This is a genomic window from Streptomyces sp. NPDC079141, from assembly GCF_040686775.1.
Classification (GTDB): Bacteria; Actinomycetota; Actinomycetes; order Streptomycetales; family Streptomycetaceae; genus Streptomyces.
On record NZ_JBFBLP010000004.1, the window covers coordinates 168,810 to 524,349 of the forward strand.

The 355,540-nt window shown below is 69.9% G+C and carries 325 protein-coding genes, 17 tRNA genes, 1 other RNA gene, 3 pseudogenes and 1 riboswitch (1 of these 347 running past the window's edge); of the genes and pseudogenes, 169 read left to right on the plus strand and 177 right to left on the minus strand.

Annotated elements, in window-relative coordinates; all coding sequences use genetic code 11:
* Window positions 1-181, plus strand: the final stretch of a protein-coding gene (paaN, locus tag AB0Q90_RS14875; protein ID WP_363162748.1) for a phenylacetic acid degradation protein PaaN. It extends 1,511 nt beyond the left edge of the window; 181 of the gene's 1,692 nt are visible here — the last part of the coding sequence; the start codon falls outside the window, past its left edge; its stop codon occupies window positions 179-181.
* On the opposite strand, the gene AB0Q90_RS14880 is transcribed toward paaN, so the two are convergent.
* From AB0Q90_RS14880 to AB0Q90_RS14890, 3 genes are read right to left on the minus strand one after another with little or no spacing between them, the layout of a single operon-like run.
* Window positions 178-918, minus strand: a complete 741-nt coding sequence (locus AB0Q90_RS14880) for a TrmH family RNA methyltransferase (protein WP_363162749.1) — start codon at window positions 916-918, stop codon at window positions 178-180. The genes paaN and AB0Q90_RS14880 overlap by 4 nt on opposite strands.
* Window positions 915-2,204 (minus strand): HTTM domain-containing protein, encoded by a 1,290-nt coding sequence (locus AB0Q90_RS14885; RefSeq protein WP_363162750.1) that lies wholly within the window; start codon window positions 2,202-2,204, stop codon window positions 915-917. The genes AB0Q90_RS14880 and AB0Q90_RS14885 overlap by 4 nt, the downstream gene beginning before the upstream one ends.
* The gene (locus AB0Q90_RS14890; protein ID WP_363162751.1) at window positions 2,201-2,914 is read right to left on the minus strand and encodes a DUF5819 family protein; all 714 of its coding nucleotides are present in this window, start codon (window positions 2,912-2,914) and stop codon (window positions 2,201-2,203) included. Before AB0Q90_RS14890 ends, AB0Q90_RS14885 begins: the two co-directional genes overlap by 4 nt.
* A 246-nt stretch (window positions 2,915-3,160) precedes the next feature.
* On the opposite strand from AB0Q90_RS14890, the gene AB0Q90_RS14895 reads away from it, so the two are divergent.
* Entirely contained in the window at window positions 3,161-4,300 is a 1,140-nt protein-coding gene (locus AB0Q90_RS14895) for an acyl-CoA dehydrogenase family protein (RefSeq protein ID WP_363162752.1), read from the plus strand.
* Between the two features lie 7 nt (window positions 4,301-4,307).
* Here the strand turns inward: AB0Q90_RS14895 and AB0Q90_RS14900 are convergent, their stop codons facing one another.
* The 3 genes from AB0Q90_RS14900 to AB0Q90_RS14910 all read right to left on the minus strand — a co-directional run bounded on the left by AB0Q90_RS14900 (window position 4,308) and on the right by AB0Q90_RS14910 (window position 7,003).
* Window positions 4,308-4,637 (minus strand): rhodanese-like domain-containing protein, encoded by a 330-nt coding sequence (locus AB0Q90_RS14900; protein WP_363162861.1) that lies wholly within the window; start codon window positions 4,635-4,637, stop codon window positions 4,308-4,310.
* A gap of 28 nt (window positions 4,638-4,665) precedes the next feature.
* Window positions 4,666-5,460 (minus strand): hypothetical protein, encoded by a 795-nt coding sequence (locus tag AB0Q90_RS14905; protein WP_363162753.1) that lies wholly within the window; start codon window positions 5,458-5,460, stop codon window positions 4,666-4,668.
* Window positions 5,461-5,593: 133 nt separating this feature from the next.
* Entirely contained in the window at window positions 5,594-7,003 is a 1,410-nt protein-coding gene (locus tag AB0Q90_RS14910; protein ID WP_363162754.1) for a DUF2252 domain-containing protein, read from the minus strand.
* 395 nt (window positions 7,004-7,398) lie between these two features.
* On the opposite strand from AB0Q90_RS14910, the gene AB0Q90_RS14915 reads away from it, so the two are divergent.
* Genes AB0Q90_RS14915 through AB0Q90_RS14925 form a run of 3 tightly spaced genes read left to right on the plus strand, consistent with a single transcriptional unit; the run spans window position 7,399 to window position 10,031 of the window.
* On the plus strand, window positions 7,399-8,235 hold the full coding sequence (locus AB0Q90_RS14915) for an SDR family NAD(P)-dependent oxidoreductase (protein WP_363162755.1): 837 nt from the start codon (window positions 7,399-7,401) through the stop codon (window positions 8,233-8,235).
* 7 nt (window positions 8,236-8,242) lie between these two features.
* The gene (locus AB0Q90_RS14920) at window positions 8,243-9,046 is read left to right on the plus strand and encodes a phytanoyl-CoA dioxygenase family protein (RefSeq protein ID WP_363162756.1); all 804 of its coding nucleotides are present in this window, start codon (window positions 8,243-8,245) and stop codon (window positions 9,044-9,046) included.
* 49 nt (window positions 9,047-9,095) lie between these two features.
* Window positions 9,096-10,031 carry an ornithine carbamoyltransferase gene (locus AB0Q90_RS14925; protein ID WP_363162757.1) on the plus strand — a complete coding sequence of 312 codons (936 nt, stop codon included), beginning with the start codon at window positions 9,096-9,098 and terminating at the stop codon, window positions 10,029-10,031.
* A gap of 65 nt (window positions 10,032-10,096) precedes the next feature.
* Here AB0Q90_RS14925 and argF read toward each other — a convergent pair whose 3' ends face one another.
* Window positions 10,097-11,080, minus strand: a complete 984-nt coding sequence (gene argF, locus AB0Q90_RS14930; protein WP_363162758.1) for an ornithine carbamoyltransferase — start codon at window positions 11,078-11,080, stop codon at window positions 10,097-10,099.
* A 99-nt stretch (window positions 11,081-11,179) separates the two neighbouring features.
* On the opposite strand from argF, the gene AB0Q90_RS14935 reads away from it, so the two are divergent.
* On the plus strand, window positions 11,180-11,992 hold the full coding sequence (locus AB0Q90_RS14935) for a hypothetical protein (protein ID WP_363162759.1): 813 nt from the start codon (window positions 11,180-11,182) through the stop codon (window positions 11,990-11,992).
* A gap of 28 nt (window positions 11,993-12,020) precedes the next feature.
* On the opposite strand, the gene AB0Q90_RS14940 is transcribed toward AB0Q90_RS14935, so the two are convergent.
* The 16 genes from AB0Q90_RS14940 to AB0Q90_RS15015 all read right to left on the minus strand — a co-directional run bounded on the left by AB0Q90_RS14940 (window position 12,021) and on the right by AB0Q90_RS15015 (window position 29,294).
* On the minus strand, window positions 12,021-13,298 hold the full coding sequence (locus AB0Q90_RS14940) for an MFS transporter (RefSeq protein ID WP_363162760.1): 1,278 nt from the start codon (window positions 13,296-13,298) through the stop codon (window positions 12,021-12,023).
* A gap of 40 nt (window positions 13,299-13,338) precedes the next feature.
* Window positions 13,339-14,235, minus strand: a complete 897-nt coding sequence (locus AB0Q90_RS14945) for a phytanoyl-CoA dioxygenase family protein (protein WP_363162761.1) — start codon at window positions 14,233-14,235, stop codon at window positions 13,339-13,341.
* Between the two features lie 68 nt (window positions 14,236-14,303).
* Window positions 14,304-15,659 (minus strand): hypothetical protein, encoded by a 1,356-nt coding sequence (locus AB0Q90_RS14950; RefSeq protein WP_363162762.1) that lies wholly within the window; start codon window positions 15,657-15,659, stop codon window positions 14,304-14,306.
* Between the two features lie 32 nt (window positions 15,660-15,691).
* On the minus strand, window positions 15,692-16,774 hold the full coding sequence (locus AB0Q90_RS14955) for an SDR family oxidoreductase (protein ID WP_363162763.1): 1,083 nt from the start codon (window positions 16,772-16,774) through the stop codon (window positions 15,692-15,694).
* The gene (locus AB0Q90_RS14960; protein WP_363162764.1) at window positions 16,771-17,217 is read right to left on the minus strand and encodes an SRPBCC family protein; all 447 of its coding nucleotides are present in this window, start codon (window positions 17,215-17,217) and stop codon (window positions 16,771-16,773) included. The genes AB0Q90_RS14955 and AB0Q90_RS14960 overlap by 4 nt, the downstream gene beginning before the upstream one ends.
* Window positions 17,218-17,233: 16 nt before the next feature.
* On the minus strand, window positions 17,234-18,466 hold the full coding sequence (locus AB0Q90_RS14965; protein WP_363162765.1) for an aspartate aminotransferase family protein: 1,233 nt from the start codon (window positions 18,464-18,466) through the stop codon (window positions 17,234-17,236).
* A 4-nt stretch (window positions 18,467-18,470) separates the two neighbouring features.
* Complete coding sequence (locus tag AB0Q90_RS14970; protein WP_363162766.1) at window positions 18,471-19,031, minus strand: DUF6031 family protein; 561 nt, start codon at window positions 19,029-19,031, stop codon at window positions 18,471-18,473.
* A 17-nt stretch (window positions 19,032-19,048) separates the two neighbouring features.
* Complete coding sequence (locus tag AB0Q90_RS14975) at window positions 19,049-20,113, minus strand: DUF6001 family protein (protein ID WP_363162767.1); 1,065 nt, start codon at window positions 20,111-20,113, stop codon at window positions 19,049-19,051.
* A 31-nt stretch (window positions 20,114-20,144) separates the two neighbouring features.
* The gene (locus AB0Q90_RS14980) at window positions 20,145-21,104 is read right to left on the minus strand and encodes a fatty acid desaturase family protein (RefSeq protein ID WP_363162768.1); all 960 of its coding nucleotides are present in this window, start codon (window positions 21,102-21,104) and stop codon (window positions 20,145-20,147) included.
* A gap of 1 nt (window position 21,105) precedes the next feature.
* Entirely contained in the window at window positions 21,106-21,657 is a 552-nt protein-coding gene (locus AB0Q90_RS14985) for a deoxycytidine triphosphate deaminase (protein ID WP_363162769.1), read from the minus strand.
* Entirely contained in the window at window positions 21,654-22,229 is a 576-nt protein-coding gene (locus AB0Q90_RS14990; RefSeq protein WP_363162770.1) for a hypothetical protein, read from the minus strand. The genes AB0Q90_RS14985 and AB0Q90_RS14990 overlap by 4 nt, the downstream gene beginning before the upstream one ends.
* Window positions 22,226-23,272, minus strand: coding sequence for a hypothetical protein (locus AB0Q90_RS14995; protein WP_363162771.1), 1,047 nt, complete (start codon window positions 23,270-23,272; stop codon window positions 22,226-22,228). Before AB0Q90_RS14995 ends, AB0Q90_RS14990 begins: the two co-directional genes overlap by 4 nt.
* The gene (locus AB0Q90_RS15000; protein ID WP_363162772.1) at window positions 23,269-24,891 is read right to left on the minus strand and encodes an alkaline phosphatase family protein; all 1,623 of its coding nucleotides are present in this window, start codon (window positions 24,889-24,891) and stop codon (window positions 23,269-23,271) included. Before AB0Q90_RS15000 ends, AB0Q90_RS14995 begins: the two co-directional genes overlap by 4 nt.
* Window positions 24,888-25,679, minus strand: coding sequence for a TIGR01458 family HAD-type hydrolase (locus tag AB0Q90_RS15005; RefSeq protein WP_363162773.1), 792 nt, complete (start codon window positions 25,677-25,679; stop codon window positions 24,888-24,890). Before AB0Q90_RS15005 ends, AB0Q90_RS15000 begins: the two co-directional genes overlap by 4 nt.
* Window positions 25,676-26,893 (minus strand): hypothetical protein, encoded by a 1,218-nt coding sequence (locus AB0Q90_RS15010; protein WP_363162774.1) that lies wholly within the window; start codon window positions 26,891-26,893, stop codon window positions 25,676-25,678. Before AB0Q90_RS15010 ends, AB0Q90_RS15005 begins: the two co-directional genes overlap by 4 nt.
* Complete coding sequence (locus AB0Q90_RS15015) at window positions 26,886-29,294, minus strand: PEP/pyruvate-binding domain-containing protein (protein WP_363162775.1); 2,409 nt, start codon at window positions 29,292-29,294, stop codon at window positions 26,886-26,888. Before AB0Q90_RS15015 ends, AB0Q90_RS15010 begins: the two co-directional genes overlap by 8 nt.
* Before the next feature lie 384 nt (window positions 29,295-29,678).
* On the opposite strand from AB0Q90_RS15015, the gene AB0Q90_RS15020 reads away from it, so the two are divergent.
* A complete protein-coding gene (locus tag AB0Q90_RS15020; protein ID WP_363162776.1) occupies window positions 29,679-30,806 on the plus strand; it encodes an ATP-grasp domain-containing protein in 1,128 nt (375 codons plus the stop codon).
* A 55-nt stretch (window positions 30,807-30,861) separates the two neighbouring features.
* Here the strand turns inward: AB0Q90_RS15020 and AB0Q90_RS15025 are convergent, their stop codons facing one another.
* Entirely contained in the window at window positions 30,862-32,394 is a 1,533-nt protein-coding gene (locus AB0Q90_RS15025) for an amino acid adenylation domain-containing protein (RefSeq protein WP_363162777.1), read from the minus strand.
* Between the two features lie 135 nt (window positions 32,395-32,529).
* Complete coding sequence (locus tag AB0Q90_RS15030; RefSeq protein ID WP_363162778.1) at window positions 32,530-33,315, minus strand: hypothetical protein; 786 nt, start codon at window positions 33,313-33,315, stop codon at window positions 32,530-32,532.
* 164 nt (window positions 33,316-33,479) lie between these two features.
* On the opposite strand from AB0Q90_RS15030, the gene AB0Q90_RS15035 reads away from it, so the two are divergent.
* Complete coding sequence (locus AB0Q90_RS15035) at window positions 33,480-34,670, plus strand: hypothetical protein (RefSeq protein WP_363162779.1); 1,191 nt, start codon at window positions 33,480-33,482, stop codon at window positions 34,668-34,670.
* Window positions 34,671-34,672: 2 nt separating this feature from the next.
* Here AB0Q90_RS15035 and AB0Q90_RS15040 read toward each other — a convergent pair whose 3' ends face one another.
* The 3 genes from AB0Q90_RS15040 to AB0Q90_RS15050 form a co-directional block, all read right to left on the minus strand.
* Window positions 34,673-35,419, minus strand: coding sequence for an alpha/beta fold hydrolase (locus AB0Q90_RS15040; protein WP_363162780.1), 747 nt, complete (start codon window positions 35,417-35,419; stop codon window positions 34,673-34,675).
* Window positions 35,406-35,648, minus strand: a complete 243-nt coding sequence (locus AB0Q90_RS15045) for a phosphopantetheine-binding protein (RefSeq protein ID WP_363162781.1) — start codon at window positions 35,646-35,648, stop codon at window positions 35,406-35,408. Before AB0Q90_RS15045 ends, AB0Q90_RS15040 begins: the two co-directional genes overlap by 14 nt.
* 385 nt (window positions 35,649-36,033) lie before the next feature.
* A tRNA-Leu gene (locus tag AB0Q90_RS15050) sits at window positions 36,034-36,120 on the minus strand.
* 485 nt (window positions 36,121-36,605) lie between these two features.
* On the opposite strand from AB0Q90_RS15050, the gene AB0Q90_RS15055 reads away from it, so the two are divergent.
* The 6 genes from AB0Q90_RS15055 (at window position 36,606) to pknB (ending at window position 44,819) form a co-directional block, all read left to right on the plus strand.
* Entirely contained in the window at window positions 36,606-37,475 is an 870-nt protein-coding gene (locus AB0Q90_RS15055; protein ID WP_363162782.1) for a DUF3662 and FHA domain-containing protein, read from the plus strand.
* A gap of 10 nt (window positions 37,476-37,485) precedes the next feature.
* Window positions 37,486-38,007 (plus strand): FHA domain-containing protein, encoded by a 522-nt coding sequence (locus AB0Q90_RS15060; RefSeq protein WP_363162783.1) that lies wholly within the window; start codon window positions 37,486-37,488, stop codon window positions 38,005-38,007.
* Window positions 38,008-38,105: 98 nt separating this feature from the next.
* Window positions 38,106-39,689 carry a Stp1/IreP family PP2C-type Ser/Thr phosphatase gene (locus AB0Q90_RS15065; RefSeq protein ID WP_363162862.1) on the plus strand — a complete coding sequence of 528 codons (1,584 nt, stop codon included), beginning with the start codon at window positions 38,106-38,108 and terminating at the stop codon, window positions 39,687-39,689.
* A 27-nt stretch (window positions 39,690-39,716) separates the two neighbouring features.
* Window positions 39,717-41,168: an FtsW/RodA/SpoVE family cell cycle protein gene (locus AB0Q90_RS15070; protein ID WP_363162784.1), complete on the plus strand. Its 1,452-nt coding sequence runs from the start codon at window positions 39,717-39,719 to the stop codon at window positions 41,166-41,168.
* Window positions 41,165-42,637, plus strand: coding sequence for a penicillin-binding transpeptidase domain-containing protein (locus tag AB0Q90_RS15075; protein ID WP_363162785.1), 1,473 nt, complete (start codon window positions 41,165-41,167; stop codon window positions 42,635-42,637). Before AB0Q90_RS15070 ends, AB0Q90_RS15075 begins: the two co-directional genes overlap by 4 nt.
* Before the next feature lie 169 nt (window positions 42,638-42,806).
* A complete protein-coding gene (pknB, locus tag AB0Q90_RS15080) occupies window positions 42,807-44,819 on the plus strand; it encodes a Stk1 family PASTA domain-containing Ser/Thr kinase (RefSeq protein ID WP_363162786.1) in 2,013 nt (670 codons plus the stop codon).
* A gap of 61 nt (window positions 44,820-44,880) precedes the next feature.
* On the opposite strand, the gene AB0Q90_RS15085 is transcribed toward pknB, so the two are convergent.
* Genes AB0Q90_RS15085 through AB0Q90_RS15110 form a run of 6 tightly spaced genes read right to left on the minus strand, consistent with a single transcriptional unit; the run spans window position 44,881 to window position 49,008 of the window.
* A complete protein-coding gene (locus AB0Q90_RS15085; RefSeq protein WP_363162787.1) occupies window positions 44,881-45,618 on the minus strand; it encodes a class E sortase in 738 nt (245 codons plus the stop codon).
* 13 nt (window positions 45,619-45,631) lie between these two features.
* Entirely contained in the window at window positions 45,632-46,678 is a 1,047-nt protein-coding gene (locus AB0Q90_RS15090) for a class E sortase (RefSeq protein ID WP_363162788.1), read from the minus strand.
* Window positions 46,675-47,313, minus strand: coding sequence for an aminodeoxychorismate/anthranilate synthase component II (locus tag AB0Q90_RS15095; RefSeq protein WP_363162789.1), 639 nt, complete (start codon window positions 47,311-47,313; stop codon window positions 46,675-46,677). The genes AB0Q90_RS15090 and AB0Q90_RS15095 overlap by 4 nt, the downstream gene beginning before the upstream one ends.
* Window positions 47,313-47,507: a hypothetical protein gene (locus AB0Q90_RS15100; RefSeq protein WP_363162790.1), complete on the minus strand. Its 195-nt coding sequence runs from the start codon at window positions 47,505-47,507 to the stop codon at window positions 47,313-47,315. The genes AB0Q90_RS15095 and AB0Q90_RS15100 overlap by 1 nt, the downstream gene beginning before the upstream one ends.
* Window positions 47,508-47,525: 18 nt before the next feature.
* The gene (locus AB0Q90_RS15105; protein WP_363162791.1) at window positions 47,526-48,212 is read right to left on the minus strand and encodes a class E sortase; all 687 of its coding nucleotides are present in this window, start codon (window positions 48,210-48,212) and stop codon (window positions 47,526-47,528) included.
* A 16-nt stretch (window positions 48,213-48,228) separates the two neighbouring features.
* Window positions 48,229-49,008 (minus strand): DUF881 domain-containing protein, encoded by a 780-nt coding sequence (locus tag AB0Q90_RS15110; protein WP_363162792.1) that lies wholly within the window; start codon window positions 49,006-49,008, stop codon window positions 48,229-48,231.
* Window positions 49,009-49,149: 141 nt separating this feature from the next.
* On the opposite strand from AB0Q90_RS15110, the gene crgA reads away from it, so the two are divergent.
* Entirely contained in the window at window positions 49,150-49,407 is a 258-nt protein-coding gene (crgA, locus tag AB0Q90_RS15115) for a cell division protein CrgA (RefSeq protein ID WP_363162793.1), read from the plus strand.
* Window positions 49,408-49,662: 255 nt separating this feature from the next.
* Here crgA and AB0Q90_RS15120 read toward each other — a convergent pair whose 3' ends face one another.
* Together AB0Q90_RS15120 and AB0Q90_RS15125 are read right to left on the minus strand one after the other, a co-directional pair.
* Entirely contained in the window at window positions 49,663-50,550 is an 888-nt protein-coding gene (locus tag AB0Q90_RS15120; RefSeq protein ID WP_363162794.1) for a rhomboid family intramembrane serine protease, read from the minus strand.
* Window positions 50,551-50,661: 111 nt separating this feature from the next.
* Complete coding sequence (locus AB0Q90_RS15125) at window positions 50,662-51,195, minus strand: peptidylprolyl isomerase (protein WP_363162795.1); 534 nt, start codon at window positions 51,193-51,195, stop codon at window positions 50,662-50,664.
* A 250-nt stretch (window positions 51,196-51,445) separates the two neighbouring features.
* On the opposite strand from AB0Q90_RS15125, the gene AB0Q90_RS15130 reads away from it, so the two are divergent.
* The gene (locus AB0Q90_RS15130; protein ID WP_363162796.1) at window positions 51,446-52,138 is read left to right on the plus strand and encodes a DUF5324 family protein; all 693 of its coding nucleotides are present in this window, start codon (window positions 51,446-51,448) and stop codon (window positions 52,136-52,138) included.
* 137 nt (window positions 52,139-52,275) lie between these two features.
* On the opposite strand, the gene AB0Q90_RS15135 is transcribed toward AB0Q90_RS15130, so the two are convergent.
* A tRNA-Ala gene (locus tag AB0Q90_RS15135) sits at window positions 52,276-52,348 on the minus strand.
* Between the two features lie 182 nt (window positions 52,349-52,530).
* Here AB0Q90_RS15135 and AB0Q90_RS15140 point away from each other — a divergent pair.
* Both AB0Q90_RS15140 and AB0Q90_RS15145 read left to right on the plus strand, forming a co-directional pair.
* Window positions 52,531-53,079: a DNA-binding protein gene (locus AB0Q90_RS15140; RefSeq protein WP_363162797.1), complete on the plus strand. Its 549-nt coding sequence runs from the start codon at window positions 52,531-52,533 to the stop codon at window positions 53,077-53,079.
* Window positions 53,080-53,220: 141 nt separating this feature from the next.
* Complete coding sequence (locus AB0Q90_RS15145; protein WP_363162798.1) at window positions 53,221-54,759, plus strand: serine/threonine-protein kinase; 1,539 nt, start codon at window positions 53,221-53,223, stop codon at window positions 54,757-54,759.
* Here AB0Q90_RS15145 and AB0Q90_RS15150 read toward each other — a convergent pair.
* Both AB0Q90_RS15150 and AB0Q90_RS15155 read right to left on the minus strand, forming a co-directional pair.
* Window positions 54,723-56,135 (minus strand): hypothetical protein, encoded by a 1,413-nt coding sequence (locus tag AB0Q90_RS15150; RefSeq protein WP_363162799.1) that lies wholly within the window; start codon window positions 56,133-56,135, stop codon window positions 54,723-54,725. The two genes, AB0Q90_RS15145 and AB0Q90_RS15150, sit on opposite strands and share 37 nt — an antisense overlap.
* Before the next feature lie 147 nt (window positions 56,136-56,282).
* Window positions 56,283-56,411, minus strand: coding sequence for a DLW-39 family protein (locus AB0Q90_RS15155; RefSeq protein WP_003999697.1), 129 nt, complete (start codon window positions 56,409-56,411; stop codon window positions 56,283-56,285).
* Window positions 56,412-56,751: 340 nt separating this feature from the next.
* Here AB0Q90_RS15155 and AB0Q90_RS15160 point away from each other — a divergent pair, with 340 nt between their 5' ends.
* The 3 genes from AB0Q90_RS15160 to AB0Q90_RS15170 all read left to right on the plus strand — a co-directional run bounded on the left by AB0Q90_RS15160 (window position 56,752) and on the right by AB0Q90_RS15170 (window position 58,571).
* A complete protein-coding gene (locus AB0Q90_RS15160) occupies window positions 56,752-57,105 on the plus strand; it encodes a DUF6344 domain-containing protein (RefSeq protein WP_363162800.1) in 354 nt (117 codons plus the stop codon).
* Window positions 57,106-57,229: 124 nt separating this feature from the next.
* The gene (locus AB0Q90_RS15165) at window positions 57,230-57,814 is read left to right on the plus strand and encodes a UTRA domain-containing protein (protein WP_363162801.1); all 585 of its coding nucleotides are present in this window, start codon (window positions 57,230-57,232) and stop codon (window positions 57,812-57,814) included.
* Window positions 57,815-57,821: 7 nt separating this feature from the next.
* Window positions 57,822-58,571: a glycosyltransferase family 2 protein gene (locus AB0Q90_RS15170; protein ID WP_363162802.1), complete on the plus strand. Its 750-nt coding sequence runs from the start codon at window positions 57,822-57,824 to the stop codon at window positions 58,569-58,571.
* Here AB0Q90_RS15170 and AB0Q90_RS15175 read toward each other — a convergent pair.
* Together AB0Q90_RS15175 and AB0Q90_RS15180 are read right to left on the minus strand one after the other, a co-directional pair.
* A complete protein-coding gene (locus AB0Q90_RS15175; protein WP_363162803.1) occupies window positions 58,552-58,746 on the minus strand; it encodes a ferredoxin in 195 nt (64 codons plus the stop codon). The two genes, AB0Q90_RS15170 and AB0Q90_RS15175, sit on opposite strands and share 20 nt — an antisense overlap.
* 63 nt (window positions 58,747-58,809) lie before the next feature.
* A complete protein-coding gene (locus tag AB0Q90_RS15180; protein WP_363162804.1) occupies window positions 58,810-60,057 on the minus strand; it encodes an amidohydrolase family protein in 1,248 nt (415 codons plus the stop codon).
* Window positions 60,058-60,470: 413 nt separating this feature from the next.
* On the opposite strand from AB0Q90_RS15180, the gene AB0Q90_RS15185 reads away from it, so the two are divergent.
* A complete protein-coding gene (locus AB0Q90_RS15185) occupies window positions 60,471-64,457 on the plus strand; it encodes an AAA family ATPase (RefSeq protein ID WP_363162805.1) in 3,987 nt (1,328 codons plus the stop codon).
* Between the two features lie 437 nt (window positions 64,458-64,894).
* Here AB0Q90_RS15185 and AB0Q90_RS15190 read toward each other — a convergent pair whose 3' ends face one another.
* The 3 genes from AB0Q90_RS15190 to AB0Q90_RS15200 form a co-directional block, all read right to left on the minus strand.
* Window positions 64,895-66,355: a DUF5131 family protein gene (locus tag AB0Q90_RS15190; RefSeq protein ID WP_363162806.1), complete on the minus strand. Its 1,461-nt coding sequence runs from the start codon at window positions 66,353-66,355 to the stop codon at window positions 64,895-64,897.
* Complete coding sequence (locus AB0Q90_RS15195) at window positions 66,352-67,350, minus strand: hypothetical protein (RefSeq protein WP_363162807.1); 999 nt, start codon at window positions 67,348-67,350, stop codon at window positions 66,352-66,354. Before AB0Q90_RS15195 ends, AB0Q90_RS15190 begins: the two co-directional genes overlap by 4 nt.
* Before the next feature lie 201 nt (window positions 67,351-67,551).
* A complete protein-coding gene (locus AB0Q90_RS15200) occupies window positions 67,552-68,064 on the minus strand; it encodes a restriction endonuclease (protein WP_363162808.1) in 513 nt (170 codons plus the stop codon).
* Window positions 68,065-68,398: 334 nt separating this feature from the next.
* Here AB0Q90_RS15200 and AB0Q90_RS15205 point away from each other — a divergent pair, with 334 nt between their 5' ends.
* Complete coding sequence (locus AB0Q90_RS15205) at window positions 68,399-68,740, plus strand: hypothetical protein (RefSeq protein WP_363162809.1); 342 nt, start codon at window positions 68,399-68,401, stop codon at window positions 68,738-68,740.
* Here AB0Q90_RS15205 and AB0Q90_RS15210 read toward each other — a convergent pair.
* Window positions 68,695-69,524: pseudogene (locus tag AB0Q90_RS15210) on the minus strand (IS5 family transposase). The gene AB0Q90_RS15205 and the pseudogene AB0Q90_RS15210 sit on opposite strands and share 46 nt — an antisense overlap.
* 1,015 nt (window positions 69,525-70,539) lie before the next feature.
* On the opposite strand from AB0Q90_RS15210, the gene AB0Q90_RS15215 reads away from it, so the two are divergent.
* The gene (locus tag AB0Q90_RS15215; RefSeq protein ID WP_363162810.1) at window positions 70,540-71,160 is read left to right on the plus strand and encodes a nuclease-related domain-containing protein; all 621 of its coding nucleotides are present in this window, start codon (window positions 70,540-70,542) and stop codon (window positions 71,158-71,160) included.
* Window positions 71,161-71,166: 6 nt separating this feature from the next.
* Here AB0Q90_RS15215 and AB0Q90_RS15220 read toward each other — a convergent pair whose 3' ends face one another.
* Window positions 71,167-71,922 (minus strand): GntR family transcriptional regulator, encoded by a 756-nt coding sequence (locus AB0Q90_RS15220; protein WP_363162811.1) that lies wholly within the window; start codon window positions 71,920-71,922, stop codon window positions 71,167-71,169.
* 188 nt (window positions 71,923-72,110) lie between these two features.
* Here AB0Q90_RS15220 and AB0Q90_RS15225 point away from each other — a divergent pair, with 188 nt between their 5' ends.
* From AB0Q90_RS15225 to AB0Q90_RS15275, 11 genes are all read left to right on the plus strand, one after another.
* A complete protein-coding gene (locus tag AB0Q90_RS15225; protein WP_363162812.1) occupies window positions 72,111-72,440 on the plus strand; it encodes a hypothetical protein in 330 nt (109 codons plus the stop codon).
* Window positions 72,441-72,442: 2 nt separating this feature from the next.
* Window positions 72,443-73,783, plus strand: coding sequence for an FtsK/SpoIIIE domain-containing protein (locus AB0Q90_RS15230; RefSeq protein WP_363162813.1), 1,341 nt, complete (start codon window positions 72,443-72,445; stop codon window positions 73,781-73,783).
* A 24-nt stretch (window positions 73,784-73,807) separates the two neighbouring features.
* Entirely contained in the window at window positions 73,808-74,449 is a 642-nt protein-coding gene (locus AB0Q90_RS15235) for a DUF2637 domain-containing protein (protein WP_363162814.1), read from the plus strand.
* Between the two features lie 20 nt (window positions 74,450-74,469).
* Window positions 74,470-74,655, plus strand: coding sequence for a mobile element transfer protein (locus tag AB0Q90_RS15240; RefSeq protein WP_363162815.1), 186 nt, complete (start codon window positions 74,470-74,472; stop codon window positions 74,653-74,655).
* Window positions 74,656-74,673: 18 nt separating this feature from the next.
* Window positions 74,674-75,048 (plus strand): hypothetical protein, encoded by a 375-nt coding sequence (locus AB0Q90_RS15245; RefSeq protein WP_363162816.1) that lies wholly within the window; start codon window positions 74,674-74,676, stop codon window positions 75,046-75,048.
* A gap of 93 nt (window positions 75,049-75,141) precedes the next feature.
* A complete protein-coding gene (locus tag AB0Q90_RS15250; protein ID WP_363162817.1) occupies window positions 75,142-75,321 on the plus strand; it encodes a hypothetical protein in 180 nt (59 codons plus the stop codon).
* A 4-nt stretch (window positions 75,322-75,325) separates the two neighbouring features.
* The gene (locus AB0Q90_RS15255; RefSeq protein ID WP_363162818.1) at window positions 75,326-75,562 is read left to right on the plus strand and encodes a hypothetical protein; all 237 of its coding nucleotides are present in this window, start codon (window positions 75,326-75,328) and stop codon (window positions 75,560-75,562) included.
* Window positions 75,559-75,969 carry a hypothetical protein gene (locus AB0Q90_RS15260; RefSeq protein ID WP_363162819.1) on the plus strand — a complete coding sequence of 137 codons (411 nt, stop codon included), beginning with the start codon at window positions 75,559-75,561 and terminating at the stop codon, window positions 75,967-75,969. Before AB0Q90_RS15255 ends, AB0Q90_RS15260 begins: the two co-directional genes overlap by 4 nt.
* On the plus strand, window positions 75,962-77,353 hold the full coding sequence (gene repSA, locus AB0Q90_RS15265; protein ID WP_363162820.1) for a replication initiator protein RepSA: 1,392 nt from the start codon (window positions 75,962-75,964) through the stop codon (window positions 77,351-77,353). The genes AB0Q90_RS15260 and repSA overlap by 8 nt, the downstream gene beginning before the upstream one ends.
* Window positions 77,350-77,538 (plus strand): helix-turn-helix domain-containing protein, encoded by a 189-nt coding sequence (locus tag AB0Q90_RS15270; protein WP_363162821.1) that lies wholly within the window; start codon window positions 77,350-77,352, stop codon window positions 77,536-77,538. The genes repSA and AB0Q90_RS15270 overlap by 4 nt, the downstream gene beginning before the upstream one ends.
* Window positions 77,538-78,695 (plus strand): site-specific integrase, encoded by a 1,158-nt coding sequence (locus AB0Q90_RS15275; protein WP_363162822.1) that lies wholly within the window; start codon window positions 77,538-77,540, stop codon window positions 78,693-78,695. The genes AB0Q90_RS15270 and AB0Q90_RS15275 overlap by 1 nt, the downstream gene beginning before the upstream one ends.
* Window positions 78,696-78,750: 55 nt before the next feature.
* Here the strand turns inward: AB0Q90_RS15275 and AB0Q90_RS15280 are convergent.
* From AB0Q90_RS15280 to dnaA, 9 genes are all read right to left on the minus strand, one after another.
* Window positions 78,751-78,827 (minus strand) — tRNA-Ile (locus AB0Q90_RS15280).
* A gap of 112 nt (window positions 78,828-78,939) precedes the next feature.
* Entirely contained in the window at window positions 78,940-79,671 is a 732-nt protein-coding gene (locus AB0Q90_RS15285; protein ID WP_363162823.1) for a DUF3566 domain-containing protein, read from the minus strand.
* 17 nt (window positions 79,672-79,688) lie between these two features.
* Window positions 79,689-82,283 carry a DNA gyrase subunit A gene (gyrA, locus tag AB0Q90_RS15290; protein WP_363162824.1) on the minus strand — a complete coding sequence of 865 codons (2,595 nt, stop codon included), beginning with the start codon at window positions 82,281-82,283 and terminating at the stop codon, window positions 79,689-79,691.
* Window positions 82,284-82,325: 42 nt separating this feature from the next.
* Complete coding sequence (gyrB, locus tag AB0Q90_RS15295) at window positions 82,326-84,398, minus strand: DNA topoisomerase (ATP-hydrolyzing) subunit B (protein ID WP_363162825.1); 2,073 nt, start codon at window positions 84,396-84,398, stop codon at window positions 82,326-82,328.
* A gap of 363 nt (window positions 84,399-84,761) precedes the next feature.
* Complete coding sequence (locus AB0Q90_RS15300) at window positions 84,762-85,304, minus strand: DciA family protein (RefSeq protein WP_363162826.1); 543 nt, start codon at window positions 85,302-85,304, stop codon at window positions 84,762-84,764.
* On the minus strand, window positions 85,301-86,422 hold the full coding sequence (gene recF / locus AB0Q90_RS15305) for a DNA replication/repair protein RecF (protein ID WP_363162827.1): 1,122 nt from the start codon (window positions 86,420-86,422) through the stop codon (window positions 85,301-85,303). The genes AB0Q90_RS15300 and recF overlap by 4 nt, the downstream gene beginning before the upstream one ends.
* A gap of 37 nt (window positions 86,423-86,459) precedes the next feature.
* The gene (gene gnd / locus AB0Q90_RS15310) at window positions 86,460-87,335 is read right to left on the minus strand and encodes a phosphogluconate dehydrogenase (NAD(+)-dependent, decarboxylating) (protein ID WP_363162828.1); all 876 of its coding nucleotides are present in this window, start codon (window positions 87,333-87,335) and stop codon (window positions 86,460-86,462) included.
* A 128-nt stretch (window positions 87,336-87,463) separates the two neighbouring features.
* The gene (dnaN, locus tag AB0Q90_RS15315) at window positions 87,464-88,594 is read right to left on the minus strand and encodes a DNA polymerase III subunit beta (protein ID WP_363162829.1); all 1,131 of its coding nucleotides are present in this window, start codon (window positions 88,592-88,594) and stop codon (window positions 87,464-87,466) included.
* 884 nt (window positions 88,595-89,478) lie between these two features.
* Window positions 89,479-91,413, minus strand: a complete 1,935-nt coding sequence (dnaA, locus tag AB0Q90_RS15320; RefSeq protein WP_363162830.1) for a chromosomal replication initiator protein DnaA — start codon at window positions 91,411-91,413, stop codon at window positions 89,479-89,481.
* A gap of 363 nt (window positions 91,414-91,776) precedes the next feature.
* Between dnaA and rpmH the strand changes: the two genes are divergently transcribed.
* From rpmH to AB0Q90_RS15365, 9 genes are all read left to right on the plus strand, one after another.
* The gene (gene rpmH, locus AB0Q90_RS15325) at window positions 91,777-91,914 is read left to right on the plus strand and encodes a 50S ribosomal protein L34 (RefSeq protein ID WP_015659252.1); all 138 of its coding nucleotides are present in this window, start codon (window positions 91,777-91,779) and stop codon (window positions 91,912-91,914) included.
* A 21-nt stretch (window positions 91,915-91,935) separates the two neighbouring features.
* Complete coding sequence (rnpA, locus tag AB0Q90_RS15330) at window positions 91,936-92,307, plus strand: ribonuclease P protein component (RefSeq protein WP_363162831.1); 372 nt, start codon at window positions 91,936-91,938, stop codon at window positions 92,305-92,307.
* A complete protein-coding gene (gene yidD / locus AB0Q90_RS15335) occupies window positions 92,304-92,672 on the plus strand; it encodes a membrane protein insertion efficiency factor YidD (protein WP_363162832.1) in 369 nt (122 codons plus the stop codon). Before rnpA ends, yidD begins: the two co-directional genes overlap by 4 nt.
* 3 nt (window positions 92,673-92,675) lie before the next feature.
* Complete coding sequence (gene yidC / locus AB0Q90_RS15340) at window positions 92,676-93,935, plus strand: membrane protein insertase YidC (RefSeq protein ID WP_363162833.1); 1,260 nt, start codon at window positions 92,676-92,678, stop codon at window positions 93,933-93,935.
* A 15-nt stretch (window positions 93,936-93,950) separates the two neighbouring features.
* On the plus strand, window positions 93,951-94,463 hold the full coding sequence (locus AB0Q90_RS15345) for a R3H domain-containing nucleic acid-binding protein (protein WP_363162834.1): 513 nt from the start codon (window positions 93,951-93,953) through the stop codon (window positions 94,461-94,463).
* Between the two features lie 127 nt (window positions 94,464-94,590).
* The gene (gene rsmG / locus AB0Q90_RS15350) at window positions 94,591-95,307 is read left to right on the plus strand and encodes a 16S rRNA (guanine(527)-N(7))-methyltransferase RsmG (RefSeq protein ID WP_363162835.1); all 717 of its coding nucleotides are present in this window, start codon (window positions 94,591-94,593) and stop codon (window positions 95,305-95,307) included.
* A gap of 290 nt (window positions 95,308-95,597) precedes the next feature.
* Window positions 95,598-96,671, plus strand: coding sequence for a ParA family protein (locus AB0Q90_RS15355; protein ID WP_363162863.1), 1,074 nt, complete (start codon window positions 95,598-95,600; stop codon window positions 96,669-96,671).
* Window positions 96,668-97,768, plus strand: coding sequence for a ParB/RepB/Spo0J family partition protein (locus AB0Q90_RS15360; RefSeq protein ID WP_363162836.1), 1,101 nt, complete (start codon window positions 96,668-96,670; stop codon window positions 97,766-97,768). The genes AB0Q90_RS15355 and AB0Q90_RS15360 overlap by 4 nt, the downstream gene beginning before the upstream one ends.
* A gap of 323 nt (window positions 97,769-98,091) precedes the next feature.
* Window positions 98,092-98,709 carry a GNAT family N-acetyltransferase gene (locus tag AB0Q90_RS15365; RefSeq protein WP_363162837.1) on the plus strand — a complete coding sequence of 206 codons (618 nt, stop codon included), beginning with the start codon at window positions 98,092-98,094 and terminating at the stop codon, window positions 98,707-98,709.
* A 76-nt stretch (window positions 98,710-98,785) separates the two neighbouring features.
* Here the strand turns inward: AB0Q90_RS15365 and trxA are convergent, their stop codons facing one another.
* The 7 genes from trxA to AB0Q90_RS15400 form a co-directional block, all read right to left on the minus strand.
* Window positions 98,786-99,118 carry a thioredoxin gene (trxA, locus tag AB0Q90_RS15370; RefSeq protein WP_133928024.1) on the minus strand — a complete coding sequence of 111 codons (333 nt, stop codon included), beginning with the start codon at window positions 99,116-99,118 and terminating at the stop codon, window positions 98,786-98,788.
* A 41-nt stretch (window positions 99,119-99,159) separates the two neighbouring features.
* The gene (trxB, locus tag AB0Q90_RS15375) at window positions 99,160-100,128 is read right to left on the minus strand and encodes a thioredoxin-disulfide reductase (protein WP_363162838.1); all 969 of its coding nucleotides are present in this window, start codon (window positions 100,126-100,128) and stop codon (window positions 99,160-99,162) included.
* 181 nt (window positions 100,129-100,309) lie between these two features.
* Entirely contained in the window at window positions 100,310-101,239 is a 930-nt protein-coding gene (locus AB0Q90_RS15380) for a hypothetical protein (RefSeq protein WP_363162839.1), read from the minus strand.
* Window positions 101,236-101,961 (minus strand): RNA polymerase sigma factor SigM, encoded by a 726-nt coding sequence (gene sigM, locus AB0Q90_RS15385; RefSeq protein WP_363162840.1) that lies wholly within the window; start codon window positions 101,959-101,961, stop codon window positions 101,236-101,238. Before sigM ends, AB0Q90_RS15380 begins: the two co-directional genes overlap by 4 nt.
* Before the next feature lie 21 nt (window positions 101,962-101,982).
* Complete coding sequence (locus AB0Q90_RS15390; RefSeq protein WP_363162841.1) at window positions 101,983-103,683, minus strand: protein kinase family protein; 1,701 nt, start codon at window positions 103,681-103,683, stop codon at window positions 101,983-101,985.
* A 118-nt stretch (window positions 103,684-103,801) separates the two neighbouring features.
* Entirely contained in the window at window positions 103,802-106,087 is a 2,286-nt protein-coding gene (gene murJ, locus AB0Q90_RS15395; RefSeq protein WP_363162842.1) for a murein biosynthesis integral membrane protein MurJ, read from the minus strand.
* 44 nt (window positions 106,088-106,131) lie between these two features.
* Window positions 106,132-108,528 carry a DUF6049 family protein gene (locus tag AB0Q90_RS15400; protein ID WP_363162843.1) on the minus strand — a complete coding sequence of 799 codons (2,397 nt, stop codon included), beginning with the start codon at window positions 108,526-108,528 and terminating at the stop codon, window positions 106,132-106,134.
* 212 nt (window positions 108,529-108,740) lie between these two features.
* On the opposite strand from AB0Q90_RS15400, the gene AB0Q90_RS15405 reads away from it, so the two are divergent.
* Window positions 108,741-110,186, plus strand: a complete 1,446-nt coding sequence (locus AB0Q90_RS15405; protein WP_363162844.1) for a CCA tRNA nucleotidyltransferase — start codon at window positions 108,741-108,743, stop codon at window positions 110,184-110,186.
* Window positions 110,187-110,296: 110 nt separating this feature from the next.
* Here AB0Q90_RS15405 and AB0Q90_RS15410 read toward each other — a convergent pair whose 3' ends face one another.
* The 4 genes from AB0Q90_RS15410 to AB0Q90_RS15425 form a co-directional block, all read right to left on the minus strand.
* Complete coding sequence (locus tag AB0Q90_RS15410; RefSeq protein ID WP_363162845.1) at window positions 110,297-110,770, minus strand: hypothetical protein; 474 nt, start codon at window positions 110,768-110,770, stop codon at window positions 110,297-110,299.
* Between the two features lie 123 nt (window positions 110,771-110,893).
* Window positions 110,894-112,156, minus strand: a complete 1,263-nt coding sequence (locus tag AB0Q90_RS15415) for an MFS transporter (protein ID WP_363162846.1) — start codon at window positions 112,154-112,156, stop codon at window positions 110,894-110,896.
* Window positions 112,157-112,246: 90 nt separating this feature from the next.
* Window positions 112,247-113,329: an inositol-3-phosphate synthase gene (locus AB0Q90_RS15420; protein ID WP_363162847.1), complete on the minus strand. Its 1,083-nt coding sequence runs from the start codon at window positions 113,327-113,329 to the stop codon at window positions 112,247-112,249.
* 44 nt (window positions 113,330-113,373) lie between these two features.
* Complete coding sequence (locus tag AB0Q90_RS15425; RefSeq protein ID WP_363162848.1) at window positions 113,374-114,057, minus strand: helix-turn-helix transcriptional regulator; 684 nt, start codon at window positions 114,055-114,057, stop codon at window positions 113,374-113,376.
* Between the two features lie 387 nt (window positions 114,058-114,444).
* Here AB0Q90_RS15425 and AB0Q90_RS15430 point away from each other — a divergent pair, with 387 nt between their 5' ends.
* Together AB0Q90_RS15430 and AB0Q90_RS15435 are read left to right on the plus strand one after the other, a co-directional pair.
* Window positions 114,445-117,093: a transglycosylase domain-containing protein gene (locus AB0Q90_RS15430; RefSeq protein ID WP_363162849.1), complete on the plus strand. Its 2,649-nt coding sequence runs from the start codon at window positions 114,445-114,447 to the stop codon at window positions 117,091-117,093.
* 121 nt (window positions 117,094-117,214) lie between these two features.
* Window positions 117,215-118,714, plus strand: a complete 1,500-nt coding sequence (locus tag AB0Q90_RS15435) for a glycosyltransferase 87 family protein (protein ID WP_363162850.1) — start codon at window positions 117,215-117,217, stop codon at window positions 118,712-118,714.
* Between the two features lie 92 nt (window positions 118,715-118,806).
* Here AB0Q90_RS15435 and AB0Q90_RS15440 read toward each other — a convergent pair whose 3' ends face one another.
* The 3 genes from AB0Q90_RS15440 to AB0Q90_RS15450 form a co-directional block, all read right to left on the minus strand.
* Window positions 118,807-119,838 (minus strand): alanine racemase, encoded by a 1,032-nt coding sequence (locus AB0Q90_RS15440; RefSeq protein WP_363162851.1) that lies wholly within the window; start codon window positions 119,836-119,838, stop codon window positions 118,807-118,809.
* Between the two features lie 92 nt (window positions 119,839-119,930).
* Window positions 119,931-121,052, minus strand: a complete 1,122-nt coding sequence (gene femX / locus AB0Q90_RS15445; protein ID WP_363162852.1) for a peptidoglycan bridge formation glycyltransferase FemX — start codon at window positions 121,050-121,052, stop codon at window positions 119,931-119,933.
* A 179-nt stretch (window positions 121,053-121,231) separates the two neighbouring features.
* Window positions 121,232-121,546, minus strand: coding sequence for a hypothetical protein (locus tag AB0Q90_RS15450; RefSeq protein ID WP_363162853.1), 315 nt, complete (start codon window positions 121,544-121,546; stop codon window positions 121,232-121,234).
* Window positions 121,547-121,809: 263 nt separating this feature from the next.
* Here AB0Q90_RS15450 and rpsF point away from each other — a divergent pair, with 263 nt between their 5' ends.
* The 4 genes from rpsF to rplI all read left to right on the plus strand — a co-directional run bounded on the left by rpsF (window position 121,810) and on the right by rplI (window position 123,533).
* Window positions 121,810-122,100 carry a 30S ribosomal protein S6 gene (gene rpsF / locus AB0Q90_RS15455; protein ID WP_003956532.1) on the plus strand — a complete coding sequence of 97 codons (291 nt, stop codon included), beginning with the start codon at window positions 121,810-121,812 and terminating at the stop codon, window positions 122,098-122,100.
* Window positions 122,101-122,177: 77 nt separating this feature from the next.
* Window positions 122,178-122,774, plus strand: coding sequence for a single-stranded DNA-binding protein (locus AB0Q90_RS15460; protein ID WP_363162854.1), 597 nt, complete (start codon window positions 122,178-122,180; stop codon window positions 122,772-122,774).
* Window positions 122,775-122,831: 57 nt separating this feature from the next.
* Entirely contained in the window at window positions 122,832-123,068 is a 237-nt protein-coding gene (rpsR, locus tag AB0Q90_RS15465; RefSeq protein WP_003949403.1) for a 30S ribosomal protein S18, read from the plus strand.
* A gap of 18 nt (window positions 123,069-123,086) precedes the next feature.
* A complete protein-coding gene (gene rplI / locus AB0Q90_RS15470; protein ID WP_363162855.1) occupies window positions 123,087-123,533 on the plus strand; it encodes a 50S ribosomal protein L9 in 447 nt (148 codons plus the stop codon).
* 126 nt (window positions 123,534-123,659) lie between these two features.
* Here the strand turns inward: rplI and AB0Q90_RS15475 are convergent, their stop codons facing one another.
* Complete coding sequence (locus AB0Q90_RS15475) at window positions 123,660-125,003, minus strand: MATE family efflux transporter (protein WP_363162856.1); 1,344 nt, start codon at window positions 125,001-125,003, stop codon at window positions 123,660-123,662.
* 452 nt (window positions 125,004-125,455) lie between these two features.
* Between AB0Q90_RS15475 and dnaB the strand changes: the two genes are divergently transcribed.
* Complete coding sequence (gene dnaB / locus AB0Q90_RS15480) at window positions 125,456-126,934, plus strand: replicative DNA helicase (RefSeq protein WP_363162857.1); 1,479 nt, start codon at window positions 125,456-125,458, stop codon at window positions 126,932-126,934.
* A gap of 62 nt (window positions 126,935-126,996) precedes the next feature.
* A complete protein-coding gene (locus tag AB0Q90_RS15485; RefSeq protein WP_363162858.1) occupies window positions 126,997-128,382 on the plus strand; it encodes a serine hydrolase domain-containing protein in 1,386 nt (461 codons plus the stop codon).
* Between the two features lie 48 nt (window positions 128,383-128,430).
* Here the strand turns inward: AB0Q90_RS15485 and AB0Q90_RS15490 are convergent, their stop codons facing one another.
* Together AB0Q90_RS15490 and AB0Q90_RS15495 are read right to left on the minus strand one after the other, a co-directional pair.
* Window positions 128,431-128,883, minus strand: a complete 453-nt coding sequence (locus tag AB0Q90_RS15490; protein ID WP_363162859.1) for a GNAT family N-acetyltransferase — start codon at window positions 128,881-128,883, stop codon at window positions 128,431-128,433.
* 9 nt (window positions 128,884-128,892) lie between these two features.
* A complete protein-coding gene (locus AB0Q90_RS15495; RefSeq protein ID WP_365733200.1) occupies window positions 128,893-129,351 on the minus strand; it encodes a MarR family transcriptional regulator in 459 nt (152 codons plus the stop codon).
* Window positions 129,352-129,494: 143 nt separating this feature from the next.
* Between AB0Q90_RS15495 and AB0Q90_RS15500 the strand changes: the two genes are divergently transcribed.
* Window positions 129,495-130,703, plus strand: coding sequence for an MFS transporter (locus AB0Q90_RS15500; protein ID WP_363163466.1), 1,209 nt, complete (start codon window positions 129,495-129,497; stop codon window positions 130,701-130,703).
* Between the two features lie 81 nt (window positions 130,704-130,784).
* Here the strand turns inward: AB0Q90_RS15500 and AB0Q90_RS15505 are convergent, their stop codons facing one another.
* Complete coding sequence (locus AB0Q90_RS15505; RefSeq protein ID WP_363163465.1) at window positions 130,785-131,651, minus strand: GNAT family N-acetyltransferase; 867 nt, start codon at window positions 131,649-131,651, stop codon at window positions 130,785-130,787.
* Window positions 131,652-131,846: 195 nt separating this feature from the next.
* On the opposite strand from AB0Q90_RS15505, the gene AB0Q90_RS15510 reads away from it, so the two are divergent.
* Window positions 131,847-132,479 (plus strand): haloacid dehalogenase-like hydrolase, encoded by a 633-nt coding sequence (locus tag AB0Q90_RS15510; protein WP_363163464.1) that lies wholly within the window; start codon window positions 131,847-131,849, stop codon window positions 132,477-132,479.
* A 406-nt stretch (window positions 132,480-132,885) separates the two neighbouring features.
* Complete coding sequence (locus AB0Q90_RS15515) at window positions 132,886-134,274, plus strand: globin domain-containing protein (protein ID WP_363163463.1); 1,389 nt, start codon at window positions 132,886-132,888, stop codon at window positions 134,272-134,274.
* Window positions 134,275-134,288: 14 nt separating this feature from the next.
* On the opposite strand, the gene AB0Q90_RS15520 is transcribed toward AB0Q90_RS15515, so the two are convergent.
* From AB0Q90_RS15520 to AB0Q90_RS15540, 5 genes are all read right to left on the minus strand, one after another.
* Window positions 134,289-134,771, minus strand: a complete 483-nt coding sequence (locus AB0Q90_RS15520) for an NUDIX hydrolase (protein WP_363163462.1) — start codon at window positions 134,769-134,771, stop codon at window positions 134,289-134,291.
* Between the two features lie 111 nt (window positions 134,772-134,882).
* Window positions 134,883-135,788, minus strand: a complete 906-nt coding sequence (locus AB0Q90_RS15525; RefSeq protein ID WP_363163461.1) for a LysR family transcriptional regulator — start codon at window positions 135,786-135,788, stop codon at window positions 134,883-134,885.
* A gap of 229 nt (window positions 135,789-136,017) precedes the next feature.
* The gene (locus AB0Q90_RS15530; protein ID WP_363163460.1) at window positions 136,018-137,157 is read right to left on the minus strand and encodes a cystathionine gamma-lyase; all 1,140 of its coding nucleotides are present in this window, start codon (window positions 137,155-137,157) and stop codon (window positions 136,018-136,020) included.
* Window positions 137,154-137,645, minus strand: a complete 492-nt coding sequence (locus AB0Q90_RS15535; protein WP_363163459.1) for a low molecular weight protein-tyrosine-phosphatase — start codon at window positions 137,643-137,645, stop codon at window positions 137,154-137,156. Before AB0Q90_RS15535 ends, AB0Q90_RS15530 begins: the two co-directional genes overlap by 4 nt.
* A gap of 6 nt (window positions 137,646-137,651) precedes the next feature.
* Complete coding sequence (locus tag AB0Q90_RS15540; protein ID WP_363163458.1) at window positions 137,652-138,029, minus strand: phage holin family protein; 378 nt, start codon at window positions 138,027-138,029, stop codon at window positions 137,652-137,654.
* A gap of 59 nt (window positions 138,030-138,088) precedes the next feature.
* On the opposite strand from AB0Q90_RS15540, the gene AB0Q90_RS15545 reads away from it, so the two are divergent.
* The 4 genes from AB0Q90_RS15545 (at window position 138,089) to AB0Q90_RS15560 (ending at window position 140,451) form a co-directional block, all read left to right on the plus strand.
* The gene (locus tag AB0Q90_RS15545) at window positions 138,089-138,406 is read left to right on the plus strand and encodes a cupin domain-containing protein (protein WP_363163457.1); all 318 of its coding nucleotides are present in this window, start codon (window positions 138,089-138,091) and stop codon (window positions 138,404-138,406) included.
* A 178-nt stretch (window positions 138,407-138,584) separates the two neighbouring features.
* A complete protein-coding gene (locus tag AB0Q90_RS15550) occupies window positions 138,585-138,797 on the plus strand; it encodes a DUF5326 family protein (RefSeq protein ID WP_363163456.1) in 213 nt (70 codons plus the stop codon).
* 381 nt (window positions 138,798-139,178) lie between these two features.
* Window positions 139,179-139,913, plus strand: a complete 735-nt coding sequence (locus tag AB0Q90_RS15555; protein WP_363163477.1) for an IclR family transcriptional regulator C-terminal domain-containing protein — start codon at window positions 139,179-139,181, stop codon at window positions 139,911-139,913.
* Between the two features lie 100 nt (window positions 139,914-140,013).
* Window positions 140,014-140,451, plus strand: coding sequence for an SsgA family sporulation/cell division regulator (locus AB0Q90_RS15560; protein ID WP_363163455.1), 438 nt, complete (start codon window positions 140,014-140,016; stop codon window positions 140,449-140,451).
* Between the two features lie 153 nt (window positions 140,452-140,604).
* Here the strand turns inward: AB0Q90_RS15560 and AB0Q90_RS15565 are convergent, their stop codons facing one another.
* Window positions 140,605-142,176, minus strand: a complete 1,572-nt coding sequence (locus AB0Q90_RS15565; protein WP_363163454.1) for a YibE/F family protein — start codon at window positions 142,174-142,176, stop codon at window positions 140,605-140,607.
* 71 nt (window positions 142,177-142,247) lie between these two features.
* Window positions 142,248-142,437: riboswitch (TPP riboswitch) on the plus strand.
* Between AB0Q90_RS15565 and thiC the strand changes: the two genes are divergently transcribed.
* Both thiC and AB0Q90_RS15575 read left to right on the plus strand, forming a co-directional pair.
* Window positions 142,430-144,217 (plus strand): phosphomethylpyrimidine synthase ThiC, encoded by a 1,788-nt coding sequence (gene thiC, locus AB0Q90_RS15570; protein ID WP_363163453.1) that lies wholly within the window; start codon window positions 142,430-142,432, stop codon window positions 144,215-144,217. (Overlaps the previous riboswitch by 8 nt.)
* A 93-nt stretch (window positions 144,218-144,310) precedes the next feature.
* Complete coding sequence (locus AB0Q90_RS15575) at window positions 144,311-145,744, plus strand: VWA domain-containing protein (protein ID WP_363163452.1); 1,434 nt, start codon at window positions 144,311-144,313, stop codon at window positions 145,742-145,744.
* Between the two features lie 66 nt (window positions 145,745-145,810).
* Here the strand turns inward: AB0Q90_RS15575 and AB0Q90_RS15580 are convergent, their stop codons facing one another.
* The 3 genes from AB0Q90_RS15580 to AB0Q90_RS15590 all read right to left on the minus strand — a co-directional run bounded on the left by AB0Q90_RS15580 (window position 145,811) and on the right by AB0Q90_RS15590 (window position 149,261).
* Window positions 145,811-146,683 (minus strand): hypothetical protein, encoded by an 873-nt coding sequence (locus AB0Q90_RS15580; RefSeq protein WP_363163451.1) that lies wholly within the window; start codon window positions 146,681-146,683, stop codon window positions 145,811-145,813.
* Between the two features lie 193 nt (window positions 146,684-146,876).
* Window positions 146,877-147,947 (minus strand): metallophosphoesterase family protein, encoded by a 1,071-nt coding sequence (locus tag AB0Q90_RS15585; protein ID WP_363163450.1) that lies wholly within the window; start codon window positions 147,945-147,947, stop codon window positions 146,877-146,879.
* A gap of 201 nt (window positions 147,948-148,148) precedes the next feature.
* Window positions 148,149-149,261 (minus strand): LacI family DNA-binding transcriptional regulator, encoded by a 1,113-nt coding sequence (locus AB0Q90_RS15590; RefSeq protein ID WP_363163449.1) that lies wholly within the window; start codon window positions 149,259-149,261, stop codon window positions 148,149-148,151.
* A gap of 440 nt (window positions 149,262-149,701) precedes the next feature.
* Between AB0Q90_RS15590 and hisC the strand changes: the two genes are divergently transcribed.
* Window positions 149,702-150,781: a histidinol-phosphate transaminase gene (gene hisC / locus AB0Q90_RS15595; RefSeq protein ID WP_363163447.1), complete on the plus strand. Its 1,080-nt coding sequence runs from the start codon at window positions 149,702-149,704 to the stop codon at window positions 150,779-150,781.
* Here the strand turns inward: hisC and AB0Q90_RS15600 are convergent.
* Complete coding sequence (locus AB0Q90_RS15600) at window positions 150,778-151,152, minus strand: cyclophilin-like fold protein (protein ID WP_363163446.1); 375 nt, start codon at window positions 151,150-151,152, stop codon at window positions 150,778-150,780. The genes hisC and AB0Q90_RS15600 overlap by 4 nt on opposite strands.
* A 210-nt stretch (window positions 151,153-151,362) precedes the next feature.
* Here AB0Q90_RS15600 and AB0Q90_RS15605 point away from each other — a divergent pair, with 210 nt between their 5' ends.
* The 5 genes from AB0Q90_RS15605 (at window position 151,363) to AB0Q90_RS15625 (ending at window position 160,409) form a co-directional block, all read left to right on the plus strand.
* Window positions 151,363-152,871, plus strand: coding sequence for a cytochrome ubiquinol oxidase subunit I (locus AB0Q90_RS15605; RefSeq protein ID WP_363163445.1), 1,509 nt, complete (start codon window positions 151,363-151,365; stop codon window positions 152,869-152,871).
* A gap of 20 nt (window positions 152,872-152,891) precedes the next feature.
* Window positions 152,892-153,896 (plus strand): cytochrome d ubiquinol oxidase subunit II, encoded by a 1,005-nt coding sequence (gene cydB, locus AB0Q90_RS15610; protein WP_363163444.1) that lies wholly within the window; start codon window positions 152,892-152,894, stop codon window positions 153,894-153,896.
* A gap of 70 nt (window positions 153,897-153,966) precedes the next feature.
* Window positions 153,967-157,455, plus strand: coding sequence for a thiol reductant ABC exporter subunit CydD (cydD, locus tag AB0Q90_RS15615; RefSeq protein WP_363163443.1), 3,489 nt, complete (start codon window positions 153,967-153,969; stop codon window positions 157,453-157,455).
* A gap of 75 nt (window positions 157,456-157,530) precedes the next feature.
* Window positions 157,531-159,216, plus strand: a complete 1,686-nt coding sequence (locus AB0Q90_RS15620) for a GAF domain-containing protein (RefSeq protein ID WP_363163442.1) — start codon at window positions 157,531-157,533, stop codon at window positions 159,214-159,216.
* Between the two features lie 134 nt (window positions 159,217-159,350).
* Window positions 159,351-160,409: a M23 family metallopeptidase gene (locus AB0Q90_RS15625; protein ID WP_363163441.1), complete on the plus strand. Its 1,059-nt coding sequence runs from the start codon at window positions 159,351-159,353 to the stop codon at window positions 160,407-160,409.
* 9 nt (window positions 160,410-160,418) lie between these two features.
* Here the strand turns inward: AB0Q90_RS15625 and AB0Q90_RS15630 are convergent, their stop codons facing one another.
* The 6 genes from AB0Q90_RS15630 to AB0Q90_RS15655 form a co-directional block, all read right to left on the minus strand.
* Entirely contained in the window at window positions 160,419-161,303 is an 885-nt protein-coding gene (locus AB0Q90_RS15630; protein WP_363163440.1) for an HAD hydrolase family protein, read from the minus strand.
* A gap of 75 nt (window positions 161,304-161,378) precedes the next feature.
* On the minus strand, window positions 161,379-162,281 hold the full coding sequence (locus AB0Q90_RS15635; protein ID WP_363163439.1) for an LLM class flavin-dependent oxidoreductase: 903 nt from the start codon (window positions 162,279-162,281) through the stop codon (window positions 161,379-161,381).
* A gap of 41 nt (window positions 162,282-162,322) precedes the next feature.
* On the minus strand, window positions 162,323-162,766 hold the full coding sequence (locus AB0Q90_RS15640; protein WP_363163438.1) for a hypothetical protein: 444 nt from the start codon (window positions 162,764-162,766) through the stop codon (window positions 162,323-162,325).
* 17 nt (window positions 162,767-162,783) lie between these two features.
* A complete protein-coding gene (locus tag AB0Q90_RS15645) occupies window positions 162,784-163,332 on the minus strand; it encodes an RNA 2'-phosphotransferase (RefSeq protein ID WP_363163437.1) in 549 nt (182 codons plus the stop codon).
* A gap of 215 nt (window positions 163,333-163,547) precedes the next feature.
* Window positions 163,548-165,308, minus strand: a complete 1,761-nt coding sequence (locus tag AB0Q90_RS15650) for an SDR family oxidoreductase (RefSeq protein WP_363163436.1) — start codon at window positions 165,306-165,308, stop codon at window positions 163,548-163,550.
* Window positions 165,305-166,147, minus strand: coding sequence for a M24 family metallopeptidase (locus AB0Q90_RS15655; RefSeq protein WP_363163435.1), 843 nt, complete (start codon window positions 166,145-166,147; stop codon window positions 165,305-165,307). Before AB0Q90_RS15655 ends, AB0Q90_RS15650 begins: the two co-directional genes overlap by 4 nt.
* A 247-nt stretch (window positions 166,148-166,394) precedes the next feature.
* Between AB0Q90_RS15655 and AB0Q90_RS15660 the strand changes: the two genes are divergently transcribed.
* From AB0Q90_RS15660 to AB0Q90_RS15685, 6 genes are all read left to right on the plus strand, one after another.
* Entirely contained in the window at window positions 166,395-167,378 is a 984-nt protein-coding gene (locus tag AB0Q90_RS15660) for an ABC transporter ATP-binding protein (protein WP_363163476.1), read from the plus strand.
* A complete protein-coding gene (locus AB0Q90_RS15665; RefSeq protein ID WP_363163434.1) occupies window positions 167,368-168,276 on the plus strand; it encodes an ABC transporter permease in 909 nt (302 codons plus the stop codon). Before AB0Q90_RS15660 ends, AB0Q90_RS15665 begins: the two co-directional genes overlap by 11 nt.
* Window positions 168,273-169,184, plus strand: coding sequence for an ABC transporter ATP-binding protein (locus AB0Q90_RS15670; RefSeq protein WP_363163433.1), 912 nt, complete (start codon window positions 168,273-168,275; stop codon window positions 169,182-169,184). The genes AB0Q90_RS15665 and AB0Q90_RS15670 overlap by 4 nt, the downstream gene beginning before the upstream one ends.
* A 9-nt stretch (window positions 169,185-169,193) precedes the next feature.
* Window positions 169,194-169,913, plus strand: coding sequence for an ABC transporter permease (locus AB0Q90_RS15675; RefSeq protein ID WP_363163432.1), 720 nt, complete (start codon window positions 169,194-169,196; stop codon window positions 169,911-169,913).
* A 73-nt stretch (window positions 169,914-169,986) separates the two neighbouring features.
* Entirely contained in the window at window positions 169,987-170,190 is a 204-nt protein-coding gene (locus tag AB0Q90_RS15680; RefSeq protein ID WP_363163431.1) for a hypothetical protein, read from the plus strand.
* A gap of 268 nt (window positions 170,191-170,458) precedes the next feature.
* Window positions 170,459-170,543 (plus strand) — tRNA-Ser (locus AB0Q90_RS15685).
* Window positions 170,544-170,546: 3 nt separating this feature from the next.
* Here AB0Q90_RS15685 and AB0Q90_RS15690 read toward each other — a convergent pair.
* The 9 genes from AB0Q90_RS15690 to AB0Q90_RS15730 form a co-directional block, all read right to left on the minus strand.
* Entirely contained in the window at window positions 170,547-171,350 is an 804-nt protein-coding gene (locus AB0Q90_RS15690) for an HAD family hydrolase (protein WP_363163430.1), read from the minus strand.
* Window positions 171,347-172,624, minus strand: a complete 1,278-nt coding sequence (serS, locus tag AB0Q90_RS15695; RefSeq protein ID WP_363163429.1) for a serine--tRNA ligase — start codon at window positions 172,622-172,624, stop codon at window positions 171,347-171,349. The genes AB0Q90_RS15690 and serS overlap by 4 nt, the downstream gene beginning before the upstream one ends.
* A gap of 542 nt (window positions 172,625-173,166) precedes the next feature.
* Window positions 173,167-174,099 carry a prephenate dehydratase gene (gene pheA / locus AB0Q90_RS15700; RefSeq protein ID WP_363163428.1) on the minus strand — a complete coding sequence of 311 codons (933 nt, stop codon included), beginning with the start codon at window positions 174,097-174,099 and terminating at the stop codon, window positions 173,167-173,169.
* Between the two features lie 68 nt (window positions 174,100-174,167).
* A complete protein-coding gene (efeB, locus tag AB0Q90_RS15705; protein WP_363163427.1) occupies window positions 174,168-175,445 on the minus strand; it encodes an iron uptake transporter deferrochelatase/peroxidase subunit in 1,278 nt (425 codons plus the stop codon).
* 8 nt (window positions 175,446-175,453) lie between these two features.
* Window positions 175,454-177,319, minus strand: a complete 1,866-nt coding sequence (locus AB0Q90_RS15710; protein WP_363163426.1) for a copper resistance protein CopC — start codon at window positions 177,317-177,319, stop codon at window positions 175,454-175,456.
* Window positions 177,320-177,333: 14 nt separating this feature from the next.
* The gene (locus AB0Q90_RS15715; RefSeq protein ID WP_363163425.1) at window positions 177,334-177,783 is read right to left on the minus strand and encodes a copper chaperone PCu(A)C; all 450 of its coding nucleotides are present in this window, start codon (window positions 177,781-177,783) and stop codon (window positions 177,334-177,336) included.
* Entirely contained in the window at window positions 177,780-178,430 is a 651-nt protein-coding gene (locus AB0Q90_RS15720) for an SCO family protein (RefSeq protein ID WP_363163424.1), read from the minus strand. The genes AB0Q90_RS15715 and AB0Q90_RS15720 overlap by 4 nt, the downstream gene beginning before the upstream one ends.
* Before the next feature lie 74 nt (window positions 178,431-178,504).
* Window positions 178,505-179,248, minus strand: coding sequence for a YcnI family protein (locus AB0Q90_RS15725; protein ID WP_363163423.1), 744 nt, complete (start codon window positions 179,246-179,248; stop codon window positions 178,505-178,507).
* Between the two features lie 148 nt (window positions 179,249-179,396).
* Window positions 179,397-180,194, minus strand: a complete 798-nt coding sequence (locus AB0Q90_RS15730) for a hypothetical protein (RefSeq protein ID WP_363163422.1) — start codon at window positions 180,192-180,194, stop codon at window positions 179,397-179,399.
* Window positions 180,195-180,436: 242 nt separating this feature from the next.
* On the opposite strand from AB0Q90_RS15730, the gene AB0Q90_RS15735 reads away from it, so the two are divergent.
* On the plus strand, window positions 180,437-180,889 hold the full coding sequence (locus AB0Q90_RS15735) for an ATP-binding protein (protein WP_363163421.1): 453 nt from the start codon (window positions 180,437-180,439) through the stop codon (window positions 180,887-180,889).
* A gap of 261 nt (window positions 180,890-181,150) precedes the next feature.
* On the plus strand, window positions 181,151-182,077 hold the full coding sequence (locus AB0Q90_RS15740) for a helix-turn-helix transcriptional regulator (RefSeq protein ID WP_363163420.1): 927 nt from the start codon (window positions 181,151-181,153) through the stop codon (window positions 182,075-182,077).
* Here the strand turns inward: AB0Q90_RS15740 and AB0Q90_RS15745 are convergent.
* From AB0Q90_RS15745 to AB0Q90_RS15785, 9 genes are all read right to left on the minus strand, one after another.
* Complete coding sequence (locus AB0Q90_RS15745; RefSeq protein WP_363163419.1) at window positions 182,041-182,445, minus strand: nuclear transport factor 2 family protein; 405 nt, start codon at window positions 182,443-182,445, stop codon at window positions 182,041-182,043. The two genes, AB0Q90_RS15740 and AB0Q90_RS15745, sit on opposite strands and share 37 nt — an antisense overlap.
* Window positions 182,442-183,965, minus strand: a complete 1,524-nt coding sequence (locus AB0Q90_RS15750) for an FAD-dependent monooxygenase (RefSeq protein WP_363163418.1) — start codon at window positions 183,963-183,965, stop codon at window positions 182,442-182,444. The genes AB0Q90_RS15745 and AB0Q90_RS15750 overlap by 4 nt, the downstream gene beginning before the upstream one ends.
* Window positions 183,962-185,509, minus strand: coding sequence for an MFS transporter (locus AB0Q90_RS15755; protein ID WP_363163417.1), 1,548 nt, complete (start codon window positions 185,507-185,509; stop codon window positions 183,962-183,964). The genes AB0Q90_RS15750 and AB0Q90_RS15755 overlap by 4 nt, the downstream gene beginning before the upstream one ends.
* 34 nt (window positions 185,510-185,543) lie before the next feature.
* Window positions 185,544-186,752 (minus strand): MFS transporter, encoded by a 1,209-nt coding sequence (locus tag AB0Q90_RS15760; RefSeq protein ID WP_363163416.1) that lies wholly within the window; start codon window positions 186,750-186,752, stop codon window positions 185,544-185,546.
* Window positions 186,749-187,684, minus strand: coding sequence for an NADP-dependent oxidoreductase (locus AB0Q90_RS15765; RefSeq protein ID WP_363163415.1), 936 nt, complete (start codon window positions 187,682-187,684; stop codon window positions 186,749-186,751). Before AB0Q90_RS15765 ends, AB0Q90_RS15760 begins: the two co-directional genes overlap by 4 nt.
* The gene (locus AB0Q90_RS15770) at window positions 187,681-187,920 is read right to left on the minus strand and encodes an acyl carrier protein (protein ID WP_363163414.1); all 240 of its coding nucleotides are present in this window, start codon (window positions 187,918-187,920) and stop codon (window positions 187,681-187,683) included. The genes AB0Q90_RS15765 and AB0Q90_RS15770 overlap by 4 nt, the downstream gene beginning before the upstream one ends.
* Before the next feature lie 91 nt (window positions 187,921-188,011).
* Window positions 188,012-189,040: a beta-ketoacyl-ACP synthase III gene (locus AB0Q90_RS15775; protein WP_363163413.1), complete on the minus strand. Its 1,029-nt coding sequence runs from the start codon at window positions 189,038-189,040 to the stop codon at window positions 188,012-188,014.
* Window positions 189,037-189,750: an AAA family ATPase gene (locus AB0Q90_RS15780; protein WP_363163412.1), complete on the minus strand. Its 714-nt coding sequence runs from the start codon at window positions 189,748-189,750 to the stop codon at window positions 189,037-189,039. Before AB0Q90_RS15780 ends, AB0Q90_RS15775 begins: the two co-directional genes overlap by 4 nt.
* Before the next feature lie 37 nt (window positions 189,751-189,787).
* Window positions 189,788-190,804, minus strand: coding sequence for an AvrD family protein (locus tag AB0Q90_RS15785; RefSeq protein ID WP_363163475.1), 1,017 nt, complete (start codon window positions 190,802-190,804; stop codon window positions 189,788-189,790).
* Between the two features lie 221 nt (window positions 190,805-191,025).
* On the opposite strand from AB0Q90_RS15785, the gene AB0Q90_RS15790 reads away from it, so the two are divergent.
* The 6 genes from AB0Q90_RS15790 (at window position 191,026) to AB0Q90_RS15815 (ending at window position 195,284) form a co-directional block, all read left to right on the plus strand.
* A complete protein-coding gene (locus tag AB0Q90_RS15790) occupies window positions 191,026-191,469 on the plus strand; it encodes a hotdog fold thioesterase (RefSeq protein ID WP_363163411.1) in 444 nt (147 codons plus the stop codon).
* An 89-nt stretch (window positions 191,470-191,558) separates the two neighbouring features.
* Window positions 191,559-192,305 carry a dienelactone hydrolase family protein gene (locus AB0Q90_RS15795; protein ID WP_363163410.1) on the plus strand — a complete coding sequence of 249 codons (747 nt, stop codon included), beginning with the start codon at window positions 191,559-191,561 and terminating at the stop codon, window positions 192,303-192,305.
* Entirely contained in the window at window positions 192,302-192,721 is a 420-nt protein-coding gene (locus AB0Q90_RS15800; protein WP_363163409.1) for a carboxymuconolactone decarboxylase family protein, read from the plus strand. The genes AB0Q90_RS15795 and AB0Q90_RS15800 overlap by 4 nt, the downstream gene beginning before the upstream one ends.
* A gap of 83 nt (window positions 192,722-192,804) precedes the next feature.
* Complete coding sequence (locus tag AB0Q90_RS15805) at window positions 192,805-193,515, plus strand: HAD-IB family hydrolase (RefSeq protein WP_363163408.1); 711 nt, start codon at window positions 192,805-192,807, stop codon at window positions 193,513-193,515.
* A gap of 26 nt (window positions 193,516-193,541) precedes the next feature.
* Entirely contained in the window at window positions 193,542-194,465 is a 924-nt protein-coding gene (locus AB0Q90_RS15810) for an intradiol ring-cleavage dioxygenase (protein ID WP_363163407.1), read from the plus strand.
* A 3-nt stretch (window positions 194,466-194,468) separates the two neighbouring features.
* On the plus strand, window positions 194,469-195,284 hold the full coding sequence (locus AB0Q90_RS15815; RefSeq protein ID WP_363163406.1) for a triphosphoribosyl-dephospho-CoA synthase: 816 nt from the start codon (window positions 194,469-194,471) through the stop codon (window positions 195,282-195,284).
* A gap of 148 nt (window positions 195,285-195,432) precedes the next feature.
* Here AB0Q90_RS15815 and AB0Q90_RS15820 read toward each other — a convergent pair whose 3' ends face one another.
* From AB0Q90_RS15820 to AB0Q90_RS15835, 4 genes are all read right to left on the minus strand, one after another.
* The gene (locus tag AB0Q90_RS15820; RefSeq protein ID WP_363163405.1) at window positions 195,433-196,668 is read right to left on the minus strand and encodes an MFS transporter; all 1,236 of its coding nucleotides are present in this window, start codon (window positions 196,666-196,668) and stop codon (window positions 195,433-195,435) included.
* A 68-nt stretch (window positions 196,669-196,736) separates the two neighbouring features.
* Window positions 196,737-198,077, minus strand: a complete 1,341-nt coding sequence (locus tag AB0Q90_RS15825) for a PLP-dependent aminotransferase family protein (protein WP_363163404.1) — start codon at window positions 198,075-198,077, stop codon at window positions 196,737-196,739.
* Between the two features lie 110 nt (window positions 198,078-198,187).
* The gene (locus tag AB0Q90_RS15830; protein WP_363163403.1) at window positions 198,188-199,645 is read right to left on the minus strand and encodes an aminopeptidase P family protein; all 1,458 of its coding nucleotides are present in this window, start codon (window positions 199,643-199,645) and stop codon (window positions 198,188-198,190) included.
* Window positions 199,646-199,733: 88 nt separating this feature from the next.
* On the minus strand, window positions 199,734-201,263 hold the full coding sequence (locus AB0Q90_RS15835; RefSeq protein WP_363163402.1) for a PP2C family protein-serine/threonine phosphatase: 1,530 nt from the start codon (window positions 201,261-201,263) through the stop codon (window positions 199,734-199,736).
* 502 nt (window positions 201,264-201,765) lie between these two features.
* Between AB0Q90_RS15835 and AB0Q90_RS15840 the strand changes: the two genes are divergently transcribed.
* Window positions 201,766-202,431, plus strand: coding sequence for a bifunctional DNA primase/polymerase (locus AB0Q90_RS15840; RefSeq protein WP_363163401.1), 666 nt, complete (start codon window positions 201,766-201,768; stop codon window positions 202,429-202,431).
* A 55-nt stretch (window positions 202,432-202,486) separates the two neighbouring features.
* Entirely contained in the window at window positions 202,487-203,038 is a 552-nt protein-coding gene (locus AB0Q90_RS15845; protein ID WP_363163400.1) for a hypothetical protein, read from the plus strand.
* Between the two features lie 241 nt (window positions 203,039-203,279).
* On the opposite strand, the gene AB0Q90_RS15850 is transcribed toward AB0Q90_RS15845, so the two are convergent.
* From AB0Q90_RS15850 to AB0Q90_RS15860, 3 genes are all read right to left on the minus strand, one after another.
* A complete protein-coding gene (locus AB0Q90_RS15850) occupies window positions 203,280-204,245 on the minus strand; it encodes a DUF5926 family protein (RefSeq protein ID WP_363163399.1) in 966 nt (321 codons plus the stop codon).
* Between the two features lie 121 nt (window positions 204,246-204,366).
* Complete coding sequence (locus tag AB0Q90_RS15855; protein WP_363163398.1) at window positions 204,367-205,005, minus strand: ATP-binding protein; 639 nt, start codon at window positions 205,003-205,005, stop codon at window positions 204,367-204,369.
* Window positions 205,006-205,137: 132 nt separating this feature from the next.
* On the minus strand, window positions 205,138-205,971 hold the full coding sequence (locus tag AB0Q90_RS15860; RefSeq protein ID WP_363163397.1) for a glycerophosphodiester phosphodiesterase: 834 nt from the start codon (window positions 205,969-205,971) through the stop codon (window positions 205,138-205,140).
* 257 nt (window positions 205,972-206,228) lie between these two features.
* Here AB0Q90_RS15860 and AB0Q90_RS15865 point away from each other — a divergent pair, with 257 nt between their 5' ends.
* The 3 genes from AB0Q90_RS15865 to AB0Q90_RS15875 all read left to right on the plus strand — a co-directional run bounded on the left by AB0Q90_RS15865 (window position 206,229) and on the right by AB0Q90_RS15875 (window position 208,295).
* Window positions 206,229-207,710 carry a trypsin-like peptidase domain-containing protein gene (locus tag AB0Q90_RS15865; RefSeq protein WP_363163396.1) on the plus strand — a complete coding sequence of 494 codons (1,482 nt, stop codon included), beginning with the start codon at window positions 206,229-206,231 and terminating at the stop codon, window positions 207,708-207,710.
* A gap of 64 nt (window positions 207,711-207,774) precedes the next feature.
* A tRNA-Ser gene (locus tag AB0Q90_RS15870) sits at window positions 207,775-207,861 on the plus strand.
* Between the two features lie 68 nt (window positions 207,862-207,929).
* Window positions 207,930-208,295 (plus strand): hypothetical protein, encoded by a 366-nt coding sequence (locus AB0Q90_RS15875; protein WP_363163395.1) that lies wholly within the window; start codon window positions 207,930-207,932, stop codon window positions 208,293-208,295.
* Here the strand turns inward: AB0Q90_RS15875 and AB0Q90_RS15880 are convergent.
* Both AB0Q90_RS15880 and AB0Q90_RS15885 read right to left on the minus strand, forming a co-directional pair.
* Window positions 208,292-208,723 (minus strand): hypothetical protein, encoded by a 432-nt coding sequence (locus AB0Q90_RS15880; RefSeq protein WP_363163394.1) that lies wholly within the window; start codon window positions 208,721-208,723, stop codon window positions 208,292-208,294. The two genes, AB0Q90_RS15875 and AB0Q90_RS15880, sit on opposite strands and share 4 nt — an antisense overlap.
* A 43-nt stretch (window positions 208,724-208,766) precedes the next feature.
* Window positions 208,767-209,639, minus strand: a complete 873-nt coding sequence (locus AB0Q90_RS15885; RefSeq protein WP_363163393.1) for a bifunctional DNA primase/polymerase — start codon at window positions 209,637-209,639, stop codon at window positions 208,767-208,769.
* Between the two features lie 326 nt (window positions 209,640-209,965).
* Between AB0Q90_RS15885 and AB0Q90_RS15890 the strand changes: the two genes are divergently transcribed.
* The 6 genes from AB0Q90_RS15890 (at window position 209,966) to AB0Q90_RS15915 (ending at window position 215,375) form a co-directional block, all read left to right on the plus strand.
* A complete protein-coding gene (locus AB0Q90_RS15890) occupies window positions 209,966-210,292 on the plus strand; it encodes a hypothetical protein (RefSeq protein ID WP_363163392.1) in 327 nt (108 codons plus the stop codon).
* 190 nt (window positions 210,293-210,482) lie between these two features.
* Entirely contained in the window at window positions 210,483-211,361 is an 879-nt protein-coding gene (locus AB0Q90_RS15895; RefSeq protein WP_363163391.1) for a bifunctional MaoC family dehydratase N-terminal/OB-fold nucleic acid binding domain-containing protein, read from the plus strand.
* Window positions 211,358-211,747: a MaoC family dehydratase gene (locus tag AB0Q90_RS15900; protein ID WP_363163390.1), complete on the plus strand. Its 390-nt coding sequence runs from the start codon at window positions 211,358-211,360 to the stop codon at window positions 211,745-211,747. Before AB0Q90_RS15895 ends, AB0Q90_RS15900 begins: the two co-directional genes overlap by 4 nt.
* Window positions 211,744-212,883, plus strand: coding sequence for a lipid-transfer protein (locus AB0Q90_RS15905; protein WP_363163389.1), 1,140 nt, complete (start codon window positions 211,744-211,746; stop codon window positions 212,881-212,883). The genes AB0Q90_RS15900 and AB0Q90_RS15905 overlap by 4 nt, the downstream gene beginning before the upstream one ends.
* Before the next feature lie 147 nt (window positions 212,884-213,030).
* The gene (locus AB0Q90_RS15910) at window positions 213,031-213,588 is read left to right on the plus strand and encodes a SigE family RNA polymerase sigma factor (RefSeq protein WP_363163388.1); all 558 of its coding nucleotides are present in this window, start codon (window positions 213,031-213,033) and stop codon (window positions 213,586-213,588) included.
* Between the two features lie 143 nt (window positions 213,589-213,731).
* Window positions 213,732-215,375, plus strand: a complete 1,644-nt coding sequence (locus AB0Q90_RS15915; RefSeq protein ID WP_363163474.1) for a long-chain fatty acid--CoA ligase — start codon at window positions 213,732-213,734, stop codon at window positions 215,373-215,375.
* 17 nt (window positions 215,376-215,392) lie between these two features.
* On the opposite strand, the gene AB0Q90_RS15920 is transcribed toward AB0Q90_RS15915, so the two are convergent.
* The gene (locus AB0Q90_RS15920) at window positions 215,393-216,592 is read right to left on the minus strand and encodes an MFS transporter (protein WP_363163387.1); all 1,200 of its coding nucleotides are present in this window, start codon (window positions 216,590-216,592) and stop codon (window positions 215,393-215,395) included.
* A gap of 126 nt (window positions 216,593-216,718) precedes the next feature.
* Here AB0Q90_RS15920 and AB0Q90_RS15925 point away from each other — a divergent pair, with 126 nt between their 5' ends.
* A complete protein-coding gene (locus AB0Q90_RS15925; protein ID WP_363163386.1) occupies window positions 216,719-217,297 on the plus strand; it encodes a TetR family transcriptional regulator in 579 nt (192 codons plus the stop codon).
* On the opposite strand, the gene AB0Q90_RS15930 is transcribed toward AB0Q90_RS15925, so the two are convergent.
* Together AB0Q90_RS15930 and AB0Q90_RS15935 are read right to left on the minus strand one after the other, a co-directional pair.
* Window positions 217,294-221,226 (minus strand): PAS domain-containing protein, encoded by a 3,933-nt coding sequence (locus AB0Q90_RS15930; protein ID WP_363163385.1) that lies wholly within the window; start codon window positions 221,224-221,226, stop codon window positions 217,294-217,296. The genes AB0Q90_RS15925 and AB0Q90_RS15930 overlap by 4 nt on opposite strands.
* Window positions 221,227-221,732: 506 nt before the next feature.
* A complete protein-coding gene (locus AB0Q90_RS15935) occupies window positions 221,733-222,221 on the minus strand; it encodes an SSI family serine proteinase inhibitor (RefSeq protein ID WP_363163384.1) in 489 nt (162 codons plus the stop codon).
* Window positions 222,222-222,390: 169 nt separating this feature from the next.
* Here AB0Q90_RS15935 and AB0Q90_RS15940 point away from each other — a divergent pair.
* The 4 genes from AB0Q90_RS15940 (at window position 222,391) to AB0Q90_RS15955 (ending at window position 225,048) form a co-directional block, all read left to right on the plus strand.
* A tRNA-Ser gene (locus AB0Q90_RS15940) sits at window positions 222,391-222,484 on the plus strand.
* Between the two features lie 196 nt (window positions 222,485-222,680).
* Window positions 222,681-222,753 (plus strand) — tRNA-Arg (locus tag AB0Q90_RS15945).
* 132 nt (window positions 222,754-222,885) lie between these two features.
* Entirely contained in the window at window positions 222,886-223,650 is a 765-nt protein-coding gene (locus AB0Q90_RS15950; RefSeq protein ID WP_363163383.1) for a hypothetical protein, read from the plus strand.
* Between the two features lie 111 nt (window positions 223,651-223,761).
* Window positions 223,762-225,048 (plus strand): hypothetical protein, encoded by a 1,287-nt coding sequence (locus AB0Q90_RS15955; protein WP_363163382.1) that lies wholly within the window; start codon window positions 223,762-223,764, stop codon window positions 225,046-225,048.
* Here AB0Q90_RS15955 and AB0Q90_RS15960 read toward each other — a convergent pair.
* The gene (locus tag AB0Q90_RS15960; protein WP_363163381.1) at window positions 225,021-225,482 is read right to left on the minus strand and encodes a hypothetical protein; all 462 of its coding nucleotides are present in this window, start codon (window positions 225,480-225,482) and stop codon (window positions 225,021-225,023) included. The genes AB0Q90_RS15955 and AB0Q90_RS15960 overlap by 28 nt on opposite strands.
* A 184-nt stretch (window positions 225,483-225,666) precedes the next feature.
* Window positions 225,667-226,494: an NAD(P)H-binding protein gene (locus AB0Q90_RS15965; RefSeq protein WP_363163380.1), complete on the minus strand. Its 828-nt coding sequence runs from the start codon at window positions 226,492-226,494 to the stop codon at window positions 225,667-225,669.
* Between the two features lie 93 nt (window positions 226,495-226,587).
* Between AB0Q90_RS15965 and AB0Q90_RS15970 the strand changes: the two genes are divergently transcribed.
* Window positions 226,588-226,974 (plus strand): helix-turn-helix domain-containing protein, encoded by a 387-nt coding sequence (locus AB0Q90_RS15970; RefSeq protein ID WP_363163379.1) that lies wholly within the window; start codon window positions 226,588-226,590, stop codon window positions 226,972-226,974.
* A 3-nt stretch (window positions 226,975-226,977) separates the two neighbouring features.
* Here AB0Q90_RS15970 and AB0Q90_RS15975 read toward each other — a convergent pair whose 3' ends face one another.
* Entirely contained in the window at window positions 226,978-227,457 is a 480-nt protein-coding gene (locus AB0Q90_RS15975) for a MarR family transcriptional regulator (RefSeq protein ID WP_363163378.1), read from the minus strand.
* A 93-nt stretch (window positions 227,458-227,550) separates the two neighbouring features.
* Here AB0Q90_RS15975 and AB0Q90_RS15980 point away from each other — a divergent pair, with 93 nt between their 5' ends.
* The 8 genes from AB0Q90_RS15980 (at window position 227,551) to AB0Q90_RS16015 (ending at window position 237,179) form a co-directional block, all read left to right on the plus strand.
* A complete protein-coding gene (locus AB0Q90_RS15980; protein WP_363163377.1) occupies window positions 227,551-227,922 on the plus strand; it encodes an HGxxPAAW family protein in 372 nt (123 codons plus the stop codon).
* 11 nt (window positions 227,923-227,933) lie between these two features.
* Window positions 227,934-228,803: a DUF2797 domain-containing protein gene (locus tag AB0Q90_RS15985; protein WP_363163376.1), complete on the plus strand. Its 870-nt coding sequence runs from the start codon at window positions 227,934-227,936 to the stop codon at window positions 228,801-228,803.
* A 113-nt stretch (window positions 228,804-228,916) separates the two neighbouring features.
* Window positions 228,917-229,657 carry a response regulator transcription factor gene (locus AB0Q90_RS15990; protein ID WP_270082859.1) on the plus strand — a complete coding sequence of 247 codons (741 nt, stop codon included), beginning with the start codon at window positions 228,917-228,919 and terminating at the stop codon, window positions 229,655-229,657.
* Window positions 229,654-231,264, plus strand: a complete 1,611-nt coding sequence (locus AB0Q90_RS15995) for a HAMP domain-containing sensor histidine kinase (protein ID WP_363163375.1) — start codon at window positions 229,654-229,656, stop codon at window positions 231,262-231,264. Before AB0Q90_RS15990 ends, AB0Q90_RS15995 begins: the two co-directional genes overlap by 4 nt.
* Window positions 231,265-231,278: 14 nt before the next feature.
* Entirely contained in the window at window positions 231,279-232,700 is a 1,422-nt protein-coding gene (locus AB0Q90_RS16000) for a bifunctional glycosyltransferase family 2/GtrA family protein (RefSeq protein WP_363163374.1), read from the plus strand.
* Window positions 232,697-234,811 (plus strand): glycosyltransferase family 39 protein, encoded by a 2,115-nt coding sequence (locus AB0Q90_RS16005; protein ID WP_363163373.1) that lies wholly within the window; start codon window positions 232,697-232,699, stop codon window positions 234,809-234,811. Before AB0Q90_RS16000 ends, AB0Q90_RS16005 begins: the two co-directional genes overlap by 4 nt.
* Window positions 234,812-234,863: 52 nt before the next feature.
* Window positions 234,864-236,339, plus strand: a complete 1,476-nt coding sequence (locus AB0Q90_RS16010) for an MFS transporter (protein WP_363163372.1) — start codon at window positions 234,864-234,866, stop codon at window positions 236,337-236,339.
* A gap of 84 nt (window positions 236,340-236,423) precedes the next feature.
* Window positions 236,424-237,179 carry a TetR/AcrR family transcriptional regulator gene (locus AB0Q90_RS16015; RefSeq protein ID WP_363163371.1) on the plus strand — a complete coding sequence of 252 codons (756 nt, stop codon included), beginning with the start codon at window positions 236,424-236,426 and terminating at the stop codon, window positions 237,177-237,179.
* Between the two features lie 142 nt (window positions 237,180-237,321).
* Here the strand turns inward: AB0Q90_RS16015 and AB0Q90_RS16020 are convergent, their stop codons facing one another.
* The 4 genes from AB0Q90_RS16020 to AB0Q90_RS16035 all read right to left on the minus strand — a co-directional run bounded on the left by AB0Q90_RS16020 (window position 237,322) and on the right by AB0Q90_RS16035 (window position 241,618).
* Window positions 237,322-237,792, minus strand: coding sequence for a PPOX class F420-dependent oxidoreductase (locus AB0Q90_RS16020; RefSeq protein WP_363163370.1), 471 nt, complete (start codon window positions 237,790-237,792; stop codon window positions 237,322-237,324).
* 49 nt (window positions 237,793-237,841) lie between these two features.
* Window positions 237,842-238,663, minus strand: coding sequence for a YceI family protein (locus AB0Q90_RS16025; protein ID WP_363163369.1), 822 nt, complete (start codon window positions 238,661-238,663; stop codon window positions 237,842-237,844).
* Window positions 238,664-238,746: 83 nt separating this feature from the next.
* Window positions 238,747-241,143 carry an MFS transporter gene (locus AB0Q90_RS16030; RefSeq protein ID WP_363163368.1) on the minus strand — a complete coding sequence of 799 codons (2,397 nt, stop codon included), beginning with the start codon at window positions 241,141-241,143 and terminating at the stop codon, window positions 238,747-238,749.
* Window positions 241,144-241,156: 13 nt separating this feature from the next.
* Window positions 241,157-241,618 carry a MarR family transcriptional regulator gene (locus AB0Q90_RS16035; protein ID WP_363163367.1) on the minus strand — a complete coding sequence of 154 codons (462 nt, stop codon included), beginning with the start codon at window positions 241,616-241,618 and terminating at the stop codon, window positions 241,157-241,159.
* Window positions 241,619-241,830: 212 nt separating this feature from the next.
* Between AB0Q90_RS16035 and AB0Q90_RS16040 the strand changes: the two genes are divergently transcribed.
* A complete protein-coding gene (locus tag AB0Q90_RS16040) occupies window positions 241,831-242,025 on the plus strand; it encodes a hypothetical protein (protein ID WP_363163366.1) in 195 nt (64 codons plus the stop codon).
* A gap of 25 nt (window positions 242,026-242,050) precedes the next feature.
* Here AB0Q90_RS16040 and AB0Q90_RS16045 read toward each other — a convergent pair whose 3' ends face one another.
* The 7 genes from AB0Q90_RS16045 to AB0Q90_RS16075 all read right to left on the minus strand — a co-directional run bounded on the left by AB0Q90_RS16045 (window position 242,051) and on the right by AB0Q90_RS16075 (window position 247,516).
* Window positions 242,051-242,722, minus strand: a complete 672-nt coding sequence (locus AB0Q90_RS16045; RefSeq protein WP_363163365.1) for a hypothetical protein — start codon at window positions 242,720-242,722, stop codon at window positions 242,051-242,053.
* 59 nt (window positions 242,723-242,781) lie between these two features.
* Window positions 242,782-243,672, minus strand: coding sequence for an RNA polymerase sigma factor SigF (locus AB0Q90_RS16050; RefSeq protein ID WP_188287671.1), 891 nt, complete (start codon window positions 243,670-243,672; stop codon window positions 242,782-242,784).
* 289 nt (window positions 243,673-243,961) lie between these two features.
* A complete protein-coding gene (locus AB0Q90_RS16055) occupies window positions 243,962-244,825 on the minus strand; it encodes an RNA polymerase sigma factor SigF (RefSeq protein ID WP_363163364.1) in 864 nt (287 codons plus the stop codon).
* A 161-nt stretch (window positions 244,826-244,986) separates the two neighbouring features.
* Window positions 244,987-245,280 carry a Dabb family protein gene (locus AB0Q90_RS16060; RefSeq protein WP_363163363.1) on the minus strand — a complete coding sequence of 98 codons (294 nt, stop codon included), beginning with the start codon at window positions 245,278-245,280 and terminating at the stop codon, window positions 244,987-244,989.
* Window positions 245,280-245,456, minus strand: a complete 177-nt coding sequence (locus tag AB0Q90_RS16065; RefSeq protein ID WP_363163362.1) for a hypothetical protein — start codon at window positions 245,454-245,456, stop codon at window positions 245,280-245,282. The genes AB0Q90_RS16060 and AB0Q90_RS16065 overlap by 1 nt, the downstream gene beginning before the upstream one ends.
* A 582-nt stretch (window positions 245,457-246,038) precedes the next feature.
* Complete coding sequence (locus AB0Q90_RS16070; RefSeq protein WP_363163360.1) at window positions 246,039-246,704, minus strand: YdcF family protein; 666 nt, start codon at window positions 246,702-246,704, stop codon at window positions 246,039-246,041.
* A complete protein-coding gene (locus AB0Q90_RS16075) occupies window positions 246,701-247,516 on the minus strand; it encodes a GntR family transcriptional regulator (protein WP_363163358.1) in 816 nt (271 codons plus the stop codon). The genes AB0Q90_RS16070 and AB0Q90_RS16075 overlap by 4 nt, the downstream gene beginning before the upstream one ends.
* Before the next feature lie 544 nt (window positions 247,517-248,060).
* Here AB0Q90_RS16075 and AB0Q90_RS16080 point away from each other — a divergent pair.
* The 16 genes from AB0Q90_RS16080 (at window position 248,061) to AB0Q90_RS16155 (ending at window position 261,033) form a co-directional block, all read left to right on the plus strand.
* Complete coding sequence (locus AB0Q90_RS16080) at window positions 248,061-248,354, plus strand: hypothetical protein (protein WP_363163357.1); 294 nt, start codon at window positions 248,061-248,063, stop codon at window positions 248,352-248,354.
* The gene (locus AB0Q90_RS16085) at window positions 248,351-248,680 is read left to right on the plus strand and encodes a hypothetical protein (RefSeq protein ID WP_363163356.1); all 330 of its coding nucleotides are present in this window, start codon (window positions 248,351-248,353) and stop codon (window positions 248,678-248,680) included. The genes AB0Q90_RS16080 and AB0Q90_RS16085 overlap by 4 nt, the downstream gene beginning before the upstream one ends.
* A complete protein-coding gene (locus AB0Q90_RS16090; protein WP_363163355.1) occupies window positions 248,680-249,057 on the plus strand; it encodes an RRQRL motif-containing zinc-binding protein in 378 nt (125 codons plus the stop codon). The genes AB0Q90_RS16085 and AB0Q90_RS16090 overlap by 1 nt, the downstream gene beginning before the upstream one ends.
* A 4-nt stretch (window positions 249,058-249,061) precedes the next feature.
* Window positions 249,062-250,081: a hypothetical protein gene (locus AB0Q90_RS16095; RefSeq protein ID WP_363163354.1), complete on the plus strand. Its 1,020-nt coding sequence runs from the start codon at window positions 249,062-249,064 to the stop codon at window positions 250,079-250,081.
* Between the two features lie 201 nt (window positions 250,082-250,282).
* Window positions 250,283-250,783 (plus strand): hypothetical protein, encoded by a 501-nt coding sequence (locus tag AB0Q90_RS16100; RefSeq protein WP_363163353.1) that lies wholly within the window; start codon window positions 250,283-250,285, stop codon window positions 250,781-250,783.
* Between the two features lie 19 nt (window positions 250,784-250,802).
* Window positions 250,803-251,333: a plasmid transfer protein TraA gene (traA, locus tag AB0Q90_RS16105; protein WP_363163352.1), complete on the plus strand. Its 531-nt coding sequence runs from the start codon at window positions 250,803-250,805 to the stop codon at window positions 251,331-251,333.
* A gap of 48 nt (window positions 251,334-251,381) precedes the next feature.
* Window positions 251,382-253,430, plus strand: a complete 2,049-nt coding sequence (gene traB, locus AB0Q90_RS16110; protein WP_363163472.1) for a plasmid transfer protein TraB — start codon at window positions 251,382-251,384, stop codon at window positions 253,428-253,430.
* Window positions 253,431-253,599: 169 nt separating this feature from the next.
* Window positions 253,600-254,049 carry a hypothetical protein gene (locus AB0Q90_RS16115; RefSeq protein WP_363163351.1) on the plus strand — a complete coding sequence of 150 codons (450 nt, stop codon included), beginning with the start codon at window positions 253,600-253,602 and terminating at the stop codon, window positions 254,047-254,049.
* A 19-nt stretch (window positions 254,050-254,068) separates the two neighbouring features.
* Window positions 254,069-254,239 (plus strand): hypothetical protein, encoded by a 171-nt coding sequence (locus tag AB0Q90_RS16120; protein ID WP_363163350.1) that lies wholly within the window; start codon window positions 254,069-254,071, stop codon window positions 254,237-254,239.
* Between the two features lie 4 nt (window positions 254,240-254,243).
* On the plus strand, window positions 254,244-254,681 hold the full coding sequence (gene ssb, locus AB0Q90_RS16125; RefSeq protein WP_363163349.1) for a single-stranded DNA-binding protein: 438 nt from the start codon (window positions 254,244-254,246) through the stop codon (window positions 254,679-254,681).
* Between the two features lie 88 nt (window positions 254,682-254,769).
* Window positions 254,770-256,053: a DNA cytosine methyltransferase gene (locus tag AB0Q90_RS16130; RefSeq protein ID WP_363163348.1), complete on the plus strand. Its 1,284-nt coding sequence runs from the start codon at window positions 254,770-254,772 to the stop codon at window positions 256,051-256,053.
* Between the two features lie 88 nt (window positions 256,054-256,141).
* Window positions 256,142-257,080, plus strand: coding sequence for a bifunctional DNA primase/polymerase (locus AB0Q90_RS16135; RefSeq protein ID WP_363163347.1), 939 nt, complete (start codon window positions 256,142-256,144; stop codon window positions 257,078-257,080).
* Window positions 257,081-257,417: 337 nt separating this feature from the next.
* Window positions 257,418-258,662 (plus strand): DUF3631 domain-containing protein, encoded by a 1,245-nt coding sequence (locus AB0Q90_RS16140; protein ID WP_363163346.1) that lies wholly within the window; start codon window positions 257,418-257,420, stop codon window positions 258,660-258,662.
* Window positions 258,663-258,801: 139 nt separating this feature from the next.
* Window positions 258,802-259,047, plus strand: a complete 246-nt coding sequence (locus AB0Q90_RS16145; RefSeq protein WP_363163345.1) for an excisionase family DNA-binding protein — start codon at window positions 258,802-258,804, stop codon at window positions 259,045-259,047.
* Window positions 259,048-259,058: 11 nt separating this feature from the next.
* Window positions 259,059-260,345, plus strand: coding sequence for a site-specific integrase (locus AB0Q90_RS16150; RefSeq protein WP_363163344.1), 1,287 nt, complete (start codon window positions 259,059-259,061; stop codon window positions 260,343-260,345).
* A 94-nt stretch (window positions 260,346-260,439) separates the two neighbouring features.
* Window positions 260,440-261,033, plus strand: coding sequence for a hypothetical protein (locus tag AB0Q90_RS16155; protein ID WP_365733230.1), 594 nt, complete (start codon window positions 260,440-260,442; stop codon window positions 261,031-261,033).
* Between the two features lie 65 nt (window positions 261,034-261,098).
* Here the strand turns inward: AB0Q90_RS16155 and AB0Q90_RS16160 are convergent.
* The 4 genes from AB0Q90_RS16160 to AB0Q90_RS16175 all read right to left on the minus strand — a co-directional run bounded on the left by AB0Q90_RS16160 (window position 261,099) and on the right by AB0Q90_RS16175 (window position 262,665).
* Window positions 261,099-261,183, minus strand: a tRNA-Ser gene (locus AB0Q90_RS16160).
* Window positions 261,184-261,228: 45 nt separating this feature from the next.
* Complete coding sequence (gene tadA / locus AB0Q90_RS16165; RefSeq protein ID WP_363163342.1) at window positions 261,229-261,660, minus strand: tRNA adenosine(34) deaminase TadA; 432 nt, start codon at window positions 261,658-261,660, stop codon at window positions 261,229-261,231.
* A 56-nt stretch (window positions 261,661-261,716) separates the two neighbouring features.
* A complete protein-coding gene (locus AB0Q90_RS16170) occupies window positions 261,717-262,247 on the minus strand; it encodes a hypothetical protein (protein ID WP_363163471.1) in 531 nt (176 codons plus the stop codon).
* Between the two features lie 232 nt (window positions 262,248-262,479).
* Entirely contained in the window at window positions 262,480-262,665 is a 186-nt protein-coding gene (locus AB0Q90_RS16175) for a hypothetical protein (protein ID WP_363163341.1), read from the minus strand.
* Between the two features lie 93 nt (window positions 262,666-262,758).
* Between AB0Q90_RS16175 and upp the strand changes: the two genes are divergently transcribed.
* A complete protein-coding gene (gene upp / locus AB0Q90_RS16180; RefSeq protein WP_363163340.1) occupies window positions 262,759-263,394 on the plus strand; it encodes a uracil phosphoribosyltransferase in 636 nt (211 codons plus the stop codon).
* A 1-nt stretch (window position 263,395) separates the two neighbouring features.
* Here the strand turns inward: upp and AB0Q90_RS16185 are convergent, their stop codons facing one another.
* Window positions 263,396-264,037 (minus strand): LytR C-terminal domain-containing protein, encoded by a 642-nt coding sequence (locus AB0Q90_RS16185; protein ID WP_363163339.1) that lies wholly within the window; start codon window positions 264,035-264,037, stop codon window positions 263,396-263,398.
* A 99-nt stretch (window positions 264,038-264,136) separates the two neighbouring features.
* Complete coding sequence (locus AB0Q90_RS16190) at window positions 264,137-264,433, minus strand: type II toxin-antitoxin system VapB family antitoxin (protein WP_003999914.1); 297 nt, start codon at window positions 264,431-264,433, stop codon at window positions 264,137-264,139.
* Window positions 264,434-264,536: 103 nt separating this feature from the next.
* Between AB0Q90_RS16190 and AB0Q90_RS16195 the strand changes: the two genes are divergently transcribed.
* Complete coding sequence (locus AB0Q90_RS16195; RefSeq protein WP_363163338.1) at window positions 264,537-266,117, plus strand: helicase HerA-like domain-containing protein; 1,581 nt, start codon at window positions 264,537-264,539, stop codon at window positions 266,115-266,117.
* Between the two features lie 180 nt (window positions 266,118-266,297).
* On the opposite strand, the gene AB0Q90_RS16200 is transcribed toward AB0Q90_RS16195, so the two are convergent.
* The 4 genes from AB0Q90_RS16200 to AB0Q90_RS16215 all read right to left on the minus strand — a co-directional run bounded on the left by AB0Q90_RS16200 (window position 266,298) and on the right by AB0Q90_RS16215 (window position 268,726).
* Window positions 266,298-266,606 carry a hypothetical protein gene (locus AB0Q90_RS16200; protein ID WP_363163337.1) on the minus strand — a complete coding sequence of 103 codons (309 nt, stop codon included), beginning with the start codon at window positions 266,604-266,606 and terminating at the stop codon, window positions 266,298-266,300.
* 79 nt (window positions 266,607-266,685) lie between these two features.
* Window positions 266,686-267,357: an HdeD family acid-resistance protein gene (locus tag AB0Q90_RS16205; RefSeq protein WP_363163336.1), complete on the minus strand. Its 672-nt coding sequence runs from the start codon at window positions 267,355-267,357 to the stop codon at window positions 266,686-266,688.
* A 55-nt stretch (window positions 267,358-267,412) separates the two neighbouring features.
* Window positions 267,413-267,997, minus strand: coding sequence for an HhH-GPD-type base excision DNA repair protein (locus AB0Q90_RS16210; RefSeq protein WP_363163335.1), 585 nt, complete (start codon window positions 267,995-267,997; stop codon window positions 267,413-267,415).
* A 24-nt stretch (window positions 267,998-268,021) separates the two neighbouring features.
* On the minus strand, window positions 268,022-268,726 hold the full coding sequence (locus AB0Q90_RS16215; RefSeq protein ID WP_363163334.1) for a siderophore-interacting protein: 705 nt from the start codon (window positions 268,724-268,726) through the stop codon (window positions 268,022-268,024).
* Between the two features lie 89 nt (window positions 268,727-268,815).
* Here AB0Q90_RS16215 and AB0Q90_RS16220 point away from each other — a divergent pair, with 89 nt between their 5' ends.
* The 6 genes from AB0Q90_RS16220 to AB0Q90_RS16245 all read left to right on the plus strand — a co-directional run bounded on the left by AB0Q90_RS16220 (window position 268,816) and on the right by AB0Q90_RS16245 (window position 275,829).
* A complete protein-coding gene (locus tag AB0Q90_RS16220; RefSeq protein ID WP_363163333.1) occupies window positions 268,816-270,873 on the plus strand; it encodes a penicillin acylase family protein in 2,058 nt (685 codons plus the stop codon).
* A complete protein-coding gene (locus AB0Q90_RS16225) occupies window positions 270,866-271,465 on the plus strand; it encodes a GNAT family N-acetyltransferase (protein WP_363163332.1) in 600 nt (199 codons plus the stop codon). The genes AB0Q90_RS16220 and AB0Q90_RS16225 overlap by 8 nt, the downstream gene beginning before the upstream one ends.
* Window positions 271,462-271,941 (plus strand): cupin domain-containing protein, encoded by a 480-nt coding sequence (locus tag AB0Q90_RS16230; RefSeq protein WP_363163331.1) that lies wholly within the window; start codon window positions 271,462-271,464, stop codon window positions 271,939-271,941. Before AB0Q90_RS16225 ends, AB0Q90_RS16230 begins: the two co-directional genes overlap by 4 nt.
* The gene (locus tag AB0Q90_RS16235) at window positions 271,938-272,684 is read left to right on the plus strand and encodes an SDR family oxidoreductase (protein ID WP_363163470.1); all 747 of its coding nucleotides are present in this window, start codon (window positions 271,938-271,940) and stop codon (window positions 272,682-272,684) included. Before AB0Q90_RS16230 ends, AB0Q90_RS16235 begins: the two co-directional genes overlap by 4 nt.
* A 94-nt stretch (window positions 272,685-272,778) precedes the next feature.
* The gene (locus tag AB0Q90_RS16240; RefSeq protein WP_363163469.1) at window positions 272,779-274,473 is read left to right on the plus strand and encodes a copper resistance protein CopC; all 1,695 of its coding nucleotides are present in this window, start codon (window positions 272,779-272,781) and stop codon (window positions 274,471-274,473) included.
* A 90-nt stretch (window positions 274,474-274,563) separates the two neighbouring features.
* The gene (locus tag AB0Q90_RS16245; RefSeq protein WP_363163330.1) at window positions 274,564-275,829 is read left to right on the plus strand and encodes a TerD family protein; all 1,266 of its coding nucleotides are present in this window, start codon (window positions 274,564-274,566) and stop codon (window positions 275,827-275,829) included.
* Here the strand turns inward: AB0Q90_RS16245 and AB0Q90_RS16250 are convergent.
* Window positions 275,816-276,475, minus strand: coding sequence for a TetR/AcrR family transcriptional regulator (locus tag AB0Q90_RS16250; protein ID WP_363163329.1), 660 nt, complete (start codon window positions 276,473-276,475; stop codon window positions 275,816-275,818). The genes AB0Q90_RS16245 and AB0Q90_RS16250 overlap by 14 nt on opposite strands.
* Window positions 276,476-276,578: 103 nt before the next feature.
* On the opposite strand from AB0Q90_RS16250, the gene AB0Q90_RS16255 reads away from it, so the two are divergent.
* Complete coding sequence (locus tag AB0Q90_RS16255; RefSeq protein ID WP_363163328.1) at window positions 276,579-277,997, plus strand: MFS transporter; 1,419 nt, start codon at window positions 276,579-276,581, stop codon at window positions 277,995-277,997.
* Window positions 277,998-278,074: 77 nt separating this feature from the next.
* Here the strand turns inward: AB0Q90_RS16255 and AB0Q90_RS16260 are convergent, their stop codons facing one another.
* The 3 genes from AB0Q90_RS16260 to AB0Q90_RS16270 all read right to left on the minus strand — a co-directional run bounded on the left by AB0Q90_RS16260 (window position 278,075) and on the right by AB0Q90_RS16270 (window position 280,715).
* Window positions 278,075-278,623 (minus strand): DUF4396 domain-containing protein, encoded by a 549-nt coding sequence (locus tag AB0Q90_RS16260; protein ID WP_363163327.1) that lies wholly within the window; start codon window positions 278,621-278,623, stop codon window positions 278,075-278,077.
* 362 nt (window positions 278,624-278,985) lie between these two features.
* Window positions 278,986-279,210 carry a WYL domain-containing protein gene (locus AB0Q90_RS16265; RefSeq protein WP_365733257.1) on the minus strand — a complete coding sequence of 75 codons (225 nt, stop codon included), beginning with the start codon at window positions 279,208-279,210 and terminating at the stop codon, window positions 278,986-278,988.
* Window positions 279,211-279,293: 83 nt separating this feature from the next.
* On the minus strand, window positions 279,294-280,715 hold the full coding sequence (locus AB0Q90_RS16270; protein WP_363163326.1) for a PLP-dependent aminotransferase family protein: 1,422 nt from the start codon (window positions 280,713-280,715) through the stop codon (window positions 279,294-279,296).
* Between AB0Q90_RS16270 and AB0Q90_RS16275 the strand changes: the two genes are divergently transcribed.
* Both AB0Q90_RS16275 and AB0Q90_RS16280 read left to right on the plus strand, forming a co-directional pair.
* Window positions 280,714-281,952, plus strand: coding sequence for an aminotransferase class V-fold PLP-dependent enzyme (locus AB0Q90_RS16275; protein WP_363163325.1), 1,239 nt, complete (start codon window positions 280,714-280,716; stop codon window positions 281,950-281,952). The genes AB0Q90_RS16270 and AB0Q90_RS16275 overlap by 2 nt on opposite strands.
* Window positions 281,949-283,265, plus strand: coding sequence for an MFS transporter (locus AB0Q90_RS16280; RefSeq protein WP_363163324.1), 1,317 nt, complete (start codon window positions 281,949-281,951; stop codon window positions 283,263-283,265). Before AB0Q90_RS16275 ends, AB0Q90_RS16280 begins: the two co-directional genes overlap by 4 nt.
* Before the next feature lie 85 nt (window positions 283,266-283,350).
* On the opposite strand, the gene AB0Q90_RS16285 is transcribed toward AB0Q90_RS16280, so the two are convergent.
* Window positions 283,351-283,944, minus strand: coding sequence for an MBL fold metallo-hydrolase (locus AB0Q90_RS16285; RefSeq protein WP_363163323.1), 594 nt, complete (start codon window positions 283,942-283,944; stop codon window positions 283,351-283,353).
* Window positions 283,945-284,074: 130 nt separating this feature from the next.
* On the opposite strand from AB0Q90_RS16285, the gene AB0Q90_RS16290 reads away from it, so the two are divergent.
* Window positions 284,075-284,983 (plus strand): helix-turn-helix domain-containing protein, encoded by a 909-nt coding sequence (locus AB0Q90_RS16290; RefSeq protein ID WP_363163467.1) that lies wholly within the window; start codon window positions 284,075-284,077, stop codon window positions 284,981-284,983.
* A gap of 277 nt (window positions 284,984-285,260) precedes the next feature.
* Here AB0Q90_RS16290 and AB0Q90_RS16295 read toward each other — a convergent pair.
* A tRNA-Ser gene (locus AB0Q90_RS16295) sits at window positions 285,261-285,345 on the minus strand.
* A gap of 72 nt (window positions 285,346-285,417) precedes the next feature.
* Between AB0Q90_RS16295 and ffs the strand changes: the two genes are divergently transcribed.
* The 6 genes from ffs (at window position 285,418) to AB0Q90_RS16325 (ending at window position 294,433) form a co-directional block, all read left to right on the plus strand.
* An RNA gene (gene ffs, locus AB0Q90_RS16300) (signal recognition particle sRNA small type) lies at window positions 285,418-285,516 on the plus strand.
* Window positions 285,517-285,593: 77 nt separating this feature from the next.
* Window positions 285,594-287,858: a DNA polymerase III subunit gamma and tau gene (locus AB0Q90_RS16305; RefSeq protein WP_365733237.1), complete on the plus strand. Its 2,265-nt coding sequence runs from the start codon at window positions 285,594-285,596 to the stop codon at window positions 287,856-287,858.
* A gap of 108 nt (window positions 287,859-287,966) precedes the next feature.
* On the plus strand, window positions 287,967-289,220 hold the full coding sequence (gene purD, locus AB0Q90_RS16310) for a phosphoribosylamine--glycine ligase (protein ID WP_363165405.1): 1,254 nt from the start codon (window positions 287,967-287,969) through the stop codon (window positions 289,218-289,220).
* Window positions 289,221-289,577: 357 nt separating this feature from the next.
* A complete protein-coding gene (locus AB0Q90_RS16315) occupies window positions 289,578-291,788 on the plus strand; it encodes a hypothetical protein (protein WP_363165406.1) in 2,211 nt (736 codons plus the stop codon).
* 154 nt (window positions 291,789-291,942) lie between these two features.
* Complete coding sequence (locus AB0Q90_RS16320; protein ID WP_363165407.1) at window positions 291,943-293,451, plus strand: N,N-dimethylformamidase beta subunit family domain-containing protein; 1,509 nt, start codon at window positions 291,943-291,945, stop codon at window positions 293,449-293,451.
* Between the two features lie 82 nt (window positions 293,452-293,533).
* Window positions 293,534-294,433, plus strand: coding sequence for a phosphoribosylaminoimidazolesuccinocarboxamide synthase (locus AB0Q90_RS16325; protein WP_363165408.1), 900 nt, complete (start codon window positions 293,534-293,536; stop codon window positions 294,431-294,433).
* Between the two features lie 42 nt (window positions 294,434-294,475).
* On the opposite strand, the gene AB0Q90_RS16330 is transcribed toward AB0Q90_RS16325, so the two are convergent.
* The 6 genes and pseudogenes from AB0Q90_RS16330 to AB0Q90_RS16355 all read right to left on the minus strand — a co-directional run bounded on the left by AB0Q90_RS16330 (window position 294,476) and on the right by AB0Q90_RS16355 (window position 296,549).
* Window positions 294,476-294,551: transfer RNA gene (locus AB0Q90_RS16330), tRNA-Gly, on the minus strand.
* 23 nt (window positions 294,552-294,574) lie between these two features.
* Window positions 294,575-295,157: pseudogene (locus AB0Q90_RS16335) on the minus strand (response regulator transcription factor).
* A 14-nt stretch (window positions 295,158-295,171) separates the two neighbouring features.
* Window positions 295,172-295,752 (minus strand): annotated as a pseudogene (locus tag AB0Q90_RS16340) (ABC transporter ATP-binding protein); the annotation flags it as partial.
* Window positions 295,753-295,882: 130 nt separating this feature from the next.
* Window positions 295,883-295,955 (minus strand) — tRNA-Gly (locus tag AB0Q90_RS16345).
* Between the two features lie 80 nt (window positions 295,956-296,035).
* A tRNA-Gly gene (locus tag AB0Q90_RS16350) sits at window positions 296,036-296,107 on the minus strand.
* A gap of 124 nt (window positions 296,108-296,231) precedes the next feature.
* On the minus strand, window positions 296,232-296,549 hold the full coding sequence (locus AB0Q90_RS16355; RefSeq protein ID WP_363165409.1) for an Lsr2 family protein: 318 nt from the start codon (window positions 296,547-296,549) through the stop codon (window positions 296,232-296,234).
* A 278-nt stretch (window positions 296,550-296,827) separates the two neighbouring features.
* Between AB0Q90_RS16355 and purS the strand changes: the two genes are divergently transcribed.
* The 8 genes from purS (at window position 296,828) to purM (ending at window position 305,698) form a co-directional block, all read left to right on the plus strand.
* Window positions 296,828-297,091, plus strand: a complete 264-nt coding sequence (purS, locus tag AB0Q90_RS16360) for a phosphoribosylformylglycinamidine synthase subunit PurS (protein ID WP_015659417.1) — start codon at window positions 296,828-296,830, stop codon at window positions 297,089-297,091.
* The gene (purQ, locus tag AB0Q90_RS16365; protein WP_363165410.1) at window positions 297,088-297,768 is read left to right on the plus strand and encodes a phosphoribosylformylglycinamidine synthase subunit PurQ; all 681 of its coding nucleotides are present in this window, start codon (window positions 297,088-297,090) and stop codon (window positions 297,766-297,768) included. The genes purS and purQ overlap by 4 nt, the downstream gene beginning before the upstream one ends.
* Entirely contained in the window at window positions 297,765-300,023 is a 2,259-nt protein-coding gene (gene purL / locus AB0Q90_RS16370) for a phosphoribosylformylglycinamidine synthase subunit PurL (RefSeq protein ID WP_363165411.1), read from the plus strand. Before purQ ends, purL begins: the two co-directional genes overlap by 4 nt.
* 107 nt (window positions 300,024-300,130) lie before the next feature.
* Window positions 300,131-301,147, plus strand: coding sequence for a GDSL-type esterase/lipase family protein (locus AB0Q90_RS16375; protein WP_363165412.1), 1,017 nt, complete (start codon window positions 300,131-300,133; stop codon window positions 301,145-301,147).
* 80 nt (window positions 301,148-301,227) lie between these two features.
* Window positions 301,228-302,028 (plus strand): sterol carrier family protein, encoded by an 801-nt coding sequence (locus AB0Q90_RS16380; protein WP_363165413.1) that lies wholly within the window; start codon window positions 301,228-301,230, stop codon window positions 302,026-302,028.
* Window positions 302,029-302,105: 77 nt separating this feature from the next.
* Window positions 302,106-303,014 (plus strand): META domain-containing protein, encoded by a 909-nt coding sequence (locus AB0Q90_RS16385; protein WP_363165414.1) that lies wholly within the window; start codon window positions 302,106-302,108, stop codon window positions 303,012-303,014.
* Window positions 303,015-303,071: 57 nt separating this feature from the next.
* Window positions 303,072-304,598, plus strand: coding sequence for an amidophosphoribosyltransferase (gene purF / locus AB0Q90_RS16390; protein WP_363165415.1), 1,527 nt, complete (start codon window positions 303,072-303,074; stop codon window positions 304,596-304,598).
* 32 nt (window positions 304,599-304,630) lie between these two features.
* Window positions 304,631-305,698 (plus strand): phosphoribosylformylglycinamidine cyclo-ligase, encoded by a 1,068-nt coding sequence (purM, locus tag AB0Q90_RS16395; protein ID WP_363165416.1) that lies wholly within the window; start codon window positions 304,631-304,633, stop codon window positions 305,696-305,698.
* 74 nt (window positions 305,699-305,772) lie between these two features.
* Here purM and AB0Q90_RS16400 read toward each other — a convergent pair whose 3' ends face one another.
* A complete protein-coding gene (locus AB0Q90_RS16400; RefSeq protein ID WP_363165417.1) occupies window positions 305,773-306,027 on the minus strand; it encodes a DUF3073 domain-containing protein in 255 nt (84 codons plus the stop codon).
* 294 nt (window positions 306,028-306,321) lie between these two features.
* Complete coding sequence (locus AB0Q90_RS16405; RefSeq protein WP_363165418.1) at window positions 306,322-307,410, minus strand: Glu/Leu/Phe/Val dehydrogenase dimerization domain-containing protein; 1,089 nt, start codon at window positions 307,408-307,410, stop codon at window positions 306,322-306,324.
* 223 nt (window positions 307,411-307,633) lie between these two features.
* On the opposite strand from AB0Q90_RS16405, the gene AB0Q90_RS16410 reads away from it, so the two are divergent.
* Both AB0Q90_RS16410 and bldC read left to right on the plus strand, forming a co-directional pair.
* Complete coding sequence (locus tag AB0Q90_RS16410) at window positions 307,634-308,476, plus strand: hypothetical protein (protein WP_363165419.1); 843 nt, start codon at window positions 307,634-307,636, stop codon at window positions 308,474-308,476.
* A 528-nt stretch (window positions 308,477-309,004) separates the two neighbouring features.
* The gene (gene bldC, locus AB0Q90_RS16415; RefSeq protein WP_003949541.1) at window positions 309,005-309,211 is read left to right on the plus strand and encodes a developmental transcriptional regulator BldC; all 207 of its coding nucleotides are present in this window, start codon (window positions 309,005-309,007) and stop codon (window positions 309,209-309,211) included.
* A 451-nt stretch (window positions 309,212-309,662) separates the two neighbouring features.
* On the opposite strand, the gene AB0Q90_RS16420 is transcribed toward bldC, so the two are convergent.
* From AB0Q90_RS16420 to AB0Q90_RS16450, 7 genes are all read right to left on the minus strand, one after another.
* Window positions 309,663-309,872 carry a DUF6274 family protein gene (locus tag AB0Q90_RS16420; RefSeq protein ID WP_363165420.1) on the minus strand — a complete coding sequence of 70 codons (210 nt, stop codon included), beginning with the start codon at window positions 309,870-309,872 and terminating at the stop codon, window positions 309,663-309,665.
* Between the two features lie 153 nt (window positions 309,873-310,025).
* Window positions 310,026-310,100: transfer RNA gene (locus tag AB0Q90_RS16425), tRNA-Asp, on the minus strand.
* A 94-nt stretch (window positions 310,101-310,194) separates the two neighbouring features.
* Window positions 310,195-314,139 carry an ATP-dependent RNA helicase HrpA gene (gene hrpA / locus AB0Q90_RS16430; RefSeq protein ID WP_363165421.1) on the minus strand — a complete coding sequence of 1,315 codons (3,945 nt, stop codon included), beginning with the start codon at window positions 314,137-314,139 and terminating at the stop codon, window positions 310,195-310,197.
* 124 nt (window positions 314,140-314,263) lie between these two features.
* Window positions 314,264-314,340, minus strand: a tRNA-Phe gene (locus AB0Q90_RS16435).
* Between the two features lie 24 nt (window positions 314,341-314,364).
* Window positions 314,365-314,439: transfer RNA gene (locus AB0Q90_RS16440), tRNA-Asp, on the minus strand.
* 41 nt (window positions 314,440-314,480) lie between these two features.
* Window positions 314,481-314,553: transfer RNA gene (locus AB0Q90_RS16445), tRNA-Glu, on the minus strand.
* A gap of 80 nt (window positions 314,554-314,633) precedes the next feature.
* Window positions 314,634-316,184 (minus strand): metallophosphoesterase, encoded by a 1,551-nt coding sequence (locus AB0Q90_RS16450; RefSeq protein WP_363165422.1) that lies wholly within the window; start codon window positions 316,182-316,184, stop codon window positions 314,634-314,636.
* An 84-nt stretch (window positions 316,185-316,268) separates the two neighbouring features.
* Here AB0Q90_RS16450 and AB0Q90_RS16455 point away from each other — a divergent pair, with 84 nt between their 5' ends.
* The 5 genes from AB0Q90_RS16455 to AB0Q90_RS16475 all read left to right on the plus strand — a co-directional run bounded on the left by AB0Q90_RS16455 (window position 316,269) and on the right by AB0Q90_RS16475 (window position 322,287).
* Entirely contained in the window at window positions 316,269-316,619 is a 351-nt protein-coding gene (locus AB0Q90_RS16455; RefSeq protein ID WP_009327618.1) for a metallopeptidase family protein, read from the plus strand.
* A gap of 76 nt (window positions 316,620-316,695) precedes the next feature.
* Window positions 316,696-317,235, plus strand: a complete 540-nt coding sequence (locus AB0Q90_RS16460) for a hypothetical protein (RefSeq protein ID WP_363165423.1) — start codon at window positions 316,696-316,698, stop codon at window positions 317,233-317,235.
* 207 nt (window positions 317,236-317,442) lie between these two features.
* Window positions 317,443-319,527 (plus strand): DEAD/DEAH box helicase, encoded by a 2,085-nt coding sequence (locus AB0Q90_RS16465; RefSeq protein ID WP_363165424.1) that lies wholly within the window; start codon window positions 317,443-317,445, stop codon window positions 319,525-319,527.
* Window positions 319,528-319,699: 172 nt separating this feature from the next.
* Window positions 319,700-322,096, plus strand: a complete 2,397-nt coding sequence (locus tag AB0Q90_RS16470; protein WP_363165425.1) for a FlgD immunoglobulin-like domain containing protein — start codon at window positions 319,700-319,702, stop codon at window positions 322,094-322,096.
* A 118-nt stretch (window positions 322,097-322,214) separates the two neighbouring features.
* Window positions 322,215-322,287: transfer RNA gene (locus AB0Q90_RS16475), tRNA-Lys, on the plus strand.
* 155 nt (window positions 322,288-322,442) lie between these two features.
* Here AB0Q90_RS16475 and AB0Q90_RS16480 read toward each other — a convergent pair.
* The 4 genes from AB0Q90_RS16480 to AB0Q90_RS16495 all read right to left on the minus strand — a co-directional run bounded on the left by AB0Q90_RS16480 (window position 322,443) and on the right by AB0Q90_RS16495 (window position 324,975).
* Window positions 322,443-322,943, minus strand: coding sequence for a hypothetical protein (locus AB0Q90_RS16480; RefSeq protein WP_363165426.1), 501 nt, complete (start codon window positions 322,941-322,943; stop codon window positions 322,443-322,445).
* Window positions 322,944-323,279: 336 nt separating this feature from the next.
* Window positions 323,280-324,263, minus strand: a complete 984-nt coding sequence (locus tag AB0Q90_RS16485; RefSeq protein ID WP_363165427.1) for a hypothetical protein — start codon at window positions 324,261-324,263, stop codon at window positions 323,280-323,282.
* Entirely contained in the window at window positions 324,260-324,520 is a 261-nt protein-coding gene (locus tag AB0Q90_RS16490) for a hypothetical protein (protein ID WP_363165428.1), read from the minus strand. Before AB0Q90_RS16490 ends, AB0Q90_RS16485 begins: the two co-directional genes overlap by 4 nt.
* A gap of 38 nt (window positions 324,521-324,558) precedes the next feature.
* On the minus strand, window positions 324,559-324,975 hold the full coding sequence (locus AB0Q90_RS16495; protein ID WP_363165429.1) for an SCP2 sterol-binding domain-containing protein: 417 nt from the start codon (window positions 324,973-324,975) through the stop codon (window positions 324,559-324,561).
* A gap of 473 nt (window positions 324,976-325,448) precedes the next feature.
* Here AB0Q90_RS16495 and AB0Q90_RS16500 point away from each other — a divergent pair, with 473 nt between their 5' ends.
* Window positions 325,449-326,507 (plus strand): pentapeptide repeat-containing protein, encoded by a 1,059-nt coding sequence (locus AB0Q90_RS16500; protein WP_363165430.1) that lies wholly within the window; start codon window positions 325,449-325,451, stop codon window positions 326,505-326,507.
* Here the strand turns inward: AB0Q90_RS16500 and AB0Q90_RS16505 are convergent.
* The gene (locus AB0Q90_RS16505) at window positions 326,504-328,018 is read right to left on the minus strand and encodes a site-specific integrase (protein WP_363165431.1); all 1,515 of its coding nucleotides are present in this window, start codon (window positions 328,016-328,018) and stop codon (window positions 326,504-326,506) included. The two genes, AB0Q90_RS16500 and AB0Q90_RS16505, sit on opposite strands and share 4 nt — an antisense overlap.
* Entirely contained in the window at window positions 328,015-328,701 is a 687-nt protein-coding gene (locus AB0Q90_RS16510) for a helix-turn-helix transcriptional regulator (RefSeq protein WP_363165432.1), read from the minus strand. Before AB0Q90_RS16510 ends, AB0Q90_RS16505 begins: the two co-directional genes overlap by 4 nt.
* A 94-nt stretch (window positions 328,702-328,795) precedes the next feature.
* On the opposite strand from AB0Q90_RS16510, the gene AB0Q90_RS16515 reads away from it, so the two are divergent.
* The 5 genes from AB0Q90_RS16515 (at window position 328,796) to AB0Q90_RS16535 (ending at window position 334,517) form a co-directional block, all read left to right on the plus strand.
* Window positions 328,796-329,026, plus strand: coding sequence for a hypothetical protein (locus AB0Q90_RS16515; protein ID WP_363165433.1), 231 nt, complete (start codon window positions 328,796-328,798; stop codon window positions 329,024-329,026).
* Between the two features lie 233 nt (window positions 329,027-329,259).
* Window positions 329,260-330,534 (plus strand): DUF3631 domain-containing protein, encoded by a 1,275-nt coding sequence (locus tag AB0Q90_RS16520; RefSeq protein WP_363165434.1) that lies wholly within the window; start codon window positions 329,260-329,262, stop codon window positions 330,532-330,534.
* 458 nt (window positions 330,535-330,992) lie between these two features.
* Complete coding sequence (locus AB0Q90_RS16525) at window positions 330,993-331,892, plus strand: DUF2637 domain-containing protein (RefSeq protein WP_363165448.1); 900 nt, start codon at window positions 330,993-330,995, stop codon at window positions 331,890-331,892.
* A gap of 169 nt (window positions 331,893-332,061) precedes the next feature.
* Window positions 332,062-332,805, plus strand: a complete 744-nt coding sequence (locus AB0Q90_RS16530) for a MobC family plasmid mobilization relaxosome protein (RefSeq protein WP_363165435.1) — start codon at window positions 332,062-332,064, stop codon at window positions 332,803-332,805.
* A complete protein-coding gene (locus AB0Q90_RS16535) occupies window positions 332,802-334,517 on the plus strand; it encodes a relaxase/mobilization nuclease domain-containing protein (protein WP_363165436.1) in 1,716 nt (571 codons plus the stop codon). The genes AB0Q90_RS16530 and AB0Q90_RS16535 overlap by 4 nt, the downstream gene beginning before the upstream one ends.
* A gap of 6 nt (window positions 334,518-334,523) precedes the next feature.
* On the opposite strand, the gene AB0Q90_RS16540 is transcribed toward AB0Q90_RS16535, so the two are convergent.
* From AB0Q90_RS16540 to AB0Q90_RS16570, 7 genes are all read right to left on the minus strand, one after another.
* The gene (locus tag AB0Q90_RS16540) at window positions 334,524-335,657 is read right to left on the minus strand and encodes a hypothetical protein (RefSeq protein WP_363165437.1); all 1,134 of its coding nucleotides are present in this window, start codon (window positions 335,655-335,657) and stop codon (window positions 334,524-334,526) included.
* 89 nt (window positions 335,658-335,746) lie between these two features.
* Entirely contained in the window at window positions 335,747-337,828 is a 2,082-nt protein-coding gene (gene fxlM / locus AB0Q90_RS16545; RefSeq protein ID WP_363165438.1) for a methyltransferase, FxLD system, read from the minus strand.
* A gap of 21 nt (window positions 337,829-337,849) precedes the next feature.
* Window positions 337,850-339,124, minus strand: coding sequence for a lanthionine synthetase C family protein (locus AB0Q90_RS16550; protein WP_363165439.1), 1,275 nt, complete (start codon window positions 339,122-339,124; stop codon window positions 337,850-337,852).
* Window positions 339,121-342,075 (minus strand): lantibiotic dehydratase, encoded by a 2,955-nt coding sequence (locus AB0Q90_RS16555; RefSeq protein WP_363165440.1) that lies wholly within the window; start codon window positions 342,073-342,075, stop codon window positions 339,121-339,123. Before AB0Q90_RS16555 ends, AB0Q90_RS16550 begins: the two co-directional genes overlap by 4 nt.
* A 217-nt stretch (window positions 342,076-342,292) precedes the next feature.
* Window positions 342,293-342,472 (minus strand): FxLD family lanthipeptide, encoded by a 180-nt coding sequence (locus tag AB0Q90_RS16560; protein WP_030750825.1) that lies wholly within the window; start codon window positions 342,470-342,472, stop codon window positions 342,293-342,295.
* Window positions 342,473-342,661: 189 nt separating this feature from the next.
* The gene (locus AB0Q90_RS16565) at window positions 342,662-342,850 is read right to left on the minus strand and encodes a hypothetical protein (RefSeq protein ID WP_363165441.1); all 189 of its coding nucleotides are present in this window, start codon (window positions 342,848-342,850) and stop codon (window positions 342,662-342,664) included.
* A 227-nt stretch (window positions 342,851-343,077) separates the two neighbouring features.
* Window positions 343,078-343,524 carry an ATP-binding protein gene (locus tag AB0Q90_RS16570; protein WP_363165442.1) on the minus strand — a complete coding sequence of 149 codons (447 nt, stop codon included), beginning with the start codon at window positions 343,522-343,524 and terminating at the stop codon, window positions 343,078-343,080.
* A gap of 241 nt (window positions 343,525-343,765) precedes the next feature.
* Here AB0Q90_RS16570 and AB0Q90_RS16575 point away from each other — a divergent pair, with 241 nt between their 5' ends.
* From AB0Q90_RS16575 to AB0Q90_RS16600, 6 genes are all read left to right on the plus strand, one after another.
* A complete protein-coding gene (locus AB0Q90_RS16575; RefSeq protein ID WP_363165443.1) occupies window positions 343,766-345,055 on the plus strand; it encodes an XRE family transcriptional regulator in 1,290 nt (429 codons plus the stop codon).
* Window positions 345,052-345,591 carry a GNAT family N-acetyltransferase gene (locus tag AB0Q90_RS16580; RefSeq protein ID WP_363165444.1) on the plus strand — a complete coding sequence of 180 codons (540 nt, stop codon included), beginning with the start codon at window positions 345,052-345,054 and terminating at the stop codon, window positions 345,589-345,591. The genes AB0Q90_RS16575 and AB0Q90_RS16580 overlap by 4 nt, the downstream gene beginning before the upstream one ends.
* 399 nt (window positions 345,592-345,990) lie before the next feature.
* Complete coding sequence (locus tag AB0Q90_RS16585) at window positions 345,991-348,492, plus strand: AAA family ATPase (RefSeq protein WP_200743535.1); 2,502 nt, start codon at window positions 345,991-345,993, stop codon at window positions 348,490-348,492.
* Between the two features lie 463 nt (window positions 348,493-348,955).
* On the plus strand, window positions 348,956-350,473 hold the full coding sequence (locus AB0Q90_RS16590; protein ID WP_363165445.1) for a class I SAM-dependent DNA methyltransferase: 1,518 nt from the start codon (window positions 348,956-348,958) through the stop codon (window positions 350,471-350,473).
* Window positions 350,474-351,691 (plus strand): restriction endonuclease subunit S, encoded by a 1,218-nt coding sequence (locus tag AB0Q90_RS16595; RefSeq protein ID WP_363165446.1) that lies wholly within the window; start codon window positions 350,474-350,476, stop codon window positions 351,689-351,691. It abuts the gene before it with no gap.
* 50 nt (window positions 351,692-351,741) lie between these two features.
* On the plus strand, window positions 351,742-355,200 hold the full coding sequence (locus tag AB0Q90_RS16600) for a DEAD/DEAH box helicase family protein (RefSeq protein WP_363165447.1): 3,459 nt from the start codon (window positions 351,742-351,744) through the stop codon (window positions 355,198-355,200).
* Window positions 355,201-355,540 lie beyond the last annotated feature (340 nt).

Here is a 355,540-nt window from a genome sequence, read left to right on the forward strand (position 1 = left end):
CTGCCTGGAGGAGGCGGCCCAGCTGTCGCTGAACCTCACGGGCGGCGTGTACGTCAACCAGACGGCCGCGTTCTCCGACTTCCACGGGTCGGGCGGCAATCCCGCCGCCAACTCCGCCCTCACCGACGGGGCGTTCGTCGCGAACCGCTTCCGCGTGGTGGAGGTCAGGCGCGAGGCCTAAGCACCACCCAGGCTCCAGTGGTAGAGCGTCATCCCCACACTGGTCGCCAAGTTGTAGCTCGACACCTGCGGGCGCATGGGCAGGCGCAGCAAATGGTCCGCCCGCGCGCGCAGGTCGGCCGACAGGCCGCTGCGCTCCGAGCCGAACGCGAGGACGGCGTCGTCCGGGAGCTTGACGCCCCGGATGTCGTCGCCCTCGGGATCGAGCGCGAACAGCGGCCCCGCGGGCAGCTCCTCGACGGCCAGCCGTTCCACCGCCGTCGCGAAGTGCAGGCCCGCCCCGCCGCGCACGACCGTCGGGTGCCAGGGATCCAGCGTGCCGGTGGTGACCACGCCGGTCGCGCCGAAGCCGGCCGCCAGGCGGATCACCGCGCCCGCGTTGCCGAGATTGCGGGGCTGGTCGAGGACGACGACGGGAGCGGTGCGCGGCGTCCGGGCCAGCCGTTCCAGGTTCGCCGCCCGTGACGGCCGTACCGCCAGGGCCGCCACCGCCGTGGGGTGCGGGCGCGGAACGAGGGACGCGTACGTCGTCTCCGGCACCTCGGTGAGCAGCCCGTCCAGCGTGTCCCGGACGTCCGGGGCCAGCTCGTCGGCGAGCGCGAGCGCGGCGGCCCGGTCCACCGCGACCGCCACCGGCACCTCCGCCCCGAAGCGCACCGCGTGCTTGAGGGCGTGGAATCCGTCGAGGAGTACGGCGGTGTCGGCGAGGCGGTGCCAGGCGCGCACGGGGTCGTTCATGACGGGAAGCCTACGTGCGTGTGCTCGGGGTTCTCCGGGCTGCGCGGCTCGGGCAGCGCCGTACGGCCGGACCTGCGGGGCAGCGGTACGCGGGCCGCCCATCCGCCGAGCCGGCGCAGGAACGGCGTCGGCAGGAAGACCGCGTCGGCCGCGATCATCGCCAGCGAGAAGAACGGCAGCCCGAGGACCACGGCGATCACGGCGTGCTCGAACATCATGGCGGCCAGCAGGACGTTCTTCACCCGCCGGTTGAACAGCGTGAACGGAAAGGCGACCTGCACCGCGACCGTCCCGTACGTCACCAGCATCACCATCGTGCCGCTGGCCGACAGCAGGTCGGCGAGCGCGGGCCACGGGGAGAAGTAGTCCAGGTGGAGCGGGTAGTAGACGGCGGTGCCGTCCTGCCAGCGCGAGCCCTGGATCTTGTACCAGCCGGCGGTCGCGTAGATCAGACAGGCCTCGGCCATGATCACCAGCAGTGCGCCGTTGTGCACGATGTTGGCGACGACGTCGAGCAGAATGCGCGGCTGCTCGGTCCTCGCGCGGCGGCCGACCAGCCACCACAGTGCCTGCGCGGCCCACACGCCCCACAGGATCGCCGGCACCAGCCCCTGCCCGCCGATCCAGGTGGCGAGGAAGGCCACACCGATACGGGCCCCGCGCGAGGGGAGAGACCCGGCCTCGTCCGACGGCCAGTCGTCGCCGAGCTCCCCGGCCAGCGTCGCCACGAGCAGCACCAGCCCGAACACGCCCCACAGAAGGGGCCCCACCCAGTCCGTCACCCGCTCCCCACGCGCGCGTGCCGCCCGTTCCCGGTCGGCCCTGCGCGCGTCCAGCGACCACACCTGGCCGCAGCGCGTGAAGACCAGATAGATGCACATCAGGTGCAGGACGTTGTCGCCGCCGTCGCCCATGAAGACGGAGCGGTTCTGCAGCGAGAGCACGCCGACCATGAACAGCACGGACGTCGTGCGGGTGCGCCAGCCGAGCAACAGCAGGACCGAGGAGAGGACGGCGAGCGCGTAGACCGCCTCGAACCACAGCCGGCTGTCGGACCACATCAGCACCGTGAAGGCGCCGTTCATGCCGATCAGCTGCTCGGCGAGGCCGAAGCTCCAGGGGCCGCCCGGCCCGTACAGCTCGTGGCGGTGGGGCAGCTCGCGCAGCAGGAAGAACAGCCAGGTGGTGGCGAAGCCGATCCGGACGACGGCCGTCTGGTACGGGCCGAGCGCGGACTCGGTGACCCGGGCGATACCGGTCGAGAGCGCGAGGGCGAACCGGTTCACCGCTGTTCTCCCCCGGCCTCGTCCTCGGGCACCGACCACCAGGGCAGCACCCGGAAGACCGCCTCGTCGGGCACCTTCTCACCGCTCCATTCGGGCGGGGACACATTGATCGTGCGCGAACGGACCTGCACCCGGTCCAGCGCGCCGCCCGGTCCGGCGGCCTCCTCGCGCTCCAGGCGCAGCACCACGATCCGGCGCAGATAGTCCTCGGCCAGGGAGCCGCGCAGGCCCACCGGGCGGTTGTCGCTGTCGTGCGTGGCGACGAGGAAGTCCCAGGCCCGGCGCAGCTCGTTCTGCTGGGTGTGGCTCGGCAGGAGGTTGCCGTCGATGTCCCGGCCGTCCTGGGCGGACAGGTCGTACCAGTCGGTGGTGCGCAGCTCGCCGTCGGCCTCGCGGACATCGGCGCGGACCTGGACGGCGATGTTCTGCTGGAGCGGGTTCGGCGCGAAGAGCTTCCAGTTCTGCTCGAACTCGGGGTAGATCCAGTCGTCGATCGCCTGGCCGTGCTGCTTGGTCACCGTGTTCGAGGGCGCGACGTGCAGGAAGACCATGCCTATGTGGACACAGACGGCGATCGCCACGACCGCGAGGGCGAGGGCGGCACCGATCTGGTAGCGCAGGGAGAGGGCGGCCACACCCGTGCGGGGCGCGGGGGCGGGCTCGGGGTCCGGCCCGTGCCGGGCCCCGCCCTCTGCGTCGTACGCGTCCATTCCGCCCCGTTCCCCGATTCCGGTCCGTTCCGCCTCGGCGCTCGCACCGGAACGGTACTCAGGCCCATCGCCGGGCACAGCCCCCTTCGGCCGCTCGGCGGGTGCCACCTTACGGCGCGAAATTCACGACGAGGTCACGTCGGACGAGCGAGCGGCAGGGGCGCCGTCGGCACCGTTCCCTTCTTCTAGAACCTGTTCTATCTTGACGCACCGTCAGATCTCCGTGCGCGTGAGAGGGCAGGGACCGTGGACTTCACCTTCACCGAGGAGCAGCAGGCGGCGGCCGAGGCGGCCCGGGGCGTGTTCGCCGGCGTCGCACCCGACGCGGTCCCGAGTCCCGCGCTGACCCCGGGCGCCGTCGCCGACGACTTCGACCGCGCACTGTGGGCCCGGCTCGCCGACGCGGACCTGCTGAGCCTGCTGCTCGCCGAGGAACACGGCGGGGCCGGCCTGGACGCCGTCGCCCTGTGCCTGGTGCTGCGCGAGGCGAGCCGGGTGCTGGCACGGGTACCGCTGCTGGAACACAGCGCGGCGCTCGCGACCCTCCAGTCCTACGGCCGTCCCGAGGCGACGTCCGCCGTGCTCCCCCGGGCCGGGCGCGGGGAGCTGGTGCTGACCGTCGCCGCGCACGGCCGCACCGGCCACGACCCCGCCGAGCTCGCGGTGACCGCCCGGCGCGACGGCGACTCCTGGCTCCTGGACGGGGTGCAGACGGCGGTGCCCTGGGCGTACGACGCCGACCTCGTCCTCGTACCGGCCACCGCGGACGGGGACCGGTCCCTCCTCGCGCCGGTGCCGCGCGGGCACGAGGGCACCGTCCTCGCCGAGCAGTACGCCACCAGCGGGGAGCGGCTCGGGGAGCTGCGGCTCGACTCGGTGCGGATCCCCGCGCGGAACGTCGTCGACGCCGAGGGCGCCTGGGAGTCGCTGCGCGGGCTGCTGACCGCCGGGACGTGCGCGCTGGCGCTTGGCCTGGGGGAGCGGGTGCTGCGGATGACCTCCGAGTACACCGCCAAGCGGGAGCAGTTCGGCTTCCCGCTGGCCACCTTCCAGGCGGTCGCCGTCCAGGCCGCCGACCGCTACATCGACCTGCGCGCCATGGAAGCCACCCTGTGGCAGGCCGCCTGGCGGCTCGCCGCACGGGCCCCCGGCGCCCTGCCCGTCGCCGCAGACCTGGCCGTGGCGAAGATCTGGGCCGCCGACGGCGTACGCCGCGTCGTGCAGACGGCACAGCATCTGCACGGCGGATTCGGCGCCGACGTCGACTACCCCCTGCACCGATACCACGCCTGGGCCAAGTACCTGGAGCTGTCACTGGGCCCGGCGGCGGCGCACGAGGAGGCGCTGGGGGATCTGCTGGCAGCACATCCCCTGGGCTCGGCCTAGAGCCGGCCTAGAGAACGAAGCCCGGCTGACCCGCGTCCGTCACCACCGGACGGCCCACGGCCGCCCACACCTGCATACCGCCGTCGACGTTCACCGCGTCGATGCCCTGCTGTACGAGGTACATCGCGACCTGCGCCGAACGGCCGCCGGAGCGGCAGATCACGTTGACCCGGCCGTCCTGCGGGGCGGCCTCGGTCAGCTCGCCGTACCGGGCGACGAACTCGCTGATGGGGATGTGCAGCGCCCCTTCGGCATGGCCCGCCTGCCACTCGTCGTCCTCGCGGACGTCCAGCAGGAAGTCGCCGTCCTTGAGGTCCGTGACCTCGACCGTGGGCACGCCAGTTCCAAAATGCATGGCTCCGACGCTACCCGAGCAGCTCGGCCAGTTCCGCCTCGCGTGCGGAGACCTGGGCCAGCAGCTGCTCGGCGATCTCCTCCAGAAGGCGGTCGGGGTCGTCCGGGGCCAGCCGCAGCATGGACCCGATGGCGCTCTCCTCCAGGTCCTTGGCGACCACGGTGAGCAGTTCCTTGCGCTGGGCGAGCCACTCCAGGCGGGCGTAGAGCTCCTCGCTGGGGCTCGGCCCCCGGTCCTCGGGCGCGGGGCCGGCGGCCCACTCCACGGCCAGCTCCCGCAGCAGGGCCTCGTCGCCCCGGGCGTAGGCGGCGTTGACCCGGGTGATGAACTCCTCGCGCCGCGCGCGCTCCTTGTCCTCCTGGGCCAGGTCGGGGTGGGCCTTGCGGGCCAGCTCGCGGTAGAGCTTGCGGGCCTCCTCGCTCGGGCGCACCCGCTGCGGGGGCCGAACCGGCTGGTCCGTGAGCATCGCCGAGGCCTCCGGGAACAGGCCTTCGCCGTCCATCCAGCCGTGGAAGAGCTCCTCGACGCCGGGCATCGGCATCACCCGGGCGCGGGCCTCCTGCGCCTTGCGGACGTCCTCCGGGTCACCGGTGCGGGCGGCCCTGGCCTCGGCTATCTGCGCGTCCAGCTCGTCGAGGCGGGCGTACATCGGGCCGAGCTTCTGGTGGTGCAGCCGGGAGAAGTTCTCGACCTCGACGCGGAACGTCTCCACGGCGATCTCGTACTCGATGAGCGCCTGTTCTGCGGCCCGCACGGCCCGCGCCAAACGCTCTTCTGGCCGTGGCTCTGCTTCCGGAGTCGTCACCCGCCCAGCGTAAGCGCTCCGCTGGGGAAGCCGTGTCGGTCGTTTGTTGTCTGCGGCGCCGTTGTAGCTGGTCGCGCCCGCGCGGCGGAGCCGCATATCGATACAGCCCCGCGCCCCTTTGGGGCGCGCTTTCTCATACGCCTGTTTCCGCTGCGATCTTGCCCTCCCTCACCGCCTTCACCAGCACCGCGTGGTCCGCCTCCGTGCGGTCGGCGTAGGTGACCGCGAAGGTCGCCATCGCCTCGTCCAGTTCCTCGTTCTTTCCGCAGTAGCCGGCGATCAGGCGTGGGTCGGCGCTGTGGGCGTGGGCGCGGGCCAGGAGGGCGCCGGTCATGCGGCCGTAGTCGTCGATCTGGTCGGCGGCGAGGGCGGCCGGGTCGACGCTGCCCTTGCGGTTGCGGAACTGCCGCACCTGGAAGGGACGCCCGTCGACCGTCGTCCAGCCCAGCAGGATGTCGCTGACGACCTGCATGCGCTTCTGCCCCAGCACCACCCGGCGGCCCTCGTGCTCCGCGGCCGGCGGCTCGAAGCCGGCGGTCGCCAGATGCGGCACCAGCGCGGAGGGGCGGGCCTCCTTCACCTGCAGGACGAGCGGCTCGCCGCGGTGGTCCAGCAGCAGCACGACATACGAGCGGGTGCCGACGCTGCCCGTGCCGACCACGCGGAACGCCACGTCGTGCACCGTGTGCCGGGCGAGCAGCGGGAGGCGGTCCTCCGCCAGGGTGGCGACGTAGTCCTCCAGGGACGCGGCGACCGCGGCGGCCTCCGCGTCCGGGACGCGCCGCAGCACCGGCGGGGCGTCCACGAAGCGGCGTCCGCCGTCCGGGGTCGGCTCCGTCGACTTCGCCGCGAACCGCCCGCTGGTGTTGGACCGCGCCTTCTCGGAGACCCGCTCCAGCGTGCCGAGCAGGTCGTGGGCGTCGGTGTGGGAGACGAGCTCCTCGTCCGCGATGGCGTTCCATGCGTCCAGCACCGGAAGCTTGGCCAGCAGCCGCATCGTGCGCCGGTAGGACCCCGCCGCGTCGTGCGCCGCCTTGCGGCAGGTGTCCTCGTCGGCGCCCGCCTCACGGCCGGCGAGGACCAGCGAGGCCACGAGCCGCTTGAGGTCCCACTCCCAGGGGCCGGGCACCGTCTCGTCGAAGTCGTTCAGATCGATGACCAGGCCGCCGCGGGCATCGCCGTACAGACCGAAGTTCGCCGCGTGGGCGTCGCCGCATAGCTGGGCGGAGATGCGGGTCATGGGGGTGCGGGCGAGGTCGTGGGCCATCAGGCCCGCCGCTCCGCGCAGGAAGGCGAACGGCGTGGCCGCCATCCGGCCTACCCGTATCGGGGTGAGCCCGGAGATCCGGCCGCGGTTGGACTCCTCGACCGCCGCGAGGGCGTCGGGGCGGGTGGGGTCGCCATCGAGCACCGCGTGCGACCGGCGCGGAACGCGCTCGCGCAGTGCCTTGCCCTCTTCCTTCGGCGTCCCCTGCACGGGCCACCCGGCGAATCCCCGCACCTGGGGCAGCCGACCGACTGCCTCCGCACCGACGTCGATCACATCGACCGCCTCCCCCGTACCCGCCTACCCGGATGAACATCAATTGGTGCCGACGGTACAGCCGGTGGCCGAAACGCGTCAGACCCTGTGGACAACTCCACAGCTGTGGACAAGGCCTGACCCCGGCTCGGCGGCCACCACCACCGCCACCATCACCGCCACCCCCGCCGACTCTATTTCACGGGAAAGGAATAGAAGGAATGCCGCGTGAAAGTGACACTATGTCAGCTTCCCGACTCGATGTCCGTTACCGGATCCGGATCATCTCGAATCGCAAGATTCGCAGCTCAGGCTCTTGATTTTTTTGTTCACCGAACCTTAGTGTTTCATTCCCGCTACACGTAATGCTTTGCATGTGCTCCAAGTCCATGGCATAAGACAGTAGTGAGGCAAAATTGATTGATCTCGGAGCGCAATCCGACCCCTATGAAACCGAGTCGGTTATCGGCGGTCCAGGGGTTGTCATCACAGGCGCGACATCCGGGATCGGGCTTGCGACGAGCAGACTGCTGGCGGAGTCCGGATGGCGAGTATTCGCCGTGGGACGGCGCGGCGACCTGCTGGCGGACCTCGCCGGAGAATTCCCGAACGGCAGGGTCACGCCCCTCTGCCTCGACGTCCGTGACCGGGACGCGGTCATGGCGGTGCTGCCGGAACTCCATCGGCAGGGCGACGGAATCGCGGCGCTCATCAACAATGCCGGGCTCTCCAAGGGATTCGGCCCGATGAGTGCCGCGGAACCCGAAAATTGGCAGGAAATGATCGACACCAATATCACCGGTGTCCTCAACTGCACTCATGCTCTGCTGCCCGGCATGATCGACCGGCAGGACGGGCATGTGGTCAACGTCGGTTCCATTGCGGCGACCTACCCGTACATGGGCGGCAACGTCTATGCGGCGACCAAGGCCTTTGTTCATCAGCTGAGCCTCAACCTGCGGACGGAGCTGCAGGGCACCGGTCTCCGGGTGTCTTGTGTCGCCCCCGGAATGGCCCGCACCGGTTTCGCCCTCGTTCGCTTCGGCGGGGACCAAACGCGCGCCGACGCGCTCTACGACGGAGTGCGGCCGCTCAGCGGAGTGGACGTGGCCCGCACCATCGAGTGGTGCCTCTCCCAGCCCCCTCATGTCAACGTCAACATGATCGAGGTCATGCCCACCGAGCAGCCCTTCGCCCTGGAGCTGAAGGCTGCCGCCCGGCAGTCCGATCTCGCGATATCTGAAACAGGATGAGTCACCGATGCAACTGAGCACCGAGCAAGTCCGCCTCTTTCAGCGGGACGGCTATCTCTCCCTGCCCGTCGTCTTCACCGAGTCCGAACTTGAGGCGCTCGCGACCGACGCCGCGGCCATCGCCGACAAGGACACCCCGCAGCGCGTCATGGAGAAGGGCGGTGAGATCACCCGGTCCGTCTACTGGCTGGACGGTCTCAGCGACCTGTACGCCCGCGTGGTGCGCGACCCGCGTCTGGTCGAGCCCGCCAGGGCGCTGCTCGGCGGCGATGTCTACCTGTACCAGACGCAGTTGAACCCGAAGGCGTCCTTCGTCGGCGACGTATGGAAGTGGCACCAGGACTACCTGTACTGGAACCGCGAGGACGGCATGCCCAACGACAACGTCCTCAGTGCTGCCGTCTACCTCGACGACGTCACCGAGTTCAACGGCCCGATGTACGTCATCCCCGGCACGCACCGCACCACGCTGGACAGCGAGACCGCCACCCGCAGCGGCGCCGACGGCTGGGAGAACACCGTCAACGCGGACTTCCGGCACGAGGTCGGCCAGGACACCCTGGCCCGGCTGGTCTCTCAGAACGGCCTGGCGAGCACCCGGGGGGCGCGGGGCAGCGTGGTCTTCTTCCACGGCAACCTGCTGCACAGCTCGGGTCCCAACCTGTCCCCGTTCACCCGCACCGTGTTCTTCGCGCGGTACGCGGGAATGGACAACGTCCTGCGGCCCGTGGCCGATCCGCGACCGGACTGGATCGCCAATCGCAGCCCCGAGCCGATCAGCACGCTCGACCAGCCCCTGCTGCCCGTCTGACCCTCCGCCGGACCGACGCCCCTTCACCGCACCGAAAGCGAGCCGCACCGTGCCCGATGCCGTACGTCATCTGCTTGACCTCGCTGACCACACCCCGCAGGACGTGCGCTCCTGGCTCGACGAAGCCCTGGTCATCGCCGAGGGACGCCATCGTTATGGCCGCCGCCCGCAGGGCGCGGAGCGCTTCCTGGACGGCCGCTTCGTCACGCTCCTGCTGGAGAAGCCCGCCACCAGAACCCGACTGCACAGCGAGCTCGCCACCGCGGACCTCGGTGGCACCTGCGTGGTACTGCCCGCCGCCGACACGCAGTTGAGCCGTGGCGAGACCGTGGGCGACACCGCGCGCGTACTCAGCAAGAACACCGATCTCGTGCTCTACCGTGCCCGGCGCCACGAGGATCTGCTGGAGTTCGCCCGCCACTCGTCGGTTCCGGTGATCAACGGCTGTTCCGACTTCAGCCACCCCTTCCGCGTCCTGATCGACATCATGACGTTCGAGCAGGAGCGCGGTCCCGTCGCCGGCCGTACCTTCGCGTGGAGCGGCGACGGCAACAACATGCTCAACTCGTTCATCCAGGCCGCCACTCTGCTCGACTTCGAGCTGCGCATCGCCACCCCCGAGGCCTACGCGCCCAATCCGGACGTGCTGGCCTGGGCGGAGCGGCACGGAGGGAAGGTCTCGGTGCACCGGGACCCCGTGAAGGCGATCACCGGCGCGCATGCCGTGGTGGGCGACACCTTTGTGTCGATGGGCGATGTGTCCACCCCGGAGCGGCTGGAGGCCATGCGTCCGTACCAGGTGGACGCGGCGCTGATGGCCAAGGCGGCGCCCGACGCCGTCTATCTGCACTCGCTGCCCGCCTACCGCGGACAAGAGGTCACGCCGGACGTCATCGACGGTCCGCAGTCCCTCGTCTGGGACGGTGGCATCGCCAACAAGCGGTTCTTCTTCCAGGCACTGTTCCGCTGGCTGCTGCGGTTCTGAGCAGAGACGGAACTCCCCCTCGAAGGAAGCTTCGAGGGGGAGTTCCGGTGCGGGTGCCGCGGGCGTCAGCCGGCGATGGTCAGCTGCATCAGCGCCTTGGCCGTGTGCATGCGGTTCTCCGACTGGTCGAAGACGCGGCTCTGTTCGCCCTCGAAGACGTCGTCGTCGACCTCGCAGATGTCGGGGTGGGCGATGGCCGTCTCGGTGTCGAGCAGGTGGAAGGCCGGGAGGCAGTGCAGGTAGATCGAGTCCTGGCGGCCGGTGAGGGCCATCAGGTCCTTGGTGACCTTCAGGTCGCGCAGGAGGTCGATGCGCTCCTGGGTCTGGTCCTCCTCACCCATGGAGACCCACACGTCGCCGTAGACGCAGGCCGAGCCGGCCAGGGCCTCCTCGGCGGAGTCGGTGACCAGGACGCGGGCCTTGTCGGACTCGCGATCGGCGAGCAGCTCCTCGATGACGCCGGGAGCGGGCTGGAGCTCCTTGGGGGCGAGGATGCGCAGGTCGAGGCCGACCTTGGCGGCGGCGATGGCGAGGGTGATGGCCATGTTGTTGCGGCCGTCGCCGACATAGGTGAGCGGCAGGCCCTCCAGGTCGCCGAAGTTCTCCTGGAGGGTGAGCAGATCGGCCAGCACCTGTGTGGGGTGGTAGTTGTCGCACAGGCCGTTCCAGACGGGCACACCGGCGAACTCGGCGAACTCCGCGACCGTGGCGTGCTCGAAGCCGCGGAACATCACGCCGTCGAAGACCCGGCCGAAGACCCGGGCGATGTCCCGCACCGACTCCTTGATGCCGAAGCGGATGTCCTCACGGCCGAAGATCTCCGCGTGCGCGCCCGACTGCGTCGACGCCACCACGAAGGAGACGCGGGTACGGCAGGACGGCTTGAGGAAGATCAGGGCGATGTTCTTGCCGGCCAGTACGGGGGCGTTCTGGCCCAGGGCGGTGCGGTCCTTGAGATCGGCTGCCCGGTCCAGGAGCTCGCGGATCTCGTCGCCGCTGAACTCCCGCAGCGACAACAGGCTGCGTCCCTTGAGTCCCGAAATCGCCACGGCACTATCTCCGATCACTGTCGAACATCATCGATAATCATGCGGACCTTCACATTAACATGCAGTCCAGGAGGTCACCAGAGTGTCAAGGAGGGCCCGTTGCACCCCGTCGAACAGCTCGCACTCGATGTCGCGAGCGGCCGCACCGGTCCCCGCGAGGGTGAACGGGCGGCCGCCCGGCTGGCCTTGGACGGAGCGCTGACCGGGCAGGATCTCGTCGGCTGGTTCAAGACCGCGCACTGGCTCGCACACCGCGAGGACCTGTGGGAACGGGCCCTGCTGCTGGGCAGGTTGCTGACCGCCGCCGTCGAGGCACTACCGCGGTCCACCCCGTCGTACGACCTTGTCCGGTGCCGCTCGGCCTGGACCGAACTCGTGCACCTCTGTCTCGTCCACCGGCCCGACGGCGCGCTGTTCGCCTCGGGCGCCCGGGCCGGCCGCGCCGCGCTCGCCGGGGCCCGGGAGTTGGGCGACGACGACCTCGTGGGACAGGCGCTGTACCGGCTCGGCACCCTGTATCTCGACCCCTTCTCCCGGGCCAGGGACCTGTGGTGGGAGGAGCACCGGCTCTGGCTCAGCCTCGCTCCCGAGGAGGCGCTCGCCGGGCTGCCGGAGCCGCACGAAGCGCTGGAGACCGCCGAGGCGTACCTGCGCGAGGCCGCGGCGCTGCGCACCGGTGCCGGCCTCGGGTACACGTGCAAGGCCCTGGCGCAGGCCGTTCAGCAGCAGGAGTTCGTCGCTCGGGCCAACGCCGGAGGCAAGGGAGGCACCGCCGAATTCGTCCCCCGCTCCCTCACCGCCCTGTGCGACCAGGCCCTCGACCTCATCCCCGCGGACGACCTGGTGGCACGGGCCAACGTCGAGGCGATCCGGTCGGGTTCGGGCTCCGCGGAGCCCTCGGAGGTCGCGTAGCCGACGAGCCCACCAAACCCCGGTCGCCCTACGCCCCCTCCACCACAGCCGCTCCCTGCCGCTCGGGCTCCGGCCCCGCTCCCGCCGCAATCGCCCGTGCCGCCGCCGGGGCCGTCAGCAGACCCGCCGCCATCAGCAGGGCGCCGAGCAGATACCAGCCCTGGGGCGCCCAGTCGAGGCACAGCAGGGTCAGGAGGCCGGGGGCGACCGCCATGGATCCGCTGATGCCGAAGGAGAACATGCCCTGGTACTCGCCCTGGGCGTGCTCCGGCGCCAGATGGTGGGCCAGTTCGAAACTGGCGGCGGCGTGCCAGAGTTCGCCGATCGTGTGCAGGGCCATCATCGCCAGCAGCAGCACCGAAGCCCACAACGGCGACAGCCCACCGGTCAGCGCGAATGCCGAGCAGGTGACCAGGAACACGATGCCCGCGGCGCGCATCGCGCGCGCGGAGCTACGGGCGTCGACGACCGTCTGGCCCACCCGCACCTGGAACAGGACGACCAGCACCATGTTGACGATCATCACGACCGAGATCAGGGCCCGGGGCGCCTCGGTGTACTCCGAGATCCACAGCGGCAGCGCCACGGTGAGCACCGAATACTGCAGGGTCATCAGGGCGTTGAGGGCCGTCACCGCCATGAACGGGCCGTCGCGCAGCACCGCGGTCCGCGCGGCCTTGGCAGCGGCGGGTACGGGCTCGTAGCGGGGCAGCAGGGTCAGGACGGCCGCGGCGACGAAGAAGGTCACGGCGTTGACCAGCACCACCGCCAAGTACGCGGAACGGCTGTCGAGTTGGAGCGCGACGCCGCCCACCACCGAACCCAGGGCCATCGACAGGTTGGAGACGGCCCGCATATAGGAGCGCAGGCGCACCCGCGAGCCGCCGCCGGCCCGGCTGACCAGGACCGCGCGCAAGGTGCGGCTGCCCTGGAGGCCGACGGCGGCGACGATCGCGTCCGCCAGCAGCCACGGGAAGGTACTGACCGCGGCGAGCCCCAGCATGGCAAGGCCCTCGACCACGAGCAGGAGCATCGCGAGATTGCGCGGTCCCGTGCGGTCCGACAGCTTGCCGATGAGGATGTTCGAGGGCAGGGCCGCCACCCCGGCCACGGTCAGCGCGAGGCCCACCTCGCCCGCCGAGAAGCCGACGCTGCGGGTGAGGTAGAGCAGCCCGGCGGTGAGGTACATGCCCTGGCCGAAGGTGTTGATCAGGATGAAGCCCACCAGGACCCGGTGCGGGCGCTCCTCGGGAAGGCGGTAGTGCCGGGCCACGGCACCGAACCGGCCGGCCAGCGAGCCGAACATCAGAGTCCTCGCTTCTTCGTGGTCTTGGTGCGGCCCGCCGTCAGGCCGCCGGTGCCATGCCCCAGGCACGCAGCTGCCGCAGCCAGCGCTCGCGGGTGTCGCTGCCCTCGGCGTTGGCGAGCCACTGCGGCGAGTACTGGCTCTCCCGGCGCGGTATGCCGCTCGGCTTGGCGCCCGCGGCGATCCAGTCCCGCTGCCTGCGCAGCTCGCGGAACTGGGCCTCGCGGCCGAACTGCTGGACCACCGTGCGGATCGCCGTCTCCTGCGCCTCGTTACGCGGGCTGTCGAAGTAAGTGAAGCTGCACATGCGCCGGTTGGGGAAGCCGTTCCACGAAGCGTGCCAGACCCGCAGGTCGAAGGCGATCACATCGCCGGGCTGCGAGGCGCACACCTGGGCGGGCACGTCCTGCACCTCGAACCGGCTGCGCTTGGTGGCCGTGTCGTTCTCCGGGTTGCCCGCCGTGTTCAGCTTGTCCTTCACGGAGATGGCGATCAGCTCGTCGTGCCAGGGGTTGCGGTGGGAGCCCGGCAGCACCCGCAGGGCCCCGCTGTCGCCGTCGACCGGGTCGAGGTAGGCAACGAACTTCAGGGAGTGGAAGTCGGAGACGCTGGTGTCCGCGTGCCACTCGGTGAGGTTGCCGGAGAAGACGTTGCCGTTGGACATCACCCCCACCGCGTCGTCGCTGAGCAGCGCACGGGCCGCCGAGCTCAGCTTCTCCGACTCCAGGGCGTCGCCCAGGAACGGCGTCTCGTCGCGCATGTTCGACCAGCTCATCTGGCCGCGCACACCGATCGCGGACGAGTACACCGTCGAGGCCGCGGCGTGCCCGAGCTCGTACTCCTTCTCGATCACGGCGAGTTCACCGGCGTCGAAGAAGCCCGGGAGCGGCAGATAGCCGAAGAGCCGGAAGAAGTCGGCCTGTTGCTGGGTCACCATGGTCAGGGGGTTCCTTTCGCATTCACTGGAGTCAACTGAGGTCGGCCCGGGTCCGTCACACGCGCTGGTCACGGCCACCGCGCCCAGCCGCGCACGTCGTAGCCGAGCAGCTCCGACACCTCGGCGACCTCCGGCAGGTCGAGCAGTTCGCGCAGCTCGGGCCGCTCGCGGCGCCAGCGCGCCAGGGCGGGGGCCGAGGTGGCGTTGACGCGCCGGGGCTCGTCGACGGCGGCGACGCGGTCCTCGGTCAGCCGCAGCCCGATCTCCTTCGCCGTCCGCTCCATCAGCGCCCTGCGGGTGGCGCCGCCGATCTGGAAGTCCTCGAAGCGGAGCCGTACCGGGTCCTGGGCGTGCCGCAGGATGCGCCGGTGGGGGTCGGACCACTGGGCGGCGCACAGTTCGGCGAGCGGGCCGTGCACCAGGTCCTGCCAGCCCTCGCACAGGTCGAAGTTCCACTGCTGCCGCGGGCCCGCGACAGCGCCGTAGGCAGTCATGTCGTGCTGCCAGAACGAGCGGTGCTCCCACCCGTCGAGGAGCCCGTTGACCGAGGCCAGCGGATTGCGGGTGAGGTGCAGCTCGCGCAGGGTCCAGCCGGTGAACAGCTCGTGCAGCAGCGGGACGCGGTACGCGTCGCTCGACGCCTTGATCACCAGCACCGGGCGCTCGTCGTCGAGGCGCGGGCGGCGCTGGGGCCGCAGCGCCAGGAACGGGGAGATCTCCACGATGGCCCCGCCGGGCGGACCCGTGGGCACGGGCACGCCGGGGAAGGCCTCGCGGACGGGGTCGTCGTCGAGGTCGTAGCGGTAGGGGTCGACGGGCAGGCCGTGCGCGCGCAGCGCACGCAGCACGTCCAACGCCGGTTCGGGCGCCCTGCGTTCGCCGGTCACGGCGTCCCGGACCACGGCGACGAGCTCCTCCAGCGGGGCGTCGACCACGTCGGGCCACTGGAGGCGCAGCCGCAGCGCCCAGTCCCAGGCGTAGCGCTCCCACTCGTCGGCGGTCGGCTCGGGGATGTCCTCGCCCCGGCACTCGAAGAGCAGGTTGCGCAGCAGGAACTCGCGCTGGGCGGCATCGAGCCGGCCGCTCTCCACGCACTCGTCGGGCCGCCCGTGGTCGGGGTGGTTCAGGCCGAGCAGGGTGAAGAACAGCCGGTGTTCGCCCGGCAGCGACAAGGCGCCCCGCAGCCCGCCGAGGACCTGCTTGAACACGCTGGTGCCGCCGCGCGGGCTGCCCAGCACGACGGCCACGTCACGGACCCGCTCCGCCGCCCGGTCCTGGTACTCCCGCTCCTCGGGGTACCGCTCGCGCAGATAGGCCATGGCCGCGTCGCGCTCCGCGCGGATCCGCGCGAACGTGGCGCGGCGCCGCTCCAGCAGGTCCGCCGCGACGGGCACCGCGGGCCGCGCGGTGTTCTCAGGGGGCATCTCACTCATCCTCGGTTCCTGTCCTGCGGTGCTCACGAAACCTGGGCGACCCGGGCCGGCCTGCGCGCGTGAGCGGCCTGCCAGTACGTCACGGCGCCGTCCACATAGCTGCTCCAGTGCGGGCACGCGGTCGTGGTGCCCTGCGGCGGACGGGCCTGGGCGTTCTCCAGGTACGGGCGGTAGATGCCGACCAGACGGTCCAGGAACTGCCGGTTGGGCAGGCGGATCTCGGTGACCTTCCAGGCGTCGACCGAGCGGCGCAGGAAGTCCCAGCGGCGGTAGGGCACCAGCGGGACGTCGGGCAGCTCGGGGCGGCCTTCGGCACCGCGGACCCGGTTGAGGGCGACGACGACGGCGGTGACGAGGTCGGCGAGGCGCGGGGCCGCCTCACCCGCCGAGGCCACGACGTCCCGGGCGGCACCGCCGGACGCCAGTTCCTCGGTCAGGGTGCACAGTTCGTCGGCGACCCAGTCGACCGGCACGATGTCGATAAGACCGTCGCGGTCGCCGGGCAGGAACGGCGGCTCGTAGCGCTCGACGAGCCCGAGCAGCGGATAGATGCCGTGGAAGCGGGAGATCGCCCCGGTGACACTGTGGCCGACGACGAGGCTGCAGGAGAACACCGACAGGTCGAGATCGGCGTACTCCCGGCGCAGCATCCGCTCGGTCTCGGCCTTGGTCTCCTCGTAGGTGTTGCGGTACTTCGGGGCGTCGAGGGCCGTGTACGCCGACGACAGGTACAGGAAGCGGGTGTCGCCCAGCCGCCGGGCGAGGTCGGCCGTGTGCCGGGTGACCAGCACGTTGCCGGTGTGCGCCGCCTCGGGGCTGGCCGACCAGCTGACGTTCGCGGCCGCGTGCACCAGGACCGTGCCGGGCGCGTGGCCGAGCCGGTCCCCGAGCGCCTGGGTGCTCGCGCTGTCGGTGAGGTCGCAGACCTCGGCCGTCAGTACGGCCGCCACGGCGCGCGGCGCCCTGGCGAGGTAGGCGTCCGCGCTGGCCCGCGTACTGAACACGCCGACGATCCGCGCGCCGGGGGCACGCTCGGCGAGCCGGGCGAGGAACTCCGTGCCTACGGCGCCCCCCGCGCCCGTGACGATGATCCGTGCTGTGTTCATCGGGCCGCCGGTTCGGGACGGCGCTCGCTGATGGCGGTGAGCATGCTGCGCGAGTTGGAGTGGATGGCCTGGATCCCCACCGGGTCCAGGACGGCCGCCAGCGACGGGATCCCCAGATCGAACTCGATCTCCAGGACGACGTTGACGCCGCCCTCGGTCTCGGTCAGCGTCCACGAGCCGCGGAAGACCTCCAGGTCCCCCTCGGTCTGGTCGAAGTCGATGCGGTGCGGCGGGTGGAAGACGTCCTTCTCCTCCCAGGTGAGCTCGCTGCCGTTGAGCAGCACGCGCCAGGAGCTGAGGGCGGTCTCGGCGTCGCGTTCCAGGTAGTGGATCTCCAGGACGTCCGCCATGTACTCCGGGTGCTTCTCGAAGTCGCAGACGACGTTCCACACGTGGTCGATGCCGACGTCGGGGATGTCCACGGAGGTGCGTACGGTGGGCATGGGAAAGGGACCTTTCTCAGAGGGTCGTCGGGACGGCCGCGACGGCCTGGGCTAGGCGGTCGACCGCGTCCTCCAGGTCGGCCTTGCCGATGCCCGCGCACGGATAGACGCGCAGCACCCGCGGGTCGCTGAGGCAGAAGCTGACCAGGACTCCGCGTTTGGCGGCCTCCAGGACGACATGGCCGGCGACGGACTCGTCCGCGGCCTCCAGGCCGATCATGAGGCCTTCGCCGCGGACCGCGGCGATCCTCGGCTGCCGCGCGAACGCGTCGTCCAGCAGGGCGCGCGCATGCTCGCCCAGCAGCCGCACGTCCGCGAGGAAGTCCTCGCGGGAGACCACGTCGAGCACGGCGCGGCCGACGGCGCCCGCGAGCGCCCCGCCGGCGAAGGAGGAGGCGAGCGCGACCGGGTCGGCGGCGGAGTCCTTGATCCGGCCGGACGCGTGGACGACCGCGGCCAGCGGCAGCAGACCGCCGCCCAGCACCTTCCCGGCCAGCAGCAGGTCGGGGCGCACCTCGCCGGCCGACCGCCACAGCCGGCCGCAGCGCCCCAGACCGGTCTGGATCTCGTCGAGCGCCAGCAGGGTGCCGGTGCGCTCCGTCTCCTCGCGCAGGAACGTCAGATATGACGCCTCGACGGGCCTGATGCCGCCCTCGCCCCGCACCGGTTCGGCGAAGACGGCCGCGACGGTGCCGGTGTCGAGGAGCGCCCGCAGGCGTGCCTCGTCGTCGGGGTCGCCGGGGTCCACGAAGTGCACGGGAGCGGCCAGCGGAACCGGGGAGCGGCCGGCGAAGGAGTCGGACAGGTGCAGGGCGCCGGCGGTCTTGCCGTGGTAGGAGCCGCGCAGGGCGACGAATTCGGTGCGGCCCGTGGCCAGGGCGGCCATCTTCATCGCCATCTCCACCGCTTCGGAGCCGGTGTTGGCGAGGGACACCCGGTCCAGATTCGCGGGTGTGGCGGCCACCAGGGCCTCGGCGAGGGCGGTGGCCTCGGCGTTGCCGAGGATCTTGCCGGACAGGCCCATCCGGCCCAGCTGCCGCTCGGCCGCGGCGACCACCTCGGGGTGGCGGTGCCCGACGAGATGGACCCCGAACGAACCGAGGTCGAGCCAGCGCCGGCCCGCCTCGTCGGTGATCCAGGCGCCCTCGGCGTGCGACTCCGCTGCGGTCATGCCGGTCATGCGCAGCAGCAGCGCCTTGTTGCGTCCGAACGCGGCGGCGTACCGGTCGACGAATCCCGTTGCGGCCATCGCCTCACGCGTCCTTGAGGAAGGGTTCGAGGAACGCCGCGTCGGTGCCGGCCGCCGTGCACAGCTTCGACCAGTTCCGCAGCGCGCGCAGGATCTCGCGCTGCCCGGACGCCTGGAGCGGGTCGGGCAGTTCACCGGGGAACGCGGCGCACAGCCGCTCCCACAACTGCGGCACCAGACCGTCACCGGTGTCGCCCTCGTCGTCGGCGGCGAGCGCGAAGACCTCGGCCAGCCGGTCGCCGTCGAGTCCGGCCAGATCGTGCAGGCCGTACTCCAGGGCGAGGGCGAGCTGGTGCTCCTCGGCGACCGGTACGGCTCCGGCGAGGCGGGTGTCGATGTCGTAGAGCAGTTCGAGGAGTTTGATCCGTACCGCGCGGCGCAGCAGGGGCTGGTCGGCGCCGCCCTCCAGGTCCTCCAGGTAGGCCCGTCCTTCGACGGCGAGGAGCCAGGCGGCGGTGGCCCAGGCCTCGACGGCCTGTGCGGCGGGCAGCCCGCGACCGGAGCGCGCCGACGGGAACAGCCGTACGGCGGCGAGCGGGTCCACGGTCTCGTGGGACGACTGCATGATTCTCCTGTTCACGGTCAGGCGGGCAGCAGCGACAGCACACCGGCGCGCGAGGCGCTCAGCAGGCCGGCCGGGTCGCCGGGCAGTTCGGCGTCGGGGACGACGGCGAGGCGGCCGACGGGCAGCTCCGCCTCGGCGAACAGCGCGGTCGCGCCGACGAGCATCGACGCGCCCGGCAGGAACGCCAACGGGCGTGTGTCCTCGGCGACTTCGAGGAGGAGGGCGGGCTCGTGCCCCTCCCCGGCGATCTCGAAGGCCGCCACGAGGGCCGCCGCGAACGCGGGCGCCAGCGGAGCACCGCCGTGTCCGCGCAGTGTGTCCCGCACCCGCCCGTCGAGTTCGGCGAGGCGGTCGGCGAACGGCGCCAGCGCGGTGCCGTCCGCGCCACCGCCGGCCAGGAACCGCTGCCAGCGCAGCAGGAACCACTTGCGGTTGGAGTACACGTCCCCGGCGTGCGACAGCGCCGCGTCCGCCAGGTGCAGCAGCGCGCCGAGCGCGTACCCGGCGCTGCCCCGGCTCTCTCCCGCGGCCTCGGCCAGCCGCAGATGGAAGACATGCCGTACGGCGGTGTGCAGCGAGGACCACTTCCACACCCGGGCCAGCTGCGGCAGATGGTCGAGGTAGGGCGAACTCCCGTCCAGGCCGACGCCGTTGACGATCCGCTCCAGATACTTGCGGCGCAGCTCGTGGCCCTTGTCCCAGCCGCGGTGGGCGAGAACCACGTCCGCCGGGTCGAGCGCGGCGGCCTTCGCCAGGTCGGCGAGGGCGTCGTCGACCTCGGAGGCACCGTAGGAGACGGCCTCCAGGTGCTGGTCCTGCTCGAAGAGCTGGGTGGCCATGCGGGCGCCCGTGACGGCTTCGTCCTCGACCCGGATGAAGTCGATGTCGCTGGTGGAGTTGGCGATTCCGTGCACCGGCGAACTGGTCAGCAGCAGATGGCGGGCGTCGCCGGTCTTCGCGCGCATCAGCTCGTCCAGGCCGGCGCGGGTCAGGCCCCGGGTGGCCAGGAAGGCGTCGACGTTGCGCAGCCGGGCGGCGGCGAGGCCGTCGGGTGCGCCGGGCAGAAGGGTCGGGTTCGGCATGGGGTTCCTCGTCGTGGAGTGCGGGCCGCGCTCAGGCGGCGGCGCGGTCCTGGCGTGCCTGGGCGATATGGCTGAGCACGCTGGCCCGGCCGAACAGATAGGAGCGGGAGACGTGGGCGCGGTCGCGCACCTCCTGGCTGCGCATGATCTTCCGGTGCAGCAGGCCCAGGTTGTAGAAGGGGACCGTGGGATAGAGGTGGTGCGCCAGGTGGTAGTTGATGGCGCACGGCGAGAACAGCAGCCGCTCCAGCGGATGCGCGAGAACGGTCCGGGTACCGCCGATGCCGCCGTCCGGGTCGCAGCCCACGTGCTCGGCGGCGGCCCGCAGCCGCAGGATCATGCTGAGCGCCGTCAGTGACGGCACGATCCACAGCAGCAGATAGATCAGCCAGCCGCCGGTGACGGTCAGGACCACGGCGAGGGTCGCCAGGTAGGCCAGGAACAGATTGCGCCGGCCGCGTCCCATCGCCCGGGCCACCGTCCGGTCTCCGCGCAGCACGGGCAGCAGGGAGAACTGGTCGAGCGTGTCGACCGTCTTGAGCAGGTTGACGCCCGTGACGTCCCCGGCGAACAGCCGCAGCCAGTCCTGCGAGGTGTGCGAGAGGGCCTCGGTGTCGAGATCGGGGTCGCGCTCGGTGTTGAGGTAGCGGTGGTGGTCGAGATGGTGGCGCCGGTACAGGCTGGTGCTGATGAACAGCGGGAAGGCCAGCAGCAGATCGCTCACCAGGTCGTTGAGCCGGCGCCGGGAGAACAGCGAGCGGTGTGCCCCGTCGTGCATGAGCACGGCGAGCGCATGCTGCCGGGTGGCGATCACCACGATCGCGAGGACATAGCCGTACCAGTGCCCCCACCACACCGCGCCGGCCCCGGCCGCGGCCATGACGGCCCACTGCCGGGCGATGGCGAGCGCCGCCCGCAGCGGCCGGCGGCGGGAGAGGGCGCGCAGTTCGTCCTTGTCGAGGAGCCGCGGTCCCCGCGCGGTCGGCGCCATGTCAGGCCGCCGACCGGGGCGCGAGCCGGGCGGGGCCGGCCGCGTCCTCGCTGAGCCGTGAGGCCACGGCCGCGGTGGAGCCGCTGTACTTGCCGACGTACTGGCGGGACTCCCCCTGCATCGCCCAGAAGGACAGCTTGCCGATGGTCATGCCCGGGTAGACGCGGATCGGGTGGGTGACGCCGATCTCCAGCGTCCACGGGAAGATCGCGCCGGAGTGCCCGAGCGGCGCCGAGAACTGGATCCACATGCCGAGCGTCGACACCGACCGGCAGGCGTAGAGGGTGGCCGCGTAGTGCGGGCTGCCCATGGCCTCCATGGTGCCGCCGAGGTAGAAGCGGCCGGGTTCGAGGACCATGCCCTCGTTGCCCATCACGACCTGGGTGGCCTTCGGCTGCTCGTGGCAGTCGAGTTCGGCCTGCTCGTAGCAGAGGATCTCGGGGGCCAGGCGGAAGCCGTAGCTGTTGGGCTCCAGCCGGGCGGGGCTGAAGTCGTCGATGTGTATGTCGCCCACGGCGACGGCCCGCGCTATCTCGCGTCCGGTCAGGATCACAGCCAACTCCCCATCAGTTCACGCACCTTGGTGCGGTAGGCGGACAGGTCGTCCGTGCTGTTGTCCAGCACGGCGTCGGGTTCGATCAGGTCCAGGCCCGCGGTGGAGCCGTCGGCACGGGTGAGGTCGCCGCGCTCGGCCAGCCGCTTGAGCCGCATCGGCTCGGCGCAGCTGACCCGCACCACGCGGAACCCCTCGGCGCGCAGCGCGGGGGCGTCGACGTGCGGGTCGCGCAGATCGTCGTTGATCAGCAGGTCGGCGCCGCCCTCGACGGCCTCGGCGGCCCGCGCGAGGAAGGCCTCGACGAGGGAGGCCGGATTGATCCGGCGCAGATGTGTCGCCAGGGCCTCCAGCAGCACCTGGTCCTGGTCGCCCGCGCGCAGGGCCACGCCGGCGGCCGCGTACACCTCGGCCTGCAACTCGTACAGGGGTCTGGCCAGCGGGACGCGCGCCACGGTGAGCCCGCGCTCGGCGGCCCACTCGCGGACGATCCCGGCACAGGTCGACTTCCCGGACCCGGACAGTCCGATCACCGCGACCCGCAACGGCCCGGCCGCCCCCCGCGCGCTCACGCGAGTTCCTTCAGTACGGCGTCCAGGTCGACGTCGAGGGTGCCGGTGAGGCGGACGACGCTCAGGCCGGCCAGCAGCGGCCGCATCGCGGACAGGGTGGCGTAGAACTCCTTGTAGTCCGGCACCAGATAGTGCTGCCAGCCGAAGAAGGTGGTGTCGACGGAGCGGTCCACGATGGTGTTGAGCGCGGACCAGCGGGCCCCGGGCTCGGTCACGGGCGTCACGCGCAGCGGCTCGCCGGGCTCGACGCGCGGCAGCAGCAGTCCGGCGAGGCGGTGCGGGGCGGGGTCGAACTCGGCGCCGATCCACTCCTCGAAGACATCCGGGTCGAGCAGCAGCTTGTGCCGGTCGGCCAGCCCGTCGAGGCCGGTACCGGTGGCGGCCTCGACCCGGGCCGCGAGGTCCGGGTGCTCGCGCAGGGTGCCCACGCCGACGTACGGGTAGTCGCGCCAGGCGCGCACGGTGATGGAGCCGTCGGCCTCGGGGGTGCAGAACAGCTTGTCGCCGGAGAAGTACTCCCAGCCGCCGTTGCCGATCACGGACAGCAGCGTGGTGGTCTTGCCCGCGCCCTTGGGGCCGGCGATGGCATGGACCCGGCCGTCGCGGCGTACGGCGGAGGCGTGCAGGACGACCGTGCCCCGGGTCTCCTCCGTCCTGATGACCAGGTCGCGGACGAAGTCGATGATCTGGATCGCCGAGCCCTCGCCGATCGCGATCTCGAAGTCGCGGTCGGTGGCGGCGTCCACCGGCACGTCCACGACGGTCTTGTCGTTGCGGTAGACCAGCCGCTCGCCGCGCCGGGAGAGCAGGGCGTCGAAGGTGAACTCCGGTGCGCTGCTCCGCCGGATGACCGCCGGCTCGCCCTCGGGCTCCCCGCGCACGGACGAGAGCGGCAGCACCCGGATCCGGTAGGTGGGCCGCTCGGCCACGCCGTCCGACAGCAGGTGGCGGAAGAACCGGCGGACGGGCTCGAAGGCCGCCACCGCGTCATCGTCGACCTGGAACTGAACGGTCGTGCCGATGAAGGTCAGTTGGAGATTCATACGGGGCTCGCACTCCGGTCGGTTCGGATGGCCGTCAGCCGGCTCAGCACCAGCTCGGCCGGCCAGGTGTTGTCGATCACTCCCAGGTCGCGGCCGCGCGACAGTCCCGGGCCCGTCGCGGCGAACACGGCGTGCAGCCGGTCGTCGCCGCCGTTGGTGACATGGGCGCCGGGCTTGCGCGCGGGATGCACCGGGCGTCCGTCGGCGGGCAGGTCGGCGGACGGCAGACAGTCCGGGTCCAGCAACAGGTCCAGCCGGTGGCCGGCGGCCGAGGCCCGCAGCTCGCGGACCAGGGGCCGGTCGCCGCCGGGCGCCCGGACCCGGGTGAGCAGCTCGCGCACCCGCGCGGCGACCTCGTACGCGGGTGCACTCCCGTCGTCCGTGCGGCTGTTGATCCACAGCGAGCCGTTGTTGACGGGGTGGTAGTACGCGGCCGAGCGGTCGGGGTCGAGCCGGCCCGCCGGGTCGACGACGGCCAGGCCCGCCTCGTACAGCACCTGGTTGGGGTGGAGCGTCCACGCCGTGCCCGCCATGCCGTGGTCGGCGCCCAGGACAACGGTGTCCTCGGCGCGGGCGCGGTCCAGGACACGGCCCAGCAGCGCGTCGGCCTGCCGGTAGCAGCGGGCGATGCGGCGCCACACCTCGGGCGCGACGTCCGGGCGGTGGGCGGCGCTGCGCTCGTCGCACCAGCCGAGCAGCTCGTGTCCGATGTCGTCGGTGGTCGGCAGGTACATCACCACGAGGTCGCTGCGATGCCCGGCGAGCACGAGGTCCGCCGCGGCCGTGAAGCCCCGCCCGACCAGCTCGGCCGACGACAGCAGCAGGTCCTCGGCGCCGCCGTCGCCTCCGTCGACGAGCCGCGGTCCGAACAGTCCGGCCCGGTAGCAGGAGCCGAGGCTCTCGCCCGCGAAGTACGGCACCTGGCCGAGCCCGTCGGTGAGCGCGGTGTCGTGCCCGACGGTCCTGGGCGCCCACAGGCCGGTGTGCAGCAGCATCGACCGCCCCCGCACCCGTGCCCGCCGCAGCCAGATGCCGGTGCCGGCGTCCAGCGGCAGCGGCGTCCACTCGTCGGTGACCTGTGCCTCGCCGTACCGTCCGCGTACCTGGACGGCGTCGGCCCCGGCCTCGGCGGTCAGCTCGTGCGGGCCGACGCGGAAGGTGAAGCGGGCCTCGCCCAGCTCGTGCGCCCCGTGCCGGGCCAGGCGCCGGCTGTAGGCCTCGGTCGCGGCATCCAGCCAGTCGGGAACGGCGCCGGACCCGGTGACGGTGTCGGCGATCCACGGCACATGCACGGCGCTGGTGGTCAGGCCCGACCGGCCGGCCGTCTCCCACACCGCGGGCCGCCGGCACGCCGAGGGGTCGAAGCCGGACACCGAGTCCGCCAGGCGCCCGGTGGGGCTCGGCACCCGGAAGCCGGTGACACCGTGCTCCTCGGGCCAGGTCCCGGTGAACAGGGTGGCCAGCGACGGCGGTGTCTGGCAGTTGGGCTCGGGCGGCCGGGCCGCCGCGAACACCCCGGAGGTACGCAGCCGGCGCACCGCGGGCAGCTGTCCCTCGGCGTCCAGGCGGTCCACGATCCAGTGCGCGGCGGCGTCCCACACCAGCCAGTAGACGGTCACCCGGCCTCCCCGGCGCACAGCTCCGCGGCCAGCAGCGCGGGCAGGCCGGCGAGGGAGTCGATGACGTGGTCGGCCTCCGGCAGACCGGCCCGGCTCTGCTGGTCGGCGTACTTGCCGGTGCGCACCTGTACGGTGCGGGCGCCGATGGCGCGGCCCCCGGCGACGTCGGTGGTGGCGTCGTCACCGACCACGACGCACCGCTCGGGCGCGCAGCCGGCGGAGCGCACGGCGAGCCCGAAGAAGTCGGGGGAGGGCTTGCCGACCAGGCGGGCCCGGGTCTCCGTGCCGTACTCCAGGGCCGCGACGATCGCCCCGGTGTCCAGGTGGTCGCCGTCGGCCCGCTTGAAGTACCGGCCACGCTGGAGCGCGACCAGCTCCGCGCCCGCGCGCACGGCACGGAACGCGGAGTCGAGCAGCGGATAGTCCAGAACGTCCCGGCAGTCCCCGACGACCACATGGGTCGCGGTGGCGTCGCCCGCGAAGTCGGCGAGAGCCCCGCGCACCGCGTCGGACACCACGAGCAGCGCCGTGGCACCGGCGGACGCGAGCACCAGCCGGGCCGCGGCGACCGGCGTGAACAGCTCCGCGGGATCGATGTCCAGACCGAGGTCCGCGAGCTCGGTGAGGATCGCGGCCGGCGGCTTGGAGTCGGTGTTGGTCAGGAACCTCAACCGCACGCCCTGCGCGCGCAGTTCGGCGATCGCCTCGGCGGCGCCCGGCAGCAGTGCGCCGCGGGCGTGCACGGTTCCGTCCAGATCGATCAGCGCGGCGCGGTCGGCACCGGTCAACACGGATCCGCCAGCCGGGCCAGCTCGGGCCGCCGGGCCACCGCGTCCTTGAGGAAGGTGCGCTTGGAGTAGAAGGAGCGCTCGGCGGGCAGCCCGTGCTCGGTCAGATAGCCCTCCAGCCAGCCGGCGAGCACCTCGAACTCGGCGAGCGCCGCGTCCTCGTCGGGCTCCAGCGGGCTACGGGTGCGCAGATACTCCAGTTCGCACTGGGAGAGCACCACGTCCTTCGCGCCGTACAGGGAGCAGTGGTCGAAGAAGATGCCGTAGACATGGCCGGTGCGCACCGACTCGAAGTTGACGTCGTAGCGCACGCGCCTGAAGGGCGGCAGCGGGCGGATCTCGACGCCGAGTTCGGTGCGGATGTAGTGCCCGTACTTGCCCGGTTCGATGTCCAGGCCGTACGTGTGGGACTCGCGGCGCGAGAAGGTGTCCTCCGCGTACCACTTCCGCTTCATCAGCTGCTTGCCGTCGGTGGTCGGGATGAAGGAGACATAGCCGCGCTCCGCCTCCGGACCGGTCACCTCGAAGAGATGGTTCTCGTAGTCCCAGGCCTGGAACTCGTCGCGGTACTCGGGGATGAACCCGGTCAGCTCACCGGCGTGGATGCGCCGGTTGAGTTCCACGGTGAGGGCCCAGATGTCGGGGGCGGGGTCGAGCGTGTACTTGTACTCCAACTCCTGGCCGGGGAAGCACTTGCGGTAGTAGCGCTGGTGGTTGTTGAGGAACAGCGCGTGCTCGGCGTGCGCGGCGAGCGCCGGGGCCAGCCAGCCGAGTGCCTCGACGGGGCCGGGGCCGACCGGCTCGGTGGTGACGCGGACGAAGCAGGCGTCCTCGGCGAGGAAACGCACCTGCGTGTACACGTGGTAGCCGGCCTCGGGGGAGCCGGTGACATAGGCCAGCGGGACCAGCGCGGAGGCGCTGCCCGGGGTGAGCGCGGCAAGAGCCTCGCCTGCCACGGCGTGCGGGAACAGCTCCTCGCCGGTGATCCGCGCCGAGGCTCCGGTGCCGGCCGCGACGGTCTCGCACGCGCCGAGCCCGGCGAAGCGGACGACCACGGTGTTGGCGACCCCGCCGGGGTGCTGGGCGGGGACGGCCACCAGGCTGACCGGTTCGTCCTCGCGCAGCGCGGCGATGCCGTTGAGGAGGTGGACGCCGCCCACGGCGAGCCACGCCCCTTCCGCTTGCGCGGAGACGGCCGGGGTGTTCTCAGGCATGCTCGCTCCTTGCGACCGAGGCGACGGTAACGGATCCGTCGGCGATGACGGCCTGTGCGCCGTCGGGGACGTCGGCAAGACCGCTCGCCGCGACGGCGGGCACACCGGCCTCGCGCAGCAGGATCGCCAGATGACACAGGGCGGAGCCCTGCTCGAAGACGAACCCGGCGACCCGGTCGAGCAGCAGCGACAGCACCGCGTACGGGCGTGCGACGCGCACCACGGGGCGTTCGGGCTGCGCCGCGACCAGGTCGAGGAGCCGGGCGATGCCCTCGTACTCGGAGACGTCACGGGACTTGTTGATGCTCACCGCGGGCCCCACGGACAGCCTGCTGAGCAGCTCGTCGTCGTCGAGAGTGAGCAGCGGGCCGGTGGCGCTGCCCGCGGAGATCAGGGCCCCGTCGGCGCCGACCACCACGCTGTCGCCGCCGAGTACGGAGTAGTCGACGAACAGCAACTCCTCGTCCTCCAGCACCCATTCGAGGGTGACGTCGCCGTACCGCTCCTGCATTGCCGCGGTCAGCCGGCGGATCGTGTCCAGATGGCGTACGACGGGTTCGGCGCCGTCGGGTGCCGTGGTCCGGCCGTCCTCGTCGACGACGACGGCATCGGCGCCCGCGGTACCGCGGTTGAGGGCGAGCAGCCCCTCCGGGGTGTACTCGACGACGAGCCCCCGACCCGCCGATCGGGAGATCACGCCCAGCTGGCCGCGTACGAAGTCCCGTACGACCACCGCGTGTTCGCCGTCCGGCGCGCCGCCCGAGGTGACCTCCAGGAGGCGACGCACCACCTGTTCCTTGGGGACGACGATCTGGCGCAGGGTGTCACCGAAGTCCAGCACGCACTCCCCGCTGGGCCCCTCGGCGAGCGTCGCCTCCAGTTGTGCGGCGCTCTCGGGGTCGCGCAGCACCCGCGGCGAGAAGCCGATCACCCAGCCCGCCCCGACCCGGACATCGAGGGAGGCGGCGAGCCGGTGGGCCGGACCGCGCTTGGCGGAGTAGCCGGCGTAGACCTCCTCCACCTCGTGCAGCGAGGCCCCGGCGGGCAGCTTGTCGAAGTACATGCGGGCGGTCCACAGACCCGCGCTGCCGGTGGCGGGCGCGGCGCTGCGCCGGGCGGTGACCGGGCGCACCTGGAGCACGCGTACCCCGGAGTCGTCCACGGCCCACTCCACGTCCACGTCGTGGCCGCGCTCGGCGCGCAGTTCGCGGGTCACGCGGACGACGTCGGCGATCAGTTCGGCGTGGCCGGCGGGCAGCGCCGTGAGGTCGGCGGAGGTGGCGCGCACCGGGTCGGCCGTGCCGGAGACCAGGGCGTCGGCAAGCCCCTCGACGTACTCCACGGCGACGTCGTCGGAGGTCCCGTCGAGGCCGGTGAAGGCCACTCCGGCGAGGCGGGGGTCGACCATCTCCTGGACGAAGAGGGCCAGTCGGGGCCGCGGGTCGAAGTCACCGGCCCGGACCCGGGCGGCGACCGCCGGCGGTGCGTAGTAGGAGCGGCGGCACTCCTCCACGGCGGCGAGGACCCCCTCGACGCCCTCCGCGCCGAGGACGGACTGGTGCACGCCGGCCAGGCTGGCGGCGGCGGTGTCCTCGTCCAGGCCGGAGGAGCGGACGGCGAACCGGCGGCCCTCCAGCCCGTCCCCGAACAGGTCGTGCAGCCGTTCGCCGATCAGCCGCCGGGTCTCGGACGGCAGGGCCGTTGCGGCGGCGGTCCGGCCGATGAGGTCCATGGACTCGGTGAAGAACGCGCCGACGGTGGCGCGCAGTTCGCTGAACAGCTCGGCCATCCGGGCCTCGGCGTCCGTGTCCATCGCGGCGTCCAGTTCGGCGGCCGGCACCGCGAAGGCCGTCGGCACCCGGAACGAGCGGGAGGCCGCGGCGAGAGAGGCGAACTTGCCGCCGACCTGCCCCGGGTCCGGGGTGGTCTCCAGGCCCGGCAGCCGGTGTCTGGCGAGTTTCTTCTCGAAGTCCCGGTGGATGTCGCTGGACCGCGGGCCGACAGAGCCCTGGTACTTGCCGTCGTACAACTCGACCTCGCCCTGCGGACGCCACCACATCATCTGGCCGATATTCATGCCGGGGTAGACGCGGACCCGGTTCATGGTGAACAGCTGGAGCGTCCACTGGCCCTCGTAGCCGATGTCACCGAGGCTCGCCGAGAGGTTGATGAACAGGCCGAGGCGGGCCACGGAGGAGCGGGCCGCGAAGGTCGGCGCGTAGCAGCGTCCGCCGAGCACCTCCTCGGTGTGTGCCAGATATAGCTGTCCCGGCTCCAGGACATATCCCTCGTCGGGGATGTCCAATTCCTCGTAATCACTGGGATGCCGCGGGTCGAGCGGCATCTTGGTGTAGACGCGGAGCTTGCTACCGAGCCGGAAGTTGTAGCTGTTCGGGTTCACCTGCGAAGGCTCGAAAGGCTCGATGGTGATTCGGCCCGCCGCATGCTCGCGCGCAATCTCGCTTCCGGTAAGGATCAACGCATCTCCCCCAAGTTGTTCTTGCGCATGACCATGCCGTGAGGGGAATATGTCATCTACATGAAAACTGATCAACCCTGTCGGCGCGTCATCTCACACAGTGGAACGCCCCAACCCGCTTCCCTGCCTGGGAAGTTGAGGGTCCATTAGTTCCCAGCCGCCCCTGATTCAAAACCTCGGCCAGAACCTCCGGGAGACACTTTGCCCGCCCATCGCCCGCACGCCGTTGTCGTAAATGCCGCGAAGGTCTACCCTCCGCGAGAGTTGGCGCGACTCAGCGAATTTGCGACCGTTTCGGTCATTACGATGCCCGCATTCGCCCACCGTTACCGGGAAATCGGCGATGTGCGCCTGGTGGACTCCCTGTACCACTTCGACCAGGTGCGGGAAGCCGCCCGCGCGATATACGAGGAGCGGGGTATCGATTGCGTGATCGGCCCCGCGGAACGCAGCGTTCCGGTTGCGGGTCTGATCCGCACCTGGTTCGGGGTGCCCGGCATCGGCTTCGACGCGGCCATGCGGTTCAGCAACAAACACCTGATGAAGCAGGCGCTGCGCAGGGCCGGGCTGCCGGTGACGGACTGGACCTCGATCCCCAACCTGTCCCGGCTCCCGGCGGCCTTCGACGAGTTGGGCGGAGTCCCGGTGGTCGTCAAGCCGGTCTTCGGCGGCGGCAGCCAGAACACCTTCGTGGTGCGCTCCCGTGCGCAGGCCGAGGAGCTGGGCGGCAAGGAGGAGGCGGCCGGACTGCGCTCCGCCGCCTTCCCGCTGATCGTCGAGCGGTACGTCGACATCGACACGGAGTACCACTGCGACGGCGTCATCCACGAGGGCAAGGTGCTGTTCTCCGGCGTCTCCCACTATCTGGTGCCGCCGCTGCAGGAGCAGTACGGCGCCGTCGCCGGATCCATCGCCCTGTCGCCCGCCGCCCCCGAGTACACCGCGATCCAGGAGCTGCACCGCCGCGCGGTGGCGGCGCTGGGCCTCGACTCCGGCGTCACCCACCTCGAAATCCTGGGCAGCGGCGAGGAGTTGCTGATCGGCGAGATCGCCTGCCGGCCCGGCGGTGACGGCGTGACCGACCTGGTGCGACTGCAGCACGGGGTCGACCTGTGGCAGGCGTTCACCGACGCCTCGGCCGGCCGCGCCCCGCGCGTGGACCCCGTCACCGATCCGCGCACCGTCCTCCTCGTCGACCTGCCCATGCGCTCCGGCGAGGTCACCGCGGTCAGCACGGCGGGCGACTTCGCCGACCTGCCGCAGGTCGCCCAGGTCGACGAGTTCGTGGCCGTCGGGGACGTGATCCGCGACTTCCGCCGCGGCACGGCGGCCGTACGCGTCTTCGCACTGCTGGACGACCCGGGCGACGCCCCGGCGTTCACCGAACGCCTGATGGAGCGCTTCGTCCTGGACACCCGGCCGGCCGAGGACTGAGCACCGGGCCGCCGGCCGGGGAACGCCCCGGCCGGCAGCCCAGGCCGGTCCCGGCTCAGGCCATCGCGCGCAGCCGGCGGGTGTCGGGCTTGCCGCCGCTGAGACGGGGGAGTTCGGGCAGAACGGTGAGGGAGTCGGGGTTCATGTAGGCCGGTACGGCCCGCAGCAGTTCCGTACGGACCTGCGCGGCGTCCAGGTCGGGGGCGACCACGAACGCGCGGATGAGGGTACGGCCGTCGGGCCGGTCCACGAGGGACACCGCGTCCCGGACACCGGTGACGCCGAGGAGCGCGGTGGTGACCTCGGTCATGGAGATGCGGTTGCCGCTGCGCTTGACCACGTTGTCGGTCCGGTCCAGGTAGACATAGAGCCCGTCCTCGGTGCGTTCCACCAGGTCACCCGTGCGGTACACGGTGGCGCCGGGCACCAGGTCGGTGCGCAGGACCCGCTCGGTGACCTCGGGGGCGCCCCAGTAGCCGGCCATGACCTGGACACCGCTCACACACAGCTCGCCCGGCACTCCCGGCTCGGACACCGGCTGCCCGTCGGCGTCGACGAGATGGAAGGCGACCCCGGGATCGGGGGTGCCGAGGGGAATCTTGCGGCCGGACTCGCACCACTCGCGGGTCACCAGGTGCGTGGCGACCACGACAGTGGTCTCCGTGGGGCCGTACCGGTTGAACACGCGCAGCTGCGGCCGGTGTGCGAGCAGCGCGGCGATCTGCTGCGGGGTGCAGTCCTCGCCACCGAGCCCGACCGTGCGCAGCTGCGAGTCGGCGAGCCGGGGCAGGTCGCGCGAGGCGGTGAGCAGGCGCAGCAGGCTCGGCGAGAAGGAGGTGTGCGTGATGCCCTGGTCCAGCAGCAGCCGGAAGAACTCGCCGGGCAGCAGCGGCCCGTGGCGCGCGATGACGAGTGAGCCGCCCATGGCGAGCACCGAGAAGATGCTGCCGAAGGAACCGTCGAAGTGGAACGGCGAGACGCACAACGCCCGTGTCTGCGCGCTCAGTCCGAACGAGCCGACGGTGTTCGCGATGAAGTTGCGCAGGCTCGCGCGGCGGATCATCACTCCCTTGGGCCTGCCGGTCGTGCCCGAGGTGTACACCAGGTAGACGACGTCGTCCGCCCCGGCCGCGGGCTCCCCGGCCGACCCCGCGCCGGGCGTCGCGTCCAGCTCGTCCAGGTGGACGGGGAGCAGATCCTCCTCGGCCTCGGCGGACAGCGCGTGCCCGGCGGGTACGACGGTCAGTGCGACGCCGCAGTCGCGGGCGATGCCCCGCGCGCGGGTCTCCGGGTCGGAGTACGGCACCGGCACGAAGATCGCGCCCACCGTCATACAGGCGAGGATCGTGACGACGTACTCGGCGGAATTCGGCAGCTGGATGCCGACCCGGTCACCGGCCGCGACCCCCCTGCGGACCAGGGCCCCGGCACGCAGGGCGACGCGCTCGCTCAGCTGCGCGTAGCTCAGCGCGGTGGTGGTGTCCCTGACGGCGGGCCGGTCCGGGGCCTCGGCGGCGTACCGGCGCAGCGCGCGGACCACGTCGGGCACCGGCGGATCGGCGTCCCGCGTGGCGGGGTCTGACAGCATGTGGCGTCCTTTCCTACGGCAACCTGCGTCTTGTCACAGCCGTGCGGCCCGTCTCCTACGGCAACCTGCGTCTTGTCCCAGCCGTGCGGCCCGTCTCCTACGGCAACCTGCGTCCTGTCCCAGCCGTGCGGCCCGTCACGACTGCCCGGCGTCACGCCGCCGCCCGGTGACCGTCACGAGGACCGCCGCGACGAGCGCCGAGAGGAGCAGCGGACGCCCGGGGGAGGGCACGGTCGCGGCCAGAGCCGCGAAAGCGGCCGCGGCGGGCCAGGTCAGCGCGGTGTCGCCGAGCAGGAACCCCCGTACGCCCGTCAGCTCCCGGGCCTGCTCCGACTGCGGCGCGGAGCGCAGCCGCAGAACGGCCAGGGTGACGGCGGTCGCCGCCGCCGCGCTCACCCACCAGTCGGCCGGTGCGACGGCGGCCGCCCCGGTCGCGGTCAGCGCAAGAGCCAGGACCGCCTTGGGAAGCCGCTCCGGCGGCATGGGCAGGGCACGCGGCGCGAGAAGCCCGGCCCCGGCCACGAGGACGACGAACGTCCACCCGCAGGCCCCCCACCACGCCGGGCGCGCACCGGCCGCCGCGGCGAGCGCGACGCAGGCGAGTACGGCCTCGACACCGGCGGCGAGCACGACCGCGAACACCGACCGCTCGCCGCCCGGCAGGGGCCGCAGCAGCCGCAGCACGGCGCGCACCAGCCACTGCAGGCCGATGAGCAGGACGACCGCCGCCGCCGTCACCCGCACCGCCCGCCCGGGCAGCACGGCCGCCGCGCCGACGAGCACCCCCAGGCAGAGCAGCGCGACACCGGCCGCGGCCGCCGCCTCACCCCATGCCCGGGGCCGCCTCCCGGAGAGAACGGCCAGCGCCTCGCCCCCCTCCAGCAGGCAGAGCAGCGCGGCCGTACCGGCGGCGGCGAACATCACGGGATCATCACGGGCAGCAGACTGACACGGGCCACCGACTAGATCAATACCCGTCTCACGGCGGCCGGTTGGCCACGCACGACCCCAACTCCATCTCACATACTGAGGCGTTGACCTGCCAACTCTTGACCCTGCACCACACGATCGACCAGTCTCGCCCAATGCGCGTACTGGTTCTGCAACAGCCGAGTTCCGTCGCCCCGTTCGAGTCCTGGCTGCAAGAAGCGGCCCCCGGCATCGAGGTCCGGCTGATCAGCGGGGCCGGCACCGGGCGCGCCGACGACGACATCGCGCCCGGCGTGCGCCGCGAGGTCCTCGACGACTACCACTCCCCCGCGACCACGCGCCGCATCTTCGAGGTGTGCGCCGAGTGGCGGCCGGACGTGGTCTTCTCCAATGCCGAGGCGGACGTGCTCAGGGCGGCGGAGGCGCGCACCCTCTTCGGCATCGAGGGCATGCCGTCGTCCGCCGCCGTGCTCTACCGCGACAAGGTGCTCATGAAGCAGCTCTTCGAGGGCATCACGGTCGACGGTGTCGAGGTGGAGGCCGTCCCGCACCGCCTGCCGACCAGCGGCGAGGACGTCCTGGCCGCCTGCGCGGAGCTGGGCCCCGTCGTCCTCAAACCGCGCGACGGCTCCGGCTCCGTGAGCGTGCAGGTCCTCGCCACCCGCGAGGAGGCGGTCGAACGGCTCGCCGCGCAGCCCGAGTTGCTCACCGCGCTGCACCGCAGCGAACTCATCCTCGAACCCTTCGTCGAGGGCGACGTCCACCACGTGGACATCCTGGTACGCGACGGAGCACCGATCCTGATCTCGCCCTCGCGCTATCTGTACCCGCCGCACCTCTACTCGACGTACAACACGGGCTCCGTCATGACCGACGAGGGCTCACCCGAGCACGTCTTCCTCAGCCGCTTCGCCGAGGCGCTGACGGCCAAGGTCGGCAAGGCGCACCGCCCGAACATCATGCACCTGGAGATGTTCCGCACCCCGGACGGCCGCTACCTCGCGGGCGAGGTCGCCTGCCGCGGGGGCGGCGGCCTGGTCAAGGAGTCCATGCGGCACACCTACGGCGTCGACCAGGCCCGGGCCGCCTGCCTGCTGAGCGCCGGCCTGCTGAACGAGGAGACCTTCCTGAAGCGCACCGGCCCCCAGTCCGGCTGGATCCTGGAGACCGCCTCGCCCTTGGACTACGACCGCTCGGCCCGCCCGTCCTGGCTGCCGTACACAAAGGAGACGCCTCGCCCGGACCGGCCGTCGTCCTCCGTGGACGCGGGGCTGCGCTGCGTCGTGGAGGGCGGCAGCCGACGGGAGATCGAGGAGCGCATGACCTCCCTGCACCGGCCGGCCTGACGTCACCTGAGCCGGCCGCCGATGGCCGCCAGCAGCTCCTGCGGTGCCTGCTTCAGATAGAAGTGCCCGCCCTCGAACTCACGCTGCTCGAAAGCCCCTTGGGTCACCCCGGCCCAGGCCCCCAGGTCGGCGGGGGTGGCGATCGGGTCGTCCTTTCCGGTGACCGCGAGAACGGGGCAGCGCACACCGGGCCCCGGCACGCTCGGCGCATAGCTCTCGTCGACCGCGAAGTCGGCCCGCAACAGGGGAAGGAAGAACTTGTACGTCTCGGGGCGGCCCAGAAACGCGCTCGGCACGCCCCCGATGTCCACCAGCCACGCCACGAACGCGTCGTCGTCGAGCGAATGACTGCGGACCGCCCGCCGCGGGGCGTAGGGGGACCGGCGCCCGGACACGATCAGCGCGCGAGGCCCCGGCACACCCTTGGCCTCAAGCCCGCACGCCACGTTGTAGGCGAGCGCCGCGCCAAGACTGTGGCCGAAAAAGGCATACGGCCTGCCGTCCTCCTGACAGACCGCCAGCGCGGCCGTCAACTCCTCGACGAGAAGGCCCGCTTCGGTGTGAGCGGGCTCGGCGCGACGCTCTTCCCGGCCGGGCAGTTGGACCGTGCACACGTCAATGTGCGGCAGGAACCGCTCCCGCCACGGTGCGAACAGCGACGCGGACCCGCCGGCGGGCGGAAAGCAGAAAAGCCGTACCGCGTCACGCGTCGCGCCGGGCGTCGCGCGGAACCATTCAGGCACTGCCACGTATCTCTTCGACGACCTTGGCCAGCTCGGCGATCGTGGATGTCGTCGAGTACGGCATCTGGTCGCCCTGGAAGGAAATGTCGAGTTCGTGCTCCAGCCAGACATAGGCGGTCACCAGCTGAAATGACGTGATGCCCTGCTGCTCGATCGCCACGTCGTCCTGCAGCGACTCCACAGGGACCTCGGCGGCCTCGGAGAGGGCCTTCTTCAGCACGGAAAGCATGTCCATCGTGTCGTCCTCCACTGCGGCCGGAGAAGCATCAGGAAAATCGAAGAAGTCCGGCCGAATCAACAAAGTGAACGGGAACTTGGAAAATCTCGAAGAATCTCAAAATGACCGGAGCCGGACATTAAATGCATTGCACAATCAATACCGCCGCAGTCTAAGCGGCTCATAATGCGGGTCGCAAGATCCTTACCGGGACGGTCTCGCATCCTGGACCGCGGCCCCGAGGCCGCGCACGCCGCCGTGCGCCGGGCGCGAGGAGTGAGACGGCCCACACCCGACAGCCGGCCGAGGAGCAGCGGACACGTGTAAGAACCGTCACACCGGAGCCACCGTGCCCGGACACAGCGAAACGGGCTCATCGTGATCACGATGAGCCCGTTCCCTATGGTGCGCGAGGGGGGAGTTGAACCCCCACGCCCTTGCGGGCACTGGAACCTGAATCCAGCGCGTCTGCCTATTCCGCCACCCGCGCATTGGGTGTGTCTTCCGGCTCCTGGCCTTGCGGTCCGGCGCCTTCCGACACGCAGAACATTAGCACGCTGGACGGGGTGGATTCACATCCCTTCCCAGCGGGCAGCCGCCCACCTGCACCGCAGCCGGCGGTGCGGCACCCGCCGGCCGCCCCCGGGCACTGTCGTCACGTATCAAGCCGTACCTGTTCACGTATCAACCTCGTACCGGTCCGGCCCGTCTCCCCAGGAGCCGGACCGGGTCCACAGTCAGGTGCGGGACACTGGTCTCCGGCCGCCTCTACGATCCTTGGCAGGACGAGGTCCGAGAAGAGTTCGAAGGGGAGCTCCGCAGGGAACTTCGTCAGGCGTCGACACCCGTCGACCGGGTCGACAGGGGGAACCAGCCGATTTACCGGCGCGTGGATACGATCAGTAAGCAGTACCAGGTAAGGCAGCACCCGCAAGGCGGGCAGCAGGACGGAAGCAGCTACGGAGGAGGTGCCCCATGGGAGTCCTGAAGAAGTTCGAGCAGCGTCTCGAAGGTCTGGTCAACGGCACCTTTGCCAAGGTGTTCAAGTCCGAGGTGCAGCCCGTGGAGATCGCGGGAGCGCTCCAGCGCGAGTGCGACAACAACGCGACCATCTGGAACCGCGACCGCACGGTCGTCCCCAATGACTTCATCGTGGAGCTCAGCGCACCCGACTTCGAGCGCCTGAGCCCCTACTCCGGGCAGCTCGGCGACGAGCTCGCCGGGATGGTCCGCGACTACGCCAAGCAGCAGCGCTACACCTTCATGGGCCCCATCAAGGTCCACCTGGAGAAGGCCGACGACCTCGACACCGGTCTGTACCGGGTGCGCAGCCGCACGCTGGCCGGCTCCACCAGCCAGCAGGGCCCCCAGGGCCCCGCGCCCGCCGCCCCGGCACCCGGCCGTCCGCCCGGCGGCTACGGTTACCCGCCCGCCGCTCCGGCCGCACCCGCGGGAGCCCCGCCGATGCCGGCCGCGCCGCCCCCCGGCGGCGCCCGCCCCGGCGGCTACGGCTACCCGCAGCCCGCGGGCGGCCAGCGCCCCACGGCACCCGCGGCCGGCGGCCGCACCCGCTACTGGATCGAGATCAACGGCACCCGCCATCAGATCTCCCGCGCGACGCTGGTGCTGGGCCGCAGCACCGACGCCGACGTGCGGATCGACGACCCCGGCGTCTCCCGCCGGCACTGTGAGATCCGGACCGGAACGCCCTCGACGATCCAGGATCTCGGGTCCACCAACGGCATCGTGGTGGACGGGCAGCACACCACCCGCGCTACGCTCCGCGACGGCTCGCGGATCGTCGTGGGCAGCACCACCGTTATCTATAGGCAAGCCGAAGGGTGAAGCGGGGGCAATGTCAGAGCTGACCCTCACGGTCATGCGGCTGGGTTTCCTGGCCGTCCTGTGGCTGTTCGTGATCGTGGCCGTGCAGGTCATCCGCAGCGACCTGTTCGGGACACGCGTCACCCAGCGCGGGTCGCGCCGGGAGGCCGGACGCCAGCAGCAGCAGCCGGCGCGGCAGGCGGCGCCGCCGCAGCAGCGCCAGCAGGCCGGCGGCGGGGGCGGCCGCCAGCGCCGTAACGCCCCCACCAAGCTCGTGGTCTCCGAGGGCACGCTCACCGGTACCACGGTCGCGCTCCAGGGCCAGACCATCACGCTGGGCCGGGCGCACGACAGCACGATCGTGCTGGACGACGACTACGCCTCCAGCCGGCATGCCAGGATCTACCCGGACCGTGACGGCCAGTGGATCGTCGAGGACCTGGGTTCCACCAACGGCACGTACCTCGACCGAACGCGGCTGACGACCCCCACACCGATTCCGCTGGGCGCGCCGATCCGCATCGGCAAGACCGTTATCGAGCTGCGGAAGTAGTGCTACGTCATGAATGAGCGCGAGCGGAGCGAGCACGCAGCGTGGGCCCCCACGACGGGCCCCGGCGCGCTCCCGACCGGAGGGTGGGCACCGTGCGGATGTACCCGGAGCCAACGGGCGAGGTGCGCATGAGTCTGTCACTGCGCTTCGCCGCCGGATCGCACAAAGGCATGATCCGGGAGGGCAACGAGGATTCCGGTTACGCCGGTCCCCGCCTGCTCGCGATCGCCGACGGCATGGGCGGAGCGGCGGCCGGCGAGGTCGCCTCCTCCGAGGCGATCTCCACGATCGTCGCCCTCGACGACGACGTCCCCGGCTCCGACATCCTCACCTCGCTCGGCACCGCCGTACAGCGTGCCAACGACCAGCTGCGCTCGATGGTCGAGGACGACCCCCAGCTGGAGGGCATGGGCACCACGCTCACCGCCCTGCTGTGGACCGGCCAGCGCCTCGGTCTGGTCCATGTCGGCGACTCGCGCGCCTATCTGCTGCGCGACGGCGTCCTGACCCAGATCACCCAGGACCACACCTGGGTGCAGCGGCTGGTGGACGAGGGCCGGATCACCGAGGAAGAGGCCACCACCCACCCGCAGCGCTCCCTGCTGATGCGCGCGCTGGGCAGCGGCGACCATGTCGAGCCCGACCTCTCCATCCGTGAAGTCCGTGCCGGCGACCGGTACTTGATCTGCTCCGACGGCCTCTCCGGCGTCGTGTCCCACCAGACCCTGGAGGACACCCTCGCCAGCTACCAGGGCCCCCAGGAGACCGTGCAGGAGCTCATCCAGCTCGCGCTGCGCGGCGGCGGCCCCGACAACATCACGGTCATCGTCGCGGACGTCCTCGACCTGGACACCGGCGACACCCTCGCCGGGCAGCTGTCCGACACCCCGATCGTGGTCGGCGCGGTCGCCGAGAACCAGCACCAGCCGCACGACAACGGCATCATGCAGACCCCGGCCGGCCGCGCCTCCGGGCTCGGCCGCCAGGTGCCCGGACAGGGCGGCGGGGGCGGCGAGTTCGGCCCGCCCGGCTCCGGCGACATCACCGGCTTCATCTCCACGGACGGCTTCGGCGACTACACCGACGACGACTTCGTCAAGCCCGGCAAGGGCCGCAAGTGGCTGAGGAGATCCCTCTACTCCGCGCTCGCGCTGGCCGTCCTCGGCGGCGGTCTGTACGGCGGCTGGAAGTGGACGCAGACGCAGTACTACGTCGGCACCAACGGCGAGCACGTCGCCCTCTACCGCGGCATCAGCCAGGACCTGGCCTGGGTCTCGCTCTCGAAGGTCGAGAAGGACCACCCCGAGATCGAACTCAAGTACCTCCCGCCGTACCAGCAGGAGATGGTCGAGGCGACGATCGCCGAGGGCGGCCTGAAGGACGCCCAGGCGAAGATCGACGAACTGGCCCTGCAGGCCTCCGCCTGCCGGAAGCAGGCCGAGCGGCAGGCCGCCGAGAGCGAGCAGAACTCGAAGACCGGCGAGGGCGAGGCCGGAGGCACCACGGGAACCACGCGTACCTCCCTCACGTCCAAGGCGACACCGACACCGAACCCGTCGGGTTCACCCTCGGGCTCGCCGTCGACCTCCCCGTCCCCGTCCACGACCGCACCCACTCCCACTCCCGGCCCCACCCTCTCGGAGGAAGAGCAGAAGGTCGTCTCGAAGTGCGGTACGCAGTAGGCAAGCCGTGAGAGGCCCCGTCACACGATGAGCAGTACTTCCAACACGCCGACGCACCACACGTCCACGATCGGCTCCATCGGCACCCCGAGCCGGCGCAACACCGAGCTCGCGCTGCTGGCGTTCGCCGTCGTCATCCCGGTGTTCGCCTACGCCAACGTCGGTCTGGCGCTCAACGACGAGGTGCCGACCGGTCTGCTGAGCTACGGCCTGGGCCTCGGCCTGCTGGCCGGCGTCGGCCATCTCGCCGTACGGAAGTTCGCGCCGTACGCGGACCCGCTGCTGCTGCCGATCGCCACCCTGCTGAACGGGCTCGGTCTGGTGGTCATCTGGCGGCTGGACCAGTCCAAGAGACTCCAGCAGAGCAACACCTACGTCGAGGCGGCACCGCGTCAGCTGCTGTACTCGGCGATGGGCGTGGCCCTGCTGGTGGGCGTGCTGCTGTTCCTCAAGGACCACCGCGTCCTGCAGCGCTACACGTACATCTCCATGGCCGGTGCGCTGTTCCTGCTCGTCCTGCCGCTCGTGCCCGGACTCGGCGCGAACGTCTACGGCGCGAAGATCTGGATCAAGATCCCGGGCCTGGGCACGCTCCAGCCCGGTGAGTTCGCGAAGATCGCCCTCGCGGTCTTCTTCGCCGGCTACCTCATGGTCAAGCGGGACGCCCTGGCCCTGGCCAGCCGCCGCTTCATGGGCCTGTACCTGCCGCGCGGCCGCGACCTCGGTCCGATCCTCGTCGTCTGGGTGATGTCGATCTTCATCCTGATCTTCGAGACCGACCTCGGTACCTCGCTGCTGTTCTTCGGAATGTTCGTCATCATGCTGTACGTCGCCACCGAGCGGACCAGCTGGATCGTCTTCGGTCTGCTGATGTCCGCGGTCGGCGCCGTCGGTGTGGCGAGCTTCGAGCCGCACATCCAGACCCGTGTGCAGGCCTGGCTCGACCCGATGCGCGAGTACACGCTCAGCCGGGAAGGCGTCCAGGACGGCATCGTCCACTCCGAGCAGGCCATGCAGGCCCTGTGGGCGTTCGGTTCCGGCGGCACCCTCGGCACCGGCCTCGGGCAGGGCAACTCCGACCTCATCGGCTTCGCCGCCAACTCCGACTTCATCCTCGCCACCTTCGGTGAGGAGCTGGGCCTGGCGGGCGTCATGGCGATCCTGCTGCTCTACGGGCTGATCATCGAACGCGGTATCCGTACCTCGCTCGCGGCCCGCGACCCGTTCGGCAAGCTGCTGGCCGTCGGCCTGTCCGGCGCCTTCGCCCTCCAGGTCTTCGTGGTGGCCGGCGGTGTCATGGGCCTCATCCCGCTGACCGGTATGACGCTGCCGTTCGTGGCCTACGGCGGTTCGTCCGTCATCGCCAACTGGGCGCTGATCGGCATCCTGCTGCGCATCAGCGACACCGCGCGCCGCCCGGCCCCCGCCCCCGCTCCCAACCCCGACGCCGAGATGACCCAGGTGGTCCGACCGTCATGAACAAGCCCCTGCGCCGGATCGCCATCTTCTGCGGACTCCTGATCCTCGCCCTGCTGGTCCGCAACAACTACCTGCAGTACGTCAAGGCCGACGACCTGGCCGACGACGACGAGAACCGCCGCGTCAACATCGAGCGCTACTCCACCCCGCGCGGCGACATCATCGTCGACGGCAAGGCCATCACAGGCTCGGTCGAGTCCGAGAACGGCGACTACAAGTACAAGCGCACCTGGACCAACGGCCCCATGTGGGCGCCGGTCACCGGCTACTCCTCGCAGGCCTTCGGCGCCAACCAGCTGGAGAAGCTGGAGGACGGCATCCTCACCGGCACCGACGACCGGCTCTTCTTCCGCAACACGCTCGACATGCTCACGGGCAAGGAGAAGGAGGGCGGCAGCGTCGTCACCACCCTCAACGGCGCCGCGCAGAAGGCCGCGTACGAGGGGCTGGGCGACAAGAAGGGCGCCGTCGCCGCGATCGACCCGACCACCGGCAAGATCCTGGCGCTGGTCTCCACGCCGTCGTACGACCCGTCGAAGTTCGCCGGGACCTCCGACAAGGACGCCAAGGCCTGGAACGCCGTCCAGAAGGCGAACAACCCCGACGACCCGATGCTGAACCGGGCGCTGCGCGAGGTCTACCCGCCCGGCTCCACCTTCAAGGTGGTCACCGCGGCCGCGGCGCTGGAGAACGGCGAGGTCTCGGACATCGACGACGCCACCAAGACGCCGGACCCGTACCAGCTGCCGCAGACCACCGGTGACCCGCTCACCAACCAGCACGGCGAGTGCAAGAACGCCACCCTGCGGTACGCGCTCATGGTGTCCTGCAACACCGTCTTCGCGAAGATGGCCGACAACGTCGGCAACGAGAAGATGATCGAGCAGGCCGAGAAGTTCGGCTTCAACAACGCCGAGCTGGACACCCCGGTCCGCGCCGCGGAGAGCATCTACCCCGAGGACAACGCGCCGCAGAACGCCATGGACGGCATCGGCCAGGCCTCCAACCGGGCCACCCCGCTGCAGATGGCCATGGTCGCCGCGGCCGTCGCCAACGACGGCAAGCTGATGAAGCCGTACATGGTCGACCAGCTCAAGGCCCCGAACCTCGACACCATCGCGACCAACGAGCCCGAGGAGCTGTCCCAGGCCGTCTCCGCCGAGACCGCGCAGAAGCTCCAGGAAATGATGGAGACGGTGGTCAACGACCCGCAGGGCACCGGCTCCAGCGCGAAGATCGACGGGGCCACGGTCGGCGGCAAGACCGGTACCGCCCAGCACGGCCTCAACAACAGCGAGAAGCCGTACGCCTGGTTCATCTCCTACGCCAAGGTCGGCGACGGCTCCCCGGTGGCCGTGGCCGTGGTCGTCGAGGACGGCGCCGCCAACCGTGACGACATCACCGGTGGCGGTCTCGCCGGCCCGATCGCAAGGGACGTGATGAAGGCAGTCATCGACAGCACGAAGTGACCCCGCTCACGCCACCTTCACATCGGTGCACGTTGCGATACCGGTCCTGTATCGGGTGACGGGCTTGGCCAGGTCACACAAAGCGAGCCGGGTACGGTAGGCCCGGACGGCAGCCTCCGACCGTACAAGCATGCCGGTCGGGACCGACGGAGAGGGCTGGTAGGTAGCTATGGAAGAGCCGCGTCGCCTCGGCGGCCGGTACGAACTGGGCCAGGTGCTCGGGCGTGGTGGCATGGCGGAGGTCTACCTCGCGCATGACACACGCCTCGGCCGCACCGTGGCGGTGAAGACGCTGCGCGCGGACCTCGCGCGCGACCCGTCCTTCCAGGCCCGGTTCCGCCGGGAGGCCCAGTCGGCCGCCTCGCTCAACCATCCCGCGATCGTGGCGGTCTACGACACGGGCGAGGACTACATCGACAACGTGTCGATCCCGTACATCGTCATGGAGTACGTGGACGGCTCGACACTCCGTGAGCTGCTGCACTCCGGCCGCAAGCTGCTGCCGGAGCGCGCCATGGAGATGACGATCGGCATCCTCCAGGCCCTGGAGTACTCGCACCGCAACCAGATCGTCCACCGCGACATCAAGCCGGCCAACGTCATGCTGACGCGCAACGGCCAGGTCAAGGTCATGGACTTCGGCATCGCCCGCGCGATGGGCGACTCCGGCATGACGATGACGCAGACGTCGGCGGTCATCGGCACGGCCCAGTACCTGTCGCCGGAGCAGGCCAAGGGCGAGCAGGTGGACGCGCGGTCCGACCTGTACTCGACCGGCTGCCTGCTGTACGAGCTGCTGACGGTACGGCCGCCGTTCGTCGGCGACTCCCCGGTCGCGGTCGCGTACCAGCACGTACGCGAGGAGGCGCAGCCCCCGTCGGTCTTCGACCCCGAGATCACGCCCGAGATGGACGCCATCGTCCTCAAGGCCCTGGTCAAGGACCCGAACTACCGCTACCAGTCGGCCGACGAGATGCGCGCCGACATCGAGGCCTGCCTCGACGGCCAGCCGGTCGCGGCCACCGCCGCGATGGGCTCCGTCGGCTACGGCGGCTACCCCGACGACCAGCCGACGACGGCCCTGCGGTCCACCGACGCCGGCGCCACGTCGATGCTGCCGCCCATGAACCCGGACGACGGCGGTTACGGCTACGACGACCGCCCCGACCGCCGCCGTCAGAAGAAGTCGAACACCTCGACGATCCTGCTGGTCGTGGCCGCAGTGCTGGTCCTGGTCGGCGCGATCCTGATCGGCAAGTGGATCTTCGGCGGGGGTGGCGTCGCCAACGACAAGACGGATGCGCCTGCCCTCGTGGGCCTCACCCTGACCGAAGCCCGGAAGCTGACCGACAACGCCGAACTGAAACTGGAGTCCACGGAGAAGCCCTGCGAGAACCAGACAAAGGGCAAGATCTGCTCGCAGGACCCGGAGCCGAACACGAAGGTCGAGAAGGAGTCCACCATCACCGTGGTGGTCTCGACCGGCGCGCCGAAGGTCGCGGTGCCGAGTGTGCTCGGCGACGACTTCGAGGACGCCAAGGCCGAGCTTGAGGGCGACAAGTACGAGTTCGTCGTCAAGAAGCAGGAGAAGGTGTCGACGGAGACGGAAGGCACCGTCCTGTCGCAGGATCCCGAACTCGGCGAGGAGGTCGAGAAGGGCTCCACCATCACCCTGACCGTCGCCAAGGCGCAGGAGCAGGTCACGATGCCCGATGTCGTGGGCAAGACCTGTGACGAGGCCAAGACCCAGATCGGCAGCGATCTGACCGTCGAGTGCACCGAGGTGGACAACACCGACCCGAACCTGGTCGGCAAGGTCATCTCGTCCACGCCGCAGCCGGGCCAGTCGGTCGACAAGGGCTCGACGGTGACCCTGAACATCGGCAAGCAGGTCGAGCAGGACAAGGTGCAGGTGCCGGACGTCCGCAACCAGACGGTGGCAGTGGCCAGGCAGATCCTGAACGCCCAGGGGTTCACCAACATCCAGTTCGCCAGCGGCAGCGACACCAGCGACACCGCCCTCGTCCAGGACCAGGACCCGAAGGGCGGCAAGGAGGTCGACGACCCCGCCGGTACGCAGATCACCCTCACCACGGTGAGCTTCGGCAACGGCAACAACGGCGGCGATGACGGCGGCATCTTCGGCGGCGTGAACGGAGCCGCGCTCCGCACGGAGGACTGAGTCCCCTACGCAATGCGGAAGTCCCGGAACCTTCGAGGTTCCGGGACTTCCGCTATTCCGGCTAGCGCAGTTCCTTCGGCGGCGTCCGCTGCTCGTCCACCTTCTCCACCCGCTCCAGCTCGCCCCACACGATGTAGCGGTAGCGGGAGGTGTACACCGGGGTGCAGGTCGTCAGGGTGATGTAGCGGCCCGCCTTGGTCTTCCCCGACTCCTTGGGGACCGCGCCGAGGACCTTGACGTTGTACTTCGAGGTCTCCGGGAGGGAGGCGTAGACCTTGTAGACGTACCACTTGTCCTTCGTCTCGAAGACGATCGGGTCGCCCTTCTCCAGCTTGTCGATGTTGTGGAACTTCGCGCCGTGGCCGTCGCGGTGGGCGGCGAGGGTGAAGTTGCCCTTCTTGCCGGAGGTGGGCAGGGTCGCCTTGACCGGGTCGGTGTAGTAGCCGGCGACGCCGTCGTTGAGGATCTCCGACGTCGTGCCCTTCTCCACGAGGATCTCGTCGCCGCTCATCGCGGGGACGTGCAGGAAGCCGACGCCGTTCTTGGAGTCGTAGGCGGCCGGGCCGCCGCCGTCCTCCTGGGCCCAGCTGTCGCGGACCTTGTCGCCCTGCTGGTCCGCCTTGCGGTCCGCGATGACGTTCGTCCACCAGAGGGAGTACACGACGAACAGGCCCAGTACCAGGCCTGCCGTGATGAGGAGTTCACCGAAGACGCTGATCGCCGCCGCGATCCGGCCGGTGCCCCGGCGGCGCGGGGCCGGAGGGTCGATCAGCTCTTGCTGCTCGGTGGTCGCTGCCACTGTTCATCTGCCCTTACTGGACGAGCGCATCCGGCTTGCCCTTGCTGCGCGGCCGTTCCTCGACCATCTTGCCCCACACGATCATCCGGTACTTGCTGGTGAACTCCGGCGTGCACGTGGTGAGGGTGATGTACCGGCCCGGACCGGTGAAGCCCGAGTCCTTCGGAACGGGGTCCAGCACGCTCACATTGCTCGGTGACGTCACCGGCAGGATCGACGCCATCTTGTAGACGTAGTACTCGTCCTGCGTCTCCACGACGATCGGGTCGCCCGGCTGGAGCTTGTTGATGTACCGGAACGGCTCGCCGTGCGTGTTGCGGTGGCCGGCGAGACCGAAGTTGCCCGTCTTGGCGTCCGGCATCGCCGTCTTCAGCTCGCCCTCGCCGTAGTGGCCGACCATGCCCCGGTCGAGCACCTTCTTGTTGCTGATGCCCTCGGCGATCGGGACGACGACGTCGAGCTCGGGGATGTGCAGGATGGCGAAGCCCTGGCCCGGCTCGAAGGTCCCGGGGCTGCGCTCGCCGCTCTCCCACTCCTCCTGGAGGTTGTTCTTCTCCTTGTTCGCCTGCGCGTGCGCGCGGACGTTGGTCCACCACAGCTGGTAGCTCACGAAGAGCAGCATCAGCACGCCGGTGGTGATGAACACCTCGCCGATCGCCCGGCTGGCGACCACGCCCGGACTCGGCTTGCGGGCCCGCGCCTGCCGCCGGGCCTCCACCCGGGACAGCGGCCTGCCGTCCGGCTGCGGGGACTTGGCCGGCTCCGGCGCGCCTCCATGACGCCCGCCGCGCCGCTTGGCGGCCTTTCTGCGGGCCGCACGGCCGCCGGGGGCGGGGGAGGCCGCCGGGGACGCCGACGAGGCCGCAGAGGCGGATATGGACCCGTCCGGTATCCGCAGCGCCACCGTCTCGTCGTCGGCGGGCGGTATCCACGGCTCACCGGCCCCCGCGTCACCCTCGTACGACGCGCTGTCGTGCCACTCCCCGAGCGCACCGGAGTCCTCGTACGGCTGCTCCCCGTACGAGGCACCGGACTCGCGCTCGGGGCGCAGCTGGGTCACGCCGAGGCCCTGCCCACCACCGGGGCGAGCCCCGCCGACCTCGCCACGGCACCCTGGTCGCCGCACTCCACCAGCCAGTTCGCCAGCATCCGGTGGCCGTGCTCGGTCAGCACCGACTCCGGATGGAACTGCACGCCCTCGACCGGGAGTTCACGGTGGCGCAGGCCCATGACGATGCCGTCGTGCGTGCGCGCGGTCACTTCCAGCTCGGCCGGGACGGTCTTGGGCTCGGCGGCCAGCGAGTGGTAGCGGGTGGCCGTGAACGGGGAGGGCAGGCCAGCGAAGACGCCCTTGCCCCCGTGCTCGACGAGCGAGGTCTTGCCGTGCAGCAGCTCCGGCGCCCGGTCCACGACACCGCCGTACGCCACCTGCATCGACTGCATGCCCAGGCAGACGCCGAAGACGGGGACACCGGTGGCGGCGCAGTGGCGCACCATCTCGATGCAGACCCCGGCCTCCTCGGGCTTGCCCGGGCCCGGCGACAGCAGGACGCCGTCGAAGCCGTCCTGGGCGTGCGCCGTCGACACCTCGTCGTTGCGCAGCACCTCGCACTCGGCGCCCAGCTGGTACAGGTACTGGACCAGGTTGAAGACGAAGCTGTCGTAGTTGTCGACGACCAGAATGCGTGCGCTCACTAGTCTTCCACCGTCACATCGCCGAAGGGGAGGATGGGCTCGGCCCAGGGAAACACGTACTGGAAAAGGACGTAGACGACGGCCACGACCAACATCAGTGAGAGCAGGGCCTTCACCCACGCGTTTCCCGGCAGATGCCGCCAGATCCAGCCGTACATGCCGTCCCTTCCGTAGCGCCACGGCACCAGACTCACGCCGTACCGCCCACCAGACTAACGGCGCAGGGCCGCAGGTTTCCCGGCCTCCACAGGCTGTGTGGCATCCAGATGCGCCCACACGATCAGCCGGTGGCTGTGCCCCCACTCCGGATCGCATGTGGTGAGCGTCAGATAGCGGCCCTCACGCGTGTATCCCGACTTCCGCGGCACAGGATCGACCACCGCGACATCACTGGGCACGGTCTTGTAGGGACCTTTGTCGATCCGGTACGTGAACCAGGTCGTGCCGTCCGTCAGCACCACCGCGTCCCCGGGACGCAGCTCGGGGAAGTCCTTGAACGGATCGCCGTAGGTGCGCCGGTGCCCCGCGACGGAGAAATTGCCCTTCTCCCCGAGCTGCGCGGTCCGCGCGTAGTGCCCGAGGCCCTTCTTCAGGGTGCCGGCGGCCGTGCCTTCGAGCACCGGCTTGTTCCACGTGAAACCAAGACGCGGGATGTACATGATCGCGAAGGGCTTGCCGCTCCTGTACGCCGCCGGCTCCGGGGGGCTGGTGGCGGCGGCACCGCTCGGGGTGGGCCGCACGCTGCCCTGCGCCCACTGCTCTTCGAGCTGGTCGATCTGGTCGTCCATGACGTTCTCGGCCTTCACGCCGGTCCAGAACAGCACATAGACGACAAAGAGAACGATCACGGCGCCGACGGTGATGCACAGCTCGCTGACGGTCCTGACGACTACGCGCACCGGCAGCTCCTGGGTCTCACTCCACGGGCTGGGCGTACTGCAGATCCACTGTGCCCGAGTAACCGGGAAGAGTCACCGTCCCGTCCTCGGTGACTTTCCAGCCGAGGCCGTAGACATTCACGTAGACCATGTAGTTCTGGATCGCCGGACTCGCCGCGAGCGCCTTCTGGAGCTTGTCCGGGTCGCCGACGGCCGTGATCTTGTACGGCGGCGAGTAGACGCGGCCCTGGAGGATCAGGGTGTTGCCCACGCAGCGCACCGCGCTCGTGGAGATCAGCCGCTGGTCCATCACCTTGATGCCCTTCGCCCCGCCCTGCCACAGCGCGTTCACCACGGCCTGGAGGTCCTGCTGGTGGATCACCAGGTAGTCGGGCTGCGGCTCGGGGTAGCCGGGCAGCTTCGCGGTGGCGTCCGGCGGAGCGTCGTTCAGCGTGACCGTGAGCGCGTCACCGGTCAGCTTCTGGGTCCCCGCGTTCTTCTCCAGGGCCGCGAGTTTCTCGTCCTCGGCCTTGGTGCTGCCGTCGTCGCGCTCGGCCAGCGACTCGACGTCGTCCCGCAGGGCCGCGTTGGACTCGTCCAGTTCGCCGTTCTTCAGGCTGCGCTCGTGGATGAGGTCCGACAGCTTCAGCAAGGAGTCGTCCGTGCGGATATTGGTGCCCTTGGCCGTGTTGAAACTCGTGAAGAAAATGAGCCCCGCGAGAGCGAAGACACCCACGGTGAGCACCCGCACGGGCGGGAAGCGGCGCCCGCGGGCAGGACTGGATCCCGGCCGGGGGGAGTCGGCAGAATTGCTCAACGTACCCTTATCTCCTTCAGCGCCACGGAAGCACTACGCTAACGGACGCCCGGGGGAGCGCTCAGTGTCCCCTTGTACGCTGCCCCGAGCCAGCCACAGTTCCCTGCGCGGCCACGCAGCGCATCGACAGGAGAGACCCTCGTGCCGAAGTCACGTATCCGCAAGAAGGCCGACTACACGCCGCCGCCGTCGTCGAAGCAGGCGACCGCCATCAAGCTGACCAACCGCGGCTGGGTCGCACCGGTCATGCTGGCCATGTTCGTCATCGGGCTGGCCTGGATCGTCGTGTTCTACGTGACCGACGGCTCGCTTCCCATTGACGCGCTCGGCAACTGGAACATCGTGGTGGGCTTCGGCTTCATCGCCGCCGGATTCGGCGTCTCCACTCAGTGGAAGTGACGGCCACGGGGCGGTGAACATACCTCTGCCCAGGGCTATCCACTGAGTTATCCACAGCCTTTTTCCACATGGGGAAAAGAAAGACGATCTGTGGATAACCCATCGGGTGTTGACGCCGGTGTGACGGAAGTACCGGCAATCGAAAACACGTTCGCCCCCTGCCTGACCTGCGAGAACATAGGTCAGTGACAGGGGGCACACCTGTTCCCGCACAGTGTGCACAAGATCCGCCACCGGCTGTGGACAACAGGCCGCTCAGGTGAGCTGCGCCGTCCTCAACAGGGTGAGGCCGACGATCACGGCCAGCACCAGGGCACAGGTGCCGTACTGGACGAGCGCGCGCCGCTCACGCGGGGCGTGGACCATGCCGTAGCCGATCACCACGCCTGCCACCAGGCCGCCGATGTGGGCCTGCCAGGAGATGCCGCTCCAGCTGAAGGTGAAGATCAGGTTGATCACCAGCAGGGCGATGATCGGGCGCATGTCGTAGTTGAGGCGGCGCATCAGGACGGCGGTGGCGCCGAAGAGGCCGAAGATGGCGCCGGAGGCGCCGAGGGTGGCGGTGTTCGGTTCGGCCAGCAAGTAGGCGAGGGCGCTGCCCGCCAGGCCGGACACGAAGAAGAGCGCGAGATAGCGGGCGCGGCCGAGGGCGGCTTCCAGGGGGCCGCCGAGCCACCAGAGGCTGAGCATGTTGAACAGCAGGTGGATGACGCTGCCGTGCAGGAACATCGACGTCAGCAGCCGGTACGACTGGCCTTCGGCGACGCCCTCGACATCCCCGAAGAGGGGGACGTAGGCGTGTCCGATGAGGTCGAAGCTGTCCGTGAAGCGGTCGCCGACGGCCATCTGGACCAAGTAGGCCGCGAGGCAGACGCCGATGAGGATCTTGGTGACCAGGTGCGGGTCCGCCGTGAGGTTGCCGCCCGCCACCGTGCGGGGGCGGGAGGCGTCGGGCGCGTGTCCCGTGCCGGAGCCGTTGCGGACGCAGTCGGGGCACTGGAAGCCGACGGAGGCGCTGACCATGCACTCGGGGCAGATCGGGCGCTCGCAGCGGGTACAGCGGATGCCGGTCTCGCGGTCCGGGTGGCGGTAGCAGCCGGGCAGGCCCTGGGCCTGGTGCGAGCTGTCTGGCGCCTGGTCCATGAGATCCCCTAAGTCGTCGTCCTGCATGCACCCGCCCCGCTCATCCTTACGGTTGGGCGGGGCGTTTGGTTCCCTTCGGCGCCGCCCGGGGTCCGGTCGGCGGGCGGGGTGTCAGCGCTCGCGGGTCTCGACGACGATCGACTCGATGACGACGTCCTTGACCGGGCGGTTGGTGTGCGGGTTGGTCGGCAGGGCCGCGATGGCGTCGACGACCTTCTGGCCCGCCGGGCCGGCGACCTCGCCGAAGATCGTGTGCTTGCGGTTCAGGTGCACGGCCGGGGCGACGGTGATGAAGAACTGCGAGCCGTTGGTGCCCGGGCCGGCGTTCGCCATGGCCAGCAGGTACGGCTTGTCGAAGCGCAGGTCGGGGTGGAACTCGTCCGCGAATTCGTAGCCGGGGCCGCCGATGCCGGTGCCCAGCGGGTCGCCGCCCTGGATCATGAAGCCGCCGAGGACGCGGTGGAAGATCGTGCCGTCGTAGAGCGGCTTGGCGGACCTCTCGCCGGTCACCGGGTTGGTCCACTCACGCTCGCCCTTGGCGAGTTCGACGAAGTTACGGACTGTCTTGGGCGCGTGGTTCGGCAGAAGCCGGAGTTCGATGTCGCCGTGGTTGGTCTTGAGGGTGGCGTAGAGCTGCTCGGCCACGGTCTGCCTTCCGTTGTCTTCATGTCTTGTGGTGACCCCTCGATCCTTGCAGAAATCCGGTCGAGTGGACCCGGGCCGGGGGCGCGGAGCGGCGATCCGTGGCATTGTCGACGACAAGGTCCTGTTGCCCCGTATTCATCTGTGTGTGACCCGGATGCCCGCCCTCACATGCTCTTGCGTTCATTCGAAGGCATGATCCGTAAAAGGGTGGAAAGTCGAAATACCGTACGCCACCGAGGAGGAGGATCCCGTGACCCGCATCGACAGCGTGCGCGCCGCGACCGGCTCGGCGAAGGACAGCGTGCTGCACGCCGCGGAAGTGGTGGCGCCCTACGCCGACACGGCCAAGGACAGGGCTGCGCACTACGCGCACGAAGCACGCGTGCGCATCGCGCCGAAGGTGACGCTGGCCGCTGAGCAGGCCCGCGTGCAGTACGGCGCCCATGTCGCGCCACGTCTGGAGCAGGCCCGTACCCATGTGCCGCCGAAGATCGATCATGCCGCCCATGAGGCTGCCGTCCGTACCCGTGAGGCTGCCCGGCAGGCGGCCGACTACTCGATGCCGAAGCTGGAACAGGCCGTGGCAGCGGCGGGGCCCGTCAGGGACGAGGCCACCGCACGCAGTATCGCCGCGCTGGCCGCGCTGCGCGGACAGGTAACGCCCGAGGAGATCCGGAAGCTGGCCCGTCAGCACGAGCGGCGGGCACGCGCCGGCCGGCTCGCGAAGGGGTTGGCGCTGCTGGGCATCCTCGCGGGCGGTGCCTTCCTCGCCTGGAAGTGGTGGGACAAGCAGGCCAACCCGGACTGGCTGGTCGAGCCGCCCGCCGCCACGGAGGTACCCGAGGCGAGCCATCTGACCTCGGTGGACGGTTCCGTCCTCGACCCTGAGGTCCAGGCCAAGCAGGCCGAGGAGGAGGCCGCGGACCGCGACGAGCGCCGCTGAACCGAACCCAGCTGATCCGACGCAGTCCGGCGGGCGTTTCACGTGAAACGCCCGCCGGACTGCGTCGTCGAATGCCCGGGCGCACCAAAAATGCCCCCTGAAACCACGTTTCCGCAGTTCAGAGGGCATTTCACAGGTGGAGCCTAGGGGAGTCGAACCCCTGACATCTGCCATGCAAAGACAGCGCTCTACCAACTGAGCTAAGGCCCCGTGAAAGGGACGTCCGACCGGAAGAACCACACAACCGGTGGGCGTCGCGAACCAGAGTACCGGGTCACCCCCTGTATCTCGCAAAAAGATTGGGGGTCCCGATGGCCGACCACTCTCCGTAAGATGCTCCGCGTGGTTCGCGACAGCGAACCGCGGTTCTGGGGAAGCGATGGGGAGACGCAATGGACGCCGCACAGCAGGAAGCCACCGCAAGAGCGCGGGAACTGCAGCGGAACTGGTACGGGGAGCCGCTGGGGGCGCTCTTCCGTAAGCTCATAGACGATCTTGGTCTCAACCAGGCACGTCTCGCGGGGGTACTGGGACTGTCCGCACCGATGCTGTCACAGCTGATGAGCGGCCAGCGGGCGAAGATCGGCAACCCGGCCGTGGTCCAGCGCGTACAGCTGCTGCAGGACCTGGCGGGGCAGGTGGCCGACGGCAGCGTGAGCGCGGCCGAGGCCACCGAGCGCATGGAGGAGATCAAGAAGTCGCAGGGGGGCTCGGTGCTCAGCAACACCACGCAGTCGACGAGCAGCTCGGGGGCGCCCACCGTCAAGCGCGTGGTCCGTGAGATCCAGTCGCTGCTGCGCTCGGTCGCCGCCGCCGGGGACATCATCGATGCCGCGGACACCCTCGCCCCGAGCCACCCGGAGCTGGCAGAGTTCCTCCGGGTGTACGGCGCCGGCCGCACGTCCGACGCTGTCGCGCACTACCAGTCCCACCAGAGCTGACCCCCGCGTCCGGCCGCCGGAGGGGGTTCGCCGGCCGGACGCACCGCCGAGAAGGCACGAGGGGGCACAAGGGGGAGTCGTATCGCTCGTCGAGGGGGAAGCAAGGGGGGGTAAGCGGAGGGGGAGGAGCGACGCACAGCCATGGGTGAGGTCTTCGCCGGGCGGTACGAACTGGTCGACCCGATCGGACGCGGAGGAGTGGGCGCCGTCTGGCGCGCCTTCGACCACCGCCGCCGCCGTTACGTGGCCGCCAAGGTGCTCCAGCAGAGCGACGCGCACTCCCTGCTGCGCTTCGTGCGCGAACAGGCCCTCCGTATCGACCACCCCCATGTGCTCGCCCCCGCCAGCTGGGCCGCCGACGACGACAAGGTCCTGTTCACGATGGACCTGGTCGCCGGCGGCTCGCTGGTCCACCTGGTCGGGGACTACGGCCCCCTGCCGCCCGCCTTCGTCTGCACCCTGCTCGACCAGCTCCTCGCGGGCCTGGCCGCCGTGCACGCGGAAGGCGTCGTGCACCGCGACATCAAGCCCGCCAACGTGCTGCTGGAGGCCACCGGCACGGGGCGGCCGCGGCTGCGGCTGTCCGACTTCGGCATCGCGATGCGGCTGGGCGAACCGCGGCTGACCGAGACCAACCTCGTGGTGGGTACCCCTGGTTACCTCGCTCCCGAGCAACTGCTGGGCGCGGAGCCGGACTTCCCCGCCGACCTGTTCGCCGTGGGCCTGGTCGCGCTGTATCTGCTGGAGGGCGCCAAGCCTGATGCCAAGGCTCTCGTCCAGTACTTCGCGGCGCACGGGACGCCGAGCGCGCCCCAGGGGATTCCCGAGCCGCTGTGGCAGGTTGTGGCGACCCTGCTCCAGCCGGATCCGCAGGCGCGGTTCCGCACGGCCACGGGGGCGCGCAAGGCGCTCGCCTCGGCCGTAGAGCTGCTGCCGGAGCCCGGGCCCGACGACGAGCTGATCGAGATCTTCGACCAACTCGGCCCGCTCCCGAAGGGGTTCGCGCCCGAGGGCCCCCTCAAGCAGGCGCCGGGCGTGGAGACCGGTACCGGGACGGCTCGTTCGCAGACCGGGACGGGCGCTGCGCCTACGGGTTCCGGGGCTACGGGCTCCGTGCCCACGGGCTCCACATCGACGGGCCGCCATGCCTCCGCCGTACCGTCCGACCCCCGGCAAGGCGTGCCCGGCCCGCGGCCGGCGCCCGATGCCTCCCAGCCACAGCAGCCGTCCCAGCAGCCGCACCAGCAGCCGTCCCCCATGTCGGACACCGGCAGCTTCCACCTGCCGCCGCCCGTACGGCCTCAGCCACAGCCACAACCACCCCTGCAGCCGCCCCAGCCACAGCCACAGACCCCCCACCAGCCCACCCATGTTCTGTCCTCCCCCCGGCCGTACACCCCGCAGTACCCCACGCACCAACCCGTCGATGCCTCTACTGCTTCGTACACCGCTCAGGACCCGCAGGTTCCACCTTCCGCGCAGCCAATTTCCGAGCCGCAGACCCTGCCCCGGCCCCAGCCCCGCCCCGGACCCCACGCCGCACCCCACCCCGGCCCCCGAGCCGCCCGCCGCCGCGCCGCGCGCCGCCGCCCAGGGCCGCCCGCGAAGGTGGCGATACCGCTGCTGCTGCTCGCGCTGATCTGCTACGCCACGGGTTTCTGGGCACTGGCCCAGATCTGAGAACGCGCCCTCCGGCGCCCCACGACCGTCCACACCCCGAGCACGGCCAGTACCACCGTGCCGCCGCCGATCCCGCTCACCGCGATCACGGTCATGACGGTGTCGTCCCCCGCACCGCCGCCCCCGCCACTCGGCGTCAGGCCCCCCGGCACCGCGCCCCCCGGCTCCCCCACGACCGGTGCGAAAACGTCCTGCGGCTCGAACTGCCCGTCGTACCCCGGCCCGCTCCGCGCCGTCCCCGTCAGCCGCACGCGCAGCGTCACCGCGAACGGCCCGTCCCCGAACCGCTCGGCCACCCGGGCGGCGACATGCACCACGAGGTAGTAGGAGCCGGCGAACCGCATGCCGCTCACGCGGTCGGTGCCTGCGTACCGGTTCTCGTGGGCGACCGGGGGCAGCGGTTCGAGCGTGGCGGAGGCCTGGCCGCCGTCGTAGTTGAGGCTCTCCTCGTCGAGGGGAGCGCGCACGGGGTTGTGGAGCGACAGCTCCAGCGCGCCGACGGCCACGCGGGAGCCCTCGGCCGAACCGGCCAGCTCGGCCGAGGCGTACACCTGCCGTCCCCAGCCGACCGGCACCTTGTAGAAGACGGTCTGTCCGGGCTCGACGTCGGAGCGCCAGGCGCCCTGCCCCACCGAGACCGCGGAGGCGAATCCCGCTCCGCCGGCCCGGCGTTCGGGCTCGCCGGTGACCGGCTCGGGCGAGGCGGAGTTCCAGCTCTCGGGGGCGGTCGTGGCGTCGGCCCGCTCCAGGGGCGGCTCCGAGAACGCGGCGAGCTCCAGGTCCCAGGCGACGTCGCCGGGAGCCGTCGTACCGACGCGCTCGACGATCACGTAGTACAGGCCTGCGCCCGCGCAGCGCGTGCGGGTGGGGGAGATCTCCCGCACGGCCACGGCCGTGATCGGGTGCGGGCTGCTGCTGCCGCCGGCGAAGTTCTCCGTCTCGAAGGAGCAGGAGCGGCCGTCGGCGTCCTGCACCGAGATGCGGACCCCGTCGGAGGCGGAGACCGTGGCGTCCGACGGGGGAACGGCGGTGGCGGAGACGTAGGCGTTCGACGTGGCGTCGAGTTCGATGCGGTAGTAGGCGTCGCCGCTGACGGGCAGCGAGCTCTTGTACGCCCGTCCGGGCTCCAGAGGCTCGGCGTCCGCGGTGCTCGCCGCGCCCGTGACGGAACGGGCGTCCGGAGCGAAGGCATACGGGCTCGGGGCGTCCGCCGCAACCGCGGGCCGGCCGGGCAGGGCGACCACCGTGCCGCACAGCACCGCCGCCACGACGACCGCGCGCGGCCCGCCGAACCGGCACACCGCCCGCCACCACGCCGTACGCCGCCCCATCACGCGCCACCCCTTGTCGTCGCCGGACCCTGGGACGTGCCCCATCCTGCCCACCCCGGCCGCACGGCACCCGCACAATCCGTACGAGCGTCCGAAACGCCCCGATGCAACTCCCCGATGCGCAGCGGCCCGGCAACACAAAACCCCGACCGCTACAACGGCCGGGGTCTGTTCAGATTCGGTTGTCGATACTCACGAACCCGTGGGCACGGAGTCAGTCGCCTCCGTCCACAGATCCTGCTCGGCGCGATCCGCCTGGATCTGGCGGTACACGAGGAGCCCGCCGATGGCGGCCAGTGCGACCAGGAGAAGCTTCTTCACCGCGCGACCTCGTCTTTCGTTGACGTAGGGGACCTCTGGCGCCCGACTATACACACCGACCGATATCGATCGGTGACCTGCGTCGACGCTCAACTCCCGCCCGGAACACCGCAGTAGGACCGGACGCCTGCGCTCCGATCGGAGGGTGATCACACCCCTACGGAACGTCACCTTTCGCCCCTCTTCCTCCCTTCTTCCGCACGTTTCGGGCCTCTTGCACCCATCCGAGTGGTGTTCATCTGAAGATCGACGCGCCACGGGCGTCGGTCCACCACTTCGCAGCCTCCATACACATCATGAGGAAAGTACGCAAATCGCCCAAACCCGAAAGTGAGGGGCCATGGCCCGGAACAAGGTCATGAAGCTGTGGACCGCCGTCGTCACCGCCTTCCTGGCGCTCTGCACGACGCTCGGACTCGTCACGACGGCCACCGCCGCGGCCGTACCGCAGACCGAGACCACCCGCAACAGCGACAGCAGCACCGCCGCGCACATCGCGGTGCCGGCGATGTCCCACTGGGTCTGGGCCCATGCCAGGTCACTGCCTCCCACGATGAAGCAGCGCATCAGCGCCGAGGCCCACGGCAAGTCCCCCAGCTGCCGCCACCGCTCCGTCGAGGACACCGAAGCGGAGCAGGCCGCGGACGCGGAGGCCCAGGCGTGCGACGCCGCCGAGCTCCCGGCCCACCGGTGAGCGCCCCCGCGGCTCTTCCTCCCCGTCCGTCACGGCGAACTGTGCGCACAGCACCGGCCCGCCCCGGACCCGATCACTCGAATGAGTGGCCGAGCCCGTTGTACCGCAGCCGTAGCCTGGACACATGCCTCGCACGCCCGCGGTCCGCGACAACCGGCGCCACCAGTGGGAGAAGAACCGGGCACGCCGGCCGCAGTCCGAGCGATGCAGCACGGGATCTACCGAGCACGACACCGGCCTGAACTCCCGGGACCTGGTCTTCCACGCCGAGTACGACGTGGTCGCGGCCCCCGAAGAGCTCGCCGCCGCGTTCGGTCTCCCCGAAGGCACCCCTCTGCTCAGACGCCGCTACCGGACGCGCCACGCGACCGAGAGCGCCCCGTTCAGCCTCGTCACCTCCTACCTCCCGCGCGACCTGGTCGCGCCGAACCCCGACCTCCTGGACGCGGGCAACGAGCCCTGGCCCGGAGGCACACAGCACCAGTTGAGCACCCTGGGCATCGAGGTGGACCGCGTCGAGGAACGCGTCACCGCCCGCCCGCCCACGCCCCAGGAGGCAAGCGAACTCCAGCTGCCGGCCGGGGTACCGGTGATCCTGCTGCACAAGACTTCGTACGACATCCACGACCGTGTCGTGGACGTTTCCCATGTCACGCTGCCCGGCGACCGCACGGAACTGCTGTTCACCACGCACCTGGAAAGGTGGTGAGTGCGCGGTGAGCCGGCGCATCATCATCGTCACCGCTGTCCACGGCCCCTCGGCCCCCTTTCTGCCCGAGGCCCACAAGTCGCTGTGCGCGCAGGAGCTGCCCGCGGGCTGGGAGTGGCACTGGGTCGTCCAGGAGGACGGGACGAGCGACGACGTCTCCCCGTACGTCCCCGAGGACGCCCGCATCACCTTCCGGCAGGGCCGGCCCGGCGGACCCGGCGTCGCCCGCACCATCGCGCTTGCGCACGCCGACGGCGAGTACGTGAAGGTCCTGGACGCCGACGACCTGCTCACGCCGGGCGCGCTGGCCCGCGATCTGGCCGCCCTCGAAGGCGACCCCGGGCTCGGCTGGGCGACCTCCCGCGTCCTGGACCTGCTGCCGGACGGCTCCACGGTCGGCTTCCCCGGCGATCCCGACGAGGGCCCGATCGAGCCCGGCACCGTCCTCGACTTCTGGACGGTGAACGACTTCCGCGCCCCGGTCCACCCGGCCTCCCTCTTCGTCCGCCGGGATCTCCTGCTCGCCCTCGGCGGGTGGATGGCCCTGCCGGCGTCCGAGGACACCGGACTGCTCCTCGCCCTGAACGCCGTGAGCCGCGGCTGGTTCTCGGCGGAGGTGGGGCTGCTGTACCGCAAGTGGGAGGGGCAGGCCACGGGTCAGGCCTCGCACGTCGATCCCGCCGAGCGCGGGGCGCGGATGGCCGTGGCGGAGGCCAGGGCGCGGTCGCTGGCCTCCCTCAGCTGGCGTTTCGGATGAGGATGGCCTGGGAGGGGCACTTCTCGGCGGCTTCCCGCACCTCCGGGTCGTCGCCGGTGTCCTCACGGCCGGCCACGACGGCACCGAATCCGTCCTCCACGGTGAAGACGGACGGAACGCGGTAGACGCATTCACCGGATCCGTAACACAGCTCGGAGTCAACGGAGACCTTCATAACCACTCCAGGGGGCAAGCGGGCACCTTCAGGAGGTGACTGCCCCTGCCGCCCGCCCCCGAATCAGCGGTCGAAGGACAGCTCCAGCATCCGGATCGCGTTGCCCCGCAGCAGCTTGTACGTCACGTCGTCGGGCAGCCCGGCCACATGCTCGGCCGCGACCTCCTTGGTGTGCGGCCAGGTCGAGTCGACGTGCGGATAGTCCGTCTCGAAGGTCGCGTTGTCCACGCCCACGGTGTCGATCGCCTCGATGCCGTGCTTGTCCCGGAAGAAGCAGCAGAAGATCTGCCGGTAGTAGTACGTCGAGGGCGGCTCCGGAATCAGGTCCTTCACCCCGCCCCAGGCCCGGTGCTCCTCCCAGACGTCGTCGGCGCGCTCCAGGGCGTACGGGATCCAGCCCATCTGCCCCTCGCTGTAGGCGAGCTTGAGCCGCGGGAACTTCACCAGGACCCCGGAGAAGAGGAAGTCCATCATCGAGGCCATCGCGTTGTTGAAGCTCAGCGAGGCCTGGACGGCCGGCGGGGCGTCCGGGGAGGCCGCCGGCATCTGCGAGGAGGACCCGATGTGCATGTTCACCACGGTCCCCGTCTCCTCGCAGGCCGCGAAGAAGGGGTCCCAGTAGCCGGAGTGGATCGACGGCAGCCCCAGATACGTCGGGATCTCGCTGAACGTCACCGCCCGCACCCCGCGGGCCGCGTTGCGCCGGATCTCCGCGACGGCCAGGTCCACGTCCCACAGCGGGATGAGGCACAGCGGGATCAGCCGCCCGCCGCTGTCACCGCACCACTCCTCGACCATCCAGTCGTTGTAGGCGCGCACACAGGCGAGCCCGACCTCCTTGTCCTTGGCCTCGGCGAAGGTCTGGCCGCAGAACCGCGGGAAGGTCGGGAAGCAGAGCGAGGCCTCGACATGGTTCATGTCCATGTCCTCCAGGCGGGCCTTCGGATCCCAGCAGCCCCGCCGCATCTGCTCGCGCGTGATCCCGTCGAGCGTCATCTCGTCCCGCGAGAAACCGACGGCCGCGATGATGCGCTTGTACGGGAAGAGCTCGCCCTCGTACTCCCACCAGTCGGTGAGCTGCCCGTCGGGGTCGGTGGTGAACCGGTACTTCCCGCCGACGTAGGCGAGCTCCCCGATCCCGGCGGTGAGCGGTTTGGGGCCTTTGTCCCGGTACTTGGCCGGGAGCCATGTCTCGAAGAGATGCGCGGGCTCGATCACGTGATCGTCCACGCTGATGACCTTGGGCAGTTCCCTGGTGCCGCTCAGGTTGTCGACCACGCCGGCTACCTCCCGCCTCGCGCAACACAGCATCTGACGGTTCGTCAGAAACGAAGGTACGGCGCCGCACGGCAAGCGGCAAGAAGGAGGAGGCTTCGGTGAACGCATGCCGCGTCGTTCGGCACCGGTCCCTCCCCTCGCGGGGACCGGTGCCAAACGACGCGCTCGGAGTCGTCGCGAATCTCAGGAGTCCGCGACGAGTTCGTCTTCTCGCGACTGCGGCGAAAGCTGCTGCCCCAGGACATAAGGCGTCATGAGCTGTCCCCTGCAAGACATGGGCCGCTGGCCTGTCCGGACGACGCGCTGCTGGTCGGCTACGCGGTGTGATCCTGCCAGTTGGGGCCTGCACAGAGGAGGTTCCGGTCTCCGATCCAGGGCTTCGCCGCAGGTCAGCCGTATAAAGTGAGTTTTCCGGTCCGGACGCCCAGAGGCGAGGGAAGTAAGGGGTGGAGGCCTTGAGTCACGACTCAGGGGCGCGCACGGCCTTCGCGGAACGCCTCGCGCTGCTGTACAAGGAGGCCGGCAACCCTCCCCTCAAACGCGTGTCCGAGGCGGTCGTCCAGCTCCAGCGCGTGGACGAACGCGGGCGGCCCGTACGCGTCTCCGCGCAGCGGATCAGTGACTGGCGACGCGCGAAGAACGTACCCGCCCAGTTCGCCGCGCTCGCCGCGGTACTGCTCGTCCTCATCCCGCAGGCCCGGCGCGCCCGCCCGACGGCGGTGTTCCCCGGTCTCTACGACATGGTCCAGTGGCAGCTGCTGTGGGAGCGGGCGGTGGCCGACCCCGCCACGGTCGAGGTGAGCCCTCCGGCCGTGGAGAGCCCGCCGGCCGTCCCCGCCGGCGTCTGCCCCTACCGAGGGCTGGCCTCCTACCGCCAGCAGGACGCGCGTTGGTTCTTCGGCCGCGAGCGCAGCACCGCCACCCTCGTGGACCATCTCCGGACGGCCGAGGGGAAGGCCGGCCTGCTCATGCTCGTGGGCGCCTCGGGCGCGGGCAAGTCCTCGCTGCTCAACGCCGGGCTGGTAACCGCCGTACGGGACGGCGCCCTGGACAGCGGTGACGAGCGGACGCGGGTGGTGCTGCAACTCGTACCGGGATCGGATCCGCTCGGGGAGCTGAGCCGGCGTATCCCCGGGCTCCCCGGGGTCGATGTTTCACGTGAAACATCCGCCGCCGATCCCGGAAGCGCGGACTTCACGGCCGCGGTGCACCGGGCCATCGGGGCCTGGGCCGCGCCCTCCACCGGCTGCCCGGTCGTCATCGTCGACCAGTTCGAGGAGGCGTTCACCCTCTGCTCCGACGAGGAGGAGCGGCACACCTTCATCCAGCTTCTGCACGCGGCGGCCTCACCCTCCGCCGACGGCGGCCCTGCCCCCGCGCTCGTCGTCCTCGGCATACGCGCCGACTTCTACGAACAGTGCCTCGGCTACCCCGTACTGGCCGACGCGCTCCAGCACCGGCACATGGTGCTCGGTCCGCTGACCAGCGCCGAGCTGCGCGAGGCGGTGACCGGCCCGGCCAAGGCCGTCGGCCTGGAACTCGAACCGGGGCTGGCCGAGCTGATCGTGCGCGAGGTGAGCGCCGACGGCCCCCGCGGCGCGCACGACGCGGGCGTACTGCCCCTGCTCTCCCACGCCCTGCTCGCCACCTGGCAGCGCCGCAAGGCGGGCCGGCTGACCCTGGCCGGCTACCGCGCGGCCGGCGGCATCCAGGGCGCGGTGGCAGCGACCGCCGAGCGGGCCTGGTCCAGCCTGGACCCGGCGGCCCGCACCGCCGCGCGGCTGCTGCTGCTCCGGCTCGTCCGGCTGGGCGAGGACACCCAGGCCACTCGCAGACGCGGGACGCGCCGTCAGCTGGCCGCGGAGTCGACCGACCCCGGGAAGACGGAGGAGTCGCTGGAGGCGCTGGTGCGCGCCCGGCTCGTGACGCTCGACGCGGACACCGTGGAGATCACCCACGAGGCGCTGCTGCACGCCTGGCCGCGGCTGCGCGACTGGATCGACGAGGACCGGGGCGGCAATCTGCTGCGCCAGCGGCTTGAGGAGGACGGCCGCTCCTGGGAGGAATCCCGCCGCGACTCGTCCCTGCTCTACCGGGGCTCCCGGCTGGAACAGGCCCACACCTGGGCGAGGTCCGCCGGCGACACCTTCCTGACCCGCAGCGCGGTGGAGTTCCTGGCCGCCTCGGTCCGGCTGCGCAAGCGCACCCTGTGGATCAGCCGCGGCGCCGTGTCGGCCCTGGTGGTCCTCGCGATCCTGGCCGTCGGTTCCGCGGTCGTCGCCTGGCAGCAGCGCAACGACGCCGTGTTCGAGCAGGTGGTCGCCGAGGCCGACCGCGTCCAGTACACGGACCCGTCGCTCTCCGCCCAGCTCGACCTGGTGGCCCACGCACTGCGCCCGGACGACGCGGGCACGAACAACCGCCTGATCTCCATCGTGAACGCGCCCCTGGCCACCCCGCTGCTCGGCCACACCGGCGCCGTCTACCTCACCTCGTTCAGCCCGAACGGCAACCTCCTGGCGACCGCCAGCTACGACCGCACGGTCCGGCTGTGGGACGTCGCGGACCGCACCCGTCCCCGGCCCCTCGGCAAGCCGCTCACCGGCCACACCAGCTGGGTGAGCAGCGCGGTCTTCAGCCCGGACGGCCGCACCCTGGCCAGCGCCGCGGACGACGGCACGATCCGGCTGTGGGACATACGGGACCCCAGCCGCCCGAAGTCGCTCGGCGCCCCCCTGACCGGCCACGAGGGCACGATCTACCTGCTGGCGTTCAGCCCCGACGGCCACACCCTGGCCTCCGCCAGCGAGGACCACACCGTCCGCCTGTGGGACATGTCCGGCCCGGCCCGACCCCGGACGCTGAGCACCCTGAGGGGTGCCACCGCCGCAGTGCGCTCCGTGGCGTTCAGTCCGGACAGCCGCACGCTCGCTGCCGGGGGCGACGACGACGCGATCAGCCTGTGGAACGTCGCCGATCCCCGCCGCCCGAAGCCCTACGACGCCCGGCTGACCGGGCACACGGACCTGGTGCACTCCGTCGCCTTCAGCCCCGACGGCCGCACCCTGGCCAGCGGCAGCGCGGACGACACCCTCCGCCTGTGGAACGTGGCCGACCCGCGGCACGCGGCCCCGCTCGGCTCACCCCTGACCGGCCACACCGGCCCGATCTGGTCGGTGGCCTTCAGCCCCGACGGCTCCACCCTCGCCGCCGCCAGCGCGGACAGCACCGCGAGCCTGTGGAACATCAGCGACCCGGCCTACCCCTCCCAGGTCGGCGAACCCCTGGCGGGCAGCAGCGGCGAGATGTACGCCCTGGGCTTCAGCCCCGACGGGCGCACCCTGGCCACCGGGAGCGGCGACAGCAAGGTCCGCCTGTGGTCGATCCCGACCTCGGACATGGTCGGCCGCAACGGGGCGTTCCGCCCCGACGGCCGCATCCTCGCCACGGCCACACGCGACGGCAGCGTCCGGCTGTGGGACGTCCAGGACCCCGACCGGCCGCGGTCCCTGAACAAGCCGTTCATGCCCGGCGACGGCGGCCAGCGCTCCCTGCTGTTCTCACCCGACGGCCGCACCCTCGCGGTGCTGACGGGCAACCGCGCGGTGTACCTGTGGAACGTCGCCAACCCCTCCGAGCCGGTCTCCTACGGCCCGCCCCTCACCCTGCGGACCCGTTTCATGGGCCCCGACGCCCTCGCCTTCAGCCCGGACGGCCGCACCCTGGCCACCGCCTACGACGACCGCACCATCCAGCTGTGGAACATCGCCGACCCGTCCCACCCCGTTCCGACCGGCGCCCCGCTCAGCGGCCACAAGGGCTACGTCAACTCCCTCGTCTTCAGCCCGGACGGCCACAGCCTGATCAGCGGCAGCGCGGACGGCACGGTCCGCCTGTGGAAGGTGACCGACCCCGGGCACGCGACCGCGCTCGGCTCCCCCCTCACCGGCCACACCGGCCCGGTGAACGTCCTTGCCTTCAGCCCGGACGGCCACACCCTGGCCAGCGGCAGCGACGACGACACGGTCCGCCTGTGGAACATCACCGACCCCACCGCGGCCAGCCGCCTGGGCTCCCCGCTGAAGGGCCACACCGAGGCCGTCGCCTCCCTGACGTTCAGTCAGGACGGCCGCACCCTGGCGAGCGGCGGCACCGACAACACGGTCCGCCTGTGGAACGTCGCCACGCCCTCCGAGGCCCGCCCCATCGGCCAGTCGATGAGCCCCAACGCCAGAACGGGCAACTTCCTGGCGTTCAGCCCCAAGACCCGCATGCTCGGGGTGTCCAGCGGCACCGACACGGTCCGCCTGTGGAACCTCGACGTCGACCGGGCCGTCCGCCACATCTGCGCCACCACACGCAACGTCCTGACCCAGGAGAAGTGGCAGGAGTACCTCTCCCGCCTCGACTACGACCCGCCCTGCAACCCCTGACGGAAAAGTGATCCCGATCACAACCACCACCTGCGGTCGAACAGCTGACTCCCGCGGCCCAGGCAGCCTTGTTACTGTTGGCCACAGCCCGATCGCTGGTGCATCCCCCGTCGCCAGCGGTCGGGCCTTTTCCGTGCCCCGCACAGCTGATGCAGCCCGTAAATGCCGAAGACCCCCGGTCCTGCTGGACCGGGGGTCTTCGTGCTGGTGGGGCTAACAGGATTTGAACCTGTGGCCTCATCCTTATCAGGTCGATCACGGGGAGTTGACACCATCGGCTGACTCGCTTCCAGCCTCAGTTTGGCGTCCGCTGGTAACCGGGCCCGATCGCCGCTGTCCGCGTCTGTTGGTGTCAGATACTGGTGTCAAACGTCAGGGCTCCTCTTGACAGAGGGACCCACCGCATGACGACAGCTGAGGGGTCACGCACACGTTCGTCACACCGGGTACTCGTCGGGCAGTTGCATCCCGGGACGGCCGTTCACCAGATTCGGTTTTAGATGCACTCGGCACCCAGCTTCCCGGGCTTGCGCCACGAGACGAGCCACCCAATCGAAGGGTGGCGCGAAAGCGGGCACCTGCTGGCGATCTGCCCCCTCTCCCTGCCAGGTCTCTGTCTGCGCACCGATGACTACCCAGTCGAACATGGAGAGGTCGCTGAACTCTAGAGGCTCCTTGAGCGGCTCCAGAGACAGCCACTTGACCTTAACGCCTTCAATCTGCCGGAAGGCGTCCTCAGCGATCCGCACACGCTTCTGCTCGTCGACACTTGTGCCGACCCAAGCTGATGAAGGCAGGTCAACCTTGTTGTAGCGGGCAGGGAACTTAGTCAGCAGCAAGTACTCCCACATTGGGTTGCTGAGCATGGCCGAGTGCACCTGCAAGAGCCACTCTTCGGGAACCCAACGACCGTAGAGGTCGGCCATGGAGCACACGAAGACCCGCCTCCAAGAAGGATCACCAAGGTGTTGCTCTGGGATCTTCGTGTTAGCGGGCGCTCCCAGGCGTTCGTAGTGGAAAAGCGGGGTGAATCCGGCGGGATTTACCTGTTTGAAGCGCAGGGTGATCTCCCGCGCATAGCAGTAGTCACAGCCGTGCAAGCATCCGGTGATCGGGTTCCACGACCACCGTGCCCACGAGATCCCATCCCCGTCGGTTTGGTTGAAGGTCGCTTTACCTTCGGGCTTGGCGTACTCGACTTCCCGGCCGTCATGCGTCCGGAGCGTCAGCATCACGGAGGTGGGCTTCTCAGCCGGAGCCTTCTCCGTCATCTCCTTGCGCCGTTGCCGAGCGTGCTTCTCTGCTTGGTCGAGCGGCATGGCCCCCGAGCGAACCTTCTCTACCAGTTCCGGCGCATAGGTCTCGACAGACTTAGCACGCTGCACTGCGCGTGGAGAGGCGCCGACCGCTCGCGCAGCCTTGTTGCGAGACCTTGCCTCCTCATCGCGGTCCGCTGCTTGGGGCGGATCCGCCCCAAGCGGCACGTCTGCGTCGTCTCCTTGCTGTTGCTTCAGCGCTTGGAGGGTCTGACGGCCAGCTTCGCGCTGCTGTTCCTTCGCCTCGTCAGCAAACGCCTTCTCATATTCAAGCGCCAGGAAGGCCCGCTGACCTGCGGTCAGCTGCCGCCGCGCAATGTTCTTGGAAACGATCAAGTCCAGGATCGCAGCTTCCGAGTAGTCCGCCGGCAGAGTCTCGAAGTCTGCTTCCACTCCTGCAGCATCACAAGCGCGATAGCGGTTCCGGCCATCGATGAGCACCGTACGATCGTGGTTCAGCAGGATCGGATCTCGTAGGCCGTTGCGCTTCACGTCCAGGATCATGTCGTCGAACTCTTCCCCTTCCACTAGGGGGAAGACATCGGCGAAGGGGTGGACCTCGAAGGGACCAAGGGTGCTCATGCAGAAGTTTCCTCACCATCGGTCCAGAGGCCCATCTGTACGGGAGCCTCCGGCACGGGGGCATCCTCGAACGCCCCTATCATTTCGATTCGTTCAGCCAGGGGAGCAGTCAGCCAGCGGTCCTCCTGGCCCCGGATTCCTTCACGTTCGACCTTGGTCAGGAAGAGCCGGAGCATGTCTCCGCGGAACTGCCCGGCCGCCGTCCGGTACCAGCTGATCGACGTACCCCGGTCGTACTTCTTGAACGCCCCTTTCACGAGCTGTTCAGTCTTCTCCCGCCACTTGTCCGACGTCTCGATGAGGTAGGCCCACTGGGCGTCATCACGGATGATCGCAGCGAAACATAGGTCTCGGAACCGAGGGACACTCCTCTGGAAGGCGCCCACCCGGTCGACACACTCAATGCGGGTGCGCCGTGTGTCCTTGTTCCGCTTCAGGCCGCTGGCGTTGCACCCCATGGTCGTGAGGCTGCGAAAGAATGTCACATTGCGACTGCTGATCTCGCGAGAGAAAGACATCCTCATGGCCCACTCCGTAATGGAGTTGGGATCGTTGATCACGAAGACAGCGTCGAACGAGCGGACACCACTGATATCTGCGTCTACACCACTCTGATTGAAGACCTGTAGGAATGATTGTCCGCATCGCCAGCGGGTTAATTCCTCCCGCTCGTAGCCGAACTCCGGCAGCTTCACGGCCAGGTTCGCCAGCAGGCGCCCATAGGTCTCCGGGTTGATCTCGTACAGGTTCACTACTACGGGGAGCTGCGACTGGGAGGCATGGTAGGCGAGGATGCCCGGCGAGCAAGCGCGACGCCACTCTTCATCTCCGGGGACCGCTGCATCGCCAGCCGTAAGGTCGAACCACACCAGCCTTCGGGGAGCCTTCGGAAGCCGCGGGCTGGCACCGACTTCCTGGCCGATCAGCTGATTCAGCATGCTGTGCTTGGCGTTTGTCCGCCAGCCACTGCGACCAACATCCATTCGCTTGGCCACGCCGCGGGTTCCTCCCCCTGAGAAGCCCGCAGCACGGGGCGGGCCGTACCAATGGTGCGGAGTGCTGAGGATGGTTATAGCGGTTTAGGGGCGGGACGAACTGACGTGTGGCATTTTCTGCTCACTCTCGACTGTTTATGACTGAAACGCCACCCCTTCTGGCACCCATCCCAGCCACGCGCCTCGAAACGATCACGGGGACTAGGACCAGAACTTGGACCACTCTCCCTCCGCAAGGAAGTGCCTGAAGGCATCCTCGTTCATCTCCTCTACCCATTGAGGTGCTTGATCCTGGATCAGGAGGTCATTGGGATAACCCGGAGCCGCACGCTTGACGATCTCTGGCGTATCGAGCGCGATAACCATGACGCTCGGGTTGGATGATCCGACGGCCCGTGACACCGCACTGTTCGAGAACCCCGAGTACGAGTAGAGAATGCCGCGGTCGGCTCCGATGTCCAGGATCTTGCCTATGAACTGGTCCACGACTTCGATGCTGGCCGGCCGCCGGTGACGCTTACATTCGACGGCTACAGTGATCTCTAGCCCCACTACCTTCCCCGTCGCCAGAACATCCACCTGTCGCCGCGTCCCGCTCAAGCGCCCCGCGACATGTTCGTCGTGGACGACTTCGGCTTCAGGATCCAGGGCGTTGAGCATCTCGCGAACGGACAGCTCATAGCGCTGCCAGAGCGGATTCGATGTAGAGGTCACGGCTGCAAGCTAGCCCGTGCGATCGGGAAATCGCTCGTCGTTGATACGGGAGGCTGAAGTGCTGACACACTTACTTGGAAGATCGCGTATGTGGATGCGGCCTGAGCTGGCGAGATGCTGCCCCGGTCCTTCCTGGGGCGATCTCCGAAGTTCCCTGCTCTACCCCCTTGGTTCCCGTATGGTCGGGCATGCAGAGGGCACGATGGGGGCATCGGGTACTTCGTCAACTCCGTACGCCTCTGGAGTCGCCTTGAAGCTAGCAGACTGGGCGCCGATCATTGTGGCCGGAATTACGATCATGGGTGGCGTTGCCCAAGCCCGTCGCAAACGGCCCATGACCAGGGAGATCGTTAAGCAAGACGTTGAGCTGCTGGGGCTTCTTCCAGAGGACAGCGAGGCCAAGAAGCTTCTTGCTAAGCACATCGACGCTACCGTACGAAAGATCGTTGAAGATGAGGACCAGCGAACACGCGACTACGCCGGATCTTGCTTGGCGATTGGGTTCCTCGGAGTCTCTGCTGGCCTTCTGGCCGTCTGCGTGAGCCGTGGCGGCGCTTGGTGGTGGCTGAGCGTCCCGGCGGTCATCATCGGACTTCTCGGAGCCTTCGGGCTAGGAGTTGTCTTCAAATGTCACGCCCACATCAGAAGCGAGGCGAGGGTGACGGCTGCCTGGTAAGACTCGGCGGTCTTGTCGTAGCGGGTCGCGATGCCGCGCCACTGCTTGAGGCGGTTGAAGCACCGTTCCACGACGTTGCGCTGCTTGTAGAGCTGTTTGTCGAAGGCCGGCGGGCGCCCGCCTCGGCTGCCGCGCCGGAGCCGGTTGCGGATTTGGTCGGCCCGCTCGGGGATGGTGTGGCTGATGCCGCGGCGTCGCAGCCATGTGCGTATCGCGCGGGAGCTGTAGCCCTTGTCGCCCAGCACATGCGCCGGCCGCACCCGCGGCCGTCCCGGACCGAGGCGGGGCACCCGGATGGCCTCCATCACGGTGGTGAACTGGGTGCAGTCGTTGGTGTTGCCGCCTGTGAGCACAAAGGCGAGCGGACGCCCGAAGGCATCGCAGACCAGGTGAATCTTGCTGGTCAGGCCGCCCCGGGAGCGTCCGAGCGCGGGACTGCGGCGCCCCCTTTTCGGGCCCCGGCGGCATGCTGGTGGGCGCGTACGACGGTGGAGTCGACCGACACCAGCCAGTCGACCTCTCCCGCCGCGTCCGCCCGGGCCTGGGCGGCCTGGAGCATCCGCTCGAAGGTGCCGTCCAGGGCCCACCGGCGAAAGCGGGTGTGCAGCGTGTGCCAGGGGCCGTACCGCTCGGGCACGTCCCGCCAGGCGGTGCCTGTCCGGAACTTCCACACGATCCCGTTGAGCACAGTTCGATCGTCCAACCGCTTCCGCCCACGCAAGGACTCGGGCAACAGCGGACGGAGGAACTCCCACTCCTCATCGGACAGTTCATGGCGACGTATCACCCGACCATGATCCACCACTCAAGATCAATTGAAGACACGACCTAGGACAGGATGCCGTTCCTCGACGCCGTGACGCACGGGGGAGACCTCTGTAGGTCGGGCACTAGGTCGGCGGAGCGACTTTGGTCGGGAGCTGCTTTGGGGGGAGTGATCATGGCCCCTTAAGCTTCCGGCGCGTCGGGCAGTCTGTGGACCTGCCCGTTAAAGCACGACGTTGGGGCCATGATCTTCGAGGCTCCCCCCAAAGTGGCTGGCTAAAGTCGCGGAGCCGACCGCCCCAGCCACCCGCGATCCCACCCCGCCACGGCCCGCATGATCCGGCACAGCTACAGCCGTCGCGCACCTGCTTTTGGATCAAAGCGTCTGTCGGTCCGTAGCCGCACCTTGTGATCGGGCCTGTGGGGTCGTGACATCTTCTTCAAGGTGCTGGGCCTGGTGGCCGTGGGTCACGGTTGGGGTTCAGGCTCGGTCCGGTGCGTCGGCCCTTGGCGGGGCCAGAGCGAAGAGCGTGATCACCTCGGGGCAACTTGGTGGCGCGGGGCCGGGGCCGGGGCGGCGCGGGCCGAAGGCAGGAGCGAAGCCCCGAGCCGCGCGCCGGCCCGCAGTGCGGGCCGGTGGTGTGTGATCAACGCAGTGGCGGCCGGACGCCAGAAGGGACACAGCGACCGGATGGCCGAAGGCCAAGAGCCCCCCACCCTGGGCCTCTACCGCCGGAGGACCGGTGACCGAAGGGGGTGGGGCTCAAGCCCTGAGGGACTGGTGAAGCACGGGGAAGCTGAGAAACTCTGCGGTTGCTGTCGACTCCTGTTATCCCAAGTGCGCGACGGCTGGAGCTGTGCCGGATCATTCGGGCCGTGGCGGAACGGGATCGGGACCCGGCTCCCTTCCCCGCCGGAACGGCGGGCTTGATGAGGTAGAGAAACCTGTAACAACGGCTGGCTCGATCGCGGCCTTGGCCGTACGACTCCTCCGTGATGACCTGGGAAGGCTGGCTCATCGGGGGAGGTCTGACATGAACGCTGTACCGAACGACTTAGCCATGAATCGGCCCGGCGACGCAGTACGGCGGAAGATCATCGAGCTTCAGCCACGCGCCTTCATGCGCCTGATCGGTCGCTGGTTGCCTGGCACCGAGATCTACAGTTGGTGCAACGGCCTGGTGGGCGAACGCGTCACCGGGCGGCGGCTCAACCGGCTCAAGGGACGTGGCTGGCGCATACTCCATGCTGTCCAGTGGGACACCGGCTCAGACATAGACCATCTGGCCATAGGCCGCGCCGGCGTCTTCGCGATCAACTCGAAGCGCCACAAGGGCAAGTCCGTCTGGTACGGCGACCACGCGATCACCATCAACGGGACGTCGACACGGCACGTGGTGATCAGTCAGCGAGAGGCTCAGCGAGTCGCCCAAGCTCTGACACGACACTGCGGGTTCGATGTCCCTGTTCGTCCAGTGATCTCGGTCGTGCACGCAGCGAAGTTGAAGGTGAAAAACGCGGCACCCCCGGTTCTGGTCCTCCCAGTTGAAGAGGTCGACCGGGTCCTGTCCGGCCTGTCCCCACTGCTCACGCGGGAGCAGGTGGATCAGATCTACGCGGTGGCTCGCGATCCACGCACCTGGGCCAGCGCATGATCCGGGTCAGGCGTCGAAGTCGTACTCAAGGATGTACGAAGAGGCGTCGAGCGTCATTTCGTTGATCTCGACGGGACGCCCCTCGTCCGCGAAAGCGGTCCGACAGATCAGGATGACCGGCGTACCTGCGGAGATGCTCAGTTGCGCCGCTTCATCCTTCGTGGGCATGCGCGAGCGAATCTCCTCACGGAAGTGCACCGGCTTGTAGCCGAGTTCAGCGAGACGCGCGTACGTTCCGCCGGGCCCGGTGTCCTCCTGGGCGATCGCCGATCCCGCGACGATCGACGCCGGGAGGTAGCTCGTTGCGAGCAGAACGGGCTTCCCGTCCAGGACGAACCGCCGGCGCCTCACGCACACCGTGTCATCACCTGCGAGATCCAGAACGAGGGCAATGCGCTCTGGCGCCGGCTCATCCGAAACGGTCACCTGATCCACTACAAGCGTCCGGTTCTCGATGTCGGCAGACCAGATCGACCGGCCGCTGCCCCACTGCTCCTGGGCCAATCGCTGGATCCCCCGCCGCCTGAGCGGTCGGAAGTCTCGGACGAACACGCCAGCACCCTTACGGGACTCGGCGACTCCTTCGTCTTTGAGCACACCCAAAGCCTGACGAGCCGTCATACGGGCTACGCCGTACTCGGCCATGAGGTCGTTCTCTCCCGGAAGCCGATCACCGGGACCGTACTCGCCCGACTGGATCGCCTCGCGTAGAGAGTCCGCGATCCGCTGGTACTTCGGCCGACGGTCGTCGGTGGTGGCCATTCGGAAGCCCTCCTCTCTTCTCTAGACAGCCTAGGCCATGGGGTGTGGCCCCTGCCCTGCGCGTGCGTCCCGATTCGGCTCCAGAAACGTCTCTAGACATCTCTCTTGACGTCTCTAGAGATGTGCGCTTTCCTTGAGATGTCTAGAGAGGTCGCGTTAGGCGATCTCCCAGAACGAGGGATGTGCAGATGCCGTCTTTCAAGATCGACCTTTCGACCGCTGTGGTGTTCGTGGCGACTGCGCCGACGCCGAAGCTGGTCAACAAGCAGACCGGCGAGATCGCCATCGACAAGGACACCCGGGCGCCGTTGCACACGGTTGGCCTGCTGGTCTCGGACGAGGGTGAGGGCAACCTCTACCAGGTGACCGTGCCGGAGACCGGGCTGCCCGAGGGGCTCGCGCCGGGCATGCCGGTTCGAGTGGTCGGGCTCAAGGCGCGTGACTGGGAGAACGAGTTCAACGGCCAGAAGCGGCACGGGATCTCGTTCCGCGCGGTCGCGGTCACGGCTGGGGCCTGATCATGACCGATCTGGCCACCTGGTTAGAGCTGGGCGGTGCCGCCGCCGGTGCCGGTGGGCTCGGAGTGGCGAAGTACCGCGCGCCGCGCGTGTACTGGTCGCTGGTGGGCCTGCCGGTCACCTGGACCCGGTTCACTGCCACGTACTCCTCGACGATGGAGGTGTGCGGGCTGACGGTTCAGCCGTCCGGCCTGCGCGCCTTCGTTACCCGGAGCGTGGCTCGCCGTGAGGTGCGGCCGGTGCCACCTAAGGTGCGCCGGGTCCGCCCGACCTCGACAGGTCTACGCGTCACCCTCCGGCTTCCCGCCGGCCTGGAACCCGCCGACCTTGCCGCGTCGTCCGAGCGGCTGCGTCACGCCTGGGGAGTTCGGTCGGTGACCGTGGCGGAGACCAAGCCGGGCTATGTCGAGCTGAGGATGACCGGCTACGACGTGCTGCGCCGGGTGAGGATGCCGCGCAAGGCCACGCCCCACGGGCTGAGTGTGCCGGTCGCGCTGCGCGAGGACGGCACGGTCTTCGAGCGGGACTACCGCAAGGTCCCCATGGCGCTGACCCTGGGCGCCACGCTGTCCGGCAAGTCCATGTACCAGCGCAACCTGATCAAGGGGCTCGCGCAATTGCCGGTCGGGCTGATCGGAATCGACTGCAAGCGCGGTGTCGAGCACAGCCGGTACACCCCGCGTCTGTCGGCGCTGGCCACCGACCCGGAACAAGCCGGAAAGCTGATCGACGCCCTGGTCGCGGAGATGGAAGAGCGCTTCGACCTCCTCGCCCTGTACCGCGTCTCGGACCTGTGGGCCCTGCCCGCTGACGTCCGCCCGGTGCCGCTGGTGGTGCTGATCGACGAGGTGGCGGAACTGTTCTTCGTGACCTCGAAGAAGGACGAAGCGGCCCGCGATCGCACGGTCATGCAACTGGTCCGGCTGGGTCAGATGGCCCGCGCGGTCGGCATCTACCTGGAGGTGTGCGGGCAGCGCTTCGGCTCCGACCTCGGCAGGGGCGCCACCGCCCTGCGGGCCCAGCTCACCGGCCGGGTGGTGCACAGGGTCAACGACAAGCAGACGGCGGAGATGGGCCTGGGCGACATTGCCCCGGATGCGGTGATGGCGGTGACCGGTATCGCCCCGGACCGTCCCGGCGTCGCGGTGGCCGGCGACACTTCCGGCGGCTGGTCCCGCATCCGCACCCCGGAGGTCTCCGCGAGCGAAGCGGCCATGGCCTGCCGCCGGTTCGCCCACCTCGCACCCGAGCTGTCGTTCTTGGCGCCGTTCCGGCCGATCGGGCAGGCCGTGCCGCCGCTGCCAGCCGTTCCGCCGCTGCTCCGGCCGCAGCAAACCCCCTGATCCCGCGAAGGGAGGTGAAGCACCGTGACCCGATCGATCCGTCCCGATGCCGTACTCGTCCAGGCCGTGATCGCCGGTGCGCTGTCCTTCGCCCACCTGCACGACCTTGCCGAAGCGGCCGGGCAGACCGGCTGGAAGGCCTGGGCCTACCCGGTCTCCGTCGACCTGCTGCTCGTCGCCGCGTGGCGCCGACTGCGCATCCAACGGTCCCGGCTGGCCTGGTGCTGGTTCCTGATCGCCTTGTTCGCCTCGCTCGGCGCCAACGTCGCCACCGCAGGATTCCTGGACCTGGCCCACCCGCCCGCCTGGCTGCGCTTCGGTGTCGCCGGCTGGCCCGCGCTGGCCTTCCTCGGCGGCACCCTGCTCGCCCACCAACCCGCTACCGACACACCCGCCCCGGTTCCTGAGCCCCGGCCCGCGCCAGTGGTCGACCGGCCCGAACCGCCCGCCCCTGCCCCGGAGATCAGCCGACCGGATCCCGCCCCGGCGCTGCCCGAAGCATCCGCTCCGGCGGTGACGGTGCCCCCGGCGCTGGTCGACCACGCCCGCAAGGTCGCGGCTGAGCACCGCACCCGCACCGGCACGGACATCGATGCCGCCACGCTGCGCGCTCGCCTCGGCGTTCCGGAAGACCTCGCCGGCGCGATCGTCGCTCAACTCGCCTAGCTGACAAGGAGGTTCCACTCGTGCGACCGAACCGCTTCTACAACGTGATCCACATCGGCCCGGTCAAGGTCGGCACGTTCAACAACGGCCGCGGGCAGATCCGGCACACCGCTGCCTGTACCGCCCCGAAGTGCGGGTTTTCCACGGAGCACAGCGACCGGTCGGCCGCTGAACTCATCGCCCGCACCCACCGCTGCACCGCCTGAGCCGGAAGGAACAGTCCCGTGCAGTTACCCGACGAACAGTTCCGCGCCGGTCACATCCCCGCCGACCTTTACCGGCAGATCCCGCCCGGCTCGGACCTGCGCAAGGTCGTGATCGTCCAGGAAGCCCCGCGCTCCTACACCGGCCCCATCGTGCTGACCCTGCTGGTCATCACCGGATCGGTCGCGGTGCTGCTGGTGCTCGCCTTCGTCGTCCAGGTCATCGCAAGTGCGGCCGTCGCCGTGCTGTCCGCGACCTGCGGAGTCGGCTACACGATCAACCGGACGTCGAAGAAGAAGCGGGAGTTAGCCCGCGCGGCCACCCGCCGGCGCTCCCGCTCGCCGCACAAGGTGCGCTCTCGGACCGTCCGGTCCACGCCCCGCTACCGCAAGTAGCGCCCTCCGGGGCGGCCTCGGTCGCCAAACTTCCGCCGCCCCGGACGGCCTTCCACCTTCCTGATCCAACGGACCCGAAAGGGAGACACCATCATGCCCGTTCACGCCCCGAACCGTCCGGTCTGCCGCAACTGCGCCGGCTTCTGCGCCGCCTCGGTCACCACCGGTGCCCGGCACCGCGACGGCTCCCGCGTGACCCTCCGCGTCGTCTGCCCCGTCTGCCAGGGCACCGGCCGGTCCCTGCCCGCCCGCTCCGCTCAGGCCGGGAGGTGACGACGTGAAGATGCTCACCACCTCGGCGCACATCGAGCCGGACACCCGCTTCCGGGTCACCCCCTTCCCGGACCGCGTCACCCCCTTCGTCAGCCTCCGCATCGAGGGCGAGTCCATCGAGATCGTGCTGTTGGCCTCCGCCGGTACCTCCGAGACCCTGCGCAAGTTGGCTGCCGCCGCGACCGAGGCTGCCGGTGCCCTGGACGCCCTGGTCACCGATACGCCGGAGGTGACCGCGTGACCGACACCGCACCTGCCGTGCGTGCCCTGACCCTGTGGCAGCCCTGGGCCTCCTGCATCGCCTACGGCACCAAGCGCATCGAAAACCGACGCTGGGCCACCGACTACCGAGGCTGGCTGCTCATCCACGCCGGCCGCACCATCGACCCCGACGCCAGGGGCGTGCCTCTGGCCCGCCCCTTCCTGCTCCGTCCCCAGCCGAGCAGCGCCGTACTGGGCTGGGCCCGCCTCGACGACTGCCACACCGACGACGGCTGGTGCTCCTTGTGGTCCGCGCCTGGGCAGTGGCACTGGCACCTCACCGACGTTCGTCCCTTGGGCAGTCCCGTGCCATGCCCCGGCGCGCGTGGCCTGTGGACCCCCAACCCTTCGCTGCTTGACCAGATCCGGGAGGCGGCCCGTGCCTGACACCGCCACCCTGGCGGGCCTGGACCCGGCCACCCTCACCGACGTGCTGAGGCTGGCCGGGTCGGACGGCTTCGACCGCATCCAAGAGCAGATCCGCCGCACAGGCGGCTGCTCCGACCCGATCCACCTCACCGGCTCGACCGTCACCCGCGACAAGGCCACCGGACAGGTCCTACACTCCTACAGCACCGACCATGAACCTGGTGGACGGCTGCGCCTGGCCTGTGGCAACCGGCGAGCCTCGCGCTGCCCCTCGTGCGCCTGGACCTACGCCGGCGACACCTACCACCTCATCCGCGCCGGCCTGGTCGGAGACCCCGCCAAGGGCACCCCACACACCATCCGCGATCACCCCCGCGTGTTCGCCACCCTCACCGCCCCGAGCTTCGGCCCCGTCCACAACCGCCCCGGCAACCGGCCCTGCCGCTGCGGCCAACGCCACCGCGACGACGCCCCCGAACTCGGCACCCCGCTCGACCCCACCGCGTACGACTACGCAGGTGCGGTGCTGTGGAACAACCACGCCTCCGAACTATGGCGTTACTTCACGATCTACCTGCGCCGCGAGATCGCCAAGAGAGCAGGGCTCACGCAGAAGGACGCCCGCGAACAGTCCCGCGTCTCCTTCGGCAAGGTCGCCGAGTACCAGAAACGCGGGGCCGTGCATTTCCATGCAGTGATCCGCTTCGACGGCCCCGACGGACCCGACGATCCACCGCCCGCCTGGGCCACCCTCGACCTCCTCACCAACGCGATCCGGGCCGCCGCCGCCCGCGTCCAAGTCGACGTACCCCCGGCCGGTGACCAGCCCGCCCGCACCCTGCGCTGGGGCACCCAGCTCGACGTGCAGCCCATCGGTGCCTTCGGCCACGGCGAAGAGATCACCGAAGCGGCCGTCGCCTCCTACGTCGCCAAGTACGCCACCAAAGCCGCCGAAACGACCGGCACCGTCGACCGCCGCGTCGGCAACAAGGAAGCCCTGGTCCTGCTCGGCGTCCCGGACCACCCCCGCCGGCTGATCGAAGCATGCCTGGACCTGCACCCGCTCTACCCGGACCGCAAGCTCCTGGACTGGGCTCACATGCTCGGCTTCCGCGGCCACTTCTCCACCAAGTCCCGCCGCTACTCCACCACCCTCGGCACCCTGCGTCAGGTCCGTGCCGACTACCGCGCCGCCCAGCAACGCGAGGCCCTCGGCCTACCCGACCCCAACGACGAACAGGCCACCACGCTCACCCTCGCCCACTGGGCCTACGCCGGCCACGGCCACACCCCCGGCGAATCCTGGCTCGCAGCCAACATCCGCCGCGACATCGAACTTAACCGCGAAACAGCCCGCGACGAACTACCCACCCTGCTCGATCTGGAAGGAGCCGCCGCATGACCTCCGCCGCGCCTGAACTGCTCACCGTGCCGGAGGTCATGGCACGGCTCAAGGTCGGCCGAACCAAGGTCTACGACCTGATCCGCACCCACCGACTGGTCTCCATCAAAGTCGACGGCTGCCGACGCATCCCCGACACCGCTGTACGGGACTTCATCATCGGTCGCATGGGGGAGGCTGCCTGATGCCGAAGAGGCGCCCCAACGGTGGGGGAACGATCACCAAGCGCAAGGACGGCCGCTATCAGGGTGCCGCGTACGTCACGGACACCGACGGCAACCGTGTCCGCAAGTATGTCTACGGCGCCACCTGGGACGAGGCCAACGAGAAGCTCGGCAAGCTCCAGGATCAGGAGCGGAACGGCATCCCGGTGCCTGCTCGCTCCTGGACGCTCGGGGAGTGGCTGGCGTACTGGCTGGAGCACATCATCGAGCCGGAGCGCGAGCACAACACCTACACCAAGTACGAGTCCAAGGTCAGGCTCTACCTGCTGCCTCATCTGGGCAAGAAACCCCTGGTCAAGCTCACGCCGGCCCAGGTTCGCACCTTCATGGCGGCGCTGAAGCGCGAGAAGGTGGGCGCGGCCACCCGTTTCGAGGTGTTGCGGGTTCTCCGGAACGCCCTCAACCGAGCCATCCGTGAGGAGATCCTGACGCGCAACGTCGCCCTCCTGGTCGACATGCCCAAGGTCACCAAGGACAAGGGCAAAGCCTGGAATGCCCGTGAGGCGATCGCGTTCCTGCGGTCGGCACGTGCCCACCGGCTCTACGCGGCCTGCGTCCTCGTCCTCGTGCTGGGCCTGCGCCGCAGCGAGCTTCTCGGGCTCCGTTGGCAGGACGTCGACTTCGAGGCGGGACAGTTCACCCCGGTCAAGCAGGTGCAGCGGGTGAAGGGCGTCGGCCTCGTCCTCAAAGACCTCAAGACCGAGTCCTCACAGGCGGTGCTCCCCCTGCCGGAGTTCTGCGCCCGTGCTCTGGAAGAGCGGCGGGAGCTTCAAGAGCTGGAGCGAAAGATTGCTGGTGATCACTGGTCGCAGGAATCCAACCATGACCTGATCTTCTCCTCCGAGCACGGCGGGATGATCGACCCGGTGGGCTTCTCCCGCAGCTTCGATCGTCTCGTGAAGCGAGCCGGCGTGCGCCGCATCACGGTCCGCTTGGCCCGGCACACCTGCGGGACCCTACTCGCCTTCCTGAAGGTGCACCCCAAGGTCGCTCAGGCGATCCTCCGGCACAGCCAGATCAGCATGACCATGGACGTCTACACCCACGTTGTGGGCGACAGTGAGCGGGAAGCCGTAGGGATGCTCGCTGAGCTTCTGGAAGATCCACTCATCGGCTGATGTCAGCCGTGGATGTCAAAGACCCCCGGTCCTGCTGGACCGGGGGTCTTCGTGCTGGTGGGGCTAACAGGATTTGAACCTGTGGCCTCATCCTTATCAGGGATGCGCTCTAACCAACTGAGCTATAGCCCCGCCGCGCTCTGCGGTGTGTGTCCCGCGCGCTGACTCCTGAAGATTAGCGCACGACGCGGGCAGTCCCAAAATCGGTTGTCGGGGAACCGTCAGCGGAGGTTTGAAAGCGCGCTCACTCGTCTTCGGCCAGCGTCAGCTCGACGCCGCCCACGAAGCCCGCGGAGAGGTTGTAGATGAACGCGCCGAGGGTCGCCAGGGCCGTCGCGAGGACGACGTCGATGACCGCGATGATCGACGTGAACATCAGGACGTTCGGGAGCGACAGGAAGGACTGCAGGTCGAAGCCGTTCGACTCGTTGGAGCCGGTGGCCTCCGAGATGGTGCCGCCGACCGTCGAGAAGACGCCCATCGCGTCCATGACCATCCACAGCACGGCGGCCGCGACGATCGTGCAGATGCCCAGCGCGATGGAGAGCAGGAAGCTGACCTTCATCACCGACCACGGGTCGGCCTTGGCCACGCGCAGCCGGGCCTTGCGGGTGCGGGGCGTCGTACGCGCCCCGGTGCGGGGCCGGCGTACCGCGCTCGCCGGAGCGCCCGCCTGGTAGGCCTGCGGCGGATGGTAGGGCCCGGAGGGCTGCTGCGGCTGACGCTCGCCGGGCAGCGCGGAGGCCGACGGCGCGCCGGGCGCCGGCTGCGGCTGGGCGCCCGGAGCGGCCGAGCCCGCTCCAGCCGCGTACTGCTGGGTCTGCGGACCTCGGGTGTCCGTCACAGTTCCCCCCTGGGATCCATGAGTGTCGGGCGAGGGCGAGTCTGTCGCGTGCGCGGCGGAGCCACGGCCGCCGCCGTCCGCCTCCGTACCCGTAGAGGTACCGGCCGATCCGGCGCCCGTGGCTCCGCTCACGTGACTCACTCCTCGTGCTACTCGGACGAGGGCGCCTCACCCTCGTCCGTGCCGGTGGTCGCGACATCTTCGGCGGTCTCGTCGACGGCTACGTCGCCGTCGACCTCCTCCGCCTCGCGCCCCGCCTCGGCGTTACGTGCGATGCCGACCACGGCATCGCGCTTGCCCAGGTTGATCAGTTGGACGCCCATGGTGTCACGGCCCGTCTCCCTGACCTCGTTGACTCGCGTACGAATCACACCGCCGCCGAGCGTGATGGCGAGGATCTCGTCGGTCTCCTCGACCACCAGCGCACCGACGAGCGATCCGCGGTCCTCGACGATCTTGGCGGCCTTGATACCGAGGCCGCCGCGCCCCTGAACGCGGTACTCGTCGACGGGGGTCCGCTTCGCGTACCCACCGTCCGTAGCAGTGAACACGAACGTACCGGGTCGAACAACATTCATCGAGAGCAGCTCGTCGCCCTCGCGGAAACTCATGCCCTTCACACCCGAGGTGGCGCGGCCCATGGGCCGCAGCGCGTCGTCCGTGGCGGTGAACCTGATCGACTGTGCCTTCTTGCTGATCAGCAGCAGATCGTCCTCAGCCGAAACGAGCTCGGCTCCGATCAGTTCGTCGTCGGAACCGTCCTCCCGCTCACGGAGGTTGATGGCGATGACACCACCCGAGCGCGGGGAGTCGTAGTCCTTCAGCGAGGTCTTCTTCACCAGGCCGGCCTTGGTGGCCAGGATCAGATACGGCGCCACCTCGTAGTTGCGGATCGCGAGGATCTCGGCGATCGCCTCGTCCGGCTGGAACGCCAGCAGGTTGGCGACGTGCTGTCCACGCGCGTCACGTCCGGCGTCCGGCAGCTCGTACGCCTTGGCGCGGTACACCCGGCCCTTGTTGGTGAAGAACAGCAGCCAGTGGTGCGTGGTCGACACGAAGAAGTGGTCGACGATGTCGTCTTCCTTCAGCTTCGCGCCGCGGACGCCCTTGCCGCCGCGCTTCTGGGCGCGGTAGTCGTCGGTCTTGGTCCGCTTGACGTAGCCGCCGCGCGTGACGGTGACCACGATGTCCTCTTCGGCGATCAGGTCCTCGATGGACATGTCGCCGTCGTAGGGCACCAGCATGGTCTTGCGGTCGTCGCCGTACTTCTCGACGATCGCGGCGAGTTCCGCGCTGACGATGCCGCGCTGGCGGACCGGCGAGGCGAGGATCTCGTTGTACTCGGTGATCTTCGCCTGGAGCTCGTCGTGCTCCTGGACGATCTTCTGGCGCTCCAGGGCGGCCAGTCGGCGCAGCTGCATCTCCAGGATGGCGTTGGCCTGGATCTCGTCGATCTCCAGGAGCTCCATCAGGCCCGTGCGCGCGATGTCGACGGTCTCACTGCGCCGGATCAGCGCGATGACCTCGTCGATGGCGTCCAGGGCCTTGAGCAGACCGCGCAGGATGTGCGCCCGCTCCTCGGCCTTGCGCAGCCGGAACTTCGTCCGGCGGACGATGACCTCGATCTGGTGCGTCACCCAGTGGCGGATGAACGCGTCCAGCGAGAGCGTGCGCGGCACACCGTCGACGAGGGCCAGCATGTTGGCGCCGAAGTTCGTCTGCAGGTCCGTGTGCTTGTAGAGGTTGTTCAGTACGACCTTGGCGACCGCGTCCCTCTTGAGCACGATGACGAGACGCTGACCGGTGCGCGAGGACGTCTCGTCACGGACGTCCGCGATGCCGCCGATCTTGCCGTCCTTCACCAGGTCGGCGATCTTCTGCGCGAGGTTGTCCGGGTTGACCTGGTAGGGGAGTTCGGTGACCACCAGGCACTGGCGGTTCTGGATCTCCTCGACCTCGACGACCGCGCGCATGGTGATCGAGCCACGGCCGGTCCGGTACGCCTCTTCGATGCCCTTGCGGCCGACGACGAGCGCGCCGGTCGGGAAGTCCGGGCCCTTGATGCGCTCGATGAGCGCGTCCAGGAGCTCCTCGTGCGAGGCCTCCGGGTTCTCCAGGTACCACTGGGCACCGGCCGCGACCTCGCGCAGGTTGTGCGGCGGGATGTTGGTCGCCATACCGACCGCGATACCTGCCGAGCCGTTGATCAGCAGGTTTGGGAACCGGGCCGGCAGGACGGTCGGCTCCTGGGAGCGGCCGTCGTAGTTGTCCGTGAAGTCGACGGTCTCCTCGTCGATGTCACGGACCATCTCCATCGACAGCGGCGCCATCTTGCACTCGGTGTAGCGCATGGCGGCCGCGGGGTCGTTGCCCGGAGAGCCGAAGTTGCCGTTGGAGTCGACGAGCGGCATGCGCATCGACCACGGCTGGGCGAGGCGGACCAGGGCGTCGTAGATGGAACTGTCGCCGTGGGGGTGGTAGTTGCCCATGACGTCGCCGACCACGCGCGCGCACTTGTAGAAGCCGCGCTCGGGGCGGTAGCCGCCGTCGTACATGGCGTACAGGACGCGGCGGTGGACGGGCTTGAGGCCGTCCCGGACGTCCGGCAGCGCACGCGAGACGATGACGGACATCGCGTAGTCGAGGTACGAGCGCTGCATCTCCGTCTCAAGCCCGACGGGCTCGATACGCATCACGACGTCGCCGCCCTCTTCAGGGGTGACTGGAGTGTTCTCGTCGGCCATTGCTGGTGAAAATCCTTCCTGGTGCGGTCAGCTGAGACCGACTCAGATGTCGAGGAAGCGGACGTCCTTGGCGTTGCGCTGGATGAACTGGCGGCGGGCCTCGACGTCCTCGCCCATGAGGACCGAGAACAGGTCGTCGGCCTGGGCGGCGTCGTCGAGGGTGACCTGGCCGAGGACCCGGTGCTCCTGGTCCATCGTCGTCACGCGCAGCTCCTCGGCGTTCATCTCACCGAGACCCTTGAAGCGCTGGATCGAGTCCTCGCGCACGCGCTTGCCCCGCTGACGGCCCATCTCCAGCAGCGCGTCGCGCTCACGGTCGGAGTACGCGTACTCGACGTCGTCCCGGCCCCACTTGATCTTGTAGAGCGGGGGACGGGAGAGGAACACGTGCCCGGCCTCGACCAGCGGCCGCATGAAGCGGAACAGGAAGGTCAGCAGCAGGGTGTTGATGTGCTGGCCGTCGACGTCGGCGTCCGCCATCAGGATGATCTTGTGATAGCGGAGCTTCTCGATGTCGAAGTCCTCGTGCACGCCCGTGCCGAAGGCGGAGATCAGCGCCTGGATCTCCTGGTTCTGCAGGATCTTGTCGATCCGCGCCTTCTCGACGTTGAGGATCTTGCCTCGGATCGGGAGGATCGCCTGGTACTGCGGGTTACGGCCGGACTTGGCCGAGCCGCCGGCGGAGTCACCCTCGACGATGAAGATCTCGCACTTGGTGGGGTCGTTCGACTGGCAGTCGGAGAGCTTGCCCGGCAGGGACGCCGACTCCAGCAGGCCCTTGCGACGGGTCAGGTCACGGGCCTTGCGGGCCGCCACGCGCGCGGTGGCCGCCTGGATGCCCTTGCGGACGATGTCCGCCGCCTCGACCGGGTTGCGGTCCAGCCAGTCGTTGAGGTGCTCGTAGACCGCCTTCTGGACGAAGGTCTTCGCCTCCGTGTTGCCCAGCTTGGTCTTGGTCTGGCCCTCGAACTGCGGCTCGCTCAGCTTCACCGAGATGATTGCCGTCAGACCCTCGCGGATGTCGTCACCCGTGAGGTTGTCGTCCTTCTCGCGCAGCAGCTTCTTGTCGCGCGCGTACTTGTTGATCAGGTTGGTGAGCGCCGCGCGGAAGCCCTCTTCGTGGGTGCCGCCCTCGTGCGTGTGGATGATGTTCGCGAAGGAGTAGACGCCCTCGGTGTAACCGCTGTTCCACTGCATCGCGACTTCGAGGGAGAGGCTCTTTTCCTTGTCCTCCGCCTCAAGGTCGATCACCGTCGGGTGCACCGCGTCTCCCTTGCGGGAGTTGAGGTACTTCACGAAGTCGACGATGCCGCCCTCGTAGTGGTAGGTGACGGTCTTGACCTCGGCGGTCTCGTCCGCGCCCGCCTCGTCCGCCCCGGAGGTCGCCTTCGCCGACTCGCGCTCATCGGTGAGTTTGATCGTCAAACCCTTGTTGAGGAACGCCATCTCCTGGAAGCGCCGCGAGAGCGTCTCGAAGGAGTACTCCGTGGTCTCGAAGATCTCGCCGTCGGCCCAGAAGGTGACCGAGGTGCCGGTCTCCTCGGTGGCCTCGTGCTTGGCGAGCGGCGCCGTGGGGACGCCCATCTTGTAGTCCTGCGTCCAGCGGTGACCGTCGGTCCTGACCTCGACGGCGACCTTCGCCGACAGCGCGTTCACGACGGAGACGCCCACGCCGTGCAGACCACCGGAGACCGCGTAGCCGCCGCCGCCGAACTTGCCGCCCGCGTGCAGGACGGTCAGCACGACCTCGACGGCCGGCTTGCCCTCGGACGGGACGATGCCCACCGGGATGCCACGGCCGTTGTCGACGACGCGCACACCGCCGTCGGCCAGGATCGTCACGTCGATGGTGTCCGCGTGGCCGGCCAGGGCCTCGTCGACCGAGTTGTCGACGACCTCGTACACGAGGTGGTGCAGGCCCCGCTCACCGGTGGAACCGATGTACATACCGGGTCGCTTGCGGACCGCGTCCAGGCCTTCGAGGACGGTGATGGCGCTGGCGTCGTACGACGCTGCTACGGGGTCCGCAGCGCCTTGGGCCGGGGCCTCGGTGGACGGGATGTTCTCGTTGGGGTTGCCGGAATCGGCCACGAAGCGCCCTTTCTGGCACAGCACGAGCCAGGCTCGTCGGCGGGTTGCCGGAGCGGCTGCGGCATGTTGCGTTGGTAAGCCTTGATCAGCGTTGCTCAGCTTGTCCCGGACGGTCCCCACGTTTGGGGCGGGATTAGCTTCCAGTCTACCGGTAGCACCGACAGTGATGGGGGTTTGCCGGTACCTGAGTCCTCATGTGCCGCCCTGAATCGGCCTCTCCCGACTCCCCATATGCGGAGCGGGGCTCCAAGAGGCTCACAGAGGCACTCAGCGCTTCCGGGTGTCAACCCTTTGCTACTTGGGAGTCAGCTCGCGATTCGCAACCGTGTGCAGTTGTACGACCGGACACCGGCCGGACGGCTTTGACAAAGCCCTACGTGATGTACGTCACCCGTACGTATCGCCAGGACCCGTGCTCCCCGGCGCCCGCAGCGGGCCGTAGCGGCGGGCCGGACCGCCGGGGTTCAGCACCTTGATCAGCCGCACGGTGCCGTGGCCGAGGTCCTCGTTGAGCCGGGCGACCAGGGTCGGCGCGAGGTGGCGCAGCTGGGTCGCCCAGGCCGTGGAGTCGCACTGCACGACCAGCACGCGCTCGTCCTCGTCGTACCGCTGCGGCACACAGTGCTTGGCGAGGTCCTCGCCGACGATCTGCGGCCAGCGGCCCATCACCCCGCCCACCGCGGCGGGCGTCTCCCAGCCGCGCTCGGTGATGAGCCGGTTGATGGCGGCGCCGAGCGCCATGGGGTCGCGGCCGTCGGCGCGCGCGCCGGAGCGCAGGCCGCCACCGCGCCGCGCCTGCTTCTTCTGCTGCTGCGCGTCCCCACGCGCGCGTGCCTGCTCCTTGGCCGCCCTCAGCGCCACGCGCGCGAGATCGACCCCGGACGGCTCGGCGGGCTTCTTCGGTGCGTCCTCGGACTCGGACTTGCTCATACGCGCTCCACCGTCCCCTCGGACACGGCGTACCGCGCACCCGTCAGCACATGCGGTACGTCGTCGTCGACCGCGGCCGTGACCAGGACCTGCTCACCGGGCGCCACCAGCTCGGCCAGCCGCTCACGCCGGCGGGTGTCCAGCTCGGCGAAGACGTCGTCGAGCACCAGCACCGGCTCATTGCCCTCGGCGCGCAGCAGGTCGTACGAGGCCAGCCGCAGCGCCAGCGCATACGACCAGGACTCGCCGTGAGAGGCGTACCCCTTGGCGGGCAACTGACCGAGTTTGAGATTCAGATCGTCCCGATGCGGCCCCACGAGGGTGACGCCCCGTTCGATCTCCTGCTTGCGGGCGTCCGCGAGCGCGGCCATCAGCTGCGTGTACAGGTCCTCGCGCGTGTGGGCCTCACCGGGCGCGGACGGCTTGTAATCCAGGCCCAGCGGGCCGCCGCCGGGGGCCAGCTGCTCGTACGCCTTGTCGGCCAGCGGCTGGATCGCCGCGATCAGGTCCAGGCGCTGGGCGAGCAGCTCGGCACCCGCGCGCGCGAGGTGCTGGTCCCACACGTCGAGTGTGGACAGGTCCATCGAGCGGCCACCGTGCCGACGGGCCAGCGCGGCCGTCTTCAGCAGCGTGTTGCGCTGCTTGAGCACCCGGTCGTAGTCGGAACGGACGCCGGCCATACGCGGGGAGCGCGCGGTGATCAGCTCGTCCAGGAACCGGCGGCGCTCGCCCGGGTCGCCCTTCACCAGGGCGAGATCCTCCGGCGCGAACAGCACGGTCCGGACGATGCCCAGCACGTCACGCGGTCTGACCTGCGAGGACCTGTTGATACGGGCGCGGTTGGCCTTGCCGGGGTTCAGCTCCAGCTCGACCAGCTGCTGCCGCTCGCCCTGCTTGACCTGCGCCCGGATGACCGCACGGTCGGCGCCCATGCGCACCAGGGGCGCGTCGGAGGAGACGCGGTGGCTGCCGAGCGTGGCGAGATAGCCGACGGCCTCGACGAGATTCGTCTTGCCCTGCCCGTTCGGGCCCACGAAAGCGGTGACGCCCGGGTCGAGCGGAACTTCGACCCGGGCGTACGAGCGGAAGTCGGCCAGCGACAGATGCGTGACGTGCATGGTCGTTCGCCGACCTCCCCCAGCTTCCTGGTGTTGCTTACTTCTTCTCGACCGCGTGGCCGCCGAACTGGTTCCGCAGCGCCGCGATCATCTTCATCTGCGGGGAGTCCTCCTGGCGGGACGCGAACCGCGCGAACAGGGACGCGGTGATCGCCGGCAGCGGTACCGCGTTGTCGATGGCGGCTTCCACAGTCCAGCGGCCCTCGCCGGAGTCCTGTGCATAACCGCGCAGCTTGTCCAGGTGCTCGTCCTCGTCGAGGGCGTTGACCGCCAGGTCCAGCAGCCAGGAGCGGATGACCGTGCCCTCCTGCCAGGAACGGAAGACCTCGCGCACATCGGTGACGGAGTCGACCTTCTCCAGCAGCTCCCAGCCCTCGGCGTAGGCCTGCATCATCGCGTACTCGATGCCGTTGTGGACCATCTTCGCGAAGTGGCCCGCGCCCACCTTGCCGGCGTGCACCGCACCGAGGTCGCCCTCGGGCTTGAGCGCGTCGAAGATCGGCTGCACCTTGGCGACGTTCTCGGCGTCGCCGCCGTACATCAGCGCGTAGCCGTTCTCCAGGCCCCACACACCGCCGGAGACACCGCAGTCGACAAAGCCGATGCCCTTGGCGGCCAGCTCCTCGGCGTGCTTCTCGTCGTCCGTCCAACGCGAGTTCCCGCCGTCCACGACGACGTCACCCGGCTCCAGGAGTTCGGCGAGCTCGTCGACGGTCGACTGGGTCGGGCCACCGGCCGGAACCATCACCCAGACCACCCGCGGGCCCTTGAGCTTGCCCACAAGCTCTTCCAGGCTGTGGACATCGGCGAGGTCCGGGTTGCGGTCGTATCCGATGACGGTGTGGCCTGCGCGGCGAATCCGCTCGCGCATGTTGCCGCCCATCTTGCCGAGGCCGACGAGACCGAGCTCCATCAGTTGTTCCTTAGGTTGCTGTGGCGTGAGTGGCACCTTGGTACCTACGTCCGAGCCTAAACCCGGACGGTCACGCACACCTGTGGGCATACGCGCTCAAACGTATGCCCCGACCTGCGGTGTTGCCGTCAGCCGCTCAGGCGGACCGGCATGATCAGGTACTTGTAGGCGTCGTCCGCCTCGGCGTCCAGCGCCGGCTTGCCGCTCAGCAGCGCGGGCTTGGTGGACGTCGTGAACGACAGCTGCGCCACCGGCGAGTCGATCGCGCTCAGGCCGTCCAGCAGGAATGTCGGGTTGAAGGCGATCGAGATGTCGTCGCCCTCCAGCTGGGCGTCGACCCTTTCCACAGCCTGTGCGTCGTCGCTGGAACCGGCCTCCAGGATCAGCACGCCCTGCTCGAAGCTGAGCCGCACCGGCGTGTTCCGCTCGGCGACCAGGGCCACACGCTTGACGGCCTCCACGAAGGGGGCGGTCTCGATCACGGCGACGGAGTTGAACTCCGTCGGGAACAGCGTGCGGTACTTCGGCAGGTCGCCCTCCAGCAGGCGGGTCGTCGTACGACGACCGGCGCCCTCGAAGCCGATGAGCCCTTCGCCGGCACCCGAACCGGACAGCGCCAGCGTCACACTGTCGCCGCTGGTGAGGGCCTTGGCGGTGTCCAGGAGCGTCTTGGCAGGCACCAGAGCGACCGCGGAGGCGTCCGGGTTCTCCGGCTTCCACAGGAACTCGCGGACCGCGAAGCGGTAGCGGTCGGTGGAGGCCAGGGTGACCTTGTCGCCCTCGATCTCGATGCGCACACCGGTGAGCACGGGCAGCGTGTCGTCACGGCCTGCGGCGATGGCGACCTGGGAGGCCGCCGAGGCGAAGACCTCACCGGGGACGGTGCCGGTCGCGGTCGGCATCTGCGGCAGGGCCGGGTACTCCTCCACAGGCAGGGTGTGGAGTGTGAATCGCGAGGAGCCGCAGACCACGGTCGCCCGTACACCGTCTGTGGAAATCTCCACCGGGCGGTTGGGGAGGGCGCGGGAGATGTCGGCGAGCAGTCGGCCGGAGACCAGCACCGTGCCCTCCTCCTCGACCTCGGCATCCACGGACACGCGCGCGGACACCTCGTAGTCGAAGCTGGACAGGCTCAGCTGGCCGTCCTCGGCCTTCAGCAGGAGGCCGGCGAGGACAGGCGCCGGCGGGCGGGCCGGGAGGCTGCGCGCCGCCCAGGCCACGGCCTCCGCGAGTACGTCGCGTTCCACCCGGATCTTCACTGTTGCCGCCTCCTGCTGTTGCCGGCGCTTCTCGCCCTGCCTGGCTTCGTCGTCTGTCTCGGTGTCGCCGTTCCTGTGTCAGCGGTTCCTGTGACGGGAAGGACACCGGGGAACAGTCTGACGCACGGCACTGACAGTAGGTGCCTCTCGGGGTCAAGTCGTGACGAGGGGCAGTCGGCGGCCGGACAGCGAGTTGTGCACAGGACCCCCTTCGAAACGAATTCCCAGCTCTCTCTAGTTGGGAGTAGTAGTAGGGGCTGTGGATACCGTGGATAACCGCGTTTGCCCAGCTCAGAGCGGGAATTTTGTCCACGGGGCCTGTGGGTGGAGGCGGTGGACAACCGGGCGTTTCTGTGGAGAACAGAAAGTTCTGCACACCCCATGCACAGCCTGAGGGGAGTTCTCCCCAACGCCGTCCCCAGCTTTACCCACCTTTCCCACAGCCCAACCCGGCACCTTTGTGTGACGCCTTTCACTCGACTCGGTGATCAGGTGCGTCGCGTTGCCGAACAGTGGACAGCGATGTGGAGAAGCTGGGGATCGCTGGGGACAACCGGCCTCATCCTGTGGGTTGCCGGTGGACAACTCCGTCCCCAGCCTGTGGATCTTCGCTCTGTCCACAGTCTGTGGAGATCCTTCGTCCACGAATCCACAGGCGCCTGAACTGGCCTGATGGTCCTTCAACAGCACCGCCTGTGGACACGATCTGGACAACTCCGCAGTCCCCAGGATGTGGACGGAAGAAAGTCACCGAATCTGTGGAGAGTGGCCGTAACCCGGCGACTATTCGAACACCGGGTGACCCGCACCGAGCTCCGGCATGACGAAGGGCGCCCCCCGGATCTCCTCCGGAGGGCGCCCTGGACGACGTAACTCGGCGGCTGTCAGCCGTTCTTGATGCGGTTCGTCAGCTCCGTCACCTGGTTGTAGATGGAGCGCCGCTCGGCCATCAGATTGCGGATCTTCCGGTCCGCGTGCATGACGGTCGTGTGGTCGCGGCCGCCGAACAGCGCGCCGATCTTCGGCAGCGACAGGTCCGTCAGCTCGCGGCACAGGTACATGGCGATCTGGCGGGCCGTGACGAGGGCCCGCCCGCGCGAGGTGCCGCACAGGTCCTCGACCGTGAGGCCGAAGTAGTCGGCGGTCGCGCCCATGATGGCCGTGGAGGTGATCTCGGGGGCCGAGTCCTCGCCGCCGGGGATCAGGTCCTTGAGGACGATCTCGGTGAGGCCGAGGTCCACCGGCTGCCGGTTGAGCGAGGCGAACGCCGTGACCCGGATCAGCGCCCCCTCCAGCTCGCGGATGTTGCGCGAGATCCGGGAGGCGATGAACTCCAGCACCTCCGGCGGGGCGTTGAGCTGCTCCTGGACCGCCTTCTTGCGCAGGATCGCGATACGCGTCTCCAGCTCGGGCGGCTGGACGTCGGTGATCAGACCCCACTCGAAACGGTTCCGCAGCCGGTCCTCCAGCGTCACCAGCTGCTTGGGCGGCCGGTCGGAGGACAGCACGATCTGCTTGTTCGCGTTGTGGAGCGTATTGAAGGTGTGGAAGAACTCCTCCTGCGTCGACTCCTTGTCCGCGAGGAACTGGATGTCGTCGACGAGCAGGATGTCCATCTCGCGGTACCGCTTGCGGAAGCTGTCGCCCTTGCCGTCGCGGATGGAGTTGATGAACTCGTTGGTGAACTCCTCGGAGCTCACGTACCGCACGCGCGTGCCGGGGTACAGGCTGCGGGCGTAGTGCCCGATCGCGTGCAGCAGGTGGGTCTTGCCGAGTCCCGACTCCCCATAGATGAAGAGGGGGTTGTACGCCTTCGCGGGCGCCTCGGCGACGGCGACCGCGGCCGCGTGCGCGAAGCGGTTGGAGGCGCCGATGACGAACGTGTCGAAGAGGTACTTCGGGTTCAGGCGCGCGGTCGGCTCGCCGGGACCGGTCGCCGGCGCGGGCTTCGCGGCCAGCGGGCCGGGGGCGCCGCTGGAGGCGCCCAGCGAGGAGCCGGCCGGGCCGCCGCGGTGCACATGACCGGCGCCGGGACCCGGCTCGGGCAGCTCCCGGCGGGCGTCGCGCTGGTCGTAGTCCGGGCGGGGCTTGTCGTAGTCGGTCCGGCCCTGGTCGTAGTCGGGTCGGCCCTGGTCGTAGTCGCCGCGCGGCTTGTCGTAGTCGGGGCGCCGGTCGTCGTAGGACGGGCGCTCCATCGACTGCGGGCGGTAGTCCTGCGACGGCTGGTTGTAGGAGTCCTGGCCGTAGGTCTCCTGGGAGGGCGACGCGTAGGGGTCGCGCTCCGGGAAGCCGAGGCGCTGCTGCTGCCAGCTGTACTCGTCCTGCGACGGGCGTGGCCAGGCGCCGGGCTCGGGGCGCTGGTACTCCGAGGGGTAGGCGGGGCGGGCCGTCGGGAGCGGGTCGTTGCTCTCGGGGCGGGCCGGGTAGGCGTCGCCGTCGGCGCCGCGGTGGCGGCCGTAGCCCTCGTACTGGCCGGAGGGGAGCTCGGGCTCCTCGTAGCGCGGTTGGGGGCGGGCGGGGGCCGGCGGGGCCGGGGGCTCGCCCGCCGAGTCGTCGACGGTGATCGCGATGCGGATCGGGCGGCCGCACTCGCGGCTCAGCGTGTCGCTGACGATCGGCGCGAGACGGCCCTCCAGTACGCCCTTCGCGAATTCGTTCGGTACGGCGAGCAGGGCGGTGTCCGCCACGAGCGCGAGCGGCTGGCAGCGCCGGATCCAGTGCTCGTCCTTCGCCTCGACACCCTGTCCACGGCCCTCGCCGAGGAGCTGCTCCAGTACTCGTGGCCACACTGCGGCAAGATCGGCAGGTACGTCAGCCACAGGGCACGCTCTCTCACGGGTCCCACGAACGTGTGGTTGTGGGACGGGTCGGGATTCAAATCGGGTGGGACGGGCGAATCGGAGTCCAGCCACGGTAGTCAGGGCGACGGGTGCGGTTCAAGTTGTTGTCCCCAGCCTGTGGATAGTGTCTCCCGGTGGCCGCTGGTTTGACCGGATGGCGTAGCCCCGCGTACCGTAACCAGGTCGAGTTGTCGATGGCTGCTGCCGCCTGCCTCCGATGGGCACAGATCGCTTTGGGTGATCGGGAAGCGGTGCACTCGGGCGTAACGCGAGCTACTCGTGGGCGCACGGTGACAGCCAGGACGGCACCCGCCAAACCGATTTGATCTCTGGAGCCCCCGAGTGAGCAAGCGCACCTTCCAGCCGAACAACCGTCGTCGCGCGAAGACCCACGGCTTCCGCCTGCGGATGCGTACCCGTGCCGGCCGCGCGATTCTCGCGAACCGTCGTGCCAAGGGTCGCGCCAGCCTGTCCGCCTGATTCCGGTCAGGTCATGCCGTCGTGCTGCCCACCGAGAACCGGCTGAGGCGGCGCGAGGACTTCGCGACCGCGGTACGACGAGGACGCCGGGCCGGACGCCCGACTCTCGTCGTCCACCTTCGTAGCGGTGCCACGGACCCGCACGCGCCTGGGGAGAGCGCTCCCCCGACGCGTGCGGGTTTCGTCGTGAGCAAGGCTGTCGGCGGCGCGGTCGTACGCAACAAGGTGAAGCGCAGGCTTCGCCATCTGATGCGTGACCGGGTCGAACTGTTTCCCCCCGGTAGCCTGGTAGTCGTACGAGCGCTGCCCGGTGCGGGTGACGCCGACCATGCACAGTTGGCCCGAGACCTGGATGCCGCTCTGCAGCGGCTGCTGGGAGGGGGCGCGCGATGAAGTACCCGCTGCTGGCTCTGATCAAGATCTATCAGTGGACGATCAGTCCGCTGTTGGGGCCGGTCTGCAAGTACTACCCGTCGTGCTCCCACTACGGCTACACGGCCATCGACCGGCACGGTGCCATCAAGGGCACGGCACTCACGGCCTGGCGCATTCTGCGGTGCAACCCGTGGTCGCTGGGCGGTGTTGACCATGTTCCGCCGCGCAAGCGCCCGCGGTGGCACGAGCTGCTGCGCAACGCATGGCGCGCACGCAAGGGCGGGCCCTCCGCCGCCGAAACGGCCACCGATGAGAATGCGCCTTCGAGCGATGTCTCTTCGAGCCCGGCCGCAGAGACCCCGTCCCATGCCCAAGGAGCATGATTAGTGGACACGATTGCCAGCCTCTTCAGCTTCATCACGACACCTGTCTCCTGGGTCATCGTCCAGTTCCACACGGTGTACGGCGCCCTCTTCGGCGAAGACACCGGATGGGCCTGGGGCCTGTCCATCGTGTCCCTGGTGATCCTGATTCGTATCTGCCTGATCCCGCTCTTCGTGAAGCAGATCAAGGCGACCCGGGCCATGCAGACGCTGCAGCCCGAGATGAAGAAGATCCAGGAGCGCTACAAGAACGACAAGCAGCGTCAGTCCGAAGAGATGATGAAGCTGTACAAGGAGACGGGTACCAACCCGCTCTCCTCGTGCCTTCCCATCCTGGCGCAGTCGCCGTTCTTCTTCGCCCTCTACCACGTGCTCAACAGCATCGCGTCGAACGACACCATCGGTGTGATCGACAAGGGGCTGCTGGAGAGCGCGCAGAAGGCGCACATCTTCGGCGCTCCGCTCGCCGCGAAGTTCACGGACAGCGCGTCCAAGGTCGAGGCGCTGGGCTCCACGATCACCGACGTCCGCGTCGTCACCGCGGTCATGATCATCCTGATGTCGGCGTCGCAGTTCTACACGCAGCGTCAGCTGATGACGAAGAACGTCGACACCACGGTGAAGACGCCGTTCATGCAGCAGCAGAAGATGCTGATGTACGTCTTCCCGATCATGTTCGCCGTCTTCGGCATCAACTTCCCGGTCGGTGTCCTCGTCTACTGGCTGACCACCAACGTGTGGACCATGGGCCAGCAGATGTACGTGATCCACAACAACCCGACCCCGGGTTCCAAGGCCCAGGCCGCGTACCTGGAGCGCCTGACCAAGCACGTCACGCACCACGGCAAGGCCCGCAAGCGCAGTGAGCGCGTCATCATCAAGGCCATCGTCGCCAAGGGCCGTGACCGCAACGAGTACGAGCGCAAGTTCATCAACGGCCTGAGCAAGGCCGGTCTCGCGGCTCAGACCGACGGCAGCGTGGCGAAGAGTGACACGGCGGTTGCGGTGGAGTCCGAGGACGGTACGCCGACCACGGCTCCGAAGCGCCAGCAGCCCAAGCGGCAGTCCAAGTCCCAGCGCCAGTCGGGCACTGCGAAGGCGGCCGGCGAGCCCACCTCGCTGAAGAAGTCCGAGGACGAGCCCGAGGACGCCAAGCCCGCCGCCAAGAAGGCCGCCCAGAAGCCCGCCGGCGGTACCCGCAGCAAGGCCCAGTCCGGACAGCGCAAGGGTCCGCAGCGGCCCAAGTCCCCGTCCAAGAAGTAAGAAGGAGTCCATCCCGTGACGGAAGGCACCACCTCCGCCGCTGCCGAGGGTGCAGACACCCTGACCCGCCTGGAGCAGGAGGGCGAGATCGCGGCGGACTACCTCGAAGGTCTGCTCGACATCGCTGATCTCGACGGCGACATCGACATGGACGTCGAGGCCGACCGCGCCGCTGTGTCGATCATCAGCGACACGGCCAGCCGCGACCTGCAGAAGCTGGTCGGCCGTGACGGTGAGGTGCTGGAGGCACTCCAGGAGCTCACGCGCCTGGCCGTGCACCGGGAGACCGGCGACCGCAGCCGGCTGATGCTGGACATCGCCGGCTACCGGGCCAAGAAGCGTGCCGAGCTCTCCGAGCTGGGCGCGAAGGCCGCGGCCGACGTCAAGAACACCGGCGAGCCCGTGAAGCTGAAGCCGATGACGCCGTTCGAGCGCAAGGTCGTGCACGACGCGGTCAAGGCCGCTGGTCTGCGCAGCGAGTCCGAGGGCGAGGAGCCGCAGCGCTTCGTCGTCGTGCTTCCTGCCTGATCGGTCCGTACGTTCCTCCGGCCCCGTCTGCCCGGCAGGCGGGGCCGAACTTTGTCAGCCTGATAGTTCTGGTGGTTCTGGTGTCGGCGCTCGAATGCGCCGACACGGTACGGAAGGACGGTCCCCCGTGACGGAGGCAGCGGAGCTTCCCCCCGCGCCCGAGCAGGCGCGTGAGGTGTTCGGTGATCGCTTCGCGGATGCGGTCCGATACGCGGAGCTGCTCGCTGAGGCGGGTGTGCAGCGCGGTCTGATCGGCCCGCGTGAGGTGCCCCGACTGTGGGAGCGGCATCTACTGAACTGCGCCGTGCTCTCGGAGGTCGTGCCCGAGGGGGTGACAGTGTGCGATGTCGGCTCGGGCGCCGGCCTGCCCGGCATCCCGCTGGCGCTGGTCCGGGAGGACCTGAAGATCACGCTGCTGGAGCCGCTGCTGCGGCGTACGAACTTCCTGACCGAGGTCGTCGAACTGCTGGGCCTGGACCATGTGACGGTCGTCCGTGGCCGTGCCGAGGAGGTCATGGGCAAGCTGCCGCCCGTCCATGTGGTGACGGCGCGGGCCGTGGCCCCGCTGGACCGCCTGGCCACCTGGGGCATTCCGCTGCTGCGTCCCTACGGCGAGATGCTCGCGCTGAAGGGCGACACCGCGGAGGAGGAGCTGAAGAGCGCCGCCACCGCCCTGAGCAAGCTCGGTGCCGTGGAGACGTCCATCCTGCATGTCGGTGAGGGCGTGGTGGATCCCCTGTCCACGGTCGTGCGGGTCGAGGTCGGGGAGAGCCCCGGTGGTGTGCGGTTCGCCGCGAAGCGTGCGAAGGCGGCTCGGACGGGGCGGACGCGCAGGCGACGCTGACGTGTCGTCGGCCGGGCGGAGCTGATCTGTCCTGAGGACGAGACGTACTCCACACAAGCTGCCAAACCTACGCATCTCGGAGTGTCGCGCGGTGATGACGGGTGCCACTCGGCATCGTGTTTCACGTGAAACGTCGCTCACTGCTGCACGGCATCATCAGCCGTGGCCGCGCCGCGGCCGAACCGCGCGACCGTAAGCCTCTCGGTTCACTCGGAGAGGCAAAGGAGTTGTCCACAGAGGTGGATTTCTCCACAGAACACCAGGGCTCACTGGTTCACGACCCCGAAGACATGGGAGGCTCTGTTCATTGCGAGCCTGAAGTCGAGGAGAGTGAATCCTTGCGGTCCGACGCCAACATCGCGGGACCGATGACCGATCCGGTCCCCGGTCCCCGTACCGAGTCGATGGGGGAGGATGTTTCACGTGAAACACCGCCCCCGATGGACGACACTCCCATCGGTCGTGCTGCCCAACTGGCGGTAGAGGCTCTCGGCCGTGCCGGTGAGGGCCTGCCCCGGCCCGAGCAGACCCGGTTCATCGTGGTGGCGAACCAGAAGGGCGGCGTCGGCAAGACGACGACGACCGTCAACCTGGCCGCTTCGCTGGCCCTGCACGGCGCCCGCGTCCTGGTGATCGACCTCGACCCGCAGGGCAATGCGTCCACAGCCCTGGGGATCGACCATCACGCCGAGGTTCCCTCGATCTACGACGTGTTGGTCGAGGGCAAGCCGCTCGCGGAAGTCGTCCAGCCCGTTCCCGATGTAGAAGGCCTCTTCTGCGCCCCCGCCACGATCGATCTCGCCGGTGCGGAGATCGAGCTGGTGTCCCTGGTGGCGCGCGAGAGCCGGCTTCAGCGGGCGATCCAGGCCTACGAGCAGCCGCTGGACTACATCCTGATCGACTGCCCTCCCTCCCTCGGTCTGCTGACGGTCAACGCCCTGGTGGCCGGGCAGGAGGTCCTGATCCCGATCCAGTGCGAGTACTACGCGCTGGAGGGCCTGGGCCAGCTGCTGCGCAATGTCGACCTGGTGCGGGGGCACCTCAACCCCACCCTGCATGTATCGACGATCCTGCTCACCATGTACGACGGCCGGACGCGCCTTGCGTCCCAGGTCGCGGACGAGGTGCGCAACCACTTCGGCGACGAGGTGCTGCGGACGAGCATTCCCCGCTCGGTCCGTATCTCCGAGGCGCCGAGCTATGGACAGACGGTGCTGACCTACGATCCCGGATCGAGTGGTGCCCTGTCCTATCTTGAGGCGGCACGAGAAATCGCGCTGAGGGGTGTTGGCGTTCGCTACGACGCGACGCACGCCCACATCGGCGCCCAGAGCGACCCGAGCATGGTGGAGGGCATCCAGTGAGCGAGCGACGGAGGATTGGTCTGGGCCGTGGCCTCGGCGCGCTGATCCCTGGACCGGCGGACAACACGGCGGCCCCGGCCGCGGTGGCAGGCGCCGGCTCCGCCTCTCCGGCGGCTGTCCCGGTGCTGACCACCGACCGCGGAGTGGCCGCGGCGAAGGTCACCGCCCTGCCGCCTGTTTCACATGAAACCGAGGAGCCGTCGGTGAACGGCGCGGCGGAGGTGCCCGCGCCTCCGATCGGCGCCCACTTCGCCGAGATTCCCCTCGACGACATCAAGCCGAACCCGCGCCAGCCGCGTGAGGTCTTCGACGAGGACGCGCTGCAGGAGCTCATCACCTCCATCAAGGAGGTCGGTCTCCTCCAGCCGGTCGTCGTACGCCAGCTCGGTCCCGCCCACTACGAGCTCATCATGGGTGAGCGGCGCTGGCGGGCCTGCCGGGAGGCGGGCCTGGAGGCGATCCCGGCGATCGTGCGGGCCACGGACGACGAGAAGCTTCTCCTGGACGCCCTCCTGGAGAACCTGCACCGCGCCCAGCTGAACCCGCTGGAAGAGGCAGCCGCCTACGACCAGCTGCTGAAGGACTTCAACTGCACGCACGACCAGCTGGCGGACCGCATCGGTCGGTCCCGCCCGCAGGTCTCCAACACCCTGCGTCTGCTGAAGCTTTCGCCGGCGGTCCAGCGCCGGGTGGCCGCCGGGGTGCTCTCCGCCGGGCACGCCCGGGCGCTGCTCTCCGTCGACGACTCCGAGGAACAGGATCGACTGGCTCACCGGATCGTGGCCGAGGGACTCTCGGTGCGTGCTGTCGAGGAGATCGTGACCCTGATGGGCTCGCGACCGCAGACGGCTCAGCGTGCCAAGGGTCCGCGGGCCGGCACCCGGGTGTCCCCGGCGCTGACCGACCTCGCGACGCGGCTCTCGGACCGTTTCGAGACGCGGGTGAAGGTCGACCTGGGGCAGAAGAAGGGCAAGATCACCGTGGAGTTCGCCTCCATGGAGGACCTTGAGCGAATCCTCAGCTCGCTCGCTCCCGGCGAGGGACCGGTCCTTCAGAAGAGCCTTCTGGAGGGCGACGTGGAGGACTCGGAGGACTGAGTCCCGGGTCGGCCGGCGTTGCGCTCGGCGGACCTTCAGGGCGGGCCGTGTCCGGTGTGTACCGGAAAACGGTCCGCCCTTTGCTTTCTGGCGGTATCGAGGGAATCGCATCGTGGATACGATGCGTTCGGGTATGGCGCATCCACCTGACGGCACCTCTTAGGGGAGGCGGGGGCCATGCGAACGGTGAGCCGGACCGGACTGGTGAGCGCAGGCCTGGGCCTGGGCGCGGTCGGCGGTTTCGTCGGCAGCCTGCTCAGGGAACGGAGCGCCCTGACGGCCGCCCGCGACGCCGCGGGCGAAGGAAGCGAGGAACAGCCTTCATGGGGCGTCGGCTCGTACCGCTCACGCTGGACAACCTTCCGGACCTTCCCGAGCGCTGTCGGTCGTGTGTCTTCTGGGAGCTGGATCCCGTCCGCGGGCAGGCCGCGGTAAAGGCCGGCACTCCGGCTCTGGAGAAGGAGGCCTGGATCTCGGCGGTCCTGCTGGACTGGGGATCCTGCGGCCGGGTGGTGTACGTCGATGACGCCCCGGTCGGCTTCGTGCTCTACGCGCCTCCGGCGTACGTGCCTCGCTCCACGGCATTCCCCACGAGTCCGGTCTCACCCGACGCCGTGCAGTTGATGACCGCGTTCATCCTGCCCGGGTATCAGGGGCAGGGACTTGGCCGAGTGATGGTGCAGACGGTTGCCAAGGATCTGCTGCGGCGGGGCTTCAAGGCGATTGAGGCCTTCGGGGACGCCCGTTGGAAAGAGCCTGCCTGCGTCCTGCCCGCCGATCACCTTCTGGCGGTGGGATTCAAGACGGTCCGTCCCCACCCCACGTATCCGAGGCTGAGGCTGGAGCTGCGCACCACGCTCTCCTGGAAGGAAGACGTGGAGATGGCGCTGGACCGACTGCTGGGCGCCGTGCAGAAGGAACCGGTACTGCGGCCCCTGTGACACCGAAAGGGCCGACCCTTGCGGGTCGGCCCTTTCGTGTTTCACGTGAAACGTCGCTCCGGTTTCACGGGAGGCGTCACTCGGCGATGAAGTCCTCAAGGTCGCGGACGATCGCGGCCTTCGGCTTGGCGCCGACGATGGTCTTGGCGACCTCGCCGTTCTGGTAGACGTTCAGCGTCGGGATGGACATGACGCCGTACTTGGCGGCCGTACCCGGGTTCTCGTCGATGTTCAGCTTGACGATCTCGATCTTGTCGCCGTACTCGGCGGCAATGGCCTCAAGGGACGGCGCGATCTGACGGCACGGTCCGCACCAAGCGGCCCAGAAGTCCACCAGGACGGGCTTGTCGTTCTTGAGGACGTCCTGCTCGAAGGAGTCGTCGGTCACATTCTTCAGGGTGCCGGCCACGGCGGGCTCCTTAACTGATTGTTGCGTGGGGCGGGTGAGGGTCAGACAGCGGTCTTCTCGGGCTCGGCCTTCTCTTCGTCCGCGAGGGCGGCGAGGAAGCGCTCGGCGTCGAGAGCAGAGGAGCAGCCGGTGCCGGCTGCGGTGATCGCCTGGCGGTACGTGTGGTCGACCACGTCGCCGGCAGCGAAGACACCGGTCACATTGGTGCGGGTGGACGGCGCGTTCACCTTGAGGTAACCCTCCTCGTCCAGCTCCAGCTGGCCCTTGAAGAGCTCGGTGCGCGGGTCGTGGCCGATCGCGATGAACAGGCCGGTCACCGCGAGGTCGGAGAGCTCGCCGGTCTTGACGTTGCGCAGCTTCAGACCCGAGAGCTTCTGGTCGCCCTGGACTTCGGCGATCTCGCTGTCCCAGACGAACTTGATCTTCGGGTCGGCGAAGGCGCGCTCCTGCATCGCCTTGGACGCGCGCAGCGTGTCCCGGCGGTGGACGATCGTCACCGACTTGGCGAAGCGCGAGAGGAAGGTGGCCTCCTCCATCGCGGTGTCGCCGCCGCCGATCACGGCGATGTCCTGGTCCTTGAAGAAGAAGCCGTCGCAGGTGGCGCACCAGGAGACACCGCGGCCGGAGAGGGCGTCCTCGTTCGGCAGACCGAGCTTGCGGTGCTGGGAGCCGGTGGCGACGATGATGGCCTTCGCGCGGTGCACCGTGCCCGCGGTGTCGGTGACGGTCTTGATCTCACCGGTCAGATCGACGGAGACGATGTCGTCCGGAACGAGCTCGGCACCGAAGCGCTCGGCCTGGCCGCGCATGTTGTCCATGAGCTCGGGGCCCATGATGCCGTCCTGGAAGCCGGGGAAGTTCTCCACCTCGGTGGTGTTCATCAGCGCGCCACCCGCGGTGACAGCGCCTTCGAACACCAGCGGCTTCAGCGACGCGCGCGCGGTGTAGAGCGCCGCCGTGTAGCCGGCGGGCCCGGAGCCGATGATGATCACGTTACGGACGTCGCTCACGGCTTGATTCCTCGTCTCTGGACTGCGTCGTCGGACCGGTGGGGCATCCTTCTGGACTCTCACCCCACCCAACGGATCCTAAGGGGCGCGCATTCCCACTGTGTCCGGGCACACGGTGGGGCGACACGGTACGGGATACCGCGCAGAACGGAGACGAAGCGTCCGTGCCCTGAGCAGGTGCTCAGGAGGTGCGGGTGTAGGTGTCCGTCAGCAGAATCTCGGCCTTGCCCACGGACGGGTCGGCCACGCAGGTCGCGTCCACGATGTAGGCGGTGACCTTGGTGCTGTCGGAAGGGTCGGCCAGTACTACGAGCAGTGCCTCCGTCCCCTTGTAGATGCCCTTCTCGGTCGCGAGAGCGGCATCGTTGCTGCCGATGCTGTCCTGGACGCAGCCGGGCACCGTGGGCTTCGTGTAGACGCGAGGACCGTCGCTGCTGGGGTCGGACTGCACGCCGAGGTTGCTGTTCGGGGTGCGCGAACCATCCGTCTTGTTCTGGTTCTGGGCGAGCAGATCGGTGACCTGCTTCTCCAGCGTCCCCGCGGCGAAGGTGTCCACGGACGCCGTCTGTCGACCGTCGGCCTCAGGGTTGTCCTCGTCTCCGTTGAGAGAGGAGAGCAACAGGGAAACGAGCCCCAGGGCGGCCACCGTGAAGACGGTGCCCAGAACGGTGACCCGGCGACGTCCCCGACGGACGTGGTCCTTGCGGCCCGGCCCCGTGGTCGAGGTACGGGCGCGGCCCGCGGGGCGATCTGCCGGCGGCGATGTTTCACGTGAAACATGAGTGCTGCCGTCCGCGTCGGACTGCACGCGGGGGGCACCGACGAGCGCAGGCGCTTCCGCGTCAGTCGGTGTCGTGGCATTGAGCAGGGCCTCGGCCGCCAGAGCGGCGTCGATACGTCCCGCGACATCGGCGGGCATCCGAGCAGGGCCGGGCAGCGTCCCCAGCAGGTCGCGGATCTCCTCCAGCGACGTGTGGACGTCGGCGCACAGCTCGCACTCGTCCAGATGCTGACGCACCTCTGTGGTGCGGGTAGGGGAGAGCAGGCCCTCGGTGAGGTCGGAGATCTCGGTGACGTCCGGGTGCCCGGCCGCGTCCGTCGTGGATGTCACGCTCGCCCACCTCCGCCCTTCACAGCAGCTGAATCACTCGGCCCGGTATCGCGTGGACCTCCGGCATGCGGTCCCGCTGCCGGTGGGACGGATGTCCCCTGCGTCCGGTTCCGCCCCTCGCCTGCTTCTCTGCCGTCACCGGCGTTTTCCGGCCGCAGATGCGTGAGCAGGGGCAGGAGTCTGGCTCTGCCCCGCGCACAGCGGCTCTTCACCGTGCCGGTCGGCACGTCGAGGACACGAGCGGCCTCGGCGACGGGATACCCCTGCATGTCCACCAGGACGAGGGCGGCCCGCTGATCGGGAGGCAGCGTCCCGAGGGCCTCCAGCAACTGCCGGTGCAGATCATTGCGCTCGGCGGGAGCGGACGCCTCCTCGTGCGGCTCCAGCAACTGCTCCAGGCGCTCCGTGTCGTCGACGGGAGACGTCTTCCTCGATGCCGCCTTACGAGCCCGGTCGAGACAGGCGTTCACCGTGATCCGGTGCAGCCAGGTCGTGACGGCCGACTGGCCCCGGAAGGTGTGGGCGGCCCGGTAGGCGGAGACGAGGGCGTCCTGCACCGCGTCAGCGGCCTCCTCGCGATCACCCAGGGTCCGCAGGGCCACGGCCCAGAGCCGGTCGCGATGCCGGCGCACGAGTTCACCGAAGGCGTTGGGGTCGCCCTCCACATGCCAGGCCAGGAGGTCCTGATCGCTCACGTCGCCGTATGCGGTGCCTTCTGCCATCGGACCCCCTCCCCTTCAAACTCAGCTGGTCACCTTGATGTCAACCACCCTGCCGCGGTACTCGCCTGTGTCCGCCTGCACGGGGAGCTCGGTCAACCAGACCAGAAGGTACCGGGACTTGAGGTCGTCTCCCGGCTTGAGGGTGACGCTCGTACCCGAATCCGCGGCGACCTTGCTGTAGTCGTCGAAGGATGTCGGCTCCGAACCCGCGTCTTCTGATGCGGCGCGAAGCTCCACCGACGTGGCTCCCACAAAGGAGACGGTGACCTTCCCGACCTTCTGAACCTTGCCCAGGTCAAGGATGACGCCGACGCCGGTCTTGAGATTGCCGAACTTGGCGCCCAGGTAGTAGTCCGTCTGCCAGTAGGTCCCGGGGCTGCTGTCGTAGACCTTGCTTATATCTCCGGGCTTCTCCGAGCCGTCGCTGCCGAACGGGTCGAAGTCATGGGCGCCCTGAATGGCGATCGGCTTGCCGCTCGCCGGCTTCTTCGCGTTCTTGTCGTCGCCGTCCGTCGTCTGCGTCTGGTTCGTCTCGTCGGACTTGCCGCCCCGGTCCATGAGGGCGTCTGCCAGCTGCCAGCTGCCGAGACCGAGCGCGGCGATGAGGAGGGCCGAGACGGCCCACTTCAGGGCCCTTCCCGTGCGGCTCTGCAGCGGGGGCGGCGGGGCCGGGACCGGCTGGGTGGCGCCGGGGTGCGGGGACTGGCGGCCGTACGTGCCCTGCTGGTACGTCGTGCGCTGGTACTCCGGCGGGGCGGTGAACGCCGGCTCCGGCGGGCGGATGCGCGGCATCTCGCCGATCGCCTTCACCAGTTCCTCGGGCGTGGTGCACGCCGACTCGTGGCGGGAGGCGGTCGCGCCGTCGTTGGCGAGCGCGCGCATGGAGAGCTCGGACAGTCCGCGGTGGACGCCGGCCCGCACCTGGTCGGGAGCGATCAGACCGATGTCCTTGGGCAGCCCGGACAGGCCGTAGGCGTCGTTCTCGTACGGCCAGCGCTGGGTGAGCGTCGCGTACAGCAGCGCGCCGATTGCTTCTGTGTCGGTGCGCTGCGGGGTGTCGGAGCTGATGCCGCGCAGCGCGGCGTTCACCGCGAGCCCGCGGATGCGCCACTGGCCCGTCGAGGTGCGCAGGACGGCGTTGGGGTTCAGCCGCAGATGTGCGAGGCCCTCACGATGCGCCGCGGCCATGGCGGCGGCGATCTGGCTGACCATCTGGTAGGCCTCGTACGGCTCCAGCGGCCCGGAGGACAGGAGCGTGGTCATCTCGGTGGCGTCGGGCAGCCACTCGTGGACGACGTAGACCAGGTCGTTCTCCTCGACGGCGTCGAGGACCTGGACGAAGCGGGGGTCGCCGAGCAGGGCGGAGGAACGGGCCGCGGCCAGTACGGAACGGGCCCGTGAGTGGTCCGCGGGCAGGATGTGGACGCCGACGGCGCGACGCAGCTTCTCGTCCACCGCACGCCAGCTGCTGAAACCGTCCAGACGGGTGACGCACTCCTCCAGGCGGTAGCGTCTGGCGAGTTTGTGGCCGCTGTGCAGTTCGGGCGGTGAGGCCTTCCCGGGACCCTCGGTCCCGCCACTCCCCTGTGCCTCGTCGGTGTCCGTGTCGCGCTCCCGATTCTTGACCACCCCGTCGGCCGTGGACTGGTCCGCCTGTGCGGTCAGCGACTCGTTGCCGCTGTTGTCTGCCACGTCGACGGCAGCCGTGCTCCGATCCGCCACCGTCGCTCCTGCCTCCCCATCCATTGCGCGCTTTGAGACGCCGAAACCAATTGTGCCCACAGTCCGCCGCTATGCACGACACACGGTGGCGGACGATGGTTGTGCGCGTACCCCCGCCTCAGCGCCCCAGACGCCCGCGGACCATTCCGACCAGCGAGTTCAGCTCCTCGATACGCATCTTGCGGGCGAAGACGAAGAAGATCCCGAGCAGGACGGCTCCGCCGACGATCAGGGCTGCGAAGGAGCCGATGACGCCCTGGCCGAGGGCGTGTCCGATGCCGTAACAGGCCGCGCCGCTCAGGAGCGCCGCGGGCACCGAGGCGATGCAGAGCCTGGCGTACGTCCGCAGCACGCGGGCGCCGTCCAGGTCCCCGCCCAGACGCTTGCGCAGTCGGCTCCAGGCGACGCCCACACCGATCGCGTAAGCGAGACCGTACGAGGCGGCCATACCGACCACCGCCCAACGGGACGGGAGGACGAAGAAGCAGGCGGCGGAGGCGGCCGCGTTGACCGCGGCCACGATGACCGTGTTGTAGAAGGGCGTGCGCGTGTCCTCGTAGGCGTAGAACGCGCGCAGGACGACGTACTGCACGGAGTACGGGATCAGGCCGAGGCCGAAGGCCATCAGCATGTACCCCATGTTGGTGGCCTCGCTGGTGCCCGAGGAACCGAAGATCAGCGTGCACATCGGGATGCCGAGGGCCAGGAAGCCGAAGGCGATCGGCACGATCGCGACGGCAGTCGTGCGCAGCCCCTGCGAGATGTCGTCGCGGACGGCACCGCCGTCGTCCTCGGCCGCGGAGCGGGAGAGGCGCGGCAGCAGGGCGGCCATCAGGGACACGGTGATGATCGCCTGGGGAAGGCCCCAGATCAGCTGGGCGTTGGCATAGGCGGCGAAACCGGTGCCGTCGACGGGCGAGTCCTTGCCCGCCGCCGTGGACAGCTGGGAGACGACGATCGCGCCTGCCTGGTTGGCGAGAACGAACAGCACGGTCCACTTGGCGAGCGTGACGGCCTTGCCCAGGCCGTGGCCCTTCCAGTCGAAGCGCAGCCGCAGCCGGAAGCCGGTCTCACGCAGGTAGGGGATCATCGCCAGGGCCTGGACGACGAGGCCGAGCAGAACGCCGATGCCGAGGAGTCGCTGGCCCTCCGGCGGGATGTTCGTGACCTTCATGCCGGAGTCGGCGGCGGTGCCGTACACCCACATGAACATGCCGAGCGTCACGATGATGACGATGTTGTTCAGGACCGGGGTCCACATCATCGCGCCGAACTTCCCGCGCGCGTTGAGGATCTGCCCCATCACCACGTGGATGCCCATGAAGAAGATCGAGGGCAGGAAGTACTGGACGAAGGTGATGCCGACCTCGTTGGCGGCAGGGTCGCTGGCGACCGAGTCGGACAGCAGTCGGATCAGCAACGGCGCTGCGAAGATCGAAAGCGCCGTGAGCACGCCGAGCGCCACCATGACGAGCGTCAGCAGCCGGTTGGCGTATGCCTCGCCGCCGTCCTCGTCCTCCTTCATCGCGCGTACGAGCTGCGGTACGAAGACGGAGTTCAGGCCGCCGCCGACGGTCAGGATGTAGATCATCGTCGGCAGCTGGTAGGCGACCTGGAACGTGTCGCCGAGCAGACCGACACCGAGGGCCGACACGATCAGCGCCGACCGGATGAACCCGGTCAGCCGGGACACCATCGTGCCCGCCGCCATCACCGCGCTCGACTTCAGCAGGCCCGCGGCCTTCCCGCCCTTCTTCGCGGGAGCCGAGGGAGCCGCCGAAGCCGCAGCAGCAGCCGGAGCCGCAGCAGGGACGGGCGCGGTGCCGAGGTTCATGGTCGCGTCGGCCGGCGGCGGGGTGGGCGCCTGTGGCCGCTGGTACTGGCCGGGCTCCGCTGCGGGGCCCGGTACCGACGGGGGCTCGTACGGCGGGCGGCCGCCGCCCTGCTGCTGGTCCCGGAACAGGTGCGCGAAGGCGTCCGGCTCGTGGTGCTCCTCGGCGGAGTGCGTGACCAGGTCGTCCACGCCCACGTACTGGGTCGTGCGCGGGTCGTCGCCGTACGGCAGGTACTGGGTTGCCCCGTCCGGCTCGGGGGCCGGGGTCTGGGCCCACACGCGGGGGTCGGGGGCGTACGGCGACTGCTGCGGCTGGGAGTACAGGGGCTGCTGCGGCTGGTACGTGCCGGGGGGCGGCGGGGGGTGTGCGGCGCGGTCGTAGAGCGCCTCGGCGACCGGGTCCTGGGCGGCGAGGTCCTGCGCCCGGTACGGGTCCTGGTCGTAGGCGTCCTGGAGGTACATGTCCGCGGGTGGCTGCGGCGGTACCTGGCCGTGCTCGGGCGGCGGGCCCTCGGGGTAGCCCGAGCTGCCCGCGGCCTGGCCGCGGTCACCGTCGTACGGCGCGTTCATGGTTACCCCACCTCATCGTCCCGGGCCCACCGGCCACGACATCCTCAACGGTCCACTCTCTCACCCGTCCCGGACGGGTCGGCGCTTTCCGCTGGGGTGTCCGGTGCCGGGTCACTCGGCTGCTCCGGGTCGTCTGCCCGGGCTCCGGTGCCGGACTCCTCAGTAGGACGGTCATCAGGGTCCTCGGGGTTCTCCGGACCGTCCGTGGGCTCGTCCGCGTCGTCGGGGCCGTTCTCCTCGGCCCGGCGGGCGGCGGCGCGCTTGCGCTGCGTGTACATACGGAAGCCGGCGAGCACGAGGAGGAGGAAGCCGCCGCCGATGACCAGCATCACGGTGGCCGTGAACTCGGTGACCTTCACGTCGAACTTGACCGGCTCGCCGTACTTCTGGCCGTCCTCCGTGTACAGCTGGGCGATCACCTCGGCCCGGCCGTTGGCCTCGGCGGAGGTGGTGAACTTCACCGTCTGGCTGTGACCGCCGGAGACGGTGACCGGCTGCTCGTCGTAGGTGTAGCCGCCGATCTTCAGGCGTCTCGGGCTCGTCGAGGTGAGCCGCAGCACCAGGTTGTCGACGCCCTGCACCAGGTTGTTCTGCACGGTCACGGGGATTGTGGCGCTGCGTCCGGAGAGCTTGGTCTCGGACTTCTCGATCAGTGTGACCTGGTCGGCCAGGGAGTCGAGGTACTCCTCCACGCCGTCGCGGTACTCGGTCGCCTCGTCGGCACGACCGCGCCACGACGTGGACATCTCGCGGTTCATGGCCCGCCCGAACGGGGTCACCACTCGCGACTCGTCGGAGAGGATGACCTTGAACTTGTCGAGCTTGTCCTGGGTGGCCGCGATCTGCTCGAAGGCCGGCTGCCGGAGTTCCTGCTTGCGCAGGGCGGACGGGTACGCGGACGCAGGCTTGACCTTGGTCGTGGCACCCGCGTCCGGCTTGGCGGTGGCGGCGGCCGTGAGGTCCTCGGACTCGGACCAGTTGCTGCCCTCAAGGGCGGTCACCGCCTCGGCCAGCGTCCGGGCCTGGGACGCCGACAGCATGCGCTGCGGAGCCACGACGATGTTGCGCTGCTTGTCCGTCTGCAGGTCGAGCGCAAGGCTCTGGGCCAGGAACTGCTGCACCGCGAGCGTCGCGGAGGACGCCCTCGTCATGTCGCCCTGGAACGCGGTCGACAGCCGGGCGTCGGCGACCACCGCCGTGGTGCCGCCGCCGATGGGCCGGGCCGCGGAGGGCGTGTAGGTGAGGTTGTCCGTCTCTTCCAGGCTGTCGCTGCGCGCGATCACCTTGTCCGCGCCGGCGGACGTGGCGACCTTGACGATCGACGGGTCCACCGCGCCGTCCACGGGCCAGGCGAACTCGGTGCTCGGTGTCACATGGAGGATCGACTCGACGGTGTCGTCGGCGACGTCGGTGGCTTCCTTGAGGTGGGCGAGCGAGCCCGTGACCCTCGTGCCGTTGTGGGCCAGGGAGGCAAGGTCGGGGTCCGCGAAGGGCAGGGCGACGACCTCGTTGTCCGCCACGGCGTCCTGAACCTCGGCGAGCCACTGCCTGGCGAGTTCCTGGTCGGCCCGGGTGCCGGCCGTGGTGGTGCCGTTCTCGCCCTGGACGCGGTAGCTGCGCGTCATGGCGTCGACGGAGGCCAGCAGGTCCGGGTCGACCACCCAGGTGACGTCGAGGTCCTTGCCCAGCGCCACCAGCTGCTCCAGGCGGCCGCCCGGCGCGAGCTCCTCGGCGAGGTCGTTGTCGCGGAAGACCGGGGTCTGCGACTCGTTCGACCCCGTCTGCGCTGTCATGTGGGTGGTGGAGACCAACGGCCACAGGACCGTGGTCTTCGTCTTCGTGTCGGCCTCGTCGGTCTGCCACGGCAGGAACGTCCGCTGGACGCCGAGCGGCTGGTTCCACGGCTGCGCGGCCGTCTTGCCGAAGAGCGATACGGCGAACTGGTAGACCCCGTCCCCGCCCAGGTCCAGCTCGTCTACCGGCACGGAGATGCTGAAGCGTTCGGAGACGCCCGGAGTGAGCTTGGAGAACTTCTCGACGTACTTCCCGCCGACCGCCGTCCCGTCGGCGCCCTCCTGGTAGCCGGTGCGCTTGGCGGCGTCTTCGATGGCCGAGCGGGTGGTGAGCTCAGGGCCGACGCGCAGATCGACCTGGGCGTCGGTGACCGCCTGCTTGCCGTTGTTCCTCACCGTGCCGGACACGGTCAGTGTGTCGCCCTCGGTGGGGATGGCGGGGGTGAGCGTGTCGACGGACACGGCCACCGTGCTGGAGCCCGTGGCGGCCTTGGCGGAGGCAGGGGCGGCGGCCTGGACGGGGGAGGCGGCGGGCAGCTGGACGAGACCGGTCAGCAGGGGCGCGCCGGCGAGCAGTGCCCCGGTGCGCCGCAGCCACCGGCGGGCAGGTGAGGGACTCATCCCCTGGAAGTCTGCCGCCTCGGCCACGCGCTCGCCCGTCCCTCGTCGTCGTCAGTGGTCGTCGGAATGTGCGTCCACGCATGGTAACGATGCGCGCTGAGGGTAAGTGCCGCGGACTGCTCCACAAGATCGGGCCACACCGGCGGGCTGTCCTGTATGTGCCCGTATAAAGGGGAGTGCTTTTGTGCACGTTTAATGGAGGCGCTCCAGGTCGCCCCGGCCACGTACCCTCTTTTGTTGTGCCGAACGCCAACGAAGACAACCTCAGTGTCCTGAACCAGGTGCAGCACCGCGCGGTGAGCGAACTGCTGCGTGTCGCGCCTGTCGCCGACGACCTCGCCCGCCGCTTCCAGGAGGCCGGGTTCTCACTCGCCCTGGTCGGCGGATCGGTCCGGGACGCGCTGCTCGGCCGGCTCGGCAACGACCTGGACTTCACGACGGATGCCCGCCCCGAGGACGTCCTCAAGATCATCCGTCCGTGGGCGGACGCGGTGTGGGAGGTCGGGATCGCCTTCGGCACGGTCGGGGCGCAGAAGGACGGCTACCAGATCGAGGTGACCACCTACCGGTCGGAGGCGTACGACCGGACCTCGCGCAAACCGGAGGTCTCGTACGGCGACTCCATCGAGCAGGATCTCGTCCGCCGCGACTTCACGGTGAACGCGATGGCCGTCGCGCTGCCGGAGAAGGAGTTCATCGATCCGCACGGCGGCCTCGGCGATCTCGCCGAGAAGGTGCTGCGCACCCCCAGCACGCCCGAGGAGTCCTTCTCCGACGATCCCCTGCGCATGATGCGTGCGGCACGCTTCGCGGCGCAGCTCGACTTCGAGGTGGCCCCCGAGGTCGTCACGGCCATGACGGAGATGGCCGGGCGCCTTGAGATCGTCTCCGCCGAGCGGGTGCGGGACGAGCTGAACAAGCTGATCCTGTCCTCGCACCCCCGCAAGGGCCTGACGCTGCTGGCCGAGACCGGGCTCGCCGAGCACGTGCTGCCGGAGCTGCCGGCCCTGCGGCTGGAGAGCGACGAGCACCACCGTCACAAGGACGTCTACGAGCACACGCTGATCGTCCTGGAGCAGGCGATGGCCCTGGAGGAGAGCGGCCCCGATCTGACGCTCCGCCTGGCCGCGCTGCTGCACGACATCGGCAAGCCCCGCACGCGCCGTTTCGAGAAGGACGGCCGGGTCTCGTTCCACCACCACGAGGTGGTCGGCGCGAAGATGACCAAGAAGCGGATGACGGCCCTGAAGTACTCCAACGAACTGGTGAAGGACGTCTCCCGCCTGGTCGAGCTTCACCTCCGCTTCCACGGCTACGGCACCGGTGAGTGGACGGACTCCGCGGTCCGCCGTTACGTCCGCGACGCCGGCCCGCTGCTCGACCGCCTCCACAAGCTGACCCGCTCGGACTGCACGACCCGCAACAAGCGCAAGGCTGCCGCGCTGTCCCGTGCGTACGACGGCCTGGAGGAGCGGATCGCCCAGCTTCAGGAACAGGAGGAGCTCGACTCGATCCGCCCGGACCTCGACGGCAACGAGATCATGGAGATCCTCGGCATCGGCCCCGGTCCCGTCATCGGCCGCGCGTACAAGCACATGCTGGAGCTTCGGCTGGAGAACGGGCCGATGGAGCGCGATGCGGCCGTGACGGCGCTCAAGAAGTGGTGGGCCGAGCAGCAGGGCTGAAGCTGTGAAACGGGGTCATGTTTCACGTGAAACATGACCCCGTACGTACCGAGGGGCGATGTTTCACGTGAAACATCGCCCCTTCGGTCATGAGCGGCTGCGAATGCTGCCTACTTGGGCGTGTAGTCCGCCAGGCAGAGGGTGAAGTCGTCGCTGCCCCCGGTCTCGGTGTACTCCGAGTACTTGGTGCGGTCGCAGCCCTCCGTCGTGCCGTCCTTCTTCTCCGCAACCTTGTACTTGGCGCTGGAGTCGCCGCAGTCCACTACTTCCAGGCCCGGGTCGGTCGTGCTGTCCGGGTCGGAGATGCTCATGCAGTCGCCGACCTTCGCGGTGTTGGCGTCGTCCCGGCTCGCTATGAAGCCACCGACGACCACGCCGATGACGGCGACACCGATGACGATGTTCTTGATGGTCTTGAAGCTGAGCTTGCGGCTGGGCTGCTCCGGCGGCACCGGTGCGTACGGAGCGGCGGTGCCCTGCTGCGGGTAGCCGGGCTGGCCGTACGGGTTCTGGCCCTCGGGCTGGCCGTACGGGTTCTGACCCTGGGCGAACGGGTTCTGGCCCTGGGGCGGCGGAGTGGTCACTTGGGGGTCCCCCTAGAACATGGGTGAGTGACGCGAACTGAGCGCGCGTAAGACCCACGTAAGTTATCGGGCCCCACTGACAAGTCTGTACTCAGGAGGGGCTCTGTGGCACTGATGTGACACTTACCGGCGTTCAAACCGGGCCATAGCAACAGCAACTGCTGCGTAGATAACGGCGACCGTGACCACCAGATGCACCGAGCGGCCGTCCGGCGGCAGCATCAGGGCGGAGACGCCGGCGGCGCCTACGAAGGCGGCGTTGAACAGTACGTCGTAGAGGGAGAAGACGCGGCCGCGGAAGCCGTCCTCGACCGAGGACTGCACGATCGTGTCCGTGGCGATCTTCGCTCCCTGGGTGGTGAGTCCCAGGACGAACGACGCGGCCAGCATGGGCACTGCGGCGAACGGCAGCCCCAGGGCCGGTTCCAGGACCGCGGCGACCGCGGCGCACACGACGATCCAGCGGCCGGGCCCGAGCCGTCCGACCGCCCAGGGCGTCAGGACGGCCGCCGCGAAGAAGCCGGCCCCGGAGATGGCCAACGCCAGCCCCAGCAGCGCGAGCCCCTCGTCCGTGGTGGAGGAGAAGGAGTACCGGCACAGCATCAGCAGCATGACGAGCAGGGCGCCGTAGCAGAAGCGCATCAGGGTCATCGTGGCGAGCGCCCAGGCGGCCTCCCGGCGTGGTGGCGCGGCGAGATGGCGTACGCCCGCCATGAGGTCGCGGGCGGTGCCGGAGAGGGCTGCTCTCAGGTTCGGCTGCACCAACTCGCGGTCGGGTCCGAGTAGTTCCGGTGACATGCGTACGGATGCCAGTGCCGCGCACAGGTACACGGCGGCGCCCAGCAGCACCACCGCGGCGTCGGAGTCCGAGACCAGCAGGCGTACGACGAAGGCGAGGCCGCCGCCGGCGGTCGCGGCGAGCGTTCCGGCCGTGGGCGACAGGGAGTTGGCCATCACCAGGCGCTCTTCGTCGACCACGCGGGGCAGGGCCGCGGACAGGCCGGAGAGGATGAAACGGTTGACGGCGGTGACGCACAGGGCGGAGACGTAGAAGAGCCAGTCGGGGACCTGGCTGACCATCAGCACGGCTGTCGTCGCGGCCATCAGGGCGCGCAGCAGGTTGCCGTAGAGGAAGACCTGGCGGCGGCGCCAGCGGTCCAGCAGGACGCCGGCGAAGGGGCCGACGAGGGAGTACGGCAGGAGCAGGACCGCCATGGCCGAGGCGATGGCGGTTGCCGAGGTCTGCTTCTCCGGGGAGAAGACGACGTACGTGGCGAGCCCGACCTGGTAGACACCGTCGGCCCCCTGGGAGAGCAGCCGCAGGGTGAGCAGGCGCCGGAAGTCCCGAAAGCGGAGCAGGACGCGCAGGTCGCGGGCGACGGACATGGGGCACAGCCTCACATACGGGAAGGTCCCCGGGCCGTACGACCCGGGGACCCTTCTCGGCCCTGGCAGGAGCAGCCTTGGTGAGCGTGTTTAGCGCTCGACCTCGCCCTTGATGAACTTCTCGACGTTCTCGCGGGCCTGGTCGTCGAAGTACTGGACCGGCGGGGACTTCATGAAGTAGCTGGAGGCCGACAGGATCGGGCCGCCGATGCCGCGGTCCTTGGCGATCTTCGCGGCGCGCAGGGCGTCGATGATCACGCCGGCGGAGTTCGGGGAGTCCCAGACCTCCAGCTTGTACTCCAGGTTCAGCGGGACGTCGCCGAACGCGCGACCCTCCAGGCGGACGTAGGCCCACTTGCGGTCGTCGAGCCACGCGACGTAGTCGGACGGGCCGATGTGGACGTTCTTCTCGCCGAGATCCCGGTCGGGGATCTGGGAGGTGACGGCCTGCGTCTTGGAGATCTTCTTGGACTCAAGGCGCTCACGCTCAAGCATGTTCTTGAAGTCCATGTTGCCGCCGACGTTCAGCTGCATCGTGCGGTCCAGGATGACACCCCGGTCCTCGAACAGCTTCGCCATGACGCGGTGCGTGATGGTGGCGCCGACCTGCGACTTGATGTCGTCGCCGACGATCGGGACGCCCGCCTCGGTGAACTTGTCCGCCCACTCCTTGGTGCCGGCGATGAAGACCGGGAGGGCGTTGACGAAGGCGACCTTGGCGTCGATGGCGCACTGGGCGTAGAACTTCGCCGCGTCCTCGGAACCGACGGGCAGGTAGCAGACGAGAACGTCGACCTGCTTGTCCTTGAGGATCTGGACGACGTCGACCGGGGCCTCGGCGGACTCCTCGATGGTCTCGCGGTAGTACTTGCCGAGACCGTCGAGGGTGTGGCCGCGCTGGACGGTCACGCCGCTGTTCGGCACGTCACAGATCTTGATGGTGTTGTTCTCGGAGGCGCCAATGGCGTCCGCGAGGTCGAGGCCGACCTTCTTCGCGTCGACGTCGAACGCGGCGACGAACTCCACGTCCTTGACGTGGTAGTCACCGAACTGCACGTGCATCAGGCCGGGGACCTTGGACGCCGGGTCGGCGTCCTTGTAGTACTCGACGCCCTGCACCAGCGAGGCGGCGCAGTTGCCCACGCCGACGATGGCTACGCGAACCGAACCCATTCCGGTTGCTCCCTGTGTGTACGAGTGAGGCCCTGACTGGGCGCTCACGTGGCGGTGTCGTCGGGCGTATCCGTCCCGGGAGTGTCCCCGGGACGGGGCAGGCCGCCCGTCGATCCATTGGTGGTGTCCTGCTGAGCGGACCCCCCGGAGCCGGAACCCTTCAGGTCCCGTCCGGCCCGCTCGCTCTCGATGAGCTCGTTCAGCCAGCGCACTTCGCGCTCCACGGACTCCATTCCGTGGCGCTGGAGCTCAAGCGTGTAGTCGTCGAGGCGCTCCCGGGTGCGCGCCAGAGAGGCGCGCATCTTCTCCAGGCGCTCCTCCAGTCGGCTGCGACGGCCCTCCAGCACGCGCATGCGTACGTCGCGCGAGGTCTGCCCGAAGAAGGCGAAGCGGGCAGCGAAGTGCTCGTCCTCGTACGCGTCGGGGCCGGTCTGCGACAGGAGCTCCTCGAAGTGCTCCTTACCTTCCGCCGTCAACCGATAGACGATCTTGGCGCGACGCCCTGCGAGTGGTGCGGCCAGGGCGTCCTCGGGGGCGTTCCCCGGCTCTTCGATCAACCAGCCGTTGGCGACCAGCGTCTTGAGGCAGGGGTAGAGCGTGCCGTAGCTGAACGCACGGAACACACCCAGTGACGTGTTGAGTCGTTTGCGCAGCTCATAGCCGTGCATCGGGGATTCGCGGAGCAGGCCGAGGACGGCGAACTCAAGGATCCCGGAACGCCGGCTCATCGTCGCCTCCTCTCTGCCGCGACCCGTGGAACGGGTGCCGTGACGGTCTTTATGTCGTGCTGATGTATCGACTCGATACATCAGCACGATAGAACGGCCCGAGAGATGCGACAAGAGGGGGAATGGTGAACGGGATCACATCAACGATTCATGGGAAGCGAGTTGCCTGATTTGGGGTGAACTTCGGGGCTAGGCGGGTTTTGACGGTGCGTAGTCTGTGCGGCATGCACACCACCGGGAACCGAGTGACGCCTGGGGGCGTCGTCGTCCTCGGTGCAGTACGGGTGAATGCGGGACCAGCCGCGTCCGTACTTCGGGGGGACCGGAAACCAGCCGCCGTTTCCAGGCGCGTCACACGGGTGCGCCTGCCCGAGGAGTAGTCGTTCGATGAGCGAGCACCGTCGCAAACCGCCGCAGCCGCAGGGAGGCGGACGTGCCGCGGCCCGACGCGGCCAGTCCGGCCCGTCCTCCGGCCGCCGAGCGGCACCGCGAGGCGCCACCGGATCTCCTTCCGACTCCTATGGGACGAGCTCCCATGCATCGGAGTCCTACGGTCCGGGAGGCGAGGAGCATCAGTACGGCGGCCGCGCCGAGGCCCGGCGTGCGGCCCAGAGAAGCGGTGGCGGCCGCCGCAGAGCGGCGGAGCCTGGCCGACGGGGCGGTCCCGGGGGCCCGAACGGACCGGGGCGCGGCAGGGGACGTATGGCACCCCCCGCCAAGAAGCGGTTCATCGACTACCCGCGCGCCGGCAAGTACGGCTGGCGTCGCTGGACGCCGTCCTGGAAGCTCGTCTCCGGGCTGAGCCTGGCCTTCCTCGGCTGCCTGGTGATCATCGCGGGCCTCGGCTACGCCATGGTCTCCATCCCCAGTGAGAACGCCGCGGCGAAGTCGGAGAACAACGTCTTCTACTGGGCCGACGGCTCCCAGATGGTCGCCACGGGCACCGGCGAGAACCGGCAGAACGTCGACATCGCCGAGATCCCCAAGGCCATGCGCTGGGCCGTGATCTCGGCCGAGAACAAGAGCTTCTACGACGACTCCGGCGTCGACCCCATGGGTATCGCCCGCGCGCTGGCCAACATGGCCCGGGGCGGCGACACACAGGGTGGCTCGACGATCACTCAGCAGTACGTCAAGAACACCTACCTGAGCCAGGAGCGGACGGTCTCCCGGAAGTTCAAGGAGATGTTCATCTCCATAAAGGTGGGGACCAAGCTCAGCAAGGACGACATCCTCCAGGGCTACCTGAACACGTCGTACTACGGTCGCAGCGCCTACGGCATCCAGGCCGCGGCCCAGACCTATTACGGCAAGGACGCCAAGGACCTCACGGACAGCGAGTGCGCCTTCCTCGCCGCTCTGCTGAAGGGTCCGACGTACTACGACCCCGCGGGCAACGAGGACCTCGACCCGGCGGCGACTCCGAAGCAGAACCGCGAGAACTCGGAGAAGCGCTGGAGCTGGATCCTCGGTGAGATGCACAAGGACGGGCATCTCACGGACGCCGAGTACCAGAAGGCCATCAAGAAGTACCCCGAGCCCGACGGCCGCAAGGCGGCCAAGGGCATGACCGGCCAGACCAGCTACCTGGTCGACACGGCCAAGAAGTACGTCCTGGCCCACTCGGACATCACCCAGGCGCAGCTCGACCAGGGCGGTTACCAGATCTACACGACCTTCGAGAAGGACAAGGTCAACGCGCTGGCCAAGGCCGTCAAGAAGATCGAGGACGAGCGTCTCAACCCGAAGAAGGAGCTGGACAAGTACGTCCAGTTCGGTGCCGCGTCGGTGAAGCCCAACGACGGCGCGATCGTCGCCCTCTACGGCGGTGCCGGATACGAGAACGGTCACTTCACCAACAACGCCGACACCGCCGGTGTGCCGGTCGGTTCGACGTGGAAGCCGTTCGTGCTCGCCGCGGCCATGGAGTACGGCACGTACAAGGACCCAGGGGTCGGCGTCTCTCCGCTGAGCAAGTACAACGGCGACGACCATCTGAAGGTCAAGCAGAACGACGGCACCTATGTACTGAAGAAGGACAACACGCCCTTCTATCAGGAGAACGAGAGCGACTATCCCTGGGGCTACATCACCCTGCGCAAGGCGATGGAGCAGTCGATCAACACGCCGTTCGTGCAGCTCGGTATGGATGTGGGGATGGAGAAGGTCGCCGAGGTGGCCGAAGGCGCCGGCATCCTGAAGGACTCCCTGGCGTACCGCAACGCGTCCTTCGCGCTCGGTACGTCGACCCCCAGCGCGATCCGCATGGCCGACGCCTATGCGACGTTCGCGGCCTCCGGCAAGCAGACCGACCCCTACTCGGTGACCGAGGTCAAGCACGGCGGCCAGCCGCTGCCCGGCTTCACCAAGCCGAAGGTCAAGCAGGCGATGCCCGAGAACGTGGCCCACAACGTCACGGACGTCCTGGAGAACGTCATCCAGAACGGTACGGGTACGAATGCCAAGGCCCTGGGGCGTACGGCGGCCGGTAAGACCGGTACCACCGACGAGAACAAGTCCGCCTGGTTCGTCGGCTACACGCAGCAGCTGTCGACCTCGGTCACGATGTTCCGTGAGAACCCCAAGAGCCACCGGCTGCTCTCCATGAACGGCACGGCCGGCGTGGACTCCATCCACGGTGGTGACATCCCGACGTCGGTGTGGACCGAGTACATGAAGGTCGCGCTGGACGGCGAGGACGACCCCGGGTTCCCGGACGCCGAGAAGATCGGCGAGGTGCAGGACGGAGAGGGCGTACCGTCTCCCTCCCCGTCCGTCACGGCGGAGGACCCCAGCGCGAGCCCGAGCCAGACGGAGGACGAGAAGCCCGGCAGGGACAAGCCCGAGCCCACTCCCTCGCCCTCGGCCAGCGAAACCTGTCAGTTCGGCTGGTGTGAGGGTGAGGAGACCGGGGGCACGGACACGGGTGGCACGGACGGTGGCGTGACGTCCTCACCGACCGCCACCGAGTCCAGCGACACCAGTAATGGCAACGGCAACGGCAATGGAGGCCTCTTCGGAGGCTCAACCGGATAGCTCCGACCGTTAGGCGTCATATCGCCCGCCGAGGGTGTTTCACGTGAAACATGGGCCGCCGCACCGACCAGGTGCGGCGGCCCACGGCGTATTCCCAGACGCGTACGGCAGGATGTGCCCCATGCCCAGTGCAGAGACGACGCAATCGAGCGTGCACGAGCCGGACCCGGTGCGGCCGACCAAGGACGACGAGGTGGCCCGCAGCGGCAGCGAGCTGATCGGCGGTCCCATCGGACGCCGTGCCCTGCTCGGGACGTCGTGGTGGACCCCTGTACGGATCGTCGCGCTCGTGGCGATCGGCATGTTCGCTCTCGGCCTGGTCCAGAAGGCGCCCTGTTACAACGGTGCCTGGTTCTTCGGCGCCAGCTCGCAGTACACGCACGCCTGCTACTCCGACATCCCGCACCTCTACCAGGGACGCGGATTCGCCGACGACCTCGTGCCGTACTTCGACAGGCTCTCCGGCGACATGGAGTACCTCGAATACCCGGTGCTGACCGGCGTGTTCATGGAGGTGGCCTCCTGGCTCACGCCGGGCAGCGGCAGCATCCAGGACCAGGAACAGTGGTACTGGATGGTCAACGCCGGGATGCTGATGGTCTGCGCGGCCGTTATCGCCGTCTGCGTGAGCCGGACGCAGGCCAGGCGCCCCTGGGACGGTCTGCTGCTCGCCCTGGCGCCCGCCTTCGCGCTGACGGCCACCATCAACTGGGACCTGCTGGCGGTCGCGCTGACGGCCGCCGCGATGCTGATGTGGTCGCGGGGCCGTTCCCTCGCCTTCGGCGTCCTCCTGGGTCTTGCCACGGCCGCCAAGCTCTACCCCGTCCTGCTGCTCGGCGCGCTGCTCGTGCTGTGCTGGCGGGCGGGCCGATGGCGGGACTTCGGGAAGGCGCTGGGCGGCACGGCCTTCGCCTGGCTGGTCGTGAACCTTCCGGTGATGCTGCTGGCCTTCGACGGCTGGTCGAAGTTCTACACGTTCAGCCAGGAGCGGGGCGTCGACTTCGGCTCCTTCTGGCTGGTCCTGGCCCAGAACTCCAGCGACCCGCTCAGCACGGACACCGTCAACACCCTTGCCACCCTGCTGATGCTGCTGTGCTGCGCCGGCGTCGCCGCGCTCACGCTGACCGCCCCGCGCCGTCCTCGCTTCGCCCAGCTCGCCTTCCTGCTCGTCGCCGCGTTCATCCTCACCAACAAGGTCTACTCACCGCAGTACGTCCTGTGGCTGGTCCCGCTGGCCGTCCTCGCCCGGCCGAAGTGGCGGGACTTCCTGATCTGGCAGACGTGCGAGGTGGCGTACTTCCTGGGGATCTGGATGTACCTCGCGTACACGACCAGCGGAGACGCCCACAAGGGCCTGCCGACCGACGGCTACCACTGGGCGATCGGCCTGCATCTGCTGGGGACGCTCTACCTCTGCGCAGTGATCGTCCGCGACATCCTCATGCCGGAGCGCGACGTGGTGCGCCGGGCCGGGGACGACGACCCCTCGGGCGGGGTGCTCGACGGGGCGGAGGACGTCTTCGTCCTGGGCGCCGCGGCCCATCCGCCCAAGCATGCGGCCCACTTCGACGGGCCGCAGGTGGAGTGGGGCGCTCCAGGGGCAGCCGACCGTTCGCTCTGAGCGAACGCAGGCTCAGAGGCGGCCAGTGACCGCGAAAGGCCGTGCGCGGGAAAACCCGTGCACGGCCTTTCTGTTGCCCTTGAGGCGGCTGCTCAGCGGTCGACGATCCGGTCGAACTGGGTGGTGGTGTGCCGCAGATGGGCCACCAGCTCGTCACCGACCTTGGGCTCGGGCGCGTCCGAGGGCACGAACAGGATCGAGACCTGCATGTGCGGCGGCTCGGCGAACCAGCGCTGCTTGCCGCCCCAGACGAACGGAGAAAGGTTCCGGTTGACCGTGGCGAGGCCGGCGCGGGCGACGCCCTTGGCGCGCGGCATGACGCCGTGCAGGGCCTTCGGGGCCTCCAGGCCCACCCCGTGCGAGGTTCCGCCCGCCACAACGACCAGGAAGCCGTCCGAGGCCGCCTTCTGCTGCCGGTAGCCGAAGCGGTCGCCCTTGGAGACACGGGTGACGTCCAGGACCGCGCCCCGGTACTCGGTGGCCTCGTGGTCCCCCAGCCAGAGCCGGGTGCCGATACGGGCGCGGAAACGGGTCTGCGGGAACTGCTGCTGCAGACGGGCGAGTTCCTCGGCCTTGAGGTGGCTGACGAACATCGTGTGCAGGGGCAGCCGGGCCGCGCGCAGGCGGTCCATCCAGCCGATGACCTCCTCGACGGCGTCCGAGCCGTCGGTACGGTCCAGCGGCAGGTGGATGGCGAAACCTTCGAGGCGGACGTTCTCTATGGCGGTGTGCAGCTGCGGCAGATCCTGCTCGCTCACGCCGTGCCGCTTCATCGAGGACATCACCTCGATGACCACCCGGGCCCCCACGAGGCCGTACACGCCGTCGATCGACGACACCGAGCGGATGACCCGGTCGGGCAGCGGCACGGGCTCCTCGCCGCGCCGGTACGGCGTCAGGACCAGCAGGTCACCGCCGAACCAGTCCTTGATGCGCGCGGCCTCGTACGTCGTGCCGACGGCCAGGACGTCCGAGCCCAGCCGCGTGGCCTCCTCCGCGAGGCGTTCGTGCCCGAAGCCGTAGCCATTGCCCTTGCAGACCGGGACGAGCCCAGGGAACTGCTCCTGCACGTGCTTGTGGTGCGCCCGCCAGCGCGCGGTGTCGACGTAGAGCGTGAGCGCCATGGCCGGACCTGGAACCTTTCTCGTGGCTGCGGTGTATCAGAGGTATGGAAGCGAACGAGGTTGTCGAAGCTATCGAAGCAAACGGCCGTTGCTCAGCGGCGCGACATGTAGATGTCGAGCGCCTTGTGGAGCAGCTTGTTCAGCGGGAAGTCCCACTCGCCGAGGTACTCGGCGGCCTGGCCGCCCGTGCCCACCTTGAACTGGATCAGACCGAAGAGGTGGTCGGTCTCGTCCAGCGAGTCCGAGATGCCGCGCAGGTCGTAGACGGTCGCGCCGAGCGCGTAGGCGTCGCGCAGCATCCGCCACTGCATCGCGTTCGAGGGCCGGACCTCACGGCCGATGTTGTCGGAGGCGCCGTAGGAGTACCAGACGTGCCCGCCGACGATCAGCATCGTCGCCGCCGACAGGTTCACGCCGTTGTGGCGGGCGAAGTACAGCCGCATGCGGTTGGGGTCCTCGGTGTTGAGGGCCGTCCACATGCGCTGGAAGTACGACAGCGGGCGGGGCCGGAAGTGGTCGCGCACGGCCGTGATCTCGTACAGCCGCTGCCATTCCTCAAGGTCGTGGTAGCCGCCCTGGACGACCTCGACACCGGCCTTCTCGGCCTTCTTGATGTTGCGGCGCCACAGCTGGTTGAAGTTCTTGTGGACCTCTTCCAGGGAGCGGTTGGCCAGCGGCACCTGGTAGACGTAGCGGGGCTGTACGTCGCCGAAGCCGGCACCGCCGTCCTCGCCCTGCTGCCAGCCCATACGGCGCAGCTTGTCGGCGACCTCGAAGGCGCGCGGCTCGATGAAGTCGGCCTCGATGTCGCGCAGCCGCTTCACATCGGGGTTCTGAATGCCCGCCTTGATGGAGTTGGCCTCCCAGCGCCGGATGATCACCGGCGGGCCCATCTTCACGGAGAAGGCGCCCTGGTGCTTCAGGTGCGCGAGCATCGGTTCCAGCCAGTCCGTGAGATTCGGCGCGAACCAGTTGATGACCGGGCCCTCGGGCAGATAGGCGAGGTAGCGCTTGATCTTGGGCAGCTGCCGGTAGAGGACGAGGCCGGCCCCGACCAGCTCACCGGTCCGCTCGTCGAACCAGCCGAGGCTCTCGGAGCGCCACTCCGCCTTGACGTCGGCCCAGGCCGGGACCTGCATGTGGCTCGCCGCCGGCAGGCTCTGGATGTATGCCAGATGCTGCTCGCGGCTGATGGTCCTCAGGGTCAGGCTCATTCGGGGCGCTCCTCGGGCTGGTGTGTCCCCATGGGTACAGGGGCTCCGGCTCTCGCGCCGAAGCCTACTGCGCCTTGCGAGCGCCCCGACTGGGCGTACGGAAGCTTCGCCCCGGCTCGGTGGGCCAGCGGGGCGTTCCGTGGTGCTGTGGGAGTTGTCGGGGTACGGCGATTAAGGCGTCAGCCGACGACCCCGCCGAAGAGACCGCCGTGCGCCATGCCCAGGAAGAAGCCGACGCTGGCGGCGCCGAGGCCCAGGATCAGGCCGAAGCGTTCGCGGGTCGTCTCCGAGATCCACTGGCCGTATGCGCCGGTGCCGATGCCCAGCAGGCCGGTCCAGGAGCTGAGCAGGTGCAGATCGTGGAACATCGCCGTGACGAAAGATGTGATGCCCAGCACCAGGGTCACCGCGAGAAGCGTGTCCTGGAGCGGGTGGGGCTTTCCGTCCGTGGCGAATAGGCCTCCGACGGTGTTGGGTCGCAATGCTTGTGCCATGGGGCACCTCCTGCGAAAGGCGGCGCATCGTAGCGCCATACACACCCGATGTGTACAGATTGTCGGTCCTGGCGGCCGGATTTCAACCGGAAGCGGGTGTGCGGGTACTCTGTACCGTCTGCAGCGGTGTCTGCCCACGTCACGGCCGGGACTCCGAGAGGAGCCCCCGATTGTCAGTGGCGGCCGATACCGTTGCGTACGCATCACAACCCTCCTGCCACGGAACGACCGTGGCCGCTGAGTCCAAAGGAGGTGGGTTCCACATGCGTCACTACGAGGTGATGGTCATCCTCGACCCCGATCTGGAGGAGCGCGCTGTCGCCCCCCTGATCGAGAACTTCCTCTCCGTCGTCCGTGAGGGCAACGGAAAGGTCGAGAAGGTCGACACCTGGGGCCGTCGTCGTCTCGCGTACGAGATCAAGAAGAAGCCCGAGGGCATCTACTCGGTCATCGACCTGCAGGCCGAGCCTGCGGTCGTCAAGGAGCTCGACCGCCAGATGAACCTGAACGAGTCGGTCCTCCGGACCAAGGTCCTCCGCCCCGAGACCCACTGAGCTCTCCCGCTCAGCTGATCTCGGGATTCGAGTAGCAGCACAAGCAGCCAGCAGCAAACCCGCCGAGAGGTTCCCCCATGGCAGGCGAGACCGTCATTACGGTCGTCGGCAATCTTGTCGACGACCCCGAGCTGCGCTTCACCCCTTCCGGTGCGGCGGTCGCGAAGTTCCGTGTCGCGTCCACTCCGCGCACCTTCGACCGTCAGACCAACGAGTGGAAGGACGGCGAGAGCCTGTTCCTGACCTGCTCGGTCTGGCGTCAGGCGGCGGAGAACGTCGCCGAGTCGCTCCAGCGAGGCATGCGCGTCATCGTGCAGGGCCGGCTGAAGCAGCGGTCCTACGAGGACCGTGAGGGCGTCAAGCGCACGGTCTACGAGTTGGACGTCGAGGAAGTCGGCGCCAGCCTGCGCAACGCCACGGCCAAGGTCACCAAGACCGCCGGTCGCGGTGGCCAGGGCGGTGGCTTCGGTGGCGGTGGCGGTGGCGGCCAGGGTGGCGGCGGCTGGGGTGGAAACTCCGGCGGCGGTCAGCAGGGCGGCGGCGCTCCCGCCGACGACCCGTGGGCGACCGGCGCTCCCGCCGGTGGCCAGCAGGGCGGCGGTGGCGGCGGCTGGGGTGGAAACTCCGGCGGCGGCAGTGGTGGCGGCGGCTACTCGGACGAGCCCCCCTTCTAGACCTTCGGGTCGAGGGCGGGTCGTACCCAAACTTCTTGATCACACAGGAGAAACACCATGGCGAAGCCGCCTGTGCGCAAGCCGAAGAAGAAGGTCTGCGCTTTCTGCAAGGACAAGGTCACGTACGTGGACTACAAGGACACGAACATGCTGCGGAAGTTCATTTCCGACCGCGGCAAGATCCGTGCCCGCCGCGTGACCGGCAACTGCACGCAGCACCAGCGTGACGTCGCCACGGCCGTCAAGAACAGCCGTGAGATGGCGCTGCTGCCCTACACCTCCACCGCGCGATAAGGGAAGGGTGACCGAAACATGAAGATCATCCTCACCCACGAGGTCTCCGGCCTCGGTGCCGCGGGCGACGTCGTCGACGTCAAGGACGGTTACGCTCGCAACTACCTGATCCCGCGGAACTTCGCGATCCGTTGGACCAAGGGTGGCGAGAAGGACGTCGAGCAGATCCGTCGTGCTCGCAAGATCCACGAGATCCAGACCATCGAGCAGGCCAACGCTGTGAAGGCCCAGCTCGAAGGTGTCAAGGTCCGTCTGGCCGTTCGCTCCGGCGACGCCGGTCGTCTCTTCGGTTCCGTCACCCCGGCCGACATCGCCTCGGCGATCAAGGCTTCCGGTGGCCCCGAGGTCGACAAGCGCCGCATCGAGCTGACCGCTCCGATCAAGACCCTGGGCGCCCACGAGACGTCCGTGCGTCTGCACCCCGAGGTTGCCGCCAAGGTCAACATCGAGGTTGTCGCGGCCTGATCACCGCGTTCGGCTTGAACAGCTGAGAGAAGGGGCCGTACCCACTGGGTGCGGCCCCTTCTTCTTGCCTTTGGCCGCCAGGGCAGGCCCATGTTTCACGTGAAACGTCGGTTTCACGTGAAACGGTCAGCGCGTCGCGCCCGTGACGATCCATCGCCCCGAGCGGGCGCGCCGCCAGAGCGTCAGCATCCGCACCGTCATCATCAGTGTCATTGCTCCCCAGAGAGCTGTGAGTCCGCCGCCGAGTGCGGGCACGAGCAGGGCAACCGGGGTGAAGACCGCCAGGGTGAGCACCATGGCCCAGGCGAGGTACGGCCCGTCTCCCGCTCCCATCAGGACTCCGTCCAGGACGAAGACCACGCCGCAAATCGGCTGGGAGAGTGCCACCATCAGCAGCGCGGGGAGTGCGGCGTCCTTGACGACCGGGTCGCTGGTGAACAGCGGAAGGAAGAGAGGGCGGGCGATCACCACGAGTACGGCGAGGACGACTCCGGCCGCGATGCCCCACTCCACCATGCGGCGGCAGGCGGCACGGGCGCCTTCGGCGTCGTCCGCGCCGAGATAGCGGCCGATGATGGCCTGTCCGGCGATGGCGATGGCGTCGAGAGCGAAGGCGAGCAGGCTCCACAGGGACAGAATGATCTGGTGCGCCGCGATGTCGGCGTCACCGAGGCGGGCCGCGACCGCGGTGGCGATCATCAGGATTGCCCGCAGTGAAAGCGTGCGCACGAGCAGGGGCAGGCCGGCTTGTGCGGAGGCCTTGATCCCGGCTGCATCGGGACGCAGTGAGGCCTGGTGCCTGCGGGCTCCGCGGACCACGACCACGAGGTAGGCCGCGGCCATGCCGCACTGGGCGATGACGGTGCCCCAGGCGGAGCCCGCGATGCCGAGATCGGCGCCGTAGACCAGGCCGAGGTTGAGGACGGCGTTGGCGACGAAGCCCGCGACGGCGACGTACAGGGGTGTTCTGGTGTCCTGAAGTCCTCGGAGGACGCCCGTGGCTGCGAGCACGACGAGCATGGCCGGGATGCCGAGCGCCGAGATCCGCAGATAGGTCGTGGCGTAGGGGGCCGCCGTGTCGGAGGCGCCGAAGAGTTCCACGAGGAACGGTGCTGTGGGCAGGACGACCGCGATGACGGCCGCGCCGAGAAGCAGGGCCAACCAGATGCCGTCCATGCCCTGGCGGATGGCTGACTGGAGATCACCGGCGCCGACCCTCCGGGCGACGGCCGCGGTGGTGGCGTAGGCGAGGAAGACGAAGACGCTGACGGCGGTCATGAGGAGGGCCGAGGCGACCCCGAGGCCGGCGAGTTGCGAGGTGCCGAGATGGCCGACGATCGCGCTGTCGGCCATGACGAAGAGGGGCTCGGCGACGAGTGCGCCGAAGGCCGGGACGGCCAGCGCGACGATCTCTCGGTCGTGCTGGCGACGGGTGGCCTTCGAGGCCGCGGGAGCCTGTGTCATGAGCATCAATCTAATCGTCCACAGGTAAGAGATGCAACCAAGAACTGACCCTTACTTGCCGTCTCGCCGTGTGTGCTGTCGAGCACCGTTCGAAGTGATCTTGGTCCGACTGGGGAAGTTTTTCTTCTGCACAGCCGGTGGATGGGAAAGATGCAGGTCAGCCGCGTTCCCTCGAAAAGGACGAGGGCTTGTTCACAGGCCTGTCCACCGTGTCGTGCACAGGTTTTGCGGAGTTCTCCACAGCATCCGGGCCGTCGTCCACATGGCCTGTGGATAACCAGATTGGCTGACGGTGCCGACAGGCCTACCGTGGTCCGGCGCCCGCTCCGTCCGTCGGTCGAGAAACCATCACAAAACCGACGCGCCAGAACCGGAGTTGGGCCTCTCAATTGTCAGTGGCGTGCCGTAGAAATGATGGGCACGCGAGGTCCGCTCGGCGGACGGGAGGAGGTTGCTCGGTGAGCATTTCCGAGCCCTTGGACGACCCGTGGGCCGACAGCGGGCCGAGTGATCGTCTGCCTGCCTCCCGCCGACGCGGTGACGGCGGCCGGGGCCGCGACGAGCAGCACGACCGCGGCCGGGAGAACGGCGAGTGGGACGGCGGCGGTTCGACCTTTGAGCGCGTGCCGCCGCAGGATCTCGACGCCGAGCAGTCCGTCCTCGGCGGCATGCTCCTGTCCAAGGACGCCATCGCCGACGTCGTCGAGGTCCTCAAGGGCCACGACTTCTACAAGCCCGCCCACGAAACGATCTTCCAGGCGATCCTCGACGTCTACGCCAAGGGCGAGCCGGCCGACCCCATCACGATCGCCGCGGAACTCACCAAGCGCGGCGAGATCAACAAGGTCGGCGGCGCATCGTATCTGCACACCCTCGTCCAGACGGTGCCGACGGCGGCCAACGCCGAGTACTACGCGGAGATCGTCCACGAGCGTGCTGTGCTGCGCCGACTGGTCGAGGCCGGCACCCGCATCACGCAGATGGGATACGCGGCCGACGACGACGTCGACGAGATCGTCAACCGCGCCCAGGCCGAGATCTACGCCGTCACCGAGCAGCGCACCAGCGAGGACTACCTGCCGCTCGGCGACATCATGGAGGGCGCTCTCGACGAGATCGAGGCGATCGGCTCCCGCAGCGGCGAGATGACCGGTGTGCCCACGGGTTTCACCGACCTCGACTCGCTCACCAACGGACTGCACCCGGGCCAGATGATCGTCATCGCGGCCCGTCCCGCCATGGGTAAGTCCACCCTCGCCCTGGACTTCGCGCGCGCGGCGTCGATCAAGCACAACCTGGCCAGCGTCATCTTCTCCCTCGAAATGGGGCGCAACGAGATCGCGATGCGCCTGCTGTCCGCCGAAGCACGTGTGGCTCTGCACCACATGCGCTCCGGCACCATGACCGACGAGGACTGGACCCGTCTGGCACGCCGGATGCCCGAGGTCTCGGCCGCGCCGCTCTACATCGACGACTCCCCGAACCTGTCGATGATGGAGATCCGTGCGAAGTGCCGTCGGCTGAAGCAGCGCAACGACATCAAGCTCGTGATCATCGACTATCTGCAGCTGATGCAGTCCGGTGGCTCGAAGCGCTCCGAGAGCCGCCAGCAGGAGGTCTCGGACATGTCCCGTAACCTCAAGCTCCTGGCCAAGGAGCTGGAAGTCCCGGTGATCGCGCTCTCACAGCTCAACCGTGGTCCCGAGCAGCGCACGGACAAGAAGCCGATGGTGTCCGACCTGCGTGAGTCCGGCTCCATCGAGCAGGACGCCGACATGGTCATCCTGCTGCACCGCGAGGACGCCTACGAGAAGGAATCCCCGCGGGCCGGCGAGGCGGACATCATCGTGGGCAAGCACCGTAACGGCCCGACGGCGACGATCACGGTGGCCTTCCAGGGCCACTACTCGCGCTTCGTGGACATGGCGCAGACCTGATCCCGTAGCGCCGAGGCCTAATGCGCTCGACTCCCCTGTGCCTCGCGGGGTGGACTGGGGGCATGACGACACTTCAGGAAGAGTTGCTGCCCGGCACGCAGCGGGCGCTGCTGCACCGGATCGCGGTGGCCCAGGCCGAGGGGCGTGCGCCCTCGCTGGTGGCGGCGGTCGTGCGGGACGGGCGCGCCGTGTGGCACGGCGGCCGTACGTGTGTGGACGGGCATGCGCCGGACGAGAACGTCCAGTACCGGATCGGCTCGATCACCAAGACCTTCACGGCTGTACTGGTGCTGCGGCTGCGTGACGAGGGGCTGCTCGACCTCGGTGATCCGCTGGAGAAGCATCTGCCGGGGACCGGCGCGGGGGAGGCGACCGTGGCCGAACTGCTCGCGCACACGGCGGGGCTGGCGGCCGAGTCGCCCGGGCCGTGGTGGGAGCGCACGCCGGGCTCGCTGCGGCCCGAACTCTCCGATGTGCTGGGTGAGCAGCCCCTGCTGCATCCCGTCGGGCGTCGCCATCACTACTCGAACCCCGGTTACACGGTGCTGGGCGCGCTGGTGGAGAAGTTGCGCGGGGCGCCGTGGGAGGAGGTGCTGCGGCGGGAAGTGCTCGAACCCCTGGGGCTGAGCCGTACGAGTGGGCAGCCGCAGGCGCCGCATGCGGGCGGATGGGCGGTGCATCCCTGGGCCGATGTGATGCTGCCCGAACCCTCGGAAGACCTCGGACGGATGGCTCCTGCCGGTCAACTGTGGTCCACGACCGGCGACTTGGCGCGGTTCGCGGCCTTCCTGATCAACGGTGACGACCGTGTGCTGAGCGCGGAGACCGTACGGGAGATGCGGTCGCCCGCCGCACCCGCCGAGGCGGCGGACGTCGCGGACGGTGTCGCGTACGGGCTGGGGCTTCAGATCCAGCATCGGCACGGCAGGCTGCTGGCGGGGCACTCGGGATCGCTCCCGGGCTTCCTGGCGAGCCTGTTCTTCAGCGTCACGGACGACGTCGCCGCTGTTGTGCTCGCCAACTGCACCTCGGGGCCGTTGCTCTCCGCGGTCGCCGCCGACCTCGTCCGTATCGTCGCCGAGGCCGAGCCGCGGATTCCCGAGCCCTGGCGACCGATGGCCGAAGTCGACAGTTCTGTACTGGAGTTGGCGGGCCAGTGGTACTGGGGGACGTATGGTTTCGGCCTACGGCTGACAGCCGACGGGCTTCTCTCGATGGAGCCGCTGTCCGGCAACGGCCGACGCTCGCGGTTCCGGGCCAATGACGACGGCACCTGGACAGGGCTGGAGGGCTATTACGCCGGGGAGCTCCTGCGGGCCGTATGGCGCCCGGACGGGAGCGTCAGCCATCTCGACCTCGGGTCGTTCGTGTTCACGCGTCAGCCGTACGACGAGGAGGCTCCTGTCCCTGGCGGTGTGGACCCGGAGGGGTGGCGAGGGATCGGGTAGCGGTCACGTCGGCGCCCTGTTTCACGTGAAACAGGGCGCGTCGCCATGTCAGAGCGCGAGCTTGAAGCCCACGTGGGAGGCGGTGAAGCCGAGCCGCTCGTAGAAGCGGTGGGCGTCGATGCGGGTGTTGTCCGAGGTCAGCTGGACCAGCTGGCAGCCCTGGCGGCGGGATTCGTCGATCGCCCACTCGATGAGCTGCGTGCCGAGGCCGCTGCCGCGCTCGTCTGCGTGAATGCGCACGGCTTCGATGATCGACCTGATGGCTCCGCGGCGGGACAGCCCGGGAATGATCGTGAGCTGGAGCGTGCCGACGACGTGGCCCTCGCGCACGGCGACGACCAGGTGCTGGTTCGAGTCGCTGCTGAGCCGCTCCAGCGCGGACCGGTACGGGGTCAGGTCGTCCGGTGACTCGCGCTGGGCGCCCAGCGGATCGTCGGCGAGCATCCCGACGATCGCGGGAATGTCGTCGGCGGCTGCGGCTCGTATTTCAAGATCTCCCATGGCTGCACCCTATGCGGGCACTTTCAGTGACTCCACGGCCCGTACCAGTGGGGCGAGTTCGGGGTTCTTGGCTGCCTCGTCGAGGGCTTCGCGCAGGGCGGTCTCGTTGGTGGGGCGTGCTTCTTCGAGGAGGGTGAGGCCTGCTGCGGTGACGTTGGTGTAGATGCCGCGGCGGTCGGTGGGGCAGAGGTAGCGGGCGAGCAGGCCGCGGTCTTCGAGGCGGGTGACCAGGCGGGTGGTGGCGCTCTGGCTGAGGACTACGGCGTCGGCGACCTGTTTCATCTGGAGGTGGCCGCCTTCGCCGTCGTGCTGGCGGCTGAGGACGTCGAGCAGGGAGTACTCGCGCACGCTGAGGTCGTGGCCGGCCTGGAGGGCGCGTTCGATGTGGGTCTCGATCCGCCCGTGCAGCAGGGAGAGCGCGCACCAGCCCTGGGCGAGGGCGGTGAGTGCGGGGTCTGTGGCGGTCATAGGTGTGTTCCTCCGTCCCGGAGCGGCTGAGAACCAGGCTGGGCCAGGATCGCGATAGCCATCGCTTGCAAATATACAGCGCTTGCAAGTATTGTCATGAAACGTAAAGCGCTCATGCAATCTTCTGGGAAGGGTTCGTCCCCATGCCGCTCGCGCTCTTGGCTCTCGCGATCGGGGCCTTCGGAATCGGAACGACTGAGTTCGTGATCATGGGCTTGCTGCCCGAGGTCGCGGGCGATTTCGGGGTCTCCATCCCCACCGCCGGCCTGCTGGTGACCGGCTACGCGCTCGGTGTGGTGGCCGGCGCGCCCCTGATGACCGTGCTCGGCACCAAGGTCTCGCGCAAGCGGATGCTGATGCTGCTGATGGTCCTCTTCATCGCCGGCAATCTGCTGTCCGCCCTAGCCCCGGCCTTCGCCGTCATGCTGATCGGCCGCGTAGTCGCCTCACTCGCCCACGGAGCCTTCTTCGGCATCGGGTCGGTCGTCGCGGCCGACCTGGTGGCCCCGGACAAGAAGGCCGGTGCCATCGCGATGATGTTCACCGGTCTCACCGTCGCCAACGTCATCGGCGTGCCGCTGGGCACCTTCGTCGGCCAGTCCGTCGGATGGCGGGTCACCTTCGGCATCGTCGCCGCTCTCGGTGTGGTCGGCCTGGTGGGCATCGCCAAGCTCGTCCCCGACATGCCCAAGGCCGAAGGCGTGCGTCTGCGCCATGAACTGGCCGCCTTCAAGAACGCGCAGGTCCTCCTCGCGATGGCGATGACTGTGCTCGGCTTCGGCGGTGTCTTCGCGGCGATCACCTACATCGCGCCGATGATGACCCACGTCGCCGGGTTCTCCGACAGCTCGGTCACCTGGCTGCTGGTCCTCTTCGGCCTCGGGATGGTCGGCGGCAACCTCATCGGTGGAAAGCTCGCCGACCGCGCCCTGATGCCCCTGCTGTACGTCTCCCTGGGCGCCCTCGCCGTCGTCCTCGCGCTGTTCACCGTCACCGCGCACAACAAGGTGCTCGCGGCCGTCACCATCGCCCTGATCGGCGCCCTCGGCTTTGCCACCGTCCCGCCGCTCCAGAAGCGCGTCCTCGACCAGGCCCACGGCGCCCCAACCCTGGCCTCGGCCGTCAACATCGGTGCCTTCAACCTCGGCAACGCGCTCTCGGCCTGGCTCGGCGGACTCGTCATCGCGGCCGGGATGGGCTACACGTCCCCCAACTGGGTCGGTGCCGCCCTCGCCGCGGCCGCGCTGCTCCTGGCCTTCTTCTCCGCAGCCCTGGAGCGCCGGGACCGTGTACCCAGCACGGTCGTCACCGGCGCCTCGCCCGCTCAGCAGGAGGCGGCCGTCCAGCACTGACCCACGGCGGTGCTGTTCCACGTACGAACGCCGGTCCCCGACAGACCTCGGGAAACCGGCGTTCGTCGTATCGGAGGGGCTTCAGCCCGCCGCGACCGTGAGCGGAGCGAACCGTCGCTGCCAGTCCCCGGGCAGCTCGGCGATGCCGTAGGTCATCACCGCGTTGAAGGCGACGGAGGCCAGGCCCTGGTCCTTGGCCCAGGCCAGCAGCTCCTCGTGCCGCACGTCGATGTCGGTGCGCAGCGGCCGGTCGGTGAGGGCGGCGAGCGAGGCGATCAGCGCCTTCGCGGTCTCCGTGTCACGGGCGATCAGCGGGCCCACGACATGGGTGTCCATGTTGGGCCAGGCGGCCGCGTATCCGATGATCCGGCCGTTGTCCTCGGCCACGCGTAGATGGTCGGCGAAGGCCGGCAGCCGAGTGATCAGGGGCGTGCGGTCGGAGCCGAACACCTCCTCGTCGAGCCGGAGGATCGCGGTGAGGTCCTCGGCGGTCGCGGCCCTCGTGGCGACCGTGGGCTCCGGTCCCCGCGGGACGAAGGGGCCGCGCAGCATCTCCGCCCGGCCGGTGGTCTTGAAACCGAGCTCCTCATAGAGCGGCCGGCCGTACGGCGTCGCGTGCAGCGTCAGCGGTGTGGTGCCCATGGCCGAGACGACGTGGCGCATCAGCCGCCGTCCGATGCCCTGCCGGGCGTGCCGCTCGGCGACCAGCACCATGCCGATGGCTCCCAGATCGGGGCGGCCGTGAGGGCCGTACTCGGTGACCACGCAGGCGCTGACGAGACCGCCGTCGGGGTCGTCGATGCCGTAGCCCTTCCCGGCTGTGAGGAGGAAGCCCCACTTGTGCTCCTCGCGGGGCCAGCCCCGGTTTTCGGAGAGGTCGGCGCAGGCGGAGAGATCGCGCAGCGTCAGTCGGCGGATGGGCAGAGCGGCGGGGGAAGGAGTCGGCACGCAGGTCAGGCTGTCTGACGGGTGGCCTTGCCGTCCAGCCGTTTCCGGGGAGACGTACGAGCTTTTGGCCATGTCGTGGCCCACGGCACAGCGCGCCGGGCCATGCAGGGTGTTTCACGTGAAACATGGACGAACAGCATGCGGCCGGCAGTCCGACCGGCGACGCGCACCCGCCAGGTCACTAGCCTCCGGATCATGACGCGACTGCATCTCTTCGACCTCGACGGCACGTTGTTGCACGGCACCACCGCCCCCGTGGAGATCTCACGGCAACTCGGGCTGGAGGCCGAGACAGTGGCGCTCGATCGGGCGATCTCGGCGGGCCTGATCGGGTCGCCGGAGTACGCGACACAGGTCCATGCGCTGTGGGCGGACCTCACCGAGGCGCATGTGACGGCTGCCTTCGAGGGGGCTCCCTGGCTGACCCGAATCCGCGAGGTCTGGGCGGAGATCAGGCGGCAGGGCGAGTACTGCGCCGTTGTGTCCCTCTCGCCCTCCTTCTTTGTGGAGCGGCTCCTGGGATGGGGTGCCCACGCGGCCCACGGATCCGTTTTTCCGTCGGTGCCGTTCACGGAGCCGGTCGACCCGGCCGGCGTCCTGAGCGCCGCCGCCAAGGTGCACATCGCCGACCGGCTGTGCGAGGAGTTCGGGATCACTCGCACCGACTGCATTGCTTATGGCGACTCACTGTCGGACAAGGACCTGTTCGGTGCCGTGCCGATCTCGGTCGCGGTCAATGCGGACCGTCATCTGTCCGGTCTCGCCACGCACTCCTACATGGGGAGAGATCTGTGGGAAGCCTATGAATTGGTGCAGCGAGCCCGGTAATTGAACGAAATCGCAGGATCACCCCTGGTCAATTGGTGGCAGGGGTGGGGGGACTTGTGTACGGGGCGTCGGCCGGTATGGTCGACTCCGGTTCGCATCCGGGACGGCCTTCGGAGATGAGGCGTACCTGGCCTTCGTGGACCCAGAGCAAGGCAATGCAGCCTAACGGGACGGAGAGATCGAAGACCCGTATTTGCACTTATGCGGTCGGGGTGTCCGTTCGCGGTGAGACGCTGCGGTCAGAGGACTGCAGTCAATGTCCCACTCTCGCCTTGCTTGTCCGCGCGCAGTGTGAATACGGGTCGAATGTGGCCGCATTGGCCGCAGTGGCGAACGGGGAAAGCAAGCCGTCTGCGGGGGAAAGCAGGCATCTTCCGATCAAGGAAGTGCGCAGACCGACCGAAAGATGTTCGAGGCGAGGCACATCATGGACGCTCCGGCCACCATGTCGGCCGACAACGGCACTTCCGGCGGTGCGGGCGGCTGGTTCACAGCCCGCCCGCAGCCGGTGACGGCTCCGGGCGTGGAACCGGCCGCCCCGGCCGAGCACCCCGGCCCCACCGCGCACGCTCAGCCCGTCGGCCCTGCCGAGCTCACGGCCCCCGCCCCGACAGTGCCCCCCGTCCCACCCCCGCACGCCGAGCGCCGCGTGCCCGCCCAGCGCCCCGTTCCGGCACGGGAGGCCTCGGACGCCGTCCTCATCCGCCGGACGATGGCCGAGGTCGCCCCCGTGGCCGACAAGGCCACCTCGTACTTCTACGCGCTGCTGTTCGTCCGCCACCCCGACCTGCGCTCCCTCTTCCCGGCCGCGATGGACACCCAACGGGACCGGCTTCTCAAAGCGCTGCTCACGGCGGCCGAGCACATTGACAACACCGACGTCCTGGTCGCGTATCTGCAGAACCTCGGCCGCGGTCACCGCAAGTACGGCACCCGGGCCGAGCACTATCCGGCCGTGGGCGAGTGCCTCATCGGCGCGCTGAGCCGGTATGCCTCCGGCATCTGGAACGCGGAGACGGAGGCGGCCTGGGTCCGGGCGTACACGACGATCTCGCAGGTGATGATCGACGCGGCGGCCGCGGACGAGCTGCGTGCCCCGGCCTGGTGGTATGCCGAGGTCGTCGCGCATGATCTCAGGACCCCGGACGTCGCGGTCCTCACCGTCCGCCCCGACCAGCCCTATCCCTTCCTCGCCGGGCAGTACACGAGCCTGGAGACGCCGTGGTGGCCGAGGATCTGGCGGCACTACTCCTTCGCCTCGGCCCCGCGCTCCGACGGCCTGCTGTCGTTCCACGTGAAGGCCGTGCCGGCCGGGTGGGTGTCCAACGCACTGGTCCACCGGGCCCGGCCCGGCGACATCATCCGGTTGGGCCCGTCGGCCGGTTCGATGACCGTGGACCACACCACCGACCGCGGACTGCTCTGCCTGGGCGGCGGCACCGGCATAGCCCCCATCAAGGCGCTCGTCGAGGACGTCGTCGAGCACGGCGAACGGCGGCCGGTCGAGGTGTTCTACGGCGCCCGCAGCGACCACGACCTGTACGACATCGACACGATGCTCAGACTCCAGCAGTCCCACCCGTGGCTGGAGGTCCGTCCTGTGGTGGACCGCCACGGTCTGGTCCAGCTTCCCGATGCCATACGCCGGTTCGGGCCCTGGTACGAGTACGACGCCTATGTGTCGGGACCACCTGGGATGATCCGCAGCGGTGTGGATGTCCTCAGGGACATAGGAGTGCCCTCGGAGCGCATACGCCACGACTCGGTGGAGGAACTGGTGGGCGCCGGAGGCTGATGTGCCGCCGGCGGTCAGCCCAGGTCGGGGGCGTGCATGGCACGGACGCCCTCGATGTTGCCGTCCAGATAGTGGCGCAACGACAGGGGGACGAGGTGGACGGAGGCGATCCCCACGCGCGTGAACGGCACCCGGACGATCTCGTATTCGCCGATGGGCTCGTCGATCTCTGGGCCGTGCCGCAGGGATGTGTCCATGGAGCCCAGGCGGCAGACGAAGAAGTGCTGCACCTTCACGCCGGTTGCGCCGCCGTCCTCGCCGATGTGCTCGACGGTGTCGACGAAGCAGGGCACCACGTCGGTGATCTTGGCGCCGAGTTCCTCGTACACCTCGCGGTGCAGGGCGTCGACGACGGTCGTGTCCTCCGGCTCGACTCCGCCGCCGGGGGTGAGCCAGTAGGGATCCATGCCGGGCTTGGTGCGCTTGATCAGAATCAGGTCGTCACCGTCCAGCAGAACGGCGCGTGCGGTGCGCTTGACCACGGGTCGGACGGTCATGGGAGAAATGTGGCCCGCCTTGTTCCACGTGAAACATAGCGAGACGTCACGGGGTGAGTTCAGGGGGTGAAACCTCGCCGTCCGCGCGCCCGTGGACCGTCGGCTGCGGGTTCAGCACCAGTCGGTGGCCGCCCGCAGCAGCCACTCATGAGCCCGCGCAATGTGCGGCATCGCCAGCGTGCCCGTACGGACCACCAGGAAGTACGTCCGCAGCGGCGGTACGGCCGGCTCGTGCAGGGCGACGACGTCACCGCGTTCCAGGGCCGGCGCGCACAGATATCTGGGCAGGACCGCGATCCCCGCGCCCGTGATCGCACAGGCGAGGACCGCTCGCAGGTCGGGGACGATGACGGTGCCCGGACCGGACGGCCGGGAGTCGAAGACGGAGGCCCAGTAGCGGGAGACGAAGGGCAGCGACTCGTGCACCTCGATCACCGGCAGGTCCTCCAGCTCGGACGCCGACTTGATGTGCGGCGTGCCGGAGCCGATCCACTCGGCCCAGCGCGGGGCGGCGAGCAGGACGTGCTCTTCGTCGCAGAGCGGAGTCGCGGTCAGCAGAGCACCCCGTGGACGGGCCGTACTGATGGCCAGATCATGATGTCCGGCGGCCAGCCCCTCCAGGGCCTCCTCGGCGTTTCCGAAGGAGGCGCGCAGCGCGAAGCCCTGGCCGTCGTCGCCGGTCAGCTCCGTGAGCGCGGGAAGGGCCCGTTCGGCGGTGAACTCGGGAGGTCCGGCGAGATGCAGTGTCCGTAAGGAGGACTCGTCGTCGAGGCCCGTCTCGGCTATCTCCACCAGGGCGTCGAGATGAGGCGCGGCCTTGTGGGCGAGTTCGTCGCCGATGGTTGTCGGCGTCACTCCACGCGCCTGCCGCAGAAACAGGGGCCGGCCCAGTTGCCGTTCCAAGGTGCGAATCTGCGAGGTCACGGCCGGCTGGGACAGCCCGAGCAGTGCGGCGGCGCGAGTGAAGGAGCCGGCCCGGTGCACGGTCACGAAGGTGCGCAACAAGGCCAGATCCATGTCACGCCCTCCCCTTCCCTGCGCTTCCCTCAGCCCCCCGGCCGCGCCCAACTATAAATAAGTCGATAGGTCTCTGTCGCTACTGTGATTGGACACTGACACAGAGTCAACTAGCCTTGTTCGCGCGGTTCTTCGCGCGCGGAACCGAGGGCGGTCCGAGCCACGAGGGGGGAGGCTCGGACCGTCCGTTGTACGTAGCCGAGTACCAGCCGACGCGTGCGTCCGGCGGTCAGTGTGCCGACTCCTCCAGCGCACGCAGCACATCGGCCACCAGGTCCTCGGGGTCCTCCGCGCCGACCGAGAGCCGAATGAACCCCTCCGGCACCGCGTCTCCGCCCCAGCGCCCGCGCCGCTCCGCCGTGGAGCGCACCCCGCCGAAGCTGGTCGCGTCGTCCACGAGCTGCAGGGCGTCGAGGAAACGCTCGGCACGCGCGCGCGTGGGCAGCGTGAACGAAACCACGCACCCATAGCGCCGCATCTGCGCGGAGGCGACCTTGTGCGAGGGGTCGGTCATCAGCCCCGGATAGCGCACCCCGAGCTCCTCGGGCCAGGCGCGCAGCGCCTCGGCGACGGCCAGCGCCGTGGCGCTCTGCCGGTCCACGCGCAGCTGGAGCGTGGCGATGGAGCGATGCGCCAGCCACGCCTCCATGGGGCCGGGAATCGCCCCGACGATCTTCCGCCAGCGGCGCACCGCCGCCATCGCCTCGGCGTCGCCTCCGGTGACGTATCCCAGCAGGATGTCGCCGTGCCCGGTGAGCTGCTTGGTGCCACTCGCCACGGAGAAGTCTGCGCCGAGTTCCAGCGGACGCTGCCCGAGGGGCGTGGCGAGCGTGTTGTCGACGGCGACGAGGGCGCCACGCGCGTGTGCGGCCTCGGCCAGCCGCCGGATGTCGCAGACGTCGAGGCCGGGGTTGGACGGGGTCTCGATCCACAGCAGCCGCGCGCCGTCGAGGACGTCGAGCTGGGCGTCGCCGCCGGTCGGCGCGGTGCGCACCTCGATGCCGTACGCCTCCAGCTGGGCGCGCACCAGGGGCAGCGCCTGGTAGCCGTCGCTGGGCAGGACGACGGCGTCCCCGGCCCGCAGCTGCGAGAAGAGCACCGCGGAGACGGCGGCCATGCCCGAGGCGAACACCAGCGTTTCCACCCCGTCCTCGCCCGGCGCCTCCAGCTCGCCGATGGCCCGCTCCAGATGGGTCCAGGTCGGGTTCTCGTCACGGCCGTAGGTGTACGGGCCGGTGGGGTCGCCGGGCAGATGGAAGTGGGCGGCGAACACGGGGCCGGGGAGGGTCGGCTCGTGCTTGACCGGCTCGGGCAGCCCGGCCCGTACCGCGCGCGTGCCCTCGCCCTTCTGCCCACCGGTATGGCTCATGCCGCCCGCCCCTCCATGTCCTTGCGCACCGCGGCGAGCAGGCCGGTGCTCGCCGCCTCCACCATCTCAAGGCACGTCTCGAAGCCGTCCCGGCCGCCGTAGTACGGGTCGGGCACGTCGAGGTCGTCGCCCGCGGTGGGGTCGTACGAACGCAGCAGCCGCACCTTGGCCGCGTCCTGTTCGGTGGGCGCGAGGCGGCGCAGGGCCTTGAGGTGGCCCTCGTCGAGCGCGACGACCAGGTCGAGGCGGGCGAACCAGGAGGCCTGGAACTGGCGGGCGGAGTGGCCGCTGTCGTAGCCGTGCTCCTGGAGGACGGAGACGGTGCGCGGGTCGGCGCCGTCGCCCTCGTGCCAGCCGCCCGTGCCGGCGCTGTCGACCTCGACCAGGCCGTCGAGCCCGGCCTCCGCCACACGCGCGCGGAAGACGGACTCGGCCATCGGCGAACGGCAGATGTTGCCGGTGCACACGAAGCAGACGCGGTACGTCATCGGCGCTCAGTCCCCGTCGGGCAGGACGACGTTGAGCGCCCAGGACACGATCGAGATGATCAGGCCACCGAGGACGGCCGTCCAGAAGCCGTCGACGTGGAAGCTCAGGTCGAACTTGTCGGCCAGCCAGGAGGTCAGCAGCAGCATCAGCGCGTTGACGACCAGCGTGAACAGGCCCAGCGTCAGGATGAGCAGAGGCAGGCTGAGGAGCTTCACGATCGGCTTGACCAGGAAGTTCACCAGGCCGAAGATCAGCGCGACGAGCAGGAGGGTGCCGATCTTCTTGCCCGTGCTGTCACCGGTCAGGGTGATCTTGTCGAGCAGCCATACGGCGACCGCCAGGGCGCCCGCGTTGGCGATCGTCTTGACTACGAAATTCTTCATGTGTCTGATCGTGGCAGACGAGATCGGCTAGGACACGGGCGCGAGGGCGGACAAGAACGATGAAGGCATTCCGGCTGGACGAACTGGAGGCGGAGCGCGCCGCCAACGAGGGCGCCTACCTGCAGTTCCTGCGCGAGCGGAACATGTCGGTCGGTCTGTACGCGCTCAACGCCGGTGAGCATGATCCACAGAAGCCGCACAACCAGGACGAGGTCTACTTCGTTGTGAGCGGCCGTGCCCACATCACCGTCGGCACGGAGACCACGCAGGTGGCGCGCGGCAGCGTGGTGTACGTGCCGGCCGGGGCCGCCCACAGGTTCCACCACATCAGCGAGGACCTGCGGGTGCTGGTGATGTTCTCTCCGCCCGAGAGCTGACCTGCTGCCCCGGGATTCCCTAGGGGATCGATCAGGGGAGGACAAGGGGCGCGAGGCCCCCGCCGACGCATGCCACGGCTCTAGCATCGAGTGCAGGACTTGAGAGATGGGCCCGCCGACCGCGGCCCGTCCGATCGGACCCGGCACTGCGACGGGCGGAGAGGTAAGGACGAGGGCGATGCGTGAGATCTTCGCGGGAATGCCGTGGTGGGTGAAGTGGATCGCGGTGCCTGTCATCGCCCTGGTGGTGTTCGGCGGGCTGATAGCCAGCGTCGTCGGCTTCGTCATCGGGCTGCTGTTCAAGGTGCTGGTCTTCGTGGCCCTGGTCGGTGGACTCATCTACGTCGTACGGAAGTTCACGTCGAGCTCCACCTCGCGCAGCGACTGGTGAGGGGCGCGCGGGCAACCGGCGAGCGGTAACGGGAATCGCCGGTTCCCTCGGGCGAGGGAAGTTTCCCGGACAGGTCGTCTGCAAGCGGTGGCGGACGAATAGAGTCCGGAAACCGACGCGGGGACGACCCCGCGAGTGGCGTACACCCTCTCCCGTGTTCCCCGCACGGGCTACCCCCTCGCGCTTCGGGAGTGACCCTTGACCACGGTTGACACCGCACCCTCCGCAACCCGCATCCGCCCCCTGGTGCAGCCCGCACCCCCCAAGCGGGCGCGACCCACGGCGCCGCCGCCCAGCCCGGTCCGGTCACCGAACGCCGACCCCCCTCCGAACCCGGTACGGCGCACCGAATCCGGCCGGTCCCCTGCCTCCGCGACCCTCATCGGATCCGTCCAGCGCGCGATGCGTCTGCTGGAGTCCGTCGCCGGGCACGAACACGGTGCACCGGCCAAGCAGTTGGCCCGGGAGACCGGCCTGGCGCTCCCCACCGCCTACCACTTGCTGCGCACCCTGGTGCACGAGGGCTATCTGCGGCGCGACAAGGGCCTGTTCTTCCTCGGCGAGGCGGCCGAGCGGCTGAGCAGCAGCGGAGCACAGCAGAAACGTCGCAGCACGGTCGTTGACGCGCTCGCACACTGGCGTGACGCGATCGGCGTGCCCGTCTACTACGCGATGTACAACGACGGCGAGATCGAGGTCGTGTGCGTCTCCGACACCCCGGGCAATCCGGCAGTGGAGGAGTGGGCCGACTTCCGCGAGACCGGGCACGCGCACGCCATCGGGCAGTGCCTGCTGGCTCAGTTGGACGAGGACGCGCGCCGTGACCACCTCGACCGCTACCCCGTGCAGCCCATCACCCCGTACACGGTGCCGGACAGTCACACACTGCTGCGCCGTCTGGAACGGATGCGGCGGATGGAACCGGTGATCGAGCGTCAGGAGTACGCGCTGGGCACGGTGTGCGCGGCCATCCCGATCACGGTCGGTACCACCGCGGCCACCATGGCCATCTCTCTCCCCTCCCACCAGGAGGACCGGCTGCTGGCGGCGGCACGGCAGTTGCAGAGCGAGGTCGGGCGACTGCTGGGGTCACTCGCGATCTCTATCAGTATCTGAAAACTCACTCCTTGTGATCTGTTGTGTACGTTCAGCAAGATGCCATCAGTGTCGGGACGATCATTTCCTGGCTCTTCTACGGCAGATGACGGGGTAGGCGATGCGTGAGTCCGTACAGGCAGAGGTCATGATGAGCTTTCTCGTGTCCGAGGAGCTCTCCTTCCGCATTCCGGTGGAGCTGCGCTATGAGACCACTGATCCCTATGCCGTGCGCCTGACCTTCCACCTGCCCGGAGATGCCCCCGTGACCTGGGCGTTCGGGCGCGAGCTGCTGATCGACGGGGTGGGCCGGCCGTGCGGGGAGGGCGACGTCCATGTCGCACCGGCCGACCCCGAGTCGCTGGGCGATGTCCTGATCCGGCTTCAGGTCGGCGGCGATCAGGCGCTGTTCCGCTCCTCGTCGGCGCCGCTCGTGGCCTTCCTCGACCGCACCGACAAGCTGGTGCCGTTGGGCCAGGAGGGTGCTCTGTCCGACTTCGACGCCAGCCTCGACGAGGCGCTGGACCGGATTCTGGCGGAGGAACAGAGCGCGGGGTGAAGCGTTACGGCGGCGCCGGGGCGGTGGTGGTGGCGTAACGCTTCACCGCGTGCTGTGGGTGGTGAAGGAACGCTTCTGCCGTGGTGTGCTGGGTGAGGTCTCTGGCTGGTGCGTACCGAACCGAACCCGGGCGGCGGGGAACGTCGCCGTGGATCACCGCTTGCGTCGGCGTCCCCGCCCGCCGCGGGCCGGGGCCGACGGTGCACCGGCCGTCGCGGCCGCGGTCTCCCGCTCCGGGCGGTCGGCCGCGACCATCAGCGCGGCGAGGGCCGTGGTGACCGGAACCGACGCGACCAGGCCGATCGAACCGACCAGCGTGCGCACGATCTCCTCCGCCACCAGCTCGCTGTTGGCGACCGTCCCCACGCTGCTCTGCGCGATCGAGAAGAGCAGCAGCAGCGGCAGCGCGGCGCCCGCATAGGCGAGGACGAGCGTGTTGACGACGGAGGCGATGTGGTCGCGGCCGATCCGGATGCCGGCGCGGTACAGCCCGCGCCAGCCCATGGTCGGATTGGCCGCGTGCAGCTCCCAGACCGCCGAGGTCTGCGTGACCGTCACGTCGTCGAGGACACCGAGCGAGCCGATGATGATGCCGGCCAGCAGCAGACCGCTCATGTCGATGTCCGGATAGAGCCCGTGGATCAGCCCGGTGTTGTCGTCCGTGTTGCCCGTCAGCGCGGCCCAGTCGATGAACACCGAGCCCAGGATGCCGATCAGCAGCAGCGAGATCAGCGTGCCCAGCACCGCCACGGACGTACGGGCCGACAGGCCGTGACACATGTAGAGGGCGATCAGCATGATGGCGCTCGACCCGATCACCGCCACGACCAGCGGGTTCGAACCCTGGAGGATCGCGGGCAGGATGAAGAGGGTCAGCACCATGAAGCTGATGGCGAGGGCGATCAGCGCCATGACACCGCGCAGACGGCCCACCACCACGACGGCGAGCGCGAAGATGCCGGCGAGCACCGCCATCGGGATCCGGCGGTTCACATCGGTGACGGAGTACTGAAGGTCCTTGGGCGCGGAGGGCTCGTAGGCCACCACGACCTTCTCGCCCTCGTGCAACTGGCGTGACTGGTCGGGCTGCACGATCTCGGTGAACGTACGGCCCTCGTCGTCGCCCGTGTCGACGCGGATCGTCGCCTTCTTGCACGTGCCGTCCGCCTGTTGCTGGGCGGAGGAGCCCTCGGCGGTGGACGTGTCGCCGGTCGGCGGGACACCCGAGGCGTTCACCGACGAACAGCTCACGTCCTCGACCTTGGTGACCGTTGCCTGCTCGGTCTGCCGGTCGAAGCCGACCCCGGTGCGCTCGTGCGGCGGCGCACCGCCCGGCCACAGCACCACCAGCCCGACGACGACCGCCGCGGCGAACGGGATCAGGATCGCCGCGATGACCTTGCGCAGGTGCTTGGAGACCGGGGCGGCCGGGCCGTGGGCGTGGCTGTGGGAATGGCCGTGTCCATTGCCGTGTCCATTGCCGTGTCCGTCACCGCCACCGGGGGAACCGGGTCCGTGATCGTGCCCGCCACCGGGACCGCCGCCACCGGGACCGCCGCCACCGCTGGGGCCGCCACCACTGGGGCCGCCACCGTGCCCACGGCCACCATGCCCACCACCGAAGCCATGGCCGCCGGGACCGCCAAGCCCGCCGGGGCCGCCTCCGGAGCCGGGGCCGCGGGGCGGCTCGGGCGGTGGGAACGGGGGTTCATGCGTCGTGGTCACCGACCGATCATCGCAAGAACGGCAGGGGCCCTCTGTTCACCGCGCCCGAATTGACGCTAGCGTGGGGGCACCTTTGTACACGCGGGAGCTCGGAGCACCGGGCTGAGAGGGCGCTGACCTCCGTCCCAGCGATGTTTCACATGAAACGTCACCGGAATCGAGTGATGTTTCACACGGAACATCGGCAGACGGATACAGCTGCGTCGACCGCCGAACCTGTTACCGGGTAATGCCGGCGTAGGGAGTAGGTCTTATGACCATCAAGGACGCACGCACGCCTGCCTCCGTCCAGGACGACAAGTCCCAGGAGGCCGGGAAGTCCATCGGCTGGCACAAGGCGTACGTCGAGGGTTCGCGCCCCGACCTGCGCGTGCCGGTCCGCCAGGTGCACCTCACGAACGGGCAGTCGGTCACCCTGTACGACACATCGGGCCCGTACACCGATCCACTCGCCGATACCGACGTCCGCCGGGGCCTGGCCCCGCTGCGGGAGAACTGGATCATCGCCCGCGGCGACACCGAGGAGTACGCGGGCCGCCCCGCCCGCCCCGAGGACGACGGGATCAAGCACACCTCGCCGCGCGGCGGCAACCTGCGCAACCTCGACGCGGTGTTCCCGGGCCGCCCCCGCCTGCCGCGCCGCAGCCGGGACGGTCAGGCGGTGACCCAGCTCGCGTACGCCCGCCGCGGCGAGATCACGCCCGAGATGGAGTACGTCGCCATCCGGGAGAACGTTTCTCCGGAGGTCGTCCGCGAGGAGATCGCGGCGGGCCGGGCCGTGCTCCCCGCCAACGTCAACCACCCGGAGATCGAGCCGATGATCATCGGCAAGCGATTCCTGGTGAAGGTCAACGCCAACATCGGCAACTCCGCGGTGACGTCCTCCATCGAGGAGGAGGTCGAGAAGATGACCTGGGCGACCCGCTGGGGTGCCGACACGGTCATGGACCTGTCCACCGGTCGCAACATCCACACCACCCGCGAGTGGGTGCTGCGCAACTCCCCCGTCCCCATTGGCACGGTGCCGCTCTACCAGGCCCTCGAAAAGGTCGACGGCAAGGCCGAGGAACTGACCTGGGAGATCTACAAGGACACGGTCATCGAGCAGGCCGAGCAAGGCGTGGACTACATGACGGTCCACGCGGGCGTCCGCCTGCCGTACGTGCCGCTGACCGCCAACCGCAAGACCGGCATCGTCTCGCGCGGCGGCTCGATCATGGCGGCGTGGTGCCTCGCGCACCACAAGGAGAGCTTCCTGTACGAGAACTTCGAGGAACTCTGCGAGATCCTCGCCGCCTACGACGTCACGTACTCCCTCGGCGACGGCCTGAGGCCCGGTTCGATCGCAGACGCCAACGACGAGGCGCAGTTCGCGGAATTGAGGACGCTCGGGGAACTCAACCGGATCGCGAAGCGTTTCAATGTTCAGACCATGATCGAGGGCCCGGGACACGTCCCGATGCACAAGATCAAGGAGAACATCGACCTTCAGCAGGAGATCTGTGATGAAGCTCCGTTCTATACGCTCGGCCCGCTGACGACGGACGTCGCGCCGGCGTACGACCACATCACTTCCGGCATCGGTGCCGCGATGATCGCCTGGTGGGGCACGGCCATGCTCTGCTACGTCACGCCCAAGGAACACCTGGGCCTGCCCAACCGTGACGACGTCAAGACCGGCGTCATCACCTACAAGATCGCCGCCCATGCAGCCGACCTCGCCAAGGGGCACCCCGGTGCACAGGAGTGGGACGACGCGCTGTCCGACGCCCGTTTCGAGTTCCGCTGGGAGGACCAGTTCAACCTGGCCCTCGACCCGGACACGGCACGGGAGTTCCACGACGAGACCCTGCCGGCCGAGCCGGCCAAGACCGCCCACTTCTGCTCGATGTGCGGGCCGAAGTTCTGCTCGATGAAGATCTCGCAGGACATCCGCCGCCAGCACGGCGGTACACAGGGGGAGATCGAGGAGGGCATGGCCCAGAAGTCGAAGGAGTTCGCGGCCGCGGGCAACCGTGTGTACCTGCCGATCGCGGACTGAGGACGCCGGGCGTGGGTGAGATGGTGGCCATGTGTCGGCCGGCCTTCGGGTTCCGGCCTTCCGGGACACCATCTCGCTCGGCACACTGATCCCATGACAGCACTGAGCAAGGGCGCCAATCTTCCTGTCGACTCCCCGGCGGTGCGCGTGGAGCTCTCCTGGTCCGACGGGCCGGGCGTGCCCGACGTGGATGCCTCGGCGCTGCTGCTCACGGCGGCCGGACGCGTGCGTGACGACGGTGACTTCGTCTTCTACAACCAGCCGCACCATGCGTCGAATGCCGTCACCCACCTGGGGAAGCAGCGTGCCGGGGGCACCACGACCGACACCGTCGCGGTGGAACTCGGTTCGTTGGAGCCGGCCGTCGAGCGGATCGCGCTGTGCGCGTCGGCCGATGGAGGGACGTTCGGGCAAGTGCCCGGGCTGATGCTGAAACTGGTCGACGAGCAGACCCGGGCCGAGCTTGCGCATTTCGTCATGGAGGCGGGTACGGAGACCGCCTTCATCGGCGGAGAGCTGTATCTACGACAGGGGAAGTGGAAGTTCCGGGCGGTCGGACAGGGATACGCGTCCGGACTCGCGGGCCTGGCCACCGACTTCGGCATCACGGTCGACGAGGAGGAGGAACAGGCTGGGACGACCCCCGTATCGTCAACCCCGCCCGCGCCATCGGTACCGCCCGCGCCGACCACCTCGGCCGCACCCACCGCACCAGCCACATCCCCCACACCCACCGCACCCACCACACCCCCAGGCTCCCCCCGCCTCACCAAGGGCGAGGAGCGTCTCCCCGTGGACATGCGCAAGCGGCTGGACCTGCGTAAGCAGCAGGTGGCGGTCAGTCTGACCAAGCACGGCGCGGCCGGTGTCACTGCTCGCGTCATCCTGGTCCTGGACGCCTCGGGGTCCATGTCCTTCCTGTACTCCGGTGGGGTCGTCGCCGACGTGGTGGAGCGGATGGCCGCCGTGGCCGCGCAGTTGGACGACGACGGTGAGATGCAGGCCTGGACGTTCGCCTCGAACCCGGCCCGGCTGCCCGACCTCCGTCTCGGGGAGCTGCCCGAGTGGCTGCGGCTGCACGTCCGGTGCGGCGAGATGAGCCTCTTCGGCGCCAAGAAGAGGAAGAAGGGGCTGGAGGACAGCCAGATCGACATGCGGACCGTCGGCATCCAGAACGAGGAACAGAAGGTGATCGCCGAAGTACGAAACTACGTCCGGGCGAACCCCGTCCCGGTCCCGACCCTGGTGCTGTTCTTCTCCGACGGCGGGGTCTACCGCAACGCCCAGATCGAGAAGGAACTCAGGGAGGCGGTGGAGGAGCCGGTCTTCTGGCAGTTCGTGGGGCTCGGCAAGTCCAACTACGGCGTGCTGGAGCGGTTCGACACCCTGCCCGGCCGCCGCGTCGACAACGTCGGGTTCTTCGCGGTGGACGACATCAGCACGGTTCCCGACCCGGAGCTGTACGACCGGCTCCTGTCCGAGTTCCCGAGCTGGACCGTCGCCGCAGGGCGCGCGGGCATCCTCTGACCGAGGGCGCCCCGGGAGTCCGGATGTTCGGCTTGCGCTCCCCGGCATGGGGGCGCAAGCCGAGGGTTACTCCGGCTGGTGTTCCGGGCCCCCGAAGTCCGGGCTGGTGTAGTCCGGGCTGGTGAAGCTCGGGCGCGGGCCCGCCGAGGAGCCGTCGTCGGGGCTGCTGAACCCCGGGCGGTCGTACCCGAGGCTCGGGATACGGCTGGTCGGCGCCGTGGGAGCCGTACGGTGCAGGGCGGCTGCGGTGCCGGGGTCGGCGAGCGCGTCCCGCAGGAACGGCAGGATGCCGCGCTCCAGCAGGGCTTCGCGCCAGGCTTCCCTGGCCCGGGCCACCTCGCTGCCCAGCTCGCCGTAGGGACCGGTGTCGAGTGCCGGCCTGTTGCGCAGGGCGGTGAGCAGCAGCCCGACGGCGGCGACGAGGATCGCTGCCGCCGTCACGGCACCGAACACCCATCCGGTGGTGAGCATGGTCTGGGCGAACGCCGGCTCGGGTTCGAGCATCTTCAGGATGTAACCCACGAGCAGGAAGATCGCCGCGGCGATACCGGCGAGGACGGGGGTGAGGACGGCCGCGACGGCGACGATGCCCGCGCCGGCGGTCTCGGCGGTGGCCTCTCCCATGGTGGCGGCGAGCCCCATCGTGCCCGCGCCCGACTCCGGGGAGCCGGTCTCGCGCACGGACGACGGGGTGGACGGCGCCGGTTGGCGCAGTTCCTCGCGGACCTTCACGTAGTGCTGGTACTCGGTCGCCGCGGCCGCCGTGATGAGTGCGGTGGCGTTGAGCGCCATGGTGCGCAGCTGTTCGGCATTGAGGCGCTGACCGACAGCGGCCAGTTCCGGGCGGTGTGGTGCGGAGCGCAGCGCCTCATCGAGGATCCGCTCGTATTCCTGGCGGTCCTCACTGTGCAGGTGCTGCGGAACGCTGTTCATGTGCATCCCCCGATGCTCCGTAGGGCTTGGGGCTCGCACGCTGACGAGCCGTCGGGCAGAAACGGAGGGGAGCCTGCTACGGATAAGCCGATGGTAGAGCGGTGACGGCACACGGTGACAGGGGGTTTCCAGAAATTGGCCCCTGGCCTGCGTCGTCCTGCTTCACTCCACCACAGGGGGACGTCTGCCCTGTGAACGTTCAGATATCCAGGGGAAGTTGCTGGACCAGCAGCTTTCCGGCCATGGTCACTCCGCCGTCCATGGCGATGGCCAGCCCGTCCGCGTAGATGTGCGGTCCTTCGACCACCGGCCCGCCGTTGTCCTCGCCGTCCTCGGAGCCGACCTCACCCAGCAAGTAGGGAATCGGGCTGTGACCGTGAACGATGCGGGTGCCGCCGTACGTATCGAGCAGGGAGCGCACATGGTCGGCGCCACCCTCGTCGCGGAAGGAGAAGCGCTTGGTGAACTTGCGGAACAGGTCCCACACCTCGTCCGCGTCGTTACGGGTGAGCGTCTCGCGGACGGTGTCGTTGACCTCTTCGATGGAGCGGCCGTAGTCGAGGTAGGCGGTGGTGTCGGAGTGGACGAGCAGATGCCCGTCGACCTCCTCCATGGCGTCGAGGCGGGCCATCCACTGCAGGTGATGGTCCTGGAGGCGGTCCATGTCGGACTTCTGGCCGCCGTTGAGCAGCCAGGCCGCCTGGAAGGTGGCGGTGCCCGCGCCGGAGTTGACGGGGGTGTCGCCGAACCGCTTGGCGCCGATCAGTAGCAGTTCGTGGTTGCCCATCAGGGCCTTGCAGTAGCCGCCGGCGGCCGCGGCCTCGGCGGACAGCCGCATCACGAGCTCGATGACGCCGATGCCGTCCGGGCCGCGGTCGGTGAAGTCGCCGAGGAACCACAGCCGGGCGGTGCCCGCGCTCCACTGGCCCGCGGAGTCGATGAGGCCCTGCTCCTGGAGAGCGGCCATCAGCTCGTCGAGATAGCCGTGGACGTCTCCGACGACGTACAGCGGGCCCGCGCCGCCCGCGGCCTGAGGCATGGCCGCGGGGTCGACGTTCACCTGAACCGTGTCACCGCGGTTGATGACGGGCAGGTCGCGCTGGGTGGGTGTGTACCCCTCCGGGTAGGTCTCGTCGACGGGCGGGGCGACGTCACCGGGGTGCGTGCTGTGGACGTACGGACCGGTCTCGTGGACGTACGCGGGTACCCGGAAGTCGCGCAACGTCGCCGTCCGCTCCACCTCGGGTCCCTGACCGGCCCCCTGAGTCATCAGACCCCTCCACCATCGCGCCGCAGCTGCACCGCTTCGGACTGCCTGGTCGCAGCGGCCCGCGGTGTCGTGGGCCCATCATAGGAATGCCGATCGCGCCATGTGATGACCCAGGGGTGGTGAATCGGAGCAAGGCTCCAGTTCACCGCGGCTTTCGCCCCGATTGGGCAGGGCTTCTACCGCCTGCCTTCCGGCCTCGTTCTACTGCTCCTCGGGCGACCGTGGTGGGCTGACGGTCGTGCGCGGCGGACGTCGCTGGGACGAGGTACGCACGATCAGCTCGGTCGGTATCACCTGCTCGACCGGTTGGTCCGAATCGACCCCCTCGATGGCGTCGATGAGGAGCTGGACCACGGCCGTCCCGATGCGACGCGGCTTCAGGGAGAGCGTGGTGATGGGGGGCTCGGTGCTGGCGTACACGGTGGACTCGCTGCAGCAGACCAGAAGCAGGTCCTCCGGTACGCGCAGCCCGTAGCGGCGCGCGGCGGCGAGCAGATCGGTGCCGTTGGGGTCGAACAGTCCGTAGACGGCGTCGGGGCGGTCGGGGCGGGCCAGCAGCCGGTCGGCGGCGACGGCGCCGGCGCACGGATCGTGCGCCGGGTAGGCCTCGTACACGGGATCCTGGCCGACGCGTTCGCACCAGCGCAGGTAGGCCGTGGTGGACAGATGGGTGTACGTGTCGGTCGTCGTCCCGGTCAGCAGACCGATGCGGCGGGCGCCGGCGTCGGCCAGGTGGTCGAGGATGCCGAGTACGGCGGCCTCGTGGTCGTTGTCGACCCAGGCCGTGACCGGCAGCGACCCGACCGGGCGGCCGTCGGAGACCACCGGCAGGCCCTGTCGGACCAGTTCGCTGACGACCGGGTCCTGGTCGGAGGGATCGATGACGACGGTGCCGTCGAGGGCGACGTTCGACCACACGTCGTGGCGGGAGGTGGCGGGCAGGATGACGAGGGCGTAGCCGCGGGCGAGCGCGGCCGAGGTGGCGGCGCGCGCCATCTCGGCGAAGTACGCGAACTCGGTGAAGGTGAAAGGTTCATCCCCGTACGTCGTCACGGTCAGGCCGATGAGGCCCGATTTGCCGGTACGGAGGGTTCGGGCCGCTGCCGATGGGCGATAGCCCAGTCGGTCGGCGACTTCACGGACGTGGCGTCGGGTGGCGTCGGGGAGCCGGCCCTTGCCGTTGAGGGCGTCGGAGACGGTCGTGATGGAGACTCCGGCGGCGGCGGCAACGTCTCTGATGCCTGCCCGGCCCGGCCGGTTGCCCCGGCGGGCGGTCTCCGCGCGGCTCACCTGGTGCTTCCCTGCTGCTGTCATGGCGAGCCGATAGTAGGGCTCATGCGGTGGGGTAGTGCGGACGCATATGCAGCTGTTGACAGGCACGTTTCTGCAAGGTCACATGCCGTCAAGATCCTTTGATTGCAAGGGAGTTGAGCGCTCCCATGGCAATACGTGACTTGTCGGCGCGTGCACACCTGCCAAGTGCTCGATGTTTCGAAGAGGTCTCAACTCACCTTCACGAGGGATGCGCGCCACGGCGTGAGCCACCGGCGCATAGATATATGTGTGACGCGCCCCCCGATTCGTACGGCTTCGCGCGCTGATGCCCGTGATGCCGGTGTGACGGATGAGGTCTGGCCGTGTGACGTACGCGGACCGTCCGCACCTGTACGCAGGCGGGCCGAATCCTCATAAGGTGAGAAGCATTGGAAGCCGGTGGTGTCGATGGGCCGCCGGTGGTCGCGAGGAGGACTGCGGTGAGCGAGACGAGCCCCAAGCTGCGAGCCGAGCTGGAGGGTATCCCCACCTACAAGCCGGGCAAGCCCGCCGCGGCCGGTGGCCCGGTGGCCTACAAGCTGTCCTCCAACGAGAACCCCTATCCGCCGCTGCCGGGCGTGATGGAGAGCGTGACCGCCGCGGCCTCCGCCTTCAACCGCTACCCGGACATGGCGTGCACGGGCCTGATGAACGAGCTGTCCGACCGCTTCGGGGTGCCGCTCACCCATCTGTCCACCGGCACCGGCTCCGTCGGCGTGGCCCAGCAGCTGCTCCAGGCCACCTCCGGACCGGGCGACGAGGTCATCTACGCCTGGCGGTCCTTCGAGGCGTACCCGATCATCACGCAGATCAGCGGCGCGACCTCGGTGCGGGTGCCGCTGACGCCGGGCGATGTGCACGACCTGGACGCGATGGCCGACGCCATCACCGACCGGACCCGGCTGATCTTCGTCTGCAACCCCAACAACCCGACCGGCACGGTGGTGAAGCGGGCCGAGCTGGAGCGGTTCCTCGACCGGGTGCCCGGCGATGTGCTGGTGGTGCTGGACGAGGCCTACCGCGAGTTCATCCGCGACCCCGAGGTGCCGGACGGCGTGGAGATCTACCGGGATCGGCCGAACGTCTGCGTTCTGCGCACCTTCTCCAAGGCGTACGGTCTGGCCGGTCTGCGGGTCGGCTTCGCGATCGCCCACGAGCCGGTCGCGGCGGCGCTGCGCAAGACGGCGGTGCCCTTCGGCGTGAGCCAGCTCGCGCAGGACGCGGCCGTCGCCTCGCTGCGGGCCGAGGACGAACTGCTCGGCCGGGTCGGCTCGCTGGTCTGCGAGCGCAACCGCGTGGTCGACGCGCTGCGCGCGCAGGGCTGGACGGTCCCCGAGACTCAGGCCAACTTCGTGTGGCTGCGGCTGGGGGAGCGCACGGTCGCCTTCGCGACGGCGTGCGAGCAGGCCGGCGTGGTGGTCCGGCCGTTCCCGGGCGAGGGTGTGCGGGTGACGATCGGTGAGGCCGAGGCGAACGACATCTTCCTGAAGGTGTCGGAGGCGTTCCGCAAGGAGCTCTAGTCCTCGACGAGTTCGACGCGGACGGGGTCCCCGTTCCGCGCGGACGTCAGGACACGCGGGTCGCCGTCGAGGCGGCCCAGAACATTGCACGGGCTCGCGAGGCGGCATTCGTCGCCTCGCGAGATCGGCGTGGGCCCGTAGGGGAGCGCCAGTGCGTCGCCGTCGGTCCAGAAGGCGACGGTGCCCGGCTCGACGACCTGGCGGGCGTCTGTTTCACGTGGAACCGAGACGCCCGTGTCGAAGTACACCTCCTCGCCCCAGGTCCGGGCAGTGGAGACGAGCGGCAGTTCCTTGGCGAGGGCGCGGGCCGTCGGGGTGTCGTCGAGGGTCGCGGTGAGGTGGCCGGCGGGCCACGAGATCCGTATCTGCACAACAGGCAATTCAACAAGATGTTGAAGTTGCTGCCAAGAGGTTGCCCGAAAGGCCCAAGCGGGGACCCCCCTTCAAGCTTCGATAATCAGTGCGTCATAATTGCTTGTGAATGTGAACGCGTTCACAAGCGTGTCCCGTTGCTCCAGCGATGTGTGTGACAAAAGGGGCAAACTGCCGCTGTACCACGGCGACGTAAGGAGACTGACGACGTGGACCTGGCTCTGGCGCCGGAGACACTGGCGCGATGGCAGTTCGGCATCACCACCGTCTACCACTTCCTGTTCGTCCCCTTGACGATCTCGCTCGCCGCGCTGACGGCCGGCTTGCAGACGGCCTGGGTGCGCACGGAGAAGGAGAAGTACCTCAGGGCCACCAAGTTCTGGGGAAAGCTCTTCCTGATCAACATCGCGATGGGTGTGGTCACCGGCATCGTGCAGGAGTTCCAGTTCGGCATGAACTGGTCCGACTACTCGCGCTTCGTCGGTGACATCTTCGGCGCCCCGCTCGCCTTCGAGGCGCTGATCGCGTTCTTCTTCGAGTCCACCTTCATCGGTCTGTGGATCTTCGGCTGGGACAAGCTGCCGAAGAAGATCCACCTCGCCTGTATCTGGATGGTGTCGATCGGCACCATCCTGTCGGCGTACTTCATCCTCGCGGCCAACTCGTGGATGCAGCACCCGGTCGGATACAAGATCAACGAGGCGAAGGGGCGGGCCGAACTCACCGACTTCTGGCTGGTCCTGTCGCAGAACACCGCGCTGGCCCAGGCCTTCCACACCCTCTCGGCCGCCTTCCTCACCGGTGGCGCCTTCATGGTCGGCATTTCCGCCTTCCACCTGCTGCGCAAGAAGCACATCCGGGAGATGAAGACCTCGCTGCGGCTCGGCCTGGTCACGCTCGTCATCGGCGGCGCGCTCACCGCGATCAGCGGCGACACCCTCGGCAAGATCATGTACGAGCAGCAGCCGATGAAGATGGCCGCGGCCGAGGCCCTGTGGGACGGAGAAGCGCCCGCGCCCTTCTCGATCTTCGCCTACGGCGACGTCGACGAGGGTCACAACAAGGTCGCCATAGAGATTCCGGGACTGCTGTCCTTCCTGGCCAAGGACGACTTCAGCTCCTACGTCCCCGGCATCAACGACGTGCAGAAGGCCGAGGTGGAGCAGTTCGGGCCCGGCGACTACCGGCCCAACATCCCCGTCGCCTACTGGGGTTTCCGCTGGATGATCGGCTTCGGTATGGCGTCGCTCGCCATCGGTGTGGTCGGACTCTGGCTGACCCGCAAGAAGTTCATGCTGCCGCAGCACCTGCGGGTCGGTGAGGACGAGGTGCCGAACCTGGTCCTGTTCCGCAAGAAGGCTCTCGGCCCGAAGCTCACCAAGTGGTACTGGCTCATCGCGATCTGGACCCTGGGCTTCCCGCTGATCGCCAACTCCTGGGGCTGGATCTTCACCGAGATGGGCCGCCAGCCCTGGGTCGTCTACGGCGTGCTCCGGACCCGGGACGCGGTCTCCCCCGGTGTCTCGCAGGGCGAGGTCCTCACCTCGATGATCGTCTTCACCGCGCTGTACGCCATCCTCGCCGTGATCGAGGTCAAGCTGCTCGTCAAGTACGTCAAGGCCGGCCCGCCCGAGCTCACCGAGGCCGACCTCAACCCGCCCACGAAGATCGGCGGCGACCCCCAGGACGCCGACAAGCCGATGGCCTTCTCGTACTAGGCCGAGGGAGCTGCACAGTCATGGAACTGCACGACGTCTGGTTCGTTCTGATCGCCGTCCTGTGGATCGGCTACTTCTTCCTGGAGGGCTTTGACTTCGGGGTCGGTATCCTCACCAAGCTGCTGGCCCGGAACCGGCCCGAGAAGCGGGTTCTGATCAACACCATCGGCCCGGTCTGGGACGGCAACGAGGTGTGGCTGCTCACGGCGGGCGGTGCGACCTTCGCCGCCTTCCCCGAGTGGTACGCCACGCTCTTCTCCGGCTTCTACCTGCCCCTGCTGATCATCCTGGTCAGTCTGATCGTCCGGGGCGTCGCCTTCGAGTACCGGTCGAAGCGGCCCGAGGAGAACTGGCAGCGCAACTGGGAGACCGCGATCTTCTGGTCCTCGCTCATCCCGGCGTTCCTGTGGGGCGTGGCCTTCGGCAACATCGTCCGGGGCGTGAAGATCGACCGGAACTTCGAGTACGTCGGCAACTTCTGGGACCTGCTCAACCCCTACGCGCTCATCGGCGGTCTGGTGACGCTGACGCTGTTCACCTTCCACGGTGCGGTGTTCGTGGCGCTCAAGACCGTCGGGGACATCCGGGAGCGGGCGCGGAAGCTGGCGCTTCAGGTGGGTCTCGTCACGGCCGTGCTCGCGCTGGTCTTCCTGTTGTGGACGCAGATCGAGAACGGTGACGGCGAGAGCCTGGCCGCCCTGGTGGTGGCCGTGGCGGCGCTGGTGGCGGCGCTGGTGGCGAATCAGGCCGGGCGCGAGGGCTGGGCGTTCGCGCTCTCCGGCGTCACTGTCGTGGCCGCCGTGGCGATGCTCTTCCTGACGCTCTTCCCGAACGTCATGCCGTCCTCGCTCAATGACGAGTGGAGCCTGACGGTCACCAACGCCTCGTCGAGCCCGTACACCCTGAAGATCATGACCTGGTGTGCCGGTATCGCCACGCCGATCGTCCTGCTCTACCAGAGTTGGACCTACTGGGTGTTCCGCAAGCGGATCGGTACCCAGCACATCGCGGAACCTGCGCACTGAGTCCGGATGGGGTCATGTTTCACGTGAAACATGACCCCATAGACCCCTTTGAGAAGAGGGTGTGTTTCACGTGAAACCGATCGACCCGCGTCTGCTCCGGTACGCCCGCGCCACCCGTCTCTTCATGGTGGCGGTCGTCGGCCTGGGCGCCGTCGGAGCGGCGCTGGTCATCGCGCAGGCGATGCTCATCGCCGAGGTGGTGGTCGGCGCGTTCCAGCACGGTCAGTCGGTCGGTGAACTGCGCACTCCCCTGCTGCTGTTGGCGGCCGTCGCCTGTGGGCGTGCGCTGGTGTCCTGGCTCACCGAGCTCGCCGCGCACCGGGCGAGCGCCGCGGTGAAGTCGGAGCTGCGCGGGCGTCTGCTGGAGCGCGCGGCCGAACTCGGCCCCGGGTGGCTCAGTGGACAGCGGACCGGCTCGCTGGTCGCCCTCGCCACCCGTGGAGTCGACGCGCTCGACGACTACTTCTCCCGCTATCTGCCGCAGTTGGGGCTCGCGGTGGTCGTGCCGGTGGCGGTGCTCGCCCGGATCGTCACCGAGGACTGGGTCTCGGCGGCCATCATCGTCGGCACCCTCCCCCTCATCCCGATCTTCATGATGCTGATCGGCTGGGCCACGCAGTCCCGGATGGACCGTCAGTGGCAGTTGCTGTCCCGGCTGTCCGGCCACTTTCTGGACGTCGTCGCGGGGCTGCCCACGCTGAAGGTGTTCGGGCGGGCCAAGGCCCAGGCCGAGTCGATCCGCCGGATCACCGACGACTACCGGCGGGCGACGATGCGCACGCTGCGGATCGCCTTCCTGTCCTCCTTCGCGCTGGAGCTGCTGGCGACGATCTCGGTCGCGCTGGTTGCCGTGACGATCGGCATGCGGCTCGTCCACGGCGAAATGGACCTGTACATCGGCCTGGTCATCCTCGTGCTCGCGCCCGAGGCCTATCTGCCGCTGCGCCAGGTGGGCGCGCAGTACCACGCGGCGGCGGAGGGGCTGGCGGCCGCCGAGGAGATCTTCGAGGTCCTGGAGACACCGGTGCCGGCGTCGGGGACCGCGACGGTGCCCGCGGGTTCCGTGGCCTTCGAGGGAGTGACGGTCCGCTATCCGGGGCGGTCCGGGGATGCCGTGTCGGAGGTGTCCTTCGCGGTCGAGGCCGGAGAGACTGTCGCGCTCGTGGGGCCGAGCGGCGCGGGCAAGTCCACGCTGCTGAACGTGCTTCTGGGCTTCGTACGGCCCGCCGAGGGCAAGGTGATCGTCGGCGGCACCGATCTCGCGGAGCTGGACCTGGAGCAGTGGCGGTCGCGGATCGCGTGGGTGCCGCAGCGCCCCCAGCTGTTCGCCGGGACGATCGCCGAGAACGTACGGCTGGCTCGCCCGGACGCCGACGACGCCGCCGTGGCGCGGGCGCTGGAGGAGGCCGGGGCGCTGGAGTTCGTGGCCGCGCTGCCCCAGGGGGCGGACACCGTGCTCGGTGAGGACGGTGCCGGGCTGTCCGCCGGGCAGCGGCAACGGCTCGCGCTCGCCCGGGCGTTTCTCGCGGACCGGCCGGTGCTGCTGCTCGACGAGCCGACGGCCGCGCTGGACGGGGAGACCGAGGCGGAGGTCGTGGCGGCGGTGCGGCGGCTGGCCGTGGGCCGGACGGTGCTGCTGGTCGTGCACCGGCCCGCACTGCTGGGCATCGCGGACCGGGTGGTGCGGCTGGCGGAGGCCGCGGTGCCCGCTCCGGCGACCGCCCTCACCCCCAAGGCACCGGCCGCTCGGGCGATCGAGGCGGCCGGGACCTCTGCCTCCGAGGCGCAGGCAGCGCCGGCGACGGCCACCGGCGGTGTCCTCGCCCGCGTCCGCGCCATGTCCGGCGCCCGCCGCGGCGGACTCGCCCTCGCCCTGCTGCTCGGCAGCCTCGCCCTCGGCAGCGCCGTCGGCCTGATGGCCACCTCGGGGTGGCTCATCTCGCGGGCCTCGCAGCAGCCGCCCGTGCTGTACCTGATGGTGGCCGTGACGGCGACGCGCGCCTTCGGCATCGGTCGCGCCGTCTTCCGGTACGCCGAGCGGCTGGTGTCGCACGACGCCGTGCTGCGGATGCTCGCCGAGACCCGGGTCGCCGTGTACCGCCGACTGGAGCGGCTGGCGCCCGCCGGGCTGCGCACGACCCGGCGGGGAGACCTGCTGTCGCGGCTCGTCTCCGACGTGGACGCCCTCCAGGACTACTGGCTGCGCTGGCTGCTGCCCGCCGGTGCCGCCACCGTCGTCTCCGCCGCCTCCGTCGGCTTCACGGCCTGGCTGCTTCCGGAGGCCGGCGCCGTGCTCGCCGTCGGCCTGCTGGCGGCCGGAGTCGGCGTCCCGCTGCTCACCGGCGCCGTGGCCCGGCGTGCCGAGCGCCGGCTGGCCCCCGCCCGCGGGGTACTGGCGACGCGCGTGACCGACCTGCTCACCGGAACCGCGGAGCTGACGGTCGCCGGCGCCCTGCCCGCCCGTACCGCCGAGGCGCGGCGGGCCGACGGGACGCTCACCCGGATCGCCTCGCGGGCCGCCGGGGCCACCGCACTCGGCGACGGGCTCACGGCGCTGGTCTCCGGACTCACCGTCGCCCTCGCCGCCCTCGTGGGCGCCCAGGGGGTCGCCGACGGGCGGCTGAGCGGTGTGGCGATGGCCGTCGTGGTGCTCACCCCGCTGGCCGCCTTCGAGGCGGTCCTGGGGCTGCCGCTCGCCGTGCAGTACCGGCAGCGGGTGCGCAGGAGCGCGGAGCGCGTGTACGAGGTGCTGGACGCGCCCGAGCCCGTGCGGGAGCCGGAGCGGCCGCGCCAGGCGCCCGTGTCGCCGTTCCCGGTCGTCCTCAGGGGCCTGACCGCCCGGCACGCCGGGCAGGACCGGGACGCGCTCGCCGGACTCGACCTGACCTTGGCGGAGGGCCGCCGGATCGCCGTGGTCGGGCCGTCCGGGTCGGGCAAGACGACGCTGGCCCAGACGCTGCTGCGCTTCCTCGACGCCGACGCGGGCTCGTACACGCTGGGCGGTGTGGACGCGTCCACCGTGGACGGCGACGACGTACGGCGGCTGGTCGGGCTGTGTGCCCAGGACGCGCACCTCTTCGACAGCTCCGTGCGCGAGAACCTGCTCCTCGCCAAGAAGGACGCCACCGAGGACGAACTGCGGGACGCCCTGCGGCGCGCCCGGCTGCTGGACTGGGCCGAGAGCCTGCCCGACGGGCTGGACACGCTGGTCGGCGAGCACGGTGCCCGGCTCTCCGGCGGCCAGCGGCAGCGGCTGGCGCTGGCCCGCGCGCTCCTCGCCGACTTCCCCGTGCTCGTGCTCGACGAACCGGCCGAGCATCTCGACCTGCCCACCGCCGACGCGCTCACCGCCGATCTGCTGGCCGCCACCGAGGGCCGTACGACCTTGCTCATCACTCACCGGCTGGCCGGTCTGGAGGCCGTGGACGAGGTGGTCGTGCTGGACGAGGGGCGTGTGGTGCAGCGGGGCGGATACGCGGAGCTGGCGGCAGTGGAGGGGCCGTTGCGGGCGATGGTGGCGCGGGAGGAAGAGGCGGATCTGCTGGTAGGGGCGGGCTAGGTGGGCGACACGGCCGTGCCTGCCTCCCCGTCAACTCGACTTTCCGTAGCAAATCGGACTAATTAGGCTCGGGTCATGTCCGACGCACCGCCCTCCGGTCCCCCGTCCCCCGCCCTCGGGCTGTCGGCCGAGCTGGCCGCGCGGCTGCCGCAGCTGCTGGAGGCGATGCGGTCCGTCGGCAGCGGTCTTGAACTGCACTCCACCCTTGACCGGATCTGCGAGACCGCGGCCTCCCTGGCGGACGCCCGTTATGCGGCCATCGGCGTCGTCGACGAGGACGGCGACGGGCTTTCCGACTTCGTCTTCCACGGGGTCGACACGGCGACCGCCCGCCGGATCGGACGACTGCCCGACGGCCACAAGGGCCTGCTGGGCGCCCTCATCAACGACCCGAAACCGCTCAGGCTCGCGAATCTGACGGAGGATCCGCGCTCGTGCGGCTTCCCCGAGCACCATCCGCCGATGCGCACCTTCCTCGGCGTCCCCATCCGCGTCCAGGGGGACATCTTCGGGAACCTGTACCTGACCGAGAAGCGCGGTGGGGAGCCGTTCAACGACGACGACCTCAACATGGTCCGGGTGCTGGCCACCGAGGCCGGTATCGCCATCGGCAACGCCCGCCTGTACGAGGCCGCCAAGCAGCGCGAGCGCTGGATCGACGGGTCGGTCGCCGTGACGACCGCGCTGCTGTCGGGCGGTGACGCCGACGACGCCCTCCAGGTGGTCGCCGAGCAGGCGCGCAGACTGTCGGGCTCGGCCGCCGGCATCGTGCTGCTGCCCGCGGACGAGGGCGGCCTGGAGATCGTCGCCGTGGCCGCCGAACGGCCGACCGGCGCGCTGGGGACGGTCGTCCCGCCCGACAGCGAGATCGTGGCCGAACTCCTCGACGGGCAGGCGGTCTTCCTCGACGATGCGGCCGGCGACCCCCGGGTGACCACCGAACTCGCCCGTGACTACGGGCCGACCATGCTGCTGCCGCTGCACAGCGACGGCCGTGTGCTGGGCAGCCTGGTGACGCCCCGCGCGCGGGGGGAGCGCCCCTTCACGGAGACCGAGCGCACCCTCGCCGTCCAGTTCGCCTCGCAGGCCGCGCTCGCGCTGATGATGGCCGAGGCGCAGCGCGACCGGGAGCGGCTCGCGGTGTACGAGGACCGCGACCGCATCGCCCGGGACCTGCACGACCTCGTCATCCAGCGGCTTTTCGCCACCGGGATGATGCTGGAGCGGGCGCAGCGCAGGTCGGTCGTGCCCGAGGTGCAGCGGGGCGTCGGCAAGGCGGTCGACGAACTCGACGTCACCATCCAGGAGATCCGCACCGCGATCTTCGCCCTGCAACAGGGCCCCGCCGAGGTTCCGTCCGGACTGCGCACCCGGGTGCTGCGGGAGATCAACATGGCCTCGGTCCCGCTCGGCTTCAAGCCCTCGCACCGTTTCCTCGGCCCGGTCGACACCCTGGTCGGCGAGCTCACAGGCAAGAACCTCATCGCCGCCCTGCGCGAGGCCCTCTCCAACGCCTTCCGCCATGCGCAGGCGTCACGCATCGACGTCGTCGTCGATGCGACCGTGACCCTGCCGGACGGGCGGCCCGGCGTCCGGCTGACCGTCGCCGACGACGGTGTCGGCATCCCCGAGGGCGGCCGGCGCAGCGGTCTGAAGAACCTCGGGCGCCGCGCGGAGGCCCTCGGTGGCGACAGCCGGCACGGCCCCGGCATCGGCGAGAACGGCGGCGGCACGACGGTGGTGTGGCAGGCGCCGCACTGAAATCCCCAGCAGGCCCTCCAAACTCCAGCAGGCCCTCCAACCGAGCGCCTGTCTGGTCCATCCGGAGCAACTCTTCCCCCAGCCGTACGACTTGAACAGGACTGGCCGCCCCGGCGCGCGACAGGATCGCTGACATGCGCTCATCCCGCCGTCATCCGCTGCTCGTTCCGGTGCTGCTGTGTGCGTTCGCCGTGCTCGCGGCCCGCCCCACCGACGCCGCCGACTCCGGTGGCGACTCCGGTGGCGACTCCGGTCTCAGCGCGCAGGTGGCGCAGCTGTACCAGGACGCCGGCGTGGCCACGCAGCAGTACGAGGCTGGGCGGCGGGAGGCGGCCGCGCAGCGGGGCCGCGCGCAGCGGTTCGAGGCGCTTCTGGAGCGTGAGCGGCGGGAGATCGCGGAAATGCACGAGGACCTGGGCCGGATCGCGCGCGCCCAGTACCGCGACGGCGGTGGGATGCCGATCACCGCGCAGATCATCCTTGCCAGGAGCCCGGACGAACTGATGCGAGGTCAGCATGTCTTCTCCCGGACGAACCTGGCCGTCAACAACGCCATCGAGAAGAGCCGCCGGGCCGAGGCACGCCTTGCCGCGGACCAGGAGAAGGCCGCGTCGGTCTGGCGCGAGCTGGACAGGCGGAACACCGAACTCGCCGTACTGAAGAAGGACATCGAGGAGAAACTCGAAGAGGCCCGCTGGCAGTTGCAGGGCAGGGCGGACGCCTCGGTGGCCGCGGGTGCGTGCCGAGGTCCCGTACGGCTGGACCAGCCGGAGACGCGCTTCTCGAACCCGTGGGTCGCGCCGCTGGAGACGTACGAGCTGTCCGCGGGGTACGGCAGCGGCGGGGCGCGGTGGGCGAACCGGCACACCGGGCAGGACTTCGCGGTGCCGATCGGTACGCCGGTGCGGGCGGTCGGCGCGGGACGCGTGGAGAGGGTGTCCTGCGGAGGCCCCTTCGGCGTCGAGGTCGTGCTGGAGCACGCGGGCGGCTACTACACGCAGTACGCCCATCTCGCCGCCGTCGCCGTCGACCAGGGGGAGCGGGTGAGCCCCGGGCAGTGGATCGGGCAGTCGGGCACGAGCGGCAACTCCACGGGCCCGCACCTGCACTTCGAGGTGCGGGTCACGCCGGAGATGGGGTCGGCCGTGGACCCGGGCCCGTGGCTGGCGGCGCGGGGCGCCCCGCTCGGCTAGGAACGGGGCCTAGCGCTTTGCCAGCAGCCGCTCGATCACGACCGCCACGCCGTCGTCGTTGTTGGCGACGGTCCGGCCCGAGGCCGCGGCGACCACGTCCGGGTGGGCGTTGCCCATCGCGTACGACTGCCCGGCCCAGGTCAGCATCTCGACGTCGTTCGGCATGTCCCCGAAGGCGACGACCTCCTCGTGCGAGATGCCGCGCTCGGCGCAGCACAGGGCGAGGGTGCTGGCCTTGGAGACACCGGGACCGCTGATCTCCAGCAGGGCGCTGGGGCTGGAGCGGGTGACGTTGGCGCGCTCGCCTATGGCGAGGCGGGCCAGGGTGAGAAAGGCGTCCGGGTCGAGGTCGGGGTGGTAGGCGAGGATCTTCAGCACCGGCTCACCGGCCCCGGGGGCCTCCGGCGACAGGAGGTACTCGGCCGGCGCAAGCGAGTCGGGGGTCTCCATGTGCAGCTTCGGGTAGTCCGGCTCCTGGTAGAAGCCGTACGTCTGCTCAACGGCGTACACCGTGCCGGGCGCTGCCTCGCGCAGCAGTCGTACGGCGTCCAGCGCGTTCGCCCGGGCCAGCTCGCGCACCTTCACGAACCGGTGGGTGCCGGGGCCGCCGTGCAGGTCGACCACGGCGGCGCCGTTGCCGCAGATCGCCAGGCCGTGGCCGTGGACGTGCTCGCTGACGACATCCATCCAGCGGGCCGGCCGGCCGGTCACGAAGAAGACCTCGACGCCCGCCTCCTCGGCGGCGGCGAGGGCCGCGACGGTGCGTGGCGACACCGACTTGTCGTCCCGCAGCAGGGTGCCGTCGAGATCGGTGGCGATCAGCCGTGGCGGAAGGGCGGCGGCCGGGGTCTCGGGCTGTCGAGTCGCTGAGGTCACCCCGTCATTCTCCCGCATATGCCCGCACGGCCGTGCGAGAGTCCGCACATCTGAGTAGTTACCGCCCCACCCGCGCCGTCACCCTCCGTCGGGTCAGCGCAGCTGTCCGGGGGCCTCCATGGCGATCTGCTCGAAGACCTTCTCGTCCGCGGCGAAGTCGGAGTCGGGGATCGGCCAGTGGACCACGATCTCGGTGAAGCCCAGTTCCCGGTGGCGCCCGGCGAAGTCCACGAACGCGTCGAGCGACTCCAGCGGGCGGGCGCGGTCCGGGGTGAAACCGGTGAGCAGGACCTTGTCCATCGCGGTCACGTCCCGGCCGATCGCCGCGCAGGCGTCGGACAGCTTCTCGACCTGTCCGCGAATGGCTTGAATCGACTGTTCAGAAGTGCCGTTCTCGTACAGCTTGGGGTCGCCGGTAGTCACCCACGCCCGGCCGTGGAGTGCGGCGAGCCGCAGCCCGCGCGGGCCGGTCGCGGCCACCGCGAACGGCAGCCGGGGGCGCTGGACGCAGCCGGGGATGTTGCGTGCCTCGTGGGCGGAGTAGAAGTCGCCCTCGTAGGAGACCGAGTCCTCGCTCAGCAGCCGGTCGAGCAGCTGCACGAACTCCGCGAACCGGTCGGCCCGTTCGCGTGGCGTCCACGGCTCCTGGCCCAGCGCGGTGGCGTCGAAGCCGGTGCCGCCCGCGCCGACGCCGAGCGTGACCCGGCCGCCCGACACGTCGTCGAGCGTGATCAGCTCCTTGGCGAGGGTCACCGGGTGCCGGAAGTTCGGGGAGGTCACCAGGGTGCCCAGGCGCAGCTGGTCGGTGACGGCCGCGGCGGCGGTCAGCGTCGGCACGGCACCGAACCAGGGCCCGTCCCGGAACGTGCGCCAGGACAGATGGTCGTAGGTATAGCCGCTGTGGAAGCCGAGCTGCTCCGCGCGCTGCCAGGCCTCACGGCTTCCCTCGTGCCACCTGCGGTACGGGAGGATCACGGTGCTCAGACGCAAACTCATACATCGAGCGTATGCGTCCGAACGCGTTTCACGTGAAACAGTCACCGCGCGCGACTGGCCAGCCACGGGGTGAGGCCCACGAGGATGTACTCCTTGTGCGTCCGGTCCTGCGGGAGCGGGACCATCAGGAAATGACCCGGCGGGAAGCGGCGGGCCTTCACCCAGGCATGGCCGTCGTAGAGGGAGCGCACGAAGGCCGGTACGTCGTCGCGGTCGACGTCGGGGCACTCCACGCCGTCCACGGTGATCAGGGCGTCCTCGTCGGGGTAGAGCCGGACGCGAACGTGGGGGCGTCCGCCCAGCTCGACATACGCCTCGTGGGGCAGGGAGCCGTCCGGATCGGCGGTGACGCCGACGCCCGCGGCGCTGCGCCGGGAGGTCTGGTCGGCGCCGATGTCGTGGGTCACCTCGATCTCGCGCGCGTACTCGGCGGCGATGGCCCGCAGGGCGGTGACGGCGGCCTCGGTGGTGGGGAGATGGTCCATACCACTGATCATGATGGTCAGTGCGGCTCGGGGAAACGCAGATACCGCGGTGGTACGGACTTTGTCAGCCACACTCCGTTGGCGCTGACGTGGAAGACGTGGCCGTCTCGGTGCATGGCGCCGGTGTCCACGGAGAGGACGACGGGCCGGCCGCGGCGGGCACCGACACGGGTCGCGGTCTCGCGGTCCGGTGAGAGGTGTACATCGTGGCGGTTCATGGGGCGGAGCCCCTCGGCGCGGATCGCGTCCAGGCTGCCCGCCACGGTGCCGTGGTAGAGGTACGGCGGCGGGGTCGCCTCGGGCAGTCCCAGGTCGACGTCGACGCTGTGGCCCTGGCTGGCGCGGATTCTCGTGCCCTCGACGGCGAAGCGGCGCTTGTCGTTCGTGGCCACCACGTGGTCGAGTTCCTCGCGGGTGAACCGGAAGCCGTGCGCGGTCGCCGCGGCGATCAGCGTGTCGATCTCGACCCAGCCGCCCTCGTCGAGCGTGAGGCCGATCCGCTCCGGCTGGTGGCGCAGGTGCTTGGAGAGGTACTTCGACACCTTCACGGTGCGTCTCTCGTCCATCGTCCTTTCCTTCATCCTCTCAGCGTGCGGGAGAGACGCGGATCACGCGAATGATTTTGCTCCGGATGTTTGATCCACAGCCAAGTGGGGTTATCCACAGGCGAATTGGCGATTCTGTGGACAACCGGCCTTGGATTCAGGGTATTTGACCAACGTCGAGGAGCAGCCGACGAATTGAGGGGCGGCGCTCCAACGGCCAGGCGCCGCCCGCCCCTTCACAGGCGCGGCTCCACCCGGGCGATCCGCCTCAACAGCCCCGGCGCGAACCGCGAAAGCACATGTGCCCCTCTTGCCTCGGGAGTTACCGGGACCACCGCTTCATTGCGGGTCACCGCGCGCAGGATTGCGTCCGCCACCTTCTCCGGCGGGTAGTTGCGCAGACCGTACAGACGGGCCGACTTCTTCTGCCGACGCTTCTCCTCCTCCGCGTCAACTCCCGCGAAGCGGGCCGTGGATGTGATGTTGGTGTTCACGAAGCCGGGGCAGACGGCGGTCACGCCGATGCCCTGGGAGGCCAGTTCGGCGCGGAGGCACTCGCTCAGCATCAGGACCGCCGCCTTGGAGGTGCTGTAGGCGGGAAGGGCCTTGGAGGGCTGATAGGCCGCCGCGGAGGCGGTGTTGACGATGTGACCGCCCTGGCCCCGCTCGGCCATCTGCTTCCCGAACAGACGGCAACCGTGGATGACGCCCCACAGGTTGACGTCCAGCACCTTGCGCCAGTCGTCCGGCGTCGTGTCGAGGAACGAGCCCGACAGACCGATCCCGGCGTTGTTCACCAGGACGTCCACCACGCCGTACTCGTTGGCGACCTTCTCCGCCAGCTTCTCCATCGCCTGCTCGTCGGAGACGTCGACCGTCTCGGCCCAGGCCTCGGGCGCTCCGATCAGCCGGGACATCTCCGCCGTACGGGCCGCCGCCTCCGCGTCCCGGTCCACGGCCACCACGCGCGCGCCCGACTCGGCGAGCGCGAATGCCGTGGCCCGACCGATGCCGCTGCCCGCGCCGGTGACCAGGACCAGCTGCCCGCCGAAGCGTTCGGCGTGCCGGCCGCTCGCCCGCGCGGGCTCCTGCCGGCCGCCCTCCACCGACGTCACGAACTCCGAGATCCAGGCCGCCAGTTGGTCCGGACGCGTCCGGGGGATCCAGTGCTTCGCCGGAAGCGTGCGGCGCGTCAACTGCGGAGCCCACAGCTCCAGTTCGTCGTAGAGCTTCTCGGACAGGAACGCGTCCCCGAGCGGCGTGATGAGCTGCACGGGCGCGTGTGCGTACGCGTCCGCGCGCGGGCGGCGCAGCCTGGGCCGTACGTTGTCCCGGTACAGCCATGCCCCGTGCGCCGCATCGTTCCTCAGAGAGGGAGTCGGATAGCTGTCGGCCGGGGCCTTCTCCATCCGCTCCAGATACCGGGGCCAGAACTTGCCCAGCGGGCCGCGCCAGGCCAGTTCGGGCAGCACGGGCGTGTGCAGCAGGTACACGTACCAGGACTTGGCGCCCTGGCCGAGGAGTTGGCCGACCCGGCGCGGGGTGGGCCGCTTCATCCGCCGCTGTATCCAGTGGCCGAAGTGGTCCAGCGACGGCCCGGACATCGAGGTGAAGGACGCGATCCGGCCCTCCGTGTGCTTCACCGTCACGAACTCCCAGGACTGCACCGAGCCCCAGTCGTGCCCGACCAGGTGCACCGGCCGGTCCGGGCTGACCGTGTCGGCCACGGCCAGGAAGTCGTCGGTCAGCTTCTCCAGCGTGAACCCGCCGCGCAGCGGCTGCGGCGCGGTGGAGCGGCCGTGGCCGCGCACGTCGTACAGCACGACGTGGAAGTGGTCGGCCAGCCGCAGGGCCACCTCCGACCAGACCTCCTTGCTGTCCGGATACCCGTGCACCAGCAGCACCGTCGGCTGCGCGGGATCCCCCAGCTCCGCGACACACAGCTCGACCCCGCCGGTCCGCACCCAGCGCTCGCGCGCGCCCGTCAGCACTGTCACTTCTCCTCCGCCCAGCGCCGCACGTGCGGCAGATCGTCGTCCAGCCAGAAGGCGCTCTCCTCGGGGTCCCGGGAGTCGGTGACCACCAGGATCTCCTCGAACTTCGCGCCCGTACCCCGGAAGCCGAGATGCGGTTCGACCGCCCACAGACCCGGCTGCGGCGGATGGTCGGAGAAGCGGTACGGCGACCACAGGGGCGACCAGCCCTCGCGGTGACCGTGCAGCGCGTCGGAGGCCAGCCCCTTGAGGGACTGCGTGCCGAACCCGAACAGCCGCGGCGAGAAGCGGCGCTCCTTCACCCGGTCCACCTTGTGCGCGATCACGCCGAAGGGGTACGCGCGGTGCCGGTTGGCGTAGCCCTGGCGGACCATGAGGCGGTCCACGTCCTCGTAGATCTCCCGCAGCGGGCGGCGTTCGCGCACCTCGCGCAGGATCAGCTCGCGGTGTGCCTGGAGGTCGTCCATCAGCTTGTTCTGGACCTGGTTCACACCGAGCGACCCCGAGTAGCCGACGTCCGCGGCGAAGCCGTCGAGGACCGGTGCCATGTCGAGGATGAACGGCATCCCGGGCTCCAGCCGCCGGTCGGTGGGGAAGAACTGCAGCGGGATGCGGAAGTTCACGAACGCCGTGCGGTCCCCGAACCAGGCGAAGGGCAGGTGGAACCAGTCGCGCACCCCGCGCTCGCGCAGCCACTCCCGCTGCATCCGCGCCGCCTCACGCTCCGTCACCCCCGGCTTCAACTGCGCCGCCACCGCCTCCGCGCACTCGTAGGCGAGGCGCTGCACTCTTCGGAAACCTTGCAGCTCCGCCGAGCGTTCACTGGTCACTGCCGTAGCCATGGCACCCCGTCCCACCGGTTGCGGTACGCGCTCGTAACTTGACACCGGCGAATCTCCCAGCTTGTTAGAGTCCGCGTCAATAGGCTTGCGTCGACCTGTGGACGAACGCCCCGATGTGGAAAACGGCATCGCGTTGTTCGACCTCAGGGTGACCCCTACGGACCCGTACGACTCCAGGGGGACCCCGAGACGGCTCTGCGGTCTGATGACCGACGTGTTCCGCGTCACTACCGTTGAAGACGTGACTGTGATCGCGACCGAAAGCCTGAGCAAGCGGTTCCCCCGGGTGACCGCGCTTGACCGGCTCTCCGTGGACGTCGGGCCCGGTGTGACCGGACTCGTCGGAGCCAATGGAGCCGGCAAGTCCACACTGATCAAGATCCTGCTGGGTCTGTCCCCCGCCACCGAGGGCCGCGCCGAGGTGCTCGGCCTCGACGTCGCCACCAAGGGCGCCGCCATCCGTGAGCGCGTCGGCTACATGCCGGAGCACGACTGCCTGCCGCCGGACGTCTCGGCCACCGAGTTCGTCGTCCACATGGCGCGCATGTCGGGCCTGCCGCCGACCGCCGCGCGCGAGCGCACCGCGGACACCCTGCGCCATGTCGGCCTGTACGAGGAGCGCTACCGCCCCATCGGCGGCTACTCCACCGGCATGAAGCAGCGCGTGAAGCTGGCCCAGGCCCTCGTCCACGACCCGCAGCTGGTCTTCCTGGACGAGCCGACCAACGGCCTGGACCCGGTCGGCCGCGACGAGATGCTCGGTCTGATCCGCCGGATCCACACCGACTTCGGCATCTCGGTCCTGGTCACCTCGCACCTCCTGGGCGAACTGGAGCGCACCTGCGACCACGTCGTCGTCATCGACGGCGGCAAGCTCCTGCGCTCCAGCTCCACCACCGACTTCACGCAGATGACCACGACCCTCGCGATCGAGGTCACCGACACCGACGCGCACCCCGACGGCACGCGCGCGGTACGCGAGGCGCTCCACGCGCGCGGGGCGGAGGTCCTGGACGGCACGGGCGGTCTGCCGGGCGCCGGCCACGTCCTGCTGCTCACGGCGCAGGGCGAGGAGACGTACGACCTGGTGCGCGACGTGGTCGCCGACCTCGGCCTCGGCCTGGTCCGCATGGAACAGCGCAGGCACCACATCTCCGAGGTCTTCACCAACGAGGACGAGCAGAAGAACGAGGACGAGCAGCGGAAGGAGGCTGTCGGCCATGGCAGTTGAGCACCCCGTAGCCACCCCCGCGGGCGACCAGACCCGCATCCACGACATCGGCTACCGCAGCTACGACGGCCCCCGCCTCGGCCGCTCCTACGCCACCCGTTCCCTCTACTCGCAGTCCCTGCGCGGCGCCTACGGCCTCGGCCGCTCGGTGAAGTCCAAGGTGCTGCCGATGCTGCTGTTCGTGGTGATGTGCGTCCCCGCGGCCATCATGGTCGCCGTCGCGGTCGCCACCAAGGCGAACGACCTGCCCGTCGACTACACGCGCTACGCCATCATCATGCAGGCGGTCATCAGCCTCTACGTCGCCTCCCAGGCACCCCAGTCCGTCTCGCGCGACCTGCGCTTCAAGACCGTGCCGCTGTACTTCTCGCGGCCCATCGAGACGGCCGACTACGTACGCGCCAAGTACGCGGCCCTGGCCTCGGCGCTGTTCGCCCTGACCGCCACCCCGCTGCTGGTCCTCTACGTGGGCGCGCTGCTGGCCAAGCTCGACTTCACCGAACAGACCAAGGGATTCGCACAGGGGCTCGTCTCCGTGGCACTGCTCTCGCTGCTCTTCGCCGGCATCGGCCTCGTCATCGCCTCGGTCACCCCGCGCCGCGGCTTCGGCATCGCCGCCGTGATCGCCGTACTGACCATCTCCTACGGCGCGGTCACCACGCTCCAGGCCATCGCCGAGGTGCAGGACAGCACGGACGCGATCGCCTGGATCGGCCTCTTCTCGCCGGTCACGCTCATCGACGGCGTGCAGACCGCCTTCCTGGGCGCCACGTCCGCCTTCCCCGGTGAGGTCGGCCCGAGCAACGGGGAGGGCGTGGTCTACGTCCTTGTCTCGCTCGGCCTGATCGCCGCCTCCTACGGCCTCATGATGCGCCGCTACCGAAAGGTCGGGCTGTGACCACGCTCTCCATCGACCACGTCTCCCGCTGGTTCGGCAATGTGGTCGCCGTCAACGACATCACCATGACGATCGGCCCCGGCGTCACCGGCCTGCTCGGCCCCAACGGCGCCGGAAAGTCCACCCTGATCAACATGATGGGCGGCTTCCTGGCCCCCTCCACCGGCACCGTCACCCTCGACGGACAGCCGGTGTGGCGCAACGAGGCCATCTACCAGCACATCGGCATCGTCCCCGAGCGCGAGGCGATGTACGACTTCCTCACTGGCCGCGAATTCGTCGTCGCCAACGCCGAGTTGCACGGCCTGGGCGCCAAGGCCGCCCAAAAGGCCCTGGCCACGGTCGAGATGGAGTACGCGCAGGACCGCAAGATCCAGACGTACTCCAAGGGCATGCGCCAGCGCGTGAAGATGGCCAGCGCCCTCGTCCACGACCCCTCGCTGCTGCTGCTCGACGAGCCCTTCAACGGCATGGACCCCCGTCAGCGCATGCAGCTCATGGACCTGCTGCGGCGCATGGGCGACGAGGGCCGCACGGTGCTGTTCTCGTCCCACATCCTCGAAGAGGTCGAGCAACTCGCCCGCCACATCGAGGTGGTCGTCGCGGGCCGGCACGCGGCCAGCGGTGACTTCCGCAGGATCCGCCGTCTGATGACGGACCGCCCGCACCGCTACCTGGTCCGCTCCAGCGACGACCGCGCCCTTGCGGCCGCGCTGATCGCCGACCCGTCCACCTCGGGCATCGAGGTCGACCTGGCGGAGGGCGCGCTGCGCATCCAGGCCGTCGACTTCGGCCGCTTCACGGCCCTGCTGCCGAAGGTCGCCCGCGACCACGGCATCCGGCTCCTCACGGTCTCGCCGTCCGACGAGTCCCTTGAGTCCGTCTTCTCGTACCTGGTCGCGGCGTAGGAGGCCCTGATGTACGACCCCACAGTCGCCCGGCTCACGTACCGGGCCCTGCTCGGCCGCCGCCGGGCCCTCATCCTGGGCGCCCTGCCCCTGCTGCTGATCGCGATCTCCCTGGTCGTGCGCGGCCTCGCCGGCGCCGACGACCAGACGGCGTCCGACCTGCTCGGCGGCATCGCGCTCGCCACCATGGTGCCGATCATCGGCGTCATCGCGGGCACCGGCGCGATCGGCCCGGAGATCGACGACGGCTCGGTGGTGTACCTGCTCTCCAAGCCGATCAAGCGGCCGACGATCATCTTCACCAAGCTGATCGTGGCGATCGCGGTGACGATGGTGTTCTCGGCGCTGCCGACGCTCATCGCCGGCTTCATCCTCAACGGCAACGGCCAGCAGGTCGCCGTCGCCTACACGGTGGCCGCGCTCGTCGCCTCCATCGCCTACGCGGCGCTCTTCCTGCTGCTCGGCACGGTCTCCCGGCACGCGGTGGTCTTCGGTCTCGTCTACGCCCTCGTCTGGGAAGCCCTGTTCGGCTCCCTGGTGGCCGGCGCGCGCACCCTGAGCGTCCAGCAGTGGTCGCTGGCCGTGGCCCACAAGGTCACCGACGGGGACCTCGTCACCTCGGACGTGAGCCTGCCCACCGCGACGGTTCTGCTGGTCGCGGTCACGGTCCTCGCCACCTGGTACGCCGGCCAGAAGCTGAGGTCGCTGACCCTGGCGGGCGAGGAGTGATCCTGACGGAGGCTTCACCTCTGTCCGGGCACACTGGGCAAACGGGAAGGTTCGGCTGAAAGGGAGGTCGGGGATGGCAGAGGACTGGGACGACGACCTTGTCCTGGACGAGGAGTTCATACGCTCCGCCGAGACCTCCGAGCCGTCCGCCCGCGCCCGTATGCTCGCCGCCCGCTGGCGCACGGAGGCGCCGGAGCCCCAGCCCTGGCGCTCCGACGAACCGCCGGCGGGCTGGTTCTTCAGCAAGGGGCGCCGGCGCAAGTGGCGCCGGCGCTGAGCGTTCGTACGGCCGTTTTATTCGGTGGCGCCCAACTGGGCGGACAGGGACGATGGTTGTGTCCAGGACGCCGGGGATCGTATCGGCGCCACCGTCTGGGAGAGGAGCCGGGCGATGTCCATGCACGACAGTACGTCCAGCTCCCGACAGGGCAGTCCGCGGCGGACTCCGGTGTAGTTACCCCACCGTCGAGCCCCCGCCGCAGGGGAACTGCCCGGGGCGGCCGCTTCGAGCACGCGATTCCCACTTCGCGTGAGGCCGCCCACCCGGAGGATTGGCCGAGTGGTAAGGCACTGGCTTGCTAAGCCAAGGTCGGGGGCAACCCCGCGCACGTTCGATCCGTGCATCCTCCGCAGTTACGGCAACAGCCGTTCGAGCACCACCGCGATCCCGTCCTCCTCATTGGAGGACGTCACCTCGTCCGCAACGGCCTTCAGCTCGTCGTGGGCATTGGCCATCGCCACCCCGTACGAAGCCCACCCGAACATCGCCACGTCGTTCGGCATGTCGCCGAAGGCGATCGTGTCCGCGGCCTTCATGCCCAGCCGCCGCGCCGCCAGCGACAGACCCGTCGCCTTCGACAACCCCAGCGGCAGCAGCTCGACGATGCCCTGGCCCGCCATCGCCACCGTCACGAACCCGCCCGCGGCCTGCCGTGCGGCCTCCGCCAGTTCGTCGTCCGACAGCTCCGGATGCTGTATGTAGATCTTGTTCAGCGGCGCGCTCCACAGATCGGCCGCGTCCGTGAACGGCGTCGCCGGCAGCTCGCCGGTGAGCGCGTACCCCGGCCCCACCAGGACGTCGCCGTCCAGCCCGTCCCGGCTCGCCGCCAGATACAGCGGGCCGACCTCCGCCTCGATCTTCGCGAGCGCCACCCCGGCCAGCTGCCGGTCCAGCGTCACCGACGTCAGCAGACGGTGCTCGCCGGCGTCGTAGACCTGCGCGCCCTGGCCGCACACCGCGAGGCCCTGGTAGCCCAGGTCGTCGAGGATGTGCCGGGTCCAGGGGACCGCTCGGCCGGTGACGACGATGTGCGCCGCGCCCGCCGCGGTGGCCGCGGCGAGCGCGTCACGGGTGCGCTGCGAGACCGACTCGTCGGAGCGCAGGAGCGTTCCGTCGAGGTCGGTCGCGATCAGGCGGTAGGGCAGAGCGGTGGTCACTTGGCCACCGGCTCCAGCACCTCACGACCGCCCAGGTAAGGACGCAGTACCTCGGGCACCCGCACCGAGCCGTCGGCCAGCTGGTGGTTCTCCAGGATCGCCACGATCGTGCGCGGTACGGCGCACAGCGTGCCGTTGAGCGTCGCCAGCGGCTGCACCTTCTTGCCGTCGCGCATACGCACGGACAGGCGCCGGGCCTGGAAGCCGTTGCAGTTCGAGGCGGAGGTCAGCTCGCGGTACTTGCCCTGGGTCGGGATCCACGCCTCGCAGTCGTACTTGCGGGAGGCGGAGGCGCCGAGGTCGCCCGAGGCCACGTCGATGACCTGGAAGGGCAGCTCAAGGCCGGTCAGCCACTGCTTCTCCCAGTCCAGCAGGCGCTTGTGCTCGTTCTCCGCGTCCTCGGGGTCGACGTAGGAGAACATCTCGACCTTGTCGAACTGGTGCACCCGGAAGATGCCGCGGGTGTCCTTGCCGTACGTGCCGGCCTCGCGGCGGAAGCACGGGGAGAAGCCGGCGTAGCGCAGCGGCAGCTTGTCCGCGTCGATGATCTCGTCCATGTGGTACGCGGCGAGCGGGACCTCGGAGGTGCCGACCAGGTAGTAGTCGTCCTTCTCCAGGTGGTACACGTTCTCCGCGGCCTGGCCGAGGAAGCCGGTGCCCTCCATGGCGCGCGGGCGGACCAGCGCCGGGGTGAGCATCGGGATGAAGCCGGCCTCGGTGGCCTGGGCGATCGCCGCGTTGACGAGGGCCAGCTCCAGCAGGGCGCCGACGCCCGTGAGGTAGTAGAAGCGCGAGCCCGACACCTTGGCGCCGCGCTCGACGTCGATGGCGCCCAGCGCCTCGCCGAGCTCCAGGTGGTCCTTGGGCTCGAAGCCCTCGGCGCCGAAGTCGCGGATCGTGCCGTGCGTCTCCAGGACGACGAAGTCCTCCTCGCCGCCGACGGGCACGTCGGGGTGGACGAGGTTGCCGAGCTGGAGGAGGAGGCGCTTGGTCTCCTCGTCCGCCTCGTTCTGCTCGGCGTCGGCCGCCTTGACGTCGGCGGCCAGCTGGCCCGCCTTCTGCAGCAGCTCGGCCTTCTCGTCACCCGAGGCCTTGGGGATCAGCTTGCCGAGCGCCTTCTGCTCGGAGCGCAGCTCGTCGAAGCGGACGCCGGACGACCTGCGCCGCTCGTCGGCAGACAGGAGAGCGTCGACGAGCGCGACGTCCTCTCCACGGGCACGCTGAGAGGCGCGCACACGGTCGGGGTCCTCACGGAGCAGGCGAAGGTCAATCACGCGGTCAAGGCTACCGGGGCGGAGCGACAGCCCACGACTGCGTATTCCGCGGTGCGGCTTACATACCGTTATGGGGGAATTGCGGGCCGTGTCAATAAGAAGTGTCTCACTCCCCGGGACGGGGCAGGCGCGGGGCGCCGGGTTGACCGGATTCCCTTGTGGAGAACGGGATTTGAGGCGCCGCTGTCCACAGGGATCCACAGCCCCGGAGAGTTATCCACAGGCTGTGCGAAAGGCCTGTGGAAGCCGGAATTGATCATTCCGATAGCGTTCTGCGGGGTGAGGAATTCCCGATCCAAACCGTCTTCACGCCCACTTTCGAGTGGAAATGGGTCGCCCCAAAGGATTGATCGAAGGAAACAGGTGGACGAAGGGTGACCTGAGGGCCTGTGGAGGAACTTGGGCCCTGTAGGGCGATTTGTCGACTAGGTAGTGCTTCGTTGTCGACTTGTCCCCAGGTCGAGAAGCCGCCCTGTGGATAACTCCTGTGGATAACGAAAATCAGCAGGTAGCACTGGCCGAAACCAGACCCTGGACCAGCCCTAGAAGCGCCCGTCCTGGCACCGCGCCACCCAGTCCGAGGCCGCGACGAACTCCGCGTCCGACGTCCCCTGGAGCAGCGGCCGTACGTCCGCCACATCGACCTCCGCACGCGGGTACGAACCCAGGAAGCGCACCTGGAGGCAGACCCGCTTGAGCCCCATCAGGGCCTCGGCCACCCGCCGGTCGGAGATATGGCCTTCGGCGTCGATGCAGAAGCAGTAGTTGCCGATGCCGGCGCCGGTGGGCCGGGACTGGAGCAGCATCAGGTTGATGCCCCGGGTGGCGAACTCGCCCAGCAGGTCGCGCAGGCCGCCGGGATGGTCGTCGCGCTGCCACAGCACGACGGACGTCTTGTCGGCACCCGTCGGGGCCGCGGGCCGGGCCGGGCGGCCCACCAGCACGAACCGGGTCTGGGCGTTCTCCGCGTCGTGGATCCCGCTCTCCAGGATCTCCAGGCCGTACCGGGCGGCCGCGAACTCCCCGGCGAAGGCCGCGTCGAAACGGCCCTCCTGGACCAGGCGGGCGGCGTCCGCGTTGGAGGCGGCCGACTCCCAGTCGGCGTCCGGGAGGTTGGCGCGCAGCCAGTTGCGCACCTGCGGCTGGGCGGCCGGGTGGGCGGAGACCGTCTTGATGTCGGAGATCTTCGTGCCGGGGCGGACCAGCAGCGCGAAGGTGATCGACAGCAGCACCTCGCGGTAGATCATCAGCGGGGCGCCCGCCACCAGCTCGTCCAGCGTGGTGGTGATCCCGCCCTCGACGGAGTTCTCGATCGGCACGAACGCGGCCTCGGCCTCACCGGTACGCACCGCGTCCAGCGCGGACTGCACGGACACGTACGGGACGAGCTCCCGGGTGGCCGCCTCCGGAAGGGTGCGCAGGGCGACTTCGGTGAAGGTTCCCTCGGGACCGAGATACGCGTAGCTCGCTGGCATGACCTCACCCTAATGGGCCCACGAGAAGTCGGCCCACGCGTGCCACCACCGGGTGAAGCCGCGTGACCTCACCCCTCCAGCAGCCGCTGCCCCACGTACTCGCCCTTGGCCGCGCCGCCCGGCACCGCGAACAGGCCGCTCGACTCGTGGCGGATGAACGTCGACAGGGCGTCGCCCCGGTCGAGCTTGCGCTGGACCGTCACGAAGCCGCGCAGCGGGTCCGCCTGCCAGCAGACGAAGAGCAGACCCGCGTCCGGCACGCCCTTGGCGTCGATGCCGTCGTGGTACGAGAACGGCCGGCGCAGCATCGCCGCGCCGCCGTTCTGGTCGGGGCGGCTGATCCGGGCGTGGGCGTTGATCGGGACCACCAGGGAGCCCTGGGCGTCGGTCTTCTCCAGGTCCATCTCGCTCGTCTCGGTGCCCCCGGACAGCGGTGCGCCGTCGGACTTGCGGCGTCCGATGACGTCCTCCTGCTCCTTGACCGAGAGCTGCTCCCAGTCGTCGAGAAGCATGCGGATGCGGCGTACGACGGCGTAGGAGCCGTTCGCCATCCAGGACGGCTCGCCGGAGGCGGGCACGAAGATCCGCCGGTCGAAGTCGGACTCGGCCGGCTTCGGGTTGCGGGTGCCGTCCATCTGGCCCATCAGATTGCGGGCCGTCATCGGGTGGGCGGTGGCTCCCGGGGAGCGGTTGAAGCCGTTCATCTGCCACCGCACGTTGGCGGCCTGCCCCGCGTCCTTCTGGATCGCGCGCAGGGCGTGGAAGGCGACGAGGGCGTCGTCCGCGCCGATCTGCACCCACAGGTCGCCGTTGCTGCGCGCCTTGTCCAGCTGGTCGGAGGAGAAGTCGGGCAGCGGGTCCAGGGCGGCGGGCCGCTGCTTCTCCAGGCCGGTGCGGGCGAAGAAGCTGTGCCCGAAGCCGAAGGTGACCGTCAGCGAGGACGGACCGGCGTCCCGCGCGATGTCCGTGTCGTCGGTGCCCACCGCCTCGCCCGTCATCAGCCGCTCGGCCGTGGCCGACCACCGGCGCAGCAGCGCGGCGGCCTCCTTGCGGCCCGCGCCCGCCGCCAGGTCGAAGGCGACGAGATGGCCACGGGCCTGGAGGCCCTGGAGGATGCCGGGCTGATGTTTCCCGTGAAACATCGCCTCGCCGGCGCCCAGCGAGGTGAGCGGCGTGGCCTCGGCGGGGGCGGCGGCATAGCCGACGCCCGCACCGGCCGCGCCGAGCACGAGCCCGGTGGCGCCGGCGGTGCCGAGGAGCGCGCGCCGGGAGACGCCCGGGGGAGCCGCCGGAGCGGGGACGACGCTCTCGGGAGTGCGGGCCTCCGGGATGGACTGGTCAGACATGGTGGGGTTCAGCCGATCTGCGCGTTCTTGGAGACGGTGGTCTGGTCGATGTCGGAGGTCCGTACGGTCGCGGCGATCTTCCAGTCGCCCGCCATCGGGATCTGCACTCCGCTCGCCGACCAATGTCCGGTGGTGATGTGGTCCGGGATCACGGGCAGCGGCCCGATGTCCTCGGACTCCAGGGTGAAGGCGAGCTTCACCTCGGGGACGTCGAAGGCGCGGCCGTTGGGCCGCTGGACGTAGACGTGCATCTCGTTGCCGCCCACGCGCGCGGGGTCGAGCTCGACGCGCACGACGCCCTTGCCGTCCGCGCCGCCCGTGTCGAAGGACATGTCCAGGGTCAGTGCCCCGCCGGGAGACGCGGTCGCGGAGGATCCGGCCGCCTTGGCGGCCTCCTGTTCGGTGCGCCCCGGCTCGGTCGACGTCAGTACGGTGGTGACGGCGAGCAGCACGACCGCGACACCGGCCTCGGCGAGCACCGAGCGGCGCAGTCCGAAGCGGTTCGGATCGCCGTCCCGCAGCCGCTTCTGCCGGGCCGCGTCCATCGCCGCCCGCTGCCGGGCGAGCTGGGCGGCCCGCTTCGGGTCGCCTCCGGCCGCCGCCGTGACGGTCTGCTTCTCCTTCTGCTTCCGCGGCGCGGCGGCCACCGGCTCGGCCAGCCTCGCCGTCCACCGCCGCGAGATCCACGCGATGCCGACGAGCAGCACCACGAGCCCGATCTTGATGAACAGCAGCTGCCCGTAACGGGTGTCGGTGAAGGCCGACCAGGAGCCGAGCTGACGCCAGGACTGGTAGATCCCGGTCACGACGAGCGCGAGCACGCTGCCGAAGGCGAGCCGGGAGAAACGGTGCACGGCGGTGGCGTCCACCGGGGTCTCGGCCGACCGGTACAGCGCGGTGAGCAGTGCGGTGAGCCCGCCGAGCCAGGTCGCCACGGCGAGCAGGTGGACGACGTCGACCGGCATGGCGAGGCCGGGCTGGAGCCCGCTGGAGGCGTGCTCGGACATCGCCCAGCTCGCCGCGAGCCCGGCCGCCACGACGGTCCCGCCGATCGCCAGACCGAAGCGAAGGTCGCGCTTCTCCTCGTCCTCACGCTTGTCGTACGCGCCGAACAGCACCGCGATGAACAGTGCCGCCGCGGCGAGCAGCAGCAGCCGGGAGACCAGGGCCGCGCCCGTCTTGGTCTGGAGCACGTCCCCGAGCAGGTTCAGGTCGAAGATGTCGCCGACCTTGCCGGAGCCGGTGTAGGAGCCGCGCATGAGCAGCAGCGCGAGGGTGGCCGCGGTGAGCGCGAGCCAGCCGGAGACGACGAGCCGCTGCACGGCCCGCACTCCGGAGCCGCGCTGCCAGCAGGCGAGGACGAAGGCGGCGCCGCCGACCAGGACGACGAAGCCCGCGTAACTGACGTAGCGGCCGAACCCGTAGAGCGCGCCGACGACCCCGCCGCCCGCGGTCTGGCCGGAGACCGAGACGGAGGTCGCCGAGGGGGCGCCGACGGAGAAGGTGTAGGCGCCGGCGACGGGATGGCTGTCGGCGGAGACGACCTGGTAGGAGACGGTGTAGGTGCCGTCGGCCAGTCCGGTGCGCAGCTTCACGGCGTACGTCGTGCCGCTGACGTTGCCCGGCTCGCCGGTGTCGACGCGCTTGCCCTTCGGGTCGAGGACGCGCAGGGCGCCGTCGGACATCGCCACCTCCTCGGAGAAGGTGAGCGAGACCCGGTCGGGCGCCTCGTCGACCACCGCCCCCTGCTGGGGGTCGCTGCCGGTCAGCGCGGCGTGCGCGGAGACCGGCCCGGCACTGGCGAGGAGCAGTCCGGCGGCGGTCAGGAGCAGCAGCACGAGCATCCGCGCGCGGGAGGCGATGGTCGGGGTCAAAGGGGGTCCCTCCCTCAGTGTCCGGACGCGGGCGTGTACGTCGGCGACTTCACCGGCATCTCGACCGTGACGGGGTCGGCGTCGGCGAAGTGCAGCACCACGGAGACCGTGTCGCCCTCCTGCGGCCGCTTCTTCAGCTTCTCGAACATCAGGTGGTTGCCGCCGCTCTTGAAGACGACCTTCCCGTCGGCGGGGAGGTCGACCGTCTTCATCTCCTGCATCGCGGAGTCGACGGTCTCGTGGAGGGTGACATCACCGGCGATGTCACTGGTGACGGACGTCAGTTCGGCGTCCGTGCCGCCCTCGTTGGCGATGGTCAGAAAACCGGCCGCCATGGAGTCGGAGACCGGCTGCGGCATATAGGCGCCGGAGACGGAGATTTCGGCCTGCGCGTTGTCGGCGCTGCACCCCGTCAGCACCAGAGCGCCGACCAGCCCGGCACCGAGCAGCGCGCTGCGCCTCACGGGTTCTCCCCCTTGACCAGCTTGGGGAGGTCCGCGGTGTAGTCGTCGACGGTGGCGTCCTCGCCGTAGAGCACGTAACCGCCGTCGGTCTTCGGGGAGAACGCGATGACCTGGGTGCCGTGCGTGGAGACGACCTTGCCCTTCTCCTTGTGCGGCGGCTCGATGCTGATGCCGAGGGTGCGGGCGCCGGCCTGGATGGTGTCGAAGTCGCCGGTCAGGCCGACGACCTGGGAGTCGATGCCCTTGAGCCACTTGCCGAGCGCGGCCGGGGTGTCGCGTTCGGGGTCGGTGGTGACGAACACGACGCGCAGCTGGTCCTGTTCGGCCTTGGACAGCTGCTTCTTGGCGATGGCGATGTTGTTCATCGTCAGCGGGCAGACGTCGGGGCAGTTGGTGTAGCCGAAGTAGATCAGCGTGGGCTTGCCGGCGGTCTCCTCGCGGAGGTCGTAGGTCTTGCCCTGAGTGTCGGTGAGGACCAGGTCCGGCTTCTCGAACGGCTTGTCGAGGACGGTGGCGGCCTTGGCCGAGCCGGCCTCCTCGGAGACCACGGTGACGGGCGAGGCGCTGTCGTCCTCGCTGCCGCAGGCGGTCAGGGTCAGGGTGGCGGCGGCGAGCAGGGCGGCGGCCGCGAACTTCTTGGTGCGCATGGCGATATGTCCCAGAGGTGAGGGCTCCGGCACGCGCCGGGGCGTAGGGCCCCGGCGCATGCGGAGAGATGGACTCAGGCGTTGGTACGCCGACGGCCGGCGAGGACGCCGTACGCCACGCCCACCGCGCCGACGACGATGCCCACGACGCCGAGGACGCGGGCGGTGGTGTCGCTGCTGTCGGAGTCGGCGGAGTCGGCGGTGGTGGTCGCGGCGGCCGGGGAGGCGTCGTCGGCGGGCTCCTCGCCCGCCTCCGAGCCGTGCCCGTGGCCGTCCTCCGAGGCCTCGGACAGGGTCAGCACGGGAGCCGGGTTCTCGGGCTCCTCCTGGCCCTCCTGCTGGATCTCGATCCAGCGCGCGACCTCGTCGTCGGAGTACGTCTGGATCGCCTTGAAGACCAGTTCGTCGGTGTCCTCGGGCAGCTGGCCCATGGAGACCGGGAACTTCTGGAAGAAGCCGGGCCGGATGCCCTTGCCGGTCGCGGTCCAGGTGATCTTGCTGACGGCCTCGTCGATCTTCTGGCCGTGCAGCTCGATCGGCTTGTCCAGCTTGGACGTGGTGACCTTCGCGTCCCAGCCCGGGATCGCCTCGGGCCGGGCGGAGGCCAGCGGGTGGTCGGCCGGGAAGGTGACCTCCAGCTTGACCGTCGAGGCGGTGTCGCTCTCGTTCGGGACACGGAAGTCGACGACCGCGTAGCCGCCCTTGGCGGCCTCGCCCTCGGGCTGCACGGACACGTGCGCGAAGGCGGGGACGGACAGGGCGAGTACGGCCGTGCCGGCGAGGACACCGGCGGCGGCGATACGGGAAGAGGCCTTCATACGGGAGCACTCCACAGTGAGTGAGTTCGGATGTATCCGGTGGTGAAGAGGGATGCGCGCGCCGACCGGTGGCACACGCGTGTGCCGCACGACGGCGGCCCTCAACCGGATCTCCGAACAGGGATCTCCCAGCCGTGGTCGCGTCGCGTCAGGCGGTGAGTACGAGCGCGGTCGCGGCGGTGGGCGGACCGCGCCTGATCACTGTGTGCTGGAGTGCGACGGTGCGGGGGCGCGGCGGCGCGAGCAGCGGAGTGCGCGCCGGGCGCGGACCCGTCTCGGGCGCCCCCGGCAGTCCGGCACGCAGGGCGCGCACCAGCGCGAGCGCCCCGCGCAGGGACCGTACGAGCGCCCCCTCGACGACGGAGTGCGCCGAGAGTTCGACGAGCCGCCGTACGGCCATGTCCCCGCGGCGCAGCAGCCACCCGGCGGCGAGGGCCGCGAGGAGGTGGGCGAGCAGCATCGGCAGGGAGGGCAGCAGGGAGGCGGAGTCGGTGACGGTGTCGGCCGGCTGATGTGCCGTGTGGGCCGACGGGTAGAGCCGCGCCTCGGTGAGGATCTGCCGGGCCTGGGCGGGGCTGATCGCCGCCGCGGTGGTTCCGCAGACGATCCGCGCGGCCCGGGCGACGAGCGAGGCGTCGGAGGCGGATGCGGCCGAGGTGGCGGCCACCCCGTGCTGGCCGAGTCCGAACAGCGTGTGCAGCACGGTCTGTCCGACCGCGAGCAGGGCAGCGATCCCGGCCAGGGACCGTTCGCGCCCGGCGAGCGGCACGGCGACCACGACGACCCCGAGGAATCCGGCGCCCAGCGTCCACAGCGGAACGGAGGCGCAGGAGCCGAGCGCGTGCCCGGCCCCGGCCAGCACGACACAGACCGCGGCGAACACCGCGGCCCGCAGCAGCCGGAAGCCGCGTCCGGTGCGCGTCGTGCGGGGGTGGGGGGCAGTCATGGCGGGCTCATCATCGCACTGGCCTTACGACGGCCATACGGCAGGTCCGCAAGATGCTTTACGGGCGGAAGATCCTTTCGGGTCCCTCAGGTCCCCCTCTGACACCACCTGCCCCCACATACACCGTTCCCGGGCCGGCGCGCATCGCCCATATGGGCGGCATCACGTCAACAATGCGCTTACGCCCCGCCGTGGGCGGCAATACGTAACGGTATGTCGAGCCGCGGCCAGGAGGCTGGAGCATGAGCATCTGGTGGTCACTCCATCTGCGGCGCGAGGCTGCCAGCGTTCCCCTCGCCCGGCGGCTGCTGCTCGGCACCATGGAGAGCGCGGGCGTGGACCCGGACGTGTCCTACGACCTCTCCATCGCCCTCAGCGAGGCCTGCGCGAACGCCGTGGAGCACGGCGGGGACACCGAGCCCGACGGCGCCTCGGACGCCTACCGGGTCACCGCCTACCTCGACGGCGAGAAGTGCCGCATCGAAGTCGTCGACTCGGGCCCGGGTTTCGACGCCGCGAACCGCAGCTCCCGGCCGACGTCCACCCAGTCCGAGCACGGGCGTGGCCTGTATCTGATCCAGGAGCTCGCCGACCATGTCCACATCGGCAACAAGCCGGGCCGGGGCGGTGCGGTGGTGAGCTTCGACAAGATGCTGAAGTGGCGCAAGGACGCCTCGCCTTTGGTGGCGGTGTAGTGCGACGCGTCACATTCCGGGAAAACGGCATCCGGGTATGTGAATCATAAATCAGAAAAAACTCCGGTGGCCGAAAGTGGAGGTATGAAATCCGCCTTTCCCGGCGACCGGAATCGGCCACACAGCGAGCTCAAAGGTTTCTTGATCCTCCCTCAAGACCTGCTGTTCTGCTGCTCGATGGTCCTGGGCTGACGGTTTCCGGCCATCCTTGGCAAACCTTTTGCTTGACTGGTTATTGCCCTTCGTAGAGCCTCGTGATTCATGACGATAGGTCGCCGAAAGCGTCAACTTGAAGAGTTGTCTCACTTTCTACGGACCCGGCGAATGCGCCTGTCCCCGGCGGAAGTCGGGCTCAGCGCGTCGGGTCGCCGGCGCACTCCAGGACTGCGCAGGGAAGAAGTCGCCGTCCTCGCCGGAGTCGGCACGTCCTGGTACACCTGGCTGGAACAAGGAAGGGACATCAACGTCTCGGAATCGGTCCTCGGCGCGATCAGCGGAGCCCTGCGGCTCAACCCCGCCGAGGAGATCTATCTGCACCGGCTGGCCGGCCTGAAGACACCGGACGTCGACCAGCGGACCGACGGCGGTCCCGCCGACCCCGAGCGGCTGGCCGAAATCGTGAACCACTGGTTCCCCAACCCGGCACTCGTCCGCGACCGCTGCTGGAACATCCTGGCGGCCAATTCGGCCGTGGCCGAGTTTCTCGGCTTCCCGGGGCCCGGCGGGAACATTCTGGTGGAGTTCTTCACCGACGAGACCTGCCGACGTCGTTACGCCCAGGCCGACGAACTCGCCCGCAGCACGGTCGCCCGCTTCCGCGCGGACGTGGCCGACTGTTTCGGCCGCCCCGAGGTCGAGCGCATCCTCGACGAGCTCAATGACAGGAGCCCGGAGTTCGCGCGGCTGTGGGGCAGCCACGAAGTACTGGAACCGACCAGAAGCCGTGCCAAGGAGATCTTCCACGGCACCGTCGGAGCGCTCGGCTTCGATGTCCACGAATGGGAACTCGCGGCCGATCACGAGGTTCAGCTGATCCTGCACATGCCGACAGTGCAGGAGACACGGGACAAGCTGGACGCCTTCTTCGCCGCGGCCGGCCCGGACGATCCGGACCGGCCCGGCGAGGACGGCGGAGCCGGCGAGGGGGGCGGTCAGCTTCCCTCGGAGAAGGCCATCGCGGCCGCGTAGGAGTCCTCGAAGGTCTGATAACGCTGGATGAGGCCGTCGCGGACCGTGATCCGGATCGCGAAGGGGCCCGAGAACGACTTGCCGGTCGAGATCACCTTGTGGGTGAACTCCCCGAGGACGAAGGCGTCCTCGCCGTCCACGGCGATGCGCTCGACATCGAAACGCTGGGTGTCCACGGCGGCCACGAACCGCTGGAACCAGCCCTCCACCTCATGGCGGCCCACGAGATGCCCCGTCCACGGGACGACGGGGGCGCCCGCCACCACCAGATCCGCCTTCTCGGCGAACAGCTCCGGCAGCCCGGGCAGATCGCCCACCCCGAAGCGCCCGAAGAACTCCTGGACCGTGTCCGCGGTGCTGCGTGTCATGCGCTGTGTCCTTCCCTGGTTTCACGTGAAACGGCGCCGGCCGGGGCCAGCGTGGCCAGATGGCCGTGGATGCGTGCGAGGTCGGGGGTCCGGTCCTGGGCGGCGACATAGTGGTCCGGGCGGACCAGGACGGCGGTGAAACGCCGACCCGGCGCCGAGCGGACGGTCACCAGATCGCCGTACGACTCCTCCAGCTCGGCCAGTTCCGCCGGGCGCGTGCCGGAGGGCGGGAGGGTGACGAGCAGGGTGTAGCGGTCGACGGGGAGGGACTCGCGCAGCGCGGGGTCCGTGAGCAGATGGCCGTTGCGGTGGCGGGGGCGCCGCAGCCGTCCGCTCGGGTCCTCGTCGACCGCCGGGCCCGCCGGGTAGTGGTTGGTCAGACCGGCCAGCCACGGCGAGTAGAACCGGTCGAAGACGCCGGAGCGTTCGGCGAGCCGGGCGGAGACATCCCGCAGCGCGATCTGCCAGCGCTTGGCCAGCATCCACGCCTTCGTCTGCACCTCGGCCTGCTTCACCACGCCCTGGGCGACCGCGGCGCGCTCGCTGCCGTAGCTGTCCAGCAGGGCGGGGGCGGCCGCGCCGCGGTGCACCAGCGCCAGCTTCCAGGCGAGGTTGTGGGCGTCGGTCACCCCGGTGTTCAGGCCCTGGCCGCCCGCGGGACTGTGGATGTGGGCGGCGTCGCCCGCCAGGAAGACCCGGCCGGCCCGGAACCGCTCGGCGTGCCGGGCGTGGATGCTGAACGTGGTCTGCCAGGAGACGTCGTACAGCTTCAGGCCGCCCGGGCCCCGCTTGTCGACGAAGTCCTGGAGGACCTCCTCGGTGAGGTCCTCGGGGCGCATACCGGGCGGGCCCGCGGTGAACACGCGGAAGCGGCCGTTGTAGAGCGGGACCAGGACCATGATCCCGTTCTCGGTGCAGTAGTAGTGCACGGCGTCCCGCTGGAGGTCCCCGTCGATCGCGGTGTCGGCGAGGATGAAGACGTTCGGGTAGGTGGCGCCCTTGAAGTCGATGCCCAGCGACTTGCGGACGGTGCTGCTCGCTCCGTCGCCGCCGACGACGTAGGCGAACTCCTCGGTGGACTCGGTGCCGTCGGGGGCGCGCAGGGTGGCCAGCACGCCGTCCGGGTCCTGGCTCAGCCGGGTCAGCTCGGTGCGCCACTCCACCGTGCCGCCGGCGTCCGTGAAGGCCTCGCGCAGGAGTTCCTCGACGTCCGGCTGGATGATCACCATGGGGCGGGTGCGGTCGCCGAAGACGATGTCGCAGATCGGGTCGGTGCCGGAGTTGTAGCGGAAGGAGTGCACGGGCAGACCGTGCTTGTCGAGGTAGGAGGCGGCGCCGAGGCCGCGGAACACCTCCAGGGTGCGCGGCCACACCATCAGGGCCTTGGTCAGCGGGCTGGGCTCGTCCGTCCTGTCGACCAGGCGCACCGGGGTGCCCCGGCGGGCCAGTTCGGCCGCGGCGGTCAGGCCCACCGGGCCCGCGCCCACCACCAGCACCGGCCGGTCGTCGGGCTTGCTCATGACGTTTCTCCCATCGTGATCGGTTCCCGGGTGTCGGCGATGTCGGGCTTCCGCTCGGCCGGAGCGGGGCGCAGCATCCGCATGATCAGCGGGGCGCCCAGCGCGCACACCGCGGCGAGCAGCCACAGCACGGTGTGCAGGGCGGAGGTGTAGGCGCCGGAGACGTAGGCGATGAAGTCGGCGCGCTCAGCGGCGGGCACTTGATCGGCCACGGCGCTGATCTCGCCCTGCACCACACGGTTGGCGAGCTCGCCCTCGTCGTCGTGGAGGTTGCCCTGGACGAGGCTGACCAGCACGGATCCCATACCGGCGATGGCGACGGCCTCGCCGGTCAGCCGCATGGTGTTGAACAGGCCGGCCGCCATGCCCGCCCGGCTCGCGTCCACGGCGCCGATCGCCGCCCCGTCGAGCAGCCCGAAGGAGATGCCCACCCCGGTGCCGATGACGAGCAGCGGACCGGCGAGCACAGCGGTCGTGGAGTTCTGGTCGAGGACGGTGAGCCAGGCCGCGCCGCCCGCCACCAGCAGCAGGCTCACCCCGAGCAGCACCGAGGTGCTGATCTTGCGGGCGAGTACGCCGCTGATCACGGGCAGCGCCAGCACCGGGCCGCTGAGCAGCAGCATCGTCAGACCGGCGCGCTGCGAGCTCATGCCGTTCACGCCGATGAAGAAGGACGGCAGGAAGACCAGCAGACACACGAAGCCGAAGGCCAGCAGCACCGGCATCAGGCTGACCGCGGCGAACTTCGGCTCCCGCAACAGCGACAGCTCCAGCATCGGCCGCGCCCGCCGCTTCTCGATCCGTACGAAGGACACCATCAGCACCACGGCCAGTACCGCGAGCGCGAGCACCACCGGGTGCGCCCAGCCCAGTTGCGGCCCCTCGACCAGGGCGAGGGTGAAGGCGAACAGGGCGCCGCTGAAGGTGGTCGCGCCCGCGTAGTCCACGCCGGAGGCGTCCGGGTCGCGGGACTCGGTCAGCGCCGGGCGCAGCAGCAGGACGGCCGCGGCGACGGCGGCATGGGCGAGGAACACCGAGCGCCAGCCCCAGGCCCCGACGAGCAGCCCGGACAGCGAGGGGCCGAGCGCGAGCCCGAGCCCGAAGGAGGAACCGAGGAACCCGAACGCCCGCGCGCGGGCGGTGCCTTCGTAGGCCTGGGCGAGCAGTGCGGTCGCCGCGGTGAGCACCATCGCCGCGCCGACGCCGGCGGCGCCGCGCAGCACGTCGATCAGCACCACCTCGGAGACGAGCGCCGAACCGGCCGTGCACAGCACGAAGACGACGAGCCCGAGCGTGAACATCCGGCGGCGGCCGAGCAGATCGGCGAGCGAGCCGGCGACCAGCATCACGCTGGCGAAGGTGAGGTTGTAGGCGTTGACGACCCACTGCACGGTCACCAGCGAGGCGTCCAGATCCCCGCCGAGGTCGGGCAGCGCGACGGAGGTTCCGGTCAGGGAGGCGGGGAGCAGCCCGCAGGAGACACAGACCGCGAGAAGGGTCAGGACGGGACGGGACCGAGCGGCACCCGTCGGACGAGTGGACACGAGAACTCCAGGGTTCGGGGAAACGAGGGATGCGTTACCGCCGTGCCGCGCGCGCCTGCTCGACGCCCCACAGCAGCAGCACGAGCGCGGCCAGACCGCCCCCGGCCGCGCACACTCCGGCCCACCCCGCGGCGGAATGGACGGCGCCCGACAGCGCCGAACCCGCCGCGCCGCCCAGGAAGTAGGCGGTCATGTAGGCCATCGTGATCCGGCTGCGGGCCTCGGGGCGCAGCCGGTAGAGGACACCGAGGTTGGTCACCTGGGCGCCCTGCACACCGAAGTCGAGCAGCAGCACACCGAGCACCAGGCACACCAGCAGGTGACCGCCGTCGAGGGCGAGCAGCCCCCAGGCGGCCAGGTTCGCGGCGTACAGCAGGGTCGAGGCCGGCCGGTCCCGGCCGCGGTCCACCAGCGGCCCCATCGCCCGCGCCGCCAGCGCCCCGGCCGCCCCGAGCAGCCCGAACGCACCGATCAGGGCTTCGCCGTACGAGTACGGCGGCGCCGCGAGCAGAAAGGCCGCGGAGGTCCAGAAGACGCTGAAGGAGGCGAAGGTGAGGAAGCCGTACAGGCAGCGCAGCCGGAGCAGCGGCTCCTCGCCGACCACCGACGCCACCGAGCGCAGCAGCCCTAAGTAGCCGAGCCGCTCGGCCGGTTCGAGGTCGGGCAGCAGCCGCCACAGCAGCGCGGCGAGCACCACCATCCCCACCGCCGCGACCGCGAACACCGCGCGCCAGGAGCCGGTGAGCTGCGCCAGCAGGCCGGCGCCGGTGCGGGCCAGCAGCACGCCGAGCAGCACCCCGCTGAGCATCCGGCCGGTGACCCGGCCGCGCTGCTCGGGCCGGGCGAGCGCGGCGGCGAACGCCACCAGCAGCGGGGCACCCACCGCCGTCACCGCCATCAGCCCGGACAGCACGACCAGCGCGGCGACCGAGGGCGCGGCGGCCGAGGCCGCCTGCCCCGCCGCCGTCACCAGCAGCAGCGCCACCAGCAGCCGGCGCCGGTTCACCGAGTCACCGAGCGGCACCAGCAGGGCCAGGCCCACGGTGTACCCGGCGGTGGAGGCCGTGACCACCAGCGACGCCGCGGTGCTGCCGACGCCGAACTCGGCGGCGATCGAGGTGAGCAGCGGATGCGCGTAGTAGATGTTGGCCACGGCCAGCCCGGCGGCCACGGCGAACACCGTGACCAGCCGGTCCGGAAGCCCCGCCGCCGGACGCAGCGCCGGGACGGTGGGGGAGGTCATGGAACGAGCACGATCTTTCCGGTGGTGCGGCCGGCCTCGCCGTACTCGTGCGCCTTCGCGGCGTCGGCCAGCTTGAACACCTGGTCCACCCGCACCCGCAGGCGGTCCGCCTCGACCAGTGCGGCCAGCGCTTCGAGGCCGGAGTGGTCGGGCTCGACCAGGAAGCCCGTCACGCGTACGCCCAGACTGGCGGCGAGGGTGGTGAGTTCGGGGCTGACGTGCCCGATCACGGTGATCAGCAGCCCGCCCGGGCGCAGGGTGCGCAGCAGCTCGAAGCTGTGCTCCCCGCCGAGCAGGTCCAGGGCGACGTCCTGTCCGGTGACCGTGTGGTGCAGCGGGCCCGCCGTGTAGTCGACGGGGTGGTCCACCCCGACCTCGCGCAGGAAGTCGTGCTTCTCGGCGCGGGCCGTGCCGGTGACCTCGGCGTCGTGGGCCCGGGCGATCTGGGCGGCCAGATGGCCGACGCCGCCCGCCGCCGCGGTGACCAGCACCTTGTCGCCGCGGCCGATGCGCGCGGTCTCCACCAGCGTCTGCCAGGCGGTGAGGCCGGCCAGCGGCAGGGCGGCCGCCTCCTCGAAGCCGAGCCTCGCCGGTTTGCGGGCGAACTGCCGGGCGGGCGCGGTCACATACTCGGCGTAGGCGCCGCCCGGGCGCGGGAAGCCGATCAGGCCGAACACCTCGTCGCCGGGCTCGAACCGGGTCACCCGGGGCCCGGACTCCACGACTCCGGCGACGTCCCAGCCCTGCACGAACGGCGGGGCGCCCAGGGCGCCGGGCGGGAAGACGCCCGCGCGGATCTTCCAGTCGACGGGGTTGACGCCCGCCGCCTCGACGCGGACCAGCACCTCGGTGGGCAGCGGCGCGGGGCGGTCCACGTCCGTCAGACGCAGGACGTCCGGGGCGCCGGCCCCGGTGGTCACGACGGCTTTCACCGGCCGCTCCGCTCGTTGAGGTAGGCGGCCCACTCGGCCAGCTTCTGGCTGAGGACGAGGTCGCCCTCCGGCACCTCGATGCCGTACTCGCGCTGGATGAACAGGGCGATCTCGATCAGGGTCAGCGAGTCCAGCGAGAGGTCCTCCAGGGTCTTCTCCGGGTCGATCTCCTCGACGGGGACCTCGGCCTTGTCGGCTATGAACGCGACCAGTCCGGGATAAGCCGTGACAGGCATCTCGTACTCCCTCCTCGGAGCGGTGCTCCGGGGCTTGCGTGGATCGGTGAGGTGGGGGGTGAGGTGAGCGGCGTGCGGGGCCGGTGCCGGATCAGGCGGCGGCTGCGGGGATTCCGGTGTACTGAAGGCCGTCGGGCCAGGTCAGGGTGATGGCGCCCCAGGTCGTACCGGCACCGAAGGCGGTCAGCAGCACCTTGTCGCCGGCCAGCAGTCGCCCCTCGCCGTGCGCGTCGTCCAGGGCCAGCGGAATGGAGGCGGCGGCCGTGTTGCCGGTGTGGCCGATGTTCACGTACGCCCGCTCCGGGGCGATGCCGAGCTGTTCGGCCACGGCGTGCAGGATGCGGACGTTGGCCTGGTGACCGACGAGGAGTTCCACGTCGGCTACGGTCCAGCCGGTGCGGTCGAGGACGGTCCGGGAGGCCTCCGTCATGCGCAGCACCGCGTTCTTGAACACCTCGCCGCCGCGCATGGTGAGGTACTGGTCCTCGCGCAGCGCCGCGCTGTGGTGGCTGCGCTGCCGCGAGCCGCCGGCCGCCACCTGGATCAGATCGGCCTGCATCCCGTCACTGGCGAGTTCGGTACGGCGCAGCGCGCCCGGCTCGTCGGCCCGGCCCGCGCGCAGCACCACCGCCCCGGCGCCGTCCGCGAAGATCGGCGCGGTGGTGCGGTCGAAGGGGTCGACGATGGTGGTGAACGCGTCGGCACCGACCACCAGGACGCTGTCGGCCACCGCGGACGCGATCAGCCCGGCGCCGGTGGCCAGGGCGTACAGGAAGCCCGAGCACACCGCCCCGACGTCGAAGGCGGGGACGGTGCCGAGCCCGAGGCCGGCCGCGACCGTCGGACCGGTCGCCGGGCACGGATGGTCCGGAGTGGCGGTGGCGACCACCACGGCCCCGACGTCCGGCTCGCCGGCCGAGTCCAGCGCCCGCCGCCCGGCCTCGATGGCGAGGTCGCTGGTGGCGGCGCCGGGATCGACGATCCGCCGCTCGGTGATGCCGGTGCGGGTGCGGATCCACTCGTCGGAGGTGTCCATGCGGGCGGTCAGATCGTGATTGGTCACCACCCGGGGCGGCAGGGCGGAGCCCAGGCCGGCGAGGACGGCGGCCCGTGACGTCATCGCACGATCACCGAGGCCCGGTCGGACTCGGTGCGCATGTCGAGGGCCTCGTACTCGGCCTGCGCCTGCGCGATGGCCTCCTCCGGCGACATCAGCGCCGGCAGGTCGAACAGCCGGGCGATCTCGACCAGGCGCTCCTCGACGGTGCCGCCCACCACATGCGCGGGGATGCCGAGTTCGGCGGCGACCTCCAGCAGCCGCTCGTCGGCCATGGAACGGAACCGCTCGTTGACCGGACGGTGCCCGTCGGCGGCCAGCGCCAGCTCGTTGGGCAGATGCACGAAGACGTCGTACGTCTGCTTCACATGCTGCTTGAAGGCGATGCCCAGTTGCTCCATCACGGCGTCGAACACCCGGATGTCCGCGGTGCGTTCAACGCTCTCCAGCTCGCTGAGGTGCACGGAGTCATTGGGGTTGATGCCGACGACGACCCGCACGGAGCCGTAGATCCACTCCTGGAGGGAGGAGCCGTCGGAGACGAACGAGCCCTCGAAGCGGCTCTCGTGGACGGCCCGGTCCACATGGCGGCGCACGATCAGCTGGACCAGCTCGGCCGCGGTGCACTGCTCCAGGGTCTTGCCCGGCACGGCCTCGGGCAGCAGCTCCCGCATGGTGCGGGCACGGGTGCGCGGAATTCCCACGTAATGCGCGAGGGCATACGAGGTGAGGGTCTTTCCGGAGGAATACGTGCCGGATATGGCGATACGCATGACGGGCTCCATTCGGGAATTCGGAAACGGGGAGGAATCAGCCGGGCAGCCGGTGCGCGACGGAACAGCGCACGGTGTTCCCGGCGAGTTGTCCGACGATGTCGGCGGCGCGCCACATCTCTTCGTCCCGCCGTAGCAACGCGCTGTTTTCCAGCCGTACATCGAGCGGGGTCTCGTAGCGGATGGGATCGGGTTCCGCGCTCGCCCGCAGGACGGTGGTGCGCATCCACAGCGTGTTGCTGGCGCCGCGGGAGATGCCGTCGGTCTCGTACAGCAGGATCTGCCCGAGCTGAAGGCTCGTCACGAAGGTGTCGATCAGGCCGACGAAGGGCTGGTACAGGCCCTCGGTGCCCTCGGTGGCCAGCACCGTGCCGGGCTCCTGGGCCACGTCGACGACGGCGTGCGCGCGGGCCTCGGCGACCAGTACCGCGACCTTGCGCACGCTCTGCGTCCGGGCCGTGAACCCGGTGCCGTAGTACTGCCGTTCCACCGGCCCCAGCAGCTCCGCCGGGCCGGCGTAGGTGGCCGCGGCGACCGGGGCGCTCGCCGCCGGGCCGGACTGCGGATGACGCAGGTCGGTGCGGATCCGCATCCCGCCGACCAGGGTCTGGAGCCGGGACACCGACTCGCCCTCGCCGTCCGGGACCGGGACGCCGAGCACGGTGGTGCGCACCGGCAGCCCGGTCAGCTCCTCGTCGGGCGTGGTGCCCGCCTTGATCCGCGCCTCCAGCACCCGTCCCGCGCGCCGGCTCTGCGGGCCGAGGCCGAGCGCGTGGGTGAGGGCCAGCTCGCTCAGGTGCACGGCGACGATCAGGCCGTCGACGGTGCTCAGATGCGGGCGCAGATCGCCGCGCCGGGCCTTGGTCGACCAGTCGGCCGGGTAGACGACGTCCAGCCCGCCGGTCAGCTCCGTGGGCACGTCCCGGCCGCCGGTCGCCTCGACCTTGTCGTAGCGGTACCGCACCCGCCGGAATCCGGAACCGAAGAACCGCTTTTCGCCGGGTCCCAGATAGTCGTCGACCGAGTCGAGGAGTAATTCCTTGGCAGGCAGCATTCCAGACAAAGCCAACTCCCTTGTGTCGGGGCCAGTGGGTGCTTTTCGGTCAGCTCGAAGCTAGCCGAGAAAACTCGCCGCAACGAGAGTCGGCCCATGCGGTTACTGCCAACACCACCCTGGACACCACCAGTTGACGCCCTTTTCCGGGCACCTCGGAATTGACTAGCGTCGTAGCTGTTCGCGGACACGGATTCCAGTGCCGCACACGGGGAGGCAGCATGTCCGACTTGACGCTCGGCCCCTGGGCCGTGACACCCGAGTTCAGCCAGCAGCAGCTCGTCCCCAAGTTGGGGATCGAGCTGGTGCGCTGCGAGCCGGGACTGGTCATCGGCACCATGCCCGTGGCCGGCAACCGCCAGCCCGTCGGGATCATGCACGGCGGCGCCAACGCCGTACTGGCCGAGACACTGGGATCCGTCGCCGCGTTCCTGCACACCGGACCCGGCGGCCACGCGGTCGGCCTGGACCTGTCCTGCACCCACCACCGCTGGGTGGCCGGCGGCACCGTGACCGGTGAGTGCCGCCCCCTGCACGAGGGCCGCACCTCCGCCACCTACGAGATCGTCATCACCGACAGCTCCGGCAGACGCTCCTGCACCGCCCGGCTGACCTGCGCCGTCAGCGTCCGCGCCCGTTCCCGCGGCGTCCTGCGCACGGCGTGAGGGATCCGGGGTCCCCCGCAGTCACCAGCGCTCCGGGGTCCCCCCGCAGTCACCATCGAAGAGAGCCATCGAAGAGAGGCCAACACCCCATGTGCCACAGCACCGACAGCAGGCCCCCCGCCGTCGAGAACCCCGGCAGCGTGGCCGAGGAGGGGCTGATCGAGCTGACCTCCGAGGACGGGACGGCGTTCAGCGCCTTCCATGCGCGGCCGGGTGAGCCCAACGGACGCGGTGTCGTGATCCTGCCGGACATCCGCGGCGTCCACGCCTACTACCAGGAGCTGGCCCGCCGGTTCGCCGAGGCCGGGTTCGCCGCCGTCGTGCTCGACTACTACGGGCGCACCGCCGGACTCGGGCCGCGCGACGACGAGTTCGAGTGGCAGCCGCACTTCAAGCAGCTGGTGCCGGACAGCGTGGCCGACGACGCCCGGGCCGCGGTCACCTACCTGACCTCGCAGAACCCCGGCGTCACCGTCTTCTCGGTCGGCTTCTGCCTGGGCGGCGGCCACTCCTGGCGGCTCGCGGGCAGCGGCCTGGACCTCGCCGGGTCGATCGGCTTCTACGGCCTGCCGGGCCTGGCGGAGGACCGCCTGAAGGACATCTCCGCCCCGCTGCTGCTCCTCCTCGCCGGCGACGACGTCGCCACCACCCAGGAGGACTTCGCGGCCTTCCGCGGCAAGCTGGACGACGAGGGCAAGCCCTACGAGTACAAGATCTACGAAGGTGCCCCGCACTCCTTCTTCGACGGCGGCGCCCCGGAGTGGAAGGACATCAGCGCCGACGCCTGGCAGCGGCTGCTGGACTTCACCGCGCGCCACGCGGAGCCCGCCGTATGAGCCGTGACATCCGCGAGGAGCAGCGCGGCAACCCCCGCTTCGAGCGCGGGCAGGCCAAGCTGCTGGAGCTCGGCGACTCGGGTGACGCGATCTTCACGACGCTCGCCGACGTGGCGCCCGACATGGGCCGCTACGTCGCCGAGTTCGTCTTCGGCGACCTGTACGGCCGGGGCGGACTCGACGACCGGCAGCGGCAGTTGGTCACCCTGGCGCTGCTCACCGCCCTCGGCGACACCGAGCGCCAGTTCGCCTTCCATCTGAACCTGGCCCTGAACGCGGGCGTCACCCCGCAGGAGGTCGTCGACTCCCTCGTGCACGGCCTGGCCTTCGTCGGCTTCCCGCGCACCTTCAACGGCCTCAGCACGGCCAAGCGGGTCTTCGCCGAGCGGGGTCTGCTGCCGGTGGCGGCGGGCTGACCACCACTTCCGCCCCGTGCGTGCCTTCAACCCCCCGTCGGCCCGCGCGGGGCGGGACCCATTTCACGCAGGAGGGAACCGCCTTGCGACGACGATCGGCCGCGTTCTTCGACGTAGACGGCACCGTCACCAACGTCACCAGCATGTTCCGGTTCCTGGAGTTCCGGCTGGCCGCCGAGGGGCATCCGCCGTCGGCGTACCGCCACGAGCGGCAGCGGCTGAAGGCCATGACGGCCGCCGGGGTCCCGCGCACCGAGACCAACCGCGCCTACTTCGCCTCCTACGCCGGGGCGGACGTACACGCCGTCGCCGCGCTGGCCGAGGAATGGTTCCGGGCCGAAGTGGGCCGGGGCGCCTTCTTCAACGAGCGCGTGGTGGACGCGCTGCGCCGGCACCAGCGCGAGGGGGATCTGGTCGTGCTGGTCTCGGGCTCGTTCCGGGCCTGCCTCGCCCCCGTCGCCCGGCACCTCGACGCGGACATCGTGGTCTGCTCGGACCCGGAGACGGCGCACGGCAGGTACACCGGGCAGGTGGAGCGCCCGATGATCGGCGAGGCCAAGGCGGAGGCGGTCCGCACCCTCACCACCACCGGCCGGCTCGACCTCGCCGGGTCCACTTCCTACGGCGACCACGTCTCCGACCTGCCGCTGCTGCGCATGACGGGCCGGGCGGTGGTGATCGGCGAGGACCCGGAGATGCGGGAACAGGCCCGCCGCCACGGCTGGACGGTGTGGCCCCGGCTTCAGCTTCCTCAGGACTCTCAGCCTGCGCACAGCGTCCGCCCACGCTCCTGACGGGCGCCGTTCCTACGTTCATGTCCATGACGGGAAACCACAGGGACACTACGATCACCCGGCGCCGCGCCCTCGCGGTGACCGGTGGCACGGTGGCGGCCGGCGGCCTGGCCTTCGCGGGCTACCAGGCGGCGTTCGCGGACGAGACGGTGACGGACGCGACGGCGACCGCCTCGGCCACGAGCAGCAGTGGTGTGTGCATGACGCTGATGACGAGCGTCACCGAGGGCCCCTACTACCTCGACGGCGCCCTGGTCCGAAAGGACATCACCGAGGGCAAGAGCGGCGTCCCGCTGACCCTGCGCCTGACCGTCGTCGACGCCACCGACGGCTGCACCCCGGTCCCCGGCGCCGCCGTGGAGATCTGGCACTGCGACGCCTGGGGCTACTACTCCGGCTACACGACCGCCAACCCCGGCGGCTCGGCCCCGGCGGAGAGCGAGGACGGCTCGACGGCCGACGACAACACGTACCTGCGCGGCTACCAGATCGCCAACGCCAACGGGGTCGTCAAGTTCGAGACGATCTTCCCCGGCTGGTACACCCCGCGCACCTGCCACATCCACGTCAAGGTGCACACGGGCGGCGAGAAGGAGGACGGCACCTACGAGGGCGGCAAGGTCAACTACACCGGCCAGTTCTTCTTCGACGACGAGATCGCCCAGGAGATCTTCACCCTTGAGCCCTACTCCCAGCACTCCGGCAGCTACACCACCCTCGACAACGACATGGTCTACGACGGAGGCGGCGCCGCGAGTGGTCTGCTGACCTTGAAGCCGGTCAAGAAGGCGGACCCGTCCAAGGGCTACAAGGGCTTCCTCACTCTCGGCATCGACCCCGACGCGGAGAACACGGGCGCGGGCGGTGGCGGCGAGGGCGGTGGTGGCGGCGAGGGCGGCACCCCGCCGGACGCCCCCTCGGACGCCCCGTCGGCCTCGGCCTCGTCGTAACGGATGACCAGCCGCGAGGACGAGGCGCTGGCGGAGGCCGCAGTGGCCGCGCTGACCGGACAACTGGCCCTGGCCCCCAAGCCGGGGCTGCCGGACCCGCGTGACCTCGGCGCCCGGGACCACTGCTCGCTGCGCTGGTCGGCGAAGGCGCTCGTGCCGGGGCTCGTCGCGATGGCCGCGGCGGCCCGCCGGACCGGTGAGCCCACGCCCACCCTGCGCGCGGAGCTGGGCGCGATCGGGCGGTGCACCGAACACTCGGTGGGCCTCGCGGGCGGCGGCCACCGGGGTGCCCTGTGGACGCTCGGGCTGCTGGTCGCGGCGGCGGCCCTCGACCCCCGCGCCGCGGCCCCCGACATCGCCGCGACCGCCAAGCGCATCGCCGCCCACCCCGACAAGCGGGCCCCGCGGCGGCCGTCGCGGGGCTCCTCGGTGTCGGCGAAGTACGGCGCCGCGGGGGCGCGGGGCGAGGCACGGGCCGGATTCCCGCACGTACGGCGGGCATTGGACGCCCTCACGGCATCCCGCTCGCGCGGCGCGCCGGAGACAGAGGCCCGCCTCGACGCCCTGCTCACCGTGATGTCCACCCTCCAGGACACGGAACTGCTGTACACGGCGGGCCCTCTGGGCCTGCGCCACGTCCAGGCGGGCGCCCGCGAGGTCCTGGAGGCGGGCGGTACGTCGACGCACGCGGGCGCGGCGGCACTGACGTCCCTGGACACCGACCTGCACACACGCGCGTGGAGCCCCCGGGGCAGCGCGGGCTTGCTGGCGGGGGCACTGTTCCTGGACTCGCTGCCGGTGGCTGCGGGGGTTGCTTGACGGGTGCGCGGGGTGGGCGGGGCCTGATTGCCTGCGTAGCCTGCGGGCATGAGTGCCGCCTAGGGCGGCACGGGTGGGCGCAGGCGGCACCCCGCAAGCGCCGGGCTGCGCACCCACCCCCACGCCCGCCAACACCCCGCCGCACCGCTCAAGCCGCCTGCACCCGACGCCGGTCGAGACGCGCCGGCTCGCCAACCCGGCGCGCCGCGGCCCGCGTGGCCGGCCCCATCGCGTACGACGCCGCCACCGTCGCCGCACCCAGGAGCAGCCACCCCGCCGGCCCCCACCCCACCAACAGCGTCGTCAGCACGAGCGGACCGGCCGTCCGGGCCACCGTGACGCCCGTGCCGAAGAAGCCCTGGTACTCACCGACCCGGTCGGCCGGGGCGAGGTCGAAGGACACCTGCCAGGAACCCGCCGACTGACCCATCTCCGCGATGACCAGCAGCACCGAGCCGACCACCAGAACACCCACCGCCACCCACGGCGAGACACCCGCCGACAGGGCGAACACCGCGCACGCCGCCAGCATCACCCACCCCGACCTCCGCACCGCGCGCGTGGCCGTCGCCAGCCCCTTCACCCCGCGTGCCATCCGCACCTGGAAGGCCATCACCGCACCGGTGTTGAGCACGAACAGCGCGGAGACGAGCCAGGTCGGCGCCTCGGTCCGCTCCGCGATCCACAGCGGCAGCCCCAGGCTGAGCAGCGGCATCCGCAGCAGCAGCACGGTGTTGAGCGCCGTGACGACGACGTACGGCCGGTCGCGCAGGACACCGACCCCGGTCTCCTTGACGGGCGCGGCCGGCGCCACCGCGGGCAGCCGCAACAGCACCGCCGCGCACAGCAGGAAGCTCACCGCGTCCAGCGCGAACACCCCGAGATACGCCGCCCTCGACCCGGCGTGCAGCGCGAGCCCGCCCAGCCCCGCACCCACCGCCAGACCGGCGTTGAGCGTCGACTGCAGATGGGCCAGCAGCCCGGTCCGCTCGCCCGCGGACACCAGCCCCGCCAGCAGCGCCTGCCGGGCCGCCGCCAGTCCGGACTGCGCGGTGGCGTACGCGACCGCCGCCGCCACGAAGGGCCAGAAGCCGCGCACCACGAGGAACGACGCCACCGCGAGCCCGGTCGCCAGCGCGAGCAGTATCGCCGTACCGCGCGGCCCCCGCCGGTCCGCCAGCCGCCCCAGCGGCACGCCCGCCAGCGAGCCAACCCCCCACGCGACCGTCAGCCCGAGCCCCACGCGCGCGGGGTCGAGACCGACGACGTGGGTGAAGTAGAGCGCCGAGGTGACGTAGTAGGCGCCGTCCCCGACCGAGTTGGCCAACTGGGCGAGAGCCAGGACACGTTGGGGACCCGCGGGCGGAACGAGGGAGTTCGTCATGGCTACGACACTAGAAGCGAACTGGACTCCGAAACAGAACCACTAGCCGCCGCTGTTCATGGCCCAATTCACCCGCCGTTGAGGACCTTCCCGAGCATCTCCAACGCCTCCGGATAGACCCGCTCCCGGGGCGTCCCGTACCCCACGACCAGCCCCTGCGGCCGTGCACCGCCCTCCTCGTGCCAGTGGTCGCCCAGCCGCCCCACCGCGAGCCCCGCCGCCTCCGCCCGCGCCAGCACCGCCGGTTCGTCGTCCACCTCCACCAGCGCATGCAGCCCGGCCGCGATCCCGCGCACCGACCGGCGCGCCCCCAGCCGGTCCACGAGCCGGTCCCTGCGCCGCCGGTACCGCAGCCGGCTCGCGCGCACATGACGGTCGTAGGCGTGGCTGTCGATCAGCTCGGCGAGCGCCAACTGGCCCAGGGACTCGGTGTGGTGGTCGCTGTGCAGCTTGGCGTCGGCGACCGCGTCGACGAGCTGCGGCGGCAGCACCATCCAGCCGAGCCGCAGCGCGGGCCCGAGCGTCTTGGAGGCGGTCCCCAGATACACGACCTGCCCCGGCGCCATTCCCTGCAGGGCCCCGACGGGCTGCCGGTCGTAACGGAACTCCCCGTCGTAGTCGTCCTCGACGATCAGCGCCGCACGCGCGCGTGCCCAGTCGGTGAGCGCCCGCCGCCGCTCCGGGTGGAGTGTGACCCCCGTCGGGTACTGGTGCGCGGGCGTGACGACGACGGCGGCCGGATCCCCGAGGCCCTCGACGCAGGCGCCGCGCTCGTCGACCCGTACGGGCACCACCGTCCCGCCGTTGCGCCGCACCACCTGCCGATGGAACGGCAGCCCGGGGTCCTCCATGGCGAACTCGCCGCCCTCCAGCACCCGGGTCAGGAGCGCGAGCCCCTGCACATACCCGGAGGTGATCACGATCCGCTCCGGCGGTGCGATCACCCCGCGCGCCCGCCCCAGATACCCCGACAGCGCCGTCCGCAGCTCGATGCGCCCGCGCGGATCGCCGTAGTCGTACGCCAGCGAGGGCGCCACGGCGACGGCCCGCCGCAGCGCCCGCAACCAGGCGGCGGCCGGAAACGCCCCGACGTCCGGACTCCCCGGCCGCAGATCGAAACGAGGCTCACGCGCGTGTGCGGTGGCCTTCGCCGGTTCGGCGGCGGAGGGAGGCAGCGGGGCCACCTGCGTACCCGAGCCCTGCCGCGCGGTCAGATACCCCTCGGCGACGAGCTGGTCGTAGGCGGCCTTCACGGTGTTCCGCGAGACCCCCAGCTCCTCCGCGAGCCGCCGCGTGGCGGGCAACCGCTCCCCGGGCGCCAGCCGCCCGTCCCGAACGGCATCACGCAGAGCACGCTCAAGCCCGGCACGCCGCCCGTCGGCGGCGAGAAGTTCAAGATGCAGGTCCACACAAACCCCCCTCAGGGGCGCGGGGAACTGCGCGACAAGCCCCCACACGCCCGCAGACCGCACTGATGGCCGGACACCCCACCGGTGCCCGGCCATCAATCCAAAAAAGATCAGCCCTTCAAAGAGGCCATCCACGCCTCGACCTCGTCCGACTGCCGAGGAAGCCCCGCAGAAAGATTCCGGTTCCCGTCCTCCGTCACCAGAATGTCGTCCTCGATCCGGACGCCGATGCCCCGGTACTCCTCCGGCACGGTCAGATCGTCGGCCTGGAAGTACAGCCCCGGCTCGACGGTCAGCACCATGCCCGCCTCCAGCGTGCCGTCGACATACGACTCCACGCGCGCGGCAGCGCAGTCGTGCACGTCCATGCCGAGCATGTGCCCGGTCCCGTGCAAGGTCCACCGCCGCTGCAGCCCCAGCTCCAGCACCCGCTCGACGGGCCCCTCGACGAGCCCCCACTCCACCAGCTTCTCGGCGAGCACCCGCTGCGAGGCGTCGTGGAAGTCCCGGTACTTCGCGCCCGGCTTCACGGCCGCGATTCCGGCCTCCTGGGACTCGTACACGGCGTCGTAGATCTTCTTCTGGATCTCGCTGTAGCGGCCGTTGATCGGCAGCGTGCGCGTGACGTCGGCGGTGTAGTACGTGTGCGTCTCGACGCCCGCGTCGAGCAGCAGGAGGTCACCGGAGCGCACGGGTCCGTCGTTGCGCACCCAGTGCAGCGTGCAGGCGTGCGGACCGGCGGCGCAGATCGAGCCGTAGCCGACGTCGTTGCCCTCCACGCGCGCGCGGAGGAAGAAGGTGCCCTCGATGTACCGCTCGGAGGTGGCCTCGGCCTTGTCGAGGACCTTCACCACGTCCTCGAAGCCGCGCACGGTCGAGTCGACGGCCTTCTGCAGCTCGCCGATCTCGAAGTCGTCCTTGACCAGCCGGGCCTCGGACAGGAAGACCCGCAGCTCCTCGTCGCGCTCGGCGGTGACCTTGTCGGTCAGCGCGGCCTCGATACCGGCGTCGAAGCCCCGGACGACCCGCACCGGGCCGGTGGCCTCGCGCAGCCGGTCGGCGAGCTCGCGAACGTCGGAGGCGGCGATGCCGTAGAGCTTGCCGGCCTCGGTGAGGGAGTGGCGGCGGCCGACCCACAGCTCGCCCTGGCCGGAGAGCCAGAACTCGCCGTTCTCGCGGTCGGAGCGCGGCAGCAGGTAGATCGTCGCCTCGTGGCCGTCACCCTTGGGCTCCAGGACGAGGACGCCGTCCTCCGTCTGGTTGCCGGTGAGGTAGGCGTACTCCACGGAGGCCCGGAAGGGGTACTCGGTGTCGTTCGAGCGGGTCTTCAGGTTGCCCGCCGGGATCACCAGCCGCTCGCCCGGGAAGCGCGCGGAGAGCGCCGCGCGGCGGGCCGCGGTCTCGGCGGCCTGGGGGATCGGCTCCAGGCCGTGCAGCTCCGTGTCGGCCCAGCCGGACTTCATGTTCTCGGCCAGCTCGTCGGAGACGCCCGGGTAGAGGCCGTTCTTGCGCTGCTTGATCGGCTCTTCAGACTCTTCCGGGGTCTCCGGGGTGAGCTCCTCGGCCACGGTCATCCTCCTTGATACGGCACTGGACCTCCTCCATCGTACGGTCGTACCGAAGGGGGCCCAGGGCCGGAAGTCCCGTGACGGAGAGCTACTCGAAGCGCGCGGCGAGCAGCACGACGTCCTCCTCGCACTCCGCCTCGTCCAGCCCGTCGGGCAGCACCGTCCGCAGGACGTGGTCGGCGACGGCCCCGGGGTCGTGGCGGATCGCCTTGGGTACGGAGGCCGCCGCGGTGTGCAGCCGGGCGAAGGCGCGGTCGGTGGCGTCGCCGGTGCGGTGCAGCAGCCCGTCGGTGTACAGCAGAACCGTCTCGCCTGCTTCCACCTGGAACTCCACACTGGGCGCCTCCCAGCAGGCCAGCATGCCCAGCGGGGCGGAGACGGAGGTCTCCACGAACTCCGTGCGCCGCTCGCCGATCAGCAGCGGCGGGCAGTGCCCGGCCCCGGCGAGCGTGATCTTCCGCAGGGCGGGCTCGCAGTAGGCGAACAGCGCGGTCGCCGAACGGGCCGGCTCGGTCAGCCGCAGCAGCAGCTCCAGGTCGGACAGGACCGCGACCGGGTCCTCGCCCTCCATCACCGCGTACGCCCGCAGGGACGCCCGCAGCCGTCCCATCGCGGCGATGGCGCTCGGCCCGGACCCGGTCACCGCGCCGACCGCGAGCCCCAGGGCCGCGTCCGGCAGCGGCAACGCGTCGTACCAGTCGCCGCCGCCGCGCGGGCCGGTGCGATGCCGGGCGGCGAGCTGGACTCCGGCCACGCGCGGGAGCCGGGACGGCAGCAGCTCCTCGGACATGGTCCTCATGCACGCGCGCGTGCGCTCGACTTCGAGCAGCAGGGCCAGGTGCTCGGTGGCGTAGCGGGTGTACAGGCCGGCGAGATGCCGCTGGCGCTCGGTCGGCTCGGCGGGTTCGTCGTAGAGCCACACGGCGGCGCCGAGCCGGCCCGCGGCCTCCGTGGACAGGGGGAGGGCGTAGCTCGCGGCGTAGCCGAGGCGGGCGGCCACCTCGCGGTGGCGCGGATCGAGGCCGTCCCCGGCGAACAGGTCGGGCTCGGCGATCTCACCGTCCCCGCCCGGCAGTCCGTCGAGGATCTTGCCGTACGACAGGGAGCCGCGCGGCACTGTCTCGATATGACCGAGGTCGGCGCGGCCGAGGCCGAGGCCGACGGTGGTGTCCGGGCCCCGTCCGTCGGCGGGTTCCAGGACGACGAGTCCGCGCCGGGCACCCACGAGGGCGGCTCCGGCGCGCAGCAGCTCCTGGAGCGCGTCGGACAGTGCGTCCGTGCGTGCCAGACGTTCGGTGAGTTCATGGAGGGTCGTGAGATCGGAGACCCAGCCGGCGAGGCGGTCCTGGAGCAGCAGGCCCGGGGCGTTCGGCGCGGGGGACGGGTTCGGTGCGGAGACCGGTGGGGTACCCGAGGCGGCGGGCGCGGGCGCGACAGTGTGTGCGGGCGAGGGAACCGTTGAATCGATTCCGGCCACTTTCGGAGGGTGAGGGGCGTTCATGTCGTTCGGCTTTCCGACCGGTGCGTATTGCTCAAAAGCATCGCAAACCCCCATGTCATTCTGCGCCGCTAGCAGTGTCTCCACATGTACACGCACTCGTGAGGGGATGTCCAGCATTGTCCTGCCGGGATTCCTGGTGTCCGTGGGTAACAGGTGCACATCTCACAGACCCCTTGCGGAAAGGCAAAATTGGCTTAAAACTGCCTCAGGGAACGCCCTATTGCGGTCGACTGGGCTTGCTCCACAGAGCGTCACAGCGGTCGTGATGGGTACGTACTCGGAGAAGGCCAGGGGTGGTTGACAGTCACCCGGAACCTGGTGGCGGACCCGGGCGTCTTAGCCACCGACGACCGAGCCCCATCCTCCCGTGGCGGAGGCGAAGAGAAATACGCGGGACGGCAAAACGCCAGACTTCGCCACCCCACGCCACGCCCATGCTTTTGATAGACGCGGTATGGGCGAGGCTGCGCGGACGCAGCCAACGCTCGGCCCATAGGGGTTCCCCTTGCCTGGAGCAGGGGTGTGATGCGCCAACAGGTACGCACAGTGAAGTGATCGACACATGGTGTGATGTGGTCCACGGTGTTGCCAGCGGTGCAACGGAAAGGAACGAGCGCTCATGCGCGAGATCCTCGGAAGGCGACGCAGGCTCCTGTCCCAGCGCAGCGACGGGAGGCCTGAGTTGATCAGCGCGGCCCTGACCTTCGCGACGGAATGGCAGTGGCCCGTACTCCCGGGTGTGGCGGCGGACCCGCAGGGGCGGGCACGCTGCGGTTGCCCGGACCCCGAGTGCACGGTGCCCGGTGCCCACCCCTTCGACCCCGGCCTCCTCGCGGCCACCACCGACGAACGCATGGTGCGCTGGTGGTGGGCCAACCGGCCCACCGCGCCGATCATTCTCGCCACCGGCGGCAAGGCTCCCTGCGCGGTCAGCCTCCCCGCCCTGCCGGCCGCCCAGGCGCTCGCCGCGCTCGACCGCATGGGCATGCGGCTCGGCCCGGTCGTCGCCTCGCCCACCCGCTGGGCGCTGCTCGTCAAGCCGTACTCCATGGAGCAGTTGGGCGAACTGCTGTACGCCAAGGACTTCGTCCCGGGCTCCCTCCGCTTCCACAGCGAGGGCGGCTACCTCGCGCTGCCCCCCTCCACCACCGGTCACGGGGAGATCCGCTGGGAGCGCGCGCCGCTGCCCGGCTCGGCCTCGCCGTGGGTGCCGGACGTGGAGGCCGTGGTGGACGCCGTGGTCGAAGCCCTCACTCGTACGGGTGTGAGCGCGCCCGAGTTGTAGGGGTGTCGGGCGCGCGCCGGACGGGGCGCCCGCCCACGCTCGTTATCTTCCGTCCATGAACGTTCGTCTGCTCGCCCTCGGGGGCGTCGCGGTGTGCGCGGTGGCGCTGCCGCTGGCCGTGGCGTCCGCGGGGCCGGTGGGCGAAGAGAGCCGTACCACCGCGCCCGCGGCCGTACGTCCGTCCGCGTCCGAGGACGCACCCGAGGACGCCAAGGGGCCCTCCGCCGAGGCCGTCCCCTCCGCGCTCGGCCTGGGCCTGGGCACCGCCGCCCGCTGCGGACCCGAACTCACCTCCCCCGACGGCATCGAGGCGCAGACCTGTGTGCTGACGCAGGGCGAGGACACCTGGGCGCGCACCTACTACCGGAACACCGGCGGCGAGGCGCTGGACTCCGTGCTGAGCCTCATGGGGCCGGGGGGACGCACGGTGCAGATGCGGTGTGCGGTGGCCGCCGAGGACGAACCGGGAACCTGTGAGACACCGCGCGAGCGCACCCTCGGCGAACTGGACGGCTACACGGCGGTCGCGGAGTTCGCGGCGCGGGCCGGACGGGGGCCGCTGCTGCTGCGCTCCGGGAGCAACTCCGGTGCGTCCACGGGCAGTTGACGCCCGGCGGGGTTCCGTACACGGCGGTGCACATGAAAAGACCCGGTTGCTGGCGACGGGGGATGCACCAGCAACCGGGCTACTGGAACGGTAACAAGAGATCGGCGGTTCGCAAATTCGATCTGGGCTTTCCGGTCACCGATTCCCGGGTTTCCGCCGGGAGTTGTGACAGGAGTCACCTGTTCCACGGACCTTTCATCGGCTGACCGGTCGGTCAGTCGACGAAGACCCCTCCTGTGCGTCAGCTGAGCGTGACCTGGCGGTTGGTCAGGCCGCCGCGCGCGCGACGCTCGTCAGCGGTGAGCGGGGCGTCGGTCGCCAGGGCGGCGGCGAGCCGCTCGGCGAACTCGGCCGCCGGCTTCTCCACGTCCTCGGCGCCGACCCCGCTCGGCAGGTCCCAGACCGGGACGGTGAGCCCGTGAGCGCGGAAGGAGCCCACCAGGCGGGTGCCCTCACCGAGGCTGGAGCCGCCCGCCGCGTGCAGTCGCGCCAGGGCGTCCAGAAGCTGCTCCTCGGGGTGGGGCATGACCCAGCGCAGGTGGTTCTTGTCCGGCGTCTCGCACCAGTACGCGGCGTCCACACCGGTCAGCCGCACGGTCGGGATGGCGGCGGCGTTGGCCCGCTCCAGGGAGGCGGTCACCTCCGGGGTGGCGTTCTCCGCGTCCGGGACCCAGAACTCGAAGCCCGGGTGCACAACTGGCTCGAACGTGCCTTCGGGGTCGAGCAGGTCCTGGAGCCGCGGACCCTCGGCCGGGGCACGGCGGCCCTGGACGGGCGTACCGGGCGCGGCCTGCAGCGCACGCTGGAGGGTGTCGGCCAGGTCGCGGCTGATGTCGCCCGAGGCCGTGTCGTTCTGCAGGCCCAGCAGGACCGAACCGTCGTCGCGGCGCAGGGCGGGCCAGGCCATCGGCAGCACCGTCGCCAGCGTGACGGACGGGACGCCCTCGGGCAGGCCGCCCTTGAGCGTGAGCCCGACGGTGGCGGCGGGCACCAGCTCGCGCAGCGCCACCCAGTCGCACTCGCCGGGCAGTCCCTCGAACGGACGCTGCACCAGCTCGGTCACGGCATCGGCGGCGGCCTTGCCGTGACAGGCCTTGTAGCGCCGGCCACTGCCGCACGGGCAGGGCTCGCGGGCGCCGACGACCGGGATCTCTCCGTCCGTCAGCTGCGGGCGCTTGGCCTTTGTCTGGGGTCGCTTCTTGGCCATGGTGGGTGTCTCCCGGAAACGGCTCGTCTCGTACGGCGGGAGCCTAGCCGTTCCGGCCATGGCCGACGCGACCCTGTGGACAACGCGGGCCGGGTGCCTCCACGACCGGAGGGCCGGACGATCAGTCCAGATCGTCGAACGCGTCCGCGAAGTCCAGTTCGGGGAGGGCCGCGACCGACGGGGCGACGACGCGCGTAGCGAAATCGTGGCGGCGGTGACCCGCGTCGGGATCGTGCACGTCGTCATGGACGACGACCCACACGGTGACCTCTCCGCGGGCGTCGTCCCGCACGCCCCAGTCGTCGGCCAGCGCGGTGATGATGTTGAGCCCGCGGCCGCCGTGCGCGGTGACCGAGGGCGTGGCCGGAGCAGGGCGGGTGGGCCCGCCGCCGTCCGTGACCTCCACCGTGAGCCGCCCGCGCCCGTCCACGCGCCACGCGGCCCGTACGGCACCGTCCCCGGCCAGGGCGTCACCCAGTGGCCGACCGTGTTTGCAGGCGTTGCTCAAGAGTTCGGAAAGAATGAGTACGGCATCGTCGATGACCGCTTCCGCCACGCCACCCGTACGCAATTGATCGCGCATACGGTGTCTTGCTTGCCCCACGCCCGCAGGGCCATGGGGTACGGCCATGCTCGACGACGTGGGCACCTCCTGTGCCACCACCAACGCCACCCCCGAGACCTCCTTCGCCCCACGCCACGGTGTGGATGCCCCATTGGCCTGTACCGGAAACCGGCCAATCCATGTCCGGTGACGCATTCGCAACGATCGAATACGGACCGAACGCGCCGGAGCACTCCCTGTAGTCGCAGGGTGGTCGTAGGCCTGCCGTATGGCTGGATTTCGATGGTGTGGCCGAGAGTGGAGGATGGGGCCGGTGGGGCTCCTGGGTCAAGAGGTCGTACCGAGCTGGTTCAGCACCGCGCGCGGGCGGTTGGTGATGATGGCGTCGATCCCGAGCTCCACACAGAGATCGACATCCTCGGGCTCGTTCACCGTCCACACGTGCACCTGGTGGCCGGCCCGCTTCAGACGCTCCACATAGGCGGGGTGATTGCGCACGATCCGGATCGAGGGTCCCGCGATCCGGACGCCCGCGGGCAGCCGCCCGTCGCGCAGTCGCGGCGAGACGAACTGCATCAGATAGACCGTCGGCAGCATCGGAGAGGCGGCACGCACGCGATGCAGCGAACGCGCCGAGAAGCTCATCACGCGCACCGGGGACTCGGCGGCGGAGAGCGGCGCGTCCAGGCCGAACCGCTTCAGCAGGAGCAGCAGCCGCTCCTCGACCTGCCCCGCCCACCGGGTCGGATGCTTGGTCTCGATCGCCAGCTCCACCCGCCGCCCGGCGTCGGCGACCAGCTCCAGCAGCCGCTCCAGGGTGAGCACGGAGGTGTCCTGCGGATCCTCCGGCCGGACCTCCCAGTCCGGCTCCTCGTCCCTGCCCCGCCAGGCGTCGCCCTTCTTCCAGGAGCCGAAGTCGAGCGCGGCGAGGTCGGCGAGCTCCAGGGCGGAGACGGCGCCGCGGCCGTTGGAGGTGCGGTTGACGCGGCGGTCGTGGACACAGACGAGATGGCCGTCCGCGGTGAGGCGTACATCGCATTCGAGGGCGTCGGCGCCGTCCTCGATCGCCTTCCGGTACGCGGCCAGGGTGTGTTCGGGGGCCTCCTCGGAGGCTCCGCGGTGGGCGACGACTTGGGGCCGGTGCTGCCGTGCGTGGGTCACCGCGTCATGGTGCCACCGAGCCGGGGTAGGCGTGCCCGCGGAGGCGCTGCGATTGCGTACTTTTAGTCGCGAATGACCTGTATAAGGAATGGCTGCGGACCCACAGGCACCGCTTATGGTGCTCTGACGGCCCGTGGGAAAAGCTGACGGCATACAAAAAGACCTGCACAGCTGAAGCGCACCGGACCGTCGACACACGTGAACGGGCGTGACCGAGTGCGACCGACAACGACAGCCGTGGATCGAGGAGAAAAGCTGTGAGCACCGAGAACGAGGGCGCCGCGGTACCCCCGGCCCCGTCCGCACCCCCCGTGCCGGTGGATGCTCCCGCTACTCCGGAGCCCCAGGAGCCCCCGGCTCCCGACGCGGGTGCGCCGACCACCCCGCTCCCGCCGGTACCGCAGGAGGCCCCGGCGCAGGAGCCGACACAGACGGCGGCCCAGCCCCAGACTCCCTACCCGCACGCGTCGTCAGGGGTCCCGCAGGCCCCGGCAGCCCCCGATGCCGCATGGCCGCCGCCCGCACCCACGATCCCCTCCTACGCCGACAGCGGCGCGGGCGCGGGCTCCGGCTCGGGCACCGTCTGGGGCGCCGCGTACCAGCAGCCGGCACCGGCGCCGAAGTCCGGCCGAGGCCGCGGCGGACTGCTCGCCGCGGTGCTGATCGCCGCGCTGGTCGCGGGCGGTATCGGCGGCGGCCTCGGCTACACCCTGGCCAAGGACGACGACACCTCCTCCACCACCGTCTCCGCCTCCGACACCGGCGGCGACGTCAAGCGCGACGCGGGCACCGTCGCCGGCGTGGCCGCCAAGGCGCTGCCCAGCACCGTCACCATCGAGGCGGAGTCGAGCAGCGGCGAGGGCGGCACCGGCACCGGCTTCGTCTTCGACACCGAGGGCCACATCGTCACCAACAACCACGTGGTGGCCGACGCGGTCGACGGCGGCAAGGTGACGGCCACCTTCCCCAACGGCAAGAAGTACGACGCCGAGGTCGTCGGCCACGCCCAGGGCTACGACGTCGCCGTCATCAAGCTCAAGAACGCCCCGAGCGACCTCAAGCCGCTGACCCTCGGCAACTCCGACGACGTGGCGGTCGGCGACTCCACGATCGCGATCGGCGCCCCCTTCGGCCTGTCCAACACGGTCACGACCGGCATCATCAGCGCCAAGAACCGCCCGGTCGCCTCCAGCGACGGCACCGGCAGCAACGCCTCGTACATGAGCGCCCTCCAGACGGACGCCTCGATCAACCCGGGCAACTCCGGAGGCCCCCTCCTCGACGCCCAGGGCAATGTCATCGGCATCAACTCGGCGATCCAGTCCGCCGGCAACGGTATGGGCGGCACCAGCCAGTCCGGCTCCATCGGCCTGGGCTTCGCCATCCCGATCAACCAGGCCAAGTACGTCGCCCAGCAGCTGATCAAGACCGGCAAGCCGGTCTACGCCAAGATCGGCGCCTCCGTCTCCCTGGAGGAGGGCACGGGCGGCGCGAAGATCACCGAACAGGGCGCGAGCGGCTCCGACGCCGTCGAGCAGGGCGGCCCCGCCGACAAGGCCGGCCTCAAGCCCGGCGACGTCATCACCAAGCTCGACGACCACGTGATCGACTCCGGCCCCACCCTGATCGGCGAGATCTGGACCCACCAGCCCGGCGACAAGGTCGAGATCACCTACGAACGCGACGGCCGGACCCACACGGCCGAACTGACCCTGGCCTCCCGCGTCGGCGACAGCTGACACCCACACGGGCGCGCCCACCGGTTAGTCTTGTCCCCGCGTCGCCGATCAGTCGGCGACGCGGGGTGGGTTGCCCGAGCGGCCTAAGGGAACGGTCTTGAAAACCGTCGTGGCAGCGATGTCACCGTGGGTTCAAATCCCACACCCACCGCATGTGAACGGCCCCTGACCGCCTGCTGGTCAGGGGCCGTCGCCGTGTCCGCCTGCGATGATCCCCCCATGCCCTACCCCGCCACCGACGAACTCACCTCCGCCGAGCGTGCCTTCATGATCAACGCGACTGAGATCGACATCCTGCCCGGGGTGTGGGGCGATCTGCCGGAGCCGCTGGTGTCCGGTCCCGCTGCTGAGCTCGTGCCGGTTCTGATGTCGCTCGTGGACCGGGGGTGGGTCGAGGTGTGCCGGGTCATCCCCTGGACCGCTTCCGACGGGACGCCCGGGGAGCAGCCGGGGCCGCCGCTGCCGAGGGAGGAGTTGCCCGCGCTGCTGGCGGACGGCGCGAACTGGGAGTACCCGGAGTGCGTCGAGTGGCTGGGCTGTCTGACGCTGACGCTGACCGAGGACGGGCGGGGCGTTCCTCGTTAGAGCTCGTAGTCCTGGGCCAGTTCCTCCCAGTCCAACTCCCGCAGCCCCGCGACCGCCTCGCAGCCCGCCGGCACGGCCGGGGTCGGCTGGAACCAGATCACGATCAGGTGGGAGCGGTACAGGATCGGGTCGTTGGCGGGGTCCAGGGCGGTGGAGCGGAAGGAGCCGACGCAGGCCACCGGGGGGAGTACCTCCACGGGGCCGAAGGCGCCGGAGTACTGGTCGGGGTACTCGCGGGTGGGTGGGATCAGGTGGACCGGGGTGGTCGGGTGGTCGCGTTCGGCGCAGTGGAGCAGGCCCCTGAGCTTCATCTCGTTGACCGGCTTGCAGGGGTAGCCCTCCAGCATTCCTCCGTATGTCGAGGACAGCTGAAGCTCCGCCAGGTCGAGGGAGCGGCCGGAGGTGAGGACTACGCGGGTCAGGGACATGAGCGGCACCCTAGGGGGCTCCCGGAGAAGGGTCTTGTGAATTTCATGGGCGGTGTCCCGTCATCCGGGCCGCCGACGCGATCGTGGCGCGTGCCTCCCGTTCCGTCAGACCGGTGCCCTGGGCCGCCTCGACCAGCGGGGCGAGCAGGGCGGGGCCGATGCCGTTCTCGTAGGCGCGGCAGGCGGCCCAGAACAGGCGGGTGTTGCGCTGGCCCTCGTGGGCGGCGAGGACGAACTGGACGAGGCCCTGGCCGTCGGTCGGGGCGGCCGACGCGGGGGTGGTGGTGCGCGGGGGTGGGAGCAGGAGGCGGAGGAGGGCCGGTGGGCAGGGGGCCGGGGGCAGGTGGGCCGTACCGGGGGCGGTGGCGTAGACGCCGTGGTCGGTGCGGGAGCCGGGGCCCACGAGGTAGCCGCCGGCGCCTCGGATGTCGATGCCGGGGGCCAGGCGTCCGGCCGAGTTGGGGACGACGACGTCCGGCGGGCCGCTGAGCCAGATGTGGCGGCCGCCGCTGGGGGTCAGGACGACCACTGTGTCCGGGATCGTGAACAGGTGGCGCAGGGCCAGTTCGCGCAGGGCGGCCGAGGAGTCCGTGCCCGACTTCGTGTCCAGGTCGACGCCGATCAGGCGGTGCGGCGGGAGGCCGCATGCGATGCCGTAGCCGGTGGCCCAGGGCGCGGCGGCGAACAGCTCGCGGATACGGGTGGGGTCGGTCGTGGCGTCGTAGACCCCGTGGCCGAAGCGGCCGCACTCGCCGTGGCAGGGCGGGGCGGCGGGGTCGTCGCGGTGCGGGGAGCGCACGGCCGGGAGCTTGGTCCGGGACAGGGGGATGACGGCCAGTCCGCGTTCGGCGGCTGACAGGGCGTGTGCGAGGGCCAGCGTCGTGGCCTGCCGGGGGTACCGGTCGGTGGTGGCCATGACTCCATGTTCGTACGTATGTTCGAGAAAGGGAAGAGGGGTCGGGCACGACGCGCCGGGCGGGACGGATTGGCCGGGAATGTGCCGGAACGCTTCCCCTCTTGCGGCACTTGGACCGAGCTGTCCGTACTGCCCTGAGCTGGGGGTTCAGGTGATGCAAAGGGGTTTATCGACTTGTCATCACGCTTGAGGGCGAATCACGGCTTCCGGGGTGGTTCGCCGGGGATTCGGTGGGCAACTCTGGTCTCGCGACGTCGTGCACAACACCGGGTCGGTCGGCCAACTGCCCTGGTGGAAGCCGTACTTCATGTTCTGGAGGAACAAACATGGCAAGCATCCGTACCGCCCGCGTCATCGCCGCCGTCTCCGCCCTCCCGCTCGCCGCCGCCCTGTTCACCGGCGTCGCGTCGGCGGACAACGGCGCCATCGCGGACGACGGATCGAGCGCGGCCGTCACGAACGCCTGGCAGGGCATCATCGGCAGCGGTGTGGGCGGCGACAACTTCGGCAACTCGTCCACCACTCAGCAGCAGGCGATCGGCTCCGGTGCCTCGAACCAGAGCAATACCGCCCAGGTCAACGGGTCCGCGTTCACGGCCATCAACCAGGGGAACGACAACACGCAGGTCAACTTCACCCCGCTGTGGTGGTGAGCTGAGGGCCGGTGCCCCGGCACCGGCCCCCGCTCTCCGGGTGGTGTGCTCCGTGGGGTGTGACGCGTCTGCGCGGCGGTGCTTCGGCATCGCCGCGCAGGCGTTTTTCCGCCCGGGGGCACGGACCCCGGTTCCGGCCCGGCGCACAGCACTTGACAGTCCATCAATATCTGACGGACAGTCAGAAACCATGGACGACCTCGCGATACGGCTCAAGGTCTACGAGGGCCGCCCCGCCTTCCTCCGGGGCACCGGCAAGGACCCCGTCAACCTCCCCATGATCCGGCACTGGTGCGAGGCCATGGGCGACACCAACCCGGCCTACACCGGCCCGGACGCCGTCGCTCCGCCCACCATGCTCCAGGCCTGGACGATGGGCGGCCTCTCGGGTCGTACGGGACGCTCGGCGGCGTACGACGAACTGCTCGGGCTGCTCGACGCGGCGGGCTGCACCGCGGTCGTCGCCACCGACTGCGAGCAGGAGTACCTGCGCCCGCTGCGCCCCGGCGACGAGATCACCTTCGACACGGTCATCGAGTCGGTGTCCGGCAGGAAGACGACGAAGCTCGGCAGCGGCCACTTCGTCACCACCCGCACCGACGTCCGCGCGGGCCCCGACCTCGTCGGCACCCACCGCTTCCGCATCCTCAAGTACGCCCCCGGCCCGCGCAGGCCCGCCCGCCCCCGCCCGGTCGTCAACCGCGACAACGAGGCCTTCTGGGAGGGCGTCCGGCACCACAGGCTCCTCATCCAGCGCTGCACCGGCTGCGGCACCCTGCGCCACCCCTGGCTGCCCGGCTGCAACGCCTGCGCCGGCCTCGACTGGGACACGGTCGAGGCGTCCGGCGCGGGCACGGTGTACTCGTACGTCGTCATGCACCACCCGCCCTTCCCGGCCTTCGACCCCCCGTACGCGGTCGCGTTGATCGAGCTGGCGGAGGGCGTGCGGATGACCGGGAACGTGGTGGGAGTGCCGTACGACAAGGTGCGGATCGGGCTGCCGGTGCGACTCGAATTCCGCGCCTACGACGAGGAGTTGACGCTTCCCGTCTGGCGGGCCGAGGCATGAGGGCCGGAGACGAACTGCCGCCGCTGACCGTCCCCGTCACCCGCACACTGATCGTCGCCGGGGCTCTCGCCTCCCGCGACTACCAGGACGTGCACCACGACCCGGAGCTCGCCAGGGAGAAGGGCTCACCGGACATCTTCATGAACATCCTCACCACCAACGGCCTGGTCGGCCGCTATCTCACCGACCACTTCGGCCCGACGGCCGTCCTGCGCAGGCTGGCCATCCGGCTCGGCGCCCCCAACCACCCGGGCGACACCATGGTGTTGACCGGCCGCATCGAGGCGGTCGACGGCGACACCGCGACCGTACGGATCGTCGGGACGAACGGCATCGGCGCCCATGTGACCGGCACGGCCACCGTCATCCTGGGAGGCGCGCCGTGAAGGCGGCCGTCGTCGGCATCGGCGCCACCGAGTTCTCCAAGGACTCCGGGCGCAGTGAGCTGCGGCTGGCCGTGGAGGCCGTGCACGCCGCCCTCGACGACGCGGGGCTGGCGCCGGCCGACGTGGACGGGATGGTCACCTTCTCGATGGACACCAGCCCCGAGATCACCGTGGCGCAGGCCGCGGGGATCGGCGAGCTGTCCTTCTTCTCCCGCGTCCACTACGGCGGGGGCGCCGCCTGCGCTACCGTCCAGCAGGCCGCGCTCGCCGTCACGGCCGGGGCTGCCGAGACCGTCGTCTGCTACCGCGCCTTCAACGAGCGCTCCGGCCGCCGCTTCGGCTCCGGAGTGCGGCACCGGGAGCCGACGGCGGAGGGCGTGGCGCTCGGCTGGGTGATGCCGTTCGGCCTGCTCACCCCCGCCTCCTGGGTCGCCATGTCCGCCCAGCGGTATCTGCACACCTACGGCCTGACCCCGGAGGCGGCCTTCGGGCCGGTGGCCGTCACGGCCCGCCGGCACGCGGCGACGAACCCGGCCGCCCACTTCCACGGCCGCCCCATCACCCTCGCCGACCACGCGGCCTCCCGCTGGATATCCGAGCCGCTGAGGCTGCTCGACTGCTGCCAGGAGACGGACGGCGGCCAGGCGATCGTCGTCACCTCCCTGGAACGGGCCCGCGATCTGCGCCGCCCGCCCGCGGTCGTCGCGGCGGCCGCCCAGGGCTCGGCCAGGGGCCAGGAGCAGATGACCGGCTTCCACACCGGCGACCTCACCGGCCTGCCGGAGTCCGCCGTGGTGGCCCGGAAGCTGTGGCGCACGACGGGACTCGGGCCCGCCGACATCGACGTAGGCATCCTCTACGACCACTTCACCCCGTTCGTGCTGATGCAGCTGGAGGAGTTCGGCTTCTGCGGCCGGGGCGAGGCGGCGGACTTCGTCGCGGCGGACCGGCTGCCGCTCAACACCCACGGCGGTCAGCTCGGCGAGGCGTACCTCCATGGGATGAACGGCATCGCGGAGGGGGTGCGCCAGGTGCGGGGGACGGCCGTGAACCAGGTCCCCGGTGCGGAACGGGTCCTGGTGACGGCCGGGACAGGGGTGCCGACGTCGGGGCTCGTCCTGACGGCGGACGGATGAGCCCCCAGGGGTCATCCCGTAGTAGGCGGGGCCCTTTAGTCCACCCTCAGGAGGTGTAGCGACCCCCACCCCTACAACCTGAGGCGGAGTCTGCTTCGGGACCTCCGGCCGATGAGAGGACAGGGGGGCCGCTCCTAGCGTGGAGCCATGACCACACCCGTCTGCACCAGCGCTTCGAACGCCGCCGCACCCAGGGCGCAGACCCTTCCGTACCCGTCGTTCGCCTCGTACGTGAGGGCCCGCCAGCCGGTGCTGCTGCGTACCGCCCGGTCGCTGACCGCGAACCCGTGCGACGCGGAGGATCTGCTGCAGACCGCGCTCACCAAGACCTATGTGGCCTGGGAGCGCATCGAGGACCATCGCGCGCTCGACGGCTATGTGCGCCGGGCGCTGGTGAACACGCGCACCTCGCAGTGGCGCAAGCGCCGGGTCGACGAGTTCGCGACCGACGAGCTGCCCGAGCCGGAGCCCCTGCCGGGCGGCGACGACCCGGCGGAGCAGCAGGCGCTGCACGACGCGATGTGGCGGGCGATCATGAAGCTGCCGGCGCGGCAGCGGGCGATGGTCGTCCTGAGGTACTACGAGGATCTCAGCGAGGCCCAGACGGCCGAGGTGCTCGGGGTGTCGATCGGCACCGTGAAGTCGGCGGTCTCCCGGGCGCTGGGCAAGCTGCGCGAGGACCCCGAGCTGTGCCTGGCCCGGTAGCTACGCGGCGTCCCGTGTTGTCAACGTGACGTGATCGATCACCCTCCCCTAGTGACATACCAAGCGGTATGCGCGCAGAATCTGCGCAACCCTTACTGCCGCGTAGGCAATGTCGCCCCCGGGAGGACACCGTGCTGAGCACGATGCAGGACGTACCGCTGCTGATCTCCAGGATCCTGACCCACGGGCAGACGATCCACGGCACCTCACAGGTGACGACCTGGACGGGCGAGGCCGAGCCGCACCGCCGCTCCTTCGCCGAGGTCGGCGCCCGGACGGCCCAGCTGGCGCACGCCCTGCGCGAGGACCTGGGCGTGGCCGCCGACGAGCGGGTCGCCACCCTGATGTGGAACAACGCCGAGCACGTCGAGGCGTACTTCGCGATCCCCTCCATGGGTGCGGTCCTGCACACCCTCAACCTCCGCCTCCCGGCCGAGCAGCTGGCCTGGATCGTCAACCACGCGGCCGACCGGGTAGTGATCGCCAACGGCTCCCTGCTGCCGCTCCTGGCCCCCCTGCTCCCGCACCTCAAGCCGGTCGAGCACGTCGTCGTCGCGGGCCCGGGCGACCGTTCCCTGCTCGCTGGCGCCTCCGTCCAGGTGCACGAGTACGAGGACCTCATCGCGGGCAAGCCGACCTCGTACGACTGGCCGGAGCTGGACGAGCGCTCGGCCGCGGCCATGTGCTACACCTCCGGCACCACCGGTGACCCCAAGGGTGTCGTCTACTCCCACCGCTCGATCTACCTGCACTCCATGCAGGTCAACATGACCCAGTCCATGGGCCTGACCGACCAGGACACCTCCCTCGTGGTCGTCCCCCAGTTCCATGTGAACGCCTGGGGCCTGCCGCACGCCACCTTCATGACCGGCGTCAACCTGCTGATGCCGGACCGCTTCCTCCAGCCCGCGCCGCTGGCGGAGATGATCGAGCGGGAGCGCCCGACGCACGCCGCCGCCGTCCCCACCATCTGGCAGGGCCTGTTGGCGGAGCTGACCGCGCGGCCGCGTGACGTCTCGACCCTCGGCCAGGTCACGATCGGCGGCTCGGCCTGTCCGCCCTCCCTGATGGAGGCGTTCGACAAGCTGGGCATGCGGGTCTGCCACGCCTGGGGCATGACCGAGACCTCCCCGCTGGGCACGGTGGCCCGTCCGCCGGCCCACGCGGTCGGCACCGACGAGGAGTTCGGCTACCGGCTCACCCAGGGCCGCTTCCCCGCCTCCGTCGAGGCCCGCCTCACCGGCCCCGGCGGCGAACGCCTGCCCTGGGACGGCGAGTCGGCGGGCGAGCTGGAGGTCCGCGGCCCGTGGATCGCCGGCGCCTACTACAACGGTCCCGAGGCCGAACCCCTGCGCCCCGCCGACAAGTTCAGCGAGGACGGCTGGCTGAAGACGGGGGACGTGGGGACCATCTCCTCCGACGGCTTCTTGACCCTGACTGACCGCGCCAAGGACGTCATCAAGTCCGGCGGTGAGTGGATCTCCTCGGTCGAGCTGGAGAACGCGCTGATGTCCCACCCGGACGTCGCCGAGGCCGCCGTGGTCGCCGTCCCGGACGAGAAGTGGGGCGAGCGCCCCCTGGCCACGGTGGTCCTGAAGGAGTGCGCGACGGCCGACTTCGAGTCCCTCCGTGCCTTCCTCGCCGACGAGGGCAAGATCGCCAAGTGGCAGCTCCCGGAGCGCTGGACGGTCATCGAGTCGGTCCCGAAGACGAGCGTGGGCAAGTTCGACAAGAAGGTGCTGCGCAGGCAGTACGCGGACGGGGGCCTGGACGTCACGCAGCTCTGATTCCGCCGATGGGGGCGTCATCGTCGTACGGCCGTGGCGCCCCAGCCGATCAGCAGCCACACGCCCGCGACCGCGCTCACCCCGCCCCAGCCGAAGTGGCCGTACGCCGGTCCCGCGAGCGCCGAGGCCAGCGCGCCGCCCGCGAAGCCGCTCACCACGTACGCGGTGTTGGCGGCGGCCGGGGTCTTCGTGGTCGTCAGGGCGAGCGTCTGGTTGGCGACGTGGGAGGCGACCAGGGCCGCGTGGATCGCGATCGCGGCCGCGAAGAGCGCCGCCATCACCTGCCCGCCCAGCCAGAACAGCGGGACGGACACCGCGGCGAGGAGATACGCGGCCCGTACGACCTTCGCCGCGCCGAACCGGTCCACCAGCCCGCCCGCGAGGGGCGCGACCGCGCTCGCGGTCAGCCCGAACAGGCCGAAGAGCCCGGCGGTCGCGGTGGACAGGCCGTACGTCGGACCGGTCAGCAGCAGCGCCAGCGAAGTCCACAGCGCGCTCCACGCGCCGAACATGCCGGCCTGCCTGAGGCACGCCCGCCACAGGTCGGGCGAGCGGCGCACCAGGGCGGGCAGGGCGGCGATGCCGGCCAGGAAACCGGCGCCGCCGCGGCGGCTCTCCGACGGCAGCACGCGGGCCGTGGCCAGGCCCAGGGCCAGCGTCAGTACGGCCGAGCCCGCGAACACCCAGCGCCAGCCGAACGCCTGCCCGGCCAGACCGCCCAGCACCCGGGCGGCGACGATGCCGGTGAACAGTCCCGCGATGACGGCGGCGACATGGCGGGCGCGCCGGTCGGCCGGGGCCCGTTCGGCGACCAGCGGGACGAGCAGCTGCGGGATGACGGTCGCGGCGGCGGCGACGAACACGGCCGCCGCGAGCGCGGCGGTGCCGGGCGCCGCGGCACCGGCGGCGAGCGCCGCCGTGGTCACCACGGTGAGGGCGGCGACCAGGCGCCGCCGGTTGGCGCTGTCCCCGAGCGGAGCGAAGAAGAGCAGGCCGACGGCGTAGCCGAGCTGGGCGACCGAGGCGATCCAGGCGACGGACGAGGCGGTCGAGCCGTAGTCGCGGGCGATCAGCGGGAGCAGGGGTGCGGCGAGGTAGATGTTGGCGGCCGTGACGGCGGTGCAGACGGCGATCAGGACCAGGAAGGCGGAGCCCGGCCGGCGGTCGGCGGGCGAGGCGTGCTGCTGCTGCCGAGTGGTGCTGGTTGCTGACGGCATGAGCGGGGGACTCCTTAGAGTCAGGTCTAGCAACTAACTGGTTGGTTGGAAGGGGGAACAGTCTGGGACGGCCGCTGATTCCCTGTCAACCAAACGGTTGGTTACTTGCCGCGCTACCCTGACCGCATGGCAGCAAGGGACCCCGAGGCCACCAAGGCCCGGATCTACGAGGCGGCGGTCGCCGAGTTCGCCCGGCACGGCATCGCGGGCGCCCGAATCGACCGCATCGCGGCCGAGGCCAAGGCCAACAAACAGCTGATCTACGCCTACTTCGGCAACAAGGCGGAGCTGTTCACCCAGGTCCTCGGGCAGGTCATGGTCGACCTCGCCGTCGCCGTCCCCGTCGAGCCGGACGACATCGACGGCTGGATCGACCGCCTGATGGACTACCACGCGGCCCACCCCGAGGTGCTGCGCCTGCTCCTGTGGGAGGGCCTGGAGTACGGCACCACCGAACTGCCGGACGAGGCCGCACGCAAGGAGCACTACCGCCACAAGGTCGCGGCCATCCGGGACGGCCAGGACCGCGGTGTAGTCACCGACGCCATCCCGGCCGGCGACCTGCTGTTCCTGCTGATCGCGGTGGCCGACTGGGCCGTCGTCGTCCCCCAGATGGCGCGCATCCTGACCGGCGGCGAGCCCACCGACCGCGACCGCCTGCGCGCCTCGGTGAAGGAAGCGGCACGCAGGCTGGTCGCCCGCTAGTTGGTGCCGATCCGCGCCAGCAGATCGACGATCCGGGCCTGCACCTCACCGCTCGTGGACCGCTCCGCGAGGAACAGCACCGTCTCCCCCGACGCCAGCCGCGGCAGGTCGGCCTGGTCCACGGCGGCCGTGTAGACGACCAGCGGCGTGCGGTTGAGCTGCCCGTTCGCGCGCAGCCAGTCGACGATCCCGGCCTGGCGCCGGTGCACCTGCATCAGGTCCATCACGACCAGGTTCGGCCGGAACTGCCCCGCCAGCGTCACCGCGTCGGTGTCGCTCGCCGCCCGCGCCACCTGCATCCCGCGCCGCTCCAGCGTCGCGGTCAGCGCCAGCGCGATCTCCGCGTGCTCCTCGATCAGCAGCACCCGCGGCGGATGCTGCTCACTGTCCCGCGGCGCCAGCGCCTTCAGCAGTACGGCGGGGTCGGCGCCGTACGCCGCCTCCCGCGAGGCCTGTCCGAGCCCCGCCGTCACCATCACCGGCACCTCGGCAGCCACCGCCGCCTGCCGCAGCGACTGGAGCGCGGTCCGGGTGATCGGCCCGGTCAGCGGGTCGACGAACAGCGCGGCCGGGAAGGCGGCGATCTGCGCGTCGACCTCCTCGCGCGAGTGCACGATGACCGGCCGGTAGCCGCGGTCGCTGAGCGCCTGCTGGGTGGTGACGTCCGGCGCGGGCCACACCAGCAGCCGGCGCGGATTGTCCAGCGGCTCCGGCGGCAGCTCGTCGTCCATCGGCTGCGGCCGGGGCGTGTCGGCGATCTCGACCGCCCCGCCCGGACCGTCCAGCGGCTCGGGCCCCTCGGCGGCGTTCTCGTCCGGTGCGCCTATGGCGTACGACCGCCCGGTGCCCTCGGTGGCGTTCGCCGTCCGGGGCTGCGCCGGGGCGGGCTGCGGCTCGGCCTGCGGATGCGGCCGGGCCCCCTGCTCCGGCCGGTCCGTGGCCGGATCGGGCCGCGTCCCCAGCTTGCGGCGCCTGCCCCCACCGCCCGGCGCGTGCGGGGGAGGCGTCGCCGTCGGCTGCTGCACCTGCGCCGCCTGCCGCGTGAACGGCACGCCCTGCCCCAGCGTCCGCACACTGATCGCCCGCCCCTGCGTGGAGTTCGGGTCGACCGGCGCGGCGGCCTCGGCGGGCAACGGCTGTGCGACCCGCGGCTGCGGCGTCGGCGCCTCGGGCGGCAGCGGGGTGCCCTGCGAGGGCGTGGACTCCACAGCGGCCGGCCGCGGCGCCACGGGCGTCCCGGCGCCGGAGGTGCCGTCCTCCACGGGCCAGGGCTGAGCGGCGGGGGTGCCCTGGGCCGGGGTGCCTTGAGCGGCAGGGATGCCCTGGGGCGGGGTGCCCTGAGCGGCGGGAGCCGCTGCCTCGGCCTGCGGCGCCTGCGCCTGCTCCGGCTGGCCCACGGCCCGGCGCCGGCGCCCGGTGGGTGCGCTCGTCGGGTGCGGCTGCGGTGGCGTGTGGTCGTCGGACTGGTCGTGCGGGACGGCGTCGTGCCGCCCGTGGTCGCCCATCGTGTCGTCCGCTGCGGGCGCGGGAGCGGGCACCGGTACGGCGACGGCCTGCGCCGGGACCTGAGCCTGGGCCTGGGCCTGGGCCTGGGCCGGAACTGGGGCGAGGCTCTCGTCCGGCCGGTCCGCCTCCGCGGGCGGCAGCGCGAACACCGTACGGGGACCGGCCTCCTGCGCGGCGGCACGCTCGTTCGCGGCGGCCAGCGCACGGCGACGGCGCCCCGTCGGCTGCGCGCCCTCGCCCGACGCACCCTGCGCGGGCACCGGAGCGGGGGCAGCGGCCGCGGGCAGCGCCGGAGGCAGCGCATGCCGCTCGCCGGAGTCCCGCCGGGCCCGCCGTCCGCCCGGCGCGGGCACGCCCTGCGGCGGTACGGTCCCGCCGAGCCCGTTCCCCGAGGCCGCGGCCCCGGCGGCATGCTCGGCGGCCGTCACGACGGCACCCTCGGCGACACCGGCACCGGCCTCATCGGCATCACCGGTGGCCTCGGCGGGGCGTCCGCGCCGCCGCCCGGTACCACCGGAAACCTCCACGGCGGTCTCCTGCACCACCTGCTCCGGGACGGGCGCCGCGTCCGCGGCCTCGGCCGCACGCCGCCTGCGCCGCCCGGTCGGCGTCCCGGCCTCGGTTTCGGACCCGGAACCGTCCTCGCTCTCCAGGAAGGCGTCGACGGAGGACCGCCGGGCCCGCCGCCGCCCGCCGCCGGAGGTCTGCTCGGCGCTCTCGACCGCGGCGGCCGGCGCGGCCTGCGCGGCCGCAACGGCCCCGGCCCCGCCGCCGATCGGCACCTCCAGGACGTACGCGTTGCCGCTCATGCCCGGCACCTCGTGCGTCTGGAGCACGCCGCCGTGGGCGCGCACGATCCCGCGCACGATCGGCTCGTGCACCGGGTCTCCCCCGGCGTACGGCCCGCGCACCTCGATGCGCACGACCTCGCCGCGCTGCGCCGCCGCGACCACGACGGTGTTGTCCATGTAGCCGCCCGCCGACACGGGCGAGTTGCCGGTCGCGTCGACGCCCGCGACATCCGCGACCAGGTGCGCGAGCGCGGTCGCGAGCAGCCGGGAGTCGACCTCGGCCTCGATGGGCGGCGCGTGCACGGCGAACTGCACCCGCCCCGGCCCGATGAGTTCGACGGCCCCGTCGACACCGGCGGCGACGACGGCGTCCAGCATCACCTTCGTGCGGGTGACGTCCTCCGCACCGGCGTCGAGCCGCTGGTAGCCGAGAACGTTGTCGATGAGGGTGGTGATCCGCGAGTAGCCGGCCGACAGGTGGTGCAGTACCTGGTTGGCCTCGGGCCACAGCTGCCCGGCGTCGTCCGCGGCCAGCGCCGCCAGCTCGCGGCGCAGCTCGTCCAGGGGCCCGCGCAGCGACTGCGCCAGCAGGGTCAGCAGTTGCTCGTGCCGCCCGGCCAGGGCCTCGAACCGGTCCTTCTCCCGCTCGCCGAGCGCGGCGTAGCGCTCCTCGTTCGCGCCGAGCTCCTCCTCGTGCTGCTCGGTGAGCTCCTCGACCTCGGCGACGTGCCGCTGGCGCAGGGCGGTCAGCTCGGAGGCGTGCTCCTCGGCGAGCCGCTCCAGCTCCTCCTCGTGCCGCTTCTCGGCGGCCTCCTTCTCCTCGGCGAGCGCGTCGTACGGCCGCCGGTCGGTGAAGGTCATCACGGCGCCGACGAGCTGGTCGCCGTCGCGCACGGGCGCGGTGGTCAGGTCGACCGACACCTTCTCGCCGCTCTTGGCGAACAGCACCTGCCCGCGCACCCGGTGCTTGCGCCCGGAGCGCAGCGTGTCGGCGAGCGGCGACTCCTCGTACGGGAACGGCGCGCCGTCGGGCCGGGAGTGCAGCACGAGCGTGTGCAGCTCCCGCCCCCCGAGATCACTGGCCCGGTATCCCAGTATCTGAGCGGCGGCCGGATTGACGAGCACGATCCGCCCGTCGGTGTCCGTCCCCACGACACCCTCGGCGGCGGCCCGCAGGATCATCTCGGTCTGCCGCTGCGAACGCGCCAGCTCCGCCTCGGTGTCGATGGTCCCGGACAGATCCCGTACGACGAGCATCAGCAGTTCGTCGCTGGTGTAGCCGTAACCGTCGTAGGCCTGCTGGCCGTTCTCCAGATTCGCGGACGTGACCTCGACGGGGAACTCGCTGCCGTCGGTGCGCCGGGCCATCATCCGGGTCGGCTTGGTCCTGCCCTGCGGGTCCATGTGATCGGGCCGCCGCATGGACCCCGGGATCAGCTTGGAGTCGAACTGCGGCAGCAGATCGAGCAGCCCGCGCCCCACCAGAGCCGTCCCCGGGGCCTCGAAGGCCTCCAGGGCGATGGTGTTGGCGTTGACGACGGTCCCGTTGGCGTTGACCAGCACCAACGCATCCGGAAGCGCGTCGAGTATGGCTGCGAGGCGAGCAGCGCCTCGGGATGGCCTGCTGCTCACGAGACGCTTCCTCCCTGTTACCGCACCTTGCCGACCGCTCGGGCCATCTTGCCAACCGGCCCGCGACGTGTCACGCGAGGGAGTCTAAGGGCTGGGGTTGCGCTCGCGACGCCGGATGAGAGCGAGGTCGCACGACGAAGTGACCCAGAACGTATGACCGTGTCCGTCCACTCCGCCAGACCGGCACCGGACCTTTAGGGACGAGCCGCAGGCCGGGCCTACTGGCGCCCGTTCGACCGGGGATCGGGCGGACGCTGCTTGTGCTCTTGCGGCCGGAGCTGGGGCCGGCCCTGCTCGTGCCCTCGCGGCTGCTGACTGGGCGGGCGCTGCTCGTGCCCTTGCGGCCGGGGATGAGGCCGGCCCTGCTCGTGCCCACGCGGCTGCTGACCGGGCGGGCGCTGCTCGTGCCCTTGCGGCCGGGGATGAGGCCGGCCCTGCTCGTGCCCACGCGGCTGCTGACCGGGCGGGCGCTGCTCGTGCCCTCGCGACTGCTGAGCGGCTCGGTCCTACTCGCGCCCCTTCGGCCGGAGATCGGGCAGCACCGGCACGAGCCGGTCCCAGCGGGCGATCTGGCAGCCGTCGCCGCGCTCGTACCGGGCGTCGACGGGCCGCCCGGCCCAGGTCCCGGTGACATGTGCGGTGGCGGGGCCGCCGTACTGCATCGTGCAGACGCTGCCCTGCGGTACGGGCGCGAAGGCGTCCTTGCCCCAGCGCGACCCGCGGTCGAGCGCGGCGCAGGCACCCGCGGCGTCGGGGTGGTCGCCGCCGCCCGGGTGGCAGTACAGCTCGAACCGCCCGTCGGCACCGCCGCCGGCGTTCTTGACGGTGACGACGAGGTGGTCGCCGTCGTGGGGCGGGGCGACGGGAAGCGGGACCGCGGAGGCGGGCGCGGCGGCGAGGGCGGCGGCGACGGCACCGGCGACGGCGACGAGGAGCCGGCCGAACCGGCCGCTGCGGGTGACCTGGAGCGAGACCTTGGACGTGACCTGGAGCATGACCTGACTAACGCCCCGCCCGCCGCGACGTTGCGCACGCGCCCGACCGGCGCCAAGGGCTTTGCTCTGCGCCCCGCCTGCCTAGTACCGTGGGAGGCGATTGGTGACACCGCGCTCGACTGTGTCATCATCGGCACGCACCACTCGCGCTCGCGCGAGTCGGCTGTGTGGAGGCGTCGCCTAGTCCGGTCTATGGCGCCGCACTGCTAATGCGGTTTGGGCCTTAAAGCCCATCGAGGGTTCAAATCCCTCCGCCTCCGCCAGTGATCACCGAAGCCCCGGTCAACCGACCGGGGCTTCGGTGTTTCCGCAAGGGGCCCAGCCCGGCACATGTCGACGTTTCCGCAGGTCACAAGGGGTGCGGCTAACGGATTTCACATGGCGGCGGCAGTCATGTAATGTTCTTCCTGTCGCCGCGAGCGGCCCGGAAGGGCAAGGAGCGGCGGGAAAACAAAACAAGCACTCGTAGCTTAACGGATAGAGCATCTGACTACGGATCAGAAGGTTGCAGGTTCGAATCCTGCCGAGTGCACACAGAGCAAGGGCCCCGGAGAGATCCGGGGCCCTTGTCGTGCGTGGTCGTGTCGTATTCTCACGCAGTCTGTCGTGTCCGCGACCAGGGGGGATCCGGGATCGTGGGGCGACTCGAACCATGTGGGGATTCATGCGTAAAGCAGTCATAGGTGCCGTGCTCACCGGCGCCCTCGCCCTGACGGGCTCCGTTCTCACCGTTGCGCCCGCGTCCGCGGAGACGGGGGTGGTGATTGAGAAGCTGTCGGTGAACGGTGGGAAGCCGATCGTCTTCGGTACGTCGCGGACGGAGTCGTTCACCATCTCGGTGACCGCCTCCGACGACTCGGGGATCAGCAGCGACATGGCGTTTCTGGGGATCGACCGGGAGAAGGGGGAGGACTACTGGTCGTACCACGGTGCGCCGACGTGCACCGCGAGCAGCGCCACCACGTCGACCTGCAAGCTCACGGTCAAGCTGGACCCGGACATCGATCTGCCGCGCAACACGCTCGCGGGTCCGTGGGACGTGACCGTTCAGCTCCAGGCCAAGGACGGTGACTTCTACAACAACGGCGGCGCCCCCAAGCACCCGGTCCAGCGGCGTTCCACGCTCAGCGTCGACGCTTCGCCCGAGCCGGTCTACAAGGGCAAGACCCTGACGGTGAAGGGCAAGCTGGCCCGCGCCAACTGGGACAAGTACGTGTACGCGGGCTACGCCTACCAGTACGCGAAGCTCCAGTTCCGCCCGGCGGGCAGCAGCAGCTACACCACGGTCAAGACGGTGAAGGCCGATGTCTACGGCAAGTTGAGCACGACTGTCACGGCCTCCGCGGACGGCTACTGGCGCTGGAACTTCGCCGGCACCAGCACCACGCCGGCGGTCAAGGCGACCGGTGACTTCGTCGACGTGCGCTGAGCCGAGCGAGTAGTCCCCGTACCGACTGGCAAGTGGCCCAGGCCGCTTGCCAGTTGGGTGTGAACAAACGTGTTTGTGTCAGGTGTTCGAGCGCGCCTATTTTTGCGCGTCATGACCATGACTAGAAGATCGATCATCAAGGGCATGGCCGCCGCGCCCTTCGCCGGCGCGGCGGCGAGTGTTCTCTCCGCTTCCCCGGCCCACGCCGCCACCGTCGACCCGAGCGGGTACTCGCTCGCCGGCCGCTCCTCCAACAGCCACGGTGAATTCGCCGCTCTGGCGGCCGGGTTGGCGACCAAGCTGGTCAAGGTGGACGCGACCACCGTCATCGCCGACACCAATCGCAGCGCCAAGGTGCTCTCCGGCGCGCCCAGCACCGCCGAGGCCTTCCAGGCCGGTTTCGCCTGGGACACCGCCGACCAGGAGGTCCCCTACTGGATACCCCAGGGCGTCAGCACCAGCGCCGACGCCTACGGCAACGGGCTCTACCCCGACGGGGGCAGCAACAAGGTCGTCCTGGTGTCGTGGTACTTCGAGACCAACACCGACGACGACGCCGAGCTGGAGTACCCGCTCGACAAGGGCATGCGGCTGACCTTCGTCGACTACAACACCCCGTCCGCGCCGACGTACCGGCATGTGCTGCTCGTGGAGCCTGAGCGGACGGGCACGGGCGAGTACTCCTTCGGCCCCGTCCGCAAGCACGCCGGCGGCATCATGTGGTACGGCAACCTGCTGTACGTCGTCGACACCTACAAAGGTCTGCGCGTCTTCGACCTGAACACCCTCTTCACCGTCGACACCGCGGAGAAGGACATCTGCGGCCTGCACACCGACGGGAAGTACTACGGCTACGGCTACCAGTACGTCCTTCCGCAGAGCCACGCCTACGACAACGCCGGAACGTATCTGCGCTACTCGACGATCGGCCTCGACCGCGCCAGCAGCCCCGACAGCCTGGTGATCAGCGAGTACTCCCTGGACGGCGTCGTCTCCTACAACGACCCCGGCCACACCTTCAACGGCACGACCGCACCCGGCGAGACGACGCCCCACGTGGTCCGCTGGCCGCTGGACTACACCGACCGGCACCCGGGCTCTGCCACCGCGACCGAGGCCGTCACCGTCGCCCAGAAGAAGATCCAGGGCGTCGTCTCCCGCAAAACCAAGCACTACCTCTCGGTGAGCGCGGGCGAGACCACCAAGGGCGCCCTGCGCACCTTCACCTCCGGCAGCTCGACCGCGACCACCGTGGCCGACCTGGCCATCGGCTGCGAGGACCTCAGCTTCCACAGCAGCGGGGCGTCGGGCTGGGCGTACGGCGAGTCCGTGATCTGGAACGTCAGTGAGTACGTCAACCAGCGGTACGTCTACGCGGTCCGGGCGGACGGTTCGTAGGACAGGCAGGGGACGGCGACCGTGCGCGGAGCCCGCCGGCCCGCCCCGCCCGTGAAGACGAACATCCGCAGCACCAGGAAGCGGCCGATGCCGGCGAGTCCGGCGGCGCCCAGGTAGACCGTCTGCTCCTGCAGCAGCGTGGGGGACGGCTCCACCAGGTGCAGTACGAGGACGGCGGCGGACGTCACCGCGTAGGCGGCCGTCGCCGAGCCCGCCGACTGGAGATGCTGCCGCAGGCCGGGGCGGCTACCGGTGCCGAAGGTGAACAGGGCGTGCAGCTCGGTGCAGAGCAGGGTGGAGGCCACGGTGATCAGCGCGTTGGCCAGCGCCCACGGCATCGAGTCCGCGAGCACCGGCACCAAGGCGCCGGAGGCCAGACCGACGCCGCCCCCGCACACCACGAACCGGGCGAACGAACCGAGCGGCGACGACATGGAACTTCCTTCCGGAGGGGGACCGTTGAACTGATCGGCTGCCTTGATCAGCCGGGTACAACGATCCCGTCCGGCCGCTCCCCGTACGAGGTGGCGAACTCCCGAATCGGGGGTGGAGCCAGCCCTACCAAGGGAGTTGGGTCCACCACCCGGGAACGGTCCTTGAACGCCCCGAAGTCCTCCGCTACTTGAACGCCTTCGCGTTGTCCACCGCCCAGTCAGCGAAGGCGCGGGGACGGCGGCCGAGGAGGAACTCCGCGTCCGGGCTCACCCGTTGCAGCGCCGGGGTCGGCGTGCCCAGCATGTCGAGGGTGCTCTCCACGACCGGCTCCGGCATGAACCGCAGCATCTGCTCGCGCGCCTCCTCCCGGCTCTGCTCCACGAACCGCACGGGCTCGCCCAACGCCTCCTGGATCGCCGCGGTCTGCTCCCGGGGGGAGACGGCGGCGGGGCCGGTCAGGTCGTAGACCTTGCCGCCGTGGCCGCCTCCGCGCAGGGTCGCCGCGGCGGCCCCGGCGATGTCGGCCGCGTCGATCGTCGGCAGGGCCACATCGCCGAAGGGGGCCGCGACCTCGCGGCGGGTGCGGATCAGTTCCGCCCACAGCAGGGTGTTGGAGTGGAAGCCGCCGGGGCGCAGCATCGTCCACTCCAGCCCCGAGGCCTTGACGGCCTCCTCCAGCACGGGGGGATGGTGGCCCGTGCCGACGCCCTGCGAGGACAGCAGGACCACGCGCCCGACCCCGGCGGCCCGCGCGGTGTCCAGCACCGCGCCCAGGTCGCCGCCGGAGCCGAGGAACTCGCCCGAGGTCAGCAGGAAGAGTGCGGCGGCCCCGTCGAGGGCCGGTTTCAGCTGCTCCGGATCGGCCAGGTCGGCCTGCCGGTGCAGGGCTCCCTCCGGTACGTCCTGGGCGGTGATCCGGCGAGACACCGCGGTCACCCGCTCGCCCGCCCCGACCAGCGTCCGCACCAGCGGCCGCCCGACATTGCCCGTCGCTCCGGTCACCACGATCATCGTCGTACTCCGTTCCGAGTGGTCAACTCCCTTGCTCCGCACGCTACTTTTGTGGAGCTAGTAGGTACCTAGAGGAAAGTAATGGGGAGAGGGATGAATGTGACCGAGGGCACACCCGAGAGCGCGGCCGTCAGCACCCCCGAGAACGCCTGCCCCATCGCCCCCGTCGTCGACATCGTCTTCAGCCGGTGGACCACCCCGATCCTGTGGGCCCTGCACGAGTACGGCCGGCAGCGCTTCGTCGAACTGGAGCGCCGTATCGCCACGATCACGCCGAAGGTGCTGACGCAGCGGCTGCGGCAGCTGGAGCGCGACGGCCTCGTCGTGCGCACGTACTACGCGGAGGTCCCGCCGCGCGTGGAGTACGAGATCAGTGAACTCGGGCGCAGTCTGGCGCCGTTGTTCCACGCCCTGTCCGAGTGGGCGGTCAACCTCGACCGGGTCGAGCTGGCCCGGAAGGCGTACGACGAGCGGGGCTGAGTCTCAGCCGTCGTTGTCCCGGAGTTCGTCGATGTACCGCTGGGCCAGCCCCGTCGTCCGGCTGAACCAGTCGGTCAGAACGGCGATCTCGTCGGCGGAGTACTCGGCGAAGAGCGCGTTGAGCCGGCCGTAGTAGGGGCCGTAGAGCGCCTCGACCCGGGTCACCGCCTCCGGCACCGCCGCCACCCGCACCCGGCGGCGGTCGGACGGGTCGGGGACGCGGGTGATGAAGCCGGAGCGCTCCAGCCGGTTGAGGATGCCGGTCATCGCCCCGGTGGTGACGTGCGCGTGCTCGGCGAGGTCGCCCGCGGTGAGCAGGTTCTCGCCCGCCTTCAGGACGCAGGCGAAGCAGAGCAGGTCGGTGATGCTCAGGCCCAGCCGGTGGGCCATTTCCTGCTGGCCGAGCAGGTGGGCCGCGATGAGGGAGTCCATCGCTTCCAGCGCCTGGGCCGGGGTGGCGGTGGGACGCGGCGTGGCGTGCATCTTCGTCGAATTACCTTACGTCGTGAGAGGTTTATGCGCTAAATTTCTTAGGAACTGAGAGGTTCTCGTTTCGGCGGGTGGGGAGGCATGCTCGTGAGCGCACACCAGTATGACGAGGGACATACGGTCGCGGGATGGACCGGATGCGGCATTGCGACCGTCGGAGCCGCTGTGCTGGGGCTGGGGGTGTGCATGGTGTCGGCCCCGCTGATCGCGGGCGGGCTCGCGATCGAGGTGGTGAGCCTCCTGGTCACCTGGGCCCTGCACCTCGCCGGCTGGGGGAAGGCGCCGGGGCGGCGGCCCAGGGAGCAGTGGGGGATGCGGGTGCGGGATCCGCGGGCCCGGGAGGGGCATCCGGGGTGCTGGGGCTGCCGGCTGGCGGGCCGCCGGCCCGCGGTGGCGGGGGGCCGGGGTGAGATCGAGGCCGAGTCCGAGGCGGAGGCCGTTGTCAGTGCCTCCGCCTAGTCTCGGAGGGGATGGCACAGACATGGATGTGCTCGGGGCTGCGATGGTCGGCGGACGGTCCCGAGCTGGCCTGGGACGGCGGTCGGCGCAGCGCGCTGACCTGGGGGAAACGCGTGGCCTTCGGGGTCGCGGAAGGGGGCGTGCGGACATGCGTGGGAGCGCGGGGGCATGCGTGTCCGGTGCGGGCGGCCGTGCCGGGGCGGAGCACGGGGGTGCGGTGCGAGGAGTGTGCGCGGCTGGACCGGGCGCACTCGGTGGCCGCCGACACCCTCGCCGACGATCCACGGCCGTACCACGTATATCTGGCGTGGTTCGGGCCCGGCATGGTCAAGGTCGGGATCACCGCGGTCGAGCGGGGCTCGGCGCGGCTGCTTGAGCAGGGCGCGGTCTGCTTCAGCCTGCTGGGCGCCGGTCCGCTGATGGCCGCGCGGCGCACCGAGGAGCTGCTGCGCGCCGCACTCGGGGTGCCGGACCGGATTCCGTATGCCGACAAGCGGGCCGTGTGCTCCGCGCTGCCGGGCTCCGCGCAGGAGCGGGCGGCCGAGGTGACGGAGCTGCACGCCCGGGCCGTGGCGCTGGCCGGCTGGCCGGAGTCGCTGACGCCCCAGCCCTGCCGGGTCGTCGACCATGTCGGGGTGTTCGGGCTGGCGGAGCTGCCCGCGGCCGTCGGCGAGGTGACCGAGCTCGTCGCCGGTGGCGTGGTCGGGGGACGGCTGGTCGCGGCCGCCGGGCCGGATCTGCACCTTCGGACGGAAAGCGGTGTCGTCGTGCTCGACACACGGCTGATGAAGGGGTGGGCCCTGGTGGCTGCCGACGGCGAAGTCTCCGTCCCGGTGCGGAACTTCACCGTGGCCAGGAGTGCGCAGGACGGGCTGTTCTGAGGGCCGGACCAGTCAGTCACCCAGGCATTGCCTGAGAGCCTCCTGTGAGTTTCTCAGGGAAATCACAGGTTGTAGAAAGGGTGTTCTCAGAGGGCCCCGACAAGGTGTCCAGCATGACCACGACCTCGCCCCAGGGGCGCACCGAACTGCTGAGGCCGGACGGGAGCCCCGTCCGAGTGCTTGTGGTGGACGACGAGCTGTCGATCACCGAGCTGCTGTCCATGGCTCTTCGCTACGAAGGCTGGCAGATCCGCAGCGCGGGGGACGGCCAGGGCGCCATCCAGACCGCGCGCGAGTTCCGGCCCGACGCCGTCGTCCTGGACATGATGCTGCCGGACATGGACGGGCTGACCGTCCTCGGCCGGCTCCGGCGTGAGCTGCCGGACGTGCCCGTGCTGTTCCTGACGGCCAAGGACGCCGTCGAGGACCGTATCGCCGGGCTCACCGCCGGCGGCGACGACTACGTCACCAAGCCGTTCAGCCTCGAAGAGGTCGTGGCCCGGCTGCGCGGGCTGATCCGCCGCTCCGGCGCCGCCGACCGCCGCTCCGACTCGGTCCTGGTCGTCGGCGACCTCACCCTCGACGAGGACAGCCACGAGGTCAGCCGGGCCGGCGAGAACATCCATCTGACCGCCACCGAGTTCGAGCTGCTGCGCTTCCTCATGCGCAACCCGCGGCGCGTGCTCAGCAAGGCGCAGATCCTCGACCGGGTCTGGTCCTACGACTTCGGCGGCCAGGCCAACGTCGTCGAGCTGTACATCTCCTATCTGCGACGGAAGATCGACGCCGGACGGGAGCCGATGATCCACACCCGGCGCGGCGCCGGGTATCTGATCAAGCCCGCGGTGTCATGAGCGGGCGACGACGGACGCGTCCGCAGAAGACGCGAGCGGGCAAGCCGCGCACCCTGCGGACGCGGCTCGTCGTCGCATCCGTGGTACTGATCGCCGTGGTCTGCGCGGTGATCGGCACCGTGACCACGCTGGCGCTGCGGTCGCATCTGTACGAGCAGCTGGACGAGCGGCTGACCGAGACCGTCGGTCGTGCGGCCGGGTTCGGCGGGCCGCCCGGCGGCGACCCCAAGAAGAACGGCGCGGACGACAAGAGCGACCCCTTCACCCTCGACGACTTCGTCACGCACGGCCCGCAGCCCAAGGGCACGATCATCGCCGAGGTGCAGAACGGGTCCATCACCGCGGCCAAGGTCGGCGTGGAGAACGAGAACTCCACCGACTTCAGCGGGATGGAGGCCGAGGACCTCACCGAGTCCCAGATCCAGGCGCTCAACTCCGTCTCCCAGGACGACGGCGAGAAGCACACCGTGGACCTAGGCGACCTCGGTGAGTACCGCGTCGAGTACAAGTCCGGCGCCAACGGCAGCTTCTACGTCGCCATCCCCACCGACGAGGTCAACGGCACCCTCAACACCCTCATCGCCATCGAGGCCAGCGTCACCGCCGCCGGACTCATCGCCGCCGGTATCGCCGGCACCGTCATCGTCGGCGTGGCCACCCGCCCCCTGCGCAGGGTCGCCGCCACCGCCACCCGGGTCTCCGAACTCCCGCTCCACACCGGCGAGGTGAACCTCAACGAGCGCGTCCCGGAGTCCGAGTGCGACCCGCACACCGAGGTCGGCCGGGTGGGCGCCGCCCTCAACCGGATGCTCGACCACGTCCACGGCGCCCTGCACTCCCGCCAGCAGAGCGAGATGCGGGTACGGCAGTTCGTCGCCGACGCCAGCCATGAGCTGCGTACCCCGCTCGCCTCCATCCGCGGTTACGCCGAGCTCACCAGACGCGGCAGAGAACAGATCGGGCCCGACACCCGGCACGCCCTCGGCCGTATCGAATCCGAGGCGGGCCGGATGACGCTGCTGGTCGAGGACCTGCTGCTGCTCGCCCGCCTGGACGCCGGACGGCCGCTGCAGTTCGAGCAGACCGACCTCATCCCGCTGGTCGTCGACACCGTCAGCGACTCGCGCGCGGCCGGCATGGACCACAACTGGCGGCTCGACCTGCCCGACGAACCGGCCCTCGTGTCGGCGGACGCCGCGCGCATCCAGCAGGTGCTGGTCAATCTGCTCGGCAACGCCCGCAAGCACACCGCCCCCGGCACCACCATCACCGCCCGCGTGCAGCGGCGCGGCGCCTGGATGTGCGTGGACGTCGAGGACAACGGCCAGGGCATCCCGCCCGATTTGCTGCCGCACGTCTTCGAACGGTTTGCGCGCGGCGACTCCTCGCGCTCCCGCGCCTCCGGCTCCACGGGTCTCGGGCTGGCCATCGTGCAGGCCGTGGCGACCGCCCACGGTGGTGAGGTGACCGTGGACAGCGTGCCCGGACGGACCGTCTTCACGGTCCATCTGCCCGCGCTCACCGCCGCGCCCGCGCCCGAAACGAATGGGCAAACGCACTCACAGGCACAGCACAGCGCCACCACACGGGTGCAACAGGGCACTTGAGAAGAGTCGGTTCCATGCGAACCGACTCTTCTCCCGGCAATCTGCCGGCGCGGGAGCACCTCCCGGCCGGAGACGCCGGTACGCCTGTCCTGGACGTAGTGATCCCCGTCTACAACGAGGAGAAGGACCTCCGGCCGTGTGTGCTGAGACTGCACGAGCACCTCAGGCGCACCTTCCCGTACGCGTTCCGCATCACGATCGCGGACAACGCGTCCACGGACACCACCCCCCTGGTGTCCCAGCGGCTGGAGGCGGAGCTCCCGGAGGTCCGGGCCTTCCGCCTGGAGCAGAAGGGACGCGGTCGCGCCCTGCGCACCGTGTGGTCGGCCTCGGACGCCCCGGTCCTCGCCTACATGGACGTGGATCTGTCCACCGACCTCAACGCGCTGCTGCCGCTGGTGGCCCCGCTGATCTCCGGCCACTCGGACCTCGCGATCGGCTCCCGGCTCGCCCGCTCCTCCCGCGTCGTGCGCGGCCCCAAGCGGGAGTTCATCAGCCGCTCCTACAACCTCATCCTGCGCGGCTCCCTCCAGGCCCGCTTCTCGGACGCCCAGTGCGGCTTCAAGGCCATCCGCCGTGATGTCGCCCAGGTGCTGCTGCCGCTGGTGGAGGACACCGGCTGGTTCTTCGACACCGAGATGCTGGTCCTCGCCGAGCGCGCGGGACTCCGTATCCACGAGGTGCCGGTCGACTGGGTCGACGACCCGGACTCGACCGTGCACATCGTGAAGACGGCCACCGACGACCTCAAGGGCGTCTGGCGGGTCGGCAAGGCCCTGGCCACCGGTTCGCTGCCGCTGGACCGCCTCGCCCGCCCCTTCGGGGACGATCCGCGCGACCGCGAGATCAAGGACGTACCCAAGGGGCTGGCCCGCCAGCTCGTCGGCTTCTGTGTGGTGGGCGTCCTGTCCACACTCTTCTACCTGCTGCTCTACAGCGGCTTCCGCCAGTTCACCGGCTCGCAGACGGCCAACGCGCTCGCGCTGCTGGTCTCGGCGGTCGCCAACACCGCGGCGAACCGGCGGCTGACCTTCGGGGTGCGCGGCCGCGGCGGCGCCGTCCGGCACCAGGCGCAGGGCCTGGTCGTCTTCGCCATCGGCCTCGCCCTGACCAGCGGCTCGCTCGCCGCCCTGGGCGCGGCGACCGCCGACCCCGCGCACTCCACCGAGCTGGCGGTGCTGATCGCGGCCAACCTCGCGGCGACCGTGCTGCGCTTCCTGCTCTTCCGGGTGTGGGTGTTCCCCGACCGCCGGGAGCCGGAGCCGACCGTGGTCGCCGCGCGCATCCCGGCGTACGCAGCACGCCAGCCGTCGCTCCCGCAGCGCCCGACACCTCACTTCCGCGCCGGTGAAGTCGCGGACCACTCCTGGAGGGACGCCACCATGCGGCTTCAGCCGGTGCGCCCCTCCGACAACGGACCGGGGGACCCCCGATGACCATCACGAACACGGCCGTGCAGGAGCCGCTCGCTCCTGCGGCCCCGGAAGCGGGCGAGCCCAAGCCGCCCTTCCTGCGCAGACTGTGGCGCGGCCGGCCCGAGGACCCCCGCTGGGCGCGCCCGGCCTTCCTCGCCCTGCTGCTCGCCACCGCGGTGCTCTACCTCTACAACCTGAGCGCCTCCGGCTACGCCAACTCCTTCTACTCCGCGGCAGTCCAGGCCGGCAGCCAGTCCTGGAAGGCGTTCTTCTTCGGCTCGCTGGACGCGGCCAACGCCATCACCGTCGACAAGCCCCCGGCCGCGCTGTGGCCGATGGCCCTGTCGGTCCGGATCTTCGGCCTGAGCTCGTGGGCGATCCTCGTCCCCGAGGTGCTGATGGGCGTCGGCACGGTCGCCGTCGTCTACGCGTCCGTGCGCCGCCGGTTCAGCCCGGCCGCCGGTCTGATCTCGGGCGCGGTGCTCGCGCTCACCCCGGTCGCCGCGCTGATGTTCCGGTTCAACAACCCGGACGCGATGCTCGCCCTGCTGATGGCCCTGGCCTGCTACTTCGTCATCCGCGCCCTGGAGGACGGCCGCACCAGGTGGCTGCTCTGGGCCGGTGCGGCCATCGGCTTCGCCTTCCTCGCCAAGACCCTCCAGGCGTTCCTGATCCTGCCGCCGCTCGCCCTCGTCTACGGCGTGTGCGCCCCGGTGGCGGTGAAGAAGCGGAGCGGCCAGCTGGCCGCGGGCCTGGCCGCGATCGTCGTCTCCGGCGGCTGGTGGGTCGCGGTGGTCGAGCTGTGGCCGGCGTCCTCCCGCCCGTACATCGGCGGCTCGCAGAACAACTCCTTCCTGGAACTGACCTTCGGCTACAACGGCCTGGGCCGGCTGAACGGCGAGGAGACCGGCAGCGTCGGCGGCGGTGGCGGCAACGGCGGCGGCAACTGGGGCGAGACCGGCTGGGACCGGCTGTTCTCCTCCAGCATCGGCGGCCAGATCTCCTGGCTGATCCCGGCCGCGCTGATCCTGCTGGCCGCGGCGCTGGTGGCCACGCGCAGGGCGAAGCGGACGTCGGTGACGCGGTCCTCGTTCCTGGTGTGGGGCGGCGCGCTGCTCACGACCATGCTGGTCTTCAGCTATATGCAGGGCATCTTCCACGAGTACTACACGGTGGCCCTCGCCCCCTACATCGCGCCGCTGATCGGCATGGGCGCGGCGCTGCTGTGGGAGAAGCGCGACAAGGCGTGGGCGTCGCTCACCCTGGCGGCCGCGATGACGGCCACCGCGGCCTGGGGTTACGTCCTGCTCAACCGTTCCTCCGACTACCTGCCCTGGCTGAAGTGGCTGGTGCTGGTCGGCGGCCTGGTGGCGGCGCTCGGCCTGGTCTTCGCGGCCCGGCTCGGTCGTCGACTGGCCATGGGCGTCGCGGGGTTGGGCCTGGTCGCCGCTTTGGCGGGCCCGACGGCGTACACCCTCACCACGGTGAACGAGGGCCACACCGGCTCGATCGTGACCGCGGGTCCGTCGGTGGCGGGCGGCCGTGGCGGCGGCCCGGGCGGCGGGGGCGGCGGCATGCCGGGCGGGGGTGGCTTCCCGGGCCGGCAGGGTCAGCAGGGTCAGCAGAACCAGCAGGGTGGCGGCATGGGCCAGCCCCCGACCGGCGGCGGGACCGGCGGATTCGGCGGCGGTATGCCGGGTCAGCAGGGCCAGAACCAGGGCCAGGGTCAGCAGAACGGTGACGGCGGCGGTGGCGGCATGGGTGGTCTGCTCAACGGCGCCACGGTCTCCGACGAGGCCAAGAAGCTGCTGGAGACCGACGCCGACGACTACACCTGGGCCGCCGCGGCCATCGGCGCCCAGAACGCCGCGAGCTACCAGCTCTCCACCGGCGAGCCGGTGATGGCGATCGGCGGCTTCAACGGCACCGACCCGTCCCCGACGCTGGCCCAGTTCAAGGAGTACGTGGCGGACGGAAAGATCCACTACTTCATCTCCGGCGGCTCCGGCGGCGGCATGGGCGGCAGCGACAGCGGCACGTCCGCGCAGATCACCGAGTGGGTCGAGGCCAACTTCAAGGAGGTGACGGTCGGTTCGTCCACCTTCTACGACCTGACGCAGGCGAGCAGCTGACGTCAGAAGGCGGCGCTGTACACCGTATAGGGGCTCCTATACGGTGTACAGCATGCCTGCATCCCAAGGTCATCCCCAGCGCTGGCTGATCCTCGGCGTCATCTGCCTCGCCCAGCTCACCGTGCTGCTCGACAACACGGTCCTGAACGTGGCGATCCCCTCGCTCACCCGCGAGATGGGCGCGGCGACCTCCGACATCCAGTGGATGATCAACGCCTACTCGCTCGTGCAGTCCGGACTGCTGCTCACCGCGGGCAGCGCCGCCGATCGCTACGGCCGCAAGAAGATGCTGGCGGCGGGCCTGGTCCTGTTCGGCATCGGTTCGCTGGCGGCCGGACTCGCCGACAGCACGGGCCAGTTGATCGCCGCGCGGGCGGGCATGGGCGTGGGCGGCGCGCTGCTGCTGACCACCACCCTGGCCGTGGCGATGCAGATCTTCACGCCCGACGAGCACGCCAAGGCGATCGGCATATGGAGCGCGGTCAACGCCCTCGGCTTCGCCGGCGGCCCGCTGCTCGGCGGCTTCATGCTGAACCACTTCTGGTGGGGCGCGATCTTCCTGGTCAACCTCCCGGTCGCGGCGCTCGGCCTCGCCGCGGTAGTGGCCCTGGTCCCCGAGTCCAAGAGCCCCCAGGGCGACCGCCCCGACCTCCTCGGCGCCCTGCTCTCCACCATCGGCATGGCCTCCCTGGTCTACGCGATCATCTCCGGCCCCGAGCACGGCTGGACGTCGGGCAGGGTGCTGACCACGGGCGCCATGGCGGTGATCGTTCTGACGGTGTTCGCGTACTGGGAGAGCCGTATCCCGTACCCCATGCTCGACCTGCACTTCTTCCGGGACCGCCGGTTCACGGGTGCGGTCTCCGGGGCGGTGCTGATCACCTTTGGTATGGGCGGGGCGTTGTTCCTGCTGACGCAGCACCTCCAGTTCGTCCTCGGATACGGCCCCCTGGAGGCAGGCCTGCGGACCGCCCCGCTGGCGCTGACCGTCGTCGTGCTCAACTTCAGCGGGGTGGCGGCGAAGTGGACCGCGAAGCTGGGGATGCCGATGTCGATCCTGCTGGGCATGGTGCTGATGTCGGCGGGCCTGGTGTCGATAGCGACGCTTGCCTCCGGCGGCTATACGGGGACGCTGCTGGGGCTGGTCCTCATCGGGGTTGGCTGCGCGATCGCCAACCCGGCGATGGCGCACGCGATCATGAGTGCGATTCCGCGGGAGAAGGCGGGGGTCGGGGCCGGGATCAACGGGACCCTTGCCGAGTTCGGGAACGGGCTGGGGGTGGCCGTGCTGGGGGCCGTGCTCAACTCCCGGTTCGCGGCGCTGATTCCGGTGGCGTCGTCGTCGTTGCCTTCGGCGCTCGCGTCGGCGGAGTCGGCGTCGGAGAAGGAACGGATCACCGACGCGTTTGCCTCCGGCCTGGAGAGCAGCCAGTTGGTGGGGGCGTTGGCCGTGCTGCTCGGGGGGTTGGTCGCGGCGGCGTTGTTGCGGAGGGCTGAGCGGGCAGACTCGGAGGTGGTGAGCGCCTAGGAGCTCGGGTGGCTGGGTAGTCGCGGCCCTGACGAGGGCGCTTAACATGACCGCCACTTTGAAAGTCGAGGAAGGTGCGTCGCCATGGTGAAGGCAGCCCAGCGGACCAGCGTGTGGCTGGAGGACAAGGAGCGCCGGGGTGGTCGTGGCGGCGGGCAGCCCTCCGGGCTCGACCGGGAGCGGATCACCGAGGTGTCCGTGCGGCTGCTGGACGCGGAGGGACTGGCCAAGTTCTCCATGCGGCGGCTGGCCGCCGAGCTGAACGTGACGGCCATGTCGGTCTACTGGTACGTCGACACCAAGGACGACCTCCTCGAACTCGCCCTGGACTCGGTCTACGGCGACCTGCGCCTGCCCGACCCGGACGCCGACGGTGAGGACTGGCGCGACCAGCTGCGCATGCTGGCCCGGGAGTACCGGGGCCTGCTGGTGCGCCACCCCTGGCTCTCCCCGCTGGCCGGGACCTACCTCAACATCGGTCCCAACTCCCTGTCCTTCTCCCGCACCATTCAGCGCGTGATCCGCAGAACGGGACTGCCCGCGCACGGCGTGAGCGGCGCCATCTCGGCCGTCTTCCAGTTCGTCTACGGCTACGGCACGATCGAGGGCCACTTCTTCGCGCGCGTCGAGGACACCGGGATGACCCCCGACGACTACTTCCGGCACGCGATGAGCACGGTGAGCGAGTCACTGGCCGCCGCCGAGGTCATCGAGGAGTCCAAGGAGATCATGGCGGCCCGCGGCGGCGACACGGTCGAGGAGATGCTGGAACGCGACTTCGTCTTCGCCCTGGACCTGCTGATCGCGGGCATCGAGGCGATGGTGGCCAGGTCGGCCTGACCCGTCCGCGGCGCCGGCCGGCGAAGTCCGGTGGGGTTCGGCAGCGCCCCGAAGGGGCGCGGGGCTGTATCGATATGCGGCTCCGCCGCGTGGGCGCGACCAGCCCCGACGCCGCCGCACGGATTCGACGGCCGGACGCGGCTCAATCAGCGGAGGCGTGCCGCGCGGGGAACCCTCCCGTAGCCACCGGCCCCCACCGCTCCGGCGTGACCCGGATGATCGACTTGCCCTGCTTGACCATGGCCGCGCGGTACTCGTCCCAGTCCGGGTGTTCGCCGGCGATGTTGCGGTAGTACTCGACCAGCGGCTCCACGGAGTCGGGCGCGTCGATGACCTCCGCCGTTCCGTCGATCTGGACCCACGGCCCGTTCCAGTCGTCGCTCAGCACGATCAGGCTGACCCGCGGATCCCGCTTGGCGTTACGGGTCTTGGCGCGCTCGGGGTAGGTCGAGACGACGATCCGGCCGGAGTCGTCGACCCCGCAGGTCAGCGGTGAGCCCTGGGGGCCGCCGTCGGTCCGCCGCGTCAGCAGGATCGCGCGATGACGCGGCCGTACGAAGTCCAGCAACTGGTCGAGCGAGACGGCGGTGTTGGTCGCGATGTTCGGTGCCATGGCGGCAGCCTAGGCGCTGGGTGCTCCGCCGTGACTGACCCTGCTGTGCCTACGCCTGCGGCAGCGAATCCCCCTGCACCGCCTGGATGTCCAGCTCCACCTTCAGCGTCGTACCGATCGCCGCGATGCCCGCCTGGACGACCTGGTTGTAGTTCATGGCGAAGTCCTCGCGGTGCAGTTGGGCCGTCGCCCGGAAGGCGGCCCGGGTCCCGCCCCACGGGTCCGCGCCGGTGCCGAGATACGCGAGGTCCAGGTCCACCGGCCGTACGACACCGTGCAGCCCGAGCTCCCCGTGCACCGTCCACCTGTCCGCGCCCGCCGACGTCAGGCCCGTCGAGCGGTAGGTGATCTCCGGATACCTCGCCACGTCCAGGAAGTCCGCCGACCGCAGATGGGTGTCCCGCGTCCCGTTGCCCGTGTCGATCGACTCGGCCCGGATCACCGCCTCCACCCGCGACTTGGTGATGTCGTCCGGGGCGATCTCCACCGTCGCGCCGAAGTCGGTGAACCGCCCGTGCACGCTGGAGATGCCCAGGTGCTGGGCGACCGCGCCGACCGTGGAGTGCGCCGGGTCGACCGTCCACGGGCCGGGCGGCGGCAGCTCGGCGCCGCCCTGCCGGGCCAGCGTGACCGTGCCGACCTCGGCCCGCCCGCTCGCGGTGACGATCGCACTGGCGGCGGCGGGCGCGTAGCCGACGGCGGTGACGATGACGGTGTACGCCCCGGGCGCCAGTGGCCCGGGGTCGCGCACCGCGCCCTCCGGGTCGGCCTCGGCGCGCAGCACCTGAGCGCCGGTCATGTCCGTCACCGTGACGACCGCGTGCGACACGGCCCATCCGTCCCGGGTGCGGACCCTCGCGGTCAGTCCCATCTCACGCAACTCCTCGAATGAAACCGGCCCGTGGCACACACCTCCGCTCAGAGCGTGTGCCACGGGCCGGGGCTGATTGGCGGCTACTCGCCGGGGTGGGCGAGTTCGATGTCGTGGCCGTCGACTCCCTGACCGGCGACGGTCAGGGCCGTGGCCACCGGCGGGTAACCCGTCGCGATGACGGTGTAGTCGCCGCCGTCCAGGTCGGTGAAGGCGTACGCGCCGTCCGCCCCGGTCGTCGCCGTGCCGACGACGTTGCCCGCGCCGTCCACGAGCGTGACCCGCGCGTCGGCCAGCGGACCCTGCGGCGCCCGTACGACGCCCTGGACCTCGGCGCCGGAGTCGAGGTCGACCTCGACCCGGGTGACCCCGGTGCCGGCGATCTCGACGGGCAGGGCGCGCGGCCGGAACCCGGCGGCGTTCACCGCGACGGTCACCGTGCCCGGCACCAGCCCGGCGAAGGCGAACTCGCCCTGCTCACCGGTGGCGGCGGTGGCCAGCAGGTCCCCGCGCACATCGGTGACGATCACCATCGCGTCCTTGACCGGCAGCGCGCCCTCGGACGCCCGCACCGCACCGCTCAGCCCGCTGGTGCCGCTGAGCAGGATGTCGTAGGTCAGCGGCTCCTCGCCCACGACGATCGTGGACGCCTGCGGCTGGAAGCCGTCGGCGGAGGCGATCAGGACGTAGGAGCCCGTGCCGGGCGCGTCGATGCCGTAGGAGCCGTCCTCCTGTGCCACCGCGCGGCCCAGCTGCCGTCCCGACAGCGAGATCAGGGTGACCGCGGCCCGGGGGACGGGCGCGCTCTCGGCACCGCGGACGAAGCCGCGGACGGGGATGCCACCGGTCACGGCAGTCATGGGGACCTCCGGGGTGGGCTCGGTGCTGCCCGCCGTCGCCTGCGCCAGCGCGCCGGAGGTCCGCAGCGGGACCTCCTTGATGAACAGCGTCACCAGGAAGGCGAGCAGGGCGACCGGGGCGACGTACAGGAAGATGTCGGCGATGCCGTGCCCGTAGGCGCTCTCCAGCCAGGTGCGGATGTGCGTGGGCAGGGCGTCCATGTCGGGCAGCTGCCCGGTGCCCGTTGCCTGGGCCGCGGCCGCCTGCTCCTGCGGGCTGAGCGAGCCGATGGTGTCCTCGGCGTAGTGGCTGATCCGGGTCGTCATCACGGAGCCGAGTGCCGAGACGCCCATCGCGCCGCCCAGGGACCGGAAGAAGGTGACGACCGAGCTGGCGGCGCCGAGTTCGTGCGGGGCGACCTGGTTCTGCGTGGAGAGGACCAGGTTCTGCATCATCATGCCGATGCCGAGGCCCATGACCGCCATGAAGACGGCGATGTGCCAGTACTCGGTGTCGTAGCGCATGGTGCCCAGCAGTCCGAGGCCCGCCGTCAGCAGCGCACCGCCCGCGACCAGCCAGGCCTTCCACTTGCCGGTCTTGGTGATGATCTGGCCGGAGACGGTCGAGGACACGAACAGACCGGCGATCATCGGGATCGTCATGACACCCGACATGGTCGGCGACTCGTTGCGGGCCAGCTGGAAGTACTGGCTGAAGAAGACGGTGCCCGCGAACATCGCGACACCGACGAAGAGGGAGGCGACCGAGGCCAGCGTGATCGTGCGGTTGCGGAACAGGCGCAGCGGGATGATCGGCTCGGTGGCCCTGGTCTCCACGAAGAGGAAGACCAGGGTCAGCAGGAGCGCGCCGCCGACCATTGAGTACGTCTGCCAGGACAGCCAGTCGTACTTGTCGTCGGCGAAGGTCACCCAGACGAGGAGCAGGCTGACGGCGGCGGTGATGAAGAAGGCACCGGCCCAGTCGACCTTGACCTTGCGCCTGTTCTCCGGCAGGTGCAGCGTCTTCTGCAGCACGAACAGGGCGATCAGCGCGAACGGCACACCCACGTACAGGCACCAGCGCCAGCCCAGCCAGTCGGTGTCGGTGATGACACCGCCGACCAGCGGACCGCCGACGGTCGCGACCGCGAAGGTCGCGCCGAGGTAGCCGGAGTACCGGCCGCGCTCCCGCGGGGAGATCATCGCGGCCATGATGATCTGGGCGAGCGCGGTCAGACCGCCGGCCCCGAGGCCCTGGATGACCCGGGCGCCGATGAGCATCCCGGAGTTCTGGGCGAGACCGGCGATGACCGATCCGAGGATGTAGATGACCAGGGCTATCTGGACCAGGGCCTTCTTGCTGACCAGGTCGGCGAGCTTGCCCCACAGGGGTGTGGACGCCGTCATCGCCAGCAGCGCGGCGGTCACGACCCAGGTGTACGCGCTCTGTCCGCCGCCGAGGTCCTTGATGATCTCGGGCAGGGCGTTGGAGACGATGGTCGAGGACAGGATCGCGGCGAACATGCCGAGCAGCAGCCCGGAGAGCGCCTCCATGATCTGCCGATGCGTCATGGGAGCCTCGCCGGAGCCTCCTCCGTGCTTGGCATGAGCCCGCACACCGGCCGGTGTGGTCGTAGCCATGGGCTTCCTTCTCTTACGTGGTGATCGCGGGTGTACGGGGGGACTGTTCGTGTTCGTCGAAGCAACGCCTCAGCCGGGCCATGAGCCGCGTGAGCCGGTCGACGTCGTCGTCGCTCCAGTCGCTCAGGCGGTCGGCGAGCAGCCGTGTGGTGCACCGGGCGAGCTCCTCGACCCGGGCGTGGCCCGCGGGGGTGAGGCGCAGGATGCGGCTGCGTTTGTCGGCCGGGTCGGGGGAGCGGTCGATCCAGCCGCGTTCGGCGACGTGGGCGACGTGGCGGCTGGTGACGGACATGTCCACGGAGAGCAGCTCGGCGAGCCTGCTCATGCGCATGTCTCCGTGCCGCTCCAGCAGCGTCAGTACGGCGGCGGATCCGGCCGGGCAGTCGGACGGCAGCGCCCGTCCCAGCTCCCGCTTCACCGCGCCGAAGGCACTGAACTGCCGGACGAGCTCCTCGTATCGCGCCTGCTCGGCCATCGCACCTCCCGGCTGCATTTGTTGCTTAGGGCAACCATAGGTTCGATTGGTTGCTACAGGCAAACAAAATGGGCTGAGTGCGGCCCCAAAACTTGGCAAAGGCAAGTATTGCGAACGTAAATGTGCAGGTGGGGGTGGTGGCCGGGTGCCCTTCCCTCGTCCCCGCCGCCCCCACTTGGGCCGCACCCCCGCATTCGCTAGGGTTTCGGCCCATGGCTAACACCCAGGGCCCCCAGGGCAACTACGACCCCGCCGGCAGCACCCAGATGTTCCGTGCGTTCGTCGACGAGGCCCCTCAGGGCCGTCAGCAGGCGGCCGCCTCGTCCGGTCCCCGGATCGGCCTGATCGTCGGCATCGTCGTCGCCGTCGCGGTCGTCGCCGCGGTGGCCTGGCTGGCGCTCAAGTAACCCGCGCCGCTCACACCCGCGCCGCTCACTCCCACTGGACGGACACGTCCCGCGTCTCGACGTGCATGCCCAGCGGCACGCGCCACGCGTCGACGCAGACCGTCCAGGTCTTCTCCTTCCGTGCGCCGGACTCGATCGGCGCCGGGAGTTCCTCGGTCGACTCCACCGTCCCCCAGTCGACACCGAGCGCGCCGATGATGTGCGTCCCGAAGGTCACCGTCCCCGAACGCACCGGACTTCCCCCGGAGTTGTCGAACACGAGCGTGACCTTCTCGCACCACCGCTCGTCGGCCGCCTCCCGCTTCGGAGCCGACCAGGACAGGGCGGCGGGGGAGGCGGTGGTACGGGTGGGGCTTGGTGGCGGCGGTGAAGTCGTCGGCGTACGGCCCGACTTCGGGAGTTCGCGCGGCGTCGCGCTCGGGGCGTGCGGCGGTGAAGTGACCCTCTGCGCAGGGGACTTCGGATCCTCGCTCCCCCGCTCCTCCGCCATCGCCTCGTCCAGCGGCACCAGCGTCACCCCACCCGTCGGCGCCACCACCCCCGCCGACATGCCACCCGGCGCCCCGACGGCCACGTAGCCCTCACCGCTCCCGCCGGCCCCGCACGCGACCAGCACCGCGCCCAGACACACGACGGCCGCCGAGGCGCCGGCCGTGGCGCCTCTGCGGCCATGTGTCCATGTCGTCGCCCGAAGCATCGCGCCATGGTGGCTGACGCAATGTCAGAAGTGAAGACCTCGGAAGACCTCGGACGTCCTCAGTCCGAGATCAGGCCCTCGCGCAGCTGCGCCAGCGTCCTCGTCAGCAGCCGGGAGACGTGCATCTGCGAGATGCCGACCTCCTCGCCGATCTGCGACTGCGTCATGTTGGCGAAGAAGCGCAGCATGATGATCCGCCGCTCGCGGGGCGGGAGTTTGGCCAGCAGCGGCTTGAGGGACTCGCGGTACTCCACGCCCTCCAGGGCGGTGTCCTCGTAGCCGAGGCGGTCCGCGAGGGAGCCCTCGCCGCCGTCGTCCTCGGGGGCCGGGGAGTCCAGCGAGGACGCCGTGTACGCGTTGCCGACCGCGAGGCCGTCGACGACGTCCTCCTCGGACACGCCCAGCACCGCGGCGAGTTCGGTCACCGTGGGCGAGCGGTCCAGCTTCTGGGAGAGCTCGTCACTGGCCTTCGTCAGCGCCAGGCGCAGCTCCTGAAGGCGGCGCGGGACGCGCACCGACCAGGACGTGTCGCGGAAGAACCGCTTGATCTCGCCCACGACCGTCGGCATCGCGAACGTCGGGAATTCCACGCCCCGTTCGCAGTCGAAGCGGTCGATCGCCTTGATCAGGCCGATGGTGCCGACCTGGACGATGTCCTCCATCGGCTCGTTGCGGGAGCGGAAGCGAGCCGCCGCGTAGCGCACGAGCGGGAGGTTGAGCTCGATCAGGGTGTCCCGGACGTACACACGCTCGGGGCTGTCCTCGTCGAGGGCGGCGAGCCGCAGGAACAGGGAGCGGGACAGGGTGCGGGTGTCGATGGCTCCGCCGGTCGCCGGAAGGGCGGGGGTCGGCGCGGCCTCGACAAGGGCCGTTACGTCGTCGTCGAGCGCGGGCGCAGCCTCGCTCTTCGTGAGCGTGAGCACCTTCGAGCTGCCCTGGTCTGCGGACATGCCACCCCCTCTGGGTCGCGGGACGGTCGCGGCGAACGCTCCGTCGAGGAACGTCAGCCTTCACCTGAATACCGGAGCCGAGGCCACGGCAAACGCGCTTCCCGCAGAATGTCACATGTCGGCAACACGCTGTAGTGACATGTCGACATGTAAGACGCGAATCCGCCCTGGAAACAAGGGGTCTGACGGTTTTTCGGCGCGAAACTGTCGGGAAGCGCCCTGGTGAGCGATTCGCTCGCCGCGGTTACCTATCGTTCGTGTATTCGGTACAGCCCCGCTCAAGCCTCACTCAGGCGTCGATCCGGTTCGCCGACCGCAACCGCTGGAAGCTACGCGCGAGTAGCCGCGATACATGCATCTGGGAGACGCCGAGTTCCGCACTGATCTGCGACTGGGTGAGATTGCTGTAGTAGCGCAGCAGCAGAATTCGCTGTTCGCGTTCCGGGAGTTGGACCAGCAGATGGCGGACCAGATCGCGGTGCTCCACCCCGTCCAGCGCGGGGTCCTCGTAGCCGAGCCGGTCCAGCAGCCCGGGCAGCCCGTCGCCCTCCTGTGCGGCCTCCAGCGAGGTGGCGTGGTACGACCGTCCGGCCTCGATGCAGGACAGCACCTCCTCCTCGCTGATGCGCAGACGCTCGGCGATCTCGGCGGTCGTCGGGGAGCGCCCGAAGGACGTGGTGAGGTCCTCGGTCGCGCTGTTGACCTGCACCCACAGCTCGTGCAGCCGGCGCGGTACGTGGACCGTGCGGACGTTGTCACGGAAGTACCGCTTGATCTCGCCGACGACCGTCGGCATCGCGAACGTCGGGAACTGCACACCCCGGTCCGGGTCGAAGCGGTCGATGGCGTTGATCAGCCCGATGGTGCCGACCTGGATCACGTCCTCCATCGGCTCGTTGCGGGAGCGGAAGCGGGCGGCCGCGTAGCGCACGAGCGGGAGGTTGGCCTCGATGAGCGCCCCGCGCACCCGGTAGTGCTCCGGAGTGCCCGGGCGGAGCTCCTTGAGCTGGGCGAAGAGCACCTGTGTGAGCGCCCTGGTGTCCGCTCCGCGGCTGCGCGGCGCGGCTGCCGGGGTCTCCGTGACTTCCTGGGGCGGCGCAGTACTGGCCGACACGGTCAACGCCACCTCTTCATCGGTCAACTCATCCGTCAAAAGCGGTCATAGCATCACAAGACATGTGCACTGTGTGCAAGCACCGCATATCGCTGTGTTACGCCGTGTTGAGGGGCAAGTTGTGGCATAAGACGCAGAAAAGCCCCCCGCCGTTCCGGCGGAGGGCCGCGTGCCGCGGTGACTCGGAGAGCCGCGGTGGCTCAGAACTCGTAGTCGGCGATCACCCACGTGGCGAACTCGCGCCACAGCGCGACGCCCGCCTGGTGCTCGGGGTGTTCCACGTACCGGCGCAGGGACTCGGCGTCCTCGAACGCGGAGTTGATCGCGTAGTCGTAGGCGATGGGCCGGTCGCTGAGGTTCCAGCCGAGCTCCCAGAAGCGGATCTCGGGGATCTTGCCGTCGAGGGCCTGGAAGGCCTTCTCACCCTCCGCGACCCGCGGGTCGTCGCGCTCGACGCCCTCGTTGAGCTTGAAGAGGACCAGGTGGCGGATCATTACTCTCCTCCGTTGGCGATCCATGTCATGAAGTCGCCGATGGACTTGGCGGCGTCCGATATGCCCTCGAACCCTATCTGCACGTAGTCGGCGGCCTTTGCCGGGTCCGTGATGATCAGGTAGAGCACGAAGACCACGAGCGCATAGACGGCGATCTTCTTCGAATTCACCGCCACCGCGGCCTCCCTGTGCCTGTTGTGCCCCAAGGGCCCCCTGTTGCCGGCGGCGAGTGTAACCTTCACGCGATTTTTAGGGACCAACGGCCCGCGGGCCGAGGCCTTTTGCCGGGCCGCGCGGGCCGCCGCGGGGCGGAGGATGGAGACACGCCCCGGCGGACCCGGCAGGAGTCCACGGGGCCGGGACGGACCCCACTGCGGGGCACGCGCCGCCGGTCACCCCCGTACGCGGCGCGTGCTTGAGGGTCCCGTCCCCACCGGGGGAAGCGGCTTGTCCCCCGAGGCCGCTTCCCCCGTCCCTCGCCTTCCCGACCGCACTCGGAACGCACAAAGATCGCCCCCGGAACGCACAAAGGGCCCCGTCTTTCGACGGGGCCCTTCTCAAGCGGTAGCGGAGGGATTTGAACCCTCGGTGACTTGCGCCACACTCGCTTTCGAGGTCTGTTCGTGCTGGTCAGGGCATGATCCAGGGTTGTTCAGGCCCGTTCATTCCCATACTTCCGCCCGCCGCGTGAACCGCCGTGGACGGCTTTGGACGGGGGTGAATGAGACGGAAACTGAGACGGAGTGCCCAGCGCCCCATCAGGCCTGATCTGCGGTTTCCGGCACGAGTCGGCTCGTGAATCCGTGGTCGCGGAGCCGCTCGTACGCGGCCTTGATGTAGTCGGGAATCTCTTGCTCGATCATGAACCCCTGTCGGGGGTAGATCGTGAGGCGCTGCTGAGCGCCCACCAGCATGTCGACGACGAGACGCGCGTCCCCGATCGAGTCGACGTAGTCGGGAAGCGTCATGGGGGTGGAGGCGCACACCCATTCGACGTCGGGCCACAGCTTCCGAGCGGTCGCGTACGCGCGCCGTTCCTCGTAGGGCTTGCTGACCAGGAGGACGGACGAGGCGGGTACGTGCCGCTCTTCGAGGAGCGCGCGGGAGAAGCGGATGTTCTCGCCCGTGTTCCGGGCGTTCGGCTCGACAAGGATGGCTCGCTCGGGAACCCCCAGCTCCATCGCGCGCTCGCGGTAGTGCTCAGCTTCGCCGCGCGGCATCCGCTCGCGAGTCGTGCGGCTGGTCGCCCCGGTGAAGACGATCAGCGGAGCCATGCCCTGGTGGTAGAGGTCCGCCGTGGTGTCGGCCACCCCCAGATCGTGACTGCCGAGACCGATGGCGACGGAGCACGGGCGCGGTTCATGCCCCATCTGCTGGAAGTCCCAGAGTCGCTGAGTGTCCGCCCACGCCTGAGCCGAGATCACTTGCCCTCGCTCTCCGTTTCCGTCTCCGTATTCGCCGAGTCGGGCACCTTGAAGTCGTACGACCATGCGAACCGCGTCGCCGCGTGTACCCCGATGGCGAACTCAACCACGGTCCCGTCTGCCGTGCGCGTTGTGCGGTGCAATTCCACGACCCACTCACCCGGCGCGAGCTGGAGGAGCTGAGCTTCTTCAGGCGTGGGCACGCGCGCGAACAATTCCTCGGTCATGTGGTCGATCTCGTATCCGGCGTCGTACAGGACGCGGAATCCGCCGCCGCGCCCGGCGGGGCCCGGAGTCGGGTCGACGATGCGGGTGCCTTCGACGTGTTCGGGCCGGTAGTAGCTGGTCAGGGTGTGGGTCGGCTGCGCGCCTTCCTTGACCAGCCGCGCCCGCGCATACACGTCGGCCCCTTCGGGCAAGCCGTGCGCGGCGGCTACGACCGCCGGCGCCTTCACTCGGCTGACCGTCTGGGTCTGCTCGTTCCGGCGGTACGAGCGGCCGGACGCCACGCGGTCCGCGATGAACGCCACTTCGTCGCTGTCCCGCCACTTGGCCTTGTCGTACCGCGCGATACCAAGTCGCTTGAGCGGTGCTTTCGGGCGTACGACCGTGCCGTGGCCGCGAGTCATGGTGACGAGACCCTCGGCTTCCAGAGCCTTGTACGCCCGGTGGACCGTTTCCTTCGAGCCCTCGCCGGCCTCCACAAGCTCCCGGATCTGCGGTAGCTGCTCGCCCGGGTCGTAGTCGCCGTTCCTGATCTGCTCACCAAACCGGTCTGCCAGTTCCCGCCACTTTGGCGCCTTCGGTGCCACGCGGAACTCCTCTCGACAGCTCCCAGTGAAGCACACAGTCCTAGGACTGTTGACAGTCCTAGGACTGCGGTGCATTCTCATCTCAGGCCGCTCGCAGTCCTAGGACAGCGAGTCGAAGGGGTCCTTCTTTGGGCTTCCTCCGGTGGCTTGTCGGTTCGGGATCGCTCGTGCGGTTGGGGCCCTGAGCTGGTCGTTCCTTGAGAACTGCATAGGTGGGCCCCGTCTCCCCGAGTCGAAAAGACGGACTGCGCGGCATGGAGCCGCGCCGCTTTGTCCCTGCGATCTGCGGGAGGTCGGTGTGAACCGACGACATACCTAGGGCGCTGCCGCTCCGGACCGGCCGGCGGTGCCCGCATGACAAGCCCGGTCCACTTCGGTCTCGCAGCGCATGGCGTTGCGGCCGGCTGCCTCTCCCGCCTGTCCGTTCCGCGCTGAGCGCGGTGGTCGTACGGGCGGGAGTGCGGGGAGCCGGATGTACCGCTCCAACGGCAAGCAGTCCCCGGCGGCTGCGTTCGGACCGTTCCACCGTGAGGAGAGACGTCCTATGAAGTGCATCGTTGCTGGCCGTGAGGCCGTCACCGCGGCCGAGTTCGCGGAACTGGCGCTGGGTACCCCGCCGGAACTGTGGCTCGGGGTGGAGGGCGAGAGCGAGGAGGAGCGCGCGGCCCGTCTGGACGCGGCGCGGGACATCCTGGCCGACCCCGAGTACGCCACCCTCCCGGACGCCTTGATCCGTCTTGCTGCGCGGGTGGTCGAGGAGCATCCGGACCTGTTCAACGTGGTTCCGCTGGTCCGCCCCGCCCGCCGCCGTCCGGCGCGTCGGGGGGTTGCAGCATGAGCGAGGCTCTGACGCTCGATGACCTGGCCGTGGCACTGCGGGCGCTTCGCCTGCTGGCCCTGGACTTCGGGCATCTGCCGGCGCCGGTGGTGAACGTGAGCGACATCTTCCCCAATCGGCTCAAGCTGAGTTTCCACGACGGTTTGGACGCGTTCGAGTCGTGGCGTGAGGCGCTGGGTATCGCCCCAGACGCCGTGACGCACGGCATGCAGAACGGGGAGCACACTCGCGTCCTTAAGGCGTCTGTCGAGTACGCGGGAGCCACGCTCGAACTGACCGGCTTTGCCGAGGTTCCCGCCCCGGCGCTGTCCGGGGCATCAGCCTGATGACCACGTGGGGCAAGTGCTTCGACCCGAACGGCGCCCGGCTCGGCATCCCCACATGGCCGTGGCAGTGCGCGCCCGATGGACTCGCGACCAAACGGCAGTTACGGGCCCGCGGCCTGCGCCCCGGAGGTCAGCCGATCGCCGGCCAGATACTCCGGCCGCGGTACCGGCGCGGGCCGCTTGTCGCCTACCTCTACCGGCTCGACAAGGCCAAGCCGGTCCGGCCCATGACCCCAGCAAAGCGCCGGGCGCTGGCGTGCGCGATGCAAGCGCGCCGGACCTGCCCGCAGTGCCGCCAGGACGCCGGATACGTCATCCCCGCATCCCTCGGGGTTTGCGTCCCCTGCGCCTACCCCGACGACCAGAACAAGGAGTGATCACATGGACTGGAAGGAAACCGCCCGGAAGGCAGTGCACTGGAGTCTGCCGGTCGGCCTCACCGGCCTGTCCCTGGGCTGGACCGTGTACGCGGTGGGAGAGATCCTCGCCCATCAGGCCCCGGAGCCGCTCGCCTACACCGTGGCCGGGATCTATGACGCGGTGTGGCTGTACGCGCTGGCTATGGAGACCGCGCACCGCCGGCAGGGTTCCAAGGCGACGCTGCCCGCCACGCTGGGGTGGCTGTTCCTGGTCACCTCGGTCGGCGTGCTGTTCACCCACGGCCTGCTGTACGCGTCACCGGTCGTCGCGGTCATCGGCGCGGTGGTTCCGGCCGCTGCCAAGGCCACGCTCATCATGGCCGTGGAACGGGAGGCCACCCGGATCTCCCCCGCAGCGCAGGCGCAGATCGACGCGGTGCGCAGCGCGACGCGGGACCAGGTCGCGATCGGCCGCGCGGTCACCCGCGCCAAGGCCGACCGGCACACGACGGCCGCCGTGTTGGAGCGGGAGGAGCGCAAGGCCCGCGGCAAGGCGCACAAGGTGCGCCACGAGGCGGCCGAGAAGCTGACGAAGCTCACCACCGAGCACCCGGCTACCGACTCCCCCGAGGAGGTTCCGGCGCTGTTCTCGGATGAGGATCTGGCCCGGGTGCTGGGCCAGTGGTCGGACGGGGGTGTGTCCCCCGTGTCCCTGGGTGTGTCCCCTGTGTCCCCGCAGGTGGGCCCTGTGTCCCCGGCGCCGGAACTGACCGGCTCGCAGAGTTCGGGACACACCCCGCTGGACTGGGCGGGGCTTGCTCAGGTGGCGGCCGTGGCCGGCGTGGAGCCCCCCGAGCCGGGCGAGCCGCTGAGCGAGGAACAGCTCACCGTCGTGCTGCGGTGGCTGCGCCACTCCGAGAACCCCCCGCTGTCCTACCGCAAGGCCCTGGCCGCGTACCGCGCGGCGGGCTTCTCGGCGAAGGAAGAGCGGGTGCGCAAGGCGTACGCCGCGCTGATCGACGCGGAGGACGCACAGCCGTAGAGCGGCGTCCGGCACACATCAATGAGGGCCAGCCCACGGGAATTGGGCTGGCCCTCGTTGCGACTGCCGGAAGCAGTCGACGCAACCAGTGAAGCAGACCCGGTGAGCCCCGGCGAGCGGCACGTTCGCAGACCCGGCGCAGGCCCGGAGAGCTGACCCGCACAGCACCCTCAACCACCCCTCCCATCAAGGAGTTCTGCTGTGTCCAGTCGTACTCGTTCCCGCGGCGTGAAGACGGCCGTGGGTGTCCACACCGTCCGTCTCCCGCGTCAGCGCGGGCGCCGTTCCGCTCAGCCGTTTGTGGTCGTCGTCCCCGAACGTCCCTCGCTGACCCGGGAGGCGCTCGGCTTCCTGGGGCGGGCGCTGTGGAGCGGCCGTCACGCGCTCGCCCCGACCGGTCTCGCGCTGCTGGCGCTGGTGGTGACGGCGCTGTTGCACCTGCTGGCCTGGTGGTCGGGGCTGCTGCTCGCGCCGCTGGCCGCGGGCCCGGCGCTGTGGCTTGCGATCATCCAGCGCCGTCGGCCCGCCCGCGCGGCCACGCTGGCGTGGCGCATCGGCCTGGCTGTCCTGGCCACGCTCGCCGGCGTGTGGGTGGCGCTGGCCGCGGCGCTCTCGCCGTTCGCCGGATCGCTGCCCCTGGTCTGGCTGCTGATGCTGCTGGTTGCCCAGAGCGCATGGCTCGTCGTCCGTCGCACGTACTGACCCGAGGGGAGATCGTCTGATGGCAAATCAGAGGCGCAACAGCGGTGGGAACGGCGCGGGCAACAAGGGCAACAAGTTCACCAACGCCGGTGCCGCCGCCGGGGGTTTCGTGGGCGGGCTGGGGGGCTCGCTCATTCCGCCGATCAACATCAACATCAACCGGTCCAAGAACGTCGGTGCCGGTGGCGGGCAGGGTCGTTCCCTGCTGCCCGCGCCGGAGTTCAACTCTCCGGCGCAGGTCCGCAATTACTGCAACACGCTGCGGGCGGCCGGGGTGGCGCTGTCCATCGAGGTCGGCATGGCCGCTGAGATCCTCAACGCCGTCCTGGCGACCGTGCCGGACCCGGAAGGCAAGGCGTTCGGCTCCCGGGTGCGTGCGGCGAAGGTGGCCCGCAAGCTGCGCCGCGCCGAGAGCGCGCTGCGCAGCGCCGCGAAGAACGCCGCCGCCTGCTACGGGACCTTCCAGCAGGAGTTCGAGGAAGAGATCAACCGTGTCCGTCACCGTGCCCGCAAACCGGCGCAGCCGGTCATGAACTGGGCCCAGCAGTAAGGAGGTACGGCGATGGCCGCAATGAGGAACCAGCGCACCCGTACCCGCATGGACCACCTGGGGGGTGGGCTCGTGGCCACCTATGACGAGCCGCTCTACCCGCGCGACTCGGGTGGCGGCGTCGGGGCGTACCTGCTGCACCGGGCCAAGCCGCACCTGCCGCCGTGGCTCGGCTGGACGGGGACCGGGCTGGCCGGGGCGCTGGGCAACTGGCGGTGGGGCGAGAGCGCCGCGGCCGGCGTCGGGCTGACGCTGGCGTCGGTGGCGCTGAGTGGCGGCACGTGGCTGATGGGCAAGTCCACCACCAAGGGGCGCCGTCTGCACTCCGCGGTGACCGTGGCCGCCGGGTCGGCGTGGGTGACCGCCGCCTGCCTGGCCGGACCGACGGCCGGGCCGGTCGACGACCTGTTCCTGATGGGCGGGCCCGTGGTGGCCCTGTCGTGGAACGTGCGCATGGTGCTGCGCCACAACCCCGAAGACGCCGGCGAGGGCGGCGCGGATGGTGGCCTGCTGGCGAAGGTGGGGCTGGCGCGGGCGCAGATCGGCGCGGCGAAGGTGGAGCCCAACCGGGTCACCGCGCCGATCGCGCTGGAGCCGGGGGAGCAGACCAACGACGACGTGACCAAGGCGCTGGCGCGGATCGCATCCGCGCTGGACCTGCCGACGTCCGCCGTGCGCTACTCGCCCGACCCGGACTCCGCGCGCCGCGGTGACCTGGTCATCGTCCCCGAGGACATGCTGTCCGAGACGGTCGAATGGGAGGGTCCCTCCAACCTCGGGGGTTCGATCGCCGATCCACTGGTCATCGGCCGGTACGACGACGGCGCCCCGCTCCTGCTGTGGCTGCCGGGTGATCCGGAGGAGGGCCGCAACGCCACCCACGTGCTGATCGCGGGCGGCACCGGATCCGGCAAGGGCGACGCCGCCCTCAACCTCCAGACCGAGATCCTCTCCCGGCGGGACGTCCTGCTGTGGCTGTCCGACCCGAAGATGTTCCAGGACTTCCGCACCCTGCTGCCGGGCATCGACTGGGCAGCAGAGGGCGGCACCCCGACAGAGGTGATGGTGGCCGCCGTCGAGACCGTCATCCCCGCCCGCACCCGCTGGCTCGGATCCCACGGCTACCGCCAGTGGGTCCGCGCCGCGGCCGAGGTGCAGAACGACCCGGCGCACACCTGCCGCGCCGACGGTCGGGCGTGCGGCTGCGCGGGGATGCCGTTCCTGGTCACCTGGTTCGAGGAGGCCGCCAACACCCTCCGGGCGCTGGGCGACGACGCGTTCACCGGCATTGCGCAGGAGGCACGCTCCGCGGGTGTCTCCCTGATCGTGTCGCTTCAGCGACCGTCGTACGACCAGATGTCCACCTCCACCCGCGCCTCCCTGCCGTCCGTGATCGCGCTCGGCTGCGATCCGCGGGATGAGGACTTCTCCCTTCCCGAGACGGTCATTGACGCCGGGGCTCACCCCGGCGCGTGGGGCAACCGCCGGCCCGGCTACTGCTACGTGGTCTCGCCGGGCATCGATGAGGCACGCTACCCCTCCCCGGGCCGCACCCGCCGCTTCACCCTGCGGGCCGTGCCCGTCATGGAACGCCTCGCCGCGTGGGCCCAGCACAACGGCGCGGTTGCGGACCCGGTCACCGCCGGTGCGGTCGCCAGCGTGGCCGGCCGCGCCTACACCGGCCGCACACCCGCCAACGGCACCACCGAAGAGCCGACGGCACTCCGCGTCGTCGCGGAGGAGGACGGCATGGACGACGGCGGGCTCCTGGTCGACCCGGAAGACGCCGGTATCGACCCCGAGGCCGAACTCCCCGCGGGGGAGGAGGGCGACGACGTCCCGATCTTCGGGCAGGAGACGGGCCGCAAGCCGTCCCCGGAGGAGGCCCGCCGGCTGTTCGCCGACGCGCTCGCGGAGTTCGAGGCAGACGGTCAGATGATCGTCGGCCCGAAGGACTTCATGGACTGGTGCGACCGGCACCACCTCTCCCGCTCCTGGGTGTCCCTGCGGTTGAAGGAAGCCGCGGAGGAAGGGCGGCTGGATGCGACCAACACCGCCGGCCGGTGGCGCATCGTGCCCGCCCTCACGGCCGCCTGACACCCGTAACGCGTTACGGCCGCCTAACACCCAAACCCCTAGGCAAACGCACGTGTTACCCGCCCTAACAGCGCCCGATCACGCTGCCTAACACCTGCTCGTAACACCCGCCCGCGGGCCCGCCTCACACTCGTGGCGCGGGCCCGCGGACCGTCTGGAGGAACCCTTCATGACCCATCCCGACCGGCCGACGGCCGTCGAGGTCCACCACCCGCAGCCGCTCGCGCCCCTGCCCGCCGCGCCCCTGGTGCCGGTGCAGCCGGGCCCGGCGCCGGCCGTGCAGTCCATCGTGCTGCCCGACGGCCGCGTCGTCACCGGCTACACCCTCACCCCCGCACCCTCCCCCGCCCCGGCTCCCGCCGGGCCGCCGGTCTCCCGGACGGCAGTGAACATCGCACTCGGGGGCATCGGGTTCGGCGCGGTGTGCGGCGGACTGGTCCTGCTCACCTCGTTCATCGCGGCCCTGACCGCGTTCATCACCCAGCTCATCACCCTCGCCGCGGTCATCTTCGGCGGCTTCATCGCCGTGCAGCTCTTCGGCACGCGCCACTCCGGCGGGTGCGGGACCACGGTCAACATCCGCAAGGCCGTCATCAAGCGCAGCCACTTCCACGGCTGAACACCCCAAGAGGAGCGCCGTGTTCGAGATCCGCGTCATCTGCGAGCCGGACGACGCCGACCGCGTCAGCCAGACCCTGGCCGCCGCGTTCGACACCGGCCCGGCACGCCAGTACCCCACCCGCGACACCAAGCGCACCCGCCTGTACTTCACCGCCGACCACCGGCCCACCACACCCGAAAGCGAGTGATCACATGTCGTTCGGAGAGACCCCGATCACCATCATCGGCAACCTGACCGCCGACCCCGAAGTGAAGGTCACCGACTCCGGCCAGGCTTTGGCCCGCTTCACGGTCGCCTCCACCCCGCGCACCTTCGACCGCGAGTCCAACCAGTGGAAGGACGGCACGTCCACGTTCTTCCGCTGCGCCGCCTGGCGCGCGCTCGCCGAGCACGTGGCCGACTCCCTGACGAAGGGCTCGCGGGTGGTGCTGTCCGGCCGGATCCGGCAGCACGACTGGAAGACCCCGGAGGGCGAGAACCGCTCCATGCTCGCCGTGGAGGTCGACGACATCGGAGCCTCGCTCCGCTTCACCACCGTCACGATCAACGGCAAGCGCGGCAACGGCACCGCCGACACCTCCGGCGACCCGTGGGCCACCGACGGCAAGACCGCCAAGGTCCCCTTCTAGATCCGCCCGGGGCGACCGCACCTCTCGCCAAAGACACGCGGTCGCCCCGGCCAACCAGTCCACAACAGACCTGTTGGAGGCATCGAGCATGACCCAACATGCCCTCGCGCCGTCGGAGGACGGCAACATCAGCCTGTGCACCGGGTCCGGTGCGCTGGACCTGGCCGTGGAAGCCGTCACCGGCCTGCCCACGACCGTGGTCGCCGAGAAGGACCCGGCCGCCTCCCGGTTACTGGCGGCCCGCCTGCCTCGCGCCCGCAACCTGGGCGACATCACCGCGGTCGACTGGGCGGCGCTTGCCGCCGAGGTCCCGCGTCCGGCGGCGCTGACCGCCGGCTTCCCGTGCCAGGACATCTCCAACGCCGGACCTCGGGGAGGGATCGCCGGTGACCGATCAGGCTTGTGGAAAACCATCGCCAGCGCCGTTCGCGTACTACGACCCCGCCTCGTCTTCCTGGAAAACGTCGCCGCCCTGCGCAGCCGGGGACTCGACGTCGTCGCCGCCGACCTGGCCGCGATCGGGTACGACGCGCGGTGGATGTGCCTACGCGCTGGAGATCCCGAGGTCGGAGCCTGCCACCGGCGCGACCGGTGGTTCGCCGTCGCCTATCCCGCTGCTGAAGACCCCCACCTCCCAGCTCGGGCGGAACGGGGGACCGCAGCACCCGGACAAGCGCAAAGCCGGGGGGCACGGGCCGACGCTGGAGGACGAAGTGGTCTTCTTGCTGCCACCGCCGGCGGACGGCTGAGGCTGCTGCCCACCCCGGCCGCCGCCGACGGCACCGGCGGCCCCGGCACCTCCCCCAAGCGCCAGGGCGGCATGAACCTGCGCACCGCCGTCACGCTGCTGCCCACCCCCACGGCACGCGACTGGAAGTCCGGAGCCTCCAACCTGCTGGAGACCAACTCCCGTCCGCTGAACGAGGTGGTGGTCAACCTGCTGCCCACCCCGACCGCCTCCCGCTACGGCCGCAACCGGTCCGCCTCGACGCGTGCGAGCTCGCGCCCCTCGATCGAGTACCTGGCCCGCGACCTGACCGACGGCTCCCGCTGGGTGGCCACCAACGGCACCGACTACGGGCCCGCCGTCCGCCGCTGGGAGCAGGTGCTGGGACGGCCCGCGCCGGAGCCGACCGAGCCGGGCACCAAGGGCAACCGCCGCCTGTCCCCGGCGTTCGTGGAATGGATGATGGGCGCCGACCCCGGCTGGGTGACCGGCACCGACCTGGGCCTCTCCCGCCCCGACCAGCTCAAGATCCTCGGCAACGGTGTGGTCATCCACCAGGCCTTTCTCGCCTACCACACGCTGCTCGCCGCCGCATCGGAAGCGGTGGACTCCGGCCCGTCCCAGCTCGCCCTGGACATCGCCTGAAGACGCCCGGGGCGACCGCACCTCTCGCCAAAGACACGCGGTCGCCCCGGCCAACCAGTCCACAACAGACCTGTTGGAGGCATCCAGCATGACCCATCGCACCGCCACGCGGCGAGCACACCTGCTCACCGCCGCTCTGACGGCCGCCGCCCATGGCTGGTACGTCCACCCGCTCCGCCCCGGCGGCAAGGCATCCGCCCTGCACGGCGAGCGCGCATGTCCGCACACCGGCGACTGCGCCGACGGCCACGTGAAGTGGGAACAGCGCGCCACCACCGACCCCGACCGCATCCGCGCCGCCTGGACCGCGGGCGCGTTCAACGTCGGCATCGCCACCGGGCCCTCCGGCCTGGTCGTCGTCGACCTGGACGTACCCAAGGAGAAGAACGGGAAGGGCAGTTCGGACGCGCCTGACGGCGCGACGACCTTTGCGGCGCTCTGCGAGCGCGCCGGAGAGTCCTGGCCGACCACCTACACGGTGCGGACGCCCTCCGGCGGCATGCACCTGTACTTCACCGCCCTGCCCGGCACCCGCCTGCACAACACCGCGGGAACCGTGGCCCCTCACGTGGACACCCGCGCCTGGGGCGGCAACGTCGTCGCTGCGGGCAGCACCACCCCGCAGGGCACCTACGAGGTGGCCGACGACGCGCCCGTGGCCGATCTGCCCGGCTGGCTCGTGCACCACTGCCAGGCGCAGCCCACCCCAGCCGCGGTGCTCGCCCCGCTCCTGATCCCGGGACAGGCCACTCGCCGCGCGGAGGTGGCGCTGAACCGCGAGACGGCCGTGGTCCGGGATACCCCTGAGGCCGGAGGCCCGGAGGGCGGCCGGAACAACCAGCTGTTGGCCAGCGCCCGCGCCATGGGACGGTTCATCGCTTGGGGCGAGATCCCCCGGAACACGGTCGAGGCTGCGTTTCAGGCCGCCGGGGAGGCGGCCGGACTACCGGCCGGCGAGTGCCGGACCACCATCCGCAGCGCCCTGGACTGGTCGATTCGCACCTGCCGCCCTCGGGAGACCGCATGAGCCCCCACCGCGGGGGTGAAACGCCCGCTCCCACCGCGTCGGGCCGACCGTGCCCGGCTCCGGCCGCCCCCGACAGTGGCCGTGGCACGAAAGACGACGGCCGTCAGGCCGTCCTTTCAGCTCTTCCTCCCGACAACACCGACACGGTCATCATCACCGGCATCTGGCCGGGTCTCCACGTCCGGTTCACGCACCCGCCCGTAGCCGACTGGCTGTGCTCCTGCGGACACCACGAACGCGCCGAGGGCCGCGCCGCCGTCAGTGAACTGACCACCCGCGTCCGCGTCGGCCACTGCCCCCACCGCACCGCCCCCGCACAGGAAAGGAGGAACGCCGCATGACCAGCACCAATGCGCCCGCGTCGTCCATCGACGGCGCGGCACTGCTCGATGAGGTCGAAGCGTTCCACCGCCGCTTCAACGTCTTCCCCCGGGAAGCCGCCTACGTCGCCGTCACGCTGTGGGACGCTCACGCCCACTTGGTCGACTGCTTCGACACCACCCCACGCATCGCGTTCCTCTCCCCGGAGCCGGGATCCGGCAAGTCCCGCGCGCTGGAGATCGTGGAGACCCTCACCCCCCACGCGATGACCACCGTCAACGCCTCCGCCAACTCCTTGTTCCGGCTGGTCGAAGCGACCGAGGGGCGCCCCACGCTGCTCTTCGACGAGATCGACACTGTGTTCGGCCCGAAGGCAGGCGACAACGAACCCGTCCGTGGGTTCCTCAACTCCGGCTACCGGCGCAGCGGCAAGGCCCTGCGCTGTGTCGGTGAGAGCCAGACCCCACAGTTCTTCTCCGCGTTCTGCGCTGTGGCTATGGCTGGACTCGGTTCCCTGCCGGACACGATCCTGACTCGCTCGGTCATCATCCGCATGCGTAAGCGCGCACCGAACGAGAAGGTGGAGGGCTACCGCGAGCGCATCCACGAGCGCGAGGGACACGCCCTGCGTGACCGACTGGCCAAGTGGGCCGACAGCATCCGCAAGCAGGTTGCCGAAGCCTGGCCGGAGTTGCCCGAGGGCGTCACCGACCGGTCCGCGGACGTGTGGGAACCGCTGCTCGCTGTTGCCGACGCGGCCGGCGGCAACTGGCCCGAACGGGCCCGCGCCGCATGCGTCGAACTCATCCATGCCGCCAACGGCCAGGACAAGGCGTCCCTGGGCATCCAGCTCCTGACAGACCTGCGCGACAAGGTGTTCTGCGGAGCCGAGCGGATGCCCACGGCCGCCATCCTCGAAGTCCTCCACGAGATCGACGACGCCCCGTGGGCCGACATGGACGGCAACGGCAAGCTGCTGAACGCCCGGACGCTGTCGAAGATGCTCGGGGACTACGTCACCGTGAACAACGAGCCCATCCGGCCCCGGTCCATCCGCACCGCCCGGGGCGTACCGAAGGGCTACTACGCCGAAGATCTCGCGGACGCGTGGCTGCGCTACTGCCCCCTCCCCCCGGAGGAGTCCGCTACATCCGCTACATCCGCTACGCCGCAGGTCAACGGCGGTGAATCCGTAGCGGAAGAGCTACCCGGCATCCGCTACATCCACCCCCAAGCCGCTACCGCCGACCGCACCGCGTAGCGGCATCTATCGGCTACATCCCGCCCATCCGCTACACGAAACAGGCCCCTGACCTGCGCTGTAGCGGATGTAGCGGATGTAGCGGATTCCCAGAAAGGGGCTTGCCCCCACCACCGCAAGCCGAAGGAGAGCCAGCCGTATGAGCACGGCCGTGCGCCAACTCGCCGAGGCCCTGGACGTCGACCCCACCCTCGTTCTCCTGACCGTCGAGGAAGCTGCCCGCCGCCTCCAGATCGGTCGAACCGTCTGCTACCGGCTCATCAGCTCCGGAGAGCTGGAGTCCGTCACCGTCGGCCACCTCCGCAGGGTGCCCGCCGACGCCGTACCCGCGTTCGTCACCCGCCTCCGCCAGCAGCACCGCCCCACCACCGCGTCCGCCGCCTGAGGAGCACGTAAGTGGCAGAAGAGAAGAACAACAACAAGCGCACCCGACAGCCCAACGGCCGGTCGTCCATCTACCAGGGCAGTGACGGCAAATGGCATGGCCGCGTGACCGTCGGCATCCGCGACGACGGCACCCCGGACCGGCGCCATGTCGAGCGCAAGACCCGAGCCGAGGTGACCGCCGCCGTCCGAGACCTGGAGAAGCAGCGCGACGCTAAGACCCTTGCCAAGCCAGGCAAGCCCTGGACGGTCAAGACGTGGCTGACCCACTGGGTGGAGACCATCGCGCCCCTCGCGGTGAACGAGAACACCATGGTCGGCTACGGCGTAGCCGTCCGAAAGCACCTGATCCCCGCCCTCGGTGCTCACCGCCTCGACAAGCTCAGGCCGGAGCACATCGAGCGCTTCTACGGGAAGATGCAGGCCGACGGCCGTAAGGCCGGAACGATCCACCAGATCCACCGCACCTTCCGCACCGCGCTGAACGAGGCGGTACGACGCGGTCACTTGGGCCGGAACCCCGTCCAACTCGCCAGGGCGCCTCGCATCCGCGAGGAGGAAGTGGAGCCCTACACCGTCGCAGAGGTGCAGCGCCTGTTGCAGGCCGCCGACAGTCGCCGAAACTCCGCACGCTGGGCCGTGGCGCTCGCGCTCGGACTCCGGCAGGGGGAGGCGCTGGGCCTCAAGTGGTCGGACGTGGAACTTGAGCGGGGCGTGCTGATGGTCCGCCGGAGCCGCCGCCGCCCGCGCTACGCCCATGGGTGCGGAGACACCTGCGGGCGGAAGCCCGGCTACTGCCCCCAGCGTCAGCGGACGAACCCCGAGACGGCCGACACCAAGTCCCGCGCGGGGCGGCGCGCGGTCGGCTTGCCCGCACAGCTCGTTGACCTGCTCAGGGTCCACCAGGCCAAGCAGGACGCCGAACGCACGGCGGCCGGCGCCGACTGGACCGACGAAGGCTGGCTCTTCGCGACACCGACCGGTCGGGGTACATCCCCCCGCACGGACTACGACGACTGGAAGGAACTGCTCGAAGACGCCAAGGTGCGGGACGGCCGCCTCCACGACGCCCGCCACACTGCCGCCACGGTCCTGCTGATCCTCGGAGTCTCCGAACGGGCCGTGATGGGGCTCATGGGTTGGTCCTCAACTGCCATGGCCGCGCGGTATCAGCACATGGTCGATACGGTCCGGAACGACGTTGCGCGCCAGGTCGACGGACTCATCTGGAAGTCGGGCGACGACCGCCCGGACGATGATGACGACGGGTCCGCGGGGATGCTCGTGAGGGCTGGTTAGAGGCATCCGTGGGCCGCAGTTCCTCGAATGAGGGGTGCGGCCCAACCTGCCGAAGCTCGTGCGCATCCGCTCTCCGGCCGCGCATCCTGCCGACATGGACGAAGGACTTGTGGCGTTAGTGACGGCGGGGGTCGGACTGGTTGGGGCGCTTGGTGGCGCAGCCCTGGGCGGACTGGCTGCGGTCCGTGGGGCGCGTATGGGCGCCGAGACCACGGCGCGCGCGACGATCGAACAGGCACGAACCCAGGAGCGTGCTCAGCACGACCACTGGTTGCGGGACGAGAGGAAGCGTGCGGCGGTCCTCATGCTTGAGGCGTACGACAGGTTCACCATTGCGGCATCCAACGTCACGCGCATGTTCGACCTGAAGATCGAGGCATCAGCCGATCTCTGGAGCGCCTATAACGCGAGCATGAACGAGATTCGAGGGGCTTACTTTCCCCTCCGTCTCCTCGGCCCCACCGGGGTGCATCAGGCGGCACGTGAGCTCTGGCAGTTGATCGAGAACTACAACGAAGGGATTCAGGAGTGGGTCGACGGCATCATCACGGCGACCGACGAAACCAGGGCTGGGTGGCGGGCGCGCGAGGAACAGCAGAGGCACACCCTCGGAGGTGCACACAGCGACCTGATTGATGCTGTGAGCGAGTCATTGCAGAGCAATGGCGCCGTCCCGCGCCCCAACTGAGACGGAAACTGAGACGGAGCAGCACGAAGGGCCCGGTCCAATGGACCGGGCCCTTCGTTTACCTGCGGTAGCGGAGGGATTTGAACCCTCGGTGACTTGCGCCACACTCGCTTTCGAGGCGAGCTCCTTCGGCCGCTCGGACACGCTACCGAGGGAGACCTTACAGCAAGGTGCGGCGTGCTCTGAAATCGGTATTCAGCGGGAGCGGAAGAACTCGGTGAGGAGCCGGGCGCACTCCTCGGCGAGCACGCCCTCGATCACCTCGGGCCGGTGGTTGAGCCGCCGGTCCCGTACGACGTCCCACAGGGACCCGGCCGCGCCCGCCTTCTCGTCGCGGGCGCCGTAGACGACCCGGTCCACCCGGGACTGCACGAGGGCGCCCGCACACATCGTGCACGGCTCCAGGGTGACGACGAGCGTGCAGCCGGCCAGCCGCCACTCGCCGGTCTTCGCCGCGGCCCTGCGGAGCGCGAGGACCTCGGCGTGCGCGGTCGGATCGCCGGTCGCCTCGCGCTCGTTGTGGCCGACGCCGAGCACGGTCGTGCCGTCCGGGGACAGCACGACGGCGCCGACGGGGACGTCCCCGCCCCGGACGGCCAGTTCGGCCTCGTCCAGGGCGAGCCGCATCGCGGCCCGCCAGCGGTCGCGTACCGGGTCCGGTGGACCCTCGGTGGTGTTCGGGATCAGCGGACGGTCTCCAGGACCTCCGCGGCGCCCAGCGCCTCGGCGATGGCGCCCAGCGCGTCGTCGGCGTCCAGGGCCTTCAGCTCCTTCTCGCCGACGCCCAGGTCGTCGAGGATCTCGCTGTCGCCGACCGGGCTGTGCGGGACCGCGTCGGCGGTGCCGCCGCCCCCGTCGTCGTCGGAGTCGTCGTCGGGCTCCTCCGTGCCGTCGAGGTCGAGGGAGTCCAGGTCGGCGCTGTCGTCGCCGGGCTCCCTTCCGAGCAGTTCGTCGGTGAGCAGGATCTCGCCGTAGCTGCTGCGGGCAGCGGCGGCGGCGTCCGAGACGTAGATACGAGGGTCGTCCTCGCCGTCGATCCGGACGACGCCGAACCAGGCGTCCTCCTGCTCGATGAGCACCAGCACCGTGTCGTCCTCGGGAGAGGCTTCACGGGCCAGGTCGGCCAGATCCGACAGGGTCTCCACATCGTCGAGCTCTGTGTCGCTCGCTTCCCACCCGTCTTCGGTGCGCGCGAGCAGTGCGGCGAAGTACACCGTGACTCTCCCACTGGTCATAGGCGTGCCGGTTGGGGGTCCCCCCGGCGGAGGTTGCGGGCGGGGAGAGCTCGGGCTCCGAGCCCCACCCACTCGGAATCGTGGCAGAAACGGAGCGTTCAGGGGACGTCTTCGGCTCCCTGTGTCCGCCCGTTTTGATCGTCCACCAGCGGGATCGTACGCGGCTGTCGGCGTGGCGCACGCATCAGACGGTCCAAGAACACGCCAAGGCCTACCAGCGGAAGGTGCGCATGCGCAGGGCGTGGCGCAGGCGTGCCGCCTTGGCGCGGCGGGGCTGCACGCGGTTGCGCAGCTCGCGGGCCTCGGCCAGTTCGCGCAGGAACCGGTCCCGGCGGCGGCGTCGTTCCGCGTCGCTCTCCGTCGGCGCGGGGTCCTCGCGGGACTCACTGTCAGGCATATGCACACCCCCAGTACGTCCCTCCCACTTTCCCTCTGATGGGCGGTTTGATGCCAGAGCGAGGGAGGCTGCGGCCCGGTTACTGTTAGGGACATGCGTCTCCACGTCGTCGACCACCCTCTGGTCGCCCACAAGCTCACCACGCTGCGCGACCAGCGCACCGACTCCGCGACCTTCCGCCGTCTCGCCGACGAGCTGGTCACCCTGCTCGCCTACGAGGCCACGCGCGACGTGCGGACCGAACAGGTCGACATCAAGACGCCGGTCGCCGGGACGACGGGCGTCAAGCTCTCCCACCCGCGCCCGCTGGTGGTGCCGATCCTGCGCGCCGGTCTCGGCATGCTGGAGGGCATGGTCCGGCTGCTGCCGACCGCCGAGGTGGGCTTCATGGGCATGATCCGCGACGAGGAGACGCTCCAGGCCTCCACGTACGCGACCCGCATGCCCGAGGACCTCTCCGGCCGCCAGGTGTACGTCCTCGACCCGATGCTGGCCACCGGCGGCACCCTGGTCGCGGCGATCCAGGAGCTGATCAAGCGCGGCGCCGACGATGTGACGGCCGTGGTCCTGCTGGCCGCCCCCGAGGGCGTCGAGGTCATGGAGCGCGAGCTGGCGGGAACGCCGGTGACGGTCGTGACGGCCTCGGTCGACGAGCGCCTCAACGAGCACGGCTACATCGTGCCGGGCCTCGGCGACGCGGGCGACCGGATGTACGGCGCCGCCGAGTAGTTCAGCAGCTCTTCTTCGACGAGGCGGGCGTCGGCTCGGGTGCGGTCAGCTTGGCCAGCGCCTTGTCGGCGTCCGCCTTCGTCGTGAGCTTCTTGAAGCCCGTGCCGATGATCAGGTCGACCTCGGTGCCCTTGCGGGCGGCGTCGGTGCGCCGCTCGGCGCCGCTCAGCTGGGTGGCGAGCACGGGCAGCGAGGTGTCCAGCGCGGACGCGGGGCCGAGCAGTATGCCGGTGCCCTTGACCTTCTTGTCGTACTCCTTGGTCGCGTTGCCCACGTCGCCGATCTTGAAGCCGCGCTTCTTCAGCTCGTCCGCGGTCTTCTTGGCCAGGCCGCTGGTGGGCGTGGCGTTGAACACGTTGACGGTGATCTGACCGGGCTTGGGAAGGGGCGCGGTCGCGGTGGCCGACGGGGTCGCCCTGGTGGCGCAGTCCGCCTTGGGCCCGGCCGCCGAGGCCTTCTCGCCGCTGCCGGTGAAGACATCGATGAGCTGCAGCGTGCCCCAGCCGATCATGCCGAGTGCGGCGACGCAGGCGACGGCCACGAGGGCGAGCCTGCCGCGCCGCCGCGGGCGGCGCATCCGCGGGTACTTGTCCCCCGTGATGCGGTACTTGCCGCCCATGCCGGGGGGAGTCAGCATGCTCATGGGCGCAGCGTAGTGCGCCGTGACGGCGATGCCTACTAGATGATCATTCGATCCGGGCCAGGTGAACCCGAAAGGGCCAACCCTTTACCGGGCGGCCACTCAATCCAGCTCAAGGACACGTGCGTGGAGGACCTGGCGCTGCTGGAGCGCGGCCCGCACGGCCCGGTGCAGCCCGTCCTCCAGGTACAGGTCGCCCTGCCACTTCACGACATGCGCGAAGAGGTCGCCGTAGAACGTGGAGTCCTCGGCGAGCAGGGTTTCCAGGTCGAGCTGGCCCTTGGTCGTCACGAGCTGATCGAGGCGGACCGGGCGCGGCGCGACGTCCGCCCACTGCCGGGTGCTTTCCCGGCCGTGGTCGGGGTACGGCCGGCCGTTTCCGATGCGCTTGAAGATCACACGGAAAGCCTACCGGTCCAGACGTTCCGGGCGCAGCCATGGCGACGGAGTGCGACGCTGGAAAAGATGTAGTAAACCCGGGCAAAAGGGAACGGGGTCCGAGATGAGTGACAGCGAGACCGTGCCGCCGGCCACCGCTCCCGAGGCGCCCGGCAGCGCGCCCGCCCTCTCTCAGGAGGCCCTGGAGATCGCCTCCGGCTACGCCTTCACCGGGCCCGCGCTCGACCTCGGCGCCCTGATCCGGGACGGCCAGTGCCTGGCGGACGCGCAGATCCGGGTGCCGCTGCCGATGCTCAACCGGCACGGCCTGGTCGCCGGCGCCACCGGCACCGGAAAGACCAAGACGCTCCAGCTGATCGCCGAGCAGCTCTCGGCGCAGGGCGTGCCGGTGTTCCTCGCGGACATCAAGGGCGATCTGTCGGGCGTCTCGGCGCCGGGCGAGCCGAGCGACAAGGTCACCGCGCGCGCCGCGGACGTCCACCAACAGTGGACGGCGACCGGGTTCCCCGCGGAGTTCTACGCCCTCGGCGGCCTCGGCCACGGCATCCCGGTGCGCGCCACGATCACCAGCTTCGGCCCGGTGCTGCTGTCGAAGGTCCTCCAGCTGAACCGGACCCAGGAGCAGTCGCTCGGCCTGATCTTCCACTACGCCGACAGCAAGGGCCTGGACCTGGTCGACCTCAAGGACCTCAGGGCCGTGGTCGCCTTCCTGACCTCCGACGAGGGCAAGGCGGAGCTGAAGAACATCGGCGGACTGTCGACGGCGACGGCCGGAGTCATCCTCAGGGCGCTGACCGCCTTCGAGGCGCAGGGCATGGGCGAGTTCTTCGGCGAGCCGGAGTTCGACACGGCCGAGTTCCTGCGGACGGCGCCCGACGGACGCGGCACGGTGTCGGTACTGGAGTTGCCCGCCGTACAGGACAAGCCGCAGCTGTTCTCCACCTTCCTGATGTGGCTGCTCGCCGACCTCTTCCACGACCTGCCCGAGGTCGGCGACGCCGACAGGCCCAAGCTGGTCTTCTTCTTCGACGAGGCGCATCTGCTGTTCGACGACGCCTCCAAGGCGTTCCTGGACTCCATCACGCAGACCGTCCGCCTCATTCGCTCGAAGGGGGTCGGCGTCTTCTTCGTGACGCAGTCCCCGAAAGACGTGCCCGCCGACGTCCTCGCCCAGCTCGGCAACCGCATCCAGCACGCGCTGCGCGCCTTCACCCCCGACGACCAGAAGGCGCTGAAGGCGACCGTGCGGACCTTCCCGAACTCGGCCTACGACCTCGAAGAGGTCCTCACCGGGCTCGGCACCGGCGAGGCCGTGGTCACCGTGCTGAGCGAGAAGGGCGCCCCGACGCCGGTCGCCGTGACCCGGCTGCGCGCCCCCGAGTCCCTGATGGCCCCGGTCGACGCCACGGCCCTGGGCCAGGCGGTGCGCAGGTCGCCGCTGTACGAGCGGTATGCACAGGCTGTGGACCGGGAGTCGGCGTACGAGAAGCTGGAGGCGGGGCGCGGGGCCAAGGGCCCCGACGAGATGAAGCCGCAGGAACCGAAGGAGGCCAAGGAGCAGCCCTCCCTCGTCGAACAGGTCGTCGGCAGCGGCATGTTCAAGTCCCTGGCGCGGTCCATCGGCACGCAGATCGGGCGTGAGATCACCCGCTCGGTCTTCGGCACGGCGCGGCGGAGGCGGTAGGCCCCCGCCGCGCCGCCTCCTCAGCGGCCCTTGTTCTTCGGGGCCTGCTTCACCTGCGGTTTCGGCGCGCTGCGCGCGGCCTCCGCGCGCAGCAGGGCGCGCAGGACGGCATACGGGTCCATGGGCATGGTGCTGCTCCTTGCGTCGTGCTGACGGATGAACCGGTGGGGACCGGTTCCGTCAGCAGCGCAGGACCACCGAGCGCAGGACGGGCAGGGCGTGCGGGGTGCGGGGCTGTACGGCGGGAGGCCGCGGGCGGGGGAGCGGTGCCGGGCGCCGGGGCGGTGCGGCAGGGCGGTGCGCGCGGCGGGCCGCGGCCGGACGCAGAACGGGGTCCACGGCGTCGTACTCGACGGTCTCCCCCGCCGAGACGGCCGCGACGGGCGACGCGGGGACGCCGGCGGGGGCGGCCGGGACGCACAGGGCGAGCAGCAGGACGAGCGCCCGCAGCCAGGCGTGGCCGCGCGGGAGGCGTCGTACGGTGCTCACGCCTGGTCGTGTCCCCGTCGGGGGTACGTCGTTCATCGCGTCGCCCGTGAGATCCGCCCGCACGGCGTATCCGCGCCGGTCACACCTCGCGCGGGACCTGCTTGGCGCGGCCGCGGATGCGTACCGCCGTGACGATCTCGATGATGCCGACGACGATCAGCCAGATGCCGCCGACCACGGTGAGGACGAAGACCGACTCGAAGGGGGAGTCGATCAGCACGATTCCGGCGATGAAGGTGATGATGCCGAGGAAGATCTGCCAGCCGCGGGCGGGCATCGCCGGGTCGGAGATCGCGGCCACGGTCTGGGTGATGCCGCGGATCAGCCAGCCGATGCCGATCCACAGGGCGAGCAGCAGCAGCGACTGCATGGGGCCGCGGAAGCAGAACAGGCCCAGCAGGATCGACAGGGCGCCGCTGATGAAGCCGAGCACGCGCAGCGAGGTCGTCTTGTGCGTGCCGAATGCGGAGACCAGCTGGAACACACCGCTGATCAAGAGGTAGAGGCCGAACAGGACGCCGGTGGCGCGCAGGGTGGAGCCCGGCCAGATGAGGACCAGGACGCCCAGGATCAGCGACGCGATGCCGGTGACCAGCACGACCTGCCAGGCGGCCTGGGAGAGGGCGTGCAAGGGGCCCTCGAAGGGCGGCTCGGGTTCATGGCCGCCCGCGCGCGGGGCGTGCTGCTGCGCGTGAACCTTGCGGTCGTCGTACTCCGGGCTCCAGGAGGAGCCGGACGGTGCCTCGGTCATGGTTCATGCTTGAACCGGCCGTGGGCGGAGGGCCACCCGGGGAGGGCCAGTCGGATTACTTCTTGGCGGCCTTCGCCGCCGCCTTCATCTCCTGCTTGTGCGCCCGCACCTTCGCCAGCGACTCCGGCCCCGTGATGTCGGCGACGGACCGAAAGGACTTCGGCTCCCCGTACGCCCCCGCGGCCTCCCGCCACCCCTTCGGCTGCACCCCCAGCTGCTTGCCCAGCAGCGCCAGGAAGATCTGCGCCTTCTGCTTGCCGAACCCGGGCAGCTCCTCAAGCCGCCGCAGCAGCTCCCGGCCCTCGCCGACGCCCTTCCAGACCAGCTCGGCATTGCCGTCGTAGTGCTCGACGAGGTACTGGCACAGCTGCTGGATCCGCTTGGCCATCGACCCCGGATAGCGGTGCACGGCGGGCTTCTCCGACAGCAGCGCGGAGAAGGCCTCCGGATCCTGCGCGGCGATCTCGTGCGCGTCCAGATCCGCAGCGCCCATCCGGTCCGCGATCGTGCGCGGCCCCTTGAAGGCCCACTCCATCGGAACCTGCTGGTCCAGCAGCATCCCGACCAGCGCGGCCAGCGGCGAACGGCCGAGAAGCTCGTCGGCCTCGGGGTCCTGGGCGAGGTGGAGGGTGATGTCCATGGACCGATGATCCCGCGTGGCGGCTCAGGTCGCGCGCCAGTACCCCAGCGCGTGCATCCGCTCCTTGGGCACGCCCAGCTCCCTGCGGGTGTACGCGGCCAGGGTCCGGGTGGTGGCCGTGTCGCAGGCGATCCAGACATAGGGATGCTCGGTGGACTTCAGCAGGTCGGGGAGGTCCGTGCGGACGGTGTCGACGAGGTTGTGGCGTGGGACTGCGCGGACCTCGGAGGGGTTTCCGTGGAAGGGGAGGCCGTCCAGGGTGCCCTCGAACCACACCGTGGTCGGGGCGGAACCCACTGCTTCGAGGAGGGAGTTGAGCGCGGGCAGCGAGGCCGGGCCGCCGATCGCGAAGACGTGCGAGGGGGCAGGCTGGGGATGCTGGAAGCCTGTGCCCTGGACCGTCGCCTCGATGGTGTCCCCGGGCTTCGCCGCCCGCGCCCAGTCACTGGCGCACCCCTCGTGGAGTGCGAACTCGAAGCTGAAGGTGCCGGCCGCCGGATCGGGGTCGACCAGCGTGTACGCGCGCTGGTGGGGCTTGCCGCCGTTGTCGAACCACAGCCGGACCCACATGGTCGGGTGGACGCCGGTCGCCGCGAGCATGCCGCCGTCGGTGAGGTGCACCCGCCGGTAGTCGGGGGAGACGTCCTCGGCGCCGGTGACGGTGAGGACGTAGTCCTTGGCGCCCATCAGTTTCAGGACCGTGCCCTGCCACCCGTGCCCCTGCGCCATCACGCCTTCACCCCTCGCGTACCATTTCTCCACCGATTACTTAGGCAAGGCTAACCTAAAGCACAGTGCAAGCACAGGAGAGGTGACAGGTGACCGCAGAGATCTACCGCGATGCCTGGGGCATCCCGCATCTGCGGGCCGACGGCGTGCGGGAACTCGCCCGCGCCCAGGGCCGCGTCACCGCCCTCGACCGGGCCTGGCAGCTGGAGGTGGAACGGCACCGCGCGCAGGGCACCTCCGCCTCCCTCCTCGGCCCGCACTCCCTGCCCTGGGACCTCTTCGTCAGACGGGCCAGACTCGACGACACCGCCCGACGCTGCTTCGCCGAGCTGGAGAGCCGCGACCCGGAGACGGCCGACTGGATACGGGCCTACGTCGACGGCGTCAACGAAGGGCTCGCGCAGGCGTCCCTGCCGCTCGGCGCCCCAGGCCGCTGGGAGCCGTGGACCCCGCTCGGCATCTGGCTCGGCGTCCACATCCTGTTCGCGGGCTTCCCGGCCAAGCTCTGGCGCGAGCAGGCCGTCCGGCACCTCGGCCCGGACGCCGTCGGCCTGTTCGCCACCGACGGCCCCGGCACCTCCGGCAGCAACGGCTGGCTGGTCAGCGGCGCGCGCAGCACCACCGGGCAGCCGATCATCGCGGGCGACCCGCACCGCTTCATCGAGGACCCGGGCGTCTACCAGCAGATCCACCTGTCCTGCCCCGAGTTCGACGTCATCGGCCTCGCCGTCCCGGGCGTCCCCGGCATCGCCCACTTCGGCCACACCGGCACGGTCGCCTGGGCCATCACCAATGCCATGGCCGACTACCAGGACCTCTACCGCGAGCGGTTGCGGCGTACCGGCGCGGGCGTGGAGGCGCTCGGGCCGGACGGCGTGTGGCGCCGGGCCGCCCGGCACACCGAGACGGTCGAGGTGGCGGGCGAGGCCCCGGTCGAGGTCGAGGTGATCGAGACCGACCGGGGCCCGGTGATCATCGGCGGCCCCGAGGGCCTCGACGACGGCTCGGACCCCGAGGTCGCCGTCAGCCTCCGCTACCCGCCCCGCGTCACCGGCGACCTCGGCTTCGGCGCCCTGCTGCCGCTGCTGCGCGCCCGCCGGGTCGCCGACGTCGACCGGGCCGTCGACCTGTGGGCCGAGCCCGTCAACGTCGTGCAGGCCGCCGACACCGAGGGCGGCCTGCTGCACCGGGTCGCCGGACGCGTACCGGTCCGCGCCGAGGACAACCGCGTACGCCTCGTGCCCGCCTGGGAGCCGGGCCACGAGTGGCAGGGCTGGCACGAGATGCCGTACGGCGAACTCACCGACGGCGTCGCGGTGATGGCGAACCAGCGTGGCCCGGCCGAGCCCCTCGGCGTCGAGTTCGCCCCGCCGCACCGCGCCGACCGCATCGCCGCCCTGCTGGCGCAGGCGGAGCACTGGTCGCCCGGCGACATGCCGGTGATCCACACCGACACCGCGCTCGCCTCCGCGGCCCCCCTGCTGGACCACCTCGCGGCCCTCGACGACCTCTCCCCCGAGGCGGACCGGATCCGCAAGGCCCTCCTCGGCTGGGACCGCCGCATGGACGCGGACAGCGAGGCCGCGGCCGTCTTCGCGGCGGTGCGCAGCGCCGTCGTACTGCGGCTGGCCGCGGACCCGGCGTTCGCCGCGCTGACGACAGCCCCCGCTTATCCCGAGGTGCTGCTCCCCTGGCTCGCCCTCGTCCCGCGCATCGGTTTCGCCCTCGAACACCTGCTGCGCGCCGAGGAGTTGTACGGCATCGACCGGCCCGCCGCCGTGCGCGCGGCCGTCGAGGAGGTGGCCGCCCGGCCCGCCGGCGGCACCTGGGGCGACACCCACCGCCTCGCCCCCTGGCGGGCGTTGCCGAACCCCTCGTACGACGAACCCGGGCTCTCCGGCGACCACGACTGCGTGCTGTGCACCACCGCCGTGCCGGGTCTCACGGACCTCGCCGCTCGCGGTCCGGCCGCCCGGTACGTATGGGACCTGGCCCGCCGCGAACACAGCCTGTGGGCGGTGCCGTTCGGGGCGTCCGGGGTGCCCGGGTCGCCCCACCACCGTGATCAACTGCCCTTGTGGACCCGGGGAGACCTCATCCCCGTGGTCACCGATTTCGACCGACTGGAGAAGGAGACCGATGTCTGACCCCCGCGAGGCGGTGCACGAGCAGGCGGTCGACGGTTTCGGCACCGTACGCATCCTGCCCCTCGACCCGCACACCGACGCCGACGTCGTCCACGCCTGGGTCAGCGAGGAGCGCGCCGCCTTCTGGGGCATGACCGGCCTCACCCGCGACCAGGTGGCCGAGATCTACGCCCACCTGGACACCCTCGACACCCACCACGCCTTCCTGGTGCAGCGCGACGGCGTCCCGGCCGCGCTGCTCCAGACCTACGAGCCCGAGGCCGACCGGGTCAGCGAGGTCTACGAGGTCCGGCCCGGCGACATCGGCGTCCACCTGCTGCTCGCGCCCGCCGCCCCGGAGGGCGCCCGCCACGGCTGGACGGCCGGGCTGCTCGCCGCCATCACGGAGTACGTCCTGCTCGGCCTCGACCGGCAGCGGATCGTCGTAGACCCCGACATACGCAACGAGAAGGCCATCGCCCGCTTCCTGAAGCAGGGCTTCGAGGAGGGCCCGGCCGTCACCCTGCCCGAAATCGACATCCCGGACGTGTACTTGCCGGAGAAGAAGGCACAACTCGCCTTCCTGAACCGGGCGGTAGCCTTCCCGGGGTGACCCCGGAAGAGCTCGTAGCGCACTACGCCCTGGAGCCGATACCGCGCGAGGGCGGCCGGTTCCGCCGTACCTGGGCGGGGCCCGAGCGGCCGGACGGCCGGCCCGAGGGCTCCGCCATAGTCGCCCTGCTGACCGCCGAGCCGGGCGACTACTCGGCGCTGCACCGGCTGCCGAGCGACGAGATCTGGCACTTCTACCTCGGCGACCCGCTCCAGCTGCTGCTCCTCGCCCCGGACGGCACCTCCCGCACGGCCGTCCTCGGCCCGGACATAAGAAGCGGCCACCACTTCCAGCTCACGGTCCCGGCCGGAACCTGGATGGGCGCGACCGTCCTGACGGGCGGCTCGTGGACCTTCTTCGGCTGCACCATGGCGCCCGGCTTCACCTACGAGGACTACGAACACGGCGACGCGGAGCACCTGACCGCGCGCTATCCGCACGAGGCCGCCCGGATCATGGAACTGTGCCGACCGTGAGACTGCTGGAGGGCCAGGTCGCCCTGATCACAGGAGCCGGCGGCGGCATCGGCCGGGGCATCGCCCTGCGCTTCGCCGAGCAGGGCGCGGCGGTCGCCCTGCACTGCCGTACGGCGGTCGAGGCGGCGCGCGAAGTCGCCGCCGAGGCCGGGAACGCCGTTGTCCTGCAAGGGGATCTGACCGTCGAGGAGGAATGCCACCGGGTGGTGCGCGAGGCCGCCGAGTGGGCCGGCGGCCGGCTGACCGCGCTGGTCAACAACGCGGGCGTCCAGCCGGTTCAGCAACTGCCCGGCATGACGGCGGCCGAGTGGCGGGCGGTGCTGGACGCCAACCTGACGAGCGTGTTCGCCTGCACGCAGGCCGCGGCCGAGCTCATGCGGGAGCGGGGCGGCACGATCACCCACATCGCCTCCGTCGAGGCACGGCAGCCGGCCCCGCAGCATGCCCACTACTCCGCCTCCAAGGCGGCGGTGGTGATGCACGCCCGCTCGGCGGCCCTGGAGTACGGGCGCCACGGCATCCGCGTCAACACGGTCTCCCCCGGCCTGATCGAACGGGACGGGCTGAAGGAGGCCTGGCCGGAGGGCGTGCGGCGCTGGCGGGAGGCGGCCCCGGCGGGCCGGCTCGGCCGGCCCGAGGACGTGGCGGACGCCTGCGTGTTCCTCGCCTCCCCGCTCGCCTCCTGGGTCACCGGCCACGACCTGGTGGTGGACGGAGGGGTGTCGGCACGGCCCACTTGGTGAGCGCGGAGCACGCCTCGTACGTACGTATCCGCGTGGCCGAGAAGCGGGAAGACGGAGAGACGACGTGGGCCGAAGGCGCGGAGTTCAAGGGCTGGTGCTGCTGGGAGCCGTGCTGGTCCTGCTCCTCCTCGGCGGCGCGGGACCCGCGTCGGCGCACGCGGCCCTCCGCGGCACCGACCCCGAGGACGGAACCGTCCTCCAGTCGGCCCCCCGCCACCTCACCCTGACCTTCACGGAGTCCGTCGGCCTGCTCGACGACTCCGTCCGCGTCCTCGGCCCCGACGGCCGCCGACTGAGCCTCGACGAGCCACGGCACGCGCCGGACGGCGACGGGACCGCCCGCGTCACCCTGCCCCGCGGGCTGGAACAGGGCACCTACACGGTGGCCTGGCGGGTGGTCTCGGCCGACAGCCATCCCGTCTCGGGCGCCTTCACCTTCTCCGTGGGCACACCGTCGCCGACCCCGGCCGCAGTCCCGGACGGCCCCGCCGAGGACCCCGCGACCGCCGCCCTGCACAAGATCGCCCGCTATCTGGCGTACCTCGCGGCCGCGCTGCTCATCGGCACCGCGGCCTTCGCCGCCCTGTGCCGCCCACCGGACACGACCGCACTGCGCGCGCCCCTGCTGGCGGGCTGGTGGACCCTCCTCGTCACCACCCTCGCCCTGCTGGTCCTGCGCGCCCCGTACGAGACCGGCGAGGGCCCCGCGGCCGTCCTCGACCCCTCGGCCCTGGCCCACACACTGACCACCCGCCCCGGCCTGGCCCTGCTGACCCGGCTGGCCCTGCTCCTGGCAGCCGCCGGCTACCTCCTACGACTGACCCGGCACCGCTGGCCCGGCGCCGCCCTCGCCGTAGGACTCGCCCTGACCTGGGCCGCCGCCGAGCACGCCTCCGCCGGGATCCAGGTGCCGGTGGCGATGGCGTCCTCGGTGCTGCACCTGCTGGCGACGACGGTGTGGCTGGGCGGTCTGACGGCCCTGCTCACGCTGCTGTTCCGGTCACCCGTCCCGCTCCCGGCGCGGACGGTCACCCGCTTCTCCCGGCTGGCCTTCGCCTCGGTGACCGTCCTGGTCGTCACCGGCGTCTACCAGTCCTGGCGCGGCCTGGGCTCCTGGGACGCCCTCACCGGCACGACGTACGGCAGGCTCCTGGTCGTCAAACTCGCGGCCGTGGCGCTGCTGCTGGCGGCGGCGGGGCTGTCCCGGCGCTGGACGGCACGGCTCGCGGCCGTACCGGCGGCGCAGGAGCGGGTGCCGGAGCTGGTGGGCGGTCCGCCGCCGCCCCCTCTGCCGGAGCCGCCGGCCGCCCCCGACGCCCGTGCCCTGCGCCGCTCGGTGCTGGCCGAAGTCGCCGTCGGCGTCGCGGTGTTGGTGATCACGACGGTACTCACGGGCACGCTGCCGGGCCGGGCGGAGGCCGAGGCAGCGCAGCAGGCACCCCCGGCCGTCCGCACCTCCGTCACCACGGTCCCCTTCGACGTCGGCACGCCGGGCGGCACCGGCAAGGTCCAGATCACCCTCGACCCCGGCCGGGTCGGCGACAACTCGGTGCAGGCCGTGGTCTACGGCCCGGACGGCGGCCTGGCCACGGTTCCCGAACTGCGCCTCTCCTTCACCCTCCCGGCCGGCGACATCGGCCCCCTGGACGCCGGCCTGACGGACCGGGGCGGCTACTGGGCGACCGGCGACCTCAACCTCCCCCTCCCCGGCACCTGGACGATGAAGGTGACGGTGCGGGTCTCGGAGGTGGACCAGGTGAGCGAGTCGGTCTCCGTGCGCGTGCGCTAGGAAGTGCGGGCGGGTGCGCTAGGACAACTGCCCGATTCCTGTGGCAGGGTGGCCGGAAGTCACTGGGGGAGTGCGTGGGGGTGGACGGCTGTGCCGGAGCTTCGCAAGGGCGGGAACACCGAGGTGGGCGACGGGCGGATCGTCGCCGAACTGCACGCGGTCGGTGAGGCCGTCGATCTGAGCGCGCTGCTGGTCGGGGCGGACGGCAGGGTCAGGTCCGACGACGACCTGGTGTTCTACAACCAGCCCACCGCCGAGTCCGGCGCCGTACGGCATCACGCGGCCGACGCCGAGGGCCCCGAGCGCATCGAGATGGACCCGGCCGCGCTCCCCGCGGACGTCGACCGGGTGGTCCTGGTGGCCAGTTGCGACCCCGCCGACCCGGCGCGCACGTTCCGCGAGGTCAAGGAGGTGGCCATCCGGGCCGCCCAACCCGGCGCGGAACCCGTGCACTTTGCCCCGCCCGACCTCACCGACGGCGAGCGCGCCGTCCTGCTGATGGAGCTCTACCGCAGGGGCCCGGCCTGGAAGCTGCGCGCCATCGGCCAGGGCTACGCCGACGGCCTGGCCGGCCTGGCGACGGACTTCGGGATCCAGGTGGCGGAGGAGGCACCGCAGCCGAAGCCGCAGCCCTCGCCGCAGCCGCCGTCCGTTCCCGTTCCCGCGCCCACGCCCACGATGAGCCTCCGCAAGCCGCCCCTCGGCGCCGTCAGCCTCGACAAGGGCAGCCAGGTCTCCATCAGCCTGGACAAGGCGGACCGGGAGCTGGTGGTCACCGCCACCCTGGAGTGGGACGGCGGCAGCGAGGAGCGCCGCCGGCGCGGCGCCGACCTCGACCTCTACGCCCTGTTCGTGCCCGCCTCGAAGGCGGTGCGCGGCGAGAAGGCCCCCGGCACCGTGGTGAAGGGCCGGCGCAAACAGGCCGACGGCGGCGGCGCGGGGGTCGTCTACTACAAGAGGCTCGGCTCGCTGACGAAGGCGCCGTACATCTGCCTCGACGGCGACGCCCGCGTCCCCGGCCGTGAAACGGTCCGGATCGCCCGCCCCGACGAGCACGGCTACGTCCTCTTCTGCGCCTACAGCGCGGTGAGCAACGGCTTCGGGTCCTTCCGCAGCTTCGGCGCGAAGGTCGTCGTCACCGACGGCCGCGGCTCCACCGTCACCGTGCCGCTGTTCGAGAACACCTCGACCCGGTACTGGGTGGCGATCGCCCTGGCCGACTTCACGGCCCCCGACGGGGCGGCGATCCAGCACGTCGAGGCCTACAGCGGCCGGATGACGGAACGCCGCCCGGTGCTCCACCTGGACGGGACGGTGGAGATGAACGCGGGCCCGGTGGAGTTCAAGAGGCGCTGACGCCGCCCTGCGGGGCGTAGTGGCCGAGGAACATGTCCACCCCGCCGGTGATGAGCCGCTCGGTGAGGCTGTCGTCGATGTGGGTGCCGTAGGTGGTGAAGACCATGTGCGGGAAGACCAGCAGCGAGTACAGCTGGATGATCGCGGCCTCCAGGTCGGGGATCACCAGCCGGCCCCGGTCGGCGAGCGCGCGCAGGGCGTTGGCGACGGCGGGGTGGTGACCCTCGGGGCCGTGCCGCTGCCAGGCCAGGCCCAGCTCGGGGAGGCGGTGCCCCTCGGCGGCCACGAGGTTGCGCAGCGCCGCCACTTCCTCGTTGCCGCGCACCGACTGCACCCATGAGCGGGCGGCGTCGACGAAGGCCGTGCGCAGGTCCTCGGCCTCGGCCAGATGCTCCAGGGCGGCCGTCGACTCCCCGGCCAGGGGCTCGTCGAGGGCGCCCGCGATGACGGCCGAGAACAGGGCTTCCTTGCTGCCGAAGTGGTTGTAGACGGTCACCTTGGACACGCCCGCCGCCGCGGCGATGGCGTCCATGCCGACCCCGAACCCCTCGCGCAGGAACAGCTCCCGGGCGGCCCGGACGATGGCCCGCCGCTTGAGCTCCGCCCGGGGCCCGCTCGGGGGCTGCTTCACGCTCTCCACGCTCATGATCCGAGCCTAGCAGCGAGTTGAACTGAACAGTTGAGTTCAGCTGTACTGTTCCGTACAGTTCAGTTCAGTCGTCCAGTTCAGTCGTCCGGAAGGACCCGTCATGACCAGCACCACGGCCCATGTGCCGGCACCCCCGACGCCCGACCCGCGCCGCTGGGCCGCCCTGGCCCTGATCTGCCTCGCCCAGTTCATGCTGATCCTGGACGTCACCGTCATCAACGTCGCGCTGCCCGACATGGCCGCCGACCTCGGCCTCGGCCGTACGACGCTGACCTGGGCGGTCACCGCGTACACCCTCTGCTTCGGCGGACTGATGCTGCTCGGCGGCCGGCTCGCCGACGCCCTCGGCGCCCGCCGCACCCTGCTGTCCGGACTCGCCCTCTTCACCGCGGCCTCACTGGCGACGGGCCTGGCGCAGAACGCGTCGGTGCTGCTCGCCGGCCGGGTCTCCCAGGGCGTCGGCGCGGCTCTGCTGTCCCCGGCCGCGCTGTCGGTCGTCACCACCTCCTTCCACGGCGCGGAGCGCACCAGGGCGCTCGGCGTGTGGGCCGCGATCGGCGGCAGCGGCGCGGCGGCCGGCGTGCTCTTCGGCGGCGCCCTGACCGAGGGCCCCGGCTGGCGGTGGGTGTTCTACCTCAACGTCCCGGTCGGCCTGGCGGTCCTGGCCGCCCTGCCCACCGTCCTCCCGGCCCGCACCCCGCGGCCGACCCGGCTCGACGTCCCCGGCGCCCTGCTGGTCACAGCGGGCACGGCCGCGCTCATCTACGGCCTGGTCGAGGCCGGCGACTCCGGCTGGACCGGCACCGGCACCCTGCTGCCGCTCTTCGCCGCGGCGGCGCTCTACGCGGCCTTCGCCGCCGTCGAGCGCACCAGCCGGGCCCCGCTGATGGACCTGCGGATGTTCACCCGGCGGCCGGTGCTCGCGGGCGCGTTCCTGATGCTGGTCGCCACCGCCCTGCTGATCGCCTTCTTCTTCCTGGGCTCGGTCTACCTCCAGCACGTCCGCGGCTTCGGACCCCTGGAGACCGGCCTGGTCTTCCTCCCCGTGGCCGTCGCCACCGCCCTCGGCGCCCACCTGGGCTCCCGGCTGGTCGGCCGGCTCGGCAGCCGCCCCACCGCTGTAGGGGGCCTGCTCCTCGCGACGGCCGGCTGCGCACCCCTGACCCGCCTGTCGGAGACCGGCAATGTCTACGCCGTCCTGCTCCCCGGCCTCTCCGTCGCCGCCCTCGGCCTCGGCGCGGTCTTCGTCACGGCGACCGCGACGGCACTGGCGATGGTGGCGCACGAGGAGGCGGGCCTGGCGTCCGGCGTGGTCAACACCTTCCACGAGGTGGGCGGCTCGATCGGCGTCGCGGTCGTCTCCACCGTCGCCGCCGCGGGCATCGAACGGGGCGCGATCGACGGCTTCACCAGCGCCTTCACGCTCTGCGCGGTGACGGCGGCCGTCGGGGCGGCGGCCTGTCTGGGCGTCGTACCGAAGGCGAAGCCGCAGCCCACCGGCGGCCCGCACGTGCACTGAGAAAGCCTCCGGACAGCACTGAGGGCGTACCCCCAGGGGTACGCCCGCCGGCGTGCTCGTCCTGCTGCTGTCCGCCGTCAGTGATAGGCGTGGACCACCGCGTGGCCCTTGCCCCGCCCGATCATCCACTTGTTCACCGGAGTGGTGATCACGAACGCCACCGCGAAGCCGCCCAGCAGCGCCGACCAGAACAACCCGTCCGACAGATGGGCGTCCATCGCGCCCGGCGTGATCGCGATGATCGCGTTGTCGACCAGCTCCATCACGGCGATCGAGACGGTGTCGGCGGCGAGCGCCACCTTGATCGCGGACTTGAGGTCCAGTCCGGCCCGGCGCACCGCGAACAGCGTGAACGAGTAGCCGAAGACGAACGCCAGCGTGATCGCCAGCACCATGGTCTGCACGTTGCCCCACATCAGCGCCGTACCGATCACCATGCCGAGGATCTCGCCGATGGCGCACCCGGTGAGGCAGTGCAGCGTGGCCTTGGCCGCCATGGGCCAGGAGGCACCGTGCCCGTGCCCGTGCCCCGCCGCGTGCTGGTGCCCCTCATGGTGCTGGTGCTCGGTGTGGTCGTGGGTGTGGTGCGCGTGTTCCTGGCGAGCGTGGTGAGTGCCGTGATCCATGACCGTGTCCCCATTCCCCTGTGGGTGCGACCCGCGTTCCGGGCCTCACGTCGATGAACCATATACCCCCCAGGGGTATTCCACCAGTGCCTGTGCTGATCATCTTCCGGCACCGGTCGTGTCCTGGGTACGGAGAAAACTGCGCCGGACAAATTCGAACTCGTGAGGGGTTGCCCCCAACACGCTTTCCAAATGTTCGTACGGGGGTCCGGCGGGGGTCGCACCCGTCCTGACCTGCGGTGGAGCGTTCGGGGTGGCCACGCCCGGACGGGGTCGGACGGGGGTGAATGAGACCAGGACTGAGACCAGGCGCGGTCCGTCTGATCCTCGGGCTGCAACGCTGACCTTGTGCGCGGCCTGGCCTACGTCGGCATGACGCCGTGGATGCGGGACAGCGTGAAGACTCGTTCGGCGTCCCGAAGGTGGCACCAGGCTTCCAGGTAGGACGGGTCGAGTTCGAAGGGGCTGAGTGTACGGACGGTACGGCTGCCCGAGGCGGCGACGTATTCGACCGTGATGGCGGTGCCGATCTCCTCGGTGTCCGTACCGAAGGGGAATCCGGTGAGTCGACGACCGTCGACGCCAATGTGACAGCCGACCGGTTCGGCCGTTCACGCCGGCGCGGTTCCGCTGCGACTCGGCCCGCAGAGGCCGATGCTTTTCATGCGCCTCACTCCTGCCCAGGGCCGAGACCCGCGAGCGCGGCTCCCAGCCGGCGTACCCCCTCGGTCAGCTCGGCGTGGTCGGCGGTGGCGGCGAACCCGATACGCAGGTGAGCCGCTGGTGGCTCGGTGGCGAAGTAGCGGCTGCCGGCGCTCACGGCGACGCCGCGTTGCCGGGCGGCGCTCGTCAGTACGGTGTCGTCCACGCCGGGCGGCAGCCGAACCCACAGGTGCAGTCCGCCCGTAGGCAGCCCGGCCAAGGCCGCGCCGGGGATTTCCTGGGTGACCGCGGCGGCCAGCACGGCGCACCGCTCCCGGAGCGCCACGCCGAGGGACCGGACGTGCCGGTCCCAGGAGGGGGAGCTGAGCACCTCCAGCGCGGCCTCCTGGAGCGGCCGGGTGACGAAGAAGTCGTCGACCAGGCGCACCGCTCGCATGCGCTCCATCACCGGCCCACGGGCCACCAGCGCCCCGATCCGCAGGCTCGGCGCCGCGGGCTTGGTCAGTGAGGTCAGGTAGACGACTGTGCCGTCGCGGTCGTCGGCCACCAGTGGCCGCGGCACCGGGCCGCCGTGCCCCAGGTACCGCGCGAAATCGTCCTCGATCACGAACGCGCCCGAAGCACGCGCCACATCGAGGACCTGGCGGCGACGCTCGGGTGCCAGCACGGTGCCGGTCGGATTCTGGTAGGTCGGCTGGCAGTACAGCAGCCGTGCGCCGGTCATCGCGAACGCGTCGGCCAGCAGGTCGGGCCGTACGCCGTCGGCGTCGAGCGGCACCGGCACCGGCCGCAGCCCCGCGGCGCGGGCCGCGGCCAGCGCGCGCGGATAGGTGGGTGACTCCACCAGGACCGGGCTGCCGGGCCCGGCGATGGCCCGGAACGCGATTGACAGGGCGCTCTGCCCGCCGGCGGTGACCAGTACGTCCTCCGGGGCCACGCCGCTGCCGACGATGCGGGCGAACACGGTGCGCAGCTCCGGCAGGCCACCGGCCGGGGCGCGGTCCCAGGCGTCCGGACGGCGTGCCGCCCGCGCCAGCGCCGCGCTCAGCGCCCGGGTGGGCTGGAGCGAGCGGTGCACGTAGCCGCCGTCCATGGTGATCGTCCCGGCCGGTGGCGGTCCGACCGGGTCGGCGATCAAGTGGGTGTCGACGGCGCGGTCGGTGAGGGCAACCGTCTGCCAGGCCGTGTCGGTGGCAGTGGCGTCGTCGCCGAGCCGGGTGCGCTGCGCCACGTACGTCCCACTGCCCGGACGGGTCACCACCGCGCCCTCGGCGGCCAGTGCGGCGATGGCCCGCGCCACGGTCGCAGGGCCGACCCGGTACTCCTTGATCAACTCCCGGCTGCTCGGCAGCCGGTCGCCGGGCGAAAGGCGGGAGAGCAGCGTACGAAGGCTGTCGGCCAGCTCGCCAGAAGTGCTACCGTCATTCATGAGAGAAGAGAATAGTGCTACTGGCGCTGCCTCGGAAGCACTTCAGCTGGACGTCGCCGCTCTGCGGGCCGACACCCCGGGGTGCCGGCAGGTCATCCACTTCAACAATGCGGGCTGTGGCCTGCTGGCAGCCCCGGTCCTCGACGTGATGGTCGGCCATCTGAACCTTGAGGCACGGATCGGTGGTTACGAGGCGTCGGCCGCCCAGGCCGCCGAAGTCCGCGAGTTCTACACAGAGATCGCCGCCCTCATCAACACCACGCCCGACAACATCGCCTTCGCGGGCAGCGCCACCCACGCCTACGCCAACGCCCTGTCGTCGATCCCGTTCGAGGCCGACGACGTCATCCTGACCACCCGCGACGACTTCATCTCCAACCAGATCGCCTTCCTGTCCCTGCGCAAGCGATTCGGCGTACGCATCGTCCACGCGCCCGACACGCCCGAAGGCGGGGTCGATGTGGAGGCGATGGCCGCGCTGATGCGGACCCACCGCCCGCGCCTGGTGTCCGCCACCCACGTACCCACCAACTCGGGTCTGGTCTCGCCGGTTGCCGAGATCGGCCGCCACTGCCGTGAGCTGGACCTGCTCTACCTGGTCGATGCCTGCCAGTCGGTGGGCCAGTTCGTCATCGACGTGGAAGAGATCGGCTGCGACCTCCTCACCGCCACCTGCCGGAAGTTCCTCCGCGGCCCGCGCGGCTCCGGATTCCTGTACGTCTCCGATCGCGTCCTGCGGGCGGGCTACGAACCGCTGTTCATCGACATGCACGGCGCCCGCTGGACCGAGCCGGGCGGCTACGAGCCCGTAGGGACGGCGGCTCGGTTCGAGGAGTGGGAGTTCCCCTACGCCACGGTGCTCGGCAGCGCCGCCGCGACGCGCTACGCCCGCAAGGTCGGCATCGAGGCCATCGAGCAGCGCACACCGGCGCTCGCGGCCCGGCTGCGCGACCGGCTCCAGCCCATCCCCGGGGTGCGCGTGCTCGACCGCGGCCCGCGCCTCGCCGCGCTCGTCACCTTCGCAGTGGAGGGCTGGCAGCCGCAGCCGTTCAAGGCGGCCATGGACGCCCGCGGCATCAACTCGGCCCTCAGCTTCCGTGAGTTCGCACAGTTCGACTTCGCGGACAAGGGCGTCGAATGGTGTCTGCGCCTGTCGCCGCACTACTACAACACCGAGGAGGAGGTGGACCACGTCGCCGCCGCGGTAGCGGACCTCGCCGGCCAGGGACGGCGATGACCGCCACGCAGACACGCACCGCAGAACCGCTCAGGGAAAGCCTCTGGCGCAACGGCGACTTCCTCAGGTTCTGGCTCGGCGAGACACTCTCGCTCCTCGGCACCCAGGTCACGAACCTCGCCCTGCCGCTGACCGCGATCACCGCCTTCGACGCCACCGACGAGCAGGTCGGTGTCCTGCGCTTCCTGCAACTCGTCCCGTACCTCGGTCTTGCCCTGGTCTTCGGGGTGTGGGTGGACCGGGCTCGGCGGCGTCGGATCATGCTCGGCGCCAACCTCGTCCGGATGATCCTGCTGGCGCTCGTACCCGTCCTGTACTGGACGGACGCGCTCAGCATGGTCTCTCTGCTGGTGATCGCCTGCGCCGTCGGCGTCGCCTCGGTGCTGTTCGACGTGAGCTGGATGTCGTACGTACCCACTCTCGTACGCGACCCCGAGCACTATGTCGAAGCCGGCGCCAAGATGGGGATGAGCTCATCGGCGGCCGATGTGGCCGGGCCCGGGCTCGCGGGTGTTCTGGTCGGCGCCCTGACCGCGCCCGTGGCGCTGATCGTCGACGCGTTCTCCTATCTGGTGTCCCTGATCTCGCTGCTGCTCATCCGCACGCCTGAGTCCCGTCCCGAACCGCCTGCCGCACGACGGCATCTGCCGACCGAACTCCGGGACGGCTTGCGCTGGGTGCTGAAGAATCCAGTCCTGCGGTCGCTGGCCCTGATCGGGTTCTGCTGCAACTTCTCCATGATCACCGTATGGACGATGTTCCTGCTGTACGGAACACGCGACCTGCACCTGGACTCGACGACCCTCGGCGGCATTTTCGCCACTGCCGCCGTGGGCGGATTGATCGGCGCGGCGATCTCCCGGAAGGTCATCCGGCGCTTCCGGCTCGGGCTGGTCTACCTCGTCGCCCAGTCGGTCCTTCTCACCGGCCCGATGCTCATCGTCCTGGCCACCGGCCCCCGGCCGGTGATGGTGGGGATGTTCGTCCTCTCCTTCTTCACCACCTACCTCGGACTCGGCGTCGCAGGCGTCATCATCGTCAGCCTGCGCCAGGCGAGTACCCCGGAGTCGATGATGGGCCGGATGACGGCGGTCTTCCGCACCCTGCTGTTCGGAGGCGGCGCACTCGGCGGCCTGTCCGCGGGTCTGCTGTCCGGCCGGATCGGCGCCCAGGCTGCGTTGACCGTGGCAGCGATCGGATCCGCAGCCGTGCTGATCGCGCTCGTCCTGTCCCCCGTGAGCCGACTCCGTGGGCTGCCATCGGCACCGGAAGAACCCGTCACGGCGGCAGCGGGTGGGCAGGCCGCAGGCTGAGACGGACAACGTCGAAGGGCCCTGCCGCACGGGGTGGGGCCCTGCGGCATCGGAAGCGGTCCACAGGCCGCAGTGGACGGGGCGGCTAGCGTGGCGTGGTGTCGTCGGCCTTGAACGGGCCGCCGTGGCCGGGCACGATCAGGTCCGCGGCGGTCAGCACCCGGAGCCGGGAGGCGCGCAACACCTCACGGTCGGGGGCTACCGGGTCGTCCGCCGGGCCGTCCGCGTGCCACCACAGGTCACCGGCGAAGGCGACAACGCCCGAGTCCGTGCCCGCCAGCAGTGTGATGTCCTCGGCGCTGTGGCCCGGGGTGCGGATCAGCCGTAGCGACGGGGTGAGTTCGTAACCCTCGGCATCCCGGTTCCTCCACTGATCGCCGAGGTACTCCACCTTGTGGTCGTGCACCCGGGCCCGTCCGAACAGGCCCACGTTCATGGTGTTGTCCGGGTGGTGGTGGCTGAGCACCACGTCGGTGATGTCGTCGGGGCCGAGCCCCAACTCGTCGAGCGGAGCGAGGATATGGTCGCGACTCGCCACCATGCCCGGGTCGAAGATCACATGCCGGCCGGCGTCGGACACGTAGGAGACGGTGGCGGCGACTCCGGGGCCGGTGGAGCCGACGTACCCGGTGGTCAGGATCGTGTACACGGCGCTGCGGCCGAGCGGTGCGTCTGTCATGGCCTCAAGCTTTCCGGGCAGGACGATCGTTCACGAGTGGCACAGCTGCCGCTGATCGCAGGATTGGTGCCACACTGCACGTGTGCCTCCCTTCGAGTCCGTCGCCGCGTACACCCCGCCCGGAGTCGGCATGCTCGCCGTCGGCATCGTCACCGAGGTCTTCGGCCCGCACGGCGAGACACTGCCCGGCTTCGACTTCGCCCTGTGCACCGACCGGCCCGGGCCGGTCCCCACCGACCTCGGCGTGCCGCTCACCATCACGCACGGCCTGGACCGGCTCGCCTCAGCCGATCTGGTGATCGCCCTGCCGTGGGCCGGCTTCCGCACATCACCCGCTCCCGCCGTGCTCGATGCACTGTTGGCCGCGCACGAGCGCGGCTCACTGGTCGCGGCCCACTGCGTCGGCGCTTTCGCGCTCGCCGCCGCCGGACTGCTGGACGGCCGGCGGGCCACCACCCACTGGCGGTTCGCCGAACTGCTCGCCCGCCGCCACCCCGACGTCACCGTCGAACCCGACGCCCTCTACATCGACGAAGGACGCATCATCACGGGCGCAGGAGCTGCCGCGGGCTTCGATCTCTGCCTGCACCTGCTGAGGCGGGAGTACGGAGCGGCGATGGCCAACGCTGTTGCCCGGGACGTGGTGCTGCCCTCCCACCGCGACGGCGGGCAGGCACAGTACCTGGCCGCCCCCGCGCCCGAAGACTGCCGCGACGAGCGTCTCGCCGAGGTGCTCGAGTGGGCCCGCGAGAACCTCCACGAGCCGCTTCCCGTCGCGGAACTGGCCCGGCGTGCCTTGATGAGCAAACGCTCCTTCGCCCGCCGCTTCACCGCCGCGACCGGCACAACCCCCCACGCCTGGCTGCGGAGCCTGCGTCTGAGCAGCGCCGAGGAGCTCCTGGAGACCACGGACCTGCCGGTCGAGGAGATCGCCCACCGTGTCGGCTACGGAAGCGCGGCCGTCCTGCGCGAACAGTTCGTGCGCCGCCGGGGAGTGCCGCCCCGCTCCTACCGCCGCTCCTTCACGAACACGCCGTAACGAACAAGTCGAGCCAGGCGGGCCATCGCCGCCCCGAGCAAGGCGTCTCCCACTCCCGCAGACACCGGGCTACGGCACGAGCTGCGGAACTCCTTCCGGTCAAGGTTCGCCGTCACACAGGACAAGGCGCTCGGTGCTCGCCGGGAGGTGCGTGGCACATTGCGAGAAATTTCTCGAATGCCGGAAATAAGTGAGACCGGAACTGAGACCAGGACATGCCGAAGACCCCGGTCGCCAAAGCGGTCCGGGGTCTTCGTTTCGCCTGTTCAGGCGACTGCGGAGGATACGAGATTCGAACTCGTGAGGGGTTGCCCCCAACACGCTTTCCAAGCGTGCGCCCTAGGCCTCTAGGCGAATCCTCCGCCGCAAACAATACAAGACGTTGAGGAGTGCTCGCGAACTCGTTCCCACCCCCGGCCATCGGGTACTGTTTGAGCAGCCCCTCACGCGGCGCTATCTGACTGAACTCCCCCAGGGCCGGAAGGCAGCAAGGGTAGGTTGGCTCTGGCGGGTGCGTGGGGGGCGCTTGCGTTCCTGCGGGACCCTTCCGTTCCTCGCGGGACTCTTCCGTGGGCCCGGGTTGTCAGTGGGCGCCTATAACCTCGTATGCGTGTCGTCTCTCGCGCTGTACCGCCGCTATCGCCCGGAGTCGTTCGCCGAGGTCATCGGGCAGGAGCATGTCACTGACCCGCTGCAGCAGGCGCTGCGGAACAACCGGGTCAATCACGCGTACCTGTTCAGCGGTCCGCGTGGATGCGGCAAGACCACCAGCGCGCGAATCCTTGCCCGGTGCCTGAACTGTGAGCAAGGTCCTACGCCGACTCCGTGCGGGGAGTGCCAGTCCTGCCGGGACCTCGCGCGCAACGGCCCCGGTTCCATCGACGTCATCGAGATCGACGCCGCTTCGCACGGTGGTGTGGACGACGCCCGTGAGCTGCGGGAAAAGGCCTTCTTCGGGCCCGCGAGCAGCCGGTACAAGATCTACATCATCGACGAGGCCCACATGGTCACGTCGGCCGGCTTCAACGCGCTGCTCAAGGTCGTCGAGGAGCCCCCGGAGCATCTGAAGTTCATCTTCGCGACCACCGAGCCCGAGAAGGTCATCGGGACCATCCGGTCGCGGACCCATCACTACCCCTTCCGGCTCGTGCCGCCGGGGACTCTGCGGGAGTACCTCGGGGAGGTGTGCGGGCGCGAGAAGATCCCCGTCGAGGACGGGGTGCTGCCGCTCGTCGTGCGGGCCGGTGCCGGCTCCGTGCGTGACTCCATGTCCGTCATGGACCAGCTCCTCGCCGGTGCGCGCGAGGAGGGTGTGACGTATGCCATGGCCACCTCCCTCCTCGGGTACACCGACGGCTCGCTGCTGGACTCCGTCGTCGAGGCCTTCGCCACCGGTGACGGCGCCGCCGCCTTCGAGGTCGTGGACAGGATCATCGAGGGCGGCAACGACCCTCGCCGCTTCGTCGCCGACCTGCTGGAGCGCCTGCGCGACCTGGTGATCCTCGCCGCCGTGCCGGACGCCACCGAGAAGGGGCTCATCGACGCCCCCGCCGACGTCCTGGAGCGCATGCAGGCCCAGGCCGGCACCTTCGGCGCCGCCGAGCTGAGCCGCGCCGCCGACCTCGTCAACGAGGGCCTCACCGAGATGCGCGGCGCCACCTCGCCCCGCCTCCAGCTCGAACTCATCTGCGCGCGCGTGATGCTGCCCGCCGCCTACGGGGACGAGCGCTCCGTGATGGCCCGGCTGGCCCGGCTGGAGCGCGGCGTGAACTTCTCGGCGGGCGCCGGCGCACCCGCGATGGGGTACGTCCCCGGGCCGGAGGCCCACGGCGTCCCCGCGGGTGGCGGCGCGGCAGCGGCTCGTGCGGCGGTACGGGGGCCGGGCGGGGCTGCCGGACCCGGTCCGGCGCAGGCCGTGGCGCCGACGGGAGTGGGGGCGGGTGGGCCTTCGGGTCAGGTCGCCCCGGCAGCCCAGCCGGCTCCGGGCGGGCAGCCCGTGCCCACCGGCCCGGCCATGCCGGCGGCCGCCGCCCCGCAGCCCCCGAGCGTGGAACAGCCCCAGGCGCCCGCGTCCGCTCCCGCCGCAGGTCCGGCACCCGGTGCCTGGCCGACCGCCACGACCGCGGGCAGCGGCCGGCGCCCCGGCGGCTGGCCCACAGCGGCCCCCGCGGGCGGCGGCCAGCCCCCGGCCGCGCCGACCACACCCAGCGCACCCGCATCCGCGCCCGCGCCCGTACCCACCCCCGCCCCCCAGGCCGCGACGCCCACGCCTGCCCCGGCGTCCGCCCCGGCCGGCGGCCTCGACCCCCGCATGCTCTGGCCGAACATCCTGGAATCGGTCAAGAACCGCCGCCGCTTCACCTGGATCCTGCTCAGCCAGAACGCCCAGGTGGCCGGCTTCGACGGCACGACCCTCCAGCTCGGCTTCGTCAACGCGGGCGCCCGCGACAACTTCGCGAGCAGCGGCAGCGAGGACGTCCTGCGTCAGGCGCTCGCCGAGCAGTTCAACGTCCAGTGGAAGATCGAGGCGATCGTCGACCCGTCGGGCGGCGCCGGCTCGGCACCCCCGCAGACCGGCGGCTCCTCCGGTTACGGCGGTGGCGGCTACGGCGGCGGCGCCCCGGCCGCTCCCCAGCGCCCGGCACCACCGCAGCCCACGCCCGCCGCCCCGGCAGCGACGGCCCCCGCCGCCCCGGCCCCGGCGCCCGTACCCCAGCCCTCCCCCCAGGAGCCCCCGCCGCCGCCCCCGGTCGCCCCCGAGGACGACATCCCCGAGGACGACGACCCGGACCTCAACGAGTCGGCCCTCTCCGGCCGCGAACTCATCGTCCGGGAGCTCGGAGCGACGGTGGTGGAGGAGTTCACCAACGAGTAGAACCGCTCCACCGCCCCCTCGCCTTGTGCGAACCCACAAACCCCTTTACCCCGCCCCTTCGGAAGCCCGCACAAACCCGCCGTCCTCGCTCCGGTTAGGCTGACCCCCGTGAAGGTCCTCGTCATCGGCAGCGGTGCCCGCGAACACGCCCTGTGCCGTTCCCTGTCCCTCGACCCCGACGTGACGGCGCTGCACTGCGCCCCCGGCAACGCCGGTATCGCCGAGGTCGCCGAACTGCACCAGGTCGACGCCCTGGACGGCGCCGCCGTTGCCGCGCTGGCCACGGAGCTCGGCGCCGAGCTGGTCGTCGTCGGGCCGGAGGCACCGCTTGTCGCGGGGGTCGCCGACGCCGTGCGCGAGGCGGGCATCCCGGTCTTCGGCCCCTCCAAGGAGGCCGCGCAGCTTGAGGGCTCCAAGGCCTTCGCGAAGGACGTGATGGCGGGAGCCGGCGTCCCGACCGCACGGTCGTACGTCTGTACGACGCCCGAGGAGGTCGACGAGGCCCTCGACGCCTTCGGCGCCCCCTACGTCGTCAAGGACGATGGGCTCGCCGCCGGCAAGGGCGTCGTCGTGACCGCCGACATCGAGGCCGCGCGGGCGCACGCCAACGCCTGCGAGCGCGTCGTCATCGAGGAGTTCCTCGACGGCCCCGAGGTCTCCCTGTTCGCCATCACCGACGGCGAGACGGTCCTGCCGCTCCAGCCCGCCCAGGACTTCAAGCGCGCCCTGGACGGCGACGAGGGCCCGAACACCGGCGGCATGGGTGCGTACTCCCCGCTGCCCTGGGCCGACCCGAAGCTGGTCGAGGAGGTCCTGCAGACCGTTCTGCAGCCCACCGTCGACGAGATGCACCGCCGCGGCACCCCGTTCTCCGGTCTGCTCTACGCCGGTCTCGCCATCACCTCCCGTGGTGTGCGCGTGATCGAGTTCAACGCGCGCTTCGGCGACCCGGAGACCCAGGTCGTCCTGGCCCGTCTGAAGACCCCGCTCGCGGGTGTCCTGCTGGCCGCCGCCAAGGGCGACCTCGCCGACCTGGCGCCGCTGCGCTGGAGCGCCGACGCCGCGGTCACGGTCGTCGTGGCCTCGCACAACTACCCCGGCACCCCGCGCACCGGCGACCCGATCACCGGCCTCGACGAGGTCGCCGCCGAGGACGCCCCGCACGCCTACGTCCTGCACGCCGGTACCAAGCACGACGGTGACGCCGTCGTCAGCGCCGGCGGCCGCGTCCTGTCCGTCACGGCGAGCGGCAAGGACCTGACCGAGGCCCGCGAGCGCGCGTACCGGGCGGTCGGCCGTATCCGGCTCGACGGCTCCCAGCACCGCACGGACATCGCGGCGAAGGCGGCGGCCGGAGAGTAGGCCGCACCGCGCCAGGATGAACCGTCCAGGCCCCGGATCCGTCTCAGGAGCCGGGGCCTGCTGCTTGTCGGAAACGTGGCCTGATGCTGTCGGAAACAGGGGCCTGATGCTCGCTGTCCGTCATCCACCTTTCCCCAAGGCCATTCCATCGAGTGACCGATCCCCCATCCGGCTGACGGGGGCCGAGGCCCCAACTAGGGTGCGGCGCAAGCGTTCCGGCACTTGGCCCACCGGCATTGCGATGTCAGCGGCGGGTGCCACAGTGGGGGAGTGACCAACGCCAGGACAGGCAGAGCAGACAGGGCAGCCGGGACATCCCGGGTCGCCCGCGCGTCGGGGAGGGGGTGAGGTCCGGTCATGACCGGTATGGGTGTGGAGGCGGGCGCGCAGGCCGCGCGCTCCCGGGCGCTGGCCGTGCTGCGGATCCGCAGCAGGGCACTGGCCGTCGCCCTGCTGCCCGCGGCGGTCGCCGTGGTGCTGTCGGCCGGTGTGTCCACCGGCCACCTCGTGGGCCCCGGCTGGCAGGCCGCCCGCTGGGCCGTGACCCCGTTCGCCGTGCTCGTTCTGCTCGCCGCCGGCGGCATCGCCCTGGTCGTCGCCCGTTCCCGTCCGGCCGTCAGCCCGACGGTCCCGATCGCGGAGGAGTCGGCCCCCGACCTGTACCGGATGGTGCGCGACCTCGCCGACCGGCTCGACGTGCCCGCGCCCTCCGCGATAGCGCTCACCCCGGACTGCGACAGCTGGCTGGAGGACCGCACCCACCCGGCCCACGGCCCGCCCCCGCCCGAGGACCGTGACGAGATCACGGGCGGCCGCCGCGGCCCCCACCGCCGTGCGGCAGCGGCCCCGGTCCTCGTCATCGGCTCCCCGTTCCTGTGGTGGATGCGCGTCGGCGAGCTCCGCGCCGTCCTCGCCCCGGTCGTCGCCGGTACGGGACCTTCGGCGCACCCGGACATAGCCGCGGCCCGCCGCTTCGTACGAGGCCTGGACGCGGCGGTGGCCGTGGCCTCGGCCCCGCATCGCGGCCCGGTGTCCCGTGCCGTCCTGTCCGCCGTCGGCCGGGTGGCCCGACTGCTCCTGCGCAGCTGCCGGGTGCACGCGGCCGAGATGGAGCGCGGTGTCGCGGCGGCGGCCGCCGAGCGTGCACAGGCTGTGGACTACGGTCTGCGGATCGTCGCCCAGGAACAGGTGGGCCTGGCGTACGCGGGCTGGGACCGCCTGCTGACCCGCGTCGCGCTGCCGGCCTGGCGGATGGGCCGCTGGCCCTCCCGTCTGGACGCGGGCGTGGTGGCGGCACTCACCGAGCTCTCCCGCCGCGACCGCCTGGCCGAGGGTTTCGCCTCCCGCCTGGGCGAGCGCCCCGCCTGCGACCTCCTGGAGGAGCCCGGCGCGGTGGACGAGGCCGCCTCCCTCCTGGCCGCCCGCCTCTTCCACGGCGGCCCCGCCGAGGTCGGCCCGGACTGGTCCCCGGTGGACTGGCAGGAGTACCCGGAGGAGGTCGTGGACCGCAAATGGCGCACCGACGCGGCCCGCCTCCACCGAGTCCTGGACACCCTGGGCATCCGCCGCACGGGCCCCCACTCCGCAGCCCCAACCCTGTCCAGAGTCCTGGACCACCTGTCGACCCCACCACAGCCAACGGACGACCCCGAGCCCCGGCCCACCATCCACGAACCCCTGACCCCCGCACCCGCCGACGGCGAAGCCGAGGCGCCCGCGCAGATCACCCCCGCACCCGTCAACGGCGAAGCCGAGGCGCCCGCGCGGCGCACCCCCGCAGCCGCCGACGGCGACCCCGCCCCACAGGGGCCACCCACGCTCGACGACGAATGCCGCACGGGTGGTGCGGTTGGGACCGCATACGGCGCCGACGCTGAAGCCGAGGCGCCCGCGCGGCACACCCCCGCAGCCGCCGACGGCGACCCCGCCCCACAGGGGTCACCCGCACTCGACGACGAATGCCGCACGGGTGGTGCGGTTGGGACCGCATACGGCGCCGACGCTGAAGCCGAGGCGCCCCCGCGGCACACCCTCGCAGCCGCCGACAGCGACCCCGCCCCACAGGGGCCACCCGCACTCGACGACGAAAGCCGCACGGGTAGTGCGGGTGGGAACGAAGACAGGGCCGAAGGCGAAGCCGAGGCCGACGAGCCCGAAAACCCCCGCACCGCCGCCCTCGCCGCAGGCCTCACCGCGGCACTGGCGCGAGAAGAGGCCGCGGCCCCGTCCCACCGCCCCCCGGCCCCGGCCTCAGGCACCCCCGCCCCCGACGCCGCCCTCTGGGACGACGGCGCCCTCCCGCTCTTCCCCCTCCAGCCACCCCGCACGGCCCGCGAACTGCTGGCGGACCACGTCACCGCGATGGTCTGCTGCGCGGCCATGGACACCGCCGGCGCCACCCCGGGCCTCGACTGGCTGGACGGCCCCGCCCTCCTCATCAACGGCGAACGAGCCACCGACCTGACCCCCAGAGTCCTCAGCCTCATCGAGGACGGCGACCCGGCCCCCCTCCAGGCCTGGCTGGTGGAATCGGGCATACGCCCGGAAAAGCCGGTACGCCTCGTCTGACGACAGCCCCTCGGCCGACCCCGTCCGGAACCCCGTATTCCACTTTCGGCCAATTCGCAACGAGTAGTGACCGGATGGGTGCGCAATGTGATGTGCTGGGACCGATCGCGCACATGGCAAGGGCTTGTGACGGGGGCACGAGGAGGGAGCGACCATGGCACCGGAGCGGATCCGCCGCTGGGAGTCGGGAGCACTCGCGCACGCCGTCACCGATCCCTTCGGCCAGGGCCCCGTCCCCTGGCTCCGCGGCACCGAGACCTACTTCGACGACACGGGCCAGGTGGTCCCCTGGTACGTGGACCAGGCGGACGCCCCCGAGGACCCCCGCGTACCCTCCCCCCGCACCCCCCGCAGAGCGGCCCGCTCCGCCGGCTCGGGACCCCGCTCGGCCGACGACGTCCACCGCCAGATCAAGGGCTTCACCTCCACCGGCGCGGTCGCCCCGGGCGAGGCCGTCGACTTCCACATCACCGTCGACCCACCCCAGGAATTCAGCGTCGACATCTACCGCATCGGCCACTACGACGGCGACGGCGCGGCAAAGATCACCACCAGCCCCCGTCTCTCCGGCATCGTCCAGCCCCCGCCCCTCACCGCCGACCGCACGGTCTCCTGCCACCACTGGTGGCTGTCCTGGCGGCTGCAGATCCCCTCGTACTGGAACCTCGGCGCCTACGTCGCCGTACTCACCACCGCGGACGGCTACCGCTCCCACATCCCGTTCACCATCCGCGACAACCACCCGGCGGACCTGCTCCTGCTGCTGCCGGACGTCACCTGGCAGGCGTACAACCTCTATCCGGAGGACGGCCGCATCGGCGCGAGCCTCTACCACGCCTGGGACGGGAACGGCCGCCTGCTCGGCGAGGCCGACGCGGCGACGACGGTCTCCTTCGACCGCCCGTACGCCGGTGCGGGCCTCCCCCTCCACGTGGGCCACGCCTACGACTTCATCCGCTTCGCCGAGCGCTACGGCTACGACCTCGCCTACGCCGACGCCCGCGACCTGCACGCCGGCCACATCGACCCCACGCGCTACCGCGGCCTGGTCTTCCCCGGCCACGACGAGTACTGGTCGACGAACATGCGCCGCACCGTGGAACTGGCCCGCGAGCACGGCACCTCGCTGGTCTTCCTCTCCGCCAACACCATGTACTGGCAGGTGGAGTTGGGCCCGTCCCCGTCCGGTGTCCACGACCGGCTGCTCACCTGCCGCAAGCGCCAGGGGCCGGGCCGCCCGGTGCTCTGGCGCGAGATCGACCGCCCCGAGCAGCAGCTGATCGGCATCCAGTACGCGGGCCGGGTCCCCGAACCCCACCCGCTGATCGTCCGCAACGCCGACCACTGGCTGTGGGACGCCACCGGCGCGCACGAGGGCGACGAACTCGCCGACATGGTGGCCGGCGAGGCCGACCGCTACTTCCCGCGCACCGCCCTGCCCCGGCACGAGGAACGCATCCTGCTGGCCCACTCCCCGTACACCGACACCGACGGAGTCCTCCGCCACCAGGACACGTCCCTCTACCGCGCCCCCTCCGGCGCCCTGGTCTTCGCCTCGGGGACCTTCGCCTGGTCCCCGGCACTGGACCGCCCGGGCCACGTCGACCCCCGCGTTCAGCGCGCCACCGCCAACCTTCTGGACCGCATCTGCAAGCGTGACTGAGCTCACCCAGTGCACCCCAAGTCCAAGGTCAGACGCCTGTACGGGACAATCGACCCATTGGACAGAACCACGGGGAGGAACCGTGTCCGGATTCGTAGAAAAGCCCGAGCCGATTCAGGTTCCGGGCCTGGTGCACCTGCACACCGGCAAGGTGCGCGAGCTGTACCAGAACGAGGCGGGCGACCTCGTGATGGTCGCCAGCGACCGTATGTCGGCGTACGACTGGGTGCTCCCCACCGAGATCCCGGACAAGGGGCGCATCCTCACCCAGCTCTCCCTGTGGTGGTTCGACCAGCTCGCCGACCTGGTCCCGAACCATGTCCTGAGCACCGAGCTGCCGGCCGGCGCGCCCGCCGACTGGGCGGGCCGCACCCTGGTCTGCAAGTCGCTGAAGATGGTCCCCGTGGAGTGCGTGGCCCGCGGCTATCTCACCGGCTCCGGCCTGGTCGAGTACAACGAGTCCCGCACGGTCTGCGGCCTCGCCCTCCCCGAGGGTCTGGTCGACGGCAGCGAACTCCCCGCCCCGATCTTCACCCCGGCCACCAAGGCCGCGGTCGGCGAGCACGACGAGAACGTCTCCTACGAGGAGGTCGCCCGCCAGGTCGGCGCCGACACCGCCGCCCAACTGCGCCAGGCGACCCTCGCCGTCTACAGCCGCGGCCGGGACATCGCCCGCGACCGGGGCATCATCCTCGCGGACACCAAGTTCGAGTTCGGCTTCGAGGACGACACGCTCGTCATCGCCGACGAGGTCCTCACCCCGGACTCCTCCCGCTTCTGGCCGGCCGACCAGTGGGAGCCGGGCCGCGCGCAGCCGTCGTACGACAAGCAGTACGTCCGCGACTGGCTGACCTCCGCCGAGTCCGGCTGGGACCGCAAGAGCGAGCAGCCGCCCCCGGCGCTGCCCGGGCGGGTCGTCGAGGCGACCCGCGCCAAGTACGTGGAGGCGTACGAGCGCCTGACGGGCACGAGCTGGGCGTAGGGCAAACGCGAAAGGCCCCCGGAGAACCGGGGGCCTTTTCACTGGAGCGGACGACGAGGCTCGAACTCGCGACCTCAACCTTGGCAAGGTTGCGCTCTACCAACTGAGCTACGTCCGCATTGCGCCGTGGCGCGAGGCCAACTATACCCAACCTCGCTCGCGGGCGAGCCGCACCGCCGTATGACGGTTCTCCGCCCCCGGCTTCGAGACGGCCGAGGAGAGGTAGTTCCGCACGGTTCCCTGGGACAGCGCGGCCCGCTCGGCGATCTCCGCGACAGGGGCTCCGTCGGCGGCGAGTTCCAGCACCTCGGCCTCCCGGGCGGTCAGTGGCGAGTCCCCGGCGGAGATCGCGTCGGCGGCCAACTCGGGGTCGACATAACGGTTTCCGGCGCGGACCGTGCGGATGATCTCCGCGAGCCGCTGGGCGCTGACGGTCCTGGGAGCGAACCCGCGCACACCCGCCGCAAGCGCCCGCTTCAGATGCCCCGGCCGACCGTGACTGGTCACGATCATGGCCTGGCAGGAGGGCAGTTCCGCCCGCAGGGATGTGGCGACCTTCACACCGTCCGCGCCCGGCATCTGAAGATCCAGCACGGCAACGTCGGGCTCCTGGGCCCGCGCCATCGCCATCTCGGCTGCCCACGAGATCGTCCTCCAGCGAGAGCAGCGCCGCGAGCGCACCCCGGATCAGATCCTCGTCGTCGGCAAGCAGCACCCGCACCACCCCACTCACGCCACGGCGGCCGTCACCTCGGCCGGGCTCCCGGCCGCGGCGATGCGCCCCTCGTGCAGGATGGCGAGCCGGTCGGCCAGACCCTCGGCCTCCTCCAGGATGGGGGTCCCCCGGTCGAGCGAAGTCGAGAGTGGGGGAGCGTGGTCAGCAGCACGGTCGTACCCCCGTCGCGCAGGGTGCGCACCGGCTTCCAGGTCTCCCGGCGCCCTTCGGCGTCCGGACCGGTGGTCGGCTCGTCGAGGAACAGCACCTCGGGCCCGCCGAGCAGCGCGAGCGCCAGATCCGGGCGCCGCCGCTCACCCCCGGACAACTGCTTCACCCGTACGCCGGTTTTCCCGCCGAGCCCGACCAGCTCCAGCGTCTGACCCACCGGCCGCGCCCCGCTCACGCACCCCGCCCACATCCGCGCGGTCTCGGCGACGGTCAGCTCGGACGGAAAGCCGCCCTCCTGCAACATCACCCCGCTCCGCGGCCGTACGACGGCCCGCTCGGCGCAGGGATCGTGCCCGAGCACCCGCACCCGGCCCCCGTACCCACGCCGCAGGTCAGTGACCTCAATCACGTGTTCGTGTTCGTTCCTGTCCATGCCTTCAGCGTTCCGGCGATTGGGGCCGGCCGGCAGTGCGTGCTGTCATCACCGGGCATGACAAATGCCAGTGGCAGGGCGGCAATACGAAGAAGGCCCCCGGTCCATTGGACCGGGGGCCTTATCCCTGAGCGGACGACGAGGCTCGAACTCGCGACCTCAACCTTGGCAAGGTTGCGCTCTACCAACTGAGCTACGTCCGCATTGCCTCCGACCGGCTCTCACCGATCGGCGCGAGCACCAGCCTACCTGATCCACAGCAGTGGTCGGATCGGCGGTGCAGAGCGGGTGACAGGAATTGCACACTGCGCCTTCCCCCTGGAAGGGGGATGTTCTGCTACTGAACTACACCCGCATGTACTCCGTGAGCCGGGCCTTTCGGCCTTGCCCCTCGGCGTGCTCCAGACTCTAGCCGACCAGGTGGGGTGCAATGCAAGTCGGTTGTCCCGAGGGGCGGGTGACCGGTCGTCGGCCGTGGCTCACTGCGCCGCGGCGAAGGCCTCGTAGACCTTCTTGGGGATCCGTCCGCGCGCGGGGACGTCCATCTTGTTGGCCTGGGCCCAGGCGCGGACCGCTGCCGGGTCGGGGGCGACCTCCGTCTGCCGGTAGGCCTTGCCGGACCTCGACCGCTTGCGGCCCGCCTCCACGTACGGCTCAAGCGCCTTACGCAGTTTCTTGGCATTGGCTTGGTTCAGGTCGATCTCGTACGACTTGCCGTCGAGTCCGAAGGCGATCGTTTCCGCCGCTTCCGAGCCGTCGATGTCGTCAAACAGAGTGACCACGACTTTTTGCGCCACGAATATCGGTCCCTTCGTACGGCACGGTGACAATTCATTTGTACAGTGCCCGACAATGCCACGTGAAGCCCGACTAAATCCTTCCGCGTGTCCGATGGCAATAGGTTTCGGGTGTCGATCTGGGATCTTTCGTGGAACTTTTCGCCGACGAGCGCACTTCCCTTCGGCCGTGACGGCTGTCACGTAGGTTCCTACTAGTGACGCGCGTAGAAATTTTGGGCGGGTAGTCTGAAACCACCTGCAGGAACCTGCTCAGCACGACACCACCGGGAGTGCACGTGGCACGCGTCGTAGTCGACGTCATGCTCAAGCCGGAGATCCTCGACCCCCAGGGCCAGGCGGTGCAGCGCGCACTGCCGCGGCTGGGTTTCGAAGGCATCTCGGACGTACGTCAGGGAAAGCGATTCGAACTGGAAGTTGACGGACCGGTCGACGAGGCCGCGCTCGCCCGCATCCACGATCTTGCGGAATCCTTCCTCGCCAACACCGTGATCGAGGACTTCACCGTCAAGGTGGAGGAAGTCGCGGAGGCGGCGAAGTGACCGCTCGTATTGGCGTCGTCACTTTCCCGGGGAGTCTCGACGACCGGGACACCCAGCGCGCGATCCGCCTCGCGGGCGCCGAACCGGTCGCCCTCTGGCACAAGGACAAGAGCCTCCACCAGGTGGACGCGGTCGTGCTCCCCGGCGGTTTCTCCTACGGCGACTATCTGCGGGCCGGCGCCATCTCCCGCTTCTCGCCGGTGATGGAGACCGTCATCGAGCAGGCGAAGGCCGGTCTGCCGGTCCTCGGCATCTGCAACGGCTTCCAGGTCCTCACCGAGGCCCACCTCCTCCCGGGCGGCATGCTCGGCAACGACCACCTCCACTTCATCTGCCGCGACCAGAAGCTGCGGGTGGAGAACGCGGAGACGGCCTGGACCAGCGACTACGAGAGCGGGCAGGAGATCCACATCCCGCTCAAGAACATGGACGGCCGTTACGTCGCCGACCAGTACACGCTGGACAAGCTGGAGGCCGAGGGCCGGGTCGCGTTCCGGTACCTCGACTTCAACCCCAACGGCTCGCTGAACGACATCGCCGGCATCACCAACGAGGCCGGCAACGTCGTGGGCCTGATGCCGCACCCGGAGCACGCCGTGGAGCCGCTCATCGGCAGCGGCCGCACCGACGGCCTCCCCTTCTTCACCTCGATCCTCAAGAAGCTGGTCAACGCATGAGCCGGACGCCTCTGGACACGGTCGAGCACGCGGCCGCGACCCCCGACGTCGAGCTGCCCTGGGCCGAACTCGGTCTGAAGAAGGACGAGTACGAGCGGGTCGTGGAGATCCTCGGCCGCCGGCCCACCGGTGCCGAGCTCGCCATGTACTCCGTCATGTGGTCCGAGCACTGCTCGTACAAGTCCTCCAAGGTCCACCTCCGCCAGTTCGGCGAGAAGGCCCCCGAGAACGACGCCCTGCTGGTCGGCATCGGTGAGAACGCCGGTGTCGTGGACGTCGGCCAGGGCTACGCGGTCACCTTCAAGGTGGAGTCGCACAACCACCCCTCCTACGTCGAGCCCTACCAGGGCGCGGCCACGGGCGTCGGCGGCATCGTGCGCGACATCATCGCGATGGGCGCGCGGCCGGTGGCGGTCGTGGACCCGCTGCGCTTCGGCGCGGCCGACCACCCCGACACCAAGCGCGTCCTGCCGGGCGTCGTCGCCGGCATCGGTGGCTACGGCAACTGCCTGGGCCTGCCCAACATCGGCGGCGAGGTCGTCTTCGACTCCTGCTACCAGGGCAACCCGCTGGTCAACGCCGGTGCCATCGGCGTCATGCGGCACGAGGACATCCACCTTGCGAAGGCGTCCGGCGCGGGCAACAAGGTCATCCTGTACGGGGCCCGGACCGGTGGCGACGGCATCGGCGGCGCCTCGATCCTGGCCTCCGAGACCTTCGACGACGCCAAGCCCTCGAAGCGTCCGGCCGTCCAGGTCGGCGACCCCTTCCAGGAGAAGCTCCTCATCGAGTGCACCCTGGAGGCCTTCCAGGAGAAGCTGGTCGTCGGCATCCAGGACCTGGGTGCGGCCGGTCTGTCGTGTGCGACGAGCGAGCTCGCCTCCAACGGCTCCGGCGGCATGCGCGTGACGCTGGACGACGTACCCCTGCGTGACTCCACGCTCTCGCCCGAGGAAATCCTCATGAGCGAGTCGCAGGAACGCATGTGCGCGGTCGTCGAGCCGGAGAAGGTCGACCGCTTCCTCGCGATCTGCGAGAAGTGGGACGTCATCGCCACGGTGATCGGTGAGGTCACCGACGGCGACCGGCTGGAGATCTTCTGGCACGGCGGCAAGATCGTCGACGTCGACCCGCGCACGGTCGCCCACGAGGGCCCGACCTACGAGCGCCCGTACGCCCGCCCGTCCTGGCAGGACGAGCTCCAGGCGGACGACGCAGGCAAGCTGCCGCGGCCGACGTCGGGCGAGGAGCTGAAGGACCAGGTCCTGAAGCTGGTGGGTTCCCCGAACCAGGCCTCCAAGAAGTGGATCACCTCGCAGTACGACCACTTCGTGCAGGGCAACACGGTTCTCGCCCAGCCCGAGGACTCCGGCATGATCCGCATCGACGAGGAGACCGGCCTCGGCGTCGCCATCGCGACGGACGGCAACGGCCGGTACGCCAAGCTCGACCCGTACACGGGTGCGCAGCTGGCCCTCGCCGAGGCCTACCGGAACGTGGCCACGACCGGCGCCAAGCCGCTCGCGGTCTCCGACTGCCTGAACTTCGGCTCGCCCGAGGACCCGGCGGTGATGTGGCAGTTCGCGGAGGCCATCCGCGGCCTGGCGGACGCCTGCCAGCAGCTGGGCACCCCGGTGACCGGCGGCAACGTCTCGCTCTACAACCAGACGGGCGAGGTCGCCATCCACCCGACGCCGGTCGTGGCGGTCCTGGGCGTCATCGACGATGTCGCCCGCCGTACGCCGGTCGCCTTCCAGGAGGAGGGCCAGCTGCTGTACCTCCTCGGCGACACGCGTGCGGAGTTCGGCGGTTCGGCCTGGTCGCAGGTGGTCCATGACCACCTCGGCGGTCTGCCCCCGCAGGTGGACCTGGAGCGCGAGCGCCTGCTCGCCGAGATCCTGATCTCCGCCTCCCGCGACGGCATGATCGACTCCGCGCACGACCTGTCCGACGGCGGTCTGATCCAGGCGGTCGTCGAGTCGGCGCTGCTGGGCGAGAAGGGCGCGCGTCTGGTCGTACCGGACGGCCTCGACGCCTTCACCTTCCTCTTCTCGGAGTCGGCGGGCCGTGCGGTCGTCGCCGTCCCGCGTTCGGAGGAGGTCCGCTTCAACGACATGTGCGGTGCGCGCGGCCTCCCGGTCACGCGGATCGGCGTCGTCGACGGCGACTCGGTGGACGTCCAGGGCGAGTTCGCACTCACCCTGGCGGAACTGCGCGAGACGCACGAGGGCACGATCCCGGCGCTGCTGGCCTAAAGAGCCGGCGAAGGTCCCGTCCGTTCCTGCGGGCGGGACCTTTGTGCTCCCTGGCCAGAAAGCGCTCTCTATTGCGGAGGGTCCGGTCTCCTCTAGGGTCGTCTGGCATGACCATGATCACGGGTTTCTGTCGCGCGCTGATGGTGACAGCGCTCGCCCTGCTGGGCCTGCTGTCCGTCCAGGCCCCGTCCGCACACGCCCTGGACACCACGGTCCTGCCCACCGACGCGAACATCCGCTACACGGGCCGCTGGGACACCACCGTGCCCACCGCCTACGTCCCCGCCTGGTCCGGGGCCTACCTGACCACCGACTTCACGGGCACGACGGTGAAGCTGGTGCAGCGCGGTCCGGTCAACTTCTACGCGAGCGTCGACGGTGGCGAGTTCGTGTTCTACGGCAGCGCCACCGGCATCGTGGATCTGACCCCGGCCCCGCTGGCACCGGGCACCCACACCCTGCGGGTGTCCTACCGCTCGGCCGACGTCGTCTTCCAGGGACTGGTCCTGGACGACGGCGCCGCCACCGTCGCGTCCCAGGCGCCGACGAAACTCGTGGAGTTCGTCGGCGACTCCATCACCGCCGGAGCGCTCACCGACCGGCTCGCCCTGGACTCGTACGGCTGGCGCCTCGGCGAACAGCTCGGGACGGCGCACACCCGTATCGCCCGCTCCGGCTACTGCCTGGTGGCGTACACCGGCTGCACCGGCCAGTCCACGCAGTACTTCAAGCAGGACAGCCTCTCCACGATCGACTGGGACTTCTCCCGGTACACCGCCGACGCGGTCGTCATCAACCTGGGCACCAACGACTTCGGCCACGGCGTGCCCTCCGCGACCTTCCAGGACGCCTACACCGCCTTCATCGCGGACATCCGCGCCAGGTTCCCGGGAGCGGCGATCTTCGCGATGGACACCCTCAAGCACCGCTACACCGCCGAGACACAGGCGGCCGTCGCCGCCGCCAACGCCGCCGGGGACGAGCACGTGCACTTCGTCGACACCACCGGCTGGCTCGTCGACGGCGCCGACTACGAGGACGGCAACGGCCACCCCAACGAGTCCGGCAACCAGAAGATCGCCGACCGCCTGGCGCCGATCGTCGCGCCGGCCATCGGACTGTGACCCCGAGGGGGCGCGGCAGGCCCGCCGCGCCCCCAAAAACGGGCCTGCGGCGGCCCGCCGCCGGACCATAGGCTCGCCCCATGCCGGCCAAGACCAAGAAGCGCACCCGCAGCTACGACCCCGTCAAAACCCGTACGGCGGTCCTCGCCCAGCTCGCCCACGTCCAGGACGCCGTGCGCGCGCTTCCGCCCGAGCAGCTCGCGCTTCCCACCCGGCTCGGCGAATGGACCGTACGGGAACTGGTCGCGCACATCGGGATGGCCCTCACGGCGATCGAGCGCTCCCTCGCCCTGCCGGAGCCGCCGAAGCAGGACGCTGTACTGCTCGACTGGCCGTTCGCGACGGCGGCGAGCTCCTCGGCCATCGACGAGTTCACCCGAGGGGTCGTGCAGCGCCACCCCGACCTCGACACCTACCTCGCCGACATCGCCCGCAACCTCGCCGAGCAGCTCGACAGCCACCCCGGGACACGGCTGCTCGCGACCAACGCGGGCGCCCTGCCGCTCGCCGACTACCTGGTCACCCGCGCCGTCGAGCTGGTCGTCCACACCGACGACCTGAACGCCGCCGTCCCCGGCCTGGACATCCCGTACGACCGCCAGGCCCTCGCCGTCTGCACCCGGCTCCTCGCCGACGCGCTCGCGGTGAAGGCGCCCGGCGGCTCGACGGAGGTGCGGATCCCGCCGTACGCCGTCGTGCAGTGCGTCGAGGGGCCTCGGCACACCCGTGGCACCCCGCCCAACGTCGTCGAGACCGACCCGCTGACCTGGATCCGGCTCGCGACCGGGCGGCTGGCCTGGCGGGACGCCCTGGACGAGGCGAAGGTCGGCGCGAGCGGCGAGCGCGCCGATCTCGGCGGGCTGCTGCCCCTGATGGCCTGAGGTCACAACGGACCGGTAACGACACCGAACCCAACACCCGTCTCCTGCGTCGAAGAGACATGAAGCGGACGACACGTGTGAAGTACGCAGCCGTGGCCCTGGCCGGCACCGCGGTGCTGGCCGCCTGCGGCACGGAGTCCGGCGACGCCGGCAGCAGCGGGGTCGAGGACGGCGGCAAGTCCACCAAGACCCTCAAGGCCACCGACATAGAGGGCATCAACTGGGTGCCGCGGAAGGTGACCGTGGACGGCAAGGAGTACCCCCTGCCGGTCGGGGTGAAGGACTTCCCCGTCGACGACGCCCACATCGTCTTCAAGCCCGGCGCGGCCAAGCAGGACGTCGACGGCGGCGAGTCCGGCGGCTCGGTCGGCTGCAACCGGATCGGCGGCGACGTCGAGATGGACGGCGACACCCTGAAGATCACCGACGTCGTCTCGACCGCGATGGGCTGCCCGGAGCCGGTGGGGACCTTCGAGCAGAAGTTCATGAGCGTCTTCGACGGCTCCCTCAAGGCCGCGCTCGAAGGACGCGACGGCGCCCGCACCCTCACCCTGACCAGCACCAACGGCGACAGCATCACCCTGAGCGAGACCGAGACCGGCGGAGCGGCCGACTGGGCCGTGCCGCTCAAGGGAACCAAGTGGAACATCGACACCCTCGTCTCCGGCAAGGGCGACGACGGCACGGCCCAGTCCCTGCCGAGCGGGGTGGAGCCGCACCTCACCCTGGCCGAGGACGGCAGCGTGAGCGGCAATTACGGGTGCAACACGTTCCGCGGCGAGGCCGTCGTCAAGAACGGCACGATCGACTTCGGTCGGCTCTCCTCCACGAAGATGGCCTGCGAGGGCCCGGCGCGGGAGACCGAGCTGAAGCTGATCGACATCCTCTCCGGCAAGGTGTCCTACCAGCAGAAAGACAAGTCGCTGACGATCACGGCGGCCTCCGGTGACGGTCTCGTCGCCCATGCGGAGCCCGACAAGAAGTAAGAAAGCCCACTCCCAGCGAATTCGGACCAGTGGTCGATCTCGCCTACACTCGGAGCCGTGCCACGTGGTGACGGTCGACTCAATCACGATCTGCTCCCCGGCGAGAAAGGCCCCCAGGACGCTTGTGGCGTCTTCGGTGTCTGGGCTCCGGGCGAAGAGGTCGCAAAGCTCACGTACTTCGGGCTCTACGCCCTCCAGCATCGGGGCCAGGAATCCGCGGGAATCGCGGTCAGCAACGGCTCCCAGATCCTCGTCTTCAAGGACATGGGCCTCGTTTCCCAGGTCTTCGACGAGACCTCTCTCGGTTCGCTCCAGGGTCATATCGCGGTCGGTCACGCCCGCTACTCGACCACCGGCGCCTCCGTGTGGGAGAACGCCCAGCCGACGTTCCGTGCCACCGCGCACGGCTCGATCGCGCTCGGCCACAACGGCAACCTGGTCAACACGGCCCAGCTCGCCGAAATGGTCGCCGACCTGCCCAAGCAGGAGGGGCGTTCTCCGCGCGTCGCGGCGACCAACGACACCGACCTGCTGACCGCGCTGCTCGCGGCCCAGGTCGACGCCGACGGCAAGCCGCTGACCATCGAGGAGGCCGCCCACCAGATCCTCCCGCAGGTCAAGGGCGCCTTCTCACTCGTCTTCATGGACGAGCACACGCTGTACGCCGCCCGCGACCCGCAGGGCATTCGCCCGCTGGTCCTCGGCCGCCTGGAGCGCGGCTGGGTGGTCGCCTCGGAGTCCGCCGCCCTCGACATCTGCGGCGCCAGCTACGTCCGCGAGATCGAGCCGGGCGAGTTCGTCGCCATCGACGAGAACGGCCTGCGCACCTCCCGCTTCGCGGAAGCGAAGCCCAAGGGCTGTGTCTTCGAGTACGTGTACCTGGCCCGCCCCGACACCGACATCGCCGGCCGGAACGTGTACCTCTCCCGCGTGGAGATGGGCCGCCGCCTGGCGAAGGAGGCCCCGGTCGAGGCCGACCTGGTCATAGCGACCCCGGAATCCGGCACCCCGGCCGCCATCGGCTACGCGGAGGCGTCCGGCATCCCCTTCGGCGCGGGTCTCGTGAAGAACGCGTACGTCGGCCGTACGTTCATCCAGCCCTCGCAGACCATCCGGCAGCTCGGTATCCGCCTCAAGCTGAACCCGCTGAAGGAAGTCATCAAGGGCAAGCGCCTGGTCGTCGTCGACGACTCGATCGTGCGCGGCAACACCCAGCGCGCCCTGGTGCGCATGCTCCGCGAGGCGGGCGCCGCCGAGGTCCACATCCGGATCTCCTCGCCGCCCGTGAAGTGGCCCTGCTTCTTCGGCATCGACTTCGCCACCCGAGCGGAGCTCATCGCCAACGGCATGACGATCGAGGAGATCGGCACGTCGCTGGGCGCCGATTCGCTGGCGTACATCTCCATCGACGGCATGATCGAGGCGACCACCATCGCCAAGCCGAACCTGTGCCGCGCCTGCTTCGACGGCGAATACCCGATGGAGCTCCCGGATCCCGAGCTGCTCGGCAAGCAGCTCCTGGAGACCGAGCTGGCCGCCGGCCCGGCCGCCACGGCTGCCGCGGACGCGATCCGCCGCCCCTAAGTTCTGCCGTACGACACGAAGGTTCTCACCCCATGTCTGAGACGACTGGTGCCAGCTACGCAGCCGCGGGCGTCGACATCGAAGCCGGCGACCGCGCTGTGGAGCTCATGAAGGAGTGGGTGAAGAAGACGCAGCGCCCCGAGGTCCTCGGCGGCCTCGGCGGTTTCGCCGGCCTCTTCGACGCCTCCGCCCTCAAGCGCTACGAGCGCCCCCTCCTCGCCTCCGCCACGGACGGCGTCGGCACCAAGGTCGACATCGCGCGCCAGATGGGCGTCTACGACACCATCGGCCACGACCTGGTCGCGATGGTGATGGACGACATCGTGGTGTGCGGCGCCGAGCCGCTGTTCATGACCGACTACATCTGCGTCGGCAAGGTCCACCCCGAGCGCGTCGCCGCGATCGTGAAGGGCATCGCCGAGGGCTGCGTGCTCGCCGGCTGCGCCCTGGTGGGCGGCGAGACGGCCGAACACCCCGGTCTGCTGGGTCCGGACGACTTCGACGTCGCCGGGGCCGGTACGGGCGTCGTGGAGGCCGACGACCTGCTCGGCCCGGATCGCATCCGTAAGGGTGACGCCGTGATCGCCATGGCGGCGTCCGGTCTTCACTCGAACGGGTACTCGCTGGTCCGGCACGTGCTGCTGAACCAGGCCGGTCTCGCCCTCGACGCCCACGTCGAGGACCTGGGCCGCACCCTCGGCGAGGAGCTCCTGGAGCCGACCAAGATCTACTCGCTGGACTGTCTGGCGCTGACCCGGACGGCCCAGGTGCACGCCTTCTCGCACGTCACGGGCGGCGGTCTCGCGGCCAACCTGGCCCGCGTGATCCCGGACCACCTGCACGCGATTGTCGACCGCTCCACCTGGACCCCGGCTCCGATCTTCGACCTCGTCGGCAGGACGGGTCAGGTCGAACGCCTGGAGCTGGAGAAGACCCTGAACATGGGCGTCGGCATGATCGCGATCGTGCCGCAGGAGTCCGCGGACGTGGCCCTGGCGACCCTGGCCGACCGCGGGGTCGAGTCCTGGATCGCCGGCGAGATCACGGACAGGGGCGAGCACGAGACGGGTGCCGCCCTGGTGAGTGACTACGCGAGCTGACGTTCGCAAAGGCAGCGCAAAACCCGGTCCGGCGGCGGGAACCGCCTCGGACCGGGCTGAGCGCAGCTAGAGCGTCAAGCGCCGCGGCGTTGCGACGCGGGACCGGACTCGTCGTCCTCGTCCTCATCGTCGTCGTTGTACAGATCCGCGTACTGGGCGTACGGGTCGTCTTCGTCGTCGTCGTCCTCGAACGGCTCGCCATTCGGCGGCTGGTTCGAAGTCGAAGCGCCCAGCTCGTTGGCCAGACGCGACAGGTCAGTCCCGCCGCTGTTGTACTTCAGCTGGCGGGCGACCTTCGTCTGCTTGGCCTTGGCCCGGCCGCGCCCCATGGCTCGACCCCCTCGGTGACGGGGCTCGACGGCCCCAGAGTCTTGACACGCGTTCATGATCCGGAACGGGCTCTCCGTGGAGAGACCGGCCCGTAGGGCTTCCACGGTACCTGAGCCCACGCGCATACGGTACGTCGCCCGCAGGACGTGCCTGGACCCAGAACCCTCGGGGCGCCCCGTCCCCGCTGGTCAACAGCGATTTTAACTACTTCTGCGCGGGCGACCCGCCGACGAACGTGAGAGTTCTCTCGAAGTGCCCGTCGGCGGGTACCGGACAGCTCCGGCGAGCGCCCGTCAGCGCGCCCGGCGCGCCTCCGCCATCCGCTGCTCGGCGATCCGGTCGGCCGCGGCGGCCGGCGGGATACCGTCCGCCTTCGCACGCGCGAATATGGCCAGCGTGGTGTCGTAGATCTTCGCCGCCTTCGCCTTGCACCGCTCGAAGTCGAAGCCGTGCAGCTCGTCGGCGACCTGGATGACACCGCCGGCGTTCACCACGTAGTCCGGCGCGTAGAGGATCCCGCGGTCGGCGAGGTCCTTCTCGACGCCCGGGTGGGCGAGCTGGTTGTTCGCGGCGCCGCAGACCACCTTCGCGGTCAGCGCCGGGACGGTGTCGTCGTTCAGGGCGCCGCCGAGCGCGCAGGGGGCGTAGATGTCCAGGCCCTCGGCGCGGATCAGGGTCGCGGTGTCGGCGACGGCCGTCACGCCCGTCGGGTGCGCCGCGAGGATCCGCCCCACGGCGTCCTCCCGCACATCCGTGATCACGACCTCGGCGCCCTCCGCGACCAGGTGCTCCACCAGGTGGTGGCCGACCTTGCCGACGCCCGCGATGCCGACCTTGCGGCCGCGCAGCGACGGGTCGCCCCACAGGTGCTGGGCGGAGGCCCGCATGCCCTGGTAGACGCCGAAGGCGGTGAGTACGGAGGAGTCGCCGGCGCCGCCGTTCTCGGGGGAGCGCCCGGTCGTCCAGCGGCACTCGCGCGCCACGACGTCCATGTCGGCCACATAGGTGCCGACGTCGCAGGCGGTGACGTAGCGCCCGCCGAGCGAGGCCACGAACCGCCCGTAGGCGAGCAGCAGCTCCTCCGTCTTGATCTTCTCCGGGTCGCCGATGATCACGGCCTTGCCGCCGCCGTGGTCGAGCCCGGCCATGGCGTTCTTGTACGACATCCCGCGCGCGAGGTTCAGGGCGTCGGCGACGGCCTCCTCCTCGGTCGCGTACGGGTAGAAGCGCGTGCCGCCGAGGGCGGGGCCCAGAGCGGTGGAGTGGATGGCGATGACGGCCTTGAGGCCGCTGGCACGGTCCTGGCAGAGCACGACTTGCTCATGACCCCCCTGGTCCGAGTGGAACAGGGTGTGCAGGACGCCGGCTGATACTTCGGTCACTGTGGTGACTCCTGGGTAAGTAGCGGCGGTTGGAGACCAGCTCCCGTGCGGGTGGCGGGCGCTGTGAGCATGAGGGTAGAGCCTGGGGGTGCCCGCCCACCGCGCCGTGCTCAGGATCACCTACTCCCGGAGTACCCCCGTGCGACGATTTGCATAGTTTTCCCGCCGGTTTGTGAGCGGGTTTCGCAGGTTTTCCTGGCAGACGGCGGGGGAGGGAGCAGGCGTGCCCAAGGTGTCCTCGCTGATCGTCCCGTACGCGACCTATCTGCGCGTGTACGAGCCGCTGGCCGCCTTCCCGGAGCCGGAGCGCACCCACTGGGCGCGCTACGCCCGGCGCGCCGACCGTCCCTCGTACCAGGACGAACTGCACCGCGCCCTCGCCGACTTGCTGCCCACGCCCCCCGTCGCGGTGCCGGTGCACGAGAGCAGCGACGCCTTCGTGCTGGAGGTGGACGGGGTGGTGTGCGTCTGCCCCTGGCGCACCCGGCTGCGCGGCTGGCAGGCGCTCGGCGACCTGGCCGAGGAACTTCCGTCGTCCGTCCTGGACGCGGTGCTGCCGCCCGTCGTACGGCGCCAGGCCACCCAGGACTACGAGCGCTGGCTGGTGCGCAACCCGGACGCGCGCCCGTGGATCCGCACCTCGACCTGGCAGGTGCCGCTGCACTGGTTCGTGCTGGTCTCCGACGAGGAGCGGCGCTACGACAAGGGCACGGGCGAGATTCCGCCGATGCTGCGCTACCGGACGCCGATGGTGCAGGCGCGGCGCCGGGTCGCGCGGGCGCTCAGGACGCTGAAGGACACCATCGAGGAGGGGCCGCTCATCGACGGCCTGCTGGACGTGGGGCGCTGGCTGGAGGAGTTCCATCCGCGATCCCTGGTCGAGCTCGACTACGCCGGCCTGGTGCATGTGCTGCCGGCCGGCGAGCTGGAGGACGACCACTCGGCGGCCGATGTGGCCGAGGGCATCGCGGCGCTGCGGTCCGGGGACGGGGCGGCCGCGGGGGCCGCGTACGGGCGGCTCGTGGAGCGGTGGCGGGCGGTGCGGGACCGCCGCTCGGCGAACTGAGTGTGCTCCACATCACGAACTGACGTTTGACCAGGCGCCCGTTTTGGGGTTTCGTCCTCCTTCTGATGCGCGGGGAGTTCCTGAGCTTTCGTCAACAAGGGACGTAGGTCCCGATCCGGGCGTTCGGCTCAAGACGTGTCAAGCGTGACGGACCGCACGTACGCGGCCCTTGCGTCCCTTGCCCCTCCTCATGCCAAAATAGGACAAGGAGTCCGGGGAGGACTCCGCTCGCATTGCACGCTTTGGGGGGTCTGGTGACTCCTGATCGCTCTGTGACTGATCGTCACAGTGGCGTGACTGTCCGCTATGGCATGGTCCATCGGCTTCCGTCGCTGATGAACACCTGGAGGGGCAATTCCATCGGTTTGGCCGACGCGGCTGGACAGATGGTGTAGTTGTAGTGCCGAGGACAAGCCGTTCGTCCTATAACCGACTCGACTCGCGTCCGCCATTTCGGGCAACGCGGGTCAAGGTGCAGAATTTAGAGGAAAGAACCGAGAAGGTTCGGTTCTCCCGAGGAGGCCGCTCATGACCGCTCGCACCCCTGATGCCGAGCCGCTGCTGACCCCGGCTGAGGTCGCCACCATGTTCCGCGTCGACCCCAAGACGGTCACGCGGTGGGCGAAGGCCGGAAAGCTCACGTCCATCCGTACGCTCGGCGGACACCGCCGTTATCGCGAGGCTGAGGTCCGCGCCCTGCTCGCGGGTATCCCGCAGCAGCGCAGCGAGGCCTGAACAACTTCATAACCGGGCAAGTCGGCAGGTCCCCCAACGTGCCGAGGCGTTCCGGAACCACAGCTACAAGCGACGCGGGTTCTGCCCCAACAGAGCCCACGCCCAAGGCTTCAGGCAACTGACAGGGTGCGTCGTAGATCGCGCTGGACTCCGCCGGGTCCAGCGCGATCTTTTTTGTGCGCTGAACCCAGGCTGCCGGGGGGCTCTGTGTGTGGCCTTGTCGGAGCCTGGGGAGGGGTGTCGGATCTCCTGTGGGTGCCCCCGCCCGGGTGGTGCAATTGCACATATTAAATTGACCAGTTGTAGGCGGGGTGTAAGCACCGAGGTTTCGGAAACTCATCCGGTGACACCCGTCACATGCCACGGAGCTTGTTGCCTCTGGCGTATGTGCGCTAGAGGAGGCGCGCGTTCCAGCGTCCCACGGCGGAACGGGTGTTGGGGCCGGCGAAGGTCACGCGGGCGAGGGACTTTCGTCCCCGACGACCTCGGCCGCCCCGACCACCTCCGCCGCCTCCTCCACGGCGAGAGGCGGGGAAGCCATCGCCAGCCGCAGCAGGTGATGGCAGATCGGGCAGTGACGGGTGAGATGTCGATAGGAGGAAGCGGCCGACAGGTGCGCACGGAGCAACGCCCGCGTCTCGTGCCTAGCCGATGCCGCCATACGCCACCTCCAGGGGCCGTACGGAGAACGGGCCCTGGTTTCCTGGGTACCGAGCGAATGTGACGCCGTCAAGGCCGCGTGAGGCGGCTCAAGGGCTCGTGCGGGCGCACGCAGAAGAGCCCGGGTCTTTCGACCCGGGCTCTTCTATCGATGCGGTCCTGACGGGATTTGAACCCGCGGCCTCCACCTTGACAGGGTGGCGAGCACTCCAAACTGCTCCACAGGACCAGGTTTTGCCGCGCTATTCGTGCGTTGCGCTGCGAGAAGAGACTGTACAGGAGGGTGGGTGTCCTGGTCGAACTCACCCTCCGTACGTGATCCGTTACGGCGCCAGCGTGTCGATCGCCTTCACGATGCGCTTGTCGGAGACCGGGTACGCCGTGCCGAGCGCATGGGCGAAATAGCTGACCCGGAGCTCCTCGATCATCCAGCGGACATCGAGGACCTGCTGCGGAACGGGACGGCCCTGCGGCATCTGCTCCAGCAGCCAGGCGTACTCGTCCTGCATCTCGTGGACCTTCTCCATGCGGGTCGTGTCCCGCTGGACGTTCGTCGGCATCTGCTGGAGCCGGCGGTCCGCTGCGACCAGATAGCGCATCAGGTCCGGCAGCCGCCGAATGCCCGTCGCCGTGACGAAACCGGGCTTCACGAGGGCGTTCAGCTGCTTGCGCACGTCTGTCAGGTTCGCGAGCAGCGCGGGGCTCTGAACGCCCTTCAGGCGGCGCTCACAGGCCTGCCAGGCCGCCAGCACCTGCTGCACCTGCCCGACCGTACGGACCGTCGTGTCGACGATCTCGGCGCGGACCTTGTCGTACAGCTTCCGATACGACTCCTCGTCCCACGCCGGACCCCCGAAGTCGCCGATCAGCTTGTCCGCGGCCGCCATCGCGCAGTCGTCGAACAGCGCCTGGATCGAACCGTGCGGATTCGCCGACAGAGCCAGCTTCTGCGGGTTCGTCAGCTTCTCGGACGCGAACTTCGCCGGATTCACCGGGATGTTGCGCAGGACCAGCCGGCGCGTGCCCTGCCACATCGCCTCCGCCTGCTCCGCCTCCGTGTCGAAGAGGCGTACGGAGACCGTGTCGCCGTCGTCCACCAGCGCCGGATACGCCTTGACCGGCTGACCGGCACGGCGGGTCTCGAAGACCCGGGTGAGCGTGCCGATCGTCCAGTCCGTCAGCCCCTTGCGCTCCAGGGACTCGCCGCCCTGGCGTTCCGCGGTCGCCGCCGCGGCCTGGGACAGGGCCTGGCGCGCCTTCGGCCGCAGCCTGAGCTTCAGCGCCTCCAGGTCCTTGTCCTCGGCCAGCTTGCGGCGCCGCTCGTCGACGATCCGGAACGTGATGCGCAGATGGTCCGGCACCTTCGACCGGTCGAAGTCCTCCGCCTCGAACGGCACCCCGACCATGCGCTTCAGCTCACGCGCCATCGTCACCGTCAACGGCTCCTGAAGCGGCACCGCCGCGTCCAGGAAGCGCCTCGCGAAGTTCGGAGCCGGCACGTAGTTGCGGCGGATCGGCTTCGGCAGGGACCGGATCAGCTCGGTGACCAGCTCCTCCCGCAGGCCCGGGATCTGCCAGTCGAAGCCCTCGTCCGTAACCTGGTTCAGCACCTGGAGCGGGACATGGACCGTCACACCGTCTGCGTCCGCGCCCGGCTCGAACTGGTACGTGACACGGAACTTGAGCTGCCCCTGCCGCCAGGAGTCCGGATAGTCGGCCTTCGTGACTGCCTCCGCCGACTCCCGGATGAGCATCTCCCGCTCGAAGTCCAGGAAGTCCGGCTGCTCGTGCCGCTTGCGCTTCCACCAGGAGTCGAAGTGGGCGCCGGACACGACGTGTTCGGGCACCCGCTGCTCGTAGAAGTCGAACAGGGTCTCGTCGTCGACCACGATGTCCCGGCGCCGCGCCCGGTGCTCCAGCTCCTCGACCTCGCTGAGCAGCTTGCGGTTGTCGGCGAAGAACTTGTGGTGCGTGCGCCAGTCGCCCTCGACGAGCGCGTTGCGGATGAACAGTTCCCGGGAGACCTCCGGGTCGATGCGCCCGTAGTTCACCTTGCGCTGCGCGACGATCGGGACGCCGTAGAGCGTGACCTTCTCGTACGCCATCACCGCCGCCTGGTCCTTCTCCCAGTGCGGCTCGCTGTACGTGCGCTTGAGCAGGTGCTCGGCCAGCGGCTCGACCCACTCCGGCTCGATCTTCGCGTTCACCCGCGCCCAGAGGCGGGAGGTCTCGACGAGCTCGGCCGACATCACGAAACGCGGCTGCTTCTTGAACAGCGCCGAGCCCGGGAAGATCGCGAACTTGGCGCTCCGCGCCCCCAGGTACTCGTTCTTGTTGCCGTCCTTCACGTCCTTCATGCCGATGTGCGAGAGCAGACCGGCCAGGAGGGAGACGTGGATACGGTCGGCGGGGGCGTCGTTCTCGTCGAGATGGATGCCCATCTGCTTGGCGACCGTGCGCAGCTGGACGTAGATGTCCTGCCATTCGCGGATGCGAAGGAAATTCAGGTACTCCTGCTTGCACATGCGCCGGAAGGAGCTGGAACCGCGCTCCTTCTGCTGCTCACGGATGTACCGCCAGAGATTGAGATACGCGAGGAAATCGCTCGTCTCGTCCTTGAAGCGGGCGTGCTGCTGATCGGCCTGGGCCTGCTTGTCGGCGGGGCGCTCGCGCGGATCCTGGATGGACAGCGCGGCGGCTATCACCATGACCTCGCGGACACAGCCGTTGCGGTCGGCCTCCAGGACCATCCGGGCCAGCCGGGGGTCCACGGGGAGCTGCGCCAGCTTGCGGCCCGAGTCCGTGAGCCGCTTGCGCGGGTCTTTCTGCTGCGGATCCAGCGCCCCGAGTTCCTGCAGGAGCTGCACGCCGTCACGGATGTTGCGGTGGTCCGGCGGATCGATGAACGGGAACTTCTCGATGTCGCCGAGGCCGGCCGCGGTCATCTGGAGGATGACGGACGCGAGATTCGTACGGAGGATCTCGGCGTCCGTGAACTCCGGGCGGGCGACGAAGTCGTCCTCGCTGTACAGCCGGATACAGATGCCGTCACTGGTACGGCCGCAGCGGCCCTTGCGCTGGTTGGCGCTGGCCTGCGAGATCGCCTCGATGGGCAGCCGCTGGACCTTGGTGCGGTGGCTGTAGCGGCTGATGCGGGCGAAGCCGGGGTCGATGACGTACTTGATGCCGGGGACGGTCAGCGAGGTCTCGGCGACGTTGGTCGCCAGAACGATCCTGCGACCGGTGTGCGGCTGGAAGACGCGATGCTGCTCAGCGTGCGAGAGCCGGGCGTAGAGGGGCAGTACCTCCGTGAACCGGTATTTCTTCTTCTCCAGCGCGTCCGCGGTGTCTCGGATTTCCCGCTCACCGGAGAGAAAGACGAGGATGTCGCCCTTCCCCTCGGCCTGGAGCTCCTCCACGGCATCGCAGATCGCGGTGATCTGGTCCCGGTCGGCGTCCTCGGAGTCCTCTTCGAGGAGCGGCCGGTACCGCACCTCCACCGGATACGTCCGCCCGCTGACCTCGATGATCGGCGCGTCACCGAAGTGCCGGGAGAACCGCTCGGGGTCGATGGTCGCGGAGGTGATGACGACCTTGAGATCGGGCCGCTTCGGCAGCAGCTGCGCCAGATACCCGAGCAGGAAGTCGATGTTGAGGGACCGCTCGTGCGCCTCGTCGATGATGATCGTGTCGTAGGCGCGCAGCTCGCGGTCGGTCTGGATCTCGGCGAGCAGGATGCCGTCCGTCATCAGCTTGATGAAGGTGGAGTCCTGACTGACCTGGTCGGTGAAGCGCACCTTCCAGCCGACGGCCTCGCCGAGCGGGGTGCGCATCTCCTCGGCCACGCGCTCGGCGACCGTACGGGCGGCGATCCGGCGCGGCTGAGTGTGCCCGATCATGCCGCGCACGCCACGCCCGAGCTCCAGACAGATCTTCGGAATCTGCGTCGTCTTCCCGGACCCGGTCTCACCGGCGACGATCACCACCTGGTGATCCCGGATCGCCTCCGCGATGACGTCCTTCTTCTGGCTGACGGGCAGCTGCTCGGGATACGAGACGGCCGGCATCCGGGCCCGCCGCGCACCCATCCGCTCCTCGGCCCGCACAGCCTCGGCCTCGATCTCAGCAAGAACAGCGGCACGCGCCTCCGGCTTACGGATCTTGCGCGCACCTTCGAGCCTGCGCCCGAGCCGGTGCGCATCACGCAGGGACAGCTCGGTCAGGCGGGCGGCGAGGGAGCCGAGGGCGGGGGCAGATTGCGTAGACATACGCGATCCAGGATCTCATCCCGGGGAAATCCGTGGCGAACGATTTGACGCCGCCTCCCCGCAGCGCCCGTCACACCCGAGGAAAACACCGAGGGCCCCGACCGTCTGGTCGGGGCCCTCGGGCTGGTGGCTGGGGCCGGGGTCGAACCGGCGACCTATCGCTTTTCAGGCGATCGCTCGTACCAACTGAGCTACCCAGCCACGAGATCCACAAGTGGATCTCAGCGGTCCTGACGGGATTTGAACCCGCGGCCTCCACCTTGACAGGGTGGCGAGCACTCCAAACTGCTCCACAGGACCAAGCTGTGTGGGCGACCACTAGTGTCGCACACGGTTTTGCGTGCCCCCAACGGGATTCGAACCCGTGCTACCGCCTTGAAAGGGCGGCGTCCTAGGCCGCTAGACGATGAGGGCTATCGGCCCGCCTGGGCGCTTCTCAGCGCGTCGGGGACGTGAGAAGCATATGGGATGGCGGGAGGGATCGCCAAAACGGTTTACGGGGTGGGGGTGGGGGTGGGGGAGTTGCCCGGGTGGTTCTCCTCCGGGAGGTGTCGGCTGACCTCGGCCGTCGTCAGGCCCAGGCCGCCCAGTTCGATCTCGTCCCAGGCCTGGAGGCGCTTGGTCTCGCGGTCGAAGTAGAGGATCGACGTCTCGATGGGGTCGGGGTACTTGCCTTCGATCGCGCGGAGGCCGCTGCCACCCGTGGAGCCCTCGATGCGCAGGCGGGTGCCGTGGTCCAGGATCTCCATCTCGTCGTGGTGGAGGTGGCCGGCCAGGACCAGGGGGACCTCGCCGTCGACCTCGCGGGCCGCCGAGGGTTCGTGGGCGACGGCGATGTCGACCGGGGTGCCGGCGGCCTGCTGGTCGCGCAGGGCCGAGGCGAGGCGGGCGCCGGCCAGTTCCTGAGAGGCCTCGGCGCCGGGCTTGTTCGTGCGGTCGGGGGTGAACTGGGGGTCGCCGATGCCCGCGAAGCGCAGGCCGGAGACCGTCCGGGCCTTGCCGTTGTCCAGGACGTGCACGTTCTTCAGGTCCTCCAGGTACTGCTGGGTGATCATCGAGTCGTGGTTGCCGCGGACCCAGACGTAGGGGGCGCCGAGGTCCTCGACGGGGTCCAGGAAGCCGTTCTCGGCGGCCGTGCCGTGGTCCATCGTGTCGCCGGAGTCGACGATCACGTTCACCTGGTACTGGTCCACCAGCGAGGCGATGATCTTCCAGCTCGCCGGGTTGAGGTGGATGTCGGACACGTGCAGGACGCGGATCGTGGTCGGGTCGGGCTGGTAGGCGGGGAGCGTGGACGTGGCGTCGTAGAGCTTGGTCACGTTCGTCACCAGGCGGGCCAACTCCTTCTGGTAGACGTCGAATTCGGTGACGATGCTGCGGGCGTCGCCGACGAGGGACGGCGCGGAGGAGAGCAGGCCGGAGAATTTCGGCTCCAGGACGGAGTTCGGGTTCCAGGTCGCCGCCGCGGTGCCGCCGGACGCCGCCAGGAGGGTCAGGGCGAGGCCGCCGGCGGCGAGGGCGCGGCGGGGGCGGCGGTAGACGGCGAGGCCGAGCGCGGTGGCGCCGGAGACGACGGCGACGCAGGAGCGCAGGGCGAGGTCGCGGGTGCCGTGGGCGATGTCCTGGGTGACCTCGTCCTGGAGGCCGGAGATGCGTTCGGGGTGGTCGATCAGGGCCTGCGAGCGGACCGGGTCGAGCTGGTCGACGTTCACGTCCAGGCGGACCGGGGCGTGGTGGCTGTCCAGCCGCAGTGCGCCGAGCGGTGAGACGTTGATCTTCGTGCCGCCGGTGGCCGACGGGCGGAGCGTCATCGTCGTGTCCATGGGGCCGACGGGCACGCGGACGTTGCCGACGATCAGCAGGCCGAGCCAGGCGCCGAGGAGGACGACGGTGACCAGGCCCAGGGCGCGGCTCCACGGGTGCGGCTGCGGGACGAGTTCGACCGTGGTGGGTGCCTGGCGGGCGCGGTAGTGGCGGGCGAGGGCGCGCGGGGCCCTTCGTATCCGGTGGGGGACGGTCAGGACGGCGACACGGACGCGGGCCATTGGTCCCGTATGCCCAAGTCCTGGGGTTGATATGCGGGGTGTTCACGGCTCTCGTACGGACGGGTCGTGAACGACAATGGCTCTGTGCTGGAGATGACGCGCGAGGAGTTCGAGGAACTGGTCGCCGAGGCGCTGGACCGGATCCCGCCGGAGCTGACGCGGCTGATGGACAACGTCGCGGTGTTCGTCGAGGACGAACCGCCCGCGGACGATCCCGAGCTGCTCGGGCTCTACGAGGGGACGCCGTTGACGGACCGGGGCGAGTGGTACGCGGGTGTGCTGCCGGACCGGATCACGATCTACCGCGGGCCGACGCTGCGGATGTGCGAGTCGCGGGAGGACGTGGTCGCGGAGACCGAGGTGACGGTCGTGCACGAGATCGCGCATCACTTCGGGATCGACGACGCGCGGCTGCATGCCCTCGGGTACGGATGAGCGCCGCGCGTGTCCTCTTGTGGGCGGCGGGAGTTGGGCAGGTTGACTCCTTCACCCTCCCCGGAGGTGGCTGCCCGTGCGCCCCTTGTACGTACCCGTCCGTCTGGCCGCCACCGTCATGGCCGTCGCCGCTGCCGCCGGCTGTATGAGCGTGGGAGACGACGGCGGCGGGAGTGCCAAGCCGTCACACTCCGCGGGGCAGCGTGGCGGGGAGGAGCCCGACGGGGGGTCCGCGGTGTCGGGCGGTGGGGCCGGGTACGGGGGCGTGGCGGCCGGCGGTGAGCACGGGGACGGGAAGGGCAAGGGCAAGCGGAAGGGCAAGGGGAAGGACAAGGACGGGGAGTCCGCGTCCGCCTCGCCCTCCGCGTCCGCGCCGGCGAGCGGGGCTCCGGCGCCGGGCAAGCCGGGGAAGACGGAGAAGCCGGCGGAGCCGACGCCGACGAAGGTGCCGCCGACGCCGACCCGGCCGGTGGAACCGGAGCCGACGTCCACGCCGCCCGAGCCGACTCCTACGCCTGAGCCGACGGTGGCGGAGCCGTCGTCGTCGGCGCACGGGGACGCGGAGCCGCAGCTGATGCAGCGGGAGCCGGCACCGGAGGCGGGATCGCCGGTGTGACCGAGGTCTTATGCGCTCGGTTTGCCTTCGAGGGTGGGGGGTGCGTATGGTTATAGATCGTTTGATTCATTTGCCCGGCGCCACTGCAGAGCGCGCCGTGTGGCGCGTTCTCTCCCTTGCCGTGGCTGACCGCATTGAGGCGGTCGTATTGCGAACACGGAGTTGACGGGCGCGTGCCGACGAGACTCCGGAAGGTTTCGCATACGCATGTCCATTTCCAGTACTGATCACGTTGTCGTGCCCGAGAACGGCGAGAACGACGAGACCAGCACCCCCGAGATCACGTTCGCCGATCTCGGTCTGCCCGAGGCCGTTGTGCGCAAGCTCGCGCAGAACGGTGTGACCACCCCCTTCCCGATCCAGGCCGCGACCATTCCGGACGCGCTGGCGGGCAAGGACATCCTGGGCCGCGGCCGTACCGGCTCCGGCAAGACGCTGTCCTTCGGTCTGCCGACGCTGGCCCGTCTGTCCGGCGGCCGCACCGAGAAGCACAAGCCGCGCGCGGTCATCCTCACCCCGACCCGTGAGCTCGCGATGCAGGTCGCGGACGCGCTCCAGCCCTACGGCGACCAGCTCGGCCTGAAGATGAAGGTCGTCTGCGGCGGTACGTCGATGGGCAACCAGATCTACGCCCTTGAGCGCGGCGTGGACGTGCTGGTCGCCACCCCCGGCCGCCTGCGCGACATCATCAACCGCGGCGCCTGCTCCCTGGAGGACGTCGAGGTCGCCGTTCTGGACGAGGCCGACCAGATGTCGGACCTGGGCTTCCTGCCCGAGGTCACCGAGCTGCTGGACCAGGTCCCGTCGGGCGGTCAGCGGATGCTGTTCTCCGCCACGATGGAGAACGAGATCAAGACGCTCGTCGACCGGTACCTCGCGGACCCGGTCCTGCACGAGGTCGACGCCGCCCAGGGCGCGGTGACGACCATGTCGCACCACATCCTCATCGTGAAGCCCAAGGACAAGGCGCCGGTCACGGCCGCGATCGCCTCCCGCAAGGGCCGCACGATCATCTTCGTCCGCACCCAGCTGGGCGCCGACCGTGTCGCCGAGCAGCTGCGGGACGCCGGTGTGAAGGCCGACGCGCTGCACGGCGGTATGACGCAGGGTGCGCGGACGCGGACGCTGGCCGACTTCAAGGACGGTTACGTCAACGTCCTCGTCGCCACCGACGTCGCCGCCCGCGGTATCCACGTCGACGGCATCGACCTGGTGCTGAACGTGGACCCGGCCGGTGACCACAAGGACTACCTGCACCGCGCCGGCCGTACGGCCCGGGCCGGCCGCACCGGCACGGTCGTGTCGCTGTCGCTGCCGCACCAGCGCCGCCAGATCTTCCGCCTGATGGAGGACGCAGGCGTCGACGCCGGGCGTCACATCATCCAGGGCGGCGCCGCCTTCGACCCGGAGGTCGCCGAGATCACCGGCGCCCGTTCGATGACGGAGGTCCAGGCCGAGTCCGCGGGCAACGCGGCGCAGCAGGCCGAGCGCGAGGTCTCCCAGCTCACCAAGCAGCTGGAGCGTGCGCAGCGGCGTGCGGCCGAGCTGCGCGAGGAGGCCGACCGTCTGGTGGCCCGGGTCGCCCGCGAGCGCGGCGAGGACCCGGAGGCCGCGGTGGCCGAGGCGCAGGCGGCGGTGGCCGCCGCCGAGCTCGCGGTGCCGGAGCAGCCGGAGGCGCAGGACATCGACCGGGGCGAGCGGGAGCACCGTACGGAGTCTTCGGCGCCGTACGAGCGTCGTGAGCGCCGTGACGACCGTGGTGGCCGTTCGTTCGAGCGTCGGGACAACGACCGTGGCGGCTTCCGTCGCGACGACCGTCGTGACGACCGTGGTGGGCGTTCCTTCGAGCGTCGCGACAACGACCGCGGTGGTTTCCGTCGCGATGACCGTCGTGACGACCGTGGTGGGCGTTCGTTCGAGCGTCGGGACAACGACCGTGGCGGCTTCCGCCGTGACGACCGCGGTGGCTCCTTCGAGCGCCGTGACGACCGTGGTGGTCGCTCCTTCGAGCGCCGTGACGACCGTGGCGGCCGTTCGTTCGAGCGTCGCGACGACCGTGGCGGCCGTTCGTTCGAGCGCCGTGACGACCGCGGTGGCCGTTCGTTCGAGCGCCGTGACGACCGCGGTGGGCACCGTGGCAGCGACCGTCCGTTCAACCGTGACCGCCAGGGCGACCGCCCCGGCTTCCGCTCCGGCGGCCACGAGCGTCCCTACGGCCGCCGTGACGACCACCGCGGTGGCGGCTCCTTCCAGCGCCGCGAGGACAAGCCGCGCTGGAAGCGCAACGGCTGACGCCTGCTGAGCATCTGACTCACCTCGAAGGGCCCGTACGACTGCGGTCGTACGGGCCCTTCGGCGTTCCGTGGACCGGTTTGCCTGACTGCTGATGATTCGCGAACGTGTTCGAATTCTTTGGGTCCCCTGTGTTAACTTCCGCGCCTCCCAGACCAGTTGGAGGTGTCCAGTGGCCCCACGCCACAGGCCCAACCGCACTCGTTCCCTCCTGCCGGGCGCGCTCGCCGCGTCCGTGGCGCTCGCGGTGACCGGCGGAGCGCTCCCCTTCCTCGCGTCCGACGCCCATGCCGAGACGGCTCCGGTGTCCCTCACGATCGACGCCCCCGACCGCTATCTGCCGCGTGGCTACAACCTGGAGTCGGCGGGGAGCGCCGGCGACCTCAACCGCGTGGAACGCGACGCTTCCGAGGACTTCACCGGGTACCGCTGGAGCCCGCTGTCCGGTGACCCGCTGGCCGTCGGCAAGGACCCGGCCGACGCCTCCGCCGAACGCATCGGCGGACACGCCTCGGACGTCGTGGGCGTCTACACCCCGGCCGACCGGTCGGTGGAGCTCAAGGACACCAAGGCGGGTACGTCCACCCGCTTCACGCTCCCCGAGGGGCAGACGTACCACGGCACCTACGGCGACACCGTGGTGACCGCGACCTGGACCGCGGACGGCTCCGTCGACTCCCTGCACCTGCTGCGCCACCGCGACGGGCAGCTGGTGGACACGCCGGTGACCGGTGACAACGGTGTGCGGCCGGCGTCGTACAAGGTGCTCGGCGCCGGCGACGGCGCCCTCGCGATCTGGGTCTCCGGCGACTCGACCGGCCAGGTCGGTCTGGTGGACACGGCGAGCGGGAGGATCACCGGCGTGCTCAAGGGCACGTGGGGCAGCGGGTACACGCAGGTGGCGGTCGGCGCCACGCACGTCGCCTGGTTCGATCCGGCCTACGGCGACCAGAGGGCGCACGTGCTGCGCCGGGACGCGCTCGGCGGTGCGGAGACCACGGTGGACGTGGCCTCGTCGTACGAGCAGCGGGCATACATCGCGCTGGTGGGCGACTGGGTCGTGTCGCTGCGCCAGACCGAGTCCTTCCGCAACAGCGACGCGCCCAAGGACCGGGGCGAGCCGCTGCTCGCCGCGCCGGTCGGCGGGGGCGAGGCGCGGACCCTGCTGCCGCACGCGCGGCTCGGCGGGACCTACGGGCTGAACGCCACTCCGGACGGCGGGGTGCTGGTGGCGGGCGGTGCCTCGGCGGGCGACTGGGGCGTGCGCAAGGTGAGCGCGCAGACCGACGGGACGCTCGCGGTGAGCACGGTGCGGTCGGTGTCGCCGAAGGCGGGCTCGTACGGCGCGGTGACGCTGGCGGCCGGGGACCTGGCCACCTACGAGCCGGACACCAACTACCTGCCCTCCCTCTACAAGCGCCACGTCGAGCTCGGCGCGAACGCGTCGGCGGGCGGGCGCAGCCTGGTCGCCCAGCCGCCGCTGAGCACCGACGGCACCGGCGGTTCGGCGGGCAGCGGGGCGTTCGCACTGGGCGACGGTGCCTTCGCCTATCCGAAGGGCAGCGGGATCGACGTACGGTCGACGCCGGACGACGCGGTGTCGATCACCACGCCGGGCGGCGGCCAGATCGTGGACGCGTCGGGGCGCTACGTCGTCTTCGGCCACGGCTACATGTCCGGGTTCGGGACGTACCAGCAGTACGTCATCGACCGGGAGAAGCCCGGCGAGGTCCTGCTGACCCGGGCGGCGTCGGCGGCGGCCGTCTGGGGCAGCACCTTCTGGACGCCGGGCGACAGCAAGGGCACGGTCAAGGCGACCGACCTGAAGTCCGGCGACACCGAGTCCTTCTCGCTCGGCAAGGAGTGCACGCCGACCGATCTTCAGGCGGTGGGCCGCTGGGTCTACTGGACGTGCGAGGCCTCCGGCGATCCGGCGGGCTCCGGTGTCTGGGACCGCACGACCGGACGCATGATCGACGTGCCGGGCAACGGCGAGCTCGGCGACGGCTATGTCGTCGTCCACGACGAGAGCGCCGGACAGCTGCGCCTGCTGGACTTCCACACCGTCGACTCGGTGCAGACCCGCACCCTGGCCGACCTGCCGGGCTACCTCGCCCACGGCCACTACGCCGTCGACCGCTTCGGCGGCGGCGTGGCCTACCTCCCCGAGCGGGGCCGGCCGGGCGCACTGCGTGCCGTCGCCTCCGATGTGCCCACCTCCCCGCTCGCCGGGATCGAGGCGCACCCGGAGAACGCGGTCGACCTGGGGTCGGCCACGGACACGCGGTGGAGCGGCGCCTGGCAGCTGTCCAAGCCGGCCGCGGCCGGTGCCCGCGTCGTGATCAAGGACGCCTCGGGCGCGACCGTGCGGACCCTGGACGCGGTGCGCGGCGGGGCCGCTCTCGACGCGGTGTGGGACGGCACGGTCGACGACGCCTCCGGCCGCGAATACGCCCACGACGGCACGTACACCTGGGAGTTGACCGCCGCCCCCGCGGACGGCCAGGGCCCGGACCTGCGGCTCACCGGCACCATCGAGGTGACCGGCGGAGCGCCCGGTCTGCGGTGATTCGCGGCCGTCGGCGCCGCTAGATCCGTAGCCTTTCGCAGTCGGACGCGGCCGCGTCGCCAATACCCGATCGGAGACGCGGCCGCCTCCGGCTATGCTCGTGGAGGCAACATCGCCTGGGCCCTTAGCTCAATTGGCAGAGCAGTGGACTTTTAATCCATTGGTTGTGGGTTCGAGTCCCACAGGGCCTACGGTGCGGGTGGCGGGGGTAACCCCTCTGACCTGCTGTGCAGCGCTCGGGTCGGCTTCGGCTGACTCGGGCGCTGACTAGTTTTCGGTTGTATGCGTGAGCGATGCGTGAGCGGATGGGCTGGAGGCACCCCCGCACTGGAGAGCGCCGACTTGCTCAAGCTGTCAGATCGAACTGCTTGAGCCAATCCGGATCGGCATCGCCCACCGTGGCGACCAGCCCGCCGCAGAGCATCACCATGTACACGGTGAAGAGCATCGGGTCGTCCCCGTAGCGCTCGACTGCCTCGTTGAGGGTCACATCTGGCGCGTCCGGGTGACCGATGAACCCTGCTGCGTGGAGGAGGTCGTCGTGCTGGATCCCCAGGCTGTCGGAGACCCACCTGACGGCGTCGCGCGCCTGTTCCTCAGTAATCTGCTCCCGCGCCCCGACAAGCCACCCCATCAGGATTGCCCAGACCGCGGTGGGATCTGAAGGATGCTCACCCTCCGTGAACGAGGCCCCAGGCCCCTGGGAGGGGTTCCGCATCCACGACGCTATATCGGCGCGCAGACGCTTTGCGGTGCGGACACGGGAGATCTCGGAGACATCAGGCGCGACGTTGTGCCCCGTCCGAGAGGCTCGTGCGCTCCGGCGGCGCTGGCTGTTTCGTCCCATGGACCGAGCATGAGGCCCGAGCCCGCTTCGGGGAGGGGGAACGGCTGAGAACGATAAGTTTGGTCGACGGCCTGATACGGCTGCCGGAGTACTGGCTCGCCGCGGTCCTGGGCGCTTCTAGCCCCGCGCTTTCATGAAGCGGGCTGTCCGGCAGGCGGTCAGGAAATCGAGAAGTGCCCCTGACCAGTAAGAATGAGGATTTTCGAGGTCCTTGTTCCTGTCACAGCCGGAGGCACTTCCCAGGTGAAGCACCAATCGGGGCCTACACCGGCCAGTGGAACCTGGCGCCCACCCGATGCGACAACCGGGAATACCGACCGGCACGGCTAATAGCGGTCAGCGCCACAGCGACCCAGTCGCAGCGAGGAAGTGGTGCATGGAAATGCCCCGGTCGATGTCGATGTCGAGCGCTGCTACGACTGCAGTGATGGGATTAGCGATGCCCATGCCCTCAGAGCCAGCGAAATTGAGTCCGACCACCCGACTGGCCCCGTCGATCCACAAGCTCCCGGAATCACCAGGGAGACTCGGATCAGTGTTCTCGATGACGATCTGGTTCCTGAACCTCAGCGTGCCCTGAGGGTAGCCCCGCACGTCGACCTCTGCACTGACATCGGTGACGACGGCAGACGTCGCACCGGATGTCCGGCCCGACTTGCGGACCTCCCCGCCCAAGACCGGATCAGCCATGCCGGCGAACGAACCTTGCTCAAGCAGTTCACGCAGCAGGAAGCGGTGACCGGACAGGACGGCGACCGCGCCATCGACCTCGTCCGTAAGCGCGAAGCGGTGTAGCAGCCCAACGACATCCGCACCCGTTCCAGTGTCGCCGCCGCCCGTCCCGGGCTGAATGATGGTCTCGCCGGGTTGGCAGACGGGGCTGCCACACAGCACGTGCCAGTTGCTGAGGATCAGGTCCTGCTGTGTGTGCCGGTCGAAGACCGATCCGCCCAGCGTGCCGGAGCCGCCCATGACTTCGTTGCCGATGCTGATGCCGCCGATCATGGGGTTGTGCCGGGCTCGGTGCTCGTCGATGTCGCTTGGAGCACCGTGCACATGGAAGCGTGCTTCGATTACATCGACTGGGATCCCTTCGATCTCCCGGGGCAGGATGTCGGCTGTGGCCAACTCGGACTCGGGGAGCTTGCGTTCGACATAGACGCGGATAGCCACCCGGTCCGTACGGACGCCTCCGATCAACTTGAGCCCTACGCCAACGCCGGTCACGCGCGGATAGGTACGCAACCGCTCGGCGGCATCCTGCTTCACCGCAAGGACGCGGCCCAGCAGCATCTCACCATCGGCATCGGCAGAACTCATTGGAATTCCCCGAGTTGCACGGTGGTGAGCCGCGCGTTCCCGTCTGGATGGAGCACGGTCACCGGCAGTCCACTGACGAGCGCATCACGGAGCAGGGAGATCCACATCGTGTGCATGATCCGCTCGAAAGCCGAGATCTCCGGTGGCGCAAACCACAAGATGAAGGTCTCCTTCACCCCACCTGCGCCGCTCAGTTGTACGAAACCGGCGTCATCAAAGACTCGTAGACAGGTTACATTCCCGGTCATCGCAGCCATGTCGTCACCGTCCCTGGACCGTCTTCGCCTGCATACGGCTACTGCTGCCTGAGCAGCTGCATCAGATGTAAAGCCACTCGAATATCGCCGCGTACGCGCATGTCGCCGAGGGCGAACGCCTCCAACGGTGAGAGGCTGCCCGTCGCCAGCTGCCGCCAGGTCTCAGCCCCGACCAGCACCTCGAGGTCGGGGCGGTGAGCCCGCTCGCTGCTCACGGTGCAGGCATCGGGCCCCAACTCCAGCGTCCACGACCGGGCCGCGTCGTCGGCTGAGATACGGAAGTGCACGCGCGCGCGGAGCGTAGAGCCAGCAACCAGCTCCCCGAGCCGCTCGAACGCCGAGCCAGGGTCACCGTCCTCTGCATGGGGCAATTGCGGAAAGGGCAACAGGAATTCGGCGAGCGTCGGGTCGTTGCGAAAACTGTCGGTCAATCGAGACCGCGAGTCACCACCCATGGCTTCTCCCAGTCGGAGGGTGCTTTGAGTCAGCTATACCGTCGTGTCAGCAAGCTGTCCAGCTGCCGGGTCGGATCTATCCGGCGGTGTGGATTCCGCTCGGTGACTGAGGCGCCCAACCGCGATAGAAACGAGCAGCCTGGCGTCGTGACTGAACCACAGGAGATAGCCGCGCCCCGGCATGTGAGCATGCATGTGGGCCCGCCGTTCCGACGCAGGCCGCCTCGTCGAGCGTCGGTGTGGGGGCGCTAGACGCATTAACTAGAGCCGCGATCCAACGACTGGTTCAGGTGAGGTCGTTGAATCCAGGGCAACGACGCGCGCAGGTCGGGGGCACTCCCGTAGGTGCTCGGACGCCAGGTCCAGCCGCCCCTGCAACTGCTGTTGGCGGAGAGGTGGGCAGCGCAGGCGTTCATCTCACTGATCCTGCCGGACTCCTACCTTCCGTCGAATCAGACCGGTGCAATGGTGAAATGTCCACCAGGAGCAACCTCTCGCCAGATGAGGACACCCCCGATGGCGACTCGCCTGAAACTGCTGTCGGACAGTCGCCCACCAGCAGGCGCATGGATTGGAGCCAACGATTCGAGATCATTGTGCATGCAGTCACCGCCTTCGCCGCCGTCGCCGCTCTCCTATTCGCAGGGATCTCGTCCATTCAGGCGCGTGATGAACTCAAAAACAGGAATCGAGAGCTCAACATCTCGGAGCAGGGGCAAGTCACCGAACGCTTCACCGCGGCGACTGAACAACTCGGTAGCGAGACCGTCGACGTTCGCCTGGGTGGGATCTACTCACTTCGCAGAATCATGAACGACTCGCCGGAAGATCGACAGGTGATACTTGAAGTGCTCACGGCCTTCATTCACACCCATGCGACGAAACCTAAACTGGTCGCCAGTAGCGGGGTGCCGAAGGCTGGAGAGGACGCTCAAGCGGCAGCCAGGATCGTCACAGCTCGCCCGATCAGTAAGCCAATCGACGACGATTTCTTCGGACCTGACCTGAGTGGAATATACCTTCCGGGAACCCAACTCTTCGGGGCGAACCTTCAATATGCCAGGCTGCAAGGAGCCGATCTAACGCGCACGGTCCTGGCCAGCGCTCGCCTTGAGGAGGCGCAGCTGGCTGGGGCTAAACTAGTGCGCGTATACGGCCTTTCTGCCGAATTGAGTAATGCGGACCTCTCCAAGGTCGACGCCGAAGATGCGAATTTCTCCGGGGCGCGCCTGACGAGTTCACTCCTCGTGAAAGCTGACCTGAAGGGGGCAGTATTTGATGCTGCTGATCTCCAAGGTGCGGATCTTGACGGAGCAAATCTAAAAGGTGCCAATTTCTTCGATGCAAATCTACGTGCCGCTAGCCTCGAAGGGGCGCTGCTGGAAGGAACGGACCTGCTGAGGGCGCGAGGGATCACCGTTGAACAGATCGTCAGTGCGCGCCCCACAGCGACTACGAAGCTCCCACTGGAAATCGCCAAGGATGCTCGCGTCCGGGCCCGTATCCAAGCCGTGGAACACGGCTGTCGTTAGCGCCGATTCCCGCGTTGGCGAGGAATGAGTCGTGCAGCTGCCTCTGCCGCGGCACGGTCGACCTCGGGGAGAAGGCTCGTATACGTGTCCGACGTCAGGGTGATCGTGGAGTGCCGCAGGGTCTCCTTGATCGTGTGGATATCGCCGCCGCCTCCGTGCGTGAGGGTCGCGGCTACGTGACGCAGATCCCGCAGGGTGATGGGCGGGAGGTCGGTCGTGGCGAGGATGCGGCGGAAGGTCTCGGAGACCGTCCCGGGGTGGAGCCACGAGCCGTCTTCCTTCGTGAAGACCTTGCCGGTGTCCTGCCAGGCTTCGCCCCACTTCGCGCGCTCCTTGTCCTGGCGGGCTTTGTGGTCGCGCAGTTCGGAGATGGTCGTGCTGTCGAGTGCGATCGTGTTGGCGCTGCCGTCCGTCTTGGGCTCGGATTCGTAGGGGTCCCAGCCGTCCACCACGATCTCCTTGGCGGGCGTGATGAGGCCGGCGTCGAGGTCGATCTCGTGCCAGTCCTGGCCGACCGCCTCGCCGCGCCGGAGGCCGCGGGTGCCCATGAGGTGGAAGATCGCGTACAGGCGGTCTCCTTCGGCCGTGTCAAGGAAGGCGCCGAACTGCTGCGGGGTCCACACCATCACGGGGCCGGGGATCTCGCCCGTCTCGCGCCAGCGCCGGACTCGTTCATCGGTCCAGAGAAGGGGCTTCGGGCGCTTGCCGGACTCCAACTCGACGTGGGACGCCGGGTTGAAGGTGATGAGCTGCTGGGCGATCGCGGAGTTCAGGGCCGCGCGCAAGGTGCGGCGGATCGCCTGGCGGGACGCCGGGCCGGTGATCTTCCGGAACGGCTTCATCTCTGCCAGCTTGGCGCGCTCGACCGCGAGTAGTTTTCGCTCGGCTCCTACGGGGCGGCCGGGCTTGCTCGGTTTGCAGCGGGCGATCTGTTCGCGGCGGGCCTCGTTCTCGGTCGCGATGACCTCGTTGTCGTCGGCTATCCCGTCGAACATCTCCACCAAGTGGCCGACGTTGAGACGGTCAAGGCGTACGCCGCCGATACGCGGCTTCAGGTGGACGTGGATGTGGGAGGCGTAGCCGTTGAGCGTGGTCTTGCGGCGCTTCTTCGCGGCGAACCACTGGTCGAGCCACTCACCGACGGTGAGGCTGCCGCGGAGGGCCAGGCCCGCCCTCAAACGGCGTCGGGTCTCCTCGATGGCCGGGAGCGGAGCCTTCTCGACCGCGACCTCCTCCAGCATGTCGACGAGGCGCTGAAGGCTGTCAGGGTCGTCCTTCTCGGCCAGGGCGAGCAGGGAGCGGAGGTGGTCGAGGTCGGCCTGTGCATCCTTCAGGGACTCGTAGCCGGCGCGGCTGAAGGAGCGGCGGGTGCCGTCTTCGTGGGGCGGGAGCTCCTGGCGTATGGAGTACGAGCCGTGCTTGCGGCTGGAGAGCTTCGGGCACTTCTTGCCCAGCGGCTTGCCGGTGTGGGGGTCGCGGCAGTAGCAGCGGCGGTGGGTGGAACCCTTCAAAGATCGTTCTCCTCGGTGGTGCTGGGGTCGGTCTCGGGTGGGTCGACGTCGGCGAGTTCCGACGGCAGGTGCGGTGGGGTGCCGCCGTCTTCGCGGATGAAGGCGCGGGCGCTGCGGAGCCGGTACTTGGCTTCCAACGCCCTTTCTGCGTAGTCGGCTTGAGCGAGTACGGCTTCCTCGCGCTCTGCGCGGTTGGGTGCGGTCTCGGCCTTCCAGCGCTCGTGCTTCTCGCCCTTCAGGGCGGCCAGGGCGGCGCGCTGGTGGCGAATGTGGGCGCGAAAGGAACGGAGCATGTCGTCTTCCATGCCGAAGTCCTCTGTATCGCCGGTGAACCAGCGCATGGCGTCCCAGGTCTGTTCGGAGTACTGCAAGGGCAGGCGCTGGACTCGGTCGACGTAGCCGACGGGGTAGAGCAGGCAGATCGGGTAGGTCCGCAGGGCTTCGGCGAGGACGATGACGTCGACCAAGGGCAGGTTGGCGCGGCGGCCAGATTCCATGTTGGCGATCACGTTGCGTGGGATCGGGTGGCCGATCTCCTCGCAGCGGTCCGCCAGGTCCTGGGCGCTCATGCCTAGCTCCTTCCTGCGTCTGCGGACCTCGGCGGCCACGGTGGCCATCACCTGGTCCACCCACTCCGGGACGTCGTCTTCGTCCCTTTCAGCATCCAAACCACGTTGTGTCATGCAGACACATTAACTTCCCTAACGTTGATTCCGTGGCTTGGAGACGAGCGCGATCGCCGTGTTCGCCGAGGGCTCAGTCATAGATGGAGCGTGTATGCGCGAGAACGAAACCGCGGACCGGGTGAAGGGCATGAGCCGCGAGGAGCTGCTAGAGCTTCCCGCTGCCGTTGACCTGGAGACAGGCAATCGGGCGTTGGGGCTTGGGCGGAGCAAGGGGTACGAGCTGGCGAAGCGCGGCCAGTACCCGTGCAGGGTGCTGCGGCTGGGCAACGCCTACCGGGTGGTGACTGCAGACCTGTTGGCCCTGTTGGGCCTGGCCGCGTGAGAGCGGGGAGCTGTAGCAGACCGTTCTGCGCTGAGCTGACACAGAAATGCTGGACTGTTGCCGGGCGTGGACGTACGGTCCGTGTTCCCTCGCGATGGCCTGGCGCCAGCGAGAAAGGGGTGGGCCCCCGGCGGTGCAACGCCAGAGGCCCGAGCAACCCCGAACGGCCCTGGAAGAACCAACCCGGCGGCAAGGGCGTGCGAGCCCGCCACCGCCAGACGAGGAGCTGCCGAGTGCAACCCGAGATCCCCGAGTCCTATTCCGCCCCAGCCCAGGCTGTCTGGCCCGCAGCGGCCATCCCCGGCCGACCCGGCGCCCACCTGCGCGCCGCGCAGGCTGACGGCGCCGACGCGGTGGAGACGCCGAGCGGCTTGGAGGCGATACCCGATGCGGAACCGACCCACGGCTCCAAGCTGCTGGATGAACTGCGGTCGCAGATCGCCCAGTTCGTGATCCCGCCCTCGCCGGAGGCCCTGGACGCGATCACGTTGTGGGTGGCGGCGACGCACCTACAGCCCGCGTGGCAGCACGCACCGCGCCTGGCGGTGGTGGGGCCTGCGAAGCGGTGCGGCAAGTCGCGTCTCCTCGACGTGCTGACCGAGACGGTCCACGAACCGATGCTCACCATCAACACCACACCGGCGGCCATCTTCCGGTCGATCACCGAAGAGAACCCGCCCACGCTCCTGGTGGACGAGGCCGACACCATCTTCGGCACACCGAAGATGGCCGAGAAGAACGAGGAGATGCGCGGCCTGCTCAACGCAGGCCACCAGCGCAACCGGTACGTCACCCGGGTCGTCGGCAACGACCACACCCCGCACCGCTTCGCTACGTTCGCCATGGCGGCCATCGCGGGGATCGGCGACCTGCCCGACACGGTCATGGACCGGGCAGTGGTGATCCGTATGCGGCGCCGGGCCGAGGGTGAGAAGGTCAAGCCGTTCCGGTCGCGGCGTGACATCCCGGCTCTGAATGAGCTGCGCGACCGTCTGCACGCGTGGGCCAGGCCGCTGCTGGACGAGGCCGCGGACCTGGAGCCGGACATGCCGGTCGAGGACCGCGCCGCGGACACCTGGGAACCCCTGGTTATCGTCGCCGACCTGGCCGGTGGCTGCTGGCCCCGGCTGGCGCGGGTCGCCTGTGCGCGGATGGTTGCCGCCGAAGAGGCGGCCGAGGAGGACCACCCCAGCGGTGCGCGGATCCTCGCCGACATCCGCCGGGTCTTCGTCGCCCAGCGCGAGGTGGACAGCCTGTCCACCGAGGAACTCCTCCACCACCTGCGCCAGGACCCCGAGGCACCGTGGGCGGAATGGGGACGCGGCGGGCTGGACGCCCGCGAACTGGGCAGGATGCTGCGCGCGTACGAGATCAAGTCCGGCAACGTGCGCATGGCCGACCGGACCCAGCGCAAGGGCTACATGCGCAACAAGTTCCTCGATGCCTGGCGCCGGTACTGCCCCGCCGTCCACCCCATCAACGCCGACACCACGCGCGGCGAGGGCTGAGGCCCTCCCCCGGTTGCCGTACCTGCCGTCCCTGCCGTGATCTTGCAGGTCAAAGGGCATGCAGCCAAGACGGGAACCGGGGCCAAGACGGCACCGCGATCGACCATCGCAGCCCGCCGCCAAGACGCCGCCCTCATCCGTCTTGCGCCGTCCCCCGCCGTCCTGCCGTATCACCGCAGGTCACAGCCCCGCCCGCTGGGACGGACGACGCACCGCCTCTGTCCCGACTCGGGACACGGTCCATCCGCAACCAAGCCCTGCAGGACGCCCCTGTGTCGTGTTCCGACTCGGAACACGACACAGGCGGCACCCGCCAGGACGGAGAGCCGAGGCGGTTGCCGTACCTGCTCTGACCTGCGCTTGCAACGGCCAAGACGGCAAAGACGCACCACACCACTACCCCAGGAGTACCCCGCTTGAGGATCCCTCTCATATTCCGTCGCCGAGACCGCCCGCCGCTGGACGACCAGCCCGGTCAGGAGCAGCCGGCGAAGACGAAGTTGACTGTGGAGCAGTTCGTGCTCCGTGCGGCCGGCATCGTCATCGTGGCCCTTACCGCTGGTGCGTTCTGGCTCTCCTACGCACACTTGGCCGAGGTCGCCGCCCAGCATGGACTCCGTGACTCGCCGACCCGCCGGTGGGCGTGGCCCGCGACAGTGGACGCGTTCATCGTCGCGGGTGAGCTGCTCATGCTCCGTGCGGGCCTGCGCCGCGTCACCGACTTGTGGGCCATCGGCGTCACCGCCATCGGTTCAGTCGGCTCCATCGGGCTCAACGTGGCCGGGGTGACCGGCACGCGGGACGTCGGCAGCGTGCCGTTGCTCGACTACGTGGTCGCCGCGGTTCCCCCGGCCGCCGCGATGGTGGCCTTCGGTGTGCTGATGAGGCAGATCCACGAACTCGTCGCACAGCCTGCTGTCGGCCATCCGGCCCCCGGTTCTGCGCACGTGCCGCAACCACCGGCCACTCCATCCGTCCACCCCGCCGAGGCGTCGGCGACCGCGGTCGGCCCGTCTGCCGAGGTTCCGGCCGAGGGCGTCCGGCCTGCCGGCCTACTGGTTCAGCCCGGTCGGATCACCGAGCCGCCGACCGCCGCATCCGTCCAGCCGCCGGAATCGCCCGCCGATGCCGCAGCAGGCAAGCCGCGCGGTGGGCGTCCGCCCGGCGCCCCGCTTGAGGTACTCATGGAGATCGGCCGGGCTGCAGCCGCTGAGCAGGGCAAGCTCACCCGGACGGTCGTCCGAACGGCAGTTGAGGACAAAGGACTGACGATCGGCAGCAAGCGGCTGACCGACGTGATGGACATCCTCCGGGCCGAACCCGAAGCCCCAGCCGAGACCGACCGGCCCGACGACTGACCGGAACCGCCACCGGGTGACCGGAACCCTTCCGGTCACCCGGCCCGCCAGCCACCGCCCCGCGCAACGCGCGAGCGTCCACACCTGTGGACGAGGCGGCAGCCGCCCGAACTCCATTTGATCTCTGCGGTGACCCGCACGCCCTCCCACCTTCTCCGGAGAACCGTCCATGACGCACGACCCGCTCCACCCCGAGGACACGCCCGACGAGCTGCCGACGCTGACGAAGTCCCCTACGCTGCTGGACCGTTGGCGCCGCGCGTTCGGACGGGCTGCCCCGGGCGGAGCCAGTAGTACCCCGAGTCCGACTCACAGCCGGCCTTCGGGGGTCTCCGCCCTGGGGGTGGCGGAGGAGGCCCAGCGCCAGGGGGCGCCAGGCCAGGACGTCGGGACCGAGGGCAGCCCCGACGAGGACACGCTCCGCACCTTCCAGCGCGAGACCCTGCGCCCCGTACGTGCCACCGACACCGCCGAGAGCATCGGCGGTGAGCCCGTCGTGAAGAGCGTCCAGCCCACGATCCGCCGCTTCACAGGAGACAAACGCAAGGAGCGTGTCGGCCCCCTGCGCTTCACGACCGATCAGCTCGCCCTCCTCCAGGAGGCCACTGCCGAGCACGGCTACAAGGGCGAGGGCGGCTTCGCCGCCGACGTCGTCGTCGCCTTCATCACCGGCCGGTTCACCGCCAACCTGCCCCTGTCCGAGGACCGCCGCCGCACCCACCACTTCCGCGCCCAGGTCCTGCGCCAGCTCAACCGGATCGGCGTCAACGTCAACCAGATCGCACGCGCCCTCAACAGCGACCACACCCCACCCGACATCCGCCAGCATCTGACCGAACTCCGCCAACTCCTGGAGCTGATCGCCGAGGCCCTGCGCCAGCCCACCGACCCGGACACGGAGGCAGCCGCGTGATCGCCGCAATCAAACCGGCCGGGTCCAACACCCGCGGCCTGCTCGCCTACCTCTATGGCCCCGGCGACCACGACGAGCACCTCGACCCGCACATCGTCGCCGGATTCGCGATGCTCGGCATGCCCGACCCCGGCCGCGACGAGAACGCCACCCTCACCGAACTCGCCCGCTACCTCGACCAGCCCGTGCGGCTGCGCAACAGCGAGTTCGGCAAGAAGGCCACCGACCACGTCTGGCACTGCCCCGTGCGCGCTGCCCCCGAGGACCGCTACCTCTCCGACACCGAGTGGGGCGAGATCGCCCAGCGCATCGTCCAGGCTGCCGGCATCGCCCCCGCAGGCGATGACCTGGCCTGCCGCTGGATCGCCGTACGCCACGCCGACGACCACATCCACATCCTCGCCACCACCGTCCGCGAAGACGGCCGCCGCCCCAAACTCCACGACAGCGGCATCCGCGTCGGCGACGCCTGCCGCGAGATCGAAAAGAACTACGGGCTCAGGCAGCTGAAGAAGGGCGACCGCACCGGCACCCGCCGCCCCACCCAGGCCGAGATGCACAAGGCCGAACGCCTCGGCTGGGAACAGCCCAGCCCCGCATGGCTCCAGGACCGCATCCGCGCCGCCATCCCCCACGCGACCAACGCCGAGGAATTCATCGCCTACCTCGAAGCCAGCGGCGTCGAGGTCCAGGTCCGGCGCGGCCCGTCAGGCGACCTCCTCGGCTACGCCGCCGGCCGCCCCGGCGACCTCAACGAGGCCGGCGAGCAGATCTACCACCCCGGAAGCAAGATCTCCCCTGACCTCTCCCTGCCCAAGATCACGACCCGCCTCGAATCCAGCCGGCCCGAGGAACACCCCACCGCCCGCCGCAACCACCCCAGCACCCCCTGGCAGCAGGCGACCGACGCGCTCGACACCCTCCACAGCGACCTTGCCGACGACACCCACGCCCAGGCCCACATCACCGCCCTGGGTGAACTGCTCGAAGCCACCGCCCAGAAGGCACCCGCCAACCTGCGCACCGAACTCCAGGCCGCCGCCAAGGCGTTCGCCCGAGCCCAGCGCTCTCAGATCCGAGCTGAAGACCGAGCCGCCCACGCCCTGCGCAGCGCGGCCCGCGACATCGTCCACACCGCCACCGGCCCCGACGGCAGCGCACTGGCAGCCATGGTTGCAGCCCTCGTCTGGGCCGCCATCGTCGCCAGGCGCTGGCACGAAGCGAAGAACCACGCCCACCAGGCTGACGCCGCCCGCCAGGCTGTCCAGCACCTCCAGATGGCCGCCGACCGTGCCCTTGCTCCGACTCTCGCCGAACTCACAGCCCGACCGCCCAGGGAGCAAACCCGCCGCGTTCTCGCGAACGACGTACGAGCAGCCGTCCCCGACCACGCCGAGCGCATCCTCGCCGACCCGGCCTGGCCGGCACTTGCCACCGTCCTCTCCGACGCCGAAGCCCGCGGCCACCAACCCCACCAGCTCCTCAAGGAGGCCGCTGCACAGCGCGAGTTGACCAGCGCCCGCCAACCCGCCCGGGTGCTGATCACCCGTATTCAGCACACCGGCCGGAACCCTGCTCCGAACCGCCGCGCTGAAGCTGCCCGCCGACGCTCGACCATCACACCCTCGGTCCGCGTCCAGCAGATCCAAAACGGTCAGACTCCATCGACGACTACGACGCCTGCCGAACAGCAGCACCGACGGCGCCGTTAGACACCGTCAGAGCCGCAGGGGTTGCGTTCCTCGGGGATCGGAGGAACGTGCGAGGCTTTCCCGGATCACGCGGTCGCTGGCGCGCAGAGCCGCCGTCAGTTCTCCTCGCAGCTCGTTCGGGAGGGTCCCTGAGCCAAGGGCGCAGTCGCGTACCAGCGCGTGACAGTCCTGCACTTGCCGGTCCGTGGCGGTCTCGGTGAACAGAGCATGAGCCAAGCTCTCGCGAGCCGCATAGCCGTCTTCGGCGTCTGTCGTCCTGCGGTGGAGGTCCTCGACGATGCGGTGCGCGGCGAGCGCCTTGGCGGAACCGATCGCGTCGAGGACCGTAAGTCCGAGCCGGGTGTCGAAGACGGTCATCCCGGGTTCGGTCTTCCGTCCGGAGTAGACCGTCACCAGGTCCGCCAGGTGCCCGTCGATCGGCCGCCCGGCGTCGCGGCGGCATAGGACGGTCAGGCATGTGGTGACGGCTTGTTCCCATGGGTCGCCGGGCATCGTGTCGGCAAGGAGGGCAGCGGCCCACGCGGTGTCACCCGAAACGAGAGCAGCGAGGACGGCGACCTGCCGACCGTCGAGCATCCGTTTTCCGATGCCATGGTGGGCTTCGATGTGCGCCAGCGCTTCGGCCCATCGCCCCTCGGTGGTGAGGGTGCGCGTGCCGTCTGCGAGGAGGACGCGCCACAGCCACGCGCGAACCTCCTGGCGGTCTTCGCCGGTCGCAGTGAGGCTCGCGGGTACGGTGACGCGCTCGAACCGGGCGGCTGCGCCCGCCTCGACGGCCTTGTACAAGTTGAGGAGTCGCTGCCGACCCTCATCGGCGTGACCGGCGCGGATCTGGAGGCGAGCGAGGTTGACGACCGGTTCCAGTCCTCGGATTGCGCTCATGCCGGGCAGGGGGCAGGCATGAAGGTAGGCGGCGGCGTGCTGGTGGCACATCTCGTGGGCGAGGTCGGGGAGATCGAGGTCGGAGGCGATGAGCGCGGCCTGGTTGTAGACGGCCGATGCGAGCCCCTGGTCAGTCTCTTTCACCGCGGTGTCGGCCAGGTCGACGAGTGCGCGTACGCGTTCAGGCAGGGGCAGGCAGGCGGGTCGGAATCGGGCGACGAGCGGGAAGCGCTGGGCTGTGGAGCCGTGTGGGTCCATGGATCCCCCTTGTCGAGAGTGAGGAAATGCTGAGGCGGCGGTGCCCGCCAGCCATGTGTCGACGGGCACCGTCCGCTACGCGTGGGGCGTCAACGCCAGTCGACGACGATGCGGTTCAGCGGCGTGTCGAGGGCGAAGAGGTCGGGGCGCTGCTCGATGGCGGGGGCGTCGAGGGGCTGGATCTCGAACGTGGCCTCACGACCTCGGTACTTCCTGTCCCAGGTACGGATGGTGTCGGCGACTTTCGCGGCCAGCTCGTCGCTGCCGGGGCCGTGGCCGATGACGCCGAACTCCCAGAGCTTGTCGCCCTCGGAGGTCGTCTTCTTGGACACGCGCCGGGCGAGGTAGGTGACGGCGCCCTTGTCGACGACCGCAGTCGACGAGGGGTAGGGGTCCTCCGTGAGTAGCGTGCCCTTGGCGCTCTGGGGGAACAGCATCCGGATGAGACCGGAGGGGAGGGAGCAGGTGAGGAACAGTTCCATCCACTCCGGCGATTCCATGGCGCGGACCGTCATGCCGGTCCACTCCTCGGTGCGCGGCTGGTCGAGTACACCTGCGAGGGCGTCGGCGTCGATGTTGAGTCCGGCGGGGGCCTGGAGTCGTACGGTGCCGTCCGTGCTGAGCGGGATCACTCGGCGGTCGTCGTCGGCGATGCCCCGCCGAAGCGGCATGAAGGTGTTCATCTCGCTGCCGAGGGAGACCCAACGGCCGTCATGCTGCTCGTAGGTAATGGAGCGGGACACCGTGCCCTTGAGACGCTGGGGGACGAGAAGCCGGCCGCCGGGGGCAAGCTGCTGCAGCCAGGCGTGCGGCACGCCGTGCGCGCCCACGGTGGCGATGATCCGGTCGTACGGCGCTGCTTCGGCGTAGCCGAGCGCCCCGTCGCGGGTCAGGGCCTCTACGTTGGTGATCCCGGCAGCGGCGAGGTGCGTGCGGGCGCCTTCCACGAGGTCGTCGTCGACGTCGAGGGTGGTCACATGTCCGTTCTCGCCGACCAGGTGGGCGAGCAGGCCGGCGTTGTAGCCGGTGCCGGCGCCGAGTTCGAGGATGCGCTCGCCGGGCTGGGCTTCGAGCTGGTCCAGCATGAGGGCGACGACGCCGGGCTGGGAGGCGCAGGAGATGGAGGTGCCGTCGGTGTCGTACTTGATGTGCACGGGTGCGTTGGCGTAGGCGTCTTCGAGTGACGCGTCGGGCACGAACACGTGGCGGGGTACGGTCCGCAACGCGGTTTCGACGGCGGGTGTGCGGGCGTGTCCGTCCGCGCGGAGCTGGTCGACCAGGGCGTTGCGGAGGCGCTCGGCGTCCGCCGTGGGGGTGGTGATCGTGTCGGTGTTCACCGCGCTGAAGCTATCGGTGTCGGCCGTTGCCTCGGTGGGCGGTTCGGTGTGGTCACTCGTTCCCATGACTACCTCTCGTGCGATGTGGGACAGGGCGCTCTGGTCGTCTCGGAGGAGACCGGCGCGGTTGGCGTGGAAGATCACGTGGTGGGCGATGACGGCTCGCAGGCCGCGGGTGAGGGCGCCGCGGCCTGCGAGGTCTGCGAGCGTGGCGCCGGCCCGTTGGAAGGCGGTCACCCATTCCTCGTGAGCGTGGAGTGGGCCATCCGGGCGGCAGAGGCTGTGGGCGTCGGCGGTCATGAGCTTGCGCATGGGCGGAGCCAGTTCGGCGGTTCGTTCGGGCGGTCGTGGAGCGGTGGCTGGGCGAAGGGCCGCGACCTTCGCCCATACGTCGCCTTGTTCGAACCAGTCGAGTCCCGCGCCGCGCATCATGGCGCTCGTCAGCAGGACGGCGGTCTCCCGGCGTCCCAGGTGCATCTGGCTCGGCTGGTAGGTGAGCAGGTGGCGGGAATCGCTGTGGAACAGTTCGTGGGCTGTGTCCATGGCCTCGGGTCCGCCGAACGTGTCGGTCTCGGGCTCGTAGACGCTGGGCAGGCACGACGCGGCCACGCCGTCGCCGACTAGATCGCTCAAGAGCGACTCAATGGCTGGTGAGGGCTTGTCGGCGAGGTAACGCAGCGGCCAGGGCTGCTTGTTCATGAACCACCAGTCGGTGAGCTGCCCGTCGGCCTCGGCCTCGATCAGGGTGGGGCCGAGGCGTTCGGCGATGGTGCGCTGGGCAATCTCGCGGTCGACGAAGGTGATGTTGTGCTGCTGCCAGCGGTCAGGAGGCATTGAGGTCCTTCGGTCGGTGGATCAGGCGATGAGGAGGCATGCGTCCCAGGCGGACCGGGGTGGTGCGGCGGTGCTGGGCGCGAGGAGCGCCAGGGCTATGCCGGCGGCGCCGTCGAGTAGGCCGGGGCCGCCTTCCTCGTCCTGGATGAGCTCCGTGGCCGTGAGTTCGGGGTCGGTGCCCGGTGGGATGACCGCAGCCAGGAGGGCCGGGATCGCGGCGCGGAGTTTCTCCGCGGGCGAGGGGTGGGCGTCGTCGGCCATACGCGCGGCGACGTGGGCGAGGCCGGCGAACCCGTGGCAGAGGCCGTTGTCCGTCGTGGCCTTCAGCTGCTCGGGGTCGGTGAGGGCGGCCACGAGTGCGTTCTCCGCGTCGATCTGGCGGCGGGTGTCGCCGAGCGCGAGCGCGGCGAGTTGCTGGGCGCGGGCGAGGCCGGCGGTGCCGTAGCACCAGGATGGCCGCCGGGGCGCGGACGGGGCGAGACGCCGGCTTCGCAGCTCGCCCTGAGTGACCCAGTACGGCCAGACCGGTCCGCCGTCGGCCTCCTCCTTCCAGCGGTCCAACCAGGCCAGGATGGTGTGTAGTGCTGCGTGGTGCCCATCGGTGACGGAGCCGTTCCGAGCGGCGAGGGCCAGGAGCGCGAGCACGCCGCCGATGCCGTGTGCCATACCGGTGTTGGCGTGCCCGCCGGGGAATCGGTCGTCCGGGCTGCCCGAGGGCCCGGTCTCCGCCCACCAGCCCGGCACGCTCTCGCCGTGGTGGGTGATCGGTTCGGTGAGGCGTACGCAGTAGTCGAGAACGGCGCGCGTCGTGGAGCTGCCGGGGCTTCGGCGTAGTAGGTAGGCGCCGTATCCGGTGAGGCCCCGGATAGCGTCGAACTCAGCGAGCTGTGGCAGGCGTCCGGCGTCGATGCGGCGGTGTGCGGCGTCGAGACGGCGTCCGACGTCGACCGCGATCTGGGCGTCCATCGCGTCGAGGGCGCGCTGGTAGGAGCCGGGAAGGTGGTCGGCCGCACAGGACAGGGCGTGGGCGAAGGCAGGCACTCCGTAGAACGGGTGGCTGTCTGGGCCGCTGGTGAGCGGCTGCCGGGAGGCGGCGGCGAGCCAGTCGTGGGCGCGGTGCCACGGGCTGAGGCCATTCGCAGCCAGCTCGATGTGCAGGAGCGCGATGCCGGGCGGACCGTAGGCAAGGTGCTGCCGGTCCGAGGACAGCGTTCTGGAGCCGAGGGGCACGGTGTCGGGGTCGGCGAGTTGGGCGGCGATGGCGTCGACCAGGCGGAGCGTGGGGTGCGCGTTCACGAGGCCCTCCCCTTGATGCGGGCGGTCCAGGCCAGGGCGGCGGCACGCGCCAGGTATAGGCACACCTCTTCCTCCGGGAAGTTCACGGCGACGTGGCGCACGAAGTGGACGTGCAGCAGGGATGTCAGGACGTCGTCGATGGCGATGCCCTGGGTGTCCGGGCCGGGCAGATGCGGCCGGTACGTAGCGAGTGCCGCTTCCCGGTCGACCCATCCGGACACGATGGCGTCCCCTCCCGGGACCATGCGCAAGGCCGACCAGCCGTCGCTCGGGTCGGCGAGCCGTACGGCCTCGGTGAACTGCGGGCGAGGAACGGGCACGGGTGCGGTCGGCGAGACATGGTCGATCAGCCACCGCACCCCGGCCTCGGTGGTGCCGAGGAACGCGGAGGCGATGGCGACCGTGTGGGCCGCCACCAGCGTGCGCTGACTGGGGTGCTGTGGCTGTGCGAGCTGGGCCAGGACGGCGCGCGAGTCCGCCCGGAACACCTCCTCGGCCGCCTCCCATGCGGCGCCGGAGCCCCAGCGGCCCATCTCACGGTAGGAGGTGGGATAGCGCAGATCGGCCAGCAGGCCGATGCTTCGTAGCTCGTCGGCCCAGGCGCTCACCGTTCGGGCCGTGTCGGCGAAGGCTTGCGCGTCGGGGAGGGCGATGCGTACGCGGAGGTGTTGGTCCGGGTCGCGGAAGCGGATGAACCACCATGGCGGGTTGCCGAGTTGTTCGAGGAGGCGGGGCAAGTGCCGGGAGAGCAAGACGTCTTGGCGGCGGGGGTCGCCGTACAGGGCGGCCAGAAGTACCGAGGAAGCGACAGGCGTCTGCCGCTGGGCCGCAGACAGGGCACGGGCCCGGCTGGGGGCCGGCAGTGGCGGCCATGCCGACGGCCCGGTTGCTTTGAGGGGCACCACGACCTCGTGGGCTCGCCCACCGCACCAGCCATACGCCTCGGGTTCCGGGGCCTCAACGAGCACGGCCAAGCGCGAATGGTCGAGGTGCCGACGCAGGAGTGCACAGTGGCCAGCCTCGTCGAGGTCGAGGAAGAGGCGCCGGTCGTCCTCTACGAGGAAGACGCGGCGCGGCAGCCTCCGCCGGGCACGCCAGTCGCTGAGTGCGGCGTCCCACTCGGCCCGAGGGTGGGCATGGCCGGGCAGTTCGGACGCTTCCAGCCGCCAGCGCGCCGGGGCCAGCACGATCCGGCCGTACCGCAGACGTGGCAGGAACGGCATCGCAGCTGCGGCGCCCCAGTCGAAGACGGTGACCTGCGCGCACTGGGCGCGGGACAGTTCGGTGAGGAACCGCACGAGCGGCGGCGTGTGGGTGCGCAGGTTCAGCGCGTGCATTCCGACGACCTCCACGCGGTGGCCCCGCTCGGGGACGGCGAGGTACATGCGGCGGCCGTCGCACCCCACAGCCAAGTCCTCCGGGGTGAGGACGGTGTCCTGCGGGGTGCGGTGCTCCTGAAGGCTGATCACGGTGGGGAGAACCTGTGGGGAGCGGGTGACGTGGGCGCTCTCGGAGAGCAGGGGCGGGAAAGAGAGCTGCGCGGGCACGGTGTTGCCGTCTGCGGCCGGGAGGTCGGCAAGCTCGGCGGCCAGAGCCTCCCGGTCGGCGGGGGCCAGGACGCTGAGGAACCGGCCCGTGGAAACGCCGACACCACGGGACACGCTCACGACCTCGAGCCGGAACCGCCCGCGCTGCAACTCCTCCAGGCTGACCGCATGCACCCGCACCCCGATCTCCAAGTGCGGCGGCAGCCGAGGCTCGTCAGGCCCCACGTCCAGGGCCTCAATCTGTTCGTCCGTGAGGAGCACTTCGTCACGGACGTCGAGCGCAGCGGCCTGGGCCAGCCGTATAAGGACGTCATCCCGAGCGGAGACGCGGGGCCTGTGTGGGCTGGCCGGAGCGCCTGGGTAGCCGTCGGGATAGCCGGTGCCGCTGTCCGCGACGACCTCCGCGAGCGGGACCATCGTGCCGATGCCGTACCGCTCGTAGAACCGCTGGTGGTACTCGTTCCAGGCGGCGGTCCCGTACGGGCGGCTGCTCAAGCGGGTCAGGATAAGAGCGGCGCGCTCGCTCTCTCGGGCGACCACTTCCGGCAGAACGATCTGCGCGTCCAGGCGGAGGTCGAGCGCGACGGGGTGGCGACGCAGGCCAGGGACGAGGTCTCGCATCCGCGCCGCGACGCTATCCCGGCCGCCGTGCGTGGCGCACGCCTCCAGGCCAGCCCGGACCGCGTGGAGTTCGCGTGCGGTCTCCGCGACCGGGGCGAGGCTTCCAGCGTCGATCGCGTCGAGTTGGCCCACCAGATGCCCGAGGGCATCGGTCTCGGTGCTCGGAGAGTGCAGGCCCGTGATCAGCACCCGCCGCCGGATCAACTCCGCCAGCAGTTGACGCGCCTTCTCGGGACCGGCCTCGGGGAACTCCGCCTGGAGCTTTTCCACGAGGGTGCCGAACCGGATCGGTAGTCGGCCCGCGGCAAGGACGGCGCGCACCGGTTCGGTCAGGGCCAAGGACGCCTCGACCGCGCGAGTCCGGTCGTCCTGGATGCCGGGCTGGAACGGCACGATGAGCCGGTCTCCCCGGTATGTCACGGTGTTGTTGACGACGACGGGCAGCCGTTCGAGGAGGTCCGGGCACGACTCCAGCCGTTCGACCAGGGCCGCCAGCCACTCTGCCCCCGCGCGGCCGACGACCATGTGCTCCTCGCCCCAGTCGGCCCGTGCCTGCGGGCCGAACTCCGCGGTGGCCACGCCGGCGAATAGGCCGAAGGGTGTCGCCCGGTGCTGGGCCCGCAGCAGGTAGCGGGCCACGGACAGCGCCGCGCGCTGCACATCTCGGGGGGCGGGATGCTCAGCCGTGCACAGGGCCCCTACCCGCGCGGCCAGGACGGGGCTGGAGTGCTGGAGCGCCTCGGCGACGTCCTTGTCCACCCACACCGCGCGTAGCCACGCCATCCGAGCAGACGAACCACTGGGCGAGCTGTCATCGAGGTCAGGGCATGGCGGGAACGGCAGCGATGGCCGGGCCACTGCGCGCACGAGAGCGGTGGAACCGGTGCGGAACGCTGCGGGCGAAGCAACCACCAAGTACCTCCGTAGGCGAGGGGACGGGCGGCTGGTGCCGCCGCGCGGAGACGCGGCGGCACCAGGCCGGGGTGACCTGGGGTCCAGGTCAGGCGACGTTGGTGGTGCAGGCGCCGCAGGTGGACCCACAGTTGTCGTCGGTCAGGTTCACCAGGCCCGCCGGATCGGCGATCTCGACGAGGGAGACGTCCAGGTCGAAGCCGTCCGATGCCCCAGGGATGTGCGGGCGTACTTCGGTGCGGCTGGGAACTACGGTGCTGCGCGTCATGCTTCAACTCCTCGTAATCGTTGTGGTGTTACTGGGCTGGAGCGCCCACCAGGTGCCGTCACGGGAGCGTTGCCGAATGGCTGCTCCGCGGTGGGCTCCTGGTCACCCGGCGCGAAGGGACGTGCTCCGCGTAGGAAGTCCTCGCGGGCTGTCTGGCTCGCGCCGGGAAGTCGTGTGCCGGGAGTCCGATCAAGCGGATGCCGGCCGCCGCTCCATGAAGTAGGCGAGTGCCTGGGCCTTGAGACGATCGAGGCACGGCTCGCACGCGTAGAAGGGAGCGTGCTGCCCGTCCCACTGCACCGGGCCGAGCCAGACCACCAGGACTCCGGTACGCCCGCAGCCGAGCCAGCAGTCGCCGGTGAACCACGGCCACTCCATGGAGGAACGTCCCCTTTTCTCAGCTGGTCGGGATGGTCGATCTGGCGGCCAGGCAGTTGGGAGCGCAGGCCCCGAGCTGGAACGGCACGCCCCTGTGGCGCATCTCGCCCAGCCGTCGTCGCTCGCTCCCAACGGCCAGGCGCAGAGGGCGCAGTCCATGGCCATCTGCTGGCGGGGCCGGAGTCGTGCCAGATCCGGAAGGGGCGAGGATGCCGTGGCCGGGATGCTCACTTGCCACCTTCGGTACGGAGTTCCGCCCAGACCTCTTTGCCCCAAGGGCGCCTGTCCGAGCCGTGCAGGTCGTAGCCCCAGCGGTCGGCGACAGCGTCGACGAGGAGCAGCCCGCGCCCCGACTCGTCGTCGTCAGCCGCCTGGCCGAGTATGGGAAGACGCGATGGTTCCCGATCCAGGACCCCGACACGCAGTCGAGTCGCACTCGGCCGCCCAACCATGAGGCGAATCTCGGGACACGGAGTGTGCCTGGAGGCGTTCGCGATGAGCTCCGTGATGATCAGCGCGGCACGGTCGGCGAGACCGTCGAGGTGCCACACGCCGAGGACGTCCCGAACGAGTTCGCGGCCGAGCTCGGCCGTGGACGGCTCGCACGGGAAGGTCTGGCTGTACGTGGGATGGCCGACGGACAGGGCCTCAACTTGTGTTCTCAGACTCGTCATTGGGGTGGAGCCTTCGTGTCGTCTCGGCGCCCGGCCCGCCCCCGCGGGGGAACCTCAGGGGCGGACCGGGCCGTCAACAGCCACCCGCATGGTGGGGCGCGGCGGGCGACCAGCACCCAGACAACTCCCTTTCCCAGCAGGTTGGTTAGGACGTTCAGGTGCTCAGTCGACGGACCCGCCTAGGGCGTTTTGACCTCTCCTTTGCCTGACGGGCGGGGATAGCGAGGGCTACCGTGCCCGCATGGACACCACCCGCAACACCGTTCTTGAGGCGTGGATGACCGAACACGGCTACAGCTCCAACAGCCTCGCCGAGGCCGTGAACAGGGCCATTGAACGGTTGACCGGGCGCCCTGGTGGACTCGACGGCTCATCGGTCCGGGCATGGAAAGCGGGCCGGGTGACCTGGCCAAAGTCAGCCGCCCGCACGGCACTTGAGGACGTCACCGGACTACCCGCCGTCGCTTTAGGGTTCGTGCCACGGGGCCGGCCTTCGTCCACCCCGGCCCTACCGCAGCAGGAGGACCCCGACATGAAGCGCCGTACCCTCGTCGGCGGGATCGCAGCGGCAGCCGCTGCGGCAGCAGCAGCCGCTCCCGGCACCGCGTCACCGCGCCGTATCGGCATGAGTGACGTCAACCGCCTGAACAAGCGCTTCGCCGAGATCATCGCCAGCGACCACCGCCACGGCGGACAACTCGGCATCGAACAGCGGGCCGCCGCCCTCGCCGACGAGGCGCTCAACCTCCAGAACGCAGGCAGCGCCACCCAGCGCGTACGAAGCAACCTCTACGCCTCAGCAGCCGCCTTCCGTTCCTCCGCGATGTGGGCTGCCATCGACGGCCGGCGCTACGACGTCGCCAAGGCGCACATGCGCGAGGCCCAGGCCCTCGCCGAGATGTCCGGCGACCAGGCGATCAAGTTCCGCATCTGGAGCCACGCGGGCACCATGTACCGCCACATGGGCCGCCCCGCCGACGCGTTCGCCGCCAACGACGTCGCCCGCAACCTGCACCTCACCCGCCGAGACCCCCTGTTCGCCTCCCTCGGCCTGGCCCGCCAGGGCGCCATCCACGGCACGGCACAGGACCGCACCGGCACCCGCCGCGCCTTCGATCAGGCCCAGGACGCCATGCTGCGTGCCGACCCCACCGACTACCGGCCGGTGTGGATGCTCGCCTTCTACGACCAGGCCGAACTGGACTCCCTGGCCCTCTCCGCACACTTGGCGCTCGGCGACTACTCGACCGCCGAGTACCACGCCCACCGCTGCCTGTCAGCCCTCCGAACTCACATGATCCGCTCCCGCGCCATCACCACGACCCGCCTCGCCCACGCCCAGCTCGCCCAAGGCGCCCCCGACGCCGCCACGGCCACCGCGATGAAGGTCCCCGCCGAAGCCGCCACCCAGCACGCCCGCGTCACGCGCATGCTGCAGGAGTTCGGGGCCGCACTGCGCGCCACCGCGCCGGGCAGCTCCACCGTGCAGACCTGGACCGAGCACACCACCGCCTGGAGGATGGCCGCATGACCACGGCGCCCGCCATCGAACTACGCTCCTTCACCACTCTCGACACCGCCCGCAGCGACCTCCTCGACGTGTACGCCGACGTGCGCGCCCCACTCCTCCACCTGCCGAACTACGCCGTCACCGCGTTCGGCGAACGCCTGGACCGACACGGCACCGAACCGGGGTTTACGGCCGTCCTCGCGTACGCGGACGGGCACCCGGTCGGCTACGCCTACGGCAACACCATCGAGCACGGCGACCGCTACTGGCAGCGCACCAGCCCGACGCCGGCGGAGAAGTACACCGAGCGCCCGGCAGTGGCCCTGAAGGAGATCGGCGTCCGGCCGACCTGGCGGAAAACCGGCACCGCCCGCCGCATTCACGACGCCCTCCTCGCCACCCGCGACGAGCCGTACGTCACGCTCATGGTCAACCCGGCCGCTGGCGACGGAAAGGTCCACGCGCTCTACAAGTCGTGGGGATACGAGGACATCGGGCAGAGCCAGCCGTCACCGGCCTCACCGGTCCTCACCGTGATGATCCGCGACATCCGCTGACTTTAGACGCCGTCCGCTTTCCGCACGCGATCGGTTGGTTCGGGGTAGGTGGGCATGAGCTCCGGTCGCTGGCGGGAGAGATGGGCGTAGTTCGTCCGCTCGTCTGGCTCGTGAGGGTGGCTGGTGCCGTCTGTCTCCCGGAGGGCGCATGGGAGCTTACGGCCCAACGGCGCTGCACCAGGGGCAGGCTCGATGCATTCATCGTGCGCGCACAAGCTGGGGTCGTATGGGCCAATACATCGGAGGGAGGTGCACCGGAGGAAGAGGACGGCTTGGCGGCTTCGAAGGCTGTAAGCCCGGCGCGCTCCGTTGGATCACTGCAGCGTGCGCAATGTGGACACAATTGTCGGGCTTCGGTGCCAGAATGCGGAGATCAACACGTCAACCGGGGGAGGGCAGATGAAGCTGGACCGCGTCTACGTCCGGTTCTTCCGTTCGTTCAACTTCGACTACGAGCGCAAGGCCCACCGGGAGGGAAACGCTCTGGAGTGGGAACGAACCAGCCTCGGGTGGTACCCGTTCGTACGATTGGACGTCGATCCTTACGTCACCGCGGTAGTCGGTGCCAATGAGTCGGGTAAGAGCCACCTTCTCGATGCCGTGGGCAGGCTGCTGACCGACGAACCCGTTGACCGTCGTGACTTCTGCCGCTACTCGGATCTCTACTCGGTGGAGCAAGGGGGACGCCGCGTCTCGGATTTCGCCGGTCGTTTCTCGGCTGAGACTGACGAAGATGTCGAGATGATGGAGTCGCTGGGCTACTCCGGGGACGATGCCAGCGGGTTCCACTACGTCCGTTCGGGCAGCGGAACCTCGTTCGTGTTCAGTGCGCGCAATCCTGCGCGCCGTGATCTGACGGCCGACGAGGAGAAGGATCTTCGCGCGACGTTCCCGCAGGTATTTCGGCTGGAGACGGAAGTCGCCCTGCCTGCAAGCATGCCGATCGGCCGGCTGGCCGGGCAGCCCGTCGATGGTCACCCGGACCGCGCGGGTCGTCGCCAGCTTCTGGACTCCCTCCCCAAGTCCAAGGTTGCCGAGAATGAATTCCCTGCCCTGTGGTCCACGATCTCCGACTTCCTCACGCCGCGGGCAGTTGATCCCGATATCGCCCGGGCCCGCGAGAAGGAGTTCCAGCTTGGGCGCAGCCTCCTACTCGATGTCGCGCGGATCGATCCCGCCGCGTTCCGTGATCTCGACGCCGCGCTCACTGCTGAGCGCGAAGGCGAGGTCAACGCGATCATTCAGCGAATGAACGACGCCATCGCCAAACACCTCAACTTCCCGAAGTGGTGGGCACAAGATCGCGACTTTCGGCTTCTTCTGTCGCCACGAGAGCGGGAAGTCGCGTTCACAATTCGTGACCGCACTGAGACGGAGTACTCATTCGCCGAACGCAGCCGGGGCCTACGGTACTTCCTTTCCTACTATGTTCAGCTTCGCGCCAACCAGCGCCCGAGCGGACGCGAGCAGCTCCTGCTGCTCGACGAGCCTGACGCCTACCTGTCCGGCGTCGGCCAGCAGGATCTCCTGCGCATCTTGGAAGAGTTCGCGAGGCCGGAAGACTCCTCCCCAGGTGGGCAGGTCATCTATGTGACGCACTCGCCCTATCTCATCAACCGCAATGCCGCGCACCGCATCCGTGTACTTGATAAGGGCAGCCACGACGAAGGCACACGCGTTGTCACCGACGCCAGCCGGAACCACTACGAACCGCTGCGCTCCTCGCTGGGCCCCTTTGTTGCCGAAACAGCGTTCATCGGTGGCGCCAATCTGTTTGTGGAAGGGCTCGCCGACCAGGTCTTGCTCGCCGGAGTCTCTTCGCATCTGCGCGGCCGGGGCGCGGCCCCCAGCCAGACGCTCAACCTCAATGAGGTCACGATCGTGCCCGCTGGATCGGCCGGCGCCATCCCCTATCTGGTCTTCCTGGCCCGAGGGCGAGACGAGATCAAACCACCGTGCGTGGTCTTGCTAGACAGCGACAAGTCCGGCAACGACGCGTTGTCGCGTCTCCGTAAAAGCCCGGTCGGCCGACGGGCCTACATCAATTCCAAGTTCATCCTTTCCGTCGGCCAGTGGACGAAAGACGTCCACCTGGCCGTCGAACCCAGTGTGGCCGTCGAGGAGCCGGAAGATCTCATTGCACTCCCGGTCGCCGCGGCAGCTGCTCGCCATTACGCCGAGCACGTGATCGGTCTCGATCGCGATGCCACCGCCAAGCTCACCCCCGACACCATCCAGAAGAGCCTGACAGGTGCGCCGCACGTCTGGGATGCGACCGTCAAGGCATTCGCCCTGGCCTTTCCCGGAGAACACGTCGAGAAGGTGGGCTTCGCGCGTGAAGTCGTCTCGGTGCTTCACGCCACGACGACAGATGACGAGGACAGCGTGCTCAGGGAGGCAGCCGAAGCCACCAGAGAGAACTTCGGGCAGCTACTCGGACACCTTGCCGACCTGCTGCACGACGCCAGGACCGCCGAGGACGACGCTCAGCAGCGAGACCGCGTGACCCGGCTCGTACGGGGCTTCCTGCACGATCACCCAGATGGTGTCATCCGCGACCAGGCCCGCATCCTCTTCCGTGAGATCGAGAAGGCTCTGGAAGACACAGACGAAGGTGACGCTCGGCGAACGCGGCTCGCTGACATGCGGCGCCGCTACGACCTCGGCAATGAGCCGTTGCAGCCCGTGCCGGACTACGACAAGTTCAAGGAAGAACTCGCCGCGCTGCGATATCAGGAACGGCTCGCGCATCAGGACCGGCCGCAGGAACCGGCGACACCCGCCAAACCGCCAGTTGGCGAACCGATGACGGCGGCAAGCACGCAACGGTCCGAGCCCCAGTTGACCTCGGCGGAGACACCTGCGACGTCATCTGCAACAAGCGGATCGACCGCAAGTTGACCGGGGTACATCTATGAGACGCCGTCCACTTACCGATCATTAGGCTGGTCTGGTCGAACAGGATTCCTGATCGGGTGGTCGCGCGAGAGTCTGGGCATGACAGCAGGGCTTCTTGGTAGCTCGGGGGTGCGAACCAAACCGAGCACCAGGAGGCCCTGTTGACGCGGTCTTTCGCGTTCGCGTGCGTGGAATCCAACCTGTCATCCCCATTGTGTGACTGCATCGCGCACAGGTTCGGCGACGAGGCGGGCCAGCCGGAGCGTGCTGCGGGCGAGCCCACAACCCGTCCGCCCGCCAGATGGAGCCGTGCACCATACGCGGCTGCCAGCCGGGGTAACCGTCGCGATGCTTGGCGATCTTTGTCGACTCTGTGGAGAACACGTTGCTATGGACGTCAGAGTCTCGCGACCAACGATTCTTCGGGTGCCCTGCTCGTGTCCTTGGGCTGCGCTAGCCTGCATCCGTGATTACAGGTGAGCTGAAGAGCAAGATCGATCGACTGTGGGACGCCTTCTGGTCAGGAGGTATCTCCAACCCACTGGAGGTCATCGAACAGATCACCTACCTGATGTTCATCCGGCGCCTCGACATCCTGGAGCAGGCCAAGGAGAACAAGGCCAACCGCTCCGGGCGGCCGGTCGAGAACCCGATCTACACGGACGATACCCAGGTCCTGCGCTGGTCCGTGTTCATCAACGAGTCCCCCGGGAACATGCTCACTCGGGTACGCGACGGCGTCTTCCCCTGGCTGCGCACGCTGGGTGGTGAGGAGTCCACCTATGCGCATCACATGAAGGACGCACGCTTCACCATCACGACCTCGAACCTGCTCACCAAGGCCGTCGACATGATCAACGGCATCGACATGGGCGATAAGGACACCAAGGGCGACCTGTACGAGTACATGCTCGGCAAGATCGCCACGGCTGGGCAGAACGGCCAGTTCCGGACGCCCCGGCACATCATCCAGCTAATGGTCGAGATGATGGCCCCGCAGCCGGGCGATGAGATCTGCGACCCGGCATGCGGTACGGCTGGCTTCCTGGTGGCATCTGCCGAGTACGTCGAGCGCACACACCGTGAGGCGCTATTCGAGCCGCGTCAGCGGCAGCACTTCAACGAGAGCATGTTCCACGGTTTTGACTTCGACAGCACCATGCTCCGCATCGGCAGCATGAACATGCTGCTGCACTCGGTCGAGAACCCCGATATCCGCTACCGCGACTCGCTCGCCCAGAGCGCGGCGGGTGAGGCTGACCGGTACTCGCTCATCCTCGCCAACCCACCCTTCGCCGGCAGCCTCGATTACGACGCTACGGCCGGCGACCTGCAAAAGGTCGTCAAGACCAAGAAGACCGAGCTGCTTTTCTTGGCCCTGTTTCTGCGCCTCCTCAAGCCTGGCGGCCGGGCTGCGGTCATTGTCCCAGAGGGGGTGTTGTTCGGCTCCAGCAAGGCGCACCAGGATCTGCGGAAGTTGCTCGTCGAGGGCCACAAACTGGATGCCGTGGTCAAACTGCCGGCCGGTGTCTTCAAACCGTATGCCGGGGTTTCCACGGCCATCCTGTTCTTCACCAAGACCAATAGCGGGGGCACGGACAACGTCTGGTTCTACGAGGCCACGGCAGACGGCTGGAGCCTCGATGACAAGCGCATGCCGCTTCTAGCGGAGGACAAGCTTGGGCCGCTAGTAGGCGACGGCACGCTGAGTGAAACCGAGCACGCGAAGAACAACCTGCCCGACGTGCTGACTCGGTGGAAACGCCGTAACGGTAGCGAACAGGAGCGGCCACGAACCGAGCAGAGCTTCTGCGTTGCCAAGTCCGACATCGCCAATCAAGGCTACGACTTGAGCCTCAACCGGTACAAGGAGATCGTCCACGAAGAGGTCGAACATCGAGAGCCAGCCGAGATTATGGACGAACTGGCCCGGATTGAAGCGGAAATTCAGCAGGGTATGAGCGAGTTGAAAGGGATGCTCTAAATGCAGACATCCTTGCTCGGGGACGTGTCGAATTTCTACGCTGGAGCATCGCTTCCCGCTGGTGAAACCTTCGAGGGGCAGCCTGGCGGCTATCTCCTCGTGAGAGTTTCTGATATGAACCTGCCCGGAAACGAGCGAATCCTTGGGGAGTCCCAGCGTTGGAGCGCCAAACCTGGGGCCAAATCGGCAACATGTCCGCCTGGTTCGGTAATTTTTCCGAAACGAGGCGGCGCCATTGGGACGAATAAAAAGAGGCTCGTGGAACGCCCCTGCGTCCTCGATCCGAACGTGATGGCTGTCGAACCTCTTCCCGGTCGGCTGGACAGCGGGTACCTGTATCACTGGTTCAAATCGTTCGATCTCTCCTCGATCGCGAACGGTAGCAGCGTTCCTCAGCTCAATAAGAAGGATCTGGCTCCACTTCGCATTCCACTGCCCTCCATTCCGGTCCAGCGACGGATCGCTCAAGTACTGGATCGTGTAGACGCACTTCGCGCCAAGCGTGGTGAAGCTATCGCCCTGCTCGACGATCTCGCCCAATCCATCTTTCTTGACATGTTCGGCGACCCCGTCGCTAATCCGAAGAGTTGGGAACGCCTCCCTCTGGGCTCGGTGCTGGATCGGATCGATAGCGGAAGAAGCCCCGTCTGCCTGGATCGCCCCGCCGCCAAAGAGGAATGGGGGGTGTTGAAGCTCGGAGCCGTTACGCAATGCGTATATCGCCCCGCTGAAAATAAGGCTCTGCCCGAAGGTGCGGCAAAGGAAATCGAGAACGAAGTGAGGGTCGGTGACCTCCTGTTCTCTCGTAAGAACACTTCCGAGCTTGTTGCGGCAGTTGCCTATGTTCGGAATACGAGAGAGCGTCTGCTCATTCCGGATCTTATTTTCCGCCTCGTCCCGAAGCGAGGTGCACAGGTCGACAAGGCCTATCTGCACGGTTTGCTGACATATCCATCAAAGCGCGAAAAGGTTCGCTCGCTCGCGAGTGGAAGTGCCGCCTCAATGCCTAATATTTCAAAGGCGAAGCTACTAAGTCTTGAATGCGAGCTGCCACCTCTTGTGCTCCAACGTCAGTATGCGGCGAAAGTAAACATGCTTGAGAGCGCGAAGTCATCACATTATGCCCATCTGGCCGAGCTTGATGCCCTGACAATCTCACTCCAACACCGCGCATTCTGCGGGGAGCTGTGGCCGGATGAGGCCGCAGCCGTCGGTTAAGCGCTGCCCTCAGTACCGCTATCCACCCGCACTTGCGAAGGGGCACCACCGTGAGCAACTTCGATTTTCTCCAGGCCGAGTGGCCTGACCTGCACCGCGAAGCCGTACACGCTGAGCGGCTGGCGCATGCAGACCCGAGGGCATCCGCGTTCTATGCGCGTCGGGTGCTGGAAATCGCGGTGGCCTGGATGTTCGATGCCGATGACACGCTTAGGTTGCCCTATCGACGTGACTTAGCGGCGCTGATTGCCGAGCCGACACTGGTGCGGGTGTCTGGCCCTGCGGTCCGGGCGAAGATGGATGTAATCCGTCGGCAAGGCAATATCGCTGTGCACCGCAAGACACCTATAACTCCCCAGGACGCGGTGCGCACGCTCACGGAGCTATTCCATGTCCTGTACTGGATGGCCCGGACCTATACCCGCGACCAGACCCAACTGCCCCCGTCCACGCTCGCTTTCGATGCCGCGCTGATACCTCGACCGGTCCCTGCAGAGGTGCGCATTACCAAGCAGGCCGAGCTGAAGGCCCAGGCAGAGAAGCACGCCGAGCAGGATGCCGCGCTTGTCGCAGAGCGGAAGAAGAACGAGGATCTGGACGCGGAGATCGCCGAGCTGCGTTCACAGATCAAGGCGGCCAAGGTCGCGAACGAGGCACAGCCGGACACGCACGACTACAACGAAGCCCAGACCCGCACCCTGATCATTGACCTCCTCCTCAAGGAGGCTGGCTGGGACCTGGACCAGCCGAGGGACCGCGAATACCCGGTCACTGGGTTGCCGCCCTCGGCCGCGCCCTCTGGCAAGGGCAAGGTTGACTACGTTCTGTGGGACGACGACGGCAAACCCCTGGCCGTCGTCGAGGCCAAGCGAACCACCCGCGACCCGCAGCAGGGCAAGTATCAAGCGACCGTCTACGCTAAGGCCCTGGAAGATCAGTTCAAGCAGCGGCCAGTGATCTTCTACACCAATGGCTACCGCACCTACTTTTTCGATGACCTCAGCTACCCTCCCCGTGAGGTGCAAGGCTTTTACACCAAGGATGAACTTCGTCTCCTGGCTCAACGGCGAGCCAGCCGCCGCAGCCTCGCCAAGATGCCGATCAACGAGCAGATCGCCGGCCGCCATTACCAGTCCCGCGCAATAAGACGGATTGCTGACTCCTTTGAAAAGGACTCACTGCGCCACGCCCTGCTCGTGATGGCAACCGGATCCGGCAAAACTCGCACCGTAATCGCGCTGAGCGACTTGATGATGCGCGCAAACTGGGCCAAGCGCGTCCTCTTCCTCGCCGACCGCACCGCTTTGGTCAAGCAAGCCACCAACGCGTTCAAGAAGCATCTGCCTGGTGCCCCCGTCGTTAACCTTCTGGAGGAGAAGGACCCCAACGCGCGGGTGTTCGTCTCCACCTATCCGACGATGATGAATCTGATCGATCAGACCGACGCTTCGGGCCGCCGTCCCTTCGGCCCTGGCTTCTTCGACCTGATCATCATCGATGAGGCACATCGCTCGATCTACCAGCGATACGGCGCGATCTTCGACTACTTCGATGCGCTCCTTGTTGGCCTGACAGCGACGCCTAAGGACGAAGTCGACCGGAACACCTATCGTCGCTTCGAGCTTGAGGATGGCGTGCCCACTGATGTCTACAGCCTGGACGAGGCGGTGGCAGAGGGCTACCTGGTGGCGCCGCGTGCTGTCGATGTCCCGCTGAAGTTCCAGAGGGGCGGCATCAAGTACGACGACCTTTCCGACGAGGACAAGGAGAAGTGGGACGAGACGGAGTGGAGCGAGGACGGGCAAATCCCGGACGAGATCACGACAGAGGAACTGAACAAGTACCTCTTCAACGCCGACACCGTCGACAAGGTCCTGCAGACCCTCATGACGCACGGCCTGAAGGTCGACGGCGGCGACAAGCTCGGCAAAACCATCATCTTCGCCGCCAACAACCGCCACGCGGAGTTCATCGCAGAGCGGTTCGACAAGAACTACCCGCATCTCAAGGGCGCCTTCGCCCAGGTCATCACGTACCGCACCGAGTACGCCCAGAGCCTCATCGACAAGTTCTCCGACGCGGCGGAGCTTCCCCAGATCGCCATCTCCGTGGACATGCTGGACACCGGCATCGATGTGCCTGAGGTCGTCAACCTCGTCTTCTTCAAGCTGGTGCGGTCCAAGACAAAGTTCTGGCAGATGGTCGGCCGCGGCACTCGCCTCGCACCCGACCTGTTCGGCCCGAACCGCAGCAAGGACGGCTTCCTGGTTTTTGACCTGTGTCAGAACATCGAGTTCTTCAACCAGAACCTGATGCGCGCTGAAGGCAAGGTCGCTCCCTCTCTGAGCCAGCGGATCTTCGAACGCCGCGCCGACCTGCTCCTCGCCCTCGACGAAGCAGAAGACCCTGGCCAAGAGGCAGCGGAGTCCGCCGTACGTCCAGAGTCCGATGGCACGGTCAGTGATGAGGGCCTGCGCTGGGACCTCGCCACACGCCTGCATGACGAGGTGACGGCGATGAATCCGGACAACTTCCTTGTCCGTCCGCACCGCGAGCAGATTGAAACCTTCGCGGACTTCGATGCGTGGCTTGCATTCACGCCTGACGCTCACAGCCAAGTCGTCGATCACCTGTCAGGACTTCCGACGGCATTCCGCGACAAGGGCGACACCGGGGAGGAGGCCAAGCGATTCGACCTGCTTTCGCTCCGACTCCAACTCGCCGTTCTGAACGGCGACCCGAGTTTTACTCGCCTGCGGGACCAAGTCCAGGAGATCGCGTCCACACTGCTCGACCATCTGACTATCCCGGCGGTCAAGGCCCAGCGGCCCCTGCTCGACGAAGTGGCCGGCGATGAGTGGTGGCAGGATGTGACGCTTCCCCTGCTGGAGACGATGCGCCGCCGTCTGCGCGGGCTCGTCCGGCTGATCGAGAAGACCAAGCGCAGCATTGTTTACACCGACTTCGAGGACGAGCTCGGCGAGCTGACCGCTGCCACGCTCAGCGGCATGGAGATCGGTACCGATCTCACACGTTTCGAGCAGAAGATCCGTATCTACCTCAACACGCATCAGGACCAGCTCGCCGTCCAGAAGATCCGTCGCAACAAGCAGATCACCGCGACTGACCTGTCACAGTTGGAACAGATCTTCGTGGAGGCCAGCCTCGGCACCACTGCAGACATCGACTACATCAAGGATGCCAAGGGCGGCCTCGGCCTTTTCCTACGGTCGCTGACGGGGTTGGAGCGGGAAGCGGCAGCCTTGGCATTCGACACCTTCCAGCAGGGCAAGACGTTCACAGCCAACCAGCTCCGCTTCCTCAACGAGCTGATCGACTATCTTGCGCGAAACGGCACCATTGACGTCGACGCACTGTATGAGTCGCCGTTCACCGCGCTCGCGCCGACCGGCCCCGAGGCGATCTTTCCCGACACCGAAGTGGACGCGATGGTGTCCGTCATCCACTCGATCCGCTCCACTGCTGTCGCGGGCGAAGGTGCGGCTTGATCAACCAGATACAGGGGAGATGCAATGCGTCAAGAAGAGATCGCCAACGAGTGCCCTGGAACGGGGCAGCGCGGGCGCATGGACGAGAGCGCGCCGGGCGACGACTGGTACGTGATCTGCCACGTGTGTGGAACGAAGTGGGCGGGAGGTAGCACCCTTCTCGTGCCTCACGAGGACCTGCGGAAGCGATGACGCCGGGGCTGGTCGTGCGTGAGCGATGCGTGAGCGGATGACGTGGAACGGACGGGGCCTCCCCCTGAGTGGTGGACACGCTGATACTGGATCTGCTTGATCCGGAGGAAGCGAGAAGACCGCCGATGGCGATGAAGGACTATTCGGA

Excerpts from the sequence above, each read along its gene's own strand:
- AB0Q90_RS14880 (WP_363162749.1), bottom strand. The coding sequence starts at position 918 with ATGAACGACCCCGTGCGCGCCTGGCACCGCCTCGCCGACACCGCCGTA.
- AB0Q90_RS14890 (WP_363162751.1), bottom strand. The coding sequence starts at position 2,914 with ATGGACGCGTACGACGCAGAGGGCGGGGCCCGGCACGGGCCGGACCCC.
- AB0Q90_RS14920 (WP_363162756.1), top strand. The coding sequence starts at position 8,243 with ATGCAACTGAGCACCGAGCAAGTCCGCCTCTTTCAGCGGGACGGCTAT.
- AB0Q90_RS14940 (WP_363162760.1), bottom strand. The coding sequence starts at position 13,298 with ATGTTCGGCTCGCTGGCCGGCCGGTTCGGTGCCGTGGCCCGGCACTAC.
- AB0Q90_RS14945 (WP_363162761.1), bottom strand. The coding sequence starts at position 14,235 with ATGGTGACCCAGCAACAGGCCGACTTCTTCCGGCTCTTCGGCTATCTG.
- AB0Q90_RS14950 (WP_363162762.1), bottom strand. The coding sequence starts at position 15,659 with ATGCCCCCTGAGAACACCGCGCGGCCCGCGGTGCCCGTCGCGGCGGAC.
- AB0Q90_RS14955 (WP_363162763.1), bottom strand. The coding sequence starts at position 16,774 with ATGAACACAGCACGGATCATCGTCACGGGCGCGGGGGGCGCCGTAGGC.
- AB0Q90_RS14960 (WP_363162764.1), bottom strand. The coding sequence starts at position 17,217 with ATGCCCACCGTACGCACCTCCGTGGACATCCCCGACGTCGGCATCGAC.
- AB0Q90_RS14965 (WP_363162765.1), bottom strand. The coding sequence starts at position 18,466 with ATGGCCGCAACGGGATTCGTCGACCGGTACGCCGCCGCGTTCGGACGC.
- AB0Q90_RS14970 (WP_363162766.1), bottom strand. The coding sequence starts at position 19,031 with ATGCAGTCGTCCCACGAGACCGTGGACCCGCTCGCCGCCGTACGGCTG.
- AB0Q90_RS14975 (WP_363162767.1), bottom strand. The coding sequence starts at position 20,113 with ATGCCGAACCCGACCCTTCTGCCCGGCGCACCCGACGGCCTCGCCGCC.
- AB0Q90_RS14980 (WP_363162768.1), bottom strand. The coding sequence starts at position 21,104 with ATGGCGCCGACCGCGCGGGGACCGCGGCTCCTCGACAAGGACGAACTG.
- AB0Q90_RS14995 (WP_363162771.1), bottom strand. The coding sequence starts at position 23,272 with ATGAATCTCCAACTGACCTTCATCGGCACGACCGTTCAGTTCCAGGTC.
- AB0Q90_RS15010 (WP_363162774.1), bottom strand. The coding sequence starts at position 26,893 with ATGCCTGAGAACACCCCGGCCGTCTCCGCGCAAGCGGAAGGGGCGTGG.
- AB0Q90_RS15020 (WP_363162776.1), top strand. The coding sequence starts at position 29,679 with ATGCCCGCATTCGCCCACCGTTACCGGGAAATCGGCGATGTGCGCCTG.
- AB0Q90_RS15025 (WP_363162777.1), bottom strand. The coding sequence starts at position 32,394 with ATGCTGTCAGACCCCGCCACGCGGGACGCCGATCCGCCGGTGCCCGAC.
- AB0Q90_RS15030 (WP_363162778.1), bottom strand. The coding sequence starts at position 33,315 with ATGTTCGCCGCCGCCGGTACGGCCGCGCTGCTCTGCCTGCTGGAGGGG.
- AB0Q90_RS15035 (WP_363162779.1), top strand. The coding sequence starts at position 33,480 with ATGCGCGTACTGGTTCTGCAACAGCCGAGTTCCGTCGCCCCGTTCGAG.
- AB0Q90_RS15045 (WP_363162781.1), bottom strand. The coding sequence starts at position 35,648 with ATGGACATGCTTTCCGTGCTGAAGAAGGCCCTCTCCGAGGCCGCCGAG.
- AB0Q90_RS15055 (WP_363162782.1), top strand. The coding sequence starts at position 36,606 with ATGGGAGTCCTGAAGAAGTTCGAGCAGCGTCTCGAAGGTCTGGTCAAC.
- AB0Q90_RS15060 (WP_363162783.1), top strand. The coding sequence starts at position 37,486 with ATGTCAGAGCTGACCCTCACGGTCATGCGGCTGGGTTTCCTGGCCGTC.
- AB0Q90_RS15065 (WP_363162862.1), top strand. The coding sequence starts at position 38,106 with ATGTACCCGGAGCCAACGGGCGAGGTGCGCATGAGTCTGTCACTGCGC.
- AB0Q90_RS15070 (WP_363162784.1), top strand. The coding sequence starts at position 39,717 with ATGAGCAGTACTTCCAACACGCCGACGCACCACACGTCCACGATCGGC.
- AB0Q90_RS15075 (WP_363162785.1), top strand. The coding sequence starts at position 41,165 with ATGAACAAGCCCCTGCGCCGGATCGCCATCTTCTGCGGACTCCTGATC.
- pknB (WP_363162786.1), top strand. The coding sequence starts at position 42,807 with ATGGAAGAGCCGCGTCGCCTCGGCGGCCGGTACGAACTGGGCCAGGTG.
- AB0Q90_RS15120 (WP_363162794.1), bottom strand. The coding sequence starts at position 50,550 with ATGGACCAGGCGCCAGACAGCTCGCACCAGGCCCAGGGCCTGCCCGGC.
- AB0Q90_RS15140 (WP_363162797.1), top strand. The coding sequence starts at position 52,531 with ATGGACGCCGCACAGCAGGAAGCCACCGCAAGAGCGCGGGAACTGCAG.
- AB0Q90_RS15145 (WP_363162798.1), top strand. The coding sequence starts at position 53,221 with ATGGGTGAGGTCTTCGCCGGGCGGTACGAACTGGTCGACCCGATCGGA.
- AB0Q90_RS15150 (WP_363162799.1), bottom strand. The coding sequence starts at position 56,135 with ATGGGGCACGTCCCAGGGTCCGGCGACGACAAGGGGTGGCGCGTGATG.
- AB0Q90_RS15160 (WP_363162800.1), top strand. The coding sequence starts at position 56,752 with ATGGCCCGGAACAAGGTCATGAAGCTGTGGACCGCCGTCGTCACCGCC.
- AB0Q90_RS15165 (WP_363162801.1), top strand. The coding sequence starts at position 57,230 with ATGCCTCGCACGCCCGCGGTCCGCGACAACCGGCGCCACCAGTGGGAG.
- AB0Q90_RS15175 (WP_363162803.1), bottom strand. The coding sequence starts at position 58,746 with ATGAAGGTCTCCGTTGACTCCGAGCTGTGTTACGGATCCGGTGAATGC.
- AB0Q90_RS15180 (WP_363162804.1), bottom strand. The coding sequence starts at position 60,057 with ATGCTGTGTTGCGCGAGGCGGGAGGTAGCCGGCGTGGTCGACAACCTG.
- AB0Q90_RS15190 (WP_363162806.1), bottom strand. The coding sequence starts at position 66,355 with ATGAGCACCCTTGGTCCCTTCGAGGTCCACCCCTTCGCCGATGTCTTC.
- AB0Q90_RS15205 (WP_363162809.1), top strand. The coding sequence starts at position 68,399 with ATGACCAGGGAGATCGTTAAGCAAGACGTTGAGCTGCTGGGGCTTCTT.
- AB0Q90_RS15215 (WP_363162810.1), top strand. The coding sequence starts at position 70,540 with ATGAACGCTGTACCGAACGACTTAGCCATGAATCGGCCCGGCGACGCA.
- AB0Q90_RS15220 (WP_363162811.1), bottom strand. The coding sequence starts at position 71,922 with ATGGCCACCACCGACGACCGTCGGCCGAAGTACCAGCGGATCGCGGAC.
- AB0Q90_RS15225 (WP_363162812.1), top strand. The coding sequence starts at position 72,111 with ATGCCGTCTTTCAAGATCGACCTTTCGACCGCTGTGGTGTTCGTGGCG.
- AB0Q90_RS15230 (WP_363162813.1), top strand. The coding sequence starts at position 72,443 with ATGACCGATCTGGCCACCTGGTTAGAGCTGGGCGGTGCCGCCGCCGGT.
- AB0Q90_RS15250 (WP_363162817.1), top strand. The coding sequence starts at position 75,142 with ATGCCCGTTCACGCCCCGAACCGTCCGGTCTGCCGCAACTGCGCCGGC.
- AB0Q90_RS15270 (WP_363162821.1), top strand. The coding sequence starts at position 77,350 with ATGACCTCCGCCGCGCCTGAACTGCTCACCGTGCCGGAGGTCATGGCA.
- AB0Q90_RS15275 (WP_363162822.1), top strand. The coding sequence starts at position 77,538 with ATGCCGAAGAGGCGCCCCAACGGTGGGGGAACGATCACCAAGCGCAAG.
- gyrA (WP_363162824.1), bottom strand. The coding sequence starts at position 82,283 with ATGGCCGACGAGAACACTCCAGTCACCCCTGAAGAGGGCGGCGACGTC.
- AB0Q90_RS15300 (WP_363162826.1), bottom strand. The coding sequence starts at position 85,304 with ATGAGCAAGTCCGAGTCCGAGGACGCACCGAAGAAGCCCGCCGAGCCG.
- recF (WP_363162827.1), bottom strand. The coding sequence starts at position 86,422 with ATGCACGTCACGCATCTGTCGCTGGCCGACTTCCGCTCGTACGCCCGG.
- gnd (WP_363162828.1), bottom strand. The coding sequence starts at position 87,335 with ATGGAGCTCGGTCTCGTCGGCCTCGGCAAGATGGGCGGCAACATGCGC.
- yidD (WP_363162832.1), top strand. The coding sequence starts at position 92,304 with ATGAAGTACCCGCTGCTGGCTCTGATCAAGATCTATCAGTGGACGATC.
- AB0Q90_RS15355 (WP_363162863.1), top strand. The coding sequence starts at position 95,598 with ATGGGAGGCTCTGTTCATTGCGAGCCTGAAGTCGAGGAGAGTGAATCC.
- AB0Q90_RS15365 (WP_363162837.1), top strand. The coding sequence starts at position 98,092 with ATGGGGCGTCGGCTCGTACCGCTCACGCTGGACAACCTTCCGGACCTT.
- sigM (WP_363162840.1), bottom strand. The coding sequence starts at position 101,961 with ATGGCAGAAGGCACCGCATACGGCGACGTGAGCGATCAGGACCTCCTG.
- murJ (WP_363162842.1), bottom strand. The coding sequence starts at position 106,087 with ATGAACGCGCCGTACGACGGTGACCGCGGCCAGGCCGCGGGCAGCTCG.
- AB0Q90_RS15415 (WP_363162846.1), bottom strand. The coding sequence starts at position 112,156 with ATGTCCGTCGCCCGCGACCTGCGCGTCCTGCTCCGCTTTCGGGACTTC.
- AB0Q90_RS15420 (WP_363162847.1), bottom strand. The coding sequence starts at position 113,329 with ATGGGTTCGGTTCGCGTAGCCATCGTCGGCGTGGGCAACTGCGCCGCC.
- AB0Q90_RS15425 (WP_363162848.1), bottom strand. The coding sequence starts at position 114,057 with ATGAGCCGGCGTTCCGGGATCCTTGAGTTCGCCGTCCTCGGCCTGCTC.
- AB0Q90_RS15430 (WP_363162849.1), top strand. The coding sequence starts at position 114,445 with ATGAGCGAGCACCGTCGCAAACCGCCGCAGCCGCAGGGAGGCGGACGT.
- AB0Q90_RS15435 (WP_363162850.1), top strand. The coding sequence starts at position 117,215 with ATGCCCAGTGCAGAGACGACGCAATCGAGCGTGCACGAGCCGGACCCG.
- AB0Q90_RS15440 (WP_363162851.1), bottom strand. The coding sequence starts at position 119,838 with ATGGCGCTCACGCTCTACGTCGACACCGCGCGCTGGCGGGCGCACCAC.
- femX (WP_363162852.1), bottom strand. The coding sequence starts at position 121,052 with ATGAGCCTGACCCTGAGGACCATCAGCCGCGAGCAGCATCTGGCATAC.
- AB0Q90_RS15450 (WP_363162853.1), bottom strand. The coding sequence starts at position 121,546 with ATGGCACAAGCATTGCGACCCAACACCGTCGGAGGCCTATTCGCCACG.
- rpsF (WP_003956532.1), top strand. The coding sequence starts at position 121,810 with ATGCGTCACTACGAGGTGATGGTCATCCTCGACCCCGATCTGGAGGAG.
- AB0Q90_RS15460 (WP_363162854.1), top strand. The coding sequence starts at position 122,178 with ATGGCAGGCGAGACCGTCATTACGGTCGTCGGCAATCTTGTCGACGAC.
- rpsR (WP_003949403.1), top strand. The coding sequence starts at position 122,832 with ATGGCGAAGCCGCCTGTGCGCAAGCCGAAGAAGAAGGTCTGCGCTTTC.
- rplI (WP_363162855.1), top strand. The coding sequence starts at position 123,087 with ATGAAGATCATCCTCACCCACGAGGTCTCCGGCCTCGGTGCCGCGGGC.
- AB0Q90_RS15475 (WP_363162856.1), bottom strand. The coding sequence starts at position 125,003 with ATGCTCATGACACAGGCTCCCGCGGCCTCGAAGGCCACCCGTCGCCAG.
- AB0Q90_RS15485 (WP_363162858.1), top strand. The coding sequence starts at position 126,997 with ATGACGACACTTCAGGAAGAGTTGCTGCCCGGCACGCAGCGGGCGCTG.
- AB0Q90_RS15490 (WP_363162859.1), bottom strand. The coding sequence starts at position 128,883 with ATGGGAGATCTTGAAATACGAGCCGCAGCCGCCGACGACATTCCCGCG.
- AB0Q90_RS15495 (WP_365733200.1), bottom strand. The coding sequence starts at position 129,351 with ATGACCGCCACAGACCCCGCACTCACCGCCCTCGCCCAGGGCTGGTGC.
- AB0Q90_RS15500 (WP_363163466.1), top strand. The coding sequence starts at position 129,495 with ATGCCGCTCGCGCTCTTGGCTCTCGCGATCGGGGCCTTCGGAATCGGA.
- AB0Q90_RS15510 (WP_363163464.1), top strand. The coding sequence starts at position 131,847 with ATGACGCGACTGCATCTCTTCGACCTCGACGGCACGTTGTTGCACGGC.
- AB0Q90_RS15515 (WP_363163463.1), top strand. The coding sequence starts at position 132,886 with ATGTTCGAGGCGAGGCACATCATGGACGCTCCGGCCACCATGTCGGCC.
- AB0Q90_RS15520 (WP_363163462.1), bottom strand. The coding sequence starts at position 134,771 with ATGACCGTCCGACCCGTGGTCAAGCGCACCGCACGCGCCGTTCTGCTG.
- AB0Q90_RS15525 (WP_363163461.1), bottom strand. The coding sequence starts at position 135,788 with ATGGATCTGGCCTTGTTGCGCACCTTCGTGACCGTGCACCGGGCCGGC.
- AB0Q90_RS15530 (WP_363163460.1), bottom strand. The coding sequence starts at position 137,157 with ATGAGCCATACCGGTGGGCAGAAGGGCGAGGGCACGCGCGCGGTACGG.
- AB0Q90_RS15535 (WP_363163459.1), bottom strand. The coding sequence starts at position 137,645 with ATGACGTACCGCGTCTGCTTCGTGTGCACCGGCAACATCTGCCGTTCG.
- AB0Q90_RS15540 (WP_363163458.1), bottom strand. The coding sequence starts at position 138,029 with ATGAAGAATTTCGTAGTCAAGACGATCGCCAACGCGGGCGCCCTGGCG.
- AB0Q90_RS15545 (WP_363163457.1), top strand. The coding sequence starts at position 138,089 with ATGAAGGCATTCCGGCTGGACGAACTGGAGGCGGAGCGCGCCGCCAAC.
- AB0Q90_RS15550 (WP_363163456.1), top strand. The coding sequence starts at position 138,585 with ATGCGTGAGATCTTCGCGGGAATGCCGTGGTGGGTGAAGTGGATCGCG.
- AB0Q90_RS15560 (WP_363163455.1), top strand. The coding sequence starts at position 140,014 with ATGCGTGAGTCCGTACAGGCAGAGGTCATGATGAGCTTTCTCGTGTCC.
- thiC (WP_363163453.1), top strand. The coding sequence starts at position 142,430 with ATGACCATCAAGGACGCACGCACGCCTGCCTCCGTCCAGGACGACAAG.
- AB0Q90_RS15575 (WP_363163452.1), top strand. The coding sequence starts at position 144,311 with ATGACAGCACTGAGCAAGGGCGCCAATCTTCCTGTCGACTCCCCGGCG.
- AB0Q90_RS15580 (WP_363163451.1), bottom strand. The coding sequence starts at position 146,683 with ATGCACATGAACAGCGTTCCGCAGCACCTGCACAGTGAGGACCGCCAG.
- AB0Q90_RS15585 (WP_363163450.1), bottom strand. The coding sequence starts at position 147,947 with ATGACTCAGGGGGCCGGTCAGGGACCCGAGGTGGAGCGGACGGCGACG.
- AB0Q90_RS15590 (WP_363163449.1), bottom strand. The coding sequence starts at position 149,261 with ATGACAGCAGCAGGGAAGCACCAGGTGAGCCGCGCGGAGACCGCCCGC.
- cydB (WP_363163444.1), top strand. The coding sequence starts at position 152,892 with ATGGAACTGCACGACGTCTGGTTCGTTCTGATCGCCGTCCTGTGGATC.
- AB0Q90_RS15620 (WP_363163442.1), top strand. The coding sequence starts at position 157,531 with ATGTCCGACGCACCGCCCTCCGGTCCCCCGTCCCCCGCCCTCGGGCTG.
- AB0Q90_RS15625 (WP_363163441.1), top strand. The coding sequence starts at position 159,351 with ATGCGCTCATCCCGCCGTCATCCGCTGCTCGTTCCGGTGCTGCTGTGT.
- AB0Q90_RS15630 (WP_363163440.1), bottom strand. The coding sequence starts at position 161,303 with ATGCGGGAGAATGACGGGGTGACCTCAGCGACTCGACAGCCCGAGACC.
- AB0Q90_RS15635 (WP_363163439.1), bottom strand. The coding sequence starts at position 162,281 with ATGAGTTTGCGTCTGAGCACCGTGATCCTCCCGTACCGCAGGTGGCAC.
- AB0Q90_RS15640 (WP_363163438.1), bottom strand. The coding sequence starts at position 162,766 with ATGGACCATCTCCCCACCACCGAGGCCGCCGTCACCGCCCTGCGGGCC.
- AB0Q90_RS15645 (WP_363163437.1), bottom strand. The coding sequence starts at position 163,332 with ATGGACGAGAGACGCACCGTGAAGGTGTCGAAGTACCTCTCCAAGCAC.
- AB0Q90_RS15655 (WP_363163435.1), bottom strand. The coding sequence starts at position 166,147 with ATGGCTACGGCAGTGACCAGTGAACGCTCGGCGGAGCTGCAAGGTTTC.
- AB0Q90_RS15665 (WP_363163434.1), top strand. The coding sequence starts at position 167,368 with ATGGCAGTTGAGCACCCCGTAGCCACCCCCGCGGGCGACCAGACCCGC.
- AB0Q90_RS15675 (WP_363163432.1), top strand. The coding sequence starts at position 169,194 with ATGTACGACCCCACAGTCGCCCGGCTCACGTACCGGGCCCTGCTCGGC.
- AB0Q90_RS15680 (WP_363163431.1), top strand. The coding sequence starts at position 169,987 with ATGGCAGAGGACTGGGACGACGACCTTGTCCTGGACGAGGAGTTCATA.
- pheA (WP_363163428.1), bottom strand. The coding sequence starts at position 174,099 with ATGCCAGCGAGCTACGCGTATCTCGGTCCCGAGGGAACCTTCACCGAA.
- efeB (WP_363163427.1), bottom strand. The coding sequence starts at position 175,445 with ATGTCTGACCAGTCCATCCCGGAGGCCCGCACTCCCGAGAGCGTCGTC.
- AB0Q90_RS15720 (WP_363163424.1), bottom strand. The coding sequence starts at position 178,430 with ATGCGCACCAAGAAGTTCGCGGCCGCCGCCCTGCTCGCCGCCGCCACC.
- AB0Q90_RS15725 (WP_363163423.1), bottom strand. The coding sequence starts at position 179,248 with ATGAAGGCCTCTTCCCGTATCGCCGCCGCCGGTGTCCTCGCCGGCACG.
- AB0Q90_RS15730 (WP_363163422.1), bottom strand. The coding sequence starts at position 180,194 with ATGACTGCCCCCCACCCCCGCACGACGCGCACCGGACGCGGCTTCCGG.
- AB0Q90_RS15735 (WP_363163421.1), top strand. The coding sequence starts at position 180,437 with ATGAGCATCTGGTGGTCACTCCATCTGCGGCGCGAGGCTGCCAGCGTT.
- AB0Q90_RS15740 (WP_363163420.1), top strand. The coding sequence starts at position 181,151 with ATGACGATAGGTCGCCGAAAGCGTCAACTTGAAGAGTTGTCTCACTTT.
- AB0Q90_RS15745 (WP_363163419.1), bottom strand. The coding sequence starts at position 182,445 with ATGACACGCAGCACCGCGGACACGGTCCAGGAGTTCTTCGGGCGCTTC.
- AB0Q90_RS15750 (WP_363163418.1), bottom strand. The coding sequence starts at position 183,965 with ATGAGCAAGCCCGACGACCGGCCGGTGCTGGTGGTGGGCGCGGGCCCG.
- AB0Q90_RS15760 (WP_363163416.1), bottom strand. The coding sequence starts at position 186,752 with ATGACCTCCCCCACCGTCCCGGCGCTGCGTCCGGCGGCGGGGCTTCCG.
- AB0Q90_RS15770 (WP_363163414.1), bottom strand. The coding sequence starts at position 187,920 with ATGCCTGTCACGGCTTATCCCGGACTGGTCGCGTTCATAGCCGACAAG.
- AB0Q90_RS15775 (WP_363163413.1), bottom strand. The coding sequence starts at position 189,040 with ATGACGTCACGGGCCGCCGTCCTCGCCGGCCTGGGCTCCGCCCTGCCG.
- AB0Q90_RS15780 (WP_363163412.1), bottom strand. The coding sequence starts at position 189,750 with ATGCGTATCGCCATATCCGGCACGTATTCCTCCGGAAAGACCCTCACC.
- AB0Q90_RS15785 (WP_363163475.1), bottom strand. The coding sequence starts at position 190,804 with ATGCTGCCTGCCAAGGAATTACTCCTCGACTCGGTCGACGACTATCTG.
- AB0Q90_RS15790 (WP_363163411.1), top strand. The coding sequence starts at position 191,026 with ATGTCCGACTTGACGCTCGGCCCCTGGGCCGTGACACCCGAGTTCAGC.
- AB0Q90_RS15795 (WP_363163410.1), top strand. The coding sequence starts at position 191,559 with ATGTGCCACAGCACCGACAGCAGGCCCCCCGCCGTCGAGAACCCCGGC.
- AB0Q90_RS15800 (WP_363163409.1), top strand. The coding sequence starts at position 192,302 with ATGAGCCGTGACATCCGCGAGGAGCAGCGCGGCAACCCCCGCTTCGAG.
- AB0Q90_RS15810 (WP_363163407.1), top strand. The coding sequence starts at position 193,542 with ATGACGGGAAACCACAGGGACACTACGATCACCCGGCGCCGCGCCCTC.
- AB0Q90_RS15815 (WP_363163406.1), top strand. The coding sequence starts at position 194,469 with ATGACCAGCCGCGAGGACGAGGCGCTGGCGGAGGCCGCAGTGGCCGCG.
- AB0Q90_RS15820 (WP_363163405.1), bottom strand. The coding sequence starts at position 196,668 with ATGACGAACTCCCTCGTTCCGCCCGCGGGTCCCCAACGTGTCCTGGCT.
- AB0Q90_RS15835 (WP_363163402.1), bottom strand. The coding sequence starts at position 201,263 with ATGCTGGACATCCCCTCACGAGTGCGTGTACATGTGGAGACACTGCTA.
- AB0Q90_RS15840 (WP_363163401.1), top strand. The coding sequence starts at position 201,766 with ATGCGCGAGATCCTCGGAAGGCGACGCAGGCTCCTGTCCCAGCGCAGC.
- AB0Q90_RS15845 (WP_363163400.1), top strand. The coding sequence starts at position 202,487 with ATGAACGTTCGTCTGCTCGCCCTCGGGGGCGTCGCGGTGTGCGCGGTG.
- AB0Q90_RS15850 (WP_363163399.1), bottom strand. The coding sequence starts at position 204,245 with ATGGCCAAGAAGCGACCCCAGACAAAGGCCAAGCGCCCGCAGCTGACG.
- AB0Q90_RS15855 (WP_363163398.1), bottom strand. The coding sequence starts at position 205,005 with ATGCGTCACCGGACATGGATTGGCCGGTTTCCGGTACAGGCCAATGGG.
- AB0Q90_RS15875 (WP_363163395.1), top strand. The coding sequence starts at position 207,930 with ATGCCCTACCCCGCCACCGACGAACTCACCTCCGCCGAGCGTGCCTTC.
- AB0Q90_RS15880 (WP_363163394.1), bottom strand. The coding sequence starts at position 208,723 with ATGTCCCTGACCCGCGTAGTCCTCACCTCCGGCCGCTCCCTCGACCTG.
- AB0Q90_RS15885 (WP_363163393.1), bottom strand. The coding sequence starts at position 209,639 with ATGGCCACCACCGACCGGTACCCCCGGCAGGCCACGACGCTGGCCCTC.
- AB0Q90_RS15890 (WP_363163392.1), top strand. The coding sequence starts at position 209,966 with ATGGCAAGCATCCGTACCGCCCGCGTCATCGCCGCCGTCTCCGCCCTC.
- AB0Q90_RS15895 (WP_363163391.1), top strand. The coding sequence starts at position 210,483 with ATGGACGACCTCGCGATACGGCTCAAGGTCTACGAGGGCCGCCCCGCC.
- AB0Q90_RS15900 (WP_363163390.1), top strand. The coding sequence starts at position 211,358 with ATGAGGGCCGGAGACGAACTGCCGCCGCTGACCGTCCCCGTCACCCGC.
- AB0Q90_RS15910 (WP_363163388.1), top strand. The coding sequence starts at position 213,031 with ATGACCACACCCGTCTGCACCAGCGCTTCGAACGCCGCCGCACCCAGG.
- AB0Q90_RS15915 (WP_363163474.1), top strand. The coding sequence starts at position 213,732 with ATGCAGGACGTACCGCTGCTGATCTCCAGGATCCTGACCCACGGGCAG.
- AB0Q90_RS15920 (WP_363163387.1), bottom strand. The coding sequence starts at position 216,592 with ATGCCGTCAGCAACCAGCACCACTCGGCAGCAGCAGCACGCCTCGCCC.
- AB0Q90_RS15925 (WP_363163386.1), top strand. The coding sequence starts at position 216,719 with ATGGCAGCAAGGGACCCCGAGGCCACCAAGGCCCGGATCTACGAGGCG.
- AB0Q90_RS15935 (WP_363163384.1), bottom strand. The coding sequence starts at position 222,221 with ATGCTCCAGGTCACGTCCAAGGTCTCGCTCCAGGTCACCCGCAGCGGC.
- AB0Q90_RS15950 (WP_363163383.1), top strand. The coding sequence starts at position 222,886 with ATGCGTAAAGCAGTCATAGGTGCCGTGCTCACCGGCGCCCTCGCCCTG.
- AB0Q90_RS15955 (WP_363163382.1), top strand. The coding sequence starts at position 223,762 with ATGACCATGACTAGAAGATCGATCATCAAGGGCATGGCCGCCGCGCCC.
- AB0Q90_RS15960 (WP_363163381.1), bottom strand. The coding sequence starts at position 225,482 with ATGTCGTCGCCGCTCGGTTCGTTCGCCCGGTTCGTGGTGTGCGGGGGC.
- AB0Q90_RS15965 (WP_363163380.1), bottom strand. The coding sequence starts at position 226,494 with ATGATCGTGGTGACCGGAGCGACGGGCAATGTCGGGCGGCCGCTGGTG.
- AB0Q90_RS15970 (WP_363163379.1), top strand. The coding sequence starts at position 226,588 with ATGAATGTGACCGAGGGCACACCCGAGAGCGCGGCCGTCAGCACCCCC.
- AB0Q90_RS15975 (WP_363163378.1), bottom strand. The coding sequence starts at position 227,457 with ATGCACGCCACGCCGCGTCCCACCGCCACCCCGGCCCAGGCGCTGGAA.
- AB0Q90_RS15985 (WP_363163376.1), top strand. The coding sequence starts at position 227,934 with ATGGCACAGACATGGATGTGCTCGGGGCTGCGATGGTCGGCGGACGGT.
- AB0Q90_RS15990 (WP_270082859.1), top strand. The coding sequence starts at position 228,917 with ATGACCACGACCTCGCCCCAGGGGCGCACCGAACTGCTGAGGCCGGAC.
- AB0Q90_RS15995 (WP_363163375.1), top strand. The coding sequence starts at position 229,654 with ATGAGCGGGCGACGACGGACGCGTCCGCAGAAGACGCGAGCGGGCAAG.
- AB0Q90_RS16000 (WP_363163374.1), top strand. The coding sequence starts at position 231,279 with ATGCGAACCGACTCTTCTCCCGGCAATCTGCCGGCGCGGGAGCACCTC.
- AB0Q90_RS16005 (WP_363163373.1), top strand. The coding sequence starts at position 232,697 with ATGACCATCACGAACACGGCCGTGCAGGAGCCGCTCGCTCCTGCGGCC.
- AB0Q90_RS16010 (WP_363163372.1), top strand. The coding sequence starts at position 234,864 with ATGCCTGCATCCCAAGGTCATCCCCAGCGCTGGCTGATCCTCGGCGTC.
- AB0Q90_RS16015 (WP_363163371.1), top strand. The coding sequence starts at position 236,424 with ATGGTGAAGGCAGCCCAGCGGACCAGCGTGTGGCTGGAGGACAAGGAG.
- AB0Q90_RS16020 (WP_363163370.1), bottom strand. The coding sequence starts at position 237,792 with ATGGCACCGAACATCGCGACCAACACCGCCGTCTCGCTCGACCAGTTG.
- AB0Q90_RS16025 (WP_363163369.1), bottom strand. The coding sequence starts at position 238,663 with ATGGGACTGACCGCGAGGGTCCGCACCCGGGACGGATGGGCCGTGTCG.
- AB0Q90_RS16030 (WP_363163368.1), bottom strand. The coding sequence starts at position 241,143 with ATGGCTACGACCACACCGGCCGGTGTGCGGGCTCATGCCAAGCACGGA.
- AB0Q90_RS16035 (WP_363163367.1), bottom strand. The coding sequence starts at position 241,618 with ATGGCCGAGCAGGCGCGATACGAGGAGCTCGTCCGGCAGTTCAGTGCC.
- AB0Q90_RS16040 (WP_363163366.1), top strand. The coding sequence starts at position 241,831 with ATGGCTAACACCCAGGGCCCCCAGGGCAACTACGACCCCGCCGGCAGC.
- AB0Q90_RS16045 (WP_363163365.1), bottom strand. The coding sequence starts at position 242,722 with ATGCTTCGGGCGACGACATGGACACATGGCCGCAGAGGCGCCACGGCC.
- AB0Q90_RS16050 (WP_188287671.1), bottom strand. The coding sequence starts at position 243,672 with ATGTCCGCAGACCAGGGCAGCTCGAAGGTGCTCACGCTCACGAAGAGC.
- AB0Q90_RS16060 (WP_363163363.1), bottom strand. The coding sequence starts at position 245,280 with ATGATCCGCCACCTGGTCCTCTTCAAGCTCAACGAGGGCGTCGAGCGC.
- AB0Q90_RS16080 (WP_363163357.1), top strand. The coding sequence starts at position 248,061 with ATGAAGTGCATCGTTGCTGGCCGTGAGGCCGTCACCGCGGCCGAGTTC.
- AB0Q90_RS16085 (WP_363163356.1), top strand. The coding sequence starts at position 248,351 with ATGAGCGAGGCTCTGACGCTCGATGACCTGGCCGTGGCACTGCGGGCG.
- AB0Q90_RS16090 (WP_363163355.1), top strand. The coding sequence starts at position 248,680 with ATGACCACGTGGGGCAAGTGCTTCGACCCGAACGGCGCCCGGCTCGGC.
- AB0Q90_RS16095 (WP_363163354.1), top strand. The coding sequence starts at position 249,062 with ATGGACTGGAAGGAAACCGCCCGGAAGGCAGTGCACTGGAGTCTGCCG.
- traA (WP_363163352.1), top strand. The coding sequence starts at position 250,803 with ATGGCAAATCAGAGGCGCAACAGCGGTGGGAACGGCGCGGGCAACAAG.
- traB (WP_363163472.1), top strand. The coding sequence starts at position 251,382 with ATGGACCACCTGGGGGGTGGGCTCGTGGCCACCTATGACGAGCCGCTC.
- AB0Q90_RS16115 (WP_363163351.1), top strand. The coding sequence starts at position 253,600 with ATGACCCATCCCGACCGGCCGACGGCCGTCGAGGTCCACCACCCGCAG.
- ssb (WP_363163349.1), top strand. The coding sequence starts at position 254,244 with ATGTCGTTCGGAGAGACCCCGATCACCATCATCGGCAACCTGACCGCC.
- AB0Q90_RS16130 (WP_363163348.1), top strand. The coding sequence starts at position 254,770 with ATGACCCAACATGCCCTCGCGCCGTCGGAGGACGGCAACATCAGCCTG.
- AB0Q90_RS16135 (WP_363163347.1), top strand. The coding sequence starts at position 256,142 with ATGACCCATCGCACCGCCACGCGGCGAGCACACCTGCTCACCGCCGCT.
- AB0Q90_RS16140 (WP_363163346.1), top strand. The coding sequence starts at position 257,418 with ATGACCAGCACCAATGCGCCCGCGTCGTCCATCGACGGCGCGGCACTG.
- AB0Q90_RS16145 (WP_363163345.1), top strand. The coding sequence starts at position 258,802 with ATGAGCACGGCCGTGCGCCAACTCGCCGAGGCCCTGGACGTCGACCCC.
- AB0Q90_RS16155 (WP_365733230.1), top strand. The coding sequence starts at position 260,440 with ATGGACGAAGGACTTGTGGCGTTAGTGACGGCGGGGGTCGGACTGGTT.
- tadA (WP_363163342.1), bottom strand. The coding sequence starts at position 261,660 with ATGCGGCTCGCCCTGGACGAGGCCGAACTGGCCGTCCGGGGCGGGGAC.
- AB0Q90_RS16175 (WP_363163341.1), bottom strand. The coding sequence starts at position 262,665 with ATGCCTGACAGTGAGTCCCGCGAGGACCCCGCGCCGACGGAGAGCGAC.
- upp (WP_363163340.1), top strand. The coding sequence starts at position 262,759 with ATGCGTCTCCACGTCGTCGACCACCCTCTGGTCGCCCACAAGCTCACC.
- AB0Q90_RS16185 (WP_363163339.1), bottom strand. The coding sequence starts at position 264,037 with ATGAGCATGCTGACTCCCCCCGGCATGGGCGGCAAGTACCGCATCACG.
- AB0Q90_RS16195 (WP_363163338.1), top strand. The coding sequence starts at position 264,537 with ATGAGTGACAGCGAGACCGTGCCGCCGGCCACCGCTCCCGAGGCGCCC.
- AB0Q90_RS16205 (WP_363163336.1), bottom strand. The coding sequence starts at position 267,357 with ATGACCGAGGCACCGTCCGGCTCCTCCTGGAGCCCGGAGTACGACGAC.
- AB0Q90_RS16210 (WP_363163335.1), bottom strand. The coding sequence starts at position 267,997 with ATGGACATCACCCTCCACCTCGCCCAGGACCCCGAGGCCGACGAGCTT.
- AB0Q90_RS16215 (WP_363163334.1), bottom strand. The coding sequence starts at position 268,726 with ATGGCGCAGGGGCACGGGTGGCAGGGCACGGTCCTGAAACTGATGGGC.
- AB0Q90_RS16225 (WP_363163332.1), top strand. The coding sequence starts at position 270,866 with ATGTCTGACCCCCGCGAGGCGGTGCACGAGCAGGCGGTCGACGGTTTC.
- AB0Q90_RS16250 (WP_363163329.1), bottom strand. The coding sequence starts at position 276,475 with ATGAGCGTGGAGAGCGTGAAGCAGCCCCCGAGCGGGCCCCGGGCGGAG.
- AB0Q90_RS16255 (WP_363163328.1), top strand. The coding sequence starts at position 276,579 with ATGACCAGCACCACGGCCCATGTGCCGGCACCCCCGACGCCCGACCCG.
- AB0Q90_RS16260 (WP_363163327.1), bottom strand. The coding sequence starts at position 278,623 with ATGGATCACGGCACTCACCACGCTCGCCAGGAACACGCGCACCACACC.
- AB0Q90_RS16275 (WP_363163325.1), top strand. The coding sequence starts at position 280,714 with ATGAGAGAAGAGAATAGTGCTACTGGCGCTGCCTCGGAAGCACTTCAG.
- AB0Q90_RS16270 (WP_363163326.1), bottom strand. The coding sequence starts at position 280,715 with ATGAATGACGGTAGCACTTCTGGCGAGCTGGCCGACAGCCTTCGTACG.
- AB0Q90_RS16280 (WP_363163324.1), top strand. The coding sequence starts at position 281,949 with ATGACCGCCACGCAGACACGCACCGCAGAACCGCTCAGGGAAAGCCTC.
- AB0Q90_RS16285 (WP_363163323.1), bottom strand. The coding sequence starts at position 283,944 with ATGACAGACGCACCGCTCGGCCGCAGCGCCGTGTACACGATCCTGACC.
- AB0Q90_RS16290 (WP_363163467.1), top strand. The coding sequence starts at position 284,075 with ATGCTCGCCGTCGGCATCGTCACCGAGGTCTTCGGCCCGCACGGCGAG.
- AB0Q90_RS16315 (WP_363165406.1), top strand. The coding sequence starts at position 289,578 with ATGACCGGTATGGGTGTGGAGGCGGGCGCGCAGGCCGCGCGCTCCCGG.
- AB0Q90_RS16320 (WP_363165407.1), top strand. The coding sequence starts at position 291,943 with ATGGCACCGGAGCGGATCCGCCGCTGGGAGTCGGGAGCACTCGCGCAC.
- purL (WP_363165411.1), top strand. The coding sequence starts at position 297,765 with ATGAGCCGGACGCCTCTGGACACGGTCGAGCACGCGGCCGCGACCCCC.
- AB0Q90_RS16375 (WP_363165412.1), top strand. The coding sequence starts at position 300,131 with ATGACCATGATCACGGGTTTCTGTCGCGCGCTGATGGTGACAGCGCTC.
- AB0Q90_RS16380 (WP_363165413.1), top strand. The coding sequence starts at position 301,228 with ATGCCGGCCAAGACCAAGAAGCGCACCCGCAGCTACGACCCCGTCAAA.
- purM (WP_363165416.1), top strand. The coding sequence starts at position 304,631 with ATGTCTGAGACGACTGGTGCCAGCTACGCAGCCGCGGGCGTCGACATC.
- AB0Q90_RS16400 (WP_363165417.1), bottom strand. The coding sequence starts at position 306,027 with ATGGGGCGCGGCCGGGCCAAGGCCAAGCAGACGAAGGTCGCCCGCCAG.
- bldC (WP_003949541.1), top strand. The coding sequence starts at position 309,005 with ATGACCGCTCGCACCCCTGATGCCGAGCCGCTGCTGACCCCGGCTGAG.
- AB0Q90_RS16420 (WP_363165420.1), bottom strand. The coding sequence starts at position 309,872 with ATGGCGGCATCGGCTAGGCACGAGACGCGGGCGTTGCTCCGTGCGCAC.
- hrpA (WP_363165421.1), bottom strand. The coding sequence starts at position 314,139 with ATGTCTACGCAATCTGCCCCCGCCCTCGGCTCCCTCGCCGCCCGCCTG.
- AB0Q90_RS16450 (WP_363165422.1), bottom strand. The coding sequence starts at position 316,184 with ATGGCCCGCGTCCGTGTCGCCGTCCTGACCGTCCCCCACCGGATACGA.
- AB0Q90_RS16465 (WP_363165424.1), top strand. The coding sequence starts at position 317,443 with ATGTCCATTTCCAGTACTGATCACGTTGTCGTGCCCGAGAACGGCGAG.
- AB0Q90_RS16480 (WP_363165426.1), bottom strand. The coding sequence starts at position 322,943 with ATGGGACGAAACAGCCAGCGCCGCCGGAGCGCACGAGCCTCTCGGACG.
- AB0Q90_RS16485 (WP_363165427.1), bottom strand. The coding sequence starts at position 324,263 with ATGAGTTCTGCCGATGCCGATGGTGAGATGCTGCTGGGCCGCGTCCTT.
- AB0Q90_RS16490 (WP_363165428.1), bottom strand. The coding sequence starts at position 324,520 with ATGGCTGCGATGACCGGGAATGTAACCTGTCTACGAGTCTTTGATGAC.
- AB0Q90_RS16495 (WP_363165429.1), bottom strand. The coding sequence starts at position 324,975 with ATGGGTGGTGACTCGCGGTCTCGATTGACCGACAGTTTTCGCAACGAC.
- AB0Q90_RS16500 (WP_363165430.1), top strand. The coding sequence starts at position 325,449 with ATGTCCACCAGGAGCAACCTCTCGCCAGATGAGGACACCCCCGATGGC.
- AB0Q90_RS16510 (WP_363165432.1), bottom strand. The coding sequence starts at position 328,701 with ATGACACAACGTGGTTTGGATGCTGAAAGGGACGAAGACGACGTCCCG.
- AB0Q90_RS16515 (WP_363165433.1), top strand. The coding sequence starts at position 328,796 with ATGCGCGAGAACGAAACCGCGGACCGGGTGAAGGGCATGAGCCGCGAG.
- AB0Q90_RS16530 (WP_363165435.1), top strand. The coding sequence starts at position 332,062 with ATGACGCACGACCCGCTCCACCCCGAGGACACGCCCGACGAGCTGCCG.
- AB0Q90_RS16540 (WP_363165437.1), bottom strand. The coding sequence starts at position 335,657 with ATGGACCCACACGGCTCCACAGCCCAGCGCTTCCCGCTCGTCGCCCGA.
- fxlM (WP_363165438.1), bottom strand. The coding sequence starts at position 337,828 with ATGCCTCCTGACCGCTGGCAGCAGCACAACATCACCTTCGTCGACCGC.
- AB0Q90_RS16555 (WP_363165440.1), bottom strand. The coding sequence starts at position 342,075 with ATGGCGTGGCTACGCGCGGTGTGGGTGGACAAGGACGTCGCCGAGGCG.
- AB0Q90_RS16560 (WP_030750825.1), bottom strand. The coding sequence starts at position 342,472 with ATGACGCGCAGCACCGTAGTTCCCAGCCGCACCGAAGTACGCCCGCAC.
- AB0Q90_RS16565 (WP_363165441.1), bottom strand. The coding sequence starts at position 342,850 with ATGGAGTGGCCGTGGTTCACCGGCGACTGCTGGCTCGGCTGCGGGCGT.
- AB0Q90_RS16570 (WP_363165442.1), bottom strand. The coding sequence starts at position 343,524 with ATGACGAGTCTGAGAACACAAGTTGAGGCCCTGTCCGTCGGCCATCCC.
- AB0Q90_RS16575 (WP_363165443.1), top strand. The coding sequence starts at position 343,766 with ATGGACACCACCCGCAACACCGTTCTTGAGGCGTGGATGACCGAACAC.
- AB0Q90_RS16580 (WP_363165444.1), top strand. The coding sequence starts at position 345,052 with ATGACCACGGCGCCCGCCATCGAACTACGCTCCTTCACCACTCTCGAC.
- AB0Q90_RS16585 (WP_200743535.1), top strand. The coding sequence starts at position 345,991 with ATGAAGCTGGACCGCGTCTACGTCCGGTTCTTCCGTTCGTTCAACTTC.
- AB0Q90_RS16595 (WP_363165446.1), top strand. The coding sequence starts at position 350,474 with ATGCAGACATCCTTGCTCGGGGACGTGTCGAATTTCTACGCTGGAGCA.